This is a genomic window from Pseudomonas salmasensis, from assembly GCF_014268375.2.
GTDB lineage: Bacteria > Pseudomonadota > Gammaproteobacteria > Pseudomonadales > Pseudomonadaceae > Aquipseudomonas > Aquipseudomonas salmasensis.
In genome coordinates, this window is record NZ_CP077083.1 from 3,785,803 (window position 1) to 4,247,175 (window position 461,373).

Annotated in this window: 389 protein-coding genes, 5 tRNA genes, 8 pseudogenes and 1 riboswitch (2 of these 403 cut by a window edge); of the genes and pseudogenes, 211 read left to right on the forward strand and 191 right to left on the reverse strand. The window is 61.0% G+C overall.

All coding sequences use genetic code 11. The features are described 5' to 3' along the window. Both HU731_RS16980 and HU731_RS16985 read right to left on the reverse strand, forming a co-directional pair. Positions 1-908 carry the 5' portion of an alginate lyase family protein gene (locus HU731_RS16980; protein ID WP_057978423.1) on the reverse strand. Its footprint begins 313 nt before the window's first position, so 908 of the gene's 1,221 nt are visible here — the first part of the coding sequence; its start codon is at positions 906-908; the stop codon falls past the left edge of the window. Positions 909-1,021: 113 nt separating this feature from the next. Next, the gene (locus HU731_RS16985; protein WP_186607961.1) at positions 1,022-1,834 is read right to left on the reverse strand and encodes a MipA/OmpV family protein; all 813 of its coding nucleotides are present in this window, start codon (positions 1,832-1,834) and stop codon (positions 1,022-1,024) included. A gap of 218 nt (positions 1,835-2,052) precedes the next feature. Between HU731_RS16985 and HU731_RS16990 the strand changes: the two genes are divergently transcribed. Together HU731_RS16990 and HU731_RS16995 are read left to right on the forward strand one after the other, a co-directional pair. After that, positions 2,053-2,742, forward strand: a complete 690-nt coding sequence (locus tag HU731_RS16990; protein WP_003187519.1) for a response regulator — start codon at positions 2,053-2,055, stop codon at positions 2,740-2,742. Between the two features lie 5 nt (positions 2,743-2,747). Further along, a complete protein-coding gene (locus tag HU731_RS16995) occupies positions 2,748-3,923 on the forward strand; it encodes a sensor histidine kinase (RefSeq protein WP_186607962.1) in 1,176 nt (391 codons plus the stop codon). 325 nt (positions 3,924-4,248) lie between these two features. Here HU731_RS16995 and HU731_RS17000 read toward each other — a convergent pair whose 3' ends face one another. Together HU731_RS17000 and HU731_RS17005 are read right to left on the reverse strand one after the other, a co-directional pair. Further along, positions 4,249-5,001, reverse strand: a complete 753-nt coding sequence (locus HU731_RS17000) for a hypothetical protein (protein ID WP_186607963.1) — start codon at positions 4,999-5,001, stop codon at positions 4,249-4,251. Positions 5,002-5,228: 227 nt separating this feature from the next. Beyond that, entirely contained in the window at positions 5,229-5,522 is a 294-nt protein-coding gene (locus HU731_RS17005) for a DUF3077 domain-containing protein (RefSeq protein WP_056782556.1), read from the reverse strand. A gap of 423 nt (positions 5,523-5,945) precedes the next feature. Between HU731_RS17005 and HU731_RS28495 the strand changes: the two genes are divergently transcribed. After that, entirely contained in the window at positions 5,946-6,587 is a 642-nt protein-coding gene (locus HU731_RS28495; protein ID WP_225931484.1) for a GIY-YIG nuclease family protein, read from the forward strand. Between the two features lie 219 nt (positions 6,588-6,806). Here HU731_RS28495 and HU731_RS17015 read toward each other — a convergent pair. Next, positions 6,807-6,883 (reverse strand) — tRNA-Arg (locus tag HU731_RS17015). A gap of 216 nt (positions 6,884-7,099) precedes the next feature. On the opposite strand from HU731_RS17015, the gene HU731_RS17020 reads away from it, so the two are divergent. The 11 genes from HU731_RS17020 (at position 7,100) to HU731_RS17070 (ending at position 15,918) form a co-directional block, all read left to right on the forward strand. Then, a complete protein-coding gene (locus HU731_RS17020; protein WP_158497510.1) occupies positions 7,100-7,795 on the forward strand; it encodes a Crp/Fnr family transcriptional regulator in 696 nt (231 codons plus the stop codon). 87 nt (positions 7,796-7,882) lie between these two features. Further along, positions 7,883-8,425 carry an RNA polymerase sigma factor gene (locus tag HU731_RS17025; RefSeq protein ID WP_186607964.1) on the forward strand — a complete coding sequence of 181 codons (543 nt, stop codon included), beginning with the start codon at positions 7,883-7,885 and terminating at the stop codon, positions 8,423-8,425. Positions 8,426-8,528: 103 nt separating this feature from the next. Then, complete coding sequence (locus HU731_RS17030) at positions 8,529-8,756, forward strand: RebB family R body protein (RefSeq protein ID WP_003187543.1); 228 nt, start codon at positions 8,529-8,531, stop codon at positions 8,754-8,756. 18 nt (positions 8,757-8,774) lie between these two features. Then, on the forward strand, positions 8,775-9,347 hold the full coding sequence (locus HU731_RS17035) for a hypothetical protein (protein ID WP_186607965.1): 573 nt from the start codon (positions 8,775-8,777) through the stop codon (positions 9,345-9,347). Positions 9,348-9,429: 82 nt separating this feature from the next. Then, positions 9,430-10,062 (forward strand): hypothetical protein, encoded by a 633-nt coding sequence (locus tag HU731_RS17040; protein WP_186607966.1) that lies wholly within the window; start codon positions 9,430-9,432, stop codon positions 10,060-10,062. 40 nt (positions 10,063-10,102) lie between these two features. Then, positions 10,103-10,426 carry a hypothetical protein gene (locus HU731_RS17045; RefSeq protein WP_186607967.1) on the forward strand — a complete coding sequence of 108 codons (324 nt, stop codon included), beginning with the start codon at positions 10,103-10,105 and terminating at the stop codon, positions 10,424-10,426. 79 nt (positions 10,427-10,505) lie between these two features. Next, on the forward strand, positions 10,506-10,820 hold the full coding sequence (locus HU731_RS17050; RefSeq protein ID WP_003187550.1) for a RebB family R body protein: 315 nt from the start codon (positions 10,506-10,508) through the stop codon (positions 10,818-10,820). A 50-nt stretch (positions 10,821-10,870) separates the two neighbouring features. Then, positions 10,871-11,185: a RebB family R body protein gene (locus HU731_RS17055; protein ID WP_003187551.1), complete on the forward strand. Its 315-nt coding sequence runs from the start codon at positions 10,871-10,873 to the stop codon at positions 11,183-11,185. 419 nt (positions 11,186-11,604) lie between these two features. Further along, on the forward strand, positions 11,605-13,047 hold the full coding sequence (gene gabD / locus HU731_RS17060) for an NADP-dependent succinate-semialdehyde dehydrogenase (RefSeq protein WP_032894202.1): 1,443 nt from the start codon (positions 11,605-11,607) through the stop codon (positions 13,045-13,047). Between the two features lie 177 nt (positions 13,048-13,224). Beyond that, positions 13,225-14,502, forward strand: a complete 1,278-nt coding sequence (gene gabT, locus HU731_RS17065) for a 4-aminobutyrate--2-oxoglutarate transaminase (RefSeq protein ID WP_038448442.1) — start codon at positions 13,225-13,227, stop codon at positions 14,500-14,502. 213 nt (positions 14,503-14,715) lie between these two features. Beyond that, complete coding sequence (locus HU731_RS17070) at positions 14,716-15,918, forward strand: HDOD domain-containing protein (protein WP_186607968.1); 1,203 nt, start codon at positions 14,716-14,718, stop codon at positions 15,916-15,918. Positions 15,919-16,045: 127 nt separating this feature from the next. Here HU731_RS17070 and HU731_RS17075 read toward each other — a convergent pair whose 3' ends face one another. Both HU731_RS17075 and desA read right to left on the reverse strand, forming a co-directional pair. After that, positions 16,046-17,047, reverse strand: a complete 1,002-nt coding sequence (locus tag HU731_RS17075; RefSeq protein ID WP_186607969.1) for a GGDEF domain-containing protein — start codon at positions 17,045-17,047, stop codon at positions 16,046-16,048. Between the two features lie 187 nt (positions 17,048-17,234). Beyond that, complete coding sequence (gene desA, locus HU731_RS17080; protein WP_003187559.1) at positions 17,235-18,419, reverse strand: delta-9 fatty acid desaturase DesA; 1,185 nt, start codon at positions 18,417-18,419, stop codon at positions 17,235-17,237. A 166-nt stretch (positions 18,420-18,585) separates the two neighbouring features. Between desA and dibA the strand changes: the two genes are divergently transcribed. The 6 genes from dibA (at position 18,586) to HU731_RS17110 (ending at position 25,007) form a co-directional block, all read left to right on the forward strand. Then, positions 18,586-20,502, forward strand: coding sequence for a phosphodiesterase DibA (gene dibA, locus HU731_RS17085; RefSeq protein WP_186607970.1), 1,917 nt, complete (start codon positions 18,586-18,588; stop codon positions 20,500-20,502). Between the two features lie 296 nt (positions 20,503-20,798). Continuing rightward, positions 20,799-20,981 carry a sulfur starvation response protein OscA gene (oscA, locus tag HU731_RS17090; protein ID WP_010565387.1) on the forward strand — a complete coding sequence of 61 codons (183 nt, stop codon included), beginning with the start codon at positions 20,799-20,801 and terminating at the stop codon, positions 20,979-20,981. Positions 20,982-21,129: 148 nt separating this feature from the next. After that, entirely contained in the window at positions 21,130-22,140 is a 1,011-nt protein-coding gene (locus tag HU731_RS17095; protein WP_003187562.1) for a sulfate ABC transporter substrate-binding protein, read from the forward strand. A 178-nt stretch (positions 22,141-22,318) separates the two neighbouring features. Beyond that, complete coding sequence (cysT, locus tag HU731_RS17100; RefSeq protein WP_032894195.1) at positions 22,319-23,137, forward strand: sulfate ABC transporter permease subunit CysT; 819 nt, start codon at positions 22,319-22,321, stop codon at positions 23,135-23,137. Between the two features lie 13 nt (positions 23,138-23,150). After that, positions 23,151-24,023, forward strand: coding sequence for a sulfate ABC transporter permease subunit CysW (cysW, locus tag HU731_RS17105; protein ID WP_003187565.1), 873 nt, complete (start codon positions 23,151-23,153; stop codon positions 24,021-24,023). Positions 24,024-24,026: 3 nt separating this feature from the next. Next, entirely contained in the window at positions 24,027-25,007 is a 981-nt protein-coding gene (locus HU731_RS17110) for a sulfate/molybdate ABC transporter ATP-binding protein (RefSeq protein WP_056782568.1), read from the forward strand. Positions 25,008-25,124: 117 nt separating this feature from the next. Here HU731_RS17110 and HU731_RS17115 read toward each other — a convergent pair whose 3' ends face one another. Further along, on the reverse strand, positions 25,125-25,649 hold the full coding sequence (locus HU731_RS17115) for an Mpo1 family 2-hydroxy fatty acid dioxygenase (RefSeq protein ID WP_186607971.1): 525 nt from the start codon (positions 25,647-25,649) through the stop codon (positions 25,125-25,127). 83 nt (positions 25,650-25,732) lie between these two features. Between HU731_RS17115 and HU731_RS17120 the strand changes: the two genes are divergently transcribed. Then, entirely contained in the window at positions 25,733-26,419 is a 687-nt protein-coding gene (locus HU731_RS17120; RefSeq protein ID WP_186607972.1) for a Crp/Fnr family transcriptional regulator, read from the forward strand. On the opposite strand, the gene uraH is transcribed toward HU731_RS17120, so the two are convergent. From uraH to HU731_RS17135, 3 genes are all read right to left on the reverse strand, one after another. After that, positions 26,414-26,824, reverse strand: a complete 411-nt coding sequence (uraH, locus tag HU731_RS17125; RefSeq protein ID WP_014716425.1) for a hydroxyisourate hydrolase — start codon at positions 26,822-26,824, stop codon at positions 26,414-26,416. The genes HU731_RS17120 and uraH overlap by 6 nt on opposite strands. Positions 26,825-26,851: 27 nt before the next feature. Next, positions 26,852-27,325: a GlcG/HbpS family heme-binding protein gene (locus HU731_RS17130; protein WP_186607973.1), complete on the reverse strand. Its 474-nt coding sequence runs from the start codon at positions 27,323-27,325 to the stop codon at positions 26,852-26,854. Between the two features lie 194 nt (positions 27,326-27,519). After that, complete coding sequence (locus tag HU731_RS17135) at positions 27,520-28,524, reverse strand: AraC family transcriptional regulator (protein WP_105225372.1); 1,005 nt, start codon at positions 28,522-28,524, stop codon at positions 27,520-27,522. A gap of 101 nt (positions 28,525-28,625) precedes the next feature. Here HU731_RS17135 and HU731_RS17140 point away from each other — a divergent pair, with 101 nt between their 5' ends. Further along, positions 28,626-29,696: a fatty acid desaturase gene (locus tag HU731_RS17140; RefSeq protein ID WP_186607974.1), complete on the forward strand. Its 1,071-nt coding sequence runs from the start codon at positions 28,626-28,628 to the stop codon at positions 29,694-29,696. Here HU731_RS17140 and HU731_RS17145 read toward each other — a convergent pair. Continuing rightward, positions 29,683-30,498, reverse strand: coding sequence for an ABC transporter ATP-binding protein (locus HU731_RS17145; RefSeq protein ID WP_186607975.1), 816 nt, complete (start codon positions 30,496-30,498; stop codon positions 29,683-29,685). The two genes, HU731_RS17140 and HU731_RS17145, sit on opposite strands and share 14 nt — an antisense overlap. After that, on the reverse strand, positions 30,495-32,093 hold the full coding sequence (locus HU731_RS17150; RefSeq protein ID WP_186607976.1) for an ABC transporter permease: 1,599 nt from the start codon (positions 32,091-32,093) through the stop codon (positions 30,495-30,497). The genes HU731_RS17145 and HU731_RS17150 overlap by 4 nt, the downstream gene beginning before the upstream one ends. A 279-nt stretch (positions 32,094-32,372) precedes the next feature. On the opposite strand from HU731_RS17150, the gene HU731_RS17155 reads away from it, so the two are divergent. Next, positions 32,373-33,374, forward strand: coding sequence for an ABC transporter substrate-binding protein (locus HU731_RS17155; protein ID WP_014716431.1), 1,002 nt, complete (start codon positions 32,373-32,375; stop codon positions 33,372-33,374). A 104-nt stretch (positions 33,375-33,478) separates the two neighbouring features. Here HU731_RS17155 and HU731_RS17160 read toward each other — a convergent pair whose 3' ends face one another. Then, complete coding sequence (locus HU731_RS17160) at positions 33,479-34,399, reverse strand: LysR family transcriptional regulator (protein WP_186607977.1); 921 nt, start codon at positions 34,397-34,399, stop codon at positions 33,479-33,481. Between the two features lie 184 nt (positions 34,400-34,583). Between HU731_RS17160 and HU731_RS17165 the strand changes: the two genes are divergently transcribed. Beyond that, on the forward strand, positions 34,584-35,489 hold the full coding sequence (locus tag HU731_RS17165; protein WP_186607978.1) for a TauD/TfdA dioxygenase family protein: 906 nt from the start codon (positions 34,584-34,586) through the stop codon (positions 35,487-35,489). Positions 35,490-35,611: 122 nt separating this feature from the next. Here the strand turns inward: HU731_RS17165 and HU731_RS17170 are convergent, their stop codons facing one another. The 3 genes from HU731_RS17170 to HU731_RS17180 all read right to left on the reverse strand — a co-directional run bounded on the left by HU731_RS17170 (position 35,612) and on the right by HU731_RS17180 (position 39,476). After that, positions 35,612-37,219, reverse strand: coding sequence for an alkaline phosphatase family protein (locus tag HU731_RS17170; RefSeq protein WP_186607979.1), 1,608 nt, complete (start codon positions 37,217-37,219; stop codon positions 35,612-35,614). A 750-nt stretch (positions 37,220-37,969) separates the two neighbouring features. Then, positions 37,970-38,431, reverse strand: coding sequence for an HIT family protein (locus tag HU731_RS17175; protein ID WP_186606527.1), 462 nt, complete (start codon positions 38,429-38,431; stop codon positions 37,970-37,972). Between the two features lie 100 nt (positions 38,432-38,531). Further along, positions 38,532-39,476: a LysR family transcriptional regulator gene (locus HU731_RS17180; protein WP_186606360.1), complete on the reverse strand. Its 945-nt coding sequence runs from the start codon at positions 39,474-39,476 to the stop codon at positions 38,532-38,534. Between the two features lie 155 nt (positions 39,477-39,631). Here HU731_RS17180 and HU731_RS17185 point away from each other — a divergent pair, with 155 nt between their 5' ends. Beyond that, positions 39,632-41,947, forward strand: a complete 2,316-nt coding sequence (locus HU731_RS17185) for a TonB-dependent receptor (RefSeq protein WP_186606361.1) — start codon at positions 39,632-39,634, stop codon at positions 41,945-41,947. Here HU731_RS17185 and HU731_RS17190 read toward each other — a convergent pair. Further along, positions 41,918-43,117, reverse strand: a complete 1,200-nt coding sequence (locus tag HU731_RS17190) for a CynX/NimT family MFS transporter (protein ID WP_186606362.1) — start codon at positions 43,115-43,117, stop codon at positions 41,918-41,920. The two genes, HU731_RS17185 and HU731_RS17190, sit on opposite strands and share 30 nt — an antisense overlap. Positions 43,118-43,227: 110 nt before the next feature. Between HU731_RS17190 and HU731_RS17195 the strand changes: the two genes are divergently transcribed. From HU731_RS17195 to HU731_RS17250, 12 genes are all read left to right on the forward strand, one after another. Continuing rightward, complete coding sequence (locus tag HU731_RS17195) at positions 43,228-44,079, forward strand: LysR family transcriptional regulator (RefSeq protein WP_186606363.1); 852 nt, start codon at positions 43,228-43,230, stop codon at positions 44,077-44,079. 233 nt (positions 44,080-44,312) lie between these two features. Next, positions 44,313-45,116 (forward strand): energy transducer TonB, encoded by an 804-nt coding sequence (locus tag HU731_RS17200; RefSeq protein ID WP_186606364.1) that lies wholly within the window; start codon positions 44,313-44,315, stop codon positions 45,114-45,116. 25 nt (positions 45,117-45,141) lie between these two features. Further along, the gene (locus HU731_RS17205; RefSeq protein ID WP_186606528.1) at positions 45,142-45,864 is read left to right on the forward strand and encodes a MotA/TolQ/ExbB proton channel family protein; all 723 of its coding nucleotides are present in this window, start codon (positions 45,142-45,144) and stop codon (positions 45,862-45,864) included. Then, positions 45,865-46,266 (forward strand): ExbD/TolR family protein, encoded by a 402-nt coding sequence (locus HU731_RS17210; RefSeq protein WP_186606365.1) that lies wholly within the window; start codon positions 45,865-45,867, stop codon positions 46,264-46,266. A gap of 185 nt (positions 46,267-46,451) precedes the next feature. Next, entirely contained in the window at positions 46,452-49,388 is a 2,937-nt protein-coding gene (locus tag HU731_RS17215) for a dermonecrotic toxin domain-containing protein (protein ID WP_186606366.1), read from the forward strand. A gap of 235 nt (positions 49,389-49,623) precedes the next feature. Further along, entirely contained in the window at positions 49,624-50,205 is a 582-nt protein-coding gene (locus tag HU731_RS17220) for an alpha/beta hydrolase (RefSeq protein ID WP_034125468.1), read from the forward strand. Between the two features lie 48 nt (positions 50,206-50,253). Then, a complete protein-coding gene (locus HU731_RS17225) occupies positions 50,254-51,180 on the forward strand; it encodes a sigma 54-interacting transcriptional regulator (protein WP_186606367.1) in 927 nt (308 codons plus the stop codon). Between the two features lie 106 nt (positions 51,181-51,286). Beyond that, a complete protein-coding gene (locus HU731_RS17230; protein ID WP_003187613.1) occupies positions 51,287-52,069 on the forward strand; it encodes a MetQ/NlpA family ABC transporter substrate-binding protein in 783 nt (260 codons plus the stop codon). Between the two features lie 342 nt (positions 52,070-52,411). Beyond that, complete coding sequence (locus tag HU731_RS17235) at positions 52,412-53,077, forward strand: amino acid ABC transporter permease (RefSeq protein ID WP_186606368.1); 666 nt, start codon at positions 52,412-52,414, stop codon at positions 53,075-53,077. Then, complete coding sequence (locus HU731_RS17240; protein ID WP_186606369.1) at positions 53,058-53,717, forward strand: amino acid ABC transporter permease; 660 nt, start codon at positions 53,058-53,060, stop codon at positions 53,715-53,717. Before HU731_RS17235 ends, HU731_RS17240 begins: the two co-directional genes overlap by 20 nt. Then, entirely contained in the window at positions 53,714-54,490 is a 777-nt protein-coding gene (locus HU731_RS17245; protein WP_186606370.1) for an amino acid ABC transporter ATP-binding protein, read from the forward strand. The genes HU731_RS17240 and HU731_RS17245 overlap by 4 nt, the downstream gene beginning before the upstream one ends. Further along, complete coding sequence (locus tag HU731_RS17250) at positions 54,487-55,335, forward strand: transporter substrate-binding domain-containing protein (protein ID WP_186606371.1); 849 nt, start codon at positions 54,487-54,489, stop codon at positions 55,333-55,335. Before HU731_RS17245 ends, HU731_RS17250 begins: the two co-directional genes overlap by 4 nt. A 112-nt stretch (positions 55,336-55,447) precedes the next feature. Here HU731_RS17250 and HU731_RS17255 read toward each other — a convergent pair whose 3' ends face one another. Further along, positions 55,448-56,611: an AAA family ATPase gene (locus HU731_RS17255; protein WP_186606529.1), complete on the reverse strand. Its 1,164-nt coding sequence runs from the start codon at positions 56,609-56,611 to the stop codon at positions 55,448-55,450. 121 nt (positions 56,612-56,732) lie between these two features. Between HU731_RS17255 and HU731_RS17260 the strand changes: the two genes are divergently transcribed. The 4 genes from HU731_RS17260 (at position 56,733) to HU731_RS17275 (ending at position 64,352) form a co-directional block, all read left to right on the forward strand. After that, entirely contained in the window at positions 56,733-57,815 is a 1,083-nt protein-coding gene (locus tag HU731_RS17260; RefSeq protein ID WP_034125475.1) for an efflux RND transporter periplasmic adaptor subunit, read from the forward strand. Then, entirely contained in the window at positions 57,812-58,882 is a 1,071-nt protein-coding gene (locus HU731_RS17265; protein WP_186606372.1) for an efflux RND transporter periplasmic adaptor subunit, read from the forward strand. Before HU731_RS17260 ends, HU731_RS17265 begins: the two co-directional genes overlap by 4 nt. Continuing rightward, positions 58,879-61,944, forward strand: a complete 3,066-nt coding sequence (locus HU731_RS17270; protein WP_186606373.1) for an efflux RND transporter permease subunit — start codon at positions 58,879-58,881, stop codon at positions 61,942-61,944. The genes HU731_RS17265 and HU731_RS17270 overlap by 4 nt, the downstream gene beginning before the upstream one ends. A gap of 218 nt (positions 61,945-62,162) precedes the next feature. Continuing rightward, positions 62,163-64,352 carry a glycoside hydrolase gene (locus HU731_RS17275; RefSeq protein WP_186606374.1) on the forward strand — a complete coding sequence of 730 codons (2,190 nt, stop codon included), beginning with the start codon at positions 62,163-62,165 and terminating at the stop codon, positions 64,350-64,352. A gap of 109 nt (positions 64,353-64,461) precedes the next feature. On the opposite strand, the gene HU731_RS17280 is transcribed toward HU731_RS17275, so the two are convergent. Next, entirely contained in the window at positions 64,462-65,088 is a 627-nt protein-coding gene (locus HU731_RS17280; protein ID WP_186606375.1) for a class I SAM-dependent methyltransferase, read from the reverse strand. A 176-nt stretch (positions 65,089-65,264) separates the two neighbouring features. Between HU731_RS17280 and HU731_RS17285 the strand changes: the two genes are divergently transcribed. Then, positions 65,265-66,368 carry a hypothetical protein gene (locus tag HU731_RS17285; RefSeq protein WP_186606376.1) on the forward strand — a complete coding sequence of 368 codons (1,104 nt, stop codon included), beginning with the start codon at positions 65,265-65,267 and terminating at the stop codon, positions 66,366-66,368. 2 nt (positions 66,369-66,370) lie between these two features. Here HU731_RS17285 and HU731_RS17290 read toward each other — a convergent pair whose 3' ends face one another. From HU731_RS17290 to HU731_RS17340, 11 genes are all read right to left on the reverse strand, one after another. After that, positions 66,371-67,015: a methionine ABC transporter permease gene (locus HU731_RS17290; RefSeq protein WP_186606377.1), complete on the reverse strand. Its 645-nt coding sequence runs from the start codon at positions 67,013-67,015 to the stop codon at positions 66,371-66,373. Next, the gene (locus HU731_RS17295; RefSeq protein ID WP_186606378.1) at positions 67,005-68,120 is read right to left on the reverse strand and encodes a methionine ABC transporter ATP-binding protein; all 1,116 of its coding nucleotides are present in this window, start codon (positions 68,118-68,120) and stop codon (positions 67,005-67,007) included. Before HU731_RS17295 ends, HU731_RS17290 begins: the two co-directional genes overlap by 11 nt. Next, positions 68,117-68,932: a MetQ/NlpA family ABC transporter substrate-binding protein gene (locus HU731_RS17300; protein WP_186606379.1), complete on the reverse strand. Its 816-nt coding sequence runs from the start codon at positions 68,930-68,932 to the stop codon at positions 68,117-68,119. Before HU731_RS17300 ends, HU731_RS17295 begins: the two co-directional genes overlap by 4 nt. A 108-nt stretch (positions 68,933-69,040) precedes the next feature. Then, positions 69,041-70,402, reverse strand: a complete 1,362-nt coding sequence (locus tag HU731_RS17305) for an LLM class flavin-dependent oxidoreductase (protein ID WP_186606380.1) — start codon at positions 70,400-70,402, stop codon at positions 69,041-69,043. Then, positions 70,402-71,595, reverse strand: coding sequence for an SfnB family sulfur acquisition oxidoreductase (locus HU731_RS17310; protein WP_186606381.1), 1,194 nt, complete (start codon positions 71,593-71,595; stop codon positions 70,402-70,404). The genes HU731_RS17305 and HU731_RS17310 overlap by 1 nt, the downstream gene beginning before the upstream one ends. A gap of 40 nt (positions 71,596-71,635) precedes the next feature. Then, a complete protein-coding gene (locus tag HU731_RS17315) occupies positions 71,636-72,877 on the reverse strand; it encodes an SfnB family sulfur acquisition oxidoreductase (RefSeq protein ID WP_186606382.1) in 1,242 nt (413 codons plus the stop codon). A gap of 185 nt (positions 72,878-73,062) precedes the next feature. After that, positions 73,063-73,851, reverse strand: a complete 789-nt coding sequence (locus tag HU731_RS17320) for a hypothetical protein (RefSeq protein WP_186606383.1) — start codon at positions 73,849-73,851, stop codon at positions 73,063-73,065. A gap of 370 nt (positions 73,852-74,221) precedes the next feature. Next, positions 74,222-74,968 (reverse strand): L-cystine ABC transporter ATP-binding protein TcyN, encoded by a 747-nt coding sequence (gene tcyN / locus HU731_RS17325; RefSeq protein ID WP_186606384.1) that lies wholly within the window; start codon positions 74,966-74,968, stop codon positions 74,222-74,224. Between the two features lie 3 nt (positions 74,969-74,971). After that, positions 74,972-75,637: a cystine ABC transporter permease gene (gene tcyL / locus HU731_RS17330; protein ID WP_186606385.1), complete on the reverse strand. Its 666-nt coding sequence runs from the start codon at positions 75,635-75,637 to the stop codon at positions 74,972-74,974. Beyond that, complete coding sequence (gene tcyJ / locus HU731_RS17335; protein WP_186606386.1) at positions 75,637-76,431, reverse strand: cystine ABC transporter substrate-binding protein; 795 nt, start codon at positions 76,429-76,431, stop codon at positions 75,637-75,639. The genes tcyL and tcyJ overlap by 1 nt, the downstream gene beginning before the upstream one ends. A gap of 172 nt (positions 76,432-76,603) precedes the next feature. Continuing rightward, positions 76,604-77,599, reverse strand: coding sequence for a D-cysteine desulfhydrase (locus HU731_RS17340; RefSeq protein ID WP_186606387.1), 996 nt, complete (start codon positions 77,597-77,599; stop codon positions 76,604-76,606). A 166-nt stretch (positions 77,600-77,765) separates the two neighbouring features. Between HU731_RS17340 and epsC the strand changes: the two genes are divergently transcribed. The 3 genes from epsC (at position 77,766) to mgrA (ending at position 82,218) form a co-directional block, all read left to right on the forward strand. Further along, the gene (epsC, locus tag HU731_RS17345) at positions 77,766-78,692 is read left to right on the forward strand and encodes a serine O-acetyltransferase EpsC (RefSeq protein WP_186606388.1); all 927 of its coding nucleotides are present in this window, start codon (positions 77,766-77,768) and stop codon (positions 78,690-78,692) included. A gap of 399 nt (positions 78,693-79,091) precedes the next feature. Beyond that, entirely contained in the window at positions 79,092-81,053 is a 1,962-nt protein-coding gene (betT, locus tag HU731_RS17350; RefSeq protein WP_186606530.1) for a choline transporter BetT, read from the forward strand. Positions 81,054-81,180: 127 nt separating this feature from the next. Continuing rightward, positions 81,181-82,218 carry an L-glyceraldehyde 3-phosphate reductase gene (gene mgrA, locus HU731_RS17355; RefSeq protein WP_186606389.1) on the forward strand — a complete coding sequence of 346 codons (1,038 nt, stop codon included), beginning with the start codon at positions 81,181-81,183 and terminating at the stop codon, positions 82,216-82,218. A 174-nt stretch (positions 82,219-82,392) separates the two neighbouring features. On the opposite strand, the gene tauD is transcribed toward mgrA, so the two are convergent. The 7 genes from tauD to HU731_RS17390 form a co-directional block, all read right to left on the reverse strand. Further along, positions 82,393-83,229 carry a taurine dioxygenase gene (tauD, locus tag HU731_RS17360; RefSeq protein ID WP_186606390.1) on the reverse strand — a complete coding sequence of 279 codons (837 nt, stop codon included), beginning with the start codon at positions 83,227-83,229 and terminating at the stop codon, positions 82,393-82,395. Between the two features lie 14 nt (positions 83,230-83,243). Beyond that, positions 83,244-84,080: a taurine ABC transporter permease TauC gene (tauC, locus tag HU731_RS17365; protein WP_032894126.1), complete on the reverse strand. Its 837-nt coding sequence runs from the start codon at positions 84,078-84,080 to the stop codon at positions 83,244-83,246. Continuing rightward, on the reverse strand, positions 84,077-84,856 hold the full coding sequence (gene tauB, locus HU731_RS17370; RefSeq protein WP_186606391.1) for a taurine ABC transporter ATP-binding subunit: 780 nt from the start codon (positions 84,854-84,856) through the stop codon (positions 84,077-84,079). Before tauB ends, tauC begins: the two co-directional genes overlap by 4 nt. Positions 84,857-84,873: 17 nt before the next feature. Beyond that, positions 84,874-85,851, reverse strand: a complete 978-nt coding sequence (tauA, locus tag HU731_RS17375; protein WP_186606392.1) for a taurine ABC transporter substrate-binding protein — start codon at positions 85,849-85,851, stop codon at positions 84,874-84,876. Between the two features lie 202 nt (positions 85,852-86,053). Then, entirely contained in the window at positions 86,054-87,637 is a 1,584-nt protein-coding gene (gene gshA, locus HU731_RS17380; RefSeq protein WP_186606393.1) for a glutamate--cysteine ligase, read from the reverse strand. Positions 87,638-87,851: 214 nt separating this feature from the next. Next, on the reverse strand, positions 87,852-88,235 hold the full coding sequence (locus tag HU731_RS17385; protein ID WP_014716471.1) for a PaaI family thioesterase: 384 nt from the start codon (positions 88,233-88,235) through the stop codon (positions 87,852-87,854). Further along, positions 88,235-90,559, reverse strand: a complete 2,325-nt coding sequence (locus HU731_RS17390) for a Tex family protein (protein WP_014716472.1) — start codon at positions 90,557-90,559, stop codon at positions 88,235-88,237. The genes HU731_RS17385 and HU731_RS17390 overlap by 1 nt, the downstream gene beginning before the upstream one ends. 355 nt (positions 90,560-90,914) lie before the next feature. Between HU731_RS17390 and ompR the strand changes: the two genes are divergently transcribed. Next, positions 90,915-91,655, forward strand: coding sequence for an osmolarity response regulator transcription factor OmpR (gene ompR / locus HU731_RS17395; RefSeq protein WP_003187669.1), 741 nt, complete (start codon positions 90,915-90,917; stop codon positions 91,653-91,655). 117 nt (positions 91,656-91,772) lie between these two features. After that, a complete protein-coding gene (locus tag HU731_RS17400) occupies positions 91,773-93,086 on the forward strand; it encodes an ATP-binding protein (RefSeq protein WP_003187671.1) in 1,314 nt (437 codons plus the stop codon). A 622-nt stretch (positions 93,087-93,708) separates the two neighbouring features. Here HU731_RS17400 and rimK read toward each other — a convergent pair. Genes rimK through rimA form a run of 3 tightly spaced genes read right to left on the reverse strand, consistent with a single transcriptional unit; the run spans position 93,709 to position 95,886 of the window. Next, the gene (gene rimK / locus HU731_RS17405; protein ID WP_003187674.1) at positions 93,709-94,614 is read right to left on the reverse strand and encodes a 30S ribosomal protein S6--L-glutamate ligase; all 906 of its coding nucleotides are present in this window, start codon (positions 94,612-94,614) and stop codon (positions 93,709-93,711) included. Further along, positions 94,611-95,093 (reverse strand): retropepsin-like aspartic endopeptidase RimB, encoded by a 483-nt coding sequence (gene rimB, locus HU731_RS17410; RefSeq protein WP_496198645.1) that lies wholly within the window; start codon positions 95,091-95,093, stop codon positions 94,611-94,613. The genes rimK and rimB overlap by 4 nt, the downstream gene beginning before the upstream one ends. 13 nt (positions 95,094-95,106) lie before the next feature. After that, positions 95,107-95,886, reverse strand: a complete 780-nt coding sequence (rimA, locus tag HU731_RS17415) for a S6 modification regulatory phosphodiesterase RimA (RefSeq protein WP_186606394.1) — start codon at positions 95,884-95,886, stop codon at positions 95,107-95,109. A gap of 116 nt (positions 95,887-96,002) precedes the next feature. Here rimA and HU731_RS17420 point away from each other — a divergent pair, with 116 nt between their 5' ends. After that, positions 96,003-96,410, forward strand: coding sequence for an Hsp15 family ribosome-associated heat shock protein (locus tag HU731_RS17420; RefSeq protein WP_186606395.1), 408 nt, complete (start codon positions 96,003-96,005; stop codon positions 96,408-96,410). Between the two features lie 40 nt (positions 96,411-96,450). Here the strand turns inward: HU731_RS17420 and HU731_RS17425 are convergent, their stop codons facing one another. Then, positions 96,451-97,254: a phosphatase PAP2 family protein gene (locus tag HU731_RS17425; protein WP_186606396.1), complete on the reverse strand. Its 804-nt coding sequence runs from the start codon at positions 97,252-97,254 to the stop codon at positions 96,451-96,453. 124 nt (positions 97,255-97,378) lie between these two features. On the opposite strand from HU731_RS17425, the gene hslO reads away from it, so the two are divergent. Next, positions 97,379-98,281 (forward strand): Hsp33 family molecular chaperone HslO, encoded by a 903-nt coding sequence (hslO, locus tag HU731_RS17430; protein ID WP_186606397.1) that lies wholly within the window; start codon positions 97,379-97,381, stop codon positions 98,279-98,281. A 179-nt stretch (positions 98,282-98,460) separates the two neighbouring features. Further along, positions 98,461-100,002, forward strand: coding sequence for a phosphoenolpyruvate carboxykinase (locus tag HU731_RS17435; RefSeq protein WP_005783824.1), 1,542 nt, complete (start codon positions 98,461-98,463; stop codon positions 100,000-100,002). A gap of 59 nt (positions 100,003-100,061) precedes the next feature. On the opposite strand, the pseudogene HU731_RS17440 reads toward HU731_RS17435, so the two are convergent. From HU731_RS17440 to HU731_RS17455, 4 genes and pseudogenes are all read right to left on the reverse strand, one after another. After that, a pseudogene (locus HU731_RS17440) lies at positions 100,062-100,912 on the reverse strand (EamA family transporter). Between the two features lie 202 nt (positions 100,913-101,114). Beyond that, the gene (locus HU731_RS28840) at positions 101,115-101,471 is read right to left on the reverse strand and encodes a DUF1493 family protein (RefSeq protein WP_186606398.1); all 357 of its coding nucleotides are present in this window, start codon (positions 101,469-101,471) and stop codon (positions 101,115-101,117) included. Positions 101,472-102,234: 763 nt separating this feature from the next. Then, positions 102,235-102,558, reverse strand: a complete 324-nt coding sequence (locus HU731_RS17450; protein WP_186606399.1) for a hypothetical protein — start codon at positions 102,556-102,558, stop codon at positions 102,235-102,237. A 281-nt stretch (positions 102,559-102,839) separates the two neighbouring features. Further along, complete coding sequence (locus HU731_RS17455; RefSeq protein ID WP_186606533.1) at positions 102,840-103,010, reverse strand: YhfG family protein; 171 nt, start codon at positions 103,008-103,010, stop codon at positions 102,840-102,842. Between the two features lie 163 nt (positions 103,011-103,173). Here HU731_RS17455 and HU731_RS17460 point away from each other — a divergent pair, with 163 nt between their 5' ends. The 3 genes from HU731_RS17460 (at position 103,174) to HU731_RS17470 (ending at position 106,957) form a co-directional block, all read left to right on the forward strand. Further along, positions 103,174-104,349 carry a tetratricopeptide repeat protein gene (locus tag HU731_RS17460; RefSeq protein WP_186606400.1) on the forward strand — a complete coding sequence of 392 codons (1,176 nt, stop codon included), beginning with the start codon at positions 103,174-103,176 and terminating at the stop codon, positions 104,347-104,349. Between the two features lie 226 nt (positions 104,350-104,575). After that, the gene (locus HU731_RS17465; RefSeq protein WP_186606401.1) at positions 104,576-106,513 is read left to right on the forward strand and encodes a RecQ family ATP-dependent DNA helicase; all 1,938 of its coding nucleotides are present in this window, start codon (positions 104,576-104,578) and stop codon (positions 106,511-106,513) included. Positions 106,514-106,525: 12 nt separating this feature from the next. Next, complete coding sequence (locus HU731_RS17470; protein ID WP_161904230.1) at positions 106,526-106,957, forward strand: acyl-CoA thioesterase; 432 nt, start codon at positions 106,526-106,528, stop codon at positions 106,955-106,957. Positions 106,958-107,103: 146 nt separating this feature from the next. On the opposite strand, the gene HU731_RS17475 is transcribed toward HU731_RS17470, so the two are convergent. The 3 genes from HU731_RS17475 to fdhD all read right to left on the reverse strand — a co-directional run bounded on the left by HU731_RS17475 (position 107,104) and on the right by fdhD (position 111,115). Then, a complete protein-coding gene (locus HU731_RS17475; RefSeq protein WP_003187699.1) occupies positions 107,104-107,586 on the reverse strand; it encodes a glycine zipper domain-containing protein in 483 nt (160 codons plus the stop codon). A 344-nt stretch (positions 107,587-107,930) separates the two neighbouring features. Then, a complete protein-coding gene (locus HU731_RS17480; protein ID WP_186606402.1) occupies positions 107,931-110,279 on the reverse strand; it encodes an FdhF/YdeP family oxidoreductase in 2,349 nt (782 codons plus the stop codon). Then, entirely contained in the window at positions 110,276-111,115 is an 840-nt protein-coding gene (gene fdhD / locus HU731_RS17485; protein ID WP_186606403.1) for a formate dehydrogenase accessory sulfurtransferase FdhD, read from the reverse strand. Before fdhD ends, HU731_RS17480 begins: the two co-directional genes overlap by 4 nt. 242 nt (positions 111,116-111,357) lie before the next feature. Here fdhD and lysM point away from each other — a divergent pair, with 242 nt between their 5' ends. Beyond that, entirely contained in the window at positions 111,358-111,798 is a 441-nt protein-coding gene (gene lysM, locus HU731_RS17490; protein ID WP_032894105.1) for a peptidoglycan-binding protein LysM, read from the forward strand. 127 nt (positions 111,799-111,925) lie between these two features. Here lysM and yrfG read toward each other — a convergent pair whose 3' ends face one another. Continuing rightward, positions 111,926-112,591 (reverse strand): GMP/IMP nucleotidase, encoded by a 666-nt coding sequence (gene yrfG, locus HU731_RS17495; protein WP_186606404.1) that lies wholly within the window; start codon positions 112,589-112,591, stop codon positions 111,926-111,928. A gap of 87 nt (positions 112,592-112,678) precedes the next feature. On the opposite strand from yrfG, the gene nudE reads away from it, so the two are divergent. Further along, complete coding sequence (gene nudE / locus HU731_RS17500; RefSeq protein WP_186606405.1) at positions 112,679-113,245, forward strand: ADP compounds hydrolase NudE; 567 nt, start codon at positions 112,679-112,681, stop codon at positions 113,243-113,245. Further along, complete coding sequence (gene cysQ / locus HU731_RS17505) at positions 113,242-114,078, forward strand: 3'(2'),5'-bisphosphate nucleotidase CysQ (protein WP_186606406.1); 837 nt, start codon at positions 113,242-113,244, stop codon at positions 114,076-114,078. Before nudE ends, cysQ begins: the two co-directional genes overlap by 4 nt. 105 nt (positions 114,079-114,183) lie before the next feature. Here cysQ and HU731_RS17510 read toward each other — a convergent pair whose 3' ends face one another. The 7 genes from HU731_RS17510 to rfbB are packed head-to-tail and all read right to left on the reverse strand — an operon-like array spanning position 114,184 to position 121,265. Further along, a complete protein-coding gene (locus HU731_RS17510) occupies positions 114,184-114,639 on the reverse strand; it encodes a thioesterase domain-containing protein (protein WP_186606534.1) in 456 nt (151 codons plus the stop codon). A 26-nt stretch (positions 114,640-114,665) separates the two neighbouring features. Then, on the reverse strand, positions 114,666-116,051 hold the full coding sequence (locus HU731_RS17515; RefSeq protein ID WP_186606407.1) for a sigma-54-dependent transcriptional regulator: 1,386 nt from the start codon (positions 116,049-116,051) through the stop codon (positions 114,666-114,668). After that, complete coding sequence (locus tag HU731_RS17520; RefSeq protein ID WP_186606408.1) at positions 116,048-117,856, reverse strand: sensor histidine kinase; 1,809 nt, start codon at positions 117,854-117,856, stop codon at positions 116,048-116,050. The genes HU731_RS17515 and HU731_RS17520 overlap by 4 nt, the downstream gene beginning before the upstream one ends. Before the next feature lie 34 nt (positions 117,857-117,890). After that, entirely contained in the window at positions 117,891-118,760 is an 870-nt protein-coding gene (gene rfbD / locus HU731_RS17525) for a dTDP-4-dehydrorhamnose reductase (protein ID WP_186606535.1), read from the reverse strand. 8 nt (positions 118,761-118,768) lie between these two features. Then, complete coding sequence (gene rfbC, locus HU731_RS17530) at positions 118,769-119,314, reverse strand: dTDP-4-dehydrorhamnose 3,5-epimerase (protein WP_044270559.1); 546 nt, start codon at positions 119,312-119,314, stop codon at positions 118,769-118,771. Further along, on the reverse strand, positions 119,311-120,186 hold the full coding sequence (gene rfbA, locus HU731_RS17535) for a glucose-1-phosphate thymidylyltransferase RfbA (protein ID WP_133634158.1): 876 nt from the start codon (positions 120,184-120,186) through the stop codon (positions 119,311-119,313). The genes rfbC and rfbA overlap by 4 nt, the downstream gene beginning before the upstream one ends. Continuing rightward, entirely contained in the window at positions 120,183-121,265 is a 1,083-nt protein-coding gene (rfbB, locus tag HU731_RS17540; RefSeq protein ID WP_186606409.1) for a dTDP-glucose 4,6-dehydratase, read from the reverse strand. Before rfbB ends, rfbA begins: the two co-directional genes overlap by 4 nt. Positions 121,266-121,416: 151 nt before the next feature. Between rfbB and HU731_RS17545 the strand changes: the two genes are divergently transcribed. The 3 genes from HU731_RS17545 to HU731_RS17555 all read left to right on the forward strand — a co-directional run bounded on the left by HU731_RS17545 (position 121,417) and on the right by HU731_RS17555 (position 126,005). Then, a complete protein-coding gene (locus tag HU731_RS17545) occupies positions 121,417-124,326 on the forward strand; it encodes an aminotransferase (RefSeq protein ID WP_186606410.1) in 2,910 nt (969 codons plus the stop codon). 121 nt (positions 124,327-124,447) lie between these two features. Then, on the forward strand, positions 124,448-125,554 hold the full coding sequence (gene aguA / locus HU731_RS17550) for an agmatine deiminase (RefSeq protein WP_186606411.1): 1,107 nt from the start codon (positions 124,448-124,450) through the stop codon (positions 125,552-125,554). 235 nt (positions 125,555-125,789) lie between these two features. After that, the gene (locus tag HU731_RS17555; RefSeq protein WP_186606412.1) at positions 125,790-126,005 is read left to right on the forward strand and encodes a hypothetical protein; all 216 of its coding nucleotides are present in this window, start codon (positions 125,790-125,792) and stop codon (positions 126,003-126,005) included. 118 nt (positions 126,006-126,123) lie between these two features. Here the strand turns inward: HU731_RS17555 and HU731_RS17560 are convergent, their stop codons facing one another. Continuing rightward, entirely contained in the window at positions 126,124-128,199 is a 2,076-nt protein-coding gene (locus tag HU731_RS17560) for a TonB-dependent receptor (RefSeq protein ID WP_186606413.1), read from the reverse strand. 407 nt (positions 128,200-128,606) lie between these two features. On the opposite strand from HU731_RS17560, the gene HU731_RS17565 reads away from it, so the two are divergent. Beyond that, positions 128,607-129,923, forward strand: a complete 1,317-nt coding sequence (locus HU731_RS17565) for an OprD family porin (protein WP_014716498.1) — start codon at positions 128,607-128,609, stop codon at positions 129,921-129,923. A gap of 80 nt (positions 129,924-130,003) precedes the next feature. Here HU731_RS17565 and HU731_RS17570 read toward each other — a convergent pair whose 3' ends face one another. From HU731_RS17570 to HU731_RS17625, 13 genes and pseudogenes are all read right to left on the reverse strand, one after another. Beyond that, positions 130,004-131,581: a M48 family metallopeptidase gene (locus HU731_RS17570; RefSeq protein ID WP_186606414.1), complete on the reverse strand. Its 1,578-nt coding sequence runs from the start codon at positions 131,579-131,581 to the stop codon at positions 130,004-130,006. A gap of 13 nt (positions 131,582-131,594) precedes the next feature. Then, complete coding sequence (locus tag HU731_RS17575) at positions 131,595-131,960, reverse strand: hypothetical protein (RefSeq protein WP_014716500.1); 366 nt, start codon at positions 131,958-131,960, stop codon at positions 131,595-131,597. 16 nt (positions 131,961-131,976) lie between these two features. After that, positions 131,977-133,341, reverse strand: coding sequence for a CHASE2 domain-containing protein (locus tag HU731_RS17580; protein WP_186606415.1), 1,365 nt, complete (start codon positions 133,339-133,341; stop codon positions 131,977-131,979). Between the two features lie 184 nt (positions 133,342-133,525). Next, a complete protein-coding gene (locus HU731_RS17585) occupies positions 133,526-133,813 on the reverse strand; it encodes a type II toxin-antitoxin system RelE family toxin (protein ID WP_186606416.1) in 288 nt (95 codons plus the stop codon). 9 nt (positions 133,814-133,822) lie between these two features. Beyond that, positions 133,823-134,113 carry a type II toxin-antitoxin system Phd/YefM family antitoxin gene (locus HU731_RS17590; RefSeq protein WP_186606417.1) on the reverse strand — a complete coding sequence of 97 codons (291 nt, stop codon included), beginning with the start codon at positions 134,111-134,113 and terminating at the stop codon, positions 133,823-133,825. Between the two features lie 480 nt (positions 134,114-134,593). Further along, positions 134,594-135,878, reverse strand: a pseudogene (locus HU731_RS28845) (DEAD/DEAH box helicase). 74 nt (positions 135,879-135,952) lie between these two features. Continuing rightward, positions 135,953-136,103: pseudogene (locus HU731_RS28525) on the reverse strand (ATP-binding protein); the annotation flags it as partial. A 180-nt stretch (positions 136,104-136,283) separates the two neighbouring features. Then, a tRNA-Thr gene (locus HU731_RS17600) sits at positions 136,284-136,359 on the reverse strand. Positions 136,360-136,860: 501 nt separating this feature from the next. Then, entirely contained in the window at positions 136,861-138,048 is a 1,188-nt protein-coding gene (locus HU731_RS17605) for a methyltransferase (RefSeq protein WP_186606418.1), read from the reverse strand. Further along, positions 138,029-138,718: an ABC transporter permease gene (locus HU731_RS17610; RefSeq protein ID WP_032897644.1), complete on the reverse strand. Its 690-nt coding sequence runs from the start codon at positions 138,716-138,718 to the stop codon at positions 138,029-138,031. Before HU731_RS17610 ends, HU731_RS17605 begins: the two co-directional genes overlap by 20 nt. Positions 138,719-138,756: 38 nt before the next feature. Then, on the reverse strand, positions 138,757-139,452 hold the full coding sequence (locus tag HU731_RS17615) for an ABC transporter permease (protein WP_186606419.1): 696 nt from the start codon (positions 139,450-139,452) through the stop codon (positions 138,757-138,759). 75 nt (positions 139,453-139,527) lie between these two features. Then, on the reverse strand, positions 139,528-140,289 hold the full coding sequence (locus HU731_RS17620; protein ID WP_047712361.1) for a transporter substrate-binding domain-containing protein: 762 nt from the start codon (positions 140,287-140,289) through the stop codon (positions 139,528-139,530). A gap of 13 nt (positions 140,290-140,302) precedes the next feature. Further along, complete coding sequence (locus HU731_RS17625) at positions 140,303-141,076, reverse strand: ABC transporter ATP-binding protein (RefSeq protein WP_003187760.1); 774 nt, start codon at positions 141,074-141,076, stop codon at positions 140,303-140,305. 555 nt (positions 141,077-141,631) lie between these two features. On the opposite strand from HU731_RS17625, the gene gabP reads away from it, so the two are divergent. Then, positions 141,632-143,023 (forward strand): GABA permease, encoded by a 1,392-nt coding sequence (gene gabP / locus HU731_RS17630; protein WP_186606420.1) that lies wholly within the window; start codon positions 141,632-141,634, stop codon positions 143,021-143,023. Positions 143,024-143,139: 116 nt separating this feature from the next. Here the strand turns inward: gabP and HU731_RS17635 are convergent, their stop codons facing one another. After that, on the reverse strand, positions 143,140-143,553 hold the full coding sequence (locus HU731_RS17635) for a hypothetical protein (protein WP_014716505.1): 414 nt from the start codon (positions 143,551-143,553) through the stop codon (positions 143,140-143,142). A 158-nt stretch (positions 143,554-143,711) separates the two neighbouring features. On the opposite strand from HU731_RS17635, the gene HU731_RS17640 reads away from it, so the two are divergent. Next, complete coding sequence (locus tag HU731_RS17640; protein ID WP_186606421.1) at positions 143,712-144,677, forward strand: arsenic resistance protein; 966 nt, start codon at positions 143,712-143,714, stop codon at positions 144,675-144,677. An 87-nt stretch (positions 144,678-144,764) separates the two neighbouring features. Then, positions 144,765-146,372 carry an ArnT family glycosyltransferase gene (locus HU731_RS17645; RefSeq protein WP_186606422.1) on the forward strand — a complete coding sequence of 536 codons (1,608 nt, stop codon included), beginning with the start codon at positions 144,765-144,767 and terminating at the stop codon, positions 146,370-146,372. Positions 146,373-146,408: 36 nt separating this feature from the next. On the opposite strand, the gene HU731_RS17650 is transcribed toward HU731_RS17645, so the two are convergent. Then, positions 146,409-147,080, reverse strand: coding sequence for a YajG family lipoprotein (locus HU731_RS17650; RefSeq protein WP_186606423.1), 672 nt, complete (start codon positions 147,078-147,080; stop codon positions 146,409-146,411). Between the two features lie 163 nt (positions 147,081-147,243). Further along, a complete protein-coding gene (locus HU731_RS17655; protein WP_057709557.1) occupies positions 147,244-148,182 on the reverse strand; it encodes a LysR family transcriptional regulator in 939 nt (312 codons plus the stop codon). A gap of 101 nt (positions 148,183-148,283) precedes the next feature. Between HU731_RS17655 and HU731_RS17660 the strand changes: the two genes are divergently transcribed. The 4 genes from HU731_RS17660 to HU731_RS17675 are packed head-to-tail and all read left to right on the forward strand — an operon-like array spanning position 148,284 to position 153,064. Beyond that, positions 148,284-149,180 (forward strand): DMT family transporter, encoded by an 897-nt coding sequence (locus HU731_RS17660; RefSeq protein ID WP_044270608.1) that lies wholly within the window; start codon positions 148,284-148,286, stop codon positions 149,178-149,180. A gap of 58 nt (positions 149,181-149,238) precedes the next feature. Further along, positions 149,239-149,622, forward strand: a complete 384-nt coding sequence (locus HU731_RS17665; protein ID WP_032894038.1) for a cupin domain-containing protein — start codon at positions 149,239-149,241, stop codon at positions 149,620-149,622. Beyond that, positions 149,619-151,280: an acyl CoA:acetate/3-ketoacid CoA transferase gene (locus tag HU731_RS17670; RefSeq protein WP_186606424.1), complete on the forward strand. Its 1,662-nt coding sequence runs from the start codon at positions 149,619-149,621 to the stop codon at positions 151,278-151,280. The genes HU731_RS17665 and HU731_RS17670 overlap by 4 nt, the downstream gene beginning before the upstream one ends. A 56-nt stretch (positions 151,281-151,336) precedes the next feature. Continuing rightward, on the forward strand, positions 151,337-153,064 hold the full coding sequence (locus HU731_RS17675) for an FAD/NAD(P)-binding protein (RefSeq protein WP_186606425.1): 1,728 nt from the start codon (positions 151,337-151,339) through the stop codon (positions 153,062-153,064). Between the two features lie 129 nt (positions 153,065-153,193). Here HU731_RS17675 and HU731_RS17680 read toward each other — a convergent pair. The 4 genes from HU731_RS17680 to HU731_RS17695 all read right to left on the reverse strand — a co-directional run bounded on the left by HU731_RS17680 (position 153,194) and on the right by HU731_RS17695 (position 156,922). After that, positions 153,194-153,269, reverse strand: a tRNA-Phe gene (locus tag HU731_RS17680). A 103-nt stretch (positions 153,270-153,372) separates the two neighbouring features. After that, entirely contained in the window at positions 153,373-153,645 is a 273-nt protein-coding gene (locus HU731_RS17685) for an oxidative damage protection protein (RefSeq protein ID WP_017529562.1), read from the reverse strand. Then, entirely contained in the window at positions 153,642-154,709 is a 1,068-nt protein-coding gene (gene mutY / locus HU731_RS17690; RefSeq protein WP_186606426.1) for an A/G-specific adenine glycosylase, read from the reverse strand. Before mutY ends, HU731_RS17685 begins: the two co-directional genes overlap by 4 nt. Continuing rightward, positions 154,706-156,922 (reverse strand): AsmA family protein, encoded by a 2,217-nt coding sequence (locus tag HU731_RS17695; RefSeq protein WP_186606427.1) that lies wholly within the window; start codon positions 156,920-156,922, stop codon positions 154,706-154,708. The genes mutY and HU731_RS17695 overlap by 4 nt, the downstream gene beginning before the upstream one ends. A 323-nt stretch (positions 156,923-157,245) precedes the next feature. Here HU731_RS17695 and HU731_RS17700 point away from each other — a divergent pair, with 323 nt between their 5' ends. From HU731_RS17700 to HU731_RS17730, 7 genes are all read left to right on the forward strand, one after another. After that, positions 157,246-158,907, forward strand: coding sequence for an OFA family MFS transporter (locus tag HU731_RS17700; RefSeq protein WP_032894033.1), 1,662 nt, complete (start codon positions 157,246-157,248; stop codon positions 158,905-158,907). Positions 158,908-159,249: 342 nt separating this feature from the next. Next, positions 159,250-159,846 (forward strand): imidazoleglycerol-phosphate dehydratase HisB, encoded by a 597-nt coding sequence (gene hisB / locus HU731_RS17705; protein ID WP_003187781.1) that lies wholly within the window; start codon positions 159,250-159,252, stop codon positions 159,844-159,846. Continuing rightward, complete coding sequence (gene hisH / locus HU731_RS17710) at positions 159,846-160,484, forward strand: imidazole glycerol phosphate synthase subunit HisH (RefSeq protein WP_054897551.1); 639 nt, start codon at positions 159,846-159,848, stop codon at positions 160,482-160,484. The genes hisB and hisH overlap by 1 nt, the downstream gene beginning before the upstream one ends. Further along, complete coding sequence (locus tag HU731_RS17715; protein ID WP_032894032.1) at positions 160,485-160,742, forward strand: DUF2164 domain-containing protein; 258 nt, start codon at positions 160,485-160,487, stop codon at positions 160,740-160,742. It abuts the gene before it with no gap. Positions 160,743-160,781: 39 nt separating this feature from the next. Continuing rightward, entirely contained in the window at positions 160,782-161,519 is a 738-nt protein-coding gene (gene hisA / locus HU731_RS17720; protein ID WP_003187784.1) for a 1-(5-phosphoribosyl)-5-[(5-phosphoribosylamino)methylideneamino]imidazole-4-carboxamide isomerase, read from the forward strand. A gap of 9 nt (positions 161,520-161,528) precedes the next feature. Continuing rightward, positions 161,529-162,299 carry an imidazole glycerol phosphate synthase subunit HisF gene (gene hisF / locus HU731_RS17725; RefSeq protein WP_003187786.1) on the forward strand — a complete coding sequence of 257 codons (771 nt, stop codon included), beginning with the start codon at positions 161,529-161,531 and terminating at the stop codon, positions 162,297-162,299. 66 nt (positions 162,300-162,365) lie between these two features. Further along, positions 162,366-163,121 (forward strand): substrate-binding periplasmic protein, encoded by a 756-nt coding sequence (locus HU731_RS17730; RefSeq protein WP_186606428.1) that lies wholly within the window; start codon positions 162,366-162,368, stop codon positions 163,119-163,121. Between the two features lie 105 nt (positions 163,122-163,226). On the opposite strand, the gene HU731_RS17735 is transcribed toward HU731_RS17730, so the two are convergent. From HU731_RS17735 to gpmI, 4 genes are all read right to left on the reverse strand, one after another. Beyond that, complete coding sequence (locus HU731_RS17735; RefSeq protein ID WP_186606429.1) at positions 163,227-164,000, reverse strand: divergent polysaccharide deacetylase family protein; 774 nt, start codon at positions 163,998-164,000, stop codon at positions 163,227-163,229. A gap of 2 nt (positions 164,001-164,002) precedes the next feature. After that, positions 164,003-165,316: a S41 family peptidase gene (locus HU731_RS17740; protein WP_003187790.1), complete on the reverse strand. Its 1,314-nt coding sequence runs from the start codon at positions 165,314-165,316 to the stop codon at positions 164,003-164,005. A gap of 30 nt (positions 165,317-165,346) precedes the next feature. After that, a complete protein-coding gene (locus HU731_RS17745; protein WP_003187792.1) occupies positions 165,347-166,642 on the reverse strand; it encodes a murein hydrolase activator EnvC family protein in 1,296 nt (431 codons plus the stop codon). 249 nt (positions 166,643-166,891) lie between these two features. Then, positions 166,892-168,418: a 2,3-bisphosphoglycerate-independent phosphoglycerate mutase gene (gene gpmI, locus HU731_RS17750; protein WP_186606430.1), complete on the reverse strand. Its 1,527-nt coding sequence runs from the start codon at positions 168,416-168,418 to the stop codon at positions 166,892-166,894. A gap of 151 nt (positions 168,419-168,569) precedes the next feature. Here gpmI and HU731_RS17755 point away from each other — a divergent pair, with 151 nt between their 5' ends. Genes HU731_RS17755 through secB form a run of 3 tightly spaced genes read left to right on the forward strand, consistent with a single transcriptional unit; the run spans position 168,570 to position 169,760 of the window. Next, a complete protein-coding gene (locus HU731_RS17755; RefSeq protein WP_034134692.1) occupies positions 168,570-168,983 on the forward strand; it encodes a rhodanese-like domain-containing protein in 414 nt (137 codons plus the stop codon). A 1-nt stretch (position 168,984) separates the two neighbouring features. Beyond that, positions 168,985-169,239, forward strand: a complete 255-nt coding sequence (grxC, locus tag HU731_RS17760) for a glutaredoxin 3 (RefSeq protein ID WP_003187797.1) — start codon at positions 168,985-168,987, stop codon at positions 169,237-169,239. A 41-nt stretch (positions 169,240-169,280) separates the two neighbouring features. Beyond that, on the forward strand, positions 169,281-169,760 hold the full coding sequence (secB, locus tag HU731_RS17765) for a protein-export chaperone SecB (RefSeq protein WP_032894017.1): 480 nt from the start codon (positions 169,281-169,283) through the stop codon (positions 169,758-169,760). A 172-nt stretch (positions 169,761-169,932) separates the two neighbouring features. Here the strand turns inward: secB and HU731_RS17770 are convergent, their stop codons facing one another. Next, the gene (locus HU731_RS17770) at positions 169,933-170,388 is read right to left on the reverse strand and encodes a tRNA (cytidine(34)-2'-O)-methyltransferase (RefSeq protein ID WP_003171120.1); all 456 of its coding nucleotides are present in this window, start codon (positions 170,386-170,388) and stop codon (positions 169,933-169,935) included. On the opposite strand from HU731_RS17770, the gene HU731_RS17775 reads away from it, so the two are divergent. Beyond that, positions 170,387-170,827, forward strand: a complete 441-nt coding sequence (locus HU731_RS17775; RefSeq protein WP_186606431.1) for a hypothetical protein — start codon at positions 170,387-170,389, stop codon at positions 170,825-170,827. The genes HU731_RS17770 and HU731_RS17775 overlap by 2 nt on opposite strands. A gap of 451 nt (positions 170,828-171,278) precedes the next feature. Here the strand turns inward: HU731_RS17775 and ntrC are convergent, their stop codons facing one another. The 4 genes from ntrC to glnA all read right to left on the reverse strand — a co-directional run bounded on the left by ntrC (position 171,279) and on the right by glnA (position 176,244). Next, on the reverse strand, positions 171,279-172,715 hold the full coding sequence (gene ntrC / locus HU731_RS17780) for a nitrogen regulation protein NR(I) (protein ID WP_003187806.1): 1,437 nt from the start codon (positions 172,713-172,715) through the stop codon (positions 171,279-171,281). Continuing rightward, on the reverse strand, positions 172,712-173,797 hold the full coding sequence (gene glnL, locus HU731_RS17785) for a nitrogen regulation protein NR(II) (RefSeq protein ID WP_014716523.1): 1,086 nt from the start codon (positions 173,795-173,797) through the stop codon (positions 172,712-172,714). The genes ntrC and glnL overlap by 4 nt, the downstream gene beginning before the upstream one ends. Positions 173,798-174,114: 317 nt before the next feature. Next, positions 174,115-174,651, reverse strand: a complete 537-nt coding sequence (locus tag HU731_RS17790; RefSeq protein WP_186606432.1) for a chorismate mutase — start codon at positions 174,649-174,651, stop codon at positions 174,115-174,117. A 186-nt stretch (positions 174,652-174,837) separates the two neighbouring features. Beyond that, the gene (gene glnA / locus HU731_RS17795) at positions 174,838-176,244 is read right to left on the reverse strand and encodes a type I glutamate--ammonia ligase (protein WP_003187811.1); all 1,407 of its coding nucleotides are present in this window, start codon (positions 176,242-176,244) and stop codon (positions 174,838-174,840) included. Positions 176,245-176,578: 334 nt separating this feature from the next. On the opposite strand from glnA, the gene thiI reads away from it, so the two are divergent. After that, positions 176,579-178,033, forward strand: coding sequence for a tRNA uracil 4-sulfurtransferase ThiI (gene thiI / locus HU731_RS17800; protein ID WP_032894010.1), 1,455 nt, complete (start codon positions 176,579-176,581; stop codon positions 178,031-178,033). A 139-nt stretch (positions 178,034-178,172) separates the two neighbouring features. After that, on the forward strand, positions 178,173-179,993 hold the full coding sequence (typA, locus tag HU731_RS17805; RefSeq protein WP_003187814.1) for a translational GTPase TypA: 1,821 nt from the start codon (positions 178,173-178,175) through the stop codon (positions 179,991-179,993). 195 nt (positions 179,994-180,188) lie between these two features. On the opposite strand, the gene HU731_RS17810 is transcribed toward typA, so the two are convergent. Then, a complete protein-coding gene (locus HU731_RS17810) occupies positions 180,189-180,623 on the reverse strand; it encodes a YkgJ family cysteine cluster protein (protein ID WP_003187815.1) in 435 nt (144 codons plus the stop codon). A 237-nt stretch (positions 180,624-180,860) separates the two neighbouring features. On the opposite strand from HU731_RS17810, the gene HU731_RS17815 reads away from it, so the two are divergent. The 4 genes from HU731_RS17815 (at position 180,861) to HU731_RS17830 (ending at position 185,582) form a co-directional block, all read left to right on the forward strand. Then, positions 180,861-183,311 (forward strand): glycogen/starch/alpha-glucan phosphorylase, encoded by a 2,451-nt coding sequence (locus HU731_RS17815; RefSeq protein WP_032894008.1) that lies wholly within the window; start codon positions 180,861-180,863, stop codon positions 183,309-183,311. 229 nt (positions 183,312-183,540) lie between these two features. Continuing rightward, positions 183,541-184,551 carry a class 1 fructose-bisphosphatase gene (locus HU731_RS17820; protein WP_003187818.1) on the forward strand — a complete coding sequence of 337 codons (1,011 nt, stop codon included), beginning with the start codon at positions 183,541-183,543 and terminating at the stop codon, positions 184,549-184,551. 176 nt (positions 184,552-184,727) lie between these two features. Further along, on the forward strand, positions 184,728-184,982 hold the full coding sequence (locus tag HU731_RS17825) for a hypothetical protein (RefSeq protein WP_003187823.1): 255 nt from the start codon (positions 184,728-184,730) through the stop codon (positions 184,980-184,982). A gap of 30 nt (positions 184,983-185,012) precedes the next feature. After that, positions 185,013-185,582, forward strand: coding sequence for a lipocalin family protein (locus HU731_RS17830; RefSeq protein ID WP_186606433.1), 570 nt, complete (start codon positions 185,013-185,015; stop codon positions 185,580-185,582). A gap of 126 nt (positions 185,583-185,708) precedes the next feature. Here HU731_RS17830 and HU731_RS17835 read toward each other — a convergent pair whose 3' ends face one another. Further along, entirely contained in the window at positions 185,709-187,073 is a 1,365-nt protein-coding gene (locus tag HU731_RS17835) for a formimidoylglutamate deiminase (RefSeq protein ID WP_186606434.1), read from the reverse strand. Positions 187,074-187,220: 147 nt separating this feature from the next. On the opposite strand from HU731_RS17835, the gene hutC reads away from it, so the two are divergent. From hutC to HU731_RS17940, 21 genes and pseudogenes are all read left to right on the forward strand, one after another. Next, entirely contained in the window at positions 187,221-187,931 is a 711-nt protein-coding gene (gene hutC / locus HU731_RS17840) for a histidine utilization transcriptional repressor HutC (protein ID WP_224796965.1), read from the forward strand. After that, positions 187,928-188,488, forward strand: coding sequence for a HutD/Ves family protein (locus HU731_RS17845; RefSeq protein WP_186606435.1), 561 nt, complete (start codon positions 187,928-187,930; stop codon positions 188,486-188,488). The genes hutC and HU731_RS17845 overlap by 4 nt, the downstream gene beginning before the upstream one ends. Before the next feature lie 325 nt (positions 188,489-188,813). Next, entirely contained in the window at positions 188,814-190,502 is a 1,689-nt protein-coding gene (gene hutU, locus HU731_RS17850) for a urocanate hydratase (protein WP_225931493.1), read from the forward strand. A 130-nt stretch (positions 190,503-190,632) separates the two neighbouring features. Continuing rightward, a complete protein-coding gene (locus HU731_RS17855) occupies positions 190,633-192,078 on the forward strand; it encodes a purine-cytosine permease family protein (RefSeq protein ID WP_186606437.1) in 1,446 nt (481 codons plus the stop codon). Between the two features lie 69 nt (positions 192,079-192,147). Then, complete coding sequence (locus HU731_RS17860; protein ID WP_186606438.1) at positions 192,148-193,113, forward strand: ABC transporter substrate-binding protein; 966 nt, start codon at positions 192,148-192,150, stop codon at positions 193,111-193,113. Between the two features lie 71 nt (positions 193,114-193,184). Next, a complete protein-coding gene (locus HU731_RS17865) occupies positions 193,185-194,036 on the forward strand; it encodes an ABC transporter permease (RefSeq protein WP_186606439.1) in 852 nt (283 codons plus the stop codon). Then, complete coding sequence (locus tag HU731_RS17870; protein WP_003187840.1) at positions 194,033-194,857, forward strand: quaternary amine ABC transporter ATP-binding protein; 825 nt, start codon at positions 194,033-194,035, stop codon at positions 194,855-194,857. Before HU731_RS17865 ends, HU731_RS17870 begins: the two co-directional genes overlap by 4 nt. A 143-nt stretch (positions 194,858-195,000) precedes the next feature. Next, positions 195,001-196,509, forward strand: a complete 1,509-nt coding sequence (gene hutH, locus HU731_RS17875) for a histidine ammonia-lyase (RefSeq protein ID WP_186606440.1) — start codon at positions 195,001-195,003, stop codon at positions 196,507-196,509. Positions 196,510-196,535: 26 nt separating this feature from the next. Next, positions 196,536-198,074, forward strand: a complete 1,539-nt coding sequence (gene hutH / locus HU731_RS17880) for a histidine ammonia-lyase (RefSeq protein ID WP_186606441.1) — start codon at positions 196,536-196,538, stop codon at positions 198,072-198,074. Positions 198,075-198,237: 163 nt separating this feature from the next. Beyond that, positions 198,238-199,647, forward strand: coding sequence for an L-histidine transporter HutT (locus tag HU731_RS17885; RefSeq protein WP_014716540.1), 1,410 nt, complete (start codon positions 198,238-198,240; stop codon positions 199,645-199,647). A 15-nt stretch (positions 199,648-199,662) separates the two neighbouring features. Beyond that, positions 199,663-200,868 carry an imidazolonepropionase gene (gene hutI, locus HU731_RS17890; RefSeq protein WP_186606442.1) on the forward strand — a complete coding sequence of 402 codons (1,206 nt, stop codon included), beginning with the start codon at positions 199,663-199,665 and terminating at the stop codon, positions 200,866-200,868. 12 nt (positions 200,869-200,880) lie between these two features. Further along, positions 200,881-201,681, forward strand: a complete 801-nt coding sequence (hutG, locus tag HU731_RS17895; RefSeq protein ID WP_186606443.1) for an N-formylglutamate deformylase — start codon at positions 200,881-200,883, stop codon at positions 201,679-201,681. Positions 201,682-202,194: 513 nt separating this feature from the next. Then, positions 202,195-203,124, forward strand: coding sequence for an alpha/beta hydrolase (locus tag HU731_RS17900; protein WP_186606444.1), 930 nt, complete (start codon positions 202,195-202,197; stop codon positions 203,122-203,124). 103 nt (positions 203,125-203,227) lie between these two features. Next, positions 203,228-204,199 carry a prolyl aminopeptidase gene (gene pip, locus HU731_RS17905; protein WP_014716544.1) on the forward strand — a complete coding sequence of 324 codons (972 nt, stop codon included), beginning with the start codon at positions 203,228-203,230 and terminating at the stop codon, positions 204,197-204,199. After that, on the forward strand, positions 204,196-204,633 hold the full coding sequence (gene dtd, locus HU731_RS17910) for a D-aminoacyl-tRNA deacylase (protein WP_003187854.1): 438 nt from the start codon (positions 204,196-204,198) through the stop codon (positions 204,631-204,633). The genes pip and dtd overlap by 4 nt, the downstream gene beginning before the upstream one ends. 267 nt (positions 204,634-204,900) lie before the next feature. Next, complete coding sequence (locus HU731_RS17915) at positions 204,901-206,637, forward strand: glucan biosynthesis protein G (RefSeq protein ID WP_217894821.1); 1,737 nt, start codon at positions 204,901-204,903, stop codon at positions 206,635-206,637. Then, positions 206,630-209,208, forward strand: a pseudogene (mdoH, locus tag HU731_RS17920) (glucans biosynthesis glucosyltransferase MdoH); the annotation flags it as partial. The gene HU731_RS17915 and the pseudogene mdoH, both read left to right, overlap by 8 nt. Before the next feature lie 179 nt (positions 209,209-209,387). Continuing rightward, positions 209,388-210,188 (forward strand): transporter substrate-binding domain-containing protein, encoded by an 801-nt coding sequence (locus tag HU731_RS17925; protein ID WP_186606447.1) that lies wholly within the window; start codon positions 209,388-209,390, stop codon positions 210,186-210,188. Between the two features lie 219 nt (positions 210,189-210,407). Further along, entirely contained in the window at positions 210,408-211,205 is a 798-nt protein-coding gene (locus HU731_RS17930; protein ID WP_186606448.1) for a transporter substrate-binding domain-containing protein, read from the forward strand. A 134-nt stretch (positions 211,206-211,339) separates the two neighbouring features. Continuing rightward, positions 211,340-212,299 carry an amino acid ABC transporter permease gene (locus tag HU731_RS17935; RefSeq protein ID WP_054897532.1) on the forward strand — a complete coding sequence of 320 codons (960 nt, stop codon included), beginning with the start codon at positions 211,340-211,342 and terminating at the stop codon, positions 212,297-212,299. Continuing rightward, positions 212,292-213,026, forward strand: coding sequence for an amino acid ABC transporter ATP-binding protein (locus HU731_RS17940; protein ID WP_044270688.1), 735 nt, complete (start codon positions 212,292-212,294; stop codon positions 213,024-213,026). Before HU731_RS17935 ends, HU731_RS17940 begins: the two co-directional genes overlap by 8 nt. 113 nt (positions 213,027-213,139) lie before the next feature. Here HU731_RS17940 and HU731_RS17945 read toward each other — a convergent pair whose 3' ends face one another. From HU731_RS17945 to ubiE, 12 genes and pseudogenes are all read right to left on the reverse strand, one after another. Further along, a complete protein-coding gene (locus HU731_RS17945; RefSeq protein WP_186606449.1) occupies positions 213,140-215,047 on the reverse strand; it encodes a methyl-accepting chemotaxis protein in 1,908 nt (635 codons plus the stop codon). Between the two features lie 135 nt (positions 215,048-215,182). Continuing rightward, positions 215,183-216,055 (reverse strand): methyl-accepting chemotaxis protein, encoded by an 873-nt coding sequence (locus tag HU731_RS28955; RefSeq protein WP_430458790.1) that lies wholly within the window; start codon positions 216,053-216,055, stop codon positions 215,183-215,185. Positions 216,056-216,088: 33 nt separating this feature from the next. Further along, positions 216,089-217,099: pseudogene (locus HU731_RS28960) on the reverse strand (methyl-accepting chemotaxis protein); the annotation flags it as partial. A 216-nt stretch (positions 217,100-217,315) separates the two neighbouring features. Next, positions 217,316-218,023: a 16S rRNA (uracil(1498)-N(3))-methyltransferase gene (locus tag HU731_RS17955; protein WP_186606451.1), complete on the reverse strand. Its 708-nt coding sequence runs from the start codon at positions 218,021-218,023 to the stop codon at positions 217,316-217,318. After that, the gene (gene tatC / locus HU731_RS17960; RefSeq protein ID WP_003187874.1) at positions 218,020-218,811 is read right to left on the reverse strand and encodes a twin-arginine translocase subunit TatC; all 792 of its coding nucleotides are present in this window, start codon (positions 218,809-218,811) and stop codon (positions 218,020-218,022) included. The genes HU731_RS17955 and tatC overlap by 4 nt, the downstream gene beginning before the upstream one ends. After that, a complete protein-coding gene (gene tatB / locus HU731_RS17965) occupies positions 218,808-219,215 on the reverse strand; it encodes a Sec-independent protein translocase protein TatB (RefSeq protein WP_003187876.1) in 408 nt (135 codons plus the stop codon). The genes tatC and tatB overlap by 4 nt, the downstream gene beginning before the upstream one ends. A gap of 10 nt (positions 219,216-219,225) precedes the next feature. Next, positions 219,226-219,504: a twin-arginine translocase TatA/TatE family subunit gene (locus tag HU731_RS17970; RefSeq protein WP_186606452.1), complete on the reverse strand. Its 279-nt coding sequence runs from the start codon at positions 219,502-219,504 to the stop codon at positions 219,226-219,228. 26 nt (positions 219,505-219,530) lie between these two features. Continuing rightward, a complete protein-coding gene (locus HU731_RS17975; RefSeq protein WP_003187881.1) occupies positions 219,531-219,863 on the reverse strand; it encodes a phosphoribosyl-ATP diphosphatase in 333 nt (110 codons plus the stop codon). 2 nt (positions 219,864-219,865) lie between these two features. Then, positions 219,866-220,258, reverse strand: coding sequence for a phosphoribosyl-AMP cyclohydrolase (hisI, locus tag HU731_RS17980; RefSeq protein ID WP_003187884.1), 393 nt, complete (start codon positions 220,256-220,258; stop codon positions 219,866-219,868). A gap of 41 nt (positions 220,259-220,299) precedes the next feature. Next, entirely contained in the window at positions 220,300-221,904 is a 1,605-nt protein-coding gene (gene ubiB, locus HU731_RS17985; protein ID WP_186606453.1) for a ubiquinone biosynthesis regulatory protein kinase UbiB, read from the reverse strand. Continuing rightward, positions 221,901-222,524 (reverse strand): ubiquinone biosynthesis accessory factor UbiJ, encoded by a 624-nt coding sequence (locus HU731_RS17990; RefSeq protein WP_019820017.1) that lies wholly within the window; start codon positions 222,522-222,524, stop codon positions 221,901-221,903. The genes ubiB and HU731_RS17990 overlap by 4 nt, the downstream gene beginning before the upstream one ends. Further along, complete coding sequence (gene ubiE / locus HU731_RS17995; RefSeq protein WP_186606454.1) at positions 222,524-223,294, reverse strand: bifunctional demethylmenaquinone methyltransferase/2-methoxy-6-polyprenyl-1,4-benzoquinol methylase UbiE; 771 nt, start codon at positions 223,292-223,294, stop codon at positions 222,524-222,526. The genes HU731_RS17990 and ubiE overlap by 1 nt, the downstream gene beginning before the upstream one ends. A 145-nt stretch (positions 223,295-223,439) precedes the next feature. On the opposite strand from ubiE, the gene HU731_RS18000 reads away from it, so the two are divergent. The 3 genes from HU731_RS18000 to HU731_RS18010 all read left to right on the forward strand — a co-directional run bounded on the left by HU731_RS18000 (position 223,440) and on the right by HU731_RS18010 (position 225,145). After that, positions 223,440-223,715: a polyhydroxyalkanoic acid system family protein gene (locus HU731_RS18000; RefSeq protein ID WP_034125562.1), complete on the forward strand. Its 276-nt coding sequence runs from the start codon at positions 223,440-223,442 to the stop codon at positions 223,713-223,715. A 104-nt stretch (positions 223,716-223,819) separates the two neighbouring features. Beyond that, on the forward strand, positions 223,820-224,242 hold the full coding sequence (locus tag HU731_RS18005; RefSeq protein WP_056782681.1) for a phasin family protein: 423 nt from the start codon (positions 223,820-223,822) through the stop codon (positions 224,240-224,242). A 12-nt stretch (positions 224,243-224,254) separates the two neighbouring features. Further along, entirely contained in the window at positions 224,255-225,145 is an 891-nt protein-coding gene (locus HU731_RS18010; protein WP_186606455.1) for a phasin family protein, read from the forward strand. Between the two features lie 186 nt (positions 225,146-225,331). On the opposite strand, the gene HU731_RS18015 is transcribed toward HU731_RS18010, so the two are convergent. From HU731_RS18015 to argS, 9 genes are all read right to left on the reverse strand, one after another. Then, a complete protein-coding gene (locus HU731_RS18015; RefSeq protein WP_056782683.1) occupies positions 225,332-225,952 on the reverse strand; it encodes a TetR/AcrR family transcriptional regulator in 621 nt (206 codons plus the stop codon). A gap of 28 nt (positions 225,953-225,980) precedes the next feature. Continuing rightward, positions 225,981-227,663, reverse strand: a complete 1,683-nt coding sequence (phaC, locus tag HU731_RS18020; protein WP_186606456.1) for a class II poly(R)-hydroxyalkanoic acid synthase — start codon at positions 227,661-227,663, stop codon at positions 225,981-225,983. A 90-nt stretch (positions 227,664-227,753) separates the two neighbouring features. Continuing rightward, positions 227,754-228,599, reverse strand: a complete 846-nt coding sequence (gene phaZ, locus HU731_RS18025; RefSeq protein ID WP_003171205.1) for a poly(3-hydroxyalkanoate) depolymerase — start codon at positions 228,597-228,599, stop codon at positions 227,754-227,756. Between the two features lie 165 nt (positions 228,600-228,764). Further along, the gene (gene phaC, locus HU731_RS18030; RefSeq protein WP_186606457.1) at positions 228,765-230,444 is read right to left on the reverse strand and encodes a class II poly(R)-hydroxyalkanoic acid synthase; all 1,680 of its coding nucleotides are present in this window, start codon (positions 230,442-230,444) and stop codon (positions 228,765-228,767) included. A 249-nt stretch (positions 230,445-230,693) separates the two neighbouring features. After that, positions 230,694-231,071 (reverse strand): gamma-butyrobetaine hydroxylase family protein, encoded by a 378-nt coding sequence (locus tag HU731_RS18035; protein ID WP_034125568.1) that lies wholly within the window; start codon positions 231,069-231,071, stop codon positions 230,694-230,696. Positions 231,072-231,231: 160 nt separating this feature from the next. After that, on the reverse strand, positions 231,232-232,569 hold the full coding sequence (gene hslU, locus HU731_RS18040; RefSeq protein ID WP_032893966.1) for an ATP-dependent protease ATPase subunit HslU: 1,338 nt from the start codon (positions 232,567-232,569) through the stop codon (positions 231,232-231,234). Between the two features lie 37 nt (positions 232,570-232,606). Next, positions 232,607-233,137, reverse strand: coding sequence for an ATP-dependent protease subunit HslV (gene hslV, locus HU731_RS18045; RefSeq protein WP_003171209.1), 531 nt, complete (start codon positions 233,135-233,137; stop codon positions 232,607-232,609). Between the two features lie 255 nt (positions 233,138-233,392). Further along, positions 233,393-234,094: an SPOR domain-containing protein gene (locus HU731_RS18050; protein ID WP_003187899.1), complete on the reverse strand. Its 702-nt coding sequence runs from the start codon at positions 234,092-234,094 to the stop codon at positions 233,393-233,395. A gap of 1 nt (position 234,095) precedes the next feature. Continuing rightward, positions 234,096-235,832 carry an arginine--tRNA ligase gene (gene argS, locus HU731_RS18055; protein WP_186606458.1) on the reverse strand — a complete coding sequence of 579 codons (1,737 nt, stop codon included), beginning with the start codon at positions 235,830-235,832 and terminating at the stop codon, positions 234,096-234,098. Between argS and HU731_RS18060 the strand changes: the two genes are divergently transcribed. Further along, positions 235,800-236,000, forward strand: a complete 201-nt coding sequence (locus HU731_RS18060) for a hypothetical protein (protein WP_133298323.1) — start codon at positions 235,800-235,802, stop codon at positions 235,998-236,000. The genes argS and HU731_RS18060 overlap by 33 nt on opposite strands. A gap of 54 nt (positions 236,001-236,054) precedes the next feature. Here the strand turns inward: HU731_RS18060 and HU731_RS18065 are convergent, their stop codons facing one another. Then, on the reverse strand, positions 236,055-238,274 hold the full coding sequence (locus tag HU731_RS18065) for a primosomal protein N' (protein WP_186606459.1): 2,220 nt from the start codon (positions 238,272-238,274) through the stop codon (positions 236,055-236,057). A 422-nt stretch (positions 238,275-238,696) separates the two neighbouring features. Between HU731_RS18065 and rpmE the strand changes: the two genes are divergently transcribed. From rpmE to HU731_RS18080, 3 genes are all read left to right on the forward strand, one after another. Then, on the forward strand, positions 238,697-238,930 hold the full coding sequence (gene rpmE / locus HU731_RS18070; RefSeq protein WP_186606460.1) for a 50S ribosomal protein L31: 234 nt from the start codon (positions 238,697-238,699) through the stop codon (positions 238,928-238,930). Between the two features lie 14 nt (positions 238,931-238,944). After that, complete coding sequence (locus HU731_RS18075) at positions 238,945-239,751, forward strand: thermonuclease family protein (protein WP_186606461.1); 807 nt, start codon at positions 238,945-238,947, stop codon at positions 239,749-239,751. 182 nt (positions 239,752-239,933) lie between these two features. Further along, complete coding sequence (locus tag HU731_RS18080; protein ID WP_003187906.1) at positions 239,934-241,202, forward strand: malic enzyme-like NAD(P)-binding protein; 1,269 nt, start codon at positions 239,934-239,936, stop codon at positions 241,200-241,202. A 181-nt stretch (positions 241,203-241,383) separates the two neighbouring features. On the opposite strand, the gene HU731_RS18085 is transcribed toward HU731_RS18080, so the two are convergent. After that, on the reverse strand, positions 241,384-243,846 hold the full coding sequence (locus tag HU731_RS18085) for a penicillin-binding protein 1A (RefSeq protein ID WP_437180737.1): 2,463 nt from the start codon (positions 243,844-243,846) through the stop codon (positions 241,384-241,386). 233 nt (positions 243,847-244,079) lie between these two features. Between HU731_RS18085 and pilM the strand changes: the two genes are divergently transcribed. From pilM to hemE, 10 genes and pseudogenes are all read left to right on the forward strand, one after another. Beyond that, positions 244,080-244,736, forward strand: coding sequence for a type IV pilus assembly protein PilM (pilM, locus tag HU731_RS18090; protein WP_186606463.1), 657 nt, complete (start codon positions 244,080-244,082; stop codon positions 244,734-244,736). Further along, positions 244,733-245,284 (forward strand): PilN domain-containing protein, encoded by a 552-nt coding sequence (locus HU731_RS18095; protein ID WP_186606464.1) that lies wholly within the window; start codon positions 244,733-244,735, stop codon positions 245,282-245,284. Before pilM ends, HU731_RS18095 begins: the two co-directional genes overlap by 4 nt. Then, positions 245,281-246,252 (forward strand): pilus assembly protein PilP, encoded by a 972-nt coding sequence (locus HU731_RS18100; protein WP_186606465.1) that lies wholly within the window; start codon positions 245,281-245,283, stop codon positions 246,250-246,252. Before HU731_RS18095 ends, HU731_RS18100 begins: the two co-directional genes overlap by 4 nt. A 141-nt stretch (positions 246,253-246,393) precedes the next feature. Beyond that, positions 246,394-247,647, forward strand: a pseudogene (locus HU731_RS18105) (type IV pilus secretin PilQ); the annotation flags it as partial. 4 nt (positions 247,648-247,651) lie between these two features. Continuing rightward, positions 247,652-248,170: a shikimate kinase AroK gene (aroK, locus tag HU731_RS18110; protein ID WP_003187914.1), complete on the forward strand. Its 519-nt coding sequence runs from the start codon at positions 247,652-247,654 to the stop codon at positions 248,168-248,170. Between the two features lie 126 nt (positions 248,171-248,296). Further along, on the forward strand, positions 248,297-249,397 hold the full coding sequence (gene aroB, locus HU731_RS18115) for a 3-dehydroquinate synthase (protein ID WP_072445815.1): 1,101 nt from the start codon (positions 248,297-248,299) through the stop codon (positions 249,395-249,397). 9 nt (positions 249,398-249,406) lie between these two features. Then, on the forward strand, positions 249,407-250,984 hold the full coding sequence (locus HU731_RS18120; RefSeq protein ID WP_057709582.1) for an SPOR domain-containing protein: 1,578 nt from the start codon (positions 249,407-249,409) through the stop codon (positions 250,982-250,984). A 352-nt stretch (positions 250,985-251,336) separates the two neighbouring features. Then, a complete protein-coding gene (gene gltB / locus HU731_RS18125) occupies positions 251,337-255,782 on the forward strand; it encodes a glutamate synthase large subunit (protein WP_186606466.1) in 4,446 nt (1,481 codons plus the stop codon). A 32-nt stretch (positions 255,783-255,814) separates the two neighbouring features. After that, positions 255,815-257,233: a glutamate synthase small subunit GltD family protein gene (locus tag HU731_RS18130; protein WP_003187920.1), complete on the forward strand. Its 1,419-nt coding sequence runs from the start codon at positions 255,815-255,817 to the stop codon at positions 257,231-257,233. 226 nt (positions 257,234-257,459) lie between these two features. Continuing rightward, positions 257,460-258,527, forward strand: a complete 1,068-nt coding sequence (hemE, locus tag HU731_RS18135; RefSeq protein ID WP_032893941.1) for a uroporphyrinogen decarboxylase — start codon at positions 257,460-257,462, stop codon at positions 258,525-258,527. 155 nt (positions 258,528-258,682) lie between these two features. Here hemE and HU731_RS18140 read toward each other — a convergent pair whose 3' ends face one another. After that, positions 258,683-259,900, reverse strand: coding sequence for an MFS transporter (locus tag HU731_RS18140; protein ID WP_437180738.1), 1,218 nt, complete (start codon positions 259,898-259,900; stop codon positions 258,683-258,685). Between the two features lie 181 nt (positions 259,901-260,081). On the opposite strand from HU731_RS18140, the gene HU731_RS18145 reads away from it, so the two are divergent. Then, positions 260,082-260,975 (forward strand): LysR family transcriptional regulator, encoded by an 894-nt coding sequence (locus HU731_RS18145; protein ID WP_186606468.1) that lies wholly within the window; start codon positions 260,082-260,084, stop codon positions 260,973-260,975. 37 nt (positions 260,976-261,012) lie between these two features. Here HU731_RS18145 and HU731_RS18150 read toward each other — a convergent pair whose 3' ends face one another. From HU731_RS18150 to HU731_RS18245, 20 genes are all read right to left on the reverse strand, one after another. Further along, positions 261,013-261,432: an ApeA family protein gene (locus HU731_RS18150; protein ID WP_186606469.1), complete on the reverse strand. Its 420-nt coding sequence runs from the start codon at positions 261,430-261,432 to the stop codon at positions 261,013-261,015. 26 nt (positions 261,433-261,458) lie between these two features. After that, positions 261,459-262,685 (reverse strand): beta-ketoacyl-ACP synthase, encoded by a 1,227-nt coding sequence (locus HU731_RS18155; protein WP_003187928.1) that lies wholly within the window; start codon positions 262,683-262,685, stop codon positions 261,459-261,461. Continuing rightward, positions 262,685-263,413 (reverse strand): 3-oxoacyl-ACP reductase FabG, encoded by a 729-nt coding sequence (gene fabG / locus HU731_RS18160; RefSeq protein WP_186606470.1) that lies wholly within the window; start codon positions 263,411-263,413, stop codon positions 262,685-262,687. Before fabG ends, HU731_RS18155 begins: the two co-directional genes overlap by 1 nt. Further along, positions 263,410-263,871 (reverse strand): hotdog family protein, encoded by a 462-nt coding sequence (locus HU731_RS18165; protein ID WP_044270738.1) that lies wholly within the window; start codon positions 263,869-263,871, stop codon positions 263,410-263,412. The genes fabG and HU731_RS18165 overlap by 4 nt, the downstream gene beginning before the upstream one ends. Beyond that, positions 263,868-265,034, reverse strand: a complete 1,167-nt coding sequence (locus HU731_RS18170; protein ID WP_186606471.1) for a beta-ketoacyl-[acyl-carrier-protein] synthase family protein — start codon at positions 265,032-265,034, stop codon at positions 263,868-263,870. The genes HU731_RS18165 and HU731_RS18170 overlap by 4 nt, the downstream gene beginning before the upstream one ends. Beyond that, positions 265,031-265,513, reverse strand: a complete 483-nt coding sequence (locus HU731_RS18175) for a hypothetical protein (RefSeq protein ID WP_186606472.1) — start codon at positions 265,511-265,513, stop codon at positions 265,031-265,033. Before HU731_RS18175 ends, HU731_RS18170 begins: the two co-directional genes overlap by 4 nt. Then, positions 265,510-266,259 carry a class I SAM-dependent methyltransferase gene (locus tag HU731_RS18180; protein WP_186606473.1) on the reverse strand — a complete coding sequence of 250 codons (750 nt, stop codon included), beginning with the start codon at positions 266,257-266,259 and terminating at the stop codon, positions 265,510-265,512. Before HU731_RS18180 ends, HU731_RS18175 begins: the two co-directional genes overlap by 4 nt. Next, positions 266,256-267,503, reverse strand: a complete 1,248-nt coding sequence (locus HU731_RS18185) for an NAD(P)/FAD-dependent oxidoreductase (protein ID WP_186606474.1) — start codon at positions 267,501-267,503, stop codon at positions 266,256-266,258. Before HU731_RS18185 ends, HU731_RS18180 begins: the two co-directional genes overlap by 4 nt. Positions 267,504-267,536: 33 nt before the next feature. Next, positions 267,537-269,867 carry an ApeM family transporter gene (locus HU731_RS18190; protein ID WP_186606475.1) on the reverse strand — a complete coding sequence of 777 codons (2,331 nt, stop codon included), beginning with the start codon at positions 269,865-269,867 and terminating at the stop codon, positions 267,537-267,539. After that, entirely contained in the window at positions 269,839-270,522 is a 684-nt protein-coding gene (locus HU731_RS18195; protein ID WP_069556723.1) for an outer membrane lipoprotein carrier protein LolA, read from the reverse strand. The genes HU731_RS18190 and HU731_RS18195 overlap by 29 nt, the downstream gene beginning before the upstream one ends. Continuing rightward, positions 270,519-270,944, reverse strand: coding sequence for an acyl-CoA thioesterase (locus HU731_RS18200; protein WP_054896218.1), 426 nt, complete (start codon positions 270,942-270,944; stop codon positions 270,519-270,521). The genes HU731_RS18195 and HU731_RS18200 overlap by 4 nt, the downstream gene beginning before the upstream one ends. Further along, on the reverse strand, positions 270,937-272,478 hold the full coding sequence (locus tag HU731_RS18205; protein WP_186606476.1) for an HAL/PAL/TAL family ammonia-lyase: 1,542 nt from the start codon (positions 272,476-272,478) through the stop codon (positions 270,937-270,939). Before HU731_RS18205 ends, HU731_RS18200 begins: the two co-directional genes overlap by 8 nt. Further along, positions 272,462-273,397, reverse strand: coding sequence for a lysophospholipid acyltransferase family protein (locus HU731_RS18210; protein ID WP_138761710.1), 936 nt, complete (start codon positions 273,395-273,397; stop codon positions 272,462-272,464). Before HU731_RS18210 ends, HU731_RS18205 begins: the two co-directional genes overlap by 17 nt. Continuing rightward, positions 273,394-274,128 (reverse strand): glycosyltransferase family 2 protein, encoded by a 735-nt coding sequence (locus HU731_RS18215; RefSeq protein ID WP_186606477.1) that lies wholly within the window; start codon positions 274,126-274,128, stop codon positions 273,394-273,396. The genes HU731_RS18210 and HU731_RS18215 overlap by 4 nt, the downstream gene beginning before the upstream one ends. A gap of 149 nt (positions 274,129-274,277) precedes the next feature. Next, positions 274,278-275,948 carry an ApeI family dehydratase gene (locus HU731_RS18220; protein WP_186606478.1) on the reverse strand — a complete coding sequence of 557 codons (1,671 nt, stop codon included), beginning with the start codon at positions 275,946-275,948 and terminating at the stop codon, positions 274,278-274,280. Continuing rightward, on the reverse strand, positions 275,945-276,490 hold the full coding sequence (locus tag HU731_RS18225) for a COG4648 family protein (RefSeq protein ID WP_047712413.1): 546 nt from the start codon (positions 276,488-276,490) through the stop codon (positions 275,945-275,947). The genes HU731_RS18220 and HU731_RS18225 overlap by 4 nt, the downstream gene beginning before the upstream one ends. After that, entirely contained in the window at positions 276,487-276,741 is a 255-nt protein-coding gene (locus HU731_RS18230) for an acyl carrier protein (RefSeq protein WP_003187949.1), read from the reverse strand. Before HU731_RS18230 ends, HU731_RS18225 begins: the two co-directional genes overlap by 4 nt. 9 nt (positions 276,742-276,750) lie before the next feature. Continuing rightward, entirely contained in the window at positions 276,751-277,020 is a 270-nt protein-coding gene (locus HU731_RS18235; RefSeq protein WP_186606479.1) for an ApeE family acyl carrier protein, read from the reverse strand. Next, positions 276,998-277,810, reverse strand: a complete 813-nt coding sequence (locus HU731_RS18240; protein WP_186606480.1) for a lysophospholipid acyltransferase family protein — start codon at positions 277,808-277,810, stop codon at positions 276,998-277,000. Before HU731_RS18240 ends, HU731_RS18235 begins: the two co-directional genes overlap by 23 nt. Beyond that, entirely contained in the window at positions 277,786-278,505 is a 720-nt protein-coding gene (locus tag HU731_RS18245; RefSeq protein ID WP_186606481.1) for a beta-ketoacyl synthase chain length factor, read from the reverse strand. Before HU731_RS18245 ends, HU731_RS18240 begins: the two co-directional genes overlap by 25 nt. 317 nt (positions 278,506-278,822) lie before the next feature. On the opposite strand from HU731_RS18245, the gene HU731_RS18250 reads away from it, so the two are divergent. After that, complete coding sequence (locus tag HU731_RS18250) at positions 278,823-279,593, forward strand: ParA family protein (RefSeq protein WP_034125599.1); 771 nt, start codon at positions 278,823-278,825, stop codon at positions 279,591-279,593. Positions 279,594-280,074: 481 nt separating this feature from the next. Continuing rightward, positions 280,075-280,293: a DUF6124 family protein gene (locus HU731_RS18255; RefSeq protein WP_186606482.1), complete on the forward strand. Its 219-nt coding sequence runs from the start codon at positions 280,075-280,077 to the stop codon at positions 280,291-280,293. 183 nt (positions 280,294-280,476) lie between these two features. Here the strand turns inward: HU731_RS18255 and trxC are convergent, their stop codons facing one another. After that, the gene (gene trxC / locus HU731_RS18260) at positions 280,477-280,911 is read right to left on the reverse strand and encodes a thioredoxin TrxC (RefSeq protein ID WP_056782711.1); all 435 of its coding nucleotides are present in this window, start codon (positions 280,909-280,911) and stop codon (positions 280,477-280,479) included. Between the two features lie 81 nt (positions 280,912-280,992). Here trxC and HU731_RS18265 point away from each other — a divergent pair, with 81 nt between their 5' ends. Further along, positions 280,993-281,217 (forward strand): hypothetical protein, encoded by a 225-nt coding sequence (locus HU731_RS18265; protein WP_032893914.1) that lies wholly within the window; start codon positions 280,993-280,995, stop codon positions 281,215-281,217. Positions 281,218-281,258: 41 nt separating this feature from the next. On the opposite strand, the gene selO is transcribed toward HU731_RS18265, so the two are convergent. From selO to HU731_RS28970, 5 genes and pseudogenes are all read right to left on the reverse strand, one after another. Beyond that, entirely contained in the window at positions 281,259-282,722 is a 1,464-nt protein-coding gene (gene selO, locus HU731_RS18270; protein ID WP_186606483.1) for a protein adenylyltransferase SelO, read from the reverse strand. A gap of 48 nt (positions 282,723-282,770) precedes the next feature. Next, entirely contained in the window at positions 282,771-286,154 is a 3,384-nt protein-coding gene (mscK, locus tag HU731_RS18275) for a mechanosensitive channel MscK (protein WP_032893912.1), read from the reverse strand. Positions 286,155-286,203: 49 nt separating this feature from the next. Continuing rightward, the gene (locus tag HU731_RS18280) at positions 286,204-287,946 is read right to left on the reverse strand and encodes a potassium/proton antiporter (protein WP_003187967.1); all 1,743 of its coding nucleotides are present in this window, start codon (positions 287,944-287,946) and stop codon (positions 286,204-286,206) included. 264 nt (positions 287,947-288,210) lie between these two features. After that, the gene (locus HU731_RS28965) at positions 288,211-289,083 is read right to left on the reverse strand and encodes a methyl-accepting chemotaxis protein (RefSeq protein WP_370694794.1); all 873 of its coding nucleotides are present in this window, start codon (positions 289,081-289,083) and stop codon (positions 288,211-288,213) included. After that, a pseudogene (locus HU731_RS28970) lies at positions 289,066-289,836 on the reverse strand (MCP four helix bundle domain-containing protein); the annotation flags it as partial. The pseudogene HU731_RS28970 and the gene HU731_RS28965, both read right to left, overlap by 18 nt. A gap of 277 nt (positions 289,837-290,113) precedes the next feature. Here HU731_RS28970 and HU731_RS18290 point away from each other — a divergent pair. Beyond that, complete coding sequence (locus tag HU731_RS18290) at positions 290,114-290,344, forward strand: hypothetical protein (RefSeq protein ID WP_044270846.1); 231 nt, start codon at positions 290,114-290,116, stop codon at positions 290,342-290,344. Further along, a complete protein-coding gene (locus tag HU731_RS18295; protein ID WP_003187971.1) occupies positions 290,341-290,634 on the forward strand; it encodes a cell division protein ZapA in 294 nt (97 codons plus the stop codon). Before HU731_RS18290 ends, HU731_RS18295 begins: the two co-directional genes overlap by 4 nt. 3 nt (positions 290,635-290,637) lie before the next feature. Here HU731_RS18295 and HU731_RS18300 read toward each other — a convergent pair whose 3' ends face one another. Together HU731_RS18300 and putA are read right to left on the reverse strand one after the other, a co-directional pair. After that, positions 290,638-292,440, reverse strand: a complete 1,803-nt coding sequence (locus HU731_RS18300) for an acyl-CoA dehydrogenase (protein WP_186606485.1) — start codon at positions 292,438-292,440, stop codon at positions 290,638-290,640. A 226-nt stretch (positions 292,441-292,666) separates the two neighbouring features. Further along, entirely contained in the window at positions 292,667-296,620 is a 3,954-nt protein-coding gene (putA, locus tag HU731_RS18305; protein ID WP_186606486.1) for a trifunctional transcriptional regulator/proline dehydrogenase/L-glutamate gamma-semialdehyde dehydrogenase, read from the reverse strand. A 461-nt stretch (positions 296,621-297,081) separates the two neighbouring features. On the opposite strand from putA, the gene putP reads away from it, so the two are divergent. The 4 genes from putP (at position 297,082) to HU731_RS18325 (ending at position 302,461) form a co-directional block, all read left to right on the forward strand. Continuing rightward, positions 297,082-298,566, forward strand: a complete 1,485-nt coding sequence (gene putP / locus HU731_RS18310) for a sodium/proline symporter PutP (protein ID WP_186606487.1) — start codon at positions 297,082-297,084, stop codon at positions 298,564-298,566. A gap of 214 nt (positions 298,567-298,780) precedes the next feature. Further along, positions 298,781-300,802: a type VI secretion system Vgr family protein gene (locus HU731_RS18315; RefSeq protein WP_186606488.1), complete on the forward strand. Its 2,022-nt coding sequence runs from the start codon at positions 298,781-298,783 to the stop codon at positions 300,800-300,802. After that, positions 300,802-301,527, forward strand: a complete 726-nt coding sequence (locus HU731_RS18320; protein WP_186606489.1) for a DUF4123 domain-containing protein — start codon at positions 300,802-300,804, stop codon at positions 301,525-301,527. The genes HU731_RS18315 and HU731_RS18320 overlap by 1 nt, the downstream gene beginning before the upstream one ends. Positions 301,528-301,624: 97 nt before the next feature. Continuing rightward, positions 301,625-302,461, forward strand: a complete 837-nt coding sequence (locus HU731_RS18325) for a 23S rRNA (adenine(2030)-N(6))-methyltransferase RlmJ (protein WP_054896234.1) — start codon at positions 301,625-301,627, stop codon at positions 302,459-302,461. 115 nt (positions 302,462-302,576) lie between these two features. Here the strand turns inward: HU731_RS18325 and msrA are convergent, their stop codons facing one another. The 5 genes from msrA to aceE form a co-directional block, all read right to left on the reverse strand. Next, positions 302,577-303,224 carry a peptide-methionine (S)-S-oxide reductase MsrA gene (gene msrA, locus HU731_RS18330; protein ID WP_186606490.1) on the reverse strand — a complete coding sequence of 216 codons (648 nt, stop codon included), beginning with the start codon at positions 303,222-303,224 and terminating at the stop codon, positions 302,577-302,579. A gap of 72 nt (positions 303,225-303,296) precedes the next feature. Further along, a complete protein-coding gene (locus tag HU731_RS18335) occupies positions 303,297-305,990 on the reverse strand; it encodes a putative bifunctional diguanylate cyclase/phosphodiesterase (RefSeq protein ID WP_186606491.1) in 2,694 nt (897 codons plus the stop codon). Positions 305,991-306,065: 75 nt separating this feature from the next. Then, positions 306,066-306,263, reverse strand: coding sequence for a hypothetical protein (locus tag HU731_RS28540; RefSeq protein ID WP_186606538.1), 198 nt, complete (start codon positions 306,261-306,263; stop codon positions 306,066-306,068). Between the two features lie 122 nt (positions 306,264-306,385). Further along, positions 306,386-308,032: a dihydrolipoyllysine-residue acetyltransferase gene (gene aceF, locus HU731_RS18345; RefSeq protein ID WP_186606492.1), complete on the reverse strand. Its 1,647-nt coding sequence runs from the start codon at positions 308,030-308,032 to the stop codon at positions 306,386-306,388. A gap of 11 nt (positions 308,033-308,043) precedes the next feature. Next, positions 308,044-310,689: a pyruvate dehydrogenase (acetyl-transferring), homodimeric type gene (gene aceE / locus HU731_RS18350; protein ID WP_014716623.1), complete on the reverse strand. Its 2,646-nt coding sequence runs from the start codon at positions 310,687-310,689 to the stop codon at positions 308,044-308,046. Positions 310,690-311,072: 383 nt separating this feature from the next. On the opposite strand from aceE, the gene glnE reads away from it, so the two are divergent. From glnE to HU731_RS18390, 8 genes are read left to right on the forward strand one after another with little or no spacing between them, the layout of a single operon-like run. Continuing rightward, entirely contained in the window at positions 311,073-314,012 is a 2,940-nt protein-coding gene (glnE, locus tag HU731_RS18355) for a bifunctional [glutamate--ammonia ligase]-adenylyl-L-tyrosine phosphorylase/[glutamate--ammonia-ligase] adenylyltransferase (RefSeq protein WP_186606493.1), read from the forward strand. Positions 314,013-314,066: 54 nt separating this feature from the next. Then, positions 314,067-315,101 (forward strand): lipopolysaccharide heptosyltransferase II, encoded by a 1,035-nt coding sequence (gene waaF / locus HU731_RS18360; RefSeq protein ID WP_060764898.1) that lies wholly within the window; start codon positions 314,067-314,069, stop codon positions 315,099-315,101. Between the two features lies 1 nt (position 315,102). Beyond that, positions 315,103-316,164 carry a lipopolysaccharide heptosyltransferase I gene (waaC, locus tag HU731_RS18365; RefSeq protein WP_186606494.1) on the forward strand — a complete coding sequence of 354 codons (1,062 nt, stop codon included), beginning with the start codon at positions 315,103-315,105 and terminating at the stop codon, positions 316,162-316,164. Then, a complete protein-coding gene (locus HU731_RS18370) occupies positions 316,164-317,288 on the forward strand; it encodes a glycosyltransferase family 4 protein (RefSeq protein WP_186606495.1) in 1,125 nt (374 codons plus the stop codon). The genes waaC and HU731_RS18370 overlap by 1 nt, the downstream gene beginning before the upstream one ends. Further along, on the forward strand, positions 317,285-318,091 hold the full coding sequence (gene rfaP, locus HU731_RS18375; RefSeq protein WP_186606496.1) for a lipopolysaccharide core heptose(I) kinase RfaP: 807 nt from the start codon (positions 317,285-317,287) through the stop codon (positions 318,089-318,091). The genes HU731_RS18370 and rfaP overlap by 4 nt, the downstream gene beginning before the upstream one ends. Further along, the gene (locus HU731_RS18380) at positions 318,091-318,825 is read left to right on the forward strand and encodes a lipopolysaccharide kinase InaA family protein (RefSeq protein ID WP_003187993.1); all 735 of its coding nucleotides are present in this window, start codon (positions 318,091-318,093) and stop codon (positions 318,823-318,825) included. Before rfaP ends, HU731_RS18380 begins: the two co-directional genes overlap by 1 nt. Continuing rightward, complete coding sequence (locus tag HU731_RS18385) at positions 318,822-319,574, forward strand: lipopolysaccharide kinase InaA family protein (protein ID WP_186606497.1); 753 nt, start codon at positions 318,822-318,824, stop codon at positions 319,572-319,574. Before HU731_RS18380 ends, HU731_RS18385 begins: the two co-directional genes overlap by 4 nt. Further along, positions 319,574-321,031, forward strand: coding sequence for a lipopolysaccharide kinase InaA family protein (locus HU731_RS18390; protein ID WP_186606498.1), 1,458 nt, complete (start codon positions 319,574-319,576; stop codon positions 321,029-321,031). The genes HU731_RS18385 and HU731_RS18390 overlap by 1 nt, the downstream gene beginning before the upstream one ends. Positions 321,032-321,160: 129 nt before the next feature. Here HU731_RS18390 and HU731_RS18395 read toward each other — a convergent pair whose 3' ends face one another. Beyond that, positions 321,161-323,248, reverse strand: coding sequence for a TonB-dependent receptor family protein (locus HU731_RS18395; protein WP_186606499.1), 2,088 nt, complete (start codon positions 323,246-323,248; stop codon positions 321,161-321,163). A gap of 189 nt (positions 323,249-323,437) precedes the next feature. Here HU731_RS18395 and HU731_RS18400 point away from each other — a divergent pair, with 189 nt between their 5' ends. The 7 genes from HU731_RS18400 (at position 323,438) to HU731_RS18430 (ending at position 330,489) form a co-directional block, all read left to right on the forward strand. Beyond that, entirely contained in the window at positions 323,438-323,764 is a 327-nt protein-coding gene (locus HU731_RS18400; RefSeq protein WP_186606500.1) for a YceK/YidQ family lipoprotein, read from the forward strand. Positions 323,765-323,820: 56 nt separating this feature from the next. Then, positions 323,821-324,177 (forward strand): YceK/YidQ family lipoprotein, encoded by a 357-nt coding sequence (locus HU731_RS18405; RefSeq protein WP_032893888.1) that lies wholly within the window; start codon positions 323,821-323,823, stop codon positions 324,175-324,177. A gap of 142 nt (positions 324,178-324,319) precedes the next feature. Next, the gene (locus HU731_RS18410; protein WP_186606501.1) at positions 324,320-326,077 is read left to right on the forward strand and encodes a carbamoyltransferase family protein; all 1,758 of its coding nucleotides are present in this window, start codon (positions 324,320-324,322) and stop codon (positions 326,075-326,077) included. Continuing rightward, entirely contained in the window at positions 326,078-326,974 is an 897-nt protein-coding gene (locus tag HU731_RS18415; protein WP_186606502.1) for a GNAT family N-acetyltransferase, read from the forward strand. Further along, a complete protein-coding gene (locus tag HU731_RS18420; protein ID WP_186606503.1) occupies positions 326,971-328,377 on the forward strand; it encodes a PIG-L deacetylase family protein in 1,407 nt (468 codons plus the stop codon). The genes HU731_RS18415 and HU731_RS18420 overlap by 4 nt, the downstream gene beginning before the upstream one ends. 85 nt (positions 328,378-328,462) lie before the next feature. Then, a complete protein-coding gene (locus HU731_RS18425) occupies positions 328,463-329,611 on the forward strand; it encodes a glycosyltransferase family 4 protein (RefSeq protein WP_186606504.1) in 1,149 nt (382 codons plus the stop codon). Then, complete coding sequence (locus HU731_RS18430) at positions 329,608-330,489, forward strand: glycosyltransferase (RefSeq protein ID WP_186606505.1); 882 nt, start codon at positions 329,608-329,610, stop codon at positions 330,487-330,489. The genes HU731_RS18425 and HU731_RS18430 overlap by 4 nt, the downstream gene beginning before the upstream one ends. Before the next feature lie 123 nt (positions 330,490-330,612). Here HU731_RS18430 and HU731_RS18435 read toward each other — a convergent pair whose 3' ends face one another. Further along, positions 330,613-332,454 carry an O-antigen ligase family protein gene (locus HU731_RS18435; RefSeq protein WP_186606506.1) on the reverse strand — a complete coding sequence of 614 codons (1,842 nt, stop codon included), beginning with the start codon at positions 332,452-332,454 and terminating at the stop codon, positions 330,613-330,615. Positions 332,455-332,612: 158 nt separating this feature from the next. On the opposite strand from HU731_RS18435, the gene msbA reads away from it, so the two are divergent. Both msbA and hldE read left to right on the forward strand, forming a co-directional pair. Next, positions 332,613-334,418, forward strand: coding sequence for a lipid A export permease/ATP-binding protein MsbA (msbA, locus tag HU731_RS18440; protein WP_161906482.1), 1,806 nt, complete (start codon positions 332,613-332,615; stop codon positions 334,416-334,418). 229 nt (positions 334,419-334,647) lie between these two features. Next, positions 334,648-336,072, forward strand: coding sequence for a bifunctional D-glycero-beta-D-manno-heptose-7-phosphate kinase/D-glycero-beta-D-manno-heptose 1-phosphate adenylyltransferase HldE (gene hldE, locus HU731_RS18445; RefSeq protein ID WP_032893882.1), 1,425 nt, complete (start codon positions 334,648-334,650; stop codon positions 336,070-336,072). Between the two features lie 27 nt (positions 336,073-336,099). Here the strand turns inward: hldE and HU731_RS18450 are convergent, their stop codons facing one another. Genes HU731_RS18450 through HU731_RS18465 form a run of 4 tightly spaced genes read right to left on the reverse strand, consistent with a single transcriptional unit; the run spans position 336,100 to position 339,476 of the window. Then, positions 336,100-337,059 carry a hypothetical protein gene (locus HU731_RS18450; RefSeq protein WP_032878252.1) on the reverse strand — a complete coding sequence of 320 codons (960 nt, stop codon included), beginning with the start codon at positions 337,057-337,059 and terminating at the stop codon, positions 336,100-336,102. A gap of 41 nt (positions 337,060-337,100) precedes the next feature. Beyond that, positions 337,101-337,913, reverse strand: coding sequence for an aldo/keto reductase (locus tag HU731_RS18455; protein WP_186606507.1), 813 nt, complete (start codon positions 337,911-337,913; stop codon positions 337,101-337,103). Further along, entirely contained in the window at positions 337,910-339,085 is a 1,176-nt protein-coding gene (locus HU731_RS18460; RefSeq protein ID WP_186606508.1) for an NAD(P)/FAD-dependent oxidoreductase, read from the reverse strand. Before HU731_RS18460 ends, HU731_RS18455 begins: the two co-directional genes overlap by 4 nt. 55 nt (positions 339,086-339,140) lie before the next feature. Continuing rightward, positions 339,141-339,476 (reverse strand): DMT family transporter, encoded by a 336-nt coding sequence (locus HU731_RS18465; protein ID WP_003188013.1) that lies wholly within the window; start codon positions 339,474-339,476, stop codon positions 339,141-339,143. Positions 339,477-339,677: 201 nt separating this feature from the next. Between HU731_RS18465 and HU731_RS18470 the strand changes: the two genes are divergently transcribed. Together HU731_RS18470 and waaA are read left to right on the forward strand one after the other, a co-directional pair. Continuing rightward, on the forward strand, positions 339,678-340,568 hold the full coding sequence (locus HU731_RS18470; RefSeq protein WP_186606509.1) for a LysR family transcriptional regulator: 891 nt from the start codon (positions 339,678-339,680) through the stop codon (positions 340,566-340,568). 23 nt (positions 340,569-340,591) lie between these two features. Further along, on the forward strand, positions 340,592-341,869 hold the full coding sequence (gene waaA / locus HU731_RS18475; protein ID WP_186606510.1) for a lipid IV(A) 3-deoxy-D-manno-octulosonic acid transferase: 1,278 nt from the start codon (positions 340,592-340,594) through the stop codon (positions 341,867-341,869). A 118-nt stretch (positions 341,870-341,987) separates the two neighbouring features. Here waaA and HU731_RS18480 read toward each other — a convergent pair whose 3' ends face one another. After that, the gene (locus HU731_RS18480; RefSeq protein ID WP_186606511.1) at positions 341,988-343,427 is read right to left on the reverse strand and encodes a TolC family outer membrane protein; all 1,440 of its coding nucleotides are present in this window, start codon (positions 343,425-343,427) and stop codon (positions 341,988-341,990) included. A gap of 196 nt (positions 343,428-343,623) precedes the next feature. Next, positions 343,624-343,729: riboswitch (TPP riboswitch) on the forward strand. Positions 343,730-343,878: 149 nt separating this feature from the next. On the opposite strand from HU731_RS18480, the gene thiC reads away from it, so the two are divergent. After that, complete coding sequence (thiC, locus tag HU731_RS18485) at positions 343,879-345,783, forward strand: phosphomethylpyrimidine synthase ThiC (RefSeq protein ID WP_225931496.1); 1,905 nt, start codon at positions 343,879-343,881, stop codon at positions 345,781-345,783. Between the two features lie 154 nt (positions 345,784-345,937). On the opposite strand, the gene HU731_RS18490 is transcribed toward thiC, so the two are convergent. Beyond that, positions 345,938-346,684 carry an RsiV family protein gene (locus tag HU731_RS18490; RefSeq protein ID WP_003188019.1) on the reverse strand — a complete coding sequence of 249 codons (747 nt, stop codon included), beginning with the start codon at positions 346,682-346,684 and terminating at the stop codon, positions 345,938-345,940. 193 nt (positions 346,685-346,877) lie between these two features. On the opposite strand from HU731_RS18490, the gene HU731_RS18495 reads away from it, so the two are divergent. The 8 genes from HU731_RS18495 (at position 346,878) to HU731_RS18530 (ending at position 356,225) form a co-directional block, all read left to right on the forward strand. After that, positions 346,878-347,495, forward strand: coding sequence for an NUDIX domain-containing protein (locus HU731_RS18495; RefSeq protein WP_186606512.1), 618 nt, complete (start codon positions 346,878-346,880; stop codon positions 347,493-347,495). Continuing rightward, positions 347,486-347,935, forward strand: coding sequence for a DUF1249 domain-containing protein (locus HU731_RS18500; protein ID WP_003188022.1), 450 nt, complete (start codon positions 347,486-347,488; stop codon positions 347,933-347,935). Before HU731_RS18495 ends, HU731_RS18500 begins: the two co-directional genes overlap by 10 nt. A gap of 97 nt (positions 347,936-348,032) precedes the next feature. Beyond that, positions 348,033-348,845: a 3',5'-cyclic-AMP phosphodiesterase gene (gene cpdA / locus HU731_RS18505; protein ID WP_186606513.1), complete on the forward strand. Its 813-nt coding sequence runs from the start codon at positions 348,033-348,035 to the stop codon at positions 348,843-348,845. A gap of 602 nt (positions 348,846-349,447) precedes the next feature. Continuing rightward, positions 349,448-350,056 (forward strand): YqiA/YcfP family alpha/beta fold hydrolase, encoded by a 609-nt coding sequence (locus tag HU731_RS18510; protein WP_186606514.1) that lies wholly within the window; start codon positions 349,448-349,450, stop codon positions 350,054-350,056. A gap of 47 nt (positions 350,057-350,103) precedes the next feature. Then, complete coding sequence (parE, locus tag HU731_RS18515) at positions 350,104-352,008, forward strand: DNA topoisomerase IV subunit B (RefSeq protein WP_003188026.1); 1,905 nt, start codon at positions 350,104-350,106, stop codon at positions 352,006-352,008. Next, on the forward strand, positions 352,008-353,003 hold the full coding sequence (locus HU731_RS18520) for an esterase-like activity of phytase family protein (RefSeq protein WP_186606515.1): 996 nt from the start codon (positions 352,008-352,010) through the stop codon (positions 353,001-353,003). Before parE ends, HU731_RS18520 begins: the two co-directional genes overlap by 1 nt. A gap of 70 nt (positions 353,004-353,073) precedes the next feature. Beyond that, complete coding sequence (gene parC / locus HU731_RS18525; RefSeq protein ID WP_186606516.1) at positions 353,074-355,338, forward strand: DNA topoisomerase IV subunit A; 2,265 nt, start codon at positions 353,074-353,076, stop codon at positions 355,336-355,338. 173 nt (positions 355,339-355,511) lie between these two features. Then, positions 355,512-356,225, forward strand: a complete 714-nt coding sequence (locus HU731_RS18530; RefSeq protein WP_032873461.1) for a PqiC family protein — start codon at positions 355,512-355,514, stop codon at positions 356,223-356,225. 173 nt (positions 356,226-356,398) lie between these two features. Here HU731_RS18530 and HU731_RS18535 read toward each other — a convergent pair whose 3' ends face one another. Continuing rightward, positions 356,399-357,931 carry a HAMP domain-containing protein gene (locus HU731_RS18535; RefSeq protein ID WP_056782744.1) on the reverse strand — a complete coding sequence of 511 codons (1,533 nt, stop codon included), beginning with the start codon at positions 357,929-357,931 and terminating at the stop codon, positions 356,399-356,401. 133 nt (positions 357,932-358,064) lie between these two features. Here HU731_RS18535 and serB point away from each other — a divergent pair, with 133 nt between their 5' ends. Then, the gene (gene serB, locus HU731_RS18540) at positions 358,065-359,279 is read left to right on the forward strand and encodes a phosphoserine phosphatase SerB (RefSeq protein WP_186606517.1); all 1,215 of its coding nucleotides are present in this window, start codon (positions 358,065-358,067) and stop codon (positions 359,277-359,279) included. A 130-nt stretch (positions 359,280-359,409) separates the two neighbouring features. Here serB and asd read toward each other — a convergent pair whose 3' ends face one another. From asd to HU731_RS18555, 3 genes are read right to left on the reverse strand one after another with little or no spacing between them, the layout of a single operon-like run. Next, positions 359,410-360,270: an archaetidylserine decarboxylase gene (asd, locus tag HU731_RS18545; protein WP_003188035.1), complete on the reverse strand. Its 861-nt coding sequence runs from the start codon at positions 360,268-360,270 to the stop codon at positions 359,410-359,412. 15 nt (positions 360,271-360,285) lie between these two features. Continuing rightward, positions 360,286-361,101: a rhodanese-like domain-containing protein gene (locus HU731_RS18550; protein WP_186606518.1), complete on the reverse strand. Its 816-nt coding sequence runs from the start codon at positions 361,099-361,101 to the stop codon at positions 360,286-360,288. A 57-nt stretch (positions 361,102-361,158) separates the two neighbouring features. Then, positions 361,159-362,694, reverse strand: a complete 1,536-nt coding sequence (locus HU731_RS18555) for an HDOD domain-containing protein (RefSeq protein WP_186606519.1) — start codon at positions 362,692-362,694, stop codon at positions 361,159-361,161. Between the two features lie 166 nt (positions 362,695-362,860). Here HU731_RS18555 and motA point away from each other — a divergent pair, with 166 nt between their 5' ends. Continuing rightward, positions 362,861-363,712: a flagellar motor stator protein MotA gene (gene motA / locus HU731_RS18560; RefSeq protein WP_003188041.1), complete on the forward strand. Its 852-nt coding sequence runs from the start codon at positions 362,861-362,863 to the stop codon at positions 363,710-363,712. A 3-nt stretch (positions 363,713-363,715) separates the two neighbouring features. Continuing rightward, positions 363,716-364,735, forward strand: a complete 1,020-nt coding sequence (gene motB, locus HU731_RS18565; RefSeq protein ID WP_186606520.1) for a flagellar motor protein MotB — start codon at positions 363,716-363,718, stop codon at positions 364,733-364,735. Between the two features lie 165 nt (positions 364,736-364,900). On the opposite strand, the gene rsgA is transcribed toward motB, so the two are convergent. Continuing rightward, complete coding sequence (gene rsgA, locus HU731_RS18570) at positions 364,901-365,932, reverse strand: small ribosomal subunit biogenesis GTPase RsgA (protein WP_186606521.1); 1,032 nt, start codon at positions 365,930-365,932, stop codon at positions 364,901-364,903. A gap of 108 nt (positions 365,933-366,040) precedes the next feature. On the opposite strand from rsgA, the gene orn reads away from it, so the two are divergent. Both orn and HU731_RS18580 read left to right on the forward strand, forming a co-directional pair. Beyond that, entirely contained in the window at positions 366,041-366,583 is a 543-nt protein-coding gene (gene orn / locus HU731_RS18575) for an oligoribonuclease (RefSeq protein ID WP_003171343.1), read from the forward strand. A 182-nt stretch (positions 366,584-366,765) separates the two neighbouring features. Then, positions 366,766-367,383 (forward strand): trimeric intracellular cation channel family protein, encoded by a 618-nt coding sequence (locus HU731_RS18580; RefSeq protein ID WP_169913170.1) that lies wholly within the window; start codon positions 366,766-366,768, stop codon positions 367,381-367,383. On the opposite strand, the gene queG is transcribed toward HU731_RS18580, so the two are convergent. Beyond that, positions 367,380-368,444 carry a tRNA epoxyqueuosine(34) reductase QueG gene (gene queG, locus HU731_RS18585; protein WP_186606522.1) on the reverse strand — a complete coding sequence of 355 codons (1,065 nt, stop codon included), beginning with the start codon at positions 368,442-368,444 and terminating at the stop codon, positions 367,380-367,382. The two genes, HU731_RS18580 and queG, sit on opposite strands and share 4 nt — an antisense overlap. Positions 368,445-368,507: 63 nt before the next feature. Between queG and HU731_RS18590 the strand changes: the two genes are divergently transcribed. From HU731_RS18590 to HU731_RS18645, 12 genes are all read left to right on the forward strand, one after another. After that, complete coding sequence (locus tag HU731_RS18590) at positions 368,508-369,368, forward strand: NAD(P)H-hydrate dehydratase (protein ID WP_186606523.1); 861 nt, start codon at positions 368,508-368,510, stop codon at positions 369,366-369,368. After that, on the forward strand, positions 369,356-369,826 hold the full coding sequence (gene tsaE, locus HU731_RS18595) for a tRNA (adenosine(37)-N6)-threonylcarbamoyltransferase complex ATPase subunit type 1 TsaE (protein ID WP_014716665.1): 471 nt from the start codon (positions 369,356-369,358) through the stop codon (positions 369,824-369,826). Before HU731_RS18590 ends, tsaE begins: the two co-directional genes overlap by 13 nt. Before the next feature lie 15 nt (positions 369,827-369,841). Further along, positions 369,842-371,263: an N-acetylmuramoyl-L-alanine amidase gene (locus HU731_RS18600; protein ID WP_003188054.1), complete on the forward strand. Its 1,422-nt coding sequence runs from the start codon at positions 369,842-369,844 to the stop codon at positions 371,261-371,263. Further along, the gene (gene mutL / locus HU731_RS18605) at positions 371,263-373,179 is read left to right on the forward strand and encodes a DNA mismatch repair endonuclease MutL (RefSeq protein WP_032893843.1); all 1,917 of its coding nucleotides are present in this window, start codon (positions 371,263-371,265) and stop codon (positions 373,177-373,179) included. Before HU731_RS18600 ends, mutL begins: the two co-directional genes overlap by 1 nt. Next, positions 373,179-374,150, forward strand: a complete 972-nt coding sequence (gene miaA, locus HU731_RS18610; RefSeq protein WP_003188057.1) for a tRNA (adenosine(37)-N6)-dimethylallyltransferase MiaA — start codon at positions 373,179-373,181, stop codon at positions 374,148-374,150. Before mutL ends, miaA begins: the two co-directional genes overlap by 1 nt. A gap of 94 nt (positions 374,151-374,244) precedes the next feature. Further along, the gene (gene hfq, locus HU731_RS18615) at positions 374,245-374,505 is read left to right on the forward strand and encodes an RNA chaperone Hfq (protein WP_003188059.1); all 261 of its coding nucleotides are present in this window, start codon (positions 374,245-374,247) and stop codon (positions 374,503-374,505) included. 12 nt (positions 374,506-374,517) lie between these two features. Then, complete coding sequence (hflX, locus tag HU731_RS18620) at positions 374,518-375,819, forward strand: ribosome rescue GTPase HflX (RefSeq protein WP_003188061.1); 1,302 nt, start codon at positions 374,518-374,520, stop codon at positions 375,817-375,819. 96 nt (positions 375,820-375,915) lie between these two features. Continuing rightward, positions 375,916-377,091, forward strand: a complete 1,176-nt coding sequence (gene hflK, locus HU731_RS18625; RefSeq protein ID WP_032893838.1) for an FtsH protease activity modulator HflK — start codon at positions 375,916-375,918, stop codon at positions 377,089-377,091. Beyond that, positions 377,091-377,957 carry a protease modulator HflC gene (hflC, locus tag HU731_RS18630; RefSeq protein ID WP_003188064.1) on the forward strand — a complete coding sequence of 289 codons (867 nt, stop codon included), beginning with the start codon at positions 377,091-377,093 and terminating at the stop codon, positions 377,955-377,957. The genes hflK and hflC overlap by 1 nt, the downstream gene beginning before the upstream one ends. A gap of 293 nt (positions 377,958-378,250) precedes the next feature. Beyond that, positions 378,251-379,438 carry an ATP phosphoribosyltransferase regulatory subunit gene (locus tag HU731_RS18635; protein WP_003188066.1) on the forward strand — a complete coding sequence of 396 codons (1,188 nt, stop codon included), beginning with the start codon at positions 378,251-378,253 and terminating at the stop codon, positions 379,436-379,438. Between the two features lie 54 nt (positions 379,439-379,492). Then, positions 379,493-380,782, forward strand: a complete 1,290-nt coding sequence (locus tag HU731_RS18640; protein ID WP_003188067.1) for an adenylosuccinate synthase — start codon at positions 379,493-379,495, stop codon at positions 380,780-380,782. Positions 380,783-380,921: 139 nt separating this feature from the next. Further along, positions 380,922-382,856, forward strand: a complete 1,935-nt coding sequence (locus tag HU731_RS18645) for a methyl-accepting chemotaxis protein (RefSeq protein WP_186606524.1) — start codon at positions 380,922-380,924, stop codon at positions 382,854-382,856. A 108-nt stretch (positions 382,857-382,964) separates the two neighbouring features. On the opposite strand, the gene HU731_RS18650 is transcribed toward HU731_RS18645, so the two are convergent. The 4 genes from HU731_RS18650 to HU731_RS18665 all read right to left on the reverse strand — a co-directional run bounded on the left by HU731_RS18650 (position 382,965) and on the right by HU731_RS18665 (position 386,014). Beyond that, positions 382,965-384,518 carry an ABC transporter permease gene (locus HU731_RS18650; protein ID WP_186606525.1) on the reverse strand — a complete coding sequence of 518 codons (1,554 nt, stop codon included), beginning with the start codon at positions 384,516-384,518 and terminating at the stop codon, positions 382,965-382,967. After that, the gene (locus HU731_RS18655; RefSeq protein WP_186606526.1) at positions 384,518-385,543 is read right to left on the reverse strand and encodes an extracellular solute-binding protein; all 1,026 of its coding nucleotides are present in this window, start codon (positions 385,541-385,543) and stop codon (positions 384,518-384,520) included. Before HU731_RS18655 ends, HU731_RS18650 begins: the two co-directional genes overlap by 1 nt. A gap of 144 nt (positions 385,544-385,687) precedes the next feature. Then, positions 385,688-385,774 (reverse strand) — tRNA-Leu (locus HU731_RS18660). Positions 385,775-385,927: 153 nt separating this feature from the next. Beyond that, positions 385,928-386,014 (reverse strand) — tRNA-Leu (locus tag HU731_RS18665). A 224-nt stretch (positions 386,015-386,238) separates the two neighbouring features. Between HU731_RS18665 and rnr the strand changes: the two genes are divergently transcribed. From rnr to HU731_RS18740, 15 genes are all read left to right on the forward strand, one after another. Next, positions 386,239-388,866: a ribonuclease R gene (rnr, locus tag HU731_RS18670; protein WP_186608269.1), complete on the forward strand. Its 2,628-nt coding sequence runs from the start codon at positions 386,239-386,241 to the stop codon at positions 388,864-388,866. Then, a complete protein-coding gene (rlmB, locus tag HU731_RS18675) occupies positions 388,863-389,624 on the forward strand; it encodes a 23S rRNA (guanosine(2251)-2'-O)-methyltransferase RlmB (RefSeq protein ID WP_003188074.1) in 762 nt (253 codons plus the stop codon). Before rnr ends, rlmB begins: the two co-directional genes overlap by 4 nt. A 326-nt stretch (positions 389,625-389,950) precedes the next feature. After that, positions 389,951-390,367 carry a 30S ribosomal protein S6 gene (gene rpsF, locus HU731_RS18680; RefSeq protein WP_034134759.1) on the forward strand — a complete coding sequence of 139 codons (417 nt, stop codon included), beginning with the start codon at positions 389,951-389,953 and terminating at the stop codon, positions 390,365-390,367. Between the two features lie 29 nt (positions 390,368-390,396). Further along, the gene (gene rpsR / locus HU731_RS18685; RefSeq protein WP_002551829.1) at positions 390,397-390,627 is read left to right on the forward strand and encodes a 30S ribosomal protein S18; all 231 of its coding nucleotides are present in this window, start codon (positions 390,397-390,399) and stop codon (positions 390,625-390,627) included. A 36-nt stretch (positions 390,628-390,663) separates the two neighbouring features. Next, the gene (locus HU731_RS18690; RefSeq protein WP_003188077.1) at positions 390,664-391,557 is read left to right on the forward strand and encodes a YybS family protein; all 894 of its coding nucleotides are present in this window, start codon (positions 390,664-390,666) and stop codon (positions 391,555-391,557) included. A gap of 18 nt (positions 391,558-391,575) precedes the next feature. Continuing rightward, positions 391,576-392,022 carry a 50S ribosomal protein L9 gene (gene rplI / locus HU731_RS18695; protein WP_003171376.1) on the forward strand — a complete coding sequence of 149 codons (447 nt, stop codon included), beginning with the start codon at positions 391,576-391,578 and terminating at the stop codon, positions 392,020-392,022. Between the two features lie 110 nt (positions 392,023-392,132). Further along, positions 392,133-393,530, forward strand: coding sequence for a replicative DNA helicase (gene dnaB, locus HU731_RS18700; RefSeq protein WP_003188079.1), 1,398 nt, complete (start codon positions 392,133-392,135; stop codon positions 393,528-393,530). 184 nt (positions 393,531-393,714) lie between these two features. After that, the gene (locus tag HU731_RS18705; RefSeq protein WP_003188080.1) at positions 393,715-396,018 is read left to right on the forward strand and encodes a YgiQ family radical SAM protein; all 2,304 of its coding nucleotides are present in this window, start codon (positions 393,715-393,717) and stop codon (positions 396,016-396,018) included. A gap of 202 nt (positions 396,019-396,220) precedes the next feature. Then, positions 396,221-397,153 (forward strand): Ssp4 family T6SS effector, encoded by a 933-nt coding sequence (ssp4, locus tag HU731_RS18710; protein ID WP_044271006.1) that lies wholly within the window; start codon positions 396,221-396,223, stop codon positions 397,151-397,153. Then, complete coding sequence (locus HU731_RS18715; protein ID WP_186608270.1) at positions 397,150-397,599, forward strand: hypothetical protein; 450 nt, start codon at positions 397,150-397,152, stop codon at positions 397,597-397,599. Before ssp4 (HU731_RS18710) ends, HU731_RS18715 begins: the two co-directional genes overlap by 4 nt. 166 nt (positions 397,600-397,765) lie before the next feature. Continuing rightward, positions 397,766-398,686 carry an Ssp4 family T6SS effector gene (ssp4, locus tag HU731_RS18720; RefSeq protein WP_186608271.1) on the forward strand — a complete coding sequence of 307 codons (921 nt, stop codon included), beginning with the start codon at positions 397,766-397,768 and terminating at the stop codon, positions 398,684-398,686. Next, positions 398,683-399,132 (forward strand): hypothetical protein, encoded by a 450-nt coding sequence (locus tag HU731_RS18725; RefSeq protein ID WP_054918848.1) that lies wholly within the window; start codon positions 398,683-398,685, stop codon positions 399,130-399,132. The genes ssp4 (HU731_RS18720) and HU731_RS18725 overlap by 4 nt, the downstream gene beginning before the upstream one ends. A gap of 187 nt (positions 399,133-399,319) precedes the next feature. After that, positions 399,320-402,610, forward strand: a complete 3,291-nt coding sequence (locus HU731_RS18730; protein WP_186608272.1) for a transglutaminase family protein — start codon at positions 399,320-399,322, stop codon at positions 402,608-402,610. A 158-nt stretch (positions 402,611-402,768) separates the two neighbouring features. Further along, positions 402,769-405,255 carry a circularly permuted type 2 ATP-grasp protein gene (locus HU731_RS18735; RefSeq protein WP_125969442.1) on the forward strand — a complete coding sequence of 829 codons (2,487 nt, stop codon included), beginning with the start codon at positions 402,769-402,771 and terminating at the stop codon, positions 405,253-405,255. Further along, positions 405,255-406,145: a transglutaminase family protein gene (locus HU731_RS18740; protein WP_186608273.1), complete on the forward strand. Its 891-nt coding sequence runs from the start codon at positions 405,255-405,257 to the stop codon at positions 406,143-406,145. Before HU731_RS18735 ends, HU731_RS18740 begins: the two co-directional genes overlap by 1 nt. Positions 406,146-406,276: 131 nt before the next feature. Here the strand turns inward: HU731_RS18740 and HU731_RS18745 are convergent, their stop codons facing one another. Then, positions 406,277-406,459: a hypothetical protein gene (locus HU731_RS18745; RefSeq protein WP_186608274.1), complete on the reverse strand. Its 183-nt coding sequence runs from the start codon at positions 406,457-406,459 to the stop codon at positions 406,277-406,279. Between the two features lie 333 nt (positions 406,460-406,792). Here HU731_RS18745 and azu point away from each other — a divergent pair, with 333 nt between their 5' ends. Next, the gene (gene azu / locus HU731_RS18750) at positions 406,793-407,239 is read left to right on the forward strand and encodes an azurin (RefSeq protein ID WP_186608275.1); all 447 of its coding nucleotides are present in this window, start codon (positions 406,793-406,795) and stop codon (positions 407,237-407,239) included. A gap of 136 nt (positions 407,240-407,375) precedes the next feature. Here azu and nadE read toward each other — a convergent pair whose 3' ends face one another. From nadE to HU731_RS18765, 3 genes are all read right to left on the reverse strand, one after another. Continuing rightward, the gene (gene nadE, locus HU731_RS18755) at positions 407,376-408,203 is read right to left on the reverse strand and encodes an NAD(+) synthase (RefSeq protein ID WP_032893809.1); all 828 of its coding nucleotides are present in this window, start codon (positions 408,201-408,203) and stop codon (positions 407,376-407,378) included. Positions 408,204-408,206: 3 nt separating this feature from the next. Continuing rightward, the gene (gene pncB / locus HU731_RS18760; RefSeq protein ID WP_138763133.1) at positions 408,207-409,421 is read right to left on the reverse strand and encodes a nicotinate phosphoribosyltransferase; all 1,215 of its coding nucleotides are present in this window, start codon (positions 409,419-409,421) and stop codon (positions 408,207-408,209) included. Between the two features lie 207 nt (positions 409,422-409,628). Continuing rightward, on the reverse strand, positions 409,629-410,519 hold the full coding sequence (locus tag HU731_RS18765) for a LysR family transcriptional regulator (RefSeq protein WP_186608276.1): 891 nt from the start codon (positions 410,517-410,519) through the stop codon (positions 409,629-409,631). A 153-nt stretch (positions 410,520-410,672) separates the two neighbouring features. Here HU731_RS18765 and amaB point away from each other — a divergent pair, with 153 nt between their 5' ends. The 9 genes from amaB (at position 410,673) to HU731_RS18810 (ending at position 421,798) form a co-directional block, all read left to right on the forward strand. Continuing rightward, positions 410,673-412,163: an L-piperidine-6-carboxylate dehydrogenase gene (amaB, locus tag HU731_RS18770; protein ID WP_186608277.1), complete on the forward strand. Its 1,491-nt coding sequence runs from the start codon at positions 410,673-410,675 to the stop codon at positions 412,161-412,163. Positions 412,164-412,341: 178 nt separating this feature from the next. Then, positions 412,342-413,625: an L-pipecolate oxidase gene (gene amaA, locus HU731_RS18775; protein WP_186608278.1), complete on the forward strand. Its 1,284-nt coding sequence runs from the start codon at positions 412,342-412,344 to the stop codon at positions 413,623-413,625. Positions 413,626-413,998: 373 nt separating this feature from the next. Next, entirely contained in the window at positions 413,999-415,135 is a 1,137-nt protein-coding gene (locus HU731_RS18780) for a branched-chain amino acid ABC transporter substrate-binding protein (RefSeq protein ID WP_098949717.1), read from the forward strand. A gap of 208 nt (positions 415,136-415,343) precedes the next feature. Next, positions 415,344-416,258: an ABC transporter permease subunit gene (locus HU731_RS18785; protein WP_003188099.1), complete on the forward strand. Its 915-nt coding sequence runs from the start codon at positions 415,344-415,346 to the stop codon at positions 416,256-416,258. Between the two features lie 2 nt (positions 416,259-416,260). Continuing rightward, positions 416,261-417,538 (forward strand): high-affinity branched-chain amino acid ABC transporter permease LivM, encoded by a 1,278-nt coding sequence (gene livM, locus HU731_RS18790; protein WP_186608279.1) that lies wholly within the window; start codon positions 416,261-416,263, stop codon positions 417,536-417,538. After that, the gene (locus HU731_RS18795) at positions 417,535-418,410 is read left to right on the forward strand and encodes an ABC transporter ATP-binding protein (RefSeq protein ID WP_003188102.1); all 876 of its coding nucleotides are present in this window, start codon (positions 417,535-417,537) and stop codon (positions 418,408-418,410) included. The genes livM and HU731_RS18795 overlap by 4 nt, the downstream gene beginning before the upstream one ends. Then, entirely contained in the window at positions 418,407-419,123 is a 717-nt protein-coding gene (locus HU731_RS18800) for an ABC transporter ATP-binding protein (protein WP_005784287.1), read from the forward strand. The genes HU731_RS18795 and HU731_RS18800 overlap by 4 nt, the downstream gene beginning before the upstream one ends. 788 nt (positions 419,124-419,911) lie before the next feature. Further along, positions 419,912-420,679 (forward strand): SDR family oxidoreductase, encoded by a 768-nt coding sequence (locus HU731_RS18805; protein ID WP_186608280.1) that lies wholly within the window; start codon positions 419,912-419,914, stop codon positions 420,677-420,679. A 213-nt stretch (positions 420,680-420,892) separates the two neighbouring features. Further along, entirely contained in the window at positions 420,893-421,798 is a 906-nt protein-coding gene (locus HU731_RS18810) for a cation diffusion facilitator family transporter (protein WP_186608281.1), read from the forward strand. Between the two features lie 109 nt (positions 421,799-421,907). Here HU731_RS18810 and HU731_RS18815 read toward each other — a convergent pair whose 3' ends face one another. The 5 genes from HU731_RS18815 to ureE form a co-directional block, all read right to left on the reverse strand. Beyond that, positions 421,908-423,017 (reverse strand): AGE family epimerase/isomerase, encoded by a 1,110-nt coding sequence (locus HU731_RS18815; RefSeq protein ID WP_186608282.1) that lies wholly within the window; start codon positions 423,015-423,017, stop codon positions 421,908-421,910. 173 nt (positions 423,018-423,190) lie between these two features. After that, positions 423,191-423,763: a HupE/UreJ family protein gene (locus HU731_RS18820; protein ID WP_038448676.1), complete on the reverse strand. Its 573-nt coding sequence runs from the start codon at positions 423,761-423,763 to the stop codon at positions 423,191-423,193. A 22-nt stretch (positions 423,764-423,785) separates the two neighbouring features. Continuing rightward, complete coding sequence (ureG, locus tag HU731_RS18825; RefSeq protein WP_003188109.1) at positions 423,786-424,400, reverse strand: urease accessory protein UreG; 615 nt, start codon at positions 424,398-424,400, stop codon at positions 423,786-423,788. A gap of 14 nt (positions 424,401-424,414) precedes the next feature. Continuing rightward, positions 424,415-425,089 (reverse strand): urease accessory protein UreF, encoded by a 675-nt coding sequence (locus tag HU731_RS18830; protein ID WP_186608283.1) that lies wholly within the window; start codon positions 425,087-425,089, stop codon positions 424,415-424,417. After that, entirely contained in the window at positions 425,086-425,586 is a 501-nt protein-coding gene (gene ureE, locus HU731_RS18835) for an urease accessory protein UreE (protein WP_186608284.1), read from the reverse strand. Before ureE ends, HU731_RS18830 begins: the two co-directional genes overlap by 4 nt. Before the next feature lie 340 nt (positions 425,587-425,926). Here ureE and HU731_RS18840 point away from each other — a divergent pair, with 340 nt between their 5' ends. Further along, a complete protein-coding gene (locus HU731_RS18840; protein ID WP_186608285.1) occupies positions 425,927-426,433 on the forward strand; it encodes a C40 family peptidase in 507 nt (168 codons plus the stop codon). A 5-nt stretch (positions 426,434-426,438) separates the two neighbouring features. Here HU731_RS18840 and HU731_RS18845 read toward each other — a convergent pair whose 3' ends face one another. Continuing rightward, the gene (locus HU731_RS18845; RefSeq protein ID WP_003188114.1) at positions 426,439-427,071 is read right to left on the reverse strand and encodes a TetR family transcriptional regulator; all 633 of its coding nucleotides are present in this window, start codon (positions 427,069-427,071) and stop codon (positions 426,439-426,441) included. Between the two features lie 151 nt (positions 427,072-427,222). Continuing rightward, positions 427,223-427,543, reverse strand: coding sequence for a hypothetical protein (locus HU731_RS18850; RefSeq protein WP_003188116.1), 321 nt, complete (start codon positions 427,541-427,543; stop codon positions 427,223-427,225). Positions 427,544-427,900: 357 nt separating this feature from the next. On the opposite strand from HU731_RS18850, the gene HU731_RS18855 reads away from it, so the two are divergent. Beyond that, entirely contained in the window at positions 427,901-429,967 is a 2,067-nt protein-coding gene (locus HU731_RS18855; protein WP_186608286.1) for an AsmA family protein, read from the forward strand. Between the two features lie 118 nt (positions 429,968-430,085). Here HU731_RS18855 and HU731_RS18860 read toward each other — a convergent pair whose 3' ends face one another. Next, positions 430,086-430,616, reverse strand: coding sequence for a ferritin-like domain-containing protein (locus tag HU731_RS18860; RefSeq protein WP_003188119.1), 531 nt, complete (start codon positions 430,614-430,616; stop codon positions 430,086-430,088). Positions 430,617-430,792: 176 nt separating this feature from the next. Here HU731_RS18860 and HU731_RS18865 point away from each other — a divergent pair, with 176 nt between their 5' ends. Then, positions 430,793-431,683: an esterase/lipase family protein gene (locus HU731_RS18865; RefSeq protein WP_186608287.1), complete on the forward strand. Its 891-nt coding sequence runs from the start codon at positions 430,793-430,795 to the stop codon at positions 431,681-431,683. Positions 431,684-431,714: 31 nt separating this feature from the next. On the opposite strand, the gene HU731_RS18870 is transcribed toward HU731_RS18865, so the two are convergent. Continuing rightward, entirely contained in the window at positions 431,715-432,602 is an 888-nt protein-coding gene (locus HU731_RS18870; RefSeq protein ID WP_044271043.1) for a DMT family transporter, read from the reverse strand. Positions 432,603-432,700: 98 nt separating this feature from the next. On the opposite strand from HU731_RS18870, the gene HU731_RS18875 reads away from it, so the two are divergent. The 3 genes from HU731_RS18875 to HU731_RS18885 all read left to right on the forward strand — a co-directional run bounded on the left by HU731_RS18875 (position 432,701) and on the right by HU731_RS18885 (position 435,051). Continuing rightward, complete coding sequence (locus tag HU731_RS18875; protein WP_186608288.1) at positions 432,701-433,489, forward strand: AraC family transcriptional regulator; 789 nt, start codon at positions 432,701-432,703, stop codon at positions 433,487-433,489. A gap of 71 nt (positions 433,490-433,560) precedes the next feature. Then, a complete protein-coding gene (locus tag HU731_RS18880) occupies positions 433,561-433,860 on the forward strand; it encodes a PsiF family protein (RefSeq protein WP_003188123.1) in 300 nt (99 codons plus the stop codon). Between the two features lie 177 nt (positions 433,861-434,037). Next, positions 434,038-435,051, forward strand: coding sequence for an AI-2E family transporter (locus HU731_RS18885; protein WP_032893793.1), 1,014 nt, complete (start codon positions 434,038-434,040; stop codon positions 435,049-435,051). Between the two features lie 485 nt (positions 435,052-435,536). On the opposite strand, the gene HU731_RS18890 is transcribed toward HU731_RS18885, so the two are convergent. Then, positions 435,537-436,805, reverse strand: coding sequence for an Hsp70 family protein (locus HU731_RS18890; protein ID WP_186608289.1), 1,269 nt, complete (start codon positions 436,803-436,805; stop codon positions 435,537-435,539). Positions 436,806-436,971: 166 nt separating this feature from the next. Between HU731_RS18890 and HU731_RS18895 the strand changes: the two genes are divergently transcribed. The 3 genes from HU731_RS18895 to HU731_RS18905 all read left to right on the forward strand — a co-directional run bounded on the left by HU731_RS18895 (position 436,972) and on the right by HU731_RS18905 (position 450,415). Continuing rightward, the gene (locus HU731_RS18895; RefSeq protein WP_186608290.1) at positions 436,972-443,919 is read left to right on the forward strand and encodes an NEL-type E3 ubiquitin ligase domain-containing protein; all 6,948 of its coding nucleotides are present in this window, start codon (positions 436,972-436,974) and stop codon (positions 443,917-443,919) included. A 230-nt stretch (positions 443,920-444,149) separates the two neighbouring features. After that, positions 444,150-445,088, forward strand: a complete 939-nt coding sequence (locus HU731_RS18900) for a DnaJ C-terminal domain-containing protein (protein WP_186608291.1) — start codon at positions 444,150-444,152, stop codon at positions 445,086-445,088. Between the two features lie 83 nt (positions 445,089-445,171). Then, positions 445,172-450,415 (forward strand): dermonecrotic toxin domain-containing protein, encoded by a 5,244-nt coding sequence (locus HU731_RS18905; RefSeq protein ID WP_225931497.1) that lies wholly within the window; start codon positions 445,172-445,174, stop codon positions 450,413-450,415. On the opposite strand, the gene ureC is transcribed toward HU731_RS18905, so the two are convergent. The 13 genes and pseudogenes from ureC to HU731_RS18965 all read right to left on the reverse strand — a co-directional run. Then, positions 450,339-452,039, reverse strand: a complete 1,701-nt coding sequence (gene ureC / locus HU731_RS18910; RefSeq protein WP_186608292.1) for an urease subunit alpha — start codon at positions 452,037-452,039, stop codon at positions 450,339-450,341. The two genes, HU731_RS18905 and ureC, sit on opposite strands and share 77 nt — an antisense overlap. A 111-nt stretch (positions 452,040-452,150) precedes the next feature. Beyond that, positions 452,151-452,456 (reverse strand): urease subunit beta, encoded by a 306-nt coding sequence (locus HU731_RS18915; protein ID WP_186608293.1) that lies wholly within the window; start codon positions 452,454-452,456, stop codon positions 452,151-452,153. Next, the gene (locus HU731_RS18920) at positions 452,453-452,986 is read right to left on the reverse strand and encodes a GNAT family N-acetyltransferase (RefSeq protein ID WP_186608294.1); all 534 of its coding nucleotides are present in this window, start codon (positions 452,984-452,986) and stop codon (positions 452,453-452,455) included. Before HU731_RS18920 ends, HU731_RS18915 begins: the two co-directional genes overlap by 4 nt. 5 nt (positions 452,987-452,991) lie before the next feature. Further along, a complete protein-coding gene (locus HU731_RS18925) occupies positions 452,992-453,504 on the reverse strand; it encodes a GNAT family N-acetyltransferase (RefSeq protein ID WP_186608295.1) in 513 nt (170 codons plus the stop codon). A 9-nt stretch (positions 453,505-453,513) separates the two neighbouring features. After that, positions 453,514-453,816 carry an urease subunit gamma gene (gene ureA / locus HU731_RS18930; RefSeq protein WP_003171437.1) on the reverse strand — a complete coding sequence of 101 codons (303 nt, stop codon included), beginning with the start codon at positions 453,814-453,816 and terminating at the stop codon, positions 453,514-453,516. 158 nt (positions 453,817-453,974) lie between these two features. Further along, positions 453,975-454,814, reverse strand: a complete 840-nt coding sequence (locus HU731_RS18935; RefSeq protein WP_186608296.1) for an urease accessory protein UreD — start codon at positions 454,812-454,814, stop codon at positions 453,975-453,977. Between the two features lie 31 nt (positions 454,815-454,845). Next, the gene (urtE, locus tag HU731_RS18940; RefSeq protein ID WP_186608297.1) at positions 454,846-455,544 is read right to left on the reverse strand and encodes an urea ABC transporter ATP-binding subunit UrtE; all 699 of its coding nucleotides are present in this window, start codon (positions 455,542-455,544) and stop codon (positions 454,846-454,848) included. A 22-nt stretch (positions 455,545-455,566) separates the two neighbouring features. Further along, positions 455,567-455,653 (reverse strand): annotated as a pseudogene (locus HU731_RS28555) (outer membrane lipoprotein carrier protein LolA); the annotation flags it as partial. A 24-nt stretch (positions 455,654-455,677) separates the two neighbouring features. Further along, positions 455,678-456,511 carry an urea ABC transporter ATP-binding protein UrtD gene (urtD, locus tag HU731_RS18945; protein ID WP_186608298.1) on the reverse strand — a complete coding sequence of 278 codons (834 nt, stop codon included), beginning with the start codon at positions 456,509-456,511 and terminating at the stop codon, positions 455,678-455,680. Further along, positions 456,508-457,575, reverse strand: coding sequence for an urea ABC transporter permease subunit UrtC (gene urtC / locus HU731_RS18950; RefSeq protein WP_186608299.1), 1,068 nt, complete (start codon positions 457,573-457,575; stop codon positions 456,508-456,510). The genes urtD and urtC overlap by 4 nt, the downstream gene beginning before the upstream one ends. Next, a complete protein-coding gene (urtB, locus tag HU731_RS18955) occupies positions 457,575-459,077 on the reverse strand; it encodes an urea ABC transporter permease subunit UrtB (RefSeq protein WP_186608300.1) in 1,503 nt (500 codons plus the stop codon). Before urtB ends, urtC begins: the two co-directional genes overlap by 1 nt. 167 nt (positions 459,078-459,244) lie before the next feature. Continuing rightward, positions 459,245-460,510, reverse strand: a complete 1,266-nt coding sequence (gene urtA / locus HU731_RS18960; protein WP_186608301.1) for an urea ABC transporter substrate-binding protein — start codon at positions 460,508-460,510, stop codon at positions 459,245-459,247. Between the two features lie 194 nt (positions 460,511-460,704). Continuing rightward, positions 460,705-461,373, reverse strand: the 3' end of a protein-coding gene (locus HU731_RS18965; protein WP_186608302.1) for a PepSY-associated TM helix domain-containing protein. Its footprint extends 693 nt past the window's final position; only the last 669 of its 1,362 coding nucleotides appear in the window; its start codon lies beyond the right edge, outside the window — the gene reads right to left on this strand; its stop codon occupies positions 460,705-460,707.

Below are 461,373 nucleotides of genomic sequence, written 5' to 3' on the forward strand. Positions count from 1 at the left end.
TCGGCGCCCTGCAGCACGCGGTTGTTCTGGTAGCCGAACAGGTCGTTGCCCTGGCTCCAGGCCATTTGGCAGAAACTGCCGAGCAGGGCTATGTCGAGCATGGCGTGTGACTGATCACGTCCGCTTTCCTGGACTTGACCAAGGCCATCGCCGTAGAGCTTCCACACCGCGTGGGCGATGGCGCCGTTACCGGTGCCGTGCTTGAAGTAGTCGACGGCCTCGTTGTAGAGATCGCGGCGGTCGGTCAGTACGCCGATGGCCAGCATCGAGTTCATGTTGGCTAGGTCCCAGCTGGCCCCATGATGATCAGGCCGGGCGCCGTCGTGGTTCACCAGGAAGTCATGATTGATGGGGTAGAACACAGTGAGCATCATGCCTTGAAAACGCTGGAAATCTTCCGCCCGCCACTTTGGGTAGCTGCGCAGCAGTTCGGCCGCGTTGGCCAGTTGGTAGCCATACAAGCCTGCCACCAAAGCTCTTCCGGGCTTGTCTTTGATCGCGGTGAGGGTCAAGGCCCACTGGTTCAAAATACTCACGGCCTTGTCGGCATACGCCGGGTTGTTGGAGATCTGCCAGCGCAGGGCCAGTGCATACGCGGCGGCTGCGTCGTTGAACAGAACACTGTCGTTATTCGGGCCGCCTGAAGTGGGGTACACCACTGGCATCGGGTTGGGCTGCCAGGCTAATGAGGCATGGGGGTTGGCGATCAGTTTCTGCCAGCCGGCCAGCCACGGCTGGTTATAGTTGGCCAGCTTCTCGCGTATCCGCGTGAAGTCCTCCCGGGTCTGGAGCAGGCCAGGATGCACGAACGCTTCGGTATGCAGGGTGGGGGAGGCTTGACTGCCGATACTCATCAATAGCGCATAGAGCAGCACGGCTCTTTTGGACAGGTACTTCAAACGGATCATCGTGTGTACGCCCTGATGGGGAGAACCTTGCGCGGTCTGAAAAGCCATTCGCACAGGACCGGAATCTGCCCCAGGGATAGTCCAGATGAAGCCTGCATACCCGGGGCTTGTTGTCAGAACGTGTAGTTGATTGCAAACAGGCCCAAGCCTGCGGTTTCGCGCCTTACCAGCGGGCTGTCGCTGGCCTGGTCAGCGTATTGAGTCAGCGTCAGGCTGGCCAGCGTTGACCAGTGCGCGTCGAAGGTGTGCTGCCAGTTCAAGGCAGCGGAGTAGGCATAGATCCCGGCGTCGGCGGTGTACTTTCTGTAGATCGAGCGTTGGCTCTGAGCCTGGGTGACGCCGAAGAACGTCTGGTTGTAGCGGCTATCGCCGGCATGGGCGTCGATGGCCAGGCTCAGGGTGTCGTGGCTTGTGTGCAACAGTATGCCTTCCAGGCCAAAGCGGTAACGGTTGCCTCGGTGCTCACCGGCCATGCGCAGTTCGGCTTCGCCGTTGACCGACAGCCAGTCAAGCAGTTGTTGGCTGAGGGTAAAGTCGGCGACGGTTGCGCCGTTGATATCGCCCATACCTCTGAGCTCGTCGCCGCCCGCGCCGGTGGTGCTGTCCTTCTCCTTGCGGCCCATGTCGTAATTGATCGCCGCGCTGGCGCCGAAGCCACTGTCGGATTGAAATTGCAGGCCCACGCCGCGAGTGGTGTCGGCGAACAACGCTCCGTGCTGAATGCTGAGCATCGGCAGTACGAGCGGACGGTAGCGGTCAGCACCCATGTAGCGAGGCGTGACACCCATGCCAAGGCCCAGGGTAACGGTGGTTTCTTCGGCTGTCGGGCTGGCGTCGGTCGCCTGAGCCTGGGGCGCGAGCGCGCAGCACAGCAGCGTGACGGCGCCCAACAGAACGTTGTGGGTAGGGGAGGTGGTGAAGTTCATGGTCAAGCCCTATGTGCAAAAGAAGACAGCAGTGCGCCCGCCGACGCGCGACACAACGCCTCCCTCTGATCGAGCTGTTCAGGCCCGTTGATAGGCTTGGACAGCGATGCAGTGGTCGGCATAGGATCGGCTCGCGAAAGCGGGCGTAGGGCAATACTGGCAGCGCACTTTCAATAAACCGTTCGTAAATTATCAAGGTTTCATCAAGAGGCTTCTTTGTGTCAGGAAAACGTATCCTCATCGTCGAAGACGACGCCGACAGCGCCAACATTCTCGAAGCCTACTTGCTCCGGGATGGCTATGAGGTGGCCCTGGCCGAAGACGGCCAGCGCGGTCTGGACCTGTACAAAAGCTGGCAGCCCGACCTGATCCTGCTCGACGTGATGCTGCCGCGCTTGAGCGGCACCGAGGTGTTATCCGCCGTGCGCCGTAGCAGTGACACGCCGGTCATCATGGTCACGGCCATGGGCGACGAACCGGAAAAGCTCGGAGCCTTGCGTTATGGCGCGGACGACTATGTGGTCAAGCCTTACAGCCCGCGCGAAGTGGTGGCGCGGGTGCACGCGGTGTTGCGGCGCACCACCGGCAACCAACCGGTGGAACACCTGCTGCGCCATGAAAACCTGCGGGTGGATCTTGTTGCGTTTACCGCAGCCATTGAGCAGGGCGAAGCACCACCGCAATGGCTGGACCTGACCCCAACGGAATTCAAGCTGCTGGTGACGTTGCTCAAGACGCCGTCCAAGGCCTTCACCCGTGATGAGTTGCTGGAAATCTGCCTGCCGGAAAGCGAAGCCCTGGCCCGCGTCGTCGACACCCACGTGCACAACCTGCGCCGCAAGCTGGAAAACCACGGCATCACCGGCGTTCTGGTCACGGTGCGCTCCATTGGCTATCGATTCAGGTAACGCACATGCTTGAGCAACCGCGGGTCAACGACAAACCCATGTGGCGCTGGATCGGCCTGCGCATGAGCCTGCTGGCGATCGGCGCGGTGGTGGTGATCTCGGTGTGCATGTGGATCAACGTCACACTGTCGGACTGGTATTTTGTGCAGCATCTGCCGCCGGGGCCGCGTGAGGAGCTGCTGGCGTTGCGCGCCGAGCCAGAGCTCAATGAGGCACGCTTGCGTCAAGTGGTTGCCCAGTACTATCCGCTGGACTATTTCCAGCCGGCTATCGCCAATCGCGACTGGCTGATACTGATCGGCCTGGTGCTGGCCGCGATCCCTATCATCATTGGCTTCGGCCTGTGGTTTTCGCGGCCCTTGTCCAGCCAGTTCTCGGCGATTGCCCAGGGCGCCCGGCGAGTCGCCGGCGGTGATTTCCTGACGCGCCTGCCGGTGCACCGCGACGCGCCCGACGAGCTGCAACGTCTGGTCAGCGACTTCAACAGCATGACCACCCAACTGGAGCGCTATGAGCGCGATGTGCGTGAATCCAGCGCGGTCATTGCCCACGAACTGCGCACACCCTTGAACGCCGCCATGGGGCGCGTGCAGGGTATGCTCGATGAGGTATTCCCCAGCGATGCCATGCAGTTGGGCATGGTCAAGCGTCAGCTCGATCAACTCAGAAAGCTGGTGGATGATTTGCACCTGTTGTCGATGGCTCGTGCTGGCCGGCTGGTGCTGGAGCGCAGCGAGTTTTCTCTGGCAGCTCTGGTGGCGGAGCGGTTGGCGTGGTTCCAGCCGCAGTTGGATGAGGCTTGCGTGCTGACGCAGGTCAGTATTGCTGATGGGCTTCGTATGCACGCCGATCGTGATCGCCTGGGCCAGGTGATCAACATTCTGGTCGATAACTTGCTGCGTTATGCGGCCGGGGGAGGCGAGTTGAATATAACGGCGCGCCGGGTTCACGGTTCGGTGGTGATTGAAGTCGGTGACCGAGGGCCAGGTATCGAAGCCCAGCATGTGGACAGCGTGTTCGACCGCTTCTGGCGTGCAGAGCGCTCCAGGGCACGTTACTCGGGGGGGAGCGGGCTAGGCTTGTCCATCGCCCGTGCGATCTGCCACGCCCATGGCGGTACCATTACTGCCCGCAATCTGGCCGAAGGCGGTACGCTGATCAGGGCGGAGGTTCCTGTGTAGGCGTTTCTTCTTTGCTTGAGACCGGCGCTCAAGGCGGTGAAATCGTAATGATCGTAGAGCTGGAAAACTGCTTGGGAAAAAGGGAGGGGAAAAGGGGATTTATTTTCACCTCTACTATCCCGACGCGACTCAACACTCTCTCACCACCCACCAAACGCACAAAAAAGCCCCAGATCTCCCGACCTGAGGCTTTTTCATTTCATATCTGGTGCCCCGGCGTCGTTTGAACTGGGCCGTAAGATGCCCGTATTTACTGGGTATTTTAGGCCGTGTGTCGGTTAGGCATACACGTGGGCATACATGGCCCTTACTGTTGTCGGTGCTCTTACGCTTTGGAGGGTGGCTTTTTCATCTCGGAAGGACGTCGTTTTAACTCCGTCTCACGGATTACGCGGCCGGTCGTACCGTCAAGCTTGAATAGGGTTCTTCCCACGAGTATGAACGTGCTTTTGCTATCCGCCAAAATCAGATGGCCAACCAAGCGTTCGCCTTTGTCGGTTACCACGACGTCCACCGCTTCAAGTTCTCCAGCAGCTTCCTGCTGCGTATATTTTTCGAAGTCTGCCAGCCCAGTACTCATGCCTTGGCGAACACTCGCGGCAGGAGCGAGGAAGGCCATGAACATGAAGATGCCCATCCATGGCGCAAGGCCACTCACTACGTTCGCTTTAGGTCTCTTCGTAATAGCTATGATGTAGATCGCTGCGATTACCGCAAATGTAATCGGCAACAGAGCGGAGCCGACAATGGGCAATTTTTCCGCTACATCCAATACACCAGAGAAAGAGTTGGTATACCCATGGAGAAGTAGAGCGGGTGTACTCAGGGATAGCTCGTTTGGGTCGATGCCGAACTCCCGGAATCTGCCGACAAGAAGTGAGTAGCCATAGATCACCAGTGCCGCTTGCGATGCTAGCGCTCCAACTGTAATCAGTTTGAAAGCCAGGTCTGTATTGGTTTTGGCTTCCCTGGCAGCTGGGTCATCTAACGTCTCGTGATGTGCAGGGGCTGAGGAAGCAGTGACGTGGATGGGTGTAAGCAGCTCTACCCTCAGCGGTTTGTCTCTGCGCCAGAACATGGTGTTTCCTACTCCAGTGGGTGACCGGAGAAAATACCCCCGAATCTGGTGGGAGGGTAGGTCTGATATGTCGCTGGGGCCTTGGAGCATTCTAACCGCAGGGGGATCGATCTATTTAAGAGCGGGACCGACGTATGGGGGCGAGAACGTATCGACGGACGCATGGAGTGGGTTTATTTACCCTCAGTGTTTCAGGCGCCCGATGCACTGCACCGGGCGCGAATTACTTACTGCGGGTGCGGCCCACCAGGCTGCATGGCGAGGAGCAGGTCATCGACGATTGCTTTACCCATTTCACACAGGTAGTGCGAGGCAAACGCGAACTTCTCCGCCTTGGGATCCATGGCGGCTTCAAGCGAGAGCATTTTTGCGTAGTAGAGAACGTGCGCTGCGTGTTCAAGGGCTTCCAGAATAGGAACCCCGGCGTTGACTCGAAACAATTTCAGATGGCTTTTTTCCTCGCCACAATCTGCGAAGGTCTGAGCGCCAATAGTTTTGGCTTCTGCGGGTGGGGTACTCATTGGTGACCTCCCACGTACATGGGGGCGGTATTGGTACGGACGGCACTACGGTAATCAAGCATGGTGTGAAACCTCTCTGATGACCAACTGAGACGGCCACACATCGTTTCCAGGCGATGGGTGGCAGCCGTGCGCAGGCTGGAAACCGAGACAGAGACTACTCGGCAGACACGAATGTCTCCCGCACACGGCCGCCATGAAGCACAAACGGCAGGCATAAAAAAAGCGCCTGCTGATTGTTTGACGACGCTACGTGCGTCTCGGTGACGGGTTTCCAGGCCCGGTCGCTGATGAGCAGCGACGCGAAGGAGATTAACGCGACCACCTATGTGCTGCAACTCGCAAAGCAGGTAGGATCCTTCTGAATCGCGTGATGGCAAAATAGAATGCCTTCTTCAGTTGGCTCGAAAACAAGGAGCGTTGATGCAGCCCAACCTCAGCTTTACCGATGTGGTACGTGAAATCCTTCGGAAGCATCCAGCCGGGCTCACACCGCAAGAGATCAGGTCGATTGTGAAGGCACAGTACTCGAGCTTTTACGGAACCGCGTCGCATGTACGCAATGTAGAGAGCGGAAATTACAAGGATCTTGACCACGCCTTACTGGCCAGGATTTACATCGCATGCCGCAGTGCGAGCGATATTTTCGCGGATAAGTCGCAGAAACCACATCTAATGTCATTAGAGACCGGTGCGGAACCTCAGGAGCTAAATGAGCCAGACTTTATCGAAGGCGAAGACTTGGAGAAGTTGGCTGAAGACGTCGGTACCTTGTATGTATTAGGAACGAATCTATTTACGTCCGAAGGCGTTGAAATTATCAAAATAGGAATCACCACCGGGCCTGTGGAGAGGCGGATTGCCCAGCTTTACACAACCGGGGTGCCGTTTCGTTTTCGAGTAATCTCACAGTTTGAAACTACAAACTACTCTAAGCTCGAAAAGGCTTTACATTGTTTGTTTGATAAATATCGAATTAACCAGGCGCGGGAGTTTTTTACAGCTCGGTGCTTGGAACACATATCTGAACTGATTGCTGTTCATCAAAAAATTGAACAGGTATAGATGTATTGGCTCGGATTGATAGTTCGTAGAAAAAAGTGACAGGATTTATTTTCGCCCAAGCTGAAATTGCAGAGGTATTGGCGGATGTGACAGAGGCGAAACTTAGCCAGACTGCACCACTACCGCCGATGAGAGGCTACTGGCGCTGCATAAGCGCTAAAAACAACACCCACAAAAAAGCCCCAGATCTCTCAACCTGAGGCTTTTTCATTCCAAATCTGGTGCACCCGGCGGGATTCGAACCCACGACCCCTGCCTTCGGAGGGCAGTACTCTATCCAGCTGAGCTACGGATGCTTGTGCGGGCGACATCATACCCATGTCGACCTGATGCGTCCATTCCGGCATTTGCCCCGCCCCCTGTCGTCCATTTCCGACAAAAAATGGCTAATCGCCACCTTCATTCACAACTCCCCGCGCCGCACGTCCCTTTGTTTGCTTTGCTCTTGTGGCTTTACACCGCTTCCACGCCGCAATTCCTCAGGTGAACGCATGCATTCCAAAGGAACCGTGATGCTCGATCTCCCGCTCAGACAAACCCTGCTGGCTCGCTCCGATTTGTTTCGAGGTATGCCGGAGCACCTCCTTCGCTACGTTGCAACCCATATGGTGGAGCGCACGCTGGATGATCGTGAGCTGTTGTATTTCAAGGATGACACCCTCGAATTCATTGCATTGGTGGTGGAGGGCCGGATTTATTCGGTGGTGCATGGGCCGGATGGGCGCGAGCAGATTATCGGTAGTACTGGGGCTGGGCAGGTGGTGGGGGAGACGGCGTTGATCAAGGATCATGGGCGCGAGTCTTCCACCTTCGCCAGTGGCCCTACGCGCTTGTTGCAGTTGGGTAGCCGGCATTTTGCTGTGTTGTTTGAGGAACCGGTGTTTCTGCGGCGTTTGTTGATGCTGATGATGCTGCGGTTGCTGCACGCCATCGAGTTGTTGGAGTTGGTATGTCTGCATCGGCTGGAGTCGCGGTTGGCGCGGTTTTTGTTGGCGAACCTGGGTGAGATCGACCTGGCGTTGGCTTTGCCCAGTGTGTCGTTGCCCGCAAGCCAGGGGGTGTTGGCGTCGATGCTGAACACCAGCCGGCCCAAGCTGAATGTGCAGCTGCAGGTGTGGCGGCGCAGTGGGGTGATCAGCGGCGATCTGGAGCGCATGGTGATCAATGATGTTGAGCATTTACGGCGCAAGGCTTTTGCGCTGAATTAGTTGTGGCGGTGTTCCCCAGGTAACAGCGTACCCCCGTCGAGCCCTCGCAGACTGGCCCTTCATCAAGGATGCACAGGAGTGCTGGCGATGGGGATGACTGTTCAGTTCAAGGATCAATGGGCCGCCGATGACCGTTTGTTCGAAGCGAGTTGGCGCGCTGTGCACGGCGAGCTAAGGCGCCGGGCGTTGCGGCGGGCCAAGGGCAATCTGGATCAGGGCCAGGAGTGGTTGTCGGCCACGGCGATCAAGGCCCTGTTGTTTTTTCGGCGCTCGCCCGAGCGCATTCGCGACCCTCAGGGTTTTCTGTTTTTAGTGCTCGATCATGTGTTTCTCTACAGCTTGCGGCGCAGCAAGCGCGAGGGGCGGTTGTTCGATGATTCGGTAGACCTTGAACACGATCACCTGGCCGCGCTCGCCGCGCCCTGCGCTTCGGTGCTGGAGCGGGTGGAATGTTATGAACGTCTGGAGCAGTTGGAGGCGCATGTCGCGCGGTTACCGCTGTTGCAGCAGCGTTTGTTCGAGATGCGTTTTGTCGATGACCTGCCTTACCCGCAAATTGCCGCCGAGCTGCACGTGAAGCTGCCGCTGGTGCGCAAGCGTGTGCAACTGCTGCGCGATGCGTTGCGCTGAAGGTGATTCACACATGTTGGCGTGGGGCGTTCTAGTGGTATGAGCGCAGCACGCCGCCGCTATCCACACCCAAACCTGGGTGAATGCCATCAAGGAGAGATGTATGACAGAGGTCAACAGCCAGATCACCGACGCGGTCACTCAAACCAACGTCAAGGTGGTGGCCGAGGCGCCGGCCCAGGCCATCGCGTCGCTGTACCAGGTGGCCAGCAGCGCGGCGGGCCTGTCGTTGCAGAACGCGGTCAACAGCCAGCAGGCGATGAACCAGATTTCCAACGCGGTGATCTCCAAGGCCGTGGCGCTGATCATGCAGATTGGCGAGAAGGGCTGAGCCCTCGGGAGATCGATTATGTCGTGGTTCAGCAAAAAGAAACCCGCCGCCTCTCAAGCAACGCCCGCCGCCGACCCACCGGCGCCGGCGCCCGCTGCACCGGCCTCGCGCTCGATCATGGCGCGCATGAACGAGCACCTGCTCAACCAGGTGAGCGCACCGTCATCCGACAGCACGGCGGCGCTCAATAGCCAGATTGTGCAGGCGGTGCAGTTCACCAATTCGCAGAACTTTGCCTATGCGCCGGCGCAGATCGCGGTGCCGGCCGACATGATGATCAGCCAGGCGGCCGGGCTGGTGGCGCAAGCAGCGGCGGGGTACTTCGACGGGGTCAGCAAGATCGCGTTGGCGGCCCAGGCCGTGCTGCTCCAGCAAATGACCGAGAACATCGTCAAGGATAACCTGCCAGCCGCTGCCGAAGACGCCCTGGGCGCCTTGGCCACCGACCTGCTGGTAGGCGCCGCTGCCGCCGTGGCTGCCGCTGCCGGTGCGATGGAAGCCGAAGCCGCCAGCGTGGCCATCGACAAGATCGACCAGAGCATCGCCAAGTACGCGAGCACCCTGGCCAACCGGGCCGCGCCAGCGGCTTGAACCGAGCACAGCGCTTCGGCGTTCTGCTGGAGCGGTGCAACAGCAACTTGAAAGCAACTTTTCTTGAGTGAGGAGCGACATCATGAAGCTTGGAGATATTGTTTTTTCTGTGGCGCAAGTGGACGACAAATTGTCCACCAGCATTCCTCGCGCATTCATTGTGGCGGGGCAGTGGATCAAAGCGAAAATCTTCGGAACGGGCGATCCGAATGTACCCGTGGTGCATGCGGCTATTGCGATCGACGCCACACATGTTGTGGAGAGTGTAGGGAGTGGCATTCAGGTAACCGACCTGACAACTGAGGCCGTACCTCGTGGAGCCATGGTTTTCTCTTGTGAAAACACAAAGTTGGGGTGGGCGGCTGCGTATGCCGCGGATCAATTTTATGGCGACGTCGCCAGCAAGGATATTACGGGTCGATACAGTAAATGGAATGCGCTGTTGTCGATTCTCAAATCGTCAGGTTACGAGCCCGGTCTCATGCCGCGGATCAACGAATCGGTGTCTATCGGCAATGCCTCGTTTTGTTCGCAGTTCGTCGCAAACGCCTACGAGGTTGGCAACCTTTACATCAGCGGCAGTGAGGTTCCGCCGCCGATCTTCACGACGCGCTCTACGGTGATGACCCCCTGGGAACTGGCCGCGAGTTGCGACAACGCCACAGACTTCCACTTCTCCGGTTTCTGGCAGGACAACGTCGAGGTGCGGCTTTAGCGGCCCTTCAACCGGCAACTTCATGCCCCAGGAGATCCCCATGGCTCCTCCCTCCACACCCTCGGTCCTGTCCACCGATGACCGCCAACGGCTCGAAGCAATGCTGCGCAACCCGCAGATTTTCGCCGGAACGCCCCAGGCCATCGTCGACGAAACCCTCAAGCGCGCCACCCAGGTGCTTGAGCAATCAAAGGCCAACGAACAAGCGCTCAAGACCGCTGCCCAGCAACGTGAAGCGGCGCTACGCCAAATGCTGAACGGCGCGGCCTCGGACCAGGACGCGCAACGCAAGGAAGTGCAGGCACTGATCCAAGGGTTGATCGCCCAGATTGAAGCGGCATTGGATCCGGCGGCGAAACCCTAAACCAGGTTTCACAGCGCCTGTTTCGCAACGTTCATTGATGAACACGGAATGCACCGTGTACTAAATAAGGAAATTGATCATGCCATTAGTCAACGAGCAAATTACCGACGCGGTCACCCAGACCAACGTCAAAGTGGTGGCCGAATCGCCTGCGATGGCGATGAGCACTATCTATCAATCCATGGCGCAGGCCACGGCGATTCTGTTCCAGAACGCGGTGTCGGCCCAGCAGCAGCAAAACACCCTGGCCCAGGCGGCCACCAACCAGGGCGTGATGCAGATCTACAGCGTCGATACCACCGCAGGTGCGGCGGCCACCGAGAAAGTCGCCCAGGGCGGCGTGTCGGATAACCTCACCAGCCTGTTGACCGTGCTCAAGTCGTTCCAGCCTTAAGCACTGAGCAATAACGGATGTTGTTCTTTCTCAACCCAGGAGTTTCAACCATGAGTACAGTCAGCCCGCAAATCACCGATGCCGTCACCCAGACCAACGTCAAGGTGGTTGCCGAATCACCCGCAATGGCCATGAGCACCATCTACCAATCCATGGGCCAGGCCACGGCGATTCTGTTCCAGAACTCGGTCTCGGCCCAACAGCAGCAAAACACCCTGGCCCAGGCGGCCACCAACCAGGGCGTGATGCAGATCTACAGCGTCGACACCACCGCTGGCGCCGCCGCCACCGAAAAAGTCGCCCAGGGCGGCGTGGCCGACAACTTGACCAGCCTGCTGGCCGTGCTCAAGTCGTTCCAACCTTAAGCTGCAAGGTCCCCAACAGCCCCGGCGCCCACAAGGCCCCGGGGCTTTTGCCGTGTATGCGTTTGATCCGAAAGATCAACCAGATGCGCCATAATCGTTCTTTTTTTCGAACAGACTATTGCCCTGCACCCCCATTGATCCTAGGATTCGTTTGAGATTTCAAACGCTCTGTCTCCCGTGCGCTTTTCACCTATCCTGGCGTGCTGGACTGATTTCCCTGACGGCAGCCCAGGCTGATGCCATGTAGGAGCGAGCTTGCTCGCGAAAATCGTTAACGATGACGCCGCGTTTCTGGTTTTTCGCGGCGCCTTTGAATTTTTCGCGGGCAAGCTCGCTCCTACAAAGACATCGCCCACAAGGCGCCTTTCAACAACTCTAATTCGCTCCGCGTGCGCGCGGTGCTGTTAAGGAAAGCCGACATGCAGCTTAAAGACACCCAGTTGTTCCGCCAGCAAGCCTTCATTGATGGCGCTTGGGTCGATGCGGACAATGGTCAAACCATCAAGGTCAACAACCCGGCCACGGGCGAGATTCTCGGCACCGTGCCGAAGATGGGCGCCGCGGAAACCCGCCGCGCCATCGAAGCCGCCGACAAGGCCCTGCCAGCGTGGCGCGCACTCACCGCCAAGGAGCGCGCCAACAAGCTGCGCCGTTGGTATGAGCTGCTGATCGAAAACCAGGACGACCTCGGCCGCCTGATGACCCTCGAACAAGGCAAGCCGCTGGCCGAAGCCAAGGGCGAAATCGTCTACGCCGCGTCCTTCATCGAGTGGTTTGCCGAAGAAGCCAAGCGCATCTATGGCGACGTGATCCCCGGCCACCAGCCCGACAAGCGCCTGATCGTGATCAAGCAGCCCATCGGCGTGACCGCAGCCATCACCCCGTGGAACTTCCCCGCCGCGATGATCACCCGCAAAGCCGGCCCGGCCCTGGCTGCCGGTTGCACCATGGTGATCAAGCCCGCCTCGCAAACCCCGTTCTCGGCCCTGGCCCTGGTTGAGCTGGCGCACCGCGCCGGTATCCCCAAAGGCGTGCTCAGCGTAGTCACCGGCAGCGCTGGCGACATCGGCGGCGAGCTGACCAGCAACCCCATCGTGCGTAAATTGTCCTTCACCGGCTCGACCGAAATTGGTCGCCAGCTGATGGCCGAATGCGCCAAGGACATCAAGAAAGTCTCCCTGGAGCTGGGCGGTAACGCACCGTTCATCGTGTTCGACGACGCCGACCTGGATAAGGCCGTCGAAGGCGCGATCATCTCCAAGTACCGCAACAACGGCCAGACCTGCGTCTGCGCCAACCGCCTGTACATTCAGGATTCGGTATACGACGCCTTCGCTGAAAAGCTCAAGGTGGCGGTGACCAAACTGAAGATCGGTAACGGCCTGGAAGACGGCACCACCACCGGCCCGCTGATCGACGAAAAAGCCGTGGCCAAGGTGCAGGAACATATCGCTGATGCCCTGAGCAAAGGCGCCAAGCTGTTGGCCGGTGGCAAGGTGATGGAAGGCAACTTCTTCGAACCGACCATCCTGGTCGACGTGCCGAAAAACGCCGCCGTCGCCAAGGAAGAAACCTTCGGCCCGCTGGCGCCACTGTTCCGCTTCAAAGACGAAGCCGAAGTGATCGCCATGTCCAACGACACCGAGTTCGGCCTGGCCTCCTACTTCTACGCCCGCGACCTGGGCCGGGTGTTCCGTGTGGCCGAGGCCCTGGAATACGGTATGGTCGGCGTCAACACCGGGTTGATCTCCAACGAAGTGGCGCCGTTCGGCGGCATCAAGGCCTCGGGCCTGGGCCGTGAAGGCTCCAAGTACGGGATCGAGGACTACCTGGAAATCAAATACCTCTGCCTGGGCATCTAAGGCACGGGATTGCAGCAAACGCAGAGGGCACGAGAGCGCTGCCCCTTTGCGTGTTTTACATGGTTATTCGCAGTGGCCGGGAAAGCTGTGGCAGTCGATCATCGCATGCTGCCGTAGTTGCCTCCCCGCCACCTATCCTTGAGCCACGCCGCCCGATGAGCGGCGAATGAGGACTTTATGAGCAAGACCAACGCATCCCTGATGAAACGCCGCGAAGCCGCTGTACCGCGCGGTGTTGGCCAGATTCACCCGATCTTCGCCGACTCCGCGAAGAACGCCACCGTGACCGACGTTGAAGGTCGCGAGTTCATCGACTTCGCCGGTGGTATCGCCGTGCTGAACACCGGCCACGTGCACCCCAAAATCATCGCGGCCGTGACCGAGCAACTCAACAAGCTGACCCACACCTGCTTCCAGGTATTGGCCTACGAGCCCTACGTGGAAGTGTGCGAAAAAGTCGCCGCCAAAGTGCCAGGTGATTTCGCCAAGAAAACCCTGTTGGTCACCACCGGTTCCGAAGCGGTAGAAAACGCCGTGAAAATCGCCCGCGCCGCCACGGGTCGTGCCGGTGTAATCGCCTTCACTGGCGCTTACCACGGCCGCACCATGATGACCCTGGGCCTCACCGGTAAGGTGGTGCCTTACTCGGCCGGCATGGGCCTGATGCCGGGCGGCGTGTTCCGTGCGCTGTACCCCAACGAACTGCACGGTGTGAGCGTCGACGACTCCATCGCCAGCATCGAGCGTATCTTCAAAAACGATGCCGAGCCGCGTGATATCGCCGCCATCATCATCGAGCCGGTGCAGGGCGAAGGCGGTTTCTACGTCGCGCCGAAAGCCTTCATGAAGCGCCTGCGCGAACTGTGCGACAAGCACGGCATCCTGCTGATCGCCGACGAAGTGCAAACCGGTGCCGGCCGTACCGGTACCTTCTTCGCCATGGAACAGATGGGCGTTGCTGCCGACCTGACCACCTTCGCCAAATCCATCGCGGGCGGCTTCCCGCTGGCCGGTGTGTGCGGCAAGGCCGAATACATGGACGCCATCGCCCCAGGCGGCCTGGGCGGCACCTATGCCGGTAGCCCGATCGCCTGCGCCGCGGCCCTGGCGGTGATGGAAGTGTTCGAAGAAGAGCACCTGCTGGACCGCTGCAAGGCCGTGGGCGAGCGCCTGGTGACCGGCCTCAAGGCCATCCAGGCCAAGTACCCGGTAATTGGTGAAGTGCGTGCCCTGGGCGCGATGATCGCGGTCGAGCTGTTCGAAGACGGCGACACCCACAAGCCAAACGCTGCCGCTGTTGCTTCCGTGGTGGCCAAGGCGCGTGACAAGGGCCTGATCCTGCTGTCCTGCGGTACCTACGGCAACGTATTGCGCGTACTGGTGCCGCTGACCTCGCCGGACGAGCTGTTGGACAAGGGCCTGGCGATCATCGAAGAGTGTTTCTCCGAACTCTGACACGCCCCTGTAGGAGCGAGCTTGCTCGCGAGAAAACCCCAGGCACCGCGTTTCAAAGGCTGCCCACGTTTTCGTTGACGACCTTCGCGAGCAAGCTCGCTCCTACAAAAAGACAAAGCAAAAAAACCGCTTCGGCGGTTTTTTTGTGCCTGCTTGATGTACGCACGCAGCTGCATTGTCTAAGGTGCAAGCATTGCCGATGGAGCGTGCTGGATGACTGCTGTTGATTTACCCGCTGTACCCCGAGTGTTAATCGCCGAAGCAGACCCTTGGTCGCGGGACCTGCTCAAGCAAGTGCTGTTGAATGTGCGCTGTGACGCACGGCTGGATGTGTGCGCCGATGGGCAACACGCCGCCACGCTGTTGGGCGAAAAAACCTATGACCTGATCCTCGCAGATTGGGAGCTGCCGGGCGTGGATGGCCTGAGCCTGCTGCGCAGCGTGCGCCAGAAGCGCCGTTCGCTGCCGTTTATCTTGCTGAGCAGTCGCAACGACAGCGCCAGCGTGCGCGAAGCCTTGCCCCTGGCACCCACCGCCTACCTCACCCGCCCACTGAACATGGAAAGCCTGACCCAGCGCTTGCAAGACCTGCTGCTCAACGAAGGCGAAAGCGTGTACTGCGAGATCCCACCGCTGGCGCCGGGCATGACCTTGCCCGCCTTTCTGGAGCGACGCCGCGAGGTCTGCGATGGCGCGCCGCTGCGCGTGGATGTGAAAGCCGCCGTGCAACGCAGCCTGGGGCCCGAAGGCCTGGACCTCAAGCAGTTGGAAGACCAGGTACACAGCGACCCGCAAATCACCGCCGTACTGATCGCCGCCGCCAACAGCGCCGGCTACCACGGCACGCCGGTGCAGACCCTGCCAGAGGCCCTGCATAAGTTGGTGCCCGGCCAGAGCATGAACCTCATCCTCGGCCTAGCGCTCAAGCACAACGTGGTGTTGGGCGACCCTGGGCTGGTGGCCTACGCCGAGCGTCACTGGCAATTGTCCCAAGACAGCGCCGACTACGCCCGGCGCCTGGCGCGCATGCTGGAGCTCGATCACCAGCGCTGCTACAGCGCGTGCATCCTGCACCGCTTGGGCGACCTGGCCTTGTTGCGCTGCCTGGAAGACTGGCGCCAGGGCGGCGGTGCATTGGATGACCAAACCATCGGCGAATCCCTCGACGCCTTTGGCGCCGCCTACGGTTCGGCGTTGCGCACGCGTTGGCGCTTGCCGCTGGAGTTGCGGCAGTTGATCGCGGGGATCTATTCACTTGAAGGCGGGGTGTATTCGCGCGAAGCCCAGGTGGTGAACCTGGCGGTGCAAATGGCGCGGCTGACCGAGCACGAAGGGCTCGAAGAACTGGCCGGCAGCAAGACCGCACGGCTGCTCAAGGTAGGCTTGCCGGAACTCACCCGAGTGCGCAAAGCCTGAAGCACACACCGAACAACTGTAGGAGCGAGCTTGCTCGCGAAAAACGTCAACGATAACGCAGGCTTCCTGAATAAACGCGGCGCCTGTGAGTTTTTCGCGAGCAAGCTCGCTCCTACAAAAGGATGTGTTAACCGGCTATAACGCGGTTCTTGCCCTGGCGCTTAGCCTCGTACATCGCCGCATCCGCTCGCGCAAACAGGCTGTCGAGGGTGGAGTCATCTTCGCGCAGGCCGGCCAGGCCCTGGCTGACGGTCACATTGAATTCATGCCCCTCGTAGCTGAACACCAACGCCTGGATTTCCTTGCCCAACCGCTCGGCCACCTGCAGGGCCATCTCCGGTGGGCAACCCGGCAGCACAGCAGCAAATTCTTCGCCACCAACGCGCCCGAACAGGTCGCCACGGCGTAATACCCCACGACCGCTCTCGGCGATGCGCCGCAGCACCTGATCGCCCTCCAGGTGGCCGTAGGTGTCGTTGATGTCTTTGAAGTCATCGATGTCCAGCAACAGGAACGCCAGCGGCGTGCCCTGCGCGCAGGCATTGTCGAACGCCTGGTTGGCGAGTTCGAAGAAGTGTCGGCGGTTGCTGCTTTGGGTCAGTACGTCGGTGGTGGCGAGGCGATGCAGTTCCAGCTCAAGTTGCTTCTTTTCGGTGATGTCTTCGGCGATGCCCACCACGATCAGCGCTTCACCGGGCACCACCTGCTGGTTGATGTAGCACTTGTCGCTCAACCAGCGGATCTGCCCGTCAGCGGTGATGATGCGGTACTCGCGGTCCTCCACGGCACCTTGTTCCAGCACCCGGGCCAGGCTGTGTTCGGCGTAGTCGAGGTCTTCGGGGTGGACGCTGTTGCGCCATTCTCGGTGGTCGGCCAGCAGCAGGCCGGCGGAGCGGCCAAACAGGCGCTCGTAGGCCGGGCTCACATACAGCACGCGGCGTGTATTCCAATCGATGGCCCAGAGCACGGCGTTCACGCTGACCAGCAGTGAGCTGAGCAGTTGCTCGCGCTCACTCAGCCGCTCGACTTCACCTTGAGCATGCATAAGCGCCAACAGGGTCGCCGCCGCGGCCGGGCGCGGCGGCTCTGCGGTGGGCACATCGGGCAGGCTGGGCTTTTCGTGAACCATCGGTACAACTCTCTCTGGGCGCGCCGCAGGTGCAAAAGCGGTCACAACAAGGGGTCACCATGATGGCGAAGTGTTCTTTGAGAGAGGGGAATTGCGGTGAAGTTCCGTGAACGGCGTGGATTGACGGTGCCCGGAAAATGGCGCCAAAAAGCCAGTGCGTGGGAGGGCGAACCCTCCCACGGCGCCCTTACGCCGCTGTAGGACGCAACGAGTAAGTCTTCAACTGGTGGGCAAAATCGCGCAGGGATTGGATGCCGCTGGCCTCGGCTTCATGCACCCATTCCTTGATCGCGGCCAGCATATCGTGGCCGTTGGAACTGGTCTTGAGCCAGATCTGCTGCAGCGCCAGGCGCTTCTCGTAGATCACGGTCAGGGCATGGCTGTGTTCCAGCATGCTCTGGATGCGCAGGTGGTGGCGGTCTTCCAGCAAGCTGGTTTCCCGCGACAACAGGCGCTTGGCGCGGTGGAACTGGTGGCGCACCGAATGATCGACCTTCTCCAGCTCCTGCTTGACCAGCGGGCCAATCACCAACTTGCGGTATTGGGCCATGATCTGGAAGCGGTTGTTGAGGATCGCCATGGCGGTGTCCATGTCCAGGCTGCCCTTGCCTTCGACGCGGTGGGCGATGGGCGCCACGCGCTGCACCTTGGCCAGGCGCAGGAAGCTGAACACTTTGATCCAGGCCCAACCCAGGTCGAACTCCCACTTCTTCACCGACAGCTTGGCCGAGTTGGGGTAGGTGTGGTGGTTGTTGTGCAGCTCTTCGCCGCCGACGATGATGCCCCACGGCACCAGGTTGGTGGCGGCGTCACGGCATTCGAAGTTGCGATAGCCCACGGCATGCCCCAGGCCATTGATCACGCCGGCGGCCCAGAACGGGATCCACATCATCTGGATCGCCCAGATGGTGATACCGATTGTGCCGAACAGCAGCAGGTCGATCACGCCCATGAGCGCCACGCCCAGCAGCGGGTAGCGCGTGTAGAGATTGCGCTCGATCCAGTCGTCCGGGCAGTTCTTGCCGTAGATACGCAGGGTCTCGGGGTTTTCCGCCTCGGCGCGGTACAGCTCGGCACCTTTGCGCAGCACGGTGGACAAGCCCTTGATCACCGGGCTGTGCGGGTCATCGACGGTTTCGCACTTGGCGTGGTGCTTGCGGTGAATGGCGGTCCATTCGCGGGTGTTCTGCGCCGTGGTCAGCCACAGCCAGAAGCGGAAGAAGTGTTTAAGGCCGGCATTGAGCTCGAGCGAGCGATGGGCCGAATAACGGTGCAGATAGACAGTGACCCCAATAATGGTCACGTGGGTCATCAACAGCGTGACTGCCACCAGTTGCCAGGCGGACAGATCAAGGAAACCGTTGTACCACATAGGCTGTATGGCCCTCAGATAAAGTAAAAAACAGCACCCGCATTATCACTTCCTTTGCAGATAAAACCAGTCACCGTTTCAGATAAGACTTACAAAGTGTTTCCTACTCTATAATCCGGATTCTTTGTAGGGCGATTCTGGTTATTTAGTAAGGATTACTAAGCATATGCTGTTTTCATACCGAGGTGCCCTACGTGCGGGGTTGGTGTACCTGCTGGTTTCCATCCTTTGGCTCCAGCTCAGCCATTACCTATTAATCAACTTTATCGATGAACCTTTGGAGCTGGGGCGCTGGCTGCAGGCGCGCGGTTATGTGTGGGTCAGCCTCAGCGCGTTGCTCATTTACGGGATAGGCCGGCGTTTTGCCCGTGCCCATGCGTTGCAACAACCCCTGAAAGAGAACCGCGAGCGCCTGCGCCAGGCCGCTGCGGTGTTCGATTGCACCCGCGAAGGGGTGCTGGTCACCGATATCCAGGGGCTGATCGTGCACGTCAACCGGGCGTTTATGGAGATCACCGGTTACCAGTGCGAAGACGTCATGGGCCAACGGCCAAGCCTGTTCAAGTCCGGGCGCCACTCGGCGCATTTCTACCAGCAAATGTTCCAGGCCCTGGAAAGCACCGGCGAATGGAGCGGCGAAATCTGGAACCGACGTAAAAGCGGCGAGGTGTACCCTCAGTGGCAAACCATCCGCGTGATTCACGATGACCAGGGCCAGGTCAGCCACTACGTGGCGGTGTTTTCGGACATCAGCGCCATGAAGAACTCTGAGCACGAATTGGCGCACCTGGCCCATCACGACCCGCTCACCGACCTGCCCAACCGCCTGCTGTTTACTGATCGCGCCGAGCAGGCCCTGGCCTCTGCGCAGGTGCATAAGCGTGGCTGCGCCCTGCTGTTGATGGACCTGGACCACTTCAAGATCATCAACGACAGCCTGGGCCATAACGTCGGCGATCAATTACTCAAGCTGGTGGCCGAACGCCTCAGCGGCCTGTTTGGGCCGGGGGTGACCCTGGCGCGCCTGGGGGGCGACGAATTTGCCGTGCTGGCTGAAAGCTGCCCGCAGGTGGTGCAAGCGGCGGCCTTGGCGCAGCGCATGCTCAATGCTATGAAGGATCCGTTCATTTTTGACGGCAACCAGCTGTTTATCAGCGCCAGTATCGGCATCAGCCTGTTCCCCAGTGACGCCCTGAGCGCCGAGCAACTGCTGCGCAACGCCGATTCCGCCTTGTTCAAAGCCAAGAGTGCCGGGCGCGAAGGTTACGCGTTGTATACCGAAGAGCTGACCGCCCATGCCCAACACCGAGTGGAAATCGCCGGCGAGCTGCGTCGCGCCCTCGACCAACATGAACTGCGTGTGTATTACCAGCCGGTGCACGACCTGCACGACAGCCGTTTGGTCGGCGTTGAAGCACTGGTGCGCTGGCAGCACCCGGAACGCGGCCTAGTGCCCCCGGGCGAGTTCATCCCCATCGCCGAGCGCACCGGGCTGATTGCCGACATCGATGCATGGGTGATGGACCAGGCCTGCCGCCAGATGTGCCAGTGGCTGGCCGACGGCGCGCCGCTGAGCTTTATCGCAATCAATGTCTCCAGCCGCCTGTTTGCCCGGCGCGAGCTGTATGAGCAAGTGGCCCAAGTGCTGCACACCACGGGGCTGGATCCGGCCTTCCTGGAGCTGGAAGTCACCGAGAGCGCCGTGATGGACGACCCGGAAGTCGCCCTGGAGCAACTGCACCGCTTGCGCGAACTGGGCCTACGCCTGGCCATCGACGACTTTGGCACCGGTTATTCCTCGTTGCTGCGCCTCAAACGCCTGCCGGTGCAGAAGCTCAAGATCGACCAGGGCTTTGTGGCGGGCTTGCCGTGGGACGAAGACGACGCGGCGATTGTGCGCGTGGTGATCGCCCTGGCCAAAAGCATGGGCATGCAGGTGCACGCCGAAGGCATCGAGCAGGTGGAACAGGCGCGGTTCCTGCTGGATCAGGAATGCGACATGGGCCAGGGGTATTGGTTTGGGCGGCCCATGCCGGCTGATGAAATCGATTGGGCCCGAGCACCTCTGATCCGCCAGGACTGACTCGGTCAATGTGGGAGCCGGGCTTGCCCGCGAAGGCGGTGTGTCAGTCACTGCATCTGTAACTGCACCACCGCTTTCGCAGGCAAGCCAGCTCCCACAGGGGTTCTGCGGCGCCGGTGTGTGAGGGTTTTTTCTGCCGAAACCCTTGCAAGCCCATGCCCTATCAGAAAATTCTTTCTGGTTATATAAACATTCTTAAATAGTATTTTTAAGAATATCCGCGCTTATCTACTATCGCCCTCACGCCGCAAGCAGTGCCGCCACTGCCAGGCACTACTCATTTCAGGAGCGAGACCATGAGCGCATCTCTACGTAGCGTTGACGGCCAGGACGAAGCAGCCATTTTGCGTGAAATCCAGAGCGCCCTGCGCGACCTGCGGTTTGGCGCGGTGGAAATCACCGTGCACAACGCCCAAGTGGTACAGATCGAACGCAAGGAAAAATTCCGTCTGCAGAACCCGGGCAACAAACCCGCCTAAGAACACGTCACCAGTAGGAGCGAGCTTGCTCGCGAAAAACGCCAACGATAACGCAGCGCATCAGGTTTAACGCGGTGCTTCTGGGTTTTTCGCGAGCAAGCTCGCTCCTACAGGGTTGCGCCAACATACAAGAATTTCAGGAGCTTCTATGTCGTCGATTCGCCGTTATGCCTTGGCCGCATTGGCCAGTGCCGTGTTTGCCGGTTCCGCCGTTGCCAAGGACTACGAGTTGCTCAACGTCTCGTACGACCCCACCCGTGAGCTCTACCAGGACTACAACGCTGAGTTCACCAGCTTCTGGAAGCAGTCCCACCCCGGCGACAACGTCAAGATCCAGCAGTCCCACGGTGGCTCGGGCAAGCAAGGCCGGGCGGTGATCGATGGCCTGCGCGCCGACGTCGTCACCCTGGCCCTGGCCGGCGACATCGACGAAATCGCCAAACTGGGCAAGACCCTGCCAGAGAACTGGCAGACCCGCCTGCCGGACGCCAGCACGCCGTACACCTCCACCATTGTGTTCCTGGTGCGCAAGGGCAACCCCAAGGGCATCAAGGACTGGGGCGACCTGATCAAGAAAGACGTGTCGGTGATCACGCCCAACCCGAAAACCTCCGGCGGTGCACGCTGGAACTTCCTCGCCGCCTGGGCCTACGGCCTCAAGGCCGGCGGCAGCGAAGCCAAGGCCCAGGAATACGTCAAAGAGCTGTTCAAGCACGTCCCGATACTGGACACCGGCGCGCGCGGTTCTACCATTACCTTCGTCAACAACGGCCAGGGTGACGTGCTGCTGGCGTGGGAAAACGAGGCGTTCCTGGCCTTGAAAGAAGACGGCGGCGCCGACAAATTCGACATCGTCGTGCCTTCCCTGTCGATCCTGGCAGAACCGCCGGTGGCGGTGGTGGACAAGAACGCCGAGAAAAAGGGCAACACCGAGATCGCCACCGCGTACCTCAACCATCTGTACAGCCCGGCAGGCCAGGAGATTGCGGCGAAGAACTTCTACCGCCCACGGGATGAAAAAGTCGCCGCCAAATACGCCCAGCAGTTTCCGAAACTGGACCTGGTGACTATCGACAAAGACTTCGGCGGCTGGAAAACTGCCCAACCGAAATTCTTTAATGACGGTGGTGTGTTCGACCAGATCTACACGGCGCAATAACTACACCGATCACTGTAGGAGCGAGCTTGCTCGCGAAAAACTTCAAGGCACCGCGTGCAAACAGACTGCCCGCGTTATCGTTGACGATCTTCGCGAGCAAGCTCGCTCCTACAGCGGTCAGGAGAGCCCGCATTCATTTGCGGGTTTTGCATATCCGTTCCGCTAACCAAGGACTCTTATGTCGCGTCGTATCTCCCCCGTCATACCCGGCTTCGGGCTGACGCTGGGCTACACCGTGGTGTACCTCAGCCTGATCGTACTCATCCCCCTGGCGGCGATGTTTGTACACGCCGCTCAACTCACCTGGGATCAGTTCTGGAACATCATTTCCGCGCCTCGCGTATTGGCGGCCTTGAAACTGAGCTTCAGCACTGCGCTGTACGCCGCACTCATCAACGGTGTGATCGGCACGCTGTTGGCCTGGGTGCTGGTGCGCTACACCTTCCCCGGGCGCAAGGTCATCGACGCGATGATCGACCTGCCGTTCGCCTTGCCCACCGCCGTCGCCGGTATCGCGCTCACGGCGTTGTACGCGCCCAACGGCCTGGTTGGCCAGTTTGCCACCGACCTGGGTTTCAAGATCGCCTACACCCCCCTGGGTATCACCCTGGCGCTGACCTTCGTCACGTTGCCCTTCGTGGTGCGCACCGTGCAGCCGGTACTGGCCGATATCCCCCGGGAAATCGAAGAGGCCGCCGCCTGCCTCGGCGCCAAGCCGTTGCAAGTGTTCCGCTACATCCTCGTGCCGGCATTGTTGCCCGCCTGGTTGACCGGCTTCGCCCTGGCGTTTGCCCGAGGCGTGGGTGAGTACGGGTCGGTGATCTTCATCGCCGGCAACATGCCGATGAAAACCGAAATCCTGCCCTTGCTGATCATGGTCAAGCTCGACCAATACGACTACCGCGGCGCCACCTCCATTGGTGTGCTGATGCTGGTGGTGTCCTTTGTCTTGCTGCTGCTGATCAACTTGTTGCAGCGGCGCATCGAACGTCCATAAGGAGGCGCGGAACATGTCCCAATCGTCTATTTCCGCCGCGTCCTCGGCCAACGCCGCCCGCCGTGGCAGCGCGACCTCGCGACGCATCCTGATCGGCCTTGGCTGGCTGGTATTCGTGCTGTTCCTGCTGCTGCCGTTGCTGGTGGTGGTGTCCCAGGGTTTGAAGAACGGCCTCGGCACGTTCTTCACCGCAATCCTTGAACCAGACGCGCTGTCGGCGCTGAAACTCACGGTGATCGCCGTGCTGATTTCGGTGCCGCTCAACCTGGTATTCGGCGTCAGCGCCGCCTGGTGCGTGAGCAAGTACTCGTTCCGTGGCAAGAGCATTTTGGTCACGCTGATCGACCTGCCGTTCTCGGTCTCGCCGGTGATCGCAGGCCTGGTGTACGTGTTGATGTTCGGCGCCCAGGGCTTCTTCGGGCCGTGGTTGCAAGACCATGACATCCAGATCGTGTTCGCCCTGCCGGGCATCGTGCTGGCGACCATCTTCGTCACCGTGCCGTTCGTGGCCCGTGAGCTGATCCCGCTAATGCAGGAGCAGGGCACCCAGGAAGAAGAAGCCGCGCGCCTGCTGGGCGCCAATGGCTGGCAGATGTTCTGGCATGTCACCGTGCCGAACATCAAGTGGGGCCTGATCTACGGCGTGGTGCTGTGTACGGCGCGGGCCATGGGCGAGTTCGGCGCGGTGTCGGTGGTGTCCGGCCACATTCGCGGCGTCACCAACACGCTGCCGCTGCATGTCGAGATTCTCTACAACGAATACAACCACGTTGCCGCATTTGCGGTGGCCAGCCTGTTGCTGATCCTGGCGCTCTTCATCCTGCTGCTCAAGCAGTGGAGCGAGAACCGAATCAACCGCCTGCGCAACAGCGCGGGTGAGGAATAAGTCATGTCGATCGAAGTCCGTAATGTCAGCAAGAACTTCAACGCCTTCAAGGCCCTGGACAGCATCAACCTGGATATCCAGAGTGGCGAGCTGGTGGCGTTGCTGGGCCCGTCCGGCTGTGGCAAGACTACGTTGCTGCGCATCATCGCCGGCCTGGAAACTCCGGATGCGGGCAGCATCGTGTTCCATGGCGAAGACGTCTCCGGCCACGATGTGCGTGATCGTAACGTGGGTTTTGTGTTCCAGCACTACGCGCTGTTTCGCCACATGACCGTGTTCGATAACGTCGCGTTCGGCCTGCGCATGAAGCCGAAAAACCAACGCCCCAGCGAAAGCCAGATCGCGAGCAAGGTTCATGAGCTGCTGAACATGGTGCAGCTGGATTGGTTGTCGGACCGTTACCCGGAACAACTCTCCGGTGGCCAGCGCCAGCGTATCGCCCTGGCCCGCGCCCTGGCGGTGGAGCCCAAGGTGTTGCTGCTCGACGAACCCTTCGGTGCCCTCGATGCCAAGGTGCGTAAAGAACTGCGCCGCTGGCTGGCGCGCCTGCACGAAGATATCAACCTGACCTCGGTCTTCGTGACCCACGACCAGGAAGAGGCCATGGAAGTCGCCGACCGTATTGTGGTGATGAACAAGGGCGTAATCGAGCAGATCGGTTCACCGGGCGACGTCTACGAAAACCCGGCCAGCGACTTTGTTTATCACTTCCTGGGTGACTCCAACCGCCTGCATTTGGGCGAAGACAAGCACCTGCTGTTCCGCCCCCACGAAGTGTCGCTGTCGCGCCATGAACTGGAGGATCACCATGCGGCGCAGGTGCGGGATATTCGGCCGTTGGGCGCGACCACTCGCGTGACCTTGAAGGTTGAAGGCCAGAGTGAATTGATCGAGGCCGAAGTGGTGAAAGACCATGACAGCCTCACCGGCCTGGCGCGGGGCGAGACCCTGTTCTTCAAACCCAAGGTCTGGCAAAAAGCCTGACCCCGTCACCTCCTGTAGGAGCGAGCTTGCTCGCGAGAAACCTGAGAACGCCGCGTTTTAACAGAATAAACGCGTCATCGTTAACGTTTTTCGCGAGCAAGCTCGCTCCTACAGGGGTCAGGCCGCCACGTTTTTCTTGTGGGCGCACACCGGCCCCGAACGCTGTTCAATCTGCCGCTTGAGCTCATGCCGCAACCCCAGCAAAAACGCCAACTCCGCCACCACAAACAACGGCCCCACGATCAGTCCCGACACATCGTCCACAAACGCAGGCTTCCTGCCTTCGTAGTAGTGCCCGACGAACTGAATCACCCAGCCCACCACAAACATGCCCACGCCGCTGCTCAGCCACACCGCCGTGCTTTGCGCCGCCAGCACATGCCCGGCCCACACCGACAAGCCCATCAGCACCGTCATCAACACGCCCAAGGCCAGTTCCAGGCGCAGGTAAAACCACGCCGAAAACAGCGCCAGCAGCACCGCAGGTGATAGCCACAGCCCACCTACCGACCATTCCGGGCGCGACAGCAGCACGGCCACCGCCACCACAATCAGCGGGATACCGATGAAGTGGCTGGCGATGTTGCGTGGGTCGCGGTGGTATGCGGCGTATTGACTGAGGTGGTCGACGAGGCTTTTCATTGTTGTTCCTCCTGTAGGATGTTTGATCATGCCCTGTCAGTCGGTGCCTAACTGTCAACTGGGCGACAATCTTCGGAGTTCGCATGGACACAGGGACATGGCACGCGCAATTGGCTCGCGGTCATTGGTTCAGCCATTTGCCGCCAGACTTGCAGCGTAGCCTGCTGGGGGCGGCGCGGTTGCGTGTGCTGACGGCGGGGCAGTACCTGTTCAAGCGCGGTGACCCGCCGTGCGGCGTGTATGCGGTGCTGGAAGGCACGGTGCGCATCAGTGCGGTCAGTGCTCAGGGCAAGGAAGCGGTGTTGAGCCTGGTGGAAACGCCCTACTGGTTCGGCGAGATCTGCCTGTTCGACAACCTGCCGCGCACCCACGATGCCCTGGCCACGGGCGCATGCAAGTTGTTGCAGGTGCCGCAGTCGGCGATGCTCGGCATTCTCGAACAGCGTCCGCTGTTCTGGCGGGAGATGGCCCTGTTGATGAGCCATAAACTGCGGCTGTCGTTGATCACTATCGAACAGATAAGCCTGATGCCCGCCTCAGAGCGGCTGGCCCATCGGTTGCTGATGATTGCCCAAGGCTACGGCGAAGTGGAACAGGCGCGCCGTGTGCTGCAACTGCCCCAGGAGGATCTGGCGGCGATGCTGGGCCTGTCGCGCCAGACCATCAACAGTCTGCTCAAGGCGCTGGAGCAACAGGGCATTATCGGCTTGAGTTACGGCGCCATCGAGATACGCGACCTCAATGGGCTGCAGCTGGCCGCGGGCCTATGAACCGCGATAGGTGGAGAAACCGTAAGGGCTGAGCAACAGCGGGATGTGGTAGTGCTGGTCGGCCTGCTTGACCTGGAATATCACCGGTACCTCAGGGAAAAACGTCTCGCGGTTAGCCTTCTTGTAGTAATCGCCGGTCTTGAACACCACGCGGTACTCGCCCGGCTGCATGCTGCGGTTGGCCGGGAACAGCTCGGCGATGCGGCCTTGCTGGTTGGTCACACCTTCAGACAGCGACTGCCATTTATCGCCCACGTGCTGTTCCAGGGTGACATTGACCCCGGCGCTTGGCAGGCCGTTTTCCAGGTTGAGTACGTGCACGCTCAGGGGGTTGCCGTCGGCCAGGGCCAGGTTGCAGAGGCCGCTCAGGCTCAGTGCGGCGAGGGTCATGCTCAAGGTTTTCATCGCGAAGTCCTTTTGAGGGAAGTGGAATCAAGGGGTGATTTTCAAGCCCAGTTGCTCGGCGGCCTGTACGGCGCAGGCTTCATCCTGCGCGGCGCCACCGGCACCGGCGATGCCTAGGGCACCGACCAGTTCGGCATCGGCAAACAGCGGCACGCCACCGCCGAGCAACAGCAGCTCGGGCAAGCTGTTGAGGTTGGCGGCTTCGGGGTTATTACGCGCCCGTTCGGCAAACAGCCGGGTCGGGGTTTTTGTCGACAGCGCCGTGTACGCCTTGCGTTGGCTGGCGAGGCTGTTGTGCGGGCCGACACCGTCAGCGCGCAGGCCCAGCAACAGGTTGCCACCGCGGTCGAGTACGGTCAGCGCAGCGGTGCAGTGGGCCAGGCTGGCGTCGGCCAGTTGGCGAGCGGTGTGCAAATCCAGCTCGGCGTGGCGTGGCAATTGTGGCGTCGCCTGGGCGGCGGTGACCACGGCGAGGCTCAGGAACAAAGCAGTGCGGTACATAGTGAGGGCTCCAGAAAGCAGGCCATCACGGTAACCAGCGGACGCGGACAAAAGCCGCACAATTGGATGACAGGTTTGTAATCAAACTCAGGGATTTGTGGTGGTTGTACTGGCCTCATCGCAGGCAAGCCAGCTCCCACAGGAGAATGGGTTCACATCATGTGGGAGCTGGCTTGTCTGCGATGAGGCCCTTGCTACTGCAACCCGTCGCGAAACTGCCCCGGCGTCATCCCTGTCCAGCGCTTGAACGCACGATTGAAACTGCTGGTATCGGCAAACCCCAGCAAATGGCTGATCTCGGCCAATGAGCACTGCGGGTCGCGCAGGTGCAGTAACGCCAGGTTTTGCCGACACTCATTGAGCAGGGCGTCAAACCGACACCCTTCATCGGCCAGATGCCGCTGCAAGCTGCGCAGGCTCAAATGCAGCGCTTGAGCAATGTGTTCGGCGCTTGGCTCGCCGTCTGGCAATTGCGCCTCGATGGCGGCGCGCACCTTGCGTTCCCAGGTCAGCGGTTGCAGTTGGGCGAGGGTGCGTTTGAGCACGGTTTCGTTGTGTTCGGCCAGCTCCGGGTTGGCGTCGTCCAGGTGGCTGTCGAAGTCGCTGGCGGCGAATTCCAGGCGGTCTTCGTCGGCGGCAAACCATACCGGTGCGCGAAATACCGTGTGCCATGGCTTGGGGTCGGCGGGTTCCGGGCGCCGTAGGTACACGGCCAACGGCGCATAGTCGCGACCCAGGCGGTTGCGGCAGGTACGTACGTAAATCGCCGCAAAGGCATCAATCGCTTCCGGTGCGGGCGCAGGGCTGCCTGGGGGTTGGAGCAGGCGAAAACGGTAGACGTCGCCGTGGCGGCTCAGCTCCAGGTCCAGGGCATCACTGACCACCTGGTGATAGCGCACGATGCGCTCGAACACCTCGCGCAAGCTGCCGCTGGCCACCAATGCGTAACCCAGCGCATGAAAGGTGGTGGGGCTGACAAACCTCGACACCCGCAGCCCGATCGCCGGGTCGCCACTGGCCTGTACCGCCAGCGCCCATAGGCGCGTGGTGGCCGACAACCGGTAGCGGGCGTTGGGGTCGTCCATCTGCTGCGGGTCGAGCCCGGCTTCGGCGCACAGCGCGGCGCTGTCGAGGCCCAGGGCGTCGAGCTGCTTGCGCAGGGCACGGGTCCAGCTGGCGAGGGAAGTGGGTTCGGTCATGGCAATTGGCGCTTGGGGTCAACAGATTGGCGTGCGCGGCTAGCGTCCTGCGCTAGGGTTAGGTGCAGGATGCAGGCATCACTTCACAAGAGAATGGAAGCATGGACGGTACTTCTGCAAGCCCCCAGCCGTTGAACGCACAACAGCGTTCGGCGCATATCCGCGAGGTGGTGATGGCCGAGGGCGTGCGCTTGCGCCAGCGGCACCCCTGGTTGTTGCATCAGGACGCCCTGGGCGTCGGCATCCTGGCCTTTGCCCTGCTGGGCATGCTCGGCTCGGCGGCGCTCTACATCAGCGGTCATATGGCTTGGTGGGTGTGTCTGCTGCTCAATGCCTTCTTCGCCTCGCTCACCCACGAGCTGGAACACGACCTGATTCACAGCATGTACTTTCGCAAACAGCGCGTGCCCCACAATTTGATGATGGGCCTGGTGTGGCTGGCGCGCCCGAGCACCATCAACCCGTGGATACGCCGGCATCTGCACCTCAACCATCACAAGGTCTCGGGCACCGAGGCCGACATGGAAGAGCGCGCGATCACCAACGGCGAACCCTGGGGCATCGCGCGGTTGCTGATGGTGGGGGACAACATGATGTCGGCCTTGGTCCGCCTGTTGCGCGCCAAGACCTGGCCGCACAGGGTCAGCATCCTCAAGCGCGTGCTGCTGGTGTACGCACCGCTGGCCTTGCTGCATTGGGGCGCGTGGTACGTCTTCCTGGGCTTTCATGCCGCCAATGGCATTGCCAGTTTGATGGGCGCGCCCATTCAGTGGTCAGCCGGTACCTTGCAGGTGATGCAGGTGATCGATATCGCTGCGGTGGTGATCATCGGCCCGAATGTGTTGCGCACCTTCTGCCTGCACTTTGTCAGCTCCAACATGCACTACTACGGCGATGTGGAGCTGGGCAATGTGATCCAGCAGACCCAAGTGCTGAACCCTTGGTGGCTGTGGCCGTTGCAGGCGTTCTGCTTCAACTTCGGCAGCACCCACGGCATCCATCACTTTGTGGTGAAAGAACCGTTCTACATCCGCCAGATGACCGCCAAGGTGGCGCACAAGGTCATGGCCGAGATGGGGGTGCGCTTCAATGATTTGGGCACGTTTGCGCGAGCCAATCGCCTGGAGCCCCAGGAACACACGCGCACTGAGCTCTCTTTCAGCAAGCAATGAACGCCAATGGCAGGTCGCGGATCTGTTCGCGCACCGGCGGTTGGTAATGGTCGTCGCTGGTTAATTCGTGCAGCAGCTCTTCGCGTAGCTGGTGGAATTCAAAACTGCTGCGCTGGCGCGGATGGGGCAGAGCGATGTCCACCACTTGCTTGATGCGCCCGGGTCGCGGCTCCATCACCACCACGCGATCGGCGAGGAAAATCGCCTCTTCCACATCGTGGGTCACCAGTACCGTGGTGATCCTGGCGCGGGCACGAATCGCCAGCAGTTCGTCCTGCATCTGCTGGCGCGTCAGTGCATCCAGGGCGCCGAAGGGTTCGTCCAGCAACAGGATGCGCGGGCTGGCCACCAGGCCGCGGGCAATCGCCACCCGTTGTGCCATGCCGCCGGAGAGTTGGTGCGGGTAGGCGCGGGTGAAGTCGGTAAGGCCCACCAGCTCGATAAAATCATTGATGCGCCGCGTGCGCTCGGCCTCGCTCAACGGCTCGTTGACCAGGCCCAGGCCGATGTTTTGCGCCACGGTCAGCCATGGGAACAGGCGGTGCTCCTGGAACACAATGCCGCGCTCGCCGCCGATGCCGCTGACGGCGTTGCCGTCCACCCGGATCTCGCCGCGATACTGCGTATCGAGCCCCACCAACAGGCGCAGCAGGGTGGACTTGCCGCAACCGCTGGCGCCGACAATCGCGACGAATTCCCCTTCGGCCACCTCCAGGTTGAATTCGCGGATGGCTTCCAGTTCGAAGCCATCGACGTCGAAGGACTTGCCCACATGGTTGAAGCTGACAATCGGTGCGTTCATGCGTGTCTCCAGCGAGTGGCGCGGGTTTCGAGGCGTTGGCCGAGCAGGTTGAGTGTGGCACCGGTGAGGCCGACCAGCAGCATGCCGCTCATGATCAGGTCCATGCGCAGCAGCTGTTGGGCGCCGATCATCAGGCTGCCGATGCCGCCATTGGAGGGCATGAAATATTCGGCGCCGAGGGTGCCCATCCACGCGTAGATCAGGCTCAGGCGCAGGCCGGCGAAAATCCCCGACGCAGCGCCCGGTAGTACCAGGCGGCGCAGGCGTTGCCAGAGGTTCAGGCGCAGCACCCGCGCGGCTTCGCGCAACTGGGGCGACAAGTTGAGCACGCTGCGCTGGGTGGCGATAAACAACGGGAAGAAAGCGGCGAGGGCGATAAACACCCACTTGGCCAACTCACCCAGGCCGAACCAGGCGGTCAGCAGCGGCACCCAGGCAAAAATCGCAATCTGACGCAGCGCGGACAAGGTTGGGCCGAACAGTCGCTCACTGCGACGCGACAACCCCAGCCACAACCCCAGGGCAAAGCCCAGGCTGCCGCCCAGCAGCAACCCGCCCAGGGCCCGGCCAAGGCTTTTGCCCAGCGCCGTAGTCAGGCTGCCATCCAGCACGCCCGCCACGCTGGTTTGCAGCACCGCCCAGGGGCTGACCAGAATGTTTGGATCGACCCAATCCTGCTGAGTCGCTACTTGCCATAACGCCAATAGCAGCAGCGGCAACAGCCAGGGTTGCAAGCGCTGCCAGCCTTCGTAGCGTGGCCCGCGTCGAATCTGCGCAGTGGCCGGATGGGGCCAGTGCACCCACTTGCGGTCCAGCCAGCCGATGCCGCGGTCCATCACCACACCCAGCATGCCAATGACCACGATGCACACGAAGACGATATCGAGCATGAACAACTGGCGCGCCCACACCATCAGGTAGCCGATGCCTTCGCTGGAGGCCAGCAGCTCCACGGCCAGCAGGGAGGTCCAGCCGGCCCCCAGGGCCAGGCGCACGCCGGCCATGAACGCCGGTAATGCGGCGGGCAGGACCAGGCGGCGGATCAGCAAGTGGCCAGGCAGGCGCAGTACACGGGCGGCTTCGCGCAGGTTGGGTTGGGCGTCGCGCACGCCAACCAGGGTATGCAGGGTCACGGGCACCACGATGGCCTTGACCAGCACCACCAGCTTGAGGGTTTCGCCAATGCCGAAAAACACCATGAACAGCGGGATCCAGGCCAGCGTCGGCACTTGCGCCAGGGCGCTGAAGGTCGGGAATACCAATCGCTCGGCGCGCGCACTGAAACCCAGGAACGCGCCCAGTATCGCGCCGGCACTGATACCGGCCAGCAGGCCCCAGAACAAGCGCTGCAAGCTGATCGCCAGGTGGCTCCATAACTCGCCACCGGCCAACTCCACCGCACTGCTCCAGACCAGGGCGGGGGTGGGCAGAATCTGCTCGCTCATCCAATGATTGCGGCTGGCCAGCCACCATAAGGCAAACAGTGTGAACGGCAGCAGCCATGGCAATAAACCCTGGTCCAGCTGTGGCCAGCGCGGCGCGACGCCTTTGGACGGGGCCGACAGCGGCAGGCTCAGAAGTGAAATCCGGGCCATGGAAGACCTCCGAATGCGTTATGTGATTTCGATCTTAAAAAATCGTGATCAAGATGATTGCGAGATAAGAAAAGTCATTTAAAGCCTCACGCCGCTACGCATCCAATGCATTCGAAGAATATTTTCGATGCTGTTTGTGCATATCCCTCTGGAGCCTGCGTGTTAACTCGCATAGTCCTAAAAGCTATTAAATTGTGAAGTTATAGTATTTAAAGTTTTGTTCAGCCTGTGCCTACTTTTTGCTCCCCAGGCGACCGTCGCCCACCAGGAGCTGCGCTTATGAAACTGCCCTTTAAACGTCTGATCAGCCTGTTCGCCGGCACTGCCCTGGCCGGGTTGGTGCATGCCGCCGACCTCAAGGAAATCCGCATCGCCGTGCCCGACCTCAGTGCCGGCAGCCAGCACAGTGGCGGTGGCATTACCGACGTGTTGCGTGAACAGCAGATCTTCGAAAAAGCCTTTGCCGACCAAGGCATCAAGATCCAGTGGAATTACTTCAAGGGCGCCGGCCCCGTGATCAACGAAGCCTTCGCCAACGGCCAGGTAGACCTGGCCTATCTGGGCGACCTGGCGGCGATCATCGGCCGCTCCAATGGCCTGGATACGCGGCTGCTCAGCGCCTCCGCACGGGGAGTGAAGCATTACCTCGGCGTGGTGCCGGGCTCCGGCATCAAGACCCTGCAAGACCTCAAGGGCAAGCGCGTGGCGGTGTTCCGTGGCACGGCCAGCCAGTTGTCGTTCGACAGCGCATTGGCCAGCCAGGGTTTGAGCGAGAAGGACCTGAAGGTGATCAACCTGGACTTCAATGCGGCCGCTGCCGCCCTGGCCGCCAAGCAGATTGACGCCACCTGGGGCGGTTCCACGCTGACGGCGTTGCAGGCCAAAGGCTTGGCAGAGATACCGCTGACCACCAAGGACCTGGGCGATGCCGGCAGCATCCAGGCCGTGCTGGTGGGCAGCGCCAAATTCGTCGATGAACACCCAGACGCCGTGGCCACGTTGCTCAAGGCCCAGCAGCAAGCGGTGCAGTGGTTGACCGATGACAACAACAAACAGGCGTACATCGCGCTGGTGTCTGGGCTGGCCAGTTACCCGCCGGTGATCCTCACCAATGATTTGAAAGACCAGAAACTCAGCGAAGTTTTCCCCTCCACGCTGGACCCGGTGTTCCTTGGCAAATTGCAGGATGCGGTGGACCTGGCGTCCAGGGAGAAGTTGATTCGCAAGTCGTTTCAGGTGAGTGATTGGGTGGCGCCGGGGTTGGTGGCGGCGGGGCTCTGAGCTTGTCGGTGCCTGGGCTATCGCTATCGCAGGCAAGCCAGCTCCCACACTAGAATGTGTTCGCCGCTCAAATGTGGGAGCTGGCTTGCCTGCGATGAGGCCCGTCAAACCGCCACACTTACCGGCTGACTATCCACCTCCACCAAGGTCTCGATCATCGCCTTCGCCGCCGGCGACAACCGCGACCCGGTGCGGCTGACAATCCCGCAGCGCGCACTCATTGTCTCCATGTGCTGCGGCAAGTTGCGCCAGTGCAGCAGCACCAGCGCCCCCCTGGCAATGTCCTCGGCAAAGGCCTCTTCAGTACCGACACCGATGGCATTGGTTTGCAGCACGATGCTCACCAGTGCCGGGAAGTGCTCGGTCTGGATGCTCGGTGAAAAATCCATACGCCCACTCAGGTTCGCCAACAGTTTGCGAATGCCTTGGGAGATCAGTGGCGCCGCCAGCGGGTAGTCGAACATGTCGTTGGTGGACAGGCTGTCCTTGGCCAGCAAGGGGTGGCCAGGGCGGCAGAAAAACACCCCGCGTTTGGGGGTGAGTGCGCGGGTCTGGAAATTCGGGTCGGCCTCGAACTGGCGGATGTCGGCGATAAAGAATTCGATCTCTTCACGGCTCAGGCGGCGGCTGAGGGTTTCCCAGTTATCCACCTGAAACGTGGTGCGTATTTTCGGGTGCGCGTTGATAAACCGCGCCACGGCATCCGGCACCAGTTTCACGGCGGGCGCCGGGCCGCAGCCGAAACGCAGGTCGCCGGCGTCCAGCTTGGTCATGCGCGTCACTTCACTGCTCAGCAGCGCTGCGCCATGCACCAGGCTCAGGGCGTGCTGCAACACCACCTGGCCTTCCGGCGTGGGGCGCAAGTCCTTGTGGCCACGGTCTACGAGCACGCAACCGAACTCCTGTTCCAGCCCCTGGATGCTGCGGCTGAACGCTGGTTGGGTGATGCCCATCGCGTCCGCGGCACGCACGAAACTGCGGTGTTCGTTGAGGGCGATGAAGTAGCGCAGTTGGCGAAGATCCATATGCTTTCCCGGCATTTTAAAAATAGGTCGAAGGCATTTGCGACCCGGCAAGCTGAGGTTTTAAATGCAAGCTCTTATTCCGTCAACGAAGCATTCATTCATTTGCTAGACCTAAATCGCATATGAATAGAGCGTTGCTGGAAGCGTCCCCCCACCGTTTCGCAGGCACATGAGGGTCATCACAATGAGCAACGCCGCATTAGCCGTTCAACCCATCGCCCACGCACTCGATATTCACCCGGTAGCCGGGCGGATCGGTGCCGAGATCCGTGGCATTAAACTGTCCGGTGAGCTGGATGCCGCCACCGTCGAGGCCATCCAGCAGGCGCTGGTGCAGTACAAGGTGATTTTCTTTCGCGAGCAGGCCCACCTTGATGATCAGAGCCAGGAAGCTTTTGCTCACCTGCTCGGCGAGCCGATTGCCCACCCCACGGTGCCGGTGCGGGACGGCACGCGGTTCCTGATGGAGTTGGATGGCACCCGTGGACAGCGCGCCAACTCCTGGCACACCGACGTGACTTTCGTCGATGCGTACCCAAAGGCCTCGATCCTGCGTTCGGTGCTGGCGCCTGCGTCCGGCGGCGACACCGTATGGGCCAACACCGCCGCTGCCTACAACGACCTCAGCGCGGAGCTGCGCGCACTGGCTGACCACCTCTGGGCGGTGCACAGCAACGAATACGACTATGCCGCCCGCAAGCCGGACGTGGCGGTGGAGAAGCTTGAGGAGTACCGCAAAGTGTTCACCTCCACGGTGTACGAAACCGAACACCCGGTGGTACGTGTGCACCCGGTCAGCGGTGAGAAAACCCTGCTGCTGGGGCACTTCGTCAAACGCCTGAAAGGCTACTCCCAGGCAGAGTCGGCGCAGTTGTTCAACCTGCTGCAAGGCCACGTCACCCGCCTGGAAAACACCGTGCGCTGGCGCTGGAACACCGGTGACGTGGCGATCTGGGATAACCGCGCCACCCAGCATTACGCGGTGGACGACTACGGCACCCAGGAGCGCATCGTGCGGCGGGTTACGCTCAAAGGGGATGTGCCGGTGGGCGTGCAGGGGCAATCAAGCAAAACCACTAAAGGTCTCTAAGCCGGGTGAAGATTAAAAATGTGGGAGCGGGCTTGCTCGCGAATGCAGTGGGTCAGTTGATGAATTCGTCGACTGACACTGCGCATTCGCGAGTAAGCCCGCACACATTTGGTTTGTGGTGTTTACCAGACCCCGATCTTCACCACTTTCTCTGCCTCTGGCTCACCATAACGAAACCACTGCCCACGCAGTTCAACTTCCGTGTGGCTGATGGTGGTACGCCGCTTCAACCCGCGTAGCCAGTCGAACAGATAGCCCAAGTGAGTTTCGCGCACCTCGGCATAGGCCGGATCGCTGCCCAGGTCGTGCAGTTCTTGCGGGTCGTTTTCCAGGTCGAACAGTTGAGGGCGAAAGCTGTCGTACGCCAGATACTTCCAGCGCTCGCTGCGCACCATGGTCATGCGGCAACGGTCGATGGGTTGCTCCAGGCGCTCGCGAGCGGGGGCCTGGAAGGCGTAGTCGTATTCGGCAATGGCATAGCGGCGCCAGGCGGGTTGCGCGCCGTGCAGCAATGGAATCAATGAGCGGCCTTCCAGGCGATGGTCGGCGGCGGGCAAGCCCAAGGCGTCGAGGAAGGTGGGCAAGGCGTCGATGGTTTCCACCAGGCGCTCGTCCACGGTGCCACGGCTGATATCGGCGCTGGCACGCGGGTCGCGCACGATCAACGGAATACCCACCGCAGGCTCCAGCAAGAATTCTTTTTCACCGAGGAAGTGATCGCCGAGAAAGTCGCCATGGTCGCTGGTAAACACGATCAGCGTGTCGTCCCAGCGGTCAGTGCCTTGCAGAAAGTCGAACAGCCGCCCGAGTTGATCATCGATCTGTTTGATCAGCCCCATGTAGGTGGGAATCACCGTGAGGCGCACCTCGTCACGGGAAAAGTTCTGGCTCTCCTGGTGTTGGCGAAATGCCTGGTACACCGGATGGTCGCTGGTGTGTTCCGGTTGAATCGGCGCCTGCACATGCTCGGCGCCGTACAACGCGTGATAAGGCGCCGGCGCGATGTAGGGCCAGTGCGGTTTGATATACGACAGGTGCAGGCACCACGGCTGTTCACCTTGCTCGTCGATAAAGTCGATGGCGCGGTCGGTGGTGTAGACCGTCTCCGAATGCTCTTCGGCCACACGTGCGGGTTTGCCGGCGTTGCGCATGTGCCAGCCGCTGAGCACTTCGCCGTTCTCACCTTCGGCGGCGTTGGCCCATTCATGCCAGGGGTTGCGGCCGCTGTAGCCGTGATCGCGCAAGTACTGGGTGTAGGGCGCGGACTCGCGCTTATCGTCGAACAGCGGGCTGTCGGGGTAGATGCCGTCGTGACGCAGATACGCGTCGAAGCCGACCTCGTTGAGCGGCTCGGCCTGGGCACTGTCGGGGTCGATCTGCAGGCGCTGCAAGGCCTCAAGGTTCGGCGTGGCGTGGGTCTTGCCCACCAGTGCGGTGCGGATACCGTGGGGGCGCAGGTAGTCGCCGATCGTCAGCTCTTCGAGCGGCAGCGGTACCGCGTTCCATGCCACTTGATGGCTGCTGACATAGCGCCCGGTGTAGGCCGACATACGCGATGGGCCGCAAATCGTGCCCTGGGTGTAGGCACGGCTGAAACGCACACCGGCGGCGGCCAGGCGGTCGATATTTGGCGTGTGCAGATGGGCATGGCCGTAGCAGGACAGGTAGTCGCGGCGCAGTTGGTCGCACATGATGTAGAGCACGTTGCGCACGGGTTTTGGTTCAGACATGGGGGTTTACCGGACGGAGGACAGAAGCGTTTTTTCGCCGTTCGCAGGGGGGGCTGGCAAGTGCATTTGAGGTCTGGATTTTATGCAGGGAATGCATGGGTGTGGCTGCTGGCGCTATCGCAGGCAAGCCAGCTCCCACAGGGGATTGCATTTCAAATGGGGAAGCCGGCCCGCCAGCCGACGCCCACCTACCTGACACTCCGCGATCCAACTGTGGGAGCTGGCTTGCCTGCGATGGCGGCCGGCCAGCCGACACTCATCTACCTGACGCCCCACGATCAACCTGTGGGAGCTGGCTTGCCTGCGATGACGGCCAGCCAGCCGACACTCATCTACCTGACACTCCACGATCAAATTGTGGGAGCGGGCTTGCTCGCGAAGGCGGCCTGACAGCTGACCGGGATGTTGGATCAGACCGAGTACATATCCGTTATTTAGGTAACGGCCACTTAGGGTTCCGCCCTGACGGCGGGTCACTTTGGAAAAGAGCCCCAAAGTAACCAAAGGGCTCTTGCCCCACCACTCGGCACCTCGCTTGGGCTCGGTGTGCCCGTAATCCGCCAGTGATTTGGGGGGCCGCCGCCACGCGCCATCCATGGCGCGGGGCGGCTAAACCGGCATCCCTGCCGGTTTACCCCCCCAAATCCCTGTCGAATTCCGGCCAGCGTGGTTTAACGGGGCGCCTGAGATCAAGATCACAAGCAGATCAAGATCAAGAGCGGCTCGCTTCGCATCGTGGTTAGCGTTGGCTTACCCGGCGAATGACCTGATGTGAGCGGCCAGTTCTGCCAGCGCTGTATCGTCTGCCCTGGCAGCGTCATGAGAGGAGACATAACCTTCATAACGCTCAAAATATTTGTCCTGGGTCGAGCTGATTTTTTTGAAGGCGCTATCTTCCCCGGTGCCGTGCATCGGGAATAATTTGGCGTGCAGATGATCGACGCCATAACCCTCCAGAATCATGCCCGTTCTGGCGACACCCTTTAGCGCGTTGTCCAAAAGCGTCGCCGTCTTCTTGGCTGCGATGACTAAGTCGCACAGCACGGTGTCCGGTTCGGCAAACGCATAGCTGCCGTGATGGGTTTTGGGGATAACGACACTGAACCCCCGGGTGTTGGGAAATATGGAGAGAAAGGCCATGTGGGTCTGGTCTTCCCATAGGAGATGGGCGGGAGCAGTACCGCGGGCAATGCTGCAAAAGATACAGTCCATCAAACGCGCTTCCTCGTGCGGGTCAAAAGGTCATAGACCCTCTTGTAGGTGATCTTTGTTATCTAATGATGACTTCACGCAAGTGACGGGCAGCCGCTAGTCAGACCGCAATATTTTCCAACGCATAAGCATCCTCGTCTCTCTCATCTATCTCCTTGATCTGCTCAATCATCGCCTGCGCCAACGGCGACAACCGATACCCCGCGCGGCTGACGATCCCGTAGCGGGTGTAGCGCTCCTCCAGGTTTTCGTCCAATCCCTCAATCTGCAAACACACCAGTTCGCCGCGTGCCATGTGCAGCACGTCGCTGTTGGCGCTGACGATGCCGATGGCGTCCGAGCGCAGTACCACGCCCATGAGGCTGTAACCGTTTTCGCATTCCACATTGGGCTGGTAATCCGGCTGGCCGCTGAGGTCGACGATGACTTTGCGCAGGTTCGGCGGGCGGATGGTTACCGCCAGCGGGTAGCTCATCAGCTCGGCGGCGCTGACGCTGTTACGCGTGGCCAAGGGGTGGCCGGCGCGGCAGCAGAAGTGCCAACGGCGCGGGCGCAGGCGGTGGGTGTGGTAGTCGGGGTTGGCTTCGAAGTGGCGGGTGTCGGCGACGAAGAATTCGAACTCTTCGCTGAGCAGCCGCTTGCCCAGGCTTTGCCAGTCATCCACCTGGAACTGCACGCGGGCCTTGGGGTAGCGCCCGATAAAACTGCCGATGGCACGTGGGACTAACCCAGCTGCCGGCGCCGGGCCGCAACCGAAACGCAGTTCGCCGGCTTCCAGGCCATTGAACTGGCTGATTTCGTTGGCCAGTTGTTGTGCGCCGCTGACCAGGCGGCGTGCATGTTCGAGCAGCACCTGGCCTTGCTTGGTGGGCGCCAGGTCTTTGCGGCCACGGTCCACCAGTTGGCAGCCGGCACTGTGCTCAAGGGCCTGGATGCTGCGGCTGAACGCCGACTGCGACAGGTTCACCGCTGCGGCTGCCGCGACGAAACTGCGCTGTTCGGCGAGGGCGATGAAGTGGCGAAGCTGGCGCAGGTCGATATGCATTTTTCACATCAAAAATATCCGGGAAATGCATTGGCTATGCATTACGTCGACTCCTTATAAAGGCTATCTCTTATGCAGTAAATGTTCGTAAAAACATAAATAAATAACCTTTGGGAATATGAGGCGACGAGTATTCCGGGGTTCTGGAGCCGCTTATGAGTCTGTTCAAGTCCTTGCCCCTGGCTATGTTGGTGGCCGGCGGTACCAGTTGGTCGCCGGCCCAGGCCGCTGAAACATCCGCACCTGCCGGCGAGGGCGAGCGCGCCAGTGGCCAATTGGAAACCGTCACGGTGACCGCCCGGCGGCGGACCGAAAGTGCCCAGGCCGTGCCGACGCCCATGAGCGTGGTCGGCGGCCAGGCCCTGGAAACCCAGCGGGTGTACCGCATCCAGGATTTGCAGCAACTGGTGCCCAGCGTCAACGTCGCCTACATGCATGCGCGCCAGTCCAGCGTGTCGATCCGCGGCCTGGGTAACAACCCGGCCAGCGACGGCCTGGAAGGCAGCGTGGGGCTGTATATCGACAACGTCTACCTGGGGCGCCCGGGCATGGCGGTGTTCGATCTGATGGACATCGAGCAGCTTGAGGTTTTGCGCGGCCCCCAGGGCACGTTGTTCGGCAAGAACACCACCGCTGGCGTGATCAATATCAGCACCCGCGCGCCGAGCTTTACCCCGGAGCGCAGTATCGAAACCTCCCTGGGCGAGGACGGTTATTTCCAGACCAAGGGCACGATTTCCGGCCCCCTGACCGATGACCTCGCGGGGCGTTTCTCGGCCTATCGCACGCGCAGCGACGGCGACATCAAGAATGAACACGACGGCCATGATCTGAACGGCGGCTCACGCCAGGGCTTTCGCGGGCAACTGCTGTACAAGCCCAGCGAGGCCTTCAACCTGCGCTGGATCGGCGACTACAACGAAGAAGACTCCAGCGCCGGCACCCGCGTGCTGTACAGCACCGGGCCGACCATCAATGGCACCAACCTGTATCAATCCCGGGCCAACGCGGCGGGCGCCACCTTGGTGGACGGCACCCATCGCAAGGTCAACCTGGACAACGACCAGCACGTCACGGTGTTCCAGGGCGGTACGTCGCTGGAAGCCAATTGGACGCTGCCCAGCGACTTCACCCTGACCTCGGTGAGTTCCTACCGCTGGTGGAATTTCACCCCGCGCAACGATGACGGCCTCAACGTACCGGCGTCGTATAACGCCGGGGTTTCGGTGGAAGATAAGCAGTGGTCCCAGGAGTTTCGCTTGGCGTCGCCCAGCGGTGGTTTCTTCGATTACGTGCTCGGCGCTTACTACTTCGGCTCCGACCTGGATAACAAATCCTTTGCCTACTATGGGCCCAAGGCTGATATCTGGAACGGCACGCCTGCCGGTGCGTTGAGCAATGTGAGCAGTGTGGGCAACGGGCATATCCGCACCGACAGCTTCGCGCTGTTCGCCCAAGGCACCTGGCACCTGACCGAGCGCCTGGATTTCACCGCCGGTGTGCGCGGCACCTACGAAGAGAAAAGCGCCTGGGTCACGCGCAATGCGCCAGTCGGTGGCGCGGCGGTCAGCGGTGCTGCCGCCACGGCGCGGCGTGGGCGTACCGGGGCCTATGATTCGGGCGACCTTTCGCAATACAGCGCCACGCCGTCGGGGCTGCTCAATCTCAGTTATCACTTCAACGAAAACCTGCTGGGCTACGCGACGCTGTCCCATGGCGAGAAGTCTGGCGGTGTGAACCTGGCGGTGGGGTCTGCGCCAACAGCCGGGGCCGACTCGCTGCTGATCGGCACCGAGCGCGCCAACAACGCCGAGCTGGGCTTCAAGAGCACGTTGTGGGACCGCCGCCTGCAGCTCAATGCCAACCTGTTCTGGACCCAGGTCAACGGCTACCAGACCAACGCCTACGACCAGGACAACCGCGTGCAGTACCTGACCAACGCCGGCTCGGTGCGCTCGCGGGGTGTGGAAGTGGAAAGCACCCTGGTGCCGATCAAGGGCCTGACCCTGAACATCAACGGCTCCTTCAACGACGTGACGTACCTGTCTTACAAGGATGCGCCATGCCCGCCGGAAACCAGCCTGCGTCCCGGTGCGCCGGCGTCCTGCGACTTGAGCGGCCATCAGGTGGTGGGCGCCTCCAAGTGGATCGCCAACGCCAACGGCGAGTACAAGTGGAACCTGGCGAACGGCTTCGAACCTTACGTCACCGCCAGCTACGCGTTCCGTTCCAAGGCGGTGGGCACGGTGGAAGATTCCGACTACGGGCAGATCCCGGCTTATGCGGTGGTCAACCTGTCGACCGGCCTGCGCGGCGACTATGACCAGGGGCAGTGGGATGTGTCGCTGTGGCTGAAAAACGCCTTCGACAAAACCTACTACACCACCCTGTGGACCGGCGGTAACGGCGGTTACGAGGGCCTGCTGGGCACGCCGCGCACCCTAGGCGTGACTGGGCGCTACGATTTCTAGGTCGGTGCGATAGGTGGCCGGGCTGAACACCCGCGTCACCAGCAGCATCGCCACCACCGTCACCGTCAGCACCACCCAGGCACTGACAAAGTGGCCGGTAAGCTCGCGCAGCCAGCCGGTCAGCCATGGCGAAATCGCATTGATCAAAAAGCCCACGCCTTGTACGAACGCCGCCAGTTGCCCGGCTTGGCGAGGGTCGCGATGGTGGTCGAGGGTCAGCAGCAGGCTCAGGGCGAAGCAGGCCCCCAGGCCGAAGCCGCACAAGGCCACCCACAGGTGAGGATATTCCTGTGGCGCGATGATCAGGCCCAGGTAACCGATGGTTTGCGCCAACAGGCTGATGCTGAGCAATGGGCGGCGGTCGATACCGCGTTGCGCCAGCACCGGCATCAGCAGGGCGGCAGTCACCTGAAAAATCGTCATGAACGCCAGCAATGAACCGCTGGGCAGCACGCCCCAGCCCAGTTGCTGATAGTAGGCGGGCAGCCACGCCACCATGCTCATATAGCCGCAATTGACCAGGCCGAAATACAGCGCCAGCAGCCAGGCGCGCCGGTTGCGCAAGCCCTTGAACGCAGGCGCCTGCTGTGGGTTTCGCGCCGCGCCCAGCGGCAGCCAGGCCCACAGCAGCAACGCCCCCAGCGCTGGCAAGAGCCATACACCCAAGCCCGCCTGCCATTGCTCGAAATGCGTGGCCACCACTGGGCTGAGCAGCGCCGCCAGCCCACCGCCGGCCATCAGCGAAGCCGAGTACACCCCCATCGCCACCGGCACGCGGTGATGGAATTCGCGCTTGATCATCGCCGGCACCAACGCCTGGATCAGCGCCACGCCTGCGCCGCCGAGCAGCGCAGTGACCAGCAGCGCCGAAGCCTGGCCCATCAACCAGCGCGCCAGGCACGCCAGCAGAATCATCAACAAGCCCAGGGCGATGCCGCGCCGCTCGCCCAGGCGAGCCTCCACGCGCACGCCCACCAGTGCCACCAACCCCATGCAGATCACCGGCAGGCTGGTGAGCAAGGCACTGCTCTGGAAGCTCAAGCCGGTGGCCTGGCGAATCTCACCGAGCAAGGGGCTGATGGAGCTGAGGATGGGGCGCAGGTTCAGGCCAAGCACCACCAGCAGGCCCCAGCCGGCAAGTCGTCCGGCGAGTGTCGAGTTCAGCGTCATGGCAGGCAGGGTCCGGGTGGGCAAATGAGGGATGAGTATGGCGAGGCGCCAAGGTATGCTGAAATTAAATATAACCATGCCAACCAGTGGCAAACGCAATGGTGATAAGTGTGTTCGATCCTGTGTTGTTGCGCAGCTTTGTCGCCGTGGTGGACTGCGGCAATTTCACCCGCGCCGCCGAGCGCCTGCATTTGACCCAGTCTACCGTCAGCCAGCAGATCCGCCGCCTGGAAGACGCGGTGACGTGCCAGTTGCTCGATCGCGACCAGCGCCGTGTGGTGCCCACCACTGAGGGTGAACGTCTGCTCGCCTATGCGCGGCGCATTCTGGCGCTGCATGAAGAAGCCGCCGATGTGCTGATCAACCAGCAAAGCGACGGCGTGTTGCGCCTCGGCGTGCCGGAGGACTTTGCTGCCGAGCGCCTGATGCCGCTGCTTTCGGCGTTCGTCGTGGCTTATCCACGGGTTCGACTGGAAGTCACCAGCGGGCTGGGCCCTGAATTGCAGCGTCAGTATCGGGGCGGCGAGTTTGACGTGTTGCTGGTCAAGCAGATGGGCGACAGCGACGACTGTGTAGCGTCGTGGCCCGAGCCCTTGTATTGGGTCGACAGCCTCAGCACGCCGGCGCTGGGCCGTGATCCTTTACCGCTGGTGGCTTTCCCGGTAGGCGGCCTGTATCGCAATGACATGCTGCACCATCTTGAGCGTGCCGGCTGGCGTTGGCGCATCGGCTATTCCAGCGCCAGCCTGGCCAGTGTGTGTTCGGCGGTGGCGGCGGGGTTGGGCATCAGTTTATTGCCGGAACGGGTGTTGCAACCGGGCCATCGCATACTCGGCCCGGAGAGTGGCCTGCCGCCGGTACACGGCGTGCGATTAGCCTTGTATGGCCGCAGTGGCCTCGGCGCGGCGGGCCAGACATTGCTGAGCGAATTGCTCGCGTTATGCGCTGGAAACCCGCACTGACCCATACCTTTGCCGAATATTTTGTATGCCTTCAAAGCATCGAAAAATAACGCCTGGGCGCCAGGCCACGGTGGACGTGGGCTAGCGCCGCATGGCCTTCATGGTTATTCAATTTTGATCTATGTATAACTTTAAAGATTACTTTAAGAGATAAGGGTCTGGCCCCGATGATTCAGCCCTAGACGGCCCTGCCTACAGGCCCGTCGGTTTTCAAAGCCGCAGGGAGTGAATCAATGGGCAATGTCCAGACCGCCGCCAGTGCACACGAGGCGCTGTGGCGCCAGGCACCGAGTGGTGAGTTGGTCGACCTTGGCCGGCCGCACCGCGCGCCGTTGGGGCAATTGCGTTTGCAGCAGACCCCGAAGCGTTTCTCCAGCCGCCGTGAAGGCATCCTGCTGGGGCTGCTGGTGTTGGCGTTGCATGGCGCGGTGATCTATTGGGTAAGTCAGAAGCCCACCCCGGTGCTGCCGATTGTGCCGCCGCAAATTCCGCCGATGACCATCGAGTTTTCCCAGCCGGCACCGCCGGTGGTTGAGCCGCCACCGCCAGCACCGCCGCCCGTGCTCGAGCCACCACCGCCGCCGGTGGTGGATGAGTTGGCCGCCAAGCCGGCGCCGCCCAAACCGGCTCCCAAACCCAAGCCCGCGCCTAAACCTGCGCCCAAGCCTGTACCCAAAGCGGTCGAGCCGCCGCCAGTGCCAACACCACCGACGCCAGCTCCAGCCGCTACGCCAGTGCCTGTGGCGCCCGCCCCGGTGACACCCGCGTCGGCCAACGCCGCGTACCTGAAGAACCCGGCGCCGGAGTACCCGTCACTGGCTCAGCGTCGCGGTTGGGAAGGCACGGTGTTGCTGCGGGTGCAGGTGCTGGCCAGCGGTAAACCGGGTGAGATCCAGGTGCAAAAAAGCAGCGGTCGCCAGCAGTTGGATGACGCGGCATTGGCTGCGGTGAAGCGCTGGAGTTTTGTGCCGGCCAAGCAGGGCGATGTGGCCCAGAACGGCTGGGTGAGCGTGCCCATCGATTTCAAGATTCATTAATTATTCAGCGGCGCAGAGGGAAAACATCATGGCATTGGCATCTCCACTTGAATCCATCGAAAGCGCGGTGATCTGGCTGTTGGTGGCCTTTTCGGTCGCTACCTGGGGCCTGGCCTTGCTCAAGGGCGTGCAGTTCGGTCGCCTCAAGGCCCAGGATCGCAAGTTTCACACCCAGTTCTGGGCGGCATCGAGCCTCGATGCCGCCGCAGAACTTGCCGAAACCCAGCCCGGCGCCGCCGCACATGTGGCCCAGGCCGGTTATGCGGCGATCCAGGTGGGTGACGCCAGCCATGCTGCGGATTTGAGCCAGGCAATCAACCATCAAGACCGCCTCGAACGCGCCCTGCGCCAGCAGATCGTGCGTGAGCGTCGCTCTCTGGAAACCGGCCTGGCCGTAGTCGCCAGTATCGGCAGCACCTCGCCGTTTATCGGTCTGTTTGGCACCGTGTGGGGCATCATGGAAGCGCTGAAGGGGATCAGCGCCGCCGGGTCCGCCAGCCTGGAAACGGTGGCGGGGCCCATCGGCGCAGCGTTGGTCGCGACCGGGGTGGGGATCGCCGTCGCGGTGCCGGCGGTGCTGGTCTACAACTACTTCCTGCGTCGCCTGAAGCTGACGGCGGCCGACCTGGATGACTTTGCCCACGACTTCTACAGCCTGGCGCAGAAAAATTCGTTCCGCGTGCTGCTGCATCCTACGTTGGCCAAGGCCAGCGCCGGCAGCCCGCAGAAAGTGAAGGAGGCGTCCTGAATGGCCTTCTCCACGCAAGACAGTGATGAGGTGCTGAGCGAGATCAACGTCACGCCGCTGGTGGACGTGATGCTGGTGTTGCTGGTGGTGTTTATCGTCACCGCGCCGCTGTTGACCAACTCCATCCCGATCAACCTGCCCAAAACCCAGGCCGTGGCGCCGGTTGAGCAGAAAGACCCGCTGGTGGTGAGCATCGACGGCGCTGGCAAGGTGTTTATCAACAAGGACGCCATCGAGCCGGACCTGCTGGAATTCAACCTGCAGGCGGCCAAGGCCAAGGACCCCGAGGTGCGGGTGCAACTGCAGGCTGATGATGGGGTGAATTACGGCGAAGTGGCGCGGGCGATGGCGTCGATCGAGCGCGCGGGTATTACCAAATTGTCGGTGATTACCGCACGTTAGTTTCAAAAAGTCTCGACAGTTTTTGGGCCGCTTTCCTTGGCAGGGTGCGGCCTTTTTTTATTTAAGCATTACGTATTTACAGATGTTGCGTAGGAAAAGAATTTACATGTTTACGAGCGTGCAATTTTCGCTGGCATGCTTATGCTGGTCGGCGCATGGAGTGATTCAATTAATGGAGTAAGTGCATGTCTATACGATTTCCCGTTCAGCTGGTAAATACGCTCGTTAATTCACCAGTCGTCGTTAAAAAGCCAGAAGAACAGCCTCCGGCAGTGGCACCTTCAATATCTCGCCCGTCAGGCATCCAACATCCGTCGGCCTGTAAACTACCAAGCCCGGCTGATTACCAGAGAAAAAATAGCGCATTGCAAAGTGTTAGGGAAAATAGTGTTGCCCGAACGGAGAATAATGGAGGTTCGGTGCTGAAGAAGAACGCCAATTTAGAATCCTACGTCGCTAAGCATTCCGCCGATTTCGTGTCCCCCGAAAAAGAAATTTCAGCTATTTTATCCGCAAAGATCAAACAGCAGTGGGGGGTAGATGTTGATCCTGACAAGACCTATTTGGTGACATTTAAAAATGATAGCGAAGATGAAAATGCGGTGGTGGAAAAGATCACCTTGACGCAAGCCGCTTTGAAAAACCGGCAGGATGTGACGATAGAAGATAATGAAGGCTGGTTTGTAAAAATTGCCAAATACTTTTCACCAGTCGTTTATGTTTACAATAAAATTGACGGTTGGGTGCAGGAAGCAAACAGTCGACAAGGTATTTATCGAGAACCCAGCGCTCCGGGTACTGGGCCTTTCAATGCCGACACCCGTGTGTCCATACCGGTTGATGACTTCAAGGCGTTAGTCTGGGACACCGACCGTACCCAGCTTTACAAGAAAACGCTGGATGGGTTCTGGGACAAGCACACGGACTCCTATGCGGCTTTGAGTAAGATCTCCTTTGTCAAAGCCATCCATCTACAGCGCCTGGAGGGAACCCTGGGTCCTGCGGAGGCGGCACTCGCCCAGCGTGCGTTGGGGCCTGTTGCGCAAAAGGACTGGTCTGAGCTGACGGTGCAGGACTTTAAAGCGTCTGCCACGAAGGACCCGGACCTGGATATCGGCCTGCTGAACATCAATGGGTTTCAGTCGACCGATTTGATGTGCGTGACCGACCGGAAAACCCAGCTGACATTGCTTTACATCCCAGGCAATTCCTCGCCGATACATCGTTTCGATAATCCGCAACAAATGAAAAAGTGGCTGGCCCAGCAAGCCATTGACCCCGTTAAGCGCGAAGCGCTGTTGATGCATTTTTCTCTCAGCGACCAGGCCAAGAGGTCATTTTCGGACGGGGTTCGCCAATCCCTGGAAGGCATGGCAAGTTGGTCCGAAGCCCAGGCGCCCGACAGTTCATTCTTTGACAGAATCAACGATTGGATACCGGATCGCTACATTACGGTCGACCCGGTGAACAGCGATCCTTTCGAAACCGTCAAGGTTCGACAAAAGGCGCGGTCGTATTCTGATGCGCAGAATGCGATCGTCAGTGACAGTGACTACACCAAGAACAAAGTCCTGCAGGGCGTGGAAGAGGCCACAAAGGTTGCCATGTTCATGACACCGCTGGCGTTGGTGATGCCGGAGGTGGCGGTAGCGCTGGATGTGTTCTTCCTGGCTGCCGGGGCCACCCAGACAGGTATCGGCATTGACGATGCCGTCGAAGGTAAGGCGACAGCTTCTGACCGTATCGTTTTTGGGGTATTGAACGCTGTACCGCCGTTAGTCACCCATGCGGGAGCACCGCTTGCGAAGGTGCTGACAGAGCGGATTCCCGGCGGGGCGATGGCCTCGCAGGTTGATGTTGCAGCCCAGGCGCCTACTCAAGTGAATGACCAAGGCCGCCCGTTCTTCAATCCGCCACGACATGTCAACGGGCGTATTGGGTACCCGATGAGTCCCGTTTCGTCTCCGGCGATCCTCGATGAGGTCACGGTTCCTATGGACGGTGTGTATCAATTGCTCTCTGAAGATTACATGGTTCATGTGGGTCGATACGGCACCAAAGTCACGTATGACGTTGAGGCGCGCCTTTGGCGTGGGCTGGGTGAGAATGGCCAAGTCGATGATGTGTTTTATTGGCGTAACGGTGGAGGGCGATGGCAGGCTGGCTCTAAAGCCGAAGCGATTGCAGGGAGCAAAAACGCGCCGGCCTCAATGATCAATAAAACGTTCAAGTTACCGCCGTTGCCTTCGCTGCCGTCCGGTGCGACAGAAGTGCCAAAGGTGATTCACTATTTCTGGGCCGGCAACGAAATGCCGGAACATTTAATTGAAAACATTATTGAGAACTCCAGGAAAAGTCCTGGGTATAAGTCGATTGTTCATGTCGATGCGAATGACGCAAGTGCATTTGATAAAATCAAGTCCGCTCTCGATCACAGAGTGGGTGGGCTTGAAGTGCATGATTTGAAAGAGGATGAGGCCTTTCGAGAATTGAATGCCGGTAAGTACGCTGAAATGTATCAATATTTTCGTTCCGGGCAAGGGCAGAATTTATCGGCCTCATCGGATGTAATGCGCGTAGCGTTGATGAAAAAATACGGTGGTATTTATCTGGATACGGACGATGCGCTGGCGTTTAATGTAGGAGACGTCACGCTCAGTGCTACGCCCAATGATATCTTGATGAACTCGCCTGTGACGTATGAACCAACGGACTTCAAGGGGTTCAACACAAGTAACTTTGCAACTCAGCCTGGCAATCCTCTATTCGATAAGATTTTGGAGGAGTCGTATCAACGGTATAAAAGCAACGAGTCGTGGTTTGGCACTCATCGTCCTTTCCTTAAGGAAACGTCAACCGCCGCAGAACAGCAAGCCTATAAAGAGTATGAAACAAAAATATTTGAAGTCACCGGGCCTAGACTGTTTGGCGACGTATTGGCGCAGGAAAAATACGGGTTCTTTCCGTTTGTTGATGATATAACGGAACTCTTGAATGCACGTCTACTGCTTCCTGAAAACTATGGAAAGAAGTACGTGCAAGTCCGAGATTATTATATGCCGATGAATCATAAGTTTGGGGTCACTATCGGCGCCGAGCACTCTATGCATCATTCGCGTTGAGTCAGCAGAGCGCCAGGCGCCGGTAGTAGTAACTTGCCGATATCCCATTGACTGATCGCGCTCAGCCACAGCCATCGCCCCTTTGCACCTGTGTGTCGTAACCGGGGCGATGGTCGGACCCATTTAAAATGGTAATTCGATATGGTTATTAATAAATTCCTTTTTATTCCTTATTTGATTGTTGGGTGGCCCCTATACTGGTCAGCAACGTTAAACGCTGCAGGAGGGCACACCCATGCACAGCGAGTCGATTCGTTATCTGATCGTGCCGGGCTGGCAAGGATCGCCAGAAGATCATTGGCAAACCCATTGGCAGAACAGCTTGCCCAACAGCGCTCGGGTGGAACAGGCCGATTGGCTGACGCCGCGTCGCGAGGACTGGGTTGCCGCACTGGCCGAGGCCATCGCTGCCGACAGCACGCCGGTCATCCTGATCGCCCATAGCCTGGGTTGCATCACCGTGGCCCACTGGGCGGCCACCGCTCCCGTGCACTTCTTGCGGCAGGTACGCGGTGCGTTGCTGGTGGCACCGGCGGATGTCGAGCGCCCTGCGTGTGCGCCCGCCCTGCGTAACTTCGCACCGATCCCTACCGATTTGTTGCCGTTCCCCAGCCAAGTGGTCAGCTCCGACAACGACAGTGCCGTGAGCGCCCCCAGGGCGTTGGAACTGGCGCGTCAGTGGGGCGCCGAAGCCGGCATCTTATCGGGCGCCGGGCATATCAATGTGAAGTCCGGCCACCGGCGCTGGGAGCAAGGGTTTGCTTACCTCTATCGCCTGCAACATCGCCTCGAGCATCACGCTCGGCGCAGCGCCTAATATTTTTTCAACGCCCCGTCCCTGTGTGGATTGGGGCGGGAGCCTGCCATGAGTCTGCATGAAACCTTCGGCCAGCCGCTGCTGACCTTTCCCGATGCTGAAAAAAGCCCGTTGAGCATCCGCGCCAAGGCGCTGGTGTTTGTCGACCCACGTTCACGCCAACTGCGGGAAGAGTTGGAAAGCCTGGCGCCGCGCGCTTTACCCGTATTGATTCGCGGTGAAACCGGCAGCGGTAAAGAGTTGCTGGCGCGGCACATCCACCGTGGCAGTGACCGTACTGGCCTGTTTGTCTCGGTCAACTGTGGCGCCATCAGCCCCACCTATGCCGATGCCGAGTTGTTCGGTTATGCCGCTGGCAGTCATAGCGGGGCTGCAAGCAGCCGGGCGGGTTGGTTCGGCTCGGCCAATGGCGGCACCTTGTACCTGGATGAAATTGGGGACTTGCCGCTGCCGATCCAGGTGAAATTGCTCGCGGCCCTGGAAAACCACGAAGTCACCCGCGTCGGTGCCCATCAGCCCAGCCCGGTGGATGTGCGCCTGGTGGCCGCCACCAGCATCGACCTGGCCCAGGCGGTGGCCGTGGGCAAGTTTCACGAGCGCCTGTTCCATTATTTGAGCGAGGGTCGGTTGGACCTGCCGGCGCTGCGCGAGCGGGTGGGCGATATTTTGTCCCTGGCCGAATATTTCCTCGGCATCTACAGCCAGCGCCTGGACCTGCCGGTGCCGCTGATCAGCGACGCCGCCCAGCAGGTGCTGGAACAACACACGTGGCCGGGCAATACCCGTGAACTGGAGAACGTCATTCACTTTGCCTTGCTGGTGAGCAGTGGCGATGAAATCTTGCCCGGGCATTTGAACTTGCCGGTGGCGGGTTCGCCGCTGGAGCAAGTGCGACGAATTTTTGCCAGCGCCAGCCCAGCCGAGAAAGAATCAGTGCGTAAATTCCTGTATGAGCAAAATGGAATATCAACGTGAATAAAAGATATTGTTCGGGAATAAAAAATCTAGGTATTGTCCTTCCCACGCCGCGATAGCACTTCGCTGGCACCTCACATAAAAACGGTCGTTAGAAGGACATTGCATGAAAAAGGTTCTGTTGTTTACCGCTCTGGCGGCTGCCCTGACTGCCGGCTTCGCCCAGGCCAACGAGAAACTGGTGGTGGCCGCTACGCCGATCCCGCACGCCGAAATCCTCGAGCTGATCAAGCCGACCCTCGCCAAGGAAGGTGTGGACCTGCAGATCAAAGTCTTTACCGACTACGTACAGCCGAACGTGCAAGTCGCTGAGAAACGCCTGGACGCCAACTACTTCCAGACCCTGCCGTACCTGGAAAACTTCAACAAGGGCAAGGGCACCAACCTGATTACCGTGGTGGGCGTGCACGTTGAACCCTTCGGCGGCTACTCGAAAAAGATCAAGAAAATCGAAGATCTGAAAGACGGCGCCACCGTGGCGATTCCGAACGAAGGCTCCAACAGCGGCCGTGCCCTGTTGCTGCTGCAAAAGGCCGGGGTGATCACCCTGAAAGACCCGACCAACGCCCTGGCCACGCCGAAAGACATTGCCAGCAACCCGAAGAACCTGAAGTTCAAAGAGCTGGAGTCGGCCCTGTTGCCACGGGTGCTGGACCAGGTTGACCTCGACCTGATCAACACCAACTATGCCCTGGAAGCTGGCCTGAACCCGGCCAAGGACGCGTTGATCATCGAAGACGCCAAATCACCTTACGTAAACTTCCTGGTGGCCCGTCCGGACAACAAGGACAGCGATGCTATCCAGAAGCTGGCCAAGGCCCTGACCAGCCCGGAAGTCAAAGCTTTCATCGAGAAGAAGTACAACGGCGCGGTGGTGCCAGCGTTCTGATGTAAGCCAAAACCCTCTTCAAAGTTTCAACGCCGACGGCTTCTCCAGCGTCGGCGTTTTTTTGCTCGTTCCCACGCTCCGCGTGGGAACGTCTCCTGTGACGCTCTGCGTCACGACTTAAGAGCAGACGCAGAGCGTCCTGGGCTGCATTCCCACGCAGAGCGTGGGAACGATCGAAGGCAAGCCAGCTCCCACAGAGGTTAGGTTTTCGAGTGATATCAATATGCTATTTCGGTATTTAAACTTTGGTTTTTATACCTTTAAAGTTCGCGCTAGCTGACGTTATCCACGTCGGCACGGACTGCGCTCGCGGCATTACCCATGCGGCGATATGGACTGCACATGACCTTCGATTTCGCTTTTATCCTCAGCACCCTCCCGGCGTTTCTCAAGGCCGTGGGTGTGACGCTGCAAGTCGGCTTGATCGCTATTGCCACGTCTTTGCTGGTGGCGCTGATCAACGCCGCGCTGCTGGTGTTTCGCACGCCGTACCTGTCGCGCCTGGTGGCGCTGTATGTGGAACTGGCGCGTAATACGCCGCTGTTGATCCAGCTGTTTTTCGTCTACTTCGCGCTGCCGGCCCTGGGGTTCAATATTTCCGGGTTCTGGGCGGCGATTATCACCATGACCTTTCTGGGCGGCGCCTACCTCACCGAAGTGCTGCGCGCCGGTGTGGAAGCGGTGCCGCTGACGCAGATCGAGTCGGGCAAGTCCATTGGCCTGTCCGACTGGCAACTGTTGCGCCATGTGATTCTGCCTCAGGCCGGCATCCTCAGCCTGCCGGCGTTGTTCGCCAACTTCATTTTCCTGCTCAAGGAAACCACCGTGGTGTCGGCGGTGGCGGTGCCGGAGATTCTCTACACCACCAAGAGCTACATCGCCCTTTACTACAAGACCTACGAAATGCTCGCCGTGCTGACGCTGATTTGCGTGCTGTTGTTCCTGCCGTTGTCGCTGTTGCTCAGCCGCCTGGAAAGGAGGCTCCAGCATGGCCAGTTCGGGTCTTGAGTTGCTATGGGTGTCGTTGCCGCAACTGGGCAAGGGCGCTGCGCAAACCCTGTCGATTTCGTTTTTGAGCATCGCCTTCAGTACGGTGGGCGGCGTGCTCTACGGCGTGCTGCGCACCTTGAATAACAAGGCGATCAACGGCGTGCTGCGGGTTTACCTGGAACTGTTCCGTGCCATTCCGGTGCTGGTGTGGTTGTACCTGTTGTTTTTTGGCCTGCCGATCTTCTTCGGCCTGAGTATCCCGAGTTTCTGGTGCGCGGTGCTGGTGCTGTCGTTGTGGGGCGCCAGCGAGGTGGGCGAAGTGGTGCGTGGCGCGCTGCATTCGTTGCCCCGTGGCCAGCGCGAAGCGGGCCTGTCGATTGGCCTGTCCGGCCCACAGTTGTACGGCTATGTACTGCTGCCCCAGGCCCTAAAGCGCATGACGCCGCCGACCATCAACGTCTACACGCGCATCATCAAGACCAGCTCCCTGGCGGTGCTGATCGGTGTGGTGGATGTGATCAAGGTCGGCCAGCAAATCATCGAGCGCACCTACGAGTCGGTATTGATCTATGGCGCGCTGTTCCTGTTTTTCTTCTTTATCTGCTACCCGTTGTCAGCCGCCTCCAAGGTGCTGGAACGGCGCTGGGCCCAAGCATGAGCGCATTGATCGAGTTCCAGGGTTTCAACAAATTCTTCGGCGAGACGCAGGTGCTCAAGGGCATCGACCTGAGCGTGCAACGTGGCGAAGTGGTGGTGATCCTCGGCCCCAGCGGCTGTGGCAAAAGCACCTTGTTGCGCTGCCTCAATGGGTTGGAGGTTGCTCACAGCGGACACTTGCGCTTTGCAGGCATTGAGCTGCTGGATAAAACCACCGACTGGCGCCAGGTACGCCAGGACATCGGCATGGTGTTCCAGAGCTACCACCTGTTCCCGCACATGAGCGTGCTCGACAACATCCTGCTCGGCCCGCTGAAAGTGCAAAAGCGCGACCCCCGCGAGGCCCGTGAGCAGGCGGAAAAACTGCTGGAGCGCGTGGGCCTGGCCGACAAGCGCGACGCCTTCGCGCGCCAGCTTTCCGGCGGCCAGCAACAACGCATCGCCATCGTCCGTTCGTTGTGCATGAACCCCCAGGTCATGCTGTTTGACGAAGTTACCGCCGCCCTCGACCCGGAGATGGTCAAGGAAGTGCTGGAAGTGATCCAGGGCCTGGCCCGCGATGGCATGACCCTGCTGATCGTTACCCACGAAATGGCCTTCGCCCGCGCCGTCGCCGACCGCGTGGTGTTCATGGAGGCCGGTCGCATCCTCGAACACAACACCCCCGAGGCATTCTTTACGAACCCGCAAACCGCACGCGCGCAGCAGTTCCTGGAGAAGTTCTCCTTTGTTTCAACACTGCCCAAAAAGATCAAGGAACTGGAGCTGATATGAAAAAGTTACTGCTGCCACTGTTTGCCGTCGCCTTGCTGGCCGGCTGCGATAAAAAGGCCGAAGAGCCGGTAAAACCTGCGGCTGTGAGCTACATCGACAAAATCAAAGCGCGGGACAAGCTGATTGTCGGCGTGTTTACCGACAAGCCGCCCTTCGGTTTTGTGGACGAAGCTGGTCGTTATGTCGGCTTCGATACCGACATCGGCCGTCAATTCGCCAAGGACCTGTTGGGCGACGAAAACAAGGTGGAATTTGTCGCCGTGGAACCGGCCAGCCGCATTCCCTTCTTGCAAAGCGACAAGGTCGACCTGATCCTCGCCAACATGACCGTGACGCCTGAACGCAAGGAAGCGGTGGACTTCACCAACCCCAACCTGAAAGTCGCAGTGCAGGCCTTGGTGCCGAATGGCAGCGCCGTCAAAAGCCTGGATGACCTGGCAACTCGCACGACCATCGTCACCACCGGCACCACGGCGGATATCTGGCTGACCAAGAACCACCCGGACTGGAAGCTGCTCAAGTTCGAGAAGAACTCCGAGTCGCTGCAGGCATTGTCGGCTGGCCGTGGGGATGCCTATGCGCAAGACAACCTGGTGCTGTTCAGCTGGGCCAAGCAGAACCCTGGCTACCGCGTGCTGGAAGAGAAACTGGGGGATGAAGCGCCGATTGCCCCGGCGGTGAAGAAGGGCAATATCGAGCTGCGTGACTGGGTGAATGCCGAGCTGGCGAAGTTGGGCGAGGAGAAGTTTCTGCTCAAGCTTTATGACCAATATGTGCGTAAAGAACTGAGCGACGACACCAAGCCTGAGAGTGTGATTGTTGAAGGCGGTAAGTGGCAGGGCTGATTGATCAACTTGCCCTTGTAGGAGCGAGCTTGCTCGCGAAGAACGCACAGGCAACGCGGGCTACCAGATAGCGCTGCGTTATCGTTGACGTTTTTCGCGAGCAAGCTCGCTCCTACTCCGGCCAATGCCACGCCGGCGCATCCAAAATGCCCTGCCCCACAATCCGCGTTTCCCCCATCACCTTCTCCAACACAATCGAATTACATCCCTCATCCTGCTGCAACGCCGCAATCAGCCGGCTGGCATGGCTCACCACCCACACCTGGCACTGCTTCGAGGCCTGGATAATCAAGCGCGCCAATGCCGGCAACAAGTCCGGGTGCAGGCTGGTCTCCGGCTCGTTCAGCACCATCATGGTCGGTGGCCGGGGCGTCAGCAGCGCGGCGATCAGCAGCAGGTAGCGCAGGGTGCCGTCCGACAGCTCCGCCGCCGACAATGGGCGCAGCAAGCCTTCCTGATAGAACTCGATGGCAAAGCGTCCGCCCTGCAACGGTTCGATATGCAACCGTGCGCCGGGGAAGGCATCGCTGACCGCGTGCTGCAAGGCCTCGGCATCGCCCACTTCACGAATCGTCTGTAACGCGGCCGCCAAGTCCCGACCGTCGTGATGCAGCACCGGCGTGCGCGTGCCTAATTGCGGTTGGCGTACCGGCGCATCCACATCGCTGCGAAAGTGATCATAAAAGCGCCAGCCACGGATGCTTTCGCGCAGCAGCAGCACTTCCGGCGAACCGCGCAGGCTGCCCACTTGATCGAACAGGCTGTGATAGTTGGGCGTGTGCTGGGCCAGTACGTCCCAGGCGCGGCCATCACGGGCGCGTACCATCGGCCCCGAACGCTGAACCAGCAGGCTGGCTGGGCGGTAGAGGGGGCCGGCCCAGATACATTCTTTTTTAATCTCCGGGTCCAGTTTGAACTCGCTGCCGGGAACCGGAATGGGCATGCCCAGGGAGATGGCGTAGCTGAAGTCCTCCCCGGCAAAACCCAGGCGCAAGCGTTTGACACCCTGGGCGACCACGGCCTCCACCGGTACTTCGCCATTGCGCATGCGCCGGCTGATGTTTTCCGGCCCGGCCCAGAAGGTCGAATCCAGCCCGCCTTCGCGGGCCAGCGCATTGATCACCCCGCCCTGGGCGGTTTCGGCCAGCAGGCGCAGGGCGCGATACAGGTTGGACTTGCCGCTGCCATTGGGCCCGGTCACCAGGTTCAGCCGGTCCAGGGGCACCACCAATTTGTTGATCGAGCGGTAATTGGCCACCGCGAGGGTTTTAAGCATGTGCATTTAGTCAGCATGGGAACCATTGGAGTATGGGATCCTCCATGCAGATAAGGAACCCTGATCTAAGCTCACAGTCGCATACACACTTGCACGTCGGCATCACGCAAAAGGAGCCTGCATGGGCGGTCGCACTTCGACATTTATTTTCAGCCTTGGCCTCCTGGCCCTGCTCAGCGGCTGCGGCCAAGACAAAGCCGAGCCCAAACAGCATTCGCGGGTGTTCGTGCAAACCGTGCAGTCGGCGGATTTTGCCGCGGCGGTGACGCTGACCGGCGATATCCAGGCGAGGGTGCAAACCGATCTGTCCTTTCGCGTGGGCGGCAAGATCATCCAGCGCATGGTCGACGTGGGCGACCGCGTCACGGCCAGGCAAGTCCTGGCCAAGCTCGACCCCAAGGACCTGCAAACCAACGTCGATTCGGCCCAGGCCCAGGTCGTGGCCGAACAGGCGCGCGTCAAGCAGACTGCCGCCGCCTTCGTGCGCCAGGAAAAACTCTTGCCCAAAGGCTATACCAGCCGCAGCGAATATGACGCCGCCCAGGCCGCGCTGCGCAGCAGCCAAAGTGCCCTGGCCGCTGCCCAGGCGCAGTTGGCCAATGCCCGCGAACAATTGGGCTACACCTCGCTGATTGCCGATGCCCCGGGCATCATCACTGCGCGCCAAGCCGAAGTCGGCCAAGTGGTACAGGCCACCGTGCCAATCTTCAGCCTGGCCCGCGATGGCGAGCGTGACGCCGTGTTCAACGTGTATGAGTCCCTGCTGGTGGAGCCGCCGCCCGACGCGCCGATTACGGTGAGCCTGCTGGACAACCCAAGCATCAAGGCCGTGGGCAAAGTGCGCGAAGTCACGCCCGCCGTGGCCGCCAATACCGGCACCGTCCAAGTGAAGATCGCCCTGCAAAGCCTGCCCAAGGGCATGGAGCTGGGGTCGGTGGTCAGCGCCACCGCCAATGGCCCGGCCAAGGCGAGCATCGAGCTGCCTTGGTCGGCGCTGACCAAAGACCTCAACGAGCCGGCCGTGTGGCTGGTGGACGGCGAAGGCAAGGCGCAGTTGCACAAGGTCACCGTGGCGCGCTACCTCACCGGCAAAGTGATCATCGGCGAGGGCCTCAAAGGCGGTGAAAAAGTCGTGATAGCCGGTGGGCAATTGCTGCACCCCGGCATGGTCGTCGAAATCGCCCAACCCGGAGCGCAGCCATGAAGCAACTGACGCTCATTTTCGCCGCCAGCCTGTTGCTGGCGGCCTGCTCCAAGGAAGAGGCGCCGCCCGAACCCATACGGCCCGTGCTGTCCATGGAAGTGAAGGCCGAAGACCAGGAAAACCTCGGTCGTTTCGCCGGCACCATCCAGGCCCGCTATGAAAGCAACCTGGGGTTCCGTGTGCCTGGCCGCATCGCTCGTCGCGCCGTGGATGTCGGCGCCGAAGTGGAGAAGGGCGCTCTGCTCGCCGTGCTTGACCCCACCGACCAGCAGAACCAATTGCGCGCTGCCCAGGGCGACCTGGCGCGCGTACAGGCGCAGTTCATCAACGCCCAGGCCAACGCTCGCCGGCAACAGGAACTGTTCAACCGTGGCGTCGGCGCCCAGGCCCAGCTGGATGTGGCCCAGACCGATCTGAAAACCACCCAGGCGACCCTCGACCAGGCCCGAGCCTCGGTCAACCAGGCCAAAGACCAGCTCAACTACGCCGAACTGCGCACCGACCATGCCGGCATCGTCACCGCCTGGAATGCCGAGGCCGGCCAGGTGGTCAGCGCCGGCCAGCAGGTGGTGACCCTGGCCCGTCCGGACATCAAGGAAGCAGTGATCGACCTGCCCGCCGGCCTGGCTGAACGCTTGCCTGCCGATGTGGTGTTCCTGGTCGCCGGCCAACTGGACCCCAGCGTGCGCACCACCGCCGTGGTGCGTGAGATCGAGCCTCAGGCCCAAAGCGCCACTCGCACCCGCCGCGCACGCCTGAGCCTGGCCGAAACCCCAGCCGCGTTCCGCCTGGGTACGGCCATCAGCGTGACCTTGAGCACTGCCATCGCCCCGCGCATCGAGCTGCCCCTGAGCGCCTTGCAGGAAGTGGACGGCAAGACCCGCATCTGGTTGCTCGACACCCAGAGCCAGACCGTGCAACCGCGTGAAGTCACGGTTATCAGCCGTGATACCCGCAGCGCCTTGCTCAATGGCAGCGTCAAACCTGGCGAGCGCATTGTCACTGCCGGCGTGAACAGCCTGAAACCTGGGCAAAAAGTCAAAATCGACGAGGACAGCCCGCGATGAAAGGGAGCTTCAACTTATCCGACTGGGCCCTCAAGCATCAGTCCTTCGTCTGGTACCTGATGTTCGTCGCGCTGCTGATGGGCGTGTTCTCGTACATGAACCTGGGCCGTGAAGAAGACCCCTCGTTCACCATCAAGACCATGGTGATCCAGACTCGCTGGCCGGGCGCAACCCAGGAAGAAACCCTCAAGCAGGTCACTGACCGCATTGAGAAGAAGCTCGAGGAACTCGACTCCCTCGACTACGTGAAAAGTTACACCCGGCCGGGCGAGTCCACGGTGTTCGTGTTCCTCAAGGACACCACCAGCGCCAAGGCCATCCCGGAGATCTGGTACCAGGTCCGCAAGAAGATCGATGACATTCGCGGCACCTTCCCCCAGGGCTTGCAGGGGCCGTCGTTCAACGATGAATTCGGTGACGTGTTCGGCTCGGTGTACGCCTTTACCGGCGATGGCCTGTCGATGCGCCAGCTGCGTGACTACGTGGAGCAGGTGCGCGCCGAAATCCGCTCGGTGCCGGGGCTGGGCAAGGTCGAGATGATCGGCCAGCAGGACGAAGTGATTTACCTGAATTTCTCCACGCGCAAACTCGCGGCCCTGGGGATTGATCAGCGCCAGGTCGTGCAAAGCCTGCAATCGCAAAACGCCGTGACCCCCGCCGGGGTGATCGAGGCAGGACCCGAACGCATCTCCGTGCGCACCTCCGGGCAGTTCGCCTCGGAGAAAGACCTGGCCAACGTCAACCTGCGCCTCAATGACCGTTTTTACCGGCTGGCGGACATCGCCGACATCAGCCGTGGCTATGTGGACCCGGCGCGGCCGATGTTCCGCTTCAACGGCAAACCGGCGATTGGCTTGGCCATCGCCATGCAGAAGGGCGGCAATATCCAGTCGTTCGGCAAGGCCCTGCACGGGCGCATGGACGAGCTGACCGCCGACCTGCCGGTGGGCGTCGGCGTGCACAAGGTGTCCGACCAGGCCGAAGTGGTGGAGGAGGCGGTTGGCGGCTTCACCAGCGCATTGTTCGAGGCGGTGATCATCGTGCTGGTGGTGAGCTTTATCAGTCTCGGCATGCGCGCCGGGTTGGTGGTGGCGTGCTCGATCCCGTTGGTGCTGGCGCTGGTATTTGTGTTCATGGAATACAGCGGCATCACCATGCAGCGCGTGTCGCTGGGCGCGTTGATCATCGCCCTCGGCCTGCTGGTGGATGACGCGATGATCACGGTGGAGATGATGATCACGCGCCTGGAAAAAGGCGAAACCAAGGAGCAGGCGGCGACTTACGCCTATACCTCCACGGCCTTCCCGATGCTCACCGGCACGCTGGTGACCGTGGCCGGCTTCGTGCCGATTGGCCTCAACGCCAGTTCGGCGGGCGAGTACACCTTTACCCTGTTCGCGGTGATTGCCGTGGCGATGCTGGTGTCATGGGTGGTGGCGGTGCTGTTTGCGCCGGTGATCGGCGTGCATATCCTCAGCGCCAATGTGAAACCGCACAACGCCGAGCCGGGGCGCATTGGCCGTGCCTTCAATGGCGGCATGCTGTGGGCCATGCGCAACCGTTGGTGGGCGATTGGTATCACTGTGGCGCTGTTCGTGGCTTCGGTGTTTTCCATGCAGTTTGTGCAGAACCAGTTCTTCCCGTCGTCGGACCGCCCGGAAATTCTCGTCGACCTGAACCTGCCGCAAAACGCCTCGATCAACGAGACGCGCAAGGCCGTTGACCGCCTCGAGGCGATCATCAAGGACGACCCGGACATCGCCCGTTGGAGTACCTACATCGGCCAGGGCGCGATTCGTTTCTACCTGCCGCTGGACCAGCAGTTGGAAAACCCCTACTACGCGCAGTTGGTGATTGTGAGTAAGGGCCTGGAAGAGCGTGGCGCCCTGATCGCCCGCCTGCAACAGCGTCTGCGCGATGATTTTGTCGGCATAGGCAGCTACGTGCAGCCGCTGGAAATGGGCCCGCCGGTAGGGCGGCCGATCCAGTACCGCGTGTCTGGCAAAGACATCGACCAGGTGCGCAAGCACGCCATCGAACTGGCGACCTTGCTCGACCAGAACACCCACCTGGGCGAGATCATCTACGACTGGAACGAGCCGGGCAAAGTGCTGCGGGTGGACATCGCCCAGGACAAGGCGCGGCAATTGGGGCTGTCGTCGGAAGACGTGGCGCAGTTGATGAACAGCGTGGTCAGCGGCGCTGCGGTGACCCAGGTGCACGACGATATTTACCTGATCAACGTGGTCGGCCGCGCCGAAGATGCCGAGCGGGGCACCCCGGAAACCTTGCAAAACTTGCAGATTGTTACGCCCAACGGCACCTCGATTCCACTGCTGGCGTTCGCCACCGTGCGTTACGAGCTGGAGCAGCCGCTGGTGTGGCGCCGCGACCGCAAGCCGACCATCACTATCAAGGCCGCCGTGCGCGATGAGATGCAGCCGACCGACCTGGTCAAGCAGTTGGCGCCGACCATCGAGAAATTCAGCGAAGGCTTGCCGGTGGGCTACAAAGTCGCCACCGGCGGCACCGTCGAAGAAAGCGGCAAGGCCCAGGGGCCGATCGCCAAGGTGGTGCCGTTGATGCTGTTCCTGATGGCCACGTTCCTGATGATCCAGTTGCACAGCGTGCAGAAGATGTTCCTGGTGGCCAGCGTCGCCCCGCTGGGGCTGATCGGCGTGGTACTGGCGTTGATCCCCACGGGCACGCCCATGGGCTTTGTGGCGATCCTGGGGATCCTGGCGCTGATCGGCATCATCATTCGCAACTCGGTGATTCTGGTCACACAGATCCACGAGTACGAAGAGGCCGGCTACACGCCGTGGGATGCGGTGGTGGAAGCCACCGAGCACCGGCGCCGGCCGATTCTGCTGACGGCCGCCGCTGCGAGCCTGGGCATGATCCCGATTGCGCGGGAAGTGTTCTGGGGGCCGATGGCCTACGCGATGATAGGCGGGATCATCATTGCGACGTTGCTGACGTTGCTGTTTCTGCCGGCGCTGTATGTGGCCTGGTACAAGATCCGCGAGCCGAAACAGGCACATCAGCCACAACAGGATTAATTCTGTAGGAGCGAGCTTGCTCGCGAAAAACGTCAACGATAACGCGTGCTTCCTGAGTAAACGCGGCGCCTGTGAGTTTTTCGCGAGCAAGCTCGCTCCTACAAAAAAGCCTTAACTGACTGAGGCTGTGTGAAGCTTCTGAAAAATCCCAGCGTTGCCCTGGCTGATCCTTGCATGTTGTACCCTCTGGTGCTCATTCCAAACCCAGGTCGATCCTCATGCAGTGCCTGCGTTTCACCCTGCTGTTTTGCGCGTTGCTCCTTGCACCGCCTGCCTTCGCCGCCACCGTACTGGAAAACCCCTTGTGGCGCGTCGAACTCGACCCCGCCACCCTGGCGCTGCGCGTAACACCCGCTGGCCAGGCCTCGGTGCAGGCCTCCAGCGGTGTGGCCGCGCATGCCGTCAGCCACTTGCAGAACACCCCCAACCAAGCCACTTGGCAATGGGACAACGGCGCCTATCGCCTGAGCGCCCGCCTGGAGCAGCGCGACCTGGCCCTGACCATCAACGCCCGCGCGCCCGGTGAGCTGGCCCTGCTGCGCCAGCCCGCCGAGGCCATGGGGCGAGGGTTGATCTGGCCCTTGGCCGAGGGGCATTACGTGCCTGCCGGCAATGCCCTCTGGAAGGCGTTTCTGCTGGAGCGGGGTGAGCTCAATACCACCCAGGACCTGAGCCTGCCGCTGTGGGGCATGGATCACGCTGGCTTCACGTTGAACTGGCTGTTGACCAACCCCTACAACAACCGCCTCCAATGGCAAGCCGACGGCAACGGCCTGGCCCTCTCTGCGTCCCATGAATTCACCTCGCTGGCGCCCGACGCGCCGATGACGCTGCGCCTGTACCTGGGCGATGCCGACCCGTTGGCTGGCGCCAAGCGCTACCGCCAGTGGCTGGTGGAGCAGGGTCGCTATGAGCCATTGGCGGACAAGCTGCGGCAGACGCCCGAGGCTGAAAAGTTACTGGGCGCCAGCCACCTCTACCTGTGGGGCAACAGCCTGCTGGCGCTGGACGATGTGCGTGACTGGTCGAAGTTCATCACGCTGTTGCGCGGTCATGAGCTCAAGGGGCTGATGGACAACGAAACCTTGCAGGTGCTGGGCAAAACCACGGCGTTGAACCGTTATGAGCAGACGCTGCTGTTACGCGGCGTCAATGCGGCCATCAACAACAAGGTGCGCCAGGCTTGGCAAGTGGAGACGCCAGACATGGCCCGGCTCGCCGCGCGCTACGGCGAGTTGCGCAGCGAATTGGCGGTGGACTTTGCCGGGGCGCTTAGCCACCCCCCCGAAACCTGGGGCAACAAAGCCATTGAGTCTCTGCGAGACGCGGGATTACCGCGCCTGTTATTGACCCTGGGCGGCGGCTGGGAAGGCGGCCTGTGGCACCCTGAAGCGATTCGTGCAGGCGTTGACGCCGGTTACTTGATGGCGCCCTACGATTCCTACGAGACTGCCTTGTCAGCCACAGAGAACCCCGACTGGACCACCGCCCATCTGGGCGCCAAGGCCTACCGTGACTGCGCGATTGTGTTGAAAGACGGCAAGCTCAAGACCGGCTTCCAGAAATCTGGTCACTACACCGACCCACGTTGCGTGCGCCCTTTGTTAGAGGCGCGGATCAAGGCAGTGCAAGCCAAGGCCGGGTTCAATGCCTGGTTTCTCGATGCCTATGCCACCAGCATGCTGTTCGACAGCTACCGCGACGGCGCCCCCATGACCCAGGCGCAAAATGCCGAGGGCAATATCGATGCGTCGCGCTGGCTCAATACGGTGCGCAAATTACCCACAGGCTCCGAAGACGGCAACGCCATCACCGCCCAGGGCATCCTGTTCGCCCACGGCATGCAGACCCCGGTGATCGGCTGGGGCGACCCAGAGATGACCCAGGACAAACAGTCGCCGTACTTCGTCGGCAGTTGGTTCCCACCGGAGCAACCCGCGGTGTTCTTCAAGTCAGTGCCGTTGAAAGAGCCGTTTCGCACGGTGTATTTCGAGCCGACGATGCGCCTGCCGTTGTATCAGGCGGTGTTCCACGGCTCGGTGATCACCACCCACCATTGGCTGTTCGACAGCCTCAAGCTGAGCAATGTGCAGGGCGACAACGAGCTGACCCAACTGCTCTACAACGTGCCGCCGCTGTACCACCTCAGTGCGGCGACGCTCAAGGCGCGGCTGCCGATTATTCAGCGTCAGGACCGGTTTTTCCGGCCGTTGCACCAGCGTTTGGCGACCCAGGCGATGACGGATTTTCGCTGGCTGAGCGGCGACAAGCAGGTGCAGCAAACCACCTTTGCTGATGGGACGCGGCTGGTGGCGAATTTTTCGGTGGTGGAGAAAGAGGGGTATGCCGGGCGCAGTGTGACGGTGCTGGTGGAGGGTAAGAAGCCGGTGGTGTATCAGGTGAAATAGCGCTGCCCTTTACGGCGCCATCGCGGGCAAGCCCGGCTCCCACAGTGAAATGCATTCCAAAGGTGGGAGCTGGCTTGCCTGCGATGAGGCCGGAACAGGCGATGCAGCACTAAGCTTTACGCCACACACTCGCCAACCAAGGCTGCTGTTCCCGCGGCAACCCGGCCGGCCGGTAATAATGCTCCAGCTCTTCAAACCCAGCCGCAGTCAGCAAGGCCTGCCACGCCTGCAGGTCGTGATAGGAGCCATACCTTGGCCCATTCCAGCCTTCCTGGTTGTCACCCCGAGGGTTGGAGCTGAACAGCACGCCCCCAGGCTTCAACGTGCCATGCAGTTGCTTGAGCACGCGCGGCAATTCCTGCCTGGGAATATGAAACAGCACCGCATTGGCAAACACCCCGTCAAAGCGCGCAGCGGGCAGGTCCAGCTTGAGAAAGTCCTGCTGCAACACTTCACAGCCGCTGTCTTCGCGGGCCATCTGCGCAAAGCGCTCGGAGCCATCCAGGCCCACGGCGATATGCCCCATGCGCGTAAACGTCTGCAAATCCCGCCCTGGCCCACAGCCGAAATCCAGCACGGTAAACGGCGGCGTGCCCTGGATATGCCGCAGCAGCGCGTCGATGTTCTGGCTCACATCGTGATCGCGGGTGCCTTCACGGAAGTCTTCGGCCACCTTGTTGTAATGGCCCAGGGTGGTGGCGGTGATCTGGTTGAGGTCGTCGGGAGCAAGTTTCATGGCATGGCGCACGGCTGCAGCTGAGGTAGCGGGACTATACCCCGGCCCACTCTTGAGTTGAAAACCGTGTATCCGCTGTAGGGCGCTTCACGGCGTTCGCAGTGCGCGCATCCGACAGACCGCCACGGGAAATTATGGGTAAGATTCGGCCCTCATGTGCAGAGGGATATACATCCATGGAAGAGGAAAAACGTTCACCCGTTGGCAACGACACCGCGCCGAACAAGGTCGACCAATACGCCACGAGATTGAGCAATGGCCTGTTGTGGCTCAATGAGCGTGCCTGGCCGCTGACGGTGGGGATTCTCTCGGTGGCAGGCCTGTACCTGTACCAGTACATCCAGATGGAAAAGGTGCCGCTGAGTATCCTGTCGGCGTCGGCGTTCACCGCATTGCCGGCGATGTTCGCCATGTTGGTATTTGTGATTGGCATGATGGGCGCATCGATCCTGGTGCCCACGTTCATCTTGTTCACGCGCCTGAACGGCACCGGTGTGCGCCTGAGTGATCAACTCAATCTCAGCCCGCAATCGCCGCAGGAGACGGCCCAGCACAGGCGTTTACTGGGGCATTGGGCGGCCAGCCTGTTGGTGATGTTTGTGTTCTGGATGTCCGCCGTGTACCTGTCCGTGAACGCCGAAAGTGGGCTGTTGCTGACGCTCAGTTGGATCGTGGCGATCATGGCGGCGGTAGTCGCTTATGTCGGCATCATTATTCGTGCGCGTCCCGCCGATGTTGCCCTGCGTGATTTGTCCGGCGAGTTCTGGCTGGCCAGTGCTGGCGCCGGGGTGGTTCAAATGGTGGTCATTCTGATGGTGACGGTGCCGGTCTCCCGCGCCTTCAGCGAGTACTCTGACAGCGCCGTGTTCTTTGCGCCGTTCATGGCCGCCGAAATGGCTGTGCTGTTTCTGATCCAGGGGAGCGCCGCCTGCCTGGTGGTGCGCATGCGCGTTCAGAAAAACCCGGTGGCGTTCGCTTCATTGGTGGCCTTTGCCCTCATCGTTTTACTCGGGCTGATCCCGGCGAGCGGGGCCAAGTTGGGCGGCCTGCCGCTGCAAGGCTCCGCCTCGGGAGGGCGCGTTTGTACGTTGATGACCTGGGCGGCAGAGGCCAAGGTCCCCGGCGCACTGGTAGACGCCGACAACCCCAAGCGCAGCGTAAAACTGCGGGTGATGGCCGACTCGGATGGCAGCTATATCGTGCGGCCCTGGCAAGCCAAGGAAAAAACCATCACCTTCGTGCCCCGCGCCAGCGTTGCCCAACTGGATGAGTGCCCGTGACGTCAGCGCTTGTTCAATACCCGCGCCAAGCGGTCCCCGCTCAGCTGGATCAGCGCCACCAGCACCACCAGCAGCACAATCACCGTGAGCATGATCTGCGTATCGAAGCGCTGGTAGCCATAGCGATAGGCAATATCGCCCAGGCCACCGGCACCAATCGCCCCGGCCATGGCCGATGAGTTGATCATGGTCACCAGGGTGATGGTGAAGCCGCCGACGATGCCGGGGAGCGCCTCTGGCAACAGCACATGCCAGATGATGTGCCAGCGGCGGCAACCCATGGCCTGCGCGGCTTCGATCAGGCCATGGTCGACCTCGCGCAGGCTCACTTCGGCGATGCGCGCAAAGAACGGCGTGGCGGCGATGGTCAGCGGTACCACTGCCGCCCAGACGCCATAGGTGGTGCCGACGATCAGGCGCGTGAACGGGATCAGCGCCACCATCAGGATCAGGAACGGAATAGAGCGGAACAGATTCACGAACGCTCCCAGCACGCGGTTAAGGGCCGGTGCCTGGTAGATGCCGCCCTTGTCACTGGTGACCAGGAACACCGCCAGCGGAATGCCCACCAGCAGCGCGATCAGCGACGACACCCCCACCATCAACAAGGTGTCGATGGCACCCTGCACTAAACGATCAAACCACATAGCCCAGCACCTCCACCTGTTGTGCCCAATTGGCCGCGCGTTTGCGCAGTTCTTCGCCGTTGTGCGGCGATGCATTCACTGCCAGCAGCAGTTGCCCCAAGGCATGCCCCTGGATGCGTTCCACGCCGCCTTGCAGCAAGCGCACGCGGCCACCGAGGGCGCTGAACAGCGCCGCGAGGTCTGGCTCCTGGGTGTCGCTGCCGGTGAACTGCAAGCGCAGCACCAGTGCGGCGTCGGCCGAGGCGGGCGAGGGTTGCAGGCGGCTGTGCAACTCTGGCGGCAAGCCGTGTTGCAGCGGTGCGAGGAGGGTCTTGCTGACCTCATGTTGCGGATCGCCAAACACCTGCCACACCGGGCCTTGCTCGACGATACGCCCGTGTTCCAGTACCACCACGCGGTCGCAGATGTCGCGGATCACCGCCATCTCATGGGTGATCAGCACGATGGTCAGGCCCAGGCGCTGGTTGATCTCGCGCAGCAGGCCGAGGATCGACTGGGTGGTTTCCGGGTCGAGGGCCGAGGTGGCTTCGTCGCACAGCAGAATCTCGGGGTCGTGCACCAGCGCGCGGGCGATGCCGACACGCTGTTTCTGCCCGCCGGACAGCTGCGCCGGGTACGCCTTGTGTTTGTCTTGCAGGCCTACCAGCTCCAGCAGTTCATGCACCTTTCGCGCGCGTTGCGCCTGGGGCACACCGGCGACCTTGAGTGGCAACTCGACGTTCTGCCACACGGTCTTGGCCGACATCAGGTTGAAGTGCTGGAAGATCATGCCGATGCGTCGGCGCAGCGCCACCAGGTGGTCTTCATCGAAGCCGCCGATGTCCACCTGGTCGATCAGCACCCGCCCGCTGCTGGGCTGTTCCAGGCGATTGATGGTGCGGATCAGCGACGACTTGCCGGCGCCGCTGCGGCCGATGATGCCGAACACTTCGCCCCGCTGGATCGCCAGGTCAATGCCTTGCAGCGCATGCACCGTGCCGTCATAGGTTTTGCCCAGTTTGATGAACCGCACATGGGCGCGGTTCAAGTCCGGGTGCAGTTCAGTCTGTTCGGCGTGGCTGGGCGCGTGCTCCAGGTCGCGCAAGCGGGCGTTGGCGGCACTCATGGTTGAGCTTCCCAGCCGACCTGGTAGAGCTTGCCGAGGGACTTGTCCAAGGCCGCACGCACCACCGGCGAGTGCTGGTAGATATCGACGAACTTGATCACTCGTGGGTCGGTTTTGCTCTTGGGCTGGATCACGAACTGAATCACGTATTCCGGGTGGTCGAGGCCGTCGAACAACAGCGCCGACTCGGCATCGAAGGTCTTGGACAGGCGGATATACGCCGGGTAGCCCTGCACCAGATCGGCGTCGTCATAGGCGCGCACCAGTTGCACGGCTTCCACTTGCAGGATCTTGATGTTTTTGGGGTTGGCGACGATGTCTTCTTCGGTGGCCTTGTAGCCCACGCCCGGCTTGAGGGTGATCAGCCCGGCCTTGGCCAGCAGTTGCAGGCCGCGACCGCTGTTGATCGGGTCGTTGGCAATCGCCACGCTGGCGCCTGCGGGCAGCTCGTTAACGCTTTTGTATTTTTTCGAATACAACCCGACGTTGTTGATAATGCCCGGCGCGTACGGCACCAGGTCAAACCCGGCGGCTGCCTTGGCGTTTTCCAGGAAGGGGATGTGCTGGAAGTAGTTCACGTCGATATCGCCGGCGGCGAGGCTGACGTTGGGCGCGATCCAGTCGGTGAACTCCACCAGCTCGACCTTCAGGCCTTGCTTGCCGGCTTCTTCTACGGCGGCTTCCAGCGGAATGGCGAAGGCGGCGGTGGTGCCGATTTTCAGCGGGGCGTCGGCGGCAAATACCGCCGAACTGAATAAGCCAAGGGCTAGGGCCAGTGCTTTGACTGGGTGGTTTAAGAATGTCTTTTTCATAGTGGATTCCAATTGTAGGAGCGAGCTTGCTCGCGAAAAACTGGAGGGCGCCTCGGCATACCAGGCGGCCCGCGTTATCGTTGACGGTCTTCGCGAGCAAGCTCGCTCCTACAGGGGGTGGTGGCGGTAGGTAGAGCCGGTGTGTTGGTTGGGTAAGCGGGCCTTGTTTTGGAAGACTTTTTCCCGCAGCGTTCCCGGCGCATATTCCGTCTTGTACGAGCCCCGTCGTTGTAGCTCTGGTATCACCAGCTCAATGAAATCCACATAGCTCTCCGGCGTCACAATGCGCGTCAGGTTGAAACCATCCAGCCCGGTTTCGCTGATCCAGGATTCCAGCTCATCGGCCACCTGTTCAGGCGAGCCCACCAGGGTGATATAGCGCCCGCCCAAGGCGTGCTGGTCGAGCAATTTGCGCCGGGTCCAGTCGTTGTTCTGCAGGTTCTGGGTGGCGGACTGGATCGCGTTGCTCTTGACGTACTGGATGGGTTCGTCCAGCCCGTATTGGGCAAAATCAATCCCGGTCGAGGCCGAGAAATGTGCCACGCCGGCTTCCGCGCTGGCGTAGCTGAGGTACTCGGCGTGCTTGGCCCACGCCAGCTCTTCGGTGGCGCCCACGATCACGTTAAGGCCCATGAACACCTTGATGTCATCCGGGTTGCGCCCAGCCTCCACCGCGCTGGCGCGCACCTTGTCCACCTGGCGCTTGGTCGCGGATTTGTTTTGCCCGCTGATAAACACGCACTCGGCATGCCGCCCGGCGAACAGCAAGCCACGCTCGGAACTACCGGCCTGAAACAGCACCGGCGTGCGCTGCGGCGAAGGCTCGCACAGGTGATAACCCTCCACCTGATAGAACTCGCCGTGGTGCGCAACCTTATGCACCTTGCCCGGTTGCGCATACACCCGCGCTTGGCGATCGTTGCGCACGGCGTCGTCTTCCCAGCTGCCTTCCCAGAGCTTGTACAACACCTGCAGGTATTCATCGGCCTGGTCGTAGCGCCGGTCATGCTCGACCTGTTCGGTGAGGCCCATGGCCTTGGCGGCGCTGTCGAGGTAGCCGGTGACAATGTTCCAGCCCACCCGGCCGCGGCTCAGGTGATCCAGCGTCGACATGCGCCGGGCGAACAGGTACGGCGGCTCGTAGGTGAGGTTGGCGGTAAGGCCGAAGCCCAAGTGCTGGGTGACAGCGGCCATGGCCGACACCAACAGCAGCGGGTCGTTGACCGGCAACTGGATCGACTCCTTGAGCGGCACGTCAATGGTGTCCTGGTACACGTCATACACGCCGACGATATCGGCGATGAACAAACCATCGAACAGCCCGCGCTCCAGGATCTGCGCCAGTTCAGTCCAGTATTCGAGGGTCTTGTACTCGGTCGAGTTGTCTCGTGGATGAGCCCACAAACCGTGGTTGATGTGCCCGATGCAGTTCATGTTGAAGGCATTGAGCAGGATCTTTTTTTTGCTCATCAGATGGTCCCCCGCAGCGGCGGGTTTTCATCGTTGAGGTAGTAGTTGCCGACCGCATGGTATTTCCAGCGGACCGGGTCGTGCAGGGTGTGCACCCGCGCGTTGCGCCAGTGGCGGTCCAGGCCATGCTCGGCCAGGGTCGCCTGGCTGCCGGCCAGTTCGAACAGGGTGCTGCCGGACGCCAGGGAAATCTCTGTGCTCAGGGCGCGCACTTCGGCGACGGCGATGGAGGCAGCGGCGACGGTCTGGGCATTGCTGTCGGCCTGGGCGCGGTCGAGGAATTCACCTGCGCGCTCCAGCAAGGCTTCGGCGGCGTGCAGGCGGCTGCTCAAGTGGCCGAAGCTCTTGAGTGTCAGCGGGTCTTCGGTGGCCTTGTCGTTGCCGGCGTCGATCCAAGGGCGGGTCTTGGTGCGCACAAAATGCAGTGCATCTTCAAAGGCCGCGCGGGCGATGCCGGTGTCGATGGCCGCATGGAGGATCTGCGCCAGCGGGCCGACGGTAGTCGGGCGTTCGAAGGCGCTCTGGAACGGCACCACGTCTTGCGCTGCGACCCACACGTTGTCGAACACCACCGAGCCGCTGCCGGTGGTGCGCTGGCCGAAGCCGCTCCAGTCATCGATCACCGTCAGGCCCGCGCTGTCACGCGGTACGAAGGCCAGTTGCTGCACGCCGTGTGCATCCACTACCGAGGTGGGGATGCGCTGGGCATAGATCGCCCCGGTGGCGTAGAACTTGCGCCCGTTGATGCGAAAACCATCGCCGTCGCGGGTGAGGCTGGTGATGCGGTCGTGGGCGGTCTTGGTGCCCAGTTCCGCCAAGGCGTTGCCAAAGCGTTGGCCGGCCAATACCTCGGTGTACAGGCGTTGCTGCTGTTCGGGGCTGCCGTTCACCCGCAGTACTTCGAGGGCATAGAAATGGTTTTGCGGAATCTGGCCCAACGAGCCATCGGCCTGGGCGATCAGTGCGATGACCTTGGCCAGGGTGACATTGGACACGCTCGCGCCGCCGTAGGCCTTGGGCACGCTGATGCCCCACAGGCCAGAGCGGGAAAACACGTCCAGCTCGGGCAATGGCAGGCGGCGTTCGCGGTCGCGTTGGGCGCTGTCGCGGCGCAGGTCTTCCGCAAGGTCGCTGGCGACGATAAGCGCTTGTTCGTCGCTGGTGATGACCGCGACGGGATGAGAAAGGGTCATGAGTTTCTCCAGAAGCTCGTGGAAAAAGTGTTCTGGTTGGTTAAATCCAGGAATGACGAGCCGGCAAGGTGCCGTTGAGTCGATAGGCGCCGATGGCGTGGTACTTCCAGCGCACCGGGTCGTGCAGGGTGTGCACCCGGGCGTTGCGCCAGTGACGGTCAAGGTTGAATTCGGCCAGGGTGGCGCGGCTGCCCGCCAGTTCGAAGAGCTTCTCGGTGACCTGCAGCGCCACTTCGGTGGTCAGCACCTTGGCCTCGGCCACGGCAATCGAGGCGTAGGCGGCGGACTGCGCGGTAATTGGCGCGGCGCTGACCTGGTCCAGCACCTGGCCCGCCTTGCGCAGCAGGGCTTCGGCGGCGTGCAGTTCGATCTTCAACTTGCCGATATCGGCGATCACATACAGGTCGTCGCTGGCCCGCTCGACCTTGGCGTCGATCCACGGGCGCGAACGTTCCCGCACGAAGGCAATGGCATCGTCGAGGGCGCCCCGGGCGATGCCGGCGTCGATGGCGGCCTGGATCAGTTGCGACACGGCTCCCTGGATATTCGGGCTTTCGCCCAGGCGCCAGTTGTCGATGACCAGGTCCGGGTCTACCGCTACGCGATCAAGCAGCACGGTGCCACTGGCGGTGGTGCGTTGGCCAAAGCCGGACCAGTCATCGACGATGCGCAGCCCTTCGCTGCCGCGACGCACAAAGGCCATGACCTGCTTGCCGTCATCGTTCAAGGCCTTGATTGCCACCCAATGGGCAAACAGGGCACCCGTGGAGTAGAACTTCTGCCCGCTGAGCACGTAACCGTCGCCGTCGGCCGTGAGGCGTGCCTTGAGCTCCAAGGTATTTTTGGTGCCGCGTTCGGGGCCGCCGTTGCCGATGCGCCAGCCGTCGAGCACGCTCTGGAACAGCTGTTTTTTCTGGCGCTCGGTGGCGGTGCCCTGCAACACATGCAGGATGCCGAAATGGTTCTGCGGGATCTGCCCGAGTGCCGGGTCGGCTGCGCTGATGATCGCGAAGACTTCGGCCAGGGTCACAAACGACACCTGGGGCCCGCCGTATTCACGGGGAATGGAAATACTGCCCAAGCCGCTGCGGGTGAACTGTTCGAGCTGCGCCCAGGGCAGTTTGCGTTGCTGGTCGCGCTGGGCGGCCTGCGCGCGCGCAGCCTGGGCCAGTTCGTGGGCGGCGCTCAGCGCCTGGGCGTCGTTGCGCAGCACCGTGGCGGGCACCAGCAGGGGGGCTACGTCCAGATCACTCTGGGGGGATGTTAGAGCCAAGTTAGACATCAGCGCCGCTCCTTGGCTGCACTTAATGCCCTGGCGTTGTACACCGGGGTAATTCTGACCATACCGACCTCGCATTCAATGAAATAAACAGAAAAATCAGGAATGTCCGGTGGTCCGGTGCATATACCCTAAGCGTGTTAATTATTTAAATAAACTAACTTTTAGGAATATGCATAGAAGGGCTGTCACCCCGGTTCACAGGGTGAGCCGAAGCGACGCGGTTGATAGCCCGATGCGGGCGAGGCAGGGCGGGGCGGTGTGCAGGCGGCGATGCGCAGCGTGCGGGCGGGCGCCCAGCGGGAGTTGTTACCCACGCGGTCGAGAATGCAGTAGGTGACCTCCAGCCGGCAGTCGTCGCCGGCTTCGACAATCACCTGGGGCGGCACCCACACCTGCACCGCCAGGCCGACGCTTTTGGCCTGGATGCGGGGCAGGTCCAGGCGTACATCGCCCCAGCGCAAGGTGATGGCATCGCCCGTGCTCATGTTCAGGTAAGGCTCGATGGTCAGCGGAATGCCGCGCCTTACCTGGCTGCTGTTGACGCCGTGGCGGCGGATTGTCTCGGGCAGGTTCACGGGCGCCAGGTTCTGGTTTTCATCGCCGCCTTCAGGGTTCAGGTGCGGCGAAGGCTGCCCGCCGGGGTAGCTGGTCTTGACCCGCACCAGCGTCACCGCCGAGCGCATCGGGCCATGGCCGATCTGCAAGACCTGATAGTGGACGCGTGCCGGGCCGTCCTGCACAAAGCTTTCTGGTACGCACAGGTGGGTGCAGGTGCCGATCTTGCACGCCGTCACCTTGCGCGAGGCGGCAAAGCAGTTGTTCCAGAACAGTTCGATCAGGTCGCCTTCTTCCATGCTCGGGTAGGGCGAAATGTCGACCTGCAAGTGGGCGGAGGCCAGGGCGCTGATGCCGTTTCCAATAGCCTGGGGCAGCTTTGGGGCACGGAGCGTGGCCGGGGTTTGAGTGTGTGTCATAAGTAATCTCCTTGATGCAGCCAGCAGCAATCGTTCCGAAGCCTCGACGCATAGGCGCAGGGGGGTCGAAAGGCACGATTCAGTCAGTAGCCGGGATAGGATCCAATCCTCAAGGCGCTAGATAAGAGGGTTGGCCGGGGAGCGTCAATGGAGGCAAAGGGCTAAACGGTGGGTTTGGAGAGATTCAGAAAGGTCTGACGGGGAGGGGGATTTTAAGGCGCTTGCGACGGGGGCTTTTACACGCTCAACCTGCAACCCGTTGTAGGAGCGAGATTGCTCGCGAAGAACGCCCAGGCAACTCGGTCAATCTGATTCACCGCGTTATCGTTAACGTTCTTCGCGAGCAATCTCGCTCCTACACTGGGAGGCGTCAGTGGGCGAGGAATTTGCTCAGGAACTGCTTGGTGCGTTCTTCCCTGGGGTTGGCAAACAGTGCCTTGGCTTCGCCCTGTTCGACGATCACGCCCTTGTCGAAAAAGATCACGCGGTTGGCCACGTCACGGGCAAAGCTCATCTCGTGGGTGACGATGACCATGGTGCGGTTCTCTTCGGCCAGGCTGCGAATGGTCGCCAATACTTCGCCCACCAGTTCCGGGTCGAGGGCCGAGGTGGGTTCGTCAAACAGGATCACCTCCGGCTCCATGGCCAATGCGCGGGCAATCGCCACACGCTGTTGCTGGCCGCCGGACAGGCGCCGCGGGTACGACGCTTCCTTGCCCGCCAGGCCGACCCTGGCCAACAGCTTGCGCCCCAGTTCGGCCGCCGCTTCCCGTGGCATCTTCTTGACCACAATCGGGCCTTCGATGACGTTTTCCAGCGCGGTGCGGTGGGGGAACAGGTTGAAGTTCTGGAACACAAAGCCCACATGCTGGCGCAGGCGCCGCACCAGGCCCTGTTGCTGGTTGAGCGGCCTGCTGCTGTCGATCTCGATGTCACCTACCTTGATACGGCCGCTGGTGGGTTCTTCGAGGAAGTTCAGGCAGCGCAGGAAGGTGGTCTTGCCCGAACCGCTGGGGCCGATGATGGCGACCACTTCGCCTTCCTGAACCTCCAGGTCGATGCCGTTGAGCACCACCTGACCGTTGAATTGTTTGGTCAGTTTTTCAACCACGATCATGCTTCAAGACTCCAGGTCATGCCGGTTGACCCGGTCTTCCAGACGATTTTGCAGATGCGCCAGGATGCTCGCCAGGATCCAGTAGATCAGGGCCGCGGACAGATACATGGTGAAAATTTCGAAGGTACGTGCCGACACCAGTTGGGCCTGGCGAAACAGCTCGGGCACCTGGATGGTGGCGGCCAGCGCCGTGTCCTTGACCAGCGAAATAAAGCTGTTGCCCAAAGGTGGCAACGCCGTGCGCATCGCCTGGGGCAGGATGGCCCGGCGCAACGTCTGCGCACGGGTCATACCGATACTGGAAGCGGCTTCCCACTGGCCACGCTCGATGGAGGCGATGGCGGCCCGCAGGATTTCACAGGCATAGGCGGCCATGTTCAGCGAAAAGCCGATCATGGCGGCCGGGATCGGGTCCAGCTCGATGCCCACTTGCGGCAAGCCGTAGTAGATCAGGAACAGCTGCACCAGCAACGGCGTGCCGCGAAAAAACGACACGTAGACCCGAGCCGTCCAGCTCAAGAGCTTGAAGCGCGACAGGCGCATCAAGGCCAGGCCGAAGCCTAGCAGCAGGCCGAAAAACATCCCGCCCAGGCTGAGGATTACCGTGTAGTACGCGCCCTTGAGCAGAAAGGGCGCGGAGTCCAGCGCGAGTTGGAAACCTGCTTCCATTATTGCGTGACGTCAGCGTTGAAGTACTTCTCGGACAGCTTTTTCAAGGTGCCGTCGGCGCGCAGTTTGTCCAGAGCCTTGTTCACCGCGTCGAGCAGCTCGGGCTCGCCTTTGCGCAGGGCGATACCGGATTCCTGACGGGAGAAGGCGTTGCCGGCAGCGGCGGTGTCGGGGGCTTTCTTGGCGTATTCCAGGGCGGCCAGACGGTCGATCAGGATGGCGTCGATGCGGCCGATGCGCAGGTCCTGGAACTTGGTTGGGTCGTCGTTGTAGGTTTTGATGATGGCTTTGGGTTGGTTGTCCTTGAGCCATTGTTCGTAGTTGGTGCCCAGGCCTACACCGACTTTCTTGTCGGCCAGGTCGTCGGCTTTACTGATCGAGTCGACGTTCTTCTTCAGCACCAGGGCCTGGATGCCGGACACGGTGTAAGGCTTGGAGAAATCGTACTTTTTCTTGCGCTCTTCGGAGATGGTCACTTGGTTGACCACGGCGTCCAGGCGCTTGGATTCCAGCGCGGCGAGGATGCCGTCCCACGGTGTGGCTTGCAGCTTGACCTTGACGCCCAGCTCCTTGGCCAGTGCCTCGGACAGTTCCACTTCGAAACCGCTGAGCTTGCCGCTCTCATCGACAAAGCTGAACGGCGGGTAGGTGCCTTCCAGGCCGATCTTGATCTCGCCGGCCTTCTTGATGGTGTTCAACTGCTCGCCGGCAACCGCCTGGCCCAGCCAGCCAGCGCCAAGCGCCAGGCCCAAAGTGCCAACCAACAGCGTGCGACGAAATGCAGAAATAGTCATGGAGAGCCCCTGTGTTTTTATGGTGAGCGAAGCAGGTGACGCGGTAGTCGTATCCTGCCCTAAAGTGCGAAGCACGTCTTCGCCTTCGGCGCGATGATAAGGTGGGTTTTTAAGTCTTGAAAATAATAAAAATACAATTTCATATTCTATTTTTGAATATGACCGTATTCAATCAGTTGAATACTGAGTCATAGGCAAACAATGCCGGCGCGCCACCGGTATGCAGGAAAATAATGGGCCCCTCTTCAAACCGCTGGCGCCCGATGCCGTCGAGCAAACCGGCCATGGCCTTGCCGGTATATACCGGGTCCAGCAACAGACCTTCCTGACTGGCCAAAAGTTTGATCGCCGAGAGGGTGCCGGCGTTTGGCTCGCCATAGCGGGGGCCGAAATATTCGTCCCACAGGATCACTTTGAAGGCGTCGGGAATAGCCACACCGAGCAACTGGGCAGTGCGTTCGGCCAGGCCCTGCACTTTGGGCAATTGCGCTTGCTCGGTGCGCGACACCGTGATGCCGATCACCGGCAACTGCGGCAATGCTTCGCTCAAGGCCAGGGCCAGGCCGCTGTGGGTGCCGGCGCTGCCAGAGGCGAGCACCACGGCGGCGAATTCAATGCCGCTGTCTTCAATCTGCGCGGCCAACTCCAGCCCGGCGCGCACGTAACCCAATGCGCCGAGGGCGTTGGAGCCGCCGATAGGCACCAGGTAAGGCTTCTTGCCGTTGCTGCGCAGGCGGTCGGCGAGGGCGTTGAGTTGGTCGTCGACGTTGTCGAGGTTTTCCACCAATTCCACTTTGGCGTCGAACAGCTCCAGCAGCAGGCGATTGCCGTTGCCCAGGTAGTTGGGGTCTTCGGTGCCGGTAGGGTTTTCCAGCAGGGCCACACAGCCCAGGCCGAGTTTGGCGGCCAGCGCGGCGGTCTGGCGAACATGGTTGGACTGGATCGCGCCGGCGGTGACCAAGGTATCGGCGCCCTGGGCGATGGCGTCGGCAGCCAGGTATTCAAGCTTGCGCAGCTTGTTGCCGCCCATGGCCAGCGGCGTGGTGTCATCGCGTTTGACGTAGATGTCCCTGCCCAGCCAGGCCGACAGCCGCTCGAGTTTTTCCAGGGCGGTGGCATTGCCCAGTAGATCCAGGCGGTCAAAACGGTCGAGCTGTTGTTTGATCATGGTTACGCACGGTGGCTGAGTGATGGGGGGACTATAGGCAGGCACTTTTCATCGGGCAACCGTCAATCGCTTATGACGAAAGGTTCTTAGGCTCACACCATTGGTTCTTAAGAGCTGCCTGGGTGCATACCGTAAAGTGAGGGCCATTTCGTCAGGAGTGAATACCGTGAGTGAGCGTTCCAGTCATTGGCAATTGCAGACCATCGTCAGCCAGCTGCGCGGCGCCCGCGACCAGTGGCGAACGCGCAACGGACGCTTGAGTGGCGAGCATGGTGGCCGCGAGTTGCCGTCCCGCGAGGCGGTGGCGCAGATACTTGAGGCGTTGTGCGGTGCACTGTTTCCGATGCGCCTGGGCCCGGCGGACCTGCGCGAAGAAAGCGAAGACTTCTACGTGGGCCATACCCTCGACGTCGCGCTCAACGCCTTGCTCGCCCAGGCGCGCCTGGAGCTGCGCTATGCCGCACGCCAGAGCGGTGAGGATGACAGTGAGGTCAACGCCCGCGCCATTCGCCTGATCCAGGATTTCGCCCTGGCGCTGCCATCTTTGCGCAGCCTGCTGGACACCGACGTACTGGCCGCCTACCACGGCGACCCGGCCGCCCGCAGTGTGGATGAGGTGCTGCTGTGCTACCCGGGCATCCTGGCGGTAATCCACCATCGCCTGGCCCACCACCTGTACCGCGCCGGCCTGCCGCTGCTGGCGCGGATCAGTGCAGAAATCGCCCACTCGGCCACCGGCATTGATATCCACCCCGGCGCGCAGATCGGCCCGAGCTTCTTTATCGACCACGGCACAGGCGTGGTGATTGGCGAGACGGCGATCATCGGCGAGCGCGTGCGCATCTACCAGGCCGTGACACTCGGCGCCAAACGCTTTCCGGCGGATGAAGATGGGCAATTGCAAAAAGGCCACCCGCGTCATCCTATTGTTGAGGATGATGTGGTGATCTACGCCGGGGCGACGATCCTGGGGCGGATCACCATTGGCCAGGGTTCGACCATCGGCGGCAACGTGTGGCTGACCCGCAGCGTGCCGGCCGGGGCGAATATCACCCAGGCGAACTTGCAGCATGATGATGGGGCGCAGAAGTAATACCTGAGCCAAAGGCCGGTCAATGTGGGAGCTGGCTTGCCTGCGATAGCGGTGTATCAGTCAACAGCTGGGTGGCTGACCCAGCGCTATCGCAGGCAAGCCAGCTCCCACATTTCGTATGTATTTCACCGTCGGGTTGCTGAACGATTCGTCTCCTCCACGCGTCATACCAATCCCTGAGCTAGTGTAGGAAACACCTACCACTCAGCCCCGAGATTAGTCCCAGACCGCCTATTCATGTTTAACTTGAACGTTCGTTCAAGTTAAACCGGTGGTTCGCTGCCCGCTCACAACAGGAGGCTTACCTTTGCTGAGTCCGTTTTTTACAGCCATATCCCGCAACCTTGAGGTGCACCGTTCATGAGTGCATCGTCTACCTCATCCAGCGGCCTGGTGCGCATGAATGCGCCCGTTTTCTACTTTGCCGCGACCGTCATCCTGCTGTTTGGCATCACGGTCATCGCTATCCCGCAACAGGCCGGTGCCTGGCTGCTGGCGGCGCAAAACTGGGCGGCCAACACGGTCGGCTGGTACTACATGCTGGCGATGACCCTATATCTGGTCTTCGTGGTGGTCACCGCGCTATCGGGCTACGGCAAGATAAAACTCGGTGCCGACCACGACGAGCCCGAATTCAGTTACCTGTCCTGGGCCGGCATGTTGTTCGCCGCCGGGATCAGCATCACGCTGTTTTTCTTCTGTGTCTCGGAGCCGCTGACGCACTTGGTGCAGCCGCCCCAGGGCGAAGCAATGAACGCCGATGCGGCGCGCCAGGCCATGCAGGTGCTGTTCCTGCATTGGGGCCTGCATGGCTGGGGCGTGTTCGCGTTTGTCGGCATGGCTCTGGCGTATTTCGCCTATCGGCATAACCTGCCGCTGGCGTTGCGCTCGGCGCTGTACCCGCTGATCGGCAAGCGCATCAATGGCCCTATCGGTTACGCCGTGGATGGCTTCGGCATCATTGCCACGGTGTTCGGCCTGGGCGCCGACATGGGCTTTGGCGTGCTGCACCTCAACTCTGGCCTGGACTACCTGTTTGGCATTGCCCATACCCAGTGGATCCAGGTGGGCCTGATCACCCTGATGATGGGCGCGGCGATCATCGTCGCCGTGGCCGGCGTCGACAAGGGCGTGCGGGTGATGTCCGACATCAACATGCTGCTGGCCTGTGCGCTGCTGCTGTTCGTGTTGTTCGCCGGGCCTACCCAGCACCTGCTCAATACTTTGATCCAGAACATCGGTGACTATCTGGGGGCGTTGCCCACCAAGAGTTTTGATGTGTACGCCTACAACAAACCGAGCGACTGGCTGGGTGGTTGGACGGTGTTCTACTGGGCCTGGTGGATCGCATGGTCGCCGTTCGTGGGCCTGTTTATCGCGCGTATTTCCCGTGGCCGCACCATCCGCGAATTCGTGTTTGGCGTGCTGCTGATTCCGCTGGGCTTCACCCTGGCGTGGATGTCGATCTTCGGTAACAGCGCCATTGACCAAGTGCTCAACCATGGTATGGCCGCACTGGGCCAGTCGGCGATCGATGACCCATCGATGAGCCTCTACCTGCTGCTGGAAACCTACCCGTGGAGCAAGACCGTGATCGCGGTCACGGTGTTCATCAGCTTTGTGTTCTTCGTGACCTCGGCGGACTCCGGCACTGTGGTGCTCTCCACCCTCTCGTCCAAAGGCGGCAACGCTGACGAAGACGGGCCGAAGTGGCTGCGTGTGTTCTGGGGCGCGATGACCGCCCTGGTCACCAGTGCCTTGCTGTTCGCCGGCAGTATCGACTCGCTCAAGTCTGCGGTGGTACTGACCTCGCTGCCGTTCTCGCTGATTCTGCTGCTGATGATGTGGGGGCTGCACAAGGCGTTCTACCTGGAGTCGCAAAAGCAGATCGCGCAGTTGCATTCCCTGGCGCCGATCTCCGCTTCGCGCAAAGGCCGAGGCGGCTGGCGCCAGCGCTTGAGCCAGGCGGTGCATTTCCCATCCCGCGATGAGGTGTACCGTTTCCTCGACACCACGGTGCGCCCGGCGATTGAAGAAGTGACCGCAGTGTTTGTCGAGAAGGGCCTTACGGTAGTGAGCCAGCCCGACCCTGCCAACGACAGCGTCAGCCTCGAAATCGGCCATGGCGAAGAACGTCCGTTCATCTACCAGGTGCAGATGCGTGGCTACTTCACGCCGTCGTTTGCTCTGGGCGGCATCGGCAAGAAAGAGATCAACAACCGCCGCTACTATCGGGCCGAAGTGCACTTGAGTGAGGGCAGCCAGGACTATGACCTGGTGGGCTACACCAAAGAGCAGATCATCAATGACATCCTCGACCAGTACGAGCGGCATCTGCAGTTCCTGCACATGGTGCGCTGATAGCGTTCCGCTCAAGTAGGTCTTTGCTGTAAAAGGAAGAGGCAGACTTAAGCGATTCAGCTGCTTAAAAGGCCTGGGAATATGCCTATTCCCGGGCCTTATTTGCCCTAGATCAAGAGAGGATTCGATGACGTACATTGCTGCCGAAAACCGCTATGAATCTATTCCTTATCGCCGCGTAGGCCGCAGTGGATTGGTGCTGCCAGCCCTGTCCCTGGGGTTGTGGCACAACTTTGGCGACAGCACCCCGATCGACACCCAGCGCGCGTTGCTGCGCACGGCGTTCGACCTGGGCATCAACCACTTCGACCTGGCCAACAACTACGGCCCGCCTTACGGCAGCGCCGAGATCAATTTCGGTCGGTTGCTGCGCGAAGACTTCAAGCACTATCGCGACGAACTGATCATCTCCAGCAAAGCCGGTTGGGACATGTGGCCCGGCCCTTACGGCCAGGGTGGCGGTTCGCGTAAATACGTATTGGCGAGCCTGGACCAGAGCCTGCAACGCCTGGGCGTCGACTATGTGGATATCTTCTACTCCCACCGCTTCGACCCCGACACGCCCCTGGAAGAGACCGCCAGCGCCCTCGCCACAGCGGTGCAACAAGGCAAGGCGTTGTACATCGGTATCTCGTCTTACTCCGGAGTCAAAACCCGCGAAATAGCGGCGCTGCTCAAAGAGTGGAAAGTGCCGCTGTTGATCCACCAGCCGGCCTATAACCTGCTCAACCGTTGGGTGGAAAAAGACCTGCTGGAGACCACTGAAGAACTCGGCGCCGGGGTCATTGCTTTTACGCCGTTGGCCCAGGGTTTGTTGACCGATAAATACCTCAACGGCGTACCAGCCGATGCGCGGGTGAACCGTCCGGGGGGTGGCTCGTTGCAAGCCCAGCACCTGTCCGAGGCGAACATCGCCCATGTACGCGGCCTGAATGAAATCGCCAAGCGCCGTGGCCAGAGCCTGGCCCAGTTGGCGCTGGCGTGGACATTGCGTGATCCACGGGTGACCAGTGCGCTGATCGGCGCGAGCCGGCCGGAGCAGATCATCGAGAACGTCGGGGCGTTGAAGAACTTGAGCTTCAGTGCGCAAGAGCTGGCGCAGATTGATCGGTTTGCGCAGGAAGGCGGGATTAACCTGTGGGAAAAACCTTCCACCGCCGAATAACCCGCCGAACTCGGTAAGTGTAGGAGCGAGCTTGCTCGCGAAAAACGTCAACGATAACGCGTGCTTGCTGAATGAACGCGGCGCCTTTGAGTTTTTCGCGAGCAAGCTCGCTCCTACAAAAAAGCCTTAACTGACTGGCATTAGGGTTTGCCCACAGTTGATCTTTGCTGGATTCTAAAACGGCACATCCCCAAGAATCGTCGCCCGGTGCATCACCCGCCGCTGCGGCCGGTAGTCATCCACGGCGTAATGCTGGGTGACGCGGTTATCCCAGAACGCCACGTCGTTTTCCTGCCAGCGCCAGCGAATGGTGAATTCCGGGCGGGTGGCGTGGGCGAACAGCAGCTTGAGAATGGCCTCGCTTTCGCCCGGCTCCAGCTCATTGATTCGTGTGGTGAAGCCGTCGCTGACGAACAGCGATTTACGCCCACTCACCGGATGCGTGCGCACGACTGGGTGCGATAGCGGCGGGTTTTTCTTGCGGGTTGCTTCCCAGCGCGCAAGGTCCTCGGCGGTGTTGCCAAAGCGCTCCAGCGGGAACGACTTGGTAAAGTCATGTGTGGCGGTGAGCCCATCGAGCAAGCCCTTCAACGGCTCGGACAATGCCTCATACGCCGCAATCCCACTGGCCCACAAGGTATCGCCGCCGAAGGCTGGCAGCAGCTTGGCGCTGAGCACCGCGCCTAGGGCAGGCGTGGGCAGGAAGGTCACGTCGGTATGCCAGACCGCGTTATCCCGCACATCGGTGACGGCGGTGTCGAGGATCAGCACTTCAGGCTGTTCCGGCACGTTGGGGTAGATCGGGTGGATGTGCAGGTCGCCAAAGTTTGCCGCGAACCGAGCCTGTTGCTGGGGCGTGATCGGCTGGTCACGGAAGAACAGCACCGAATAGTCGAGCAACGCCTGTTCAATCGCGTTGCGCTGTTCAGGGTTCAGCGGCTGGCTGATATCGACGCCACTGATCTGGGCGCCCAGGGCGGTGCTTAATGGGGTAACGGTCAGGCTGCTCATTGTGGGCTCTTCACTCAGTGTGCCTGGCCATGCCAGGGCACTAATTTACGCTGCAGGGCGCGCAGGCCCATTTCCATGGCGAAGGCGATCAGGGCGATGACCAGGATCCCCAGCACCACCACATCAGTGACCAGAAACTGCGCCGCCGACTGCACCATGAACCCCAGGCCGCTGGTGGCGGCAATCAACTCGGCCGCCACCAGGGTCGACCAGCCCACGCCCAGGCCGATGCGCACACCGGTGAGGATATCGGGCAGGGCGCTGGGCAGGATCACATGGCGAATCAGTTGCGCGCGGGTGGCGCCCAATGACTGCGCCGCGCGCAATTTGGCCGGGTCGACAGTGCGCACCCCAGTGGCGGTGGCGATGGCAATTGGCGCGAAGATCGCCAGGTAGATCAGCAGCACCTTGGACAACTCGCCAATGCCGCACCAGATCACGATCAGCGGCAGGTAGGCCAGGGGTGGAATCGGCCGGTAGAACTCGATCAGCGGATCGAGAATGCCACGGGCGATACGGTTGGCACCGATGGCGATCCCCACCGGCACGGCGGTCAGTACCGCAAAGCCCAGGCCCAGGCCGATGCGGCTGAGGCTCGCGCCCAAGTGCTGCCACAAGGTGGAATCCATATAACCGGTGGTCGCCAACAGCCAGCCTTTTTGCAGCACGGCCGACGGTGGCGGCAGGAACAGGGGCTCGATCAAACCGGTGGCGGTGACGGCCCACCAGAGGGCGAGCAAGGCCACCAGGGTCAGCAGGCTGATCCAGCGCGTGCTCAGGCGCCGGCGCAGCGGGATCACGGCATGTGTCGCAGGCTCGGTGGCCGTGGCGGGAAGTTCGTAGCTGCTCATGCGTACACCTGCCGTTGGGAGAACACTTTGCCCAGCACGTGTTCGCGGGTTTCGATAAAGCGTGGGTCGGATTTGATGGCGCGGGCCGACTCACCGGCGGCATACCGTTGGCCGAAGTCCAGCTGCAACCGCTCAACGATCTGGCCGGGGTTGGGCGCGAGCAAGATCAGGTCGGTGGCTAGAAACACCGCCTCTTCGATGTCGTGGGTAATCAGGAACACCGGCTTGGCCGTGCGCCGCCACACTTGCAGCAGCAACTCCTGCATCTGTTCACGGGTGAACGCGTCCAGGGCGCCGAAGGGTTCGTCCATCAGCAGTACACGCGGGTCGGCCGCCAGCGCACGCGCCAGGCCGACGCGTTGCTTCTGGCCGCCGGAGAGTTGCCAGATGCGGCGGCTGTCGAAACCGGCCAGGTCTACCAGGGCGAGCATTTCACGGGCGCGGGCTTCGCGCTGCGCCTTGGGCACACCGGCCAGTTCCAGGCCGAAAGCCACATTGGCCAACACGTCCTGCCAGGGCAGCAGAGCGTCGTCCTGGAACACCACGCCGCGTTCGGCGCTGGGGCCTTTGACCGGCACGCCATCGAGGGTGATACGCCCGGCAGACGGTTCGACGAAGCCGGCAATCAGGTTCAACAACGACGTCTTGCCACTGCCGGACGGGCCCAGGGCAACCAGCAATTGCTGGGGCCCAAGTTCCAGTGAAATATCGGACAGTACCGGTTCCGGGGCGCCTGGGTACTGTGCGCTGATGCGCTCCAGTTGTAGCAAGGCCATCGCTGTGAACTCCTGGGTCAGTGGGTAATGAACTGGGCGCTGACATAAGGGGCGTAGTCGGGCAGCACGGCATCGACCTTGCCCTGTTCCTTGAGGAACGCAGCGGTGTCGGTGACGGCCTTGGTGGTCGGTGCGCCCAGCAGGGTGACCTGGTCGGCAGCGAGCGGGTAGACGTTGCCTTGCAGCAGCAACGGGATATCGCTGGCCTTGGCGCCGGAGAGTTTCACCAGCTTGTCGACGTTGCCGGAATCGGCGAGCCAGGCTTGTGGGTCTTTGCGGTAGGCGGCGTAGGCATCCAGAGTGACCTTGGCGAAAGCGGTAACGATCTCTGGGTGCTTCTCGGCAAAATCCTTGCGCACGATCCAGGCGTCGAACGTCGGCGCACCGAACTTGGCCAGTTCGCCGGAGGTGATCAGCACCTTGCCGGTTTCCTTGGCCACGCCCAGGGCGGGGTCCCAGACATAGGTGGCGTCGATATCACCGCGCTTCCAGGCGGCGATGATGGCCGGCGGGGCGAGGTTGAGGACGGTGACTTTGGCCGGGTCGATGTTCCAGTGTTTCAGCGCGGCGAGCAGGCTGTAGTGGCCGGTGGAAACAAAGGGCACGGCGATCTTTTTGCCGATCAGGTCCTGAGGGCTGTTGATCCCCGAACCGTTACGCGCCACCAGGGCTTCGGCGCCGCCGATCTGGGTGGCGACGAGGAAGGTTTGCACCGGGACTTTGCGGGTGATTGCGGCGGTCAGCGGGCTGGAACCGAGGTAGCCGATCTGCACGTCGCCGGACGCGATGGCGGCGATGATGTCGGCGCCATTGTCGAATTTGCGCCAGTCGATCTTGGCGTTGGTGGCTTTTTCATAGGCGCCGTCGGCTTGGGCGACTTTGGCCGGGTCCACGGTGGTCTGGTACGCAATGGTCACATCCGCCGCCTGGGCAAACAGGCTGGCACCGGCCAGGGACAATGCGGCCAACAGGCGCAGAGGGGTCAGCAGTTTCAAGGGGAAGCTCCTCAATCAGGCGGCCGAGGGTCGGCGTGAGAGGAGACTAAATGATCTAAGAATTCGAAAATAAATAACTTTTTCGAATTAGCTTAAAACTTGTAGGAGCGAGCTTGCTCGCGAAAAACTCACGGCCCCCGCATTCATCCAGACTGAACGCGTTACCGTTAACGTTTTTCGCGAGCAAGCTCGCTCCTACAGGTTAGTTGCTGATGGCGAGGATGCTTGCCTGGTACGCGCCGACAAACACATCGAAATCGCCCACTTCGTTCTGCTCAAGCTCCGCCTGTTGCGCCAGCGACGCGCGGGCCAGTTCTTCAAAGCGTGCTTGTTCGTCAGCCGCCAGAGGCTCCTTGCGAAAGTATTCGGCATGCACTTCGCTTTGGTGCAGGGAGAACTGCGCAAAGCTTTCCTTGCGCTCGGCCATGGCCGCCAACACCTGGGCCGACGGTGTCAGGGACGGGTCCTGGACCTTGGCCAACTGGGCGTCCAGTGCCTCACTGTGTTCGGTGATGCCGTGGCTCTGATCGAGCAGGGCGGCCAGCGGGGCAATCTTCTCCAGCAACTCGGCGGCCCATTCCTTCATGTCCACCGGCTGGCCGTCACGCTGCAATTGCAGGCCCGGACGGCGGCCTTCCTTGACCACGCTGAGGAAGTTGGAGGTGGCGTTGCCGCACTCGTTGTTGGCGAACAGTGGGCTGTCGTTCAGCGCGCAGTACAGCAGGAATGCGTCGAGGAAACGTGATTCCGGCAGGTCGATACCCATCGGCAGGAACGGGTTGATGTCCAGGCAGCGCACTTCGATGTACTGAATGCCACGGGCCATCAGCGCCTGGATCGGCCGCTCGCCGGTGTAGGTCACGCGCTTGGGGCGGATGTTGGAGTAGTACTCGTTTTCGATCTGCAGGATGTTGGTATTGAGCTGCACCCACTCGCCATCCTTGTGCGTGCCAACTTCAACGTACGGCGCGTAGGGCGTTGCCACCGCTTCGCGCAGGCTGTCGGTGTAGCTGGCCAAATCGTTGTAGCACGGCGTCAGGCCGGCCTGGGCGTTGCTCTGGTAACCCAGGTCGCTCATGCGCAGGCTGGTGGCGTAGGGCAGGTACAGGGTGTCGGCGTCGAGGACTTCAAGCTGGTGCGAGCGCCCGCGCAGGAAGCCGGCGTCCAGGGCGGGCGAGGCACCGAACAGGTACATCAACAGCCAGCTGTAGCGACGGAAATTACGGATCAGCGCGATATAGGCCGTGGACTGATAGTCGCGGTCGGTGCCGACAAATCCTTCTGTTTCCTTGAGCAATGGCCACAACTGTTCCGGCAGGGAAAAGTTGTAGTGGATGCCCGCGATGCACTGCATGGTCTTGCCGTAACGCAGGGCCAGGCCCTTGCGGTACACGTACTTGAGCTGGCCGATATTGGAGGTGCCGTAGTAGGCAATCGGAATATCTTCCTCGGCCGGCAACGGGCACGGCATCGAGGGGCTCCACAGGTATTCGCTGCCCAGCTTGGAGTAGGCAAAGCGATGGATCTTGTCCAGGCTGCTCAGGGTATCGGCCGGGTTCGGCAGGGCTGGGGTGATGAACTCCAGCAGCGATTCCGAGTAGTCGGTGGTGATCTGTTCATTGGTCAGCGCGGCGCCCAGGGCTTCGGGGTGCGGCGTTTGCGCCAGGCGACCTTCGTTGGTGACGCGCAGGCATTCGCGCTCGATGCCGTGCAAGCATTGCTCTAGCAGGGAGAGGTGTTCGCGCTTGCCGAGCAGGGCCAGGCGGCGGTTGAGAAGTTCGCTCAAGTTGGATTCCTTCACGCGTCAGTCGCCCCAATATGGGGGTGGGCAGGACGGTCTACAAGGGTGAAGTTGAAACTGGCGTGATCGCCTGGTTTTGAGTCGATTTGACCCGCTCTGAATCTGCCGACTTCACTCCATGAATTGGGCTACAGCGCAGCGAGAAAATTCCGACGCTGTTATCGCAGCGCCGAAATTAACTCAAATCGGGGGTGGGGAGCTATAGGACAGCGAACGTGCCCTGTGCTTTTGCGACAAGTCTTTCGCCTTGGTACACGTCCGCCTCGACCACCAGGGTGCGGCGACCGGTGTGGATCACTCGGCTGGTGCACAGCACATCACCGTCTTCGACGGCGCGGATATAGTTGATCTTGCATTCGATGGTGGCGCTCTGCTGATCGAAACCGTGGGCGCTGGAACAGGCCAGGCCCATGGTTATATCCACCAGGCTGAAAATCGCCCCGCCATGGAGCTTGCCCGCGCGGTTGCGCAGGTGCGGCTCCAGGGTCAGGGCCACCTCGGCAACGCCCTCTTCCAGGCGTTGCAGGCGGCAGCCGATCAGTTCGCTGAACGCGCTCTGGGTCAAACCGGCCGGAATTTCCATCAGCGCTTCTTCAGCTGTTTGGCGTTGGCAAACAGCGACGCCATGGCGTTGTTGCTCGGCGCGGCAGTCGCGGTTTCCTTGCGTGGCGCGTTGTTCTGCGACTGGCGCGGCGCGGAACCCGGGCGAGCGCCACGGGCACCGTCGATCTTCTCGCCGGGGGTGTCGCTCATGCGCATCGACAGGCCCACGCGTTTGCGCGGGATATCGACTTCCATGACCTTGACCTTGACCACGTCACCGGCTTTCACCGCTTCGCGAGGGTCCTTGATGAACTTCTCCGAAAGCGCGGAGATATGCACCAAACCGTCCTGATGCACGCCGATGTCCACGAATGCGCCGAAGTTGGTCACGTTGGTTACCACGCCTTCGAGGATCATGCCCGGTTGCAGGTCCTTGAGGTCTTCGACGCCGTCCTGGAACTCGGCGGTCTTGAACTCGGGGCGCGGGTCGCGACCTGGTTTCTCCAGTTCTTGCAGGATGTCGGTGATGGTGGGTACACCGAAGGTTTCGTCGGTGTACTTCTTCGGGTCCAGGCGCTTGAGGAACGCGGCATCGCCGATCAACGAACGGATATCGCGGTCGGTCTCGGCGGCAATGCGTTGCACCAACGGGTAGGCTTCCGGGTGAACCGCAGACGCATCCAGCGGGTTGTCGCCGTTCATTACGCGTAGGAAACCGGCAGCCTGTTCAAAGGTTTTTTCACCCAGGCGTGCGACCTTTTTCAGCGCGGCGCGGGTTTTGAACGCGCCGTTTTCGTCGCGATGGCTGACGATGTTCTGCGCCAGTGTGGCGTTGAGGCCGGAGATCCGCGCCAGCAGGGCCACGGACGCGGTATTCACATCCACGCCCACGGCGTTTACGCAATCTTCCACCACCGCATCCAGGCCGCGTGCCAGTTTCAGCTGCGACACGTCGTGCTGGTACTGGCCGACGCCGATGGATTTAGGGTCGATCTTCACCAGTTCGGCGAGCGGATCTTGCAGGCGGCGGGCGATGGACACCGCGCCACGGATCGACACGTCGAGGTCCGGGAATTCCTTGGAGGCCAGCTCCGACGCCGAGTACACCGAAGCGCCCGCTTCGGAGACCATGACCTTGGTCATCTTCATGGCTGGGTATTTTTTGATCAGCTCGGCGGCCAGCTTGTCGGTTTCGCGGCTGGCGGTGCCGTTGCCGATGGCGATCAGGTCCACCGCGTGCTTGGCGCACAGGGCGGCCAGGATCGCCAGGGTCTGGTCCCACTTGTTGTGCGGAACGTGTGGGTACACCGTGGCGTGGTCCAGCAGCTTGCCGGTGGCATCGACCACCGCGACCTTGCAACCGGTGCGCAGGCCCGGGTCGAGGCCCAGGGTGGCACGCGGGCCGGCCGGTGCGGCCAACAGCAGGTCGTGCAGGTTGTGGGCGAACACGTTGATCGCCTCGGTTTCGGCGCCGTCGCGCAGCTCGCCAAGCAGGTCGGTTTCCAGGTGGGTGTAGAGCTTGACCTTCCAGGTCCAGCGCACCACTTCGCCAAGCCATTTGTCTGCCGGGCGGTTCTGGTTCTGGATGCCGAATTGTTGACCGATCATGCCTTCGCACGGGTGCATGGTGCCTGGCAGCTCGTCACCGACTTTCAGCGCGGAACTGAGAATGCCTTCGTTGCGGCCGCGGAAAATCGCCAGGGCGCGGTGGGACGGCATGCTTTTGAGCGGTTCGTCGTGTTCGAAATAGTCGCGGAACTTGGCGCCTTCTTCCTCTTTGCCGGCGATGACGCGGGCGCTGAGGATGGCCTCTTGCTTGAGGTAGGTACGCAGTTTTTCCAGGAGGCTGGCGTTTTCGGCGAAGCGCTCCATCAGGATGTACTTGGCGCCTTCGAGGGCGGCCTTGACGTCGGCGACGCCTTTTTCAGCATCGATAAAGCGCGCGGCTTCGGTTTCTGGCGTCAGCGACGGGTCGTTGAACAGGCCATCGGCCAAATCGCCCAGGCCGGCTTCCAGGGCGATCTGGCCCTTTGTACGACGTTTCTGTTTGTACGGTAGGTAAAGGTCTTCGAGGCGGGTCTTGGTGTCGGCGAGCTTGATGTCGCGTTCCAGTTGCGGGGTCAACTTGCCCTGTTCCTCGATGCTGGCGAGGATGCTGATACGCCGCTCGTCGAGTTCTCGCAGGTAGCGCAGGCGCTCTTCCAGGTGCCGCAGTTGGGTGTCGTCGAGGCTGCCGGTCACTTCTTTTCGGTAACGGGCGATGAAAGGCACCGTGGAGCCTTCATCCAGTAGAGCGACGGCCGCTTCGACCTGTTGTGGGCGTACGCCGAGTTCCTCGGCGATGCGGCTGTTGATGCTGTCCATAAAACCACCTGAAATTCTTAAAATCAGCGCACCGGCCCGTAGAAAAAGGCCGGCGAGGCTGGTTGAGCGGCCCGACTGGCGCCGCTGCCTGGGTCAAGAGGCTGGCTATTGACCCTCGAAATCGAAAAATTCACGACAAGCGGGTAAAAAAAGCCCGGCAGTAAACGGTAACGATCTGACGTTGCCCTGCACGCAGGCGCCGCATTATAACCAGCGTTCCGCCCTTGGGGGCTACTGCGCCGCAGGTTGTAGGGCGCGGGTTCGCTGGCAGTAGATGAAAAATCTGCTAACAATGCACACGGTGCGTATAACGGCAGCTACGCCATAATGCGCGCCGAGATAAGAGGAGCATCCAATGAGCAGCACCGCACAAACTGCTGAAGGCGAAAAAATTCTCATCGTTGATGACGATCCGGGGCTGAGCAGCCTGCTGGAGCGTTTTTTCAACTCCAAGGGCTATCGTGCCCGCGCGGTGCCGAACACCGAGCAGATGGATCGCCTGTTGGGGCGTGAAGTCTTCAACCTGGTCGTACTCGACCTGATGCTGCCCGGCGAAGACGGCCTCACTGCGTGCAAGCGCCTGCGCGGTGCTAACAACCAGATCCCGATCATCATGCTCACCGCCAAGGGCGATGAACTGAGCCGCATCAAGGGCCTGGAGCTGGGCGCTGATGACTACCTGGCCAAACCATTCAACCCCGATGAACTGATGGCGCGGGTCAAGGCCGTGTTGCGTCGCCAGGCACCGGCGGTACCGGGCGCACCGGGCAGCGAAGACGAAAGTGTCACCTTTGGCGACTACGAACTGTCGCTGGCCACCCGTGAGCTCAAGCGCGGTGAAGAAGTGCACATGCTCACCACTGGTGAATTCGCAGTGCTCAAGGCCTTGGTGATGAACGCTCGCCAGCCGCTGACCCGTGACAAGCTGATGAACCTGGCCCGTGGCCGGGAATGGGACGCCCTGGAGCGCTCCATTGACGTACAGATTTCCCGACTGCGCCGGATGATCGAGCCGGACCCGTCCAAGCCGCGGTATATCCAGACGGTATGGGGTGTGGGTTATGTGTTTGTGCCGGATGGCACCGCAACCAAGTGACCGATGATTTGCAGGGGCGGGTATCCTGGCGTTTGACCCCATGAGGGTCGACGGGATGCCCGGCGTCTGCAATTCTGCGAGCACCGCTCGTTCCTGCAAGGTGTGCAGCTTTCATCTATGAAAACCCCGCTGTGGTTCCCGCAAAGTTTCTTCTCCCGCACCCTCTGGCTGGTGCTTATTGTCGTTCTGTTTTCCAAGGCACTCACGCTGGTTTATCTGCTGATGAACGAAGACGTGCTGGTGGATCGGCAGTACAGCCATGGCGTCGCCCTGACGTTGCGTGGTTATTGGGCGGTAGACCCTGAAAACCGCGAAAAAGTAGCCAAGGCATCGACTCTGACTCGGGTTGACGGCGCCGGTGTGCCTGAAGGCGAGCAACATTGGCCCTACAGCGAGATTTACCAGCGCCAGATGCAGGCCGAATTGGGCGCCGACACCGAGGTGCGGCTGCGTATGCATGTTTCGCCTGCGCTGTGGGTGCGCGCGCCCAGCCTGGGGGATGCTTGGATCAAGGTTCCGCTTTATCCGCACCCGCTGCGCGGGCAAAAAATCTGGAACGTGCTGGGTTGGTTCCTGGCTATTGGTTTGCTCTCAACGGCGTCCGCGTGGATTTTTGTCCGTCAGCTCAACCAACCCCTCAAGCGCCTGGTGTTTGCCGCTCGCCAACTGGGCCAGGGGCGCAGTGTGCGCCTGCCGGTCAGCGACACGCCCAGTGAGATGACCGAGGTGTACGGCGCGTTCAACCAGATGGCGGAAGACGTCGAACAGGCCGGACGCGAGCGCGAGTTGATGCTGGCGGGGGTGTCCCATGACTTGCGCACGCCGCTGACGCGATTGCGGTTGTCCCTGGAGCTGATGGGTGACCATACCGACCTCACCGATGACATGGTGCGCGACATCGAGGACATGGACGCCATCCTGGACCAGTTCCTGGCGTTCATCCGTGATGGGCGGGATGAGGTGGTCGAGGAAGTCGACCTCACCGACCTCGTGCGTGAGGTGGTTGCGCCCTATAACCAGAACGGTGAGCAGGTGCGCACGCGCCTGGAGCCGATCCAGCCATTCGCCTTACGCCGGGTGTCGATGAAGCGCCTGCTGAACAACCTGATTGGCAACGCCTTGCACCATGCCGGCTCCGATGTGGAAGTGGCGGCATACGTGTCTGGTGACAGCGCTGCGCCTTATGTGGTGCTGAGCGTGATGGACCGTGGCACAGGCATCGATCCGGCGGAACTGGAAGGTATCTTCAACCCCTTCACCCGTGGCGACCGAGCCCGAGGAGGCAAGGGCACAGGGTTGGGGTTGGCGATTGTGCGGCGGATTGCGTCGATGCATGGCGGCAATGTTGAGTTGCGCAACCGCGAAGGCGGCGGGTTGGAAGCGCGGGTGCGGCTGCCGTTGGGGTTGATGTTGCCTAGGGACGCTGTCTAACAAGCAATCTGAATGCAAATGTGGGAGCTGGCTTGCCGGCGAAGAGGGCGGCACATTCAACATCGTTGTTGACTGAGCTACCGCTATCGCAGCATAGGTATCTACACAATTTTGTACGTTGTAGCAGCCGACGGTAACTACGATGCGAAGCGAGTCGCTCTTGATCTTGATCTGCTTTTGATCTTAGGCGCCCCGTTAAACCACGCTGGCCGGAATTCGACAGGGATTTGGGGGGTAAACCGGCAGGGATGCCGGTTTAGCCGCCCCGCGCCATGGATGGCGCGTGGCGGCGGCCCCCCAAATCACTGGCGGATTACGGGCACACCGAGCCTAAGCGAGGTGCCGAGTGGTGGGGCAAGAGCGTTTTGCTTACTTTTGTCTGGGCCGGCATTCCGGCTTTTCAAAAGTGAGCCGCCGTCAGGGCGGAACCCTAAGTGGCCGTTACCGCAGGAATGGATATACACACAATCCAACTGTGTCGCCTGTCAGGCCGCCTTCGCGAGCAAGCCCGCTCCCACATTGGGACCGAGGGGCGCCAGGTAGATAGCCGCCGGCTGGCAGGCCGCTATCGCAGGCAAGCCAGCTCCCACAGTGGTTTGTGGCGGGTGGTAGATGTGGGTATTCAGCCCTTGCCCTTGGTCCGAGTCATATTCGGTCCGCCATTCTTCTCCAGATGCTGAATGATGATCCCCGCCACATCCTTACCGGTGGTGGTTTCGATCCCTTCCAGGCCTGGCGATGAGTTTACTTCCATCACCAACGGGCCATGGTTGGAACGCAGGATGTCCACGCCCGCCACGCTCAGCCCCATCACCTTGGCCGCCCGTAGCGCGGTCATGCGTTCTTCCGGGGTGATCTTGATCAGGCTGGCGCTGCCGCCACGGTGAAGATTGGAGCGGAACTCTCCGGGCTTGGCCTGGCGCTTCATGGCCGCAATCACCTTGTCGCCCACCACGAAGCAGCGAATGTCCGCGCCGCCCGCTTCCTTGATGTATTCCTGCACCATGATGTTCTGCTTGAGGCCCATGAACGCCTCAATCACCGACTCCGCTGCCGTTGCTGTTTCACACAGCACCACGCCGATGCCCTGGGTGCCTTCGAGCACCTTGATCACCAGCGGTGCGCCGTTGACCATCTCGATCAGGTCGGGAATATCATCCGGGGAGTGGGCAAAACCGGTGACCGGTAGGCCAATACCCCGGCGCGACAGCAGTTGCAGGGAACGCAGCTTGTCCCGCGAGCGCGCAATGGCCACGGATTCATTCAGCGGAAACACGCCCATCATTTCAAACTGGCGCAATACCGCGCAGCCATAGAACGTCACCGAAGCGCCGATACGCGGGATCACCGCATCAAAGCCTTCCAAGGGCTTGCCCCGGTAGTGGATCTGCGGCTTGTGGCTGGCAATGTTCATGTAGGCACGCAACGTGTCGATCACCACCATTTCATGGCCACGTTCAGTGCCGGCCTCGACCAGGCGGCGGGTGGAATACAGACGCGGGTTTCGCGACAGCACAGCGATCTTCATGCAGCACCTGGGGCAGAAATAGTGGAGACCGGGAACACCGGCTTGTCTTGAACGTACTTGAGGCCCGGATTGACCACCAACTGGCCGTCAATCAGCGCCTTGGAGCCCAGCAGCAGGCGGTAACGCATGGCTTTGCGACAGGCGAGGGTGAACTCTACCCGCCATACCCGATCACCCAAGGCCAGGGTGGTGCTGATCACGTAGCGCACCTGTGCATGGCCGTTGGAGCTCTTGATGGTTTTCATCGTCACCAGGGGCGCTTCACAGCGCCGGTGACGCAACTGCACCACGCTGCCCAGGTGCGCGGTAAAACGCACCCACTTTTCACCGCCGCGCTCAAAGGGTTCGATATCGGTAGCGTGCAGGCTTGAGGTGCTGGCGCCGGTGTCGATCTTCGCGCGCAGGCCCGCCACTCCCAAGTCGGGAAGTGCCACCCACTCACGCAGACCTACAACGGTCAAATGGTCAAATGTCTTCAATAGGGTTAACCGGTCAATTTGCCCAGGCTTGAGGAGATACCTCAGCCAACGCTTTGAATGCAGGCTTGGCGAACCAGAAACCCTGCATCAGAAATATTCCGCAGTCGGACAGGAAGTCGCGCTCGCCGGCACTTTCGATGCCCTCGGCGATGACAGTAACCCCCAACTGCTCACAGATTGTGACAATCCCCCGGACGATCACCTGACGGACACGATCCTGGTCGACATCGCGAATCAGCGCCATGTCGAGCTTGATCAAGTCAGGTTGGAAATCGGCCAGCAGGTTCAGCCCCGAATAGCCCGCACCGAAGTCGTCGATGGCGGTCTTGAAGCCGAATTCGCGGTATTCACGCAGAATATTCGTCAAATGGCGATAGTTATCTACGTGCTCGCTTTCCAGGGTCTCGAAAATCAGCCGGTCCAGCGGAAAATTGTGCGCCCGGGCGGCCTCCAGTGTGCTGCGGATACACAGCTCCGGGCGATATACGGCATTGGGCATGAAGTTGATCGAAAGGTGAGTCTGCATGCCCAGGGCAGCGGCACCGGCGATGGCCTTGGTCCGGCAGCGCTGGTCGAAGCGGTAGCGATTGGTTTCGTTGACCTGAGCCAGCACCGACAGCGCGCCCTCTCCCTGGGTACCGCGCACCAAGGCTTCGTGGGCGAATATCGAATGGTCACGCAGGTCTACGATAGGCTGGTAGGCGAACGCAAAATCGAACCCCAGCGGCTCGCTTTGCTGGCAACCTACGCACCGCTGGTTGGGCGAGGTGAGTGAAAGGGGAAAGTCGGTCACAGCGTATCCTCGCGAAAACAGGGTGCTACCTGGCGTATCTTAGGTGAGCCTTGGGGTTTATGCGTCGAAGGGTTTCAACGTTAAGGTTGCGACATTTTTCAGAGCGAGGAATTCAAGTGGCTCAAAAGCAGGAAGAGCAAGAGAAGGTCCGGTTGGACAAGTGGTTATGGGCAGCCCGGTTCTATAAGACCCGCGCCCTGGCCAAGGCCGCTATCGAAAGCGGGAAAGTGCATCATCGCGGCGAGCGCTGCAAGCCGGGCAAAGAGCCACGTATCGGCGACGAGTTTCAGATTCGTACAGGGTTTGATGAAAAAACCATCGTGGTGCAGGCGCTTTCCATCGTACGCCGCGGCGCGCCTGAAGCGCAGGCGCTGTATGTGGAAACCGAAGCCAGCATTGCCAAGCGTGAGAACGCTGCGGCCATGCGCAAGGCGGGCGCTTCAGGCTTGACCACCGATGGCAAGCCGAGCAAGAAGCAGCGCCGCGACCTGTTCAAGTTTCGCGGCAGCGGCAATGACGATTGATTGCGCGAGTCGCCCATGCAAACCCGACAAAATGTGGGAGTTACGCAGTTGTGCGCATGACACTCAACCGCCCAATAACCGGCAACTTGCTCAGTAGCCCGAAAAGCGGCGCCGTCATGCGCAACAAGGCGCCCGACACCTTCGCCGCAAACGGCGTGTAATACCCCCACCCCAACGCCAGCAGCGCCAGCAGTACGCCACCGATGTAATCGTCCTGGCCCCAGTGCGCGCCGGCTACCAGCCGCGGCATCATGAACAGCAACGCCAGGCCCCAGATCACCAGCACCTGGCCGATGCGCCGGGCGAACACGCTCATGAACATCGCCCAAATCAACAGCACCGAAGCATGGTCGCCGGGGAAGCTCTGGCTCGAGCGGTCCTTCAGCTCCCAGGTTTTCTCCAGCCCTGGGAAAAAGTCGCTCATTTGAATCGCGCCGCTGATGACCATCGACGGGCTACTGTGCTGCCAGCCCATGTGCGCCGCGAGCTTGGAGAACAGCATGCGGATAAACAGCAACAGCAGCAGAATGCCGAGAAAGCCAAAAAACGCCTGGCGCACCTGCACGGCCTTGAACACCCAGTCGCCGCGAATCAGCAGCGCCAGCAAAATCACGCCGACCACTGCATCAAACGGCCGCAGGCTGGCCACGGCCCATACCTGCAACCAGGTGGAGTTAGTGGCCAGTGGGCCATTGAGCAGATGAAACAGCCACTCGTCGAAAATTACACAGAGCATCTGGCCCGTGGGCCACAGCCAAAAACACAGCAGCCCGATAGCGAGTAGATTGCAAAGAGCCCATCGCCGGAGGTTCCAGTTGGCTTGGAACAAACCCGGATTGTTCATAAACTGTCCCTCATCGCTCTATTGCGCTCCTTGAATTCAGGAGAGCCCGCACCAAGATGGTGCTAAAGCGTTTAATTTTATAAACCTTGTAATCATTTTGTCATCACTTCAGATACCCAGACCTATGACTGATCTACCGGATACCGACTTCACCCAACGCTTCATCTTCGACGAGAGCGATGCCCGCGGCGAGATGGTTTCGTTGGAGCTCAGCTATGCCGAAGTCCTTGCCAAACACGCCTATCCGGAGCCGGTCGCGCAATTGCTCGGCGAGTTGATGGCCGCCGCGGCGCTGTTGGTGGGCACCATGAAGTTCGACGGTTTGCTGATTCTGCAGGCACGCTCCGAAGGGCCGGTGCCCATGTTGATGATCGAGTGCTCCAGCGAGCGCGAGATCCGTGGCCTGGCTCGTTATGACGCTGAGCAGATTGCTGCAGACGCTACCCTGGCCGACCTGATGCCCAACGGCGTCCTGGCACTGACTGTCGACCCGACCGAAGGCCAGCGCTACCAGGGTATTGTCGACCTCGACGGCGAGACCCTGTCGGAATGCTTCACCAACTACTTCGTCATGTCCCAGCAAGTGGGCACCAAGTTCTGGCTTAACGCCGACGGCAAGCGCGCCCGTGGTTTGCTGGTGCAACAACTGCCGGCCGATCGCATCAAGGATGAGGATGACCGTGCCGAAAGCTGGCGGCATATCATCGCTCTGGCCGACACCTTGAAGGCCGAAGAACTGCTGGGCCTGGACAACGAAACCATCCTGCATCGCCTGTACCACGAAGAGGCCGTGCGCCTGTTTGACGAACAGGGCCTGCGCTTCAATTGCAGTTGCTCGCGCGAGCGTTCCGGCAACGCGCTGGTCAGCCTGGGCCTGGAAGATGCGCAAAACCTGGTGGTGGAACATGGCGGCCATATCGAGATCGACTGCCAGTTCTGCAACCAGCGCTACCTGTTCGATGCGGCTGATGTAGCGCAATTGTTCGCCGGCGCAGGCAGCGACACCCCTTCCGACACCCGCCACTAAAACGTTTAAGCACAGGTAAATCACCTGACAAACGCCGGATTAGAGGTGTTCTGACGGGAGGGCCCTACTCTTTTTGGGCTTTTCTGGCATAATCCGGCCCACTTTTTTCGCGGTAGTAGTGCGCAACTTTCTACTACAAAACGTTTGGAGCACTCGGCCATAGGCCGACGGGGAACCTCATGACGCAAGCCAATAACGCCGTATACACCGATCTGAGTGTTGACGATCTGGTCAAAGAAGCCCTGCAGCGCGGTGAAGGCGTGCTTGCCGATACTGGCGCGCTGGTCGTAGAAACCGGTCACCGCACCGGTCGTTCGCCGGTTGACCGTTTCATCGTTGAAGAGCCGTCCACCCAGGACGCCATTGCCTGGGGCCCGATCAACCGCAAGTTCCCGGCCGACAAGTTCGATGCCCTGTGGGCTCGCGTCGAGGCCTTCAACAACGCGCAAGAGCATTTCGTTTCCCATGTTCACGTAGGGGCTGCAGAAGACCACTACCTGGCCGTGAAAATGACCACCCAGACTGCTTGGCAGAACCTGTTCGGTCGTTGCCTGTTCATCAACCCGGCCCAGTACAACCCGGCCGGTCGTGAAGAGTGGCAAGTGCTCAACGTGGCCAACTTCGAGTGCGTGCCAGAGCGTGACGGCACCAACTCCGACGGTTGCGTGATCCTCAACTTCGCCCAGAAAAAAGTACTGATTGCCGGCATGCGTTACGCCGGTGAAATGAAAAAAGCCATGTTCTCGGTGCAGAACTTCCTGCTGCCGGCTGCCGACGTGCTGCCGATGCACTGCGCCGCCAACATCGGCGAAGCAGGCGACGTGACCCTGTTCTTCGGCCTGTCCGGCACTGGCAAGACCACCCTGTCGGCCGACGAAAGCCGTTACCTGATCGGTGACGACGAGCACGGCTGGGGCGAAGGCGTGGTGTTCAACATCGAGGGCGGTTGCTATGCCAAGTGCATCGACCTGTCCGAGAAGAACGAGCCGGTTATCTGGAAAGCCATCAAGCATGGCGCAGTGCTGGAAAACGTCGTGATCGACGAGGCCAAGCACGCCGACTACGCCGACGTCAGCCTGACCCAGAACAGCCGTGCCGCCTACCCGCTGGAGCACGTTGCCAAGCGTTCCGAGAAGAACCTGGGCGGCGAGCCAAACGCGGTGATCTTCCTGACCTGCGACCTGACCGGCGTACTGCCGCCTGTGTCGATCCTCAGCGAAGAACAAGCGGCCTACCACTTCCTGTCCGGCTACACCGCTTTGGTGGGCTCGACCGAAATGGGTTCGGGCAGCGGCATCAAGTCGACGTTCTCCACCTGCTTCGGCGCGCCGTTCTTCCCACGTCCGGCTGGCGAATACGCAGAGCTTCTGATCAAGCGCATCCGTGGTTTCGGCTCCAAGGTCTACCTGGTCAACACCGGCTGGACCGGCGGCGGCTACGGCGTTGGTAAACGCTTCAACATCCCGACCACTCGCGGCGTGATTGCAGCGATCCAGAGCGGTGCGTTGATCGGTGCGCAAACCGAACACCTGGACACCATCAACCTCGACGTGCCATTGGCCGTACCGGGCGTTGAAACCGGCCTGTTGAACCCACGCAACACCTGGGCTGACAAGGCTGCCTACGACGAAGCCGCGAAAGCGCTGGCTGGCCTGTTCATCGAAAACTTCAAGAAGTTTGAAGTCAGCGATGCGATCAAGGCGGCGGGTCCTAAGTTGTAAGATTCGCCGGTTGTAAAAAAGCCGCCTCTTAAGTAGGCGGCTTTTTTATGGGCGAACGATTAGTCGGCGATGTGCAGTACCACTGCACCGACCAGCACCAGTACAACACCTGCCACCTGCACCGCTGACAATCGCTCCTTGAAAAACACAAACCCCAGGATTGCCGCAATCCCTCCAGAAAGCGTACTGATCACCGTCACCACCGACACCGAGCCGGCCATCGCGCCCCACGAAAATGCCGAGAACCCGCCGAGGTTCATCAAGCTCGCCCCGGTCAACGTCGCGCAGTTTTTCAGTGGCGGGATCTTCAGGCCATCCTTGATCTTCAGCACCATCACCACCAGCACGCACAGGCCCACCAGGTAACCCAGCCACAACATGCTGATCGGCCCCAACGCGGGCAGTGTGTAGCGGCCTTGCAGCCAGAAACTGGTGCCGTACAAGGTTGCGGCGAACATGGCGTAGGCAATCGACAGGCGCGGGTTGTTGTGGGGCGTACCGTTGTCCTTGTGGATGCTGGACAGCACAACGCCGATCACGCACAAAGCGATGCAACCCAGTTGTACCAGGCTGATGTGCTCATCGCTGGCCCAGGAGAGCAGGGTGGTCACCACTCCATACGACGTCACCAGCGGCGCGACGATGGCTGCTTTGCCCAAGGCAAAGGCTTTGGACAGCGCAAGGGCGCCGGACACTGTTAGCAGAGCGGCTGCGATGCCCAGAAGCCAGACGCTGAAAGGCGCATCAAGGGATTTGAAAAGGAAGGCCGGGAAAATGACCAGCAGGAGCGTCATGATCAAAAAGCCGAGGGCTTGGCCGAAATACACCGCGCGTTTAACGCCTACGGCGCGGGCGTTGAGGCCCACCAGAAAGTCCGTGCCGCCCCAGAGCAGGCGGCCAGCAGGCCCATTGTTACGTCCATGAACAGTCCTTGTTGTGTATACGGCTCGCCAGATTAGCGCAGATCCAATGTGGGAGGGGCTTGCCCTAATACTGTAGGAGCGAGCTTGCTCGCGAAAAACGTCAACGATAACGCGTGCTTGCTGAATGAACGTGGCGCCTGTGAGTTTTTCGCGAGCAAGCTCGCTCCTACAAAGAATCCTTCATTGGAATCAGCTCAGATTTTCCAGCGTCTGTGTGTCCCAGCTATGGGTCTTGATCGCCCGGTAGAGCATACCAATGGTCAACGGGATCTTGTCACCACGGCCCTTGGCGCGACGCTTCAGGAACACGTCGAACACCGGCGGCTGGAAGTAACGATAGGCATCGTAGTCACCCAGGTCGACCCCGAAATCCTGTTCCAGCGCCTCCATGAACTGCTTGGCGTCAGCGCCATCGCATCCGAGGTCGAAGTTCAGTGAGGTATGCAGGCCAATGGTCTTGTGTTTTGGCAAGCCGACTTCTTCATGCAGCCATTGCATAAGTTGCTGCATGACAGGGTCTTCGGGGAAGTTGGGAGAAAGGTTCATGGTGGAGGCAATCATCAAAGGGTGAGTGTTTTTTACCCTGCGATAGATATTCGAGGTGCTCAGCAACCCGATGCCTGTCACAAAGGCGACTATCGGCAGACTTTCAAGCTGTGCCCCTATGATCCAGGACGTGGCATACAACAGAAGTGTTGGACCGGTTATCAATAGGCAGAGCCCGAGCCATTTTCTGAGTAGGGGCAACCTTATTGTTCTATCAATGACAGCGGCCAGTATTAAGAAGAGCAGCAAATTGATCCACTGAATGTATTCATTCATAGCACCAGCCACCCTGGCAATCCCGGTTTACCAGTACCAAGGCGAATCACTGCGAAGGTGATGCCATAGTGGCTGATATGTTGAGTCCTTTCGATGGTCACAAAATTATGCCGAGCGCGTTAGGAGAGGGGGCTAGTGTCGTCCAGGCAAAGGGCTTTTCTGTAGAGGGGCGAGACACTGTTTGAGGCAGTTTGGGAAACGGACGACGCGCCGTTTTTTGGTTTCTTACAATGCCTTCCTGCATTTTTGACTGGATGCCGATTCTGCAGGCTGAACCGAGCAAATGTGGAAGCCGGGCAAGCCCTAAGGCTTTTTGTAGGAGCGAGCTTGCTCGCGAAAAACGTCAACGGTAACGCGTGCTTCCTGGATAAACGCGGTGCTTGGTAGTTTTTCGCGAGCAAGCTCGCTCCTACGGGTATTAGGGCTTGCCCGCGATGGCGGTATAGCCTGATACGCAGCGATCGCAGGCAAGCCAGCTCCCACAGGTTTAGCTGTGTAGCGGATTGCTGTGTGGTGGCTGGTCGGTCGCTGGTTGCAGTTGTACGTGTTGAGTAGCTTCCAGCAAATCACAGCCGTACTGAACGAGCAGGTACAGCGCATTGATGATGTGGGATATGTCTTTGAGGTCGGCGTGTTCGAAGGTCAGGCAGGAGAAGGTTTCCAGTAAGTCGCTGGCGGCGCGGATGCGCTGGTGGGCGGCAGATTGGATGTCTTCGGCTTTGGCTTCGGTGTCTATGACAAGAGGGTGGGTGTCGGTGAAGTTAGTGCGTAGAAGGCGATAGCGATTTTCAGACGGATTTATAGCGTTCATTGATTCGATCTCTGTGTAGTTAGAAGACCGCCATCATCGTGACCAAGCGATGGGTGGCGGACTGTGTCCAGGTTGGTCAACCGGCAGGGATCACCCGGCACGCCCGAAGGCGTCCCAAACACAGCCGCCATGAAGCGTGTGGACACGGAAGTGCCTACGACATCTGGAGGTGCGTATGCGATCTCTGTAATCGAGTGACCAAACCCGATCGCTGATTTTGCAGCGAGGGCAGAACTATAGGTGGCGGTAGGGCGAGGGTGCAAGTTCGTATTTGTTTCGTATCAAATTGGTGTCTTCCGATATTTGGCGAGGACAGCCTCTCGGGTATGCAATTCCTTTTCCGCGTCTTCGGGGGATGTATCGAAGCCTGCCAACCGCAAGCTTGCTAGGTAGTTGGAGCGGCGGATTTTCTTGTAATGAGTCTGTTTTTTTTTGAACGTCATCTCTTCCACGGTGCGTTCTTCCAAGTGAATGTCTGATCTGTTGGTACTACCCAATGTTCGATGAAACCACATCGCAAATCGTATAAAAAACCCAAAAAAAACTGAATTCAGCGTATGTTTCACCGCAAAATCTTGTAGGGCGATTCCGCCCACTACTTAAAGGGAGTTAAGCATGGGTTTGCTGCGTGTCGCCTCGGCGATGTCTTTGTGTGCGGTGGCGTTTTCTGTCCAGGCCGAGCAGTTGCCGATTGAGGTGCTGAGCGCGGTGGTCAAGGACCAGAAAATCGCCGATGCCGAAGTTTTGCTGCAACGTAACGGCGCACAGAACGTGGTGGGCCGTACCAACGCGCAAGGCCAGGTCACGCTGACCAGTGAGGCGGCTGACGATGCCAGCAACCTGCTGATCATCAAGAAGCCTGGCTATTCCAACCTAGTGGTGAAGTGCCCGTGCAAAGGCATGACCTATGCCATCAGCCCGGTGATGGAAAACCTCGACGGCCTGCGTGTGGTGTTGACCTGGGGCAAGGCTCCGCGTGACCTCGACTCCCATATGATCTTCCCCGGCAATAACATCTTCTTCAACAATAAAAAGGGCACCGACGCCGAACTGGACGTGGATGACACCGACAGCTATGGCCCGGAAACCATCACCCTGCAGAAAAAGCACTACGGCGAAAGCTACGTCTATGCCGTGCACGACTATTCCAACAGCGGCTCTCCCACCTCCCGCGAGTTGTCCAACAGTGAGGCCAAGGTGTTCGTGTACATGGGGCAATCCCTGGTACGCACCTACTATGTGCCGCAGAACCGCACCGGCAACCTGTGGACCGTGTTCCGCATGACCGGCAGTGGCGACTTCCAGGACATCAACACCTTCACCGGCGTGAGAGTCGGCGCCGAAGATGTGCTCAACGAGGTCAAGCCGTTGCTCGATGACAGCGTGGCCGTCACCGCAGTGACGGTGAGCTCGTCGGTACAGGCCGATGCGAAGAAGCTGAACCTCAAGGGCGAAGCGGCCTACCAGGCCGGTAACCTGGACCAGGCCATCGACTTCTTCCGTCAAGCCATCGAGATGGATAACAGCTTCGGCAAGGCTTACGGCAACTTGGGCCTGGCGTATCAGAAAGCCGGCAATACCGCGGAGTCGATCTGGGCCAACCGCAAGGCTATCGCCCTGGCGACCGGTACCAATGCCGCGACCGTGCGTGCCGGTGCTTACTACAACATTGCACGCATTTACGAAGCGGCCGGCCAGTTCCCGGATGCGTTGCGTCATTACCAGTTGGCCAAAGAGCAAAAGGCCAACCCGGTGTATGACACGGCGATTGAGCGGGTGCAGAACCGCTGATTCAGCTGTAGCTCGGTTGTGAAATGTGGGGGAGGGCTCGCCAGCCCCCACATTTTTAATCTGCTGCTTCCTGTTACGTTCTCAGAAAACTCCCACTTCGGCCCTGGGCCATCCCTCCCCCTGTGTATCATCCTGTCTCTTTTTTCCTTGCGACCTTTCTCGATTCGCCGAACTTACTGGGCTACGTTTTTAAGCCACGTTCAGCGGTCAATGGAGTGACAGCCTTATGCACGACACCCTCCAGCAGGTCTTTGGTTACCCACACTTTCGCTTGGGCCAGGAAGAGACGGTCAGCGCCGTTCTGGCTGGGCGTTCTGCCGCCGCCATTTTCCCTACGGGGTCGGGCAAATCCTTGTGCTACCAGCTGTCGGCCGTGTTGCTGCCGCACCTGACGCTGGTGGTGTCGCCGTTGCTGGCGTTGATGCAGGACCAGTTGGGTTTCCTGCAACGCCATGGCATTTCGGCGGGCAGTATCGATTCGGCCCAGAGCCGTGATGAGGCCAATGATGTCATGGCCCGTGCGCGATCGGGCGAGCTCAAGATCCTGATGATTTCCGTGGAGCGTTTGAAGAACGAGCGTTTCCGTAATTTCCTGAACAGCGTGCAGATCTCGTTGCTGGTGGTGGACGAGGCGCACTGTATTTCCGAGTGGGGCCACAACTTCCGTCCGGATTATTTGAAGCTGCCGGACTACCAGCGCCAGTTCAACATCCCCCAGGCGCTGTTGCTGACGGCCACTGCCACACCCAAGGTGATCGCCGACATGCAGGCCAAGTTCGCCATTGCTGCCGAGGATGTGGTGACCACGGGCTTCTATCGCTCCAACCTCAACCTGCTGGTGGAACCGGTCAGCGGCCACGACAAACGCCGCAGGCTGGTGGAGTGGATGAAAGCGCGGGCCAACCAGCCGAGTATTGTCTACGTCACCTTGCAGAAAACCGCCGAGCAGATTGCCGAGCATCTGAACCGCCACGGTATTCAGGCCGAGGCTTATCACGCGGGGCTGCCCCACGAAAAGCGCGAAGGCATCCAGCAGCGTTTTATGGGTGGGCGCTCCAATTGTATTGTCGCAACCATCGCGTTTGGCATGGGCATCGACAAGAGTGATATCCGCAATGTCGTGCACTTCGACCTGCCCAAGTCCATCGAGAACTACAGCCAGGAGATCGGCCGCGCAGGGCGTGACGGGCAGCCGTCGGATTGCCTGGTGTTGGCCAACCGCGACAGCCTCAATGTGCTGGAAAACTTCGTGTACGGTGACACGCCGGAGCAGGAAGGCATTCGTCGTGTATTGGAGGAGTTGCAGGCGGCGCGCAGCGAAGGGCAGTGGGAGTTCCTGCTCAGGTCGCTGTCGGACCACAGCAATATTCGCGAGCTGCCGCTCAAGACGCTCTTGGTGCAGTTGGAGCTCAAGGGCGTGATCGCGCCGCGCTATGCGTTTTATGCGGAATACCGTTTCAAATACCTGATCGAACCCGAAGCCTTGCTGGCGCGTTTTTCCGGCGAGCGGCAGCAGTTTGTCGCGGCGATCATCCAGGTGTGCAAGCGCGCTAAAACCTGGGCGACGGTCGATTTCGATGCGCTTTATCAACAGCACAATGCCGAGCGTAGCCGGGTGGTGAAGGCACTGGATTATTTTCAGGAGCAGGGCCTGATCGAGCTCGAAAGCAAGCAGATGACTGAGGTCTACAGTTTGCTCGATACCCATTTCGACCCGCACGCGTTAAGCGCCGAGTTATACACAGGCTTCAAGCAGCATGAAATGACGGAGGTCGCGCGGATTCACGCCATGCTCGACCTGTTCGCCACCGACCACTGCCTGGGCCAACGCCTCGCTCGCTACTTTGGTGATGAAAATGCCCCCCAGCGTTGCGGGCATTGTTCGGTATGTCACGGCCAGGTCGCCCATCTGCCGGCGCCGCCGAGCCTGCCGCCGCTTGTGGATAAAAACTTCATGGGGCTGTGCGGTGATTTTATCCACAGGCATCATGAGTACACCGGGGACTTGCCGAATGCGGAGCGTTTGACGCGTTTCCTTGGCGGTATCAGCGTGCCGTTGTTTACCAAGTTGAAGGCGCGAGGCATTCCGGGTTTTGCTGCGCTGGAAGATTACCCCTACGCCGAGGTGCGCGACTGGGCCCATGCTCAATTGGATCAACTTTGACGAGACTTGCCGATGCCTGACTCAACGCCTGTGCGCAACGATTACCGCCACTTCCAACCGATCACCACGCGTTGGCACGACAACGATGCCTACGGCCATGTGAATAACGTCACTTACTACAGCTTCTTCGACACAGCCGTTAATACCTACCTGATCGAACAGGGCGGGCTGGATATTCATGACGGTGAGGTGGTGGGGTTTGTGGTGAGTTCGGCCTGCGATTACTTCGCCTCGATTGCTTTCCCTGAGCGCATTGAAATCGGCCTGCGGGTAGGCAAGCTGGGCAATAGCTCGGTGCAGTATGAACTGGCGGTATTCAAGGCGGGTGAGCAGGAGGCGTGTGCGGCGGGGCGCTTTGTCCATGTGTTTGTGGACCGAGCCTCGAACCAGCCAGTGCCGATTCCGGGAATGTTGCGCGAAGCGATGCAGCGCTTGGTGGTTTGACGCACCTACAAGCAATACAGACCAAATGTGGGAGCCGGGCTTGCCCGCGATGGCGCAGTATCAGGCAGTACATCTAAACCTGATTCACTGCTATCGCGGGCAAGCCCGGCTCCCACATCGGATGTGTTCGTCAGAGCGCGGGTTTATCAGTCGCGATAACGATGCTTGTTCTTGCGATGCCCATAGGCATGGCCGCGGCCTGGGTGGCCATCGCGGTAGTAGCGACGGTCGTCACGGTCGCGATCGCGGTAATGGCGGCTGTCGCGATCACTTTCGTTACCCATGTAGTTGCCCAGCGCGCCACCCGCGCCACCGCCGGCTGCTGAGCCGACCAATGCACCGGTACTGCCGCCGACGCTGCGACCCAAGACGTTGCCGCCAGCTGCGCCCAGTGCGCCACCGATGGCGGCTTCGCCACGGCTACGCTTGTCTGCGCCGACCGCGCTACCGCCAGCGCCGCCTAGGGCCGCGCCGATGGTCGAACCGGTGTTGCCGCCCAGCTGCTGGCCGACAACGGAACCTAGAACCCCACCCAATGCGCCGCCTACACCGGCTTCGGTGGTGCCGCCTGCCATGGCTGCGCCACTGACCAGGCCAAGGGACAACAAGAGAATCGAGGAGAACTTCATTCAGGGAAACCTCAAGGGATGACGGCGCGATCCTGAGGTTGTATCGAGGCGCTGACAATCGAAATCCGACCGGCGGCAGAGGTTGTATACAATTTGCTAAGTTGCTGTTTTTTATGGGGAACTTAAGTCGTTTTTACAGGTCTTTAGCTACTTCGGAAGGGCCGCTTTTATGCAAAAGCGGCCTTTTTTTGTGCCTGCAGAATGTGCGGTGCTTGTGCTGGCCTCTTCGCGGGCAAGCCCGCTCCCACATTAGATCGGTTCACACAGTCTCAATGGTGAACCCATCCCAGTGTGGGAGCGGGCTTGCCCGCGAAAGCGGCAGTTCAAGCAACAGAAATCCCGGATCAGGCCGAGCGCGCCATGATCAACCCACTGTCACTCGCCGCCTCCAAGCGAATCGCAACAAACTTAGACGTCGGCGTATGGCTACCGTCGCCAGTGCTTTCCAATGGCACCAACGGGTTCACTTCCGGGTAGTAAGCCGCCGCCTGCCCCGCCGGAATATCAAATGCCAGCAGCGTAAAGCCCTTCACGCGGCGCTCACGGCCGTCTTCCCACAGCGACACGATGTCTGCCTTCTGCCCCGGCTTGAAGCCCAGGCGGATGATGTCGGCTTCGTTGACGAACAGCACGTCACGCTGGCCTTTGACCCCGCGATAACGGTCGTCCAGGCCGTAGATGGTGGTGTTGTACTGATCATGGGAGCGCATCGACTGCATGATCAGGTCCGGCACCCGGCCCGTGGCGTGGGTGCGCTCGTGGATCAGGTCTTTGGGCAAGATGTTGGGGCGGAAGTTGGCGCGGCCCGACGGTGTGTTCCAGCGGCGTGCGCCGGCGGAGTTGCCCAGGTAAAACCCACCTGGATGTTTGATCTTCTCGTTGAAGTCCTTGAAACCAGGGATGGTGTCGGCGATCAGGTCGCGGATGCGTCCGTAGTCGGCCACCAGCCAGTTCCAATCCACGGGCGTGCTGCCCAAAGTGGCGGCAGCAATGCCTGCCAGGATCGCCGGCTCGGACTTCATCAATTTCGACAGCGGTTGCAGTTGGCCGTTGGAGCCGTGGACCATGCTGAACGAGTCTTCCACCGTCACCGCTTGCGGGCCGTCGGCCTGGATGTCGATGTCGGTGCGGCCCAGGCACGGCAGGATCAACGCATCTTTACCGTGCATCAGGTGGCTGCGGTTGAGCTTGGTGCTGATCTGCACGGTCAGGTCGCAATTGCGCAGCGCTTCAAAGGTGCGCGTGCTGTCTGGCGTGGCTTGGGCAAAGTTGCCGCCCAGGCCGATAAAGACTTTGGAGCGGCCTTCAAGCATGGCGTGAATCGCTTCCACCACGTTGTGGCCGTTGTCTCGTGGTACCTGGAACTGGAAACGACGCTCCAGCGCGTCCAGAAACGCTACCGGCGGGCGTTCGTTGATGCCCATGGTGCGGTCGCCCTGCACGTTACTGTGGCCACGCACTGGGCACAGCCCGGCGCCTGGGCGGCCGATATTGCCGCGCAGTAGCATCAGGTTGGCGATTTCCTGGATGGTCGGCACCGAGTGGCGGTGCTGGGTAATCCCCATTGCCCAGCACATGATCACATTCTTGCCTTTGGCGTACATGCGCGCCGCTTGCTCGATCTCCACCAGGGTCAGGCCGGACTGCTCGACGATTTCCTCCCAGGAGGTGTCGTCGATCTGGCCCAGGTATTCCAGGACGTTGGCAGTGTGCTCATTGAGGAAGTCGTGGTCGAACACTGCTTCCTTGCCTTCGGCCAGGGCTTGGCGTTCCCACAGCAACAGGAATTTGGCCATGCCGCGCAAGATAGCCATGTCGCCACCCAGCGCCGGGCGGAAGTAGGCGGTGTTGGTCGGCTTGTCGCCGTTGGTGAGCATTTCCAGTGGATGTTGCGGGTGCTGGAAGCGCTCCAGGCCACGCTCTTTCAGTGGGTTGATACACACCACCTGCGCGCCGCGCTTCACCGCTTCGCGCAGCGGTTCGAGCATGCGTGGGTGGTTGGTACCGGGGTTCTGGCCCCAGACGAAAATGGCATCGGCATGCTCGAAGTCATCAAAGGTCACGGTACCTTTGCCCACACCGACACTCTGCGCCAGGGCTACGCCACTGGCTTCGTGGCACATGTTCGAGCAGTCCGGGAAGTTGTTGGTGCCAAAGGCGCGTACGAACAACTGGTACAGGTAGGCGGCTTCGTTGCTGGCGCGGCCCGAGGTGTAGAACTCGGCCATGTTCGGGCTGGGCAGCGCGTTGAGGTGCTTGCCGATCAGGTCGAACGCTGCATCCCAACTGATGGGCATGTAGCGATCGGTCTGGGCGTCATAGCGCATCGGCTCGGTCAGGCGGCCCTGGTATTCCAGCCAATAGTCGCTTTGCTCCAGCAACGCCGTGACGCTGTGTTTGGCGAAGAAGGCCGCATCGACGCGGCGCTTGGTGGCTTCCCAGTTGACCGCCTTCGCGCCGTTTTCGCAGAACTTGACCATGCCGCTTTCCGGCGAGTCGCCCCAGGCGCAGCCCGGGCAGTCGAAGCCGCCGTTCTGGTTGGTCTTGAGCATCATGCGCAGGTTTTTCAGGGCGTTGTCGCTGGTCAGCCAGGCTTGCGCCACGCTGATCAGGGCGCCCCAGCCACCGGCTGGGCCTTTGTAGGGCTTGTAGCGTGGGGTTGGGGTCTGGTCGGCTTGGTGGTGAAGGCTCATGGCTGGTGCTCCATCGCAGGGCTATAGACCCGTGGCGCGCTTTTTTGCGGCAGGTGGATGAGGTTTAGGTTGTGCCGGCGCGCCCATTGCAAGGCCAGGCCGGTAGGCGACGACAGGCTGACCAGGGTCTGGATGCCGGCGCGCAAAACTTTCTGAATCAATTCCAGGCTGCAGCGGCTGGTAACAATCGCCAGGCCGCCGTCGGTCGGAATTTTTTGGCGGATTAACGCGCCAATCAATTTATCCAAGGCGTTATGCCGGCCGATGTCTTCGCGACCCATCAGCAATTCGCCCTGGCTGTTCATAAACACTGCCGCATGCACGGCGCCGCTGTGCTGGCCCAGGGGTTGGAATGCGCTGATACGCTGGCGCAGGCCCTCTAGCCATTGTGCGGGCGGCAAGGGCGCGCCGGGCAGTATCTGGAGGTCGGGCAATGCTTGCTCCACCGCTTCCACGCCACACAGGCCGCAGCCGCTGGTACCCGCCAATTGGCGGCGTTGCTGCTTGAGGTTCCAGAACGCACGGCTGGAAACCTGTACCTGAGCATACTGGGCTGCGCCTGAACCGCTGATTTTCAGGTCATAAATGTCGTTAACGTCGGTGATAATCCCGCTGCCGAGGCTGAAACCTACAATAAAGTCTTCCAGGTCCGTAGGCGTCACCAGCATCACCGCCTGGCTGATATCGTTATAGGCAATCGCCAACGCCACTTCTTCGGCCAGCGCAGTGCTGGCCACTTCTGTGTGTTCAAGATTGCAATAGTGATAGCTCTGGCTGGCGACGGGCGCAGTCGTTTCGAGAGCGGGCGCCGTGCAGTGAGGGCGCTTGGCGTTCATGGGGCAGTACCACCGGCGGATTGATCAGTGTTTAGACTAGGCGCGACAAAGGGTCGCGTCTAATCGCCAGTATTGATCTATTGATAGAGGGCGTCGATCAAGGTTCACCGGCGTTTTCGTCGGGCTTATTCCAGGCAGGCGTGATTGAGATACTTTTGAGTCTTTAGCCAGTCTGGAACCCAAGTCGGCAGGACTGGTCTAGTCTTGGGCATCTGGAAATTAAATCCCAAGGAGAGCGCACCATGAGTATTTTTAGCTTTATCAAAGAAGCCGGCGAAAAGATTGTCGACCTGTTGACGCCGGGTAATGCGAACGCCAGTGAGCAGTTGAAGGAGCATGTGAGCAAGGTGGGCCTGGGTAATCCAAACGTGCAAACCACGGTGGATGGCGACAAGGTCACAGTGACCGGTGAAGTGGCCACCCAGGAAGAGAAAGAGAAGATCCTGTTGGCGCTGGGCAACATTGCCGGCGTGGCCAGTGTGGATGACCAGATCACAGTATCCGGTCCAGTGGTTGTGGCTTCGCGCTTTGTTGTAGTGAAAAGCGGCGACACCCTGAGCGCAATCTCTAAAACGGTTTATGGCGACGCGAATAAGTACAACAAGATCTTCGAGGCTAACAAGCCACTGTTGTCGCACCCGGACAAGATCTACCCAGGTCAGACACTGCGCATCCCTGAGTAATACGCAGGATAAAATGAGCAAGCTCGCCCTTTTGTAGGAGCGAGCTTGCTCGCGAAAAACTCACAGGCACCGCGTTTATCCAGGAAGCACGCGTTATCGTTGACGTTTTTCGCGAGCAAGCTCGCTCCTACATAAGCCCGGCGATGAGGTCTCGATAATCCCCGACGGCTGCAAATTCTGCAGTGTCCTTTGGCCCTTTCTTGCTATCAGGCTCTTTCACGGCCAGCAAATGCCCTACTCCGAAATCCCGGGCGCTGCGCAGGATCGGCAAGGTGTCATCTATAAACAGGCTACGGGCCGGGTCAAAGTGGATATCTGCTTGCAAGGCCTCCCAGAATTGCGGATTTTCCTTGGGAAAACCGTAGTCGTGAGAGCTGATCAATCGCTCGAAATACGGCGCCAGTTCAATGCGTTCCAACTTCAATGACAGCGAATCACGATGAGCGTTGGTGATCATGATCACCCGCTTGCCGGCCTGTTTGATCGCCGCCAGGAACGTATCGGCATCCGGGCGCAGGGCGATCAGGTGGGCGGTTTCCAGTTTGAGTTCGCGCACCGGGATCTTGAGTTCGGTGCTCCAGAAATCCAGGCAATACCATTGCAACTGTCCGGCGTTACGCTCAAACAGCGGTTGCAGCTCCATCTCGGCCATGGCCTGGCTCACACCGTGCAGCTCAGCGTAGCGCTGGGGCAGGTGCTCCATCCAGAAGTGGTTGTCGTAATGCAGGTCGAGCAGCGTGCCGTCCATGTCCAGCAGGACGGTGTCGATGGCGTGCCAGGGCAGAGAGGGCATGGTGGGGTCTCATGTAAGTAAAGATATCCGACACAGACAATCGGAAAAGCCACGGTATAGTAACCCGATCACGCCAAGGAGCCGTTTATGCGCCAGAAACCCACTGTCCTCGCCCGCGAAATAGTCGCCAGTAGCCGTTTGTTCCGCGTGGAGGAAGTGCAATTGCGCTTTTCCAATGGCGTTGAGCGCACCTACGAGCGTCTTGTCGGGCGCGGCGCGGGCTATGGAGCAGTGATGATCGTGGCGATGATCGATGAGGATCATGCATTGCTGGTGGAAGAGTACTGCGGCGGCACTGACGAATATGAATTGTCGTTGCCCAAAGGCTTGATCGAGCCCGGCGAAGACGTGCTGGCGGCGGCAGACCGCGAACTCAAGGAAGAGGCCGGTTATGGCGCACGGCAGTTGGAGCACATCACCGAGCTGTCATTGTCGCCTGGTTATATGAGCCAGAAGATCCAGGTGGTGTTGGCTACCGATCTTTATGAGGAGCGCCTTGAAGGTGATGAGCCCGAGCCGATGCGAGTAGACCGGGTCAACCTGCGTGAGTTGTCGGCACTGGCACAAAACGAGCAGTTCAGCGAAGGTCGCGCCCTGGCGGCGCTGTACCTGGTCAGAGACCTGTTGACCCAGCGTGGAGCGTTCACCGCATGAGCGAACTGTTTTTAGGCCACCCGTTTATCGCCCCGGTCATTGAACTGGCGCGCCAGGCCGGTGAAGCCATCCTGCCGTACTGGCGTGCCGACGTAGCTGTGACCTCCAAATCGGATGATTCGCCCGTGACAGCGGCCGACTTGGCTGCCCACCATCTGATTCTCGCAGGCCTGACCGCGCTGGACCCGAGCATTCCAGTGCTGTCTGAAGAGGACGCCGATATCGATCAGAGTGTGCGTGCCGGCTGGCAGCGCTGGTGGTTGGTGGACCCCCTGGATGGCACCAAGGAATTCATTTCTGGTAGTGAAGAATTCACCGTCAATATTGCCTTGATCGAACAGGGCCGCGTGGTGTTCGGCGTGGTATCGATACCGACCACTGGCCGCTGCTACTTCGGCGGCGCGGGCCTGGGGGCTTGGCGTTCGGACGTCAATGCGGCGCCCAAGCAGATTCAAGTGCGCCAGACCAGGGCTGCGGGCGAGGCCTTTACCGTGGTGGCCAGCCGTCGTCATACCAGCCCTGAGCAGGAGCGTCTGTTGGACGGTTTGAGCGAGGGTTTGGGTGAGCTGAAGCTGGCGAATATCGGCAGTTCGTTGAAGTTTTGTTTGCTGGCCGAGGGCAGTGCCGATTGTTATCCGCGCCTGGCGCCGACGTCGCAGTGGGATACTGCAGCGGCCCAGGGTGTATTGGAAGGGGCGGGGGGTGAAGTGCTGGAGTTGAATGGCAAGCCGTTCAGCTATCCGGCGCGGGAGTCGCTGTTAAATCCGTTCTTCTTGGCGTTGCCAGCCAAAGCCGCCTGGCGTGAGCGGCTGCTGACCCTGGCCAGATCATGACCCCTTTGTAGGAGCGAGCTTGCTCGCGAAAAACCTGAGAGCGCTGCGTTATCGTTGGCGTTTTTCGCGAGCAAGCTCGCTCCTACAGTGCGTTGACAGCGGTCGTTAGCGATGTAGCACGTATTGACCGGTAAAGATCACGGCATGCTCTTCGCTGCCTTCATTCACAATCCACGTCTGTAGCGCCAACCGCGCCCGGCCATAGCGCTGATAGGTCGCCACAAAGCGCTTCCACACCTTCTCCTGCGGCGCCGCGCAAATGGCTGTCGCGTCCTGGGTCACCGGCAGCGGGTAGCTGATCTGCCCTTCCTGAATCACGATGTGCCCGTCTTCAATCCCGGCTTCACGCAGCTTCAGGTGCAGCCAACCCCAACCCGCCAGCACCGCGCCGCAGTAGAGGCTGCCGCCGAACATGGTGCTCTTGTGGTTGATATTGGCCTGCAAGGGCAGGTGCAGTTGCAGTTGGTCGTGTTGCCAGTCGAGCACCTTGAGGCCCATTTCCCGGGTGAGTGGGATGTCGTGGTGAAGGATGGATTCCAGGTAACGGCTGTCGCGGCTCATGGCGGCCTCTTCGTAGGTGGACGATATCATTCGTCGTCGGCGCTCTGGCTGGCACTGTCGGCGAAGTTCAGACCGTGTTTGCGCAGTTTGTCGTGCAAGGTTTTGCGCGGCACGCCCAGGGCTTCGGCGAGGCTGCGCACGGAGCTGTGGGGGCGGGTCAGTTCGGCGGCGATCAGGCTTTTTTCGAACTGTTCGACTTGCTCGCTCAGGCCTCCGGGGGTGGAGGTCAGCACGCCGGTGGCGGGATGGTCCTGGCTGCTATCCAATGCCAACTCCAGGCCAAGGGCGAAACGCTCCGCGGCGTTTTGCAGTTCCCGCACATTGCCCGGCCAGCTGTGGCGCAGCAACAGCGCGCGCTGGCCCGGTTGCAGTTCGTGCAAGGGCAGGCCGTGGCGGCTGCTGGCCTCGTCGGCGAAGTGCTGGAACAGCATCAGCGCATCTTCACCCCGTTCTCGTAGCGGGGGGATGCGCAGCGGCGCCACATTGAGGCGGTAATACAAGTCGGCACGGAAGCGGCCCTGGTCGGCGGCCTGGCGCAGGTCTTCCTTGGTGGCGGCGATAATGCGGATATCCAGCGGGATCAGCTGATTGCCACCCAGGCGTTCCACTACGCGCTCCTGTAAAAGGCGCAGCAACTTGACCTGTACATCCAGGCTCATGCTTTCAATTTCATCCAGGAACAGCGTGCCGCCATTGGCAAACTCGAACTTGCCGATGCGACGCTTTTGCGCGCCGGTAAACGCGCCGGGTTCATGGCCGAACAGTTCGCTTTCCACCACCGATTCCGCCAGGGCCCCGGCGTTGATCGCGACAAACGGGCCGCTGCGTCGGCTTGAAAGGTCGTGCAGGGCGCGGGCGACGACCTCTTTGCCCGCCCCGGTTTCGCCGAGGATCAGCACATCGGCCTTGGTCGCGGCCAGCGCACCGATTTGTTCGCGCAGGCGCAACATCTGTGGCGAGTGCCCTACCAGGCGCGTGCTCAGTTGCTGGCGGTCGCTGAGGGCCAGGCGCAGGCTGCGGTTGTCCAGCACCAGCCGGCGCAAGGCCAGGGCACGACGCACGCTGTCGAGCAGCGCGTCACTGGCAAAGGGCTTTTCCAGAAAGTCATAGGCGCCGGCACGCATGGCCTGCACCGCCAGCGGTACGTCGCCGTGGCCGGTGATCAGCAGCACCGGCAGGTCGGCGTCCTGGCCGTGCAATTCAGCCAGCAGTTCCAGGCCGTCCATACCGGGCATGCGGATGTCGCTGACCACCACGCCCGGCCAGTCGCGGGACAGGCGTGCGGTGAGCCCGTTGGCTTCGCCCAGGGGCAGGACTTTCAGGCCGGCCAGGTCCAGGGTCTGGCACAGGGCCTGACGCAGGTGTGGATCGTCGTCGATCAAGACCACCTGAATCGAGTTGTCGATACTCATACACTGCGGTCCTCGGACGGTTGCAGACTGACGCCCGGCGAGCCGGCACGCAATTTCAAGGTTAACAGCGCGCCGCCTTCCTTGTGGTTGGCGAACGACAGTTCGCCGCCAAAGGCGCGCATCAGGGTGTCGCAGATTGCCAGCCCTAGCCCCAGGCCCTGGGTGCGCGTCTTGGTGGTGTAGAACGGCTCGCTGGCGCGGCCCAGGGCTTCCATGCAAAAGCCCGGGCCGTTGTCGCGAATATACAAGTTGACGCCTTGGGGCGTGGTTTCGGCACTCAGCCAGAGTTTACGTGGCGGGCCTTTTTCGGTGAGGGCATCCAGGGCATTGGCCAGCAAGTTACCCAGCACTTGGCGCAGACGGGTTTCACCGGCCTGCACCCACAAGGTCGCCTCGGGCAGGTCGCGGATCAACTCCACCTCCATCGAACGCCGACGCTTGGCCAGCAATGCCAGGGCGTCGTCGAGTGCCGGTTGCAGGGCCACGCTCTCCGGCGCATGCCGGTCACGGCGTGCGAAGGCGCGCAAGTGGGCGATGATCGAGGCCATGCGCCCGGTCAATTCGCTGATCAGCTTGAGGTTGCCACGGGCATCATTGGTGCGCTCATGGTCGAGCAGGATTTCGGCGTTTTCGGCATAGCTGCGAATCGCCGCCAGTGGCTGATTCAATTCATGGCTGATACTCGCCGACATGGTGCCCAGCGCCGAAAGTTTACCGGCCTGGACCAAATCGTCCTGGGCGCGCACCAGTTCTTGCTGGGCATGCTCGCGCTCCAGCACTTCCTGTTTCAGGCGCCGGTTCAGGCCCTCCAGGTCGCTGGTGCGCTCGGCCACGCGCATTTCCAATTCGCGCCGCGCTTTGGCTTCGAAGGCGATGCGTTCCAGGTAGTGCCGGCGGCGCTGCATCAGCAACCCCAGCAACAGCATCAGCACCAACAACGTAGCGCCGCCCACGGCGACGACCGTGCGCACCGGGCGGTTGATCAGCGAGCGCGGCGCGAGGATTTCCACGTTCCAGCCGGTCTCTGCGATGGCCGTGGATTGGCGCAGCCAGGCGCTGCTGCTGAGGCTCAGCGGCTGCGGGTCGCGGGTAGGGTAGGGCTGGATGGCGACGATGGCTTCGCGCTCTTCGGCAGTCAGTGGCCGAGTGGCGCGGAATCGCCATTGCGGGCGCGAAGTGAGGATCACCACGCCGTTATGGTCGGTGACCAGCAGTTGTTCCGGGGTATTGCCCCACAGGCTTTCGGTGTGGTCCAGGTCGACCTTCACCACCAGCACGCCGATGATGGTGTCGCCGTCACGTACCGCTGCAGCGAAGAAGTAGCCGCGCTTGGCCGAGGTGGTGCCCAGGCCGAAGAAGCGCCCCAGGCGCCCGGCCATGGCCTCGCTGAAATACGGACGGAAGGAGAAATTGCGCCCGACAAAGCTGTCTTGTTTGTCCCAGTTGGATGCGGCGAGGGTCTTGCCGGTGGTGTCCATCAAATACATCACCTCTACCCCGGCCTGGGCGGCGACGTCCTTGAGCAACTGGTTGGCATTGACCAGGTGGGTGCTGACGTGGGGCGCGTCCAATGCCGTGCGCAGGGCCGGCAGGTCACCGAGGATCTGCGGCAGTATTTCGTAGCGATGCAGGGTGCCCAACAAGTTGGCGACGTAGAGGTCGAGGGTCTGGCGGTTTTGCCCGGCCAGTTCGCTGCGGTAATAGCGCTCGGCCAAATGCTCCAGCGGCCACAACAGCGGTGCCAGGCATAGAGCCAGCAGGGCTAGGCTGCGCCAGCGGGGTCTTCGCGCAAGGGGTGGGGTCATGGAAGTCGCGCCTGTGGGTACAGGCGCATTATGCCTAGTGCTGCTGTGCAAGACACTCGTGCAATGCGTCTTGCCACTGTGGCTGGCTGACGTGCCATTGCTGTTGCAGGCGCGTGCAGTCCAGGCGCGAGTTCAGCGGGCGCTTGGCGGGGGTCGGGTAGGCGCTGGAAGGGATCGGCTCCAGGTCGGCGCAGGCCTTGCCTTCGGCGCGCAGTTGCTCGCCAATCGCCTCTGCAAAGCCGAACCATGAGGTTTCACCCTGGGCAGTGAGGTGGTAGACGCCCCAATCCCCTGCCTTACCGGCCTGCCACTGTTCGATCAGCATACGGGTGCTGTTGGCGATAGTCCCGGCCCAGGTCGGCGCACCGATCTGGTCGGCCACGATGCGCATCTGCGGTTTTTCCTGCAGCAGGCGCTGCATGGTCAGCAGGAAGTTCTTGCCGTGGCCCGAATAGACCCAGCTGGTACGCAAGATCAGGTACTGGCCACCTACAGCCGCAATCGCCTGCTCGCCCGCCAGCTTGCTCTGGCCGTAGACGCCCAGAGGGTTTGGGGCGTCGTTTTCGGTGTACGGGGCAAGTTTGCTGCCGTCGAACACGTAGTCGGTCGAGTAATGGATCAGCGGGATACCCAGCGCCTTGGCTTCCTCGGCGAGGATGCCGGGGGCGATGGCATTGATGGCAAACGCAGCGTCCGGTTCGCTCTCGGCCAGATCGACGGCGGTGTGGGCCGCCGCGTTGATGATCAGGCCAGGGCGATGGGCGCGCACTTGTTGGCGGATGAGGTCCGCGTCTGCCAGGTCAAGTTGCTTGCTCCCCAGGACGATAAGTTCGCCCAGGCCCTGGAGCCGCTGTTGCAGCTCCTGGGAGACTTGGCCGTGTTGGCCGGTGATGAGGATTTTCAGAGGCGCCATCACAGGAATAGGTCCGCGTCTTTCAGGGTTTTACCGCTCTGGTCCTTGGCGGACAGCGTCGGGGTGCCATTGAGCTGCCAGTCGATGTTGAGATCCGGGTCATCCCAACGGATGCAACGCTCCGCAGACGGCGTGTAGTAATCCGTGGTCTTGTAAAGGAATTCGGCGTAGTCGCTCAGCACGACGAATCCATGGGCAAAGCCTGGTGGAATCCATAACTGGCGGTTATTTTCTGCCGATAGGCGTACGCTGGCCCACTTGCCAAAATGCGGCGAGCTGCGGCGGATATCCACCGCCACGTCCAATACTTCGCCGGCAGTCACACGCACGAGTTTTCCCTGAGCGTGTTCTACCTGGTAGTGAAGACCTCTCAGCACGCCTTTTTGCGAGCGCGAGTGATTATCCTGCACAAACTGCAGTTGTAACCCGCTGGCTTTTTCAAACGCGCGGGCATTGAAGCTCTCATAAAAAAAACCGCGCTCATCGCCAAAAACCTTCGGCTCGATGATCAATACACCGGGCAGCTCAGTGGCAATCACGTTCATTTAGTATTTCCAGCGAGCATATACAGGTACTGACCATAGCCGGTCTTGCCAAAATACTTGGCACGCTCCAGCAGATAATCACGATCGATCCAGCCGTTTTCATAGGCGATTTCTTCCAGGCAGGCCACTTTCAAGCCCTGGCGGTGCTCGATGGTCTGAACGTAAGTCGAGGCTTCCAACAGGCTGTCGTGGGTGCCAGTGTCGAGCCAGGCGAAACCACGGCCGAAGCGTTCAACGTGCAGATCGCCACGCTGCAGGTAGGCATTGTTGACGTCGGTGATCTCCAGCTCGCCGCGTGGCGAAGGCTTGACCGCCTTGGCGATCTTGATCACGTCGTTGTCGTAGAAGTACAGGCCGGTCACCGCGTAGTGGGACTTGGGTTTAGCCGGTTTTTCTTCGATGGACAGGGCGCGGCCTTCGCTATCGAAGTCAATCACACCGAAGCGCTCAGGGTCTTTGACCCAGTAGCCGAACACCGTGGCGCCCGAAGGACGTTCGGCCGCGGTGCGCAGTTGCTCGCCGAAATGCTGGCCGTGGAAGATGTTGTCCCCCAGGATCAAGCACACAGGGTCATCGCCAATGAACTCTTCGCCGATGATAAATGCCTGGGCCAGGCCGTCCGGCGAAGGCTGCTCCGCGTAGGTGAAGCGCACGCCGAACTGGCTGCCATCGCCCAGCAGGTTCTGGTATTGCGGCAAGTCCACTGGCGTGGAGATCACCAGGATGTCCTTGATCCCGGCCAGCATCAGTACCGAGATCGGGTAGTAGATCATCGGCTTGTCATACACCGGCAATAACTGTTTGGACACGCCCAGGGTAATGGGGTGCAAACGCGTGCCGGAACCGCCGGCCAATACAATTCCCTTCATCATGCAATCAAATCCTTCACGTCAGTATTGCCCAGTCGTTCACCTTGATAACTGCCGTCCTGGACCCTGCGGCACCATTCCAGGTTATCGAGGTACCACTGCACGGTTTTGCGCAGGCCGGTCTCGAACGTTTCTTCCGGGGCCCAGCCCAGTTCGCGTTCGATTTTGCTGGCGTCGATGGCGTAGCGTTGGTCGTGGCCTGGGCGATCCTTGACGAAGGTGATCAGGTCGGTGAATTTCTCCACGCCGGCTGGGCGTTGTGGCGCCAGTTCTTCCAGCAGGGCGCAGATGCCACGTACCACGTCGATGTTCTTCTGCTCGTTGTGGCCGCCGATGTTGTAGGTTTCGCCCACAACCCCAGTAGTGACCACTGTGAGCAGCGCACGGGCGTGATCCTCGACAAACAGCCAGTCCCGCACCTGCAGACCATCGCCATACACCGGCAGTGGCTTGCCCGCCAGGGCGTTGAGAATCACCAGCGGGATCAATTTTTCGGGGAAGTGGAACGGCCCGTAGTTGTTCGAGCAGTTGGTCAGCAGCACCGGCAGGCCATAGGTGCGCTGCCAGGCGCGTACCAGGTGGTCAGACGCTGCCTTGCTCGCGGAATAGGGCGAGCTCGGTGCGTAAGGCGTGGTCTCGGTGAAGAGGTCGTCCACGCCGTGCAGGTCGCCATACACCTCGTCAGTGGAGATGTGGTGGAAACGGAACGCGCTTTTTGCCGGCTCTGCCAGCTTCTGCCAATAGGCGCGCGTGGCTTCCAGCAGGCTGTAGGTGCCGACGATGTTGGTCTGGATAAAATCCGACGGACCGTCAATCGAACGGTCCACATGGGACTCGGCCGCCAAATGCATGATCGCATCGGGTTCGAAGCGTGCGAGCACGGCGCTGACGGTGGCCTGGTCGATGATATCGGCCTGGACAAACTCATAGCGGCTGTTGGACGCGATGCTGGCCAGCGACTCGAGGTTGCCGGCGTAAGTCAGCTTGTCCAGGTTGAGCACTTCATGCTCAGTGTGTTGAATCAAGTGCCGGATCAGGGCCGAGCCAATAAATCCGGCACCGCCGGTGATGAGAATACGCATGTCGAGGGCCTTTTCCTTAGACGGACACTGGGCGAAAGTAGCATAGCTTGAGTTGTGAATCGGGCCGGCGCAAGTGCCGTGAGCAGAAGGGGTTGATTAACGCCACAGAACAATGGCGATATAGACGCCTGAAAAAACAAAGGTCGTCACAATGTCGTTAGCCACGTTGACCCACCGTGCCAGCTTGCCTTGCCCACAAGTCACCCCCGAGCAGGCAGCACACCTGCTCGAGCGACACTATGGACTGACGGGCAAATTACACTCGTTGGGCAGTCAACAAGACCTCAACTACAGAATTGACAGCACGCGGGGCCGTTTCGTTCTGAAGATCTGCCGGGGTGACTACGCCGCGGTTGAGCTCCAGGCCCAGCACGCAGCCCTCAACAGCCTGGGCCCCCATGCCGGCGTGCGTGTGCCCAAGGTCATCCAAACCGTTGAGGGCGAGGAGCTGCTGACGGTCAACGTCGACGGCCAAACCCTGCACCTGCGGCTATTGGACTACATCGACGGCCAGCCCCTGACGCATTTGCCCCGCCTGAGCCGCACCGTGATCGAAGGCTTTGGTGAGCTGTGCGGGCAAATGAGCCACGCGCTGGCAGGTTTCGAACACCCTGGCCTGGAGCGCACCCTGCAATGGGACCCGCGCCACGCCCAGGCATTGATCATCCACCTGCTGGCGACCTTGCCCGACCTGCCGCAGCGTGCCGCACTGGAGCAGGTGGCCAGGCAGGTCGAGGCGCATGTGCAGCCGCTGGCGGCACGCCTGCCCTGGCAAGCGGTGCACATGGACATCACCGATGACAACGTAGTGTGGCAGCGTGATGCCCAGCGGCACTGGCGTATACAAGGCGTGATCGATTTCGGCGATCTGGTGCGCACCTGGCGAATTGCCGATCTGTCGGTGACCTGCGCGGCGCTGTTGCATCATGCCGACGGAGATCCGTTTGCCCTCTTGCTAGCGATCCAGGCCTGCCACGCGGTCACGCCGTTACAGCGCGAAGAGCTGGAGGTGTTGTGGCCGTTGATCGTCGCTCGCGCGGCGGTGTTGGTGCTCAGCAGTGAGCAGCAGCAACGCCTGGACCCGGATAACGTTTATCTGAAGAAAAACGCCGAGCACGAGTGGGAAATCTTCTATATCGCCACGTCGGTGTCCTTTGAACTCATGCACGCGGCGATTCTTGGCTGCGTCGGCGAGACACTACCGCCCGTCGCCAACCAAGACTTCGCGCCTTTATTGCCAGGCTTGGTGGGACGTGAGTTTGCGCTGATCGACCTGGGCGTACTCAGCCCGCATTTCGAGGCCGGCAATTGGGAGACTCCCGGCATAGATCGGCGTCTGCTGGATGAGGCTGCGACGGTGCATGGGCTGGCGGCCAGTCGTTACGGGCAATACCGCTTGTCGCGCACCCGCCCCGACAGTGCGCTAGAGCCCGAGACCTTCCCCCTGTATGTCGAACTGCATCTGCCCCACGGCACCGTGCTAGAAGCACCCTTTGCGGGAACCCTGCACGAAGGTACCGACGGCTTGCTGTGTTTGCACGATAGTGGGCTGAGCCTGCGCCTGTGGGGCGTGCGAACATCACTCAAACCCGGTGCAACACTGGTCAAAGGGCAGGTGCTGGGCGAGGTTCATGCGCCGTTGACCGTGCAGTTATGCCGCGCAAACCTTGAACCACCGTTGTTCTGTACACCTTCCCGGGCGTTGGCGTGGCAGGCGTTGTGCCCGTCACCCGCCGTGCTGTTGGGCCTGGCCTGTGATGCGGAGCCGGAACTGGACCCAGAGGCCCTGCTGGCCCGGCGGGATGCCAGCTTTGCGCGCTCCCAGAAGCACTATTACGCCGACCCGCCGCGTATCGAGCGTGGCTGGCGTAACCATCTGATCGATATGCAGGGCCGATCCTACCTCGACATGCTCAATAACGTGGCGGTGCTGGGCCATGGCCACCCGCGCATGGCAGAAGTGGCAGCGCGGCAGTGGTCGTTGCTCAACACCAACTCGCGGTTTCACTATGCGGCAATTGCCGAGTTCTCCGAGCGCTTGCTGGCGTTGGCGCCGGAGGGCATGGATCGGGTGTTCCTAGTCAACAGCGGCACCGAGGCCAATGACCTGGCGATTCGCCTGGCCTGGGCCTACAGCGGCGGGCGCGACATGCTCAGCGTGCTCGAGGCCTATCACGGCTGGTCGGTGGCGGCGGATGCCGTGTCCACGTCGATTGCCGATAACCCCCAGGCCTTGAGCAGCCGCCCGGATTGGGTGCACCCGGTGACCGCGCCCAATACCTACCGTGGTGAGTTCCGTGGGCCGGACAGCGCGCCGGACTATGTACGAAGCGTGGAGCATAACCTGGCGAAAATCGCCGCGAGCCGGCGTCAATTGGCCGGGTTCATCTGTGAGCCGGTGTACGGCAATGCCGGCGGCATCTCCCTGCCAGCGGGTTACCTGCAACAGGTGTATGGCTTGGTCCGTGCCCAGGGTGGCGTGTGCATCGCCGACGAAGTGCAGGTGGGTTACGGCCGCATGGGGCATTTCTTCTGGGGGTTTGAACAGCAGGGTGTGGTGCCCGACATCATCACGATGGCCAAAGGCATGGGCAACGGCCAGCCGTTGGGCGCAGTGATCACCCGCCGAGAGATTGCCGAGGCGCTGGAGGCCGAGGGTTACTTCTTCTCCTCATCAGGAGGCAGCCCGGTCAGTTGCCGGATCGGCATGGCGGTGCTGGATGTGATGGAAGAGGAAAAGCTGTGGGAAAACGCCCAAGTGGTAGGCGGGCATTTCAAGGCACGGCTGGAGGAGTTGATCGACCGCCATCCACTCGTCGGTGCTGTGCACGGTTCGGGATTCTATCTGGGCCTTGAACTGGTGCGTGATCTCCATACCCTGGAACCTGCGACTGCAGAAACCGCCTTGTTGTGTGACCGGCTGCGGGAGCTGGGGATTTTCATGCAGCCTACCGGTGATGACCTGAATATCCTCAAGATCAAGCCGCCGATGGTGACTTCCCGGCGCAGCGTGGATTTCTTCGTGGACATGCTGTCGAAGGTGTTGGATGAGCAACTGTAATTTACCGATTGTTATCGGCTATTTTTTGCGCTGCCTAGTACCTATCATACTTTTAGGCTATTAAAGCCGATTTTTATCCATTATAAAGTTGCCCTTCACCCCATTCGGAGCCCTGATCGCCATGACCACCTTGCACAGCACACCTCGCGCCGATGGCTTTCACATGCCTGCCGAATGGGCGCCCCAAACCCAAACCTGGATGATCTGGCCCGAGCGCCCAGACAACTGGCGCCTGGGCGGTAAACCTGCGCAGGCGGCCCATGTGGCGGTGGCCAAGGCCATCGCACGTTTTGAGCCGGTGACTGTCGCGGTTTCCGCCGGCCAGTATGAAAACGCCCGTGCCCGCCTGGACGTACCTAATATCCGCCTGGTGGAAATGTCCAATGACGACGCCTGGGTTCGCGACACCGGCCCCACTTTCGTGATCAACGGCAGTGGTGAAGTACGGGGTGTGAACTGGGACTTCAACGCCTGGGGTGGTTTTGACGGCGGCCTGTATTCGCCGTGGAGCCGCGATTCCCAGGTGGGAGGCAAGATCCTCGAGATGGAGCGCGCACCGCGTTACCGCACTGAAGGCTTTGTGCTTGAAGGCGGTTCGATTCATGTCGACGGCGAAGGCACCCTGATCACCACCGAAGAGTGCCTGTTGAACCGCAACCGCAACCCGCACCTTGATCGTGCGGCCATTGAGGCGGTGCTCAGCGATAACCTGGCGGTGGATAAGATCATCTGGTTGCCGGATGGCCTGTTCAATGACGAAACCGACGGCCATGTGGATAACTTCTGCTGCTACGTGCGCCCAGGCGAAGTGCTGTTGGCCTGGACCGATGACCCGCAAGACCCGAACTATCCACGTTGCCACGCAGCCTTGGACGTGCTGCAAAGCAGCACCGATGCCCAGGGCCGCTCGTTCATCGTGCATAAAATGCCGATCCCGGGTCCGCTGTATGCCACCGAAGAGGAATGCGCCGGGGTAGACCTGGTTGACGGCAGCCAGGAGCGTAATCCGACCGTGCGGTTGGCCGGTTCCTACGTCAACTTCCTGATCGTCAACGGCGGCATCATCGCGCCGAGTTTCGATGACCCGTTGGACGACCAGGCCAAGCAAATCCTGCAGAATCTGTTCCCACAGCATGAAGTGGTGATGGTGCCGGGTCGCGAACTGTTACTGGGCGGGGGCAATATCCATTGCCTGACCCAACAGCAGCCCGCCCCGCAGCGAAAGTGAGTGCAGTTGTAACAGCACCTTGATGGCGTACGAGCACTGCGCCATTGCAGTGCTCCCCGCAAGCCCGCGACCCAGCCCGGTCGCGGGCTTTTTCATGCCTGAATGCCGATGGACAGGGCGCATTGGCATAGCTCTTGTATCGCTGTGGTTACAGTGGCCCGAGGGGGATGACCGCGCAGTTCTGTCACAAACCTTGAGTAAGTTAGCCGCTCACGCAGCAGGAGAGAGCGCTGAAATGAATGCCGATGTCCACCTGATGAACACGCGTACGTTCCACCCTTTGCGGGTCGACGGTGACGCCATCCATGCGCTGGCGCTTTGGTTGAAGGCAAACGGCTCGCGACAGGTCAGGCAAGCGCCTGACTTGCGCAGCGTGATGAGTGAGCGCTACCCGGCGGGGTTGTTCACGGAGGACGAAGTGCAGGCGTTGTGCGATCTGATGTGTAGTTAAGCCGCCTTTTGTAGGAGCGAGCTTGCTCGCGAAAAACTTTTAGGCGCCGCGTTCATTCAGGAAACACGCGTTATCGTTGACGTTTTTCGCGAGCAAGCTCGCTCCTACACAGTGTGATTTAGAAGCTGTAGGTGCCAGTAACCACCAGACTTCGCGGCTCACCCGGCTGAATCTGCGCCGCACTGGTCGCCGAGGCGTAGTAGTTTTTGTCGGCGATATTGTTCAGTGCTGCCCGCACGTCCCATTCTTTTTGACGGAACCCGGCCAGCGCGTCCCAGCGGCCATAACCCGGCAGCACCACGGTGTTGAGGTTGTCGGCATAACGATCACCCACCAGGGTCAAACCGGTTTCCGCGTACCAGCCCATCTCTGGTTTCCAGGTGATGAACAGGCTGGCATTGCGCTTGGCCACATCGCTGATCCGTTTGCCCTCAAAGCCATTGTTGTCCTTCTCGACCTTGGCGTCCTGCAGGCCCACGCCGCCGCGCACATACCAGTTGTCGACGATCTTGCCGGTGGCGGTCAGCTCCACGCCGCGTGAGCGTTGCTCGCCGGTGAGCAGGGTAATGGTGCGGTCCAGCGGGTCAGTGGTGCGGCGGTTGTAGAGTTCCAGTTCGTACACGGCCAGGGTGGTGCTCAGGCGCTCGTCGAACCAGTCACTCTTCACGCCGATTTCCTTTTGCTTGGTCAGCTCCGGGCTCAGGTCGTTGGCGTTGCCGGTGGCGTTCGGCGTGATGCCGATCAGGCCGCCGCCGGCTGGCGAGAAGGTCTTGCTCCACGAGGCATAGAACGAATGGTGCTCCAGAGGCGTCCACACCAGGCCGACGCGTGGGCTGGTGCTGTGGCTTTTCACGTTCTGTTGGATGTCGAGCAGCTTGTTGGTGGTGTCCACTTCGAAACGGTCGTAGCGCAGCCCGCCCAGCAGTTGCCACTGGTCATTCAGGCGCAGTTGGTCCTGCACGTACAGGGCGCGGCTTTCGACTTCGGTGTGGTTGTTACTCGACAGTCGCATGCTCCCGGTGTGGCTCAGGCGGCGATTGGGCTGGTTGAGGTCCAGGCTCGGCACCGTCCTGCCATCCCGAGCGGAGTACAGCTTCGGATCGCGGCGCTGGCTGCCCAGCTCAATGCCGGTGAGCAAGCGGTGTTCCAGGCCAAAGGTGTCGAAACCGCCTTCCAGCTCCAGGTTGTTGAACACGTTGCGGGTGGTCAGGTCCTGCTGCCAGTGTTGGCGGGTGACGCTGTTGGTTTTCGGGTCATAGCCGGTCTGGTAGGTATTGTCGAAATCACTGTCGAGCTTGAACACGCCGAGGGTGTGGCGCAGTTGCCAGTCGGCGTTGAGCTCGTAGGCGAGTTTGGAACGCAGGGACTGGGACTTATCGTCGATGTAATCGCCGTTATCAAAGTATGTAGTGCCGCGGCTCACATCCGCCGGGCGCCCGTTGACGCCCGGAATGCCACGGTCTGGGGTGCGGTTGTAGCGGCTGTATTCGTATTGCACCAGCCAGTTCAGCTCGGGGGTGAGCTGCCAGCTCATCGACGGCGCGAACAGCTGGCGGTTGCCGCTGACGCCATCGCGAAAGCTGTTGTTGTCCTGGTTGCCCATGTTCAGGCGCAGGCTGATGTTATCGGTGGGGTCGGTACTCAGGTCGGCATACAGGCTGCGCAAATCGTTGCTGCCGCCTTGGGCTTCGATGCTGGACTTTTGCCCTGGGGTGGGCATTTTGCTCACCCGATTGACGATCCCGCCCTGGCCGCCTCGCCCGTAAAGCACGGCGGCCGGCCCTTTGAGCACTTCGATACGTTCGATGTTATGCAGGTCACGCACGTACTGGCTGTCGTCGCGAATACCGTCCAGATAGAAGTCATTGCTGGCGTCGAAACCGCGTATGCGCAGGCTGTCAAAGCGTGTATCCGCGCCGCTGCTGACGTTGGGGATACCGCTCAACGCCTGGCCCAGGTCATTGGTGCCATAGGAGCGCAAGCTTTCGGTTTTGACTGAGTCGATCGCCTGGGGCACGTAGCGAACAGCCGTCGCGGTGCGTGTGGCGGTGCTGGTCTCCTTGACCCGTGGGTCGTCTTCGTCTGCTTCCACACTGATCGAGGTTTCGGGCAAGACCGTGGCCGCACCGGCAAAACCGGCAGACAGCAAAACAGAGAGCCCAAGGGAGAGGGGCGTCAGGCGAGGGGCAGGCATGGGAGTGTATCCAAATGATGTGGCAGGAAAATTGTGCGCGAATGGTAATGCTTTGCATTTGCGCGCGTTATCTATTCCCTAATGCCTACCCTGTTGGATTTGTTACTTAATGTGTTTCGAGGGGGATTCAAGGCGCTTTTCAGGCTTTTATTCCCGCGCTTCACCTAGCCGCTTAGACGAATATCGCCTAAATACAGACGATTCACGAAATTGACACATAGTTCAACGCCCGCATAGGATTGCGCCCAACGCCTGTGGCTAACCACCATGACTAATCCAATAAAAAAGGCCCGCGGCAGTTCAGTCGTCCGCGGGCCTTCTTTTTGCCGGCAAAGTCGACACCAGAAAAAGCAATAGGAGCCTGGTGTCACAGCGCGTACTCAACCCGTAATAAGGAATATAAGAAAATGTTGAAGCAACGGATGAGTCTGATCGCTCTGGGGATTTTGAGCGCATCGACAGCAATGGCAAACGACCAGGAGCAATCCAAGGGTTTCGTTGAAGACAGCCACCTGAACATCGCAGCACGTAACGCCTACATCAGCCGTGACTACAAAAACGGCAAGCAGGACAAAGCTGAATGGGGCCAAGGCTTCATCGGCAAGTTCGAGTCCGGCTTCACCCAAGGCACTGTAGGTGTGGGTGTGGATGTGATTGGCCAATACGCTATCCGCCTGGACGGTGGTAAAGGTCGCGCTGGCGCCGGCGGTATCGACTTCTTCAAGCAGGGCAACGGCACTCTTGATGACAACGGCAAGCCAAACCCAGGCTCGGCACCACACGACCTGGCCAAAGGCGGCGCTGCCGTGAAGTTCCGCGTTTCCAACACTGTACTCAAGTACGGTGATCAGTTCCCGGCTGTGCCTGTGCTGCAGTACGACAACTCCCGCCTGTTGTCGGAAACCTACACCGGTACTTCGATCGTCTCCAAAGAGATCGCCGGTCTGCAACTGGACGCGGGCCATTTCACCAAAGAAGCGCGCAAGAGCATGGAAGGCACCGACAGCGGCCGCCTGAAAAGCATCGACTATATCGGTGGTAGCTACAAATTCACCGAAAGCCTGTCGGCTGCCCTGTACGCCTCCGACATGCAGGACGTGTTGAAGAAGCAATACGTCAACGTCAACTACGTGCTGGCCTTGCCGCAGCAGCAGTCGCTGACATTTGACTTCAATGGCTACAAGACCAAGCTGGATCGCAGCTTCGCCTTGGAAAACCAAAAAGACGCTGACGCGCGCGACAACAAAATCTGGAGCCTGGGCGCCACATGGGCTGTTGGCCCGCACAGCTTCACCATCGCTCACCAGCGAAGCACCGGTGACACTGGCTACCTGTACGGCGGCTACCGCAACGCCGGTGGTATCGGCGACGGCGGCAATACCATCTTGCTGGCCAACTCCTACTGGTCCGACTTCAACGGCAAGGACGAGCGCTCCTGGCAAGCAGGTTACGGCATCGACTTCGCCACCTTCGGCGTACCGGGCCTGACTTACAACATTGCCTACGTGCGCGGTACCAACATCGACGACGGCACCAACCGTGGCGATGGTACCGAGCGTGAAATCTGGAACCAGTTCAAGTACGTGGTACAGAGCGGCCCAGCCAAAGACCTGAGCCTGCGTGCTCGCGCCTCGTGGTTGCGCGTTTCCAACAACGCCAGCGAGTACAACGTAGGCGGTAACGAAATCCGTCTGTTCGCCGACTACCCGATCAATGTTTTCTAATTGATCGAATGTCGTGCCTGATGCCAGGCAATAAAAAACCCCGACTGGTTCGGGGTTTTTTTATGCCTGGAGGCTGCCACCTAGGCCTTGGCTGGCGCGAGCTTCTTGCAGTTTTCCTTGCGTGTCGGGTACTGCTCGCACTTGCGCAACACCGTTTGCACCTGCTGTGCATTCTGCAGTTGCTGGTTGGCCAACAGCTTCTCGGTAATAAACAGTTCCTCCGAGCCCAGGTTGCGTTCCGCCTTGTCAATCATCGCCAACGCCGATTGCCCGTCACCGCGTTTGAGGTGGTAGCTGATCATCAAGTCATACGTGGAAGGCCCGGCCAGGGACCAGTCCTTGATCGCCTGCAACTCTTTCACCGCGTCGCTGTTTTTACCCTGGGCCAGGCGCACGGTATAGGCGGTGCGTCGAATGCTCGGCTGGTCTTTTACCGGCGAGGCCAGGGCCTTGCGGATGAAAGCGTCAGCCTCTGGCACCTTGTTTTTCTCCAGGGCATCAATCGCGAAGTACGCGTCTTTATAGCCCTGCAAAGCCTTCGCCACCTGCGGCGTGCTCTTCATTTTCGACCAGCTTTGCGGGTTGACCCGGGCGCGGCGCTCCTGGCGATACTCGCGTTGCAAGTACTGGCGCAGCTCGGTGTCGCGGTCCATGGCCGACATATGCGAGCGGTTGAAGTATTGGCTGGTCGCGGTGAGGCCGGTGGTCAAGCCATCCTTGACCAGCACGTCCAGTTCCTTGGTGAACTGGTTGAGATTGAACTGCTGCAGCGAATCCTGCATGGCATTCTTGCGTGCGGTGAGGAACCCTGTGAGCAAGGGTTTCTGCTTGCCCTGGAAGTCATTGAGACGCTCCATGCTATGGGTGGCGGCTCGCGGCGCGTAACCGGCGCGGATCATCAAGTCGGTGCCCAGCAAGTCGGCCTGGTCTTCCTGGCTGCGGCCCCAGGCCGTGCTCCATACCTGATCGGAAAAGGTATTGGCCAGGGCGGTGTATAGAACCGTGTTACCGATGGTCTTCTGAGTGCCGGCTGGGTCTTTACTGAACAGTTTCATCGTACCGGAGCTGCGGTCGACGCCCGTATCGGCAGCCATGGTGGCCAAGGCGACCGTGGAGGCGACGGTGGTAAACATGTCTTTCTGCTGCTGGAAAGCGGCCATGCGGTCATGGTGATGCAGCAATACGTGGCTCATTTCATGGCCCAGCATTGCGGCGATTTCATCTTCGCTGGCGACGTTGTCCAGCATGCCCAGCGGCACGAACAGGTTGCCGTAAGGGTCTGCCGACGGCCCGAACCCATAGCTGTCGGTGATCTTCACCTGCAACGGCGGCAACTCCCCCGGCCAGCCCTTGGACAAGCGCGTGACAATGCCCTGCAGGTAGGCTTGCAGCATGGGGATATCCACCAGGTTCTGCTGGCGCGCTTCAGCCGCCGGCACCGCACGCCCGTCGTAGCTCAGGCGCTGTTTGCTCTGGCGCTGGGGGTCGAGCTTGTAATACTGGCGTACGTCGCTGTTATCCACGTAATGGCCCTGAACCCGGGACTGAGTCGAGGGCCCCACCAGGTTCAGGAACGCCTGGTCTGCGCCTTTCAAGGTGGCGCAACCACTGAGCACCGAACTGGCCAACAGGCTGGCTGCTACTAGATATCCCTTCACCGCAACGCTCCTTTTATTGATTGCAGCCGGCACCAAAACCGATGGTGGAGTTGTTGCGGCTGTCCTTGGCCTGGCTTTTGGTCAGGCCCTGGCAGGGCAGGTCCACGACGTTCAGCGGGGGCTCGATGCGCAGGTCCATGGTGTCCAGCCACACCTTCTGGCCTGCCAGTTCTACCTGCACCAGGTCCAGCGCCTGGTTGTACTGCAACACCGGCAGGGGCTGGGTGGGCGCGTCCTTTTTCGCCAGCTCACGTTGTTGCTTGCCCTGTTCGTCCAGCACTGTCACCGGGTCGGCCAGGAACGCCTTGATACTGTGGGTTTCTGCCCAGGCGCCCTGGGTGAAGAGGGCGGCGAGCAAGACGATGAGGCTTCTGTTCATCCTTGGTTTCCTTGAGTCAGATAGCAGAGCGGTGCACTCGGCGATCGCGGTTGAAGAAGGCTTCAATCCGCTCGCTGAAAAGCACCAACGACAGCAACACAATGCCCAGCACGTTGACCGGGGTGATGTCATTGAGGCTCAGCAACACACTGACCCCCGCCAACATCGACATCACCAACAGCCACGACGGGCACGGCGAGGTAAAAAACCAGATTTCCTGGCGCCGCCAACGGCTCCAGGGGCGATGGCCCGCCAGGCGACGCGCGTGCAGCGCCTTGAGCACGGCGATCAACGCCAACAGCCCGAGCTCCAGCAGGTCCAGCCAATTGAACGGCAGGTGGGGGAAATTGGCCGGTTCATGGTCGTAGTCCATGCCTGCATTGATCAGGTTGTCCAGCGCCATGGCGTGCAGGTAAACGCCGGGAAGTTGGCCGTGTACCGGCGACTCCACCAGATCCCCCGTGGACGCGATATTGGCGCCCACCAGCACCAGGCGGTCGCGCAGCAACTCGGCGACCAGTGCCTGGTCGTCGGGGTCGCTGACTTCCAGATCACTGGCCGACAACGTCAGCGTGTACGGGCAACGCGCCTGGGCCGAATCATCGAGCTTCCAGAACACCGCCTGAAAGAACTGCGCCACCCCATCCAGCAAAAAATGCCGTGCCGGCGCGCAGTGGCGGATATCGGCAATACGTGCCTGCTCGGGTGCCAGCTTCAGCCCCCATTGCACCGCGATGGGCTGGCGCTGCGCAGCGGTTTGCGCATCCACCGGCGGCTGCTTGCAGTGCTGCGTGGCACAGAACACCCGGTACATCGACATGGCAGGAGTTTCCATCAACCCTGCCTGTGTCTTCATCGCCAGTGGATACTTGTCATCCACGCCTTCCCACAACACCAAGGCCGGCTGGCTCACCTGCATAAACGGCGCCAGCGTATTCGCCTGGCCCGCCTCTGCGCGCGTCAACCCCGTATTGGCCAGCCACAACGGGATGCCTTGGCGCTGATAACGCTCAAACACATTCGCCAGCAACTGACTGCCCCGCGCAGGGTCGCCCAACGAATGGTCGTGGCTATAAAGCAAATCCACAAACACCGCCTGGGGCTTGTACGCCAGCAAACGCTTGAACAACTTGCTCTGCTCGCCATAAGGCATGGGCCATGAACTGTTATTGCGCATCAGGTAGGCATCATCGATCAACACCACCGCCACCCGCTGCTGCCCAAGGCTCGGGTAGTGACTGGCAAACATACGATTGAGCCACTGCGCCGACGCCTTGTCGCTGGAACTGGCCAGGCCGAAAGGATCAAGAATCGCCAGCAACACGATGATGACCGCCAGCCAATAGCGGCGGTATTTGAACAGCGGGGGTTTGGATGACATCCATGTCTCGATAAAAACGCAAGCAAGGCGGGGTTTTTAACGGAGTGGGGAGGGGGTGTCAATTGGAAAAGTGGCAAAGTGCCATATCGCTATGGGCGCATGGATCGTCGTTCGCAAAAAAGCCCTGGCCTATTCAGGGCAGGGCTTTCCTGTGTGGGAGCTGGGCTAGCCCGCAATGGCGGGCTCAGACTCGCTTTTTCGCCGTGTCGTAAATTTCGCTGTCACGACGAGCTCCGACAGCAATGATCAGAACCTCGATTCTCTTACCATCGACCCGGTAGACGATTCGAGTGTCGCCTGTTCGGATTCTGCGACACCCAGCCAGGCTGCCACTTAAAGGTTTACCGCTTTTGTCAGGCTCGCCGTTTTCAACCCTGTCTTCAATCACATCAAGGATCCGGTTTGCCGCAGCAGAACCAAGTTTATCGAAGTCTTCTTCTGTCTCCGGGTGGTATATGACGCACCAAACCATCGAAAATCCTTAGTCTTTTTTGGCGTACCTGGCTCGCATATCAGCGTGGGAGATAGCGTTTTGTGGGTCGAAATTAGCCAACCGATCACGTGCCGTCGCTTCAATACGAAGGTCTTCAAGCTCATCAAGCATCTCTTGGTAAGCCTGGACATTTACGATGACTGCTGCGGGCTCATTGTCTTTGAATACAACCAGACGATCGGTGGTGCGGCTCGATACCTCTTTGAGCTTCGCACTGAACCCTCGAACCATCGCGGTAACCGATACGGCCTGATCAGCTCGCTCAAGCAACGCTGCCATGACTGTTACTCCATACAAAACAGACATTGAAACACAGGAATGCATACGATAAAGCGCCGAATCCTATGTGTTTAAGTACGCAGAGTATTGCGCAATACATCGCGCCATTCAACCATCAGATGAAGGTATTTATGTGCGAAACGTCGCTGTTTTCCTGTCGCCAAGGTTGCCGACTCGCCGGGCAGCAGTTTCAGCGCGCCTAGCGCCTTGAGGCTCTCATCCCACCAACTGACTCGGTGCTGTGATCGTCCACCTCCATGGTTCTGGTACGCAATATAGGTCGCTCGATACGGATACGTGGTGATAACCAGCTCACGGCAATCGGGCGCTGGAGACGCTTTCCCTGTATTAGGAAACGTTCCAGCATTTGCAGGTTTCTTGATGTGATTAACGGCGAAGGGGCGGAGTTCACCCCCACAGTGACCGGTCATGTCTACGAGGGTTGGGCCGTAGATGTGTCAACGGTCAACCACTTTAGAGTTAGAGTAGGTCCATGGTGGTCATGGAATCAGTCATGCGATACCCCATCGCTTTGTAACCAGCCTGGCGTTTATCCCACATTCTCATCAGTGCGACATTACCCTCGTCAATGAAGTCGATCACTCGCACGTCGGCCTTACCGGCATGTGATCGATGCAACCGCCCCGCATATTGCTGAAGGATTCCCTTCCATGAGATGGGCATTGCCAGCACCAGCGTGTCCAACGGCGGATGATCGAAGCCTTCACCTACTAGTTTTCCTGTTGCCAGCAGCACTCGTGGAGCATTAGGGGGAAGGGACTCAAGCTCATGCATACGGGAAATCCGCTGTTTCTTAGGCACTCGCCCATGAAGCGTGAAAAGGTTATGCACGCGCTGCTTCAATTCTACTTCAAGGGCATCCACATGTTCCGTCCGCTCCGTTAGCACTAGAATTTTTCTACCCTCGTTATACGCCAGCTCAATCTCCGAGACGATTTTGGCTGTCCGCTCAGAGTCGTCGGCTAGACGCCGAAAAACGTTCGTCTACAAAAACGCTATTGTTTTGGGCCCTGGCCCGCTTTTGTAAAGGGAGCGCGATGAGATTTCCAAAGCCGCCTTTGGGCATATAATCCTGGTTTGGAAACAGTCGATCATAGGAGCTCAGCGTCAACTGCCGGGTGCGCTCACAGGCATGACTGATGATTGCAGCACCGAGGCGGCGCGCATCGCAGGCAGGAACATTACGCTCAAAGAAAATCCAGCCATGAGCCCCTTGGCCTGAACGCGATATTTCCAGCGCCACCGGGACGTTCAGTTCATGGCATGACTGCACAAAAGCTTTGGAATCATCACGCCATTCGGCCTCATCGAAGTCGACCGCCAAAAAATAACAAGTGTCATCAGAGAGTAGGGGGTAGATACCAACGACCACTTCGCCCGCCAGATGGCGATAGACCACCTCATCGGTCAGCGGAAGCAGCTGGCGGTTACCGCAGTCGCCACATTTAATTCGGGGTTTCTCACAAACGCCAGGCCTCCATTCGTTTGCGCAAGCGGGTGCGTATCCTGATTTGCCTGCCTTGCTTTCCCAGCGGATGGGATAAACGTCCGTCCGACCACGAAACAAGCTTCGGAATAGGGCAAGCTTTCCATCAGTATCGAGTTGCTGTGATTGTTCTGCTTGGACAAGCGCTGTCTTGATTGGCACAGCAGGTTGGCGCCATTCGATGCCATGAGCATCCAGCAAGGCAACCAATCTTGCATTCTCAGCCCTTAGCTTCGCCACCAGACTTGTATCTTTCACCGCCTACAGCCCCTACTTCTCAGGTGAAGCCTGTAGCCTCAAGCTACAACTCCCAGTCCCATCAATGAAATATAGACCAGGTCGCCTCTCAGAAATGTTGTTTTACCCATGCGGCGCAGACCAGACAAAAAGGCCTGAGCGTAAGTTTTCATTAAGCACATCGGGGTTCAAAAGCTTGTTTGCCATCGACTCAGCTAATTCAGGGCGCTGAGATACGCTGCTAATGCAATTACCCTTTTTATTGCCAGCCCATAATTAGTATAAAGCTCTTCAAGTGGGCCTGTTGCACCGAAATCTGCAGATTCGGTTGCTGAAGGAGGGCGTCATGGTGGCCGCGCGCGGGGAGAATATTAATGTCGCAGAAACAACAAAGCCCCTGCATTTCTGCAGGGGCTTCGTCTTATATGGTGCCGGCACCAGGAGTCGAACCCGGGACCTACTGATTACAAGTCAGTTGCTCTACCAACTGAGCTATACCGGCGTGTTAGGGCGACGATTATAGCGATTGGAAAGGTTCTGTAAACCCCTGAATTCTGACTATTTTTGCAAAGTCGGAGGTTTCTCGCGATTAGGGCGTTTTCCCCCTGTCTTCACAGGTTGAAAAGGACGCGCAAAGTTGGGGCCCAGCTCCACGCAGCAGACGAGACCGACAGGTTCAATCATCCCTTGGACAGACCCCCCTCGTAACCTGATGCCCAACGAGCTTTACCAGCTGCCGAACACGCCAAAACAGCCCGCAAAAGTGCCCGTTATGCGCCTAGCGCCAGATGCTTATGCACAATCAGTTGGTAACCGCTGTCACGAAACAGCCATTTTGTGCAGCAGTTCTCAACACGCTGCAACTGCCTGTTTTGTGTGCACTTTATTTTGTGAACAAAAAATGACCAGGTTGGCTTTTGGCGTGAAGTGCCTATATCTACGGCCTCTTTAAACTATTCATCAACAGAGTTATCCACAGGGCGCTTGTAGGATTTTTTGCCCTTTATTCGCGCTCGGCCAGCACCATCAGGTTGCGCGGGGTCAACGATGGTTCGCAGAAGCTGCCGACCTCGACGTTGTAGCCTTGTTCGACCATGAACAGTGCCCGGTCCAATACCAACCACAGTTCCAATGGGCGTCGAAACAGGCCTCTCACTAGCTCAAGGTTGCGCACTTCGGCCAGGCGCTGCCAGCCGTGGGCTTCCAGGGCCGCCCAATCCTGTTCGCCTGTGGATAAGCCTTTGAGACTTGCCAGTTCCTGGCAATAGTCGGCAAAGGGTTTATCCAGCCAACTGGCGGGCAGGGAGGGTGTTGGCAGGTAGTCGTCGCAGCCACGCAGGTGGCGTTGCAGTTGGTCAAAGCCCAGGCGTCGGGCCATGGAGGTGTCTCGTTGTTGGCGTACGCGGTTGCCGGCGGTGACGGTTTCGCTCAGGGGCAGGCCCAGGTCATCAATCGACAGTTGTAGCAGGGAGGCGCGCCCGGCGGTGGAGAGGGCCTGATAGCTGCCGGCGGTGATGCGGTTGTAGCAGCAGGGCGCCAGGGCCAGTTGTTTGCAGCCGGCGGCGCTGGCCAGTTGCAGCAGGCGCACATGCAGATCGCCGCAGGCATGCAGGGCGACGGGGGTGTGTTCAGGCTGGATCGCGACATCCGCCATCACGTCTTGGAGGTGATGGGTTGCGGGCAGGCTGTGGCGATCACTCAAGGCTTGGCCGGAGGCGATCAGGGTGGGGTCGTATTCCAGGCAGGTCAGCCGTTGGCCGGGTTGCAGCAGGCGACGGCCGAGGTGGCCTTTGCCGGCACACCAGTCCAGCCAGTGGGCAGGCGTTTGGGTAAAGGTCAGCGCGGCGCCGAAGGCTTCGATCTGTTGCCATTTGCGCCCGGGCACGTCGACATTCAGGCGATGGCGAGCGGGCTCAAGGCTGTGCGTGGGCAACTTATCCACAGTACCGAGGCGCAGCGCGCGAGCGGCCAGCTGTGGAAAAGGTGCGGGCGCGGGCAGGTGGTGAGGTTGGTTGTGACTGGCTTCAGCTTCGGCCAGCGAACGCTTGCGCAGCCATTGGGATAACGCAGGATGCTCGGTTTCCCAGGGCAACTGAAAATGGGTAAAGGGCCGTGGTCGCCACAGCCCTTGGTGTTCAGTCAGGAATGCATCCAGCGCCTGGAAGCGTGCCTCAACGTCCTTGGCACGCATCGACGCGCAGCCATTTTTCCAGCAGTTTGAAGCCGCGCACCAGCACGTAGGCCATCAGCAGGTAGAACAGCCCGGCGGCGAAGAAGATCTCGACCGGCAGGTAGGTGCGGGCAATGATGGTCCGCGCCATGCCGGTCAGTTCCAGCAGGGTCACGGTACTGGCCAGGGCGCTGGCCTTGAGCATCAGGATCACTTCGTTGCTGTAGGCCGGGAGGCCGATGCGCGAGGCACGGGGCAGGATGATGTAGAACAGCGTCTTGGGCTTGGACATGCCCAGGGCGCGCGCCGCTTCGATTTCACCCGGTGGGATGGCCTGGATCGCGCCGCGCAGGATCTCGGCAATGTAGGCGGCGGTGTGCAGGGTCATGGTGGCGGTGGCGCACCAGAACGGGTCGCGCAGGTACGGCCACATGAAGCTGTTGCGCACCGCATCGAACTGCGCGAGGCCGTAATACACCAAGAACAACTGCACCAGCAGCGGTGTGCCACGGAAGAAGAAAATGTAGGCATAGGGCAGGGCGCTCACGTACCAGCGGCGCGAAGAGCGGGCGATGCCCAGTGGGATGGCCAGCAGCAGGCCAGCGATCACGGCGATTGCCACCAGCTCCAGGGTCAGGGTTGCGCCCTGGGCCAACTTCGGCAGCCACTTGATGATCACGGCCCAGTTCAGGCCCAGGTCAAAGTGCGATAACCAGCTGTAGTCGCCGCTCATTGGGTGCTCCTTGCAAAGCCGCGGGCGGCGCGTTTTTCCAGGAAGTGCATGCTGGTCATCGCCAGTACGGTCAGGCCCAGGTACATCAATGCCGCGACCATGAAGAAGGTGAAGGGCTGCTTGGTGACGGTCACGCCGATCTGCGCGTGGCGCATGATTTCTTCCAGGCCGATCACCGACACCAGCGCGGTGTCTTTCATCAGGATCATGAACAGGTTGCCCAGGCCCGGCAGGGCGATGCGCCACATCTGCGGCATGATCAACCGGGTGAAAATCCGAAACTTCGACAGCCCCAACGCCACACCGGCTTCGCGGTGGCCCTTGGGAATGGCGAGGATCGCGCCGCGGAATACTTCGGTGGCGTAGGCGCCGAAGCACAGGCCCAGGGCGATGACGCCGGCGGCGAAGGCACTCAGCGACAGGTCGGGGTTGCCGAAGAACTCACCGAGGGCACGCATCAGGTTGACGGTGCCGAAGTAAATCAGCAGCACCCACAGCAGCTCGGGAATACCGCGAACGATGGTCGAATACGCACCGCCCAGCCATTGCAGTGGTTTGTACGGCGAAGTTTTGGCCAAGGCGCCGGCAAGGCCGAGCACCAGCCCCAGGCACAGGGCCGTGAGCGCCAGTTTGACGGTCATCAGCGCGCCGGCGGCAAGGGCCGGGCCGAATCCGTAGAGATCGAAATTCATGGTGTTTTCATATCGCGGCAGGCATTGCTAAAAGCCAGCGCGCTCATCAGGAGCGCGCCGGGCAGGCCGTTCAGATCATTCGATGCTGAACGGGAAGTACTTGTCGTTGATCTTCTTGTAGGTGCCGTCTGCCTTGATCTCTGCCAGGGCTTTGTTCAGGCGCTCGCGCAGTGGGTCGCCTTTGCGTACGGCGATACCGATCTTGTCGCTTTCTACAACAGGCTCACCTTTGAATTCATATTTGGAGCCGGCTTCGCTTTTGAGCCACTCATACTGCACGTACTTATCCGCCAGGATGCCATCGACACGGCCGGAGGTCAGGTCGAGGTAGGCGTTTTCCTGGGTGTCGTACAGGGTGATCTTGACGTTGTAGTCGTCTTCCATATTGCGGTCGTCCAGCCAGGTACCGGCCAGGGTTGCGCGTTGGGCACCGATGGTCTTGCCGCCGAGATAAGCTTTATCGGTCTTGAAGTCGGTGGTCTTGGGCGCAATGAACTGCAGCTTGTTGGAGTAGTACGGGTCGGTGAAGTCCACCGCCTGCTTGCGCTCGTCGGTGATCGACAGCGAAGACACCAGGAAGTCGAATTTCTTGGCGTTCAGGGCCGGGATGATGCCGTCCCAGTCGGACACATACACTTCGCACTTCTCGACTTTCATCTTGGCGCACAGGGCGTCGCCGATGTCTTTGTCGAAGCCGACAACGTTGCCGCTGGCGTCTTTATTGTTGAACGGCGGGTAGGCCGCTTCGATCCCCATCTTCAAGGTTTCTGCCATGGCCGTGGCGCTGAACGCCATCGAGACGGCCGCGGCCAGAAGGAATTTTTTATAGTTCTGCATGCATGTTGCTCCGTTAGCGGTTGCTGGACATGAATTGTTTGCAGCGCGCCGAAAGCGGGTTTTCAAACACCTGCTGTGGCGATCCTTGCTCCTCGACCAGGCCCTGGTGCAAAAACACCACTTCGCTGGACACCTGACGGGCAAAGCCCATTTCGTGGGTGACCAGCAGCATGGTGCGGCCTTCTTCGGCCAGTGCGCGGATCACATTAAGTACTTCCTGGACCATTTCCGGGTCAAGCGCCGAAGTCGGCTCGTCGAACAGAATGACTTTAGGCTGCATCGCCAAGGTACGCGCAATCGCCGCACGTTGTTGTTGGCCGCCAGAGAGCTGGGCAGGGTAGGCGTGGCGCTTGTCGGCGATACCGACCTTGGCCAGCAGGGCCTCAGCCACTTCTATGGCTTCGGCCTTGCTCTGGCCGAGTACGCGCCGAGGGGCCTCGATGATGTTGTCGAGGATGCTCATGTGCGGCCACAGGTTAAAGTTTTGAAACACAAACCCGATTTCGCTGCGCAGGCGGTTGATCTGCTTGCCGTCGGCGGCCATCAGTTCGCCGTTTTTCGCGGCCTTGAGCTTGAGTTCTTCGCCGGCCACCAGGATCTGGCCCTGGTGCGGGTTTTCCAGCAGGTTGATGCAGCGCAGGAAGGTGGACTTGCCGGAACCGGAGGAACCCAGGATCGAGATCACATCGCCGTCGCGAGCGGTCAGCGAGATACCTTTGAGTACCTCAAGCTCACCATAGCGTTTATGCAAGTTGCGGATTTCAAGCGCGGGCGTGGCCTGGGCCATGTGCGGTCCTCATTGTGTTCGTTGCGATCTTCGCTGTTGGGCCGCCTTCCTGGCGAGGCGCCAAGCTAGCATAGCGTTTGGATGACAGCCAACAGCGCTGCGGACGGTTAACCGGTGGTCTGCGGCAGGGTGTCGCATCGGCGCAGCAGTGTGTCGCGCCATCAACAACCTACAGACGTTTGACCCGGAAAGATCCACAGGCTTCGCGTAAAAAAGGGCGCGATGGTGCCAGCTTTGGCCGGGTGTTGGAAGGGTTAACCGGGCAAACGGTCCATATCAGCCCGCTTATGGGGCGTCACGTACTTTTTGTGTGTGTTTTTGGTGCGCTGGTACGCCGTGAATGTGAGTCGCACGGTAACGCTATAGCGGAATGCCATTGTTCTCAATGACTTGCGATAGATGGCGAATTGTCCTACAGCCCCCCGCCCACTGCGCTTTGAAATATTTTGGCGCAAATCTTGCGTAAAAAATAAAGAACGCCCTGTTGGATTCTTTTCACGAGAAAGGCTGCAAGCCGGGCGAACCGTTTTCGCAATTCCTCGCAAAGGTGTGTCAATGAGTAGTACGCAAAGCTCCAATGACCTCGAACAGGGGCTCAAACCGCGTCACGTCACCATGCTGTCGATTGCCGGTGTCATCGGCGCCGGTTTGTTTGTCGGCTCCGGCCATGCGATCGCTGCTGCCGGCCCGGCTGTACTGTTGGCCTATGCGGCCGCCGGTACGCTGGTGGTCTTGGTGATGCGCATGCTGGCCGAGATGGCCGTTGCGTCACCGGATACCGGTTCGTTCTCTACCTATGCCGACCGGGCTATTGGTCACTGGGCCGGGTTCACCATTGGCTGGCTCTACTGGTGGTTCTGGGTGCTGGTGATTCCGCTGGAAGCCAATGCGGCGGCGACCATCCTGCACGCTTGGTTCCCCGACGTGGCCATCTGGGTGTTCACCCTGGTGATTACCTTGTTGCTCACCGCAACCAACCTGTTCAGCGTGAAAAACTACGGTGAATTCGAGTTCTGGTTTGCATTGATCAAGGTCGTGGCCATCGTCGGCTTTGTGATCCTCGGCCTGGCCGCGATCTTCGGCTTTTTGCCCACCAGCCAGGTCAGCGGTGTTTCGCACCTGTTCGATACCCAAGGTTTCATGCCCAACGGCATGGGCGCGGTATTGGCAGCGATCCTGACCACTATGTTCTCGTTCATGGGCACCGAGATTGTCACCATCGCCGCCGCCGAATCGAAGAACCCGGGCCAGCAAATCACCAAGGCCACCAATTCGGTGATCTGGCGGATTGGTTTGTTCTACCTGTTGTCGATCTTCATCGTGGTGTCCCTGGTGCCGTGGAACGATCCGACCCTGGCTGCCGTAGGTTCCTACCAGACCGTGCTGGAGCGCATGGGCATTCCGAACGCCAAGCTGATTGTCGACCTGGTGGTGCTGGTTGCCGTAACCAGCTGCCTCAACTCGGCGCTGTACACCGCGTCGCGCATGCTGTTTTCCCTGGGCCGTCGCGGTGACGCACCGGCCGTGGCCAAGCGTACCAACAAGAGCGGCACGCCTTACTGGGCGGTGTTGCTGTCTACCTGTGCTGCGTTCCTGGCGGTATTCGCCAACTACGTCGCCCCGGCGGCGGTGTTCGAATTCCTGCTGGCCAGCTCTGGCGCCATCGCGTTGCTGGTGTACCTGGTGATTGCCGTGTCGCAACTGCGCATGCGCCAGAAGCGTATGGCGGCGGGCGAGAAGATCGTCTTCAAGATGTGGCTGTTCCCTGGCCTGACGTACGCGGTGATGGTGTTTATCGTCGGTACCTTGACCATCATGCTGTTCCAGGAAGCGCACCGTGTCGAGATCATCGCGACGGGGGTGTTGAGCTTGCTGGTGGTATTGGCGGGGTTGGTGGTGGCGAGCCGTCGCAAAGCCCAAAGAGTCGAGGCTGCGGCGCTTAACTGACTATGTAGGAGCGAGCTTGCTCGCGAAAAACGTCAACGATAACGCGGGCCTTCTGAATGAACACGGCGCCTGTGAGTTTTTCGCGAGCAAGCTCGCTCCTACATTTTTGTTTTGTGTCAGTCCGGGGCGTTGGCCAGCGCCTGGGACGCCGCCACGTAATCGGCCTGGAACTGCGGTGACTCGATCCACGCCAATGCGGCGGCTTCATCATCGCTGTCCGTCGCCCACTGCCGATATTCAATTAGCGCCGCCAGGATAAAGTCGGTCGCTTCCTCTTCGCCTTCCTGCTCCAGTACCAACGCCAGCAACGGGTGCGCCAGGAACACCGCACACAGCGCCTGCTGGCTGATCTCGCCGGCGGTACGCATTTCGACGAACAGTTCAGTCAAATCCACCGACTCAAGGTCGATGCGGCTGTCGTCGCCCGCGAAGGCATCCGGCTTGTGTGCCACGGCGCGCTGGGTACGGTTTTGCTTGGCCTTGGCTTTTGCCCGGTGGGCGCGTTTTTGCTGCTTGTTTGGCGAGGCCATGGGCTCGACGTCCTTGGGGTCTGGGTCTAGAGGGTGTATTGAAGCGCAGGTTGGGTTAAATCCCAAGGGTTTCCGGGGCGGCAGTGATTGCTGTAATGCTCGACCTTATCTGCGCGGGTACTTAGGCTGACAGTCTATTGACCCACCAGAGCTCGCCCATGACCCGTGACACCCTGGAACACCATCAGGTCCCGATCTACTTCGTTGCCGTCTTTGTGGCCGTCACGTTCGGCCTGCTCTGGCCCTTGTTGGCGCATGGCCTCAGCCTTTGGGTGACACCTGCCATCGCCGTGCTGATGTACGCGATGTTTTTGCAAATCCCCTTTCTTGAGCTGCGCCAAGGCGTGGGCAACAAGCGCTTCATGGCGGCCTTGCTGCTGGCCAATTTCATCCTGGTGCCTTTGCTGGTGTGGGGGTTGACCCGTGGCCTGGTGGAGCGCCCGGCGTTACTGGTGGGCGCTCTGCTGGTGTTGCTGACGCCCTGCATCGACTACGTGGTGGTGTTTACCCATATCGGCAAGGGCGATTCGCGGTCGATGCTGGCGGCAACACCGCTGCTGCTGTTGCTGCAACTGCTGTTGTTGCCGGTGTACCTGGGGCTGATGTTGGGCGAGCAATCCTCCGTGGTGGTGGCTGCAGGGCCTTTTGTCGAGGCGTTCGTGGGGTTGATTGTGGTGCCGATGCTTCTGGCGGTTGTGACCAGCGCGCTTGCGCGGCGTTCGAACGCAATTGGACGTTGGAACAGTGCCTGGGCGTGGATGCCGGTGCCGGCGATGGCGTTGGTGTTGTTTGTAGTGCTGGCTTCGCACATCACGGCAGTGGTGCGGGATATCAATTTGTTACTGCCAGTCATTCCGGTCTACGTGGCCTTTGTGTTGCTGGCGCCGTTGATGGGCATTGTGGCTGCGCGGCTGTTCGCACTGCCAGCGTTGACGGCGCGGGCGGTGACGTTCAGTGCGTCGACCCGGAACTCGCTGGTGGTTCTGCCGTTAGCGCTGGCGCTGCCGGAGGATGTGCGCGGCTTGGCCGCAACGGTGGTGATCCTGCAGACCCTGATCGAGTTGGTTGCCCAATTGCTCTACGTTCGCCTGATCCCGGCAGTGGTGTGGCCCAACAGTCGGTAACCGCGTGAATGTTCTGGTCTGTTCAGGCGCCATTCAGGGGCGCGTTCGGCACCATACGCCAGCGCTTCCCACCTGACAGGTCACCCGATGGATCACCGCAACCGTTTTCGCCTGGAGTCACTGGGTATTTTCCTGGTCGCTCTGTTGTTGTTCACAGTAGGCATCTGGGATCAGCAGCCCCAGGGTTTTGACGGCCGTTGGGCGCTGTTCATGCAGGAAATGTATCGCCATGGTGCGAGCCTTTTCCCCACCACCTACAGCCAGCCCTATGCGGATTATCCAGGCACCGCGACCTTCTTCAGTTATCTATTCGCTCGCTTGTTTGATGCGCCGAACCACTTGGCGAATGTGCTTCCCACGGCGCTCGCGTCGGCGGGAGTGGTCGCGCTGATGTACCGCCTGCTGGCTCCCTACAGCCGTGCCTGGTCACTGCTGACGGTGCTGCTCACACTGCTCACCGCCCAGTTACTCGAAAAGTCGCGCTCGGTGTGCCTGGACCAGATGGTCGCGTTGTTATGCGTGGGCAGTTTCTACCTGCTGCACACCGGCGAGCGCCTCGGGTCACGGCTGAGGCAACTGGCGGTGTTCCCGTTGTTCGTCCTTGGGTTTGCGATACGTGGGCCGCTGGGGTTGATTGAGGTCTGCGCGGTGGTGTGTGTGTATTGGGCGCTGGGCAAGCCGGGGGAGCGTGTCCGGCAGGTGCTGATCCACGGCGTTGTCGGCTTGGTGTTGCTCGCCGCGTGCTGGTGGCTACTGATGAAGCTTGCGCGGTTCAGTGGTGGCGATGCCTTTGCCGATGAAGTGTTCAAGATGCAAGTCGGGGGGCGTCTGGATGAGTCGGGTGAGCCGTTTTACTTTTACTTCCAACTGAGCTTGTACCGCTACTTCCCGGTGGTACCGCTGGCGTTTGCGACCCTGTTTGCGTTGCGCCATCGCTGGCCCGAACGCTGGGCCAATGAGCACCTGCAATTGCTGGTGCGCTTTGGGGGCTGCGGCTTGATCATACTGCTGGGCCTGTCGGTCCCGCACTTCAAGCGCGCTTATTACATTTTGCCGATGGTGCCGATGTTCGCGGCGGTCGCTGCCTACGGGCTGCTGCATGCGCAAGGCTGGCTGGTGAGCGTGCGCCGTGGCTATGAATGGCTGGTCGCGGCGCTGCCGGCGTTGTGTGTGGTTGTGGTGTTTGTGTGTCGATATGCCTGGCACAAGCAGGGCCACTGGCCGGAGATTTCCTTGCCGTTGATGATCGGCGCGTTGGTGGTGCTGCAAGTCGCGGCGTTGATGGCCTGGCGGCGAGCATGGCGGTTGGTGTGGCTCAGTCTGATCGCCCTGGCGGCGCAATGGCTGTTGCTGGTAACGGTGATAGAGCCGGTCAAGGACCTGCAATTCGATACTCGGCGGTTTGTCAGCCAGGTGGAGGCGTTGCGTGAGGCGCAGCCGGGCCCTTTGGTGTTTGTCGACCTGGCACGGGATACCTGGGCGGTGCGCTACATGATGAACCTGGACCACGATGAACAGCCGCTGTTTGTCGGGCGTCACGAGCTTGAAAAGCTGGCGGCGCTGCCCCGGCCCTCCTGGGTGATTGTGTCGCGCAAGGAGACTGCGCTGTTGAAGGGCTCGCCGGTGGAGCACTTGGCTCCGAGCTATCAGGGGCGCTTGAATGACAACCCGTTGATGGTGTTTTTGCTCAAGTAAGGAGGCCCTTTAGCGAAGGGCCTGCCGAGCAGATGATTACTTGCAACGGAAGCTTTCAGGCATCGTGACCGTGTAATTGCGCTGCACGCGGTCCTGGAAATTCAGGTTCTGCAAACCCTGCTGTACCAGGAAGGCTTCGACCTTGGCGGCTTGGCAGTCGTCGTTATAGGACGACGCCCGTAGCAGGTAGACCGCACGCCTGCTCACTTCATCACGAGCGGTGACCCGGAAGGTAGTGAGCGTGGTGTAGCCGGTGCGCTCCGAGGTCCCTACCGGGCCGTAGGAGGTGTTTGGGGTGCTGGTGCAGGTCAGTTGGTCGGTCTTTTTCTTGTTCTTCTTGCATTGGGTGGTGGTGCTTTTTGCCACTTGCCCGTATTCGGTAGCGGTGTAGCGATACGTCACCTGCTTGCTGTCGACATCCAGGGTGACGGTCATTTTGATCGGTGCGTGGTTCTTGGGCAGCGTGGTATCGGTAAAGACATTGCGAAAGCCCTGGTCCTGCATGGCGCGGACCATGTCGCGCAAGTAGTAGCGGGCATTGAGCGAGTTTTCATCGCTGCCGCCCGTGGAGGTCACCAGCACGGTTGCCTGGCGGTCAAACTGATAATCGGGATCAGGCGTTGCGTTGATTGCTACGTCCAACTGCGTGGCACACCCACTGAGCAGGGCGGTCAGTATTAATAGGGTGCAAAGCAAGAAGCGGGTCATGAAAAAACCTTACAACTGAGAATTGGGTAAAGGCTGAACGATTGAACCCAGAGAAAAATAACCAGCACGGAGGATAAAAGCCTGATGGCTTTCCTCTGCCAATCGCAGGCACTAAGCCACTAAGGATACAGGGCAGCGGTCGTGGTCGTCATGGCACCCGTGGTTATTCAGCCTTCTGCGGGGCTGGCAACCATCCACCACCGTCTTCGAATTTCTCAATCAGGAAGTCCACAAAGACCCGCAACTTGGGCACGGCAAACTTGCTCGGCAAGAAAATCGCGTGAATGCTGTCGCCGAAAGTGCCCTCTGCAATGTACTTGGGCAAAATCACGCTGAGGCTGCCCTTGCGCAGATCCTCGGCGATGGAGAACGTGGGCAGCAAGCCTATGCCTACACCTTCCATCACGGCCTGCCTCACCGACTCACTGCTGTTGACACAGAAACGCCCTGATACGCGTACTTCGGTCACTTCGCCGTCGCGAATAAAACGCCAGGATGCTTCCCGCGCCAGACCATTGATCAAGCAATTATGTGCGGCCAAATCACCGAGGGTGGCGATGGGGGAGTGGCTGCTTAAATAACCGGGTGTTGCACATAACACGTAGTCGAGTTTGGCTAAGCGTCGCGCTATAAAACTGTCAACGGGCGTACTGGTCAGACGTATCGCAATATCGAACCCCTCTTCGACAATATCCACATAGCGGTCGCTCAAAGAGAGCGTGACGCTGATATCGGGGTAGGCGTTGAGGAATTGCCCAACCAGGTTGCTCAAGTGGAGATTGCCAAAGGCAACCGATGTGGTGACCCGCAAGTGGCCTCGGGGCGCCGATTGCAAGCTTTCGACTGAGTTGAGTAATGCGCCGGTTTCCTCGGTAATCCGAACACCGTGCTGATAGGCAAGTTCTCCCGCTTCTGTGAGTGCCAGGCTTCGCGTGGTGCGGTTTAACAACTTGGCCCCGAGCGTTTCCTCAAGCCTGCGCATTTGTTTGCTGACGGTTGAGGTGGTCGAACCGAAGAAACGGGCCGCTTTGGAGAAACTTTTCAGTTCGACAACTTTAACGAAAACAAAGACATCCGAAATATTATCCGAGAAAGATTCCATTGTTTCTCCAGAGGACACAGGCTTGTTCTTTTTGGCCGTATTGTGCGCAGCGGGTGGGTTAAATACTTTGAATTCTCTAGCGGTTAAACCTTGGAGGATTCATGAAAGCCCTGACCAGAAGTTTCAATATTGCCCTGCCCGCCACTCTACTGCCTTTGCTCTTCATCGTCATGTGGAGTTCCGGTTATGTCGTTGGCAAAGTGGCACTCCCCTTTGTGGGGCCCTACACCCTGATCTTCATTCGCTTTGCCAGTGCTGCGCTGATCCTGCTGGGCGTGGCGCTTGCGACTAAAGCACCGTGGCCGAAAACCCGCGCTCAGTTCGGCCATCTGGTGGTGGTGGGCATCTTGATCCAGGCGCTTCAGTTTGCTGGCCTGTACATGGGGCTGGATCTGGGCGTGTCGGCTGCTGTGGCCGCGCTGATTGTCGGCACGATGCCGGTGTTTACCGCGTTGGGCGCCACCCGGTTTCTTAACGAAAAAGTCAGTCGTGTCGAGTGGCTCGGCTTGGTGGGCGGATTGTTCGGTGTCGCCCTGGTGGTCTATGAACAGCTGGGTGTAAGTGCAACGGCGAGCCTGACAGGTTACTTGTGCGTAGTACTGGCACTGGTTGGCATCACGGCCGGCAGCCTGTATCAGAAGAAATACTGCACCGGCATGGACTTGCGCACGGGCGGTTTTATTCAGTTGGCCACGGCCTCTTTCGTGATGTTCTTTCTCGCCGACCACTTTGAAAACCTCGCGGTTCAGTGGACCCCAACGATGATCTTCGCGTCCGGCTGGTTGTCACTGGTCAACTCCATTGGCGCTATCAGCATCCTCTACATTCTCATGCGCAAAGGCGAGGCGAGCAAAGTAGCAGGGCTGTTCCATCTTATTCCCGCAGTCACAGCCTTAATGGGCTTTGTATTTCTTGGTGAATCGTTCAGTGCAATTAACGCAGTGGGTTTTGCGATTACCGCACTGGCTGTTTATGCGTGCACCCATGTCAAGAAATGAACTCAGCGTTCAACCACCCCTATCTAACGCCTCTTTATCCAGCGAACAAGGAAGTATCATGCATACCGGACAAATCCTTAAAGATGTACTCAACGCAGTACGCAGCAAAGAAGCCTTGCCGTGGGTGCCTTATACCGCCAATGGCCGAACCAAGACCGACATCGTGCATTTGTACCAAGGCCCGGAAGTGGATGGCCCATCAGCGGCCCTGGTACGTTATCAGCCGGGTGCCCGTACCCAGCGCCACCTTCATCCTGGCTACGAACTGATTTTCGTGCTCGATGGCGTGCTGCATAACGATGCCGGTGCACACCCGGCAGGCACGCTTGAAGTCTGCCCGCCTGACAGTGAGCATGCGCTGTGGAGCGATGAAGGCTGCACCTTCCTGGTGGTGTGGGAAAAGCCCGTGCAGACCGTTTCCCTGGCGCAGGCGCAGGCATGATGGGCGCCCTCAATAGCGGCTTCAACGTCCAGGCGGCCCCGGGAGCGGCGCTCGCAGCGGCCTCGTTCGGCAGTGATTACGTAAGGGAGCCAAAGCGCGTCATCACCGCCAGCCAGGCGGCCGCCCTGGTACCCGATAATTGCACGATTACCACTGGGGGGTTTGGCAGTTGCGGGCACCCAGACTTGCTCACCGAAGCGCTGGCGGCGCGCTTTGCCGCTACCGCACAGCCATCAGACCTGACCCTGGTTTTTGCGGCCGGCCAGGGTGACAAGGCCAGCCGTGGGCTTAATCAACTGGCTGTCAAAGGCCTGCTGAAAAAGGTGATCGGAGGCTACTGGGCGCTTGCACCGTCGATAGGCCAGATGGCACTGCGTGGTGAAATCCAAGCGCACAACTGGCCTCAGGGCGTAATAAGCCACCTGTTTCGCTCAATCGCCGGGGGCAAAAGTGGGGTGCTCTCAGGGATCGGTTTGCACACCTTCATCGACCCCAGGCAGGAGGGGGGCAAAGTCGGCCCGGCTACGACTGAAGAGCTGATCTCAGTGGTAAATATCGGGGGCCGTGAAGAGCTTTTCTACCCGGCAATGCCCATCAATGTCGCCTTTCTGCGCGGAAGCCGAGCAGATGTCGACGGCAATATCAGCATGGAGGACGAAGCCACCTTCCAGGACAGCCTCGCCCAGGCGCAGGCCGTTCACAATTGCGGCGGTATCGTCATCGTGCAAGTGATGGAATTGGTCGACCGCAACTCGCTTGATCCTCAGACCATCCGTATTCCGGGGATCTTTGTGGATTATCTGGTTTTATCCACACCAGAAACGCATTGGCAAACCTACGGTGAGGTCAGAAACAACACCTATACCGGGCGTTCACGCTCTGATACCGCCGTCACGCCGTTACCGCTGTGCGCCAAAAAAATCGTCGCGCGCCGAGCCCTGTATGAAATAGCCCGGTACAACGCGCCGATCGTTAACCTGGGTATTGGCACCCCAGAGTTCATTGCAAGGGTGGCGAGCGAGGAGCGCTGCTCCGCCCATGTGCTTACTGTCGAGTCAGGGGTTATCGGCGGGACGCCTGCGCGCGGGTTGTCATTCGGCGCTTCGAGCAACCCTCAAGCGATTCTCGATCAAGCCAGCCAGTTCGACTTCTATGACGGTGGCGGAATCGATCTGGCCTTCCTCGGGTTTGGGCAGGCCGACAGCCGTGGCAACGTCAACATCAGTCGATTCGGCGGGCGGCTCAACGGCGTCGGTGGTTTTATCAACATTTCGCAAAGCGCCAAGCGCGTGGTGTTTTGCGGAACTTTCACGGCCGGTAGTTTGGAACTGGGGTTTGAAGCCGGACAATTAATCATTGAGCGTGAAGGGGATATCACCAAGTTTATTCAAGCCGTTGAGCACATGAGCTTCAATGCCGCCCATGCGCAATCACGCAACTGCCCGATTCTGTTCATCACCGAACGGGCTGTGCTGGTATTGAAAGACGGCCGCTTGATACTCAAGGAAGTTGCGCCGGGTATCGACATCGAGCGCGATATTCTGGCTCGCAGTACGGCCGATATCATTGTGGCTGACCACGTGGAGTTGATGCCCGCGTCGATTTTTCTCCATCAGCCGCTCTCTGTCACGGACAAGTACTGGCGTTCGCGTGACTAACTCATCATTTCATTGATGGCTCTTCATTCTTCGCACTACGCGTTTTGGAAAACACCATGAAAAAAATAACAATTGCCATAGTGGGCGGTGGTTCTGTCGGCGTCGCGTATTTTACGCAACTCATTAATGAAGCTGTTCGTCAGGGACTTAGCCGTCATTTGGATGTGCTGATCTTTGAGTCACAGAAAACGTCTGGGCCCGGTTATGCGTATCAAGCCGACTTCGAGTGCAACTTGCTCAATACGCGAGCCGACGCCATGTCTGCGGTGGCAGGCGACAAGCGGCATTTTATTCGCTGGCTGGAAGAGCATGGCGCAGATCAGGCGGTCGATTTTCCGCAAACCGTCATCGACGATCACGCCTTCCTGCCGCGCAGCCTGTTCGGCAGATACCTGGCGCATCAGTATGAGCAGACGATGGCCTTGGCCCGCGCCCATGGCATTAAAGTCACGGCAGTGACTTCAACGGTCACAGACCTGATATCGCTGTCTGACCAGCGCCCTTGCATTGATACCGAGAGCGGCGTGGCCTACGTGGCGGATCGGGTTGTCCTCAGCATGGGAAACCTGCCATCCACGCGGTTTACTCAGCTCAATGACGTGGCTGGCTTCGTGCGCACCCCATACCCAACCCGGGACATGGTGCGCAACATACCGGCCAACGCGTCGGTGTGTGTGCTAGGCACCGGCCTGTCGGCCATTGACACTGTGCTCTCACTGACGGAAGCCGGGCACCAGGGAAAAATTGTCATGGCATCGCGCACCGGCCGCCTGCCCAGTGTGCGCGGCACCTTTAATCGGCCTCATACACTGACTCATCTGACCCGGGCCCACATCGATAACTTCTGTGATGCAAATGGTGGTCAGCTCAAGCTGCATGACGTCTTTACGATGTTACTGCGTGAGATCGAGGAGGTTACCGGTGACGCCGTGGATTTAAAGCGCATCATGAATTCAGGCGCCGGTGTGTTGGACTACATAACGTCCGAGATCATGCAGGCAGACAATGCCGAGCGCCTGTGGCAGTCGGTCATTTACTCGACCAACTCCATTATCGACTACGTCTGGCACCGTCTGTCCCGCGACGACAAGCAGGTATTCCAGACGACATTCGGCAGTCTCTGGTCGTCTTACCGCGTCTCGGTGCCGGTCAAAAATGCCCATAAGTTGCAGGCGTTGCTCAAGGCTGACCGCATACTGGTGCTCGGCGGCGTCAGGCAAGTCACTTACAACGAGGCTTCAAAGGTCTTTGAGACGCGCATTGACGACCGTCGCAGTGCATTTCGTACCGTCATCGAGAGTGAGTATGTCATCAACGCCACCGGTTACTCCGTTCAGGTGGAACAGTCTGACGTGCCGCTCGTGGTGAATCTGCTCCGTCGCAAGTTGGCCAGGCCCAATGAGTTCGGCGGCTTTGAGTTGGACTTCGAGACCGGAAGGTTGGTGGGTGCAGCCGGTGAGGCCTGGCCGCATGTCTCGGTACTGGGCAGCCTGGCCGCTGGCACGTATTTCTGGACGAATGCGATGGACGTCAACGTCAGGTTGGCGCGGCGTCAGGTTGAAGATGCGCTCAGCGTATTGTCAGGCAGCATCTCTCACGCGGCGTTGCCTTCGGCGCGAGCGCCTCGTCGTCGCTCTGTCACTCGAAGAGGTCGTACGGCTTCTGCTTCGGCGAGCACCCGGCAGAATAGACGCTACGGCCTGAAGGCTGCTCAGGGGAACGCAAGCGTGCTTGGGGTACCCGTGCGAGGGGAACTGGCGTCGCCGACGACTCAGCTGGTCTGAGGGCGCTTTGAGCCTGGCCATTTAAATCAGGCCCGCGCAGATCGTTTCGGCTCCGGGACCTGAAGCCGGTTAAATCGCAGGCAATAAAAAACCCCAAGGAACATTGTTCCTTGGGGTTTTTCGGTATTTTGGTGCCCAGAGACGGAATCGAACCGCCGACACGGGGATTTTCAATCCCCTGCTCTACCGACTGAGCTATCTGGGCAACGGGGCGCATTAAACGGGTTTTTCAGGGGGTCGTCAAGCAAGTTTTCAAAAAATATTTAATTATTACCGTCGCTTACGTGCAGACCCCGGTTTTTGATCAATTATTGAGCAGGTGGGACGTAGCCTTCGGCCTGGGCGTATTCCTCGCCGGAAAAGAACTTGTCCATTTCGCCGGCCAGGTATTTACGGTCTTCGGCATTCATCATGTTCAGGCGCTTTTCGTTGATCAGCAGGGTCTGGTGTTTCAACCAGTCGCCCCAGGCTTTGGCGGAGACGTGGTCGTAGATGTCCTGGCCCTTGGCACCTGGGTACGGAGGGCGTTCCAGGGCTGGCAGTTCTTCTTTGTACTTGCGGCACATAACGGTGCGGGTCATGACGAAACTCCTGCGTTCAATACGTCGGCCGCGCGCTTCAGCAGTTTTTTCACCGGGGCGGCAAGGCCCAGGCGCGGCGGGGTGGCGAGGTTATACCAGAGCCAGTCGGCCTCGGCCACGTGGTGGGCGGTTTCCTCGACCTGGACCAGCCAGGGTTCGATGGCCAGCTGGAAGTGGCTGAAGGTGTGGACCAGCCCTGGCAGTTCCTGATGCTTGCCCAGCGAGAGTGCGTGCTGGTTGGCGAGGTGATCCAGGTCTTGCAGGTCGTCCAGCTCCGGCAAGCTCCACAAGCCGCCCCACAAGCCCGTAGAAGGGCGACGGTAAAGCAGGATCGCGCCTTCGGCGTTCGCCAGCATGGGCATCAGCGTGCGCTTTTGCGGAATGGTCTTGCGCGGCTTGGGGATCGGGTAGCGGGTTTCCAGGCCCAGCATGTGCGCTTCGCAGCCTTTTTCCAGCGGGCACAACAGGCAGCTGGGTTTGCTGCGGGTGCACAGGGTGGCGCCCATGTCCATCATGGCCTGGGTGTAGGCGTTGACGCGATCAAAGGGCGTGAAGCGCTCTGCGGTGGCCCACAGCTGCTTGGCCACCTTGGGCTCGCCCGGGTAGCCCTCTTGGGCGGTAAAGCGCGCCAGCACGCGTTTGACGTTGCCGTCGAGGATCGGTGCGCGCAGGCCCATGCTCAGGCTGGCAATCGCGCCAGCGGTGGACAGGCCGATGCCAGGCAACTCGGTGAGCTTTTCCACGTCGCGGGGGAATTCGCCGCCGTATTCGGCCACCACGATCTTCGCGGTCTTCTGCAGGTTGCGCGCCCGGGTGTAGTAGCCCAGGCCCGTCCACAGGTGCAGCACTTCATCTTCCGGCGCGGCGGCCAGGGCTTCGACCGTCGGCAGGGAGGCCATGAAGCGGTCGAAGTAGTTGAGCACGGTGCTGACCTGGGTCTGTTGCAACATGATCTCCGACACCCACACCCGGTAAGGGGTGATGCCCTGTTGCCAGGGCAGGTCGTGGCGGCCATGGCGGTCGTACCAGTCCAGCACCGCTTGTGAAAACTGCTCGTTTCTCATCGGTTGAACAGGCCTTTCAATGCGTCTTTGAGCTTGGGGTTAACCTTGTCGAGCTTCTCTTCCAGCTTCTCGTTAAGGCGATTGCCGGCCGCCTTGAGGGCGACCTGGCCCAGGCCGTCCTTGTCCAGGCGGCAGGCCTTGGCGCCCAGCTCAAGCGGGCCACGGCAGCGCAGCGGCACCTCAATGCCCTGGAAGTTGGCGCCGACCTGGCAGGCCGGGTCCGGCACGTCGCGCTTGTCGCCTTCGACGATGATGCCCACGCGGTAGTCCATGCCCAGTACGCGCAAATCCACATCACCGTTGCCGTTGAGCGTCAGGCCGGGGATGCGCACTTTCAGGTCGGGGTTGCTGGCCACGCCGTTACGGAACGTGAGGTTGCCGCGCAGTTCCTGGAAGGGCGTGTCCTTGCCGCCTGGGGTGGTGCTCAGGGTCTTGCGGTTGAGCAGGGCGATGCCGGTACACAGTTGCTGCTCGATGTTGGCATTGAGCAACACGCCGTTGTTGATCACGAGGCTGGCGGTACCGTTGAGGCTGTCGATCAGGGCTTTCTGGCTGTTGCCGCGGCCGCTGAGGTTGCTGTCGAGGGTGAGCTGGCCTTTGACCGGCGGGGTTTTCCCTTGGGCCTGCAGGATGCGTTCAACAGGCACCTGCTTGATGTGGCTTTGCAGGGCCAGCACGGGCGTGTCCTGGCGTACGTCGAGTGTGCCGTTGGCCTGGAACGTGCCGTTGTAGAGACCACCGCTGAGAGTGTCGAGCTTGAGTTGCCCGTCGATGCCGGAAGCTTTGAGCACCGCGTTCTGAATGGGCAGTTGGCTCAGGGTCAGCTCGCCAAAGGCCAGGTCTGCATTTACGTCCAGGCTGCGCAGGCGCGTTACCGGCAGCAGTTTATCGTTGCTCCAGGCACCTTTGGTCGGCGCCTCCGGCAATGGCGTGTTGCCGCCTGCCGCCATGGCGCCAGCTTCGCTGCTCTGTACTTCGGCTTGGCGTGCGGCGGTTGCGCCTTTGGCCGCTTCGGATTTGGCCGGCAAGTAGTTGTCGGCATTGAAGGTATCGGCCTTGAGCTGTACCCGCAGTGACTGCTTGGCGAAGTCCTCGACAGCGACACGGCCGCTGAAGGTGCTTGCATCGAGTTTGAGGTTCAGGTTTTCCAGGGCCACACTGGTGGGCGTGCCCTTGAGGCGGCTCACCAGCTCGACCTTGCTCAGGCTGCCCGGGGCCATCGCAGGCAATGGGTGGCCGACGCTCTCCAGAAACTTGGCCAGGTCAAACTGGGCGACCGACAGCGCGCCGCTGATCTGCGGGGTCTTGTCCAGGTCATTGGCCTTCAGTTCGCCCAAGGCGCGCAACTGGTTGGCCGCCAGTTTCAGGTTGGTCCATTCGGCGACGTTGGCCGCCAGGTCCACCAGCAATTGGCCCTGGGTGGAGAAGCTCACCGTCTTGCCTTGCAACGGCTCGCCGGTGGCCTCGCCACTCAAACGCATGTCTTCGAACTGGTAACGCTTGAGCGCGCGCTGGATGCGCAAGTTGCCGTTCAGCTCGGTCTTGACCCGCATCAGCGGCTGGTTGCTGCCCAGGAAGGCCGTGAGTTTCAGCGGGATGCTGGCGCCTTCGTGGATGGCACCGGCACTCAGCTGGATGCTTTCGGCACTCAATTGCTTGCCGGTCTGTTCATCGGTGTATTCGACGCGCGCGTTGTTGATGGTCAGGCTGTCGATGTCCAGGCGGATCGGCTGCGGCGGTTTTTCCGGCTTGGTTTCAGCCACAGGTTCGACAGGGGTGGGGGCGGGGGCACCGGCGGTTTCGTCGGGCAGGTTCTTGCCGATGTCTTCCCAGTTGCCATGGCCCTGCTTGTCGCGGTGCAGGCGCAGGTTCAGGCCCTCGACCCGCACATCGCTCATCTGCACTTCGCGGCGCAGCAGCGGCAGTACGCGTACCGACAGGCCGAGCATCTGCAAGTCGGCAAAGGGTTGAGTCGGTGCGGTCAGGGTCGCGACGCTGGCTTCGTGAAGCTCCAGGCCCAGCCAGGGGAACAGGCTCCAGCCGATATCGCCATTGAGCGTCAGCTCGATGTGGGCCTTGTCGCGGGCTATCTGGCGAATTTCTTCTTTGTAGTCGTTGGGATCGAAAAGGTGGGTCAGGGCAAAGCCGAGCGCCACAATGATCAGCAACAGCCCGAGAAGTACCAGACCCAGGATTTTGCCGAACGCTTTCATGGGCGAGTCCTTGTATGTCGATTTCAAAATTTAGCCGCAGAGTATAACGCCCGACGGCCCGCGTCAGTTCACGGATCGTTACATTGTATCCATGGGCGCTGAAATAGGATTTTGACGTCAAGAAAATACAGATAATCCAAAAAGGTAGTGGCAATCTGATTTTTCTCACATCCACTGGTGCTAATCTCTGCACGTTCGTCCGCCTTCTGCGACTTAAGGTCGCGCCTAAAAGGAAGTTTCACTCAACAAAACGGCCACGCTTTGTGCAAGGCCGAGGGAGAGAGCGCCTGACGGACGCATACCAATAACTGGGGGAAACACCAATGAGCACTAGCACTGTGGCCGGCACTGACGCCGCACAGCCTGCGTTCCTGTCCAAGGAGCGCATCATCGCCAAGCCGGGCTTCAACCGCTGGCTGGTTCCACCGGCCGCCCTGGCCATCCACTTGTGCATCGGCATGGCCTACGGCTTCTCGGTGTTCTGGCTGCCGTTGTCCAAGGCGCTGGGGATCACCGCGCCAGTGGCTTGCGCACCGGACATGGGCTTTATCGCTCAAGTCTTCTCGTCCCAATGCGACTGGCCCATCTCCATGCTGGGCTGGATCTACACCCTGTTCTTCATCTTCCTTGGCTGCTCCGCAGCGATCTGGGGTGGCTGGCTGGAACACGCCGGGCCGCGTAAGGCCGGGGTTGTCTCGGCGCTGTGCTGGTGTGGTGGCCTGCTGATCTCGGCCCTGGGTATCTATACCCACCAGATCTGGCTGATGTGGATCGGCTCCGGGGTCATTGGCGGTATTGGCCTGGGCCTGGGCTATATCTCGCCCGTTTCGACCTTGATCAAGTGGTTCCCGGACAAGCGTGGCATGGCCACCGGCATGGCGATCATGGGCTTTGGCGGCGGCGCGATGGTGGGTGCACCTTTGGCCGCAGCACTCATGGGCCATTTCTCTTCGCCGACCAGCGTCGGTGTATGGCAGAGCTTTGTGGTGATGGCGGCGATTTACTTCGTGTTCATGATCGGTGGCGCACTGCTGTACCGCGTTCCGCCGACCGGCTGGAAGCCTGAGGGCTGGACCGCGCCAGCGAAGAAAGCCAGCAATGCGATGATCACTCACCGCCATGTGCATGTGAATGTTGCGTGGAAAACCCCACAGTTCCGCCTGGTCTGGCTGGTGCTGTGCCTGAACGTGTCGGCCGGTATCGGCATCCTCGGCATGGCTTCGCCACTGCTGCAGGAAGTGTTCGGCGGCAAGTTGCTGGGTGTCGATGTGCCATTTGGTCAATTGGATGCGGGCCAGTTGGCGTCCATTGCGGCCATCGCCGCTGGCTTTACCGGTCTGTTGAGCTTGTTCAACATCGGTGGCCGGTTCTTCTGGGCGTCGTTCTCTGACTACCTGGGGCGTAAAAATACCTACTTCGTGTTCTTCGCCCTGGGCTTTGCCCTGTATGCGCTGATCCCGAACCTGGGGCACCTGGGTAACGTGGCGCTGTTCGTGGCGGCCTTCTGCATCATCCTGTCGATGTACGGCGGTGGTTTTGCCACGGTTCCGGCCTACCTGGCCGACCTGTTCGGTACTCAGATGGTTGGCGCGATCCACGGTCGCCTGTTGACCGCCTGGGCTGCTGCGGGCGTGTTGGGCCCGGTGCTGGTGAACTACCTGCGTGAATACCAGTTGAGCATCGGCGTTGAACGCGCCGCGGCCTACGACATCACCTTGTACATCCTCGCCGGCCTGCTGGTGCTGGGCTTTATCTGCAACCTGCTGGTGCGCCCGGTGGCCGACAAGTACTTCATGACCGATGCCGAACTTGCCGCCGAACAGGCGCTGGGCCATGACAAAGGTGCCGATGCCACCACCGTGCTGGAGTGGAAAGCCTCCGCCGCCAGCAAGCCGCTGGCGATTGCCGCGTGGCTGGTAGTAGGTATTCCGTTGGCGTGGGGTGTGTGGGTGACCCTGCAGAAGACAGCAGTACTGTTCCACTAACACTGCAAACCCTTGTGGGAAGGGGCTTGCCCCAATGCATTACCCTCTGTAGGAGCGAGCTTGCTCGCGAAAAACGTCAACGATAAAGCGCGGTTTCTGAATGAACGCGGCGCCTGTGAGTTTTTCGCGAGCAAGCTCGCTCCTACAGAGTCTTAGCTGACAGGCATTGGGGCAAGCCCCCTCCCATATTGGTTTCCCAGTGTTTTCAGGGGCTGTGCTTCACATGTATGCACATGTCTATCCCCGACGCTCCATCAGTCTTATCCCCTTCGTTGTTTCTGTTTAGCGCCCGCGCCCCTATAATGGCTGCCTTTTTCGCCCAATGATTTTGCGGAGCTGGTGATGGCCGAACGTAAGGCATCTGTCGAGCGCGACACTCTGGAAACCCAGATCAAAGCCTCGATCAACCTGGATGGCACCGGAAAGGCCCGATTCGATATCGGTGTACCTTTTCTTGAGCACATGCTGGACCAGATCGCCCGTCACGGGCTGATCGACCTGGATATCGTCGGCAAGGGCGACCTGCACATCGACGACCACCACATGGTGGAAGACGTGGGCATCACCCTCGGCCAGGCGTTTGCCAAGGCCATCGGCGACAAAAAAGGCATCCGTCGCTACGGCCATGCCTATGTCCCGTTGGATGAAGCGCTGTCCCGTGTGGTTATCGACTTCTCCGGTCGCCCGGGCTTGCAGATGCACGTGCCTTACACCCGCGCGAACGTGGGCCGTGGCTTTGACGTCGACCTGTTCCAGGAATTCTTCCAGGGTTTCGTCAACCACGCACTGGTCAGCCTGCACATCGACAACCTGCGCGGCACCAACACTCACCACCAGATCGAAACCGTGTTCAAGGCTTTTGGCCGCGCACTGCGCATGGCCGTCGAAGTCGATGAGCGCATGGGCGGGCAAATGCCGTCGACCAAGGGCGTCCTGTAATGCAGACGGTCGCGGTTATCGATTACGGCATGGGTAACCTGCACTCGGTGGCCAAGGCCCTTGAGCATGTAGGTGCCGGCAAGGTGCTGATCACCAGCGATGCCAACGTGATTCGCGAAGCCGACCGCGTGGTGTTCCCCGGCGTTGGCGCGATTCGCGATTGCATGGCCGAGATCCGCCGTCTGGGCTTTGACAGCCTGGTGCGCGAAGTCAGCCAGGACCGCCCGTTCCTCGGCATCTGCGTGGGCATGCAAGCCTTGCTCGACAGCAGTGAAGAGAACGGCGGTGTCGACTGCATCGGCCTGTTTCCGGGCCAGGTGAAGTTCTTCGGCAAAGACCTGCATGAGGACGGCGAGCACCTCAAAGTCCCGCACATGGGCTGGAACGAAGTGCGCCGCACCGTCGACCACCCGCTGTGGCATGACATCCCGGACATGGCGCGTTTCTACTTCGTGCACAGCTACTACATCGCCGCCGGTAACCCGCGCCAAGTGGTGGGTGGCGGGCATTACGGCGTCGATTTTGCCGCCGCGCTGGCCGATGGTTCGCGCTTTGCCGTGCAGTTTCACCCGGAGAAGAGCCATACCCATGGCCTGCAGTTGCTGCAGAACTTCGCCGCGTGGGATGGTCGCTGGTAAATGGCCAGGAAACCGAAGCCGCCGATCTTGAACCTCGCGCCCGAGCAGGAGCGTGAGGCTACCGACAAGATCAAGCGTTTCATGGAGGACCGCTTCGAACTCAAGCTGGGCTCGTTCGAGGTCGCCGAAATTCTTGAGCTGTTCACCACCGAAGTGGCGCCGCATTATTACAACAGGGCGATTTTCGACACGCAGACGCTCCTTAAAGAAAGGTTCGAAAGCATCGAAAGCGACTTGTGGTCGCTTGAGAAACCCTGATTTCCCAAGCATTGCTGAATATCGAATAAGGTTTGCCAGATGCTGATTATCCCCGCTATCGATCTCAAGGACGGCGCTTGTGTCCGCCTGCGCCAAGGCCGCATGGAAGACTCCACCGTGTTCTCCGATGACCCGGTGAGCATGGCTGCCAAATGGGTAGAAGGGGGCTGCCGTCGTCTGCATCTGGTGGACTTGAACGGCGCCTTCGAAGGCCAGCCGGTCAATGGCGAGGTGGTCACCGCCATCGCCAAGCGCTACCCGAACCTGCCGATCCAGATCGGCGGCGGTATCCGTTCTCTGGAAACCATCGAGCACTACGTCAAAGCGGGCGTGAGCTACGTGATCATCGGCACCAAGGCCGTGAAAGACCCAGCCTTCGTCGCCGAAGCCTGCCGCGCTTTCCCGGGCAAAGTGATCGTAGGCCTGGATGCCAAAGATGGTTTCGTCGCTACCGACGGCTGGGCTGAAATCAGCACCGTGCAGGTGATCGACCTGGCCAAGCAGTTCGAAGCCGACGGTGTATCCGCCATCGTTTATACCGACATCGCCAAAGACGGCATGATGCAGGGCTGCAACGTACCCTTCACCGCAGCCCTGGCAGCGGCCACGAAGATTCCGGTGATCGCTTCCGGCGGCATTCACAACCTGGGTGACATCAAGTCGCTGCTGGACGCCAAGGCCCCCGGCATCATCGGCGCCATTACCGGCCGCGCGATCTACGAGGGTACTCTGGACGTCGCCGAGGCCCAGGCTTACTGCGATGCCTACAACGGCTGAGGACTGACCATGGCGCTGGCCAAACGCATCATCCCTTGCCTGGACGTCGACAACGGTCGCGTGGTCAAGGGCGTAAAGTTCGAGAACATCCGTGACGCCGGTGACCCGGTGGAAATCGCCCGTCGCTACGATGAGCAAGGTGCCGACGAGATTACCTTTCTCGACATCACCGCCAGCGTCGATGGCCGCGACACCACGCTGCATACCGTCGAGCGCATGGCCAGCCAGGTGTTTATTCCGCTGACCGTGGGCGGTGGCGTGCGCACCGTGCAAGACATCCGCAACCTGCTCAATGCCGGTGCAGACAAGGTCTCGATCAACACCGCCGCCGTGTTCAATCCCGAGTTTGTCGGCGAAGCCGCGCAGCACTTCGGCTCGCAATGCATCGTGGTGGCCATCGACGCCAAGAAGGTGTCTGGCCCGGGCGAAACCCCGCGCTGGGAGATCTTCACCCATGGCGGGCGCAAGCCTACCGGGCTGGACGCGGTGGAGTGGGCGATGAAGATGGAAGGCCTGGGCGCCGGTGAAATCCTGCTGACCAGCATGGACCAGGATGGCATGAAAAACGGCTTCGACCTGGGCGTCACCCGCGCCATCAGCGATGCCCTGGGCATTCCGGTGATCGCATCGGGTGGGGTGGGCAACCTGCAACACTTGGCCGATGGAGTACTGGAAGGCCACGCCAGCGCGGTGCTGGCGGCGAGTATTTTCCACTTTGGCGAATACACCGTGCCCGAGGCCAAGGCCTACATGGCGGCGCGCGGTATCGTCGTGCGCTAAACGCTGCTGGACACCATGGCAGGCTCGCGGCACTCTCTGCGCTTGCCATGGATTCCGGTAGCCTTCATGTTCAAACACCTGCTGCTCGCCCTCGCCAGTTCCTCCATGCTCATGGTGGCTACGGCACACGCCGAACAACCGTCTGACGCCTCTCTGGTGCTGCTGACGGAAAATTTCCCGCCCTACAACATGGCGAAAAACGGCAAGAACTTCGCCAAGGACGAGAACATCGAAGGCATCGCCGTAGACATCATGCGCGAAACCTTCAAGCGCGCCGGCATTTCCTACAACCTGACCCTGCGTTTCCCTTGGGAACGAATCTACAAGCTCGCCCTGGAAAAACCCGGTTACGGCGTGTTTGTGATGGCGCGGTTGCCAAACCGTGAAGCCTTGTTCAAATGGGTCGGCCCCATCGGCCCGGACGATTGGGTGCTATTGGCCAAGGCCGACAGCAAAATCCAGCTGGAAAACCTTGAGCAGGCGGGCCGCTACAAGATCGGCGCCTACAAAGGCGACGCCATTGCCGAAAGCCTGGACAAGCAGGGGCTCAAGCCGATTGTCGCCCTGCGTGACCAGGACAATGCGCAAAAACTCATGGAGGGCCAGATCGACCTGTGGGCCACTGGCGATCCTGCTGGGCGCTACCTGGCGCGGCAGGTGGGGGTGAACGGGCTCAAGACGGTATTGCGCTTCAACAGTGCGCAGCTTTACCTGGCGTTGAACAAGGACGTGCCGGATGAGCTGGTGGCTAAGCTTCAGGCCGCGCTGGACCAGTTGCGTGAAGAAGGCCGTATCGACCAGATCATGGCCAACTACCTGTAGGAGCGAGCTTGCTCGCGAAGGACGTCAACGAGGACGCGGGTATCCAGGGTGCGCGCGGGGGGCTCAAGTTTTTCGCGAGCGAGCTCGCTCCTACAGGGGGGGGCGTCAGCGATAGATGCCGTTCTTGCCATGCCCGGCCATCGCCCGGTTACTGCGCACGCTGATCATCAACTTGATATCGATCCACTCCACGCCCTGTGCCTTGAGCTTGGGCAACTCGCGCTCCAGCACCGCCAGTGTCTGCGGGTAAGGATGCCCGATCACAACTGCCGAACCCTGCTTGTGCGCCAGTTTGATCGCGGTCTGCAATTGCGTGGTAATCGCCGCTTCGGTGCGTTCGTCATCGAGAAATACATCCCGCGACACATGGGCCAAATCGATCTTCTGCGCCTCGGCGGCGGCGACGGTTTGCGCGCTGGTGCGGCTGTCGACGAAGAACTTGTGGCGCCGTTGCAACTCACCCATCAGCCAGGCCATCGCCGCCGGTTGCGCGGTCATGCGGCTGCCCATGTGGTTGTTGATACCTGCTGTGTAGGGCACGGCATCGAACGCGGCGTCCAGGCGCTTGCCCAGTTCTTCGATGGACAGCTCAGGGTGCCAGGCGAAGGGGCCGGTGGCCGGGTCCATGGGCATGTGCAGGATCACGATCTTGCCGGCCTTGTGGGCCTCACGGGCGAATTCGGCGGCGTGGGGCGTGTCCGGCATGATGGCGGCGGTCACCGGGCCGGGTAGCGCGAGCACGCGGCGATCCCGAGGCAGGTTTTGCCCCAGGTCGTCGATGATCAGTGTCAGGTAGGCTTTATGCGGTTCGCTGGCAGGGGCCGCTTGAGCGGCCCCTGCCAGGCTGCACAGTACAGCGATGATCAGGGCAAGGCGCATGATCAACGGCTGCGGGTGATGCTCAAGCCCTTGAGCAGGCTGAGTGCCTGGGCCAGTTGGTAGTCATCGTCCTGCGGCATCGGCTTGGCCTTGGCGCGGCTGCCAGTTGGCTGGTCGGCGCCGCCGTTGCCATTGCCCAGGTGACCTTGCAGGTCGGCTTCTTTGTAGTATTCGCCATCGATTTCGTTGGTGATCTTGGCGCGGCGTACTTCGATGTCCGGCACGATGCCCTGGGCCTGGATCGAGCGGCCGTTGGGCGTGTAATACAGCGCGGTGGTGATCTTCAGCGCACGCTCGTTGTTCAGCGGCAATACGGTCTGCACCGAGCCTTTGCCGAAGCTGGTGGTGCCCATCAGCACGCCGCGCTTGAGGTCTTGCAGGGCGCCGGCGACGATTTCCGAAGCCGAGGCGCTGCCGCCGTTGATCAATACCGCCAGTGGCACGTTCTCGCTGAGGTCGTTGCCGGTGGCCGAGAAGCGCAGCTCGGAGTTGGCGATACGGCCCTTGGTGTAGACGATCAAGCCCTTGGTGACGAAGTGGTCGACCACCTCGACCGCCGACTGCAACACGCCGCCTGGGTTGTTGCGCAGGTCAAGCACGATGCCGTTGAGCTTCTTGCCGTTGTCTTTGCGCAGTTTGGCCAGGGCCTTGGCCACTTCGTCGCCGGTCTTGACCTGGAACTGGGTGATACGGATATAGCCGTAGCCCGACTCCAGTAATTGGCTTTTCACGCTCTTGACCGTGATGGTCGCGCGCGCCAGGGTCACGTCAAACGGGTTACCGCCGTCACGTACCAGGGTCAGGGTGATCTTCTGGCCGAGCTTGCCGCGCATCTTGTCGACGGCTTCGGTCATGGTCTGGCCGCGGGTCGGCTGGCCGTTGATCTTCACGATCAGGTCGCCGGCCTGGATACCGGCCTTGGACGCCGGGGTGTCGTCGATAGGCGAGACCACTTTGATCTGGCCGTCTTCGGAGCCCACTTCGATGCCCAGGCCACCGAACTCACCGCTGGTGCTTTCCTGCAGCTCGGCGAAATCTTCCGGGCCCAGGTAGGCGGAGTGCGGGTCGAGGTTGCTGAGCATGCCCTTGATGGCATTTTCCAGCAGGGCCTTGTCGTCTACGGGTTCGACATACGCTGCCTTGATCCGGTCCATGACCTCGGCGAAGGTGCGCAGCTCGTCCAGCGGCAACGGCGCCTTGGTCGTCGCAGCCGTGGCGGGTGCAGCCGGTGCGGCCTGGTCGGCAAAAGCCAGAGGCGCGCCGATCACCAGGGCGATCGTCAGGGCCAGCGAAGTGAGGCGGGACAAATGCAGCATGTCGAACGAACTCCTAATGTAGATGCGACCCTATCCTTGGGACCGGCACCATTGTGCAGGGTCGCTCGGGCGGCCCTGCTGACGAATAGCGAAGTACAGCGCCGGGGTGTCCTGGCCACCACTGTTACCGACAGTGGAGATGGACTCACCGGCTTTTACAACATCACCTGCCGACTTGAGTAATGTCTGATTGTGGCCGTAAAGGCTCAAATAGCCATTACCGTGGTCAAGAATCACCAGCAAGCCGGCGCCCCGCAACCAATCGGCAAACACTACGCGCCCACCATGCACGGCGTGGACCTGGCTGCCGGCAGAGGCGCTGATCATCACGCCATCCCACTTGGCACGGGTGTCATCGCCACGGGTTTCCCCAAAGCGTGCCAGTAATCGACCATCAACCGGCCATGGAAGTTTGCCGCGCGCTGAAGCAAAAGGGCCGCCGAACGACTCGCCGCTGCTGGAAACCAGCGGGCCAGGGGCTGCACGCGCCGGTTTGCGCGGGGCTGGAGCGTCGGTGGTGGCAGCCAGTTCGGCCTCACGCTGACGCTTTTTTTCGGCTTCCTGCTGGGCGATCAGCGCTTTTTGCCGCGCTTCTTCGGCCTCGCGTGCCTGGCGGGCCAGGGTTTCTTCGATGGTCTTGAGCACTTTGGCCAGGTCGGCCTGGTCTTGCTCGCGGGCCTGCAACTTGGCGTCGCGGGCTTTGACGTCGCTGTTGAGCTTGGCCAGGGCCTGCTGGCGCTCCTTGCGTACTTTATCGAGCTGGTCGCGCTGGGTGTCGAGGGCGGTTTTCTGGTCGAGCAGCTGGGATTGCTGGTCGGCGATTTCCTGTTCGACATTGGCCAATTGGCGCAGGGTTTCGTTAAACCCCTTCAATTGCGCCAGGCGGGCCTGGCTCAGGTAGTCGTAATAGGTGAGGGTACGGGCGAATTTTTCCGGGTTCTGCTGGTTGAGCAGCAGCTTGAGGTACTCCTGGCGGCCGCTCTGGTACGCGGCACGGGCCTGGATCGCGATCAGGCGTTGCTGTTCAACGCGTGCGCTCTGGAGTTTTTTTTTCTCAGCGTCGAGTCGCTCCAGTTCCGACTCGCTCTTCTTTAGTTCTTTTTGCAGCTCCTGGACCTGCTTCTCCAGCTTGCCCATCTCGGTTTCCGTGCCGCGCAGGTCTTTCTGCACCCCGGATTTTTCTTCCTGGAGCTTGCCGAGCAGCTTTTTCAGCTCGGTAATGTCCTGACGCGTAGCGTCCAACTGTTGTTGGGTTTGTGCGCGCTCATCGGCAAACGCCGGTTGGAGCAGGCAGACAAGAGCAAGGGTTATCAAGGCGCGAAGCATAGAGGCGGGCGACACCAGGGGAAAAGGACGGCCTAGTATGCCCGCCAAGCGCTGCAAAAAAAACGCCCAATTGGGGCTGGTGGGCAAGATAGGTGCCGAGTGGCAGGGGTATGTCAAAAAGACATCCCCCAAAACGCCACGAACCCATGTAGGAGCGAGCTTGCTCGCGAAAAACGTCAACGATAACGCGTGTGTCCTGATTAAACGCGGCGCCTGTGGGTTTTTCGCGAGCAAGCTCGCTCCTACGGATCAGACCAGGATCGAGGTCCCGGTCATCTCTTCAGGCTTTTCCAGCCCCATCAGCATCAACATGGTCGGCGCCACATCCGCCAGTACGCCGCCATTACGCACTTTGAAGTCGCGCTTGCCAACGTAGATGAACGGCACCGGCTCGGTGGTGTGGGCGGTGTGCGCCTGGCCGGTGGATTCGTCGGACATCTGCTCGCAGTTGCCGTGGTCGGCGGTGATCAGCGCTTCGCCGCCGACTTTATCCAGCGCGTCGACGATGCTGCCAACGCACAGGTCCAGGCATTCAACCGCCTTGACCGCCGCTTCCAGGTTGCCGCTGTGGCCAACCATGTCGCCGTTGGCGTAGTTGACCACGATTACGTCATAACGCTGGTTTTCAATGGCATCGACGATCTTGTCGGTGACTTCCGGAGCGCTCATTTCCGGCTGCAGGTCGTAGGTCGCGACTTTTGGCGACGGGATCAGAATGCGCTCTTCGCCAGGGAACGGCTCTTCGCGGCCACCGGAGAAGAAGAACGTCACGTGGGCGTATTTCTCGGTCTCGGCGATGCGCAGTTGGGTCTTGCCGTTCTTGGCCAGGTAGTCGCCCAGCACGTTCTCCAGGCTGCCCGGCGCGAACGCCGACGGTGCCGGGATGTTGGCGGCGTATTGGGTGAGCATGACGAACTCGACCTTTGGCTGGCGCGCGCGTTCGAAGTCCTTGAAGCTTTCATCGACAAACACATGGCTCAGTTCACGGGCGCGGTCGGCGCGGAAGTTCATGAACACCACGGCGTCGCCGTCTTCGACCTTCACCGGCTCGCCGATGGTGGTGGCCTTGACGAATTCATCGCTTTCGCCCCGGGCGTAGGCCGCTTCCAGGCCTTCCTGGGCGGTGGCTGCGTTGAATTCGGCCTGGCCGTCTACGATCAGGTTATAGGCCTGGGAGACGCGGTCCCAACGGTTGTCGCGGTCCATGGCGAAGTAACGGCCCACCAGGCTGGCGATGCGGCCCTTGCCGAGAGCGGCGAAGGTGGCGTCCAGCAGTTCGATGGAGGATTGCGCGCTTTTGGGCGGCGTGTCGCGGCCGTCGAGGAAGGCGTGCAGGTAAATTTTGTCAGCGCCGCGCTTGAACGCCAGTTCGGCCATAGCGACCAGGTGATCCTGGTGGCTGTGTACGCCGCCGTCCGACAACAGGCCCATGAAGTGCACGGCCTTGCCGGCGGCAACGGCTTTATCGACCGCCGCGCAGATGGTCGGGTTCTCGAAGAACTCGCCATCGCGGATCGCTTTGGTGACACGGGTGAAGTCCTGGTACACCACTCGTCCGGCGCCGAGGTTCATGTGGCCGACTTCCGAGTTGCCCATCTGGCCGTCCGGCAAGCCCACGTCCATGCCGGAACCTGAGATCAGGCCGTTGGGCACGGTGGCGGTCAGACGGTCCAGTACTGGCTTGTTGGCCGAGTAAACCGCGTTGTCGTGGTGGCTTTCACTGTGTCCGAAGCCATCGAGAATTATCAGGACCAAAGGTTTAGGCGTGGTAGTCATAGATCCTCTCGCGGCGCTAATAAAGGAAGACAATTGAAAAGGGAGTGGCAGTTTAAAGCGAAGTTCCAACCACGTCACCGCTTTACGGGGGTTGGCCCCCCCTGGCGGCTGTGTATACTTACCGCCATTTTAACGCCCTGGAACCTCCTTGATGGTTGATCACCTGATTGCATTTGCCACTGCCCACTACCTGCTTGTGGGCGCCTTCGTCATCCTGCTGGCGCTGCTGATCGCTCATGAACTGAGCCGCGGTGGTCGCAGCCTGAGCACGTCGGAGCTGACCGCGCTGGTCAACAAGGATGAGGCCGTCGTCGTTGATATTCGCCCGGCCAAGGATTATGCCGCTGGCCATATCGTTGGTGCCCTGAACATTCCCCAGGACAAGCTGATGGCGCGCCTGGGCGAACTGGAGAAGCACAAGGCCAAGACCATCATCCTGGTCGATGCCCAGGGCCAGCACTCCGGCACCCACGCCCGTGAGATGCTCAAGTCTGGCTTCACCGCCGCCAAGCTGTCGGGTGGTATCAGCAGCTGGCGTGGCGACAACCTGCCGTTGGTGAAGTGATATGAGCCAGGTTGTCGTCTATTCCAGCGATTGGTGCCCTTACTGCATGCGGGCCAAGGCCTTGCTTGAGAAAAAGGGCGTTGCCTTCGAAGAGATCAAGGTTGATGGCAAGCCCCAGGTGCGCGCCGAAATGGCCCAGAAGGCTGGCCGCACGTCGGTCCCGCAGATCTGGATCGGCACCCGGCACATCGGTGGTTGCGACGACCTGTTTGCCCTGGAGCGCGCCGGTAAACTTGATGCGCTGCTGTCCGTCTGACTCCTAAACCCTTAAGAACCCAAGATAAAGAAGGATCTGCGATGACTGATCAACAGAACACCGAAGCAGCAGAAGCTCAAGGCCCACAGTTCTCGCTGCAGCGGATCTATGTGCGTGACCTGTCGTTCGAAGCGCCAAAAAGCCCGGCCATCTTCCGTCAGGAGTGGACCCCAAGCGTTGCGCTGGACCTGAACACTCGTCAGAAATCCCTGGAAGGTGACTTCCACGAAGTGGTGCTGACCCTGTCGGTCACCGTCAAGAATGGTGAAGAAGTTGCTTTCATCGCTGAAGTGCAACAGGCCGGTATCTTCCTGATCCAGGGCCTGGACGAAGCGTCCATGAGCCACACCCTGGGCGCGTTCTGCCCGAACATCCTGTTCCCGTATGCCCGTGAGACCCTGGACAGCCTGGTCACCCGTGGCTCGTTCCCGGCACTGATGCTGGCGCCGGTGAACTTCGATGCCCTGTACGCCCAAGAGCTGCAGCGCATGCAACAGGAAGGCGCGCCAACCGTTCAGTAAGCCTTCGATGTATAAAAAAGCGCCATCACAGGCGCTTTTTTTATGTACTGCTAACGCCTGTAGGAGCGAGCTTGCTCGCGAAGAACGTCAACGATGACGCAGCGCTATCAGGTAGCCCACATTGCTTGTTGGTTTTTCGCGAGCAAGCTCGCTCCTACAGGGAGAATGGGGGTTACTTGAAGCCCAGTTGGCGCCAGCCTTCATAGACGGCGACGGCCACGGTGTTGGACAGGTTCAGGCTGCGGCAGCCTTCACGCATCGGCAAGCGCAGGCGATGGCCATCGGGCAATGCGTCAAGCACCTCGGCCGGCAGGCCTCGGCTCTCGGGGCCGAACAGGAACGCGTCGCCCTCGGCAAAGCTGGCATCATGAAACGGCCGCGAGCCCTTGGTGGTGAACGCGAACAGCCGTGGGTGGCCCAGGCTCTCCAGGCAACTGGCGAGGTCGGCATGGCGCTTGAGGGTGGCGTACTCGTGGTAGTCCAGCCCGGCCCGGCGCAGGCGCTTGTCGTCCATGTCAAAGCCTAACGGCTCGATCAAATGCAGGTGGCAGCCACTGTTGGCGCACAGCCTGATAACGTTGCCGGTATTCGGCGGAATTTCTGGTTGAAAAAGGATGACGTGAAACATGCACGGCTCCGAAGGCAAAGATGCGCTGCATTCTACCCCCGAAGACGACCCGAGACCGAAGCTATTGCCGAGGGTGTTGGGCTCATTGGCGATTGTCGGCTTGATGGTTGGCTTGATGATCGGCCGCTTGACCACCCCCGAGCCGCTTGAGCTGCAACAGGTAGAGCCTGCGGTAGATGGTTTGGTGGTGTGGTTCAACACCGAACCCAAGCTGCACGGCGAGCATATCGACGGCACCGTGGCGCTGCTGTTTGACGCCCAGGGCAAGGCTGCCAGCGGGCAGCTCAAGGTCAACGGTAAGGACGTGAATTGGCGTATACGCAAGACCGATGCTGGCCTGCTGCTGAACCTGGTAGCGGCTCGGCCGTTGCGTGGGGAGTGGAACGGTGCAGAGGTCGATGGCCGCTGGCGGCTGGAGATCCATCTCCAAGAGCAATAAAAGAGGGAGTTCCCGGCCTGCCTGTACCAGGGCTCCCAAAACGGGGTGAAGCCAAGGGCTTCGGTGTTAAAGAGGGGATTCTCGGCCTGCCTGTACCAAGGTCCCCGAAACTGGGTAGTACTGGGGTTATTGCAGGGGGCGTGCCAAAACTTGCATTCGCCGCTGGAAAAAAATGCCAAAAAGCGCAAAGCCCCGGAATACGGGGCTTTGGTTGTTTCTACGGTTATGAACTTCGCAGCGAAAGCGCTCTGTGAGGTTTCGGGTCTGTGCTCAATGGCGGTTCATCGTGCATTGAAGCGGTGCACAGTCTCAGGCATTGCACAAAACAAATGTGGGAGCTGGCTTGCCTGCGATGGCGGTGTGTCAGCCCTAGATTGGGTGACTGACACACCGCCATCGCGGGCAAGCCCGGCTCCCACATTTAATCTTCAGTGGATCTTAGAGCTGGGGTTCAGGCCTCATCACCCTCATCATCATCCCCACCATCTACCTTCATCCCCAATTCCTTGATCTTGCGCGTCAGGGTATTACGCCCCCAACCCAGCAGCACGGCGGCATCGCGGCGGCGGCCGGCAGTGTGCTTCAACGCAGTCTCGATCATGATCCGTTCGAACGCTGGCACGGCGCTGTCCAGCAGGTTCGACTGGCCGCGTGCCAAGGCCTGGTCGGCCCATTGGCGCAGCGCCTGTTCCCAGTTGGTCACGGGGGCCGAGTCCTGCGGCAGGCTCAGCAGCTCCGGTGGCAGGTCGCTGATGTGCACTTCACGCCCGGAGGCCATCACGGTGATCCAGCGGCAGGTGTTCTCCAGCTGGCGCACATTGCCGGGCCACGGCAGGTTCTTGAGGTATTCCTCGGTCTCGCTTTTGAGCAGCTTGGGCTCCACAGCCAGCTCCAGGGCGGCGCGGCTGAGGAAGTGGCGGGCGAGGGTGGGGATGTCTTCGCGGCGGTCGGACATGCGCGGGATATGGATGCGGATCACGTTGAGGCGGTGGAACAAGTCCTCACGGAATTTACCCGCATGCACCAGGGTTTCCAGGTTCTGGTGGGTGGCCGCGATGATGCGCACATCCACCTTGACCGGTGTATGCCCGCCCACACGGTAGAACTCGCCGTCAGCCAGCACGCGCAGCAAGCGAGTCTGGGTATCGGCCGGCATGTCGCCGATTTCATCGAGGAACAGCGTGCCGCCGTCCGCCTGTTCAAAGCGTCCGCGACGCAGGTTGGCCGCGCCGGTGAATGCGCCTTTTTCATGGCCGAACAGCTCGGACTCCATCAAGTCCTTGGGAATCGCCGCCATGTTCAGCGCGATAAACGGCGAGGCCGCCCGTGGGCTGTGGCGGTGCAGGGCATGGGCCACCAGTTCTTTGCCGGTCCCCGATTCGCCGTTGATCAGCACAGTGATGTTGGAGTGGCTCAAGCGCCCGATGGCGCGAAACACTTCCTGCATCGCCGGCGCTTCGCCGATGATTTCCGGGGTGCGGGTCAGGGTCGGCGGCGCTTCCTGATTCTGTTGCTCCTGGGCGTGCTGGTTGGCGCGCTTGACCAGCGCCACCGCCTCATCCACGTCGAATGGCTTGGGCAGGTATTCAAAGGCGCCGCCCTGATAAGACGCGACAGCGCTGTCCAGGTCCGAGTGGGCGGTCATGATGATCACCGGCAAGCGCGGGTGTTGCTCGCGAATGCGTGCCAGCAAGTCCAGGCCACTGGCCCCAGGCATGCGGATGTCGGAAATGATCACGTCCGGTTGCTGGCGTGCCAGGCGGCTCATCACCCCATCGGCGCTGTCGAAGCTCTGGGTGGTCATGCCTTCTTGTTGCAAGGCTTTTTCGAGGACCCAGCGGATAGAACGGTCGTCGTCGACGATCCAGACAGTTTCACTACGGCTCATGTCGTGGGGGCTCCTTGTTCCAATGGCAGGAAGATCGAGAACGTGGTGTGGCCGGGGTGGCTCTCACATTCGATCAGGCCCTGATGCTGGCTGATGATGTTCTGGGTAATGGCCAGGCCCAGCCCGGTACCGTCCGGGCGGCCGCTGACCATGGGAAAGAAGATGGTTTCCTGCAGCTCCGCAGGAATGCCGGGGCCGTTGTCGATGATCTCGACCTTGGTCACCAGGCGATGGCGCACATGGCCGATGGTGAACTGGCGCAGGGCGCGGGTGCGCAGGCTGATGCGGCCCAGGCGCAGCTCGTTCTGGCTGCTGATGGCCTGCATGGCGTTGCGCACGATGTTGAGTACCGCCTGGATCATCTGCTCGCGGTCGATCAACACGTCGGGAATGCTTGGGTCGTAGTCGCGCACCAAGGTGATGCAGCCCTGGCTTTCGGCCTCGACCAGTTGGCACACGCGCTCCAGCACTTCATGCACGTTGGTCATCGCCAGGGACGGCAGCTTGTTGGAGCCCAGCATGCGGTCCACCAGGTTACGCAGGCGGTCGGCTTCTTCGATGATGACGTTGGTGTAGTCCTTGAGGTGCTCATCCGGTAGCTCACGGGACAACAACTGTGCCGCGCCGCGAATGCCGCCCAACGGGTTCTTGATCTCGTGGGCGAGGCCGCGCACCAGCATCTTGCTGGTTTCCTGCTTGGACAGCTGCGCTTCCTCCTTGGTGATGCGCAGCAGGCGGTCGCGGGGGTGGACTTCGAGCAGCAGCAGGGTCGCGCCATTGCTCAGGATCGGCGTCACGGCGTAATCGACGGTCAGCGTTTGCCCGGTCAGCGCGGTGAGCATCGCTTCGCGCTTGGTGAACGGGTGTGCCTGCTCCACGGCCTGGCGCAAAGAACTCAAGGCTTCGGCGGACTCGGTGAACAATTCGCTGATGAACTGCCCATGGCTGCGCTGGCCGCTGATGGCCAGGAGCATCTCCGCCGCCGGGTTCATGTACTCAAGGCGCAGGTCGGCATTGAGCAGGATGGTCGCGGTGGTCAGGTTGTCGAGTAACAAACGGTGCAGTGCATCGCTGATGGTCATCGGGACCTCTTTTGGAGCAAGGCGCGGGCTTGAGGCACACGCTGATACAAGGAAAATGCAAAAACCAAACCAAGGCTCCGAAAAGAAGCGCTAATGCCCTGAAATAAGGGATTGAGGCGCGAAACTGTGGCGTTCTGCCAGCTTGAACGGGAAGTTTCGAACCAAAATGGGCTGGGCACTTGAGAAGGGTGCAGGCTATCGCACCAATATAGTGCGATTTTGTGAAGGTTGTTCAGCTTGCGACAATGAACGGCGAATCGCGGTCAGTGGGGGAGCTGGCTTGCCTGCTCCCACCTGTTTGATTGGGTTTGCAGTCACTAGCCTTTGTAGATGCACAGCTCGGCTGTGGCGCGGATCATCGCCAGTTGGCGCAGCGGATCATTCAGCGGTTCGTGCACGGCCTCGGCCAGCCATTGCGGGCACTGCGGGTCGGTGCGCTGTGGAGTGAAGTCGGCCAACTGCTGCAACAGCCTTTTTTGCAGTTCGTCCAATCGCGGGCGGATCTGCTGGACCAGGTCCGGGCGCGGGTCGTCGGGGGCTTTGCCCTGGAACTGCCAGTCGGACAGGTGGGTGTATTGCACCAGTTTGTTGGCTTCGATCTGGGCGGCGAAGAACTGCTCGGCAGCGGTCGGGTCCAGCTTGTAGCTTGGCGCCTGGGCAGTGACGCTGGCGATCACCTCTTGTTCGCGCTTCTTGTCCTCCACGGGCTTGTGGCTGTCCCACTTGCTCAGTGCTACCTGGTCGGCAATCTCCAGGCGTTCGGCGATGCTGTTGAGCAAGGGTTCGAGCGTAGGCGGCGCGGCGTTTGCTGTGGCACTGGCCAATAGCAGGGCAAAGACGAGTCGATGTTTCAAGGGCGATCCTCTGTAGGAGCGAGCTTGCTCGCGAAGGTCGCTAACGATAACGCGCCAATGTTGAAAAAAATGCGGTGTCTTGGCGTTTTTCGCGAGCAAGCTCGCTCCTACAGGAAATCTCAGGCAAAAAAAGACCTCCACGAAGGAGGCCTTTTTCATCACGCTACCTTAAGCAGCGCTACCGGATCAGCAGCTGTAGTACAGCTCGTATTCCAGTGGGTGTACGAAGGTGCGTACTTTGATTTCTTCTTCGCTTTTCAGGGCGATGTAAGCGTCGATGAAGTCGTCGCTGAAAACGCCGCCTTTGGTCAGGAACGCACGGCCCTTGTCCAGCTCTTCCAGGGCTTCTTTCAGGCTGCCGCACACTTGTGGGATCTCTTTGGCCTCTTCAGGCGGCAGGTCGTACAAGTTTTTGTCGGCGGCGTCGCCAGGGTGGATCTTGTTCTGGATGCCGTCCAGGCCGGCCATCATCAGGGCGGCGAAGGCCAGGTAAGGGTTGGCAGCCGGGTCTGGGAAACGCGCTTCGATACGACGGCCTTTAGGGCTGTTGACGTAAGGAATACGGATCGAGGCAGAGCGGTTGCGTGCCGAGTAGGCCAGCATCACCGGCGCTTCAAAACCTGGGACCAGACGCTTGTAGGAGTTGGTCGACGGGTTGGTGAAGCCGTTCAGGGCCTTACCGTGCTTGATGATGCCGCCGATGAAGTACAGGGCGGTATCGGACAGGCCGGCATAGCCTTCGCCAGCGAAGGTGTTCTTGCCGTCTTTGGAAATCGATACGTGAACGTGCATGCCCGAGCCGTTATCGCCGTAAAGCGGCTTAGGCATGAAGGTAGCGGTGCGGCCATAGGCATCGGCAACGTTGTGCACGCAGTATTTCAGGGTTTGAACTTCGTCAGCCTTCTTCACCAGCGTGTTGAATTTCACGCCGATTTCGTTCTGGCCGGCAGTCGCCACTTCGTGGTGGTGAACTTCAACGGTCTGGCCCATTTCTTCCAGTGCGTTGCACATGGAGGTACGGATTTCGTGGTCGAAGTCGAACGGTGGTACTGGGAAGTAGCCGCCTTTCACGCCTGGACGGTGGCCTTTGTTGCCGCCTTCCACGTCCTGGTCGGACATCCACGAGCCTTGCTCGGAGAAAATCTTGAACATGGAGCCGGAGATGTCAGATTTGAACTTCACCGAGTCGAAGATGAAGAACTCTGGCTCAGGGCCGAAGAATGCGGTGTCGCCGATACCGGTGGACTTCAGGTATTCCTCGGCACGGTGGGCGATGGCGCGTGGGTCGCGGTCATAGCCTTGCATGGTCGAAGGCTCGATGATGTCGCACACCAGGATCAGGGTTGGCTCTTCGGTGAACGGGTCGAGTACGGCAGTGCTGTCGTCTGGCAGCAGGATCATGTCGGAGGCTTCGATGCCTTTCCAGCCGGCGATGGAGGAACCGTCGAACATCTTGCCGACTTCGAAGAAGTCATCTTCCAGCGCATCGCGAGCCGGCATGGTCACGTGGTGCTGAGTGCCTTTTGTGTCCGTGAAGCGCAGATCAATCCATTTAACGTCATGATCTTTGATGAGTTGAACCGACTTCGACATGGTGTCCTCCGGGTGGCTTCGGGCTTGGGTAGTGGAGTTAGCCCTTAGAATTTGGGTGATGCCGGCGCGGATACTCCGCCAAGGCAACCTGCCTCACAAGAGAGCAAATTGCATGCCAGTGCGCCAACATGGCCGTTTTGCCTCAAAATAGCCCCTATAACGGTGCAATCGGCAAAAACGGCATAAATCGCGCACTGCAATGTAGCGTTTATTTGTGTAAATGACCCGTTTTGGTGCATTGCATGTGCAATGCATATTAACTGGTTAAACCTTGAGCGATTTCCGCTATAATCCGCGCCCCCCTTTTTCAGCAGGCCCGGCGCGCGCTGTTTCCATGAAATTAATCGTTAAAGTCTTCCCCGAGATCACCATCAAGAGCCGACCGGTACGGACGCGTTTCATCCGTCAGTTGGCCAAGAACATCCGTGCCGTGCTCCGTGACCTGGACCCGGCTGTGGTGGTGAACGGCGTGTGGGACAACCTCGAGCTGGAAACCCGCATTACCGACGCCAAAGCCTTGAAGGACATGACCGAGCGCCTGAGCTGCATGCCGGGCATCGCGCATTTCCTGCAGGTGGATGAGTACCCGTTGGGCGACTTCGACGACATCACCGAAAAGTGCAAGCAGCACTACGGCAGTGCGCTTGAAGGCAAGATTTTTTCGGTGCGCTGCAAGCGTGCCGGCAAGCACCCGTTCAGCTCCATGGACGTCGAGAAATACGTCGGCAGCAAGCTGCGTCGCGAGTGCGGTGCCGCTGGAATTTCCTTGAAAGCGCCACAAATTGAAGTGCGCATGGAAATTCGCGACCAACGGTTGTTTGTGATCCACAGCCAGCACAACAGCATCGGCGGCTACCCGCTGGGCGCCCTGGAACAGACCCTGGTATTGATGTCCGGCGGTTTCGATTCCACGGTGGCGGCCTACCAGATCATGCGTCGCGGCCTGATGAGCCACTTCTGCTTCTTCAACCTGGGCGGGCGTGCACATGAATTGGGCGTGATGGAAGTCGCGCACTTTATCTGGAAGAAATACGGCAGCTCCCAACGCGTGCTATTTGTAAGCGTACCGTTCGAGGAAGTGCTGGGCGAAATTCTCGGCAAAGTCGATAACAGTCATATGGGCGTAGTATTGAAGCGTATGATGTTGCGCGCTGCGTCCCGAATCGCCGATCAATTGCAGATCGACGCCCTGGTGACCGGCGAAGCGATTTCCCAGGTTTCCAGCCAGACGCTGCCTAACCTGTCGATCATTGATTGCGTGACCGAGAAGCTGGTGCTGCGCCCGCTGATCGCCAGCCACAAGCAGGACATCATCGACCTGGCAGAGCAAATCGGCACCGCCGACTTTGCCAAGCATATGCCTGAGTACTGCGGGGTCATTTCGGTGAACCCCAAGACCCACGCCAAGCGTCACCGCGTGGAGCATGAAGAAAAAGAATTCGACATGGCGATTCTGGAGCGTGCGCTCGAGAACGCCAAGCTGGTCCCAATCGATCGGGTGATCGACGAGTTGGGCCAGGATGTAAAAATCGAAGAAGTCAGCGAAGCCCTGGCCGGCCAGATCGTCATCGACATCCGTCACCCGGATGCCGCTGAGGATGAGCCGCTGGAAATCGCTGGCATCGACGTGCAAACGCTGCCGTTCTACGCACTGAACGCGCGTTTCAAGGAACTGGATAACAGCCGTCAGTACCTGTTGTATTGCGACAAAGGCGTGATGAGTCGCCTGCATGCCCACCATTTGCTCAGTGAGGGGCATGCCAATGTGCGCGTTTATCGACCGAGCTAAGAGCCCGGGGCTGTTTGCCTGTGGCCTGCGTCACCGGCCCCCCGACTCTGCCGTCAAGCTGTAACGGCAAGGCCTGACTCTACTGTTAATCGCTGCCACGACCTGTCAGCACACCGAATCCTCTGATCGAGATACACAAGTGATCGAAAATCTACGTAACATCGCCATCATTGCTCACGTTGACCATGGTAAAACCACCCTGGTAGACAAACTCCTGCGTCAATCCGGCACCCTGGAGCGCAACGAGCTCAACGACGAGCGCGTGATGGACTCCAACGACCAGGAAAAAGAGCGCGGTATTACCATCCTGGCAAAAAACACCGCTATCAACTGGAACGGCTACCACATCAACATCGTGGATACCCCGGGCCACGCCGACTTCGGCGGCGAAGTAGAACGCGTAATGTCGATGGTTGACTCCGTTCTGCTGCTGGTTGACGCTCAAGACGGCCCTATGCCGCAAACCCGTTTCGTGACCAAGAAGGCTTTCGAAGCCGGCCTGCGTCCGATCGTGTGCATCAACAAGGTTGACCGTCCAGGCGCGCGTCCGGACTGGGTTCTGGACCAGATCTTCGACCTGTTCGACAACCTGGGTGCTACCGAAGAACAGCTGGACTTCCAAGTCATCTACGCCTCGGCCCTGAACGGTATTGCTGGTCTTGACCACACCGACATGGCTGAAGACATGACTCCGCTGTACCAGTCGATCGTCGACAACGTACCAGCACCGAAAGTTGACCGTGAAGGCCCGTTCCAGATGCAAATCTCGGCACTGGACTACAACAGCTTCCTGGGTGTTATCGGCGTTGGCCGTATCGCTCGTGGTAGCGTCAAGCCGAACACCCCGGTTGTCGCTATCGGCGCTGACGGCAAGAAGCGTAACGGTCGTATCCTGAAGCTGATGGGTCACCACGGTCTGCACCGTGTAGACGTTGAAGAAGCTTTCGCTGGCGACATCGTCTGCGTGAGCGGTATGGACTCGCTGTTCATCTCCGACACCCTGTGCCAGCCGGACAACGTCGAGGCGATGAAGCCTCTGACCGTTGACGAGCCAACCGTTTCCATGACCTTCCAGGTAAACGACTCGCCTTTCTGCGGTAAAGAAGGCAAGTTCGTGACCTCCCGTAACATCAAGGAGCGTCTGGACAAAGAGCTGCTGTACAACGTTGCCCTGCGCGTTGAAGAAGGCGACTCGGCTGACAAGTTCAAGGTCTCCGGCCGTGGTGAGCTGCACCTCTCGGTACTGATCGAAACCATGCGTCGCGAAGGCTTCGAAATGGGTGTTGGTCGTCCGGAAGTGATCATCCGTCAGGTTGACGGCGTGAAGCAGGAACCGTTCGAAAACGTCACCATCGACACCCCTGAAGAATCCCAGGGCAAGGTCATGGAAGAGATGGGCCTGCGTAAGGGCGACCTGACCAACATGGTGCCGGATGGCAAAGGCCGTGTGCGTCTGGAATACAACATCCCTGCTCGTGGTCTGATCGGTTTCCGTAACCAGTTCCTGACCCTGACCAACGGTGCTGGCATCCTGACCTCGATCTTCGATCGCTACGACACCATGAAGTCCGGCGACATGTCCGGCCGTCAGAACGGTGTTCTGGTATCGGTAGAAACCGGCAAGGCGCTGACCTACTCCCTGGAAACCCTCCAGGCGCGTGGCAAGCTGTTCGTTGAACACGGTCAAGAGATCTACAACGGTCAGATCGTTGGTCTGAACAGCCGTGACAACGACATGGGCGTCAACCCAACCAAAGGCAAGAAGCTCGACAACATGCGTGCTTCGGGCAAAGACGAAACCATCGCTCTGGTTCCACCTGTTCGCTTCACCCTGGAACAGGCCCTGGAATTCATCCAGGACGACGAGCTGTGCGAAGTCACGCCTAAGTCGATCCGCCTGCGTAAGAAGATCCTGGACGAAGGCGAGCGTACCCGCGCTGCCAAGAAAGCCAAGAACTGAGTTAACTCAGGCTGAATGAAAAACGCCCCCGGTCGAAAGGCCGGGGGCGTTTTTTTATGCCTGCAGGTTTTGTGGTGACTGTGCCGGCCTCATCGCGGGCAAGCCCGGCTCCCACATTTTGGATCTGTGAATACATTCAAATGTGGGAGCTGGCTTGCCTGCGATGAGGCCCTTGAGGGCACTACAAAATCCGGATCAGAACTTGTCGAGGGTCTTGAAGTTGGTCTCGCGCACCACTTCCTTGGGCTTGTACGCGCAGTACCCCGGCCGCGGCCCGATTTTCGGGTGGTTGCGGCAGGTATCCGGGCGCTTGTCATAAATAGTGCAAAAGCGCGTCTTACGATCCAGGTACAGGCAGTCGTTGTTGCTCATGCGCTGCAAAGTAAAAATTTCGGACTTGTTGTTGTACCGCTCGACGATGCCTTCTTTCTGCAAACGCTTGGCGATGTTCTTCGGCGGATCGCCGCGCTCGAACTCATCGACGATGCCAATGCGGATCAGGTCCTTGATCTTCACCTCCACCGGCAGCGTGCAGCAGCTGGACACGCAACCACCGCACATGTGGGCGGAGTATTTCTGCCAGGTCTCTAGACGGTCGAGTTCCGCGGCGGCGATCAGTTGAGGCTTCATCAAGGTTCCAAGGTGGGGCGTTATCCGGGCGCGCGATCATACCGGGATTGGTGGTTTTTTGAACAATATTTTGCAGGTTTCAGCTCAAAGGTTTGGCCGTGGCCTGATCGGGCACGACCCCTGCATCAAATTCAGCCCATGGCGAATGAGTTAAAAAACTGCCGAACCAGCACGTCTACCGTCTGTCAGACCGACTAGGCTCTAGCAACTCCTTCAATCTCGCCCGAGGTCGCACCGATGTCTCAGGAACCGCTTGCACGAGAAGCAGAGGTAGCCGCATTCCGCGATGCTGTCTTGACCAAACTCACCTACGCGGTGGGCAAGGACCCGGATCACGCCTTCGACCATGACTGGTTCGAAGCCATTGCCCTGGCCGCCCGCGACCAGATGGTCGATCACTGGATGGACCACACGCGACGTATTTATCGCAAAGGCCAGAAGCGTGTTTATTACCTGTCCCTGGAATTTCTCATCGGCCGTCTGCTCTACGACAGCCTGAGCAACCTGGGGGTGCTGGAGATCGCTCGCGAAGCGCTGTCGGAGCTGGGCGTGGATCTGGAGCGCATCCGCCTGCTGGAGCCCGACGCGGCGCTCGGCAATGGTGGCCTGGGCCGTCTGGCAGCGTGCTTTATGGAAAGCATGTCGACCCTGGGCATTGCTGGCCACGGGTATGGCATCCGTTATGAACACGGCCTGTTCCGCCAAGCCATTGTCGACGGTTGGCAGCAGGAGCAGACCGAACGCTGGCTGGATTTCGGTAACCCTTGGGAATTCGAACGCGCCGAGGTGATTTACCCGATCGGCTTTGGCGGCAGCGTCGAAACCGTGGCGGACGCCTCCGGCAAGATGATCCAGGTATGGTCGCCCAACGAAACCGTACGCGCCGTGGCCTATGACACGCCGGTCGTCGGTTGGCGCGGCGCCAGCGTCAACACCCTGCGCCTCTGGCGTGCGCGCGCCGTAGAAGACCTGCACCTGGAGCGCTTCAACGCCGGTGACCATTTGGGCGCCGTCGCCGAAGTGGCCCGCGCCGAAAGCATCTCCCGAGTGCTTTACCCGGCCGACAGCACCGAAGCAGGGCAGGAACTGCGCCTGCGCCAGGAATATTTCTTCGTCTCCGCGTCCCTGCAAGATTTGCTGCGCCGCCATAAGAATATGCACGGTTCGGTATTGAGCCTGGGCGAACACGCCGCCATCCAGCTCAACGACACCCACCCGTCCATCGCCGTGGCCGAGTTGATGCGCCAGTTGGTCGACTTGCATGACATTCCCTGGGAAGCCGCGTGGGATGTCACCGTCGAGACCCTTTCGTACACCAACCACACCTTGCTGCCCGAGGCCCTGGAAACCTGGCCTGTCGGTTTGATGGAGCGCATGCTGCCGCGGCACATGCAGATCATCTACCTGATCAACGCCCAGCACATCGACTCGCTGCGTGCCAAAGGCATACACGACTTTGATGTGTTGCGCGCGGTGTCGCTGATCGAAGAAGACAACGGCCGCCGCGTGCGCATGGGCAACCTGGCGTTCCTGGGCTCTCACAGCGTCAATGGCGTGTCCGGTTTGCATACCCAACTGATGCGCAGCACGGTGTTCTCCGAACTGCACAAGCTCTACCCCGAGCGCATCAACAACAAAACCAACGGCATTACCTTCCGTCGCTGGCTGTACCAGGCCAACCCAAAGCTGACCGATATGTTGGTGGAAGCGCTGGGCCCGGACATTCTCGATCAGCCCGAACAGCGCCTGATCGAGTTGGAACCCTTTGCCGAGAAGCCGGCCTTCCGCAAAGCGTTTGCTGAGCAGCGCCTGCACAGCAAGCGCGCACTGGCGCAGATCATCCATGAGCGCCTGGGCATTGCGATCAACCCGGCGGCGATGTTCGACGTGCAGGTCAAGCGTATTCACGAGTACAAGCGCCAATTGCTCAACCTGCTGCACACCGTGGCGCTGTACCAGGCGATCCGTGCCGAGCCGGGCATCGACTGGGTGCCTCGGGTAAAGATCTTTGCCGGCAAGGCGGCAGCCAGCTACCACCAGGCCAAGCTGATCATCAAGCTGACCAACGACATCGCCCGCACGGTCAACAACGACCCGACCGTGCGCGGTTTGCTCAAGGTGGTGTTCCTGCCCAACTACAACGTCAGCCTGGCGGAAAGCATCATTCCGGCAGCGGATTTGTCGGAGCAGATTTCCACCGCCGGCTTTGAAGCGTCGGGTACCAGCAACATGAAGTTCGGCCTCAACGGTGCGCTGACCATCGGCACCATGGACGGCGCCAATGTGGAGATGCACGAGCGGGTCGGCGCCGAGCACATGTTTATCTTCGGTCTCAGTGCCCAGCAGGTGGAAGCTCGCAAGCATGCCGGCGAGTTCAGCGCCGGGCCAGACATTGCCGCGTCTCATCGCTTGAACGACGTGCTGCAAGCCATTCGTGGCGGGGTGTTTTCGCCGGATGATCCGGGGCGCTATGTGGGCCTGATCGATGGGCTGATCGACTACGACCGCTTCCTGGTGTGTGCCGACTTTGACGCCTACTGGGACGCCCAGGCGCGGGTCGAAGCGCATTGGCATGACTCCAAGGCCTGGTGGCGCTCGGCAGTGCTTAATACGGCGCGCATGGGCTGGTTCAGCTCGGACCGGACCATCAGGGAGTACGCCACCGAGATCTGGAAAGCCCTCGACTAACTGATGCCCCTGTAGGAGCGAGCTTGCTCGCGAAGAGCTCCAACGATAACGCGTGCTTGCTGAATGAACGCGGCGCGTGTGAGTTTTTCGCGAGCAAGCTCGCTCCTACAGAGGGCTATTGCGTTGGGTCGTGAACTCTATTGGCGTTAAATCCTCTGATTAGAGGAAATCAGCCCCGACTCGCGCTAAACTGCGCGGGTTTTTAGCCCCCCATTCTCCGGAGCCTTCCATGTCCCGCGTTACCTTGAGTCGCTATTTGATCGAGCAGACCCGCAGCAACAACACGCCTGCCGATCTGCGCTTCCTTATCGAAGTGGTGGCGCGTGCTTGCAAGGAAATCAGCCACGCCGTTTCCAAAGGCGCACTGGGCGGTGTCCTGGGCAGCATGGGCACTGAAAACGTGCAGGGCGAAGTGCAGAAGAAGCTGGACGTGCTGTCCAACGAAATCCTGCTCGAAGCCAACGAATGGGGCGGCCACCTGGCCGGCATGGCGTCCGAAGAAATGGACAATGCCTACCAGATCCCAGGCAAATACCCGAAGGGCGCATACCTCTTGGTATTCGACCCACTGGACGGTTCGTCCAACATCGACATCAACGCACCGGTCGGCACCATCTTCTCGGTACTGCGTTGCCCCAACGAATACCTGAGCCAGAACGAAGCCCTGAACGAAAAGGCCTTCCTGCAGCCAGGCACTGAGCAAGTGGCTGCTGGCTACGCGATCTACGGCCCACAGACCATGCTGGTGCTGACCCTGGGCGATGGCGTCAAAGGCTTCACCCTGGACCGTGAAATGGGCAGCTTCGTACTCACCCACGAAGACATTTCGATTCCTGCTTCTACCCAGGAATTTGCCATCAACATGTCCAACCAGCGTCACTGGGAAGAACCGGTCAAGCGCTACGTCAACGAGCTGATGGAAGGCGAAGAAGGCCCGTTGAAGAAGAACTTCAACATGCGCTGGGTAGCCGCGATGGTTGCCGACGTGCACCGCATCCTGACCCGTGGTGGCCTGTTCATGTACCCGCGCGACAGCCGCGAGCCTTCCAAGCCAGGCAAACTGCGCCTGATGTACGAAGCCAACCCGATGTCGTTCCTGGTTGAGCAGGCAGGCGGTGCGTCTACCGACGGCCACCAGCGCATCCTCGACATCCAGCCAGAAGGCCTGCACCAGCGTGTGGCGGTGTTCCTGGGTTCGAAGGAAGAAGTTGAGCGCGTGACGGCTTATCACAAGAAGTAAGCCGTAACGAGCGGTGAGCCGCTGTATTGTGAGATGGATCACCGTTAAAGAAGCCCCGAAACGTTTCAGCGTTTTCGGGGCTTTTTTGTTTTCGCTCGTCGGGAACCAGACACCCCTTTTCCCTTCTAAGCTTCTGGCAGATACCCCAGCTGCTTTGTCTCTCCAGGAGCTTTTCCATGTCTATACGCCGTCTCGCCCTGCTGGCTTTTTGCGTGCTCTTAGCCGCTTGCAGCAAGGTCACCCAAGAAAACTACCAAAAGCTCTCAGCCGGCATGGCCAAGGCCGAGGTGGAGTCGTTGCTGGGCAAGCCAACCGATTGTTCCGGCGCACTGGGCATGTCCAGCTGCACCTGGGGCGATAAAAACAGCTTTATCAGCGTGCAGTACGCCGGTGACAAAGTTCTGATGTTTTCCGGGCAAGGCCTGAAGTAAACCGGGGCGCGAGCCTGCGGGAGAAGAAGAATGATGCGTTTTGTTTTGTTCCTTTGCGCCAGCCTGTTTTTGGCGGGCTGCGCCAGCCATTCTGGCGATGATCTGCAACCCAAGACGGCCAGCAACGTCAACCTCAAGCGTTACCAGGGCACCTGGTATGAGTTGGCCCGGTTGCCGATGTACTTCCAGCGCCACTGTGCGCAATCCGAAGCCCGCTATACCTTGCTGCCTGATGGTGACATGTCGGTGTTCAACCGCTGCCTGACGCCTGAGTGGAAGTGGCAAGAAGCCAAAGGCACGGCGACGCCTCAGGTGCCAGGCAAGACCGACAAGCTGTGGGTGGAATTCAATAACTGGTTTACGTCACTGTTGCCGGGCGTTGCCAAGGGCGACTACTGGGTGCTGTATGTCAGCGATGACTACAAGACCGCCATCGTCGGCAGCCCGAGCCGGCGCTATATGTGGATCCTGTCGCGCACGCCGACGGTGAGTGCCGATACCCGCGAAGACCTGCTGAGCAGGGCGCGACAGCAAGGGTATGACACCACGCGATTGATCTGGCGTACGTCGGACAAGCAGATGGCAAAGTCCTCTCAGTAATCCTGAGTACCCTCAACCCAATGTGGGAGCTGGCTTGCCTGCGATAGCATCAACCCGGTGTAACTGATGCACCGAGTTGTCTGTATCGCAGGCAAGCCAGCTCCCACAGTTGTTATGGCTTGGCTGTTAGCCCAACAAATCTTTCAAGACCTGGGTGAATGCCCGGCGGCTGTCTTCTTCGCCGGCATGCCGCCCATCTCGCACCACCCACTTGCCATTGACCAGCACATCGCGTACTTGCCGATCGCCACCGGCGAACAGCCAGCGGTTGAGAATTCCATCCTCACTGGCCGTTGCCAGGTACGGGTCGTTACCGTCCAGCACAATCCAGTCCGCACGCTTACCCACTTGCAGTCGACCAACCGGTTGGCCCAGCGCCTGGGCGCCACCGTCCAGCGCAGCATCGAACAGCGTGCGACCCACCATCGGTTGGTCACTGCGATACAACCGATTACGCCGTTGATCGCGCAGGCGCTGGCCGTATTCCAACCAACGCAGTTCTTCTACCACGCTCAATGACACATGGCTGTCGGAACCGATGCCCATGCGCCCACCCTGGGCGAGAAAATCCACCGCCGGGAAAATCCCATCACCCAGGTTGGCTTCCGTGGTCAGGCACAAACCGGCAATTGCTCGGCTGTTGGCCATGCGGGTGACTTCATCGGCATCGGCGTGGGTGGCATGCACCAGGCACCAGCGCTCATCCACCTCGACGTTGTCATACAGCCACTGCAACGGGCGCTTGCCGCTCCAGGACAGGCAGTCGTCGACTTCCTTTTGCTGTTCGGCAATGTGGATATGCACCGGGCAGCTCTTGTCACTGGCGGCCAGCACGGTATGGATTTGTTCGGGAGTGACGGCGCGCAGGGAATGGAAGCACAGGCCCAGTTGCTGTGCCGGTTGTGCCGCCAGAACGGGCTGCAGGCGCGCTTGCAGGTCCAGGTAGTGTTCAGTGCTGTTGATAAACCGTCGCTGGCCTTCATTCGGCGCTTGGCCGCCAAAGCCTGCGTGGGTGTAGAGCACCGGCAGCAAGGTCAGGCCGATGCCGCTGCTGGCCGCAGCCTGGCTGATCTGGCAGGACAGCTCTGTACGGTCGGCATAGGGCTGGCCACTGAGATCGTGATGCACGTAATGAAACTCGGCCACCGAGGTGTAGCCGGCCTTGAGCATTTCGATATACAGCTGACGGGCGATGACCTGTAACTGCTCGGGGTTGATCTTGCCGACCATGCGGTACATCAAATCGCGCCAAGTCCAAAAGCTGTCATTGGGGTTGCCGGCCACTTCGGCCAAGCCTGCCATGGCGCGCTGGAAGGCATGGGAGTGCAGGTTCGGCATGCCCGCCAACACCGGGCCCCTGAGCCGTTCGGCGCCTTCTGCACTGGCATTGGGCTCAACCTTTGTCAGCAGGCCATCGGCGCTGACTTCAAGACGTACATCGTTGGCCCATACATTAGGCAGCAGTGCGCGTTCGGCAAAGAAAGCGGACATGATCAAGGCACCCCGGTCGTGTGTTTATTTGTATATACATATACAGACGTTTGCCTGCTCGGTAAACTCCGGCAATCTATGCATCTTTTTCCCCTGCAAGGATTCCCTGTGCCGACTCCGCCCGCCAACTCATCGCTGGCTGCCCACATGGACGAAAGTCCGGCGCCCTTGTATGCCCGCGTCAAACAGATGATCAGCCAGCAGATCCTCAACGGCAACTGGCCGCCCCATTACCGCGTGCCGTCGGAAAGCGAGTTGGTCAGCCAGTTGGGCTTCAGCCGCATGACCATCAACCGCGCCCTGCGCGAGCTGACCGCCGAAGGTTTGCTGGTGCGCATGCAAGGCGTTGGTACGTTCGTGGCTGAGCCCAAAAGCCAATCGGCCCTGTTTGAAGTGCACAACATCGCCGATGAAATCGCCTCCCGCGGGCATCGGCACACTTGCCAGGTGATCACCCTTGGCGAAGAGGCTGCCGGTTCCGAGCGCGCCGTCGCCTTGGAAATGCGCGAAGGCGGGCGGGTGTTCCACTCGTTGATCGTGCATTACGAGAACGACATTCCCGTGCAAATCGAAGACCGTTTCGTCAACGCCCTGGTCGCGCCGGAATACCTGCAGCAAGACTTCACCCAGCAAACCCCCTACGCCTATTTGAACCAGGTCGCGCCGTTGACTGAGGGTGAGCATGTGGTTGAGGCCATCCTCGCCGATGCCGCCGAGTGCAAGTTGTTGCAGATTGAGCCGAGCGAGCCGTGCCTGTTGATTCGCCGGCGTACCTGGTCGGGTCGCCAGCCGGTGACGGCGGCGCGGTTGATCCACCCCGGTTCCCGTCACAGCCTCGAAGGACGCTTCAGTAAATGAGTGAGATCAACGTCTGGCGCGCCGCCAACTACGTGCGCATGCCGTGGAAGAACGGCGGTGGCAGCACTGAAGAAATCGCCCGTGACGCGGGCACCGGCCTGGACGGTTTTGGCTGGCGTCTGTCGATTGCCGACATCGCCGAGTCGGGTGGCTTTTCCACCTTCGCCGGCTATCAGCGCGTGATCACGGTGATCAAAGGCGCTGGCATGGTGCTGACCGTGGACGGTGAGGAACAACGCGGCTTGTTACCGTTGCAGCCGTTTGCGTTCGAGGGCGAAAGCCAGGTGTCATGCCGTTTGATCACCGGGCCGATTCGAGACTTCAACCTGATCTACTCGCCACAGCGTTACCATGCACGCTTGCAGTGGGTGGATGGCGTGCAGCAGTTTTTCAGCACCGCGCAGACGTTGCTGGTGTTCAGCGTGGCGGATGAAGTGACGGTGCTGGGCGAGAAGCTCGGCCACCATGATTGCCTGCAAGTGGACGGTAACACGGGCCTGCTGGATATCTCTGTCACTGGCCGCTGCTGCATCATCGAACTGACCGCACGCGGTTAAAAACTGTGGGAGCAGGCAAGCCAGCTCCCACAGTTGTTTGTGCGCTGTTCCCAAGGCCGCGCACCAATTTGTTACCGAACGCCCCAGGGTGACGCAAAGTTGCGCTGTTGTGACAAATTCCTTTTGTCGTAAAACACCCCCGTAAGAAATTTCATCAAACCGCCAAGCCTTGATTATCAAGGCGTGCGCGCACCTGCGAAAAAAATCTGCAGGGCTCATTTCAAAAGTTGGCCGCTCGATTGCATATGCTTGTACATACAAGTAAAGATGTGTGCGTAAGACTTCGCACCATCAATGTCCGCGCATCATGCCGAGGAGTCCAGCTGTGACCGATTTTTCGAAAGCAAGGCCTACAAAATACCGTGACGTCGAAATCCGCGCCGCCCGCGGTAACAAGCTCACCGCCAAAAGCTGGCTGACCGAAGCGCCGCTGCGCATGCTGATGAACAACCTCGACCCGCAAGTGGCCGAGAACCCCAAGGAACTGGTGGTGTACGGCGGTATCGGCCGCGCGGCGCGCAACTGGGAGTGCTACGACCAGATCGTCGAGAGCCTCACTCACTTGAACGACGACGAAACCCTGCTGGTGCAATCCGGCAAGCCGGTAGGCGTGTTCAAGACCCACAGCAACGCCCCGCGCGTACTGATCGCCAACTCCAACCTGGTGCCGCACTGGGCTAGCTGGGAGCATTTCAACGAACTGGATGCCAAGGGCCTGGCCATGTACGGCCAGATGACCGCCGGCAGTTGGATCTACATCGGCAGCCAAGGCATCGTTCAAGGCACCTACGAAACCTTCGTCGAAGCCGGCCGCCAGCACTACAACAGCGACCTCACCGGCCGTTGGGTACTCACCGCCGGCCTCGGCGGCATGGGCGGCGCGCAGCCATTGGCCGCTACCCTGGCCGGCGCCTGCTCGCTGAACATCGAGTGCCAGCAAGTCAGCATCGACTTCCGCCTGAACAGCCGTTACGTCGACGAGCAGGCCACCGACCTCGACGACGCCCTGGCGCGCATCGCCAAGTACACCAAGGAAGGCAAGGCCATCTCCATTGCGCTGCTGGGCAACGCCGCAGAGATCCTGCCAGAACTGGTCAAGCGTGGCGTGCGTCCGGACATGGTCACCGACCAGACCAGCGCCCACGACCCACTCAATGGTTACCTGCCGGCCGGCTGGACCTGGGACGAATACCGCGCTCGCGCCAAGACCGAGCCAGCCGCCGTGATCAAGGCTGCCAAGCAGTCGATGGCCGTACACGTCAAAGCCATGCTCGAATTCCAGAAGCAAGGTATCCCGACCTTCGACTACGGCAACAACATCCGCCAGATGGCCCAGGAAGAAGGCGTGGAAAACGCGTTCGACTTCCCAGGTTTCGTACCGGCCTACATCCGCCCGCTGTTCTGCCGTGGCATTGGCCCGTTCCGTTGGGCGGCGCTGTCCGGTGACCCGCAAGACATCTACAAGACCGACGCCAAAGTCAAAGAACTGATCCCGGACGACGCCCACCTGCACAACTGGCTGGACATGGCTCGCGAGCGCATCAGCTTCCAGGGCCTGCCGGCACGTATCTGCTGGGTCGGCCTGGGCCAGCGTGCCAAGTTGGGCCTGGCGTTCAACGAAATGGTGCGCAGCGGCGAGCTGTCCGCGCCGGTCGTGATCGGCCGTGACCACCTGGACTCCGGCTCGGTTGCCAGCCCGAACCGCGAAACCGAAGCCATGCAGGACGGCTCCGATGCTGTGTCCGACTGGCCGCTGCTCAACGCCTTGCTCAACACCGCGAGCGGCGCCACCTGGGTCTCGCTGCACCACGGGGGTGGCGTGGGCATGGGCTTCTCCCAGCACTCGGGGATGGTGATTGTCTGCGACGGTACTGACGAAGCGGCCGAGCGGATTGCCCGCGTGTTGCACAACGACCCGGCCACCGGGGTGATGCGCCATGCCGATGCGGGTTATCAGATTGCTATCGACTGCGCCAAGGAACAGGGCCTGAACCTGCCGATGATCAACGGCTGACGCACCCACTGTAGGAGCGAGCTTGCTCGCGAAGGTATTCCGGGCGCATCGCTGCGTTGAATGTACGTTTTTCGCGAGCAAGCTCGCTCCTACAGAAAAGCATCGAACAATCCACTAGAGGTTGAACAACATGGCTGCAAACGACACCACCCCGTTGATCGAGAAACGTTCGATCGACTACATCCCGGAAGCGGAAAGACATGGTCGTCTATTCAGTCAATTCACCCTGTGGATGGGGGCCAACCTGCAGATCACTGCGATTGTCACCGGGGCGTTGGCCGTGGTGCTGGGTGGTGATGTGTTCTGGTCATTGATCGGCTTGCTCATCGGTCAACTGATCGGCGGTGGCGTCATGGCGCTGCATGCGGCGCAAGGGCCCAAGCTTGGCCTGCCGCAGATGATTTCCAGCCGGGTGCAGTTCGGCGTGTACGGCGCGGCCATTCCGATTGTGCTGGTGTGCTTGATGTACTTGGGCTTCACCGCCACCGGTACTGTGCTGTCGGGCCAGGCGCTGGGCCAGTTGTTCGGGGTCAGCGACAGCGTCGGCATCCTGATTTTCGCCAGTGTCATCGTGCTGGTCACGGTGCTGGGTTACCGGGTGATCCACTTCATCGGCCGTGTCGCGAGCGTCATTGGCGTGATTGCCTTTGTGTACCTGTTCAGCCGCCTGATGAGCCAGACCGACGTTGGCGCGCTCCTACAGATCCGCCACTTCAGCTGGAGCAGTTTCCTGCTGGCCGTGTCGCTTGCGGCCTCTTGGCAGATTGCGTTCGGCCCTTACGTGGCGGATTACTCGCGTTACCTGCCGAGCCACACGTCATCGGTTAAAACCTTTCTCGCTGCTGGCGCAGGTTCGGTCATCGGTGCTCAAGTGGCGATGGTCCTCGGCGTGTTTGCCGCGGCCATGTCCAACGGGCAGTTTGCCGGTCACGAGGTGGCGTACATCGTGGGCTTGAGCGGCACGGGGGCCACCGCTGCGTTGTTGTATTTCAGCATCGCGTTCGGCAAGGTCACCATCTCGACGCTCAATTCCTACGGCAGCTTCATGTGCATCGCCACTATCATCAGCGGCTTTCGTGGGCGTCTGGAGGTCACGCGTCTGCAGCGTCTGGTGTTCGTGTTGATGATCGTCGGCACGGCCACGCTGATCGCGTTGCTCGGCCAGCATTCGTTCCTCGGTGCATTCAAGTCGTTCATCTTGTTCCTGCTGGCGTTCTTTACGCCCTGGAGCGCGATCAACCTGGTGGATTACTACTGCATCACCCGCGAGCGTTACGACGTGCCTGCGCTGGCCGACCCGAACGGTCGCTACGGCCGCTGGAACCTGCTGGGCATCAGCGTCTACGTATTCGGCGTGCTGGTGCAGTTGCCGTTCATCTCCACCAAGTTCTACACCGGTCCCCTGGTGGCCGCGCTGGGTGGTGTGGATATCTCCTGGATCATCGGCCTGGTACTGCCGGCGGCCCTGTATTACGTATGTGCGAAAAAATGGCACGGCACGGTACCCGATCACCTGATCCTGCCAAAAGAGCAGGGCGCTTCACCCATAACAAACGAGCTGGCTGCACAAGCCTGATGGGACGTGGACAGGGCAGGACGCCTACTGACTGCCGTAATCCATTTCATGATTGGGAGCGTCACAACAATGACTATGAATAAGACCTTGCTGGCTACTTTGTTCGCCGCTGGCGTGCTGGCAAGTGCCAGCGCCCAGGCGGCCGGCTGGTGTGAATCCGGCAAGCCGGTGAAATTCGCCGGCCTGAATTGGGAAAGCGGCATGTTGCTCACCGACATCCTGCAAACCGTGCTGGAAAAAGGCTACGACTGTAAAACCGACAGCCTGCCGGGCAACTCCATCACCATGGAAAACGCCCTGGGCAGCAACGACATCCAAGTGTTCGCCGAGGAGTGGGTAGGCCGCAGCGAGGTCTGGAACAAGGCCGAGAAGGCCGGCAAAGTCGTCGGCGTCGGTGCCCCGGTGGTGGGCGCGGTCGAAGGCTGGTACGTGCCGCGCTATGTGATCGAAGGCGACGCCAAGCGCAAGCTCGAACCCAAGGCCCCGGACCTGAAAAGCATCGCCGACCTGGCCAAATACGCCTCGGTGTTCAAGGACCAGGAAGAGCCGTCCAAGGGCCGCTTCTACAACTGCCCGGCCGGCTGGACCTGCGAGCTGGACAACAGCGAAATGCTCAAGAGCTACGGCCTGGAAAGCACCTATACCAACTTCCGCCCGGGCACCGGCCCGGCGCTGGATGCAGCGGTGCTGTCGAGCTACAAGCGCGGCGAGCCGATCCTGTTCTACTACTGGTCGCCGACGCCGCTGATGGGCCAGGTCGACCTGGTCAAGCTGGAAGAAAAGCCCGGCGTGGATAAAACCGTGAGCATCAAGGTCGGCCTGTCCAAGACCTTCCACGAGCAAGCCCCGGAACTGGTGGCCGTGCTGGAAAAGGTCAACCTGCCCATCGACCTGCTGAACCAGAACCTGGGCCGCATGGCCAAGGAGCGGATCGAGTCGCCGAAACTGGCGAAAATATTCCTCAAGGAACATCCTGAAGTCTGGCACGCCTGGGTGAGCGAAGACGCAGCCAAGAAAATCGACGCGGCCTTGTAGGTCAAGTGTGCACGGCTACCCTCAGGGGTGGCCGGGCGGCTGGCCACAACCCACTGGATCGAGAGCACGATATGTTTCCTGAGAGCTTTACCTTTTCCATCGCCGACTGGGTCAACGGTTGGGTGGACGCACTGGTCACCAACTACGGCGATGTGTTCCGCCACATCTCCGATACGCTGCTGTGGGCCATCGTCAACCTGGAAGGCCTGCTGCGCGCAGCGCCCTGGTGGCTGATGCTGGCCATCGTCGGCGGTGTTGCCTGGCACGCCACCCGCAAGGTGGTGACCACGGCGGTGATTGTCGGTCTGCTGTTCCTGGTGGGCGCGGTTGGCCTGTGGGACAAGCTGATGCAAACCCTGGCATTGATGATGGTGGCTACGGTGATCTCGGTGTTGATCGGCATCCCCCTGGGCATCCTGTCGGCGCGCAGTAATCGCCTGCGTTCGGTGCTGATGCCGTTGCTGGACATCATGCAAACCATGCCCAGCTTCGTGTACCTGATCCCGGTGCTGATGCTGTTCGGCCTGGGCAAGGTCCCGGCGATTTTCGCCACGGTGATCTACGCCGCGCCGCCGCTGATCCGCCTCACAGACCTGGGCATTCGCCAGGTCGATGGCGAAGTCATGGAAGCCATCAACGCTTTCGGTGCCAACCGCTGGCAGCAACTGTTCGGCGTGCAATTGCCGCTGGCGTTGCCGAGCATCATGGCCGGGATCAACCAGACCACCATGATGGCGCTGTCGATGGTGGTGATCGCCTCGATGATCGGTGCCCGTGGCTTGGGTGAAGACGTGCTCGTCGGCATCCAGACCCTCAACGTCGGCCGTGGCCTTGAAGCCGGGCTGGCGATCGTGATTCTCGCAGTGGTCATCGACCGCATTACCCAGGCTTATGGCCGCCCACGGCATGAGGCGAGCAAATGACGACTGTCAGCAAAATCGAAGTCAAAAACGTCTTCAAGATTTTCGGCGCGCGCGCCCAGGATGCGCTAGCCATGGTCGGCCAGGGCAAGACCAAGGACCAGGTACTGGCCGAGACCGGTTGCGTGGTCGGTGTGAATGACCTGTCCCTGAGCATCGGCACCGGTGAGATCTTTGTGATCATGGGCTTGTCGGGTTCGGGCAAATCCACCCTGGTGCGCCACTTCAACCGCCTGATCGACCCCACCAGCGGCGCGATCCTCGTGGACGGCGAAGACATCCTGCAACTGGACATGGAAGCCCTGCGCCAATTCCGTCGGCACAAGATCAGCATGGTGTTCCAGAGCTTCGGCCTGCTGCCGCACAAGAGCGTGCTCGACAACGTCGCCTACGGCCTGAAAGTGCGTGGCGAAACCAAGCAGGTCTGCGCCGAACGTGCGTTGCACTGGATCGAAACCGTGGGCCTCAAGGGCTACGAAAACAAATACCCGCACCAGCTGTCCGGCGGCATGCGCCAGCGCGTGGGCCTGGCTCGTGCCTTGGCGGCCGACACCGACATCATCCTGATGGACGAAGCCTTCAGCGCCCTCGACCCGCTGATCCGCGCCGAGATGCAGGACCAATTGCTCGAGCTGCAAAAGACCCTGCACAAGACCATCGTATTCATCACCCACGACCTCGACGAGGCCGTGCGCATCGGTAACCGCATTGCGATCCTCAAGGACGGCAAGCTGATCCAGGTCGGCACCCCGCGAGAGATTCTGCATTCGCCGGCGGATGAGTATGTGGACCGCTTTGTTCAGCGGCGGGCGGCGGTGGTCTGATCCGGGCTGTGTGGTGAATCGGCTGGCTCCATCGCAGGCAAGCCAGCTCCCACACTTGATTGGGTTCACATCGGTCAAATGTGGGAGCCGGGCTTGCCCGCGATGAGGCCGGCAATGCTGTAGAGATTATGAAGAGGTCAACGATGTCCCAGGCAACAACAATCATCATCGCCGACACCCCAATGCGCTGGCAGGACGTCACCGCCGTCGCCCGTCACGGCGCCGTGCTCGAACTCTCCGGCCACGCCTGGGCGCGCATCGACAATGCCCAAGCCATCGTGCAACGCATCGTCACCAGCGGCGAGCGCGCCTATGGCGTCAACACCGGCCTGGGCGCGCTGTGCAACGTCTCGCTCAAAACCGAGCAACTGAGCCAACTGTCGCGCAATACGCTGCTGAGCCACGCCTGTGGCGTCGGCCCGGTGCTCACCGATGAGCAGACCCGCGCGATCATCTGCGCGGCGATCATCAACTACAGCCACGGCAAGTCCGGCCTGCATCCGCAGGTGGTGCACGCACTGCTGGCGCTGCTCAACCACGGCATCACCCCGCAAGTGCCGTCCCAAGGCTCGGTGGGGTATCTGACCCACATGGCCCATATCGGCGTGGCCCTGCTGGGCGTCGGCAATGTGAGCTACCGCGGCCAGGTCGTCACGGCGCAACACGCGTTGCACGCTGAAGGTTTGCAGCCCGTGGTACTCGGCGCCAAGGACGGCCTGTGCCTGGTCAACGGCACGCCGTGCATGACCGGCCTGAGCTGCCTGGCCCTGGCCGATGCGCATCACTTGCTGCAATGGGCCGACGTGATCGGTGCCATGAGTTTCGAAGCCCAGCGCGGCCAGATCGACGCCTTCGACGAAGCCATCATCGCCCTCAAGCCGCACCCGGGCATGCAGCACGTAGGCATCAACCTGCGTGCCCTGCTCGACGGCAGTGAAGTGATTGCCAGCAGCAAAGGTATTCGCACCCAGGACGCCTTGAGCATTCGCTCGATCCCGCAGATTCATGGCGCGGCCCGCGACCAGGTGGAGCACGCCACGCGCCAGATCGAGACCGAACTCAACAGCGCCACCGACAACCCGCTGGTGCTGGGCACGCCGGACAATTACCGCGTGGTGTCCCAGGCCAACCCCCACGGGCAGTCCGTCGCGATGGCGGCCGACATGCTCGCCATCGCCATGGCCGAGATCGGCTCGGTGGCCGAGCGCCGCCTGGACCGCCTGGTCAACCCGCATGTCAGCGGCCTGCCAGCCTTTTTGGTGAGCAACCCGGGCGTCAACTCCGGGATGATGATCGTGCAGTACGTCGCCGCGTCCTTGTGTGGGCAGAACCGCCAGTTGGCGCAACCTGCCGTGCTCGACAACTTCGTCACCTCGGGCCTGCAGGAAGACCACTTGAGCATGGGCACCAACGCCGCGCTCAAGCTGCACCAGGTGCTGGCCAACGTCACCCAGATTCTTGCCATCGAGTACCTGCTGGCGGCCCAGGCTTTCGAGTTTCTCAAGGGCCAGCGCTTCGGCGCCGGTACCGACCGCGCCTGGCGGCTGCTGCGCGAAGTGGTCCCCGCCTATGAACAGGACCGCTGGCTGGCGCCGGATATTGCCGCCGCTGCCCAGCTGCTTATAGACACTGCATTACCGAATTTGCACTGAACACCTAAGAACAATTCACAAGGAGAATGAATGTGACTGCGCTAAACCTGATTCCAGGCCAACTGAGCCTCGCCCAACTGCGTGCCATCTACCAGCAGCCAGTAACCCTCAGCCTGGATGACAGCGCCTCGGCCCAGATCGAAGCCAGCGTTGCCTGCGTGGAGCAGATTCTCGCCGAGAACCGCACCGCCTATGGCATCAACACCGGTTTTGGCTTGTTGGCCTCGACCCGCATCGCCAGCGAAGACCTGGAAAACCTCCAGCGCTCCCTGGTGCTGTCCCATGCTGCCGGCGTCGGTGAGCCGATCAGCGATGCGCTGGTGCGACTGGTCATGGTGCTCAAGGTCAACAGCCTGAGCCGTGGCTTCTCCGGGATTCGTCGCCAGGTGATCGACGCGCTGATCGCATTGATCAACGCCGAGGTGTACCCGCACATTCCACTTAAAGGTTCGGTCGGTGCCTCCGGTGACCTGGCGCCGCTGGCGCACATGTCCCTGGTACTGCTTGGCGAAGGTAAGGCGCGCCACAAGGGCGAATGGTTGGAGGCCACCGAAGCACTGAAAATCGCCGGCCTCACGCCGCTGACCCTGGCCGCCAAAGAAGGCCTGGCCCTGCTCAACGGCACCCAGGTGTCCACGGCCTATGCCCTGCGTGGCCTGTTCGAAGGCGAAGACCTGTTCGCCGGCGCCCTCGCGTGCGGCGGCCTCACTGTGGAAGCGGTACTGGGTTCGCGCTCGCCGTTCGATGCGCGTATTCATGCGGCGCGTGGCCAGCGCGGCCAGATCGACTCGGCAGCGGCCTATCGCGACCTGCTCGATGAAAGCAGCCAGGTGTCCCAATCGCACCAGAACTGCGACAAGGTCCAAGACCCGTATTCCCTGCGTTGCCAGCCACAGGTCATGGGCGCCTGCCTGACCCAATTGCGCCAGGCCGCCGAGGTGCTGGTGGTAGAGGCCAACGCAGTGTCGGATAACCCGCTGGTCTTTGCCGCCGAGGGCGACGTGATCTCTGGCGGTAACTTCCACGCCGAACCGGTGGCCATGGCTGCCGACAACATGGCGCTGGCCATTGCCGAAATCGGCTCCCTGAGCGAGCGCCGGATCTCGTTGATGATGGACAAGCACATGTCGCAACTGCCGCCGTTTCTGGTGGGCAATGGCGGGGTGAACTCTGGCTTCATGATCGCCCAGGTGACCGCTGCCGCGCTCGCCAGCGAGAACAAGGCGCTGGCCCATCCCCATAGCGTCGACAGCTTGCCCACCTCGGCCAACCAGGAAGACCACGTGTCCATGGCCCCGGCTGCGGGCAAGCGTTTGTGGGAAATGGCCGAGAACACCCGGGGCATCCTCGCGGTGGAATGGCTCGCGGCGTGCCAGGGCCTGGACCTGCGCGACGGCCTGAAGACCTCGCCCAAGCTGGAAAAAGCCCGTGGCATTCTGCGTGGCAAAGTGGCGTTCTATGACAAGGACCGTTTCTTCGCCCCGGACATCAACGCCGCCAGCGAACTGCTCGCCAGCCGCTGCCTGAATGAGCTGGTGCCGGCCAAGTTGCTGCCAAGCCTCTAACACGCCGCCGCCCCCACTGTAGGAGCGAGCTTGCTCGCGAAAATCGTCAACGATTACGCGTTAAACCTGACACACATCAGCGCTCTCAGGTTTTTCGCGAGCAAGCTCGCTCCTACAGGTGAGGGCGCGTTTTTCTCGGGATAAGAATAATTAGGGAAGAGAAATGCACCAGCCAGAAAAAGGTTTGAAACGCGGGCTCAACGCCCGACATATTCGCTTCATGGCCCTGGGTTCCGCGATCGGCACCGGGCTGTTCTATGGCTCTGCCTCCGCCATCCAGATGGCCGGCCCCGCCGTGCTGCTGGCCTACCTGATCGGCGGCGCCGCCGTCTTCATGGTGATGCGCGCCCTCGGCGAGATGGCCGTGCACAACCCGGTGTCCGGCTCCTTCGGCCACTACGCCAGCACCTACCTGGGGCCGATGGCCGGGTTTATCCTCGGCTGGACCTACGCCTTTGAAATGATCATCGTCTGCCTGGCCGACGTCACCGCGTTCGGCATCTACATGGGCTTCTGGTTTCCCGAAGTGGCCCGTTGGGTCTGGGTGCTGGGCATCGTGTTTTTGATCGGCGGCCTGAACCTGTGCAACGTCAAAGTCTTTGGCGAGATGGAGTTCTGGCTGTCGCTGCTCAAGGTCGGCGCCATTGTGGCGATGATCCTCGGCGGTTTTGGCATCATGTTGTTCGGCATTCACTCGGCAGGCGAAACCCAGGCCAGCGGCCTGAGCAACCTGTGGGCCCACGGCGGCTTCATGCCTAACGGCATCGGCGGCTTGATTGCTTCGTTTGCGGTGGTGATGTTCGCCTTTGGCGGCATCGAAATCATCGGCATCACCGCCGGTGAAGCCAAGGACCCGCAGCGCGTGATCCCCAAGGCAATCAACGCGGTGCCGCTGCGTATCCTGCTGTTCTACGTGCTGACCCTGTTCGTGCTGATGGCGATCTACCCGTGGCCGCAGATCGGCAGCCAGGGCAGCCCATTCGTGCAGATCTTCAGCAACCTGGGGATTGGCTCGGCGGCGACTATCCTCAATATCGTGGTGATCTCGGCGGCGGTGTCGGCGATCAACAGCGACATCTTTGGCGCCGGCCGCATGATGTACGGCCTGGCTCAACAAGGGCAGGCGCCCAAGGGCTTCGCGCAATTGTCCAAACAGGGCGTACCGTGGATGACCGTAGTGGTCATGGGCGCCGCCTTGCTCGGCGGTGTGGTACTCAACTACTTGATCCCGGAAAACGTGTTCCTGCTGATCGCCTCGATTGCCACCTTCGCCACCGTGTGGGTCTGGCTGATGATCCTGTTTACCCAGGTCGCCATGCGCCGCTCCATGACCAAGGCGCAGGTCGCCGAACTGAAATTCCCGGTGCCGTTCTGGCCCTATGCGCCGGCAGCGGCCATTGTGTTCATGCTGTTTGTGTTTGGTGTACTCGGTTACTTCCCGGACACCCAGGCGGCGTTGATGGTGGGCGCCGTGTGGATCGTGCTGCTGATCATCGCCTACTGGCTGTGGGTCAAGCCTGCCGCCGGGCAAACGGCCAAGGTCGATTACGACCCGGTTTTGTCTCATCGATAACTTAGGGAGGCGTTGATGAAAACGCTTTGGCAACACTGCCACGTCGCAACCATGGCCAACGGCAAATACTCGATCATCGAGGATGCCGCCATGGTGACTGCCGGCTCGCTCATCGAGTGGGTCGGCCCCCGCAGCCAGGCGCCGACGGCAGATTACGCCCAAGTGCATGACCTGCAAGGCGCGTGGGTCACCCCCGGGCTGATCGACTGCCACACCCATGCGGTGTTTGGAGGCAATCGCAGCGGCGAATTCGAGCAGCGCCTCGAAGGCGTCAGCTATGCCGAGATCGCGGCCAAGGGCGGCGGCATTGCCAGCACGGTGCGCGCAACCCGTGCGGCGAGCGAAGATGAGCTGTTCTTGAGTGCCGAAAAGCGCCTGCGCAGTTTGCTGCGTGACGGCGTGACCACGGTGGAGATCAAGTCCGGCTACGGCCTGGACCTGGCCAACGAACGCAAGATGTTGCGCGTGGCCCGGCGCCTGGGTGACGCGCTGCCGGTCAGCGTGCGCGCCACCTGCCTGGCCGCCCACGCGTTGCCGCCGGAGTACAAGGACCGCGCCGACGACTACATCGAGCACATCTGCACCCAAATGCTGCCGGCCCTGGCCGCCGAGGGGTTGGTGGATGCGGTCGATGCGTTCTGTGAATACCTGGCGTTTTCCCCCGAGCAGGTTGAGCGGGTATTCAAGGTCGCCCAGCAACTTGGCTTGCCGGTGAAGCTGCACGCCGAGCAACTCTCGTCGTTGCACGGCTCAAGCCTGGCGGCGCGCTACCAGGCGCTGTCGGCCGACCATTTGGAATTCATGACCGAAGAAGACGCCATCGCCATGGCCGCTGCCGGCACCGTCGCCGTGTTGCTGCCGGGGGCTTTTTACTTCCTGCGTGAAACCCAGCTGCCGCCCATGGACGCCCTGCGCAAACACGGCGTGAAGATCGCCATCGCCAGCGACCTCAACCCCGGCACCTCGCCAGCGCTGTCGGTGCGGCTGATGCTGAACATGGCCTGCACCCTGTTTCGCATGACCCCGGAAGAAGCCCTGGCTGGCGCCACCCAACACGCGGCCACCGCGTTGGGCCTGGGCGATACCCATGGCTCCCTGGAAGTGGGCAAGGTCGCGGATTTTGTCGCCTGGCAGATCGACCGCCCCGCCGACCTGGCCTACTGGCTGGGTGGCGAACTGGATAAACGCGTCGTGCGCCACGGCGTCGACGTCACTGTGTGAGAGGATGCTGTTGTGGATAAGGTTCTGACATTCAAACAAGGCCGCGTGCCGCTGCTGATCAGCATGCCCCACGCCGGCCTGCGCCTCACGCCTGCGGTCCAGGACGGGTTGATCCCCGAGGCGCAAAGCCTGCCGGACACCGACTGGCATATCCCCCTGTTGTATGACTTTGCCGAAGAACTGGGCGCCAGCACCCTGGCTGCGCAGTACTCGCGGTTTGTCATCGACCTCAACCGGCCTTCCGACAACACGCCGCTGTATGCCGGCGCTACCACTGGCCTGTACCCAGAGACGTTGTTCGATGGCGTGCCGTTGTTCCGTGAAGGGCAAACGCCCTCCGACGAAGAGCGGGCCAGCTACCTGCAAAAAATCTGGGGGCCGTACCACCGCCAACTGCAGGAAGAACTGGCGCGCCTCAAAGCCGAGTTCGGTTATGCGTTGCTGTTCGATGCGCACTCGATCCGCTCGGTAATCGCGCACCTGTTCGACGGCAAATTGCCGGACTTCAACCTGGGCACCTTCAACGGCGCTGCATGCGACCCGCAGCTGGCCAGCCAGCTGGAAGCCATCTGCGCCCAGCATCCGCAATACACCCATGTGCTGAACGGGCGCTTCAAGGGCGGCCATATCACCCGGCACTACGGCAATCCGGCGCAGGATATCCACGCCGTGCAGCTGGAGTTGTGCCAGAGCACCTATATGGAGGAGTTCGAGCCGTTCCGATATCGCCCTGATCTGGCCGAGCCGACTCGGGTGGTGTTGAGGCAGTTGCTGGAAGGGGTGTTGGCCTGGGGGCAAAAGCGCTACGGCTGAAATCGCTATCGCAGGCAAGCCAGCTCCCACACTTGAATGGGTTCACAGATCAACATGTGGGAGCTGGCTTGCCTGCGATGACGGCCTGACAGGCGACACAGTTGGACCGTGTACATATCCATTCCTGCGGTAACGGCGACTTAGGGTTCCGCTCTGACAGCGGGTCACTTTTGGAAAAGAGCCCCAAAAGTAACCAAAAGGGCTCTTGCCCCACCACTCGGCACCTCGCCTAGGCTCGGTGTGCCCGTAATCCGCCAGTGATTTGGGGGGCCGCCGCCACGCGCCATCCATGGCGCGGGGCGGCTAAACCGGCATCCCTGCCGGTTTACCCCCCAAATCCCTGGCGAATTCCGGCCAGCGTGGTTTAACGGGGCGCTAAGATCAAAAGCAGATCAAGATCAAGAGCGGCTCGCTTCGCATCGTGGTTACCGTTGAGCTTACAGAGTTATGTAGATACCTATGGCCATCGCAGGCAGCTCCCACACTAATCTCCACCGTGAATAAGGTGTGCACATGTACCCTATTTCTTCGCCGATGCGCGCCTTTGTCGCCAAGACCGTAGCTTTTACCAGCGATGACTCATCGCTGGCTGGCCTGCGCCAAACCTACAACCGCATGTGCCAGGCCTTCACCCCGCCCATCCCCACCGGGCTGCACGTCGCGGATTGTTCTGTAGGAGGCGTCAGCGTGCGCAGCTATCGGCCCGAGGCGCCTGACCCAGCAGAAGGCTGGCCCTGCCTCCTTTATATACACGGTGGCGGCTGGGTCGTTGGCGGGTTGGATTCCCACGATTTCATCTGCCTTGAACTGGTCGCTACCCTGCAAGTGCTGGTGATCGCCATCGACTACCGCTTGGCGCCTGAGCATCCTTACCCCGCGGCCTACAACGATTGCCGTGCGGTATGGCAGGCGATCCAGGCCGGGGAGGGGCCGCATGCCATCAACCTCGAACGGCGGGTGGTGATGGGTGACAGCGCCGGCGGCAACCTGGCGGCGGCGTTGTGCCTGGGGCTGCGCGATGACCGGCAAGCATTGCCCCGCGCCCAGGTACTGGTTTACCCAGGCTTGGGTGGCCCCGCCGACTTGCCCTCGCGGGCTGATTGCTGGGATGCACCGTTGCTCAGCCGTGCCGACACTGAGGACTACTTGGCGTTGTACTTGGGCGACATGCGCATACCCTCGTCCTACGCCCTGCCATTGCTGGCCGAGACGTTCAGCGGACTACCCAAGGCATTGATCGCCGTAGCCCAGTTCGACCCGCTGCGCGATGACGGCCGGTTGTACGCCGAGCGCCTGCAAGCTGCAGGCGTGGAAACCGTGCTGTATCCCGGCAAAGGGCTGGTCCACGGTTGTTTGCGGGCACGCGGCCAGGTGCCGGAGGTGGATCGGCTGTATGACTATCTGCTTGGTTACCTGAGGCGCGAACTGCTGACACAGGTCTAAGTGCGCAAGGACATGCTCATTGCACAATTCGGGTTTATGATGCCAGACGGCAAAATAATAGACGTCCCCCCAGGGATGAACCCGACACCCTACGGAGCACGCAATGCAGACTTGGTACCCGCAGATCAAACCCTACGCCCGGCACGATCTGGCTGTCGATGACACCCACACCCTGTATGTCGATGAAAGTGGCTCCCCCGAAGGCTTGCCTGTCGTGTTCATCCATGGCGGCCCCGGCTCCGGTTGCGATGCCCAGAGCCGCTGCTATTTCGACCCGAACCTCTACCATATCGTCACCTTCGACCAGCGTGGGTGCGGCCGTTCCACGCCCAGGGCCAGCCTTGAAAACAACACGACGTGGGATCTGGTCGCCGACCTTGAACGCATCCGCGAGCACTTGGGCATCGACAAGTGGGTGCTGTTCGGCGGCTCCTGGGGCTCGACCCTGGCCCTGGCCTACGCGCAAACCCATCCCGAGCGTGTGCTCGGCCTGATCGTGCGCGGCATCTTCCTCGCCCGCCCCCAGGATATTCGCTGGTTTTACCAGGAGGGTGCGAGCCGCCTGTTCCCGGATTACTGGCAGGACTACGTGGCCCCGATTCCGGTGGAAGAGCGCCACGACATGATCGCCGCTTATCACAAGCGCCTGACCGGCAATGACCAAATCGCCCAGATGCACGCGGCCAAAGCCTGGTCGGGCTGGGAAGGCCGCATGTTGGGCCTGTGCCCGAGCCCACAGCATGTGGAGCGGTTTTCCGAGCCGCAGCGCGCCTTGTCCATCGCCCGTATCGAATGCCATTACTTCACCAACAACTCCTTCCTGGAACCCAACCAGCTGATTCGCGATATGCACAAGATCGCCCATCTGCCTGGCGTCATCATCCATGGCCGCTACGATATGATCTGCACGCTGGATAACGCCTGGGAGCTGCATCAGGCCTGGCCCAACAGTGAGTTGCAGGTGATCCGCGAGGCCGGGCATGCGGCATCCGAGCCGGGTATCACTGACGCGCTGGTACGCGCGACCGGCGAAATGGCCCGACGCCTGCTCGACCTGCCGCCCGAAGAAGCATGAAAGGCCTGTTGCAGCGGGTGCGTGGCGCCCGGGTCGAGGTCGCGGGTGAGGTGGTAGGCTCGATCGACCAGGGTTTGCTGGTATTGGTCGCCGTCGAGCCTTCAGATACCCCCGAGAGCGCCGACAAACTGTTGCACAAGCTGCTTAACTACCGGGTGTTCAGTGACGAGGAGGGCAAGATGAACCTGTCCCTCAAGGACATCGGCGGCGGTTTGCTGCTGGTGTCGCAGTTCACCCTGGCGGCGGATACCAAAAGCGGGCTGCGGCCCAGCTTCTCCACGGCGGCTCCTCCGGCCCTGGGAGCGGCGCTTTTTGATCACTTGTTGTTACAAGCGCAACAATTGCATGGCAAGGTGGCGTCAGGGCGTTTTGGCGCGGATATGCAGGTGCACTTGGTCAATGATGGCCCTGTGACCTTCCTCTTACAGACATGAATGTATGAAAAACGACGTTAATGCCTAAAAACGCAGGGTTTCGCTACAAATACTTCGCTGCCCCTGATGCGTTGTCTCGCGGGCTACTAGATAATCGCGCGCTACGGGGATCAGCGTTGTTTGGTCCATTTTTGACTTAGGTAGAGCCTTGTCCGACAACCGCATGGGGAATCATTTCGCCCCAGAGGAGTCGGAACATTGCTCGCCAACCTGGCATATAGATAGCTGGCAGTTGGTTTTTTGATCTGTTTTCGGCGAGGGTTGCTCGTGATTGTTAGTCCCTGTAATGCACCAAAATTGTCTGCCAAACGGTTACGAAACGCACTGGTGACGGGCTCTGCCCTGTTTTGCCTGTTCGGCGCGGGTCAACTGTGGGCGTTCAGTCTGGATGATGTGTCGGCCAAGGCAAAAGAGCTGGCTGGGCAGAAATACGAAGCTGCGCGCAGCAATTTGCCGAACGAATTCCGCGAAATGAAATTCGCTGATTACCAGAAAATTCGTTTCCGCAATGAAAAAGCCGAGTGGGCCGATCAGAACACCCCGTTCAAGCTGTCCTTCTATCACCAGGGGATGCATTTCGACACCCCGGTGAAAATCAACGAAGTCACCGCCGACAGCGTGCATGAAATCAAGTACGACCCCACGCGTTTCGATTTCGGCGATGTGAAATTTGATCCTAAAGCCACCGAACAGCTGGGTTACGCCGGTTTCCGTGTGCTTTTCCCGATCAACAAGGCCGACAAGCAAGACGAAATCATGACCATGCTCGGCGCCAGCTATTTCCGCGTCGTGGGCAAAGACCAGGTGTATGGCCTGTCTGCCCGTGGCATGGCGATCGACACCGCGTTGCCGTCTGGCGAAGAATTCCCGCGTTTCACCGAGTTCTGGATCGAGCGTCCAAAGCCGGGTGACAAGCACCTGGTGATCTTTGCGCTGCTGGATTCGCCACGCGCCACTGGCGCCTACCGCCTGATCCTGCGCCCTGGCACCGACACCGTGGTGGACGTCAAATCCCAGATGTTCCTGCGTGACAAGGTCAGCAAGCTGGGCGTTGCGCCGTTGACCTCGATGTTCCTGTTCGGCGCCAACCAGCCGTCCAAGGTCCTCAACTACCGTCGCGAGCTCCACGATTCCAGCGGCCTGTCGATCCACGCTGGCAATGGCGAGTGGATCTGGCGTCCACTGAACAACCCTAAACACCTGTCGGTCAGCAACTTCAGCGTCGAAAACCCGCGTGGGTTCGGCCTGCTGCAACGTGGTCGCAACTTCAGCCACTACGAAGACCTGGACGACAACTACGACAAGCGCCCAAGCGCCTGGATCGAACCTGAAGGCGACTGGGGCAAAGGCTCTGTCGACCTGGTCGAGATCCCGACCGCCGATGAGACCAACGACAACATCGTGGCCTTCTGGAGCCCGGCCGAACTGCCGGAAGTCGGCAAGCCGCTGGACGTAGCCTACCGTCTGCACTGGACATTGGACGACGCAGCTTTCCATTCGCCGGACAGTGCCTGGGTCAAGCAGACCCTGCGCTCCACCGGTGACGTGAAGCAATCGAACCTGATCCGTCAGCCCGACGGCAGCGTGGCCTACCTGGTGGACTTCGAGGGCCCGTCCCTGAAGAAACTGCTGCCGGACGCCCCGGTACGTAGCCAGGTGAGCGTGGGCGATAACGCCGAGCTGGTCGAAAACAGCGTGCGCTACAACGAACACACCAAAGGCTGGCGCCTGACCCTGCGTATGAAGATCAAGGACGCAAGCAAGCCGACCGAAATGCGTGCGGCGCTGGTGCAGGATATCGTGCAGCCTGAGCCTGAGTCGGTTTCCAACCATGTGCTCAAGGCCGACAAAGTCTTGGCCAAGCAGCATGAGAAACAGGCCAAGAAAGACGCCAAGGACAAGGAAGCCAAACAGCCTGAGGCTGCCCCAGCCACACCGGAGCCGATCAAGACCGAGCAAGTCCTGACCGAAACCTGGAGCTATCAGTTGCCTGCCGATGAGTAATTCTCAAGTCAAGCCAGAGACTCTGTCCGAGTACCTGGCGCATCTACCCATGACGGCTGAGCAGCGCGCCGAGCTGGCAGGCTGCACGTCCTTCAGCGAGTTGCACGAACGTCTGTCGTCCAAGACCTTCGACGCACCGACCGACGCTGCCCAAGCGTCGGTTGGCCGCCGCTTGACCCTCAACAGCGCCGAAGAGCTGCAAGACGCCGAGATGCTGGCGCTCGATGCCAGCGGCCGTGTGTGCCTGAAAGCCACGCCGCCGATTCGTCGGACCAAAGTGGTGCCCGAGCCTTGGCGCACCAACATTCTGGTGCGCGGTTGGCGCCGGATGACCGGTCGCACCAACCCGCTCAAGCCACCCAAAGATGAGCGGGTACTGCCGGCTGCGCGCTGGCGTACCGTGGGTTCGATCCGTCGTTACATCCTGTTGGTGCTGATGCTGGGCCAGACCATCGTGGCCGGCTGGTACATGAAAGGCATCATGCCGTACCAGGGCTGGTCGCTGGTCGACTTCGACGAAATTCGCAACCAGACCCTGCTGCAAACCGCCACCCAGGTACTGCCTTACGCCCTGCAAACCAGCATCCTGATCATGTTCGGGATTCTGTTCTGCTGGGTGTCGGCCGGTTTCTGGACCGCGCTCATGGGCTTCCTGGAACTGCTGACCGGGCACGATAAATACCGTATCTCCGGTAAAAGTGCCGGCGACGAGCCGATTCCCAAGGATGCGCGCACCGCCCTGGTGATGCCGATCTGCAACGAAGACGTGCCGCGTGTATTCGCCGGCTTGCGTGCAACGTTCGAATCGGTAGCCGCGACCGGTGACCTGGATCGCTTCGATTTCTTCGTGCTCAGCGACAGTAACGATGCCGACATCTGCATCGCCGAACAGCAAGCCTGGCTCGACGTCTGCCGCGAAGCCGGTGGTTTCGGCAAGATCTTCTATCGCCGTCGTCGCCGCCGCGTTAAGCGCAAGAGCGGCAACCTCGACGACTTCTGCCGTCGTTGGGGCGGTGACTACAAGTACATGGTCGTTCTCGACGCCGACAGCGTGATGAGCGGCGAGTGCCTGACCAGCCTGGTGCGCCTGATGGAAGCCACGCCGGATGCCGGGATTATCCAGACCGCGCCGCGTGCGTCGGGCATGGACACCCTGTATGCGCGCATGCAGCAGTTCGCCACCCGCGTCTACGGCCCGCTGTTTACCGCCGGCCTGCACTTCTGGCAGTTGGGTGAATCCCACTACTGGGGCCACAACGCCATTATCCGTATGAAGCCGTTTATCGAGCACTGCGCCCTGGCGCCGTTGCCAGGTAAGGGCGCGTTTGCCGGTGCGATTCTTTCCCACGACTTCGTTGAAGCGGCGCTGATGCGCCGTGCCGGCTGGGGCGTATGGATTGCCTACGACCTGCCGGGCAGCTACGAAGAACTGCCGCCGAACCTGCTGGATGAACTCAAGCGTGACCGTCGCTGGTGCCACGGTAACCTGATGAACTTCCGCCTGTTCCTGGTCAAAGGCATGCACCCGGTGCACCGTGCGGTGTTCCTCACTGGCGTGATGTCCTACCTGTCGGCGCCGTTGTGGTTCTTCTTTTTGGTGCTGTCCACGGCGTTGCTGGCGGTGAACACGCTGATGGAACCGCAGTACTTCATGGCTCCGCGCCAGTTGTACCCGCTGTGGCCACAATGGCATCCGGACAAGGCCGTGGCGCTGTTCTCCACCACCATCGTGCTGTTGTTCCTGCCTAAACTGCTCAGCATCATCCTGATCTGGGCCAAGGGCGCCAAAGAGTTTGGTGGCAAGTTCAAGGTGACCCTGTCGATGCTGCTGGAGATGTTGTTCTCCATGCTGCTGGCGCCGGTGCGGATGATTTTCCACACCCGTTTCGTGCTCGCTGCGTTCCTCGGCTGGGCCGCTACCTGGAACTCGCCGCAACGTGACGACGACTCCACACCGTGGAGCGAGGCGGTCAAGCGCCACGGTCCGCAAACCGTGCTGGGCTTTTTATGGGCGCTGCTGGTGGTGTGGTTGAACCCAAGCTTCCTGTGGTGGCTGGTGCCGATCGTCGGTTCGCTGATGCTGTCGATCCCGGTGTCGGTGATTTCCAGCCGGGTCAAGCTGGGCCTCAAGTCCCGCGACGAGAGCCTGTTCCTGATCCCTGAGGAATACAATCCGCCGCAAGCCCTGCTGTCGACCGAGCAGTACACCCACGAAAACCGTTGGCATGCCCTCAACGACGGCTTTGTGCGTTCGGTGGTCGACCCGCAGCAGAACGCCCTGGCCTGCGCCTTGGCGACCTCGCGGCACAGGGAGGCCGAGCCCATCGAGTACCTGCGCATGGAGCGTGTTCGCCACGCGTTGAAAGTCGGCCCGGCCGGCCTCAACAACAGCGAACGCCTGGCCTTGCTCAGCGACCCGGTGGCCCTGGCTCGCCTGCATGAGCAGGTGTGGAGCGAAGGTCATGCCGAGTGGCTCGGCGCTTGGCGTGCCTCGATCAAGGCCGATCCGCACGCGCCATTGCTGCCCCTGCAACCACAGTCGCCCCAGGCCCAACCGGCCTGATTCAGGCACCCCCGAAGGCTCACTTCGGGGGTGTTTCAAACGTTGGTCCTACAACGTTTCCCGCCTCTTCCTTTTTATCGCTAACTCCTTGTTATTTCGAAACAAAAGACCTTTGTTCGAAGCGTATTGCCGTGCCTGCGGCTGGGTTAGGATCGCCCCCCACATTGGACTCGCCACGGGGGCATTCATGATCAAAAGGTATTGTTTGGCATTGCTAATGGGCTTTTTCCTGGGCGGACACGCAGGTCTGCTTTACGCGGGCGCGCTGGACAACGCTGTGCGCCGTGGCGTACTTAAAGTCGGCACCACCCCCAATAACGTGCCCTTCGAAATGCTCGATAAGCAGGGGCGCATCGTCGGTTTTGAAATTGATTTGCTCCACGCCATGAGCCGTGCGCTGGGTGTAGAGCTTGAGTTGGTGGCGGTGCCCTACACAGAACTGTTGCCAGGGCTGATGGCGAACACGTTTGATCTGATTGGCAGCGGCATGACGGTCACCCAGGAGCGCAACCTCAAGCTCAACTTCAGTGACTCGTTTATCGTGGTGGGCCAGACGGTGCTGCTGCATCCGCGCCTGGGCGGACAGGTATCCAGTATTGAAGAACTGGACGATGCCAGTTACCGCGTCGTTGCTACCCGAGGTACCACCGGTGAAGCCGCAGCACAGCGCTTTCTCGTATCAGCGCGGCTCGGCAGTGTAGCTAACCCGGAAGAGGGCGTGCGGCAGGTGGTGGAAGGCAAGGCCGATGCCTTTATCCATGATGCGCCCTACAACCTGATCGCGATAAGTCGGCCACAGAACAGTGCATTGTTGGCACTGGAGCAACCCTTCACTTTTGAGCCCTTGGCGTTTGGCTTGAAAAAAGGGGATTACGACAGCCTCAATTGGATCAACCATTTTCTCAACCAGATCGCCCAGGACGGCACCTACGATCGCCTGCATGACAAGTGGTTCAGGGACACCGCCTGGATCGCCGAGATCGACTGATCGTCATAAGTGCTTACACATCAATCCCTGATCGAGGCGTCGCGCTGAGGCGTCTGCGTCTGTGCTTGGCCGGGTCGCTGTCAGTGTTTTGCGACACACACCGATAACATTTACCGGTGAAACCTTTGTGGCGGACAACGAGTGGGTTAGGATCGCTCCCCGAAATGGCGCAGCCCTCTCGTGCGCCCACCTTATAAGAATCGTTCAGGGGTCTTGATGATGAAAAAGTATCTTTCGATGCTGATGCTCGGCGTCACCGCGCTGGTCGCTGCCACCGTGGCACAGGCCGGCGCCATTGATGAGGCGGTCAAGCGCGGCACGTTGAAAGTCGGCATGGACCCCACCTACATGCCGTTCGAAATGACCGACAAACGCGGTGAAATCATCGGTTTTGAGGTCGACATCCTCAAGGCCATGGCCAAGTCCATGGGCGTCAAGCTGGAGCTGGTGTCCACCGGCTACGACGGCATCATCCCGGCCTTCCTGACCGGCAAGTTCGACATGATTGGCAGCGGCATGACCCTGACCCAGGAACGCAACCTGCGCCTGAACTTCAGCGAACCCTTCATCGTGGTCGGCCAGACGCTGCTGATCCGCAAGGAGCTGGAAGGCACCATCAAGTCCTACAAACACCTGAACGACGAGAAATACCGCCTGACCTCCAAGCTCGGCACCACCGGTGAGATGGTTGCCAAGAAGCTGATCTCCAAGGCCAAGTACCACGGTTACGACAACGAGCAGGAAGGCGTGCTCGACGTGGTCAACGGCAAGGCTGACGCCTTTGTCTACGACGCACCGTATAACGTGGTGGCCGAGAAGAAAGTTGGTAACGGCAAGCTGGTGTTCCTGGACGAACCCTTCACCTTTGAACCCCTGGCGTTCGGTTTGAAGAAAGGTGATTACGACAGCATCAACTTCATCAACAACTTCCTGCACCAGATCCGTAACGACGGCACCTACGATCGCATCCATGACAAGTGGTTCAAGAGCTCCGAGTGGCTCAAGGACATGGAATAAAAGCTTGATGGTGTAGGAGCGAGCTTGCTCGCGAAAATCGTCAACGGTAACGCGGCAATCCTGACACCCAGAGGGTTCTCGGGTTTTTCGCGAGCAAGCTCGCTCCTACAAGAGCAATACATTCGGAAAGTGAAATGAAACATAAAAAAGCCCAATGGCCCTGGCACCTGCTCACGGTGGTCGTGCTGGTCGGCCTGGCGGGCGCTTTGTATTACGCCACCTCGTTGATGTCTTACGAATGGCGCTGGAATCGCGTCCCCCAATACTTCGCCTATCAAGCCGAAACCTCCCAGCGCGCCGCGGATATTTCCACCGTGGTCGAGTTGGTGCGCAAAGGCGATACGGCCGAAGTCACCCTGCGCAACGACGCCGGGGTCGAGCAGAAGCTCACGGTTGCCGATAACAGCCTGCAAGTGGCGCGCGGCGACGATGTGGCTGAAGGCGATGTGGTCGGCGTGACCCGGCAATGGGCATTGGGGCCGTTGATGTGGGGCTTGTGGACCACACTGTGGCTGTCGGTGGTGTCTGGCATCCTGGGTTTGGCGATTGGCTTGGCCACCGGCTTGTGCCGGTTGTCGAAAAACCCCACCTTGCGCGACCTGTCGACGATCTACGTCGAGCTGGTGCGGGGTACGCCGCTGCTGGTGCAGATTTTCATTTTCTATTTCTTTATCGGCACGGTGCTCAACCTTTCCCGGGAGTTCGCCGGGATTGCCGCGCTGTCGTTGTTCACAGGCGCCTACGTGGCGGAAATCGTGCGCGCTGGCGTGCAGTCCATCACCCGTGGCCAGGACGAAGCGGCGCGCTCCCTGGGTTTGAGCGCCAGCCAGTCGATGCGCCATGTGGTATTGCCGCAGGCGTTCAAGCGCGTGCTGCCACCCCTGGCCGGGCAATTTATCAGCCTGGTCAAGGACACCTCACTGGTGTCGGTGATCGCGATTACCGAGTTGCTCAAGAGCGGTCGCGAAGTGATCACCACCTCGTTCTCGCCGTTTGAAATCCTGTTCTGTGTGGCGGGCTTGTACCTGCTGATCAACCTGCCGCTGTCGAAGATGGCCAGCCGGCTTGAGCGGAGGCTCGCCCAAAGTGATTGAAGTGCGCGATCTGGTAAAAGTCTTCGATACCCGTGGGCAGGTGGTGCGCGCGGTGGATCATGTCACCACCCAGGTGGCCAAGGGCGAGGTGCTGGTGGTGATCGGCCCTTCGGGCTCTGGCAAGTCCACCTTCCTGCGTTGCCTGAATGGTCTGGAGGCATTCGATTCGGGTTCGGTGAGCATCGACGGCCTGCAACTGGCCGACCCGAAGACCGACGTGAATGCCTACCGCCGTGAAGTCGGCATGGTGTTCCAACACTTCAACCTCTTCCCCCATATGACGGTGCTGGAAAACCTGTGCCTGGCGCAAAAGGTCGTGCGCAAGCGCGGCAAGCCAGAGCGCGAGGCCAAGGCCCTGGCGCTGCTGGAAAAGGTCGGTATCGCGCAGAAGGCCCACGAGTTTCCATCGCGCCTGTCTGGCGGCCAGCAGCAGCGTGTCGCCATTGCCCGGGCCCTGGCGATGGAGCCCAAGGTGATGCTGTTTGACGAGCCCACCTCGGCCCTCGACCCGGAAATGGTCGGTGAAGTGCTGGATGTGATGAAGACCCTGGCCCTGGAAGGCATGACCATGGTGTGCGTCACCCACGAGATGGGCTTTGCCCGGGAAGTGGCGGACCGGGTGTTGTTTTTCGACCACGGCAAACTGCTGGAAGACGCCGCCCCGGCGGAGTTCTTCAATGCACCAAAAGACCCACGCGCCCAAGCCTTCCTGCGCCAAGTGCTATGACTGTAGGAGCGAGCTTGCTCGCGAAAAACGTCAACGAGAACGCCACGCACCCTGAATGAACGCGGCGGCCTTGAGTTTTTCGCGAGCAAGCTCGCGCCTACAGGGGCGGTGTTTCAGAGCTTGAATTTGTCGACCAGCGTCTGCAAGTCCAGGCTCAACCGCGTCAACTGAACACTCGCCGCCGCTGTTTCCTCGCTGGCGGCGGCGGTTTGTTCCGACACGTCCCGCACCTTCAACACACTGCGATTGATCTCCTCGGCCACGGCGCTTTGCTGTTCCGCTGCGGCGGCGATCTGTGGGTTCATTTCCTGGATGACCGACACCGTGCGGGCAATGGCGGTCAGGGCATCACCGGCGTCGCGGGTCAGGGCGACACTGTTGTCGGTCAGGTTGCGGCTGCTGTCCATGATGTCCGCCACCTGCTGGGTGCCGTTATGCAGGCCCAGGATCAGCCCTTCGATCTCCTCGGCCGATTCCTGAGTGCGCTGGGCCAGGCTGCGCACTTCGTCGGCGACCACCGCAAAGCCTTGGCCGGCAGTACCCACACGCGCCGCTTCAATGGCGGCGTTCAGGGCCAGCAGGTTGGTCTGTTGAGAGACGGATTTGATCACGTCCAGCACACTGGCGATCTTCTGACTCTCCTGTTGCAGCGCGAGCATCGCACGGCCCGACAGCGCCATTTCACTGGCCAGGTTGCCAATCTGCTCCACGGCCTGGGTGACCACTTGCTCACCGGCGCCGGCCTGCTGGTCGGCTTCATTGGCTGCCACCGAGGCGCGTTCGGCGTGGCGCGCCACTTCCTGGGCAGTGGCGAGCATTTCATTCATTGCCGTCGCTACCTGGTCGGTTTCGTCTTTTTGTTCATTAAGCCCGCTGCGGGTCTGCTCGGTGACGGTGGATAACTGTGTAGCCGCCCCGGCGATCTGCCGGGCGCTGTCACCAATGCTGCTGATCAGGCTACGCAGGTTGCGGGTCATTTGGCCGATGCTTTGCTGCAATTGGCCGAGCTCGTCGCGACGGTCGACCGCCATGTCGTGGCTGAGGTCGCCCTCGGCAACGCGGTGCGCGGCGCCAAGGATTTCCCGCAGTGGCACCGCGATCTGGCGGGCGATCCACCACGCGGCCAGCGCGCCCAGTGCCAGGGCGGCCACTGTCACGCTGATCAGCAATGTGCGGGTGTGCTCCGCCTCGTCGTTTCGCTTGGCGTTCTGGCTTTGGCTCAACAGGTTAATTTTCTCGCGCAGGTCGTTGAGTTGCTGTTCGAAGCGGTTTTGCACGGTCTCCACGTTGAGCTGGGCTTCCTTGAGCTTGATCAACTGCTCGCGGTAGGTGGCCAGGTCGGTCTTGAGCAATGTTGAATCCACCGGCAGCGCTGTGACGGCCAACTGCGCGATCTCCAGCGCGTCAAGGGCCTTGCCGATGGCCTGTGCATACATTGCCAGCGATTGCGCGGCCCAGGCGGGGCTCTGGGCGCGATCTTCGGCCAGCTCCATGGCCTGGCGCAGTTGCTCGATGGCATCAAGGGCCTTTTCGTCGTTCTGGTCAGGCAGGTCACTGGCAAATTGGGCGAGGGTATCGCTGGCTTGCAGGGCGATTTTTTTCAGCGCCGGGCGGATGCGCTCGCGCTGTTCGATCAAGGGCGGCAGTTGCGCCAGTGCCGACTTGAAGTTGCTTGCAAGGCTCTTGGCTTCTTCAAGTCGCTGCAGGTCAGCCGGGTCTTTCAGGCGGTTTGAAAGGTCGGCCAGGTGCTGGTCGATCCGCTCGATTTTCGCGGCCATTTTGCCCAGGCTATCGCTGTCTGTCAGGGTGCGGTACACGATGCGGTCGGCGCGCATGGCCTCGGCGTCGACGGCCAATTGCCCCAGGGTCGTCAGGCTATCGGATCGGTAAAGCACGGCGTTCAAGGCTTGCCAGCCCGCAGCGGCGATCAGGAAGCTGAGGATCAGCACTTGGCTAAAACCCAGGGCGAGCTTGAGGCGGACGCTGGCATTGACCAGCACGCGGGTCAGCCGAGGAAACATGGTGAACCTCCGAATCAGAGAAAGCGTTTGGCGACACCTGAAACGCTAATTCGATTCGGGCCCGTGGAGGGCTGATAACTGCGTAGGAAATTTCACAAGATGCGGCGGCTTTGGTAAGCCGCCGCGTAGGGTAATTCAGACTCGGAAGCGCCCGACCAGGGTCTGCAGGTAGATCCCCAGGCGCGCCAGTTCGGCACTGGAGGACGCAGTTTCTTCGCTGGCCGACGAAGTTTGCTCGGAGATGTCGCGCACATTCAACACGCTGCGGTTGATCTCTTCAGCCACGGCGCTTTGTTGCTCGGCGGCGGTAGCGATCTGCGAGTTCATCGCCTGGATGGTCGAGACGGTGCGGGTAATATTGCCCAGCGCATGACCGGCCCGGCGCGTCAGCTCAACACTGCTCTCGGTCAGCCCGCGGCTGTTGTCCATGATGGTTGCCACCTGCTGGGTACCACTTTGCAGGCCGACGATCAGCTCTTCGATCTCTTCAGTGGACTTCTGCGTGCGCTGGGCCAGGCTGCGTACCTCGTCGGCCACCACGGCAAAGCCACGCCCGGCCTCACCGGCACGCGCGGCCTCAATGGCGGCGTTCAGGGCCAGCAGGTTGGTTTGCTGGGCCACGGATTTGATCACGTCGAGCACGCTGCCGATCTTGTCGCTTTCGCGCTTGAGCTCACCCATGGCCACTGTGGAATTACCCACTTCGGTGGCCAGGCGCTCGATCTGGGCGATGGCTTGCCCCACCACCTGGTCGCCTTCACGGGCTTGCTGGTCGGCGGCCACGGCGGCTTCCGAGGCCTCTTCGGCGTTGCGCGCCACTTCCTGCACGGTGGCGGCCATCTCGTTCATGGCGGTGGCCACCTGGTCGGTCTCGACCTTCTGGCTGTTGACCCCGGCGCTGGTTTGTTCGGTCACGGCCGACAACTGCTCGGCGGCGCTGGCGATCTGGGTGACACCGTCGCTGATCCCGCCGATCAACTCACGCAGGCCCACGGTCATGCTTTGCATGGCGCGCTGCAGTTGGCCCAGTTCGTCCTGGCGGCCCGATTCCAGGTTGTGGCTCAGGTCGCCGGAGGCCACGCGCTCGGCAACCGTGAGGGTCTGGTTCAGCGGGATGACGATCTGGCGGGTAATGGCCCAGGCCGCGAAGATGCCGACGATCAGCGCCAGCACGGTGGCAAGCAGCAACAGGTATTTGGCTTGCGCGGCATCTGCGTCACGCACGGCGGTCTGGGAGACGGTAAGTTTTTCACTGTGGCCCAGCAGGATGTCGCCTTGGGCGATCATGGTTTTGAGCGCTTCGGCGCTGGCGACCTGGGAATCGCGATACTGGCTGACAGCGGCGCGGTAGGCTTGCAGTGATGCCCCGGCTTCTTGCAGGTTGGCCTGGTATTGCGCAGGCAACTGGCCTTGCAGCTCGGTGATTTTCTTCAGGGCGTTGTCGATGGCATCCAGGGCCGGTTGCTCGGCCTCGACCTTGCCGCTGTAGGTGTAGCCGCGTACCTGGAAGCGCGATTGCTGGATCAGTTTGCTCTGCTCGACCACGCTGTTGAACTGGGCGACGCTGTCACCTTGCAACAGGGCTTTTTCGATTTCGTTGATCCTGGCGACGGCATTGTCGGCAGTGTCGCCGAGTTTGCTGCGGGCGCCCTCACGCTTGAGGCCCGCCTGGACCATGGCGGCGAAGGCCTTTTTGTATTGGTTCAGGGCTTCCTGCTGTTGCTCGACCAGGGCTTTATCGTCAGGTTGCTCGATCAGCTCGGCAGCGGTCTTCAGGCCACTGTCGAGGTGGGCGAGCAGGCCGTCGACCTTGTCCGTGCCTTGCTCGCCACGGCGCATGTCGAAGTCCAGGCGTGCCAGGCGCAGGTCTTTGGTCAGGCCATTGAGGCTGGAAATGAAGCCCAGCTTGTCACCGCGACTGATCACATCCCCCAGGCCGGTCCAGCCGGTAAAGGTGATCAACAGCGTCAGGAGCAACACCAGGCCAAAGCCCACGCTCAGCTTGCGGTTGACGCTTACATTCCCCAGTTTCTCGGCTAACCAACGATACATGCTGCGAACTCCCCTGGAACAAGGCTTGGACTTATTCACAGGCTATCGGCACGGGGGCGGGATACTGTAGCGATGCACATCTAATGTGGGAGCGAGCTTGCTCGCGAAAAACGTCAACGATAACGCGTGCTTTCTGGGTAAACGCGGCGCCTGTGAGGTTTTCGCGAGCAAGCTCGCTCCTACAGAAGGCGAGATGATCGCTTGATCTGCGGGGGGTTAGAACAGGCGGGCGAGCAGGGCCGTTACGGCAGTTTCGACGCGCAGGATGCGTGCACCCAACTGCACTGGCTGCAAACCGGCCTTGGCCAGCAGGTCCACTTCGTAGGGAATCCAGCCGCCTTCCGGGCCGATCGCCAGGGTCACCGGTTCCTCCAGGGCTCGGGGGCAGGCCGGGTAATCGCCCGGATGGCCGATCAGGCCCAGGGTGCCTGCCGTCATGGCCGGCAGCCGATCTTCGACAAACGGCTTGAAGCGTTTCTCGATAATGATCTCGGGCAGTACCGTGTCCCGCGCTTGTTCCAGGCCGAGAATCAGTTGCTCGCGCACCGCTTCAGGCTCCAGGAACGGGGTTTGCCAGAAGCTTTTTTCCACCCGGTAACTGTTGACCAGCACCACCTTGGGCACGCCCATGGCCGCCACCGTTTGCAGCACCCGGCGCAGCATCTTCGGGCGGGGCAGGGCCAGCAGCAGGGTCAGGGGCAGTTTGCTTGGTGGCGGTTGGTCGAAGCTCACTTGCAGTTCGGCTTCGGCGGCTTCCAGGCGCAGCAGTTGGGCATTGCCCATCAGCCCGCCAATGCGGCCCACGCGCAGGGAGTCACCGACGGCGGCGCGGTGAACCTCCTGCATATGCACCAGGCGCCGATCGCGCAGCACTACGCGGTCGGCCGCGATAAAGTCGGCCTCTTCGAGCAGCAGCAGGTTCACGGCTGGGTCGCTGGCGGCTGGTCGTCGTCGACAGGCGCGTCATCCGGGTGTTCGCCACGCTTGCTGATCAAGCCGCTGAACAGGATGCCCACTTCGAACAGCATCCACATCGGCACCGCCAACAAGGTCTGGGAGAAGATGTCCGGCGGTGTGAGGATCATGCCGACCACGAAGCAGCCGATGATCACGTACGGGCGGATCTTCTTCAGGTACTTGACGTCGACCACGCCGATCCACACCAGCAACACCACCGCCACCGGGATTTCGAACGCCACGCCAAAGGCGAAGAACAGCGTCATCACGAAATCGAGGTAGCTGGTGATATCGGTCATCATTTCCACGCCGGCTGGAGTCGCGGCGGCGAAGAACTTGAAGATCAGTGGGAACACCAGGAAGTAGGCGAAGGCCATGCCGGTGTAGAACAGCAGGATGCTCGACACCAGCAACGGTACGGCGATGCGCTTCTCGTGCTTGTACAGGCCCGGCGCGATAAAGCCCCAGATCTGATGCAGGATCACCGGGATCGCCAGGAACAGCGAGACCATCATGGTCAGCTTCAAGGGCGTCAGGAACGGCGACGACACATCGGTGGCAATCATCGTCGCGCCGGCCGGCAGGTACTGGCGCAGCGGCGTCGAGACGAAGGTGTAGATCTGCTGGGTAAAGGCGAACAGCCCGGCAAAGATGATGAAGATCGCCGCCACGCAACGCAGCAGGCGGGTACGCAGCTCGGTGAGGTGCGAGACCAGCGGCATGTGCTGGTCGTTTTCCGGTTTATCAGCGCTCATGGGGCTCGCGGCGGCAATGTAGGGTCATGGGGTGCGGGCGACGCAACGGGCGTCGGCGCGGGCGTCGTTGGGGCGGGCGCTGCAGGAGCCGCGTCGGCCACAGGGGCTGGCGCGATGCTGTGCTCGGCCACCGGCGTTACCGGCTTGGCCGGCTCTTGCACCGGGGAAAGGATCTTGCGGGCTTCCTGCTCCAACGAGAGGATATGTTCGTTGTGCAATTGTCGGCGGATTTCGTCGGCACCGATTTCCCGTTCAACTTCCTGTTTGATCGCGTTGAAACTGCGCTTGAGGCGCCCGATCCACAAGCCGGCGGTGCGAGCGGCACCGGGCAGGCGTTCCGGCCCCAGTACCAGCAAGGCCACCAGGCCGACGAGCAGCAGTTCAGAGAAGCTGATACCAAACATTAGTCAGTGCTCACGAGTCTTTGCGGGTCGGCTCTTGGACCTTTTCAGCCTGAACGTCGAAGGTACGGCGCTTGGTGATCGGCTGGGTGGCCTGCGGGTGAACAGGCTGGGCCGGTGGCACCGGGTTGGCGCTTGGCTCGGCTGGCTTTTCATCGTCGTTCATGGCTTTGCGAAAGCCCTTGATCGACTCGCCCACATCGGTGCCCAGGTTCTTGAGTTTCTTGGTGCCGAACACCAATACCACCACCACCAGAATGACGATCCAGTGTTTCCAGTCAAAAATGCCCATGCTTCAAATCCTCAAGTCTTAGTTATTCAGGCGGACGGGCGCGAAGCCTTCTCGGCGTGCCCGGACAAGCCGAAGCGACGGTCCAGTTCATCCAGCACGGCCTGTGGGTGCTGCCCCAGTTGGGCGAGCATCACCAGGCTATGGAACCACAAGTCTGCGGTCTCATAGATTACATCGCTGTAATCACCGCTGATTTGCGCGTCCTTGGCCGCAATGATGGTCTCGACGGATTCTTCGCCGAGTTTTTCCAGAATCTTGTTCAGACCCTTGTGGTACAGGCTGGCGACGTAGGAGCTGTCGGCGTCCGCGCCTTTGCGGTCTTCCAGCACCTGGGCCACACGGTTCAGGGTATCGCTCATGTTCAGTGTCCTGCTGGGTAGATGGCGTGCGGGTCTTTGAGCACCGGCTCCACAACCTTCCATTCGCCATTCTCGAACACGCGATAGAAGCAACTGTGGCGGCCAGTGTGGCAGGCGATGCCGCCGATCTGTTCGACCTTGAGGATCACCACGTCGGCATCGCAGTCCAGGCGCAGCTCGTGCAGGGTTTGCACGTGCCCGGACTCTTCGCCCTTGCGCCACAGTTTGCCACGCGAACGTGACCAGTAGATGGCGCGCTGCTCGGCGGCGGTGAGGCTCAGGGCCTCGCGGTTCATCCAGGCCATCATCAGCACGCGCCCGGTCTTGTAGTCCTGGGCAATGGCCGGCACCAGGCCGTCACTGTCCCATTTGATCTCATCCAGCCAGTCTTTCATGTTCGGCTCCGGCAATTTGCGACAGTGTATAACCGGATTGGCTATCGACGCACGATCAGATAAACACCCACGGCGACCATGATGCCGGCTGGCCAGTGGCCCAGTTGGTTCAATGGCCCACCGATCGCCAGCATTACCCCACCCACCAGGTGCGCGGCGCCGAGCAGGCGCAGGAACCAATCGTCCTTGCGCTTGCGCCACGGTGGCTCAGGGTCCTTGGCGTGGGGTTGGGACATGCGCTCCAACAGGTCGCGGGTCATGTTGGCCAGGTGCGGCAGCTGTTCGAACTGGCTGTGCAGGTTGCCCAGCATGGTTTTGGGGCTCATGCGCTCGCGCATCCAGCGTTCCAGGAAGGGTTGCGCGGTGTTCCACAAGTCGAGGTCCGGGTACAGCTGGCGGCCCAGGCCTTCGATGTTCAGCAGGGTCTTTTGCAACAGCACCAGTTGCGGCTGCACTTCCATATTGAAGCGCCGCGCGGTCTGGAACAGGCGCATCAGCACCTGGCCGAAGGAAATATCTTTTAACGGTTTTTCAAAGATCGGCTCACACACCGTGCGGATCGCCGCTTCGAATTCATTGAGCTTGGTTTCCGCCGGCACCCAGCCCGAATCAATGTGCAACTGCGCCACGCGACGGTAGTCGCGCTTGAAGAAGGCAAACAGGTTGCGCGCCAGGTAATCCTGGTCTTCGGGGGTGAGGCTGCCGACGATGCCGCAGTCGATGGCGATGTACTGCGGGCTCCACGGGTTGACGGTGCTGACGAAGATGTTGCCCGGGTGCATGTCGGCGTGGAAGAAACTGTCGCGAAACACCTGAGTGAAGAAGATCTCCACGCCGCGCTCGGCCAGCATCTTCATGTCGGTGCGCTGGTCGGCCAGGGTCGCAAGATCGGTGACCTGCACGCCGTAGATGCGCTCCATCACCAGCACTTTTGGCCGGCACCAGTCCCAATACACTTGCGGCACGTACAGCAGTGGCGAACCTTCGAAGTTGCGTCGCAATTGGCTGGCGTTGGCCGCTTCGCGCAGCAGGTCGAGTTCGTCGTAGATGGTTTTTTCGTAGTCGGCGACCACATCCACCGGGTGCAGCAGGCGCGCATCGGCCGAGAAGCGTTCGGCCGCGCGGGCGAGCACAAACAGCCACGCCAGGTCCTGGCCGATGATCGCCTTGAGGCCTGGGCGAATGACCTTCACCACCACTTCTTCGCCGGTCTTGAGCTGTGCGGCGTGCACTTGTGCCACCGACGCCGAGGCCAGGGGCTCGACGTCGAAGCGGCTGAACACCTCGCTGATCTTCTGGCCCAGCTGTTCTTCGATCAGCGCCATCGACTGCTGCGAGTCGAACGGCGGCACGCGGTCTTGCAGCAGCATCAGCTCGTCGGCGATGTCTTCGGGCAACAGGTCGCGGCGGGTGGAGAGGATCTGCCCGAACTTGATGAAGATAGGCCCCAAGTCTTGCAACGCCAGGCGCAGGCTGGCGCCACGGCTCAACGGCGACGGCTTGCGCGGCAACCAGCGCCACGGCAGCACATAACGCACCGCCAGCAAAAACCACGGCAAGGGCAGGGCAAACAGCAGGTCATCGAGACGGTAGCGGATTACGACGCGCTGGATACGAAACAAACGGCGGACGGCGAGCAGCTTCATGCGTTATCGCTTGGATCAAGGGAACGGCTCAAGCGCTCGAAGCGGGCCTCGAGGCGTTCCAGGTCGATTTTGGCCTTGTCGAGCTCGCGAAAGCGCGCTTGCGCTTCCCGTTGCCCGACCAGGGTGCGCGATTCTTCGCTCAGGTATTCGGCAAGGTTCTGGTTGAGGCTGGCGAACCCTTGCTGATACCAGCGCGAGCGGCTGCGCAGGTGCCCGCTGATCAACTGGGTGGCGACGGGGCCGATCCAGCGCGACAGTTCGTACTCCCAGTCCAGCTCCAAGTCTTGCAGCACGGCGGCCAGGTCCATCAGTACCGCGCTGTCGCCTTCCAGCTCTACCTCGGGGCTGTGGAGGATGGCAGTCTTGTTGCGGCTCAGCGCCAGGTGCAACAGGCTGGAGGCCGGCGCACGCAAGGTGCAATCGGCTTCAGCGGCCCATTGGGTGGCGAGCAGCAGGCCTTCATCGCTGGGCAGGATAAACAGCTGCAAGGCGGGGCTGCGGCAATCGACGGCGATGACTTTGCCGGTCAGGTGCGCGAGCCGCGCCAGGGCGGTGCTGTCCAGGCGCAGTACACGGTTGAGGCCGTGCTCGACGCTGGCGAGAAGACCTTGCAGCAGCATCAGGGCTTGATGCCGCGGTGCAGGGCGACGATGCCGGACGTCATGTTGTGGTAGGTCACGCGGTTGAAACCGGCCTCCACCATCATCGACTTCAGGGTTTCCTGGTCCGGGTGCATGCGGATCGACTCGGCCAGGTAGCGGTAGCTCTCGGCATCGTTGGTGATCAACTTGCCCATCAACGGCATGAAGGCGAAGGAGTACGTGTCGTAGACCTTGGACATCAGCGCGTTGGTCGGCTTGGAGAACTCCAGCACCAGCAGGCGGCCACCCGGCTTGAGCACGCGCAGCATCGAGCGGATCGCGTCTTCCTTGTGGGTCACGTTTCGCAGGCCGAAGGCAATGGTCACGCAGTCGAAATGGTTGTCGGGGAACGGCAGCTTTTCAGCGTCGGCCTGGACGAATTCGATATTGCCGGCCACGCCTTTGTCGAGCAGGCGGTCGCGGCCAACCTTGAGCATCGAGCCGTTGATATCGGCCAATACCACCTGGCCGGTGGGGCCAACCAGCTTGGAGAACTTGGCCGCCAGATCGCCCGTGCCACCGGCGATGTCCAGCACCCGGTTGCCGGTGCGTACGCCCGACAACTCGATGGTGAAGCGCTTCCACAGGCGGTGCATGCCGCCGGAGAGCACGTCGTTCATCAGGTCGTACTTGGCTGCCACGGAGTGGAACACCTCAGCGACTTTTTCCGCCTTTTGGCTTTCCGGGACGTTCTTGAAGCCGAAGTGAGTGGTGGGTTCGGCATCGCTGCCTTTGCGCTGATCAGTCATATCGCTGTCACCAAAAGAGAATGCGGGACATGATAATCCCCAAGGCCTGCTTTGTCTTGGCAAGGCTGCAGGTAAGATAGGCACTCATCGAGACCTTTTGCCGCATGGCGGGTGTTCTGAGTCGTTATAAAGAGGAGTCATTGCAATGGCCCGTATTACCGTTGAGCGTGAACATACCCTGGGAAAAGAACAGGCGCGGGCCAAGGCTGAGCAATTGGCGCGCAAACTCGAGGATAAATATGGGGTGGAGTCTTCATGGGCTGGCGACACCCTGAAGCTCAAGCGCTCCGGGGTTAAAGGCACAGTGTTGGTGGCCGATGATTCGCTGCGCATTGATGTGGAACTAGGCCTGTTGATGTCGGCCATGAGTGGCACGATCAAGTCCGAAATCGAAAAAGCCCTGGATAAGGCCCTGGCCTGATACGGCTGTGCTTAGGGTGCCGATTCTAATTTTAAACCCTACTTTGTGCCCAAGCCCTCAACTCTTGCGGGCCGTCCGCCACCCAATTCTGTGTGAGGTGCACCATGGCCAAAGTTATTTTGAAGAAAAAAATCGACGTTCAGACTACCCCTCTGAGTGAGGTTAAAAGCTATGCCCGCAAGATCTGGCTGGCGGGTCTTGGTGCCTACGCCAAGGTCGGCAGCGAGGGCGGCGAGTACTTCAAGGAACTCGTTAGAAGCGGTCAACGTATTGAAAGTAAAGGTAAAAAAGTTGTAGTTGAACAACTTGATGCTGCCAACAGTCAGATTGACCAAGTAAAGAGTAACGTCTCCGGCGTCAAAGGCCTGGTTGAAGTTCAACTGGATAAAGTTGAAAAAGCTTTTGATACTCGTGTCGCCAGTGCCTTGAATCGGATCGGCATTGCGTCTAAACATGACGTGGAGACACTCTCTGCTAAGCTCGAAGAGCTGACGGCATTGCTCGAACGTGTCGCGCGTAAACACTAAGGAGACATCGGGATGGCTGTTAAAAAGACTACTCAGAAAGAAGGCAGCTCGTGGGTCGGGAAAGTTGAAAAATATTCCCGCAAAATCTGGCTCGCTGGTTTAGGCGTGTACTCGAAGATCGACAGTGACGGCAGCAAACTCTTCGAGACCCTGGTTAAAGACGGCGAGAAAGCCGAGGAGTTGACCAAGAGCACGGTTGGTAAAAAAGTCGACGCTGCCAAGGCGAGCGCGGGTTCCGCCAAGTCGAGCAATACCTGGGGCAAGTTGGAAGAGACTTTCGACAAACGCCTCAACAGTGCTATTTCGCGACTGGGCGTACCGAGCAAGGCTGAGTTGAAAGCGCTGCACAGCAAGGTCGATACCCTGACCAAGCAAATCGAAAAACTCACCGGCGCCAAAGCGGCTCCCGCCAAGACCGCCGCAGCCAAGCCTGCAGCAAAACCGGCGGCTAAACCAGCAGCTAAAACCGCCGCCGCAAAACCCGCCGCCAAGCCTCTGGTTAAAGCCGCCGCCAAGCCGGCTGCCAAACCCGCTGCAAAAGCGCCAGCCAAAGCTGCTGCAAAACCTGCGGCCAAGCCAGCGGCTAAAACCGCTGCCGCCAAACCGGCTACCAAGCCTGCCGCTAAGCCAGTGGCCGCTAAAGCCGCCGCCAAACCTGCGGCTAAACCGGCTGCCAAACCTGCGGCTAAAACCGCTGCCGCTAAACCTGCGGCCAAACCTGCCGCGGCCAAAAAGCCTGCGGTAGCGAAAAAACCGGCAGCCGCAAAGCCCGCCGCAACGGCCAAGCCAGCCACGGCGCCAGCACCGGCCGCTTCTACCGCCAATTCGGTGTCCGCACCGACGCATGCGGCTGCTACCCCGACTGCAACGCCGGCCACCCCGACGCCATCCAGTCAGTCCTGATTTCTACGGGACACAAAAAACGCCCGGTCTGCGAAGATCGGGCGTTTTTTATTCAAACCTCAAAACGCCGTATGGCCCATTTTTGTAGGAGCGAGCTTGCTCGCGAAAAACTCAAAGACGCCGCGTTTATTCAGGAAGCCCCCGTTATCGTTGACGTTTTTCGCGAGCTAGCTCGCTCCTACATGTTTAATCCGCGTCATCCAGGTACTTCAAGGCGAACTTCTCGGTCGCCTGCCGCGCCGTCGGCAGCAGATGCGGCGCCACCAGCATCATGATCTGGTACACCACCACCCGTACCTCGCCTTCACGGTCCAGAATCCGCTGGTAATCCAACGAAAACAGCAAGGTCAGGGTGATCTGCTCCACCAGTTGCCCCAACGCCTGGGTATCACTGACCAGTTGCCCTGCCGCCTTCAACCGCGCGAGCAGTGACGCCAAGGTGCGCTTGAGCGCCGTGAGCAGGTGACGGATCCCCTTGGCCAGCTTGGGCAAGCGCCCCGCCAGGTTCGACAAGTCCTGGAACAGGAACCGATAGTGGGCCATGCGCTCGACAATCAGGTGCAAAAACAGCCAGTAGTCCTCAGCTTCCAGTTGCGCATCGGCGGGAGGGTCCAGCAGTGGCGCCAGCTCAGATTGAAAACGCTCGAACAGCCCGAGCACCAAGGGCTCCTTGCCATGGAAGTGGTAGTAGAGGTTACCGGGGCTGATCCCCATTTCATTGGCCACCTCCATGGTCGACACGTTCGGTTCGCCCTTTTGGTTGAACAACTGCAGGGCACATTCAAGGATACGGTCGCGGGTCTTCATCCAGTCTTCTTAAAGTTGATCGCTGAGCTCAGCGCACCCGCACGTAAGTGCCCGGCGCCGCTTCCATCGGTGGGTAATTCTGGTTGCCCAGGGCGGTGAGGGTTTCGCGTTGTACACCGGAGCGTTTTTGCACCCACTCCAGCCACTGCGGCCACCAACTGCCTTCGACGTGCTGGGCGTCGTAATACCAGGCCCGTGGGTCGCTGCTCAGCTTGGGGTTCTCGACGTAGTTGGCCTTGGGGTTGCCCGGTGGGTTGAGGATGCTCTGGATATGCCCGCTGTTGGAGAGCACAAAGCGCCGCTCGCCACCCAGCAGTTGCGTGGAGCGGTACACCGCGTCCCACGGTGTGATGTGATCGTTGATGCCGGCCACGCTGAAGCTGTCCACCGTGACCTTGCGCAAGTCGATGGGCGTGCCGCATACCTCCAGCCCGCCGGGATGGCTCAGGGGGTTGTGCTTGAAGAAGTCCAGCAGGTCGCCGTGCAAGGCCGCGGGCAGGCGCGTGTTGTCGTTGTTCCAGTACAGGATGTCGAACGCCGGCGGTTCCTTGCCCAGCAGGTAGTTGTTGATCCAGTAATTCCAGATCAGGTCGTTGGGGCGCATCCAGGCAAACACCTTGGCCATGTCGCGGCCGTCCAGCACGCCTTGCTGGTAGGAGCGGCGCTTGGCGGCTTCCAGGGTTTGCTCATCGGCGAACAAGGTTGCAGGGCTGTCGATCTGGCTGTCCAGCAGGCTCACCAGGTAACTGGCGCTGGAGATGCGCCGCAACTGGCGCTTGGCTTGCAAGTGGCCTTGCAGCGCGGCGATGGTCAGGCCACCGGCGCAAGCGCCCATCAGGTTGACCTCGCGAGCGCCGGTGATGGCCCGGCAAACGTTGAGCGCTTCTTCCAGCGCCGCCACGTAGGTGGACAGGCCCCATTCGCGATGCCGCACGTCCGGGTTACGCCAGCTGACCATAAAGGTCTGCAGGCCGTTTTTGAGCGCGTATTGCACAAAGCTGTTGGCCGGGCTCAGGTCGAAAATGTAGTACTTGTTGATTTGCGGCGGCACCACCAGCAGTGGCTTGGCGTACTGTTTTTCGCTCATGGGCTTGTACTGGATCAGCTCCAGCAGCTCGTTGCGAAACACCACCGAACCGGGCGTGGTCGCCACGGTCTTGCCCACTTCAAAGGCGTGCTTGCTGACCTGGCGCGGCAAACCGTTGTTGTGCAACAGGTCTTCGAACAGGTTGCTCACGCCGCGCACCACGCTGTTGCCGCCGGAGTTGAGCAGCTCCTTGATCGCCAGCGGGTTGAGCAGGGTGTTGGAAGGGGACACGGCATCGTTGAGCAGGGCGAAGGCGAACTGCGCGCGGGCGCGATCATCGTCACTGAGGGCGCTGTCATCGATCCAGTGGCGCGTCTGCTTTTGCCAGCTCAGATAGGCTTGCAAGCTGCGCCGGTACAGCGGGTTGAGCTTCCAGGTGGGGTCGCTGAAGCGATGGTCCCTGGGGTTGGGTTCGTGCACGGTCTCACCCAGCAGCACGCGGCCCAGCTGGCCGCCCAGCGCCAGGGCGTGGCGGGCGGTGTGCACCGGGTTGCGCAGGCCGTGCGCGGCGACGGTACGCAGGGTCGACAGCAGGTCCCGGCCGCGCAGGCCGGTGATCGCATTTTGTGCGTTGATGAACGTAGCGGGGGTGGGCGCCGGGTTCGTCACGGGTCTTTCTCGCATGAGCCAACACTCCTTCGTCAAGTCATCAAGCAGGCACGCCAATTCAGAACCATAGTCGGTTCCTGGCAAGTTGCGCGGTGGTGTGCTCCTTCACACCGCCGGTCGCGGATGTATCACGGCGCGCAGGCGCTCCTCCTCCAGAAACTTCATGATGATCGGCGCCACGGCTTCGGCCCGGGTGATCAGGAAAAGGTGGCCATCATCGATGATGTGCAACTGTGCATTGGGGATGCGCCAGGCGAGCATGCGCATGTTGACCAGCGGGATCAGCGGGTCATCGTCCCCGGCCAGCACCAGGGTGGGCTGACGGATCTTGTGCAGCCAGTGAATGCTGGTCCAGCCCAACCCGGCAAACAACTGCCAGTAGTAACCCAGCTTGCCGGCCGAGCGCACTTTGCTGGCGTGTTCGGCGGCCAGTTTGGAGTCACGGCGGAACGAGCCGCCATAAATCATCGGTGCAATGCGCACCACGTGGGACGGCTGGATATAACGCCTGGGGCTTGCCATCAGCCACAAGACCTTCGGTTTGCCCGGCACCATGAAGGCCCCGGCCGCCGTGGCCGCCAGGATCAATTTCTTGCAGCGCTCGGGATAGTCATAGGCAAATTGCTGGGCCAGCGCTCCGCCCCAGGACACGCCCACGGCGTTCACTTGGCCGTAGTCCAGGTAGTCGAGCATGCGCGCGGTGAGCTTGGCCAGGCCGGGGAAACGGTAGGGCCGGTTCGGCGTCGAGGAACCGCCCACGCCGGGTACGTCGAAGGCGATCACTTCCAGGTCCGGGTCCAGGGCCTGGACGAACGGAAACACCAGCTCAAGGTTGGCGCCGATGCCGTTGAAGATCAGCAGCGGGGTCAAGTGCGGCTTGCCCGGGCGCACCGCCGTGCGGATGGTCTGGCCATCCAGGTCGATGGTACGGAAGATGAACGGTTGCGGCATGCTCAAGCCCTGTGAAATGGTGCTATTGGACTGTAGGAACTCGTTCAGTGTGGGAGCTGGCTTGCCTGCGATTGCATTCTGTCAGTCAGCGATTAGTTAGCAGGGCCATCGCTATCGCAGGCAAGCCAGCTCCCACATTGATCTCATTTCAATTACAAAAAGTGCCTAGCGTTCATGTACATAGGTACCCGGCGCCGCTTCGGCGGCGGCATAGGTTTTATTGCCTAATATCGTCGGGGCTTTTTTCAGTTTCCCCGCCCGCTCTGCCTGCCACACCTGCCAATGCAGCCACCACGAGTCAGTGTGCTTGGTCGCATTCTCCTGCCACTCCAACGCACTGCCGGCCAGGCCCTCGCTGGTCTGGTAGCGCGCCTTGGGGTTGCCCGGCGGGTTGAGGATGCTCTGGATATGCCCGCTGCTGGACAGCACAAACTCGACCTTGCCGCCGAACAACTGCGCTGACTTGTAGCAGGACTGCCACGGCGTGATGTGGTCGTTGGTGCCGGCCAGGGAATAGATATCGGCGGTGACCTGCTTGAGGTCGATAGGCGTGCCGCACACTTCCAGGGCGTTGGGGCGTATCAGTGGGTTGTTCTTGAACAGTTCGATCAGGTCGCCATGGAACGCCGCCGGCAAGCGGGTGGTGTCGTTGTTCCAGAACAGGATATCGAACACCGGCGGCTCGTTGCCGAGCAGGTAGTTGTTGACCCAATAGTTCCAGATCAGGTCGTTGGGGCGCATCCAGGCAAACACCTTGGCCATGTCGCGGCCTTCCAGCACGCCGGCCTGGTAGGAGTGGCGCTTGGCCGCCTCCAGGGTCTGTTCATCCACAAACAGCGCCACCTGGGTGTCCAGGGTGGTATCCAGCACGCTCACCAGCAGGGTCAGTGCGTTGACCTTTTTCTGCCCCAGCGCCGCGTAGTGGCCCAACAGCGCGGTGCAGGTGATGCCGCCGGAGCAGGCGCCGAGCATATTCACGTCTTTGCTGCCGGTAATCGCCGTGACCACATCGACCGCTTCCTTCAACGCCTCGATATAGGTGGACAGCCCCCATTCGCGCTGGGCCTTGGTGGGGTTGCGCCAACTGACGATAAAGGTCTGCTGGCCATTGCGCAGGCAGAAGCGCGCCAGGCTTTTATCCGGGCACAGGTCGAAGACGTAGAATTTGTTGATCTGCGGCGGCACCACCAGCAGCGGGCGTTCGTGTACCTGCTCGGTGATGGGCTTGTACTGGATCAGTTCCAGTACATCGTTGCGAAACACCACCGCGCCTTCGCTGGTGCCCAGGGTCTTGCCGACTTCAAAGGCGCCCATGTTGACCTGGCTGGGCATGCCGCCGTTATGCACCATGTCCTTGGCCAGGTGGGACAAACCGTCGAGCAGGCTTTTGCCGCCGGTTTCAAAGAAACGTTTGACCGCCGCCGGGTTGGCCGCGCTGTTGGTGGGGGCCATGGCTTCGGTCATCAGGTTGATCACGAAGTGGCCGCGGCTGATGTCTTGTGCCGACAGGTTGCTGTCGTCGATCCAGTCGTGAAGTTCCTTGCGCCACGCCAGGTAAGTCTGCAAATAACGTTTGTAGAGCGGGTTCTGGCTCCAGGCCGGGTCGTTGAAGCGACGGTCGTCGCCCTCGGGCACCAGTGCGGATTTGCCGAACATCACGTTCTTCAATTCAACGCCAAAGTGGGCGACGTGCTTGACGCTGTGCAACGGTTGCTTGATGGCTTGGGTCAGCACCATCTTGGCCGAGGCCAATAAATCCTTTTTGCGTAACGCGATGATCGGGTTCAACCCCAGGGTGTTTTCCGAGGCCTGGCGTTTCAAGTCATCGTTATTCTTGTTACTCATCTACGACGCTCCATTGTCCGAAAGACGAGTACCGGCGATTGCTGCGCACCCAATTTCGATACACGACACCAGCCTGGTACTGCGACTCGGGTGACCGTTGATACCGCATCGTCAAATGCAGGGAACTTGCCAGCTCCATTGGTTACCCGAGTTTATTTTTTTTCGCAAGCGGGCCAATCGTTGGCCACGCGACAGGGCATTCAAGCAGATGAAATTAGAAAATGCGCTCTAAACAGCAAGACCCTTGGGCTAGAGCATCAGCCGCACGACCGACTCACTCGGATCGCGGGTTTTACCAGCGGCTTTGAGCTCGGCCAGGTAGTCGGCCCACAAAGCGTCCTGACGTACGGCCAACTGATAGAGGTAGTCCCAGGTGAACAGTCCGCTGTCATGACCGTCGTCAAAGGTCAATTTCAGTGCGTACTGGCCGGCCGGTTCCAGCTTGATCAACCGGACGTTGAGCTTGCCGAATTGCAGGATGGGTTTGCCGTGGCCCTGGACCTCGGCGGAAGGCGAGTGCACCCGCAGGAATTCGGCGGGCAACTGATAGGTTTCATCCGGCCCGTAGGTCAGGCCGAGGGTGTTGGAGGTTTTGTGCAGGTTTACTGCGGTAGGAAATTTCGACATTGGAGATAACCCTGTAGGAACCGGCTCAAAATGTGAGAGGGACCAATGTGGGAGCCGGGCTTGCCCGCGATGCAGGCACCTCGGTGTTTCAGGAACACTGAGGTGATGCTATCGCAGGCAAGCCAGCTCCCACACAGGCCACTCTCACATTGAGTGAGGCTTACAGGATATAACGAGACAGATCTTCGTTCTGCGCCAATTCACCCAGGTGGCTGTTGACGTAATCAGCATCGATCTTGATCGCTTCGCCATTCTGCGCACCGGCCATGTCGCCGGCGCTGAAGGACACTTCCTCCAGCAGGCGCTCAAGCAAGGTATGCAGGCGACGGGCACCGATGTTCTCGGTCTTCTCGTTGACCTGCCAGGCGATCTCCGCCAGGCGCTTGATGCCGTCTGCCTGGAATTCGATACCCAGCCCTTCGGTTTTCAACAGCTCGCGGTACTGCTCGGTGAGCGAGGCATGCGGCTCGCTGAGGATGCGCTCGAAGTCACCCGGCGTCAGCGCCTTGAGCTCCACCCGGATCGGCAAACGGCCTTGCAGCTCGGGCACCAGATCGCTTGGCTTGCTCAGGTGGAAGGCACCGGAGGCGATAAACAGGATGTGGTCAGTCTTGACCATGCCCAGCTTGGTGTTGACCGTGCAGCCTTCGATCAGCGGCAGCAAATCACGCTGCACGCCTTCGCGGGACACATCCACGCCGCCGGAATTGCCGCGCTTGGCCACCTTGTCGATCTCGTCGATAAACACAATGCCATGTTGCTCGACCGCTTCCAGGGCCTTGGCCTTGAGTTCTTCCTCATTGACCAGGCGCCCGGCTTCTTCGTCGCGCACCAGCTTGAGCGCTTCTTTCACCTTCAGCTTGCGGCTTTTCTTCTTGCCCTTGCCCATGTTGGCGAACAGGTTCTGCAACTGGCTGGTCATTTCTTCCATGCCAGGCGGCGCAGAGATATCCACGCCGGACACTTCGGCCACTTCGATCTCGATTTCCTTGTCATCCAGCTGGCCTTCACGCAGGCGTTTGCGGAACAGCTGGCGGGTGTTGGAGTCGGTAGCAGGTTGGGCGTCTTCGTTGAAACCCATGCGTGCCGGTGGCAACAGGGCGTCGAGGATGCGCTCTTCAGCGGCGTCTTCGGCGCGGTGGCTGACCTTGGTCACTTCCTGTTCGCGCAGCATTTTCAGGGCGGCGTCAGCCAGGTCGCGAATGATCGACTCGACATCGCGGCCCACATAGCCGACTTCGGTGAACTTGGTCGCTTCGACCTTGATGAACGGTGCATTGGCCAGTTTGGCCAGGCGCCGGGCGATCTCGGTTTTACCCACGCCGGTAGGGCCGATCATCAGGATGTTCTTGGGCGTTACTTCAACGCGCAGTTCTTCCGGCAGTTGCATCCGGCGCCAGCGGTTACGCAGCGCAATGGCAACGGCGCGCTTGGCATCGTCCTGGCCGATGATATGGCGGTTGAGTTCATGGACGATTTCGCGGGGAGTCATGGACATAGTGTTTGGCGGCCTCAAGCCTGAATAAGCCCAGGGCTTATTCGGCGAGGTCCTGCTCCTCAATGGTCTGGTTGTGGTTGGTGAACACGCAGATATCGCCAGCGATACCCAGGGCGGTCTCGACGATTTCACGGGCCGACAGGTCGGTTTTCTTCAGCAGCGCGCTGGCCGCGGCCTGGGCGTAGCCGCCGCCGGAACCCATGGCGATCAGGCCATGCTCGGGTTCAACCACGTCGCCGTTGCCGGTGATGATCAGGGAAGCGTCTTTGTTCGCAACCGCGAGCATGGCCTCCAGGCGGCTGAGGGAGCGGTCGGTGCGCCATTCTTTGGCGAGTTCCACAGCGGCGCGCACCAGGTGGCCCTGGTGTTTCTCAAGCTGGCCTTCGAAACGCTCGAACAGGGTAAAGGCGTCGGCGGTAGCGCCTGCGAAGCCGGCAAGCACCTGGCCGTGGTACAGGCGGCGCACTTTCTTGGCGTTGCCTTTCATCACGGTGTTGCCCAGGGAAACCTGGCCGTCGCCGCCCATGACAACTTTGCCGTGGCGACGTACTGAAACGATGGTGGTCAAGGGGAGAGTCTCCACGCAGCGGGGCGAAAATGCCCTGATGGAAACTCATATGGGGGTGGCGAGGGGGATTTCAACTGTAGGAAGGCAGGGCGGACGAGTGGTGTTTATGGCTTCGACACCCACTTGAGCACACTGTAAACCAAAGTGGGAGCTGGCTTGCCTGCGATAGCGGCGTGTCAGTCACTGAATCATTGACTGTTACACCGCTATCGCAGGCAAGCCAGCTCCCACATTAAAACCGTGTTGGCTGCTTAATCAGCGGCTCTGGCGTTGTTGTAACAACAGGTTGCTAAAACCTGCGCCGGCCAATTGCTTTTGCGCCACGGTCAGCTGTTCACGGTTGCTGAACGGCCCCACCAACACGCGATACCAGGTCGCGTCCTTCACCGTGCCAGACTCAACCGATACCGACTGGCCCAACAGAATGATCTGTGCGCGTACACGGTCCGCATCTGCCTGTTTCGGGAACGAGCCCGCTTGCAGGAAGAACTTGGTCACCGGCGCAGCCTTGGTGGCTGCCACTGGCGGTGCTGGCGGCGGCGTGATGCCGGCCAGCGCGGCCTGGGCGCGCGCCGTGTCGATTTTCGCAGCTTCCGCTGGGGTTACCGGCGTGGTCGGCACCTGTGGCGTCGGCAGGGTTTTTTCCGGCACGGCGTCAGGCGGCACGATCACTTCCGATTCCGGCAGCAGCGTGTAGAAGTCGTACTTGGGCTTTACCGGTGCGGTCGGGCTCGGCGCGGTCTTGTTGGCTTCGGCGATTTTCGTGGCTTTTTGCTGCTCCTGTTTGACGCGCTTGACGTCATCGCCCTGGCCGGGCTCCAGCTTCATCAGAAACACAATAAATGCGCCGACCGTAAGGCCGATGGCCATCCACAACCAACCCGGAATCGGTTGCTTCGCCGGGGCCTGGTAGCGGCTCGCGCCGCGCTTGGGTGCAGGTTTTTTCTTGGCGGCCAACTTACATACGCTCCAGAGTTTCCAGGCCCAAGAGTTCCAGGCCTTGCTTGAGGGTGCGTCCAGCCAAGGCGGCAAGGCGCAGGCGACTTTGTTTCTGGGCTTCGTCGTCGGCGGTCAGGATCGGGCAGTTCTCGTAGAAGCTGGAGAACAGGCCGGCCACTTCGTACAAATAGGTGCACAGGATGTGCGGCGTGCCTTTTTCGCCAACGCTGTTGAGCACTTCGCCAAATTGCGCGAGCTTGGCCGCCAGTTCCTGTTCATGGGCGGCGTCCAGCGCGATCTGGCCTTGGACTTCGCTGAAGTCCTTGCCCAGCTTGCGGAATACCCCGGCCACGCGGGTGTAGGCGTACAGCAGGTACGGCGCGGTGTTGCCTTCGAAGTTGAGCATCAGGTCGAAGTTGAAGCTGTAGTCGCTGGTGCGGTGCTTGGACAGGTCGGCGTATTTCACCGCGCCAATACCCACCACGCGGGCGATGTTGCGCAGGTCGGCCTCGGCCAGCTCCGGGTTCTTTTCCTTCACCAGGTTGTAGGCACGTTCCTGGGCTTCGGTCAGCAGGTCGATCAGCTTCACGGTGCCGCCGTCACGGGTCTTGAACGGGCGGCCATCGGCGCCGTTCATGGTGCCAAAGCCCATGTGCTCCATGTGCATCGGGTGGGTGACGAAACCGGCGCGCCGCGCCACTTCGAACACCTGCTGGAAGTGCAGGGCCTGGCGCTGGTCGACGAAGTACAGCGCACGGTCAGCCTTGAGCACGCCACTGCGGTAACGCACGGCGGCCAGGTCGGTGGTGGCGTAGAGGTAGCCGCCATCGGCCTTGACGATGATCACCGGCAGCGGCTCGCCGTCGGCGGTCTTGAATTCTTCGAGGAACACGCACTGGGCGCCGTTGCTCTCGACCAGCAGGCCCTTGGCCTTGAGGTCGTTGACCACGTTGATCAGGTCGTCGTTATAGGCGCTTTCGCCCATCACGTCGGCCATGGTCAGTTTCACGTTGAGCAGCTCGTAGATTTCCTGGCAGTGGGACAGGGAAATCTCACGGAAGCGGTTCCACAGCGCCAGGCACTCTTCGTCACCGGCCTGCAGTTTGACCACCAGGCCACGGGCGCGGTCGGCGAATTCTTCAGACTCGTCAAACCGCTTTTTGGCGGCGCGGTAGAAGTTTTCCAGGTCGGCCAGCTCGTTGCTGGTGATCGGGTTTTCCTGCAGGTAGGCCATCAGCATGCCGAACTGGGTACCCCAGTCGCCCACGTGGTTCTGACGGATCACGGTGTCGCCGAGGAATTCCAGCACCCGTGCCACGCCGTCGCCAATGATGGTGGAGCGCAGGTGGCCCACGTGCATTTCCTTGGCCAGGTTCGGCGCCGACAGGTCAATGACCACGCGCTGGCTGTCGCCGGCCTTGCGTGCACCGATGCGCGCATCGGCCAGGGCGGCATCCAGGCGCGACGCCAGGGCCTGGGTGTTCTGGAAGAAGTTGATAAAACCAGGGCCTGCGATTTCGGCCTTGGTGACACTGGCGTCAGCCGGCAGGGCGGCGATGATTTTTTCGGCCAGGTCGCGTGGTTTCATGCCGGCCGGCTTGGACAGCATCATCGCGATGTTGCTGGCGAAGTCGCCGTGGGTCTTGTCGCGGGTGTTCTCCACCTGGATCGCCGGCGACAGGCCTTCAGGCAACACACCTTCGTTGACGAGTTGGGTGAGGGCTTGTTGGATCAGCTGGCGAATGGTGTCTTTCATGGTGTTCTCTTTCGACCGCAAGCGGCGGCGCGCGATGCGCAGGTGGAAAAACTGGGCATTATCCGTGGCGAGGGCGGGCTTGCCAACCGTTCCGGACCTGTGGAGCATTTTGTAGGAGCGAGCTTGCTCGCGAAAATCGTTAACGATAACGCGGGCTTCCTGATTTAACGCGGTGTTCTTGAGTTTTTCGCGAGCAAGCTCGCTCCTACAGTGGTGGGTGGATCAGTACAAATCTACCGGGTCTACATCCAACGACCATCGCACCTGCCGACCGCTGGGCAGTTGCTCCAGCTCAAGCATCCAGCGACTTAATAGCCGATGCAGCGGCGCGCGGGAGGTTGCCTGCAAGAGTAGCTGAGCGCGATAACGTCCGGCGCGCCGCTCCATGGGCGCTGGCACCGGGCCGAGCAGTTCGATACCACTGAGGGCCAGTTCGCCCAGTAAACGTTCGGCGGCGCTGCAGGCTTCATCAAGAAAGCCTTCGGCCTGCCCGGGCTTGTGGGCTTCGGCACGCAGCAGCGCCAGGTGCGCAAAGGGCGGTAGGCCGGCGGCGCGGCGTTCGCTCAAGGCTTGCTCGGCGAAGGCAAAGTAGCCTTGTTCCGTCAGTTGAATCAGCAGCGGGTGGTCGGCCAGGTGCGTCTGGATAATCACCCGGCCTGGCTCTTCGGCCCGCCCGGCGCGCCCCGCCACCTGCACGATCAGCTGCGCCATGCGTTCGCTGGCGCGAAAATCCCCGGAGAACAGCCCGCCATCGGCATCCAGGATCGACACCAGGGTCACCCGTGGGAAGTGATGCCCTTTGGCAAGCATTTGCGTACCCACCAGGATGCACGGTTGGCCTTTGTGGATGGTGGTGAACAGTTGGTTCATAGCGTCTTTGCGCGACGTGCTGTCGCGGTCGACCCGCAGCACCGGGTAATCCGGGAACAGAATGCCCAGGCGTTCTTCGGCGCGCTCGGTGCCGGCGCCCACCGGGCGCAAGTCCACCTTGCCGCACTGCGGGCAATGGCGCGGTACCCGTTCCACATGGCCGCAGTGATGGCAGCGCAACTCGCCGTGGCGCTGGTGCACGGTCATGCGCGCATCGCAGCGCTCGCACCCGGACATCCAGCCGCAGTCATGGCACAGCAGCGTGGGGGCAAAGCCGCGGCGGTTGAGAAACACCAATACCTGCTGGCCGGCGGCGAGGGTCTGGCCGATAGCCTGTTGCATCGGGCCGGAAATGCCGCTGTCCAGCGGGCGGCTTTTCACGTCCAGGCGCAGGAAGCGCGGTTGTTTGGCGCCACCGGCGCGCTCGTTCAAGCGCAGCAGCCCGTAACGGCCGGTGTAGGCGTTGTGCAGGCTTTCGAGGGAAGGCGTGGCCGAGCCCAGCACAATCGGGATGTCTTCCTGGCGCGCGCGCACCAGCGCCAGGTCGCGGGCGTGGTAGCGCAAACCTTCCTGCTGTTTATAGGAACCGTCATGCTCCTCATCGACGATGATCAGCCCGGGGTTTTTCATCGGTGTGAACAGCGCCGAGCGCGTGCCGATAATGATGTCGGCCTCGCCGTCCCGCGCTGCCAGCCACGACTCCAGGCGTTCACGGTCATTGACCGCCGAGTGCACCAGGGCGATGCGGGCATTGAAGCGTTGCTCGAAACGCGCCACGGTCTGCGGGCCCAGGTTGATCTCCGGGATCAACACCAGTGCCTGCTTACCGGCCTGCAGAGTCTCGCGGATCAACTGCAAATACACTTCGGTCTTGCCGCTGCCAGTGACACCGGCCAGCAGGAACGCGTGGAAACTGTCAAAACCGGCGCGAATCGCCTCATACGCGGCGCGTTGCTCGGCGTTCAGCGGCAACTCCGGTTGGGCCAGCCAGTGTTCGTGGCGCGGGTCCGGGGCGTGCTTGCGGATTTCCACCTGCACCAGGCCCTTGGCCAGCAGCAGGTCGAGGCTGTCTTTGCTCAGCATCAGCTTGCTTAATAGCTGATGGGCTACGCCGTGGGGATGCTGCGCCAAGGTGGCCAGGGCCTCACGCTGGCGTGGGGCGCGGGCGATGCGCGGGTCGTCAAGGCGTGCGCCGGGTACCATCGACCAGAAACGCTCCTGGCGCGCTTCGGCCAGTTCGCCCTGGCGCAGCAGCACAGGCAGCGCCCAGCTCAAGGTATCGCCCAGGCTGTGTTGGTAATATTGCGCCGTCCACAGGCACAGTTTGAACAGCGCGGGCGGCAGCGGCGGTGTGGCGTCGAGCAGTGCAATTGCCGGCTTGAGCTTTTCGGCAGGCACTTCGCTGTGGTCGGTGACTTCCACCAGAATGCCGATCATTTCCCGGCGCCCGAACGGCACGCGCACGCGCATGCCCGGCTGCAACTGTGCACGCGACACGCCGGGCGGGGACCGGTAATCGAACAGGCGGCGCAGGGGCGAGGGCAGGGCTAGGCGCAAAATGGCGTCGGGCACGCGAGGAGTCTCATCTATATAGGCAAGCGGTGGCGCAGGGGCGCGAGCCTAGCAGACCGGGGGTGTCACGTCTCCAGTACTGGAACCGGATCTTGTGGGAGCTGGCTTGCCCCAATCGCCTACCGTAGGAGCGAGCTTGCTCGCGAAAACATCAACGATAACGCGTGCTTCCTGAATCAACGCGGCGCCTGTGAGTTTCTCGCGAGCAAGCTCGCTCCTACAAAAAGCCCTTGACTGACTGGCATTGGGGCAAGCCCGGCTCCCACATTGATGGCGGTGTGTCAGGAATATCTGATGAAAGGGAGTTTTCGGCCAGTACCGCCGCTTGCGCGATTAAAAAGGTCTGGTAGAATCCGCGGCCTAATTACGTGCGGTATTCGACAATAGTGTCGAGTGGCGGCACGCTAGCCTGAGGAAGTGCCATGAAAGCCGATATCCATCCAGCGTACGAAACTATCCAAGTAACCTGCAGCTGCGGCAACAAGTTCGAAACGCGTTCGAACCTGTGCAAGCCACTGGGTACTGACGTATGCAACGAGTGCCACCCGTTCTACACCGGTAAGCAGAAAACTCTGGACACCGGCGGCCGCGTACAGCGCTTCGCAGATCGCTTTGGTGCTTTCGGCAAGAAGCCTGCTGCTACTCCAGCAGAGTAAGGTTCAAGAGCCTTATGGGCTTTTACCCGCTGTTGAAAAAGGCGTCCCTTGTGGGCGCCTTTTTTGTGCCTGGGATTTGGCTGGCGACCGCTCAGGCCGGCGCCTTCTGCCCCGCCCCGGCGGCCATCGCCCGCGTCGAGGTGCAGCGTGTGGTGGATGGCGACACGGTGCGGCTCAAGGATGGCCGCAGCGTACGCATGATCGGCCTCAACGCGCCGGAAACCGGCAAGAAGGGTCGCCCTGACGAGCCATTTGCCGTCGCCGCCCGCCAGCGCCTGCAGGCGTTGGTCAAGGCCAGCGATGGGCGTGTCGGCCTGGTGGCGGGGCGCGAAGGCAAAGACCATTACGGGCGTACCCTGGCTCACCTCTACGGCGCCAATGGCGAGAACCTGGAGGCGCAGCTGCTGGCTGAAGGCCTGGGGTACCAAGTGGGCGTGGCGCCGAATGTGGACCTGGTTGCCTGCCAGCAGGCCGCCGAAAACAGCGCCCGCCAGGCACGGCTCGGCCTGTGGCGCCAATCGCCGGTGCAAAGCGTGGCCAATCTCAAGCGCTCCGGGTTTGCGCTGGTGGCTGGTCGGGTCAGCAAGATCGAGCGCAATCGCGGCGGAATCTGGATTGAACTGCAAGGTTCACTGGTATTACGCATTGCGCCCGAGTTGATCAGCCAATTCGATACGGCCATGCTCAATGGTCTGCCAGGCCGCACCCTGGAGGCGCGTGGCTGGGTGCAGGATCGTTCCCGCCGTGGCGGCCTGAAAAAAGGCCAGGCACGCTGGCTGTTGCCAATAACTGACCCTGGCATGCTGAAATCGACGCTTTGAATAAAAAATTGTAGACATTTTTTATTTCGATTGTGAACAGTTGAGCCCTTGTATCCCGTGGCTCTTGGCCAAAAGTCGTAGCCCAGGGCCCTTGACACCTGTGACTGCCCAGTCTTGTAGGGACTTTACGACACGCGTATCCTCGGCGGTCCGTCGACCAACAGTAAAAGCGGAATGCCGATATGTCTGATTTGAAAACTGCCGCTCTCGAATACCATGCCAATCCTCGTCCAGGAAAGCTGAGTGTAGAGCTCACCAAAGCCACTGCCACTGCCCGCGACCTGTCGCTGGCCTACAGCCCTGGTGTTGCCGAACCCGTACGTGAAATCGCCCGTGACCCAGAGCTGGCGTACAAGTACACCGGCAAAGGCAACCTGGTTGCAGTGATTTCCGATGGCACCGCGATTCTGGGCCTGGGTAACCTCGGCCCATTGGCTTCCAAGCCAGTCATGGAAGGTAAGGGCGTGCTGTTCAAGCGCTTTGCCGGCATCGACGTGTTCGACATCGAAGTCGACTCCGAAAGCCCGCAGGCGTTCATCGACACCGTCAAGCGCATTTCCATCACGTTCGGTGGCATCAACCTGGAAGACATCAAGGCACCTGAGTGCTTCGAGATCGAAAAGGCCCTGATCGAGCAGTGCGACATTCCGGTATTCCACGATGACCAGCACGGCACCGCGATCGTTACCGCAGCCGGCATGATCAACGCCCTGGAAATCGCTGGCAAAACCTTGGGCGAGGCGAAAATCGTCTGCCTGGGCGCCGGTGCCGCGGCCATTTCCTGCATGAAGCTGATCATCAGCATGGGCGCCAAGCTGGAAAACATCTACATGGTCGACAGCAAGGGCGTGATCCAGTCCGAGCGTACCGACCTGAACCAGTACAAGGCGATGTTTGCCCACCCGTCCTCCAAGCGCACCCTGGCTGACGCCCTCGACGGTGCCGACGTGTTCGTTGGCCTGTCCGGCCCGAACCTGCTGAGCGCTGAAGGTCTCAAATCCATGGCGCCGAACCCTATCGTGTTCGCCTGCTCCAACCCGGATCCGGAAATCGCTCCTGAGCTGGCCCACGCCACCCGCAGCGACGTGATCATGGCCACCGGCCGTTCGGACTACCCGAACCAGGTCAACAACGTACTCGGCTTCCCATTCATCTTCCGTGGTGCCCTGGACGTTCGCGCCAAGCGCATCAACGAAGAAATGAAAGTGGCTGCTGCCAACGCCCTGCGTGAACTGGCCAAGCTGCCGGTACCTCAGGACGTGTGCGACGCCTACGGTGGCGCCAAGCTGGAATTCGGCCGTGAGTACATCATTCCCAAACCAATGGACAAGCGCCTGATCACCCTGATCTCCGATGCCGTGGCCAAGGCCGCTATCGAGACCGGTGTGGCCACTCTGCCGTATCCAAAGAACTACCCGCTGCAAAGCGTGGATGATGTGTTCAACGGCTAAGCTGTTGTAGCGCACCCACAAAAAAGCCCCGGCTCGAATGAGTCGGGGCTTTTTTGTGGCTGATCGTTCCCACGCTCTGCGTGGGAATGCCGCCCTGGACGCTCCGCGTCTGCGTTTAAGGTCGTGACGCAGAGCGTCACAAGATGCATTCCCACGCAGAGCGTGGGAACGATCAAACCCGTCAGAACAAATCGATCGGCGCGCCTTCATCCGCCGGCAGCGGGCTACCCGGTACTACACCGTTGCCCAGTTCGTTGACCGACGGCGGCGTGTCTTCGCTCTTGAACAGCTCGAAGTACGCATTCGGTGTGCTCGGCGAAGCCGCACGTCCACTGATCGGGTCGATGCGCAGGCTGAGGATGCCTTCCGGTTCCGGCTGCGTGTGCAGCGGCTTGTCCTTGAGGGCTGCGCCCATGTAGCTCATCCAGATCGGCAGGGCGACAGTGCCACCAAACTCGCGGCGGCCCAGGCTTTCAGGCTGGTCATAGCCGGTCCACACGGTGGTCACGTAGTCGCCGTTGTAACCGGAGAACCAGGCGTCCTTGGATTCGTTGGTAGTACCGGTCTTGCCGGCGATATCTGCACGGCCCAGGGCCAGTGCGCGGCGGCCGGTGCCCTTCTTGATCACGTCTTGCAGGATACTGTTGAGGATATAGGTGGTACGGCCATCCACGATACGCTCGGCAACTGCTGGCGCTTGCGGTTCGGCGGGTGCGCCGGCGTTTGCGGCCGCTGGCGTGCCTGGCGTCGGCTCGATGGTGATACCGCCGTTGGTCGGTGCCGCAAGCCCGTCGGTGGCGGCCACGCCATTGACCACATCGCCGGGTACTCGTGGCGGGTTGGCGGTGAACAGGGTGTCGCCATTGCGGCTTTCGATCTTATCGATCAGGTACGGCGCGATCTTGTAGCCGCCGTTGGCAAAGGTGCTCCAGCCGGTGGCGATTTCCATCGGCGTAAGGGTCGCGGTACCCAGGGCCAGGGACAGGTTCGGCGGCAGGTCCGACTTGGCAAAGCCAAAGCGCGTCATGTAGTCGATGGTCTTGCCTACGCCCATCGCCTGCAGCAGGCGGATCGACACCAGGTTGCGCGACTTGTACAGCGCCTCGCGGATGCGGATCGGGCCAAGGAAAGTGTTGGTGTCGTTCTTCGGGCGCCAGACCTTGTCCAGGTATTCATCGACAAACACGATGGGCGCGTCGTTCACCAGGCTGGCAGCGGTGTAGCCGTTGTCCAGCGCGGCACTGTAGACGAATGGCTTGAAGCTGGAGCCCGGCTGGCGCTTGGCCTGGGTGGCGCGGTTGTAGTTGCTCTGCTCGAAGGCAAAACCGCCAACCAGCGCGCGGATCGCACCGTTCTGCGGGTCCAGGGACACCAGGGCGCCCTGGGCGAGCGGCACCTGGCTGAATTTGAGGCTGTCATCGTTCTGGCGTTGCACGCGGATCAAATCACCCACCTGGGCCACGTCGGAGGGCTGCTTGGGCATCGGGCCCATGCTGTTGGTGTTCAGGAACGGACGCGCCCACTTCATGCTGTCCCAGGCTACATGGGCTTCGCCAGAGCGGGTCAGCACTTGAATGCCGTCTTTCGATACCTGGGTGACGATGGCCGGGTCCAGGCCGCTGATCGACCGCTGTTTGCTCAATTCGGTGGTCCAGGCACTCAGGGTCTTGCCCGGCAGGCGCGACTCGGGGCCGCGGTAGCCGTGACGCTGGTCATAGGTGATCAGGCCTTCATGTACCGAATGGTTGGCGATTTCCTGCAAGTTGCTCGGCACCGTCGTGGTGACGCGGAAACCTTCGGTGTAGGCCTCGCTGCCATAACGACCCACCATCTCGGCGCGGGCCATTTCGGCGATATAGGGTGCATTAACTTCCGGCGTCGGCACGTGATAGCTGGCGTTCAGCGGCTCGGCCACGGCGCTTTCATAAGCGGCCTGGTCGATCTTGCCCAGCTTGTACATACGGCCCAGGATCCAGTCGCGTCGTTCTTTGCTGCGCGCCGGGTTGGCCAGCGGGTTGAAGCGTGACGGCGCCTTGGGCAGGCCGGCAATCATGGCCATCTGCGCCAGGCTGGCGTCACGAATCGACTTGCCGTAGTAGACCTGGGACGCGGCCTCGATGCCGTAGGCGCGGTTGCCCAGGTAGATCTTGTTGACGTACAGCTCGAGGATTTCATCCTTGGTCAGCTGGCGTTCGATCTGCAGCGCCAGCAGGATTTCGGTGGCCTTGCGGGAAAAGCTGCGCTCGCTGGTAAGGAAGAAGTTCTTCGCCACCTGCATGGTGATGGTGCTGCCGCCGGATTGAATGTGTCCGCTTTTTACCAATTGCGTGGCTGCACGCACCAGGCTGCTGGGGTCTACGCCGTAGTGGTTGGCGAAATTATCGTCTTCGGCGGACAGCAATGCACTGATGAAATTGGGTGGAATATCGGCGAAACGGATCGGTGTGCGGCGCATTTCGCCGAACTCCGCGATCAACTTGTCATCGCTGCTGTAGACCCGCAAAGGAATCTGCAACTGGATACTTCTGAGGGCCTCTACGGAGGGCAAACCCGGACTAAGGTAGAGGTAGGCCCCGCTGAATACGAGCAGCAGCCCGCAGACGATGGCGACAATGGAGTACCCGAAAAACTTCAGCAGACGAATCAAGGCTTTTGGATTTCCAGAGAAAAGAAAGAGTTACGCGTCGGGGCATGCATGGCAAACGATGGATCGACCCGGGCAGCAGATAAAAAGCGGGAAAAAACGCTGGGCATTAAAGCATTTTTCGGCTTGGGGCGTCATTCGCGAGCCTTGAACAAGCCGACCGAATGCAAGGTGCCTGGCAGCAATCAGGCGAGATGACAGCCGGTATGACAGGGAAAGTTTTGGGGAGTTTTATGGGAAAGGGATTTTTCAGGCGAAAAGTCGACACGGTGTTGGGGGTCGATATCAATGACAGCGGTATCAAGTTGATCGAACTGGGCCGTTCATCCGACGGTTTCAGCGTCCAGGGCTACGTCACGCAAGTACTGCCGCCCCAGGCGGTGGTCGACGGCACCCTGCTGGACCTTGAGGCTGTGGGCCGGGTTTTACAACAGGCGCTGTCGCGCCTGGGCTCCTCGGCCCGATACGCCGCCGTGGCGGTTGCAGGCCCGTCGGTGATTACCCGGTTGATCGAAATGGACGCGGGTCTGAGCGACGAGGAAATGGCCTGGAAGATCCAGATGGAAGCCGACCAGTTCATCCCTTACCCATTGGATGAAGTGGCCATCGACTTTCAGGTTCAAGGGCCATCGGCTCAAGGCCCGCAGTGGGTAGAAGTGATGCTGGCGGCGTGCCTGCGCGAGCAGGTCGAAGCGCGCGAGGCGGTTTTGGCCCTGGCGGGGCTGGTGCCGCGAGTGGTCGATGTAGAAGGGTTTGCATTGCAGCGCGCTTGCCTTCAGGATTTTGCCAGCTTCACGCCGGGTCATAGAGTCGATGGTGCACAATGGGCCTTGGATGCCCAAGGGATGGGAGTGGCTTGCGGGCTGGCCCTGAGGAGTTTCGCTGGATGACACGAATCAATCTTTTGCCTTGGCGCCAGGCCCTGGCGCAGCGCAGGCGCAAATACCTGTTGGTGCTATTGCTGGCGTTTGCCTGCGTGGCGCTCGCGGCACTGTGGTTGGCTGATCAAGTGATCGACCAGGCGATAGACCGGCAGGTCAGCCGCAACAGCCGCCTGGAAGAGCACATCGCCACCCAGGACTCGCGCATCAAGACCATCGACGATCTGCAGGAGCGAAGCCAGCAACTGGCCGAACGCATGAAGGTGGTTCAGGACCTGCACGATGCCCGCTCTTCCGGGGCCCGATTGTTCGAGCAATTGGCTCGCTCGGTGCCCGAAGGTGTCCATCTGCATGAGGTGGTTGCGAACGGCGACACCATCAGCATCCGCGGCACAGCTGAAAGCAACCAGGATATCGCCCGTTTGATGCAGCAGCTCAAGCCAGCCCAGGGCTCCAGTTCGACCCGTCTGCAGCGCGTGCAGGCCGAAGGTGCGCGCGGTGAAAGTGAATTCCAGCTGATGGTTCGCCAGGGGGAAACCAGCGAGGCGCAACCATGAGCCTGCCCAGGCTCGATTTTTCCACGCTCTCTGACAACGCTGCTAAATGGTCCCTGCCGGGCAAGGTGCTGCTTGGCTGTGCGCTGGCCGGCCTGGTGCTGGCGATAGGCGAGGTTTCGCATGGGGGGCCGCAGCGGGAGCGATTGCACGGGCTTGAGGCGCGGGAGCAGGCGCTGCAACAGCAACTCACAGAAAAGACCGGCTTGGCCGCCAGCCTTGAGCTGCGCAGCCAGCAGGTGCGGAGCATGGAAGAACAGGTGGTCAGCCTTCTCGGGCAATTGCCCGGCGAGTCCGAGGTGCCTGCCGCGCTGGAAGACCTCGCCCGGCTGGCGGCTGCCCATGGGGTGTGGGTCGAAGGCATCAGTGTGCTGGATGAAATGCCTCGCCAGCTTTATATCGAACAACCCATGCAGATAAGCGCCTCCGGGGCTTACCACGACCTGGCGACGTTTGTCAGTGCCTTGGGTGGGTTGCCTCGGGTAGTCACCGTGCAGGACGTTACGCTTGGGCATCAGGGCGCCTTGCTGCGTCTGGACATGCTCGCCAAGACCTATCGCAGCACCCTGCAAAACGGCAAGGCCCGTCAGGTACTCGACCCAGGGCCGTTATTTGTCTACGAGCCCTCGTCCCTGCGCGACCCGTTCAAGCCGCCTGCCTTGCAGGCAGCCCATGTGCCTGGCCGGCCCGCTCTTGCACCGGATTTCACCCGGCCACGGGGGCTGTTGGAGGGTATGCGCCTGGAACAGTTCGAAATGGTCGGCACGCTGTCCAGGGGTATGCAGGCTTTCGCCTTGCTGCGCGCTGGGGCCAAGGTGTATCGACTGGCAGTGGGTGATTACCTGGGGCCGGACCATGGTCAGGTCACGGCCATCCAAGATGCGGCTGTTGAGCTGGTGGAGCTGTTTCCCGATGGACAGGGCGCTTGGTTGCAACGCCCGCGAACCCTTGTGCTGAACGTCAACTCATAACGGAATCAAACAATGAAAAGGACCTTCTCGTCCTTCGGTGTGGCGCTATGGATAGCGTTCACGGCACCGATGGCTGCTGCTGTGCCCAATCGCCTGGACCTGATCCAACTGCCGCCGCCCGACAGGGCCTCACCGGTCAGCTATACGGGCGCCAAACTGACCCTCAACTTCCAAAACATCGACCTGCGCGCGGTATTGCAGCAAATCGCCGATGTCGCTGGGCTCAACCTGGTGACCAGTGATGAGGTGCAGGGCTCGATCACTCTGCGGCTCAAGGATGTGCCCTGGGACCAGGCGCTGGACCTGGTGCTGCAAACCAAGGGCTTGGACAAGCGAGTCAAGGCGGGCGTGCTGCTGGTGGCGCCCGCCGATGAATTGGCCGCTCGCGAGCTGTTGATGCTGGAGTCACGCAAGCAGATGGCTGAGCTCGCGCCCTTGCGTCGGGAGCTGCTGCAGGTCAATTACGCCAAGGCTGCCGACCTGGCCAGGCTGTTTCAGTCGGTGACCGGCTTTGAGGGCGCCACCGATGAGCGCGGTTCGGTGGCGGTGGATGATCGCACCAACAACATCATCGCCTACCAGACTGGCGAGCGGCTCGAAGAGCTGCGGCGCATCGTGGCGCAGCTGGATATCCCGGTACGCCAGGTGATGATCGAGGCGCGGATTGTGGAGGCCAATGTCGACTACGACAAAAGCCTGGGTGTGCGCTGGGGCGGGCGGCTCACCCGTGGCAGCGGCGGCGTTGGCGGTATTGCCAAGCCGCAGGCAGACGGCGCTGAGCCGCCGCAAAACCCGCCCAGTTCACCCTTTGTCGACTTGGGGTCGCTGGCCGGAACCTCGGGCCTGGGGATCGCCTACATCACCGACAACCTGTTGCTGGACCTTGAACTGACCGCCATGGAAAAAACCGGCAACGGTGAAATCGTCTCGCAACCCAAGGTCGTCACCTCCGACAAAGAGACTGCACGCATCCTCAAAGGCACCGAGATTCCTTACCAGGAATCCACCTCCCAGGGCGCCACCTCGGTGTCGTTCAAGGAAGCTTCGCTGTCGCTGGAGGTGACGCCGCAAATCACCCCCGACGACCATGTGATCATGGCGGTCAAGGTCACCAAGGATGAGCCCGACTACCTGAACCGCCTCAATGACGTGCCGCCGATCAAGAAAAACGAGGTCAACGCCAAGGTTCTGGTCAGGGATGGCGAGACCATCGTCATTGGCGGGGTTTTCTCCAACACCCAAAGCAAAGTGGTAGATAAAGTGCCATTTTTGGGCGATGTGCCGTATCTTGGCCGCCTTTTCCGGCGCGATGTGCTGGCGGAGAAAAAATCCGAGCTGCTGGTATTCCTGACTCCGCGTATCATGAATAACCAGGCGATTGCTGTGAGTCGTTGATTCTGTGCGAAATTTGATTCTTGTAGGGCCGATGGGGGCTGGAAAAAGCACCATCGGCCGTTTGCTGGCCAAAGAGCTGCGCCTGCCGTTCAAAGATTCCGACAAGGAAATTGAATTGCGCACGGGTGCCAATATCCCATGGATCTTCGATAAAGAAGGCGAGCTGGGCTTTCGTGACCGCGAGCAGGCGATGATTGCCGAGCTGTGCGGCTGCGATGGCGTGGTATTGGCGACCGGCGGTGGCGCTGTCATGCGCGATGAAAACCGTCGGGCGCTGCATGCCGGTGGTCGGGTGGTGTATTTGCACGCATCGGTCGAACAGCAGGTGGGCCGTACCGCCCGTGATCGCAATCGCCCGTTGCTGCGTACTGCCGACCCGGCCAAAACCCTGCGGGACCTGCTGGCGCTGCGCGACCCGCTGTATCGGGAAATCGCCGATCTGGTGGTAGAAACCGATGAGCGGCCACCTCGGATGGTCGTACTCGACATCCTTGAGCGCCTGCAACGGTTGCCACCCCGTTAAAGCCTGGCCCGAAATGCGCTATTCTCGGCGGCGCGCCATCACCTTGTAAGGTATGGCGTAGAGCCACCAGGCGGTGTCGAGGTATCGACAGTGCCGGTCGTCAATACATCTTCAACGCGGGGACACATGCAGACACTTAAGGTCGATCTAGGCGAGCGCAGCTACCCGATCCACATTGGCGCAGGTCTGTTGGACCAGCCCGAACTGCTTGCGCCGCATATTGCCGGCCGGCAGGTGGCGATCATCTCCAACGAAACGGTCGCGCCGCTGTATCTTGAGCGTTTGAGCCGCAGCCTGGCGGCGTACTCGGTGATCTCTGTGGTGTTGCCTGACGGCGAAGCCCACAAAAACTGGGAAACCCTGCAACTGATCTTTGATGGCCTGCTGACTGCGCGCCATGACCGTCGAACCACCGTGGTCGCCCTGGGCGGCGGTGTGATTGGCGACATGGCCGGTTTTGCTGCGGCCTGCTACCAGCGCGGCGTGGACTTTATCCAGGTGCCGACCACCTTGCTGTCCCAGGTCGACTCGTCGGTGGGCGGCAAGACCGGTATCAACCACCCGCTGGGCAAGAACATGGTCGGCGCGTTCTATCAGCCCCAAGCTGTGCTGATCGACACCGCTACCCTCAACACCCTGCCACCGCGCGAGCTGTCGGCGGGCCTGGCGGAAGTCATCAAGTACGGGCTGATCTGCGATGAGCCGTTCCTGACCTGGCTGGAAGAGCACATGGACGCCTTGCGCGGTCTCGACCAGGTGGCGCTCACCGAAGCGATTTCCCGCTCCTGCGCGGCCAAGGCGCTGGTGGTCAACGCCGACGAGCGTGAGTCCGGCGTGCGGGCCACGTTGAACCTGGGCCACACCTTCGGCCATGCGATCGAAACGCACATGGGCTATGGTGTGTGGTTGCACGGGGAAGCCGTAGCGGCTGGCACCGTGATGGCATTGGACATGTCGCAACGCCTGGGCTGGATCAGTGCCCAGGAGCGTGATCGCGGTATCCGCCTGTTCCAGCGCGCCGGTTTGCCGGTTGTTCCGCCCACGGAGATGACCGAGGCGGATTTCCTTGAACATATGGCGATAGACAAGAAAGTGATCGACGGTCGACTTCGACTGGTACTGCTGCGCCACATCGGCGAAGCCGTGGTGACCGACGATTATCCAAAAGAGATTCTACAGGCCACGCTGGGAGCGGATTACCGCGCCCTGGCCCAGCTCAAAGGTTAATAAGACCCGATGACTAGTTTGCATGCCGACGAGGCGTTCCTCGGCCATTACCACTTGAGCCACGACCCCTTCGCTCCACGGGTGCCGGGTTTCAAATTCTTCCCTGCCCAGCGCAAGCCGGTGCTTGGGCAGTTGCATCACCTCGCGCGCTACAGCCAGTTGCTGCTGGTGGTCACCGGCCCTCTAGGCAGCGGCAAGACCTTGCTGCGCCAGGCGCTGGTGGCCAGTACCAACAAGCAATCGGTGCAGAGCGTGGTGGTATCGGCCCGCGGTGCCGGTGATGCAGCCGGCGTGTTGCGCCAGGTGGCGCAAGCGTTGGACGTCTCCAATGCCGAGCCGAACGCGATTCTCAAGCAAGTGGTGCAGCTGGGCCTGACCGGCCAGGAAGTCTACCTGCTGGTAGACGACGCCGAGCAGCTCGACGAATCCGCCCTCGAAGCGCTGCTGGCGCTGGCGGCGGGCACGCCGGAAGGTCGCCCGCATGTGTTCCTGTTCGGTGAGTCGTCGTTGATCGCCGATCTGGAGCAGATCAGCGGTGAGCAGGAGCTGTTTCACGTCATCGAGTTGCAGCCTTACGAAGAGGAAGAAACCCGCGAATACCTGGCGCAACGCCTTGAGGGCGCCGGGGCGGGTATCGAACTTTTCACCGCTGCGCAGATCTCTGATATTCACGAAAGCTCCGATGGCTGGCCTGGAAACATCAACCAGGTTGCCCGCGATGCCATGATCGAAGCCATGATTGCCAGCCGCTCTGCGGTCAAGCGTCCAAAGATGGGGTTCACTATGCCTAAGAAGCACGTATTGGCTATTTCCGCCGTTGTCGTGGTCGCTGTTGCCGCCGCCTGGTTGATCCCGGGCCGCAACAAAGCACCGACAACCACCGGCGCGCCAACCGAACAGGCGCAGTTGCCACTGGGCAAGCCCACGCCAAACGTCGAATTTGCCAACTCCGGCCAACCGACCAACCTGCCGATGGTCGGCCAACCGGTGATGCGCGGCCCTCTGGCCGAAGAAGCCGGTGGCATTTCCGAAGGCGACGACGGTGTGCCGGTGGAAGGCTCCAGCGCTACGCCGCCGACCGTGACCACCACCGCACCGCCTGCGGGCGTACCGGCTGGTGTGCCAGCGACGCCGGTTGCACCGGTCGCCAAGCCTGCTCCGACGCCGGCGCCGACCGTGGCTACCGCCAAGCCTGCTCCGGTGACCAAGCCTGTTGCACCGGCGCCGGCCGCCAAACCAGCGCCAGCCGCCAAGCCTGCGGAAAAACCAGCCGCCACCGTCGCCAAGGCCGGCGCTGCCGGCAGCAGCTGGTACAGCAGCCAACCTACCGGCAACTTTGTGGTACAGATCCTCGGCACCAGCTCCGAAGCCAACGCCCAGGCGTTCGTCAAAGAGCAGGGCGGCCAGTACCGTTATTTCAAGAAAGTGCTCAACGGCAAGCCTCTCTACGTGATCACCTACGGCAGCTTCCCAAGCCGCGCCGCAGCCGATTCTGCCATCAAAGCCTTGCCAGCGAAGGTTCAGGCTGGTAAACCTTGGCCTCGCACTGTTGCCAGCGTTCAACAAGAACTGGCAGCAACTCGCTGAAGATCCGGCGGCCTTACCCAGGCCGCCCTCCCGGCACCTCAAAAAAATCCGCAAGTGCGTGCAGTCTCCCCAGACCGCGCGCTTTGTGGTGTCTGCGTCACAGTGGCTTTTGAGTCGTAGCGGTCAAAATTAAAAAAGTTTTGACTAGCACAGCATATCGCTTTAAACCTTTCATAAATGCGACATAGATTTGCGACATTTCGTCGCTAAATTTGTGAGCGTCTGTGTCGGTGTGTACAATGACCTCCCTTTTGCCCCCGCTAAGCCGGCGTACGTTCGGCGTGGAAGGTAACCGGTTGAATTGAAAAGAAATTTGCCTCGCTAAAAGAGGCAGCCTGGTGAGAAAGTGTCTATGAAAGCAGGTCTGTACCAACCCGATGAATTCAAGGATAACTGCGGTTTCGGCCTGATAGCCCACATGCAGGGCGAGCCCAGTCATACCCTTTTGCAAACGGCCATCGAGGCCCTGACCTGCATGACCCACCGCGGTGGGATCAACGCCGACGGCAAGACCGGTGACGGCTGTGGCTTGCTGATTCAAAAGCCCGACCAGTTCCTGCGCGCTGTCGCCCAAGAGCAATTTGCGGTCGAACTGCCCAAGCAGTACGCCGTGGGCATGGTGTTTTTCAACCAGGACCCGGTAAAGGCCGAAGCCGCTCGCGAGAACATGAACCGCGAGATCGCCGCCGCCGGCCTGCACATCGTCGGCTGGCGCAAAGTGCCCATCGACACCAGCGTACTCGGCCGCCTGGCCCTGGAGCGCCTGCCGCAGATCGAACAAGTGTTCATCGCAGGCGATGGCCTGAGCGACCAGGACATGGCGATCAAGCTGTTCACGTCCCGTCGTCGTTCGTCGGTGCTCAACGCCGCCGACACCGACCACTACATCTGCAGCTTTTCCCACAAGACCATCATTTATAAAGGCCTGATGATGCCGGCGGACCTCACCGCCTTCTATCCAGACCTGAGCGATGAGCGCCTGCAAACCGCAATCTGCGTGTTCCACCAGCGTTTCTCCACCAACACCCTGCCGAAATGGCCGCTGGCCCAGCCATTCCGCTTCCTCGCCCACAACGGCGAAATCAACACCATCACCGGCAACCGCAACTGGGCCCAGGCCCGTCGCACCAAGTTCGCCAACGATTTGATGGACCTCGAAGAGCTCGGCCCGCTGGTCAACCGCGTGGGTTCCGACTCCTCCAGCATGGACAACATGCTCGAACTGATGGTCACCGGCGGCATCGACCTGTTCCGTGGCGTGCGCATGATCATTCCGCCTGCGTGGCAGAACGTCGAGACCATGGACCCGGACCTGCGTGCGTTCTACGAGTACAACTCGATGCACATGGAACCGTGGGACGGCCCAGCCGGCGTGGTCATGACCGATGGCCGCTACGCGGTGTGCCTGCTCGACCGTAACGGCCTGCGCCCGGCGCGTTGGGTGACCACCACCAACGGTTTCATCACCCTCGCATCGGAAATCGGCGTGTGGGACTACAAGCCAGAAGACGTGATCGCCAAAGGCCGTGTGGGCCCTGGCCAGATCCTGGCCGTGGACACCGAGACCGGGCAGATCCTCGACACCGACGCCATCGACAACCGCTTGAAGTCCCGTCACCCGTACAAGCAATGGCTGCGCAAGAACGCCCTGCGCATCCAGGCGACCATGGAAGACAACGACCACGGTTCGGCTTTCTATGACGTCGACCAGCTCAAGCAATACATGAAGATGTACCAGGTCACGTTCGAAGAGCGCGACCAGGTGCTGCGCCCGCTCGGTGAGCAAGGCTACGAGGCGGTCGGCTCCATGGGCGACGATACGCCAATGGCCGTGCTGTCCCAGCGCGTGCGTACGCCGTACGACTATTTCCGCCAGCAGTTCGCCCAGGTGACCAACCCACCGATCGACCCGCTGCGTGAAGCCATCGTGATGTCCCTGGAAGTGTGCCTCGGTGCCGAGCGCAACATCTTCCAGGAATCGCCTGAGCATGCCTCGCGCGTGATCCTCAGCTCGCCGGTCATTTCCCCGGCCAAGTGGCGCTCGCTGATGACCCTGGAGCGTCCGGGCTTCGACCGCCAGATCATCGACCTGAACTACGACGAGAACCTGGGCCTTGAAGCCGCGGTGCGTAACGTTGCTGACCAGGCTGAAGAGGCCGTGCGTGCCGGTCGGACCCAGATCGTACTGACCGACCGCCACATCGCGCCTGGCAAGTTGCCGATCCACGCATCCCTGGCGACCGGCGCGGTGCACCACCGCCTGACCGAAAAAGGCCTGCGTTGCGACTCCAACATCCTCGTGGAAACCGCCACCGCCCGTGACCCGCATCACTTTGCGGTGCTGATCGGTTTCGGCGCCTCGGCGGTGTACCCGTTCCTCGCGTACGAAGTGCTGGGTGACCTGATCCGTACCGGTGAAGTGCTGGGCGACCTCTACGAGGTGTTCAAGAACTACCGCAAGGGCATCACCAAGGGCCTGCTGAAGATCCTGTCGAAGATGGGCATCTCCACGGTTACCTCGTACCGTGGCGCGCAGTTGTTCGAAGCCATCGGCTTGTCCGAAGAAGTCTGCGAGCTGAGTTTCCGTGGCGTGCCGAGCCGCATCAAGGGTGCGCGTTTCGTCGACATCGAAGCCGAGCAAAAAGCCCTGGCCTTGGAGGCCTGGAGCGCGCGCAAGCCGATCCAGCAGGGTGGCCTGCTCAAGTTCGTGCACGGTGGCGAATACCACGCCTACAACCCGGACGTGGTCAACACCCTGCAAGCCGCCGTGCAGCAGGGCGACTACGCCAAGTTCAAGGAATACACGAGCCTGGTGGATAACCGCCCGGTGTCGATGATCCGCGACCTGTTCAAGGTGAAGACCCTGGACACGCCGATGGACATCGCCGAAGTCGAGCCGCTGGAGTCGATCCTCAAGCGCTTTGACTCCGCCGGTATTTCCCTGGGCGCCTTGTCGCCGGAAGCTCACGAAGCCCTGGCCGAAGCCATGAACCGCCTGGGTGCGCGTTCCAACTCCGGCGAAGGCGGTGAAGACCCGGCGCGCTACGGCACGCTCAAAAGCTCGAAAATCAAGCAGGTGGCCACCGGCCGTTTCGGTGTGACCCCGGAGTACCTGGTGAATGCCGAGGTGCTGCAGATCAAGGTGGCCCAAGGCGCCAAGCCGGGTGAGGGCGGGCAATTGCCAGGCGGCAAGGTCAACGGCCTGATCGCCAAGCTGCGTTACGCCGTACCGGGCGTGACCCTGATTTCGCCACCGCCGCACCACGACATCTACTCGATTGAAGACTTGTCGCAGCTGATCTTCGACCTCAAACAAGTCAACCCGCAGGCCCTGGTCTCGGTGAAACTAGTCGCAGAAGCCGGCGTCGGCACCATTGCCGCCGGTGTGGCCAAGGCCTATGCCGACCTGATCACCATCTCCGGCTACGATGGCGGCACCGGCGCTTCGCCGCTGACCTCGATCAAGTACGCCGGCGCACCCTGGGAGCTCGGCCTGGCCGAAACCCACCAGACCCTGCGCGGCAACGACCTGCGCGGCAAGGTGCGGGTACAGACCGACGGCGGCCTGAAAACCGGCCTCGACGTGATCAAGGCCGCGATCCTCGGCGCCGAAAGCTTCGGCTTCGGTACCGCGCCAATGATCGCCCTGGGCTGCAAATACCTGCGTATCTGCCACCTGAACAACTGCGCCACCGGCGTGGCGACTCAGAACGAAAAACTGCGCAAGGATCACTACATCGGCACCGTCGACATGGTGGTGAACTTCTTCACCTACGTCGCCGAAGAAACCCGTGAGTGGCTGGCCAAGCTGGGCGTACGCTCGCTGGAAGAGCTGATCGGTCGCACCGACCTGCTGGACATCCTCGAAGGCCAGACCGCCAAGCAACAACATTTGGACCTCACGCCGCTGTTGGGTAGCGATCACATCCCGGCAGACAAGCCACAATTCTGCCAAGTGGACCGCAACCCACCGTTCGACAAAGGCCTGCTGGCCGAGAAAATGGTCGAAATGGCCGGCTCCTCGATCAACGACGCCAGCGGTGGCGAATTTGCCTTGGATATCTGCAACTGCGACCGCTCCATCGGCGCACGCATCTCCGGCGAAATCGCGCGCAAGCACGGCAACCAGGGCATGGCGAAAGCGCCGATCACCTTCCGCTTCAAGGGCACTGCGGGCCAGAGCTTCGGCGTGTGGAACGCTGGTGGCCTGCACATGTACCTGGAAGGCGACGCCAACGACTACGTGGGCAAGGGCATGACCGGCGGCAAGCTGGTCATCGTTCCGCCGGCGGGTAGCGTGTACAAGACCCAGGACAGTGCCATCATCGGCAACACCTGCCTGTACGGCGCCACCGGTGGCAAGCTGTTTGCCGCAGGTACCGCCGGTGAGCGTTTCGCCGTGCGTAACTCCGGTGCCCACACCGTGGTGGAAGGCACTGGCGATCACTGCTGCGAGTACATGACCGGAGGCTTTGTCGCAGTACTGGGCAAGACCGGTTACAACTTCGGTTCGGGCATGACCGGCGGTTTCGCCTACGTGCTCGACCAGGACAACACCTTCGTCGACAAGGTCAACCACGAGTTGGTCGAAATCCAGCGCATCAGCGGCGAAGCCATGGAATCCTACCGGAACCACTTGCAGCACGTGCTGGACGAGTACGTCGAGGAAACCGGCAGCGAATGGGGTCGTAACCTCGCTGAAAACCTCGATGATTACCTGCGTCGTTTCTGGCTGGTCAAGCCCAAGGCTGCCAACCTGAAATCGTTGCTTTCCAGCATCCGTGCCAACCCGCAGTGATATGCGCCTGAACAGTTTGATGAGGTTTTAACATGGCTGAACGTCTGAATAACGACTTCCAGTTCATCGATGTCGGGCGCAAAGATCCGAAGAAGAAACTGTTGCGTCAACGCAAGAAAGAGTTCGTGGAAATCTACGAACCCTTCAAACCCCAGCACTCGGCCGACCAGGCCCATCGCTGCCTGGGTTGCGGTAACCCGTATTGCGAATGGAAGTGCCCGGTGCACAACTTCATTCCCAACTGGCTCAAACTGGTGGCCGAGGGCAACATCCTTGCCGCCGCCGAGCTGTCGCACCAGACCAACACCCTGCCGGAAGTCTGCGGCCGCGTGTGCCCGCAAGACCGTTTGTGTGAAGGGGCCTGTACCCTCAACGACGGCTTCGGCGCGGTAACCATCGGTTCGGTGGAGAAGTACATCACCGACACCGCGTTCGCCATGGGCTGGCGCCCGGACATGTCCAAGGTCAAGCCGACCGGCAAGCGCGTCGCGATCATCGGCGCAGGCCCGGCAGGCCTTGGGTGTGCCGACGTGTTGGTGCGTGGCGGCGTGACCCCGGTGGTGTTCGACAAGAACCCGGAAATCGGTGGCTTGCTGACCTTCGGTATTCCTGAGTTCAAGTTGGAAAAAACCGTACTGAGCCACCGTCGTGAAGTGTTCACCGGCATGGGTATCGAGTTCCGCCTCAATACCGAAATCGGCAAAGACATCACCATGGAGCAATTGCTCGCTGAATACGATGCCGTGTTCATGGGCATGGGCACCTACACCTACATGAAGGGCGGCTTTGCCGGTGAGGACTTGCCGGGCGTGTATGACGCGCTCGACTTCCTGATCGCCAACGTCAACCGCAACCTGGGCTTTGAAAAGTCACCGGAAGATTTCGTCGACATGAAGGGCAAGAAGGTCGTGGTACTCGGCGGTGGCGACACCGCGATGGACTGCAACCGTACCTCGATCCGCCAGGGCGCCAAGTCGGTGACCTGTGCTTATCGCCGTGACGAAGCCAACATGCCCGGCTCGCGCAAAGAGGTGAAGAACGCCAAGGAAGAAGGCGTGAAATTCCTCTACAACCGCCAGCCGATCGCCATCGTCGGTGAAGACCGTGTGGAAGGCGTGAAGGTGGTCGAAACCCGTCTTGGCGAACCGGACGCCCGTGGCCGTCGCAGCCCCGAGCCGATCCCGGGTTCCGAAGAGATCATCCCGGCCGACGCCGTGGTCATCGCCTTCGGCTTCCGCCCAAGCCCGGCGCCGTGGTTCGAGCAGTTCGAAATCCAGACCGACAGCCAGGGCCGCGTTGTAGCCCCGGAACAAGGCCAGTACAAGCACCAGACCAGCAACCCGAAAATCTTCGCCGGTGGCGACATGGTGCGCGGGTCTGACCTGGTGGTAACCGCAATCTTCGAAGGCCGTAACGCCGCCGAAGGTATCCTGGACTACCTGCAAGTCTGATTTGAAACAGGGTCAACTGTGGGAGCTGGCTTGCCTGCGATGGCGGCGGTGAATTCACTATTGCTATCGCAGGCAAGCCAGCTCCCACATAAACCTCGTTTCACATTGAGATGTGTAATGCCAGCCGCCGCGACAAATTGACCCGATAGACAAAAGGCACGGTGCATTCCGTGCCTTTTGCGTCGCGCTCTGAGAAAATGCCCGCACTTTTTTTGCGGATGCCGACATGACTGCCCTCAAGAACGACCGTTTCCTTCGTGCCCTGCTCAAGCAACCCGTAGACGTCACCCCGGTGTGGATGATGCGTCAAGCTGGTCGCTACCTGCCGGAATACCGCGCCAGTCGCGCCAACGCCGGCGATTTCATGAGCCTGTGCATGAATCCGGAGTTCGCCTGCGAAGTCACGATGCAGCCGCTGGACCGCTACCCACAACTGGATGCGGCCATCCTCTTCTCCGATATCCTCACCATCCCCGACGCCATGGGCCAAGGCCTGTACTTCGAAACCGGCGAAGGCCCGCGTTTCAAGAAAGTCGTCAGCACCCTGGCCGATATCGAAGCCCTGCCGATCCCCGACCCACACAAAGACCTGGGCTACGTGATGGACGCTGTCAGCACCATCCGCCGCGAGCTCAACGGCCGCGTGCCGCTGATCGGCTTCTCCGGCAGCCCATGGACCCTGGCCACCTACATGGTCGAAGGCGGCTCGTCGAAAGACTTCCGCAAGACCAAAGCCATGCTCTACGACAACCCGCAAGCCATGCACCTGTTGCTGGACAAGCTGGCGCAGTCGGTCACCTCCTACCTCAACGGCCAGATCATGGCGGGCGCCCAAGCGGTACAGATTTTCGACACCTGGGGTGGCAACCTGTCGGCGGCGGCGTACCAGGAGTTCTCCCTGGCCTACATGCGCAAAATCGTCAGCGGCCTGATCCGCGAACACGAAGGCCGCAAGGTGCCGGTGATCATGTTCACCAAGGGCGGCGGCCTGTGGCTGGAAAGCATCGCTGACGCGGGCGCCGATGCACTGGGCCTGGACTGGACCTGCGACCTCGGCGAAGCGCGCCGTCGCGTTGGCAACCAGGTGGCCCTGCAAGGCAACATGGACCCGACCGTGCTGTACGCCAAGCCAGAAGCGATCCGTACCGAAGTCGGGCGCATCCTGGCCAGCTATGGCAAGGGCACCGGCCACGTGTTCAACCTTGGCCACGGCATCACCCCGGAAGTGAACCCGGAGCATGCCGGTGCGTTCCTGCGCGCAGTGCACGAACTGTCGGCGCAATACCACGAATGACGAAAAAGCCCGGTTTGAAGCCGGGCTTTTTCATGGATGAACACAAAACAAATGTGGGAGCGGGCTTGCTCGCGAATGCGCAGTGTCAGTCGACAAATTCGTCACTGGACCACCGCATTCGCGAGCAAGCCCGCTCCCACATAAAGCAAATTGCGTCAGGTCTGCATATTCCCCAGTGGCGGCAACTTCGCCAGCTTCAACGCCACCAGCAACGCGCCAATCAGCAGCGCGACGATAAACCCGCCAATCCCGTTCCACCCGGCAAAGTGCCAGAAAAACCCACCCGCCGTCCCGGCAATGCTCGACCCCACGTAATAGCAAAACAGGTACAGCGACGACGCCTGCCCCTTGGCTTTCACCGCGCGACGGCCGATCCAGCTGCTGGCGACCGAGTGGGCGCCGAAGAACCCGAAGGTGAACACCAGCATGCCCGGTACCACCAGCCACAACGGTGTAAACAGGGTCAGGGCCATACCAGCGAGCATCAGCACGATGGTGCCCCACAGCACACGACGGCGACCGAGGCGGTCGGCCAGGGAGCCGATCTTGGCCGAGCTGTAAATGCCCGAGAGGTACACCACTGACAGCAGGCCGACCACCGCCTGGCTCAGCTCATAAGGGGAGGCCAGCAGGCGATAGCCGATGTAGTTGAACATCGTCACGAAGGCGCCCATCAGCAGGAAGGCTTCGAGAAACAGCCACGGCAGGCCGGCGTCCTTGAAGTGCATGACGAAGCCATCCACCAGGCTGCGCGGCTTGAGGCTGCTGGCGCGGAAGTTGCGCGATTCGGGGAGGATCTTCCAGAACACCGTGGCCGCGATCAACGCCAGGGCGCCGATGATCAGCATTGCAGTATGCCAGCTGACAAAATCGATCAACACGCCGATGATCAGGCGCCCACTCATGCCGCCAATCGCGTTGCCGCCGATGTACAGGCCCATGGCCAGGCCGATGTGCTGCGGGTGGATCTCTTCGCTGAGGTAGGTCATGGCCACGGCGGCCAGGCCGCTCAGGGACAGGCCCACCAGCGCACGCATCAACAGAATGCCTTCCCAGCTCGGCATCAAGCCGCTGGCGATGGTGGCCAGCGCCGCACAGAACAACGCGGCAACCATCACCGGTTTGCGCCCCAGCCTGTCGGAGATCGGCCCGGTGACCAGCAGGCCGCAGGCGAGCATCGCAGTGGCGACGGACAGAATCAGGCTGCTTTGCGCGGCATTGATAGAGAACTCGTGGGACAGCGCCGGCATCATCGGCTGCACGCAATACAACAAGGCAAACGTGGCGAAGCCGCCGGAGAACAGCGCCAGCACTGTGCGCATGAACATCGGCGTGCCTTTTTCGATGTACGCGTCGTTGAGCTGCGCCACCACCTCATCGAGGGCTGGGGGCGGGGTGTGTTGGGCAAGTGGAGCAACAGCAGGATTCACGGGGGACCTCGGGGAGGAAAGTCTGCCAGGACTGACAATGCAAAAAAGAATATAGCTGGCTAATGATTCTTTCCAATATATTGTTCGACCTGTTTGATAGGTTTTACGACCTAATGAGGTGTGCATGGAATTACGTCACCTGCGGTACTTCATCGCCGTCGCTGAAGAACTGCACTTCGGCCGCGCCGCGCAGGTGCTGGGCATCTCGCAGCCACCCCTGAGCCAGCAGATCCAGGCGCTGGAACACGAACTGGGCGCACGCTTGTTCGAGCGTACCAATCGTCGGGTCGAGCTGAGTGAAGCCGGGCGCTTGTTCTTGCAAGAGGCACGGCTGGTGCTGGCCCAGGTCGACAAGGCGGCAGATGTGGCGCGGCGTGCGCAGTTGGGGGAACTAGGTGAATTGAAGATCGGCTTCACCTCGTCTGCGCCGTTCAACGCAAGCATTCCCCGGGCGATCTTTGCCTTCCGCCAGGCATTCCCGGCGGTGCATCTGAACCTGCAAGAAATGAGCAGCACCCAAGTGGCCGAGTCGCTGGTGGATGAGTCAATTCAGGTGGGGCTGATGCGGCCGTTGCCCTTGCCCGACTCACTGAACGTGATCGAGTTGATGCGCGAGCCATTAGTCGCGGTACTGAGCGCCGGCCATCCGTTGACCCAAGGCAGCGAGCGCGGCTTGCATCTGGAGCAATTGGCCGAGGAGCCTTTTGTGTTTTTCCCGCGCAGTTACGGCAGCGGCTTGTATGCGCAACTGCTCAACCTGGCCCGCGACGCCGGGTTCAGCCCGCACTTTGCCCAGGAGGCGGGGGAGGCGATGACCATCATTGGGCTGGTGGCGGCGGGGTTGGGGGTATCGGTGCTGCCGGCGTCTTACCAGCGCATCCGCATCGATGGCGTGGTCTATCGCACCTTGCTCGACCCGCAGGCGGTGACGGCGGTGTGGCTGGTGCAGCGCAAGGGCGCGCAAACGCCAATGGCGAAAGGGTTTGTGGAGTTGTTGACGCGTAGGGCCGCTCAATAACCTGTGGCGAGGGAGCAAGCTCCCTCGCCACAGGGGGTCAGTTTTGGGGTGAAGTATTTGCTTGATTCACGCTGTAAGTACGCAACCCCGCCAAAATATCCCGATCCAGCATGCTCACCCAACGGTTGTAGTTGCGATGGATCTTGCCGTCCTTGTAGCCCAGATCGCGGCTGTCGCGGTAGGTGATGGCGTAGCTGTTGCGGGTGTAGCGGATGTCGATGGCGGCGTAGAACTGGCCGCGCACGGTGATCTCGGCCTGCACCAGTTGCGGGCTCAGGCGTTGTACCGTCCACTCGCGTTTTTGCAGGGCGGCGACGACCACTTGTTTCATCTTTTCTTCGCTGACCTGGCTTGTGGCCGGCAACTCGTGCTGGGTGTTGAGCACGGGTTTGCTGGTGCAGCCAGCCGTGGTCAGCAGGGCCAGGGTGATCAGGGTAGCGCGTAGCAGGGAAGACATTCCGTTTTCTCCAGTCGATTAAAAAGTCAGGCCCAGCGGCGGAAGATCAACGAGGTGTTGACGCCGCCGAAGGCAAAATTGTTATTCATCACGTAGTCGTTGTGCATCTGGCGAAAGCCGCCTTGCAGGTAGTCCAGCTCGCCGCATTGCGGGTCGACCGCGTCCAGGTTGAAGGTGTGCACGTACTGGTCACGGTTCATCATCTCGATGCTGAACCACGACTCCAACGCCCCGCACGCACCCAGGGTGTGCCCCAGGAAACTCTTCTGCGAACTGATCGGCATGCGGCTGCCAAACAGGCTGCTGGTGGCCAGGGTTTCAGCGATGTCGCCCTGATCGGTGGCCGTGCCGTGGCCGTTCACGTAGCCGATGGCGGACGGTTCAAGACCTGCGTCTTCCAGGGCCAGCTCCATGGCGCGGCGCATGGTTTTCTGTTCCGGGCGGGTGGTGTGCTGGCCGTCGGCGTTGCTGCCGAAGCCAACCAGTTCAGCGTGAATATGCGCGCCCCGCGCCAACGCGTGCTCCAGTTCTTCCAGCACCAGCATGCCGCCACCTTCTCCGATCACCAGGCCATCGCGGCCGCTGTCGTAGGGGCGCGGGCTGGTTTGCGGCGCATCGTTCTTCAGGCTGGTGGCGTAGAGCGCATCGAACACCATGGCTTCGGTGGGGCACAGTTCTTCCGCGCCGCCGGCGAGCATCAACGGCAGGCGCCCGAACTTGATTGCCTCATAGGCGTAGCCAATGCCCTGGCTGCCGCTGGTGCAGGCGCTGGAGGTGGGAATCAGCCGGCCCGTGAGGCCAAAGAAGATGCTGATATTCGCCGCCGTGGTGTGGGGCATCATGCGTACATAGGAGTTGGCATTGAGCCCCTCGGCCACCGAGTTGAGCAGCATATTGCCGAACGCCTTGATCTCATCGGTGCTGCCGGTGGACGAGCCACAGGCCACGCCCATGCGCCCGTCCTTGATCGACTCGTCACCGAGCAGGCCGGCGTCCTGCAAGGCCTGCTCCGCCGCCCACACGGCCAGGCGCGAGACGCGGCCCATGCTGCGCAGCTGCTTGCGCGTCCAGTGCGCGGGCACGACGAAATCATCGATAGGGCCGGCCAGGCGCGTGTTCAGTTCGGTGAAACGGTCCCACTCGTCCATGCGCCGGATGCCGCTGCGGTTGGCGCGAAAGTTGGCGGCGATGGTGTCCCAGTCGCTGCCCAGGGAGGTCACGCCGGCCATGCCGGTAACGACAACGCGCTTCATCAGCACAGGCCCCCATTCACGGCCAGCACCTGGCGCGTGATATAGCCGGCTTCGGCGGACATCAGGAAATTCACTGCGCCAGCGACTTCTTCCGGCGTGCCCATGCGTTGGGCCGGGATCATTTTCATCAGTTCTTCTACCGGCACGTTTTCATCCAGCATCGCGGTGTCGATCAGGCCCGGCGCCACGCAGTTGACGGTGATCTTGCGCTTGCCCAATTCGATGGCCAGCGCCTTGGCTGCGCCGATCAAGCCGGCTTTTGAGGCGCTGTAGTTGACCTGGCCGCGGTTGCCGATCAGCCCGGACACCGAGGTGATGCACACGATACGCCCGGCGGCGCGGCGCCGAATCATCGGCATCATCACCGGGTGCAGCACGTTGTAGAAACCATCCAGATTGGTGCGCATCACCACATCCCAATCGTCTTCCGACAGGGCAGGAAAGGCGCCGTCGCGGGTCAGGCCGGCATTGAGCACCACGCCGTAATAGGCGCCATGCTGCTCCACATCGGCCTCAAGGATCGCTTTGCACGCAGCGCGATCCGCCACGTCGAACTGTAGCACCCGTGCCTTGCGCCCCAGGGCTTGGACCTCGAGCTGCACCGCGTCGGCTTCGGCACGGCCGCTGCGGCAATGCAGCACGATGTCATGGCCGGCCTGGGCCAGGCGCAGGGCAATGGCGCGGCCGATGCCACGGCTGGAGCCGGTGACCAGTACGGATTCAGTCATGGCGTTTCGTCCTTCGATTCAGCTAAATAGTTGGCCGCCTGGGGCGGTCGAAATACGTTCAAGCGCGCGCTGGCCTGGATGCCGTCGCCGGTGAGGTGGCATTCGAACACACCCATGCCGTTGTCGTCTTCCAGGGAGCGCAGGCCGTGGATATGCAGCTCGGCGCCGGCCGCAAAGTGCTCCACGTTGCACTCGAACTTGCGCGTGCCCAACAGGAAACCCAGCTCCACGGCCTTGCCTTGCTGGCGCGCATGGCAACCGGCATACGCGGCGACGCTTTGCGCCATCAGCTCGATGCCGACCCAAGCCGGCAGGCTGCCGTCAGCGCGGTTGAACAGGCCGCCGGGCTTGACGGTGACGCGGGTGTGAATCTGCTCTTCATCGAACGACAGCACCTGGTCGATCAGGATCATGTCGCCCGCATGGGGCAGCAGTTCGGCAAGTGGCCAATCGATCATGGGGCCTCTGCGATTATCAGGCTGACATTGTTACCGCCGAAGGCAAACGAGTTGCTCATCAGGCAGGGTTTTTTCAGGGTATCGCCGCTGCGCACCCATTGCAGCGCGGGCAGCGCCGGGTCGGGGTGGCCGTCCCATACGTGAGGTGGCAGCAGGCGATGGGTCAGGCTCAGCCAGCAGAACGCGGCTTCCAGGGCCCCCGCCGCGCCGAGGGTGTGGCCGGTCATGGGCTTGGTCGATGAGCAGGCGACGCCGCCGGGAAACAGGCTGGCGACCGCCAGGCTTTCCATGGCGTCGTTGTGTTGGGTCGCGGTGCCGTGCAGGTTCAGGTAGCCGATCTGCTCGGGCGAAAGTTTCGCGCAGGCTAAGGCCTTGCGCATGGCCAGCAACGCGCCCTTGCCACTGGGTTCGGGCGCGGAGATGTGGTGCGCGTCGCAACTGGCGCCGCTGCCCAGCAAGGCGATGGGCGCCGGCTCGCGGCTCATCAGGAACAGCGCCGCCGCTTCACCGATATTGATGCCGTTGCGGTTCACCGAGAACGGATTGCAGCGCTCGGCAGACACGGCTTCCAGCGCGGTAAACCCGTTCAGCGTCAGCTTGCACAGGCTGTCCACGCCGCCGCAGATCACTGCATCGCACACCCCCAGGTCCAACAGGCGCTGGGCGCTCATCAATGCACGGGCGCTGGAGGTGCAGGCGGTGGAAATCACATAAGCCGGGCCGCTCACCTTCAACCAGTCGGCGAGGAAGTTGGCCGGGGCGCTGAGTTCCTGTTGCTGGTAGTTGTAGTCGGCGGGGAACTGCGTGTTCTGCAGGTAATGGGCAATGCCACGGCTGGCTTCGTCAATGCCCGAGGTGCTGGTGCCGAGCACAACCCCGACCCGGCCAGGGCCGTAGGTCTGGATGGCCTGACGAATCTCATCCTCAATCTGCAGCGCCGCTTCCAGCAGCAACTGGTTATTGCGGCTGCTTTGCTCGGCCAGCTCCGGGGGCAGGCTTGCCAGCTCGCCCTGTACGGCGGCCACCGGCACCACGCGCTCCGGCACCCAGCCGCTTTCGGCGCGCATGCCTGAGCAGTCGCCGGCAAACAGGTTGCGGCTGACTTGCGCCTGGCCACGGCCAAGGGCGCAGATCACGCCTAGGGCATTGAGGTAGGCCGTCATCGGCTCACACCCAGCGGGCTGATGCGATAACTCAATGGCGGGTCGGCCATGTTCACGCGGAACACCTCGGAAGACTGATAAACAATCTGCCAGTGGCCCGGCAGTGTGCGCGTCAGGTCCATCGCCTGGGCAGTCGGATACAACGCCGGTACGTCACCGGGTGCGGTCAGGGCAAACAGCAGCGCGGCAAACAGCGTGCGCGCCTGGGGGTTGGGCGGCAGCAAGCCGTCGGCCTGCCACTGCCCGTCGAGCAGTTTTTGCCGGGCCAGGGGAATGCCCAGCGGGTCCATCATCGACCAGCGAAGCGCTTGGCCTTCGCGCTGGATCACCAGCAGCCAGTCCTGGCTCTGGCCGTCTGCCAGGCGCTGCACATGCAATTGCATCGGCAAGGCCAGGGCCGGCATTTTTTCCGGCAGCGGCGCCTGGCTGGCGCAGGCGCCGAGCAGCAACAGGCAACTTATCAACAGCAGGCGCATCATGGGGCCGCATTCTCCACAGGTTTACGCGCTACGCAGTTGACCAGGGTTTCCTCGCGCTGGCCCACCGGCGGCGCCTTGCGCAGGCCCCAACGTTCCAGCAGGCCGAAGTCGCTGGAACGGCTCCACCACAAGTAGGGGTACGAAACGTTCTGTGCGCCGAACTCAAAGCCCTGCTCGCGCAGCATCTGCAAGTACTCTTCGGCGCTCTTTTGCACATGCATCGGGTGGCGGAACAACCAGCGAATCACCCAGGTGTCGATGTAGGCTTCGGTGGATTCGGCAAACAGCAGATAGCCGCCCGGCTTGAGCACCCGATAGAACTCCGTGAGTGCGCGATGTTGCTCCACCAGATGATGGAAGGTCTGGTGGCAGAACAGGATATCCACACTGGCATCCGGCACGTTGAGGGTCGCGCAGTCGCTGCCGATCAGTTCGACGTCCAGCCCCAGGCGCGCAGCTTCTTCGCGGCTCAGTGCCAGGCTGTGGGGGTCGGCATCCAGGCCGATCAGGCGCGCAGGTGCAAACACCTGATGCAGCAACTGGAAGGATTTGCCCTGGCCGCAACCGGCATCCAACAACACCGGCGCCACCGGCAGCGGCTCGCTGAACAGGCTGCGCAGGTCGTTGATCGCCACGCGCAACACGTGATGCTGCCAGGTGTGGCTGCGCAGGAACCAGAAGCCGAACTTGGTTTCTTCGACGTAGTTTTGACTCAGGTAGTTTTTTTCAACGCCTGGGCTGCTCATACCGGCTCACTCGCACAGATTTCCGACAGCATCCGCAACCGCCGTTTCGGCTCGCTGACAAACGGGTTGCGTTCATCCCACGCGTAACCGGCCAGGATCGAGCTGATCATGCGGCGAATCTCCGGTGAACTGCCAGGATGGAAAATCACGTCCTGGAACGTGCCCGCATACCAGCCTTCGACGTAGCAACGGAAGGTATCGACACCGCGTTTGAGCGGCTCGGCAAATTCGGTTTGCCAGTCCACCGTTTCGCCGCTCAATTGGCGGTGCAGCACCCCTGCTGCCATGCTCGCCGAACGCATGGCAATGGTCACGCCGGAGGAGAACACCGGGTCGAGGAATTCCGCCGCATTGCCCAGCAGCGCAAAGCCTGGGCCGTGCAGGGTTTTGACGTTGGCCGAGTAGCCGCCGATGGTGCGCGCCGGGGTATCCCACACGGCATTTTGCAGCACGCCGGACAGGCTTGGGGTTTGCTCGATAAAGCCGCGCAGGCAGGCGTCGAGGTCGCTGCCCGCGGCCTCGAAATGCTCCTTGGCCGCGACCACGCCCACCGAGCAACGGCCGTTACTGAACGGGATGGTCCAGAACCAGATGTCGCGCTTGGTCGGGTGAGTGGTCACCAGTATTTTGCTGCGGTCAAAGCCTGGGTGTTCGATACGGTCTTCGACGTGAGTGAACACGGCCTGGCGCAGCGGGAAATTCGACGGTGCTTCCAAGTCCAGCAGGCGTGGCAACACGCGGCCATAGCCGCTGGCATCGAGCACGAACCTGGCCTTGAGGTGGTACTCGCTGCCATTCTCGCGGCGCACATGCAGGTACCGGCTCTCGGCAGAAAAATCCACGCCGACGATGGTTTGGCCATAGCGGATTTCCACGCCTTGCAACGCGGCCTGGTCGGCCAGCAACTTGTCGAACTCGCCGCGCTGCACCTGGAAGGTGGTGGGCTTGCCGTTGCTGAAGGTGTCGCTGAAATCAAAAGCACTGTAGCGCTCGCCCCAGGCGAAGGCCGCGCCGGTTTTTACCTGGAAGCCAGCCGCTTGCACCGCGTCGAGCATGCCGGCTTCTTCGATAAAGTCGATGCAGTGCGACAGCAGGCTTTCGCCAATCGAGAAGCGCGGGAAATGCTCGCGCTCGATGATCAATACATCATGCCCTTTGCGCTTTAACAGCGCGGCCGCGATGGCACCGGAAGGCCCGGCACCGATCACCACCACCTGGCGACGTTCCATTTCAACTGTGGGCACGAGGGCTCCTTGCCGCATGGGCGCTAATCACATTCATAAGGCGTGTTTCTGCCGGCCAGCCCAGGGCGCCAGCATAAAGCTGAACGCCAGGCCCAGGCTGACCGACAAGCCGAAATTACTCACGGCCGGTGTACTGGAGACCGCCAGCAGGCCGAACGACAACCAGGTCGTCAGTGCCGCCAGCAGTGTTCCCAACAGGCTGACGGCGGGGCCGCCGATCTGCTCGCGCATCAAAATCGCATAGTCAACGCTGATGGCTGTGACCAGCAATAGGCCAAATAGGCTGAACAGGGTCAGTGGCTGGCCGAGCCAACCGAGGCTGGCCAGGCTGCACAGTGCGGCCAGCAGCGGCAGGGCGACGATACGCACGGCACCGCCAAAGCCGAAGGGCGCAATCAGTAACAGCACGATCAGCACGCACGACAGCAACTTCAATTCGGCAGCGCTGATCTGCGTGTCGGCAAACACCCGGTTCAAGTCACCCAGGCGATCCACCAGTTGCACGCCGGGCAAGTCCAGTGCCTGCACCCGCAGCAACGCCGGGTTGTTCAAGCCTTGCAGGCTGACCATGGCCGCCACGCCGCCGTCCACCGGGCCGAGCCACAGCGTGCGCCAGGGCTCGGCCAGCGGGCCTTGCAGTGCGGCGTCGATGTCTGCGGTAGGCAGCGCCTGCAACTGCGCCACTTCGGTTTGCAGGGCACTGAGGGGCACGCCGAGGTCCAGTAGCGGTTGCCAGTGTGGCGCCAGGTTGTTCAGCGCGTCGCGCAGCTGTTGTTGCTCGTCGGGGAGGTTGACCAGTTGATTGAGCGCCAAATAGCCCTGGAGCTTGTCCATCTGCACCAACTGGTCCAAGCGTTTGCCCAAGGCGGCCTGGCGCTCCAGCAACTGCTGCTGATTGTCCGCTCGCACCAGGAAAAACTGGCTGGTGGGCTGGAACCCGGTGATGCGCGCCACGGCCTGGGCTTCGTGCAGCAACTGCGGTGGCGCACCGATCCATTGGCGGATATCGTTTTTAGTGTTCAGTTGCCACAGGCCCGCCGCGCAGAACAGCAGCACCCACACCAGCAGCACCGAACTGGGCACGCGTTTGAGCAGGGCGGTGCGTAGCTGCCATAAGCTTTGGGCGACACGCAGCGGCCATTGCGCCGGGCGCAGTTCCACGCCCTTGAGCAGCGCGGGCAACAGGCACACGGCACACAAATAGGCACCGACCAAACCAGCAGCCGAGAACACCGCAATCTGGGTCAGCGCCGGGAACGGCGTCCAGGCCAGCGCCAGGTAGCCGATAGCACTGGTGGCCAGGCTCAGGCTCAGCCCTGGCAGGGTCAGGCGCAACGCCGGCCAACTGCGCCACGGCTGCAGGCTCCAGCTTTTGGACAGGTAATGCAGCGGGTAATCCACTGCCACGCCGATCAGGCTGGAACCCAGCACCAGGGTCATCACATGCATATGCCCAAACAGCGCCACACATGCCACCGCGCCAAACAGCATGCCCACCAGTACCGGCACGAATGCCAGCAACACCCGCCAGCGTCGGAACGCCAGCAGCAGTAATAACAGGATGCCCAGGGTGGCGCCGCCGCCGACCCAGGTCATTTCCCGAGTGGCCTGCTGTTGCCCGTTGGCCGCATACAGCAAACCGCTGGCGGCGAGCAGTTGCGCGCCGTGTGCGCTGGCTTGCTCGCGGCTGGCCTTCAGCAAGTCCGCCACTTGCAGCGGCAGCTTCATGTCGAAGGCGTTGCCGGTGGTGCGCGCCCGCAGCAGCACCCAGCTTTTGCCGTCGGCATCGGCGATCAAGGCGCCGCTGCCGATGTCCATTTGCACCGCGCCGTGTTGCGGCTGGCTGTTCTGGATGCGCCCGGTGAGGCCGAGCCAATCGTCCTGGCTGGGCACCAGGCTGAAGCCGGTGAAGGGGTCGAATAGCGATTGCACACGTTGCTGGATGAACGCGTCCGGCTGTTGGATCAGTTGCTCGCGGTCTTTGGCTGAGAGCATCGACAAGCGCCCGCGCAGCAGTTGTTCGCGCAACGCTGGCAAGTCGGCTTGCAGGTTCCACTGCACCTTTTCAAACAGGCCGCTGGCCTGCCAGCGCTCACCCAGTTGCTGCGCCACGGCCACCGCTTGCTGGCGGTCGGCATGCCCCACCAGCACCAGCATTTCGCGGTTGAGCGGCTCTTGCATGCGCTGTTCGGCTCGCAGCTCCAGGGCGTCTGGCGTGCTGCCAGGCACCAGCTCCATCAGGTTGGCCGACAACGGCGCGCCATCACGCCACTGCCAGCCGGCCAGGGCCAGCACGGCCACCAGCAGGGTCAGGAACAGGCGCGGCAGCAGGCGCTCACTGGGCAAAGTCGTGTTGCTCCGCATCGCTCAACGGCTGGTCGGCGGTACTGTCCTGCATGCGCAGCAGCGTGCTGTCGCCTTGGGTTTCCAGCAGTTCAATGCTGTGCACCAGCGCGCCGCCGTCGATAGTGATCTGGGTGAACACTTGCTTGAGCAGCAGCGAACGCGGGGTCAGCGTCAGCTTCCACTGTTGGGCCTCGCCTTGCAGTTGCAGGTCGAAGTCGCGTTGCAGGCCACTGCTGTCGCCCTGCAGTACCGCCAGGAACAAACGATTCTGTTCGGCGCCGGCACTCTTGTTTGGCAGTAATTGCCAGCCATTGGCGTCGCGGCGGGCAATGCCTTGGGCTGTAATGCGGTAGTCCTGTTGCAGCGGGGTTTTCAGCAGCCACAGCAGGCCGTGATCCTTGGCGAGCACGAAGGTGCCTTTGCTCACCAACGGCTGGGGCAGGGCGCGCAGGTGTTTTTCCTGGGTGAAGTGGCCGTGGATCACGGAGGGTTTGGCAAGCTGATCACTCAACTGCTGCAGGTCAAAGGCGTGGGCACTGAAGCTCAACAACAACGCCGCCACTGTAGGAGCGAGCTTGCTCGCGAAAAACCTGAGGGCCCCACGGGGTGTAAGGTGGCCCGCGTTATCGTTGGCGATCTTCGCGAGCAAGCTCGCTCCTACAGGGGGGCTCATTTCAGGGCTCTCTCTACGGCGTCGGTGAAGACTTTGGGCGAGGCCAGTTGCATCTCGCGGCTGGCGATTTGCACCGCCACTTGCACGGTGCTGGCGCGGGTCAAGCGCTCGCCGCTGGCCAGGTCGGTAATCAGGTAGTTCACCTTCAAACGGTTCTCCCATTCCACCAGGCTGGCGCGCACGTTGATCGTCTGGCCGAAGGTCGCGCCGCGCACATAGCGTAGCTGCATGTCGATCACCGGCCACGCGTAGCCGGCTTCGAGCATCGCCGTGTAGTTATGGCCGATCTTGTCCAGTAACGCACAGCGCGCCACCTCCAGGTACTTCACGTAATGCCCGTGCCACACCACGTTCATGGTGTCGATGTCAAAAAACGGCACGAGGATTTCAGTGTCGCTGTGCAACACGCCGGGGCTACGCATGCAGCCTCCAGTGTTGCGCGGCGATGCGTTGCAGGCACAGGCGCAGTTCGCCTTCCAGGGCGCGGTCTTCGATGACCGGCGCAAAGTCCTGGGCCAGCTCCGCGTGCATCGCGGCCAGTGCTGGTGGCAGTGGCCGGGCATCCTCGGCCTGGGCGCGCAGCCACACGCCTTGGTTGGCGGCGAGCAAGGTGGCGGCGGCAACCTGTTCGGTCAGCTCCAGCACGCGGATCGCATCGCGGGCAGCGATGGTGCCCATGCTCACTTTGTCCTGGTTGTGGCACTCGGTGGAGCGCGAGAACACGCTGGCCGGCATGGTGTTCTTCAGTGCTTCGGCGGTCCAGGCGCTGGTGCCGATCTGCACGGCCTTGAAGCCATGGTTGATCATTGCACGGTCAGCCGGGGCGCCCGAGAGGTTGCTCGGCAGGCCATGGTTGTAGCGCACGTCCACCAACAGTGCGAGCTGGCGGTCGAGCAGGTCGGCAACGTTGGCGACCAGGGTCTTGAGGCTGTCCATGGCGAAGGCGATATGCCCGCCGTAGAAGTGCCCACCATGCAGCACACGTTCTTCTTCGGCATCGATGATCGGGTTGTCGTTGGCGCTGTTCAGTTCGATCTCGATGAACGCGCGCAGCCAGTTCAGGCTGTCCGCCAATACGCCGAGCACATGGGGCGCGCAGCGCAGCGAATAACGGTCTTGCAGGCGATGCAGCGGTGCGGTGGGCGCGTCGATGGCCAGGTCCTTGCGCAGCCATGCGGCGACTTGCATCTGCCCAGGGTGCGGCTTGGCGGCGAACAGGCGCTCGTCGAAGTGTTCCGGGTTGCCTTGCAGCGCCACCACATTGAGGGCGGTGATGCGCGTGGCCAGTTGCAACAGGTAGTCGGCGCGGGCAAAGGCCAGGCAGGCCAGGCCAGTCATCACGGCGGTGCCGTTCATCAGTGCCAGGGCTTCCTTGGGCCGCAGTACCAGCGGCTCCCAGCCCAGTTCGCGGTGTACGTCGGCTGCCGGGCGGCGTTCGCCGCGGAACAGCACCTCGCGCTCGCTGGACAAGGTCGCGGCCACATAAGACAGCGGCGTCAGATCACCGCTGGCGCCCACCGAGCCTTCTTCCGGGATCAGTGGCAGCACATCGTTTTCGAGGAAGGCATGCAGGCGCTCCAGCAGCTCCACGCGAACACCCGACACGCCATGGCACAGCGACTGCAAACGCGCTGCCAACACGGCGCGGGTGGCTTGAGCGTCAAGCAATTTGCCCAGGCCGCAACCGTGAAAGGTGTACAGGTGACGCGGCAACGCTTCGACGTGTTCCAGTGGCACCGCCACCACGCAGGAGTCGCCGTAGCCGGTGGTCACGCCGTAGATCACGCCTTCCTTGTCCAGCAGCGAGTCGAGGAACTGCGCGCCCTTGGCGATGCGTTGGCGGTACGCGGCATCGTCCTGCAGGCGAGTGGGCACCTGGCGGTTGGCCAGGGCCAGCACGTCTTCGATGCGCAGGGGGCGTTCACCAAAGGTGATGGGCTCAAGAGGCGTCGTCATCAGTCTTCCAGAAAGGGTAAAAGTTGAACCATTGTTGGGGCGCTTGCAGGCAGAACTGGCCCAGGCGTGCGGCGTATCGGGCGGCCCACACAGCGATGACCTGCTCGCGGGTGCTGCGCTTCCATTCGATCAAATCGGCAAAGGGCTCGATAGTCAGGCGATAGCGACCCTGGTGCTTGAGGCACATCAGCAGATTGACCGGGCATTTGAGCAAGCCTGCCAGCAGCCATGGGCCTTGGGGGAATGCCGCCGTATGGCCGAGGAAGTCCACGCGCACCGTGCGCCCGCCGTGCAGCGGGATGCGGTCGCCGGCAATCGCCAGCCACTCGCCGTCGTCCAGGCGCTGGCTGAGCAGCAGCATGGTGGCCGGGTCCAGTTCACTGACCTGGATCAGGCGTAAATGGGTCGCGCCGGCCTCGCCCAGCAGGCGGTTGAAACGCTCGGCGTGTTTGGTGTGCACCAGTACATTCATGGTGACCTGTTCACCAATCTCCGCCAGGGCGCGGCACACTTCCAGGTTGCCCAGGTGCGCGCCCACCAGCATCTGCCCGCGCTCGCCACGCAGTTGGCTGCGCAACTGCGCCGGGTCGTTGATCTCGATTTGCTCCAGGCGCAGCTTGCCGTTCCACACGTCGAGCTTGTCCAGCAGCGAATCGGCAAAAGCCATGAACTGGGCAAAGACGGTGCGGTGGCTCGGCAGCAGGTCATCGCGCCCGCTCCACTGCGCCAGGCGCTGCTGGTATTGCCAGGCGCTGTGGCGCGCGGTGCGGCCGAACAGGAAGAAGTAAAACACGATGCTGTAGAGCAACGGGCTCAACAGGCGACGGCCGAGGACTTTGACCGCGACCGCAGTGAATTTCATCAGCCAGAAGCTGCCGCGTTCCTCGCGGTCGGCCCAGTGCTTGGTGCTGTCGTTCATGCTTGCCACCGTCGCCACAGGATCATCGGCGCGCGCACCAGCATGCCGAAGAACAACCGCGTGTGCATGGCGCTGATGCGCAGGTTGTCGCGCAACAAGCGAAAGTGCGACAGGCCATCGGCGGGGTAATGCACCTGGGTGGGCAGCCAGCGCATGGGCTGGTTGCGCCAGGCCAGGCGTACCAGGATGTCCGAGTCGAAATCCATGCGCGTGCCGATGTAGGCCGAGTCCATCAGCGCCAGGGTCGGCGCCAGTGGGTACACGCGAAAGCCGCACATCGAGTCGCGAATCTCAAGCGACAGGGTGTTGATCCACACCCACACGTGGGTCAGGTAACGTGCGTAAAGGCGGCCCTTGGGCACGCTGTCGTCGTATTCGGGGTAGCCGCAGATGACGGCGTCGGGATGCTGGCGTGAGGTGTGGATAAAGGTCTCGACTTCGCGCAGGTCGTGCTGGCCGTCGGCGTCCACTTGCAGGGCGTGGGTATAGCCCAGGCGCGCCGCTTCGCGGAAACCGGCCATCACGGCACCGCCCTTGCCCTGGTTGCTGGGCAGGGTCAGCAGGGTGACGTTTTCCAACGTCGCCAGGTGCGCCAACACCGCTGCGCAGGCGGCGCTGCTGCCATCGTCCACCAGCAGGCACGGCAGGCCGCTTTTCAGCACACTGTGGACCACGGCTGGCACGGCGGCTTCGTGGTTGTACACCGGGATTAAAGCGCAGGGGTTATGCATGATGGGGGGCACCTGATACACCGGGCCGCCTGCATCGCAGGCAAGCCAGCTCCCACATTGGACTTGCTGTGCTCATAAGATTGTTGGCCGACACCGAACCAGTGTGGGAGCGGGCTTGCCCGCGATTGAGCACGAAGCGCTCAAATGGCCTATGCATGCGCGGCCTCCAGCACTATCCGGCCACTGGAGCACGCTGCAACTCCATTACGATAGGCAAAGTACAGCTTGCTACGCTCCCGATCGAAGCGCAGGTGCAGTTCGATGTGATCGCCCGGGCGTACCAGTTGCTGGAACTTGAGCACTTCCATGCCGGCGAACCGGGTGGGCAGGTCGAGCAATTGCTGGCCCAGGTTGAACGCCCATTCCACCTGCACCATCCCTGGCAATACCGGGGTGACCGGGAAGTGCCCGCTGAAATAGGCCAGGTCCGGTGGGATGCTCAGTTGCAAGGTCCATTCACCTTCGGTTTCGACTTGCGCCAACACCTCCGGGCTTTTGGGGCGCGGCGCCAGCAACAAAGCTTCGATATCGGCCTGGGGCAGCTTGCCCTGGCTGTTCAGCGGCAATTGGCGCAGCAAACGCCAGCGGCGCGGCAAGGCCAGGGCTTCGCAATGTTGGCTCAAGTGCTGGCGCAGGGTTTGGGTGAGGGTGCGGCGCCCCTGGTTGCGCAGCGCATGCAGCCCCGCGTCGCTGAGCACCACAACGGCGCCCAGGGACGCACGGTTTTCCTGCACCACGCCCAGGCGGGTGTCGGCCACCCATTCATGGGCGATCAGCGCCTGTTCCAGCATCGGCAGGGAGATGCGTTTTTCTTCCAGCTTGACGATACGGTCCAGGCGGCCCAGCAGTTCAAACCGGCCATCGGCATGGATGCGTGCGGCGTCGGCGGTTTGTTCGATATGCCCTGCGGGCAGGTATGGCGAGGCGATGCGCAGTGCTCCTTCAGCATCCTGGCTCAGTTGCACATCGGCAAACGGCTGCCAGGGTTGCGCGCCCTGACGCCAGGCGATACCGCCGGTTTCCGAGCTGCCGAGGATTTCTGTGGGCCATTGCTGCAAGCGGTCGTAGAGGCTGCCGGCCGCGTCAACCGGCAGCGCGCCACCGGAGGAAAACACCCGGGCAACCTGGCTCAGTGCCGGCCAGTCGAGGTTGTCGCCCATGCGCTTGAGCAGCGCAGGGCTGGCCACCCAGGCAAATTGTGGGTGCTCACGGCTGGCGCGCTGCATGTCTTCGGGGAACGCCAGTTGCTTGCGCACAAAGGTGCGGCCGGCGCACAGCGGCCACAACACGCGAAACAGCAAGCCGTAGATGTGCTGGGTGGCGACGCTGCCGATGATGCAGGCGCCTTTGAGGTCTGCGCCCCACAGCGCTTCCAGTGCCTCTACTTCATTGGTCAACTGGCGCAAGGACTTGTCGATGCGCTTGGGCTCGCCGCTGGAGCCGGAGGTGCACAGGCTCAGTTGGCAGCTGTCCAGGTCGAGGGCGGCGGCGCTCAAGGGCGCTTGATACAGCGCGTCCAGGTCGCTGGCGCCCACCAGCCAGGCATCCACGGCAGCGGCCCAGCGTTGGCGCGTCTGGGGTTGCAGGTCGGCGGGCAGCAGCACGCTCGCACCGGCCCGCCAGGCGCCCAGCAGCGCAATCGCCAGCAGCCCGGCGTCTTCCAGGTGCACGGCCAGGCGCCGGATGCCCCGGGCCTGCAAGCCTGCGGCGAGGCTCAAGGAGCGCTCGCACAGTTGCGCGTGATTAATGGCGGGCTCGGTAGTCACCCCACGATCCTGCAGTGGCTCAAGCAGCAAGTGCTCAAGTTTCAACCCTTTCATACGCGGCCTCGAACCCTTTGTCGTACCAGCCATTCCACGGCAAACAACAGGCCCATCAACCCGTAGGCGATCAGGCCGTTGTACAACGTCCACCAACTCAGCGGCGCCCACAAAGTGAGCGCGGCGGCGAGCAGGCCATTACAGAGAAAAAACACACTCCACACCAGGGTGACCTGGCGGGTATACACCACCGCGTGGGGCGGCAGGTGCGGGTCGGTCATGCGCGCCAGGCGCTCGACCATCGGCGGGCCGTATTTCAGGCTCAGGCCGAACAGCGCCAGCATGAACGCGCTGACCAGGCTCGGGTACCAGCGCAGCCACTGCGGGTTATCGAACCAGGCCAGCGCCAGGCAAAACACGATCACCACCACCGCCATCCACCGGCTGCCCGGGCGCTGCGCAGCGGTGAGCGCGCGCAACAGCCACAGGCTGCCCAGCAATAAACCGAACTGCCACGGTGCAAAGTGCTCGGTGCCGTAATACACCGCGAAGGGGTACAGCAGCCCCGCCAATAACAGGCCAAGGCCGATCAGCCGGCTCATGCGGCGGGCTGGACCAGACGGTACACCGCCTCTACCACGTCGTTCACGGTACGTACCGCCTTGAACTCTTCGGCGGCAATTTTCTTGCCGGTCTGGCGCTTGATGTGGTCGATCAAGTCCACGGCGTCGATGCTGTCGATTTCCAGGTCCTGGTACAGGTTGGCGTCCAGGGTGACGCGTTCCGGGGGCAGTTCAAACAGTTCCACCAAGGCGTCGCGCAGGGTGTTGAAGATATCGTCACGAGTTTGCATGGTACGGTCTCAAGCTGCCTGTCGGGCCGTGACGAACGCCGCAAGGCTGGCCACGTTGGTGAAGTGATTGCGGGTGTCCTTGGCGTCGGCATCAATTTTGATGCCGTAGGTTTTCTGGATCGCCAGGCCCAATTCCAGGGCATCGACCGAGTCCAGGCCCAGGCCTTCGCCAAACAGGGTCTGGTCGCTGCCAATATCCTCGGCGCTGATGTCTTCCAGGCCCAGGGCCTCGATAATCAGCGTCTTTATGTCGTGCTCAAGGCGGTGTTGGTCGCTCATCTTCGGCGAGCTCCTTAATGAAATAGTGATGCAGGTGATCGTTGAGCTTGCGTGAAGCCTGGGGCGCGGCGCCGAGCGCGGCGAACGCCTGTGGTTCTATATCGGCGCCCACGCGCAAACTGAAGTGAAATCGACGGTGGGGGATGCGATACCAGGGTTCGGCCTTGGTCAGGGTGGTGGGGCTGACCTTGATCACCACCGGCGTGATGATTGTCGCACCGCGTAGCGCAATGGCCGCACCGCCGCGATGAAAGGCCGGCGCCGCGCCCGGTGTGGTGCGGGTGCCTTCGGGAAAGATGATCAGCGTTTGGCCGGCGCGCAGGGCGTCGGCTGCGGCATCGAGCATGTCGGCGCTGCCGTCGTTGCTGATGTAGCCGGCATCGCGTACCGGGCTGCGCGTGAACGGGTTCTGGAACAGGCTCTGCTTGACCACGCAGTTGGTCTGGCGCATCAGGCCGATCAGGAACACCACGTCGATCAGCGACGGGTGGTTGGCGACGATCATCTGGCCAGGGCGGCCAAGCTTTTCGGCACCCTCGACGCTGTAGGTGAGAATGCCCAGGCCCTTCATCAGGCGAATGAAAAACCAGAACAGGCAACTGATGGTGTGGCGTGCGCGCCGTTGGTGCTGGGTGGCGTCGCCCGGCAGGCAACTGAGCAGCGGAAACACCAGCAAACGCAGGCACAGCCCGCCGATGCCAAACAGGCAAAAGCTGAGGGCCGTGGCGAACAGGCGCCAGTAATAGGCCTGCCGTGGCTTGTGGGTCAGGGCTTGCGTTGCCAGTTCCATACTCGGTTCTTCCAGGCATGTTGGCAGGCGCCCTGATCGGTCAGCAGGGTGCGCAGCAGGTTCAGGGCGTGGGGCCACTGGGTTTGAGTGAGTTGGACAGTGCCGGTGGTGAGTTCCAGTTGCCACTCGTCGCCCGGCGTGAGCAACAGGCCGAGGGCGTAGGGAAAGGGCACATCCGTGATCCAGCTGGCATAGGCTTGGGGCGGTTGTTCTTCGGTGATCACCAGCAACACGGCGGGGGCGCCTTCGTTGAGCAACGCGGCGGCTTCGAGCAGGCCGTGTTCGAGGCCATCGCCGGCGGCGGCGAGGGCGGTCATCTCGCTGGTCTCATTGCGCAGGATCGACCACAGGCCGATCACCGCGTTATGCACCGACAGGCTGAACTGAGTGGGCGACAGCGGCTGCTCGTTGGCCAGGTCGCTGAGGATGTCCAGGGTGCGCGGGGTTTCGCCGTGGCGGGAAATGAACACCAGCGGCAGGTCTTCAAAGCCCTCGGCCAGCGGCCAGCCGACGCTGAACGCCATGCGCGCCAGCCGGCTCAAGCGGCGGCGCTGCATCGCTGGCAAAAATGACACATCGGGGGACGCTTCGCTGACAGGCGGCAACACCGGGTCCCGGCACCAGGCTTGCCAGTCGTCCGCACTCTCAAGGCCAGGAGCCCAGGCGCGCCATTGGGCGATGTTGAAGTTGATCACTGAGAAGTTATCCCGCCCCTGCGGGCTTCCATGTGCGGCCAATGGCCCCGGATTCCGGGACAGGGAGCAATGGCCGAATGGCGCGCATTATCCCGGTGCCGTGGGGTTCTAGCAAATAGTGGTGAAAGTTTGTTCACTATTGATCACAAATTAAGTTGGAAGAACTTACAGATTATCGGCGAGCGAAGGCCGGACTCGATCGTTGCGCTGTTTCCATTCATTTGTGAGCCAGACAGCGCGCAAGGATGAACGAGGTAGCTAACCGGCGCTTTTGCGCTCTACACTCGGGGGATTCATTGATACACGGAGGTTTTTCCATGCGGCGCGTGGTGTTCAATCAAAAAGGCGGCGTGGGCAAGTCCAGCATCGCCTGCAACCTGGCGGCGGTCAGCGCCAGCGAAGGTTATCGAACCCTGTTGGTGGACCTCGATGCACAGGCCAACTCCACTCAGTACCTCACCGGGCTGACGGGTGACGACATCCCCATGGGGATCGCGGATTTTTTCAAGCAAACCCTGTCGACGGGGCCGTTTTCGAAGAAAAACCGGGTAGATATCTACGAAACGCCCTTCGACAACCTGCACGTGATCACCGCCACCCCGGAACTGGCCGACCTGCAGCCCAAGCTTGAGGCCAAGCACAAGATCAACAAGCTGCGAAAGCTGCTGGATGAATTGAGCGAGGATTACGACCGCATCTATCTGGATACGCCTCCAGCACTGAATTTTTATGCGGTTTCGGCGCTTATTGCCGCTGATCGAGTGCTGATCCCCTTCGATTGCGACAGTTTTTCGCGCCAGGCGCTGTATGGCCTGCTGGCTGAGATCGAAGAGTTGAAGGATGACCATAACGAAGGCCTGGAAGTGGAAGGCATTGTGGTCAACCAGTTCCAGGCCCGGGCGAGCCTGCCGCAGCAGATTCTCGATGAGTTGATTGCCGAAGGGCTGCCGGTACTGCCGGTGTACCTGGCCAGCTCGGTGCGTATGCGTGAGTCGCATCAGGAGAGCAAGCCGCTGATTCATTTGGACCCACGGCATAAGCTGACGCAGCAGTTCGTAGACCTGCATAACTTGCTGGAAAACGCCTGACCCAACAGGCAACACCGAACACTGTGGGAGCTGGCTTGCCTGCGATGGCATCACCTCGGTGTACCAGGCAGACCGAGTCGCCTGCATCGCAGGCAAGCCAGCTCCCACAGTTTGGATTGCATTTCGGCAGGTGAGTTGGATTTGTCCCACAGGGTCTGTAGGAAGGGTCTGGCAATTGGGCTTGTGCCTTGTAACCTTGCCTACAGCTACGCCAGAATCCGCCGGCTTGTGCGTCTGGATGGGCGTCTCTAAGGTTTGCCGGTCGCTGAATGTTCAGTGATCGGGTTTAGTAGCCCGACCGACCAAAGCATGTGCAACTGCTCCAAAAGCATGGCGTTTATCGCCTACCTGATGGTGGCTGTGCGCAGGGCACCTTCGGGTGCGCCGGTCTTTGCTTTGTTCCCCGGTCTACTAACCTGCGTACAGCTGCCACCCTTCGTTTAGTAGCGAAACGGTAGTGGCCCTATCAGGGAACAAATGCATGTCTATCCGTCTTTTCAATGTTTCACCCAACCTCCCCACCGAAACCCTCGTGCTCAACAGCTACGAAACCTTCTCCTCGGTGCGCACCTTGCTGCTTAACCTGTCCAACGACCTCACCGGCGAACACCGCGACGTAGCGCTGGCCATCCACCGGTTAAGCGAACTGGGCGTCATGCTGGTCAGCCAGATGATGGACCGCGAAGCCCCGCTGACCTGAAGCTCAAATGCATTCAATGTGAGAACTGGCTCGCCTCTGTAGGAGCGAGCTTGCTCGCGAAAAACGTCAACGATAACGCGTGTTTGCTGAATGAACGCGGCGCCTGTAAGTTTTTCGCGAGCAAGCTCGCTCCTACAGAGGCAAGCCAGCTCCCACATTGACCGAGTTGATGGCGGGGGATGTTTACACCCCCTGGCTACGCAACCAACTCATCAACTGCGGCAACGGGAATGCCCCACTCTGGCGCGCCACTTCGCGGCCGTTCTTGAACAGAATCAAACTGGGAATCGAGCGAATCCCCAGCTGCGCCGACAGTTGCTGGTTAGCTTCACTGTCCAGCTTCGCCAGCCGGCACTTGCCTTCCAACTGCCCGGCGGCCTGTTCGAATACCGGCGCAAACGACTTGCACGGCCCGCACCAGTCGGCCCACACATCGACCAAAAGCGGCAGGTCGCCCTTGATCTGGCTGGCATAGTCACCCTGTTTCAAATCAAAGGGTTTGCTCAGCAACACCGGCTGCTTGCAACGCCCGCACTTGGGCGCGTCACCCAGGCGTTCGCCGGGGATGCGGTTGAGGCCGTTGCAATGTGGGCAGGGGATTACAAGAGGTTCGGACATCGGGGGCTCCTTGGGGGCGGCTATTGGCTTCAATCTGGTGTCGGCAACGCGGTTTATCAACACTCGATAAAAGGACAAAACATGAACGACGCTCTGAAACTGGCCATTGAGCATTGGCCTTACGTTGCAACGCTGCTGCGCAAACCCCAAACCGAAGATGATTATGGCGCCTTGGTCGAGGCGATTGATGAGCTGCTCGATATCACAGGAGAAGATGAAGACCATCCAATGAGTGGGCTACTGGACATCATTTCTGACTGGGTGGAGGCCTATGATCTGGAGCGTCAGCGTATGCCTCAGATCTGATGAGCCTACTCACCGCAGAATAATCCGACCGTCTTTAGGACTTACGACGAACAACTAATCTCCAAATGCTTGCCCCAATCCGGCGGCCGTTGCGCGTACTGCTCCATCCCCGCTTGCTCCTCAAACGGCCGGGTCAGCACGTCATGCAGCCGCCGCACTTCGCTGTAGTCGCCGGATTCGGCGGCGGCGATGGCGTTTTGGGCCAGGTAGTTGCGCAGGATGTAGAGCGGGTTGACCGCGTGCATGCGCTCACGGCGCTGTTCCTGGGGGTAATCCCCGTCCCGCGCAACGCGGGCCTTGTACTGCTCGGCCCAGGTGTCAAAGCCGGCCATGTCGACAAAGTCATCACGCAGTCGCGTCACGGCCAGTGCAGCGGGTTCATCGCCCAGGCGTCGGAAGAACAGTGTGTAGTCCACGCCGCTGTTCTGCATCAGCTTGAGCAAGCGTTCCACCAGCTTCTGGTCGTCGTCTTCGGCGGTGGTCAGGCCCAGGCGGCGGCGCATCAGGTCCAGGTAGTGCGCCTGGTACAGCGGCAGGTACAGGCCCAGGGCTTCCTTCAGCGCGTCAACGCTGATGAACGGCGTGAGCGCCTGGGCCAGCGCGCTGAGGTTCCACTGCCCGATCGGCACCTGGTTGCTGAAGGAGTAGCGGCCTTCATGGTCGGAGTGGTTGCAGATGAAGTGCGCGTCAAAATCATCCAGAAACGCGAAAGGCCCGAAGTCGAAGGTAATGCCCAGGATCGACATGTTGTCGGTGTTCATCACGCCGTGGCAAAAGCCATAGGCCTGCCACTTGGCGATCATTTCGGCATTGCGTTCGACGATTTCGCGGAACATCGCCAGGTAAGGCTCGGGTTGCTCGCGGCACTCGGGGTAGTGCAGGTTCAACACGTGCTCGGCCAGCTCGGCCTGCTGCTCGGGTTTCTTGGTGTAGTAGAAGTATTCGAAGTGCCCGAAGCGGATATGGCTGGGGGCCAGGCGCAAAACCATCGCTCCGCGTTCCTGTTTCTCCCGCCATACCGGCGTGCTGGACCCGATCACGCACAGAGCACGGCTGGTGGGGATGCCCAGCGCATGCAGGGCTTCGGAGGCGAGGAATTCACGAATGGAAGAGCGCAACACCGCCCGCCCGTCGCCCATGCGTGAGTAAGGCGTCATCCCGGCGCCCTTGAGGTGCAAATCCCAATGCTCGCCGGCCTCGTTATAGACCTCGCCCAGCAATAACCCGCGGCCATCGCCCAGTTGCGGGGTATAGCCGCCGAATTGATGCCCGGAATACACCATCGCCCGTGGTTCTGCCTCGGCCCACAGCTTATGGCCGCCGAACAGCTCGGCAAATACCGGCGTTTGGGCCACGGCCGGGTCGAGGTCGAGCAGGGCCATGGCGGCCTTGCTCGCGACGACCAGGCGCGGCTCGTCGAGGGGCTCGGGCAGTACGTGGGTCGAGAATGCGTCGCCCAGGCGTGCGAAGCGGTTGTCGAAGGTCAGTTCGTCGAGGGCTTTCACCGGCCATCTCCAGCAGAATGTCCGAGCATTCTGCTGGGGATAGGGCGTTTAGTCGAGTTTGCTGGGTGGCGGCTCCGGCGCATCCACCACTTTGCCAGCAGGTGGCTCCGGGGCGTCGGGCTTGTCGAGGGGCGTGGCAATGGTCTTGCGCTCGTCTTCGGCCGGCACCAATTTGTATTCCTGGCCGTGAAGGTTCTTCAGGTAGATCTCCATCTGCCGGAACGAGATGTTGATGTGCTGTTTCTTGAACTCACGGTTGATGTAGCGGTTGACCTCGTCCAACACCGGGTTACGGTCGCCCAGGTCGCGAACATGCATGCGCAGTTCGTGGTCCAGGGTGCTTTCGCCGAAATTGAGGAAGTACACGTGGGGTTCCGGCTCTTTGAGTACCCGTGGGTTTTCTCGCGCTGCCTTGAGTAGCAATTCCTTCACCAGGTCCAGGTCGGAGCCGTAGTCCACGCCCAGTTTCAGGGTGACACGGGTGATGGTGTCGGTCAGCGACCAGTTGATCAGTTGCCCGGTGATGAAGGTTTTGTTGGGGACAATGATGTCCTTGTTGTCGAAGTCGGTGATGGTGGTGGCGCGAATGCGGATCTTGCTCACCGTACCCGACAGGTTGCCGATGGTGATGGTGTCGCCAATGCGCACCGGGCGTTCGAACAAAATCATGATGCCAGAGATGAAGTTGGCGAAGATCTCCTGCATGCCGAAACCCAAACCCACCGACAGCGCGGCGACCAGCCATTGCAGTTTGTCCCAGCTCACGCCGAGGGTGGAGAGCGTGGTGACAAAGCCCACGCCAGCAATGATGTAGGACAGCAAGGTGGTGGTGGCGTAGGCGCTGCCTTGGGCCAGGTCGAGCTTGGACAGTACCAGGACTTCCAGCAGGCCGGGCAGGTTGCGCGCCAGGGCGAAGGTGATGCCGATGATGATCGACGCGCCCAGCAGGTCGCCGATGCTGATGGGCACCATGCTGATATTCGTACCCGTACCGCTGGTGTATTCGTACAGGGTGACATTATCCAGGTACGAAAATACCGAGATCAGGTCTGACCATACCCAGTACAGCGCCGCGATAAAGCCGCCGAGCAAGGCCAGGCGGATCAGGCGCATGGACTGTTCGTTGACCTGCTCGATGTCCAGGGTCGGCTCTTCGATCACCGCTTCGCCGTCACCGGCCTCCTTGGCGGCCTGGCGTTTGGCCAGGGCGCGGGCGTAGGCCAGGCGCCGTGCGGCAACACCCAGGCCGCGTACAAAGGTGGCCTCGATCACCAGCCAGAACATCAGCAGGTACAGGGTGTTGATCAGCCGGTCGCTGAGTTTCAGCGCGGTGTAGTAATAGCCAAAGCACACGGCAATAAACAGCGCGATGGGCAGGGCGGTGAACACCACGCCGATCGCTTTGCGAAACAGCGAGGCCTTTTCGTGGGTTGGGCTGTTCAGCAGCAGGCGGCCCAGCAACCAGGCCATCAGCCCGTAGCAGGTCAGTACCACGGCGATACCCAACACGTCGTCAGCCAGCGCCGCCGGTTGGTGTTCGGCAATCGCGACCACGGCCACCAACGCCAGTACCACTAGGCCAAGTTTGCGTATCCAGCCTTGCAGGAATTCGACCTGGGGTCTTTCCCAGCGAAAGTGCAGCTCCGCCACGCCGCCCGGCGCGAGGATGCGGTAGGCGGTGTAGAACACCAGCCAGGCCTGGGCGATCTGCAACAAGGCCGCACCCAGGTTGGCGTTTTGCCCGCGGGCGTCGATCTGCAAGGCATAGCCGCACAGCGCCAGGCCCAGGGCCACGGGCATTGCCAAAAGGATGTTGATCAGGATGGCCTGCGGCGTATGCCACTGGCTGTCGCGCTTGAAGTGGCCGATGTCCTGGTGAACCTTTTTCAGGCGCACATACAGCGCATTGCGTCGCCACAGCAGCGCGCCGATCAGCAACAGCAACGGCAGGAACAGCAGCGGGCGTTGGGTCAGGCCGTCATACAACTCGCTGACGCTGGACGCCCAAGGCAGGGTGGTGACCTGCTTGCTCAGGTGCGCTGGTACGGTTTCCAGCCATTCGGTGTCCAGCGGCTTGTTGCTGGGGATCCAGAACATTTGCTCGTCGAGCGTGGCGCGCAGGGTGCTGGCGGTGCTGAGCAGTTGTTTCTGGTTCAGTTGCAGGGTGATGGATTCGTTGAGCAGTGCGCTCAGTTCGCGGCTCAGGCGTTCCAGCAGGTCGCTGCGGGTGATCGCCACTTCCAGCAGGGTGCGGCGCAGTTGCGGGGTGACTTCATCTGGCGGCTGGTTGGCCAGTAGGTTGTCCACATAGGCGCTGGGAGAGGTGATCAGCTCACGCTGTTGGTTGACCTCGAACTGGTACAGGCGAATGTTGGCGATGTCGTCGGCCAGGTCTTTGTCCACGGTGAGACGCGGCAGGGCCTGCTTTTGTTTATAGAGAATCTTGGACAGCAGCAGGCTGCCCTTGAGCACGTTGATCTGCTCGTCCAGGGCCGAATCGCTTTGGGTCACGGTGTCCAGTTGCTGCTTGGTTTGCAGATTTTTCTGGGTCAGGTCGTTGAGGCGGTCGGTGCTTTTGAGCAGGTAGTCGGACAGCTTCAGGTTGTCTGCGCTTTCCTTGGCCAGGATGCTACTGCCGCCGGCTTTCTGCGCTTCGATGGACTGTTGGGTCACCGTCTGCTGGGACTGGGCCAGGCGTTTCTGGTTGATCAGGGTTTGCAGGTCCTGGATTTCTTGCTCCAGGCGGGCGGTTTTCTCTTGGATCAGGTCGTGCTGGCTGTTGCCCAAATCTTGCAGCTGGCTGTTGCCGGCCAATTCCTGGCGGCGCAGAGGAATCAAGGCATTCAGGGCCGCCAGTTCGGCGTTGAGCTGGTTGCGCTGGTCGCTGCTGAGGGGTTTGCCGTTGTCTTTGCCGAGCTTGAGCGTCGCGTTGATCTGCTGGATGCGCGTCTGGCTGCTGCTGATTTCGGTCTGGGCGCGCTCGGGGCGGGTCTGGGCGGCGATGGTCAGGCTGTTGGCGTCGGCCAGTTCTTTTTGCAGGTCGCCTTGCTGGGTGCTGCGTTGCACCAATAATTGCTCAAGCTGCGGCACCGGCAGGCTGGCGTAGCGTTGGGCCACCGGGATGATTTTGGTGGCCTTGAGGCGCGCCAGCTCACGCTGGTTCTCATTGGTCTGGCGCGGGGCCTCTTCCAGTTGGCGCTTGAGGTCGGCCAGGCGCTGCTCGTAGTCCTGCTGATTGCCCAGGTAGGTCAGGGTCTGTTGCAGGGTCGCCTGCAGCGCCTTCATGTCGGCGTCAGGCAGCTTGCGGTCGGGCAGTTTATCCAGGCTTTGCTGGACGGCTTCGGCGCTGGGCGGGTCGGCGGCGTATACGCTGCCAACACAAAGGGTCAGGCCCAGCAGGGCAGTGGCGAGAAAAGTACGCAGGGTTGGCATAGAGACCGGTCTTGCAGAGTGAAGAATCGGGGCGTCGTTGTCCCGCAGTTTAGAGGAAGAGTCCGGGGCCCGGGCGACTTCCTTCGGGGAATCTGACGCCGACTTTGCCAATCTTGTTCCCGTCCATGACGGCGACGGTCCAGATAGTGTTGTTCCATTCCACCTGGTCGCCGACTACCGGTGCACCGCCAACCTTCTGGGTAATGAAGCGGCTCAATGGCATGTCCGGGTCGATACCCTCAAGCTTGAGCCCGTACAAGGCCGAAACCGCGCCCAGCTGGGCGTCGCCTTCGAGTACGAAGTCACCGAAGAAGCGCAAATCGAGGCCCCGTTGCGGCGCCTGGCTGAACAGTTTGCCCAGGGCCGGCAGGTTGTGTTCGTGGCCGATCACACAGAGCAAATCGCCGACTTCCAGCACTGTACTACCCGACGGATGGAGCAGTTGCTGGCCACGAAACAGCGCCGCGATGCGCGTGCCTTCGGGCATTTTCAGCTCGCGCAGGGCCGCGCCGATGCACCATTTTTCCGCGCCCAGGCGGTAGACGAACAGCTCCCACTCGCTGGTAACGTGCACTTCCAGGGCAGCGCGGGAGATCGGCGCCGGGTCTGGCGGTACGGTGACTTTGAGCAGCTTGGCCACCCACGGCAGGCTGGTGCCCTGCACCAACAGCGAGACCAGCACGATAAAGAATGCCAGGTTGAAGTACAGCTGCGCATGGGGCAGGCCGGCCATCAGCGGGAACACCGCGAGGATGATCGGTACCGCGCCGCGCAGGCCGACCCAGGCGATAAAGGCCTTTTCGCGCCCGTGGAACGCCTTGAATGGCAGCAGGCCAACCATCACCGACAGTGGCCGCGCAAACAGGATCATCCACAGCGCCAGGCCCAGGGCGGGCACGGCAATGGGCAGCAAATCGTGAGGCGTGACCAGCAGGCCCAGCACCAAGAACATCCCTATCTGCGCCAGCCAGGCCATGCCGTCGAGCATATGCAAAATGCCATGGCGGCTGCGCACCGGGCGGTTGCCGATCACCAGCCCGCACAGGTACACGGCGAGGAAACCGCTGCCATGAAGGGCGTTGGTCAGGGCGAATACGAACAGGCCGCCGGCGATCACCAGGATCGGGTACAGGCCGTTGGCCAGGTTGATGCGGTTGACCAGTTGCAGCATCAGCCAGCCGCCGCCCAAGCCTACCAGGCCACCGATGCCGAATTCGCGGATCAGGTGCGTGAGCAGGCTCCAGTGCAGGCCGGTCTGGCCGCTGGCGAGCATGTCGATCAGGGTGACGGTAAGGAACACCGCCATCGGATCGTTACTGCCGGATTCGATTTCCAGGCTGGCGCTGACCCGCTCGTTGAGGCCCTTGCCGCCCAGCAGCGAGAACACCGCCGCGGCGTCCGTGGAGCCGACGATGGCGCCGATCAGCAAGCCTTGAATGATGTTGAGGTTAAACAGCCAGGCCGCGGCCATGCCCGTGAGGCCGGTGGTAATCAACACCCCCACCGTGGCCAGGGACAACGCCGGCCACAGCGCCACGCGGAAACTCGCCACCCGGGTGCGCAAACCGCCGTCGAGCAGGATCACGGCGAGGGCGAGGTTGCCCACCAGGTAGGCGGTGGGGTAGTTATCGAAAATGATGCCACCGCCATCGACCCCGGCGGTCATGCCCACGGCCAGGATAATCACCAGAATGGGGATGCCCAGGCGTGACGAAAGCGAACTCACCAGAATGCTCGCAGTCACCAGCAACGCGCCGATCAAGAACAGGCTGTTGATGGTCGTCGCATTCAAAGGCAGTACTCCAGGGCAGGGGGGGGCAGGACGCAAACTGACCATGCAGTCTGCGTGCCAGGGATTCTAACCTGTTGAATTGCTGCGCTGTCAAAAAGCTTTTTCTGATTCGCGCACAGGCAAATGTGCGAGGGGGCTGCCTCTGTAGGAGTGAGCTTGCTCGCGAAAAACTCCCAGGCGCCACGTTCATTCAGCAAGCGCGCGTTATCGTTGGCGTTTTTCGCGAGCAAGCTCGCTCCTACAAGGGTGGGGCGGGTTTTAGGGTTAGAGGCGGAACCTTCCTACCATCCCATTCAAGTCCACCGCCAAGCGCGACAACTCACCGCTCGCCGCACTGGTCTGGCTGGCGCCCGTGGCCGATTGCACCGACAGGTCACGGATATTCACCAGGTTGCGGTCCACTTCCCGCGCCACCTGGGCCTGTTCTTCCGCCGCGCTGGCGATCACCAGGTTGCGCTCGTTGATCTCCACAATCGCCGTGTTGATGGTGTCCAGCGACAGGCCCGCGCCGCGGGCGATGTTGAGTGTCGATTCGGCGCGCTCGGTGCTGTTGCGCATCGAGTCCACCGCGTGTTCGGTGCCTGTCTGGATGCTGCCGATCATGCGCTCGATTTCGCTGGTGGACTGCTGGGTGCGATGGGCCAGCGCGCGCACTTCATCGGCCACCACGGCGAAACCACGCCCGGCTTCCCCGGCTCGGGCGGCTTCGATCGCCGCGTTCAGGGCCAGCAGGTTGGTCTGGTCGGCCAGGCCACGGATCACGTCCAGCACTTTGCCAATATCCCGCGACTCATTGGCCAGGTCACCAATCAGGGAGGCGGTGGCCTGCACATCGGTACTCATGCGTTCGATGGCGCTGACGGTTTCTTGCACCAGGTCGCGGCCGTCGCCGGCAGAGGTGGTGGCATTGCGCGAGGCTTCGGAGGTGCTCACCGCATTGCGTGCGACTTCTTCCACCGCGCTGGTCATCTCGTTGACGGCAGTGGCGGCCTGTTCGATTTCGTTGTTCTGCTGGGTCAGGCCACGGGCGCTTTCGTCGGTGACCGCATTGAGCTCTTCAGCGGCAGACGCCAGCTGGGTGGCGGAGCCGGCGATACGTTGCAGGGTGTCGCGCAGTTTGTGCTGCATCTTGGCCATGGCCGCGAGCAGGCGCCCGGCTTCGTCGTTGCCGTCCACGGTGATCGGGCGCGTCAGGTTGCCTTCGGCCACTTCTTCGGCGGCTTCGAGCGCCTGGGCGATGGGCAGGGTGATGCTGCGGGTCAGCAACCAGGCGAACAGCAAGGTCAGCGCCGTGGCAACCACCAGCAGGCCTACCACCAGGTCAAAGGCCATGTCGTATTGGTCTTTGGCGCGCTGGTTGGTGGCGTTGGCGTCGTCGTTATTGATATCCAGCAAGCGGGTCAAGACCGCATTGACCTGCTCGGAGTTCTCCAGCAATTCGGTGTTGAGCAGGCTGCGCAGTTCGTTGACCTGATTGGCGCGAGACAGGCTCTTCATGCGCTCTTCAATCTGGCGGTACTGGCCCAGCAGGCGCACGTACTCGTTGTAGGCGTTGCGTTCGTCGGTGCTGGTGATCAGTTTTTCGTAGATGTCCTGGGCCGTACGAATCTGCTGATTGCGCAGTTCAAAGGCTTCGAGGGTCTTTTGCTGTACGTCCGGCTCGCGGTTGGTCAGCAAGCGGTACGACAGCACGCGCAGGCGCAATGTGAGTTGGGTGAATTCATCCAGGGCGCGAATGCTGGGCACGCTGGCCGAGGTGATGTCTTCGGTGGCCGCACGAATTTTGCTCATCTGGTTCAGGGCGAACACACCGAGCAACAACATCAAGGCGCCAATAAACGCGAAGCCGAGGAAGGCCCTCGGGGCGATATTCATATTACGAAGAGACATGCTGGAGTCCTGGGGGAGGCGCTATCCATGCGGCCATGAGACGAGGTGTGCCCGCCTTATCGGCCCTGCGACTAAAGTCTTAAGGGTGCGCGCGCTTTTGTCGCATCGGACCAGGCGTTGGGTGAGTTCAGGAACCAGATCGGGTAAATGCAGTCACTAAGGCTCGAACGTGCGGCCCGGCCTTGCAACATCGGGCTGCGCGGCCAGGGATAACCCTGGCATCCGAGGTGAATTTTCTTTATCGTCACCGCCCTTTTTAAACGCCCGAGAAATCAAAATGTTAGAAGCATCCCTCAGCCAATTGGAACAACTGGTCAGCGACCTCGTACAGCAGAATCAAGAACTGCTGGGCAGCAACGAATCCCTCAAGGCCGAGCTGGCCCGCGCCAAGGACGAAAACGAAAGCCTGCAACTGAACCTGATGGAACAGGAAGAAAAGCACGGCGCCACCGCCGCCCGCATCCAGGCGCTGGTTGAGCGTGTGAGTGCAGGGCCTGTCAGCGCATGAGTGAGGGCATAAAGGTCGTTTCGATTCTCGGAGAGGATTACTCGATCAAGGCACCGGCCGGCGAAGATCAGACCCTGATGCATGCCGTGACCATGCTCAAGGCCTCCCTGGCCGTTACCAAGAAAAAGTACCCGACCCTGATCGGTGACAAGCTATTGGTATTGGCCGCGCTGAACCTGTGCGCCGAGCAGATTGAAATGCAACAGGCGCACCAGCAGGAACTCGACCGTTACCAAGAGCAAGTCAGCGCCACGGTCGATGTGATCTCCAAGGTGATCGGTCAGCCCTGAGGGCTAGAACCACTCGTCTTGCATGCCCAGGCACGTATCGTCGCGTGCCTCCAGAATCGCCAGTTCATGATGGCAGCTCGGTACTTCCCAGGTCAGGAAGTACCGGGCGGCCTGGAGCTTGCCCTTATAAAAGGCCGCATCGGCCGCGTCACCCTTGGCCAGCCCTTCTTCGGCGCGGATCGCCTGTTCCAGCCAGCGCCAGCCAATCACCGTGTGCCCGAACACTTTCAAGTACAGCGCCGAGTTCGCCAGGCTGCTGTTGACCTTGCCTTGGGCGAGATCGGTGAGCAGGCCAATCGTGACGCTTTGCAGCCGGTTTACCAGTTGCTCCAGCGGCTCTCGCAGCGCCGTGAGTGAAGGGTGTTTTTGCGCCCGGGCGCCGGTCTCGGCGATCAGACGAATCAGTTGCTTCAAGCCGGCACCACCGTTCTGCGCCAATTTGCGCCCGAGCAGGTCCAGGGACTGGATGCCGTGGGTGCCTTCATGGATGGGGTTCAGGCGGTTGTCGCGGTAGTACTGCTCCACTGGGTATTCGCGGGTGTAGCCGTGGCCGCCGAGAATCTGGATCGCCAGCTCGTTGGCCTTGAGGCAGAACTCCGACGGCCAGGATTTGACGATCGGCGTGAGCAGATCCAGCAGTTCGTGGGCGTGCTTGCGCTCGGTGTCGGTTGCCAGGGTGGTGGTGTCGTCGAACAGCCGCGCCGCGTACAGGCCGAGGTCAAAGGCGCCTTCCACATAGGCTTTCTGGGTCAGCAGCATGCGCTTGATGTCGGCGTGCTGGATGATCGCCACCGGGGCGGTGCTTGGGTCTTTGCTGTCGGGCAGGCGCCCCTGGGGCCGTTCGCGGGCGTAGTCCAGGGAATAAAGGTAGCCGGCGTAACCGAGCATCACCGCGCCCATGCCCACGCCGATGCGCGCCTCGTTCATCATCTGGAACATGCAGCTCAGGCCCTGGTGCGGTTTGCCCACCAGATAGCCGACGCAGTTGCCGTTATCGCCGAAGTTAAGCGCCGTGGACGTGGTGCCGCGCCAGCCCATCTTGTGGAACAGCCCCGCCAGCAGCACATCGTTGCGAGCGCCCAGGCTGCCGTCATCGTTGACCAGGAACTTGGGCACGATAAACAGCGAAATGCCCTTCACCCCCGCAGGTGCATCCGGCAACTTGGCCAGCACCATGTGCACGATGTTTTCCGACAGCGAATGGTCGCCACCGGAGATAAAGATCTTGTTGCCCTTGAGTCGATAACTGCCGTCAGCCGCTGGTTCTGCACGGGTCCGAATGTCCGACAGGGAAGAACCGGCATGGGGCTCGGTCAGGGCCATGGTGCCGAAGAAGCGCCCGTCGATCATTGGCTGCAGGAAGCGTTGTTTCTGCTCCTCGGTGCCAAAGCTCTCAATGAGGTTGGCGGCGCCCATGGTCAGGAACGGGTAGGACGTCGAGGCGGCGTTAGCCGATTGGAAGTGCGCGAAACAAGCCTGGGACAACAGGGTTGGCAGCTGCATGCCACCTGCTTCAAAGCTGCGTGCCGCGTTGAGGAAACCGGCTTCAAGGAAGGCGTCCACGGCCGGCTTGACCTCCGGAATCAGGATCGCCTGGCCGTTTTCATAGCGGGGCTCGTTTTCGTCGTTCTTGCGGTTGTGAGGGGCGAAGTATTTTTCTGCGATATTGCGCGCCGTGCTGATGGCGGCATCGAAGGTTTCACGGTTGTGCTCGGCAAACCGCTCGCGCTGGGTCAGGCCCTCGGCATCGAGGACTTCATACAGCTCGAAAGCCAGATTGCGGGAACTGAGCAGCGTCTCGGACATGGCGGCGTACCTTGGAAGGAATTGGCCTGAGTCTAAGTGCGCGAATGGAGGGTGGATAGCAAGATTGATTTAAGTGATAGAAGGGCAGAACGCTGGCGCAAGGTGGAGCGCGATCAGTGTGGGAGCTGGCTTGCCTGCGATGAGGCCGTGCCAGTCGACATGTATGTGACTGGCTCACCGCTATCGCAGGCAAGCCAGCTCCCACACTTTTACCGCGTTGTGTCAGCTAGCCGATGGTCATCAGGCTGGCGTTACCACCTGCTGCAGCGGTGTTTACGCTCAGCGCACGCTCGATCACCAAGCGCTCCAGCGCAATCGCCGTTTCGCCTTGCGACATGCCATGCACCCCGACAATCGCCCCACCGCGCTGCGCCACTTGCTGGCACACCGCACGCAGTTGGTCGGAATCACCATGATGCAGCACGGCGTCAAACACCACGTCGTCCTTGGACCAGTCGGCCACGCGCTTGATCTTCGCCTGAATCTCTTTCGGCAGGCGTGGGAACAAGGCCTTGGTCAGCTCGGTTTCCGGCCATACCGCCGAACCACCGACGGCCAATACCGCCGCCAGTTGGGTCAGCAGGTCACCTTCTACCTCGGCCAGGCACAGTACGTGCTCGCGCGGCAGGATGGCGTAGCTGTTGCGCTCGCCGGTCGGGCCGGCCAGTTGACGGGTGATACCGCTTTGCGATTGGGCGGCGAACTGCGTGCACAAGGCGCTCAGTTCACTGAACTTATTGCCGTCGGCCCAGGTTTTCAGGGCGGTCAGCGATAGGCTCATGGCATCACGCAGGCGTACATCCGGCGCGGCCAACTTGTCGCCGCGTACGAAGGATTGCTCGATCGCATCGGTAGGACGAGTCGACAACAAGCGGTACAGGTACAGCGGGCCACCGGCTTTCGGGCCAGTGCCCGACAGGCCTTCGCCGCCGAACGGTTGCACGCCGACCACGGCACCCACAATGTTGCGGTTGACGTATACGTTCCCGGCGTTGACGTTGTCGATCACCTTGGCGATGGTCTCGTCGATGCGGGTATGCACGCCCAGGGTCAGGCCGTAGCCGGAAGCGTTGATCTGGCCGATGAGCTGGTCGATCTCTTTGCGCTTGTAGCGCACCACGTGCAGTACCGGGCCGAAGATCTCGCGTTGCAGTTCGTCGAAGCTTTCCAGCTCGATCAGGGTTGGCATCACGAAGGTGCCGCGCTTGATCTCTTCACCGTCGGCAATCGCCACCTGGTAAACGTTGCGGCCTTTGTCGCGCATGGCCTGGATGTGTTTCTCGATACCCGCCTTGGCTTCGGCATCGATCACCGGCCCGATGTCCACCGACAGGCGTTCCGGGTTACCCAGGCGGCATTCAGCCATGGCGCCCTTGAGCATTTCGACTACACGGTCTGCCGAATCTTCCTGCAGGCACAGTACGCGCAGGGCCGAGCAACGTTGACCGGCGCTGTCGAAGGCCGACGAGACGACGTCGATCACCACTTGTTCGGTGAGCGCCGAGGAGTCGACGATCATCGCGTTCTGGCCACCGGTTTCGGCGATCAGCGGAATCGGGCGACCCTGGGCATCCAGGCGACCGGCGACATTGCGTTGCAGCAGGCGCGCCACTTCGGTGGAACCGGTGAACATCACGCCTTTGACGCGATCATCACCCACCAGGCGGGCACCGACGCTTTCGCCCTGGCCTGGCAGCAGTTGCAGCACGCCTTCCGGAATGCCAGCTTCAAGCAGGATGCGTACGGCTTGGGCAGCCACCAGCGGGGTCTGCTCGGCAGGCTTGGCCAGCACCGGGTTACCGGCAGCCAGTGCAGCAGCTACCTGGCCGCTGAAGATGGCGAGCGGGAAGTTCCACGGGCTGATGCACACCACCGGGCCCAATGGGCGGTGGGCGTCATTGGTAAAGTCGTTGCGCGCCTGCACCGCGTAGTAACGCAGGAAGTCCACGGCTTCACGCACTTCGGCGATGGCGTTGGCGAAGGTCTTGCCTGCTTCGCGGGCCAGCAGGCCCATCAGTGGCTGGATCTCGCCTTCCATCAGGTCGGCGGCGCGTTCCAGGATGGCAGCGCGTTCGGCGGGCGGGGTGGCCTGCCAGATCGGCGCGGCGCTGATGGCGCACTGGATGGCGTTGTCGACGTCTTCGACGGTGGCTTCCTGTACCTGGCCGACCACGTCACGCAGGTCGGACGGGTTCAGCACCGGTTGGGCCGCTTCATTGCTGGCGGCGCAACCGAGCATCGGTGCGGCCTTCCAGTTGTTGTGAGCGGTGGCCAGCAGGGCGCAGGACAACGAGGCCAGGCGATGTTCGTTGGCCAGGTCGATACCGGCCGAGTTGGCGCGGTCGCTGCCGTACAGGTCGCGTGGCAACGGAATGCGCGGGTGCGGCAGGCCGAAACCGCCTTCCTGGGTTGCCATTTGCTCGATGCTGGCCACCGGGTCGGCTACCAATTCCTGGATCGAGATGGACTGGTCAGCGATGCGGTTGACGAACGAGGTGTTGGCGCCGTTTTCCAGCAGGCGACGAACCAGGTAAGCCAACAGTGTTTCGTGGGTACCGACCGGCGCGTACACACGGCACGGACGGTTCAACTTGCCTTCGGAAACCTTGCCTACAACCTGTTCGTACAGCGGTTCACCCATGCCGTGCAGGCACTGGAACTCGTACTGGCCGGGGTAATAGTTTTGACCTGCGATGTGGTAGATAGCCGACAAGGTGTGGGCGTTGTGCGTGGCGAACTGCGGGTAGATGACTTCCGGCACCGACAGCAGTTTGCGTGCGCAGGCAATGTAGGAAACGTCGGTGTACACCTTGCGGGTGTACACCGGGTAGCCTTCCAGGCCTTCGACTTGGGCGCGCTTGATTTCGCTGTCCCAGTACGCGCCTTTTACCAGGCGGATCATCAGGCGATGGCGGCTGCGGCGGGCCAGGTCGATGACGTAGTCGATCACATACGGGCAACGCTTCTGGTAGGCCTGGATCACAAAGCCGATGCCGTTCCAGCCGGTCAATTGCGGCTCGAAGCACAGGCGTTCGAGCAGGTCCAGGGACAGCTCCAGGCGGTCGGCTTCTTCGGCGTCGATGTTCAGGCCGATGTCGTACTGCTTGGCCAGCAAGGTCAGCGACAGCAGGCGCGGGTACAGCTCGTCCATCACACGCTCGTACTGCGCACGGCTGTAGCGCGGGTGCAGGGCGGAGAGCTTGATGGAAATGCCCGGGCCTTCATAGATCCCACGGCCGTGGGAGGCTTTGCCGATGGAGTGAATGGCTTGTTCGTACGAGGCCAGGTACTTCTGGGCGTCGTGTTCGGTGAGTGCGGCTTCACCGAGCATGTCGTAGGAATAACGGAAGCCCTTGGCTTCGAATTTGCTCGCATTGGCCAGGGCTTCGGCGATGGTTTCGCCGGTGACGAACTGCTCGCCCATCAGGCGCATGGCCATGTCGACGCCCTTGCGGATCATCGGCTCGCCGCTCTTGCCAATGATGCGGCTCAGGGATGAGGTCAGGCCTGCTTCGTTGTGGGTCGACACCAGCTTGCCGGTCAGCAGCAGGCCCCAGGTGGCGGCGTTGACGAACAGCGAAGGGCTGTTGCCCAAATGCGGCTGCCAGTTGCCGGTGCTGATCTTGTCGCGGATCAGTGCATCGCGGGTGCCTTTGTCCGGGATGCGCAGCAGCGCTTCGGCCAGGCACATCAGCGCCACGCCTTCCTGGGATGACAGGGAGAATTCTTGCAACAGGCCCTGAACAATACCGGCACGGCCGCCAGCACTCTTCTGATTGCGCAGTTTTTCGGCAATGCTCGCGGCCAGCTTGTTGGTGGCTTCGGCCATCGGGGCTGGCAGGCGCGCCTGTTCGATCAGCATCGGCACCACTTCCGGCTCGGGGCGGCGGTAAGCAGCGGTGATCGCGGCACGCAATACCGATTGCGGCAGGATGCTCTCGGCGAACTCAAGGAAGCACTGGTGGGCGTGGTCGGCCTGGACCTCGCCGGCATCATCGGCCTCCTTGCTGCTCAAGCCATTGAGCTCGGATAGGGTTGCACCACCCTCGAGTTTCTCCAGGTAATTGAAAATCGCCTGCTTGATCAGCCAGTGCGGCGTGCGATCAATGGAGGTCGCGGCGGCCTTCAGGCGTTCGCGGGTCGGGTCGTCGAGTTTGACCCCAAGGGTGGTCGTTGCCATTTTTTTATCCTCATGGGTGCCACTACCGAGTGGCATCTGCTGGCGGCAAGATTAGCTTTGCCCATCTCGAGGTGCAACCGGGTGCAACCCTTTTGTTGGTTAAATGTTCGACGCTTGATCGGAAAAAAATAAACCGACGACGGAATCCGCTCCGCGCTGGTGCATTTGCTTCTGAGATCGGCTGTTCTTGCTCCGAAAAGGAGCAAAAAAAGCGCGTTTGTCCTAAAACATACTTGGGTGCAACTTAAACGGCAGAAACTGGTTGCACCTTATTTGCTTTGTTGAATAGCATTCGCGCACCAAGGTGCAACCAACCCTGTGGGTGGGTTCATCGGCTGGCGGCTTTCCTGGGGAAACGCCAGTCATAAATGCGCGGCATGCAGGTTCGTCTATCCGGTTATCCACGGGTGGCCGTCCCCATGACCGTCGCTACATAAAAACAAAGCCAGGGCGTCACTCCTATGAGCGTTAGTAATCCAACCCTGATCACGTTCGTGATCTACATCGCAGCAATGGTGCTGATCGGCCTGATGGCCTATCGCTCCACCAACAACCTTTCCGATTACATCCTGGGCGGTCGCAGCCTTGGTAGCGTGGTGACAGCTCTGTCCGCCGGTGCTTCCGACATGAGCGGCTGGCTGTTGATGGGCTTGCCGGGCGCGATCTACATGTCCGGTCTGTCGGAAAGCTGGATTGCCATCGGCCTGATCGTCGGTGCTTACCTCAACTGGTTGTTCGTGGCCGGCCGCCTGCGGGTGCAGACCGAACACAACGGCGACGCCCTGACCCTGCCGGATTACTTCTCCAGCCGCTTCGAAGATAAAAGCGGCCTGCTGCGGATCATCTCCGCCGTGGTGATCCTGGTGTTCTTCACCATCTACTGCGCCTCCGGCATCGTCGCCGGCGCCCGCCTGTTCGAAAGCACCTTCGGCATGTCCTACGAGACCGCGCTGTGGGCCGGTGCTGCAGCGACCATTGCCTACACCTTCATCGGTGGTTTCCTGGCAGTCAGCTGGACCGACACCGTACAAGCCACGCTGATGATCTTCGCGCTGATCCTCACGCCGATCATTGTGCTGCTGGCCACCGGCGGCGTAGACACCACCTTCCTGGCCATTGAAGCCAAGGACCCGACCAGCTTCGATATGCTGAAAAACACCACCTTCATCGGCATCATCTCGCTGATGGGCTGGGGCCTGGGCTACTTCGGCCAGCCGCACATCCTCGCGCGTTTCATGGCCGCGGACTCGGTGAAGTCGATCGCCAAGGCGCGTCGTATTTCCATGGCCTGGATGATCCTGTGCCTGGGCGGCACCGTGGCAGTGGGCTTCTTCGGTATCGCTTACTTCTCGGCGCACCCGGAAGTGGCAGGCCCGGTGACTGAAAACCCAGAGCGTGTGTTTATCGAACTGGCCAAGATCCTGTTCAACCCATGGGTTGCCGGTGTATTGCTGTCGGCCATTCTGGCGGCGGTGATGAGCACCCTGAGCTGCCAATTGCTGGTGTGCTCCAGCGCCCTGACCGAAGACTTCTACAAGGCTTTCCTGCGCAAGGGCGCGTCCCAGCGTGAACTGGTATGGGTCGGCCGCCTGATGGTGCTGGTCGTGGCCTTGATCGCCATCGCCATGGCCGCCAACCCGGAAAACCGCGTACTGGGCCTGGTCAGCTACGCCTGGGCCGGTTTCGGCGCTGCATTCGGCCCTGTGGTACTGATCTCGGTGATCTGGAAAAACATGACCCGCAACGGCGCACTGGCTGGCATCCTGGTCGGCGCGATCACCGTGATCGTGTGGAAGCACTTCGAATTGCTGGGCCTGTACGAAATCATCCCAGGCTTCATCTTCGCCAGCCTGGCGATCTACTTCGTGAGCAAGATGGGCGCACCGACGGTGGGTATGGTCGAGCGTTTTGATGCTGCGGAAAAAGATTACAACTTGAACAAGTAATTCGTTGGGCGTTTAACGCCTGTTGAGCGAATAAGAAAGGCCCACGTCCCTAGGACGCTGGGCCTTTTTTGTGGGCTGATTGGCGCAATTGCCGTTGATGCCTGAGGATTCCTGCGTTGCTCACGTAGGACCTTACTGATTTGCCGGCGCATCGCTCGGCCAGGCGAACGGCTGGTGCAGAATCGTCCGCCCACCCCTCGCAGAGAAACACCGGATGTTCGCTCCTGCCAACCAACCTGCATTTACCCTGGCCCTGGATGGGGCGCCCAGTGACTTCAAGGTGTTCGCGTTCAACGGCACCGAGGCCATCAGCCAGCCTTACCGGTTTGAACTTGAGCTGGTCTGCGAGCAGCCGGATATCGACCTGGAGGGCTTGCTGCATCGCCAGGTGTACTTGGGCTTCGATGAGCAGGGGCATGGCGTTCATGGCCTGGTGTATCGGGTTGCCCAGGGCGACTCGGGCCGGCGCCTGACGCGCTACCAACTCAGCCTTGCGCCGCATCTGGCGTACCTGGCGCACAGCAGCCACCAGCGCATTTTCCAGCATAAGACGGTGCCGCAGATTGTTGCCCAGGTGCTGGCCGGGCAGGGGATTCACAGTGACCGTTTCGAGTTCCGGCTGAGCGGTGATTACCCTGAGCGTGAATATTGCGTGCAGTTCGGCGAGAGCGACCTGGCGTTCATCCAGCGCCTGTGTGCCGAGCTGGGGATTCACTATCACTTCCAGCATTCCCCCGAAGGGCACCTGCTGGTGTTTGGCGATGACCAGACGGTGTTTGCCCAGATGGATCAGCCTACGCCTTACCGGCCAGGTTCGGGAATGGTGGCCGAGACCCCCGCGATCAAGCGCTTCACCTTGCAATTGGCGACCCGGACCACGGCGCTGAACCTGCGCGATTACGACTTTCGCAAACCCCATGTCGAGCTGGAAAGTACGGCTGTCGACGCGTCATTGCCCAAGCTTGAAGCGCAGCACTACCCTGGTAATTTTTCCGACCGCACCCATGGCAAATATCTCGCCCAGCGTGGCCTGGAGCGGCACCGCAGCGACTATCGCAGTGCCCATGGTCAGGGCGATGAGCCGGCGTTGGCCAGTGGCCGGTTTTTGCAGTTGCGTGAGCACCCCCGCGAGGACTGGAATGACTTGTGGCTAGTGACGCAGGTGCGCCATGAAGGCAAGCAGCCCCAAGTGCTGGAGGAGGCAGTCACCGAGGAGGACGGTGGGGAGCTGCGCCAGGGGTATCGCAACGCATTTGTGGCCGCGCCATGGGATGCGGTGTTTCGTCCGCCCTTGCCGGAGCAGCCGCGCCCGACGGTGTCGGGGTATCAAAGCGCGGTGGTCACTGGCCCGGTTGACAGTGAGGTTCACTGTGACGAATACGGCCGGGTCAAGGTGCAATTGGCCTGGGATCGCGTTGGTGAGCACAACGACCATTCCAGTTGCTGGTTGCGGGTAGCCAGCGGCTGGGCCCATGACCGTTATGGTGTGGTGCTGATCCCCCGGGTGGGCATGGAAGTGCTGGTGGGGTTCGTCGATGGCGACATGGACCTGCCGCTGGTGGTGGGGTGCCTGCCCAACGCCGCCACGCCTGTGCCCCTCGACCTGCCCGCGGACAAGACTCGCAGTCTCTGGCGTAGCCAGAGCAGCCCGGGCGGTGGCGGCTACAACGAACTGCGTATCGAGGACCGCAAGGGCGCCGAGGAAATCTACCTGCGCGCCCAGCGGGACTGGACCGCGCATGTGCTGCACGACCAGCAGGTACAGGTCGATAACCAGCGTCATGTGCGGGTGGGCGGCGAGTCGCGCCATGAGTTGCAGGGCCAGGAGCAGCGCATCACCCACGGCCACCGTTTGACGCAGCTCAAGCAGGATGACCATCTGGTGGTCGGCGGTTCGCAGCACATGCGGGCCGGGCAGACCATTGCGCTGGGCGCCGGGCAAAGCATCATCATTGATGCGGGTGCCAGTGTGACGATCCAGGCGGGCGGGCAGTCGATCACGTTGTCGGCGGGCGGGATATTCAGCAGCGTGCCGATCCAGCTCGGCAGTGCGCCTGCCCCGACACCGGCGCCGTTGATGCCTGGATTGAACGAGACTTTATTGGCGGTGGTGCCCGCGCCGTTAAGCCGTGCGCAAGTGGTCAGCCTGAAACGCAGCGCGCCGTTTTGCGAAGAATGCGAGCGCTGCAAAAACGGCCAGTGTGACATCGGCGCCCATGTACGGAGTGCGTCCTGATGCCCGCGCCCTTGACGCCCAGTGCCTGGCTGGCGCAATTCCCGTTGCAGCCAGATGAACAGCTGTACGCCGTGCTGGGCAACGCCAGCGACGCTAAGCCGCTCGCCGCCTGGCAAGCCACGGTCGCGGCAAAGATGCCACGACCGATCTGGGCGGGCACGGCCTACGCTGACTGGGATGAGGTCATGCCCTACGTTGGCGTCGTGGAGCCGGGCAGTGCCTTTCTCGATTGGATAGCCACCACCCATGCGACGGATTGGGGCTGGCTGGCGGTCTCATCCAGCCCGCTGGAGGTGGTGATCGCGCATTTGCAGGGCTTGACCCAGGTGTACCTGCCGCAAAGCCAGCCGGTGTTTTTACGTTTCTGGGATGGCGCGCACCTTTTGCCGATGTTGCAGTCATTAGGCGACGAGGCGGCGCGCGTATTGCCGGTGTTCCAGCGCTACTTGGTCAACGGCCAGCCGCTGTCGGTGGCGCCCAAATCCGTCACGGCGGCCCCAACCAGCCCGTGGTGGCGGGTACCGGCATCGTTGCTGACGCACATGGCCCAGCAGTCACCGCAGGTGCTGGTCGACAACCTGCTGCAATGGCTCCAGGAACAGCGCCCTGACCTCTACACTGCGTTTACGCCAACCACCTTGCAGCACAAGGTCGCCTACTTCGCACGCAGGCCGCAAATCAGCCATGGCGCATTGGCTGATTACCTTGCCTCGCAACTCAGTTAAGCCCCTGGTGATAGCGTGACATCCGTGCCGCCTGCCGTGCGGCCCTGCACCTTTGCGCCGGTAGAAGGTAAACTTCGCCCCCTGCGCAGGAGCAACCATGAATTATCGTCACGCCTTTCACGCCGGCAACCATGCCGATGTCTTCAAACACCTGACCTTGACCCGCCTCATCGCCCTGATGTCGCGCAAGGAACAGCCGTTCGCCTACCTCGACACTCACGCAGGCATTGGCTTGTACGACTTGCAGGGCGACCAGGCCAACCGCACCGGTGAGTACCTGGAAGGCATCGCCCGCCTGTGGGGCGCAAGCGACCTGCCGCCGCTCACCGCCGACTACATGCGCGTGCTGCACGATATGAACCCGGATGGCCAGTTGCGCTACTACCCCGGCTCGCCGGAACTGGCGCGCCGCCTCACGCGGCCCCAGGACCGTGTGCTGCTCAACGAGAAGCACCCTGAAGATGGCGTGCTGCTCAAGGACAACATGAAGGGTGATCGCCGCGTCAAAGTGCACTTGGGCGAAGGCTGGCACGTGCCACGGGCCTTGCTGCCAGTGCCGGAAAAGCGCGCGCTGATGCTGATCGACCCGCCGTTTGAAAAGCTCGACGAAATGCAGCGTTGCGCCGCGTCCCTCAAGGAGGCCGTCAGCCGTATGCGCCAGACGGTGGCGGCGATCTGGTACCCGGTGAAAGACCAGCGCATGTTGCGCCGTTTCTACCAGGACCTGGCCGGTACCGGTGCGCCGAAGCTGCTGCGTGTGGAGTTGCTGGTGCATCCGCTGGACACGCCCAATACCCTCACTGGCTCGGGCCTGGCGATTGCCAACCCGCCGTGGGGCTTGGAAGAGGAGCTGCGTGAGTTGCTGCCGTGGTTGTCCAAGCAACTGGGCCAGACCCAGGGTGGCTGGCAGATGGATTGGCTTATCGCCGAATAACCCACTGTAGGAGCGAGCTTGCTCGCGAAAATCGTTAACGATAACGCGGGAAACCTGACGCCCTGCGGCGCTCTCAGGTCTTTCACGAGCAAGCTCGCTCCTACAGAGGTCGGCGTCAGATCGGGCAAGTCACGCCCGTGCCGCCGATCCCGCAGTAACCCTGGGGATTCTTCGCCAGGTACTGCTGGTGATACGCCTCGGCGAAGTACACCGTCGGGGCCTCATCGATTTCCGTGGTGATCTCACCCAGGCCGGCCTTGCTCAGCTCTTGCTGATACGCCTCGGCACTGGCCTTGGCTGCCGCCAGTTGCTCAGGCGTGGTGGCGTAGATCACCGAACGGTACTGGCTGCCGATGTCGTTGCCCTGGCGCATGCCCTGGGTCGGGTTGTGCAATTCCCAGAACATCTTCAACAGGTCTTCGTATTTCACCTTGGCTTGGTCATACACCACCAGCACCACTTCGCTATGGCCAGTGAGGCCCGAGCAGACTTCTTCATACGTCGGGTTGGGCGTAAAGCCGCCAGCGTAGCCGACCACGGTGCTGACCACGCCATCGCGCTGCCAGAACTTGCGTTCTGCGCCCCAGAAACAGCCCAGGCCGAAGATCGCAAAGCCGACGTCATCCAGGAACGGCCCCAGCAGTGGGTTGCCGTTGACGAAGTGCGTTTCGGGCAGCTTCATCGGGGTTTCACGGCCAGGCAGAGCTTGTTCTTGAGTAGGCAGCACGTTTTTATTCACCAGAATTTCCGAGCGCAAGACCATGATCAGTCCTCTCGTCAGGTTGAGTAACAGTAAATTGTCAGACAGCCAGTGTGCCCGAGTGTTACAGCGCTGTCAGGCGATTGGCCCGCGCGGGTAGCGTTTAAGCCTGTGCAGCAGCTCGGCACCCGGGATCGGGCGGTCGAACAGATAGCCCTGGCCCACGTCGCAACGGTGCCGGCGCAGGAACGCCAACTGCTCAGCGGTCTCGATGCCTTCGGCCACCACCTTGAGCTTGAGGTTGTGGGCCATGGCGATCACCGCCGAGGTGATTTCCATGTCGTCCTGGTTGTCCGGGATTTCGTGGATAAAGCTGCGATCAATCTTAATGATGTCGATGGGGAATTTTTTCAAGTAGCTCAACGACGAGTAACCGGTGCCGAAGTCGTCCATCGCCAGGGTCAGGCCAAAGCTCTTGAGCTGGTCCAGTTGCAGGCGCGTATCTTCGGTGGCTTCCAGTAGCAGGCCTTCGGTCAGCTCCAGCTCCAGCAGGTTGGCCGGCAGCTGTTCCTCCTTGAGGATGGTGGCAATCGAGGCCACCAGGTCCGGGTCGGAGAATTGCTTGGGCGACAGGTTGATGGCCACCTGCAAGTTGCCCAGGCCTGCGGCCGTCAATTGCCGGCTCATGCGGCAAGCCTGGCGCGCGATCCATTTGCCGATGGGGATGATCAGCCCGGTCTCTTCAGCCACGCTGATGAACTGGTCGGGGCGGATCATGCCCTTTTCCGGGTGGTTCCAGCGCAACAGCGCTTCCATGCCCAGCAGGCGACCGCTGCGCAGGCACAGCTTGGGCTGGTAGAACACGTCCAGCTCGTTCTGGGTCAGGGCACGGCGCAGGTTGTTTTCCACGAACAGCTTGTAGCTGGCCTCGGCGTTCAGGGCTTCGGTGAACACTTGCACCTGGTGCTTGCCGTTGGCCTTGGCCTTGTGCAGGGCCAGGCCGGCGTTGCGCATCAGGGTCTGTGGGTCACGGCCATGCAACGGCGCGCAGGCCAGGCCCACGGAGCCTGTGACGCTGATCAACTGGTTGTCGACGAACATCGGCTTGTCGAGGGTGGCCAGCAACTGGCTGGCCACCTGCTGGCCGGTCTCCAGGTCGGCATCGTCCAACAGCACCGCGAATTCGTTACTGGCGAAACGCGCCAGGCTGCCGCCGCTGCTCAAGCTGTTGCGCAGGCGGCGCGCGAGGCTGATCAGCAACTTGTCGCCAGTCTGGTGGCCGAGGCTGTCGTTGATGCGCTTGAAGTTGTCGATGTCCACTAACAGCAGGCTGATCGGGCTGTCGCTGTCGCGGGCAAAGCGCTCGTCGAGGTTGCGAATGAACGCCGGGCGATTGCCCAGGTTGGTCAGGTTGTCGGTGTAGGCCAAGCGTTCGATGCGCTGTTGCGCCAGCTTGGTCTGGGTGATGTCTTCGTAGATGCCGATGTAGTGGGTCAACTCGCGGTTGTCGCCATACACCTTGGAAATCGACAGCTGGCCCCAGTAGGGTTCCAGGTTCTTGCGACGGCTCTTGAACTCACCTTGCCAGCTGTTGCTTTTGGCCAGGGCCGAGGGCGCGTCGAACAGCAATTCGCTGAGGTTTTCCAGGGCCGGCAGTTGGGCCAGGCGATGGCCGTGGACTTCTTCGGCGCTGTACTGGGTAATCGCGGTGAAGCTGGGGTTGACGTACTCCACCACACCATCGCAATTGACCAGCAAAAACGCGTTGGCGCTTTGCTCCACGGCGCGCTGGAACAGGTGCAGGGCGCTGGTGGCGGTGCGGCGGTTGTGGTTGTTGATGACTTGGGCGAACTGGTCTGCCAGCTCGCCGGCGAACGCGATCTCATCGGACTGCCAGGCGCGTGGGCTGCCGCCTTGTTCCAGGCACAGCACGCCGACGACCTGGCCGTCGACACGGATGCTGGCGTCGAGCATCGCGTGGACGTCCTTGGCGCGCAGGCTTTCGGCCATTTCCCGGGTACGTGGGTCGCGCAGCGCGTGGGTGGCATCGATGGCGCGGCTCGAATGCAGGGCTTCCAGGTAATCCGGGAAGCCACTGGCGTCGATGGCTTCGGGCAGGTGGTGTTGTTGATCGGCGCGGTGATAGGCCGAGATGGGTACCAGGTGATGGCCTTCGAGGTTCCAGATGCTGGCGCAGTCGATCTGGTAGATGTCACAGGCGCTGCGGGTGATCAATTCAGCCGCTTCTTGCAGGGAGTTGGGCGTGGTGTAGCGTTGGCGCGCCAGCAGCAGGATCAACTCCTGCTGGGCACGTACTCGCTCCAGGTGCTGCAACTGTTCCTGCTGCGCTCGCTGGTTGAGCTCCAGGGCGATTTGCAGGCGGCTGTTCTGGTTTTCCAGGTCGACGGTCGGGGCGGGCGTGCTGGTCTCGCTGAACAGCCCCTCGACCACCATCAGGTAGCCGCGCACCAGGTGGCGGTTGTGTTGTTTGTAGGCTTCGCCCATCTCCAAAACGCTCAACGGGCCGTCAGGGGTGTGCAGGGTGTAGCGCACCAGATAATGGGGGCTGTGGGCCAGTTGTTGCTGGATCGCATCGTGCAACTGGTAGCGCGCCTGGGGTTCCATCAGGCTGGCGTAGGGCGTGCCGATCAAGGCGCAGAGTTCAACCGCTGGCAGGCCGAACTGGCGCTCGCAATTGGGGTCGAGGTAGAGCAGGGCCCAGCTTGCCTCATTAAGCCGCTCGAAACGCAGCATACCGAGGCGCGAAGGCACCGGTAATTGCGTCACTACCTCGGCCGCCATACGGGCGACATCGGGTTGGCTTTTCATGGGGAAGCTCGCTTGGGAAAATGCGCACTGCGCTGGGCTCACGCCCTCTTGACTGTCGACTGCGGCAAGGTTGCATCATGCAGCACGCAGTGACAAGAGAGGATGAAGGCTAAGTGCTATAAGCCTGTTATCGGCCGCATGGGTGATTTCTGTAATTGGGGTGATCGGTGGTTTATGCCTTTCCTCTGTAGGAGCGAGCTTGCTCGCGAAAAACGCCAGGGCACCGCGTTTATCCAGAATACCTGCGTTATCGTTGACGATCTTCGCGAGCAAGCTCGCTCCTACAGAAAACACAGGCAAAAAAAGCCCCGCCAAGTGGCGGGGTTGAGGTACGAGCGTGGCGCTCGGAAATCGGTGCGGCAAGGGCCTTCCCGGTAACAGGAAGGCCCTGCGACTTACAGCAGGATGGTGCGGATGTCGTTCAGCAGCTGGCTCAGGCGCTGGGTAAAGCGCGCAGCCGCGGCGCCGTTGATCACGCGGTGATCGTAGGACAGCGACAGTGGCAGCATCAGCTTGGGTTGGAACGCTTTACCGTCCCACACAGGCTGGATGGTGGCCTTGGACACACCCAGGATCGCCACTTCCGGCGCGTTGACGATTGGCGTGAAGCCAGTGCCGCCAATGTGGCCGAGGCTGGAGATGGTGAAGCAGGCGCCCTGCATGTCGTCTGGGGTGAGCTTCTTGTCGCGGGCCTTGGCAGCCAGTGCGGCCGCTTCGCCAGCCAGTTGCAGCAGGCTCTTCTGGTCGACGTTCTTGATGACCGGTACCAGCAGGCCATCCGGGGTGTCGACCGCAAAGCCGATGTTCACGTACTTCTTGCGAATGATCGCCTTGCCGCTTGGCGCCAGCGAGCTGTTGAAGTCCGGCAGTTCCTTGAGCAGGTGTGCGCAGGCCTTGAGCAGCAGTGGCAGCACGGTCAGCTTCACGCCGGCCTTCTCGGCCACGGCTTTCTGCGCAACGCGGAACGCTTCCAGGTCGGTGATATCGGCCTGGTCGAATTGGGTCACGTGCGGGATGTTCAGCCAGCTGGCGTGCAGGCCTGCCGCGCCGATTTGCATCAGGCGGGTCATCGGCACTTCTTCGACTTCGCCGAAACGGCTGAAATCCACGGTACGGATCGGCGGAATGCCCGAACCACCGGTAGCGCCGCCGGCAGCCGGAGCTTCCTTGGCTTTTTGCATCATGGTTTTGACGTAAACCTGCACGTCTTCCTTCAGCACACGGCCGTGAGGGCCGCTGGCTGCAACAGCGCTCAGCTCGACGCCGAATTCACGGGCCAGCTGACGCACGGCTGGGCCGGCGTGAACCTTGGCACCGCTTGGCGCAGGTGCGGCAGCCGCAGGGGCTGGCGCAGCTTCGGCTTTTGCGGCCGGCGCAGGGGCAGCAGCGGCAGGTGCCGCTTCAGCCTTGGCAGCCGGAGCAGCAGCCGGTGCTGGTGCGGCGGCTGGCGCAGCACCTTGTACTTTGAGCTTGAGGATGAAGTCACCGGTGCCGACTTCGTCTTCCAGCTTCACCGCAATGCTTTCCACCACGCCGGCAGCCGGCGAAGGGATCTCCATGGAGGCCTTGTCGGACTCCAGAGTGATCAGCGACTGGTCGGCTTCGACGGTGTCGCCGACCTTGACCAGCAGCTCGATGATCTTGGCCTTGCCCGACGAGCCGATGTCCGGGACGTGAATGTCCTGGACGGTCGCGGCGGCAGGTGCAGCGGCCGGGGCTGGAGCAGCCTCGGCAGCGGCAGGCTTTTCAGCAGCAGGTGCAGGTGCAGCGGCGGCCGGAGCCGCGGCCGCAGGGGCTGCATCAGCAGCACCTTCGATTTCCAGTTCCAGCAGTTCGTCGCCTTCTTTCAGGCGGTCGCCCAGCTTCACTTTCAGGCTCTTGACCACGCCGGCCTTGGGAGCAGGGATTTCCATGCTCGCCTTGTCCGACTCCAGGGTCAGGATGCTCTGGTCGGCTTCGACGGTGTCGCCGACCTTCACAAACAGCTCGATTACTTCACCTTCACCGCTGCCGATGTCAGGTACGCGAATGAGTTCGCTCACAAAAAATCTCCTCAGCAGTCCAGTGGGTTGCGTTTTTCCGGGTTGATCCCGAACTTGACGATAGCGTCAGCCACCACCTTGGGTTCGATCTCACCACGGTCAGCCAAGGCTTCCAGGGCTGCCAACACCACGAAGTGACGGTCGACTTCGAAGAAGTGACGCAGCTTCTTGCGGCTGTCACTGCGGCCGAAACCATCGGTGCCCAGGACTTTGAATTCCTTGGACGGGACCCACTGGCGAATTTGTTCAGCAAACAGTTTCATGTAGTCGGTAGAGGCGATGACTGGACCTTTACGGCCGGCCAGGCACTCTTCGACGTAGCTCTTGGCTGGCTTCTGGCCAGGGTGCAGGCGGTTGCTGCGCTCCACGGCCAGGCCGTCACGGCGCAGTTCGTTGAAGCTGGTCACGCTCCATACGTCGGCACCGACGTTGAACTCGTCACGCAGGATCTTCGCCGCTTCACGCACTTCACGCAGGATGGTGCCGGAGCCCATCAGCTGTACGTGGTGCGCCGCTTCCTTGGTGTCTTCTTCGAGCAGGTACATGCCCTTGATGATGCCTTCTTCCACACCGGCCGGCATGGCTGGCTGCTGGTAGGACTCGTTCATCACGGTGATGTAGTAGAAAACGTCCTGCTGCTCTTCGGTCATCTTCTTCATGCCGTCCTGGATGATCACCGCCAGCTCATAGCCGTAGGTTGGATCAAAGGTGCGGCAGTTCGGGATGGTGGCAGCCAGGATGTGGCTGTGACCGTCTTCGTGTTGCAGGCCTTCGCCGTTCAGCGTGGTACGGCCGGCGGTACCGCCGATCAGGAAACCACGGGTGCGGCTGTCGCCAGCGGCCCAGGCCAGGTCGCCGATACGCTGGAAGCCGAACATCGAGTAGAAGATGTAGAACGGCAGCATTGGCTGGTTGTGGCTGGAGTACGAAGTACCGGCAGCGATGAAGGAGCTCATGGCGCCCGCTTCGTTGATGCCTTCTTCGAGGATCTGGCCCTTCTTGTCTTCCTTGTAGAACATCACCTGGTCTTTATCGACTGGCTCGTAGAGCTGGCCGACGGAGGAGTAGATGCCCAACTGACGGAACATGCCTTCCATACCGAAGGTACGGGCTTCGTCCGGGATGATCGGGACGATGCGCGGGCCGATGTCCTTGTCCTTGACCAGCTGCGCCAGAATACGCACGAAAGCCATGGTGGTGGAGATTTCACGGTCGCCCGAGCCGTCAAGGATAGCCTTGAGGGTGCTCAGGTCTGGCGTCGGTACGCTGAAGCTGTTGGCACGGCGCTGTGGCACGAAACCGCCCAGTGCAGTGCGGCGCTCGCTCAGGTAGCGGGCTTCGGCGCTGTTTGGCTCTGGCTTGAAGAACGGCAGGTTCTCCAGCTCTTCGTCCTTGACCGGAATGTCGAAGCGGTCGCGGAACAACTTCAGGCTGTCGACATCGACTTTCTTGGTGTTGTGCGCGGTGTTCTTCGCTTCGCCGGCACCGGTGCCATAACCCTTGATGGTCTTGGCCAGGATGACGGTGGGTTGTTCTTTGTGGTTGACCGCTTCGTGGTACGCCGCGTAGACCTTGTACGGGTCGTGGCCGCCACGGTTGAGCTTCCAGATCTCGTCGTCGGAAAGGTCGGCAACCATCGCCTTGAGTTCAGGCGTGTTGAAGAAGTGCTCGCGAACGAACGCGCCGTCTTTGGCTTTGTAGTTCTGGTACTCGCCGTCGATGACTTCGTCCATGCGACGTTGCAGGATACCGTCGACGTCCTTGGCCAGCAGTGGGTCCCAGAAGCGGCCCCAGATGACTTTGGTCACGTTCCACTGAGCACCGCGGAACACGCCTTCGAGTTCCTGGATGATCTTGCCGTTGCCGCGAACCGGGCCGTCGAGGCGCTGCAGGTTGCAGTTGATGACGAAGATCAGGTTGTCGAGCTTCTCGCGGCCGGCCAGAGAGATGGCGCCCAGGGATTCCGGCTCGTCGCACTCGCCGTCGCCCAGGAAACACCAGACTTTCTGCTTGCCTTCGGGGATGAAACCACGGGCTTCCAGATACTTCATGAAGCGTGCCTGGTAGATCGCCTGGATCGGGCCCAGCCCCATGGAAACGGTCGGGAACTGCCAGAAATCAGGCATCAGCCAAGGGTGCGGATAGGACGACAGGCCCTGACCGTCGACTTCCTGGCGGAAGTTGTTCATTTGTTCTTCGCTGATGCGACCTTCCATGAACGCACGGGCGTAGACGCCTGGCGAGGTGTGGCCCTGGAAGTAGATCAGGTCGCCGCCGTGTTCGTCGGTCGGGGCCTGGAAGAAGTAGTTGAAGCCGATGTCATACAGGGTTGCGCTGGAAGCGAAGCTGGAGATGTGACCGCCCAGGTCCGAATCTTTCAAGTTCGTGCGCATTACCATCGCCATGGCGTTCCAACGTACCAGCGAGCGAATGCGGCGTTCCATGAACAGGTCGCCAGGCATGCGTGCTTCGTGGGTAACGGGGATGGTGTTGCGGTATGGCGTAGTGATGGCGTAAGGCAGTTGCGAGCCGCTGCGGGTCGCGAGTTCGCCCATACGGGTCATCAGGTAGTGAGCACGGTCTTCGCCTTCTTTGTCGAGAACCGATTCCAGGGCGTCCAGCCATTCCTGGGTTTCGACGGGATCGAGGTCTTGCATGGCTTGCTCCAGGGCGGAAAGGCTACCAGAATCGGTTGCCTGAAGTTTGCGACTGGCCTTGTGGGCAGACGACATAAATTCTTGGATGGCCGAAGGTTGCTTCGGCGTCCTGTAGTTTTACTACAAATCGTCGGCCATTTCAGCCTTTCGAATGTATATACGAGTAGTAAAACTACACAAGACTGAGCGTATGGCTCGGTCTTGCTGGTGAGCATAATCGTTATTGTTGGTCTATTGCGAACAAGAAAAGGTGAAACTTTGATGTTGCCTGCCAAGATTAATTTAATTTCAGCTATTTCTAACCTTTGTTCGACAGTCCTTCACCGAGCATGGCTCTTGCCTTCACAACTACACGCCATTTACACGCCGATCAAGGATAGACCATGAGCCTTCCAACGCTGGCCGAACTGCCGGCCATTCTGTTGCCTTACGCCAACCGGGCCGAGCAGTCATTTCGTGACGCGGTGGCCGCGCTGGATGACGATCATGGCCTTTCTGCGTGGACGCCGCAACGGTGGGCCGACTTCGCCCGCGTGTGCGCCGCCAGTGATTTCGTCATTGAACAGAGTGTTCGTGACCCTTTGATGTTGCTTGAGCTAGCGGCTTGGGGCGAGCTGGACCGCGGGTTTGCGCCCGGCGAGCTGTGCAGCCAGATTGCCGGTGCCGTGCAACAGGCCGAAACAGAAGACGAGCTGGGCCGTGTGCTGCGCCGCCAGCGCACGCGCCAGCAGGTGCGCATCATCTGGCGCGACCTCACACGCCAGGCCGACCTGGTGCAAACCTGTCGCGACCTGTCCGACATGGCCGACGCCAGCATCGACCAGGCCTATCAATGGCTGTACCAGCGCCACTGCGCCCAGTTCGGCACGCCGACTGGCGCACGCAGCGGCGAGGCGCAGCACATGGTTATCCTTGGCATGGGCAAGCTCGGTGCGGTGGAGCTGAACCTGTCGTCGGATATCGACCTGATCTTTGCCTACCCAGAAGGCGGCGAAACGGTAGGCGTGAAGCGCGCCCTGGATAATCAGGAGTTCTTTATTCGCCTGGGTCAAAAACTGATCAAGGCCCTGGACCCGATGACCGTCGACGGTTTTGTCTTCCGCGTCGACATGCGCCTGCGCCCCTACGGTTCGGCTGGCGCGCTGGTGCTCAGCTTCAACGCGCTGGAGCAGTACTACCAGGACCAGGGCCGGGACTGGGAGCGCTACGCCATGATCAAGGCGCGGGTGGTGGCCGGCGACCAGGTGGCTGGCGCGCAACTGCTCGACATGCTGCGCCCGTTTGTCTATCGCCGTTATCTGGACTTTTCGGCCATCGAAGCGCTGCGCACCATGAAGCAGCTGATCCAGCAGGAAGTACGGCGCAAGGGCATGGCCGACAATATCAAGCTGGGTGCGGGCGGCATTCGTGAGGTGGAATTTATCGCCCAGGCATTCCAACTGATCCATGGTGGCCGTGACCTCAGCCTTCAACAACGCCCCTTATTGAATGTGCTGGGCACGCTGGAGGGCCAGGGATACTTGCCGGCGACTGTGATCAGCGAACTGCGCAGCGGTTACGAGTTCCTGCGCTACACCGAACATGCGATCCAGGCGATTGCCGACCGCCAGACGCAAATGCTGCCGGACAGCCCCGAAGACCAGGCGCGCATTGCCTTTATGCTGGGCTTCAGTGACTGGGCCGCGTTCCACGAGCGCCTGATGTACTGGCGTGGCCGCGTGGACTGGCACTTTCGCCAAGTGATTGCCGACCCAGATGAAGAAGAGGGCGAAGAAAGCGAATTGGTGGTCGGTGGTGAATGGTTGCCGTTGTGGGAGGAATCCCAGGATGACGACGCCGCGTGCCGCCAGCTGAGTGAAGGCGGTTTCACCGATGCGCCCAAGGCCCTCAAGGCCTTGGCCAGCCTGCGCGCCAGCCCGCAGTTGCGCGCCATGCAGCGCCTGGGGCGCGAGCGCCTGGATGCGTTTATCCCGCGCCTGTTGGCCCAGGCCGTTGAACATGCCAACCCGGACCTGGTGCTGGAGCGCGTGTTGCCGCTGGTGGAAGCCGTCGCCCGGCGTTCGGCCTACCTGGTGCTGCTGACCGAGAACCCCGACGCCCTGCGTCGCCTGCTGACCTTGTGCGCGGCCAGCCCGTGGATCGCCGAACAGATCACGCGTTTCCCGCTGTTGCTGGATGAATTGCTCAACGAAGGCCGCTTGTTCAAGCCGCCGCTGGCGCCGGAACTGGCCGCTGAGTTGCGCGAGCGCCTCACGCGTATTCCCGAAGATGACCTTGAGCAACAGATGGAAGCCTTGCGCCATTTCAAACTGGCGCACCGCCTGCGGGTGGCCGCTTCGGAAATCGCCGGCAGCCTGCCGTTGATGAAGGTCAGTGACTACCTCACCTGGCTGGCCGAAGCCATTCTTGAACAAGTGCTGGCCCTGGCCTGGCGCCAGACGGTCGCCCGCCACGGCTCGCCACAGCGACTGGACGGCACCCTGTGCGATCCTGGCTTCATCATTGTCGGTTATGGGAAAGTCGGCGGCATCGAACTGGGGCATGGTTCGGACCTGGACCTGGTGTTTATCCATGACGGTGACCCCCAGGCCGAGACGGACGGTGCCAAGCCGATCGATGGCGCGCAGTTCTTTACGCGCCTGGGCCAGCGCATCATTCACCTGCTGACCACCCAGACCAACTCCGGCCAGCTGTATGAAGTGGACATGCGCCTGCGACCTTCCGGCGCCTCCGGCTTGCTGGTAAGTTCCCTGGGCGCGTTTGACCGCTATCAACAAAATGAAGCCTGGACCTGGGAACATCAGGCCCTGATCCGCGCGCGGGTGCTGGTGGGCAGCCAGGATGTGGGCCAGGCGTTCGAGCAGGTACGGGCTAACGTGTTGGGGCGTGAACGGGACTTGGAGACGCTGCGCCAGGAGGTCAGCGAGATGCGTGCCAAGATGCGTGACAACCTGGGCACCAAGGCCACGACGGCCGGTAGGGGCGCCAATGCCTTCGAGGCCACGGCGCTGTTCGACCTCAAGCAGGACGCCGGAGGTATCGTCGATATTGAATTTATGGTGCAATACGCGGCTTTGGCGTGGTCTGCGCAACATCCATCGTTGCTGCGCTACACCGACAATATCCGCATTTTGGAGGGCTTGGAGCAGGTCGGGCTGATGCCCGCCGCCGATGCCCATTTGCTGCGTGAGGTGTACAAGGCCTACCGCTCCGCCGCGCACCGCCAGGCTTTGCAGAACGAGGCCGGCACGGTCGCCGGGGACCAGTTCGACGACGAGCGGCGACAGGTGATGCGAATCTGGCAAGCGCTGGGCTTGAGCTGAAACACTATTAGGGCGGGGAGGCATAAGCCTCCCCGCATCGTTTGTGGAAACTACATGAATATTCTGATCGTTGGGCCCAGTTGGGTCGGTGACATGGTGATGGCACAGACACTGTTTCAGTGCCTGCGCCTGCGCTATCCAGACTGCCAGATCGACGTGCTCGCCCCTGAGTGGAGCCGGCCGATCCTTGAGCGTATGCCAGAGGTGCGCAAGGCCTTGAGCTTCCCGCTCGGCCACGGCGCCCTGGAGCTGGCGACCCGCCGACGTATCGGCAAATCCATGGCCGGCCAGTACGACCAGGCGATCCTGCTGCCTAACTCGCTGAAGTCGGCGCTGGTGCCGTACTTTGCCGGTATCCCCAAGCGCACCGGCTGGCGCGGCGAGTTTCGCTATGTGCTGCTCAATGACGTACGCACCCTGGATAAAGCCCGCTACCCGTTGATGATCGAACGCTTTATGGCGTTGGCCTACGAGCCAGGTGCTGAACTGCCCAAGCCGTACCCGCGCCCCAGCTTGCAGATCGACCCGGTGACCCGCGACGCGGCGCTGGCCAAGTTCGGCCTGACCCTGGACCGGCCCGTATTGGCCTTGTGCCCTGGCGCCGAGTTTGGCGAGTCCAAGCGCTGGCCGTCGGAGCATTACGCCAAAGTCGCTGAAACCAAGATCCGCGAAGGCTGGCAGGTGTGGTTGTTCGGTTCCAAGAACGATCATTCGGTGGGTGAAGACATCCGCCAGCGCCTGATTCCCGGCCTGCGTGAAGAGGCGGTTAACCTCAGTGGCGACACGTCCCTGGCCGAGGCCATCGACCTGTTGTCGTGCGCCGACTCGGTGGTGTCCAACGACTCCGGCCTGATGCATGTGGCGGCAGCGCTGAACCGTCCGCTGGTGGCCGTGTACGGTTCGACCTCCCCAGGCTTCACTCCGCCGTTGGCCGACAAGGTCGAAGTGGTGCGCCTGGGTCTGGATTGCAGTCCGTGTTTTGACCGCACCTGCCGTTTCGGCCACTACAACTGCCTGCGCCAGTTGCTGCCCCAGCCGGTCACCGATGCCTTGCAGCGTTTGCAGGGCGACGTGGTCGAGGTTCATTGAGTTGCGGGTTCTGGTAATCAAGACCTCATCCCTGGGCGACGTGATCCATGCCTTGCCGGCGCTCACCGACGCGGCGCGGGCGATTCCCGGCATTCGGTTCGACTGGGTGGTAGAAGAAGGCTTTGCCGAAATCCCCACCTGGCACCCGGCGGTCGACAAGGTCATCCCGGTGGCGATTCGCCGCTGGCGCAAGAACCTTTGGCAAACCGTCAAGAGCGGCGAATGGCGGCGCTTCAAGCAGGCGGTGCAGTCGACCAAATATGACCTGGTGATCGACGCCCAGGGCTTGCTCAAAAGCGCCTGGCTGACGCGCTATGTGCGGGCGCCCATCGCCGGATTCGACAAAGATTCTGCGCGTGAACCCCTGGCTGCGCGCTTTTATTCCCGGCGCCTGGCCGTGGCCCGTGGGCAGCATGCGGTGGAGCGCTTGCGCCAGTTGTTCGCCGTGGCGCTGGGCTACGACCTGCCTCAACGCCTGGGCGACTACGGCCTGAGCGTCGAAAAACTGCTCGGCCTGCCGCCGAAAAAACCGTTCGTCTTGCTGCTGCACGGCACCACCTGGGACACCAAGCACTGGCCCGAAGCCTATTGGCGCGAGCTGGCCGAACGCATGGGCCGCCTAGGCGTGGACGTAAAGCTGCCGTGGGGCAACGCCGCCGAAAAGGCGCGGGCCGAACGCCTGGCCCTGGGCCTGCCCAACGCCGAAGTGTTGCCCAAGCTCAACCTGGCGGGCGTGGCCCGCATATTGGCGAGCGCCCGTGCCTGCGTGGCCGTCGACACCGGCCTCGGCCACTTGGCGGCGGCATTGGACGTGCCGACCATTTCCCTGTTCGGCCCCACCAACCCAGGCCTCACCGGCGCCTACGGCAAAGGTCAGATTCACTTGGCCAGCGACTGGCCGTGTGCGCCCTGCCTGCAAAAACAGTGCACTTATCAACCCACTGCCGACGACCTGCGGCGGTTCGACATCGCGCGCGAGTCGCCCCTGTGCTTCACGCGCTTGAACCCTGAGCGTGTCGCAAGCCGGCTGAGCACGATGTTACTGGCCGAGGAGCAGCACTGATGCAACTGGCTTTTGTTCTGTACAAGTACTTCCCTTTCGGTGGCCTGCAACGCGACTTCATGCGCATCGCCCTGGAATGCCAGCAGCGCGGCCACAGCATTCGGGTGTACACCCTGATCTGGGAAGGCGACATCCCGCCAGGCTTTGAGGTGTTGGTGGCGCCGGTCAAGGCCTTGGTCAACCACCGCCGCAACGAAAAGCTCTACGCCTGGATCCAGGCCGACCTGGCCAAGCGCCCGGTGGATCGCGTGGTGGGGTTCAACAAGATGCCGGGGCTGGACCTGTACTTTGCCGCCGACGGTGTGTTCGAGGACAAGGCCCAGACCCTGCGCAACCCGATGTATCGTTGGTTCGGGCGCTACAAGCACTTTGCCGAATACGAGCGCGCCGTGTTCGATAAGAACGCCAAGACGCAGATCATGGTGTTGTCCGAGCATCAGCAGCAGCTGTTCACCCAGTATTACGGCACCCAGGCCGAGCGTTTTCACCTGTTGCCACCGGGTATCGCCCGCGACCGCCGCGCGCCGCCGAACGCCGCCGAGATCCGCGCCGAGTTCCGCGCTGAATTCGGCTTGGCCGAGGATGATCTGCTGTTGGTGCAGATCGGTTCGGGGTTCAAGACCAAGGGCGTCGACCGCAGCCTCAAGGCGCTGGCCGCACTGCCTTCGCGGCTGAAGAAACGTACCCGGCTATTTGTAATCGGCCAGGACGACCCCAAAGTATTCCAATTGCAGAGCGCGGCGCTGGGCCTGGGCGACCAGGTGCAGTTCTTCAAGGGCCGCACTGATATTCCGCGTTTCCTGCTGGGGGCGGACCTGTTGATTCACCCCGCGTACAACGAGGCGGCCGGCATGGTGCTGGTCGAAGCGGTGGTCGCTGGCCTCCCGGTACTGGTGAGCCAGGTGTGCGGCTATGCGTTCTACATCGACAAGGCCCAGAGCGGCCGGGTGTTGGACGAGCCGTTCGAGCAAACCCAGCTCAACCAGTATCTGGTCGATATGCTCGACGACCCACAAGCGCGTGCGACCTGGAGTCGCAATGGTCTGGCCTTCGCTGAGACGGCCGACCTCTTTAGCATGCCGCAGTACGCTGCGGACCTGATTCTGGCGGAGCCAAACCGATGAAGTTGATTCTAGCCGAACCCTTCAAGACCCTCTGGGACGGGCGCGATGCGTTCGCCGAGGTCGAGAAGCTGGAAGGCCAGGTATTCCGCGAGCTGGCCGCTCGCCGTACGTTGCGTACGGTGGTCGAGGGCCAGCCTTATTTTGTGAAGATCCACCGTGGCATTGGCTGGGGCGAAATCCTCAAGAACCTGGTCACCGCCAAATTGCCGGTATTGGGCGCGGGCCAGGAGTGGGTGGCGATCCAGCGCTTACAGGCGCTTGGCGTACCGACCATGACCGCCGTGGCGTTCGGTGAAAAAGGCAGCAACCCGGCCGACCAGCACTCGTTCATCATCACCCAGGAACTGGCCCCCATCATCAGCCTGGAAGACCTGACCCTGGACTGGGTCAAGCAACCGCCCGTGCCGGCCATCAAGCATGCCTTGACCCTTGAGCTGGCGCGTACCGTGGGCGCGATGCACCGCGGCGGCGTCAACCATCGTGATTGCTACCTCTGCCATTTCCTGCTGCACACCGACCGGCCCATCAGCGTCGACAACCTCAAGCTGTCGGTGATTGACCTGCACCGTGCCCAGGTGCGTGCGACGATCCCCGTGCGCTGGCGCAACAAGGACCTGGCCGGCCTGTATTACTCCGCGTTGGAGATCGGCTTGACCCAGCGTGACAAGCTGCGTTTTCTCAAGGCGTACTTCCAGCAGCCGCTGCGCCAGATCCTGTCGGAGCAAACCGCGCTGCTGTCTGCGCTGGAACGCATGGCAGCAAAGCTGTATGCGCGTAAACAACGATACGGGGATGCGATCTGATGGCGGGTTGGAATCTGGAACCTGCCTACGCCGCCCTGGCGGATGACTTTGGAAGCCTGGACGCGGTGTTCGCCCTGCAAGGCGAGCGGCTGACCCGCGACCCGCTGTCAGAAGTGATCAGGGTTGAGCGTGGTGGGGTCAATTATTACGTCAAGCGCTACGTAGGCGCCGGCAAGGGCCTGCGTCGTTACCTGGGCCGGCCACGGGTGAAATCCGAATGGCAGAACCTCAAGCGCTTCGCCAAGTGGGGCATCCCCACTGCCGACGTGGTGGCCTGGGGCCTGGACCGTAAGGGCCTGGCCTATAACCGCGGCGCCATGATCACCCGCGAACTGCCCAAGACCGAAGATCTGTCGGTGCTGGCCGAGCGTCACGATGAGCGCCTCAAGGACCCCCGGTGGGTCGATGGCATCAGCCGCCAGCTCGCCGAATACACGCGCACCATGCACGATCACCGCTTCACCCATAACGACTTGAAGTGGCGCAACCTGCTGGTGGACGACCAACGTACCCTGTACCTGATCGACTGCCCCAACGGTGATTTCTGGCGCGGTTTCTGGCTCAAGTACCGCATCACCAAAGACCTGGCCTGCCTGGACAAAGTCGCCAAGTATCACTTGTCGGCCACCCAGCGCCTGCGCTTCTACCTGCAATATCGCCAGCGCGCGCACCTGACCGCGTCGGACAAACAGCGAATTCGCCATGTGGTGAAGTTTTTCGAGGGGCGCGAATGAGTGACTTCCTGGCGGCCGAAGACCGCGCTCTGCTTGAGCGCAACGGCCTGGCGACCTTCGACGCGCTGTGGGCCAAGCAACTGGATGCGGTGGACGAGCCGAACACCAGCGGCGACGGTTGGAGCAGCGTGTATCGCCTGGAGCTTGAGGGGCAGGGTTACTACCTCAAGCGCCAGAGCAACTACCTGACGCGCACCTTGCACCGCCCGTTTGGCGAGCCGAGTTTTGCCCGCGAGTTTCGCAACATCAGCCTGTATCGAAAGCTCGGCATTCCGGCCCTGCAAGCGGCGTTCTTCGGTGAGCGCAAGGTCAAGGGCGAGCGCCGGGCGATGCTACTCACCCGTGCGCTGGATGGCTGGAATGACCTGGACTCGTTGCTGGAGCAGTGGGCGCAATTGAGCGCAGCCCAGCACAGTGCGATCCTGTTGGCGTGCGGCAAGCTGGCGCGTCATCTGCACAGCGTCGGGCAGGTGCATGGCTGTTTTTACCCCAAGCATATTTTCCTGCAGCCTGCCGGTGAGGGGTATGCCGCACAGTTGATCGACCTGGAGAAAACCCGCCCGCTGTTGTTTGGCTGGCGTGACCGGGTCAAGGACCTGGAACCGCTGCTGCGCCGCGCGCCGCAATGGTCGGATGCGCAGGTGCGCCAACTGCTGACGGCGTACCTTGAGCAGCCCGAGGACAGTGCCTTGGTCGCCACTTGGCACCAACGCCTGACCGCACGCCGCAGCCACAAGGAGAACCGCTGATGCGCTTATCCGAGCTGAAAACGGCTGGGCGTACCCCCAGCCTGCCGCTGACCCTCGACCTGGCGGATGCCGCCGGCCCTGGGCAATTGCAATTGCTGAGCCTGCTGCGGGTATTGCCGGGGCAGCGCTATGTGGGCGCCGCCGTGTGGCGTGGTCGCCCGGTGTTGGCCAAGTTGTTGGTGGGCAACAAGGCAGCGCGGCATTTTCAGCGTGAGCTTACGGGTGTACGCCTGTTGGCTGAGCAAGGCCTGACCACGCCGTTGCTGCTGGCCGATGGTTTGCAGGACGGCGAGGGCGGTTGGCTGCTGTTTGAATTTATCGAGGGAGCTCAAAGCCTGTCCGACGCTTGGCTCGCCGTCGAAAACCTGCCGCCGTTGGCGGACGAACAAACCGCCGTGCTCGCCGAAGCGCTGGGCGCGATTGCCCAGATGCATGCCAAGGGCCTGTGGCAAGAAGACCTGCACCTGGACAACCTGCTGCGCAAAGACGGCAAGCTGTACTTGATCGATGGCGCCGGCATTCGTGTCGAAGAGGCGGGCAAGCCGCTGTCGCGCAATCGCGTGCTGGAGAACCTAGGGGTGTTCTTCGCCCAACTGCCGAAAAACCTTGAGCCGTTTACCGAAGAATTGCTGGTGTATTACCTGCTGGCCAACGGCGAACACGCCTTGCCAATGCAAGCCCTGGAAAAGCAGGTGCGTAAAGTCAGCGCCTGGCGCTTGAGAGACTACCTGGACAAGACCGGCCGCGAATGCACGCTGTTCAGTGTGGTGCGCGGCGCTTTTGGCCTGCGTGCGATCCGCCGCGAAGAAGAAGCCGCCATGGTGCCGGTGCTGGAGCAGGCCGATGCGTTGCTTGACCAGGGCCACCTGTACAAGACCGGTGGCGCGGCGAGCGTGGCCAAGGTCGACGTGGCTGGCCGGCCGCTGGTGATCAAACGCTACAACATCAAGGGCTTTGCCCACTGGCTCAAGCGCTTCTGGCGCCCAAGCCGCGCCTGGCACTCCTGGCGCGAAGGCAACCGCCTGGCCTTCCTGGGTTTTGCCACACCCACGCCGCTGGCGGTGCTGGAGAAACGGTTCCTGTGGTTGCGCAGCCGTGCCTACCTGGTCACCGAATACCTGCCTGGGCCGGACATCATCGAGCGCTTTGCGCCGTATGTTGAAAGCGGCGATGCGCCCGAGAGCGAATTGCAGGCGCTGGACCAGTTGTTCGCCGAGCTGATCCGCGAGCGCATCAGCCATGGGGATTTCAAGGGCCATAACCTGTTCTGGAACGACGGGCGCTGGGCAATGATTGACCTGGATGCCATGTGCCAGCACCGTTCTGTTGCCAGCTTTGCGCCGGCATACGCCAAGGATCGGGCGCGGTTCATGCGCAATTGGCCGCAAGACAGTGCGTTGTATCGGGTGATTGATCAGCGGTTGCCCAAAACCATCGCGGTACAAGCGGACGCCTGAGATCCAAATGTGCGAGGGGCTTGCCTCTATGTAGGAGCGAGCTTGCTCGCGAAAAAACCATAGACGCCGCGTTTATTCAGGATGCACGCGTTATCGTTGACGTTTTTCGCGAGCAAGCTCGCTCCTACATTAGAATTGATATTCAGCCCCAGCGCCTGCATACCACGAGCGCCCCGGCGCGGCTTCGTAATAGCGGCCATTGCCATCCCCCACGATCACCGAACCTACGTACTGACGGTCCAGCAGGTTATCCAGGCGCAAGGTCTGGTGAAAGGCCCAGTGCTCGACCTTCTGCTCAAACCGTGCGCGCCAGTTGAAGACGCTGTAGGCCGGTGCGGCGTGTTGTTGGTTGGTGTCTTCTACGTAGACTTTGCTGCGGTACAGGCCCTCGATGGCGGTGCTGACCCAGTCCCGTGGTTTCCAGTTCAGTTCGGCGAACAGGGTGGTTTGTGGCACGCCGGGGAGGTAGTTGCCTTTGTCGATGGTGTTGGTGCCGCTGGCAAAATCGCTGTCGTAGGTGGCGTGCAGGCGGGTGTAGGCGAGGCTGGTGCTCCAGTGCGCGCTCAGTTGGCTTTCAACACCCAGCTCGAAGCCGCGGCGCAATGTGCGACCGGCATTCTGGTAGCTGGTACGGCCACCGATGGATTGCTGCACCACCAGTTCGTCCTCGGTGGTGATCTGGAAAACGGCGGCGTTGATCCGCGTGTTGTTCAGTTGCGCTTTCACACCCATTTCATATTGCGTACTTTCAGACGGCTTCAAGCCGAAGTTGAAGCCCTCGGTGTTACCCGGTGCATAGGCCAGCTCGGCCTGGGTCGGGGTTTCAAAGCCTTTGCCTGCGCTGACGTAGCCATGCAGGTCGGGGGTGAACGCATACATCACGCTCATCGACGGTGTGTTTTTCTGGTAGGTCTTGTTGCCGCTGGCGTCGCCATTGCTCAGGAACTGATCGTCAACGTCCATCTGCATCGTGCTGTGGCGCACGCCGGCTTGCAGGGTCCAGCGGTCGAGGGCCCAGTTGGCTTGGATATACGGGTCGAGGCTGCGAGCCGTGTCGATTTCGTCGCGGCGTAGTTGGCCTTTCACGCCGAGGGTGTTGCCGCTGTAGTTCTGATAGCCATGGCGGCTGTCTTCGCTTTGGTCGAAATCCAGGCCGGTAATGATCATCAGCTCGCCAGGCGCGCTTTCGATGGGCTGCATCCAGCGCACGCTGCCGCCGTAGAACTTACGGTCAAATTGCACCACGCCACCGCCGCGTTCGTTGGCGGGTGTGCCCTTGGGGATCGACAGGTACTGAATCACACTGCGCCGCCCGGTGTAGGCATTGACCTGCAAGGTGGCGCCACCGAAATACCGCTCGTAATTCATCCCCAATTGCTGATGATCGATACTTTTGCGCGTGTTGTAGTTCAGCGCATTGGCACTTACCGAACGCGGGTCGGCCTTGTACGCCGCCCAGGTCTGCCCCAGTGGATCTTGCGTGCCGTTCTGCTCCAGGCTGCTGTAGATCAAGGCCAGCTTACTGTCGTCATCCGGCTGGAAATTGAGCTTGGCGAAGGTCTGGTCGCGGCGCGCGCTGCTGTGGTCGCGGTAGCCGTTGGTGTCCATGCGCGAGGCGTCGAGCACAAACCCGGCGCCATTTGCCGCACCCTCGGCGCTCAGGTGGTTCTTGTTCAGCCCGTCGCTGCCCACCAGGGTTTCGGCGCCGATGCGCGGCGGGCCTTCGCCGTCGCGGGAGAACATTTGGATAACACCGCCGGCGTTACTGCCATACAGCGTCGCCGCCGGGCCGCGCAGCACTTCGATACGCTCGGCGGTGTCGAGGTTGAAGGTGGCGGCCTGGCCCTGACCATCCGGGGTGCTGGCGGGGATGCCATCGGCGACCAGCTTGATGCCGCGCACACCGAATGCCGAACGGGCGCCGAAGCCGCGGGAGGAAATTTGCAGGTCCTGTGCATAGTTCTGGCGGTTCTGCACCACCATGCCGGGCACGCGGGACAGGGCTTCGGAGGCGTTGATGCCGAGTTGGCCGTCACTGATCTGTTCGCGGCTGATGCCGTCCACGGAGTAGGGCAAATCAAACGTTGGGCTGGCGCTGCGCGAACCGGTGACCACGCTGGGGTCAAGTATCAGTGGCGAGTCCTCGCCTTGCACGGTGCTGCTCAAGGCCAGCAGGCCAGGCAGCAAGAGGGAGAAGCGAGCGTGCGTTTTTTTCATGGGGCAGCCAGAGTCTTGGGCACGCATAGCGAAGGCGCGCAAAAAGTGCGCAAGTTTAAACAGTCAGGTAGGTTTTACCATTTCGGATTTTTCTTACGCAATGTGGCGGTGCCCCTCGGATGAATGAGCCAATCTCTCGGTGCTAGCGTGGCTGACCGTTTGCGAGGCTAGGATATGACACGAAAAATAATGGCTGCGCTGGGTATCAGTGTCGCTGCGCTGTTATTAAGCGGCTGTGGAACTGTTAATAGCGTCCTGCGCAAAGAGGGCGACACGGCGCGTGAGCTCAGGCTCGTAAAAACCTATTGCCAATCCATTCCCCGCGCTTACAGCGGCGTGGCCTTTGATTTCTGCATGCTGCACGCGGCCCCGGACCCCACCGGGTTCCTCATACCCTTCGTGCTCGTAGATATTGCGGTGTCCGCGGTTGCCGATACGGTGGTTTTGCCTTATACGATTTATCGACAAACGGCCGACGGTAATATCAGCATCTATTGGCGTCCAGGCCGGTCATAAGCCTATGGGTATAAAAGCACCTGCCCAGCCCATCGACTGGGCGAAAGGAGTTGTCCGTGAGTCGTGGTTTCAAAATCCTGTTGGTATCAACCTTGTTACTGGCCTCCGGCTGCGGAACGATCAATACCGTCTTTCGTCCGGATGCCGTGGCCAGCCAGAACCTCAAGGAGTCACGCAGCCACTGCGAAAACGTGCCGCGTATCTACAGTGGGGTGATTTACGGCTTTTGTACCCTCAATGGCGAGCCTGCACCGGACAAAAGCCTGAAGGACCAAAGCCTGCTGGATCGCCAAGGCAATGCCTTCCCGATCATCGCGATTGAATTTGTCGCCTCTGGTGTCATGGACACCCTGATGCTGCCTTACACGATCTACCGCCAGAACAAGGACGGCAGCATCGAGATCTTCCGCTAGCCCCTCTCGGCGCTTGCCGCTAACAGCTTCCCTCTGCTTTTAAGCTATAATCCCGCCCTTTAGCTGTTTCCCGCCCCGGCGGGAAGCACACTTTTTTCAGGCGCGATGCGCCTGCATGCAGACTAAAAGAGGCTAGACCCCAGTGGCATTGACGATTCTTGGCCTGTCCGGCGCCCTTAGCCATGATCCTTCCGCAGCCCTGTATATCGATGGCAAGCTGATTGCGGCCGCCGAAGAAGAGCGCTTCGTACGCGACAAACATGCAAAGAACCGCATGCCCTACGAGTCGGCGAAGTTCTGCCTGGAACAGGCCGGCATCAAGCCTTCGGACGTTGATGTGGTGGCGATCCCGTTCGCCCCGATCAGCCTGTTCGGCGAGGCGCGCTGGCACTACGCCAAGCGTTACTGGTACGCCCCGGACCGCGCCCTCGACGCGATCCTGATGGGCAACCGTCGCTACAAGCGCTATCGCAACAAGATCGTCTGGTGCCTGGAGCAACTGGGCTTCGATCCGAAGAAAATCAAGATCGAACCGGTTGAACACCACCTGGCTCACGCCTCCAGTGCCTACCACTGCTCGGGCTTCCAGGAAAAAACCGCGATCCTGGGCATTGACGGCAAGGGCGAGTACGCCACCACCTTCTTTGGCTACGGCGAAAACGGCAAGATCCGCAAGATCAAGGAATTCTACGATCCGGACTCCCTCGGCGGCCTGTACGGTGCAATCACCGAGTTCCTCGGTTTCGAGATGCTCGACGGTGAGTTCAAGGTCATGGGCATGGCGCCGTACGGCGATGCCAGCAAATACGACTTCTCGCGCCTGGCCTCCTTTGAAAACGGCGAGCTGGTGATCAACACCGACTACGCCAACGTCATCGGCCTGCGCCGCTACAAAGAAAAGGGCAAGGGTTTCTACTTCTCGCCAAAACTGATCGAGTGGCTGGGGCCGAAACGTGAAGGCGACATCGCCGACGAGCCTTACATCCACTACGCGGCCAGCATGCAGGCGCTGTTCGAGAAACTGGCCTTGCAGATGATCGACCATTACCTGGGCGACATCCTCAAGGACACCGGCAAGCTGGCCTTCGCCGGCGGCTGTGCGTTGAACGTCAAGCTGAACCAGAAAATCATTGCCCGTGACGACGTCAAAGAACTGTTCGTGCAACCGGCCTCCGGCGATGCCGGTACCGCTGTGGGTGCGGCTGCCTATGTGTCCCACGCCCGTGGCGTACCGGTCGAGAAGATGGAACACGTCTACCTTGGCCCGTCCTACAGCAACGAAGACGTGATTGCCGCCTGCGCCAAGCACGAGAGCAAGCCGAACTGGCGCAAGATCGAGAACATGCCTAAGCGCATTGCCAAGATCATGGTCGACGGCAACCCGGTGGCCTGGTTCCAGGGCCGCATGGAGTTTGGCCCGCGTGCCTTGGGCGGTCGTTCGATCATCGGTTGCCCAAGTGCGACCGGCGTTGCAGATCGCATCAACCACCAGATCAAGTTCCGCGAGCGCTGGAGGCCTTTCTGCCCGTCGATGCTCGACACCGTGGCCCCGCAGATGATCAAGGTCGATCACCCGGCGCCGTTCATGACCTTCACCTTTGAAGTCGCCGAAGAGTGGAAGACCCGCGTACCGGAAGTGGTACACGAAGACGGTACTTCCCGCGCCCAAGTGCTCAAGCGCGAATACAACCCGCGCTACTACGACATGATGAAAGAGCTGGAAGTGCTGACCGGCAACGGCGTGTCCCTGAACACCTCGCTTAACCGTCGTGGCGAAGCGATGATCTGCTCGCCGACCGACGCGCTGAACATGTTCTTCGGTTCGGACCTGCAGTACCTGATCATGGAAGACATCCTCGTGGTCAAGGACGGCGTGGACCCTTATGACGCCGTGGTTTAAATGCTGAACCGCTTCCAGGGCTGGCGTGAACGTGGCTGGGCGCCTGTCGAGGCCGAGGTTTACGCCCAGGCCTGGCAGCGTTACGGCGGCAGCGTGGCGACCCATCCCCAGGTGATCGAGCGGCTGGCCGGCCTGGCGCAGATACCCGTGCGCTACTTGGGCTGGGAGCAAGGTGGTGAACTCAAGGGGGTAATCGCCACGTGGGGTCGCGACCTGGCGCTGTCCAAAGACGTACTCAAGCGCAGCGGCAAGAAAGGCCTGTTTGACCTGGGCAATGCCGAGATCATCCTGCCGATTGCCGCCGATGCGCAGGTGCCGTTGCGGCATCGTGCGCGCTACCTCTCGGCGCTGAACGAGGGGCGCGTGAGCACCCTCAAGCCCCAGGCCGAGCAGTTGGCCATGGCGCGTACTCCTGAAGACCTGTCGAAGAAGTTTCGCTACAACCAGCGGCGTGAACTGCGCCTGTTGGAAGAGGCGGGCGGTGTGGTACGGGCGGTCAGTGAGTTCTCGAGCGTAGAACTGGCGGCGATTTATTGCGACCTGTTCCAGCGCCGTTGGGGCTTCCCGGCGGCGGGCGCGGCGCGCCTGGCCGAGGTGCTGGAGCTGCTCAAGGAATTCCTGTTCGGCTCGGTGCTGTTTCTGAACGACGCGCCGATTGCGGTGCAATTGGTGTATCAGGTGCAGTCCAACGAGTGGTTCAGCGCCGAGTATGTCAACGGCGGCGTAGCCCCTGAAACCCGCGCATTCAGCCCCGGCAGCGTGCTGAGTTTTCTCAATACCCAAAGTGCCTGGGAGCAGGCGCGGGCGGCGAACAAGTCACTGCGCTTTTCCTTCGGGCGTTCCGACCGCGAATACAAGGAGCGCTGGTGCAACCCGGTGCCGGTGTTCAGTGTATGAGCCGTAAACAGCAACTGCTCAAGCGTCATCGGCGTAACAAGCGTATTGCGCTATTGATCGGCGTGCTGGTGCTGGTCGCCACCGGCGTACTGGTGGCCTGGTGGTTGCCGCTGATCCTTGCGGTGCTGCTGTGGGCGGCCCACGAAGCCTGGTTTGCCGATCACCTGTTTTACTCGCCTAAAGACAGCTATGAGTACGCGTTCCCGGCCGGCAGCGAACAGCCGGGCTTGCGCCTGGAGGCGGGCCGACTGCTGCTGGATGCGCCGTTGGCGGCGGATGAAACCCTGATCGTCGGCGTTGAGTTGAACAGTACCTGGCTGGGGCGTTTCTTCGACCCCGCAATAGATCTGTTGGGCCTGGAAACTCCAGACCGGCAAGCCTTCGAACGCGGCGTCGCCGGGCGGCGTTATCTGAACCTGACCGGCGCCGCCGAAGCCTTGGCGGCGGGCAACCTCAACTTGCGCGGGCGTTTTTGCCGGATCAAGGGCCAGCCGACGCTGTGGCGCTTTCGCCAACCGGACTATCGCCAGCAACGTGTGATGGTGATCGCGCCCCATGCCGACGATGCCGAACTGGCTGCGTTCAGCCTTTACAGCCAGGCGGCTGAAAGCTGGATCGTTACGCTGACGGCGGGTGAAATCGAGGCCGAGCATTATCAGCACATGGGCCTGCCCAAGGCTGAAGCTGCACGCCTGAAGGGCCGCTTGCGGGCCTGGGACAGCGTCGCCGTGCCCCGCTGGGCCGGCGTGCCAGAGGCGCAGTGCGTGCAGTTGGGCTACTTCTGCATGCAGTTGCAAGCCATGCAGGCCGCACCGGATCAGCCTCAAGCCTCGCGCGAAGCGGATTTGGCCGATACGCGGCTGTTTCGCCAGTTCAATGGTTTTTCCCTGCCTGGCGATGCTGATGGCGCGCCAACCTGGCATAACCTGATCGCCGACCTGCGGGCGCTGCTGCTCAAGGCACGGCCCCAGGTGATCGTGTTGCCCACGCCGTTGCTGGACCCCCACGCCGACCATATCTGCGCCCATGCGGCAGTGCTGGAAGCCTTGCAAGGCCTGGAGTGGCAGCCCGACACATTGCTCGGCTACGCCAATCACCTGCATGATAACGACCGCTGGCCCATGGGCGATTCCGGCGCTGGCGTGGCGCTGCCGCCACGTTTCGATGGTGCTGTGGAACTGGTGCCGTGCAGTTTCGCCCTCGCCTTGAGCCAGCAGCAGGACAAGGCCATGGCCCTGGGCATGATGCACGACCTGCAGCCGCCAGCGCCGTTCAAGCGTCGAGTGCGTAGGTGGTTGCAGCAACTGCTGGCGGGCCGTAGGCCATCGCCTTACGGCGAGAACGAATTCTTTCGCAAGGCCGTGCGTCGTCACGAGCTGTTGTGGGTCCTGAAGCAGGACTGAGAGCCGATTGAAGGCAGGCCGGTATGCGCCTGTCGCCCTTTTTACCGGGCTGCGTGCCCGTAGCCAGATCGCTGCATGGAGAGTTATGAAGCCTCGTTTCAAGGTTTTGCAGTTACAGCCGGACTACAACGTCAAGACCCATGACTTCGCCGACTTGGGTGAGCAAATCGTCAAATCCCTGCCGGCTGAGCGCTTCGAGGTGACCTCTGGATTTCTCAGCGGGCGCCCGCTGCCCGGCCAGCCCCTGAGCGTGGCCGAGCACTCGCATTATTTCGAGCTGCCGGAGAAGTCCCTCAAGGGCATTCGCTTTGGCGCCATGTGGCAGATCTACAAGTACTGCCGCGAGCAGAAGTTCGACGTGGTCATCTGTAACCGCTTCAAGTCGGTGAACATGATGCTGTCGCTCAACCGCTGGTTGAAGATCCCGCTGTGCATCGGCATCTCCCACGGCTTTGGCGAGTACGCCCGTGGTTACCGTCGGCGTCAGACCCAGCGCTGGGTCAGCCCGGCGTGGCGCTTTGTCGGTGTGTCCGAAGCGGTCAAGGACTACCTGGTAGACCTCAACTGCGGCTTCACCCGTGAGAACACCACCTACGTCACCAACGCGATCGACATTCCCCAGGCAGAGGCTTTGCAGCTGTCCCGCGAGGACGCGCGCAAGGCCCTGGGCCTGCCCATGGACGCACGGATGATCGGCGCCCTTGGGCGCCTGGTGCCGATCAAGGGCCATACCCATCTGCTGCAAGCCTTCGCCACGCTCAAGGACAAATACCCTGAGGCGCAGGTGGGCATCATAGGTTCCGGCCGTGCCGAAGCCGACCTGCACGCAGACATCGAGCGCCTGGGCCTGACCGGCCGTGCACACTTGCTCGGCTTTCGCGAAGACGGCATGAAGTACGTGCGTGGCTTCGATATCTGGACCATGCCGTCGCTGTTTGAAGGCCTGGGCCTGGCCCTGCTGGAAGGCATGAGCGGCCATCTGCCGGTGATCGCCTCCAACGGCCCGGCGATGCTGCCGCTGGTGCAGGGCGCGGGCGGCCTGTCCCACGACCCGGGCAATGTCGAACAACTGGCTGCGGCCCTGGACACTTACCTGGCCTTGAGCGATGAACAATTACGTGCCAAGGGTGAAGAGGTGTTCCGCTATCTGGAGGCCAACCACACCCTCGACGAGTTCAAGCACAAGTACCTGACCCTGATTGAAACCGGTTTGCGTGAAGTAGGTAGAGCATGAATCAGCCACAACCCCTGGTCTCGGTGATCATCGCCTCCTACAACCATGGCCAGTACATCGAACAGAGCATTCTTAGCGTGCTTGGGCAGACCTACCTCAATATCGAGCTGTTGGTGGTCGACGACGGCTCCAAGGATGACAGCGTCGAACGCATCCGGCGTTTGCAGGCCGAGCACGGCTTTGATTTCCAGGTGCAGCAGAACCAAGGGCTCAGCGCCACCTTGAACGGTGCGATTGCTCGCGCCAAGGGCAGCCTGATCGCACCGTTCGGCTCGGATGACATCATGTTGCCGGACCGTCTCGCCACTCAGGTAGCGTATATGGACGGCAAGCCGAAGGTGGGCATGTGTGCCGGCAATATCGAGCTGATCGACGGGGACGGCAACCTGCACCCGGAGAAGAAACAACGTCGCGACGTGCCGTTTCGCCGTCTGGACTTTGACGACCTGTTCCTGGACCGCAAGCCGTTTCCACCGGCGCCGACCATGCTGATTCGTCGCGAAGTGCTGGAGGAGGTCGGTGGTTTCGATCCGCAGATTCCCCTGGAAGACCTGCTGATCCAGCTGAAGATCACTGCGGCGGGTTACACCATCGACGCCCTTGACGTGGTGATGGCCCAGTATCGCCAGCACGCCAGCAACACGTACAAGAACCACCGCTACATGATCCAGAATATCCTCAAGACCTACGCCAAGTTCAGCGAACACCCGGCCTACGACGCGGTTCGCTACAACTTCCTGAACTCGATGTTCCTCAAGACCGCCCACCGCGATCGCCCGTTGGCGCGGGAGATTCTCAAGCAGATCCCGTTGAGGTTCTGGGGGCGCAAGACCTTGCGTGGGCTGGTGCGGTTGTATCTGGCACCACTCAAAAACTGAACCGCCACCGCACCCTGTAGGAGCGAGCTTGCTCGCGAAGAACGTCAACGATAACGCGTGCTTCCTGAATAAACGCGGTGCCGGTGAGTTTTTCGCGAGCAAGCTCGCTCCTACAGAAGGTGTTTACAGGTTTTGGACCTGCTCGCGGATTTTCGCAGTGGCGGCTGGGCTTGCCACCGAGGCGTAGCCCTTGAGCAGTTGTTCGAAGTGCGTTTCGAACAGCCAGTTGCGGTCCTGTGGATAACGCTGCATGTGGCGCAGGTTACGTTGGCGCAGGGCATGACGCAGTGAAGACGGGTAGATGCGCAGGTCAGCCACGTCGATCAGGGCGAATTCACCATCGTCCATCAACAACACGTTACCCAGGTGCAGCGAGCGGAAGTACACGCCGCGCTCGTGCAGTTGCGCCATGAACCGTCCAAAGCGCTCAACCAGTGATTCACGCAGGCTGCTGTCCAGGCTTTGCAACGCTTGGCGTAGCGTCAGGCCGGGCAATGGCGTGTAGCGCACTGCGCTGCTGGCGTCGCCCAGGCGGTAGAGCCCGAGGATGTGCGGCGTAGGAATGCCCAGGGTGCGCAGTTGCTCGCTGTTGCTGGCAAAGCGCTCGGAGTACGGGTTGAAGCTGCCGGAGGTGTACCAGCGGCGTGGGCGGAACAGCTTGAGGAAACTGCCGTCCTCCAGGCGCAGGACTTTGGGCCCCAGGCCATCGGCTTCAATCACATGGGCGTTACTGCACAGCTGTTCAAGCGCGGCGGGCTTGAGATTCTGCACCTTCATGCGCAGCAGGCTGCGATGGCGCTGGGCGAGGCTCAGGCCAGTGATAATTGCCAAGGGAATCCACAGCAGGAACCAGTGCTCCTTAGGGCGCGACAGGATGCCGCCGCCTTCGGTCAGGCCCGCTCCGATGCCGTAGGCCAGCAGTGACGATGCCAGGATGAACAGCGGCTGGGCGCGTTCCTTCAGGCCTTTGTACAGGCCCCATCCGAGCATGAAAATCCACGGGATAAAGCCGATGATACCGACGTAATAAAGTACGCCGAGGGCAAAGCTGTGGGGCTCGCGCAGTTGGTAGTCATTGGCCACCATTAGGTAGAGCTCGGAATCGTAGCTATGCCCGATCCAAGGGTGCTCGGCAATAAGCTGCAATGTCATGGTCCACAGCTGGAAGCGGAACGAGCTGCCGCGTCCAGTGATCATTTCGGGGAAGAACAACAGGAGTCCGGCGGCGCCCAGTACCATGCCGGTGATTAGTAGCGCAGCGCGTCGATTACGGCTGACAAAGCTCATCCAAAGTATGGCCAGCGTCAGCGCCACCAACGGCGTGCGTGAGCCGGTCGCCAGCACCGCAGCGGTCATGATTGCCAGAGCCGGTACGCTGAACCACAGCACGTTCAGACGCTGGGTGGTCATGCAGACGTACAGCCAGTACACGGTGAAAAAACCGAACAGGTGCGAGCTGAGCAGCGGGTTGTCGAGGGCGCCCAGCCCGCCGATCATGCGCATGCCAGGTTGATAGCCCTTGGCGAACGCCACCAGGTTACCCAGGCTCACCACCAGCGCAATTACCGCAGCGCTGAAGAAGATCGGCTTGAACAATTCGTTACGGTAATGCAGCAGCAATCCGCAGCCACCAAACAGCATGAAGGTATTCAACGGCCGCTTGAACAGGTCGGTATCGGAACTGGGCGCGGGGCTCCAGAGCAGGCTGGTCAACGCCCAGGCGGAGAACGCCAGAAACGCGATCGCCAGGGGCTCGCGCAGCAGGTCCTTGAACTCCCGAGGGCGCATGCATAACAGAAACAAGGTCGGTACGCTGAACAGGATGTAGACAATGCGGTGCAGTACATTGCGATTGCCGACAAAGAACAGTGCACTCAGGAGCAGCAACAAGCCAACAGGCAAAATCCATAGGACCAGGAAGTCGAAAACGCGATTTGAGCCATAGGTAAGGCGCTTGGAGTGCATACAGTAAAGCCATTCCAGAAAGAGAAAGCCGACCATCTTAAGCTAGTGGCTAAGTAATGTCGCCGGTAGGATCCAACCGGGCCGCGGCTTACGCCGGGTGCAAGTACAACAGAGAAGCTGTGCTAAAGTCAGCCTCCTTTTTCAAAACGCCGCGTGATATGACCGACTCCAGTCCGAGCGCAAGCCCTTCGAGCTTGAAAATATACTTCCGCCTGCTCAGTTACGTTAAGCCCTATATGGGCTTGTTCGCGTTGAGTATCCTTGGATTTCTGATTTTCGCGTCGACCCAACCGATGCTGGGTTACATCCTCAAGTACTTTGTCGACGGTCTCTCCAATCCGGAAGCCGTGCTGTTCCCGACCGTGCCCTTTTTGCGCGACCTGCAATTGCTGCAGGCGGTGCCGCTGCTGATCATCCTGATCGCGGCCTGGCAGGGCCTGGGTTCGTTTTTGGGCAACTACCTGTTGGCCAAGGTCTCCCTGGGCCTGGTCCACGACTTGCGGGTACAGCTGTTCAACAACCTGCTGACGCTGCCCAACCGCTACTTCGATAACCACAACTCCGGGCATCTGATTTCCCGCATCACCTTCAACGTGACCATGGTCACGGGTGCCGCGACCGATGCCATCAAGGTGGTGATTCGCGAAGGCATGACGGTGATCTTCCTGTTCGCTTCCTTGCTGTACATGAACTGGCGCCTCACGTTGGTGATGATCGCGATCCTGCCGTTGATTGCGGTGATGGTCAGTACCGCCAGCAAGAAATTCCGTAAGCAGAGCAAGAAGATCCAGGTGGCCATGGGCGACGTGACCCACGTGGCCTCGGAGACCATCCAGGGCTACCGCGTGGTGCGCAGTTTCGGCGGCGAAGTCTACGAACAGAAGCGCTTTTTCAAAGCCAGCCAGAGCAACACCAACAAGCAACTGCGCATGACTCGCACCGGGGCGATCTACACCCCGGCGCTGCAATTGGTGATCTACTCCGCCATGGCCGTGCTGATGTTCCTGGTGCTGTACCTGCGTGGCGACGCCTCGGCGGGTGACATGGTGGCCTACATCACCCTGGCGGGCTTGTTGCCCAAGCCGATCCGCCAACTCTCGGAGGTCAGCTCGACCATCCAGAAAGGTGTAGCGGGCGCCGAAAGCATCTTCGAACAGCTGGACGAAGACGTTGAGGTCGACCACGGCACTATTGAACGTGACAAGGTCAGCGGTCGCCTGGAAGTGCGTCACCTGAACTTCACCTACCCTGGCACCGATCGCCATGTGCTCAAGGACATCAGCTTTACCGCCGAGCCTGGGCAGATGATTGCGCTGGTGGGGCGTTCGGGCAGTGGCAAGTCGACCCTGGCGAGCCTGATTCCGCGCTTCTACCACCATGAAAGCGGTGAAATCCTGCTCGATGGCATCGAGATCGAAGACTACAAGCTGCTCAACCTGCGCAAGCACATTGCCCAGGTCACCCAGCATGTGACGCTGTTCAGCGACACCGTGACCAACAACATCGCCTATGGCGACCTGGCCGGTGCGCCTCGTGCCGACGTTGAGGCGGCGGCGGCGGATGCCAATGCCAAGGACTTCATCGATCAGTTGCCCAAGGGCTTTGATACTCAGGTGGGCGAGAACGGTGTGTTGTTGTCCGGCGGCCAGCGTCAGCGCTTGGCGATTGCCCGTGCGTTGCTCAAGAACGCGCCGTTGCTGATCCTCGATGAGGCTACCTCGGCTCTTGATACTGAGTCCGAGCGGCATATCCAGGCGGCACTCGATAAGGTCATGCAAGGCCGCACGACCCTGGTGATTGCGCACCGTTTGTCCACCATCGAGAAGGCTGACTTGATCCTGGTGATGGACGACGGGCGGATTGTCGAGCGCGGTACCCATGGCGAGTTGTTGGCGCAGAACGGTTACTACGCTCGCCTGCATGCCATGGGCCTGGATGCGCCGGTGCAGGCTGATATCACCTGATCCAACCGGCATCACGGTGTAAAGGAAATGTAGGAGCGAGCTCGCTCGCGAAAAACCTCAACGATAAACCGCGCTTCCTGAATAAACACGGCGTCTGTGAGTTTTTCGCGAGCAAGCTCGCTCCTACAGAGAGCAAATCCCCTCCCACATTTGCCCTGCGGTGGTCGCAAGCCATCGCAAACCCTGTGCTAATATCGCGCCCCTGTTCATTTTGTATGTGGGTTGCTCCATGAAGTTGTCCATGCCGCGATTCAATCAAGCCGCTGTCTTGGTGGTCGGCGATGTCATGCTCGACCGTTACTGGCATGGTGGTACCTCACGGATTTCCCCTGAGGCTCCGGTGCCGGTCGTCAAGGTCGAGCAAATCGAAGACCGCCCAGGTGGCGCTGCTAACGTCGCGCTCAATATTGCCGCGCTCGGCGCCCCGGCTTCCCTGGTGGGGGTGACCGGCGACGACGAAGCGGCCGAAAGCCTGGCCAACAGCCTGCAGGGCGCTGGCGTGCGTGCGTTGTTCCAGCGCATTGCCCATCAGCCGACGATCGTCAAGCTGCGGGTCATGAGCCGTCACCAGCAGTTGCTGCGTATCGATTTTGAAGAACCCTTCGCCACCGACGCCCTGGCCCTCGGCGACCAGGTCGACGCGTTGCTCGACGGTATCAAGGTGCTGGTGTTGTCCGACTACGGCAAAGGCGCCTTGCAGAATCACCAGGTGTTGATCCAGGCCGCCAAGGCCCGCAACATCCCGGTGCTGGCCGATCCCAAGGGCAAGGACTTCTCGGTTTACCGAGGCGCCAGCCTGCTCACGCCAAACCTCAGTGAGTTCGAGACCATCGTCGGCGGGTGTGCCGATGAGCACGAGCTGGTGAGCAAGGGCGCAGCATTGATGGCCGATCTCGACCTGGGCGCCTTGCTGGTGACCCGTGGCGAGCACGGCATGACCCTGTTGCGTCCGGGCCACCCGGCCATGCACCTGCCGGCGCGTGCCCGTGAAGTGTTCGACGTCACCGGTGCCGGTGACACCGTGATCTCCACCCTGGCAGCCTCCATTGCCGCCGGTGAAGAACTGCCCCACGCCGTGGCCCTGGCCAACCTGGCGGCGGGCATTGTGGTCGGCAAGCTGGGTACCGCTGCCATCAGCGCTCCTGAGTTGCGCCGCGCCATCCAGCGTTCCGAAGGCTCGGAGCGCGGTGTGCTGGGCCTGGAGCAATTGCTGCTGGCGATTGACGACGCCCGCGCCCACAACGAAAGCATTGTGTTCACCAACGGCTGCTTTGACATCCTGCACGCCGGGCATGTGACGTACCTGGAACAGGCCAGCGCTCAAGGTGACCGCCTGATCGTTGCGGTCAACGATGACGCGTCGGTCAGCCGCTTGAAAGGTCCTGGCCGCCCGATCAACAGTGTTGACCGGCGCATGGCGGTACTCGCAGGTTTGGGCGCGGTGGACTGGGTGATCAGCTTCTCTGAAGGCACCCCGGAAAACCTGCTGGCCCAGGTCAAGCCCGATGTGCTGGTCAAGGGCGGTGACTACAGCGTCGACCAGGTGGTGGGTGCGGACATCGTCAGCGCCTACGGCGGCACGGTCAAAGTGCTGGGGCTGGTTGAAAACAGCTCGACCACCGCGATTGTCGAGAAGATCCGCAACAACGAGTGATACCCCGTGGGGCGAGCCTGCTCGCCCCTAGCTTTTCTTCGGCACGATCTTGCGCAGCATCTGCCGTGCCTTGCCGGTCAAGCGCTTGAGCTTGGAGTCTTTTTCCGGTTCTGCCAGGCCCTGCTGCCTGAGCCAGTCCTTCCAGCGAATGCGCTCATCGCGCACCAGCCAGCCCTCTTGCTGGGCAAAGCTTTCCGCCAGGTACAGGCCGCGCGTGCTGGCCGGGTACAGCTGGTCTTTCTTGACCGTGTACAACTCTGCCAGTGGCTCGCCGTCTTTGAGCGGCATCAAGTACAGGTCCGGGCGCTGACGATCCAGGCGCGCCACCAGTTGGTCACCCTCCAAACGCTCATCCACATGAAACAAACTGAGGGACTTGGCTTCCTTCGGCACTTCCAGGCGCAGGTCATAAATCAATTGCAGCGAGGCGGTCGGCAGGTGCACGTAGGCCCGTGGGCGTTCGATCAGCTGGGTGGTGGCGCAGCGTACCGGGCGCGCGGCGCCTGATAATGGGCTGAGGCGAAACGGCAGGGCCTCGCGGTAATGCAGGGCCGCGGAGTAGGGCGCCGGCAGCCAGGTGTCGTTGAAGCGCCCGCCGAGCCAGCCTTCGGGGGTTTCGAGGAGGCACTCCTCGGCGATTTCCTGGATGGCGGTGTGCAGCGGCAGGTTCAGTTCATGGGCCGGGACGTAGCCGGAGATCAGCTTGAGCACCACGTCGCCACGGTCCTGGCGGCGTTGGCGCACCAGCACCCAGTAGTCCTTGTTTTGCCAGTGCAGGGTCAGGCGTACCGAGACGCCGAGGTTCGCCAGTTCCAGGGCGAAGCGCTCGGCGTCTGGCACCTCGACCGGCTTGCGCCGCTGCAGGGTCTGGGCGAAGTTGAGCGGCATGCCGACGCTCTGGTAGCTCAGGCCTTCGGGGGTGGCTTCGACGTGCAGCGGCAGTGTTTTGAAGTTGCTGGGGTTCTTTCTTATGAGCGTACGCGGCATGTCGGCTCCTTCTTGCGACGGGGTCGGCCGCGTGGGCGGCATCAGAGTTGACGAATGACCCGGGCAGCAGTTGCTACGTTATGGGCCAGGTGCAGCGGATTAATGGTCCCGACAATAGCACTGGCGACGCCCGTTTGCGCGAACAACAAGGTGAAACTGGCCTGAATTGGATCCATTCCAGCTTCCAGGCATACATGGCCGCTGGCCAGGGCCTTTTTCACCAGGATGCCCTTGCCGTGGGCGGCCGCATAGTCGATCACGGCCTTCTCGGCCTGTTCATTGAGGTTGTAGGTGACCATCGCGCAATCGCCCTGTTCCAGTGCTTTCACGCCGCCTTCGACGGTTTTGCCGGAGAAGCCGAAACCACGGATCTTGCCGTCTTTCTTCAACTGCGCCAGGGTCTGGTAAACCTCGCAATCATTGAGGATATGCAAGTCGTTACCATCGGAGTGCACCAGTACCAGGTCGATAAAATCCGTTTCAAGTCGTTTCAGGCTGCGTTCAATCGACATCCGCGTATGGGCCGCGCTGAAATCGTGATGGGACACGCCGTTGGCAAACTCTTCGCCCACCTTGCTGACGATCACCCAGTCCTTGCGCTGATCACGCAGCAGCGGCCCCAGGCGCTCTTCGCTCATGCCATAGGCCGGCGCGGTGTCGATCAGGTTGATGCCCAGCTCGCGGGCCTGGCGCAACAGCATGCGCGCCTCGTCGTCGCCAGGGATCTGAAAGCCGTTGGGGTATTTCACCCCTTGGTCGCGGCCCAACTTGACGGTGCCCAGGCCCAGGGGCGACACCAACAGGCCGGTGCTGCCCAGCGGGCGATGCAGGTCGTGCAGGGTTGGCAGGCTCATGGCAACAGTTGCTCCCAGGCGGGTTGGCCGATTGCCGGTTTTGGCAGCTCGGGCAGAGGGGCGCTGGCGCTTGGGTGGATACCATCGCGCTCCAGGGCGTGGAGTACGCGGTCGGCGAAGTCCGGCGCCAGGGCCAGTTTGGTTGGCCAGCCGACCAGCAGGCGACCGTCTTCGGCAAGAAACGCGTTATCGGGACGGCTCAGCCCCGATTGCAGCGGCTCGGCGCGATCCACCCGCAGAGTGGCCCACTGGGTCTGGCTCATGTCGATCCAGGGCAGCAGTTGCGCCAGCTCTTTCTGCGCGGTGGCGATCTGTTCTTGCGGCGTGCGCGCCACGCCATCAGCCTCGGCGATATCGCCGCCCATGTACCACACCCAGTTGCCATCGGCGGCTGGATGAGTGGTGACGGTGATCCGTGGCTTGGTACCGCCGCCCAGGCAGTGGGCATACAGCGGCTTGAGGCCGGGGCCCTTGGCGATGATCATGTGCAGTGGGCGTTTTTGCATGGCCGGCTGGCTATGGCCCAGGGCCGTGAGCAAGTCCGCCGTGCCGCCGCCAGCGCTCAACACGATGCGCTGGGCGCGGATCTCACGGCCATCGACTTTCAAGCCCACCAGGGTGTCACCGTCCAGCAGCGGTTCGATGTGCACACCTGCGAGCAGACCGTCACCGGCCAACTGCGCCAGGCGGTTGATCAGGCTGGGCACGTCCACCACCAGCTCGGCCAGGCGATAGACCTTGCCTTTGAAGCGAGGGTTCTGCAGCGCCAGGGGCAGTTCGTCGCCCTTGACCTGATCGACGCGGCCACGCACGGCCTTGCTGGCAAAAAAGCTGGTGAGGTTGCCGGCAATCGTGCCGGGCGACCACAAGTAATGCGCCTGGGACAGCACGCGTACGCCGGACAGGTCCAGCTCGCCGTTGCCGGCCAGGGCTTCACGCCAGCGGCGCGGCATGTCGGCAATGGCTTCGGAGGCGCCGGTGAGGGCGCCATGCAGGGCGTATTTCGCTCCGCCGTGAATGATGCCCTGGGACTTCAGGCTTTGCCCGCCGCCCAGGGTGGCGCTTTCCACCAGTACCGTGGAAAACCCCTGGCTGCGCAGGCGCGCATTGAGCCAGAGGCCGGCAACCCCGGCGCCGACAATCAGAACGTCGGTGGAAATAACGGATGGCATCGGCGACCTCAGTGTTCAAGACAAGAGGCGCAGTATACAGGCTGTTGAGTGGCGGTCAGTGCCCGGCGGTTTTCGAGAACAGCTGAATCACCACCACGCCCAGCACAATCAGGCCCATCCCCAGCATCGCCGGCACATCCAGCTTTTGCCCGTAGATGAACAGCGCCGCGATGCTGACCATCACGATGCCCATCCCGGCCCATACCGCGTACGCCACGCCGACCGGCACGGTGCGCACCACCAGGGTCAGCATCCAGAACGCGACGCCGTAACCGACGATCACCAGCAACAACGGAATAGGGGTGCTCCAGCCTTTGATGGCTTTCATGGAAACGGTGGCGATCACTTCCGAGCAGATGGCGATGGCCAAGTAGTAGTAGGCGGCATTCATGGGCAAGTCCTCGGTGTGATTTCAAGAACTGTAGGAGCGAGCTTGCTCGCGAAAAACGTCGACGATAACTCGCGCTTTCTGAATACACGCGACGCCGGTGAGTTTTTCGCGAGCAAGCTCGCTCCTGCAGTGGTCGGCATTCTAGTCGTCTGTCAGATGGGGTAAAGTCATTACCTATCTGGAATAGCGATAGGTTGAGCCATGAGCGTGCAATGGGATCTGGAGCAGATGCGCCTGTTTGTCAGCGTTGCCGAGCAGCGTTCGTTTTCTGCCGTGGCCCGTGGGCAGCGTAAGGCGCAATCGGCGGTCAGTAACGCTGTGGCGCTGTTGGAGGCGGACCTTGGCGTCTTGCTGTTCGAACGTAGCAGCGGTCGCCAGCCACGCCTCACCGAAGCCGGTAGTGTGTTGCTGGAGGAAGCGCGTGAGGTGCTGCGCCAGTGTGAACGCCTCACGGGCCGGGCCTTATCGTTGACCCGCGGCGAGGAAGCCTGCCTGCGCCTGGCCCAGGATGAGGCGATGTTGTTCCAGCCAGTACTCGATAGCCTGGAGGCGCTGGCCGTGCACTACCCGCTGCTGGAGGTGCAGTTGTCCAGCGCGGCCCAGGGCGATGTGGCGCGCAAGCTGGTGGAGCGCAAGGCAGACCTGGGCCTGCTGTTCTATCACGACCAGATTCCCGAAGCCCTGGAGCGCCGGGTGGTGGGCAGTGTGGAAATGGTCACGGTGTGCGGAGTCAATCACCCGTTGGCCAAGGAGCAGTATGTGACGTGCCAGCACCTGGCCCAGTTTCGGCAGTTGCTGATGTCGACCCAGACCAGCGTCTACCCCGGCAGCGAGGCGGCCAGCCCCCTGGTGTGGCGCGCCGACAGCTTCTATGTATTGGCCGAATGGCTGATGAGTGGTCTGGGCTGGGCCTGGCTGCCTCGGCATATCGTGCAATACCCGACCTACCAGCAACAGATGGTCGAATTGGCCAGCGAATGGACCCCGCCTGCCCTGGTGGTGGAACTGGTGTGGCGCCGTGACGAGCACCTGGGGCCCGCCGCGCGCTTTTTGGCCAAACGTTTTGCCGAGTGCTTGCAGGCGATCGACTGAAAAAGCCGATAAACTCCGCCGCCATGAATAGAACTCTCTACAGCTGTCTGTTTTACCTGGCGCTGCCGTTGGTGGCTTTACGCTTGTGGTTGCGTGCGCGCAAAGCGCCGGCCTATGCCAAGCGGGTGGGCGAGCGGTTTTCCTATGGCTTGCCGGTGATGCGGCCCGGCGGGATCTGGGTGCACGCGGTGTCGGTGGGCGAAAGCATTGCCGCCGCCCCGTTGATTCGCGGGTTGATGGCGCGTTATCCACAGTTGCCGATCACCGTCACCTGCATGACGCCCACCGGTTCCGAGCGTATCCAGGCGTTGTTCGCCAACGAACCGCGCATCCAGCATTGCTATTTGCCGTACGACTTGCCCTGCGCCGCCAAGCGTTTTCTCGACCGCGTGCAGCCCACGCTGGCGGTGATCATGGAAACCGAGTTGTGGCCCAACCATATCCATGCCTGCGCCCAGCGCGGTATCCCGGTGGCGCTGGCCAATGCACGGTTGTCGGCGCGCTCGGCCAAGGGGTACGCGCGATTTGCCAAGCTGACGGCGCCGATGCTGGCAGAAATGAGCTTGTTCGCCGTGCAGACCGAGACCGAGGCCGAACGCTTTCGCAGCCTGGGCGCACGCCCTGAAACTGTGGAGGTGACCGGCTCGATCAAGTTCGACCTGAGCATCGACCCCCAGTTGACGGCCCGCGCCGCTGCCCTGCGTGAACAATGGGGCGCCAGTGAGCGCCCGGTCTGGATCGCCGCCAGTACCCACGAAGGTGAAGACGATGTGGTGCTGGCCGCTCATCGCCAGTTGCTGGCGAACTACCCTAACGCCCTGCTGATTCTGGTGCCCCGTCATCAGGAGCGCTTTGGCCCGACGTTTGAGCGCTGCGTGCAGCAAGGCTTTGCCACCGTGCGTCGCTCCAGTGAAGAGCCGGTCACCGGGCAAACCTCGGTGCTGCTTGGCGACACCATGGGCGAGTTGCTGTTTCTCTACGCCCTGGCTGACAGCGCATTCGTCGGCGGCAGCCTGGTGCCGACCGGCGGGCACAACCCGCTGGAACCTGCGGCGTTGGGTAAACCGGTGATCATGGGCCCGCATGTCTTCAACTTCCTCGACATCACCGCGATGATGCGCGACGCCGGGGCGTTGCGCGAGGTGGACGATGCCGATGGGCTGGCCGAGGCGGTGCGACAGTTGTTCGAATTGCCCCAGGACGCACGCAAGATGGCGCAGGCGGGGCTCAAGGTGATGCAGGCCAACCAGGGCGCGTTAAAGCGTTTACTGGATGGCTTGGACAGGCTGATCAAACACTGACAACACCAACCCAATGTGGGAGCTGGCTTGCCTGCGATAGCATCACCTCGGTGTACCAGATATACCGAGGTGTCTGCATCGCAGGCAAGCCAGCTCCCACATGGGTTCGGCGGTGCGCTTAATAGCCGGGGCGGGCCTTGAGCTGTTCGGCAGCGGCTTTGGCCAGGTCCGGCGGCAGGAAGTCTTTGTCCGGGTTGTAGTCGGCCTTGAGGTAGCGCGCCAGATCCTGCAAATCCCCTGGGTTGAGCGTGCCCGCCGCCTGCTTCAAGCGCAGGTTGTCGAGGATGTAGTCGTAGCGGCTGTTGTTGTAGTTGCGCACCGACGCGTACAGCTGGCGCTGTGAATCCAGTACGTCGACGATATTGCGCGTGCCCACCTGATAGCCGATTTCCGTGGCTTCCACCGCGCTCTGGTTGGAGATAATCGACTGGCGGCGCGCCTGCACCTGCTCCACATCAGTATTGACTGCACGGTGCAGGTTGCGGGTGTTTTCCACCACCTGACGGCGCAGGCCTTCGCGCTGTTGCTCGGTCTGGTCGAGGCGCGAATAGGATTCGCGCACTTGCGAGCTGGTAAGGCCGCCGCTGTAGATCGGGATGTTCAAGCGCAGGCCGACGGTGCGTTGCGACACATCGCCGCCGTACGGGATGGGCAACTGATTCGGGTTGCTGAAACCCAGGGCGTCGTTGTCGCCTTTTTCGTATTGCGCAACCGCATCGAGGGTCGGCAAGTGGCCGGCTTTGCGCTGCCGCAGGGTTTCTTCAGCGGCGGTCACCGCGTAATTGCTGGCGAGCAGGTTGAGGTTCTGGCGCCCGGCGGTTTCGACCCAGGCCTTGGCGTCGTTCGGCGCCGGCGGCAGCACCGGCAGCGTGTGGACGATACCCTGGATCGAGTTGTACTGGCGGTTGGTCAGGGTGATCAGCGCTTCGAACGCGTCGTCCACCTGGCGCTGGGCCAGGATGCGGTTGGCCCGGGCGGTGTCGTAGCTGGCCTGGGATTGCAGCACATCGGTCTTGTCCGACAGGCCCACATCGAAGCGTTCGTTGGACTGGTCGAGCTGGCGCTTGAAGGCGTTTTCTTCGGCCTTGGTCGACGCCAGGTTGTCCTGGGCGCGCAGCACGGCGAAGTAGCTTTCGGCACTTTGCAAAATCAGGTTCTGCTCGGAGGCCGACAGTTGCAGCGAGGCCTGCTCGTTGACCGCTTGGGCGGCTTGCAGCTGGAACCAGCGGTCGGCGCGGAACAGTGGCTGGCTCAAAGTGGCGCGCCAGGAGTGGGCGTCACGGTTGGCCGTGGCAGCCGGTTGGTCGATCTGGGTGCGCACGTTGTTGCTGTCGGCGCCGGCTGACAGGTTCGGCAGCAACCCTGCGCGAGCCTGGGGTACCACTTCTTTTTGCGCGCCGTACTGGGCACGGGCGGCGGCCAGGTCGGCGTTGTTGTTCGCCGCTTCCTGATAGACGCTGACCAGGTCGGTGTTGGTGGACAAGGGCGCTTCAGCTGCCCAGACCAGTCCGTTGGTCGCACAAGACACGGCAACAGCCAGTGAGAGTTTGCGCAGCATGAGGCGATCCCTAGTATGAATATTACGATGATAATTCAGCGCCCAAGGCTAAGGCTGGCCATGCCTGGCGTCAAGCCTTGAGGCCGTGCCCGAGTGTAGTGGCCGGACCTTCACACAACAATCCCACGATCACGCCATTCATCACGCTGAATAAACCGCTATTGGCAATTTGCCCATGCCATGGTCTAGACTGGCCGCGTTCTTGTCGGGGTGCCTTGTTGGAAGGCTGAGATCGGTAAATACCGGATCCCGTTGAACCTGATCAGGTTAGCGCCTGCGTAGGGAACAAGATTTCTCGTCACCCGGCGAGTCCTCTTGTGCTTCGTCCGGGATGTTGTTCGACAATCGAACAGCCCTCGTGCGCCAAGCACAGCACTGGTTCCAGTGCGTCCGTCCGTCACAGGTTCGCTCCGACAAAAATCCACCGCCTGGATAAGTTGGAGAGCCTGTGATGAGCACTGAAATAAAAAGTACAAAACTAAAAAATACCGTGCACCTGAGTGAATCGGCCAAGGTCGACTCCGGCTCCGTGCAGCCGTTTACCCGCTCGCAGAAAATCTACGTGCAGGGCTCCCGCCCGGACATTCGTGTGCCGATGCGCGAGATCAGCCTGGACGTAACGCCCACCGACTTCGGCGGTGAAATCAACGCGCCGGTTACCGTGTACGACACCTCAGGCCCCTACACCGACCCGAATGTGATTATCGACGTGCGCAAAGGCCTGGCCGACGTGCGCTCGCCGTGGATCGAAGTACGCGACGACACCGAGCGTCTGCCCGGCCTCACCTCGCACTTCGGCCAGCAACGCTTGAGCGATGCCGAGTTGACCGCCCTGCGTTTTGCCCATGTGAAGAACCCGCGCCGCGCCAAGGCGGGTGCCAACGTTACGCAGATGCATTACGCGCGCAAAGGCATCATCACGGCCGAGATGGAATACGTTGCCATCCGCGAAAACATGAAGCTTGAAGAAGCCCGTGCCAGTGGCCTGCTGGATCAGCAACACGCCGGGCACAGCTTCGGTGCCAGCGTGCCGAAAATCATCACGCCTGAATTCGTGCGTGAAGAAATCGCCCGGGGCCGCGCGATCATCCCGGCCAACATCAACCACACCGAGCTGGAACCGATGATCATCGGCCGTAACTTCCTGGTGAAGATCAACGGCAACATTGGCAACAGCGCCCTAGGTTCGTCCATCGAAGAAGAAGTGGCGAAACTCACCTGGGGCATTCGCTGGGGCTCGGACACGGTGATGGACCTGTCCACCGGCAAACACATCCACGAAACCCGCGAGTGGATTATTCGCAACTCGCCCGTGCCAATCGGTACCGTGCCGATTTATCAGGCTCTGGAAAAAGTCGGTGGCGCAGCCGAAGACCTGACCTGGGAGCTGTTCCGCGACACCTTGATCGAACAGGCCGAGCAGGGCGTCGACTATTTCACCATCCACGCTGGGGTACTGCTGCGTTACGTGCCGCTGACGGCCAAGCGCGTAACCGGCATCGTCTCCCGTGGTGGTTCGATCATGGCCAAGTGGTGTCTGGCGCACCACAAAGAGAACTTCACTTACACGCATTTCGATGAAATCTGCGAAATCATGAAGGCCTACGACGTCAGTTTCTCCCTCGGCGATGGTCTGCGCCCAGGCTCAATCGCCGACGCCAACGACGCCGCGCAATTCGGCGAACTGGAAACCCTGGGCGAACTGACCAAAACTGCCTGGAAGCACGACGTGCAAACCATGATCGAAGGCCCCGGCCATGTGCCGATGCAGCTGATCAAGGAGAACATGGACAAGCAACTGGAATGCTGCGACGAGGCGCCGTTCTACACCCTGGGCCCGCTGACCACCGACATCGCACCGGGCTACGACCACATCACCTCAGGCATTGGTGCGGCGATGATCGGCTGGTTCGGTTGCGCGATGCTCTGCTACGTCACGCCCAAGGAACACCTGGGCCTGCCGAACAAGGATGACGTGAAGACCGGGATCATCACCTACAAGATCGCCGCTCACGCAGCCGACCTCGCCAAAGGCCATCCAGGGGCGCAGATTCGCGATAACGCCTTGAGCAAGGCGCGCTTCGAGTTCCGTTGGGAAGACCAGTTCAACCTTGGCCTGGACCCGGATACCGCGCGGTCATATCACGATGAAACCTTGCCGAAGGATTCGGCCAAGGTCGCGCATTTCTGTTCGATGTGCGGGCCAAAGTTCTGTTCGATGAAAATCACCCAGGAAGTGCGTGAGTACGCGGCCAACCAACGCATTGATGCGGTGGATGTGGATGTTGCCAAGGGCTTGGCCGAGCAGGCTGAGCGGTTCAAGCAGGAAGGTAGCCAGCTCTACAAAAAGGTCTGATCCGGGATCGTCGGCGCCTGTACTGGCCTCTTCGCGAGCAAGCCCGCTCCCACAGTTGGAATGCATTCCAACTGTGGGAGCGGGCTTGCTCGCGAAGGCGATCGTCTAAACAACCACTACCCCTAAGAGATCTCCCCGTTGCGATACCCGGTCGTTAGCGCCGTGCGGGCACCAGCTCAGGCTTGATCACACCGGTGAGGCGCGTATAGGGCAGGGTGATTTCGATCAGCCCCTGTGCGTAAGGGGCGATGGTGCTGACGTTGTACTTGAGCACCACACCGCCGCTGGTCAAGGCCACGTTCGGGGTTTTCTGGAACGGCCAGCTCTTCACGAATTCTGGGTCGCGGTCCATCTTGGTGCTGATCAGCCAACTGTTGTGGGCGACTTTCGCGGTATTCCAGAAGGCCTGCTCCTGGCCGGGCAGCAGCATGTCGGCCAGGGTCAGTTCCTTATGCAGAATCCGTGAATAGTTGATAAACCCACGGCCTGGCTCGCCGTGGGCGACACCGGTGTCCAGGTAGCTGGACACTTCAACGATCACCAGTCCGTCATGCTGGTCACGTACCTTGGCTTGCAAGTACATGCCGTGGCGGTCCGGCGACTCACGCAGGAAGGTGTTCCGGTAGGCGTTCAGGCTCGCCGGTACGCTGGCGCCAGGCGTGGTGCGAGTCATTTGCAGCAGGCGCTGTTCCACCAGGCTGTCCAGTTGTGGCTCGGCGGGGAAATGCACGGTGTCGATGTTCACCAGCGGGCAGGCCGGGCTGTCACAGCCGGGCTTGATCTGCTCCGACTTGTCGGTGGTAACGTCCAGCGGCTTGAGATAGGCGGGTTGGAACAGGCTCTGGCAAGCACCCAGGGTCAAGGCAATACAGGCCACGGAGGCGATTCTTAAAAGCGACATGTGTGTCCTTCGTAAATCGATGGAAAGCGAAAAGAGTAGCGCTTGGACTGCCAACGTGGCCGCCAGTTCGCCACTAAACTGATTGCAGTGAGTTTGACGCTCGCCGCCTCTGCCGGCAACCGGAAAGGGGCTGCATCAACGGGCGTCGGCGCGTTAGGATGGCGGCCATTGCACGAGCTTAACGAGGGACACCATGACGGATATCGCGAAGTCGACGCCGAACAAAATCGAGATTGTTCAGCGTGACAATGCCTATAAAGGCTTCTACAAGCTCGATCGCGTGCAACTGCGCCACGAAAAGTTCGACGGCGGCATGAGCCGGGTGATCAACCGCGAAGTGTTCGTGCGTCACGACGCCGTGTGCGTGCTGCCCTACGACCCGCTGCGCGATGAGGTGGTGCTGATCGAACAGTTCCGCGTCGGCGCCATGGGGCGCGCCGATAACCCATGGCTGGTGGAGATGGTCGCCGGCCTGATTGACAAGGATGAGCAACCCGAGGAGGTTGCACACCGCGAGGCCGAAGAGGAAGCTGGGCTGACGTTCTCCGCGCTGTGGCCGATCACCAAGTATTTCCCGTCGCCGGGCGGCAGTACCGAATTTGTCCACCTGTACCTGGGCCGTTGCGACAGCTCGGGCGCGGGTGGTGTCCATGGATTGGAAGAAGAAGCAGAAGATATCCGCGTCACCCCCTGGGCATTCGAAGATGCCTTGCAGGCGGTGCGCGACGGCAAGATTTCCAACGCAGCCAGCATTATCGCCCTGCAATGGCTTGCGCTTAATCGCGCGGAAGTGAGGGGGTTATGGCAGTAAAGGCACGGGAACGTTATCGAGTAGACCTGATCGGGCTGCAAGCGGCCTGCGAGGCCAACTATGCGCGGCTGATGCGCCTGCTCCCGGACATGCGCCACGCCCCCCAGGCGCGGCGCATTGCTGTCACCCATGGCGACCAGATGCTCGGCGTGCTGACCCTGGAAGTCATTCTCACCTGCCCGTACACCACCACCCTGCGGGTGCGCCAGGAGCACAGCCTGCCGTGGTTGCCGGTGCCGCAACTGGAAGTACAGGTCTACCACGACGCGCGTATGGCCGAAGTGATCAGCGCCGAACATGCGCGACGCTTTCGCAGCATCTATCCTTACCCGAATGTGTTCATGCACCAGCCCGATGAGAAAGCACAGCTCAATGTGTTCCTCGGCGAATGGCTCAGCCACTGCCTGGCCTTGGGTCATGAGTTTGAAGTGGTGCGGTAGATGTGAACTGCGTCTGCTTCCCTGGGTTTCCTCTTTGTGTCCTGCCCCAGCATAATCGCGCCAACTATCCATTCCTGTAGTTGCCAGGGAGAGCGCCTTGCCAAGCGTATCCGCCGTGAATCCTGATGCCGTGTTGCTGGTGCAGTTGTCCGACAGCCATCTGTTTGCCGACGCTGACGCCACATTGTTGGGCATGAACACCCGTGAAAGCCTGCAGCGGGTGGTCGAGCTGGTGCGCGCGCAACAGCCGGCCATCGACCTGATACTGGCGACCGGCGACCTGTCCCAGGACGGCACGCTTGAGTCCTATCAGCAGTTTCGCGATTTGACCGGCTCCCTTGGCGCTCCGGCGCGCTGGATTCCCGGCAACCACGACGAACCGCAGGTCATGGCCCAGGCTGCCATGCACAGTGATTTGCTCGAACCGGTGGTGGATATCGGCAACTGGCGTATCACTTTGCTGGATTCGGCGGTACCCGGGTCGGTGCCGGGCTACTTGCAAGACGAGCAACTGCAAGTGCTGGCGCAGGCCTTGAGCGAAGCGCCGGACCGCCATCACCTGGTGTGTTTCCACCATCATCCGGTGCCCATCGGCTGTGCGTGGATGGAGCCGATCGGCCTGCGCAACCCCGAGGCGCTGTTTGCCGTGCTTGAGCGCTTCCCGCAGACCAAGGCATTGCTGTGGGGGCATGTGCATCAGGAGATCGACAGCGAGCGCGACGGTGTGCGGCTGCTGGCTTCGCCGTCTACCTGTATCCAGTTTGCGCCGGGGAGTGAGGACTTTCAGGTCAGCGAGCAGGCGCCGGGGTATCGCTGGTTGCGTTTGCATGGCGACGGACGGTTGGAGACGGGGGTGGAGCGTTTGGTCGGCTTTGCATTCACCGTCGATTACGGCAGCAACGGCTATTAGGACCTGTTAACACTGATCAAAATGTGGGAGCTGGCTTGCCTGCGATGGCAGCCTGACAGCCGACGCCTATCTACCTGACACCCCGCACTCCAAATGTGGGAGCGGGCTTGCTCGCGAAGGCGGCCTAGCAGTCAACACAGTTGGGTTGTGTACATATCCATTGCTGCGGTAACGGCCACTTAGGGTTCCGCCCTGACGGCGGGTCACTTTTGGAAAAGAGCCCCAAAAGTAACCAAAAGGGCTCTTGCCCCACCACTCGGCACCTCGCTTGGGCTCGGTGTGCCCGTAATCCGCCAGTGATTTGGGGGGCCGCCGCCACGCGCCATCCATGGCGCGGGGCGGCTAAACCGGCATCCCTGCCGGTTTACCCCCCAAATCCCTGTCGAATTCCGGCCAGCGTGGTTTGACGGGGCGCCTAAGATCAAAAGCAGATCAAGATCAAGAGCGACTCGCTTCGCATCGTGGTTACCGGAGGCTGCGGCTAACTGCACAGGCAAGCCAGCTCCCACAGGGGGATTCGGTGCCTGATAGATTGAGGTGCTCACAGCCGGCCTTGATCCCTGTAAACTGCGCCTCTTTGGCCCCAGCACGGAGAGCCCGGCATGTCCGCTTCGATCCTGTATATCCACGGCTTCAACAGTGCGCCGGCTTCCAACAAGGCCAGCCAGTTGACCACTGTGATGGGTGCCCTCGGCCTGTCCGACCAGCTACGTGTACCGGCGCTGCATCACCACCCTCGTCAGGCGATTCTTCAATTGGAGCAAGCGATTGCGCAACTGGGCGGGCCACTGCTGGTCGGCAGCTCACTCGGCGGCTACTATGCAACCCATCTTGCCGAACGCCATGGCCTCAAGGCGCTGTTGGTCAACCCGGCGGTCAGCCCCCATCGGATGTTTGACGGTTACCTGGGCACCCAGAAGAACCTCTACACCGATGAGACCTGGGAATTGACACAGGATCATGTCACGGCGCTGGCCGAGCTGGAAGTACCGGCGCCCCAGGATGCCGCGCGTTATCAGGTGTGGTTGCAGACCGGGGACGAAACCCTGGATTATCGCCTGGCCCAACAGTATTACCGGGCTTGCGCCTTGCGCATCCAGGCCGGTGGCGACCATGGTTACCAGGGGTTCGCCCAGCAATTGCCGGCACTGTTGTGCTTTGCCGGCATTGGCGCAGATCAGTTTCAATCCTTCGATTTTTCGTCACTGTAGAAAATCGCAGGTCACTTTTTTAATCGAACGACTCACGACGAGACCCCATGGCCACTCCCAGCGCTAGCTCTTATAACGCCGACGCCATCGAAGTCCTCTCGGGCCTCGACCCGGTGCGCAAACGCCCCGGCATGTACACCGACACCAGTCGGCCGAACCACCTTGCCCAGGAAGTCATCGACAACAGCGTCGACGAAGCCTTGGCCGGGCACGCCAAGTCGGTGCAAGTCATCCTTCACGCCGACCATTCCCTGGAAGTGTCCGACGATGGTCGTGGCATGCCGGTGGACATTCACCCCGAAGAGGGTGTGCCGGGCGTCGAGCTGATCCTCACCAAGCTGCACGCCGGCGGCAAGTTCTCCAACAAGAACTACCAGTTCTCCGGCGGTTTGCACGGCGTGGGTATTTCCGTGGTCAACGCCCTGTCCACCCTGGTGCGGGTCAAGGTCAAGCGCGATGGCAACGAGTACCAGATGACCTTCGCCGATGGCTACAAAGCCACCGACCTGGAAGTGATCGGCACCGTGGGCAAGCGCAACACCGGCACCAGCGTGTACTTTGCGCCGGACCCCAAGTATTTCGATTCGCCAAAATTCTCCATCAGCCGCCTCAAGCACGTACTCAAGGCCAAGGCTGTGTTGTGCCCGGGGCTGCTGGTCAGCTTTGAAGACAAAGGCACCGGCGAGAAGGTCGAGTGGCACTACGAAGACGGCCTTCGCTCTTACCTGGAAGATTCGGTCAGCGACTTCGAACGCCTGCCCAACGAGCCGTTCTGCGGCAGCCTGTCGGGTAATAAAGAAGCGGTGGACTGGGCGCTGCTGTGGTTGCCCGAAGGTGGCGACAGCGTGCAGGAAAGCTACGTCAACCTGATCCCCACGGCCCAGGGCGGCACCCACGTCAACGGTTTGCGCCAAGGCTTGCTGGATGCCATGCGTGAATTCTGCGAATACCGCAGCCTGTTGCCGCGCGGCGTGAAGCTGGCGCCGGAAGACGTGTGGGAGCGCATCGCGTTCGTGCTGTCGATGAAGATGCAGGAACCGCAATTTTCCGGCCAGACCAAAGAGCGCCTGTCGTCCCGCGAGGCGGCGGCGTTTGTCTCGGGTGTGGTCAAGGACGCGTTCAGCCTGTGGCTCAACGAGCACCCAGAGCTGGGCCTGGCCCTGGCGGAACTGGCGATCAACAACGCCGGCCGTCGCTTGAAGGCCAGCAAGAAGGTCGAGCGCAAGCGCATCACCCAGGGCCCGGCACTGCCGGGCAAACTGGCCGATTGCGCCGGGCAAGACCCGATGCGTTCCGAGCTGTTCCTGGTGGAGGGTGACTCCGCCGGCGGTTCCGCCAAACAAGCGCGGGACAAGGAGTTCCAGGCGATCCTGCCGTTGCGCGGCAAGATCCTCAACACCTGGGAGGTTGATGGCAGCGAAGTGCTCGCCAGCCAGGAAGTGCACAACATCGCCGTGGCTATTGGCGTTGACCCGGGCGCGGCAGACATGAGCCAGTTGCGCTACGGCAAGATCTGCATCCTCGCCGACGCCGACTCCGACGGCCTGCACATTGCTACCTTGCTGTGCGCGTTGTTCGTCCAGCATTTCCGTCCGTTGGTGGATGCCGGTCACGTCTACGTCGCCATGCCGCCGCTGTACCGCATCGACCTGGGCAAGGAAATTTTCTATGCCCTGGACGAAGCCGAGCGCGATGGCATCCTCGACCGCCTGGTGGCCGAGAAGAAACGCGGCAAGCCACAGGTCACGCGATTCAAGGGCCTGGGTGAAATGAACCCGCCGCAACTGCGCGAAACCACCATGGACCCGAATACCCGGCGCCTGGTGCAGTTGACCCTGGAAGACTTCGCCGCCACCTCGGAAATGATGGACATGCTGCTGGCGAAGAAACGCGCTGGCGACCGCAAGACCTGGCTGGAATCCAAAGGCAACCTGGCCGAGGTGCTGGGCTGATGCGCACAGGCTTCGCCCTGGCGATCCTGATATTGAGCGGGCTGGCGGTCACCCAGGTGGCTGCTGCGCCCATGGCAGAGCTCAAGCTGGTCTCGGAACACCCGGTGGACGGCCTGCGCGGCGGTAACCTGTCGGGCCTGGCGTTGTGTGGCAACGAGCTGTGGACGGTTTCGGACCGCGATGATGACCAGATCTACCGCCTGGATACGCGTGCGCCGACCTGGAGCGCGCAGGCGCTGAAGATCGACGTGCCCCCGGTGCCCGAGTCCGGGCTGCCTTGGGGCTTGCGTTCGCGCACCAAGGCCGCTTCGTTCATACGCGGCGGTGACCTGGACTTTGAAGGCATCAGCTGTGATGCCGCAGGCAACCGCTACATTGTCAGCGAAGCCCATGCCGCGGTGTTGCAGGTGCCCGCGACGGGCGCACCCGAGTGGTTGAAAATCGCGCCGGGCATGGTGCGTGAAGCCAGGGCCAGTGGCATGTTGCTGCACTTTAATGCCCTATTCGAAGGCCTGGCGGTAAGCCCTGAAGGCAATCAGATCTGGCTGGCTGCCGAGCGCGAACGTCGTGGCCTGGTGTCGATCAAGCGTGGGCAGAGCGTATGGGATTGTGATGGCCGTTGTGTATTGTTGAGCGAGGCCGGCCAGGAAGTGCAGCCGGCGCAGTTCCCCAACGCCAAGGCCGTGTCCAAGGACTTTGCCGACTTGTCGCTGTTCAACGGCAAGCTGTTTACCCTGGAGCGCAATGCGTTCCAGATCTGCCGACGCGACCCGCTCACGGCCAAGGTTGAGCTGTGCTGGTCGTTTGCCGACGAAACCCTGACGCCGCAGCGACGTTACCCGCAGTCGTATGGCCTGGCTGAAGCCCTGTTGGTGGATGCCGAGGGTGCCTGGGTCGGGATCGACAACAATTTCGGCCCGCGTGCCGATGGTGAAAAGCGTCCGATGGTCTATCGTTTTGCCGCCCCGGACGGCGGCTGGAGTGCCCAGCCATGAATCGAGATTTTTTTGAATTGAATCAGCGCAGCGGCAGTTCCGCTGCGCCTTACCCCATGATGAGGCCCGCATGAGTGACATCCTCGCAGACAGTTTAGATGGCGTAGAACGCCGGTCGCTGGCTGAATTCACCGAAAATGCCTACCTCAACTACTCCATGTACGTGATCATGGACCGTGCCTTGCCGCATATCGGCGACGGCCTGAAGCCCGTGCAACGGCGCATCATCTACGCCATGAGTGAGTTGGGCCTGGACGCCGATTCCAAGCACAAGAAATCGGCGCGTACCGTCGGTGACGTGCTGGGTAAATTCCACCCCCACGGCGATTCGGCGTGCTATGAAGCCATGGTGCTGATGGCCCAGCCGTTCAGCTACCGCTATACCCTGGTGGACGGCCAGGGTAACTGGGGTGCGCCGGATGACCCCAAATCCTTCGCCGCCATGCGTTACACCGAGGCGCGGCTGTCGCGGTATTCCGAAGTGCTGCTCAGCGAGCTGGGCCAGGGCACTGCCGACTGGGGGCCGAACTTTGACGGCACCCTCGACGAACCCCTGGTGTTGCCGGCGCGTTTGCCGAATATCCTGCTCAATGGCACCACCGGTATTGCAGTCGGCATGGCCACCGACGTGCCGCCGCACAACCTGCGCGAAGTCGCCACCGCCTGCGTGCGCTTGCTCGATGAGCCCAAGGCTACGGTCGAGCAGCTCTGCGAGCATATCCAGGGCCCGGATTACCCGACCGAAGCAGAGATCATCACGCCGCGCGCCGACCTGCTGAAGATGTACGAAACCGGCAAGGGCTCGGTGCGTATGCGCGCCGTGTACCACATCGAGGACGGCGACATTATTGTGACCGCGCTGCCGCATCAGGTATCGGGTGCCAAGGTGCTGGAGCAGATCGCCGCGTTGATGCAGGCCAAGCCGTCGAAATTGCCGCAAGTGGCCGACCTGCGTGACGAGTCCGACCACGAGAACCCGTGCCGCATCGTGATCATCCCGACCAACAGCCGGGTGGACCATGAAGTGCTGATGCAGCACTTGTTCGCCAGCACCGACCTGGAGTCCAGCTACCGGGTCAACGTCAACATCATCGGCCTGGACGGCAAGCCGCAGCTCAAGAACCTGCGCAATCTGCTGGTGGAATGGCTGGAATTCCGCGTGCAGACCGTGCGTCGCCGCCTGCAATTTCGCCTCGACAAGGTCGAGCGCCGCTTGCACCTGTTGGACGGCTTGCTGATCGCCTACCTCAACCTGGATGAAGTGATCCATATCATCCGTACCGCCGAGCACCCGAAGGCCGAGCTGATCGCGCGTTTCGAGCTGAGCGAGATCCAGGCGGACTACATCCTCGACACCCGCTTGCGCCAGTTGGCACGCCTGGAAGAAATGAAGCTGCGCGACGAGCAGGATGCGCTGCTCAAGGAACAAGCCAAGCTGCAAGCCCTGCTGGGCAGCGAAGCCAAGCTCAAGAAGCTGGTGCGCAGCGAACTGATCAAAGACGCCGAAACCTATGGCGATGACCGTCGCTCGCCTATTGTCGAGCGCGCTGAAGCCAAGGCTTTGACCGAAACCGAGTTGTTGCCCAACGAGAAAATTACCGTCGTTCTGTCGGAAAAGGGTTGGGTTCGCTCCGCCAAAGGGCATGATATTGACGCCACCGGCCTTTCGTACAAAGCCGGTGATGGCTTCAAGACCGCTGCCCCCGGGCGTTCCAATCAGTTCGCGGTGTTTATCGACTCGACCGGGCGCAGTTATTCGGTGCCGGCCCATACCCTGCCGTCTGCACGGGGGCAGGGCGAGCCGTTGACCGGACGCCTAACGCCGCCACCGGGGGCGAATTTCGAGTGCGTGCTGTTGCCGGATGACGATTCGCTGTATGTCATCGCCTCCGACGCCGGTTACGGCTTCGTGGTCAAGGGCGAAGACCTGCAGGCCAAGAACAAGGCGGGCAAGGCGCTGTTGAGCCTGCCGAACAACGCCAAGGTGATTCTGCCAAGGCCGGTGGAGGATCGTGAGAGCAACTGGCTGGCGTCGGTGACCACCGAAGGGCGCTTGCTGGTGTTCAAGATCAGCGACTTACCGCAGTTGGGCAAGGGCAAAGGCAACAAGATTATCGGGATTCCCGGTGACCGGGTGGCCAGTCGCGAGGAGTACGTGACTGACATCGCCGTGGTCCCGGAAGGCTCTACCCTGGTACTCCAGGCCGGCAAGCGCACGTTGTCATTGCGCCCTGACGACCTTGAACACTACAAGGGTGAGCGTGGCCGGCGGGGTAACAAACTGCCGCGAGGCTTCCAGCGAGTGGATGCCTTGCTGGTCGAAACGCCGGTTTAAGCGGTACTAGAGGCCTCGATCTACGATTTAACGCGTAGATCGATGCTTTCGCGCTGGAGTCATGGCGCATATTCACGGATGATATGGCCTTTCCAGCGCCGGCGTGGCCGAGCGTGTTCAGGTTATTTTTAGTATTACATTGTGGTTCGCCTTGTGGCAGCCACTTGGATGGGATGATGACTGCTCCACGCCTTCCTCTATTTTTGATGCTCGCTGGCCTTTTGGGGTTGGCGGGTTGCAGCACACATCAACCGGTGTCGCTGTACCAGCTGGACAGCGGAAGTCCGGCTCAGCCAGCTCAAACCGCTGGCATGGCAGTATTGCTGGGGCCGGTAGTCGTTGCCGACTACCTGCAACGCGAAACCCTGCTTCAACGTCAGAACGATGGCAGCCTGCAAGGTTCCACAGATGGTCGTTGGGCGGGTAGCCTGTCGTCGGATATCAACCAACTGATGTTGCGTCAGGTCGCCGGCCAACTAGACAGCCAGCGTGTGGTCCTGGCACCGGGGCCTTCCGGGTTTACCCCGGATGTCCAGGTGTTGCTGACCATCACGCGGCTGGACTCCGGTAAATCGCAACCGGCGATCCTGGATGCGCAGTGGCGCCTGATCGACCGTCGCGGGCAAGTGCGGGACAACCGCATTGTGCACCTGCAGGAAGAACATGCCGGCACCACCGCGTCCCAGGTCCAGGCCCAGGGTGTGCTGTTGCAGCACTTGGCTCAGCAGTTGTCGGTGGCGCTCAAGCCCTTGGCCAACCAGCCGCCGATTGCCGAAGCGCAGCCGCGTAAGCAAGCCCCGGCCCAGGCCAAGCCTGCGGCTCCGGAAAAACCGAAGATGCCGATGGCTACGCCGATTCGCACGGACTTGGAAGTGTTCAGGTTCTGATCTGAATAGCGCACAAACAAAAGGCCCGCTGAATAAGCGGGCCTTTTTATTGGGCTGTTCTGTAGGAGCGAGCTTGCTCGCGAAAAGCGTCAACGATAACGCGTGCTTTCTGAATAAACGCGGCGTCTGTGAGTTTTTCGCGAGCAAGCTCGCTCCTACAAAAAGCCTTAGCCTCAGGGCTTGCGGGTCTCATGCATCCGCGCTAACTGGCGCTCCAGCATCGACGGATACGGCTCCATCAACCGCTCCACACAGCTGGCCCCTTCAGGGCTGGCAATCGGGCGGATACGCGCGCGTTGGCGGATCAGTGTGTCTTCGCTGATCTTGCGCTCCACCAGCAACAGGTTACGGCTGTGCTGGGACAAGGCCAGGGCATCCTGGGCGATTTCGGTGAGTAGCAGGTCGATCTGGCTCATGCCAAACAGGTCGTCACCCACGGTTAGGCCCAGCTGCAGTTGCAGGGTAATGCCGCTGTCGGCCACTTCGATCTGCAGGGCGTGGCCCAGGGCGCGCAACAGCTCGCCGCAGCAGATGGCATTGGTCAGGTAGTCTTCGCCGCTGTCTTCGCTGTGGAACAGCATCAGCGTGCTGCCATCGTTCAGGGTATGCAGCTCGCTCTGGTAGAGCGAAGCGGCCTGGTCGAGGCAGTCGCGGTAGCGTTCGAGCAGTTCGGTCAGGCGGGCACGGGGCAGGCGGCGCAGTTGCTCCTGGGCACCCAGTTGCACGGCGAGTACGGCGCTGTGCTGCGGCTCGGCGTTCTTGACCACAACCGGTTTCGGTGCGGCAACCGGTGCTACTGCCGAGGTGTCGCGCAGGTCGGCGAACGGGTCTTCATCGTCCAGCTCGTCTTCCTCGGCCTTGATCACATGGCGCGGTGCAGGCTTGAGGCCGGCCACCGGAGCGCTGTCGTCGAAGCCTGGGTCGCGCAGGTCGCGCACTTCAAACTCCGGCTCGTCGTTGTAGTCCTCGGTGTCGTCGTACTCAGGCTCGGGCTCGACTTCAGGCGCTTTCGGCTCCGGGGCAAAGCTGGCGTGGAGCTGGCGCGCGAGGTCGCCGATTTCGTCCTGGCGATCGGTAGCCGGGGTGTGTTCGTCGATATCCCGCAGCCAGATGCGCAGTTGCATCAACGGCGTGGAGATATGCCGGCCCAGGCGCAGGCTCAAGGCCAGGGCCAAGGCCAGCAGGATCGCGCTCAGGATGCCCATGCTTTGCAGGCTGATGGTCATCGGCTGCTGGAACTGCTGCATGTCGAGGCTGATACGCAGTTGGCCGGCCTTCACGTCCTGGAACGTAATATTGCTCTGGTACAGGCCTTCGGCCTCACCGAGCAGGCCGTTTTTCGGGCGCTGCCCGGCCTCTGCCATGATCCGGTTGTCCACGCTATAGATAGCGGCGTGGGCCACCAGCGGGTTCTTGGTCAGGTTGTTGAGCAGCACGTTGAGGCTGAGGATGTCGTTGGACACCAGCAACTCAGTCGCCGAAGTGGCAGTCTGGGTTGTCAGGCTCGCGCCCAGGGCATCAGCTTGCTCGTGCATGGCCTGCTTGAACTGCAAACCCATCACGCAGGCGTAGATCACCAGGGCCAGAGCGACCAGGATCACGTTATGGCTGGCGATGCGCAATGCAATCGGTACACGGCGATGGCGCAGTGCCCGGAAGATCAGCAGGAAGAAGTTATCGGTTTTTACTGGCGTGGGCCGGTTCACTTGCGCTCGGCTCTTGGTCCGTGAAGTTGACGCGCAGTATAGCGACAGGCCCATGGCCGGCAAAGCGCTGGCTGTGCCCGATGGTCACTGAAAGTGGGTAGAATGCGGTTTTTTTCCAGCCTGGGGGTGCGCTTTGCGCGAAATTGTCCTGATCAACATCACGGGTGAAGACCGACCGGGTCTCACCGCAGCCATTACCGGCGTCCTGGCCCAGGGTGGTGTGAACATTCTCGACATCGGCCAGGCGGTGATCCACGACACCTTGTCGTTCGGCATCCTGGTGGAAATCCCCACCACTGAACAGGCCTCCTCGGTGCTCAAGGACATCCTGTTTACGGCGTATAAGCTCGATCAACAGGTACGTTTCACCCCGGTGTCCGAAGCCGATTACCAACACTGGGTCGAAGGCCAGGGCAAAAAGCGCCACATTGTTACCCTGTTGACCCGCAAGGTAACGGCTGAACAGTTGCAGCGCGTCAGCTCCATTACCGCGCAGTACGGATTGAATATCGACCATATCGACCGTCTGTCGGGTCGCATGCCATTGGACACCCCGGCTGACAAGGGCAAGGGCTGCATCGAGTTCTCTGTGCGTGGCGAGCCGGCTGACGCGCAAGCGCTGCGCGCCGACTTCCTGAGCGTGGCCCAGGAACTGAATGTCGATATCGCCTTCCAGGAGGATTCGCTGTTCCGTCGCAACCGCCGCCTGGCGGTGTTCGACATGGACTCCACCTTGATTGAAGCCGAAGTCATCGACGAGCTGGCCAAGGCAGCCGGTGTAGGCGAGCAAGTCTCGGAGATTACCGAACGGGCGATGGCCGGCGAGCTGGATTTTCGTGCCAGCTTCAAGGAGCGTCTGGCGCTGCTCAAGGGCCTGGACGTGGGCGTGCTGGATTCGATCGGCGCGTCGCTGCGCCTGACCGAAGGCGCCGAAACCCTGTTCGCCGAACTCAAGCGCCTGGGCTACAAGACCGCCATCCTGTCCGGCGGCTTCACTTACTTCGCCAAGCAGTTGCAGGCCAAGCTGGGCATTGACTATGTATTCGCCAACGAGCTGGAAGTGGTAGATGGCAAAGTGACCGGCGTGGCGGTGGAGCCGATTGTCGACGCCCAGCGCAAGGCCGACCTGCTCAAGGAATTGGCGCACAAGGAAGGCTTGCGTCTGGAGCAGACCATTGCGGTCGGCGACGGCGCCAATGACTTGCCGATGCTGGCGATTGCCGGGTTGGGCGTGGCGTTCCGTGCCAAGCCGTTGGTCAAGCAATCGGCCAAGCAGGCGATTTCGACCTTGGGGTTGGATGGGGTGCTGTACCTGCTGGGCTTGCGTGACCGCGACGGTCAGCTCTAGGGCGCTACTCAACCCCCTGTAGGAGCGAGCTTGCTCGCGAAAATCGTCAACGATTACCCGGGCATTCTGGATGCCCGCGGTGCTCTTGAGTGCTTCGCGAGCAAGCTCGCTCCTACAGGGGTTGTGTCGATCAGGCTTTAGGCAAGGCGATACCCTGGCCCATCTGCACCGGCGTACCCGCTGCCAATTCTTCAGCCCACTTCACCTGATCCGGCCCGAACAGCACGATGGCGGTGGAGCCCAGTTTGAAACGACCCAGTTCCGCACCTTTCTCCAGATGAATCGGCGCGCGGGCCGCTTCGTCGTAGCGGAAGGTTTTCAGCTCGCGCTTGGGCGGCGTCACCAAGCCGGCCCACACGGTTTCAATCGACGCAACGATCATCGCACCCACCAACACCACGGCCATCGGGCCGCGTTCGGTGTCGAACAAGCAGACAGCGCGCTCGTTACGGGCGAACAACTCCGGCACGTTTTCGGCGGTGGTCTGGTTGACCGAGAAAATCCGCCCTGGCACATACACCATCTCGCGCAGGGTGCCGGCCAATGGCATGTGCACCCGGTGGTAGTCCTTGGGCGACAGGTAAATAGTCGCGAACTCGCCGCCCATGAACGGCGCAGCCATCGCGGCATCGCCACCGAGCAGTTCCAGCACGCTGAAACTGTGGCCCTTGGCCTGGAAGATACGGCCATGTTCGATCGGGCCCAGCTGGCTGACCGCGCCGTCGGCAGGGCTCAGTACTGCGCCTGGGGTTGGATCCAACGGGCGGGCGCCGTCTTTCAACGCGCGGGTGAAGAAGGCGTTGAAGTGCTCGTAGGCGCTCAGGTCTTCCACCAGGGCCTGGGACATGTCCACCTGGTAGCGCTTGGCGAACCAGGCGGTAAAGGCGTTCTTGAACCAGCGCACGCGGCACTCGGCGATACAGCCGGCCAGACGCGACAGCAAGTGGTGCGGCAGCAAATACTGGCTGAGGATAAACAACTGCTTTTTCATAACTGTCCTTAAACCTTAAATCTCGACGGGGGTGTCGGGGTGGTTGCCCCATTCGCCCCAGGAACCGGCATAACCTTTGACTCGCGGATAACCGAGCGCCTTGGCCACCAGGTAGGTGAAGCCAGAGCGGTGATGAGTCTGGCAGTGGGTGATGATTTCTTTGTCTTTGGTCAGCCCGAGGTCTTCGAGGATCTGCGGCATGTCACGGCGGATACGCAGGTTGCGTGCCTTGTCCATGCCGGCGGTCCATTCGAAGTTCACCGCGCCTGGAATGTGGCCGCCCTTGGCTGCGAGCACTTTCTCGCCGGAATACTCCAGCGGGCCACGGGCGTCCCAGATCCCCAGGTCGGCCGCGCCAAGGCGGCTTTGCAGGTATTCACGGGTGGCGGTAGGGCCGTCGTGCAGCGTGAGGCTGACCGGGCCGCCGGCTACTGGGGGGGCATCGGTGGAAAGCGGGTGCTTTTCCTCCAGCCATGCCAGCAGGCCGCCGTCGAGGTAGTGATATTTCTGGTGGCCGATCACGTCGAGCATCCAGATAAAACGCCCGGCCCAACCACCGCCTTCGTCGTCATAGACCACATAGGTGGCGTCCGGGGTGTGGCCCAGTTCGCCGAACAGTTTTTCCAGGTCGGCCTTGCTCGGCAGCAGGCCGGGTGCGGGCGGCTGGCCCAGTTGGGTGCGCTTGGGGTCAACGAAATGCGCGCCGGGGATATGCCCTTCGGCGTAGCGGGCGACACTGGTGAGGTCCACCAGTATCAAGTGCTTGGAATCGAGGCGACTCAACAGGTCGGCAGATTCGATCACCAGCGGCAAGCCAGAGAAGTCAGGCATGTGAGGTCTCCTGGGCACAAATGTTGGCGATAAAGGCCGGTGATTGTAGCGCAAGCATCAGGCGCTGCGGTTGGTAAAGCTGTGCAGGGCTTTCTCGATGCATTGGGCGGTTTTGCCGAACGCTTGCACGGTGGTTTCCGAGAACGGCCCGCCGCCCTGGTCCGCCACGATCAGCATGACCACCCGGCCGTTGCAGCTCAGTGAGCGCAACAGCAGGTGCTCGCCGACAAACAGGCGACGCAGGATCGGTGGCAGCAAGGCGGAAAACTGCGCATGGTTGTCGGGGTTCAGGCGTACCTGGGCGGACTTTTCCAGCAGGCGTTGCAGCAACGTGCTGTTGACCACATCCAGGCTCAGGTGAGCCGCGTCCTTGGGCAGGCCGTCGGCCTGGTGCACGCGCAAGGTGCTCAAGGCGCGATCGGCCATGAATATCAGTACCCGCTGCATGCCACTGGCCACCAGGGCTTCCTTGGCGCAAGTGGTCAGGTGCATGGCGTTGGCAAAGCGGCTCGGTTCCACCAGCAACTCGGTGCAACGCGTGCGCCACACGGCCAAGGCTTCGGCAGTCGGAGGCGGTGCAGGCAGCAAACCGCGATGGACTTTCTGCACATGCCACGGCCAGATCAGCGACAGCGCGGGGTGCCAGAGGTCGGGCATCAAGGTGGTGCGAGCGCTGGTCACCGCTTGCTGGTGGGCTTGCTGTTGCACATCGCTCAACGGCGTTTGCAGGTACAGCGCCGTCAGGTATTGCCAGCGCTCGGTGTGCGGGCAGGTCCAGGACTCCTGGGCCGACATCGCCAGCCCGTTGGCCAGCAGCACGGTGTTGGCCGGCTGGTTCAGCCAGCGCCGCAGGTTGGGCTCGGCATCGAGCAATTGCTGGTGGCGCAGGGCGTTGTCTTGACGGGCAATGTGCAGCGCCTTGACCAGCAGGCGTTGCTCGGCCAGCAGCAACTTGTAGCCCTGTGAAACCCAGATCGGCAGGTGCCAGGCTTCGGTCAAGCCCAGGCACAGGTCGAGCAAGCGCACGCCGAACAGCTGTTGCTCGACCTGGCGCGCCGATTGGCCTTTATGAATCACCCGCAACTCCCATTCTTCCAGGAGCTTGGGGTAGGCGACGGCCATCGGCCACAGTGGCGACAAAAACAGCAGGCTGCCCCAGTGGATGTCCTGCCACAGTCGCGCCAGGCGACTGCCGAACAAACCGTTGGCTTGCTGGGATGCGTGCTGGCTGATCAGCAACAGCTGACGCAAGGCCACGGGGATTTCCCGGGCGGGTACCGAAGGCAGGCGCGCCAACAACTCCTCGGCACGTTTGAGGCCCAGGCGGTTAAGCGCGACTTCAAGGTTTTCCGCAGGTTCGGCCAGGCTGCCGTGGGCTTGGCTGTTGGCTTCGCGCATCACACTCAACACCAGGGCCGGGCTGTCGTGCATCAGCTCAGCAATATCTCGCAATGAACTGCGGCTATCGCGAATGGCTTTGCACACGCGCTCATGACTGGCCTGGGGCACGGGTAGCAGCACGTCGTCCAGGCACTTGATCCAAGCGGCGAGGGTAGTGGGGCGGTTCGTTGGGACTGTCGTTTCAATTGCCATGATTGGGGCGCGATCATCACTTGCGTTCAACACGCCCGGAACGGGCCGAATTGGCTTTTCGCCTTAACGGGCTATAGTCTGGCGCAGTTTTGCCGATAAGTAGAACAAGAGTTTTGTGCAACACCCCATATGTCCATGAACCCGACGGCGCAAGTACCCCTCTCCTATGGCTAAAATTATCGGCATCATTGTCGTCATCGCAAGTGTGCTCGGAGGGTACGTCCTCTCCCACGGTAAAATCGCCGCACTGATCCAGCCTTTCGAAGTGCTGATTATCGGCGGTGCCGCGTTCGGCGCATTTTTGCAGGCCAACCCAGGCTATATGACCATGCACGTGGTCAAGAAGTCCCTGGGCATGTTCAGCTCGCGCTTCTCCCACACGTTTTATCTGGAAGTGCTGGGGCTGATCTACGAGATCCTCAACAAGAGCCGCCGTGAAGGCATGATGGCGATCGAGGGCGATATCGAAGACGCCGCAGCCAGCCCGATTTTTGCCAAGTACCCGGCAGTGCTCAAAGACGAGCGCATGACCGCGTATATCTGCGATTACCTGCGCATCATGTCCTCCGGCAACATGGCACCCCACGAACTGGAAGGCCTGTTCGACATGGAGTTGTTCAGCCTCAAGGAAGAGCTGGAGCATCCGTCCCACGCCGTGACCGGCATCGCCGACGGCATGCCCGGTTTCGGTATTGTCGCGGCGGTACTGGGTATCGTGGTGACCATGGCGTCCCTGGGCGAGGGCGATCAGGCGGCCATCGGCATGCACGTAGGTGCAGCGCTGGTGGGCACCTTCTTCGGTATTCTTGCCGCTTATGGTTTCTTCGGCCCGCTTGCCACTTCCCTGGCCCATGATGCCAAGGAAGAGATCAACCTCTACGAAGCGATCAAGGCGTGCCTGGTGGCATCGGCGTCGGGCATGCCGCCGTCGCTGGCCGTGGAGTTCGGGCGCAAGGTGCTGTACCCGAAACATCGCCCGAGTTTCTCCGAGCTGGAACAAGCGGTTCGCGGTCGCTAAGCCATGGAAAACAACCAGCCGATCATCATCAAGCGCGTCAAGCGCTTTGCTGCGGGGCACCATGGCGGTGCCTGGAAAATCGCCTTCGCCGACTTTGCCACGGCGATGATGGCGTTCTTCCTGGTGCTGTGGCTGATGTCTACCGCTACGCCAGAACAGAAGATCGCCATCGCCGGCTACTTCAAAGACCCGATTGGCTTTTCGGAAAGCGGCACGCCGTTTGTCATTGACCTGGGCGGCTCGCCGGAACTGGCGCCTGAGCGCACCATCAACCCCGAAGTGCAAACGGAGTCGCCCCAGGAAAAAATCCCGATTGAGCGCGACACCGTCGAGTCCATGGCCGAGCAGGTCGAACAGGAGCGCCTGGAACTGTTGCTGCAGGAATTGCAGAACAAGGTTGAAGAAAACCCACAGTTGCTGAAGTTCAAGGACCAGATTTCCTTCGAGATCACCCCCGAGGGGCTGCGCATCCAGATTACCGATGCGGCCAACCGGCCGATGTTCGACTCTGGCAGTGCGCGCTTGAAGCCGTACTTTGAAGACATCCTGCTGGCCATGGCAGACACCATCAAGGCGGTGCCGAACAAGATCAGCATCAGCGGGCATACCGACGCCAAGCCTTACGCGGGCCAGGGTGATTTCGGCAACTGGGAACTCTCGGCCAACCGCGCCAACGCCGCCCGGCGTGCGCTGGTAGCCGGCAGCTACCCGGACCCGCAAGTGGCGCGCGTGGTGGGCTTTGCCTCCTCGCAGCTGTTTGATTCCAAAGACCCGTTCAACCCGGTCAACCGCCGTATCGACATCGTGGTGCTGACCAAAAAAGCCCAGCGTGCGATTGAAGGCGATCAGCCCCCGCCACCGGCACCGACCCAGGGCGAGGGCGCGCCAGGCGAAGTGCCGGCCGACCCCAACGCGCTACCGCCGGAGCAGGAGCCGCTGCCGGCCCATGAGCTGCGCCAGAAGCTGAACCTGTTTGATGATGGTGGCGTCAAGGACCCTACGGCGCCTGCACCGAAGTCGTAAGCTCCAGATACAACAAGGCCGCGATGATCGCGGCCTTGTTGTATCTGTCACTGTAGGAGCGAGCTTGCTCGCGAAAAACGTCAACGATAACGCGTGTATCAAGGATGCCCGCGTTGCGCTTGAGGCCTTCGCGAGCAAGCTCGCTCCTACAGAGGAGGGGGCAGCTTAGTAGCTGCTCTCGGGCAAGCTCGCAATAATCGACCGATAGCTGTTCATCCGCTGCTGCTGCACGCGCCCATCTTCCAGTGCCTTGAGCAACGCACAACCCGGCTCGCGGTCGTGTTTGCAGTCACGGAAGCGGCAGGTGCCGATCAGGTCGTTGAACTCAATGAAGCCCGCTTCCACATCGCTGCGGCTGACGTGGCCCAAGCCGAATTCACGAATACCCGGTGAGTCGATCAACTCGCCGCCGCCCGGGAAGTGGAACAACCGCGCGGTGGTGGTGGTGTGGGTGCCCTGGCCGGACAGCTCCGACAGCGGGCCCACACGGGTTTCGACTTCCGGCAACAGGCTGTTGACCAGCGACGACTTGCCCACGCCAGACTGGCCGACGAACACGCTGATCCGCCCGTCCAACTGCTGCTGCAGCTGTTCCATGCCGTTGCCGTGGTGAGCCGACACTTCCAGCACCGGGTAGCCCAGGGTGCGGTAGACCGCCAGCAATGCATTGAGCGCCAGGGCGTTCTGCTCGTCGATCAGGTCGAATTTGTTCAGCAGCAGCAACGGGCGGATGCCGGCATGCTCAGCCGCGACCAGGTAGCGGTCGATCAGGTTGGCATGGGGCTCGGGCAGCGGCGCGAACACGATCACGATCATGTCAACGTTGGCCGCCACCGGCTTGAGCTGCCCACGGCTGTCGGGGCGGCGCAGTTCGGTGCTGCGCGGCAACTGGGCGACGATAACGCCGATGCCCTGGTTGCCGGCACGCCACACGACTTTATCGCCGGTGACCAGCGCAGGCAGGTTGGCGCGCAAGTGGCAACGGAACACCTGGCCTGCGAGTTCGCCTTCGAGCGCCTCGACTTCGACCTGCACACCAAAGTGCGCGATCACCAGGCCCGTTTGTTCGGGGCCCAGGTCGCCGCCCTCGAGCGCTTCCACGGCGGAGGATTCACGTTTGGCGGCGCGGGCGGCGCGTTCACCTTGAATCTTTTCGATGCGCCAGTTTTGGCGACGGTTGAGCTGGCGTTTGGCCATTGGTGTTCCGTGTCGATAATGCAAAAGTTGGGTAAAACGGTCGCGAGTCTAGCACGCCCCCGCCTGCTAAACTGCCCGGCTACGCCAAGGTGCCAAGAGAATCAAGCCATGCAAAACCCACAGAACCTGATTTGGATCGATCTGGAAATGACCGGTCTGAACCCCGACACCGATGTCATCATCGAGATGGCGACCATTGTCACCGACAGCAACCTCAACACCTTGGCCGAAGGCCCGGTGATCGCCATCCACCACAGCGACGCCGTGTTGGCCACCATGGACGAGTGGAACACTCGCACCCACGGTAACTCCGGCCTGACCCAGCGCGTGCGCGACAGCCGCATCAGCATGGCCGAAGCCGAAGCCGAAACCATCGCCTTCCTGGAAAAATGGGTGCCCAAGGGCAAGTCGCCGATCTGCGGCAACAGCATCTGCCAGGACCGTCGCTTCCTTTATACGCACATGAAGGGGCTGGAAAGCTACTTCCACTACCGCAACCTCGACGTGTCGACCTTGAAAGAACTGGCTGCGCGCTGGGCGCCGGAGGTCAAAGACAGCTTCCATAAGGGCAGCACCCATTTGGCGCTGGATGATATTCGCGAGTCGATTGCCGAGTTGCAGCATTACCGCAAGCATTTCATCAAGGCTTGATTCTGCGGCGGCATTGGAGGCGCCATCGCAGGCAAGCCAGCTCCCACATTTGACTGCATTCGCAAATCCAAAGTGTGGGAGCTGGCTTGCCTGCGATGCAGGCGACGCGGTTTATCGCCAAACGCCCCCTTTTGGTGCCCTCGGCAAATGATTAGACTGCCGGCCTCTCTGTCAGGATCGCCATCATGTTGCTGATGCTCTACCTTGTCGCCATTACCGCCGAAGCCATGACTGGCGCTCTGTCCGCGGGTCGGCGTGGCATGGACTGGTTTGGCGTGGTGCTGATCGCTTGCGTGACGGCCTTGGGCGGCGGTTCGGTGCGTGATGTGCTGCTCGGCCACTACCCGCTGACCTGGGTCAAGCACCCGGAGTACCTGGTGCTGACCTCTGTTGCGGCGTTGGTGACGATCTTTATCGCGCCCTTGATGCGCCACCTGCGCTCGCTGTTCCTGGCGCTGGATGCGGTGGGGCTGGTGGCCTTCACCCTGATCGGCTGCATGACCGCCCTGGAGATGGGCCATGGCATGTTGGTGGCGTCGGTCAGCGGGGTCATCACCGGGGTATTCGGCGGCATCCTGCGGGATATCTTCTGTAACGACATCCCGCTGATCTTCCGCCGTGAGCTATATGCCAGCGTGTCTTTCCTGGCCGCGTGGTTCTACCTGCTGTGTCTGTACCTGGAGCTGCCCAGCGAGCAAGCGATTCTACTGACGCTGTTCAGTGGCTTCCTGTTGCGCCTGCTAGCGATCCGTTTTCACTGGGAAATGCCCAAGTTCGTCTACAACGACGATGTGCACTAGCGCGCAGCGTGTTGCTCCAGCGCCCACTCCACGTGTTCGCGTACCAACTCCGACGGGTAGTCCCGCCGCGCCTTCAAGGCTTCCAGCACTGGAATGCTGGAGGGCGCATTGCCCAGGCCCACCGCCAGGTTGCGTAACCAGCGCTCATAACCGGCGCGGCGCAGGGGCGAGCCCTCGGTGCTGCTGAGGAATTTATCCTCGTCCCACATAAACAATTCGGCCAGTTCAGCGTTATCCAGATTGTGCCGTGGCTTGAAATCGCTTTCGGCGGTGGGGCGGGCGAAACGATTCCACGGGCAAACGATCTGACAGTCATCGCAGCCAAATACCCGGTTACCAATCAGTGGGCGCAGGTCTTCGGGGATGGCACTCTTGAGTTCGATGGTCAGGTACGAAATGCAGCGTCGCGCGTCCAGCACGTAAGGGCCGACGAAAGCGTTGGTGGGGCAGATGTCCAAGCACGCTGTGCAGCGGCCGCAGTGTTCGGTTGCGTGGGGTGGGTCTACCGGCAACGGTAAATCGACAAACAGCTCGCTCAAGAAGAAATAACTACCAGCCTTGCGGTTGAGCACCAGGGTGTTTTTACCGATCCAGCCCAGGCCCGCTTGTTCGGCGATGGCTTTTTCCAGGACGGGCGCGCTGTCGACAAAAGCGCGAAAGCCAAACGGCCCGATCTGCGCCTGGATACGGTCGGCCAGTTGCTGCACGCGTTTGCGGATCAGCTTGTGGTAATCGCGGCCCAGGGCGTAGCGCGAGATGTAGGCTTTTTCTGGCTGGGCCAGCAAATGCGCCATTTGGGTGTCGCCGGGCAGGTAGTCCATGCGCAGTGACACCACGCGCAAGGTACCGGGCACCAGCTCGTCCGGGTGCGAGCGTTTGCTGCCGTGGGCGCCCATGTATTCCATCTCGCCGTGGTAGCCCGCGTCGAGCCAGCGTTGCAGGTGCTGTTCATGCTCAGCCAGGTCGAGGCCGCTGATGCCCACTTGTTGAAAGCCCAGCTCGCGACCCCAGTCTTTGATCGATTGGGCGAGGGCGGGCAGATCGGAGGTAATAGCAGGCATGAGACACGGGAAACCACAGGTTAGATGCGTATAATTCTGCCAGACATCGGAGCTTGAAGACGCATGCCTCAGACAAAACACCCAATTACCGACGTTCAGCTGTTGTTGCCCGGCCATTTGCCGCAACTGGCTGCGCGTTCCCCGGACGCCCATAAGGGCCAGTTCGGCCACTTGCTGGTCATCGGTGGTGACCGTGGCTTTGGCGGCGCGGCGTTGCTGAGCAGCGAAAGTGCCCTGCGCAGCGGCGCCGGCATGGTCTCGCTGGCGACGCGGCCGGAACATGTGCCGGCTGCTCTGGCTCGGCTGCCGGAGGTCATGGCCGTTGGCGTGAGTTCGGCCAACCAGTTGATGGGCCTGCTGGAAAAAATCTCGGTGATCGTCATTGGCCCAGGCCTGGGCGATGCCGCCTGGGGCAAGAGCCTGTTGTCGGTCGCGGCCAATGCCAGCCAGCCGCAGGTTTGGGATGCCGATGCGCTCAATCAGCTCGCCACCGGCAGCGTCAGCCTTCCGGCCAATAGTGTGATTACCCCGCATCCGGGCGAAGCTGCGCGTTTGTTGGGGCTATCGACAGCCGAGGTTCAGGCAGATCGCCTTAAGGTGGCGCGCGCGTTGAGCCACAAATTCAATGCAGTGGCTATCCTCAAGGGTGCTGGCAGTTTGATTGCCAGCCCGGATGGGCGCGTGTCGCGGTGTGATCAAGGCCACCCGGCGATGGCAACAGCGGGGCTCGGCGATGTGCTGGCCGGCCTGGTCGGCGCACTATTGGCTCAGGGGATGCCCGCGTACGAAGCGAGCTGCCTGGCCGTGTGGTTGCACGCGACCGCCGGAGACCGCCAGGGCAGTTTTGGTCGCGGCTTGGCTGCCAGCGACCTGATCCCCGCCATTCGTCAATTGCTGGAGGAGCAGTCGCCGTGCCTGAAGTAATTCTTTTTTTGGCAGATGAAGAGGCCATGGTCGCGTTGGGTCAGCGTATTTCGCAGGTCACGCAAGGGGCCGGGTTGATCTTTCTCGAGGGCGACCTGGGCGCAGGTAAAACCACCCTGTCCAGGGGAATTATTCGCGGCCTGGGCCATACCGGCGCGGTAAAAAGCCCGACGTTCACGTTGGTCGAGCCCTACGAGATCGGGGATGTGCGCGCCTTCCACTTCGACCTCTATCGCCTGGTCGATCCGGAAGAGCTGGAGTTCATGGGCATCCGTGATTACTTCGACGACGATGCGTTATGTCTGATCGAGTGGCCAAATAAAGGCACAGGCTTTTTGCCAAAGCCGGACCTGACCATTACCATTACGCCGCATGAGCACGGACGTCAGCTGAAGTTGTTGCCCCAGAGCCCACGCGCTGAGTCGTGGTGTGCTGCTCTGGCATTGGAATTCAAATAATTGGTGGGGTTAGGTATGCGCTTTCGCGCGTTGGTTGCTGTCGTGGGGGTGTTGCTTGCGGCAATGACTGTCAATGCTCTGGCTGCTTCACAGGTGAAAAGTGTTCGCCTGTGGCGAGCGCCGGATAACACGCGACTGGTGTTCGACCTGTCTGGCCCGGTCCAGCACAGCGTCTTTACCTTGACGGCGCCTGATCGCCTGGTGATCGACATCAACGGTGCCAGCCTGGCCGCGCCGCTGAAAGTCTCCACCGCCAACACACCCATTACCGCCATGCGCTCGGCCCAACGTACGCCGACCGACCTGCGTGTGGTCATCGACCTGAAAAAGGCCGTGACCCCCAAAAGCTTCTCCCTGGCGCCCAACGCCCAGTACGGCAACCGCCTGGTGGTCGACCTGTTCGACAACCCCGCCGACGCCGCACCGCCGCCTGCGCCAACGCCGAGCGTGGCGACGGTGCCTGCAGTGCCGGTCAACCCTTCGCAACCCCAGGTCAAGCTGCCACCGCCACCGCCTGCACCGGCCGGCAAGCGCGACATCATCGTGGTGATCGACGCCGGCCACGGTGGCGAAGACCCGGGGGCTTCCGGCTCCCGCGGCCAGCATGAGAAAGACGTGGTGCTCGCCATTGCCCGTGAGCTGCAGCGCCAGGTCAACGGCATGAAAGGCTACCGCGCCGAACTGACCCGCACCGGTGACTACTTCATTCCGTTGCGTGGCCGTACCGAAATTGCCCGTAAGAAGGGCGCGGACCTGTTCGTGTCCATTCACGCCGACGCCGCGCCTTCAACCGCTGCGTTTGGCGCCTCGGTATTTGCCCTGTCGGATCGCGGCGCTACCTCCGAGACCGCGCGCTGGCTGGCCGACAGTGAAAACCGTTCCGACTTGATCGGCGGGGCCGGTAACGTGTCCCTTGATGACAAGGACAAGATGCTCGCAGGCGTACTGCTCGACCTGTCGATGACCGCTTCGCTGACCTCCAGCCTCAACGTGGGCCAGAAAGTCCTGAGCAATATCGGCCGTGTGACCTCGCTGCACAAACAGCGCGTGGAACAAGCCGGGTTCATGGTGTTGAAGTCGCCGGATATTCCGTCGATCCTGGTGGAAACCGGGTTTATCTCCAACGCCAACGAAGCGTCGAAACTGGCCAGCGCCAGCCACCAGCAAGCGCTGGCGCGCTCGATCAGCGCCGGTGTGCGCCAGTTCTTCCAGCAGAACCCGCCGCCGGGCACCTATATTGCGTGGCTGCGCGACTCCGGCAAAATCGCCCAGGGCCCGCGTGACCATCGTGTGCAACCCGGTGACACCGTTGCCATGCTGGCCGTGCGTTTCCAGGTCACGCCTGCAGCCTTGCGCAGCGCCAATAACCTGAAGACCGATGAGTTGAAGATCGGCCAGGTGTTGACCATCCCCGGCACTTCGTTGGCGGCGCAGTAATGAGCGAATCCACCTTGAACAGCGGCTCGCGCATTGAATTGCTCAGCCCGCGCCTTGCCAACCAGATCGCTGCGGGTGAGGTGGTTGAGCGCCCGGCGTCGGTGATCAAGGAATTGCTGGAAAACAGCATCGACTCCGGTGCCAAACGCATCGATGTCGATGTGGAGCAGGGCGGCGTCAAGCTGCTGCGGGTACGTGACGATGGCAGCGGTATCTCTTCGGATGACCTGCCCCTGGCCCTGGCCCGTCACGCCACCAGCAAGATCCGCGACCTGGAAGACCTGGAGCGGGTCATGAGCCTGGGCTTTCGCGGTGAGGCCCTGGCCTCCATCAGCTCCGTGGCCCGCCTGACCCTGACCTCCCGCACCCGCAGCGCCGAGCAAGCCTGGCAAGTGGAAACCGAAGGCCGCGACATGGCGCCTCGGGTCCAGCCGGCGGCGCATCCGGTGGGCACCTCGGTGGAAGTGCGCGACCTGTTCTTCAATACCCCGGCGCGGCGCAAGTTCCTCAAGGCCGAAAAAACCGAATTCGATCACCTGCAAGAAGTCATCAAACGCTTGGCGTTGGCGCGTTTCGATGTGGCCTTTCACCTGCGTCACAATGGCAAGACCATCCTCAGCCTGCACGAAGCCAACGACGACGCCGCCCGTGCTCGGCGGGTGGCGGCGGTGTGTGGCAGCGGTTTCCTGGAGCAGGCGCTGCCGATTGAGATCGAGCGCAATGGCTTGAGGCTGTGGGGCTGGGTCGGGTTGCCGACGTTCTCACGCAGCCAGGCCGACTTGCAGTATTTCTTTGTGAACGGCCGTGCGGTACGCGACAAACTGGTGGCCCACGCGGTACGCCAGGCTTATCGCGATGTGCTGTTCAACGGGCGACACCCCACCTTTGTGCTGTTCTTTGAGGTTGACCCTTCGGTGGTCGACGTCAATGTACACCCGACCAAGCACGAAGTGCGCTTCCGTGACGGGCGCATGGTGCATGACTTCCTCTATGGCACGCTGCACCGCGCCTTGGGCGACGTGCGTCCGGATGATCAGTTGTCCGCGCCGATTGTCACGGCGGTGGTGCGGCCGAGCGGTCCGGAAGCCGGCGAGTTCGGCCCCCAGGGTGAGATGAGCCTGGCGGCCAACTTGCTGCAATCGCCACAGGCACAGCCAGCCTATACGGCGCCAAACTCCGGTGCCGGTGCGGGTTATCAGTATCAGTACACGCCGCGCCCGCAATCGACGGTGCCGGTGGCCGAGGCCCAGGCGGCGTACCGTGAGTTTTTTGCGCCGCTGCCGGGTGCCGAGCCGGGCGCTGCTGTGGCGTTGCCCGAAGGCGGTGGTGATATTCCGCCGCTGGGCTATGCCCTGGCGCAGCTCAAAGGCATTTATATCCTCGCCGAAAACGCCCATGGCCTGGTTCTGGTGGACATGCACGCCGCCCATGAGCGGATCATGTACGAGCGCCTGAAGATCGCCATGGCCAGCGAAGGCCTCAGCGGCCAGCCGCTGCTGGTGCCCGAATCCCTGGCGGTGAGCCAGCGTGAAGCCGACTGCGCAGAAGAACATCACAGTGTGTTCCAGAAGCTGGGCTTCGAGTTGCAACGCCTGGGCCCGGAAACCCTGGCGATCCGCCAGATTCCCGCGCTGCTCAAGCAGGCCGAGGCCAACCGCCTGGTGGCCGACGTGCTGGCAGACCTGATGGAGTACGGCACCAGTGATCGTATCCAGGCGCATATCAACGAATTGCTCGGCACCATGGCCTGCCACGGCGCCATCCGCGCCAACCGCCGCCTGGCCCTGCCGGAAATGAACGGCCTGCTGCGCGACATGGAAAACACCGAGCGCAGCGGTCAATGCAACCATGGCCGACCGACCTGGACCCAGATGGGCCTGGACGATCTGGACAAACTGTTCTTGCGCGGCCGCTGATGAGCGCCTTGCCCCCCGCCATCTTCCTGATGGGCCCCACGGCCGCTGGCAAGACCGACCTGGCCATCGAGCTGACCAAGGTGCTGCCTTGCGAGCTGATCAGTGTCGACTCTGCCCTGGTTTACCGGGACATGGATATCGGCACTGCCAAGCCGTCGAAAGCGCTATTGGCCCAATATCCGCACCAGTTGATCGACATCATCGACCCGGCGCAGAGCTATTCGGCGGCGGACTTTCGCACCGACGCCCTGGCGGCCATGGCCGAGATCACCGCACGCGGCAATATCCCGCTGCTGGTGGGCGGCACCATGCTTTATTACAAGGCGCTACAGGAAGGCCTGGCCGATATGCCGCCTGCCGATGCCCAGGTGCGCGCCGAGCTTGAAGAAGAGGCTGCGCGCCTTGGCTGGCAAGCTCTTCACGACCAACTGGCGGCGGTAGACCCGGTGTCTGCGGCACGTATTCACCCCAATGACCCCCAGCGGCTCACCCGCGCTCTGGAAGTCTGGCGCGTCAGTGGCCAGACCATGACTGAACATCGGCTGAAACAAAGTGCGCAAAGTGCTGATGCAGGCGCATCTGGACAGTCACAATTGCCCTATACTGTGGCGAATCTGGCCATCGCTCCGGCAAACCGCCAGGTGTTGCATGAACGAATTGCACAAAGATTCACACTAATGTTGGAACAGGGGTTTGTGGACGAGGTCGTAGCATTGCGTTCAAGAGGCGACCTGCATGCAGGGCTGCCTTCGATACGTGCTGTAGGCTACCGCCAAGTCTGGGATCATCTGGATGGCAAGCTGACGTCAGCCGAAATGCAGGAGCGCGGCATCATTGCCACGCGCCAATTGGCGAAGCGCCAGTTCACCTGGCTGCGCAGCTGGAGCGATTTGCACTGGTTGGACAGCCTGGACAGCGACAATCTGTCACGCGCCTTGAAATACTTGGGAACGGTCTCCATATTGAGCTGAGTCCTTGCAATTGCCGTCTATCCTTGGGGGTGTGACGGCCATAAGCTATCTATTTTCCGATTTTTTATTATTGATCCTTAAAGGAGTGCGGCACATGTCAAAAGGGCATTCGCTACAAGACCCTTACTTGAATACTTTACGTAAAGAGAAAGTTGGGGTTTCCATCTATCTGGTCAACGGTATCAAACTGCAAGGTACGATCGAGTCGTTCGACCAATTCGTTATCCTGCTGAAAAACACCGTCAGCCAGATGGTTTACAAGCACGCTATCTCGACAGTCGTTCCAGTTCGTCCAATCCGTCTGCCTAGCGCAGCAGGTGATGAACAGGGTGACGCTGAGCCAGGTAACGCCTGATAGGAGTCTCCTTTGTTCTTTGAGCGCCACGGTGGTGGTGAGCGAGTAATCCTCGTTCACTTGGATGGACAGGACCCTGAGGCGCGCGAAGATCCGCAGGAGTTTCAGGAGTTGGCAAATTCGGCCGGCGCCGAGACCGTTGCGTTTTTTAACGTACCGCGTCATCGGCCAACCGCCAAATACCTGATTGGCAGCGGCAAGGTCGAGGAACTGCGCGACCTGGTTCATGCCGAAGAAGCCGATCTGGTGATCTTCAATCACACCCTCACGCCCAGTCAGGAACGTAACCTCGAACGTGTTTTCGAGTGTCGCGTGATCGACCGTACCGGTCTGATTCTCGATATTTTCGCCCAACGCGCCCGCACCCATGAAGGCAAGCTCCAGGTTGAACTGGCCCAGCTTGACCACATGAGCACCCGCCTGGTTCGCGGCTGGACTCACCTTGAGCGTCAGGGTGGCGGTATCGGCATGCGTGGCCCGGGTGAAACCCAGTTGGAAACCGACCGGCGTCTGCTGCGGGTTCGCCTGCGCCAGATCAAGGGCCGCCTGGAAAAAGTACGCAGCCAGCGCGAACAGTCGCGACGTGGCCGTTCCCGTGCGGATATCCCGACGGTGTCGTTGGTGGGCTACACCAACGCCGGCAAATCCACGCTGTTCAATAACGTGACTAAATCGGACGTGTACGCGGCCGACCAACTGTTTGCCACCCTCGACCCGACCCTGCGCCGTCTGGACATCGATGACCTGGGGCCGATTGTGCTGGCCGATACCGTGGGTTTCATTCGCCACCTGCCCCACAAGCTGGTCGAGGCATTTCGGTCTACGCTCGAAGAGTCGAGCAATTCCGACCTGCTGTTGCACGTGATCGATGCGGCCGAACCGGATCGCATGTTGCAGATTGAACAGGTGATGGTGGTGCTGGGCGAGATTGGTGCCCAGGACTTGCCGATCCTCGAGGTCTATAACAAACTCGATTTGCTTGAGGGCGTTGAGCCACAGATCCAGCGCGACGAGAACGGCAAGCCCCAGCGGGTCTGGCTGTCGGCGCGAGATGGCAGTGGCTTGGAGCTGCTTGAACAAGCCATTGCCGAATTGCTCGGCAGCGATTTGTTCGTCGGCACCTTGCGCTTGCCGCAACGTTTTGCTCGACTGCGTGCACAGTTTTTCGAGCTGGGCGCGGTACAGAAAGAAGAACACGACGAAGAAGGTGTCAGCTTGCTGGCTGTTCGATTGCCACGCTCGGAACTCAATCGGCTGGTCAGCCGAGAGGGTGTTGTACCGGCAGAGTTCATCGAACAACACACTTTGCAATAAAAGCCTGAGAAAGCGGTTGTGCCGCAGTAGCAGGCATTCTGTAGCATTGGTCGGCGCGCCGTGGGTGCGTCTTTGCTTTATCAGATGGAGAGCGCTATGGCTTGGAATGAGCCGGGTGGCAACTCGAATAATCAGGATCCTTGGGGTGGTAAGCGCCGCAATAATGGCGACCGCAAGGGGCCACCGGATCTCGACGAGGCCTTCCGAAAGCTGCAGGAAAGCCTGAATGGGTTGTTCGGTGGTGGGAAAAAACGTGGTGGTGACGACGGCGGTCGCACAAGCAAGGGCGGTGGCTATGGCCTGCTGGGCCTGGGTCTTGTCGTGCTGGCGGCCGTATGGCTCTACAGCGCCGTGTACGTGGTGGACGAGCAGGAGCAAGCCGTGGTGCTGCGCTTCGGCAAGTACTACGAGACTGTCGGCCCGGGCCTGAATATCTATTTCCCGCCGATCGACAAGAAGTACATGGAGAACGTGACGCGTGAGCGTGCGTACACCAAGCAGGGCCAGATGCTGACCGAAGACGAGAACATCGTCGAAGTGCCGCTGACCGTGCAGTACAAGATCAGCAACCTGCAAGACTTCGTGCTGAACGTTGATCAGCCGGAAATCAGCCTGCAGCACGCAACCGAAAGTGCCCTGCGCCACGTGGTGGGTTCCACCGCCATGGACCAGGTGCTCACCGAAGGTCGTGAGTTGATGGCCAGCGAAATCAAGGAGCGTCTGCAACGCTTCCTCGACACTTACCGCACCGGTATCACCGTTACCCAGGTGAACGTACAGAGCGCAGCGGCACCGCGTGAAGTGCAGGAAGCCTTTGACGACGTGATCCGTGCCCGTGAAGACGAGCAGCGTTCGCGCAACCAGGCTGAAACCTATGCCAACGGCGTTGTGCCGGAAGCCCGTGGTCAGGCCCAGCGCATCCTTGAAGATGCCAACGGTTACCGCGATGAAGTGGTCTCCCGCGCCAAGGGTGAGGCAGATCGTTTCACCAAGCTGGTTGCCGAGTACCGCAAGGCACCTGAAGTGACCCGCGAGCGTCTGTACCTGGACACCATGCAGGAAGTCTTCAGCAACACCAGCAAGGTTCTCGTGACCGGCAGCAAAGGTGGGCAGAACAACCTGCTGTACCTGCCGCTGGACAAGATGATCGAAGGTGGTCGTAGCGGCACTGGCGCACCGTCCACCGGTTCGAATGCCGCTGCCAACGAAGCGAGCGCCCGCGCGGCCGCTGACTTGCTGCAACAGCAAACACGTACCAGGGAGAGCCGTTGATGAGCAATAAATCGCTGACCGCCCTGATTGTGGGCGTCGTCGTGGTCATCGCTGCCTGGAACTGCTTCTACATCGTCGCTCAGACCGAGCGTGCGGTGCTGCTGCAATTCGGTCGCGTGGTCCAGGCAGATGTCCAGCCGGGCCTGCATGTGAAAGTCCCCTACGTCAACCAGGTGCGCAAGTTCGACGCCCGCCTGATGACCCTGGATGCACCGACACAGCGCTTCCTGACCCTGGAAAAGAAAGCCGTGATGGTTGACGCCTACGCCAAGTGGCGCGTCAAGGATGCCGAGCGCTTCTACACTGCGACTTCCGGCCTCAAGCAGATTGCCGACGAGCGTTTGTCCCGTCGTCTGGAATCGGGCCTGCGTGACCAGTTTGGTAAGCGCACCCTGCACGAGGTGGTATCCGGTGAACGTGATGCGCTGATGGCGGACATCACCCGTTCGCTGAACACCATGGCGGAAAAAGAGCTGGGTATTGAAGTGGTCGACGTTCGCGTCAAGGCCATTGACCTGCCCAAGGAAGTGAACCGCAGCGTGTTCGAGCGTATGAGCACCGAGCGTGAGCGTGAAGCGCGTGAGCACCGCGCCAAGGGTAACGAGTTGGCTGAAGGTATCCGTGCCGATGCCGACCGTCAGCGTCGGGTACTGCTGGCAGAAGCCTACCGTGAGTCTGAAGAGGCGCGTGGTGATGGCGATGCTCAAGCCGCGGCGATCTACGCCAAGGCCTACGGCCAGGACCAGGAGTTCTACGCGTTCTACCGTAGCCTGCGCGCCTACCGTGAAAGCTTCGCGAACAAAACCGACGTACTGGTGCTGGACCCAAGCAGCGACTTCTTCCGCTACCTGGAAAAGTCCAAGTAACCAGCCCGTGATTCTGTAGGGCGCACTCCGTCGGGCGGCTAAAATGCCTGGCGGGGTGATCCTTTCAGAAAACGGGTGTATGATGCGGCAGCCGGGAAATTCCCGGCTTTTTTGCGTCTGCATGTTTGATTCGGCAGGCGTGACAGGTTTTTCGAGGAAAGTGCCCGACGAGGCCGTTTGCAGGCCGTTCGTCACGTCGCTCTTGCGCGTGGTTTATGCAAGGGGCGGGTATTTTCTGCTTCACTCAAGGCTCGGCCGAGGGCTGGCCGCCCGGATCAAAGGGGAATGGCGTAATGGCAACGGTAGACCGCTGGCTGCTGCCAGATGGCATCGAAGAAGTACTGCCACCAGAAGCTGCGCGCATTGAAGTAGCGCGTCGCCAGGTGTTGGATCTGTTCCAGAGCTGGGGTTACGAGTTTGTCGTGACTCCCCATATCGAGTACCTGGAATCCCTGCTGACCGGCGCGGGCCAGGACCTGGATCTGCGCACCTTCAAGGTCATCGACCCGCAATCGGGCCGGCAAATGGGGTTCCGTGCCGACATCACGCCGCAAGTGGCACGCATCGATGCGCACACCCTGCGCCGCGAAGGCCCGAGCCGCCTGTGCTACGCCGGCAGCGTACTGCATGCCCAGCCACGTGCGTTGTCGTCTTCCCGTAGCCCGATCCAGTTGGGCGCCGAGTTGTACGGCGATGCCAGCCCGAGCAGCGATGTTGAAGTGATCAGCCTGATGCTGGCCATGCTGCAACTGGCAGATGTGCCGGATGTGCACATGGACCTGGGCCACGTCGGTATCTACCGTGGCCTGGCGCGCGCTGCCGGGTTGTCCGGTGAAGTGGAGCAACAGTTGTTCGATGCGCTGCAGCGCAAGGCGATCGATGAAGTGATCGCCCTCACCGAGGGTGTGCCTGCTGAGCTGGCTGGCATGCTGCGGGCGCTGGTAGACCTGTGCGGCGGCCGTGAAGTGCTGGTGGCTGCGCGTGAGCGCCTGGCCAATGCGCCGGCACCGGTATTGGCGGCACTGGATGACGTGCTGGCGATTGCCGAGCGCTTGTCGGCGCGGTTCCCGGAGCTGCCGCTGTATTTTGATCTGGGTGAATTGCGCGGCTACCACTACCACACCGGTGTAGTGTTCGCGGTGTTCGTCCCGGGTGTTGGCCAGGCCATCGCCCAAGGTGGTCGCTATGACGATATCGGCGCCGACTTCGGTCGTGCGCGTCCGGCCACTGGTTTTTCCACCGATTTGAAAACCCTGGTGACCCTGGGGCGTGCTGAGGTCGAGCTGCCGTCTGGTGGCATCTGGATGCCCGACAGTACGGACGCAGCGCTCTGGCAGCAGGTTTGCCAGTTACGCCGTGAGGGTCAGCGTGTAGTCCAGGCCTTGCCTGGGCAGCCATTGGCCGCCGCCCGTGAAGCGGACTGCGACCGGCAATTGATTCAGCAGAACGGGCTTTGGCAAGTATCGCCACTGGCTTCTTGAGTTTTCCTGCCGGCCATCGCCGGCACCAAGTTTGCGCGAATGAGGACAAGTGTTATGGGTAAGAATGTCGTAGTCCTGGGCACCCAATGGGGTGATGAGGGCAAAGGCAAGATCGTTGATCTGCTGACCGAACATGCTGCCGCCGTAGTGCGCTACCAAGGTGGCCACAACGCTGGCCACACCCTGGTCATCGATGGCGAAAAAACCGTCTTGCACCTGATCCCGTCGGGTGTCCTGCGCGAAGGCGTGCAGTGCCTGATCGGCAACGGCGTGGTGGTTGCACCTGACGCCCTGCTGCGCGAGATCACCAAGCTGGAAGAGAAAGGCGTACCGGTGCGCGAGCGCCTGCGTATCAGCCCGTCCTGCCCGCTGATCCTGTCCTTCCACGTTGCGCTGGACCAGGCCCGTGAAAAGGCGCGTGGCGAGCTGAAGATCGGCACCACCGGTCGCGGCATCGGCCCGGCCTACGAAGACAAGGTTGCACGTCGTGGCCTGCGTGTGGGCGACCTGCTCAACATGCCGCGCTTTGAAGACAAACTGCGTGAACTGGTGGATTACCACAACTTCATGCTGGTCGGTTACTACAAAGAGCCAGCCATCGAGTTTGAAAAGACCCTGGCCGAGTGCAAGGAATACGCTGAGCTGCTCAAGCCGCTGATGCTGGACGTGACGGCCGAGCTGCACGACCTGCGTCGCGCTGGCAAAGACATCATGTTCGAAGGCGCCCAGGGTTCGTTGCTGGACATCGACCACGGTACCTACCCGTACGTGACCAGCTCCAACACCACCGCTGGCGGCGTTGCGACCGGTTCTGGCGTTGGCCCGATGTTCCTGGACTACATCCTGGGTATCACCAAGGCCTACACCACTCGCGTAGGTTCGGGCCCGTTCCCGACTGAGCTGTTCGACGACGTCGGTGCGCACCTGGCCAAGCAAGGCCACGAATTCGGCGCCACCACTGGCCGTGCTCGTCGTTGCGGCTGGTTCGATGCCGTTATCCTGCGTCGCGCTATCGATGTGAACAGCATCTCGGGCATCTGCCTGACCAAGCTGGACGTACTCGACGGCCTGGAAACCATCAACATCTGCACCGGCTACAAAGATGCTGAAGGTAATGACGTTGCCCCAACCGACGCTGACAGCTACGTGGGCCTGCAGCCTGTGTACGAAGAAGTGCCGGGCTGGACTGAATCGACCGTGGGCGCCAAGACCCTGGAAGAGCTGCCAGCCAACGCTCGTGCTTACATCAAGCGCGTTGAAGCGCTGATTGGCGCGCCGATCGACATTATTTCGACGGGCCCGGACCGCAACGAGACCATCGTTCTGCGTCACCCGTTCGCATAATAAGCTGTTGATGTAACAGGCAAAGGGCTCCTTCGGGGGCCCTTTGTCGTTTCTGCCTGGCAAGCGGCACGACCCTTGCTGTGTTTCCCTCTTTCGAGGTGCTATCAAATTAGTGGCACCCGTGGTGGAGGGATTTCCAGTGTCTGCCGTTCTCTCATTGTTACAAAGCCGTCTGTTGCGGCCGGTGTTCGTTACCCTTGGTATCGCTCTTTTGGTGCAAGTGCTGGTGGCCGTCGCGCTGACGCGGAGCACGGTGACCGCGCTGGAAGCCGATTTGGGCAATCGCCTGGGCATTGATAGCCAGAAGTTGTCTGGCGAGCTGGCCCAGGCTGGCAAGGAAGTCACGTCGAGTTTGGACAGCCTGTCTGCCAGCACGCGCCAGCGTCTGACAGCCGGGCTTTCCACGCGCTTGCAGGAAGAGCAAAAGCAATTGCGTGCGACGTTGGAAAAAGACCTGCAGGACTCCGCCAATGACATGGCGCAACTGCTGGCCTCGGTCGCGCCCCGCGCCATGTGGGATAGCGACGTGCCGACCCTTTCGGAGTTTGCCCGCCGGGCCCAGCGCAACCCCAATGTGCTGTTCGTGGTGTACGACGACGCGGCGGGCGAGCACCTGACCCGATACCTGAACCGCGAAAACCCGATCAACCAGGCCCTGCTGGCAAAGGGCGCGGGGGATCGTGCCCTGGACAAGGTGCTAAACGCGGCCAAGACAGACCCGTCCGTGTATTACGTCGAAGCCTCTATCAGCCCCAACGGTGTGGAAATCGGCAAGGTGCGCATGGGCGTGTCGACCGCAACGGTTGAAGCCGACCTGCAAGCCTTGGATAAGCGCTTTGCCGCGCTGATCGCCAGCGGTGATCAACTGGTGGGCGATAGCCTCAAGGGCGCAGCGGCGGACAGTGCCAGCGCCATGGGCGCCCGGCTGCAATCGGCGCAAGCCACTGCCACGCAAATGACGGCCAACACCGCCAGCGCCGTGCAAGACGCGGCGGGCACCCTGCGCTGGCGCATCGGCATGGGCCTGGCGCTGGTGGGGCTTGGCGTATTGCTGCTGATCGCTATCGTGCTGGGCCGGCGCGTGGTCAATCGCCTGAAGCTGCTGATTGCCGCGATGGATGACCTGGCGGCCGGCGAGGGCGACCTCACCAAGCGCGTGCAGATCAACAGCAAGGACGAAATCGGCGACATGGCCTCGGCGGTCAATCGCTTTGTGGATAAGTTGCAGCCTATCGTGCGGGAGGCGGGTGACGTGGCCCAGCGTACCGGCGTGGAAATCGGCGCCATGACGTTGCGCAACGCCGGCGCCGATGCGGCGGCAGGCTTGCAGCGTGATGAAGTGGCCGAGAGTTTGCGCGCCTTGTCGCAAATGGCCGACGAGGCCCAGGCCGAAAGCCACGCCATGCAGGCGGCTTTGCAGCAGGTGGTGGATATTCGCCAGGCCACGGATGAAAACTCACGGACTTCGGCCGAAGTTGGCAGCTTGATCGAGGCATTGGCGGGGCAAGTGCAGGCCGGCTCCCAGGTGATCGAACGGCTCGCGCAGCAAAGCGAACAGATCGAAGTGGTGTTGACCGTGATCCACGGCATCGCCGAGCAAACCAACCTGCTTGCCCTTAACGCGGCCATCGAAGCGGCGCGGGCTGGCGAGACTGGGCGTGGCTTTGCGGTGGTGGCGGACGAAGTGAGGGCGCTGGCCAGCAAGACTCAAAGCTCCACGGGCGATATTCAGGCGCATATCGTCGCCTTGCAGCAGGGCGCGCGTGAGGCGGTGGAAACCATCGGCAAGGCCGGGCGTCAGGCCAATGAGGGCTTGCTGGTGCTGCGCGATAGCGTGCGCTTGCAGCAGACGGTACAGGCTTCGGTGGAGCAGGTGCATGCGGCGATTGGCCTGGCGACGCGCGCGGCCGAGCATCAGGCCCAGGGTGCGCATGCGGTGCGTGGGCGCGTCGAGGTGATCCATGCCCAGGCCGAGCGTGCGGCGCAGGCGGTGGTGGAGACGACGGCCAGTGGCAAGGTGCTGGATGGGTTGGCGGCGCAGTTGAAGGCGAGTTTGGGGCAGTTCAGGGCTTGAGGTTGTCTGGACGGGCCTCATCGCAGGCAAGCCAGCTCCCACAGTTGACCGAGTTCCAACTTTGGAATGCAGTTGAGTGTGGGAGCTGGCTTGCCTGCGAAAGCGGTTTCAGCGACTCAGATACATCCGCGTCGTAAGCAGATACACCGGCAACCCCGACACCAGAATCAACAACGCCGCATACGGCGCCGCCGCCGCAAATTCCACATTCGAGGTATGCGCCCAGACGGCAGTCGCCAAAGTATTCAACCCGGTCGGGCTCAGCAGCAAGGTCGCCGTCAGTTCCTTCATCGCATCCAGGAACACCAGTGCAAACGCAGCGCCCAACGCCGGGAATATGATCGGCAGGGTAATTCTGCAAAATGCGCTGAACGAAGAGGCGCCGAGCGTGCGCGCCGCCTCTTCCAATTGTGGCGCCGCCTTGTTCAGTGCTGTACGAATCGGTGCCTGTGCCAACGGCAAAAACAGCAGCGCATAAGCAATCAGCAACAACGCCGAGGTCTGGTACAGCGCCGGCACGTAATGCAGGGCGAAATACACCAGGGTCAGCGCAATCACCAGGCCGGGCAGGGCATGCAGTAGATACGGCAAGCGTTCGGCCCAGATTGCCAGTTGGCCTTTGTAGCGCACCACCAGCAGCCCAACCGGCACTGCCAGTACCAGGCACAGGGCGGCGCCGCCCAGCGAGAGCGCCAGGGATGACAGCAGTGCCTCACCGATCTCGGCCATCGGAAACGCTGCCGACGAACCGACTGCCAACCAATACCCGAGCATCCCCAGCGGAATGCCGCTGCCAATGATCGCCAGCGCCAGGCAATACACCTGGCCCAATGGTGCCCACTTGCCCAGTCGAACCTGCTCGGCGTGTCGCGCCGCGCCCTGGCCGATGCGCACGTGTCGGCCTTTACCGCGTACGCGCAACTCCAGCCACAGCAGGGTCAGGCACATCACCAGCAGCACTGCCGAGAGCATCGCCGCATTGGCATTGCTGAATTCCAGTTCGAACTGCTGATAGATCGCAGTGGTGAAGGTCTGCAAGCCGATGATCGACAGCGCGCCGAATTCCACCAGCATGTGCAGTGCGATCAATAGTGAGCCGGCCAGCAGCGATGGCCACAGCAGCGGCAGGGTGATGCGAAAGAACACGCCCCAGCGGTTGAGCCCCAGGGTGCGGGCCGATTCTTCCAGGGAAGGGTCAAGGTTGCGCAGTGTGGCCGCCACCGGCAGAAACACCAGCGGGTATTTGGACAGGCTCATCACCAGGATCGCGCCGCCGAGCCCCTCGAACTGGGCACTCAGCGACACCCAGGTAAAACTGCTGACGAACGCCGGCACCGCAAACGGCAGGCACAGGATCACACCCCAGATGCGCCGTCCTGGCAGATTGCTGCGTTCCAGCAGCCACGCCAGGGACAGGCCGATCACGCCGCAGGCCAGAGTCACACCGACCATCAGCGCCAGGGTGTTGCGCAGCAGCCCGAATACATACGGTCGCCACAGTAGATGCACCGCCTCCGTCCAGCCCGCTTGCCAGGCTTTGAGCCCGACATAGGCGAGCGGCAACAGGCTCAGGCCAACCAGCAACAGCACGGGCAGCAGCAGCCAGATCGACGGGCGTTTGCGACGGGGGGTGAACCCTGCGACGGAAAGCGATGGGTTCATCAGTTCAGGCCAACGTCACGTTCCAGTTCCAGGGCTTCTTCGGCGTTACCCAGGTCTGCGGGGGTGACCTTCGGTGGCTGCAGCTCGCTAAACGGCTTGAGGCCACGGTTCGATTCCATGCCCTTGCGCAGCGGGTACTCGGCCGAGGTGTTGGTGATCACGCGCTGGCCTTCTTCGCTGGCCATGAATGCCAGCAATTGCTGAGCTTCTTTGGGATGCTTGCTGGATTTGAGTGCGGCCGCAGAGGACACGGTGATCAGGCCACCGGCATCACCATCGGTGAAGTAATGCAGCTTGGAATCCAGATTGGTTTTTTCCTTTTTCAGGGCAAACCAGTAGTAGTTATTCACCAGCACGGTGGCCACTTCGCCGTTTTCCACGGCCTTGAGGGCGACCATATTGTTGCTGTACACCTTGCCGAAGGCGCGCAGGCCGGTCAGCCACTCTTCGGCGGCTTCGCGACCGTGCAGCTTGATGATCGCCACGGCTTGTTCCTGGAACGCGCCGCTGGTGGGCACGAAACCGACCTTGCCTTGCCACTCGGGGCCGGCGAAATCCAGTACCGACTTGGGCAAGTCTTTTTCGGCAATCAGTTTCGGGTTGAAGGCCACGACGCGGGTACGTGCGGTCACGCCCATCCAGTCGCCGTTTTTGCCCACGTAATCCTTGGGCAGCACATCCAGGGTGCTGGCATCGATTTTTGCCAACAGGCCTTGCTCGCCGAGTTTGTTCAGGGGCGGTGATTCTTCGGTGTAGATGACGTCGGCAGGGGAGCGCTCACCTTCTTCGACGACCTGGCTGGCCAGCTGGTTGCTGCTGCCTTTGCGCACGTTGACGTGGATGCCGGTCTTGGCTTCGAAGGCCTTGGCGAGTTCATCGCCGACTTCTTTGTGTTGGCCGTTGTATAAGGTCAGGGAGACCTTGTCGGCAGAATGGGCGGCGGGCGAGAGCAGGGTCAGGCTGAGTAGGGTGAGGGTCAGGCCGCGCAGAAGGGATGTCTTGAGTCGGTTGTCACGGATCATCATCCGAAGTGTTCCTCGCTTATATGCAACAAATCATTGCAAGGATAAACGATAAATCTTCTCAAGTGCGGATGAGGGGGAAATCACTGGGGAAGTTTTCAAACCCCGGAAACGAAAAAACCCGCTTTCGCGGGTTTGATCTGAATTTGGTGCCCAGGAGAAGACTCGAACTTCCACGACCTTGCGATCACCAGCACCTGAAGCTGGCGTGTCTACCAATTTCACCACCTGGGCATTATCTAACAACGTTGCCGCTGTTGATGGGGCGAACTATACGGCGGGGTTTTTGATCTGTAAACCCCTGATTCGAAAAATATAAATCGATTTTTCTTTAAAAATCAAAGGCCTGAAACGAAAAAACCCGCTTTCGCGGGTTTGATCTGAATTTGGTGCCCAGGAGAAGACTCGAACTTCCACGACCTTGCGATCACCAGCACCTGAAGCTGGCGTGTCTACCAATTTCACCACCTGGGCAGCATCAACAACGTTGCCGTCGTCGATGGCGCGCACTATACGGAGCGATATTTGAGCTGTAAACCCCTGCCATGAAAAAAGCCTGGAAAATTTCGCCAGTGGTCGTGCAAGGTGCGCGCCGGGGGTCGCAAAGGGCTTTTAAACGCTTGTTGATACCTGAAATTTCCCGTTTCAATACGCGTATGCCAAACTAACCCGCATATAGACAAGGTGAAAACTCTCTAATGGCCGATTGGCAGTCCCTCGATCCCGAGGCCGCTCGTGAAGCGGAAAAATATGAAAACCCTATTCCTAGCCGCGAACTGATCCTGGCGCACCTCGCCGATCGTGGTTCGCCTGCTAGCCGCGAGCAGCTGGTTGAAGAATTCGGTCTGACCACCGAAGACCAGCTCGAAGCCCTGCGCCGCCGTCTGCGTGCGATGGAGCGCGACGCTCAACTGATCTACACCCGCCGTGGTACTTACGCGCCGGTCGACAAGCTTGACCTGATCCTGGGTCGCATTGCCGGCCACCGTGATGGCTTCGGCTTCCTGATCCCGGACGACGGCAGCGACGACCTGTTCATGAGCCCGGCGCAAATGCGCCTGGTGTTCGATGGCGACCGTGCCCTGGCGCGGGTTTCGGGCCTGGACCGCCGTGGTCGTCGCGAAGGCGTGATCGTCGAAGTGGTGTCCCGTGCCCACGAGTCCATCGTCGGCCGTTACTTCGAAGAAGGCGGCATCGGCTTCGTTGTGCCGGATAACCCGAAGGTCCAGCAGGAAGTGCTGATCACCCCGGGCCGCAATGGCGCAGCCAAGGTCGGCCAGTTCGTCGAGGTGAAAATCACCCACTGGCCTACTGCGCGCTTCCAGCCCCAGGGCGATATCGTTGAAGTGGTCGGCAACTACATGGCGCCGGGCATGGAAATCGACGTTGCCTTGCGCACCTACGATATTCCTCACGTCTGGCCTGAGGCTGTGCTCAAAGAAGCCGCCAAGCTCAAGCCGGAAGTCGAAGAGAAAGACAAAGAGAAGCGCATCGACCTGCGCCATCTGCCGTTCGTCACCATTGACGGCGAAGATGCCCGCGACTTCGACGATGCGGTCTACTGCGAAGCCAAGCCAGGCAAGCTGCGCCTGTTCTCCGGCGGTTGGAAGTTGTACGTGGCGATTGCCGACGTCTCCAGCTACGTGAAGATCGGTTCGGCCCTGGATAACGAAGCCCAGGTGCGCGGCAACTCCGTGTACTTCCCTGAGCGCGTGATCCCGATGCTGCCTGAGCAGCTGTCCAACGGCCTGTGCTCCCTGAACCCGAAAGTCGACCGTTTGGCCATGGTGTGCGAGATGACCATCTCCAAAACCGGCGAAATGACCGACTACCAGTTCTTTGAGGCGGTGATCCACTCCCAGGCGCGCCTGACCTACAACAAGGTCAGCACCATCCTGGAAACGCCGAAGACCAGCGAAGCCAAGGCCCTGCGTACCGAATACGCTGGCGTGGTACCGCACCTCAAGCAGCTTTACTCGCTGTACAAGGTGTTGCTGGGCGCTCGCCATACCCGTGGCGCGATCGATTTTGAAACCCAGGAAACCCGAATTGTCTTCGGCTCCGAGCGCAAGATTGCGGCGATCACCCCGACCACCCGTAACGACGCGCACAAGCTGATCGAGGAGTGCATGCTGGCGGCCAACGTGGCCACTGCCGAGTTCCTCAAGAAGCACGAGATTCCTGCGTTGTACCGTGTGCACGACGGCCCGCCGCCGGAGCGCCTGGAAAAACTGCGCGCCTTCCTCGGCGAGCTTGGCCTGTCCCTGCACAAAGGCAAGGACGGCCCGACGCCGAAGGATTACCAGGCCCTGCTGGCCAGCATCAAGGACCGTCCGGATTACCACGTGATCCAGACCGTGATGCTGCGCTCGCTGAGCCAGGCGGTGTACAGCGCCGATAACCAGGGCCACTTCGGCCTGAATTACGAGGCGTACACCCACTTCACTTCGCCGATTCGCCGTTACCCGGACTTGCTCACGCACCGGGCGATCCGCAGCGTGATCCATTCCAAGCAGAACACCCCGCACGTCAAGCGCGCCGGTGCCATGACCATTCCGAAAGCACGGATCTATCCGTACGACGAAGCGGCCCTGGAACAGTTGGGCGAGCAGTGCTCCATGAGCGAGCGCCGCGCCGACGAAGCCACCCGCGACGTGGTGAACTGGCTCAAGTGCGAGTTCATGAAGGATCGCGTGGGCGAGACCTTCCCAGGTGTGATCACCGCCGTGACCGGCTTTGGCCTGTTCGTCGAGCTGACCGACATCTACGTCGAGGGCCTGGTGCACGTCACCGCCTTGCCGGGTGACTATTACCACTTCGATCCTGTGCACCACCGCCTGGCGGGCGAGCGCACCGGTCGTAGCTTTCGCCTGGGCGATACCGTTGAAGTGCAGGTCATGCGTGTCGACCTCGACGAGCGCAAGATCGACTTCGGCATGCCTGATAAACCGGCTGAGCCTGCGGGTCGCAAAAAGCGTGGTGAAACCACAGCACCTGCGTCCAAAGGCAAAGCGCCCGCCGCGAAAACCACGGCTGAGCCTGCACCTGCCAAGGCCGGTCGTCGTTCTTCCGCCAAGGACAAGGCCCCTGAAGCCTACCGCCCAAGCGACGCCGCGGCGAAAAACGCCGAGCTGCGCAAGAGCCGCGAGTTGAAGCAGCAGTTGCTCAACGAAGCCAAAAGCGGTGGTAAAGCGGCGTCTGGGGGAAAGTCCCAAGGGGCGGAAAAACCGTCGAGCAAGCCAAGTAAACACCGTAAAGGCCCGCCAAAAGCGGGTTCGGCTCCCGCAAAAAGCGGCGGGTCGCGCAAACCTAAGGCCAAGTCATGAGTCTGGAAAAAATCTACGGCGTACACGCCGTAGAAGCACTGCTGCGTCACCACCCCAAGCGCGTCAAGCAGGTGTGGTTGGCCGAAGGTCGCAGCGAGCCGCGCGTACAGGCGCTGGTCGAGTTGGCCACCCAAAACAAGGTTGCCATCGGCCAGGCCGAGCGTCGTGAAATGGACGTGTGGGTCGAAGGCGTTCACCAAGGCGTGGTGGCTGACGTCAGCCCGAGCCAGGTGTGGGGCGAGGCGATGCTCGACGAGCTGCTCGACCGTACCGAAGGTGCGCCGTTGCTCTTGGTGCTCGACGGCGTGACCGACCCGCACAACCTCGGCGCCTGCCTGCGTTCGGCGGATGCTGCCGGTGCGCTGGCGGTGATCGTGCCCAAGGACAAGTCCGCGACCCTGACGCCGGTGGTGCGTAAGGTCGCCTGCGGTGCGGCGGAAGTGATTCCGCTGGTGGCCGTGACCAACCTGGCGCGTACCCTGGAGAAGCTCCAGCAACGCGGCCTGTGGGTAGTGGGCACGGCGGGGGAGGCTGAGGTCAGCATCTATGACCAGGACCTCACCGGCCCGACCATCCTGATCATGGGCGCCGAAGGCAAAGGCATGCGTCGCCTCACCCGTGAGCATTGCGATTACCTGGTGCACTTGCCGATGGCCGGTAGCGTCAGCAGCCTCAATGTGTCGGTTGCGACGGGTGTTTGCCTGTTTGAAGCCCAGCGTCAGCGTGGTGCGAAAGCCAAGGCCAAGCCCAAGAAGTAATTGCAGTGTGGGGGCTCGCCCCAATCCTAATGTAGGAGCGAGCTTGCTCGCGAAAAACTCACAGGCGCCGCGTTCATTCAGGATGGGCGCGTTATCGTTGACGTTTTTCGCGAGCAAGCTCGCTCCTACATTTTTTGTTTGTGGTGCTTGGGGTTGTTCAAATAATCACCAATTACCTTGCGCCGCTTCTCCCCCTTCTCTACAATTGCGCCCCTTGCCTTCCTGGCAGGCACCAATGTGCCTCCCCTGCGGCAAGATCCATAAGTGTCATTCACTCCTTGTCTGACCGTTTTTGAGCGGCAGGCTACAACCCGTAAGGAGCATTCATGCGTCATTACGAAATCATCTTTTTGGTCCACCCGGATCAAAGCGAGCAAGTCGGCGGCATGGTTGAGCGTTACACCAAGCTGATCGAAGAAGACGGCGGCAAAATCCACCGTCTGGAAGATTGGGGCCGTCGTCAACTGGCCTACGCAATCAACAATGTTCACAAGGCTCACTACGTGATGCTGAACGTTGAGTGCACTGGCAAGGCCCTGGCCGAGCTGGAAGACAACTTCCGCTACAACGATGCAGTGATCCGTAACCTGGTCATCCGTCGCGAAGAAGCCGTTACCGGCCAATCCGAGATGCTCAAGGCTGAAGAAAACCGCAGTGAGCGCCGTGAGCGTCGCGACCGTCCTGAAGAAGGCGCTGATGATAGCGTTGAAGACAGCGACAACAGCGATAACGCTGACGAGTAATCCACGGACCTTATTAAGGAGCCTATCAAATGGCACGTTTCTTCCGTCGTCGTAAATTCTGCCGTTTCACCGCTGAAGACGTGAAAGAGATCGATTACAAAGATCTCAACACTCTGAAAGCCTACGTATCCGAGACCGGCAAAATCGTTCCAAGCCGTATCACCGGTACCAAAGCACGTTATCAGCGTCAGCTGGCCACCGCTATCAAGCGCGCCCGCTTCCTGGCCCTGCTGGCCTACACCGACAGCCACGGCCGCTGAGACCGGGCAGTCGACAAGTAGTAAGGGATTGAATGCATGCGCGCCTTAGCTGAGTTCATCATGCGCGGTCGCGTGCAGGCCACTCTGGTAGTGGCTGGATGTGCGGCATTGCCGTTGCTTTATTGGTTGGGTGCTGCCGCAGGTTGCCTTGTGCTGCTGCGGCGCGGTTTGAAGGACGCCCTTGGCGTTCTTGCCCTGGGTTTGTTGCCGGCCTTGATCTGGTGGCTGCAAATGGGTGATCCACGGGTACTTCTGGTACTGCTGGGGTCATCGAGCCTTGCGTTGGTTTTACGCGCAAGTGAGTCCTGGGTCCGTACGCTGCTGGTCAGCGTGGCATTGGGGTTGGTGTACTCAGTGATGCTTGGCGCGGCTTTCCGCCCGCAAATCGAGGCGCTGGCGCAGGAGATCGTCAAGATCCTGCCGTTGGCCCTCGGGGATCTCTACCAGCAGTTGTCGGTAGATGAGCGAGCGCGGTTTGCGTCACTGATTGCTCCGGTCCTGACCGGCCTGATTGCGGCTTTGTTGCAGGTCGTCAGCGTGCTGAGCCTGATTCTTGGGCGTTATTGGCAGGCGTTGTTGTACAACCCGGGTGGTTTTGGTCGCGAGTTTCGCAGTATCAGAATCCCAGCGGGGCCGGCGATGTTGCTGCTGGCGTGTATGGTTGTCGGGCCGAACTTCGGCCCACAGATGGCCTTGCTGGCGCCGATTTGCAGCGTACCGCTGGTGTTTGCCGGGCTGGCCCTGATTCATGGGCTTGCTGCGCAAAAGCGACTGGCCAGGTTCTGGCTGGTGGGGTTGTACGTCACGCTGGTGCTGTTCATGCAGCTGATCTATCCGTTACTCGTGGTCTTGGCCATTGTTGACAGCCTGATTGATTTTCGCGGTCGTCTGGCGTCGAAAGACGCCGATAACGCGAACGGTGAAGGTTAAAAGTTAGAGGATTTTCACATGCAACTGATCCTTCTGGAAAAAGTCGCCAACCTGGGCAACCTGGGCGACAAAGTGAACGTTAAGGCCGGCTACGGTCGTAACTACCTGCTGCCATACGGCAAAGCCACCGCTGCAACCGCTGCCAACCTGGCTGCGTTTGAAGAGCGTCGTGCTGAGCTGGAAAAAGCCGCAGCAGACAAAAAAGCGTCGGCCGAAACTCGCGCTGCCCAACTGGCTGAGCTGGAAGTGACTATCACTGCCACCGCTGGTGACGAAGGCAAGCTGTTCGGTTCGATCGGCACCCACGACATCGCTGATGCACTGACCGCCTCCGGCGTTGAAGTGCAGAAGAGCGAAGTTCGTCTGCCGAACGGCACCATCCGCAACGTAGGCGAATTCGACGTAGCCGTGCACCTGCACGCCGAAGTTGAAGCCACCGTACGCGTTGTCGTGGTAGCAGCTTAAGTCGCACCTAACTGACTGGCACCTCGCGTGCCAGCCGGTTAACATCGGGCACGATCCTGTTTACAGGTCGTGCCTTTTGTTTTTCTACACACCCCAAATTCCAAGTGGCCATGAACGAAATCTCCGCTCCTGAGCAATACGATCTGCAAACCGCTGCCCTTAAGGTGCCGCCGCATTCCATCGAGGCCGAACAGGCCGTGCTCGGTGGCTTGATGCTGGACAACAACGCCTGGGAACGCGTGCTGGATCAAGTCTCGGACGGTGATTTCTATCGCCATGACCACCGCCTGATCTTCCGCGCCATCGCCAAGCTGGCCGACCAGAACTCGCCGATCGACGTGGTCACCCTGGCCGAGCAGTTGGACAAGGAAGGCCAGACCTCCCAAGTGGGTGGCCTGGGCTACCTCGGTGAGCTGGCAAAAAACACGCCGTCCGTCGCCAACATCAAGGCCTATGCCCAGATCGTCCGCGAGCGCGCCACGTTGCGCCAGTTGATCGGCATCAGCACCGAAATCGCCGACAGCGCCTTCAACCCCGAAGGCCGCACTGCCGCCGAGATCCTTGACGAAGCCGAGCGCCAGATCTTCCAGATCGCCGAGGCCCGCCCGAAAACTGGCGGCCCGGTCAGCGTCAATGACCTGCTGACCAAAGCCATCGACCGCATCGACACCTTGTTCAACACCGATGCCGCGATTACCGGTATTTCCACCGGTTACACCGACCTTGACGAAAAGACCAGCGGCCTGCAGCCGTCCGACTTGATCATCGTCGCCGGCCGTCCGTCCATGGGTAAGACCACCTTCGCGATGAACCTGGTGGAAAACGCCGTGTTGCGCAGCGACAAGGCGGTGCTGGTGTACTCCCTCGAGATGCCAGGCGAATCGCTGATCATGCGTATGCTTTCGTCCCTGGGCCGTATCGACCAGACCAAGGTGCGTTCCGGTCAGTTGGAAGACGACGACTGGCCGCGCCTGACCTCGGCGGTCAACCTGCTCAACGACCGTAAGCTGTTCATCGATGACACCGCGGGTATCAGCCCGTCCGAAATGCGCGCACGTACCCGCCGCCTGGTGCGTGAGCATGGCGACATCGCCCTGATCATGATCGACTACCTGCAGTTGATGCAGATCCCCGGCTCCAGCGGCGACAACCGTACCAACGAGATTTCTGAAATCTCCCGTTCCCTGAAAGCCCTGGCCAAGGAATTCAACTGCCCGGTGGTGGCGTTGTCCCAGCTCAACCGTTCCCTGGAACAACGTCCCAACAAGCGCCCGGTGAACTCCGACTTGCGGGAATCCGGAGCGATCGAGCAGGACGCCGACGTGATCATGTTCGTGTACCGCGACGAGGTGTACCACCCCGAGACGGAACACAAAGGCATTGCCGAAATCATCATCGGCAAGCAGCGGAACGGCCCGATCGGGTTTATCCGGTTGGCGTTCATCGGCAAGTACACGCGTTTCGAAAACCTGGCGCCGGGTAGCTACAACTTCGACGACGACGAGTAGTTTCAAGCACCTGTAAGGGCCTCATCGCAGGCAAGCCAGCTCCCACCTTTGGAATGCATTCCCCTGTGGGAGCTGGCTTGCCTGCGATGAGGCCACCACAATTCCGACTACTGCCGTCGGAATTGGTCAAATTTTGTGCTATATTCCGCGCCCGCGATTTTTCATCTTCACACCGGTCACCGTCATGCAAACAGCCAAGCCGTTATTTGACTATCCCAAGTACTGGGCCGAATGTTTCGGTCCTGCGCCATTCCTGCCGATGAGCAGGGAGGAGATGGATCAGCTTGGCTGGGATTCGTGCGACATCATCATCGTCACCGGTGATGCCTATGTTGACCACCCCTCGTTCGGTATGGCGATCATCGGCCGGCTGCTGGAGTCCCAGGGCTTTCGCGTCGGGATCATCGCGCAACCGAACTGGCAGTCCAAAGACGACTTCATGAAGCTCGGCGAGCCGAACCTGTTCTTCGGCGTCGCGGCCGGCAACATGGACTCGATGATCAACCGCTACACCGCCGACAAGAAAATCCGCTCCGACGACGCCTACACCCCCGGCGGCATGGCCGGCAAACGCCCGGACCGTGCGAGCCTGGTGTACAGCCAGCGTTGCAAGGAAGCCTACAAGAACGTGCCGATCGTACTCGGCGGTATCGAAGCTTCCCTGCGTCGTATTGCTCACTACGACTACTGGCAGGACCGTGTGCGCAACTCGATCCTGATCGACGCCACCGCCGATATCCTGCTGTACGGTAACGCCGAGCGGGCCATCGTCGAGGTTGCCCAGCGCCTGTCGTGGGGCCACAAGATCGAAGACATCACCGATGTGCGCGGTACCGCGTTCATCCGCCGTGATACGCCAGCCGGCTGGTACGAAGTGGACTCCACGCGTATCGACCGTCCGGGCAAGATCGACAAGATCATCAACCCGTACGTCAACACCCAGGACACCCAGGCCTGCGCCATTGAGCAAGAAAAAGGCCCGGTGGATGACCCGGAAGAAGCCAAGGTTGTGCAGATCCTGGCCAGCCCGCGCATGACCCGTGACAAAACCGTGATCCGCCTGCCGTCGGTGGAGAAAGTCCGCGGCGACGCGGTGCTCTATGCCCACGCCAACCGCGTGTTGCACCTGGAAACCAACCCAGGCAACGCCCGCGCCCTGGTGCAGAAGCACGGTGAAGTGGACGTGTGGTTCAACCCGCCGCCCATTCCCATGACTACCGAAGAAATGGACTACGTGTTCGGCATGCCCTACGCCCGCGTACCGCACCCGGCGTATGGCAAGGAGAAGATCCCGGCCTACGACATGATCCGTTTCTCGGTGAACATCATGCGTGGCTGCTTCGGCGGCTGCACCTTCTGCTCGATCACCGAGCACGAAGGCCGCATCATCCAGAACCGTTCCGAAGAGTCGATCATTCGCGAAATCGAAGAGATCCGTGACAAAGTGCCGGGCTTCACCGGCGTGATCTCCGACCTCGGTGGCCCGACCGCCAACATGTACCGCATCGCCTGCAAGAGCCCGGAGATCGAATCCGCGTGCCGCAAGCCATCGTGCGTGTTCCCGGGCATTTGCCCGAACCTGAACACCGACCATTCGTCGTTGATCCAGCTGTACCGCAGCGCCCGTGCGTTGCCGGGTGTGAAGAAGATCCTGATCGCTTCCGGCCTGCGCTACGACCTGGCCGTCGAGTCGCCGGAATACGTCAAAGAGCTGGTCACTCACCACGTCGGTGGCTACCTCAAGATCGCCCCGGAACACACCGAGGAAGGTCCGCTCAACCAGATGATGAAGCCGGGCATTGGCAGCTATGACAAGTTCAAGCGCATGTTCGAGAAGTACACCAAGGAAGCGGGCAAGGAGCAGTACCTGATCCCGTACTTCATCGCCGCCCACCCGGGCACCACCGATGAAGACATGATGAACCTGGCCCTGTGGCTCAAGGGCAATGGCTTTCGCGCCGACCAGGTGCAGGCGTTCTACCCGTCGCCGATGGCCACCGCCACCGCGATGTACCACTCGGGCAAGAACCCGCTGCGCAAGGTCACCTACAAGAGCGACGCGGTGACCATCGTCAAGAGCGAGGAGCAGCGCCGCCTGCACAAGGCGTTCCTGCGTTACCACGACCCGAAGGGCTGGCCGATGCTGCGTGAAGCATTGACCCGCATGGGCCGTGCCGACCTGATCGGGTCGGGCAAGGACCAGTTGATCCCGCTGCACCAGCCGTCCACCGACAGCTACCAAAGTGCCCGGCGCAAGAACTCGACGCCGGCGGGCAGCCATAAGGTCGCTAAGGAAACCACCACCAAGATCCTCACCCAGCACACCGGCCTGCCACCCCGTGGCAGCGACGGCAGCAACCCGTGGGACAAACGCGAGCAAGCCAAGGCTGCGGCCCAGGCGCGCAACAAGCAGGCGGCCAAGGAGCGCAGTGATGCGGCCAAGGGCAAGGGCGGCAAGCCTACGCGCAAGCCGGTTGTGCCGCGTTGATCGACGCCTGAAATGCAAAACGCCAGCCTCGTGCTGGCGTTTTGCTTTCTGGTCGGTGCTGAGTCTGTTTGGTAAGGTGGCGCCCATTAGATTGCTATCGCAGGCAAGCCAGCTCCCACAGGGGAATGCATTTCAAGTGTGGGAGCTGGCTTGCCTGCGATGAGGCTGGTCTGGGCACTCTCAATTTCAAGGAAGAACACTTATGGGCAACCCCTTGCTCAATATCGGCATGGACTCCAACCGCTCCCAATTCATGGCGCGCCAGCGCATTGAAAGCCAGATCAACCTGCCACGGCTGTTCGCCGTCATCGACGCCGACCCCAGCATCGTCGGTGCTGGCGTGGTGTACATCGACGCCGACTTCAACGTAATCACCCTGCGCGAATTCAAGCCCATCTGCAGCATCAAGCCCAAGCGCATCATTTTGCGCGAGGCACAGAAGTACATCTCGCCGGCGCAGTTTGTCGAGCAGGTGAAGACCGACCCCCGTGAAGGGCGCCTCCAGAAGGAGGCTTTTGACATGGGCCTTTCCTGCGGCGCGGCAGTCATTGGCTGGATCGTGGTGTTCAGTGGCAGCGTCGCCGTACCCTTCACCGCCGGTGCCAGTGCTTTTGTGGTGGGTATTGGTGTCACGGCCGCGCTGGCCAGCAGCGCTCAATGCGGGTTTGGCGTGGCCCGTACCTATAACGAGATCCTTGACCCGGAGGCCAACGACCGCATGGATGACGCCCAGTGGTATGGCGCGGTGTCACCGATTCTCGATGCCGCGTCGTTGGTGGGTATCGGAACGGGCGCCTTCACCACATTAAGGCTGCTCAAGGCCAAAAAGGCCGCTGCGTTGGGCAAGAGCTGGTACGAGTTGCTCAAGGGCTTGAATCGCCAGGAGCGCAAGAAATTGACCCAGGAATTGCTCAGCCTCAAAGACCCGAGCCTGACTCCGAAGTTGCTTAAGTTGCAGCAGCGCGCCGGCACGTTGCCCAAGCGCTACAGCTCCACGGAAATCCGTCATGCCACGCTCACCCAGCTCAAGGACGCTTTGGGCGGCATGTTGGGTATTTGGGGCAGCTATCGAACCGGCCACGTCGGCTCGGCGTCGACGCTTGCCATTGGCCTGTATGAGGAACTGACGGAATGAAGGGTTTTCCCGATAGGCGCAGTTTCCTTGCGCGTTATTTTCCGGTGTTCATGGGCACCATCTTCATGGCGATCTTTTCCGGCTCAGTGGCGGTCTCCACGGCGGGCGTAACCTATTTGCGCGGGGTTGAACCGGTGCTCAAGGCCAACTACTCCGGCGCTGCAATCCTGGTGCTGGTGGCGGTGCTGGTGTTTGGCAATGTGATGATTGCACGCGGGTATCCTTGGGCAACCCGGCTGGTGGCGGGCTACCTGGTGTGTTGCCTGCTGTTCGTGTTGCCGATGATTCAATACGGCCTCAACACCCTGGTGTACGGCTCGGCGGTGTTGTTTCCGCTGCTGGGTTTGTTGCTGCTCAACAGCAAGCGCCATCGTGAAATGCGCCAGCGATTACTCGAAATACGTCACCTGCGTCGGGCGGCGATTGCGCAACGCAAGGCCCGTTGATTGGGTAGATTCATTGGCGGTAGGTGGCCTGTTTGTTAGGGTGGCGCCCATCAGATTGCTATCGCAGGCAAGCCAGCACTCACAGGGGAATGCATTTCAAGTGTGGGAGCTGGCTTGCCTGCGATGAGGTCGGTCTGGGCACTTTCAATTTCACGGAAGAACACTTATGGGCAGCTCCTTGTTCAACATCGGCATGGATTCCAACCGCTCTCAATTTATGGCGCGCCAGCGCATCGAGAGCCGGATCAACCTGCCACGGTTGTTTGCGGCCATCGATGCAGACCCCGGCGTTGTCGGTGCAGGAGTTGTGTATATCGATGCCGATTTCAACGTTGTCACTCTGCGCGAATTCAAGCCCATCTGCAGCATCAAGCCAAAGCGTGTCATCCTGCGCGAGGCGCAGAAATACATCGCGCCGACACAATTCGCTGATCACGTAGTAAACAATCCCCGGGAATCCAGGCTGATCGGCGAGGCCGTAAATACCGGAATCTCTTGCCTGGGCGCCGTCATCAGTTGGGCTGCGATTGCCAGCGGCACTATTCTGGTTCCTTTCAGTGCCGGCGCGAGCTCGGTCATTGTGGTGGTGGGGTACGCGGCCGCAGGCGCGAGTTCGCTCCAGTGCTTCAATGGCATTGCCCGAACGACCCTTGAGGTGGCCAAGCCTGAGGTAAACGATTGGCTCGACAGTGAAGGTTGGTACCAGAATGCATCCATTGTGCTGGACGCGGCATCGTTGGCCGGTGTGGGCGCTTCAGCCCTGACGACGGTCAAGCTGGTCAAGGTCGCCAAGGCATCGACGGGCAAAAGCCTGCGGGAAGTGCTACGCGGCTTGAACCGTCAGGAGAGGGCCAAGCTGACCAAGGAACTACTGAGTATCAATGATCCCAGCTTGACCTCGAAGATGCTCAAGCTCAGGCAGGCATCGGGTGAGCTCTCCAAGCGTTTCACCCCGACGCAACTCAAGCAAAGCACCAGTACTCAGATCAAAGATATCCTGGGCGCGACCGTCGGGTTCGCAGGCAGCGCCTACTCTGGGAACGTCAATACCATTGCGATAGGGTTGTACGAGGAAATAAACGAATGAGTGAGTTGATGACGCTGCGCGACTTCTTCAGGCATCACTTTTTGACGTTTCTGGGCGGCGTATTTGCTGCCTACTTTTCACTAGCGCTTGCAGTGGCGCTGGCTTTCGTCACCTATTTTCGTGATGCGCCCCTTGCTCAAGTCGGGCTCAAGATCCTGCTCGCAGGTGCATTGCTTATTGTGTTGACGGTCCATAGCAACTTTATGATCCTGCGGGGCAAACCTTCGTGGGCATGGGTGATGGTCGCCATCTACGCTGCCTGTCTTTTGTTTGTGCTCCCAATGATTCAGTACAACCCACACAGGGTTCTCTATAGCCTGTCGCTGATTTTCCCGCTGTTCGGCCTGCTGGTGCTCAACAGCAGTGGGCAGCGAGAGATGCGGGCAAAACTTGTGCAAATTCGCCAACTGCGTCAAGCCCTGAATACCAGGCGTACTACGCCTTAACTGGGTAGATTCACCACCTGTCCTCAGCCCGGCGCTACAAATGTGTGCAGCGCCTGCACCATAGCCACAACGTTGGCGCCGTTTTGGTGCTGTACTGCACCGGGCCCGACGTTTTAGTGCAATGACTGCTGCTGTGGCATAAGTCTTGCGCGCGTTGTGCTCATGCCCTGGCTCGCAGGAGGCCGCCGTGTCGATTCATGTCGCGTTGCACCACGTTACGCATTACCGCTACGACCGTGCTGTCGAACTCGGCCCGCAGATCGTGCGGCTACGCCCGGCGGCCCATAGCCGTACGCGGATACTGTCCTACGCGCTGAAGGTGCTGCCCGAGCAGCATTTCATCAACTGGCAGCAAGACCCCCAGGGCAATTACCTGGCGCGCCTGGTGTTCCCGGAAAAGACTGACGAGTTGCGCATCGAAGTCGACCTGGTCGCCGAGATGGCGGTGTTCAATCCGTTCGATTTTTTCCTCGAGCCCTACGCCGAAAAAATCCCGTTCATCTACGCCGCCGATGAGCAGCGCGAGCTGGCGCCGTACCTGGAAACCCTGCCGCTGACGCCAAGGTTGGCTGCGTACCTGGCCGGCATCGACCGTACGCCGTTGCCTGCTGTGGATTTTCTCGTGGGCCTCAACCAGCGCCTGGCCGCCGATATCGGTTACCTGATTCGCATGGAACCGGGCGTGCAAACCCCGGAATTCACCCTGGAAAATGCATCCGGCTCCTGCCGCGACTCGGCCTGGTTGCTGGTGCAATTGCTGCGCAACCTCGGGTTGGCGGCGCGATTTGTCTCTGGCTACCTGATTCAGCTCACCGCCGACGTCAAAGCCCTCGACGGCCCGTCCGGTACCGAGGTGGACTTCACCGACCTGCACGCCTGGTGCGAAGTGTATTTGCCCGGCGCTGGCTGGATTGGCCTGGATGCCACGTCCGGGTTGTTTGCCGGTGAAGGGCATATCCCTTTGGCCTGCAGTCCCGATCCATCGTCTGCTGCGCCGATCAGTGGGTTGGTGGAGCCGTGCGAGTGCGAATTCACCCACGAGATGTCGGTGGAGCGCATCTGGGAAGCGCCACGGGTGACCAAACCCTACAGCGAAGAGCAATGGCTGGCGATCCAGGCCCTGGGCCGGCAGATTGATAGCGACCTGCTCAAGGACGACGTACGCCTGACCATGGGCGGCGAGCCCACCTTCGTGTCTATCGACGACCCCGACGGCGCCGAGTGGAACACCGCAGCCCTGGGCCCGGACAAGCGACGCCTGTCGGCCGAGCTGTTCCAGCGCCTGCGCCAGCACTATGCGCCCAAGGGCCTGGTGCATTTCGGCCAAGGCAAGTGGTACCCCGGCGAGCAATTGCCGCGTTGGTCGCTCAACTGCTATTGGCGCCGCGATGGCGTGCCGATCTGGCACAACAGCGCGCTGATCGCCGATGAGCAACAGGACTATGGCGCCGATGGGGTGATGGCCGGGCGTTTCCTGGCCAGCGTCGCCGAGCGCCTCAAACTACCGGCGCGCTTTGTGTTCCCGGCGTTCGAAGACAATTTCTACTACCTGTGGCGCGAAGGGGCGCTGCCCCAGAACGTCACCGCCCAGGACCCGCGCCTGAGCGACGACCTGGAGCGTGAGCGCCTGCGCAAAGTGTTCAGCCAGGGCTTGGATAAAGTCATCGGCCAGGTGCTGCCGCTGGCACGTACTGCGGCCAATGACCGCTGGCAGAGTGGGCGTTGGTACCTGCGCGACAACCATTGCCGGTTGGTGCCGGGGGATTCGCCACTGGGCTATCGCCTGCCTCTCGCTTCGCAGCCGTGGGTGACGGCGGCGCAGTATCCGTTTGTGCACCCGACCGACCCTAACCAGGATCAGCCGGAGCTGCCGACCAGCGCCCAGTTGCAAAACCATGGCGAGCCCGCGCGCAGTGATGAGCGTGTGCCCAAGGTGGACGAGTCCGCCGACTGGTTGACCCGTACCGCGCTGTGTGCCGAAGCACGCGAAGGGCGCCTTTACCTGTTTATGCCGCCGCTGGAGCGCGTCGAGGATTACCTGGAACTGGTGACCGCTATCGAGGCCACCGCCCAAGAGCTGCATTGCCCAGTACTGCTCGAAGGCTACGAGCCGCCAGCGGATACGCGCCTGAGCAATTTCCGGGTCACGCCAGACCCCGGTGTCATCGAGGTCAACGTACAGCCGTCCGCCACTTGGGACGAGTTGGTGGAACGCACCGAATTCCTCTACGAAGAGGCCCGGCAAACCCGCCTGACCACCGAGAAGTTCATGATCGACGGACGCCACACCGGTACCGGTGGCGGTAACCACTTCGTGCTGGGCGGCGCGACGCCCAAGGATTCGCCGTTCCTGCGCCGACCGGACCTGCTGCGCAGCCTGATCAGCTACTGGCATAACCACCCGTCGTTGTCCTATTTGTTCTCCGGCCTGTTTATCGGCCCCACCTCCCAGGCGCCCAGGGTAGATGAGGCGCGCAACGATGCGCTGTATGAACTGGAGATCGCCTTTGCGCAGATGCCGGAGCCGGGCGAGGAGTGCCCGCCGTGGCTGGTGGATCGCCTGTTGCGCAACCTGCTGATCGACGTGACGGGCAATACCCATCGCGCCGAATTCTGTATCGACAAACTCTACTCACCCGACGGCGCCACGGGCCGCCTGGGCCTGCTGGAACTGCGCGCCTTTGAAATGCCGCCCCATGCGCGCATGAGCCTGACCCAGCAGTTGTTGCTGCGGGCGCTGGTCGCGCGGTTCTGGCGCGAGCCCTATGCGCCGCCGAAGCTGGCGCGCTGGGGCACTGAACTGCATGACCGTTTCCTGTTGCCGCACTTTATCGAGCAGGACTTTGCCGACGTGATCGTCGAACTGAACGCGGCCGGCTACCCATTGCGGGCCGAATGGTTCGCGGCGCATCTGGAGTTTCGTTTCCCCAAGGTGGGCGACTACGCCGTCAGCGGTATCGAACTGGAACTGCGCCAGGCCTTGGAGCCTTGGCACGTGCTGGGCGAGGAGGGCGCGGTGGGTGGCACGGTGCGTTATGTGGATTCGTCCCTGGAGCGCCTGCAAGTGAAGTTGAGCGGGTTGCCGCCGCAACGCTACCTGCTGACCTGCAATGGCGTACCGGTGCCGCTGCAACCGACCGGCCGGGTCGGCGAGTTCGTGGCGGGCGTGCGTTACCGCGCCTGGCAACCGGCCAACTGCCTGCAACCGACCATCGCCGTGCATGCGCCGCTGGTATTTGACCTGCTCGACACCTGGATGCAGCGTTCGTTGGGTGGCTGCCAATACCATGTGGCGCACCCGGGCGGGCGCAATTACGACAGCCTGCCGGTGAATGCCAATGAGGCGGAGAGCCGGCGCATGGCGCGGTTTTTCCGCTTGGGGCATAGCCCGGGCAAGCTGCCAGTGCCGACTGTAACGGTAAACGATGAGTTGCCAATGACGCTGGATTTGCGGCGTTTCACAAAAAATAAGGAATGAACATGATCCAAGTGTGGGAGCTGGCTTGCCTGCGATAGCGGTGTTTCAGTCGATAGTTCTGGTGACTGACACACCGCTATCGCAGGCAAGCCAGCTCCCACATTGGATCGTAGTGAATTTGAGTTAACCTGACTTCCCTTGCCTCTGCCGAGCGTTCCATGTCCGACTTGCTCGACCGTTACCCGCTCACCGCGGGCACCTATCACGAACTGCTGGACGCCAGCGGCGCGGTGCGTGCCCATTGGCGGCGCTTGTTCGATCACCTGCAACGCAGCACGCCTGCACAACTGGCCCAGCGCCAGGCGTTGTTGACGCGCCAGATCCAGGAAAACGGCGTGACCTACAACGTCTACGCCGACCCCAAGGGCGCCGACCGCCCCTGGGAGCTGGACCTGTTGCCCCATGTGCTGGCGGCCGAGGAGTGGCAGCAACTGTCGGCCGGCATCGCCCAGCGTGCGCGCCTGCTCAATGCGGTACTGGCCGACCTGTATGGCCCGCAGCGCCTGATCAAGGAAGGCTTGCTGCCGGCCGAACTGGTATTCGGACATAACAATTTTCTGTGGCCGTGCCAGGGTATCCAGCCGCCCGACGGTGCGTTCCTGCATCTGTACGCGGTCGACCTGGCGCGCACCCCGGATGGCCGCTGGTGGGTCACCGCCGACCGCACCCAAGCCCCGTCGGGCGCCGGCTACGCCCTGGAAAACCGTACCATCGTGTCCCGCGCCTTCCCGGACCTGTACCGGGATATGCAAGTGCAGCACCTCACCGGGTTCTTTCGCACGTTGCAGGAAACCCTGGCGCGCCAGGCCCCTGGCGATGACCAGCCGCCACTGATCGTGTTGCTCACGCCGGGGCGTTTCAACGAGAGCTATTTCGAACACCTGTACCTGGCGCGCCAGCTCGGCTACCCCTTGGTCGAGGGCGGCGACCTCACCGTGCGCGACAGCACTGTGTTCCTGAAAACCCTCAGCGGCCTGCGCCGGGTGCACGCGATCATGCGCCGCCTCGACGACGATTTCTGCGATCCACTGGAGCTGCGCACCGACTCGGCGCTGGGCGTGCCGGGCCTGCTCGATGCCGTGCGCCAAGGCAATGTGCTGGTGGCCAATGCCTTGGGCAGCGGTGTGCTGGAGTCGCCGGGGTTGCTGGGCTTTTTGCCCAAGATCAACGAATTTTTATTCGGTGAAGCCTTGATCCTGCCGTCGATTGCCACCTGGTGGTGCGGCGAAGCGCCGGTGCTTGCCGAAGCTTTGGAAAAACTCCCGGAGCTGCTGATCAAGCCGGCATTTCCCTCACAAAGTTTCGCCCCGGTGTTTGGTCGCGACCTTGATGACGAACAGCGCCAGGCCCTGGCCGAACGCATGCGTGCGCGGCCCTATGCCTATGTCGCCCAAGAGCTGGCGCAGTTGTCTCAGGCGCCGGTCTGGCACACCGTGGATGACCATCTGCAACACCGCGCCATCGGCATGCGTGTCTACGCCGTGGCCAGTGATGACGGTTATCGGGTGCTGCCCGGCGGCCTGACCCGCGTGGCGGCCGACGCCGATGCCGAGGTGGTGTCGATGCAGCGCGGTGGGGCGAGCAAGGACACCTGGGTGCTCGGCGAACGCGCGCCGGGTGGCGAGCAGTGGCGCGCCCAACGCACCATTGGCGCCTATGACCTGGTGCGCCGCGATCCCTATCTGCCCTCGCGCGTGGTGGAAAACCTGTTCTGGTTCGGCCGTTACTGCGAGCGCTGCGATGACAGTGCGCGCTGGCTGCGCGTGGTGCTGGCGCGGTATGTCGATGGCGATGATCCGCTGGCGCTGCAGGCCGCCGTCGAACTGGGCGAAAGCCTGCGCCTGTTGCCGGAAGAGGGCGAGCTGCCTGAGCGTCTGCTCGCGGCGTTGCTGGGTGATGACTGGCCTTCAAGCCTGCGCGCCAATTTGCAGCGCTTGCAGTGGGCGGCGTCCCAGGTGCGCGGCAAGTTGTCCCGGGAAAACTGGCAGGCCCTGGTGGAGCTGCAACGTGAAGCCATGGAGCTGGAAAGCGACGCCGCGGACTTTGGCGAGCTGCTCGACTTTCTCAACCGCCTGGTGATGTCCCTGGCGGCGCTGTCCGGGTTTGCCCTGGACGACATGACCCGTGATGAAGGCTGGCGCTTTTTGATGATGGGCCGGCGTATCGAGCGTCTGCAGTTTCTGAGCAGCAGCCTTGCAGCGTTCCTGCGCGGTGTGGCGGTGTTCGATCAGGCCGGGCTGGAATGGTTGCTGGAGCTGGGCAACAGCAGCATCACCTACCGTTCGCGCTACCTGGCGGTGCCGCAGTTGATCCCGGTGCTCGACCTGCTGCTGCTCGACGAGCAGAACCCCCATGCGGTGCTGTTCCAGCTCAAGTTGGTGAGCCGCACCCTGCGCCGTCTCAATGATGATTTTGGCGTGCCCCGTGAAACCGGGCTGGCGCCGTTGGTCGAGCGCCTGGCGCATTTTGACCTGGGTTGCCTAGAGAACGGCCTGTTTGGCGAAACCAGCGTGCGTGCCGCCCTGGACGGCCTGGCCGACTTGCTGCAAGCGGTGGCCGATGAAAGTGGGCAAGTGTCGGATCGCCTGGCGCTGCGCCATTTTGCCCACGTGGATGATGTCAGCCAGCAAACGGTGTCGGTGTAATGAGCGCGCGCTATCAGATTTTCCACGATACCCATTACCACTACGACAGCCCGGTGTCCCTGGCCCAGCAACTGGCGCACCTGTGGCCACGGCCGTGCGCCTGGCAGAAGTGCACCTGGCAGCAGTTGGATATTAGCCCGGAACCCACCTCGCGCCGCGATGAGCTGGACGTGTTCGGCAACCCGATCACCCGCCTGGCGTTCGAACGGCCCCATGATGAATTGCTGGTGAACGCCGGGCTCACCGTGGAAGTGCTGGCGCGGCCTGTTCTGGATTTCCAGCGCTCGCCGCCCTGGGACCACACCCGCGACAGCCTGACTTACAGCAGCCAGGCGTTGAGCGCCGACCTGATCGAAGCCTGCCGCTATCGCTTCGAGTCGCCCTATGTCCATCTGAAGAAAACCTTCGTCGAGTTCTCAGAAAGCTGCTTCCCGCCCGGCGAGCCTTTACTGCTGGGCACGCAGGCATTGATGGAGAAGATCTTCAGCGAATTTACCTTCGATGCCGAAGCCACCCAGGTCGCCACGCCGCTGGTGGAAGTGCTGGAGCGCCGTCGCGGCGTGTGCCAGGACTTCGCTCACCTGATGCTTGCCTGCCTGCGTTCGCGGGGCTTGGCGGCGCGCTATATCAGCGGCTACCTGCTCACCCAGCCACCGCCCGGCCAGCCACGGCTGATTGGCGCGGATGCGTCCCATGCGTGGGTTTCGGTGTTTTGCCCGGTATCAGGCTGGGTGGATTTTGACCCGACCAACAATGTGCAGCCGGCGCTGGAGCACATCACCCTGGCCTGGGGCCGGGACTTTTCCGATGTGTCGCCGTTGCGTGGGGTGATTCTGGGGGGAGGCAGCCACGACCCGGAGGTGCGGGTGACGGTGATGCCGCTGGAATAAAAAACGATGATTCCCACGCTCCGCGTGGGAATGCCTGCTGTGACGCTCTGCGTCACCCTTGCGCCGGCTTCAAGCCTGGTGCGGGACGCGGAGCGTCCGGGGATGCATTCCCACGCGGAGCGTGGGAACGATCATTCTGCGGGGTCTTTCGGGGTTTCGATCTCGTCAGTTGCCGCTTCACCTTCAGCATCCGGGTTCAGTGCGCCGGCTTCTTCGTCTGCAGCGGCTTTCTTGCGTTGCAGCTTTTCCTCTTTCTTCTGTTCCTTGGCCAAGTCTCTCTGACGTTTGGCGAAGGAGTAATTAGGTTTGGCCATGGGCGATCCTCTAGGGTCGAAGGTGAGGGTGGGCGGCGCGCAGCTGCCTTGGGTCGTCATGGTAGCAGCTTCAGGGTGCCCTTTGCTTTCACTTACCGCAGGCGTAGGCAGCCAGAAGGCCGTTGAACAGGTGATTAAGGTGCATGGTATGAACTCCCGTGAGTAATGGGCCGATCATAGGCAGGGTGCGGCAGTTTGGCTGGTTGATTGTGTTGATGAAGCTGATAGCCTAAAGTTGTATACAATCTGTTGATTCAGATCATAAGAACTCAAGCCTGATTGAGGCACCCTTACCGCAATCCGCGTTTTTAAAACCCTGCCTTGGAGATTCACATGTTTGCCAAACTCGTTGCTGTTTCCCTGCTGACTCTGGCGAGCGGCCAGTTGCTTGCTGCAGAGTGCAAGGTCACTGTCGACTCCACTGACCAGATGTCTTTCAACACCAAAGAAATCACCATCGACAAGAGCTGCAAAAAGTTCACCGTTGAGCTGACTCACTCGGGCAGCTTGCCAAAGAACGTGATGGGGCATAACTGGGTGCTGAGCACCAAGGCCGACATGGCCGGCATTGCCACCGACGGCATGGCGGCTGGCATTGACAAGAACTACCTGAAAGAAGGCGACACCCGCGTCATCGCCCACACCAAGATCATTGGCGCTGGTGAGAAAGATTCGGTGACCTTCGACGTGTCCAAGCTGGCAGCGGGTACTGATTACGCGTTCTTCTGCTCGTTCCCTGGCCATAACTCCATGATGAAAGGTGCTGTGGTTCTTAAGTAAGACCGCGTTATCGTTCTTCGCGAGCAAGCCCGCTCCCACACTTGACCGAGTTCCAGCATGAGAATGCGGTCGAATGTGGGAGCGGGCTTGCTCGCGAAGGCGATCTGCAAATCAAAGCAAAACGATCAGGCTCACCTCAAGGCGCAAACGGCATCACCCGCTTGTGCTCAGTCTTGCGATAGGTCTCGCAGATAATCCTGAACGCCTCCTCACGCACCGGCTCACCCTGCAGGAACGCATCGATCTCGGCATAGGTCACGCCATGTGACGCTTCGTCCGGCTTGCCCGGCGACAGGTCTTCCAGGTCGGCGGTCGGCACCTTCTCCACCAGCGATTCCGGCGCGCCAAAGTGGCGGGCAATGGCACGCACCTGATGCTTCACCAGCCCGCTCAACGGCGCCAGGTCGCAGGCCCCGTCACCGAACTTGGTGAAAAAGCCCATCACCGCTTCCGCCGCATGATCAGTGCCGATCACCAGGCCTCCGGCCGCGCCGGCGATGGTGTACTGGGCCACCATGCGCATGCGCGCCTTGGTGTTGCCCAGCACAAAGTCACGGGACGCTGCGGCCTTGCCTTCAAAGGCAGCCACTTCATTGGCCAGGGCTTTTACTGCCGGGCCGATGTTCACGGTGTGGCGTTCGTCCGGCTCGATAAAGTCCACGCAAGCCTGGGCGTCGTGTTCGTCGAACTGGGTTTCGTAGGGCAGGCGCACGGCGATAAAACGATAAGCCTCATCGCCGGTGCTGGCGCGCAGCTCCTGCATCGCACGTTGGGCCAACAGGCCTGCGGTCAGGGAATCGACACCGCCACTGATGCCGAGCACCAGGGTCTTGAGCCCGGAATTGCGCAGGCAGTCTTGGATAAAGGCCACGCGCCGGGCAACCTCGGCTTCCAGTGCAGCCTGGTCTTTGAACGGGGCTTGCACCTTGAGCTGTTGCGCAATCTCACGCTGTACGGCTTGCATGATTCACTCCTTGCTGGATAGGGCAGGTACTTTGAAAACGTGACGCAAATAGGCGACAAAATTCGGATCGGTGCAATGGGTCTTGCCCGCTTCATCGGAGATCTTCGCGACGGGCTGGCCATTGCAGGCGGTCATTTTAAGCACGATGCTCATCGGTTCCACCCCTGGAATATCACAGGTCAGGTTGGTGCCGATGCCAAAGCTCACGTTAATGCGACCACGCAGTGCCCGGAATATCTCCAATGACTTGGGCAAAGTCAGACTGTCGGAGAACACCAGGGTCTTGCTCATCGGTTCGATGCCCAGCTTGTGGTAGTGAGCGATGGCTTTTTCTGCCCACTGGATCGGGTCACCGGAGTCATGGCGCAGGCCGTCGAACAGCTTGGCGAAGTACAAGTCGAAGTCGCCGAGGAACGCGTCGGTGGTGATGCAGTCGGTGAGGGCGATACCCAACAGGCCCCGGTACTCGCGCACCCAGCAATCAAGGGCGGCGATCTGGCTGTCGATCAGGCGTGGGCCGAGTTGCTGGTGGGCCATGATCCATTCATGGGCCATGGTGCCCAGCGGCTTCATATCGAATTCACGGGCCAGGTGCACGTTGCTGGTGCCGACAAAACGGCCAGGGAAATCGTGCTTGAGCACGCTCACCACTTCTTCTTGCACCCGGTAGGAAAAGCGCCGGCGCGTGCCGAAGTCCGCCACTTGCAGCTCCGACAGCTCGTCGCTGCTGGCATTGGCGGTCAACCAGTCGAATTTGCGATACAGCTGTTCGCGGGCCTGCTCGAGGATCACGGTCTGGTAGCGGTAGCGGTTACGCACCTCACTGACGATGGCCAGCATTGGCACTTCAAACAGGATCACATGCAGCCACGGCCCGCGCAGGCGGATAAACAACTCGCCGTTCTCGATGCCGGTTTGCACATACCGCAGGTTGAAGCGAAACAGCCCGAGGAAGCGTAAAAAGTCCGGCTTCATAAAGCTGATGCGTTCCAGGAACCCCAGTTGGTCGGGGCTCAGGCTCAGCTCGGCGAGGCGCTCGATCTGGTAGCGGATCTCCGCCAGGTAAGGGCGCAGGTCTTCACTGTTACGGCAACGAAACTCCCATTCAACTTCCACGTTCGGGTAGTTGTGCAGCACCGCCTGCATCATGGTCAGCTTGTAGAAGTCGGTGTCGAGCAGGTTCTGCACGATGCGATCGGCAAACACACTCTCGCTCATAACGGGAATCTCCAGACGGGTCGGCGATGGAGGCCGGCCTTTACGCACAATTGAGGAAGGGGGTTAGTGGCGCATAGACTTGTGGGGTTTTGCCAGTGATTTTTTCAGTAAGGCCACTGGCGCCATCGCAGGCAAGCCAGCTCCCACATTTGGAGTGCATTCCAAACGGTGGGAGCTGGCTTGCCTGCGATGGCGATTCTCCAGGCGCTAAAGCACCTGCTCCATCATCCACTTCACAAATTCACGCACCTTGGGCACCTCCGCCGAATGCTCAGGATACGCCAGGTAGTAAGCATCCTGGCTCGGCATCCCATGCTGCCAGGGGATCACCAACTTGCCCTCGGCCAATTCCTCCTCCACCAGAAAACGCGGCAACAACGCCACGCCACACCCCACCTGCGCCGCACGGATGCACATATAGAACGTGTCGAACCGCGGCCCATGGTAACTGTGCTCGGTATGAAAGCCTTGGCTGGCGAACCAGTCATGCCAGCCCTGGGGTCGTGAAGCGTTTTGCAGCAGCACCAGGTCGCTCAGTTGCGTGGGGTCGGTGAAGGGCTCGGCGGGGAGGCTGTCGGGCGAACACACCGGTACCAGCTCTTCACTGAACAGTTTCAGGCTCTCGGTACCGGGACGTGCGCCCTGGCCGAAGTAAAACGCCATGTCGGCCTTGCCTTGCAGCAACTCGTCCGGGGCCTGTTCGTTACACAGGTCCAGGTGGATCTGCGGGTGGCGCAAGCGCCAACCCTTGAGGCGCGGCACCAGCCAGCGTGCGCCGAAGGTGTAGGGCGTGGACACACGCAGCACTTCGGTTTCGCCGCCGTAGGAGCGCAGGTAGTGGGTAGACATCTCCACCTGGGTGAGGATCTTGCGCACTTCCACCAGGTACAGGTCGCCCGCCGGGGTCATCTGCAAGCGGCGGCGCACGCGGCGAAACAGCAGGTGTTGCAACAGTTCTTCCAACTGCGCCACCTGTTTGCTCACCGCGCTTTGGGTGAGGTTCAGTTCCTCGGCGGCGCGGGTGAAGCTCAGGTGGCGGGTGGCCGCTTCGAAACACTGCAGGGCGGTGATCGAGGGCAAATGTCTTTTGTTCAGCACGGCATGCCTCTTTTTATTCTTTGCATGAATAAAGGGAATGATATCTCGCCTAATCGTCGTTTGTTGGCAAGTCTTGGGCCAGCTACAAATAGGCTCAGGATCGCCGTGCATGCAGCGGCGCGATTTTTCTACGCAGATTTGAAGGAGTGACCCATGGTTGCCGCATTGCTTGATCGTCTCGGGGTAAACCCGGCGCTGTACCAGGCCGGGAAACAACCCGTGCATTCACCGATTGATGGCAGCCGTATCTGCAGTGTCCATTGGGAAGGGGCCGCCGAGGTGGAGCAGCAGGTCAGTCGCGCCGAGCATGCATTCGAAGCCTGGCGCAAAGTGCCGGCGCCGCGACGTGGCGAGCTGGTGCGCCAGTTCGGCGACGTATTGCGCGAGTACAAGGCCGACCTGGGCGAACTCGTTTCCTGGGAAGCCGGCAAGATCACCCAGGAAGGTTTGGGTGAAGTGCAGGAAATGATCGACATCTGCGACTTCGCCGTCGGCCTGTCGCGCCAGCTGTACGGCTTGACCATCGCCTCCGAGCGCCCCGGCCACCATATGCGTGAAACCTGGCACCCGCTGGGCGTGGTCGGCGTAATCAGCGCCTTCAACTTCCCCGTGGCCGTGTGGGCGTGGAACACTGCGTTGGCCTTGGTGTGCGGCAACGCGGTGATCTGGAAACCGTCGGAAAAGACCCCGCTCACCGCACTGGCCTGCCAGGCCCTGTTCGAGCGCGTGTTGAAAAAATTCGACGGTGCCCCCGAGTACCTCAGCCAAGTGATCATCGGCGGCCGCGACGCCGGCGCTGCGCTGGTGGATGACCCGCGCGTCGCCCTGATCAGCGCCACCGGCAGCACGCGCATGGGCCGCGAAGTGGCGCCCAAAGTCGCCGCGCGTTTTGCCCGCAGCATTCTTGAGCTGGGCGGCAACAACGCGATGATCCTCGGCCCAAGTGCCGACCTGGACATGGCCGTACGCGCCATCCTGTTCAGCGCAGTGGGCACCGCCGGCCAACGTTGCACCACCCTGCGCCGGCTGATCGCCCATGAGTCGGTCAAAGAAGAGATCGTCACCCGCCTCAAGGCCGCCTATTCCAAGGTGCGCATCGGCCACCCGCTGGAAGGCAACCTGATCGGCCCGCTGATCGACAAGCACAGCTTCGACAACATGCAGGACGCCCTTGAGCAAGCCTTGAGCGAAGGCGGCAAGGTGTTCGGCGGCAAGCGCCAACTGCAAGACAAATTCCCCAACGCCTATTACGTATCGCCGGCCATCGTGGAAATGCCCGAGCAAAGCGACGTGGTGTGCAGCGAAACCTTCGCGCCGATTCTTTACGTGGTCGGCTACACCGACTTCGCTGAGGCCCTGCGCCTGAACAACGCCGTGCCGCAAGGCTTGTCGTCCTGCATCTTCACCACCGACGTGCGTGAAGCCGAGCAGTTCATGTCGGCGGTAGGCAGCGACTGTGGCATCGCCAACGTCAACATCGGCCCAAGCGGTGCAGAGATCGGTGGCGCGTTCGGAGGTGAAAAAGAGACCGGCGGCGGGCGTGAATCGGGCTCGGATGCGTGGCGCGGGTATATGCGCCGGCAGACCAATACCGTGAACTACTCGTTGGAACTGCCGCTGGCACAAGGCATCACCTTCGACTAAACCACTGTCGAAACGCGGTTGAAAATGTGGGAGCGGGCTTGCTCGCGAATGCAGTGTGTCAGTCAACAGATTTACAGCTGATCCACCGCATTCGCGAGCAAGCCCGCTCCCACATTTGATTGGATTACCAAGTCGAAACTGAATTGAGTTGTTTGTTAGGTCTCACCGGAGTCTGGCAATGGCACTGCGCGAAACATGTTTATGGGAACACCTCACCCCAGGTCGGCCAGACCGCGCCGCGCTCAAGGGCGCGGTCAAGGTGGATGTGTGCGTGATCGGCGCCGGCATCACCGGTTTGTCGGCGGCCATTCATTTGCTGGAGCAGGGTAAACGCGTTGCCGTGCTGGAGGCCCATCGCACCGGCCACGGCGGTTCCGGGCGCAATGTCGGGCTGGTCAACGCCGGCCTGTGGATTCCACCGGACGAGATCGAGGCCGGTTTCGGCACGGCGGTGGGCAGCCAGCTCAACCGCATGCTGGGCGCGGCGCCGTCCCTGGTGTTCAGCCTGATCGACAAGTACAACATCGACTGCCAATTGCGCCGTGAAGGCACCTTGCACATGGCGCACAACGCCCGGGGCGAGGCGGATTTGCGCAGCCGTGAGCAGCAGTGGAAACGCCGTGGTGCGCCGGTTGAGTTACTCACCGGTCAGGCCTGCGAGCACGCCACCGGTACCCGCAAAATCGCCGCCGCGTTGCTCGATCGGCGCGCCGGCACCTTGAATCCCATGGCCTACACCACGGGGTTGGCGAATGCCGCCGTGGGGCTGGGCGGGCAATTGTTCGATCATTCGCCGGTCACCCAGCTTGAGCGTCAAGGCGCCGATTGGTCGGTGCAGACCGCCGAGGGCGCGGTGCAGGCCGCCCAGGTGGTGATCGCCTCCAATGCCTACACCGAAGGCGAATGGACCGAGCTGCGGCGTAACTTCTTCCCCGGCTATTACTACCAAGTGGCTTCGGCGCCGCTGACCGATGACGCCGCCAAGCAGATCCTTCCCGGCGGCCAGGGCTCCTGGGACACGCGCCAGGTACTGAGCAGTATTCGCCGCGATGCCGATGGGCGCCTGTTACTGGGCAGCCTGGGTAACGGCAACCAGAAACCGGCGTGGTTCCTCAAGGCGTGGGCCGATCGGGTGCAGCAACACTACTTCCCGTACCTCAAACCGGTGCAGTGGGAATACACCTGGACCGGCTGCATCGCGTTCACCCCCGACCACTTGATGCGCCTGTTCGAACCGGCCCCCGGCCTGGTGGCGGTCACCGGTTATAACGGGCGCGGCGTGACCACCGGCAGCGTGGTGGGCAAGGCATTTGCCGACTACCTGTGTCACCAGGACCCCCAAGCCTTGCCGATCCCCTTTGCGCCCATGCAACCCCTGGCCGGGGTGGGCCTGCGCAGTTGCCTGTATGAAGCCGGTTTCTCGCTCTATCACGCGGGGCAATGCCTGAGGATCGTGATCTGATCAGCGAAATACCCCTCAGAAGCCTGCATTTTCTTAGCAGGCTACTCATCTGTATTGGTGCAAGTCGTAGCAATCACGCACTGTAAATGTGCAGTTCCGTTACGCACGTTGTTACAGCTGTAGGAACTGTCGTTTATGCCTGTGGTTGCAGGTGCGACCTGCCAGGGTTGTACTTTTTTGCAGTGTTGGTTGCACCTGTAGACGCTAGACGGTTGCACGTCCTGGCAAAAGGCGTCGAAACGCCTGTAATAACAATGACACCGTGTTTTTTGAAGAATAAAAACGTAATGGCACGCGGCTTGCTCTGAGCTTTCGGTGAAAGGTTTGAATGCAAGTTGTCGTGCCAAAAATCAAAAATATCGGAGCACCACTCATGTCCCAGACGTTTTACAAGAAAGGTTTTCTGGCCCTCGCCGTTGCTGCGGCGCTGGGTGTTTCTACGTTTGTTCAAGCTGATGTGAAAATTGGTGTGGCGGGCCCGATGACGGGTGCCAACGCCGCTTTCGGTGAGCAGTACATGAAGGGTGCCCAGGCGGCAGCCGACGTTATCAACAAGGCCGGCGGCATTAACGGCGAGCAGATCAAGCTGGTGGCCGGCGATGACGCCTGTGAACCCAAGCAGGCCGTGGCCGTGGCCAACCGCCTGGCCGACCAGGACAAAGTGATCGGCGTGGTCGGGCACTTCTGCTCCTCCAACACCATCCCGGCGTCTGAGGTTTACGACGAAGCGGGCATCATCGCCATCACCCCGGGCTCCACCAACCCACAAGTGACCGAACGCGGCCTGGGCGCCATGTTCCGCATGTGCGGGCGTGACGACCAGCAAGGCATCGTCGCCGGCGACTACATCGTCGACGTGCTCAAGGGCAAGAAAGTTGCGGTGATCAACGACAAGGACACCTACGGCAAAGGCTTGGCCGACGCCACCGCAGCTCAACTGACCAAGCGCGGCGTCAAGCCGGTGCTGGAAGAGGGCCTGACCCGTGGCGAGAAAGACTTCAGCGCCCTGGTCACCAAGATCCGCTCCCTGGGCGCTGACGTCGTGTACTTCGGCGGCCTGCATCCGGAAGCCGGCCCCTTGGTGCGCCAGATCCGTGAAGCGGGCTTGAAAGACGTCAAGTTCATGTCCGATGACGGCGTGGTGACCGACGAACTGGTAGCCACCGCTGGCGGCGCGCAGTACGTCGATGGTGTGTACATGACTTTCGGCGCCGACCCGCGCCTGCTGCCAGACAGCAAGACGGTCGTGGAAGAGTTCCGCAAGAACGGCACCGAGCCTGAAGGCTACACCCTGTACGCCTACGCCTCGATCCAGGCCCTGGCCGCCGGCTTCAACGGTGCCAAGTCCAACAAGGGCGAGGATGCTGCCAAGTGGCTCAAGGCCAACCCGGTTAAAACCGTCATGGGCGAAAAAGCCTGGGATTCCAAGGGCGACCTGAAAGTCTCTGACTACGTGGTTTACCAGTGGGACAAAGACGGCAAATACCATCAGTTGGAAAAGCAGAAGTAAACCAACTGTCTGCATGACCTCTCTGTAGGAGCGAGCTTGCTCGCGAAGAACGTTAACGATAACGCGCGCATCCAGGGTGCACGCGTCGCTCTCCAGTTTTTCGCGAGCAAGCTCGCTCCTACAGGTGGAAGTGGAGAGCCTCTGTCTTTTCCTCCAGAAGCGCCGCACACCCACCGGTGTGCAGGTGCTCACCGCGTGAGATTGCGTTATGGATGGTATTTTCCTGCAGCAACTGGTCAACGGCCTGACCCTCGGGTCGGTCTATGGCCTGATCGCCATCGGCTACACAATGGTCTATGGCATCATTGGCATGATCAACTTCGCCCACGGCGAGGTTTATATGATTTCCGCTTACCTCGCGGCGATCAGTCTGGCACTGCTGGCTTACTTCGGCATCGAATCCTTCCCGCTGCTCATTCTCGGTACCTTGATCTTCACCGTGGTCGTCACCGGCGTGTACGGTTGGGTGATTGAGCGTGTCGCCTACAAACCCCTGCGTAACTCCACACGCCTGGCACCGTTGATCAGCGCCATCGGCATCTCGCTGATCCTGCAGAACTACGCGCAGATCGCCCAGGGCGCCAAGCAACAAGGTATTCCCACCCTGCTGGCCGGTGCCTGGCGCGTCGATATCGGCACCGGGTTTGTGCAACTGACCTACACCAAAGTGTTCATCCTGGTCGCCGCTTTTGCCGGCATGGCCTTGCTCACCTACATCATCAAATACACCAAGCTGGGCCGCATGTGCCGCGCTACCCAGCAAGACCGCAAGATGGCCTCGATCCTGGGCATCAACACCGACCGGGTGATCTCCTACGTGTTTGTCATCGGTGCGGCCATGGCTGCGCTGGCCGGCGTGCTCATCACCCTCAATTACGGCACTTTCGACTTCTATGCCGGCTTCATCATCGGCATCAAGGCGTTTACCGCAGCGGTACTCGGCGGCATCGGCTCCCTGCCTGGGGCGATGCTGGGCGGGATCATCCTCGGTATTTCCGAGTCGCTGTTCTCGGGGTTGATCAACTCTGACTACAAAGACGTGTTCAGTTTCTCCCTGCTGGTGGTGATTCTGATTTTCCGTCCCCAGGGCCTGCTTGGTCGCCCACTCGTGGCGAAGGTGTAAACATGTCTGCTGCCAAATCCATTGATATCAAGAAAAGCGTGGTCGATACGGTACTCGCGGGGCTGATTTCGCTGATCGTGTTCGGCCCGATTGTCGGCGTGGTGCTCGACGGCTACAGCTTCAACCTGGAACCTGCGCGGGTTGCCGTGCTGGTCGCGATCGTCATGGCCGGGCGCTTTGCCTTGAGCCTGTTCCTGCAAACCCCCAAGGGCGTGAAGATCCTTCAAGGATTCGAGAGCAGTGGCTCCGGCGTGCACGTGCTGCCACCGGACTACAAGTCGCGGCTGCGCTGGATCATCCCGGCGCTGATCGTGATCGCCATCGTGTTCCCGATCTTTGCCAACAAGTACCTGCTCACCGTGGTGATCCTGGGGCTGATCTACGTGTTGCTCGGCCTGGGCCTGAATATCGTGGTGGGCCTGGCGGGGCTGCTTGACCTGGGCTACGTGGCCTTCTACGCCATCGGTGCCTACGGCCTGGCGCTGGGTTATCAATACCTGGGCCTGGGCTTCTGGACGGTGCTGCCACTGGCGGCCATCGCGGCGGCGCTGGCGGGGTGCATACTCGGCTTCCCGGTGCTGCGAATGCACGGTGACTACCTGGCCATCGTGACCTTGGGCTTTGGTGAAATCATTCGCCTGGTGCTTAACAACTGGCTGTCGTTCACCGGTGGCCCGAACGGTATGCCGGTGCCGTCACCAACCTTCCTGGGCCTGGAGTTTGGCAGGCGTGCAAAAGATGGCGGCGTACCGTTTCACGAGTTTTTCGGCATCGATTACAACCCCAACATCAAGTTCATGTTCATCTACATCGTGCTGTTCTTGGTGGTGCTGGCCGTGCTGTACATCAAGCATCGCCTGACGCGCATGCCGGTCGGTCGCGCCTGGGAAGCGCTGCGCGAAGATGAAATCGCCTGCCGCTCCATGGGCCTGAACCATGTGCTGGTCAAACTCTCAGCCTTCACCATTGGCGCGTCCACCGCCGGTTTGGCCGGGGTGTTCTTTGCCAGCTACCAGGGCTTCGTCAACCCGTCGTCTTTTACGTTTTTTGAGTCGGCGTTGATCCTCGCCATCGTGGTGTTGGGCGGCATGGGCTCGACGGTCGGCGTGGTGATCGCAGCGTTCGTGTTGACCGTGGCGCCGGAACTGCTGCGCAGCTTCTCCGAATACCGCGTGTTGCTGTTTGGCGTGTTGATGGTGGTGATGATGATCTGGCGACCACGCGGTTTGATTCGCATCAGCCGTACCGGCGTGACGCCACGCAAGGGGGTAGCGCCATGAGCAAGGAAGTCGTGCTGTCCGTCGAACACCTGATGATGCACTTCGGGGGCATCAAGGCCCTCAGTGATGTGAGCCTTCAGGTCAAACGCAACTCGATCTTCGCCCTGATCGGCCCCAACGGCGCCGGCAAGACCACCGTGTTCAACTGCCTCACCGGCTTCTACAAAGCCAGCGGCGGCAAGATCGAACTCAACGTGCGGGGCAAGCAAACCAACGTGATCCAACTGCTCGGCGAGCGCTTTGAGGCCACCGACTTCGTGTCGCCCAAAAGCTTCCTCAGCCGTGTGTACTACAAGATGTTCGGCGGCACCCACCTGGTGAATCGCGCGGGCCTTGCGCGCACGTTCCAGAACATTCGCCTGTTCAAGGAAATGTCGGTGCTGGAAAACCTGCTGGTGGCCCAGCACATGTGGGTCAACCGCAACATGCTTGCCGGCATCCTCAACACCAAGGGCTACCGCAAGGCCGAAAGCGATGCGCTGGACTGCGCGTTCTACTGGCTGGAAGTGGTCGACCTGGTGGACTGCGCCAACCGCCTGGCCGGCGAGCTCTCCTACGGCCAGCAGCGCCGCCTGGAGATCGCCCGCGCCATGTGCACGCGGCCGCAGATCATCTGCCTGGATGAACCGGCAGCGGGCCTCAACCCTCAGGAAACCGAAGCCCTCAGCGCGATGATTCGCCTGCTGCGCGACGAACACGACCTTACGGTGGTGCTGATCGAGCACGACATGGGCATGGTGATGAGTATTTCCGACCATATTGTGGTGCTGGACCACGGCAACGTGATCGCCGAAGGCGGCCCGGACGCGATCCGCAACGACCCGAAAGTGATCGCCGCCTACCTGGGCGCGGATGAAGAGGAGCTGGTATGAGTGCACCTATCCTCGAAATGAAGGACCTGGACGTGTTCTACGGCCCGATCCAGGCCCTGAAAAAAGTCTCGCTGCACATCAACGAAGGCGAAACCGTCAGCCTCATCGGCTCCAATGGCGCGGGTAAGTCCACGTTGCTGATGTCGATCTTTGGCCAGCCTCGGGCCGAGTCGGGGCAGATTCTGTACAACGGCGTCGACATTACCCACAAGTCGTCCCACTACATTGCCTCCAACGGCATTGCGCAGTCGCCGGAAGGGCGGCGGGTGTTCCCTGACATGACCGTCGAGGAAAACCTGCTGATGGGCACCATCCCCATTGGCGACAAGTTCGCCAGTGAGGACATGCAGCGCATGTTCGAGCTGTTCCCCAGGCTCAAGGAGCGGCGCAACCAGCGTGCGATGACCATGTCCGGTGGTGAGCAGCAAATGCTCGCCATCGCCCGTGCGCTGATGAGCCGGCCCAAGCTGTTGCTGCTCGATGAGCCAAGCCTGGGGTTGGCGCCGATTGTGGTGAAGCAGATCTTCTCCACCCTGCGCGAGCTGGCGTCCACCGGGATGACCATCTTCCTAGTGGAGCAGAACGCCAACCATGCGCTGCGGCTGTCGGACCGGGCCTATGTGATGGTCAACGGCGAGATTCGCCTGACAGGCACCGGCAAGGAGTTGCTGGTGAACGAGGAAGTGCGCAACGCCTACCTGGGTGGTCACTAGCAATACGCTTAAACCTGTAGGAGCGAGCTTGCTCGCGAAAAACGTCAACGATGACGCGGGCAGTCTGGATGCGCGCGGTGTTCTTGAGTTCTTCGCGAGCAAGCTCGCTCCTACAGTTATTTAAGGTGTCCACAAGGTCAGCGCCAAATTGTGGAAAACAAATCCAGCCCACCTCAAAAGCGCGACATATAGCCGCCGCAAATCCCTGTTTTGTCACAGTTTTGACTTGTCCCCATCCACTGTGGAACCGGCTGTGGGTAACGTGGGAGTAGCTGGCTGAAAGCCTTTAACGACGTGGCTTGCAGCGTGTTGGTTGTTATTTGATCAGCCTGTTTTTCACGAGCGCCCCAGGGGTTTGTCAACCTGTTTAAAGACACAGGTATATGAACGAAATAAGTCCTTCCAGCCTGTGGATAAGTCTGTGACTAAACTCTGGAAAGACGCGTGCAGGGGCCGGAATGACTGGCCTGGAGCCATCGTTGTGTTTTTCTGCATTTGTCAGCGCCTACATAGGCACCTGCCCAGGTCAAGCAAAAAACTTTTTAAAACCGCCTGAAACCCTTGTGCACAGGGGCTTTGAGCCGTTTGCACTTGCCCCCAAAGACTGTGGGCGCAGTTGTGGATAACCTGCGCGCATATGGCTGCAAGCCACGGTTTATAAGGCTTTGCTAGTATTGGTCAAAAAGTGACCAGTCGCGTAGGCATGTGCGTGCATAGCGGTTGCCGCAAGGGCGGCGTACGGGCATTCTGCTGGCTGTTTTTTCCCCGATGCCCGTAAGGAGAACACCATGTCCGACACGCTGTTTATCACTGGCGCCACTTCAGGTTTCGGCGAAGCCTGTGCCCGTCGTTTTGCCGAGGCCGGCTGGAAACTGGTGCTCACCGGTCGTCGTGCCGAGCGCTTGAACGCCTTGGTCGAAGAGCTTTCCAAGCAGACCGAAGTGCATGGCCTGGTGGTGGACGTGCGCGACCGTAAAGGCATGGAGGAGGCCATCGCCAACCTGCCGCCGTCGTTCGCCACGCTGCGCGGCCTGATCAACAACGCAGGTCTCGCCGTGGGCACCGACCCTGCGCCCAAGTGCGACCTCGACGACTGGGAAACCATGGTCGATACCAACATCAAGGGCCTGCTGACCACCACCAACCTGCTGTTGCCGCGCCTGATTGCCCATGGTCGTGGCGCCGGGATCATCAACCTGGGCTCCATCGCCGGTAACTACCCCTACCCGGGCAGCCATGTGTACGGCGGCTCCAAGGCGTTCGTGAAGCAGTTCTCGTTGAACCTGCGCTGCGACTTGCAAGGCACCGGCGTACGGGTGACCAATATCGAGCCGGGCCTGTGTGAGAGTGAGTTCTCGCTGGTGCGGTTTGGCGGTGACCAGGCGCGTTATGACGCCACCTATGCAGGTGCCGAGCCGATCCAGCCGCAGGACATTGCCGATACGATTTTCTGGGTGATGAATACCCCGGCGCACGTGAACATCAACCGCCTGGAGCTGATGCCGGTGAGCCAGACCTGGGCTGGGTTTGCGATTGAGCGTGGGGCCAGGGGCTAAGCACCTGCGCGACACACTGTAGGAGCGAGCTTGCTCGCGAAAAACGTTAACGATGACGCGGGTATCCTGAATGCACGCGGCGCGCTCAGGTTTTTCGCGAGCAAGCTCGCTCCTACAGATGGCGGCAAATCGGCCAAAATGCGGCATAAGGTACACTGCCCGCCTGAAAACCCCACCGCACCCAGCGGTTTAAAGGTTTTGACAGGAGGCAATGTGAGTAACCGAGGTGAGCAGGCACTGCTCAAACAATCGACCATCCTGATGTTCGCAGTCGCGATCGCCGGGATTGTCACGGGTGTGATATCCGGCGCCCAATCCATTCTGTTCGACGGCTTTTTCTCGCTGATCGCCACCGCCATCAAGGTGTTGATGCTGATCACGGCCAAGCTGATCGCCAAGAAAAGCAACGAGCGTTTCCAGTTCGGCTATTGGCACCTGGAGCCGATGGTGCTGCTGATAGAAGGCAGTTTCCTTCTGCTGATTGCCATCTACGCGTTCCTCAATGGCGTGTTCGGCATTATCAATGGCGGGCGCGAAATCGAGTTGGGGCTGGTGATCATTTATGCGGCGGTGTTTACCGTCGTGGAGTTCGCCTACTTCTTCTACGTGCGCTATCGCAATCGCACACTCAAATCGTCATTGATCCAGTTCGACAACATCAGCTGGCTGGTGGACGCGATGCTGTCGGTGGGCTTGCTGATCAGCTTCCTGGCGGCGCTGTTGCTCAAGTCCCAGGGCTATGGCGAGTGGGCGGTCTACGTCGACCCGTTGATCCTGATCCTGCTGGCCCTGAGCATGCTGGCGCCGGCGTTCAAGATCCTGCGCCCGGCGTTGCGCGAAGTATTGGGCATCGCGCCGGATCACTTGGACGACAAGGTCCGCGAAGTGATGGGCGCGGCGCAGGCCAAGCATGGTTTCGACGACTACGTGTCCTATGTGCAGAAGCACGGGCGGGCGCGGTTTATCGAGATTCATGTGGTGCTGCCGGCGGATTACCCAGTGGATAACGTCGCCACCCTCGATGCGCTGCGTGAAGAGATATCCACAGGGCTGGGGGCGGCGGATGCGGCGCGGTGGCTGACGATCAGTTTTACCGGGGATCGCAAGTGGATTGCGTGAGGTCAGTTAGACCGAGGTGACGCTATCGCAGGCAAGCCAGCTCCCACAGTTGATAGTGTTCGCACATTCAAGTGTGGGAGCTGGCTTGCCTGCAAAGAGGCCCTGCAGGTCAGCCCAGATGCTGGACCAAACCCTGATAGCAAGTCGCCAAGTGATAAGGCGTAGTCGAAGGCATATCCCGTCGGCTCACCTTACCCTCGGCATCCAGGCACTCATGCCAACCCTTGGCATGCAAAAAGCGCTGTTGCAGCGCCTGCAACTGACGCTGCAGCACCGCTTCGCTACCTGGCCGCAAGGTCAGTGCCCGCAAGTACTCCGCCTGCGCCCAGATCCGTTGGGTACCGTCGCGCACCGTGCCATCCAGCGCGAGCATGCCGCTGACCGCGCCGCTCAACTTATCCACACCCTTTTGCTCGGCGTAGGCAAATGCCCGTGTCAGCGAGCCATGCAACGCGGTGCCGCGCAGCACAGCTGAAGATTCGAGCAAAAAGAACCATTCGAACTGGTGCCCCGGCTCGAACCAGTTATCCACAGCGCCCAACGGTTTTTCCATCATCACGCCGTGCTCGCGGTCGATGAAGCGTTGCTGCATGGCCGTCGCCAGTGCCAGCAGGGCCGCTTGTACCTGGGCGTCCTCACGCACCGCGAGGGTGGCCAGGAAACCTTCGGCCAGGTGCATCAACGGGTTTTGCAAGGGGCCTGCGTTGAGCGAGGCCCAGTTGCGCTCCAGTACCGCCTCGTACAAGCCGTCGCCGGTGGCAAAGCGTTGGGCGACGACTTCCAGGGCGGCGTTGAGCACCGACTCTACCAACGGCTCATGCACCTTGGCCCAGTAATGGGCACAGGCAAAAATAATGAAGGCGTGGGTGTAGAGGTCTTTGCGCTTGTCCAGCGGTTGGCCGGCGGGGTCGATGCTGTAGAACCAGCCACCGTGTTCGGCATCATGAAAGTGCCGTTGCAGGGAGCGAAACAGCGCCGCCGCACGTTCTTCGGCGAACGCCGCGCCGGGCTCGCCGATCAGGCTGGCGAACAGGTACAACTGCCGGGCGCAGGCCATGGCGCGATAGCGCTGTGGGGGCAGTGGCTGGTGATCGGCATCCAGTGCCTCAAAGGGCAATGCCAGGTCGGCATTCCAGCCCGGGCCTTGCCAGAGGGGCACGATCAGGTCATGGAAGTGCGTTAGCACAGGCGTCAGGGAAGAGGGGGAAGCGATGGGCATTGGCTGGCGTCGTCACGGCAGGGGTGTTTGCCGCGCATGGTAGCAGGCTTGGGATCGGTGGTGTTTGTACTGGAGCTATCGCGGGCAAGCCCGCTCCCACATTTTTGAAGTGTGAACCCTCACACATGTGGGAGCTGGCTTGCCTGCGATGAGGCCCTTACAGGCGCTGATGATCAGCCCGCCAGCAACCAAACCCCAGTCGCCGCCGAAGCCGCCCCGGCCACCCGCACCAGTGGCGCTGCAGCCGCCGGCAAAAAGCGCACCACCGCATAACCCGCGGCGTGCAACGCCGCTGTTGCCCCCACAAACCCAGCCGCATACGCCCAAGGGCTGGTCATATCCGGCAGTTCCAGGCCATGGGCCACGCCGTGAAACAGCGCAAACAAGGCCGTGGCGCCCACGGCCACGAACAGCGGTGGCCGCACCGCCAATGCTACCGCCAGGCCCAGGGCGAGCACGGAAGCAGCAATCCCGCTTTCCAGCGCCGGCAGTTGCAGCCCTTCAAAACCCAGCACGCCGCCGATCAGCATGGTGCCGACAAAAGTGCACGGCAGCGCCCAGCGCGCGGCGCCTTTTTGCTGCGCAGCCCAGAGGCCCACCGCAAGCATGGCCAGCAAGTGATCAAGGCCGCCCAGGGGATGGCTGATACCGGCCACCAGGCCATTGTCGCCGTGGCCCGGATGCGCGAAGGCCAGGGCGGGAGCGAGCAGCAGCGCGGCGGCGGCAAAAAGTCTGTTGAGTCTCATGGACAGGTTCCTTATGGGTTGGTCAGGCGGCGGTCAGCAGGCCCTGGCGTTCGATGAAGGCGACGATGTCATCCAGGCCGACCCCGGTTTTCTGGTTGCTGAACACAAAGGGTTTGCCGTTGCGCATGCGTTGGGTGTCGCTGTTCATCAGTTCCAGCGAGGCGCCGACCAGCGGGGCCAGGTCGATCTTGTTGATCACCAGCAGGTCGGATTTGCAAATACCGGGCCCGCCTTTGCGTGGCAGCTTGTCGCCCGCAGACACATCGATCACATAGATGGTCAGGTCCGACAGTTCCGGGCTGAAGGTGGCCGACAGGTTGTCGCCGCCGGACTCCACCAGAATCAGGTCCAGGCCGGGAAAACGGCGGTTGAGTTGGTCCACGGCCTCCAGGTTGATCGAGGCGTCTTCGCGAATCGCCGTGTGCGGGCAGCCACCGGTTTCCACGCCAATGATGCGCTCCGGCGCCAGGGCCTGGTTGCGCACCAGGAAGTCGGCGTCTTCGCGGGTATAGATATCGTTGGTGACCACCGCCAGGTTGTAGCGATCGCGCAGCGCCAGGCACAGGGCCAGGGTCAGGGCGGTCTTGCCCGAGCCTACCGGGCCGCCGATACCGACGCGCAGGGGTTGTGTGTTCATGTGCTTCTCCACAATCAGGAACGGAACAGGCGGCTGTACTGGCGCTCATGGGCCATGCACGCCAGGGACAGGCCAAAAGCGGCGCTGCCCAAATGGTTAGGGTTAATGCGTTCGGCATCCTGCTGGGCTTGTTGCAGCAGTGGCAGCAGTTCGCTGGTCAACCGCTGGGCCGCTTGCTGGCCCAGTGGCAGGGTTTTCATCAGCACCGCCAGTTGGTTTTCCAGCCAGTTCCATAGCCAGGCAGCAAGGGCATCGCCAGGGCTGATGTGCCAGGCGCGCGCGGCCAAGGCCCAGCCAAGGGCCAGGTGCGGTTCGTCGCGTTGAGCGAGAAAGTCACGGGCGCTGTTGTCCAGTTCCGGCAAGCCGTTGAGCAGTTGTTGCAGTGAGTAGCCCATCTGGCGGCTCTCCTGATACAGCTCGCGGGTCTCGCGGCTGGCGCGGTGCTCGTCGCACCACTGCGCCAGTTGCGCCCAGTCCTGCTCGACGGCTGCGCGGCAGTGGGCGAGCAGCAGTGGGGCTTCGAAACGCGCCAGGTTGAGCAGCAACTGGTCACTGATCCAGCGCCGGGCGCTCGCGGCGTCCTGCACGCGGCCGTTGTCCACCGCCATTTCCAGGCCCTGGGAATAGCTGTAGCCGCCAATCGGCAGTTGCGGGCTGGCCAGGCGTAGCAGCGCCCAGGCTGGGTTCACAGGCGCACGCCGAACTGATGCAGCTTGGGCGCGTAGTTGAAGTCTTCATCGCCATGGCGCGAATGATGATGGCCACCGCCATAGGCGCCGTGCTCGGGCTGAAACGGCGCTTCTATGGTCTGCGCATCGGCACCCAGTTGTTCAAGCATGGCCTTGAGCACGTAGTCATCGAGCAGGCGCAGCCAGCCGTCACCGACTTGCAGGGCCACATGGCGGTTGCCCAGGTGATAGGCGGCGCGGGTCAGCTCAAAGGCGTTGCGGCAGGTGACGTGCAGCAGTTGTTCAGAGCGGGCGCATACCCGTACGACGCGTCCGTCTTCTGCCTGTAGGAATTCGCCATCGTGCAACGGCGGCTGGCCCCGCTCCAAAAACAGGCCGACGTCTTCACCGTCGGCGCTGAAACAGCGCAGGCGGCTTTTGCTGCGCGCTTCGAAATTGAGCAGCAACTCGGCGGCCCAGAGGGCTTGGGGGGCGATTCGGCGGTGTATCACCAGCATCAGAGAGCTTCCAGCTGTGAGCGATGAAAGACCTAGAGCAAGGGGCTTGCCAATCGCCGGATTGAGTAGGAATTCCCTGTAGTTAGGCAAACATGCTGCCCAATAGGGCGTCAGATAATTCTCTGTGTGTACCCATTTGGTGCGTCGTGCGTGTTTATAGCACCGGCGGAGGGCGTTTTGCGTTGATTGCGGCGCTCAGCTTGATGAAATTTCTTTCATCTTTTTCTCTGTAGGCAGTTTTTAGGATTTTTCCTACGAATCATGAGGATTTGGAGTTCATGAGATTACCTGCGGGTTCTTTAGGCTATGCGCCCTGTTTAATGCCACCGCGACGTTCATCATGCTTCGATCAATTTTCTCTATATGCCTTATCAGCCTGACCTTCTTTATTTCATCGGCATCGGCCAATTTTCAGCCCCGTGCCACCTTCGGCTCGTCGCTGCAAGGCATCAAGCCGGCCTCTATCGACGACGTGATCGACCGCGCCCATGAGTTGCTGGGTACGCCCTACAAGTGGGGCGGCACTTCGGCGGAGCAGGGGTTCGATTGCAGTAGCTTTCTGGTGTACCTGTTCAAGACCCAGGCCAATATCCAGATACCGCGCACCACCACGGCCATGCACCGCTCATCGGCGGCGACCATCAAGCGCAATGCGTTGAAGCCTGGGGATGCGGTGTTTTTCAAAGGCAACGGGCGCGGCCAGGTCAGCCATGTCGGGCTTTACATCGGCCAAGGCAAATTTATCCATTCGCCGCGCACCGGTAAAACCATCCGTATCGACTCATTGAGCAATCGCTACTGGAACAAGCACTACACCACCGCCAAACGTTTCCATACGGCGGGTTGATTGCTTTATTCGGTGCTGCCCAGCCCTTGCCAATGCTTGAGGCCGATAAAGATAAAGCGCAGTTGCTGGGTGATTTTCGCCTGCGGTGTGAGGTGGGCCGGCAAGGCGTGGGCCGGTGGGTCGATGATATCGGGCAGGGTGGCGAATACGCTCTTGACGATCAGGTCGGCCATCACATGCAAACCTTCGGCATCCAAGTGCTGGAGTTTGGGCATCAGCGTCAGGTCGGCGGCGAGGTCGCGAGTGATGTCTTCGCGCAGGGCGGCGATGGCTTGGCGCACGGCAAGACAGCCACCGTACTGTTCGCGAGCCAAAAAAAGAAATTGCGAGCGGTTGGCCGAGACCACATCGAGAAAGATGCGCACCGAGGCATCAATGATGCCGCCCATTACGAATTCGTTGTGGCGCACCAGGCGGATCGTGGCGCGGAAGGTCTGGCCGACTTCGCTGACCAGTACCAGCCCAAGTTGATCCATGTCGGCGAAATGGCGGTAGAAACCGGTGGGTACGATACCCGCGGTCTTGGCCACTTCTCGCAAACTCAGGCTGCCAAACCCACGGCCACACTCCATCAGATGGCGGGCTGCGTCCATCAGGGCGAGGCGGGTCTGTTGCTTTTGTTCGGCGCGGGGCAGCATGAGCGGATGAGCTTTGTCGGCAAGTACAGCGACGCACTCTAGCAAAAGCGCTTTGCCGGCGTCGAACTTGGCAGGGGCGAGGCGTGACGCGATCTATATAAAAGCAAAAGCCCGATCGGCAGATCGGGCTTTTTTCTGGGCCACCACAGGCTTAGCTCTGTGCTTGATGCAGTTCTTGCAGACGGTCAGCACCGCCTTCAGCAACGCCTTCGGTGTAGGCGCGTTTGTTGGCTTGTTCAGCGCCGCCTTCGACCAGACCTTTCTCTTGCAGGCGGTTGTAGCCATTTTCAGCCACGGCGCCTTTGGCGTAATCACGGTTTTCGTCTTCTTGCGAGCCGCTGCGAGCCACGGTTTGGCTGGTTTGCACGGCTTGGGCTTTGTTCTGTGGGGTGGCCTGTTCGGCGGCTGGCAGGGCGAAAGCGCTGGAAGCCAGGACAGATAACAGAACGGTAGCGAGTAATTGGCGTTTCATGATGGTTGCTCCTAGGGAGGGCGATAAAGTGGGTACAGGGCTAATGTTACCCTTGATAAGTCGATATAAAAGTTCATAAACACAATGGTAATAATCAACAGAATTGATTGTTCTCGCCAAAGGCTCTAGATCGAGCCTCTCAAGCCCGCGGCTTTGCACCGATGTGGGTATTTTCGACACGAACCTGGGTAACAATGGTGCGTCGTCGATGGGGAAAATTGTCTGGTTGATCAGGAAAATCGCTTTTTTCCGCTAAATCCGCCGTTGCGTTAAACCCCCAGGCACTTTGCCAGTCGTAGTCCTATAAGCTGTTTAAAAGGCTGCTGCCCAGCCAGTCGTATTCAGGAGTCCTGTGCAATGACGCGCACTCGTAAAATCGTCGCTTGGAGCTGCGCCAGCTTCGTTCTGTTAATGGCCATCGTGGTACTGGTGTTGGTGTTCTTCGACTGGAACCGCATCAAGCCGCCCCTCAATGCCAAGGTCTCCGAAGAACTGCATCGTCCGTTCGCCATTAACGGCAACCTCGCGGTGGTGTGGCAGCGTGAGCCCGATGAAGGCGGCTGGCGCGCCTGGGTGCCGTGGCCCCATGTGATTGCCGAAGACCTGACCCTGGGTAACCCCGATTGGTCGAAACAACCGCAGATGGTCACGCTCAAGAAGGTTGAGCTGCGCATATCGCCCCTGGCCTTGCTGGTGCAACGTGTGGTGATCCCGCGTATCGACCTCACCGAACCCAGTGCCCAGTTGCAGCGCCTGGCGGATGGCCGCGCCAACTGGACCTTCAAGTTCGACCCCAAGGACCCCGACGCCGAACCGTCCAACTGGGTGGTGGACATCGGCGCCATCGGCTTCGACAAAGGCCATGTGACCCTTGACGATCAAAGCCTCAAGACCCAGCTGGATGTGATCATCAACCCGCTGGGCAAGCCGATTCCCTTCGGTGAAATCGTCGGCGACGCCGATGCCAAGAAGGCCCTGGAAAAAGGCTCGGCGCCTCAGGACTACGCGTTCGGCCTCAAGGTCAAAGGCCAATACCACGGCCAGAAGCTGGCGGGCACGGGCAAGATCGGTGGCTTGCTGGCCTTGCAGGACGCGGCCAAGCCGTTCCCGCTGCAAGCTCAAGTCAAGATCGCGGACACCAGCGTCGCCCTGGCCGGCACCCTGACCGACCCGCTGAACCTCGGCGCCCTGGACCTGCGCCTGAAACTGTCGGGCAGCAGCCTGGGCAACCTGTACCCGCTGACCGGCGTGACCCTGCCGGACTCGCCGGCCTATTCCACCGACGGCCACCTGATCGCCAAACTGCATGAAGCCAGCGGCGCCTCCTTCCGCTACGAGAACTTCAACGGCAAGATCGGCAACAGCGACATCCATGGCGACCTGGCCTATGTCGCCAGCCGGCCACGGCCCAAGCTCAGCGGCGCGCTGGTGTCCAACCAGTTGCTGATGGATGACCTGGCGCCTTTGATCGGCGCGGACTCCAACGCCAAGCAAAAAGCCCGTGGCGGTGAAAGCAAACAGCCTGCGACCAAAGTGCTGCCGGTTGAAGAGTTCCGCACCGAGCGTTGGCGCGATATGGATGCCGACGTCGAGTTCACTGGCAAACGCATCGTCCACAGTGCCGACTTGCCTTTCACCGACCTCTACACCCACCTGGTGCTCAACGACGGCCAACTGAGCCTCGAACCCCTGCGTTTCGGCGTGGCCGGTGGCAAGCTCGATGCGCAGATTCGCTTGAACGGTCGCATCACGCCGATGGAAGGCCGCGCCAAACTCACGGCGCGTAATTTCAAACTCAAGCAGTTGTTCCCGACCTTCGAACCGATGAAAACCAGCTTTGGTGAACTCAACGGCGACGCCGATATTGCCGGGCGCGGTAATTCCGTGGCGGCACTGTTGGGCTCCTCCAACGGCGACCTGAAGATGCTCATCAACGATGGCGCCATCAGCCGTAGCCTGATGGAAATCGCCGGGCTCAACGTGGGCAACTACGTGGTGGGGCGCCTGTTCGGCGACGAGGAAGTGAAGATCAACTGCGCGGCGGCGGACTTCGGCATCAAGACGGGCCTGGCGACCACTCGGTTGTTTGTGTTCGATACCGAGAACGCGATCATCTACATCGATGGCACCGCGAATATGGCCACTGAGCAGTTGGACCTGACCATCACGCCGGAATCCAAGGGCTTTCGCCTGTTCTCCCTGCGTTCACCGCTGTACGTCAACGGCCCGTTCATCAAGCCCAATGCCGGGGTCAAGGCCATCCCGCTGGCCCTGCGCGGTGCCGGTATGGTGGCCCTGGGTGTGATTGCCGGGCCTGCTGCGGGCTTGCTCGCCTTGGTGGCTCCAAGTGGTGGCGAGCCCAATGAGTGCGCACCGTTGCTGCAACAGATGAAGGAAGGCAAGGCCCCCAAGACTGTTAAGTGAAACCAAAATAGATAGGAGCGAGCTTGCTCGCGAAAAACGTCAACGATAACGCGTGTTTCCTGAGAAAACGCGGCGCCTGTGCGTTCTTCGCGAGCAAGCTCGCTCCTACCGTAGGTGGTTACAGGTCCTGCAGAATATCGGCCATATCGTCGGCGTGTTCTTCTTCCTGGGCCAGGATGTCTTCGAAGATGCGACGCGTGGTCGGGTCTTTATCACCGATGTACTGGATGATCTCGCGGTAGCTGTCTACGGCGATCCGCTCGGCCACCAGGTCTTCGTAGACCATTTCCTTCAAGGTGTTGCCCGCCACGTATTGCGCATGGGAGTTCTTCGACAGCAGGTCGGGGTTGAACTCCGGCTCGCCGCCCAGTTGCACGATGCGTTCGGCCAGTTTGTCGGCGTGTTCGGCTTCCTGGGTGGCATGCTCCAGGAACTCATCGGCAGCCACGCTGGCTTTGAGGCCGTTGGCCATGAAGTAGTGACGCTTGTAGCGCAGCACGCAGACCAGTTCGGTGGCCAGCGACTCGTTGAGCAGGCGGATGATTTCTTCGCGGTCGGCGTCGTAGCCTTCGGTCACGGCGCCGTTTTCGACGTTCTGGCGGGCGCGGCTGCGCAGGGTCGCAACGTCAGTCAATTGTGCTTGAGTCATTTCAATCTCCTGGGGCTAATCCGGTTGTACGCCACGCTCTGCCGGCGAGGTCGTTATCAGGTGTGAGTCCTGAGCGGCGCAAAAAGTTTTATTGGATTTGCCGGCGGGTGTCATCTTCTGGTCGCGGGCGTGGGCTAACCTGACGTTATTCCGTCTGGATCAGGGCCGTTCGACCCATGCCGCAGTCGTTAGCCACACGTTACCCCTTGGTATTGGTGCCCGGCATGCTGGGTTTTGTGCGCCTGGGGTGGTTCCCTTACTGGTACGGCATCGTCCCGGCGCTGCGGGCTGGCGGGGCGCAGGTGTTTGCCGTGCAGGTCGCGCCGCTGGATTCCAGCGAGGTGCGCGGTGAGCAGTTGCTGGTGCAGATCGAGCGGATTCTGCGCGAGACCGGCGCCGACAAGGTCAACCTGATCGGGCATAGCCAGGGCTCGCTCACCGCTCGTTATGCGGCGGCCATGCGCCCGCACTGGGTGGCCTCGGTGACCTCGGTGGCCGGGCCCAATCATGGCTCGGAACTGGCCGATCATATCCACGCCCATTACCCGGTCGACAGCGTCAAAGGCCGGCTGATGAGCGCAGCGTTTCACTTGGCCGCCTGGGTGATGGGCCTGTTGGAAACCGGCTATCGCGGGCCGCGCTTCAAGGCCGATCTGCCGGCCTCGCACCAGTCCCTGACCAGCGCGGGTGTGGCGCTGTTCAATCGCCAATATCCCCAGGGGTTGCCCCAGGAATGGGGTGGGCACGGAGTGGAGGAGGTCAACGGTGTGCGCTATTACTCGTGGTCTGGCACCTTGCAGCCGGGCAAGACCGACCGCGGGCGTAACTTGCTGGATGGGACGAATCGCAGCTGCCGCTGGTTCGCCCGCAGCTTTGTGCGGGAGAAGGGCCAGTGTGACGGCCTGGTCGGGCGTTACAGCTCGCACCTGGGCACGGTGATCGGCGATGACTACGCCCTGGACCACTTCGATATCGTCAACCAATCCCTGGGGCTGGTGGGCAAGGGGGCCGAACCGATCCGTTTGTTTGTCGAGCATGCCCGGCGGCTGAAGGCGGCCGGGGTTTAATTGGGCAACCGCGTTATCGTTCTTCGCAGGCTCAGGCCACGCTGACCCTTCGGCCAACCGGCGTCGTCCAACGCTCCGACAAAATCACCCCACCCAAGGTCAGCAAACCTCCCACCAAGTGATACAGCGCCAACTCTTCCTTGAGCACCAGCGCCGCAATCAGCGCGGTGATCAAGGGCAACAGGTTGAAAAACAGCGTGGTACGGCTTGGTCCCAGGGTCTTGACCGAGTGCATCCACGCCAACGGCGCCAGCATCGACGCCAGCAGGCATGCATACAGCACCAGCGGAATATTCGCCCAACCCAGCCCTGCCTTGGCCGAGAACAGGTACAGCGGAAACAGCACCACCACCGCCACCAGCACCTGCAAATACAGGAGCACCAACGGCGGCAGGCGCAACTGCCATTTTTTCAGCAGGGTGCTGTAGACCGCGTAGGCCAGCGTGGCAATCAGCATCATGCCGTCCCCCAGGTTGACCCCATGTTGCAGCAGCGCGCCCAGGCTGCCGGCCGACACCACCACCACGACACCGGCGAACGACAGCACCGCGCCGGTCAGCGCGCCAAAGGTCAGGCGTTGGCCGAGGCTGATGATCGCGGCGGTCAGCGCCATCAATGGCATCAGCGACAGGATAATGCCCATGTTGGTGGCGCTGGTCAGCGTCGCGGCGTAGTAGGCCAGGCTTTGATACACCGCCATGCCGAGCACGCCGAGGATAAAGATCTTGCCCAGGTTGGGGCGGATCTGGGGCCAGTGGGCGACCACCGGTTTGAGCATGAACGGCGTGAACAGCAACGCTGCGAACAGCCAGCGGTAAAAGCCGATTTCAGCCGGGAAGATCGAGCCCACGGCCAATTTGTTGACCACGGTGTTGCCGGCCCAGATAAAGATAGCCAGCAGCGGATACGCGTATTGCATTGAAAAGAAACCCAGTGTGTTGACGAGGCAGGATTATCCTCTGTCTGGATCGAAGCCTATACTGCGATCCAGACAACCGAACGTTGAATCCAGACAATATGTCCCGACACACCGTACGCCTGCCCGATTTCGCCCGCCTGCCAAGCCCTGTGTACTTTCGGTATTCCGATTTTGCCCCGGACACCGAATGCACCCCGCACCAGCACACCTGGGGCTCGCTGGATTACTCGGCCAGCGGCGTGATGCGCATGGAAGTGGCGGGCAATCGCTTTATGTCGCCACCGCAGTACGCGGTGTGGGTGCCGCCGCATACCGAGCACAGCTCCTACAATGCCGAGGCGATTGTCTACCACTCCGTGGGCCTGGCGCCGCAGCTGTGCGAGCAGTTGCCGCAGCAGCCTTGCACGTTGGCGATCAGCGACATTCTCAAGGCGATCCTCAAGGATTTCGCCCTGCGCGACGTCAATGCGCCGCGCACCGATGCTGATATTCGCCTGGCCCAAGTGCTGGTTGACCAGCTCAAGCTGGCGCCGGTCCACGACTGTTTCCTGCCCTACGCCCGCCACCCTGGATTGCTTGGGGTCTTGGAGGGCATGCAGGCCGAGCCGGGAGACAATCGCCCGCTGGCGCAATGGGCCGAACAGGTGCATGTGAGCGAGCGCACCCTGGCACGCCAGTTTGTGCGCGAGCTGGGCATGAGCTTCGGCGAATGGCGCCAGCGCCTGCGCTACCTGGCGGCCATCGAAGCGCTGGACAGCGACCGCAGCGTGCAACACGTGGCGTTTGATCTGGGCTACAGCAGCGCCTCGGCGTTTATCGCCATGTTCCAGCGCCACGCCGGCTGCACGCCGGAGCAATACCGACGGGCGAATATCCGTGGCCGGTGAAGTTGTAACAGGTTTTGACTACACTGCGCGGTAGGCCGTGCCCGTCGGCGCGGTAACAGGGAGAAAACTCCATGAAGATGCTGCGTATTCCGTTGTTGATGATGGGCCTGCTGATGTGTGCCCAGGGTTTTGCCGCCACTGCCCAGCAGAACAAAATGACCACCTGCAATGCCGAGGCCACCACCAAGACGCTCAAGGGCGATGACCGCAAGGCCTTCATGAAGACCTGCCTGTCGGCACCTGCCGCCAACGACGCCAAGACCCTGACCCCACAGCAGCAGAAGATGAAAGATTGCAATGCGTCGGCGAAAACCCAAGCCTTGGCCGGTGATGCGCGCAAAACCTTCATGAGCACCTGCCTGAAGAAATAATAGCCCCGGGCCATAGAAGGCTGCGACACTCGCACACAGCCCCTTTGTAGGAGCGAGCTTGCTCGCGAAAAACGTGAACGATCACACGGGCGCCCTGACTAAACGAGGCGCCCTTTCGTTTTTCGCGAGCAAGCTCGCTCCTACAACATCCTTCAACGCCGTTTGTTTTGAGGCTGTATGCCAACGTTTTCTCAGCGTCATGTGTTGTTGCTGTCCAGCTACATCATCATTTTCGGCGGGTTGCTGCTGGTACTTCCCCTGAAATTGCTGCCCAGCCTGCTGGCCGGCCTGTTGGTCTATGAGCTGGTCAACATGCTCACCCCTCAACTGCAACGCCTGATCGAAGGCCGGCGCGCACGCTGGCTGGCGGTGGCTTTGCTGGGCACCCTGATTGTCAGCGTGCTGGCCTTGATCTTCGCCGGCGCCATCAGCTTCCTGCTCCACGAAGCGGAAAACCCCGGGGCGTCCCTGGATAAATTCATGGGCGTGGTCGACCGCGCGCGCGGCCAATTACCGCCGTTCATCGACGCTTACCTGCCCGCCAGCGCCGCGGAATTTCGCGTGGCCATTGGCGATTGGCTGAGCAAGCACCTGAGCGAACTGCAATTGGTTGGCAAAGACGCCGCCCACATGTTCGTCACCTTGCTGATCGGCATGGTGCTGGGTGCGATCATCGCCTTGCAGCGCGTGCCCGACCTGACCAAGCGCAAACCCCTGGCCGCCGCCCTGTTCGACCGCTTGCACCTGCTGGTCCAGGCGTTTCGCAATATCGTCTTCGCCCAGATCAAGATCGCCGCGCTCAACACCGCCTTTACCGCAGTGTTCCTGGCGGTGGTGCTGCCGTTGTGTGGCATCCACCTGCCGTTGACCAAGACCCTGATTGTGCTGACCTTCCTGCTTGGCCTGCTGCCGGTGATCGGCAACCTGATCTCCAACACGCTGATCACCATTGTGGCGTTGTCGTTGTCGATCTGGGTGGCGGTGGCGGCGCTGGGGTATTTGATCGTGATCCACAAGGTCGAGTACTTCCTCAACGCGCGTATTGTCGGCGGGCAGATCAGTGCCAAGTCGTGGGAGTTGCTGCTGGCGATGCTGGTGTTTGAGGCGGCGTTCGGCCTGCCGGGGGTGGTGGCGGGGCCGATTTACTATGCCTATCTGAAGAGTGAGCTGAAGCTTGGGGGGATGGTTTAAGCCCTGTGTCGCCTGCGATGACGGCCTCACAGCCGGCCTCTATCTATCTGACGCCCCGCGATCAAACTGTGGGAGCGGGCTTGCTCGCGAAGGCGGCCTGCCAGTCGACACAGTTATACCGGGTACATATCCATTCCTGCGGTAACGGCCACCTAGGGTTCCGCTTTTACAGCGGGTCACTTTTGGAAAAGAGCCCCAAAAGTAACCAAAAGGGCTCTTGCCCCACCACTCGGCACCTCGCTTAGGCTCGGTGTGCCCGAACACAGGCTTGAATCCGTGGGCCGCCGCCACGCGCCATCCATGGCGCGGGGCGGCTAACCCGGCGTCCTGCCGGGTTACCCACGAATTCAAGCCTGCGTTCGGCCAGCGTGGTTTAACGGGGCGCCTGAGATCAAGATCACAAGCAGATCAAGAGCAAGATCAAGAGCGGCTCGCTTCGCATCGTGGTTACCGTCGGAGGGGCGTGCCACGGTTTTAGCTACAACTCAGCAACCGTAACGCTTGCTCGCCTCAATCGCCAAACCACTGCCAATACTGCCGAAGATATTGCCTTCCACATGCCGCGCATTCGGCAGCATCGCCGAGATGCTGTGGCGCAGTGCCGGGATGCCGCTGGAGCCGCCGGTAAAGAACACTGTATCCACCTGCGCTACGCTCACCGAGGCGTCGTTGAACAACTGGGTGACGCTGCCGCGTACACGTTCCAGCAAGCTGTCGATGGACGACTCGAACAGCGCGCGGCTCAGGTCTACGCTCAGGCCCGCTTCGATGCGGTCCAGCGGCACGTGGCGGCTGTCTTCGTGGGTGAGCTGGATCTTGGTCTCTTCCACTTCCATCGCCAGCCAGTGCCCGGCGCGCTGTTCGATCAGTTTGAACAGGCGGTCGATGCCGCCGGTGTCTTCGATGTCGTAGCGCATGCTGCCCAGGGCCAGTTGGGATTTTTGCGAGTACACCGAGTTGATGGTGTGCCAGGTGGCCAGGTTCATGTGGTGGCTGGTGGGCATGTAGGCGCCGCTTTTCATGCGGCTGCCGTAGCCGAACAGCGGCATCATGCCTTGTAGGCTGAGCTGTTTGTCGAAGTCGGTACCGCCGATGTGCACGCCGCCGGTGGCGAGGATGTCGCTCTGGCGGTTGTCGTTGTGACGACGCTCCGGGGACAGGCGCACCAGGGAGAAGTCGGAGGTACCCCCGCCAATGTCGACGATCAGCACCAACTCTTCTTTGGCGATGGTGGACTCGTAGTCGAAGGCCGCGGCAATCGGTTCGTACTGGAAGGAGATGTCCTTGAAGCCGATCTTGCGCGCCACATCCACCAGGGTGTTTTCCGCTTCCTGGTCGGCCATCGGGTCGTCATCGACGAAGAACACCGGGCGGCCCAGCACCACTTCTTCGAACTCGCGGCCGGCGTTGGCTTCGGCGCGGCTCTTGAGTTGGCCGATAAACAGCGCCAGCAGGTCGGTGAAGGGCATGGCAGTGCCGAGCACGCTGGTGTCGTGCTTGATCAGCTTGGAACCCAGCAGGCTCTTGAGCGAGCGCATCAGGCGGCCTTCGTAGTTCTCCAGGTATTCGTGCAGCGCCAGGCGACCGTATACCGGGCGGCGCTCCTCGAAGTTGAAGAACACCACCGACGGCAGGGTGATCTTGTCGTCCTCCAGCGCGATCAGCGTCTCCTCGCCGGGGCGGATCCAGCCGACGGTGGAGTTGGACGTGCCGAAGTCGATGCCGCAGGCACGGGCTGGGGATGCGTTTTTCATGTCTCACAGGTTCCGGGCAAAAAACGGCCGCGCAGTGTATGTCACTGGCGCGCGGATGCGTAGACCGGTGATCCGTAAATCCACCGGCATTCGTGCTACATAGCTACGTCTTGAGGCTGCCGGGGTTTGGCTAGGCTGCGGTTTTACCGCTCACGGATGAACCGCTATGCCTGATGCAACCTTCACCGCCGACCTGCGCGGCGTGCACTACGACTTCCTCAAACAACGCGTGCCGAGCTGGTTCCTGGACGGCACGACCCAGCGCCAGGAAGAGCTGGGCCAGCACGAGATGGACATTCCTTCCTGGTACCTGGCCGCCACTCACCAAGACAAAACCACCCTGGCCGAGCAGCACACACGTTTTCGCGAAACCCTCAATTCAATCGAAGAGCACCTGGGCCAGATCGACGACATCCTGGCGTTCGCCGAGCAGCCGCTCAAGGACGCGATCAAAAAGCAGTTCAACCTGGAGTTGGATGTACGCAATGTGTTCCTCGTGCGCAAATATGCCTACAAAGGTGCTCGCGATGATTTCTACGGGGCCTTCGTTTTTGAACAGCAAAACGACCCCAGCCTGACCTACACCTACCGTGGCACATCCCTGCTGGAAGCGGCCCTGGCCAATTTCGAGGCCGATGAAGAACAGCCATCGTCGTGCAACGATTGCCAACTCATTACCCGCTGGAATCCCGCCAACCCTCATATCATCGCGACATTTGCCGCAGTCAACGCCCACGCGGTGGCGATCAAGCCCCATGAGTTTGCCAAGCTGTGCCGCACCCTGGACCTCGGCGCGCAATACCAGAAGCACATCAAGGCGGTTGTCGAACCCGACGCCGCCCAAGAGCGCGAGGCGCTGGAGCAGTTGCTTGAGGAGCATCAACGCCAGCAACTGGCGCTGAGCATCGAGATTGCCCGGTTGCAGTTAAATGGCGCGTTGAGTGCCGATGCCTACCAGATGCTCAAACAGGTGGTGGCCGGTACCGGCACACCGAAGCTGGCGGGCAAGCCGGTTACCTACGCCGCCCTCAAGGTATTGGACAGCGTGCTGGTAGGGCCGCTGGTGATCGGGCCAGACCGTGAACGTTCGGACCGTACCGAGCCACTGGTGGTGTACATACCCGGCGACCCGCAACAGCCGGTCAAGGAGTACGCCTCCAGTGGCGAGTTCATGGTCGACCTGCGCATGCGCTTGCACAGCGCATCCTACCGACGCTTTTTCAGCCGCTTTGTACCGGTGCGCGAGCAAGGCGGTTTTTTCGCCCGTTTCAGCCGGTTGTACCAGCCAGCCGATAACGGCAACGGTGGGGCCGATTATCCGCTGCGTACCTCGTTGGTGCATTTGCCCATGGACGGCTTCCTGCTCAGTGGTGACCTTTGGCAGCGCAGTCGGCAGGCACATATCCGCAAGATTTTGAGTGATGGCCGGGCCGTGGCCGTACCCACCGAGGACGAGGACCGCAAGGCGCGGCTGGAGCGTCTGGAAAGCTTTTTCGACGCCGCTGTCAGCGTGTTTAACCTGGCGGCCTTCGTGGTGCCAGGGCTGGGGCCGATCATGCTGGCCGTGGGCGCGTCGCAGATGTGCTACGAGGTGTTTGAAGGGATAGAGGCGTATGGGCAAGGCGAGCCACGGCAAATGTGGGCGCATTTTGCGTCGGTGGCGTTGAACGTGGCGTTTATTGCCACCGGCGCCAAGGTGTTGCCAGCCGTCAAATGGCAAAGCGCGGTGGACCCTCTCAAACCTGTGACGATGCCGTCCGGCAAGCAGGTGCTGTGGAACCCTGACCTTGCGCCATACGAATCGCCTGTCAAACCGGCGCCCGAGGCCAAGGCCAACGCGCTGGGCCTGTACGACCACGACGGGCAGCAACTGGTGGCATTCGAGGACGCCCATTATCAGGTCAAGCAAGACCCCCTCACCGGTGATTACCGTATCCAGCACCCGACCCGCGCCGGCGCTTACGCCCCGGAGCTGGAACACAACCACAACGGGGTATGGAGCCATGAGCTGGAAGAGCCGCTGACCTGGGATGAACCGACCTTGCTCAAGCGCCTGGGGCTTGTCGACCAGGCGGACCCGCTGCGCATCAGCGGCGTCGACACCGACGTGTTGCGCCAGGCTGCGGTCCATCACGAGCCGTTGCCGTGGTTACTGGAAGACACGCTCAAACGCTTCGAACTGCACCAGCAGCTCACCACCTTTGCCGAGCGCATCAGAAGCAGCGACCCCTTGGTGTACTCGAAAGCCGAACCCAAGCTGCAATTTGACCTGCTTCAACGCCGTGGCCTGTTGCCCGACGACATGGCGCTCAAGGTTATCGGCCCTCAGGGCGAGGTGCTCTGGGAGACTGCCGATGCACCGGCATCAGTGCGCAAGCGCGTGATGGTGGTGACCGAAAGCGCCATGGCTCGGGGCGGTTTGCTGCGGGAGTTGTTGTACACGTTGCAGGGTGTCGACCCGCTGCTCAAGGAGTTTCCCGGCAGCCCCGAGGAGTCGCTGGAGGTGCGCGCCGGCAAGCTGCGCCACTATCTCGGCGGTGCCGTTGACACGCTCAAGGGGCCGTTGCTGGAACAACGCTACCAAGCGCTGAACACTACGCCCGATGCCGATGTACAACGCCTGCTGGATACCTACCCGGCCTTGCCCACAGCGCTCGCCGAGCGTGTGCTGCAAGGGGCGACGGCGGATCAGTTGCAGGCCTTTCGCAGCACCCGCCGCTTGCCTGAGCCCCTGGCCACGCAAGCCCGATGGTGCGCCCAGGAAACCCGGGTGGCCCGTGCCTACGAAGGGTTGCACCTGGACACCCAGACGCACCTCGACAGCCAGCGCCTGGCCTTGCGCACCCTGGAGACCCTGCCGGGCTGGCATCGGGGTTCGCGCATCGAGCTGCGTCAGTATTCGGCTGAAGGTACGGTGCTGGATGCCATCGGCTCGCCTGACTTCCCGCATAAACGCACGCTGGTATTGCTGGAAAGCGGCGACTTCCAAGCCTCCATGCCCGGCGATTTCTACAGTGCTATCTGGGAACAATTGGCGCTCGATGAACGCCAGCGCCTGGGCCTGAGCAGTGCCGTTGAGCTCAAGCAGGCGATTCAACGCAACCCGTTACCGCGAGAACCGTTGCGCACGGTGTTGGAGGAGAACCCGCTGCGCAAACCTGACTACGACCCGATGGCCAGACTATTGGGCGGCGCCCCAGGGGTTCGTCAGTTGTTAAGGACGGCAGGGAGTGTGCTGCGTTCTCCGGCGCAAAGGGTGCGTCGGTTGTTTCCCACCTTCAGCGACGAGCAGGTCACGGCGTTCATTGAGTCGCTGGGTGAAGACGTGCGGGGCGGGTTGAGCCGCCATGAGTTGGAGTACCGCACCCTGAAAAAAACCTTGAAGGTCTGGGCGCAAGCAAAGGGGCCGCGGGCCTTGGCCCCTTACAGCGAGGAGTGGCGTGTGAGCGAAGAGATCAAACGCTGCTGGCGCCGTGAGACCGGGAGCCAACTGCACATTCGCCTGCCCAGGGACAACCTCTATTGGGTGGATTTGCCCGCCATAAAAGGGGGCTTTGACCATGTCCAGGAGTTGGTGTTGTCGAATGTCAAATGGGGTGGGCATTCCAGTGCGTTGTTCCTCGAAAATTTTACTGAGTTGAACAGCCTGAGCATCACCGGGGCCGAAATGACCGAGCTGCCTGCGGTGATTGGCGACATGAAGCAGCTCACGACGTTGAAGCTGCACGCCAACGGCTTGCAGTTGACCGAACGCAGCGCGGGACTGTTAAGCGATCTCAATGCGCTGCAAGTGCTCGACCTGTCGAGTAACCCACTGGGGGTGACGCCAGACTTCAGTGGCATGCCCCATTTAAGAGAGCTGAATCTGTATTGGACGCGCATCGAGCGATGGCCCTCGGGGTTGAGAGAGCAAGCCGGGCTGGAGCGCCTCGACCTGCGTCAAAACCGTCTGCAACAGGTACCGCGGGACAACCTGGTGCCGCCCGCGGATCAATTGGAAACCGTGGCACGGATCAACAATGTCACCTTGCTCGAGAATAATCGCTTCCCCCCCGATTACTGGAAAACGTTCGATAAGTACTGGCAGGACCTGGCCCAGTCCCGACCCGACCTGTTGCAAGGCGCACTGGAGGGCGCTTTCGACAGTAAAAATCCGCGCCTCGAGAAGGTGCAGTACATGTACCCCAAGTACTCCGTGCAGAAGGCCAGGGCGCTTATCTGGTCCTGGGGTGAAGGGGCCGAGGCGCAGTTGAACCGCCTCTGGCAAGAGCATTCTGTGCTGCTCCGGCAGTTGAACGGGTGGCTGTTCTCAGGCGGCGGTGAGCGCCAGCGCTATGTGCGTGTCGGCGAGCGTGCCAATGACGCAGGCTCTTTACGCGACCGCCACCAGGCCTGGGATCGTATCTTGCGCTGCTGGAGGCAAGAAACACCGCAACAGCTCAGCAATGAGGGCGAACCTTTCGGCCTGGAGTTGAACCTCAGTGACCTGAACCTGCCGAGCCTACCGGACCTGGACGCGGATTTCAGCCATGTGGGTTCGCTCAAACTGAGCAATATGAACCTTCGAACCTCGCCGGAAGGGTTCCTCGCGCGTTTTCGCGGCGTGCGCTGGCTCGACTTGTCGAATAACCAGTTGCGTGAGTTACCGCCGGCGGTCGGGCAGATGCATGGCTTGACCCGTTTGTCCCTGCAAAACAACCGGATCCGCCTGACTGCCGATTCGGCGGCGATGCTCTCGTCACGCACCACACTCAAGGCTTTGGTGCTCAATTCAAACCCTCTGGATAGGGCGCCGGACTTCAGCCAAATGATCAATCTGCACTCGTTGGGCATGGGGGCCACCGGCCTCGATACGTGGCCTACCGGGTTGGGCGAGCTCCCCCTGCTGGACATGGTGTACCTGCGGGGCAACCGTATTTCTACCTTGCCCGATGTGCTGATCGCACCGTCGGACGAGCAACTGGAACAGACACTGCGGGTCACCCGGGTAACCGATCTGGGCCTGAACCCGTTGTCCGCTGATACGCGACAACGCATCAATGCCTACGGCGACCGGCTTACCGCCACAGAGCGAGCAGCCAACCGATTGGTCGCCAGCGTAACGAGTGCGGTCGATGGCCCGGTGGACCCGCAAGGCGCAGACGCTCCGTTGCAGCGCTGGGCTACGGGGTTCTCCACGCAGCAGGTGGCACAGCGCCGGCTCCAGTGGTCCACCCTGCGCGCGTTGCCCGGTTCGGACGGCTTCTTTGAAGTGCTTCGAGACCTGGAAGTAGCGCCTGCTGGCCATGAAGACTTGCAGCGCCGCATCTGGGAGGTGATCGATGGCATTACGCAAAACAGCAATGAGTCCGAGCAGTTGCGCAAGGAGATGTTCGAGTGGGCGGGGCGGGCGGCCTGCTGTGACCGGGCGGCCTTGACCTTCAGCAACCTGGAGATCCTGCTGATGACCCACAACGCCAAGGCGCTTGCTTTGGACTCGACCCAGGGTGCGGCCCTGCTCAAGCTGTCCAAGGGCTTGTTCCGACTCGATGAGCTGGAAAAGATCGCCCTGGAGGATATCGACCAGCGCAGGGCCGCGATCAACGCGCGTGAAGGCTTGACCCCCGCCCAACGAGAGAGCGCCTTGAGGGCCGTGGAAGAGGTGGAGGTGCGCATGGCGTACCGCCATGGCCTCAAGGACCGCCTTGAATTGCCCGGCCAACCGCAGCAGGCCCGGTTTGCCCATTTCGGCAATGTGACTCAGGCGATGCTTGATGCAGCCTACCAACGGGTGCTCAGCCTGGATAACTCCGCCCAGGAGTTGCAAGCCATGCTCGCCAGAGACTTCTGGAAAGACTATGTGGCGAATAAATACCGCGTGCGGTTTGAAGCACAGAACGAGCCTCATCACGAACAAATGGAAGCCTTGCAGCGCGACTTCGAAGCCGGGACGTTGCCCCGAGCAACCTACGACACCAAGGTCAAGGCATTGCAGGCGCAGTTCGAGATCGAAGAAGCGCAATTGATCGAACGCTTGAGCCGCGATGAAGTGGCGCAGGCGCTGGTGCCGACAGCGAGCCTTGAAGTGTTGGTGCAGAGCGACGGCAACGGCTTGCAACTGTCCCAGGCACAAGCCGTCGACTTCAATGGCAAACGCTACTTCGTGGCGAGCATGCCCGATGCGGGCGATGGCGAGCATTACGTGTTATGGGTGCAATCGGCGGATAACCCCTTGCGGTTGACCAGCAGCGCAATCGTCGCCAAGCCTGATCTCAACGGCGTGTGGCGGCGTCGAGGCCTGGCGGGCGGGATGCTGCAGCCGGGGTCTGACGATGAGTTTGTCGACGCTTCGGAATCCATGCCGGTAAAGCCCTATACCACGGCTGAACTCAGTTACATGCGTCGGGAGGTGCACTTCACGGCCAACCCTAACCCGGTCGGCAGTTACCACCGCGCCAACAACGGCAAGTACCCGCTCAGGGATTTCCAGGGCAGGCCAATCCGTATCCGAACCCTGGAGCGGCAAGTGACCATGGATTCCGGCAGGCAATACACCTCCGCGCAGGTCAAACCCTATATCCAGTTCGAAGGGTATGAGCACGTTGGCGCACGCTATGAAGCGCAACTGCAACTGCGCACGTTCACGGCGCAGGATGTGAAAGTGCCAGGCGAAAAGGCGTTGATCGGCCAGTCCATGGTGGTGGCCAACCGGCGTATCGCCAAAGGGGAGATCGTCGGTGTGTACGGCGGCACCGTGCTGCCGTCGGGGATGTTCGGCGAAGGCGGCCAGACCTACACCATGAAGGTGGGCAGCCAGCAGGTTGCCCAGGGCAATAGTCTGGTGGAGGTGCCGATCAATTTGTCGGGGGACAATATTCTGTCGCGGATAAACACCTACTTTGAGTACGACGACAACGGCAAGCCGCTGCGCCAGGCGCCCAGTGGCTATAACGTCGAGACCGTGGGGTTTGATGTCGAGGCCGATATGCTGCTGGGTGTGGGGCCAGGGGCGCAGGTAAAGCGCAAACCCTTCATCCTCAACGCCGTTTTCGCTATTGAGGATATCGCCGCGGGCACCGAACTGCGAATGGACTACCAGTACACCGAGGGGATGATAAAAAACCTGTTCGCTTGATCCTACCCGCATTGGTAACCGGTCTGTCGTCGTAAATAGCGCTATCGCATCTTGAAAGGCCGCGTTTTGCCCCAATCTTGTTGGCATATCCAGGCGGTACACAGCCATTGCATGAATGGTGTGTACCGCCGCTTAACTTATGACGCGCCCTGACATCAATTCCCAGGCTGCCAGCCATGGCGTGCCGTGTGGCGGGCTGCGCGATATCGATAACGGATGGTGATGCCCCCATGGATTTCAAAGACTATTACAAGATTCTCGGTGTCGAGCCGACGGCTGACGACAAGGAGATCAAGTCGGCTTATCGCAAGCTGGCGCGTAAATATCACCCGGACGTCAGCAAGGAAAAGGATGCCGAAGCCAAGTTCAAGGATGCGTCCGAGGCCTACGAAGCGCTGAAAAGCGCCGACAAACGCGCCGAATACGACGAGCTGCGCAAATACGGCCAGCATGGCCAGCCGTTCCAGGGCCCGCCGGGCTGGCAGAGCCGTGGCGGCTTTGGTGGCGGCCAGGACGCGGGCGACTTTTCGGACTTTTTCAGTTCGATCTTCGGCTCGCGTGGCGATGCCTTCGGTGGCGGCCAACGCCGTCCTACCGGGCGCAAGGGCCAGGACGTGGAGATGCACCTCACGGTTTCCCTGGAGGAGACCCTGTCCACCGAGTCCAAGCAGATCAGCTTCCAGGTGCCGCAATACGATGCCTCCGGTCGGCATGTGAGCAACACCACCAAAAGCCTGAACGTGAAGATCCCGGCCGGTGTGGCCGATGGCGAGCGCATTCGCCTCAAGGCCCAGGGTGCGCCGGGCATTGGCGGCGGGGCCAATGGTGATTTGTACCTGATCATCAAGTTTGCGCCGCACCCCAAGTTCGAGGTGGACGGCGAAAACCTGATCATCAACCTGCCGCTGGCACCCTGGGAGTTGGCGCTGGGCACGGAAGTGGCCGTGCCGACCCTCACCGGCAAGATCAACCTCAAGGTGCCTGCCGGCAGCCAGAACGGCCAGCGCATGCGCGCCAAGGGCCACGGCTTGCTGAACAAGGCCGGGCAACGCGGCTACCTGTTCATCCAGCTCAAGGCCGTCATGCCCAAGGCGGCGGATGATGAGGTCAAGGCCTTGTGGGAGGCCCTGGCGCAAAAGGCTGCGTTCAACCCGCGCGAGCAGTTCTGAACGGGTCATTGATTTAGTTAGCGCCAGCGGCAAAAACGGCGTGCCTAGGATGACAACCTCTTCCCAGAAAAGGTTGTCATCCCATGCCGGACTTCCAGGTCACCGACCCCGCCACCCCGCCTCCTGGTGAGCAGGGCCAGCATTACGAACTGATCAAACAGGCGATTCCCACTTGCCAGGTCAACAGTTCGCCCTCCCGTCGCAAGGCCCTCAAAGACACGCCGCCGGCCATTCCCCGCTGGTATGACGCCGCCTCCCAGGCGCGCAAGGATCAGCTCAACGTGCTGCTGGATGCCCGTTGCGATTCGCTCAACGAGCTGGAGAAAACCTTCAGTCACATACGCTCGGAGCAAGCGTTTGCCCAACCCTTGTTGGAAGCCAAGTTAAAGGCTATCGGCCACGAACTGGACGTCAATCAAACCTGGTTGCGCCTGTATGTACCGGCCGAAGACGCCTTTGGCGTAAAGACCGCCGGCTTCAAGGTCAAGACATTCTCCCTGCTCCATGCCGCCCTCGGTAACTTTGAACGACGCGAGACCGCGCAGGGCTATTTCGACAGCGCCTCAGGGTTCATTACTGCGCCGGATATACGCAACCATTTTGAGCGTCATACCACCACACTCAAGATTCATGATTTTACCCAGCTGTGCCGTGACCTGGACTTGGGCAAGCAGTACCAGGCGCATCTGCGGGCGCAGCTAAAGCCAGACGACGCCAAGTCCCAAGCCGAACTGCGCGAGCGTTATACCCGGCACCAGAAAGCCGCCTTCAAGGCGGCGGCGTACCTGGCGTGGCTCAAGGGCGACATTGACGACAGCGACCACGCGCTGCTGATGCGGGTGGCGGCCGGGGAAAAACACATCCTCAGCGATGGCAAGCCGATCGGGTATCGCAGCCTGAGCCTGATGAACCTGCACTTGCACGATTGCCTGGTCATCGACGCTTGCGCCAAGCCTGGCTATACCTGCTGGGTCATCGTCTATATTCCCGACGACCCCGACCATCCCATCAAGCGCTATGAAACCTTCGATGACTTTCGCAATGATCTGACCGATCGCCTGAAGGCGAACATCACCCAGGACGCCGACCGCTCCAAAGGCTGGAGGGCCACGCCGAACCAGCATTTTTTTGCCCGCTTCGTCGCTGATAAAGACCGCGCATATTATTACCAACGGCTGACCGAACTGGTGCTGGACGCACCTCCCCAGCCGTTTGGCGCCCAGGCATTGCGATCGGAATGGGGGCGCTTGCTGACGTCTCCGTCCTTCTCCACGCCTTCAACGCTGGGGGAGCCCCAACCTCGGGTGCGCGTACCTGTCAGGGCCCCTGAATTCAAAGTTCGCGCTCACACCCTCGTTGACCTTTGGCAAGTCCCGGATTTGTGGACCTATCGCCTGGGTAGCCTGCGTGCCCGCCTGTTCGAGAATGCCCGGCATCGTGCGGTGAGCATGGCCGATGTCGATGAGGCCTCGCGTTCACTGCGCGCCGCGCATTACATGAGCATTGGCCTGTTCGGCCTGAACCTGGTGGCCATGGCGGTGCCGCCGCTGGGCGTGGTGATGGCCGTGGCGATGGCGGGGCAAATGCTCTACGAAGTCATCGAAGGTGTTATCGAGCTGAGCGAGGGCGACCGTGAAGCGGGCTGGGCGCACATCACCGATGTGGTGGAGAACCTGGCGACGCTGGCGGTGCAGGCAACCGTGGTGCACTTTACGGTGTCGCCGTTTATCGAGCAGCTCAAGGCCGTCACCCTGCCCAGTGGCAAGACTCGGTTGTGGAAACCCGACTTGTCGGCCTATGAGCACACTGCTTCTCTCCCTTCCGTGGCGGCGGATGAGCAGGGCCTGCACCGGCACAACGGCCAAACCGTGCTGCCGTTGGAGGGCAAGCGCTATGCCGTGCAACAAGACCCGCTGACCGAGCAATACCGCATTCTGCATCCCACACGCGCCGAGGCCTATCAACCGATATTGAAGAGCAACGGCACCGGCCTGTGGAACCATGAAGTGGAGCGGCCGCATACCTGGGAAGGCGCCACGTTGATGCGACGCTTGGGCTCCATGACAGAAGGGTTCAGCGATGCCGAGCTGGAGCAGGTGCGCAGCGTAGCGGATGTGAGTGAGGCGGTGCTGCGCCGCGTGCACGCGGAGGGCGAACCGGTACCGGCGATTTTGCTCGACACCCTGCGCCAGTTCAGGGCATATCGCGATGCGGTGAATGTCGCCGAGGGCATTCGCCAGGGCTCGCTCAGCAGCGCACTGTGCAGCTATGCCGCCTCCCTGGCAGTGGAGTTGCCGGGTTGGCCGGCGAGCAAGGCGATCGAGGCCTTTGCCGGCACCGAGTTGAGCGGGCCGTCGATCAAGTACGGCAATCGTCAGGCAACGGCGGCAGACACCGTGCAAATCCATCGTGGCGAATTGATGGGCGGGCAGTTGCCCCGGCGCATTATCGACGCGTTCAGCGAACCTCAGCGCGACGCGTTGGTGGGCAGTTACACCCCCCGTACATCCGAGGCCCGAACCAAGGCCCTGCAGTTGAAGCTGGAGCAGCGGGCCGTGGACGTGCGCGAACGCTTGATGAAGAGTATTTACGTCGAGCAGCAACCACCGTCCGACACCGCGATCATGCTGATCCAGCGCGACTTCAGCGGTGTGCCGACGATCCTGGCGCGCGAAGTGCTGGCAGACGCAACGCCGACTGAGCGCGACACCCTGAACAGCGCCAAGCGCATCCCGCTGCGCCTGGCTCAGAAGGCACGCCGGGCGCAGCAGCAAATGCGCCTGACGCTCGCGTATGAGGGCTTGTACCTTGATGCGTTGGCCGGTCCGGACACCGAAACCCTGGCCCTCCACACCCTGCCAGCGCTTCCCGGCTGGTCGGACAATCTGCGCCTGGAAGTGCGCGAAGGCCGGTTTGAAGGGCCGCTGCGTGCCAGCTTTGGCCCCCAGGAGGCGAGCAATCGCAAGGTGCTGGCGCGCATGGAGGATGGCCGTTATCAAGCCTTTGATGAGCGCGGTCAGCATCTGCATGGGCTCAATGGTTTCTATGGCGCTTTGCAGCACGCGTTGACCGATGCCCATCGCAACGCGATTGGCCTGCCCCATGTCAGCCAGGGTGAGCAATTGAAGGGGTTGATCAAGCGCCATGCAATAGGCCGAGCACCGTTGCGCAAAGCCTTGGGCATGTCGCCGGAAAAGCTGGCGTTTTTTCGACCGCCAAGCGTGTTGCCGGGCGAGCGTCGCGGCTATCCATTGAGCGGGCGCGGTGGCACCGATTGGGAAAGGATCACGCGCGAGCGGATCCGCAGCCTGTACCCGGAAATCACCCGGGACGAAATGCTCGCCCTGATCAACGAGCGCGGAGCACTGGACCTGAGCTGGCTACGTGCGTTGGAGCAAGAGTACAAAGCCCTGCAATCCACCTTGCATAAATGGCTGAGCACACAACCCCCGGGCATGGAGGCATTCGGTGAACAGCATCGCAAGACGCTGAAAGCCAGGCGCAAAATCTATGCAGCGCTGGATGACGCCTGGCGAAGGATTGGCCCACGGCACTACGACAGAAGTGGGCGCCTCTTGGGGCAGAAAATCGAATGGTTGGAAGAGGACCTGGCGCAGCAGCTACGGACCTTGCCCGCGCTGACCGCTGACTTCGACCATGTCAGTTACCTGGGCATTGTCGGAACCGAAGGCTCGCAGCTGACGGATGCGGACGTACAGCCATTGCTGGCGAACTTTCGCGGGCTGCGTCGATTGGGGATCGAAGCCGCTCAACTGACACGCCTGCCGTCAGCCATTGAACACATGCCACATTTGCAGCGCTTGCATGTGGGCGGCAACGATATTGTCCTGACGCCTGAAGACGTCCTGCGCTTGAAAGATCGGGTGCATCTCAAGGAATTATTCCTAGACATGAACCCACTCGGCTTGCCACCTGATGTCGGTCGCATGCTGCGGTTACAGACCTTGCTGCTCAATGACACAAGCCTGGAGGCGTGGCCCGCCAGTGTGTTTCGCGTGCCCAGGCCGCAAGAGTTCATTCTGGATCTTCGGCAGAACCCCATAGTGCGGATTCCCGAGTTCGCGCCGGGCTCGGATAAGGCACTGATTGTGGCAAAAACCCTGCTTACCCGTGAAGAGTTGACGCCTGAACTGCTGGCTCAGTTCAAGCTTTACATCGAGGCCGCCGGCCGCGATCCGGATCGCCAGCTGCCCAAGAGAGGTGCGCTCGACAGCCAGCAATGGAAAACGGGTTATTCGGCGCAGGAATGGCCCTCCAGGCAATTGTTATGGGACATGCTTGAAGGGGCGTTTGGCTCTGAGGGTTTTTTCAATCTTCTTCGTGCCCTCAGGCGCTCCGGGGATGCGACTGTCCGGGGCGGCGCAGGGTTGCCGGAACTGACCGCCAAGGTCTGGCGCATGCTCGAGGCCATGGGCGAAGACGCCGAGTTGCGCGAGCAGCTGTTCCTGATGGCCCGGGACCCCGCGGCCTGCGTGGACGCCGGCGCCCAGTTGTTCAATGCGATGGGCGTTGCGGTGCTGCATTGGTCGGCCTATTTCAGCGAGGATGTCGACGCCGTGCGCAGGGCCGTGTTTAACCTGGCCAGGGGGAAATGGCGGCTCGATGAACTGGGGCGCATCGCCCATGCGCGGGTCGCCGAGTTGCTGCAGCAGGGCGCCAGATTTCCCGAGTTTGACGCCCAGGGCCTGCACATTGAGCATTACGATGGCGCCGGCAATGTGATCGCTGACATCGACGAAGTCGAAATTTATCTGGCGTATACGGTGCCGCTGGCCACCCGGTTGGACTTGCCTTGGCAATCCAGGAGCATGATGTTCCGCGAGGACTATGTCACGACACCGATGGTGGAGGCGGCATTCCAGCGCGTACAGCTGCAGGATCAGGGCGCGCAGGTGCGTGACAACCTGCTGGAGCAGCCGATGTGGACCGACTTCCTGCAGCGTGCGCATCAGGCTGACTACGCGCCGATTGCCGAAAAATTCGACGCGCTGATCGACTATCAGGCCGCGCAGGCACAATGGGCCGCCGCTGCCAACCTTCCCGAGAGAGCGAGGAAAGCCCTGCGACGAACCATCAGCCAGGCGGCCCAGCGCCTGGGCCGACCGGCTTCGGAAAGTGAGCCGGGGCGGCTGATGCCCCAGCAAGACTATGACGACGCGTTTGGCCGTATCAATGCCGAGCTGATCACCTTGAACCAGACGCTCACCGATCAGGCCATCAGCGACATCGTCAAAACAGGAAGTACCGCTGGGCCATCGGCAACACCTCGGCCGGTTCGCACCACAGCAACTGACCGTCAGCCTTGACCTGATAGGTTTGCGGGTCCACCTCGATGTCCGGCAGGTAGTCGTTGTGGATCAGGTCGGTTTTCTGCACATCGCGGCAGCCTTTGACCACCGCGATTTGCTTCTTCAGGCCCAGGGCCTCGGGCAACCCTGCCGCCTGCGCGGCCTGGCTGATAAAGGTCAGGCTGGTGGCGTGCAGGGAGCTGCCGAAGCTGGCAAACATGGGGCGGTAATGCACCGGTTGTGGCGTCGGGATCGAGGCGTTGGCGTCGCCCATCAGGCTGGAAGCAATGGCGCCACCCTTGAGGATCAGCGTGGGCTTGATGCCGAAAAACGCCGGGCGCCAGAGCACCAGGTCAGCCCATTTGCCGACTTCGATGGAGCCGACGATATGGCTGATGCCGTGGGTAATCGCGGGGTTGATGGTGTACTTGGCGATGTAGCGTTTGGCGCGGAAGTTATCGTTGCCCGCGCCGTCGCCCGGCAGAGGGCCACGTTGTTTTTTCATCTTGTCGGCGGTCTGCCAGGTGCGCGTGATGACTTCGCCGACACGGCCCATGGCCTGGCTGTCGGAGCTGATCATCGAGAACGCGCCGAGGTCGTGCAGGATGTCTTCGGCGGCGATGGTTTCGCGGCGGATGCGGCTTTCGGCGAAGGCCACGTCTTCGGCAATGCTTGGGTCCAGGTGGTGACACACCATCAACATGTCCAGGTGCTCGTCGATGGTGTTGCGCGTGAACGGCCGCGTCGGGTTGGTGGAGCTGGGCAGCACATTGGGGAAACCGCAGGCCTTGATGATATCCGGTGCATGCCCACCACCGGCGCCTTCGGTGTGGTACGTGTGGATGGTGCGGCCCTTGAGCGCGGCGAGGGTGGTTTCGACAAAGCCCGACTCATTGAGGGTGTCGCTGTGGATTGCCACCTGCACGTCGTAGGCATCGGCGACGCTCAGGCAGTTATCGATGCTCGCCGGCGTGGTGCCCCAGTCTTCGTGCAGCTTCAAACCGATAGCGCCGGCCTTGACCTGCTCGATCAGCGGCTCGGGCAAACTGGCGTTGCCCTTGCCGGTAAAGCCAATGTTCATCGGGAACGAATCGCTGGCCTGCAGCATCCGCGCAAGGTGCCACGGGCCGGAGGTGCAGGTGGTGGCGTTGGTGCCGGTAGCCGGCCCGGTGCCGCCGCCGATCATGGTGGTGACGCCGCTGGTGAGGGCCTCTTCGATCTGCTGTGGGCAAATGAAATGCACATGGGAGTCGATGCCGCCGGCGGTGAGGATCATGCCTTCACCGGCAATCACTTCGGTGCTGGCGCCGATGACCATGGTCACGCCGGGCTGGATGTCCGGGTTGCCGGCTTTGCCAATCGCGTGGATGCGGCCATTCTTGAGGCCCACGTCGGCCTTGACGATGCCCCAGTGGTCGATGATCAAGGCGTTGGTGATCAGCGTGTCGACCACTTCATGGGCGAGCAATTGACTCTGGCCCTGGCCGTCGCGGATCACCTTGCCGCCGCCGAATTTGACCTCTTCGCCGTAGACGGTGAAGTCCTGTTCCACTTCGACGAACAACTCGGTGTCGGCCAGGCGCACCTTGTCACCGACGGTGGGGCCGTACATGTCGGCGTAGGCTTGGCGGGTGATTTTCATGTGTGTGCCCTGAAGAATAGGTGTTGAATGTGAAATCGCTATCGCAGGCAAGCCAGCTCCCACAGGGGATTGCATTCCAACTGTGGGAGCTGGCTTGCCTGCGATGAGGCCCTAAAGGTCGCCCATGACCCGCCCTGCAAACCCAAATACCCGCCGCCCACCCGCCAAATCCACCAGTTCCACCTCCCGCCGCTGCCCCGGCTCAAACCGCACCGCCGTGCCCGCCGCAATATTCAGGCGCATGCCACGGCTGGCCGCTCGGTCGAATTCCAGCGCGTCGTTGGTCTCGAAAAAGTGGTAATGCGAACCCACCTGGATCGGCCGGTCGCCGCTGTTGGCCACGCCGAGGGTGAGGGTGCGGCGGCCGACATTCAGTTCGATCTCGCCAGGCTGGATCTGATATTCACCAGGAATCATGCAGGTTGCCCCAGGGTCTTGAAGTAGATGGCGGTCGGGCTGTAGCGCCCGTCCGGGCTTTGGCAATAGTCGGGCAGCTCACCGATCTTGGTGTAGCGCAGCGACTGGTAAAAGGCTTCGGCGCCGGAGCCGGCCTCGGTGTCCAGGTACAGCAGGCCACGCTTGTGCTGGCGCGCGGCGAGTTCCAGGGTATTCATCAATTGCTGGCCGAGGCCATGGCGACGGGCGCTGCTGTGCACCAGCAGCTTTTGCACCTCGGCGCGGTTCAGGCCGTTGGCTTTCTGGCACAACGCCAATTGCACGCTGGCGATCACCTGCTCGTCGCGCACCACCACCCACAGCAGCAGGCTGCTGTCCTCGACGCCGGCTTGCACGCCGGCCAGGTAGTCCCGGGCCTGGGCCTCATCGAAGTCGGCCATGAAGCCCACCGAAGCGCCATGCTGCACCGCGTCCAGCAACAGCTCAATCAAGCCCCGCCGGTAATGAGCAAAACTTTCCGCATTGACTCGACGCAGTTGTGCAACGCTCATCGATGTCACTCCTTGGGCGGTTGTGCGCCCGGGTTCAAGGTCAGTTGCATAAAGGTCAGGTCAAGCCAGCGGCCAAACTTGATACCCACCTGGGGCATTTGCCCGGTGGTGATAAAGCCCAGGCGTTCATGCAGGTGGATCGAGGCCAGGTTGCCGCTTTCGATGGCGGCGACCATCACGTGTTTGCCACCGGTGCGAGCGCGCTCGATCAACGCCGCCATCAGCCGTGGGCCGAGGCCTTTGCCGCGTTGGTCGCTGCGCACATACACCGAGTGCTCGACGCTGTAGCGAAAGCCCTCGAAGGGGCGCCAGTCGCCGAACGAGGCGTAGCCGGTGACTTCGTCGTTTTCCACGGTTACCAGGATCGGATAGCCCTGGGCCTGGCGCGCATTGAACCAGGCCTGGCGGTTGGCCAGGTCCACCGGTTGCTCGTTCCAGATCGCCGTGGTGTTCAACACCGCGTCGTTGTAGATGGCGCGAATCGCCGGCAGGTCGTGTTCGGTTGCATCACGAATCATGGCCGCACCTCACGCAATGGGCTGGTGGACGGTGACCAGCTTGGTGCCGTCGGGGAACGTGGCTTCCACCTGGATATCCGGGATCATTTCCGGGATGCCTTCCATCACTTGTTCGCGGCTGAGCAGGGTGGTGCCGTAGTGCATCAGGTCGGCCACGGTGCGGCCATCGCGGGCGCCTTCCATCAAGGCGGCAGAGATATAGGCGATGGTCTCCGGGTAGTTGAGCTTCACCCCGCGCGCCAGGCGCCGCTCGGCGACCAGGCCTGCGGTGAAGATCAGCAGTTTGTCTTTTTCCCGTGGGGTCAGGTCCATGGTTCAGTCCGTCGTAAGGCAATTAAAAGGGCGAGCACTCACCCCTGTAGGAGCGAGCTTGCTCGCGAAAAAGCTGAGGGCCCCGCGTGCATTCAGGATGCCCGCGTTATCGTTAACGATCTTCGCGAGCAAGCTCGCTCCTACAGAAGGGCGCATGTTCATGTGCTCCAGATTCTGGGTGATACGGCTTCGCGTCCAAGCATGGCGGGGCGCAATAGCCGCCATAAATCAATCAACCAACCCCTCGCCAGCAACGCTTCACTGGCCAAACAACGCGCCACCAGCAAGCCAGGCAGTTGGGTCAGGTCACCGCGCACCGTGTGGGGCAGTGAGCGGCATTGTTCCAGCAATTGCGCATCGACTTCACCGGTCACCAACAACGTGGCAAACACCGGTTGCCCATCCAGCCCGATAGGCGAATCCAGCAACCCATCGGCGCCCACAATGCGCTGGCGCTCGTGCCAGAGCAACTGGCCGTCGCGGCGAATGTCCAGGTGCGATTGAAAGTGGCCCAGGTCGAACCGTTCGCCACTGGCCGGGCGGCCCAGGGCGACCACATCCCAGTAGAACAACCGCGCATCGCCCGACAGCTCGATTCGTGTGGTGAGTTCGGCCTGGGCGGCGCTGAACACGATGGTTTCCTGGGGCAGCCATTCCAGGGTCGCGCCGGCTTCCACGGTCAGTTCCAGTTGTTGAAACGCCGGGCCGCTGGCGCGGTACCACTTGGCGGCGCCGGGGCTGGTCAGTTGTGCCCACGCCCCCGTGCCCACATGGGCGCTGATGTCCAGGCGATCGCCACCGGCAATCCCGCCTGGAGGATGCACGATGATGTGCTGGCACACCTCGGGGCCTTCGGCGTACAGGTGCTTTTGCACCCGCAGCGGGCCAAGGTGGCGGCGCAGCACCGGGCGCGTGGTGTTGTCGACACGCGCGTAGCCGAGTTCCAGCTCGGCGTGCCAGCTGGGGGTGAACAGGGCAGGGGAAACGGGCAGGTTCATGAGCGTGTGCTTATCGTTAGGAGGCTACAGATTAGATGGTTACCAGCCCGCGCACACCGTCGCTTTCCATATTTTCACCACGGCCTTGCTGCACGATTTCGCCACGGGACATCACCAGGTACTGGTCTGCCAGCTCAGCGGCAAAGTCATAGAACTGCTCCACCAACAAAATCGCCATGTCACCGCGCTCCGCGAGCTTCTTGATCACCGCGCCGATTTCCTTGATCACCGACGGCTGGATGCCTTCGGTGGGCTCATCGAGAATCAACAGGCGCGGGCGGCTCGCCAGGGCACGGCCAATCGCCAACTGTTGCTGCTGCCCGCCGGACAAGTCACCGCCGCGCCGATGCTTCATTTGCAGCAGCACCGGGAACAGTTCGTAGATGAAAGTCGGCACCTCTTTGGCTTCGGAGCCGGGGAAGCGCGACAGTCCCATCAGCAGGTTTTCTTCCACCGTGAGCCGCGCGAATATCTCCCGGCCCTGGGGCACGTAGGCGATGCCGGCATGCACACGCTGGTGCGGCTTGAAACCGGTGATGGCCTTGCCTTCCCAGTTCACCGCGCCTTCCTTGGCCGGCAACAGGCCCATCAGGCACTTGAGCAGGGTGGTCTTACCCACGCCGTTACGCCCGAGCAGGCAGGTGACTTCGCCGATTTTCACATCAAAAGACAGCCCACGCAGGATGTGGCTACCGCCGTAGTATTGGTGCAGCTTGTCGACTTGCAGCATTCTCAAAACCTCCTCAAACCCCTGTAGGAGCGAGCTTGCTCGCGAAAAACCTGAGGGCACCGCGTGCATTCAGGATGCCCGCGTTATCGTTGACGATCTTCGCGAGCAAGCTCGCTCCTACAGGAAAACCATCTTAGCGACCGAGGTAGACCTCGATCACCCGCTCGTTTTCCTGCACCTGCTCCAGCGACCCTTCGGCCAGCACGCTGCCCTGGTGCAACACGGTCACATGGTCGGCAATCGAGCCGACAAACCCCATGTCATGTTCCACCACCATCAACGAGTGCTTGCCGGCCAGGCGTTTGAACAGCTCGGCGGTGAACTCGGTCTCGGCGTCGGTCATGCCTGCCACCGGTTCATCCAGTAGCAACAGTTGCGGGTCTTGCATCAGCAGCATGCCGATTTCCAGGAACTGCTTCTGGCCGTGGGACAGCAAACCGGCGGGGCGATGCACCGAGGCGGTGAGGCGGATGGTGTCGAGCACTTCTGCGATGCGGTCATTTTGCTCGCCACTCAGGCGCGCACGCAGGCTGGCCCACACCGACTTGTCAGTCTTCTGCGCCAGCTCCAGGTTTTCGAACACGCTGAGGGCTTCGAACACCGTGGGCTTCTGGAACTTGCGCCCGATGCCGGCCTGGGCGATCTGCACTTCGCTCATGCGGGTCAGGTCCAGGGTTTCGCCAAACCAGGCCTTGCCGTGGCTGGGCCGGGTCTTGCCGGTGATCACGTCCATCAGCGTGGTCTTGCCCGCGCCGTTGGGGCCGATGATGCAGCGCAATTCGCCCACGCCGATGTACAGGTTCAGGTCGTTGAGGGCCTTGAAACCGTCAAAGCTGACGCTGATATCTTCCAGGGTCAGAATGGTGCCGTGACGAGTGTTGAGCCCTTTGCCCGCGACCTGGCCGATGCCAATCGCATCGCGGCCGCTGCCTGCATCGAAAATAGGTTCAAGCATGACGTTCCTCATTTCTTCAGCAGGCCGATAACGCCCTTGGGCAGGTACAGGGTGACGATGATGAACAGCGCCCCCAGGAAGAACAGCCAGTACTCGGGGAAGGCCACGGTGAACCAGCTTTTCATGCCATTGACCACACCGGCGCCGAGCAGCGGCCCGATCAGCGTGCCACGCCCGCCCAGCGCCACCCACACGGCGGCTTCGATGGAGTTGGTCGGTGACATTTCGCTGGGGTTGATGATGCCCACCTGCGGCACATACAGCGCGCCGGCAAGGCCGCACAACACCGCGCTCAACACCCACACGAACAGCTTGAAACCGCGTGGGTCGTAACCGCAGAACATCAGGCGGTTCTCGGCATCGCGCAGGGCGGTGAGCACACGCCCGAACTTGCTCTTCGCCAGGCGCCAGCCAATGTAGAGGCTGGCCACCAGCAACAGCACCGTGGCGATAAACAACACCGCCCGCGTGCCCGGTTCAGTGATGCCAAAACCTAAGATGCTGCGGAAGTTGGTAAAGCCGTTGTTGCCGCCAAACCCGGTCTCGTTGCGAAAGAACAACAGCATCCCCGCGAACGTCAGGGCCTGGGTCATGATCGAGAAATACACGCCCTTGATCCGCGAGCGGAAGGCGAAGAAACCGAACACCAAGGCCAGCAAACCGGGGGCCAGGACCACCAGGCACAACGCCCAGAGGAAGTGGTCGGTGCCGGCCCAGTACCAGGGTAATTCGGTCCAGGACAAGAAGGTCATGAACGCCGGCAACTCATCGCCCGACGCCTGGCGCATCAAGTACATGCCCATGGCGTAGCCGCCCAGTGCGAAGAACAAACCGTGGCCCAGGGATAACATTCCGGCGTAACCCCACACCAGGTCCAGCGCCAGGGCGACGATGGCGTAGCAGAGGATCTTGCCCACCAGGGTCAAGGTGTAGGCCGACACATGCAGCGGGTTGTCGGCAGACAATAGCGAACACAGGGGCAACGCCAGCAGCAGGAGCAGGATGACCGCACCGACTGCAATCGTGACTTTGGGGCCGGCCTTTTGCGTGGCCGTAAGCATCAATGGCTGGTTCATCAGTCGATCACCCGTCCTTTCAGTGCGAAGAGTCCTTGCGGGCGTTTCTGGATAAACAGAATGATCAGCGCGAGGATCAGGATCTTGCCGAGCACGGCGCCGATCTGGGGTTCGAGGATCTTGTTGGCGATCCCTAAGCCAAAGGCGGCCATGACACTACCGGCCAACTGGCCGACACCGCCGAGCACCACCACCAGGAACGAGTCGATGATGTAGCTCTGGCCCAGGTCCGGGCCGACGTTGCCGATCTGGCTCAGCGCCACGCCGCCAAGGCCCGCGATGCCGGAACCGAGGCCGAAGGCGAGCATGTCCACACGCCCTGTGGGCACGCCGCAGCAGGCGGCCATGTTGCGGTTCTGGGTGACGGCGCGCACGTTGAGGCCCAGGCGCGTCTTGTTCAGCAGCAGCCAGGTGAGCACCACCACGAACAGCGCGAAGGCGATGATGACGATGCGGTTGTACGGCAGCACCAGGTTGGGCAGCACCTGGATGCCGCCGGACAGCCAGGCCGGGTTCGACACTTCGACGTTCTGCGCACCGAACACCAGGCGCACCAACTGGATCAGCATCAGGCTGATGCCCCAGGTGGCGAGCAGAGTTTCCAGGGGGCGGCCATACAGGTGACGGATGACTGTGCGTTCCAGCGCCATGCCGATGGCCGCAGTGACAAAGAACGCCACCGGCAACGCGATCAACGGGTAGAACTCGATGGCCTGGGGTACATAGCGCTGCATCATCAACTGCACCACATAGGTGGAGTAAGCGCCGAGCATCAGCATCTCGCCGTGGGCCATATTGATCACGCCGAGCAAGCCGAAGGTGATCGCCAGGCCCAGGGCCGCCAGCAGCAGGATCGAGCCCAGGGACATGCCGCTGAACGCCTGGCCGAGGATCTCACCCATCATCAGTTTGCGTTTGACCTGGGCCAGGCTGGTTTCAGCAGCGGTGTGCACGGCGGCGTCGGCTTCCACGCCTGGCGCCAGCAGCGCTTCAAGGCGCGTGCGCGCGAGCGGGTCGCCCGTGCTGCCGAGCAAGCGCACGGCCGCCAGGCGCACCACCGGGTCAGGGTCGACCAGTTGCAGGTTGGCCAGGGCCAGGCTGAGGGCGCTGTGCACCTGCTCATCCGTCTCGGCGGCGACCTGCTGGTCGAGGAATTTCAGTTGTGCAGGCACCGCGCTTTTTTGCAGGGTGCGCGCTGCCTCCAGGCGCACCTTGGGGTCGGCGGCGAGCAGTTGCTGGCTGGCTTGCACGTTATTGATCAAGCCGCGCAGGCGGTTGTTCAGGCGCACGGTCTTGGTTTCGCCGTTGAGCGTGAGTTGGCCTTGCTCAAGGGCGTCCACCAACTCGATACGTGCAGGGGCGGGGTTGGCGGCCCAGTCCTGCAGGAGTTTGGCTTGCTGCACCGGGTTGGCGGCCAGGAAGTCTTCGGCGTCGCTGGCGTGTGCGCCCAAGGGCAGCAACAGCAGCAGGGCGAGGATGAGGCGGTGGAGGGCAGTGGGCATACAAAAATGTCCTGGTCATGCGGGGACAGTGTGGGAGCAGGCTGTGTGTGGGAGCTGGCTTGCCTGCGATGGCATCGCTGCGGTGTGTCAGGCACACCGAGTTGTTTGCATCGCAGGCAAGCCAGCTCCCACAGTGACCATGTCCCACATTCGAGCTGTGGTGGGCTTTAGTTGCTCTTCACGGCATAGTCCGGCTTTTTGTCATTGCCCGGAATGTAAGGGCTCCACGGCTGTGCACGAATTGGCGCTTGGGTCTGCCACACCACCGAAAACTGCCCGTCGGCCTGGATCTCACCGATCATCACCGGCTTGTGCAGGTGGTGGTTGGTCTTGTCCATGGTCAGGGTGAAGCCCGACGGCGCGGCGAAGGTCTGGCCGCCCAGGGCTTCACGCACTTTGTCGACGTCGGTGGACTTGGCTTTTTCCGCCGCCTGCGCCCACATATGAATGCCCACATAGGTGGCTTCCATCGGGTCGTTGGTCACGGCTTTGTCGGCGCCCGGCAGGTTGTGTTTCTTGGCGTAGGCTTTCCAGTCGGCCACGAACTTCTGGTTTACCGGGTTCTCCACCGACTGGAAGTAGTTCCAGGCCGCGAGGTTGCCCACCAACGGCTTGGTGTCGATGCCACGCAGTTCTTCTTCACCCACCGAGAACGCCACCACCGGTACCTCGGTGGCTTTCAAGCCTTGGTTGGCCAGCTCTTTGTAGAACGGCACGTTGGAGTCGCCATTGACGGTGGAGATCACCGCGGTCTTGCCGCCGGCGGAGAACTTCTTGATGTTGGCGACGATGGTCTGGTAATCGGCGTGGCCGAACGGGGTGTAGACCTCTTCGATGTCTTTATCCGCCACGCCTTTGGAATGCAGGAACGAGCGCAGGATCTTGTTGGTGGTGCGCGGGTACACGTAGTCGGTGCCGAGCAGGAAGAAACGCTTGGCGCTGCCGCCTTCTTCGCTCATCAGGTATTCCACCGCCGGGATTGCCTGCTGGTTCGGCGCCGCACCGGTATAGAACACGTTGGGCGACATCTCTTCGCCTTCGTACTGCACCGGGTAGAACAGCAAGCCGTTGAGTTCTTCAAACACCGGCAACACCGATTTACGCGACACCGAGGTCCAGCAGCCGAACACCACGGCCACCTTGTCCTGGGTCAGCAGTTGCCGGCCTTTCTCGGCGAACAGCGGCCAGTTGGACGCTGGGTCTACCACCACCGGTTCGAGCATCTTGCCGTTCACCCCACCCTTGGCGTTGATCTCGTCGATGGTCATCAGCGCCATGTCTTTGAGCGAGGTTTCGGAGATCGCCATGGTCCCGGACAACGAGTGCAGGATGCCGACCTTGATGGTCTCGGCGGCCTGGACGGTCCAGGTCAAACCCATGGCGGCAATGGATGCCGACAAAGTGAAAGCCTTGATCAAGCTGCGACGCTTCATGGTGCGATCTCCGTGTACCGATAATTGTTGTGGGGCAGATACACAGGGCTTTGCAAGGGCTGTGCCTGCTACGCCAGACACGGGTTTACCGGCGGGTTCAGGAGGTAAAGCCGCTCCGTGGCGCACCAGGTTGGCGCCACGCAGGCCGTTGAGTGCACGGCAGGCTTCAAAAGAGGGCGTTGCGCGACAATGCGTCAGGCGGTTGCGCTAATGCGTGACAGCAGCAACCGATCCAGCGCCCACACCAAGACCAACGAAGCCCCTACCAACGGGAAAATGATCGCAAGCCCAAGCATGATCGCCATCGCGGTTTTCCACTTGGGCAGGTCGTGGCGCAGCGGCGGTACACCCAGCCCACCCTGTGGCCGGCGCTTCCACCAGATCACCACGCCACTGACCGCGCTGAGCAGGATCATCAGGCAGATCACCAGCACGATCAGTTGGTTGACCCAGCCGAACATCTTGCCCTCGTGCAGCATCACGCCGGTCTCGGTGGCGCGTGCGACCAGGTTGTAATGATCCCAACGCACATCGGCCAGGACCTTGCCGGTGTACTGGTCCACGTGCAGGGTGGCGTCGTTGCGCGGGTCGTCGGCGAACACCGCGACGGTGAATACGCCGGTGGCGGTGGTGGGGAAGGTGATGCTGTAGCCGGGTTCGACCTTGCGCGCGTTGGCCAGGTCGACCACCTGTTGCAGGCGTACGGTGGGTGCAGCCGGGCCTGCGTGCATCGCGCCGTGATTCATATGTTCGGCGTGGGCGCCGGACATTGGCATCGGCGTGTTTTCCAGGGCCCAGGGCACGGTTTGCTGGGTGGCGGTGTTGAGCGCACGGGCCTGCTGGTCGGACTGCGGCACGTTGTT

Excerpts from the sequence above, each read along its gene's own strand:
- HU731_RS16985 (WP_186607961.1), bottom strand. The coding sequence starts at position 1,834 with ATGAACTTCACCACCTCCCCTACCCACAACGTTCTGTTGGGCGCCGTC.
- HU731_RS16995 (WP_186607962.1), top strand. The coding sequence starts at position 2,748 with ATGCTTGAGCAACCGCGGGTCAACGACAAACCCATGTGGCGCTGGATC.
- HU731_RS17000 (WP_186607963.1), bottom strand. The coding sequence starts at position 5,001 with ATGTTCTGGCGCAGAGACAAACCGCTGAGGGTAGAGCTGCTTACACCC.
- HU731_RS17005 (WP_056782556.1), bottom strand. The coding sequence starts at position 5,522 with ATGAGTACCCCACCCGCAGAAGCCAAAACTATTGGCGCTCAGACCTTC.
- HU731_RS28495 (WP_225931484.1), top strand. The coding sequence starts at position 5,946 with ATGCAGCCCAACCTCAGCTTTACCGATGTGGTACGTGAAATCCTTCGG.
- HU731_RS17020 (WP_158497510.1), top strand. The coding sequence starts at position 7,100 with ATGCTCGATCTCCCGCTCAGACAAACCCTGCTGGCTCGCTCCGATTTG.
- HU731_RS17025 (WP_186607964.1), top strand. The coding sequence starts at position 7,883 with ATGGGGATGACTGTTCAGTTCAAGGATCAATGGGCCGCCGATGACCGT.
- HU731_RS17030 (WP_003187543.1), top strand. The coding sequence starts at position 8,529 with ATGACAGAGGTCAACAGCCAGATCACCGACGCGGTCACTCAAACCAAC.
- HU731_RS17035 (WP_186607965.1), top strand. The coding sequence starts at position 8,775 with ATGTCGTGGTTCAGCAAAAAGAAACCCGCCGCCTCTCAAGCAACGCCC.
- HU731_RS17040 (WP_186607966.1), top strand. The coding sequence starts at position 9,430 with ATGAAGCTTGGAGATATTGTTTTTTCTGTGGCGCAAGTGGACGACAAA.
- HU731_RS17045 (WP_186607967.1), top strand. The coding sequence starts at position 10,103 with ATGGCTCCTCCCTCCACACCCTCGGTCCTGTCCACCGATGACCGCCAA.
- HU731_RS17050 (WP_003187550.1), top strand. The coding sequence starts at position 10,506 with ATGCCATTAGTCAACGAGCAAATTACCGACGCGGTCACCCAGACCAAC.
- HU731_RS17055 (WP_003187551.1), top strand. The coding sequence starts at position 10,871 with ATGAGTACAGTCAGCCCGCAAATCACCGATGCCGTCACCCAGACCAAC.
- gabD (WP_032894202.1), top strand. The coding sequence starts at position 11,605 with ATGCAGCTTAAAGACACCCAGTTGTTCCGCCAGCAAGCCTTCATTGAT.
- gabT (WP_038448442.1), top strand. The coding sequence starts at position 13,225 with ATGAGCAAGACCAACGCATCCCTGATGAAACGCCGCGAAGCCGCTGTA.
- HU731_RS17070 (WP_186607968.1), top strand. The coding sequence starts at position 14,716 with ATGACTGCTGTTGATTTACCCGCTGTACCCCGAGTGTTAATCGCCGAA.
- HU731_RS17075 (WP_186607969.1), bottom strand. The coding sequence starts at position 17,047 with ATGGTTCACGAAAAGCCCAGCCTGCCCGATGTGCCCACCGCAGAGCCG.
- desA (WP_003187559.1), bottom strand. The coding sequence starts at position 18,419 with ATGTGGTACAACGGTTTCCTTGATCTGTCCGCCTGGCAACTGGTGGCA.
- dibA (WP_186607970.1), top strand. The coding sequence starts at position 18,586 with ATGCTGTTTTCATACCGAGGTGCCCTACGTGCGGGGTTGGTGTACCTG.
- oscA (WP_010565387.1), top strand. The coding sequence starts at position 20,799 with ATGAGCGCATCTCTACGTAGCGTTGACGGCCAGGACGAAGCAGCCATT.
- HU731_RS17095 (WP_003187562.1), top strand. The coding sequence starts at position 21,130 with ATGTCGTCGATTCGCCGTTATGCCTTGGCCGCATTGGCCAGTGCCGTG.
- cysT (WP_032894195.1), top strand. The coding sequence starts at position 22,319 with ATGTCGCGTCGTATCTCCCCCGTCATACCCGGCTTCGGGCTGACGCTG.
- cysW (WP_003187565.1), top strand. The coding sequence starts at position 23,151 with ATGTCCCAATCGTCTATTTCCGCCGCGTCCTCGGCCAACGCCGCCCGC.
- HU731_RS17110 (WP_056782568.1), top strand. The coding sequence starts at position 24,027 with ATGTCGATCGAAGTCCGTAATGTCAGCAAGAACTTCAACGCCTTCAAG.
- HU731_RS17115 (WP_186607971.1), bottom strand. The coding sequence starts at position 25,649 with ATGAAAAGCCTCGTCGACCACCTCAGTCAATACGCCGCATACCACCGC.
- HU731_RS17120 (WP_186607972.1), top strand. The coding sequence starts at position 25,733 with ATGGACACAGGGACATGGCACGCGCAATTGGCTCGCGGTCATTGGTTC.
- uraH (WP_014716425.1), bottom strand. The coding sequence starts at position 26,824 with ATGAAAACCTTGAGCATGACCCTCGCCGCACTGAGCCTGAGCGGCCTC.
- HU731_RS17130 (WP_186607973.1), bottom strand. The coding sequence starts at position 27,325 with ATGTACCGCACTGCTTTGTTCCTGAGCCTCGCCGTGGTCACCGCCGCC.
- HU731_RS17135 (WP_105225372.1), bottom strand. The coding sequence starts at position 28,524 with ATGACCGAACCCACTTCCCTCGCCAGCTGGACCCGTGCCCTGCGCAAG.
- HU731_RS17140 (WP_186607974.1), top strand. The coding sequence starts at position 28,626 with ATGGACGGTACTTCTGCAAGCCCCCAGCCGTTGAACGCACAACAGCGT.
- HU731_RS17145 (WP_186607975.1), bottom strand. The coding sequence starts at position 30,498 with ATGAACGCACCGATTGTCAGCTTCAACCATGTGGGCAAGTCCTTCGAC.
- HU731_RS17150 (WP_186607976.1), bottom strand. The coding sequence starts at position 32,093 with ATGGCCCGGATTTCACTTCTGAGCCTGCCGCTGTCGGCCCCGTCCAAA.
- HU731_RS17155 (WP_014716431.1), top strand. The coding sequence starts at position 32,373 with ATGAAACTGCCCTTTAAACGTCTGATCAGCCTGTTCGCCGGCACTGCC.
- HU731_RS17160 (WP_186607977.1), bottom strand. The coding sequence starts at position 34,399 with ATGGATCTTCGCCAACTGCGCTACTTCATCGCCCTCAACGAACACCGC.
- HU731_RS17165 (WP_186607978.1), top strand. The coding sequence starts at position 34,584 with ATGAGCAACGCCGCATTAGCCGTTCAACCCATCGCCCACGCACTCGAT.
- HU731_RS17170 (WP_186607979.1), bottom strand. The coding sequence starts at position 37,219 with ATGTCTGAACCAAAACCCGTGCGCAACGTGCTCTACATCATGTGCGAC.
- HU731_RS17175 (WP_186606527.1), bottom strand. The coding sequence starts at position 38,431 with ATGGACTGTATCTTTTGCAGCATTGCCCGCGGTACTGCTCCCGCCCAT.
- HU731_RS17180 (WP_186606360.1), bottom strand. The coding sequence starts at position 39,476 with ATGCATATCGACCTGCGCCAGCTTCGCCACTTCATCGCCCTCGCCGAA.
- HU731_RS17185 (WP_186606361.1), top strand. The coding sequence starts at position 39,632 with ATGAGTCTGTTCAAGTCCTTGCCCCTGGCTATGTTGGTGGCCGGCGGT.
- HU731_RS17190 (WP_186606362.1), bottom strand. The coding sequence starts at position 43,117 with ATGACGCTGAACTCGACACTCGCCGGACGACTTGCCGGCTGGGGCCTG.
- HU731_RS17200 (WP_186606364.1), top strand. The coding sequence starts at position 44,313 with ATGGGCAATGTCCAGACCGCCGCCAGTGCACACGAGGCGCTGTGGCGC.
- HU731_RS17210 (WP_186606365.1), top strand. The coding sequence starts at position 45,865 with ATGGCCTTCTCCACGCAAGACAGTGATGAGGTGCTGAGCGAGATCAAC.
- HU731_RS17215 (WP_186606366.1), top strand. The coding sequence starts at position 46,452 with ATGTCTATACGATTTCCCGTTCAGCTGGTAAATACGCTCGTTAATTCA.
- HU731_RS17220 (WP_034125468.1), top strand. The coding sequence starts at position 49,624 with ATGCACAGCGAGTCGATTCGTTATCTGATCGTGCCGGGCTGGCAAGGA.
- HU731_RS17225 (WP_186606367.1), top strand. The coding sequence starts at position 50,254 with ATGAGTCTGCATGAAACCTTCGGCCAGCCGCTGCTGACCTTTCCCGAT.
- HU731_RS17230 (WP_003187613.1), top strand. The coding sequence starts at position 51,287 with ATGAAAAAGGTTCTGTTGTTTACCGCTCTGGCGGCTGCCCTGACTGCC.
- HU731_RS17235 (WP_186606368.1), top strand. The coding sequence starts at position 52,412 with ATGACCTTCGATTTCGCTTTTATCCTCAGCACCCTCCCGGCGTTTCTC.
- HU731_RS17240 (WP_186606369.1), top strand. The coding sequence starts at position 53,058 with ATGGCCAGTTCGGGTCTTGAGTTGCTATGGGTGTCGTTGCCGCAACTG.
- HU731_RS17245 (WP_186606370.1), top strand. The coding sequence starts at position 53,714 with ATGAGCGCATTGATCGAGTTCCAGGGTTTCAACAAATTCTTCGGCGAG.
- HU731_RS17250 (WP_186606371.1), top strand. The coding sequence starts at position 54,487 with ATGAAAAAGTTACTGCTGCCACTGTTTGCCGTCGCCTTGCTGGCCGGC.
- HU731_RS17255 (WP_186606529.1), bottom strand. The coding sequence starts at position 56,611 with ATGCTTAAAACCCTCGCGGTGGCCAATTACCGCTCGATCAACAAATTG.
- HU731_RS17260 (WP_034125475.1), top strand. The coding sequence starts at position 56,733 with ATGGGCGGTCGCACTTCGACATTTATTTTCAGCCTTGGCCTCCTGGCC.
- HU731_RS17265 (WP_186606372.1), top strand. The coding sequence starts at position 57,812 with ATGAAGCAACTGACGCTCATTTTCGCCGCCAGCCTGTTGCTGGCGGCC.
- HU731_RS17270 (WP_186606373.1), top strand. The coding sequence starts at position 58,879 with ATGAAAGGGAGCTTCAACTTATCCGACTGGGCCCTCAAGCATCAGTCC.
- HU731_RS17275 (WP_186606374.1), top strand. The coding sequence starts at position 62,163 with ATGCAGTGCCTGCGTTTCACCCTGCTGTTTTGCGCGTTGCTCCTTGCA.
- HU731_RS17280 (WP_186606375.1), bottom strand. The coding sequence starts at position 65,088 with ATGAAACTTGCTCCCGACGACCTCAACCAGATCACCGCCACCACCCTG.
- HU731_RS17285 (WP_186606376.1), top strand. The coding sequence starts at position 65,265 with ATGGAAGAGGAAAAACGTTCACCCGTTGGCAACGACACCGCGCCGAAC.
- HU731_RS17290 (WP_186606377.1), bottom strand. The coding sequence starts at position 67,015 with ATGTGGTTTGATCGTTTAGTGCAGGGTGCCATCGACACCTTGTTGATG.
- HU731_RS17295 (WP_186606378.1), bottom strand. The coding sequence starts at position 68,120 with ATGAGTGCCGCCAACGCCCGCTTGCGCGACCTGGAGCACGCGCCCAGC.
- HU731_RS17300 (WP_186606379.1), bottom strand. The coding sequence starts at position 68,932 with ATGAAAAAGACATTCTTAAACCACCCAGTCAAAGCACTGGCCCTAGCC.
- HU731_RS17305 (WP_186606380.1), bottom strand. The coding sequence starts at position 70,402 with ATGAGCAAAAAAAAGATCCTGCTCAATGCCTTCAACATGAACTGCATC.
- HU731_RS17310 (WP_186606381.1), bottom strand. The coding sequence starts at position 71,595 with ATGACCCTTTCTCATCCCGTCGCGGTCATCACCAGCGACGAACAAGCG.
- HU731_RS17315 (WP_186606382.1), bottom strand. The coding sequence starts at position 72,877 with ATGTCTAACTTGGCTCTAACATCCCCCCAGAGTGATCTGGACGTAGCC.
- HU731_RS17320 (WP_186606383.1), bottom strand. The coding sequence starts at position 73,851 with ATGACACACACTCAAACCCCGGCCACGCTCCGTGCCCCAAAGCTGCCC.
- tcyN (WP_186606384.1), bottom strand. The coding sequence starts at position 74,968 with ATGATCGTGGTTGAAAAACTGACCAAACAATTCAACGGTCAGGTGGTG.
- tcyL (WP_186606385.1), bottom strand. The coding sequence starts at position 75,637 with ATGGAAGCAGGTTTCCAACTCGCGCTGGACTCCGCGCCCTTTCTGCTC.
- tcyJ (WP_186606386.1), bottom strand. The coding sequence starts at position 76,431 with ATGACTATTTCTGCATTTCGTCGCACGCTGTTGGTTGGCACTTTGGGC.
- HU731_RS17340 (WP_186606387.1), bottom strand. The coding sequence starts at position 77,599 with ATGATCAAACAACAGCTCGACCGTTTTGACCGCCTGGATCTACTGGGC.
- betT (WP_186606530.1), top strand. The coding sequence starts at position 79,092 with ATGAATGCGCCCGTTTTCTACTTTGCCGCGACCGTCATCCTGCTGTTT.
- mgrA (WP_186606389.1), top strand. The coding sequence starts at position 81,181 with ATGACGTACATTGCTGCCGAAAACCGCTATGAATCTATTCCTTATCGC.
- tauD (WP_186606390.1), bottom strand. The coding sequence starts at position 83,229 with ATGAGCAGCCTGACCGTTACCCCATTAAGCACCGCCCTGGGCGCCCAG.
- tauC (WP_032894126.1), bottom strand. The coding sequence starts at position 84,080 with ATGAGCAGCTACGAACTTCCCGCCACGGCCACCGAGCCTGCGACACAT.
- tauB (WP_186606391.1), bottom strand. The coding sequence starts at position 84,856 with ATGGCCTTGCTACAACTGGAGCGCATCAGCGCACAGTACCCAGGCGCC.
- HU731_RS17385 (WP_014716471.1), bottom strand. The coding sequence starts at position 88,235 with ATGGAAATTCCGGCCGGTTTGACCCAGAGCGCGTTCAGCGAACTGATC.
- HU731_RS17390 (WP_014716472.1), bottom strand. The coding sequence starts at position 90,559 with ATGGACAGCATCAACAGCCGCATCGCCGAGGAACTCGGCGTACGCCCA.
- ompR (WP_003187669.1), top strand. The coding sequence starts at position 90,915 with ATGAGCAGCACCGCACAAACTGCTGAAGGCGAAAAAATTCTCATCGTT.
- HU731_RS17400 (WP_003187671.1), top strand. The coding sequence starts at position 91,773 with ATGAAAACCCCGCTGTGGTTCCCGCAAAGTTTCTTCTCCCGCACCCTC.
- rimK (WP_003187674.1), bottom strand. The coding sequence starts at position 94,614 with ATGAAGATCGCTGTGCTGTCGCGAAACCCGCGTCTGTATTCCACCCGC.
- HU731_RS17425 (WP_186606396.1), bottom strand. The coding sequence starts at position 97,254 with ATGAACAATCCGGGTTTGTTCCAAGCCAACTGGAACCTCCGGCGATGG.
- hslO (WP_186606397.1), top strand. The coding sequence starts at position 97,379 with ATGACTGATCTACCGGATACCGACTTCACCCAACGCTTCATCTTCGAC.
- HU731_RS17435 (WP_005783824.1), top strand. The coding sequence starts at position 98,461 with ATGACGCAAGCCAATAACGCCGTATACACCGATCTGAGTGTTGACGAT.
- HU731_RS28840 (WP_186606398.1), bottom strand. The coding sequence starts at position 101,471 with ATGAACCTTTCTCCCAACTTCCCCGAAGACCCTGTCATGCAGCAACTT.
- HU731_RS17450 (WP_186606399.1), bottom strand. The coding sequence starts at position 102,558 with ATGAACGCTATAAATCCGTCTGAAAATCGCTATCGCCTTCTACGCACT.
- HU731_RS17460 (WP_186606400.1), top strand. The coding sequence starts at position 103,174 with ATGGGTTTGCTGCGTGTCGCCTCGGCGATGTCTTTGTGTGCGGTGGCG.
- HU731_RS17465 (WP_186606401.1), top strand. The coding sequence starts at position 104,576 with ATGCACGACACCCTCCAGCAGGTCTTTGGTTACCCACACTTTCGCTTG.
- HU731_RS17470 (WP_161904230.1), top strand. The coding sequence starts at position 106,526 with ATGCCTGACTCAACGCCTGTGCGCAACGATTACCGCCACTTCCAACCG.
- HU731_RS17475 (WP_003187699.1), bottom strand. The coding sequence starts at position 107,586 with ATGAAGTTCTCCTCGATTCTCTTGTTGTCCCTTGGCCTGGTCAGTGGC.
- HU731_RS17480 (WP_186606402.1), bottom strand. The coding sequence starts at position 110,279 with ATGAGCCTTCACCACCAAGCCGACCAGACCCCAACCCCACGCTACAAG.
- fdhD (WP_186606403.1), bottom strand. The coding sequence starts at position 111,115 with ATGAACGCCAAGCGCCCTCACTGCACGGCGCCCGCTCTCGAAACGACT.
- lysM (WP_032894105.1), top strand. The coding sequence starts at position 111,358 with ATGAGTATTTTTAGCTTTATCAAAGAAGCCGGCGAAAAGATTGTCGAC.
- yrfG (WP_186606404.1), bottom strand. The coding sequence starts at position 112,591 with ATGCCCTCTCTGCCCTGGCACGCCATCGACACCGTCCTGCTGGACATG.
- nudE (WP_186606405.1), top strand. The coding sequence starts at position 112,679 with ATGCGCCAGAAACCCACTGTCCTCGCCCGCGAAATAGTCGCCAGTAGC.
- cysQ (WP_186606406.1), top strand. The coding sequence starts at position 113,242 with ATGAGCGAACTGTTTTTAGGCCACCCGTTTATCGCCCCGGTCATTGAA.
- HU731_RS17510 (WP_186606534.1), bottom strand. The coding sequence starts at position 114,639 with ATGAGCCGCGACAGCCGTTACCTGGAATCCATCCTTCACCACGACATC.
- HU731_RS17515 (WP_186606407.1), bottom strand. The coding sequence starts at position 116,051 with ATGAGTATCGACAACTCGATTCAGGTGGTCTTGATCGACGACGATCCA.
- HU731_RS17520 (WP_186606408.1), bottom strand. The coding sequence starts at position 117,856 with ATGACCCCACCCCTTGCGCGAAGACCCCGCTGGCGCAGCCTAGCCCTG.
- rfbC (WP_044270559.1), bottom strand. The coding sequence starts at position 119,314 with ATGAACGTGATTGCCACTGAGCTGCCCGGTGTATTGATCATCGAGCCG.
- rfbA (WP_133634158.1), bottom strand. The coding sequence starts at position 120,186 with ATGATGAAGGGAATTGTATTGGCCGGCGGTTCCGGCACGCGTTTGCAC.
- rfbB (WP_186606409.1), bottom strand. The coding sequence starts at position 121,265 with ATGCGTATTCTCATCACCGGCGGTGCCGGATTTATTGGCTCGGCCCTG.
- HU731_RS17545 (WP_186606410.1), top strand. The coding sequence starts at position 121,417 with ATGTCGTTAGCCACGTTGACCCACCGTGCCAGCTTGCCTTGCCCACAA.
- aguA (WP_186606411.1), top strand. The coding sequence starts at position 124,448 with ATGACCACCTTGCACAGCACACCTCGCGCCGATGGCTTTCACATGCCT.
- HU731_RS17555 (WP_186606412.1), top strand. The coding sequence starts at position 125,790 with ATGAATGCCGATGTCCACCTGATGAACACGCGTACGTTCCACCCTTTG.
- HU731_RS17560 (WP_186606413.1), bottom strand. The coding sequence starts at position 128,199 with ATGCCTGCCCCTCGCCTGACGCCCCTCTCCCTTGGGCTCTCTGTTTTG.
- HU731_RS17565 (WP_014716498.1), top strand. The coding sequence starts at position 128,607 with ATGTTGAAGCAACGGATGAGTCTGATCGCTCTGGGGATTTTGAGCGCA.
- HU731_RS17575 (WP_014716500.1), bottom strand. The coding sequence starts at position 131,960 with ATGAACAGAAGCCTCATCGTCTTGCTCGCCGCCCTCTTCACCCAGGGC.
- HU731_RS17580 (WP_186606415.1), bottom strand. The coding sequence starts at position 133,341 with ATGTCATCCAAACCCCCGCTGTTCAAATACCGCCGCTATTGGCTGGCG.
- HU731_RS17585 (WP_186606416.1), bottom strand. The coding sequence starts at position 133,813 with ATGGTTTGGTGCGTCATATACCACCCGGAGACAGAAGAAGACTTCGAT.
- HU731_RS17590 (WP_186606417.1), bottom strand. The coding sequence starts at position 134,113 with ATGGCAGCGTTGCTTGAGCGAGCTGATCAGGCCGTATCGGTTACCGCG.
- HU731_RS17605 (WP_186606418.1), bottom strand. The coding sequence starts at position 138,048 with ATGCGTGCCAAGGACGTTGAGGCACGCTTCCAGGCGCTGGATGCATTC.
- HU731_RS17615 (WP_186606419.1), bottom strand. The coding sequence starts at position 139,452 with ATGAATTTCGATCTCTACGGATTCGGCCCGGCCCTTGCCGCCGGCGCG.
- HU731_RS17620 (WP_047712361.1), bottom strand. The coding sequence starts at position 140,289 with ATGCAGAACTATAAAAAATTCCTTCTGGCCGCGGCCGTCTCGATGGCG.
- HU731_RS17625 (WP_003187760.1), bottom strand. The coding sequence starts at position 141,076 with ATGGCCCAGGCCACGCCCGCGCTTGAAATCCGCAACTTGCATAAACGC.
- gabP (WP_186606420.1), top strand. The coding sequence starts at position 141,632 with ATGAGTAGTACGCAAAGCTCCAATGACCTCGAACAGGGGCTCAAACCG.
- HU731_RS17635 (WP_014716505.1), bottom strand. The coding sequence starts at position 143,553 with ATGGCCTCGCCAAACAAGCAGCAAAAACGCGCCCACCGGGCAAAAGCC.
- HU731_RS17640 (WP_186606421.1), top strand. The coding sequence starts at position 143,712 with ATGACCCGTGACACCCTGGAACACCATCAGGTCCCGATCTACTTCGTT.
- HU731_RS17645 (WP_186606422.1), top strand. The coding sequence starts at position 144,765 with ATGGATCACCGCAACCGTTTTCGCCTGGAGTCACTGGGTATTTTCCTG.
- HU731_RS17650 (WP_186606423.1), bottom strand. The coding sequence starts at position 147,080 with ATGACCCGCTTCTTGCTTTGCACCCTATTAATACTGACCGCCCTGCTC.
- HU731_RS17655 (WP_057709557.1), bottom strand. The coding sequence starts at position 148,182 with ATGGAATCTTTCTCGGATAATATTTCGGATGTCTTTGTTTTCGTTAAA.
- HU731_RS17660 (WP_044270608.1), top strand. The coding sequence starts at position 148,284 with ATGAAAGCCCTGACCAGAAGTTTCAATATTGCCCTGCCCGCCACTCTA.
- HU731_RS17665 (WP_032894038.1), top strand. The coding sequence starts at position 149,239 with ATGCATACCGGACAAATCCTTAAAGATGTACTCAACGCAGTACGCAGC.
- HU731_RS17670 (WP_186606424.1), top strand. The coding sequence starts at position 149,619 with ATGATGGGCGCCCTCAATAGCGGCTTCAACGTCCAGGCGGCCCCGGGA.
- HU731_RS17675 (WP_186606425.1), top strand. The coding sequence starts at position 151,337 with ATGAAAAAAATAACAATTGCCATAGTGGGCGGTGGTTCTGTCGGCGTC.
- HU731_RS17685 (WP_017529562.1), bottom strand. The coding sequence starts at position 153,645 with ATGACCCGCACCGTTATGTGCCGCAAGTACAAAGAAGAACTGCCAGCC.
- mutY (WP_186606426.1), bottom strand. The coding sequence starts at position 154,709 with ATGAGAAACGAGCAGTTTTCACAAGCGGTGCTGGACTGGTACGACCGC.
- HU731_RS17695 (WP_186606427.1), bottom strand. The coding sequence starts at position 156,922 with ATGAAAGCGTTCGGCAAAATCCTGGGTCTGGTACTTCTCGGGCTGTTG.
- HU731_RS17700 (WP_032894033.1), top strand. The coding sequence starts at position 157,246 with ATGAGCACTAGCACTGTGGCCGGCACTGACGCCGCACAGCCTGCGTTC.
- hisB (WP_003187781.1), top strand. The coding sequence starts at position 159,250 with ATGGCCGAACGTAAGGCATCTGTCGAGCGCGACACTCTGGAAACCCAG.
- hisH (WP_054897551.1), top strand. The coding sequence starts at position 159,846 with ATGCAGACGGTCGCGGTTATCGATTACGGCATGGGTAACCTGCACTCG.
- HU731_RS17715 (WP_032894032.1), top strand. The coding sequence starts at position 160,485 with ATGGCCAGGAAACCGAAGCCGCCGATCTTGAACCTCGCGCCCGAGCAG.
- hisA (WP_003187784.1), top strand. The coding sequence starts at position 160,782 with ATGCTGATTATCCCCGCTATCGATCTCAAGGACGGCGCTTGTGTCCGC.
- hisF (WP_003187786.1), top strand. The coding sequence starts at position 161,529 with ATGGCGCTGGCCAAACGCATCATCCCTTGCCTGGACGTCGACAACGGT.
- HU731_RS17730 (WP_186606428.1), top strand. The coding sequence starts at position 162,366 with ATGTTCAAACACCTGCTGCTCGCCCTCGCCAGTTCCTCCATGCTCATG.
- HU731_RS17735 (WP_186606429.1), bottom strand. The coding sequence starts at position 164,000 with ATGCGCCTTGCCCTGATCATCGCTGTACTGTGCAGCCTGGCAGGGGCC.
- HU731_RS17740 (WP_003187790.1), bottom strand. The coding sequence starts at position 165,316 with ATGCTGCATTTGTCCCGCCTCACTTCGCTGGCCCTGACGATCGCCCTG.
- HU731_RS17745 (WP_003187792.1), bottom strand. The coding sequence starts at position 166,642 with ATGCTTCGCGCCTTGATAACCCTTGCTCTTGTCTGCCTGCTCCAACCG.
- gpmI (WP_186606430.1), bottom strand. The coding sequence starts at position 168,418 with ATGACTACCACGCCTAAACCTTTGGTCCTGATAATTCTCGATGGCTTC.
- HU731_RS17755 (WP_034134692.1), top strand. The coding sequence starts at position 168,570 with ATGGTTGATCACCTGATTGCATTTGCCACTGCCCACTACCTGCTTGTG.
- grxC (WP_003187797.1), top strand. The coding sequence starts at position 168,985 with ATGAGCCAGGTTGTCGTCTATTCCAGCGATTGGTGCCCTTACTGCATG.
- secB (WP_032894017.1), top strand. The coding sequence starts at position 169,281 with ATGACTGATCAACAGAACACCGAAGCAGCAGAAGCTCAAGGCCCACAG.
- HU731_RS17775 (WP_186606431.1), top strand. The coding sequence starts at position 170,387 with ATGCACGGCTCCGAAGGCAAAGATGCGCTGCATTCTACCCCCGAAGAC.
- HU731_RS17770 (WP_003171120.1), bottom strand. The coding sequence starts at position 170,388 with ATGTTTCACGTCATCCTTTTTCAACCAGAAATTCCGCCGAATACCGGC.
- ntrC (WP_003187806.1), bottom strand. The coding sequence starts at position 172,715 with ATGAGCCGTAGTGAAACTGTCTGGATCGTCGACGACGACCGTTCTATC.
- glnL (WP_014716523.1), bottom strand. The coding sequence starts at position 173,797 with ATGACCATCAGCGATGCACTGCACCGTTTGTTACTCGACAACCTGACC.
- glnA (WP_003187811.1), bottom strand. The coding sequence starts at position 176,244 with ATGTCGAAGTCGGTTCAACTCATCAAAGATCATGACGTTAAATGGATT.
- thiI (WP_032894010.1), top strand. The coding sequence starts at position 176,579 with ATGAAATTAATCGTTAAAGTCTTCCCCGAGATCACCATCAAGAGCCGA.
- HU731_RS17810 (WP_003187815.1), bottom strand. The coding sequence starts at position 180,623 with ATGAAGCCTCAACTGATCGCCGCCGCGGAACTCGACCGTCTAGAGACC.
- HU731_RS17815 (WP_032894008.1), top strand. The coding sequence starts at position 180,861 with ATGTCTCAGGAACCGCTTGCACGAGAAGCAGAGGTAGCCGCATTCCGC.
- HU731_RS17820 (WP_003187818.1), top strand. The coding sequence starts at position 183,541 with ATGTCCCGCGTTACCTTGAGTCGCTATTTGATCGAGCAGACCCGCAGC.
- HU731_RS17825 (WP_003187823.1), top strand. The coding sequence starts at position 184,728 with ATGTCTATACGCCGTCTCGCCCTGCTGGCTTTTTGCGTGCTCTTAGCC.
- HU731_RS17830 (WP_186606433.1), top strand. The coding sequence starts at position 185,013 with ATGATGCGTTTTGTTTTGTTCCTTTGCGCCAGCCTGTTTTTGGCGGGC.
- HU731_RS17835 (WP_186606434.1), bottom strand. The coding sequence starts at position 187,073 with ATGTCCGCTTTCTTTGCCGAACGCGCACTGCTGCCTAATGTATGGGCC.
- hutC (WP_224796965.1), top strand. The coding sequence starts at position 187,221 with ATGGACGAAAGTCCGGCGCCCTTGTATGCCCGCGTCAAACAGATGATC.
- HU731_RS17845 (WP_186606435.1), top strand. The coding sequence starts at position 187,928 with ATGAGTGAGATCAACGTCTGGCGCGCCGCCAACTACGTGCGCATGCCG.
- HU731_RS17855 (WP_186606437.1), top strand. The coding sequence starts at position 190,633 with ATGGCTGCAAACGACACCACCCCGTTGATCGAGAAACGTTCGATCGAC.
- HU731_RS17860 (WP_186606438.1), top strand. The coding sequence starts at position 192,148 with ATGACTATGAATAAGACCTTGCTGGCTACTTTGTTCGCCGCTGGCGTG.
- HU731_RS17865 (WP_186606439.1), top strand. The coding sequence starts at position 193,185 with ATGTTTCCTGAGAGCTTTACCTTTTCCATCGCCGACTGGGTCAACGGT.
- HU731_RS17870 (WP_003187840.1), top strand. The coding sequence starts at position 194,033 with ATGACGACTGTCAGCAAAATCGAAGTCAAAAACGTCTTCAAGATTTTC.
- hutH (WP_186606440.1), top strand. The coding sequence starts at position 195,001 with ATGTCCCAGGCAACAACAATCATCATCGCCGACACCCCAATGCGCTGG.
- hutH (WP_186606441.1), top strand. The coding sequence starts at position 196,536 with ATGAATGTGACTGCGCTAAACCTGATTCCAGGCCAACTGAGCCTCGCC.
- HU731_RS17885 (WP_014716540.1), top strand. The coding sequence starts at position 198,238 with ATGCACCAGCCAGAAAAAGGTTTGAAACGCGGGCTCAACGCCCGACAT.
- hutI (WP_186606442.1), top strand. The coding sequence starts at position 199,663 with ATGAAAACGCTTTGGCAACACTGCCACGTCGCAACCATGGCCAACGGC.
- HU731_RS17900 (WP_186606444.1), top strand. The coding sequence starts at position 202,195 with ATGTACCCTATTTCTTCGCCGATGCGCGCCTTTGTCGCCAAGACCGTA.
- pip (WP_014716544.1), top strand. The coding sequence starts at position 203,228 with ATGCAGACTTGGTACCCGCAGATCAAACCCTACGCCCGGCACGATCTG.
- dtd (WP_003187854.1), top strand. The coding sequence starts at position 204,196 with ATGAAAGGCCTGTTGCAGCGGGTGCGTGGCGCCCGGGTCGAGGTCGCG.
- HU731_RS17925 (WP_186606447.1), top strand. The coding sequence starts at position 209,388 with ATGATCAAAAGGTATTGTTTGGCATTGCTAATGGGCTTTTTCCTGGGC.
- HU731_RS17930 (WP_186606448.1), top strand. The coding sequence starts at position 210,408 with ATGAAAAAGTATCTTTCGATGCTGATGCTCGGCGTCACCGCGCTGGTC.
- HU731_RS17935 (WP_054897532.1), top strand. The coding sequence starts at position 211,340 with ATGAAACATAAAAAAGCCCAATGGCCCTGGCACCTGCTCACGGTGGTC.
- HU731_RS17945 (WP_186606449.1), bottom strand. The coding sequence starts at position 215,047 with ATGTTTCCTCGGCTGACCCGCGTGCTGGTCAATGCCAGCGTCCGCCTC.
- HU731_RS28955 (WP_430458790.1), bottom strand. The coding sequence starts at position 216,055 with ATGCAAAGCATGACCGTGGGCCTGCGTGAGTTGATCGGCGGGATCAGC.
- tatC (WP_003187874.1), bottom strand. The coding sequence starts at position 218,811 with ATGAGCGCTGATAAACCGGAAAACGACCAGCACATGCCGCTGGTCTCG.
- tatB (WP_003187876.1), bottom strand. The coding sequence starts at position 219,215 with ATGTTTGGTATCAGCTTCTCTGAACTGCTGCTCGTCGGCCTGGTGGCC.
- HU731_RS17970 (WP_186606452.1), bottom strand. The coding sequence starts at position 219,504 with ATGGGCATTTTTGACTGGAAACACTGGATCGTCATTCTGGTGGTGGTG.
- HU731_RS17975 (WP_003187881.1), bottom strand. The coding sequence starts at position 219,863 with ATGAGCGATACCCTGAACCGTGTGGCCCAGGTGCTGGAAGACCGCAAA.
- hisI (WP_003187884.1), bottom strand. The coding sequence starts at position 220,258 with ATGAAAGACTGGCTGGATGAGATCAAATGGGACAGTGACGGCCTGGTG.
- ubiB (WP_186606453.1), bottom strand. The coding sequence starts at position 221,904 with ATGAAGCTGCTCGCCGTCCGCCGTTTGTTTCGTATCCAGCGCGTCGTA.
- HU731_RS17990 (WP_019820017.1), bottom strand. The coding sequence starts at position 222,524 with ATGCTGCTGCAAGGTCTTCTCGCCAGCGTCGAGCACGGCCTCAACCGT.
- ubiE (WP_186606454.1), bottom strand. The coding sequence starts at position 223,294 with ATGACTGATCAGCGCAAAGGCAGCGATGCCGAACCCACCACTCACTTC.
- HU731_RS18000 (WP_034125562.1), top strand. The coding sequence starts at position 223,440 with ATGGCCCGTATTACCGTTGAGCGTGAACATACCCTGGGAAAAGAACAG.
- HU731_RS18005 (WP_056782681.1), top strand. The coding sequence starts at position 223,820 with ATGGCCAAAGTTATTTTGAAGAAAAAAATCGACGTTCAGACTACCCCT.
- HU731_RS18010 (WP_186606455.1), top strand. The coding sequence starts at position 224,255 with ATGGCTGTTAAAAAGACTACTCAGAAAGAAGGCAGCTCGTGGGTCGGG.
- HU731_RS18015 (WP_056782683.1), bottom strand. The coding sequence starts at position 225,952 with ATGAAGACCCGCGACCGTATCCTTGAATGTGCCCTGCAGTTGTTCAAC.
- phaC (WP_186606456.1), bottom strand. The coding sequence starts at position 227,663 with ATGCGAGAAAGACCCGTGACGAACCCGGCGCCCACCCCCGCTACGTTC.
- phaZ (WP_003171205.1), bottom strand. The coding sequence starts at position 228,599 with ATGCCGCAACCGTTCATCTTCCGTACCATCGACCTGGATGGCCAGACC.
- phaC (WP_186606457.1), bottom strand. The coding sequence starts at position 230,444 with ATGAGTAACAAGAATAACGATGACTTGAAACGCCAGGCCTCGGAAAAC.
- HU731_RS18035 (WP_034125568.1), bottom strand. The coding sequence starts at position 231,071 with ATGTCGAAATTTCCTACCGCAGTAAACCTGCACAAAACCTCCAACACC.
- hslU (WP_032893966.1), bottom strand. The coding sequence starts at position 232,569 with ATGTCCATGACTCCCCGCGAAATCGTCCATGAACTCAACCGCCATATC.
- argS (WP_186606458.1), bottom strand. The coding sequence starts at position 235,832 with ATGAAAGACACCATTCGCCAGCTGATCCAACAAGCCCTCACCCAACTC.
- rpmE (WP_186606460.1), top strand. The coding sequence starts at position 238,697 with ATGAAAGCCGATATCCATCCAGCGTACGAAACTATCCAAGTAACCTGC.
- HU731_RS18075 (WP_186606461.1), top strand. The coding sequence starts at position 238,945 with ATGGGCTTTTACCCGCTGTTGAAAAAGGCGTCCCTTGTGGGCGCCTTT.
- HU731_RS18080 (WP_003187906.1), top strand. The coding sequence starts at position 239,934 with ATGTCTGATTTGAAAACTGCCGCTCTCGAATACCATGCCAATCCTCGT.
- pilM (WP_186606463.1), top strand. The coding sequence starts at position 244,080 with ATGGGAAAGGGATTTTTCAGGCGAAAAGTCGACACGGTGTTGGGGGTC.
- HU731_RS18095 (WP_186606464.1), top strand. The coding sequence starts at position 244,733 with ATGACACGAATCAATCTTTTGCCTTGGCGCCAGGCCCTGGCGCAGCGC.
- HU731_RS18100 (WP_186606465.1), top strand. The coding sequence starts at position 245,281 with ATGAGCCTGCCCAGGCTCGATTTTTCCACGCTCTCTGACAACGCTGCT.
- aroB (WP_072445815.1), top strand. The coding sequence starts at position 248,297 with ATGCAGACACTTAAGGTCGATCTAGGCGAGCGCAGCTACCCGATCCAC.
- HU731_RS18120 (WP_057709582.1), top strand. The coding sequence starts at position 249,407 with ATGACTAGTTTGCATGCCGACGAGGCGTTCCTCGGCCATTACCACTTG.
- gltB (WP_186606466.1), top strand. The coding sequence starts at position 251,337 with ATGAAAGCAGGTCTGTACCAACCCGATGAATTCAAGGATAACTGCGGT.
- HU731_RS18130 (WP_003187920.1), top strand. The coding sequence starts at position 255,815 with ATGGCTGAACGTCTGAATAACGACTTCCAGTTCATCGATGTCGGGCGC.
- hemE (WP_032893941.1), top strand. The coding sequence starts at position 257,460 with ATGACTGCCCTCAAGAACGACCGTTTCCTTCGTGCCCTGCTCAAGCAA.
- HU731_RS18145 (WP_186606468.1), top strand. The coding sequence starts at position 260,082 with ATGGAATTACGTCACCTGCGGTACTTCATCGCCGTCGCTGAAGAACTG.
- HU731_RS18150 (WP_186606469.1), bottom strand. The coding sequence starts at position 261,432 with ATGTCTTCCCTGCTACGCGCTACCCTGATCACCCTGGCCCTGCTGACC.
- HU731_RS18155 (WP_003187928.1), bottom strand. The coding sequence starts at position 262,685 with ATGAAGCGCGTTGTCGTTACCGGCATGGCCGGCGTGACCTCCCTGGGC.
- fabG (WP_186606470.1), bottom strand. The coding sequence starts at position 263,413 with ATGACTGAATCCGTACTGGTCACCGGCTCCAGCCGTGGCATCGGCCGC.
- HU731_RS18165 (WP_044270738.1), bottom strand. The coding sequence starts at position 263,871 with ATGATCGATTGGCCACTTGCCGAACTGCTGCCCCATGCGGGCGACATG.
- HU731_RS18170 (WP_186606471.1), bottom strand. The coding sequence starts at position 265,034 with ATGACGGCCTACCTCAATGCCCTAGGCGTGATCTGCGCCCTTGGCCGT.
- HU731_RS18175 (WP_186606472.1), bottom strand. The coding sequence starts at position 265,513 with ATGATGCGCCTGCTGTTGATAAGTTGCCTGTTGCTGCTCGGCGCCTGC.
- HU731_RS18180 (WP_186606473.1), bottom strand. The coding sequence starts at position 266,259 with ATGAGCAGCCCAGGCGTTGAAAAAAACTACCTGAGTCAAAACTACGTC.
- HU731_RS18190 (WP_186606475.1), bottom strand. The coding sequence starts at position 269,867 with ATGCGGAGCAACACGACTTTGCCCAGTGAGCGCCTGCTGCCGCGCCTG.
- HU731_RS18195 (WP_069556723.1), bottom strand. The coding sequence starts at position 270,522 with ATGAGCCCCCCTGTAGGAGCGAGCTTGCTCGCGAAGATCGCCAACGAT.
- HU731_RS18200 (WP_054896218.1), bottom strand. The coding sequence starts at position 270,944 with ATGCGTAGCCCCGGCGTGTTGCACAGCGACACTGAAATCCTCGTGCCG.
- HU731_RS18205 (WP_186606476.1), bottom strand. The coding sequence starts at position 272,478 with ATGACGACGCCTCTTGAGCCCATCACCTTTGGTGAACGCCCCCTGCGC.
- HU731_RS18210 (WP_138761710.1), bottom strand. The coding sequence starts at position 273,397 with ATGAACGACAGCACCAAGCACTGGGCCGACCGCGAGGAACGCGGCAGC.
- HU731_RS18215 (WP_186606477.1), bottom strand. The coding sequence starts at position 274,128 with ATGCATAACCCCTGCGCTTTAATCCCGGTGTACAACCACGAAGCCGCC.
- HU731_RS18220 (WP_186606478.1), bottom strand. The coding sequence starts at position 275,948 with ATGAAAGGGTTGAAACTTGAGCACTTGCTGCTTGAGCCACTGCAGGAT.
- HU731_RS18225 (WP_047712413.1), bottom strand. The coding sequence starts at position 276,490 with ATGAGCCGGCTGATCGGCCTTGGCCTGTTATTGGCGGGGCTGCTGTAC.
- HU731_RS18230 (WP_003187949.1), bottom strand. The coding sequence starts at position 276,741 with ATGCAAACTCGTGACGATATCTTCAACACCCTGCGCGACGCCTTGGTG.
- HU731_RS18235 (WP_186606479.1), bottom strand. The coding sequence starts at position 277,020 with ATGAGCGACCAACACCGCCTTGAGCACGACATAAAGACGCTGATTATC.
- HU731_RS18240 (WP_186606480.1), bottom strand. The coding sequence starts at position 277,810 with ATGGAACTGGCAACGCAAGCCCTGACCCACAAGCCACGGCAGGCCTAT.
- HU731_RS18250 (WP_034125599.1), top strand. The coding sequence starts at position 278,823 with ATGCGGCGCGTGGTGTTCAATCAAAAAGGCGGCGTGGGCAAGTCCAGC.
- HU731_RS18255 (WP_186606482.1), top strand. The coding sequence starts at position 280,075 with ATGTCTATCCGTCTTTTCAATGTTTCACCCAACCTCCCCACCGAAACC.
- trxC (WP_056782711.1), bottom strand. The coding sequence starts at position 280,911 with ATGTCCGAACCTCTTGTAATCCCCTGCCCACATTGCAACGGCCTCAAC.
- HU731_RS18265 (WP_032893914.1), top strand. The coding sequence starts at position 280,993 with ATGAACGACGCTCTGAAACTGGCCATTGAGCATTGGCCTTACGTTGCA.
- mscK (WP_032893912.1), bottom strand. The coding sequence starts at position 286,154 with ATGCCAACCCTGCGTACTTTTCTCGCCACTGCCCTGCTGGGCCTGACC.
- HU731_RS28965 (WP_370694794.1), bottom strand. The coding sequence starts at position 289,083 with ATGGCCAAGATGCAGCACAAACTGCGCGACACCCTGCAACGTATCGCC.
- HU731_RS18290 (WP_044270846.1), top strand. The coding sequence starts at position 290,114 with ATGTTAGAAGCATCCCTCAGCCAATTGGAACAACTGGTCAGCGACCTC.
- HU731_RS18295 (WP_003187971.1), top strand. The coding sequence starts at position 290,341 with ATGAGTGAGGGCATAAAGGTCGTTTCGATTCTCGGAGAGGATTACTCG.
- HU731_RS18300 (WP_186606485.1), bottom strand. The coding sequence starts at position 292,440 with ATGTCCGAGACGCTGCTCAGTTCCCGCAATCTGGCTTTCGAGCTGTAT.
- putA (WP_186606486.1), bottom strand. The coding sequence starts at position 296,620 with ATGGCAACGACCACCCTTGGGGTCAAACTCGACGACCCGACCCGCGAA.
- putP (WP_186606487.1), top strand. The coding sequence starts at position 297,082 with ATGAGCGTTAGTAATCCAACCCTGATCACGTTCGTGATCTACATCGCA.
- HU731_RS18315 (WP_186606488.1), top strand. The coding sequence starts at position 298,781 with ATGTTCGCTCCTGCCAACCAACCTGCATTTACCCTGGCCCTGGATGGG.
- HU731_RS18320 (WP_186606489.1), top strand. The coding sequence starts at position 300,802 with ATGCCCGCGCCCTTGACGCCCAGTGCCTGGCTGGCGCAATTCCCGTTG.
- HU731_RS18325 (WP_054896234.1), top strand. The coding sequence starts at position 301,625 with ATGAATTATCGTCACGCCTTTCACGCCGGCAACCATGCCGATGTCTTC.
- msrA (WP_186606490.1), bottom strand. The coding sequence starts at position 303,224 with ATGGTCTTGCGCTCGGAAATTCTGGTGAATAAAAACGTGCTGCCTACT.
- HU731_RS18335 (WP_186606491.1), bottom strand. The coding sequence starts at position 305,990 with ATGAAAAGCCAACCCGATGTCGCCCGTATGGCGGCCGAGGTAGTGACG.
- aceE (WP_014716623.1), bottom strand. The coding sequence starts at position 310,689 with ATGCAAGACCTCGATCCCGTCGAAACCCAGGAATGGCTGGACGCCCTG.
- glnE (WP_186606493.1), top strand. The coding sequence starts at position 311,073 with ATGAGCCTTCCAACGCTGGCCGAACTGCCGGCCATTCTGTTGCCTTAC.
- waaF (WP_060764898.1), top strand. The coding sequence starts at position 314,067 with ATGAATATTCTGATCGTTGGGCCCAGTTGGGTCGGTGACATGGTGATG.
- HU731_RS18370 (WP_186606495.1), top strand. The coding sequence starts at position 316,164 with ATGCAACTGGCTTTTGTTCTGTACAAGTACTTCCCTTTCGGTGGCCTG.
- rfaP (WP_186606496.1), top strand. The coding sequence starts at position 317,285 with ATGAAGTTGATTCTAGCCGAACCCTTCAAGACCCTCTGGGACGGGCGC.
- HU731_RS18380 (WP_003187993.1), top strand. The coding sequence starts at position 318,091 with ATGGCGGGTTGGAATCTGGAACCTGCCTACGCCGCCCTGGCGGATGAC.
- HU731_RS18385 (WP_186606497.1), top strand. The coding sequence starts at position 318,822 with ATGAGTGACTTCCTGGCGGCCGAAGACCGCGCTCTGCTTGAGCGCAAC.
- HU731_RS18390 (WP_186606498.1), top strand. The coding sequence starts at position 319,574 with ATGCGCTTATCCGAGCTGAAAACGGCTGGGCGTACCCCCAGCCTGCCG.
- HU731_RS18395 (WP_186606499.1), bottom strand. The coding sequence starts at position 323,248 with ATGAAAAAAACGCACGCTCGCTTCTCCCTCTTGCTGCCTGGCCTGCTG.
- HU731_RS18400 (WP_186606500.1), top strand. The coding sequence starts at position 323,438 with ATGGCTGCGCTGGGTATCAGTGTCGCTGCGCTGTTATTAAGCGGCTGT.
- HU731_RS18415 (WP_186606502.1), top strand. The coding sequence starts at position 326,078 with ATGCTGAACCGCTTCCAGGGCTGGCGTGAACGTGGCTGGGCGCCTGTC.
- HU731_RS18420 (WP_186606503.1), top strand. The coding sequence starts at position 326,971 with ATGAGCCGTAAACAGCAACTGCTCAAGCGTCATCGGCGTAACAAGCGT.
- HU731_RS18425 (WP_186606504.1), top strand. The coding sequence starts at position 328,463 with ATGAAGCCTCGTTTCAAGGTTTTGCAGTTACAGCCGGACTACAACGTC.
- HU731_RS18430 (WP_186606505.1), top strand. The coding sequence starts at position 329,608 with ATGAATCAGCCACAACCCCTGGTCTCGGTGATCATCGCCTCCTACAAC.
- HU731_RS18435 (WP_186606506.1), bottom strand. The coding sequence starts at position 332,454 with ATGCACTCCAAGCGCCTTACCTATGGCTCAAATCGCGTTTTCGACTTC.
- msbA (WP_161906482.1), top strand. The coding sequence starts at position 332,613 with ATGACCGACTCCAGTCCGAGCGCAAGCCCTTCGAGCTTGAAAATATAC.
- hldE (WP_032893882.1), top strand. The coding sequence starts at position 334,648 with ATGAAGTTGTCCATGCCGCGATTCAATCAAGCCGCTGTCTTGGTGGTC.
- HU731_RS18450 (WP_032878252.1), bottom strand. The coding sequence starts at position 337,059 with ATGCCGCGTACGCTCATAAGAAAGAACCCCAGCAACTTCAAAACACTG.
- HU731_RS18455 (WP_186606507.1), bottom strand. The coding sequence starts at position 337,913 with ATGAGCCTGCCAACCCTGCACGACCTGCATCGCCCGCTGGGCAGCACC.
- HU731_RS18460 (WP_186606508.1), bottom strand. The coding sequence starts at position 339,085 with ATGCCATCCGTTATTTCCACCGACGTTCTGATTGTCGGCGCCGGGGTT.
- HU731_RS18465 (WP_003188013.1), bottom strand. The coding sequence starts at position 339,476 with ATGAATGCCGCCTACTACTACTTGGCCATCGCCATCTGCTCGGAAGTG.
- HU731_RS18470 (WP_186606509.1), top strand. The coding sequence starts at position 339,678 with ATGAGCGTGCAATGGGATCTGGAGCAGATGCGCCTGTTTGTCAGCGTT.
- waaA (WP_186606510.1), top strand. The coding sequence starts at position 340,592 with ATGAATAGAACTCTCTACAGCTGTCTGTTTTACCTGGCGCTGCCGTTG.
- HU731_RS18480 (WP_186606511.1), bottom strand. The coding sequence starts at position 343,427 with ATGCTGCGCAAACTCTCACTGGCTGTTGCCGTGTCTTGTGCGACCAAC.
- thiC (WP_225931496.1), top strand. The coding sequence starts at position 343,879 with ATGAGCACTGAAATAAAAAGTACAAAACTAAAAAATACCGTGCACCTG.
- HU731_RS18490 (WP_003188019.1), bottom strand. The coding sequence starts at position 346,684 with ATGTCGCTTTTAAGAATCGCCTCCGTGGCCTGTATTGCCTTGACCCTG.
- HU731_RS18495 (WP_186606512.1), top strand. The coding sequence starts at position 346,878 with ATGACGGATATCGCGAAGTCGACGCCGAACAAAATCGAGATTGTTCAG.
- HU731_RS18500 (WP_003188022.1), top strand. The coding sequence starts at position 347,486 with ATGGCAGTAAAGGCACGGGAACGTTATCGAGTAGACCTGATCGGGCTG.
- HU731_RS18510 (WP_186606514.1), top strand. The coding sequence starts at position 349,448 with ATGTCCGCTTCGATCCTGTATATCCACGGCTTCAACAGTGCGCCGGCT.
- parE (WP_003188026.1), top strand. The coding sequence starts at position 350,104 with ATGGCCACTCCCAGCGCTAGCTCTTATAACGCCGACGCCATCGAAGTC.
- HU731_RS18520 (WP_186606515.1), top strand. The coding sequence starts at position 352,008 with ATGCGCACAGGCTTCGCCCTGGCGATCCTGATATTGAGCGGGCTGGCG.
- parC (WP_186606516.1), top strand. The coding sequence starts at position 353,074 with ATGAGTGACATCCTCGCAGACAGTTTAGATGGCGTAGAACGCCGGTCG.
- HU731_RS18530 (WP_032873461.1), top strand. The coding sequence starts at position 355,512 with ATGATGACTGCTCCACGCCTTCCTCTATTTTTGATGCTCGCTGGCCTT.
- asd (WP_003188035.1), bottom strand. The coding sequence starts at position 360,270 with ATGAAAAAGCAGTTGTTTATCCTCAGCCAGTATTTGCTGCCGCACCAC.
- HU731_RS18550 (WP_186606518.1), bottom strand. The coding sequence starts at position 361,101 with ATGCCTGACTTCTCTGGCTTGCCGCTGGTGATCGAATCTGCCGACCTG.
- HU731_RS18555 (WP_186606519.1), bottom strand. The coding sequence starts at position 362,694 with ATGGCAATTGAAACGACAGTCCCAACGAACCGCCCCACTACCCTCGCC.
- motA (WP_003188041.1), top strand. The coding sequence starts at position 362,861 with ATGGCTAAAATTATCGGCATCATTGTCGTCATCGCAAGTGTGCTCGGA.
- motB (WP_186606520.1), top strand. The coding sequence starts at position 363,716 with ATGGAAAACAACCAGCCGATCATCATCAAGCGCGTCAAGCGCTTTGCT.
- rsgA (WP_186606521.1), bottom strand. The coding sequence starts at position 365,932 with ATGGCCAAACGCCAGCTCAACCGTCGCCAAAACTGGCGCATCGAAAAG.
- orn (WP_003171343.1), top strand. The coding sequence starts at position 366,041 with ATGCAAAACCCACAGAACCTGATTTGGATCGATCTGGAAATGACCGGT.
- queG (WP_186606522.1), bottom strand. The coding sequence starts at position 368,444 with ATGCCTGCTATTACCTCCGATCTGCCCGCCCTCGCCCAATCGATCAAA.
- HU731_RS18590 (WP_186606523.1), top strand. The coding sequence starts at position 368,508 with ATGCCTCAGACAAAACACCCAATTACCGACGTTCAGCTGTTGTTGCCC.
- HU731_RS18600 (WP_003188054.1), top strand. The coding sequence starts at position 369,842 with ATGCGCTTTCGCGCGTTGGTTGCTGTCGTGGGGGTGTTGCTTGCGGCA.
- mutL (WP_032893843.1), top strand. The coding sequence starts at position 371,263 with ATGAGCGAATCCACCTTGAACAGCGGCTCGCGCATTGAATTGCTCAGC.
- miaA (WP_003188057.1), top strand. The coding sequence starts at position 373,179 with ATGAGCGCCTTGCCCCCCGCCATCTTCCTGATGGGCCCCACGGCCGCT.
- hfq (WP_003188059.1), top strand. The coding sequence starts at position 374,245 with ATGTCAAAAGGGCATTCGCTACAAGACCCTTACTTGAATACTTTACGT.
- hflK (WP_032893838.1), top strand. The coding sequence starts at position 375,916 with ATGGCTTGGAATGAGCCGGGTGGCAACTCGAATAATCAGGATCCTTGG.
- hflC (WP_003188064.1), top strand. The coding sequence starts at position 377,091 with ATGAGCAATAAATCGCTGACCGCCCTGATTGTGGGCGTCGTCGTGGTC.
- HU731_RS18635 (WP_003188066.1), top strand. The coding sequence starts at position 378,251 with ATGGCAACGGTAGACCGCTGGCTGCTGCCAGATGGCATCGAAGAAGTA.
- HU731_RS18640 (WP_003188067.1), top strand. The coding sequence starts at position 379,493 with ATGGGTAAGAATGTCGTAGTCCTGGGCACCCAATGGGGTGATGAGGGC.
- HU731_RS18650 (WP_186606525.1), bottom strand. The coding sequence starts at position 384,518 with ATGAACCCATCGCTTTCCGTCGCAGGGTTCACCCCCCGTCGCAAACGC.
- HU731_RS18655 (WP_186606526.1), bottom strand. The coding sequence starts at position 385,543 with ATGATGATCCGTGACAACCGACTCAAGACATCCCTTCTGCGCGGCCTG.
- rnr (WP_186608269.1), top strand. The coding sequence starts at position 386,239 with ATGGCCGATTGGCAGTCCCTCGATCCCGAGGCCGCTCGTGAAGCGGAA.
- rlmB (WP_003188074.1), top strand. The coding sequence starts at position 388,863 with ATGAGTCTGGAAAAAATCTACGGCGTACACGCCGTAGAAGCACTGCTG.
- rpsF (WP_034134759.1), top strand. The coding sequence starts at position 389,951 with ATGCGTCATTACGAAATCATCTTTTTGGTCCACCCGGATCAAAGCGAG.
- rpsR (WP_002551829.1), top strand. The coding sequence starts at position 390,397 with ATGGCACGTTTCTTCCGTCGTCGTAAATTCTGCCGTTTCACCGCTGAA.
- HU731_RS18690 (WP_003188077.1), top strand. The coding sequence starts at position 390,664 with ATGCGCGCCTTAGCTGAGTTCATCATGCGCGGTCGCGTGCAGGCCACT.
- rplI (WP_003171376.1), top strand. The coding sequence starts at position 391,576 with ATGCAACTGATCCTTCTGGAAAAAGTCGCCAACCTGGGCAACCTGGGC.
- dnaB (WP_003188079.1), top strand. The coding sequence starts at position 392,133 with ATGAACGAAATCTCCGCTCCTGAGCAATACGATCTGCAAACCGCTGCC.
- HU731_RS18705 (WP_003188080.1), top strand. The coding sequence starts at position 393,715 with ATGCAAACAGCCAAGCCGTTATTTGACTATCCCAAGTACTGGGCCGAA.
- ssp4 (WP_044271006.1), top strand. The coding sequence starts at position 396,221 with ATGGGCAACCCCTTGCTCAATATCGGCATGGACTCCAACCGCTCCCAA.
- HU731_RS18715 (WP_186608270.1), top strand. The coding sequence starts at position 397,150 with ATGAAGGGTTTTCCCGATAGGCGCAGTTTCCTTGCGCGTTATTTTCCG.
- ssp4 (WP_186608271.1), top strand. The coding sequence starts at position 397,766 with ATGGGCAGCTCCTTGTTCAACATCGGCATGGATTCCAACCGCTCTCAA.
- HU731_RS18725 (WP_054918848.1), top strand. The coding sequence starts at position 398,683 with ATGAGTGAGTTGATGACGCTGCGCGACTTCTTCAGGCATCACTTTTTG.
- HU731_RS18735 (WP_125969442.1), top strand. The coding sequence starts at position 402,769 with ATGTCCGACTTGCTCGACCGTTACCCGCTCACCGCGGGCACCTATCAC.
- HU731_RS18740 (WP_186608273.1), top strand. The coding sequence starts at position 405,255 with ATGAGCGCGCGCTATCAGATTTTCCACGATACCCATTACCACTACGAC.
- HU731_RS18745 (WP_186608274.1), bottom strand. The coding sequence starts at position 406,459 with ATGGCCAAACCTAATTACTCCTTCGCCAAACGTCAGAGAGACTTGGCC.
- azu (WP_186608275.1), top strand. The coding sequence starts at position 406,793 with ATGTTTGCCAAACTCGTTGCTGTTTCCCTGCTGACTCTGGCGAGCGGC.
- nadE (WP_032893809.1), bottom strand. The coding sequence starts at position 408,203 with ATGCAAGCCGTACAGCGTGAGATTGCGCAACAGCTCAAGGTGCAAGCC.
- pncB (WP_138763133.1), bottom strand. The coding sequence starts at position 409,421 with ATGAGCGAGAGTGTGTTTGCCGATCGCATCGTGCAGAACCTGCTCGAC.
- amaB (WP_186608277.1), top strand. The coding sequence starts at position 410,673 with ATGGTTGCCGCATTGCTTGATCGTCTCGGGGTAAACCCGGCGCTGTAC.
- amaA (WP_186608278.1), top strand. The coding sequence starts at position 412,342 with ATGGCACTGCGCGAAACATGTTTATGGGAACACCTCACCCCAGGTCGG.
- HU731_RS18780 (WP_098949717.1), top strand. The coding sequence starts at position 413,999 with ATGTCCCAGACGTTTTACAAGAAAGGTTTTCTGGCCCTCGCCGTTGCT.
- HU731_RS18785 (WP_003188099.1), top strand. The coding sequence starts at position 415,344 with ATGGATGGTATTTTCCTGCAGCAACTGGTCAACGGCCTGACCCTCGGG.
- livM (WP_186608279.1), top strand. The coding sequence starts at position 416,261 with ATGTCTGCTGCCAAATCCATTGATATCAAGAAAAGCGTGGTCGATACG.
- HU731_RS18795 (WP_003188102.1), top strand. The coding sequence starts at position 417,535 with ATGAGCAAGGAAGTCGTGCTGTCCGTCGAACACCTGATGATGCACTTC.
- HU731_RS18800 (WP_005784287.1), top strand. The coding sequence starts at position 418,407 with ATGAGTGCACCTATCCTCGAAATGAAGGACCTGGACGTGTTCTACGGC.
- HU731_RS18805 (WP_186608280.1), top strand. The coding sequence starts at position 419,912 with ATGTCCGACACGCTGTTTATCACTGGCGCCACTTCAGGTTTCGGCGAA.
- HU731_RS18815 (WP_186608282.1), bottom strand. The coding sequence starts at position 423,017 with ATGCCCATCGCTTCCCCCTCTTCCCTGACGCCTGTGCTAACGCACTTC.
- HU731_RS18820 (WP_038448676.1), bottom strand. The coding sequence starts at position 423,763 with ATGAGACTCAACAGACTTTTTGCCGCCGCCGCGCTGCTGCTCGCTCCC.
- ureG (WP_003188109.1), bottom strand. The coding sequence starts at position 424,400 with ATGAACACACAACCCCTGCGCGTCGGTATCGGCGGCCCGGTAGGCTCG.
- ureE (WP_186608284.1), bottom strand. The coding sequence starts at position 425,586 with ATGCTGGTGATACACCGCCGAATCGCCCCCCAAGCCCTCTGGGCCGCC.
- HU731_RS18840 (WP_186608285.1), top strand. The coding sequence starts at position 425,927 with ATGCTTCGATCAATTTTCTCTATATGCCTTATCAGCCTGACCTTCTTT.
- HU731_RS18845 (WP_003188114.1), bottom strand. The coding sequence starts at position 427,071 with ATGCTGCCCCGCGCCGAACAAAAGCAACAGACCCGCCTCGCCCTGATG.
- HU731_RS18850 (WP_003188116.1), bottom strand. The coding sequence starts at position 427,543 with ATGAAACGCCAATTACTCGCTACCGTTCTGTTATCTGTCCTGGCTTCC.
- HU731_RS18855 (WP_186608286.1), top strand. The coding sequence starts at position 427,901 with ATGACGCGCACTCGTAAAATCGTCGCTTGGAGCTGCGCCAGCTTCGTT.
- HU731_RS18860 (WP_003188119.1), bottom strand. The coding sequence starts at position 430,616 with ATGACTCAAGCACAATTGACTGACGTTGCGACCCTGCGCAGCCGCGCC.
- HU731_RS18865 (WP_186608287.1), top strand. The coding sequence starts at position 430,793 with ATGCCGCAGTCGTTAGCCACACGTTACCCCTTGGTATTGGTGCCCGGC.
- HU731_RS18870 (WP_044271043.1), bottom strand. The coding sequence starts at position 432,602 with ATGCAATACGCGTATCCGCTGCTGGCTATCTTTATCTGGGCCGGCAAC.
- HU731_RS18875 (WP_186608288.1), top strand. The coding sequence starts at position 432,701 with ATGTCCCGACACACCGTACGCCTGCCCGATTTCGCCCGCCTGCCAAGC.
- HU731_RS18880 (WP_003188123.1), top strand. The coding sequence starts at position 433,561 with ATGAAGATGCTGCGTATTCCGTTGTTGATGATGGGCCTGCTGATGTGT.
- HU731_RS18885 (WP_032893793.1), top strand. The coding sequence starts at position 434,038 with ATGCCAACGTTTTCTCAGCGTCATGTGTTGTTGCTGTCCAGCTACATC.
- HU731_RS18890 (WP_186608289.1), bottom strand. The coding sequence starts at position 436,805 with ATGAAAAACGCATCCCCAGCCCGTGCCTGCGGCATCGACTTCGGCACG.
- HU731_RS18895 (WP_186608290.1), top strand. The coding sequence starts at position 436,972 with ATGCCTGATGCAACCTTCACCGCCGACCTGCGCGGCGTGCACTACGAC.
- HU731_RS18900 (WP_186608291.1), top strand. The coding sequence starts at position 444,150 with ATGGATTTCAAAGACTATTACAAGATTCTCGGTGTCGAGCCGACGGCT.
- HU731_RS18905 (WP_225931497.1), top strand. The coding sequence starts at position 445,172 with ATGCCGGACTTCCAGGTCACCGACCCCGCCACCCCGCCTCCTGGTGAG.
- ureC (WP_186608292.1), bottom strand. The coding sequence starts at position 452,039 with ATGAAAATCACCCGCCAAGCCTACGCCGACATGTACGGCCCCACCGTC.
- HU731_RS18915 (WP_186608293.1), bottom strand. The coding sequence starts at position 452,456 with ATGATTCCTGGTGAATATCAGATCCAGCCTGGCGAGATCGAACTGAAT.
- HU731_RS18920 (WP_186608294.1), bottom strand. The coding sequence starts at position 452,986 with ATGAGCGTTGCACAACTGCGTCGAGTCAATGCGGAAAGTTTTGCTCAT.
- HU731_RS18925 (WP_186608295.1), bottom strand. The coding sequence starts at position 453,504 with ATGATTCGTGATGCAACCGAACACGACCTGCCGGCGATTCGCGCCATC.
- ureA (WP_003171437.1), bottom strand. The coding sequence starts at position 453,816 with ATGGACCTGACCCCACGGGAAAAAGACAAACTGCTGATCTTCACCGCA.
- HU731_RS18935 (WP_186608296.1), bottom strand. The coding sequence starts at position 454,814 with ATGAACCTGCCCGTTTCCCCTGCCCTGTTCACCCCCAGCTGGCACGCC.
- urtE (WP_186608297.1), bottom strand. The coding sequence starts at position 455,544 with ATGCTGCAAGTCGACAAGCTGCACCAATACTACGGCGGTAGCCACATC.
- urtD (WP_186608298.1), bottom strand. The coding sequence starts at position 456,511 with ATGAGGAACGTCATGCTTGAACCTATTTTCGATGCAGGCAGCGGCCGC.
- urtC (WP_186608299.1), bottom strand. The coding sequence starts at position 457,575 with ATGAACCAGCCATTGATGCTTACGGCCACGCAAAAGGCCGGCCCCAAA.
- urtB (WP_186608300.1), bottom strand. The coding sequence starts at position 459,077 with ATGCCCACTGCCCTCCACCGCCTCATCCTCGCCCTGCTGCTGTTGCTG.
- urtA (WP_186608301.1), bottom strand. The coding sequence starts at position 460,510 with ATGAAGCGTCGCAGCTTGATCAAGGCTTTCACTTTGTCGGCATCCATT.